General features: G+C 42.8%; 303 protein-coding genes, 1 other RNA gene and 2 pseudogenes. 182 read left to right on the top strand and 124 right to left on the bottom strand.

What is annotated here, in order from left to right:
• The first annotated feature begins 274 nt into the window (after positions 1 to 274).
• The 5 genes from BLR84_RS20185 (at position 275) to BLR84_RS20205 (ending at position 7,191) form a co-directional block, all read left to right on the top strand.
• Positions 275 to 1,447: a dipeptidase gene (locus BLR84_RS20185; RefSeq protein WP_090471753.1), complete on the top strand. Its 1,173-nt coding sequence runs from the start codon at positions 275 to 277 to the stop codon at positions 1,445 to 1,447.
• A 27-nt stretch (positions 1,448 to 1,474) separates the two neighbouring features.
• Positions 1,475 to 2,512, top strand: a complete 1,038-nt coding sequence (locus tag BLR84_RS20190; RefSeq protein ID WP_143013956.1) for a toxin-antitoxin system YwqK family antitoxin — start codon at positions 1,475 to 1,477, stop codon at positions 2,510 to 2,512.
• An 85-nt stretch (positions 2,513 to 2,597) separates the two neighbouring features.
• On the top strand, positions 2,598 to 3,554 hold the full coding sequence (gene trxB, locus BLR84_RS20195; protein ID WP_090471758.1) for a thioredoxin-disulfide reductase: 957 nt from the start codon (positions 2,598 to 2,600) through the stop codon (positions 3,552 to 3,554).
• 522 nt (positions 3,555 to 4,076) lie between these two features.
• A complete protein-coding gene (locus BLR84_RS20200) occupies positions 4,077 to 6,395 on the top strand; it encodes a family 20 glycosylhydrolase (RefSeq protein ID WP_090471760.1) in 2,319 nt (772 codons plus the stop codon).
• 16 nt (positions 6,396 to 6,411) lie between these two features.
• Positions 6,412 to 7,191 (top strand): hypothetical protein, encoded by a 780-nt coding sequence (locus tag BLR84_RS20205; protein ID WP_090471762.1) that lies wholly within the window; start codon positions 6,412 to 6,414, stop codon positions 7,189 to 7,191.
• 132 nt (positions 7,192 to 7,323) lie between these two features.
• On the opposite strand, the gene BLR84_RS20210 is transcribed toward BLR84_RS20205, so the two are convergent.
• From BLR84_RS20210 to BLR84_RS20225, 4 genes are read right to left on the bottom strand one after another with little or no spacing between them, the layout of a single operon-like run.
• Positions 7,324 to 8,319 carry an aldo/keto reductase gene (locus tag BLR84_RS20210; protein WP_090471764.1) on the bottom strand — a complete coding sequence of 332 codons (996 nt, stop codon included), beginning with the start codon at positions 8,317 to 8,319 and terminating at the stop codon, positions 7,324 to 7,326.
• A gap of 60 nt (positions 8,320 to 8,379) precedes the next feature.
• On the bottom strand, positions 8,380 to 9,099 hold the full coding sequence (locus BLR84_RS20215; RefSeq protein WP_090471766.1) for a DUF72 domain-containing protein: 720 nt from the start codon (positions 9,097 to 9,099) through the stop codon (positions 8,380 to 8,382).
• Between the two features lie 38 nt (positions 9,100 to 9,137).
• Entirely contained in the window at positions 9,138 to 10,280 is a 1,143-nt protein-coding gene (locus tag BLR84_RS20220) for an FAD-dependent oxidoreductase (protein WP_090471768.1), read from the bottom strand.
• Between the two features lie 16 nt (positions 10,281 to 10,296).
• Positions 10,297 to 10,893: a TetR/AcrR family transcriptional regulator gene (locus BLR84_RS20225; protein ID WP_090471770.1), complete on the bottom strand. Its 597-nt coding sequence runs from the start codon at positions 10,891 to 10,893 to the stop codon at positions 10,297 to 10,299.
• 287 nt (positions 10,894 to 11,180) lie between these two features.
• On the opposite strand from BLR84_RS20225, the gene BLR84_RS20230 reads away from it, so the two are divergent.
• The 4 genes from BLR84_RS20230 to BLR84_RS20245 are packed head-to-tail and all read left to right on the top strand — an operon-like array spanning position 11,181 to position 15,753.
• On the top strand, positions 11,181 to 13,229 hold the full coding sequence (locus BLR84_RS20230) for a BatA domain-containing protein (RefSeq protein ID WP_090471772.1): 2,049 nt from the start codon (positions 11,181 to 11,183) through the stop codon (positions 13,227 to 13,229).
• A gap of 27 nt (positions 13,230 to 13,256) precedes the next feature.
• Positions 13,257 to 14,507: a dihydroorotase gene (locus tag BLR84_RS20235; protein ID WP_090471774.1), complete on the top strand. Its 1,251-nt coding sequence runs from the start codon at positions 13,257 to 13,259 to the stop codon at positions 14,505 to 14,507.
• 8 nt (positions 14,508 to 14,515) lie between these two features.
• A complete protein-coding gene (locus tag BLR84_RS20240) occupies positions 14,516 to 15,184 on the top strand; it encodes a hypothetical protein (protein ID WP_090471776.1) in 669 nt (222 codons plus the stop codon).
• Between the two features lie 5 nt (positions 15,185 to 15,189).
• On the top strand, positions 15,190 to 15,753 hold the full coding sequence (locus BLR84_RS20245; RefSeq protein WP_090471778.1) for a DUF4199 domain-containing protein: 564 nt from the start codon (positions 15,190 to 15,192) through the stop codon (positions 15,751 to 15,753).
• Positions 15,754 to 15,847: 94 nt separating this feature from the next.
• Here BLR84_RS20245 and BLR84_RS20250 read toward each other — a convergent pair whose 3' ends face one another.
• From BLR84_RS20250 to BLR84_RS20265, 4 genes are all read right to left on the bottom strand, one after another.
• Complete coding sequence (locus BLR84_RS20250) at positions 15,848 to 16,678, bottom strand: helix-turn-helix domain-containing protein (RefSeq protein WP_090471781.1); 831 nt, start codon at positions 16,676 to 16,678, stop codon at positions 15,848 to 15,850.
• 47 nt (positions 16,679 to 16,725) lie between these two features.
• Entirely contained in the window at positions 16,726 to 17,697 is a 972-nt protein-coding gene (locus BLR84_RS20255; protein WP_090471783.1) for an aldo/keto reductase, read from the bottom strand.
• A gap of 386 nt (positions 17,698 to 18,083) precedes the next feature.
• Positions 18,084 to 18,758 (bottom strand): hypothetical protein, encoded by a 675-nt coding sequence (locus BLR84_RS20260; RefSeq protein ID WP_090471785.1) that lies wholly within the window; start codon positions 18,756 to 18,758, stop codon positions 18,084 to 18,086.
• A 107-nt stretch (positions 18,759 to 18,865) separates the two neighbouring features.
• Positions 18,866 to 19,309: a hypothetical protein gene (locus BLR84_RS20265; protein WP_369829189.1), complete on the bottom strand. Its 444-nt coding sequence runs from the start codon at positions 19,307 to 19,309 to the stop codon at positions 18,866 to 18,868.
• A 240-nt stretch (positions 19,310 to 19,549) separates the two neighbouring features.
• Here BLR84_RS20265 and BLR84_RS20270 point away from each other — a divergent pair, with 240 nt between their 5' ends.
• Positions 19,550 to 20,107 (top strand): DUF4199 domain-containing protein, encoded by a 558-nt coding sequence (locus BLR84_RS20270; RefSeq protein ID WP_090471790.1) that lies wholly within the window; start codon positions 19,550 to 19,552, stop codon positions 20,105 to 20,107.
• Between the two features lie 327 nt (positions 20,108 to 20,434).
• On the opposite strand, the gene BLR84_RS20275 is transcribed toward BLR84_RS20270, so the two are convergent.
• The 7 genes from BLR84_RS20275 to BLR84_RS20305 form a co-directional block, all read right to left on the bottom strand.
• Complete coding sequence (locus tag BLR84_RS20275; RefSeq protein WP_090471792.1) at positions 20,435 to 20,884, bottom strand: KTSC domain-containing protein; 450 nt, start codon at positions 20,882 to 20,884, stop codon at positions 20,435 to 20,437.
• Between the two features lie 224 nt (positions 20,885 to 21,108).
• A complete protein-coding gene (rseP, locus tag BLR84_RS20280; RefSeq protein ID WP_090471794.1) occupies positions 21,109 to 22,443 on the bottom strand; it encodes an RIP metalloprotease RseP in 1,335 nt (444 codons plus the stop codon).
• Between the two features lie 18 nt (positions 22,444 to 22,461).
• Entirely contained in the window at positions 22,462 to 23,649 is a 1,188-nt protein-coding gene (locus BLR84_RS20285; protein ID WP_255366996.1) for a 1-deoxy-D-xylulose-5-phosphate reductoisomerase, read from the bottom strand.
• 81 nt (positions 23,650 to 23,730) lie between these two features.
• A complete protein-coding gene (locus tag BLR84_RS20290; protein ID WP_090471796.1) occupies positions 23,731 to 25,230 on the bottom strand; it encodes a GH3 auxin-responsive promoter family protein in 1,500 nt (499 codons plus the stop codon).
• 3 nt (positions 25,231 to 25,233) lie between these two features.
• On the bottom strand, positions 25,234 to 25,935 hold the full coding sequence (locus tag BLR84_RS20295) for a hypothetical protein (RefSeq protein ID WP_090471798.1): 702 nt from the start codon (positions 25,933 to 25,935) through the stop codon (positions 25,234 to 25,236).
• Positions 25,936 to 25,941: 6 nt separating this feature from the next.
• Positions 25,942 to 26,910: a glycosyltransferase family 2 protein gene (locus tag BLR84_RS20300; protein WP_090471800.1), complete on the bottom strand. Its 969-nt coding sequence runs from the start codon at positions 26,908 to 26,910 to the stop codon at positions 25,942 to 25,944.
• Positions 26,911 to 27,003: 93 nt separating this feature from the next.
• Positions 27,004 to 27,954 carry a glycosyltransferase family 2 protein gene (locus BLR84_RS20305; RefSeq protein ID WP_090471802.1) on the bottom strand — a complete coding sequence of 317 codons (951 nt, stop codon included), beginning with the start codon at positions 27,952 to 27,954 and terminating at the stop codon, positions 27,004 to 27,006.
• A 234-nt stretch (positions 27,955 to 28,188) separates the two neighbouring features.
• Here BLR84_RS20305 and BLR84_RS30415 point away from each other — a divergent pair, with 234 nt between their 5' ends.
• On the top strand, positions 28,189 to 30,792 hold the full coding sequence (locus BLR84_RS30415) for a M1 family metallopeptidase (protein WP_176852113.1): 2,604 nt from the start codon (positions 28,189 to 28,191) through the stop codon (positions 30,790 to 30,792).
• Between the two features lie 314 nt (positions 30,793 to 31,106).
• On the opposite strand, the gene BLR84_RS20315 is transcribed toward BLR84_RS30415, so the two are convergent.
• Positions 31,107 to 32,606 (bottom strand): malate:quinone oxidoreductase, encoded by a 1,500-nt coding sequence (locus BLR84_RS20315; protein WP_090471804.1) that lies wholly within the window; start codon positions 32,604 to 32,606, stop codon positions 31,107 to 31,109.
• Between the two features lie 302 nt (positions 32,607 to 32,908).
• Between BLR84_RS20315 and BLR84_RS20320 the strand changes: the two genes are divergently transcribed.
• Positions 32,909 to 33,445, top strand: coding sequence for a hypothetical protein (locus tag BLR84_RS20320; RefSeq protein WP_143013957.1), 537 nt, complete (start codon positions 32,909 to 32,911; stop codon positions 33,443 to 33,445).
• 167 nt (positions 33,446 to 33,612) lie between these two features.
• Here BLR84_RS20320 and BLR84_RS20325 read toward each other — a convergent pair whose 3' ends face one another.
• The 3 genes from BLR84_RS20325 to BLR84_RS20340 form a co-directional block, all read right to left on the bottom strand.
• A complete protein-coding gene (locus BLR84_RS20325) occupies positions 33,613 to 35,007 on the bottom strand; it encodes an arginine decarboxylase (protein WP_090471808.1) in 1,395 nt (464 codons plus the stop codon).
• 761 nt (positions 35,008 to 35,768) lie between these two features.
• Positions 35,769 to 36,701 (bottom strand): citrulline utilization hydrolase CtlX, encoded by a 933-nt coding sequence (gene ctlX, locus BLR84_RS20335; RefSeq protein ID WP_255366997.1) that lies wholly within the window; start codon positions 36,699 to 36,701, stop codon positions 35,769 to 35,771.
• Positions 36,702 to 36,799: 98 nt separating this feature from the next.
• A complete protein-coding gene (locus tag BLR84_RS20340) occupies positions 36,800 to 38,242 on the bottom strand; it encodes an arginine deiminase family protein (RefSeq protein WP_090471812.1) in 1,443 nt (480 codons plus the stop codon).
• Between the two features lie 86 nt (positions 38,243 to 38,328).
• Here BLR84_RS20340 and argS point away from each other — a divergent pair, with 86 nt between their 5' ends.
• On the top strand, positions 38,329 to 40,095 hold the full coding sequence (gene argS / locus BLR84_RS20345) for an arginine--tRNA ligase (protein WP_090471814.1): 1,767 nt from the start codon (positions 38,329 to 38,331) through the stop codon (positions 40,093 to 40,095).
• Between the two features lie 177 nt (positions 40,096 to 40,272).
• On the opposite strand, the gene BLR84_RS20350 is transcribed toward argS, so the two are convergent.
• The 5 genes from BLR84_RS20350 to BLR84_RS20370 all read right to left on the bottom strand — a co-directional run bounded on the left by BLR84_RS20350 (position 40,273) and on the right by BLR84_RS20370 (position 44,032).
• Positions 40,273 to 40,563, bottom strand: a complete 291-nt coding sequence (locus BLR84_RS20350) for a YXWGXW repeat-containing protein (protein ID WP_090471816.1) — start codon at positions 40,561 to 40,563, stop codon at positions 40,273 to 40,275.
• A 54-nt stretch (positions 40,564 to 40,617) separates the two neighbouring features.
• On the bottom strand, positions 40,618 to 41,523 hold the full coding sequence (locus BLR84_RS20355; RefSeq protein WP_090471818.1) for a 3-hydroxyacyl-CoA dehydrogenase family protein: 906 nt from the start codon (positions 41,521 to 41,523) through the stop codon (positions 40,618 to 40,620).
• A 70-nt stretch (positions 41,524 to 41,593) separates the two neighbouring features.
• Positions 41,594 to 42,211, bottom strand: a complete 618-nt coding sequence (gene bioD, locus BLR84_RS20360) for a dethiobiotin synthase (protein WP_090471820.1) — start codon at positions 42,209 to 42,211, stop codon at positions 41,594 to 41,596.
• Entirely contained in the window at positions 42,204 to 43,331 is a 1,128-nt protein-coding gene (locus BLR84_RS20365; protein ID WP_090471822.1) for an aminotransferase class I/II-fold pyridoxal phosphate-dependent enzyme, read from the bottom strand. Before BLR84_RS20365 ends, bioD begins: the two co-directional genes overlap by 8 nt.
• A 143-nt stretch (positions 43,332 to 43,474) precedes the next feature.
• Complete coding sequence (locus BLR84_RS20370; RefSeq protein WP_090471824.1) at positions 43,475 to 44,032, bottom strand: hypothetical protein; 558 nt, start codon at positions 44,030 to 44,032, stop codon at positions 43,475 to 43,477.
• 229 nt (positions 44,033 to 44,261) lie between these two features.
• Between BLR84_RS20370 and tssD (BLR84_RS20375) the strand changes: the two genes are divergently transcribed.
• A complete protein-coding gene (gene tssD / locus BLR84_RS20375) occupies positions 44,262 to 44,660 on the top strand; it encodes a type VI secretion system tube protein TssD (protein WP_090472339.1) in 399 nt (132 codons plus the stop codon).
• Positions 44,661 to 44,700: 40 nt separating this feature from the next.
• A complete protein-coding gene (tssD, locus tag BLR84_RS20380; RefSeq protein WP_090471826.1) occupies positions 44,701 to 45,093 on the top strand; it encodes a type VI secretion system tube protein TssD in 393 nt (130 codons plus the stop codon).
• 76 nt (positions 45,094 to 45,169) lie between these two features.
• Here the strand turns inward: tssD (BLR84_RS20380) and BLR84_RS20385 are convergent, their stop codons facing one another.
• Together BLR84_RS20385 and BLR84_RS20390 are read right to left on the bottom strand one after the other, a co-directional pair.
• Positions 45,170 to 45,544 carry a hypothetical protein gene (locus BLR84_RS20385; protein ID WP_090471828.1) on the bottom strand — a complete coding sequence of 125 codons (375 nt, stop codon included), beginning with the start codon at positions 45,542 to 45,544 and terminating at the stop codon, positions 45,170 to 45,172.
• Positions 45,545 to 45,618: 74 nt separating this feature from the next.
• The gene (locus tag BLR84_RS20390) at positions 45,619 to 46,395 is read right to left on the bottom strand and encodes an XRE family transcriptional regulator (RefSeq protein WP_090472341.1); all 777 of its coding nucleotides are present in this window, start codon (positions 46,393 to 46,395) and stop codon (positions 45,619 to 45,621) included.
• An 86-nt stretch (positions 46,396 to 46,481) separates the two neighbouring features.
• On the opposite strand from BLR84_RS20390, the gene BLR84_RS20395 reads away from it, so the two are divergent.
• Positions 46,482 to 46,838: a GIY-YIG nuclease family protein gene (locus BLR84_RS20395; protein WP_090471830.1), complete on the top strand. Its 357-nt coding sequence runs from the start codon at positions 46,482 to 46,484 to the stop codon at positions 46,836 to 46,838.
• Here the strand turns inward: BLR84_RS20395 and msrB are convergent.
• The 4 genes from msrB to BLR84_RS20415 all read right to left on the bottom strand — a co-directional run bounded on the left by msrB (position 46,828) and on the right by BLR84_RS20415 (position 53,891).
• A complete protein-coding gene (gene msrB / locus BLR84_RS20400; RefSeq protein ID WP_090471832.1) occupies positions 46,828 to 47,304 on the bottom strand; it encodes a peptide-methionine (R)-S-oxide reductase MsrB in 477 nt (158 codons plus the stop codon). The genes BLR84_RS20395 and msrB overlap by 11 nt on opposite strands.
• A 152-nt stretch (positions 47,305 to 47,456) precedes the next feature.
• Positions 47,457 to 48,059, bottom strand: coding sequence for a fasciclin domain-containing protein (locus BLR84_RS20405; protein WP_090471835.1), 603 nt, complete (start codon positions 48,057 to 48,059; stop codon positions 47,457 to 47,459).
• A 110-nt stretch (positions 48,060 to 48,169) separates the two neighbouring features.
• On the bottom strand, positions 48,170 to 51,385 hold the full coding sequence (locus BLR84_RS20410; RefSeq protein WP_090471837.1) for a DPP IV N-terminal domain-containing protein: 3,216 nt from the start codon (positions 51,383 to 51,385) through the stop codon (positions 48,170 to 48,172).
• A gap of 169 nt (positions 51,386 to 51,554) precedes the next feature.
• Entirely contained in the window at positions 51,555 to 53,891 is a 2,337-nt protein-coding gene (locus BLR84_RS20415; protein WP_090471839.1) for a penicillin-binding protein 1A, read from the bottom strand.
• A gap of 278 nt (positions 53,892 to 54,169) precedes the next feature.
• Between BLR84_RS20415 and BLR84_RS20420 the strand changes: the two genes are divergently transcribed.
• On the top strand, positions 54,170 to 55,048 hold the full coding sequence (locus tag BLR84_RS20420; RefSeq protein ID WP_090471842.1) for a polyphosphate kinase 2 family protein: 879 nt from the start codon (positions 54,170 to 54,172) through the stop codon (positions 55,046 to 55,048).
• Between the two features lie 151 nt (positions 55,049 to 55,199).
• Here the strand turns inward: BLR84_RS20420 and BLR84_RS20425 are convergent, their stop codons facing one another.
• From BLR84_RS20425 to BLR84_RS20440, 3 genes are all read right to left on the bottom strand, one after another.
• Positions 55,200 to 55,565, bottom strand: a complete 366-nt coding sequence (locus tag BLR84_RS20425; protein WP_090471844.1) for a magnetosome magnetite crystal formation protein family — start codon at positions 55,563 to 55,565, stop codon at positions 55,200 to 55,202.
• A 415-nt stretch (positions 55,566 to 55,980) separates the two neighbouring features.
• Positions 55,981 to 58,581 (bottom strand): GH92 family glycosyl hydrolase, encoded by a 2,601-nt coding sequence (locus BLR84_RS20435; protein ID WP_090471847.1) that lies wholly within the window; start codon positions 58,579 to 58,581, stop codon positions 55,981 to 55,983.
• An 861-nt stretch (positions 58,582 to 59,442) separates the two neighbouring features.
• Positions 59,443 to 60,273, bottom strand: coding sequence for an MBL fold metallo-hydrolase (locus BLR84_RS20440; RefSeq protein ID WP_090471850.1), 831 nt, complete (start codon positions 60,271 to 60,273; stop codon positions 59,443 to 59,445).
• Positions 60,274 to 60,382: 109 nt separating this feature from the next.
• Here BLR84_RS20440 and BLR84_RS20445 point away from each other — a divergent pair, with 109 nt between their 5' ends.
• Positions 60,383 to 61,042: a YceH family protein gene (locus BLR84_RS20445; RefSeq protein ID WP_090471852.1), complete on the top strand. Its 660-nt coding sequence runs from the start codon at positions 60,383 to 60,385 to the stop codon at positions 61,040 to 61,042.
• 16 nt (positions 61,043 to 61,058) lie between these two features.
• The gene (locus BLR84_RS20450) at positions 61,059 to 61,553 is read left to right on the top strand and encodes a hypothetical protein (RefSeq protein WP_090471854.1); all 495 of its coding nucleotides are present in this window, start codon (positions 61,059 to 61,061) and stop codon (positions 61,551 to 61,553) included.
• A 385-nt stretch (positions 61,554 to 61,938) separates the two neighbouring features.
• Here the strand turns inward: BLR84_RS20450 and BLR84_RS20460 are convergent, their stop codons facing one another.
• Positions 61,939 to 66,252: a hybrid sensor histidine kinase/response regulator gene (locus BLR84_RS20460; RefSeq protein WP_090471858.1), complete on the bottom strand. Its 4,314-nt coding sequence runs from the start codon at positions 66,250 to 66,252 to the stop codon at positions 61,939 to 61,941.
• Positions 66,253 to 66,470: 218 nt separating this feature from the next.
• Between BLR84_RS20460 and BLR84_RS20465 the strand changes: the two genes are divergently transcribed.
• Complete coding sequence (locus BLR84_RS20465; RefSeq protein WP_090471860.1) at positions 66,471 to 66,689, top strand: VF530 family protein; 219 nt, start codon at positions 66,471 to 66,473, stop codon at positions 66,687 to 66,689.
• Position 66,690: 1 nt separating this feature from the next.
• On the opposite strand, the gene BLR84_RS20470 is transcribed toward BLR84_RS20465, so the two are convergent.
• From BLR84_RS20470 to BLR84_RS20480, 3 genes are all read right to left on the bottom strand, one after another.
• Complete coding sequence (locus BLR84_RS20470; protein WP_369829190.1) at positions 66,691 to 68,001, bottom strand: DEAD/DEAH box helicase; 1,311 nt, start codon at positions 67,999 to 68,001, stop codon at positions 66,691 to 66,693.
• Between the two features lie 251 nt (positions 68,002 to 68,252).
• Entirely contained in the window at positions 68,253 to 69,032 is a 780-nt protein-coding gene (locus BLR84_RS20475; RefSeq protein ID WP_090471862.1) for a tRNA pseudouridine synthase A, read from the bottom strand.
• A 106-nt stretch (positions 69,033 to 69,138) separates the two neighbouring features.
• Positions 69,139 to 69,363 carry a CDGSH iron-sulfur domain-containing protein gene (locus tag BLR84_RS20480; protein WP_076370299.1) on the bottom strand — a complete coding sequence of 75 codons (225 nt, stop codon included), beginning with the start codon at positions 69,361 to 69,363 and terminating at the stop codon, positions 69,139 to 69,141.
• A gap of 309 nt (positions 69,364 to 69,672) precedes the next feature.
• Here BLR84_RS20480 and BLR84_RS20485 point away from each other — a divergent pair, with 309 nt between their 5' ends.
• The 6 genes from BLR84_RS20485 (at position 69,673) to BLR84_RS20515 (ending at position 76,385) form a co-directional block, all read left to right on the top strand.
• The gene (locus BLR84_RS20485; RefSeq protein ID WP_090471866.1) at positions 69,673 to 70,704 is read left to right on the top strand and encodes an aldo/keto reductase; all 1,032 of its coding nucleotides are present in this window, start codon (positions 69,673 to 69,675) and stop codon (positions 70,702 to 70,704) included.
• Positions 70,705 to 70,813: 109 nt separating this feature from the next.
• Entirely contained in the window at positions 70,814 to 71,161 is a 348-nt protein-coding gene (locus BLR84_RS20490; RefSeq protein ID WP_090471868.1) for an MmcQ/YjbR family DNA-binding protein, read from the top strand.
• A 205-nt stretch (positions 71,162 to 71,366) separates the two neighbouring features.
• The gene (locus tag BLR84_RS20495; RefSeq protein ID WP_090471870.1) at positions 71,367 to 72,185 is read left to right on the top strand and encodes a peptidoglycan-binding domain-containing protein; all 819 of its coding nucleotides are present in this window, start codon (positions 71,367 to 71,369) and stop codon (positions 72,183 to 72,185) included.
• A 225-nt stretch (positions 72,186 to 72,410) separates the two neighbouring features.
• The gene (locus tag BLR84_RS20500) at positions 72,411 to 73,739 is read left to right on the top strand and encodes a Gfo/Idh/MocA family protein (protein WP_090471872.1); all 1,329 of its coding nucleotides are present in this window, start codon (positions 72,411 to 72,413) and stop codon (positions 73,737 to 73,739) included.
• A 73-nt stretch (positions 73,740 to 73,812) separates the two neighbouring features.
• A complete protein-coding gene (locus tag BLR84_RS20505; protein WP_090471874.1) occupies positions 73,813 to 75,180 on the top strand; it encodes a 3-keto-disaccharide hydrolase in 1,368 nt (455 codons plus the stop codon).
• 383 nt (positions 75,181 to 75,563) lie between these two features.
• The gene (locus tag BLR84_RS20515; protein WP_090471878.1) at positions 75,564 to 76,385 is read left to right on the top strand and encodes an alpha/beta fold hydrolase; all 822 of its coding nucleotides are present in this window, start codon (positions 75,564 to 75,566) and stop codon (positions 76,383 to 76,385) included.
• 81 nt (positions 76,386 to 76,466) lie between these two features.
• On the opposite strand, the gene BLR84_RS20520 is transcribed toward BLR84_RS20515, so the two are convergent.
• Positions 76,467 to 77,495, bottom strand: coding sequence for a GntR family transcriptional regulator (locus BLR84_RS20520; protein WP_369829191.1), 1,029 nt, complete (start codon positions 77,493 to 77,495; stop codon positions 76,467 to 76,469).
• Positions 77,496 to 77,666: 171 nt separating this feature from the next.
• Here BLR84_RS20520 and BLR84_RS20525 point away from each other — a divergent pair, with 171 nt between their 5' ends.
• Positions 77,667 to 79,325 carry an alpha-L-rhamnosidase-related protein gene (locus BLR84_RS20525; protein ID WP_090471881.1) on the top strand — a complete coding sequence of 553 codons (1,659 nt, stop codon included), beginning with the start codon at positions 77,667 to 77,669 and terminating at the stop codon, positions 79,323 to 79,325.
• 120 nt (positions 79,326 to 79,445) lie between these two features.
• Here the strand turns inward: BLR84_RS20525 and BLR84_RS20530 are convergent, their stop codons facing one another.
• The 4 genes from BLR84_RS20530 to BLR84_RS20545 all read right to left on the bottom strand — a co-directional run bounded on the left by BLR84_RS20530 (position 79,446) and on the right by BLR84_RS20545 (position 83,500).
• The gene (locus BLR84_RS20530) at positions 79,446 to 80,474 is read right to left on the bottom strand and encodes a cytochrome d ubiquinol oxidase subunit II (protein WP_090471883.1); all 1,029 of its coding nucleotides are present in this window, start codon (positions 80,472 to 80,474) and stop codon (positions 79,446 to 79,448) included.
• Positions 80,475 to 80,485: 11 nt separating this feature from the next.
• On the bottom strand, positions 80,486 to 81,793 hold the full coding sequence (locus tag BLR84_RS20535; RefSeq protein ID WP_090471886.1) for a cytochrome ubiquinol oxidase subunit I: 1,308 nt from the start codon (positions 81,791 to 81,793) through the stop codon (positions 80,486 to 80,488).
• A gap of 144 nt (positions 81,794 to 81,937) precedes the next feature.
• Positions 81,938 to 82,423: a CYTH domain-containing protein gene (locus BLR84_RS20540; protein WP_090471887.1), complete on the bottom strand. Its 486-nt coding sequence runs from the start codon at positions 82,421 to 82,423 to the stop codon at positions 81,938 to 81,940.
• A gap of 45 nt (positions 82,424 to 82,468) precedes the next feature.
• A complete protein-coding gene (locus BLR84_RS20545) occupies positions 82,469 to 83,500 on the bottom strand; it encodes a LacI family DNA-binding transcriptional regulator (RefSeq protein ID WP_090471889.1) in 1,032 nt (343 codons plus the stop codon).
• A gap of 130 nt (positions 83,501 to 83,630) precedes the next feature.
• Between BLR84_RS20545 and BLR84_RS20550 the strand changes: the two genes are divergently transcribed.
• The 8 genes from BLR84_RS20550 to BLR84_RS20585 all read left to right on the top strand — a co-directional run bounded on the left by BLR84_RS20550 (position 83,631) and on the right by BLR84_RS20585 (position 94,305).
• Entirely contained in the window at positions 83,631 to 85,109 is a 1,479-nt protein-coding gene (locus tag BLR84_RS20550) for a xylulokinase (RefSeq protein ID WP_090471891.1), read from the top strand.
• Positions 85,110 to 85,191: 82 nt separating this feature from the next.
• The gene (gene xylA / locus BLR84_RS20555) at positions 85,192 to 86,520 is read left to right on the top strand and encodes a xylose isomerase (protein ID WP_090471893.1); all 1,329 of its coding nucleotides are present in this window, start codon (positions 85,192 to 85,194) and stop codon (positions 86,518 to 86,520) included.
• 52 nt (positions 86,521 to 86,572) lie between these two features.
• A complete protein-coding gene (locus tag BLR84_RS20560) occupies positions 86,573 to 88,273 on the top strand; it encodes a sodium/sugar symporter (protein WP_090472345.1) in 1,701 nt (566 codons plus the stop codon).
• 255 nt (positions 88,274 to 88,528) lie between these two features.
• Positions 88,529 to 89,728 carry a mannonate dehydratase gene (gene uxuA, locus BLR84_RS20565; RefSeq protein WP_090471895.1) on the top strand — a complete coding sequence of 400 codons (1,200 nt, stop codon included), beginning with the start codon at positions 88,529 to 88,531 and terminating at the stop codon, positions 89,726 to 89,728.
• 40 nt (positions 89,729 to 89,768) lie between these two features.
• Positions 89,769 to 91,178, top strand: coding sequence for a glucuronate isomerase (gene uxaC, locus BLR84_RS20570; RefSeq protein WP_090471897.1), 1,410 nt, complete (start codon positions 89,769 to 89,771; stop codon positions 91,176 to 91,178).
• Positions 91,178 to 92,218 (top strand): sugar kinase, encoded by a 1,041-nt coding sequence (locus tag BLR84_RS20575; RefSeq protein WP_176852114.1) that lies wholly within the window; start codon positions 91,178 to 91,180, stop codon positions 92,216 to 92,218. Before uxaC ends, BLR84_RS20575 begins: the two co-directional genes overlap by 1 nt.
• Positions 92,215 to 92,880 carry a beta/alpha barrel domain-containing protein gene (locus BLR84_RS20580; protein WP_176852115.1) on the top strand — a complete coding sequence of 222 codons (666 nt, stop codon included), beginning with the start codon at positions 92,215 to 92,217 and terminating at the stop codon, positions 92,878 to 92,880. Before BLR84_RS20575 ends, BLR84_RS20580 begins: the two co-directional genes overlap by 4 nt.
• Positions 92,881 to 92,997: 117 nt before the next feature.
• Positions 92,998 to 94,305: an MFS transporter gene (locus tag BLR84_RS20585; RefSeq protein WP_090471904.1), complete on the top strand. Its 1,308-nt coding sequence runs from the start codon at positions 92,998 to 93,000 to the stop codon at positions 94,303 to 94,305.
• A 53-nt stretch (positions 94,306 to 94,358) separates the two neighbouring features.
• On the opposite strand, the gene BLR84_RS20590 is transcribed toward BLR84_RS20585, so the two are convergent.
• Positions 94,359 to 94,592: a hypothetical protein gene (locus BLR84_RS20590; protein ID WP_090471906.1), complete on the bottom strand. Its 234-nt coding sequence runs from the start codon at positions 94,590 to 94,592 to the stop codon at positions 94,359 to 94,361.
• 151 nt (positions 94,593 to 94,743) lie between these two features.
• Between BLR84_RS20590 and BLR84_RS20595 the strand changes: the two genes are divergently transcribed.
• Both BLR84_RS20595 and msrA read left to right on the top strand, forming a co-directional pair.
• Positions 94,744 to 94,995, top strand: a complete 252-nt coding sequence (locus tag BLR84_RS20595) for a DUF3820 family protein (protein ID WP_090471909.1) — start codon at positions 94,744 to 94,746, stop codon at positions 94,993 to 94,995.
• A gap of 81 nt (positions 94,996 to 95,076) precedes the next feature.
• Positions 95,077 to 95,724 (top strand): peptide-methionine (S)-S-oxide reductase MsrA, encoded by a 648-nt coding sequence (gene msrA / locus BLR84_RS20600; protein WP_090471911.1) that lies wholly within the window; start codon positions 95,077 to 95,079, stop codon positions 95,722 to 95,724.
• A 109-nt stretch (positions 95,725 to 95,833) separates the two neighbouring features.
• On the opposite strand, the gene corA is transcribed toward msrA, so the two are convergent.
• Positions 95,834 to 96,958: a magnesium/cobalt transporter CorA gene (corA, locus tag BLR84_RS20605; protein ID WP_090471913.1), complete on the bottom strand. Its 1,125-nt coding sequence runs from the start codon at positions 96,956 to 96,958 to the stop codon at positions 95,834 to 95,836.
• Positions 96,959 to 97,600: a WbqC family protein gene (locus BLR84_RS20610; RefSeq protein WP_369829192.1), complete on the bottom strand. Its 642-nt coding sequence runs from the start codon at positions 97,598 to 97,600 to the stop codon at positions 96,959 to 96,961. It abuts the gene before it with no gap.
• Positions 97,601 to 97,686: 86 nt separating this feature from the next.
• On the opposite strand from BLR84_RS20610, the gene BLR84_RS20615 reads away from it, so the two are divergent.
• Both BLR84_RS20615 and BLR84_RS20620 read left to right on the top strand, forming a co-directional pair.
• Entirely contained in the window at positions 97,687 to 98,499 is an 813-nt protein-coding gene (locus BLR84_RS20615) for a lysophospholipid acyltransferase family protein (protein ID WP_255366999.1), read from the top strand.
• Entirely contained in the window at positions 98,496 to 99,581 is a 1,086-nt protein-coding gene (locus BLR84_RS20620) for a glycosyltransferase family 2 protein (protein WP_090471920.1), read from the top strand. The genes BLR84_RS20615 and BLR84_RS20620 overlap by 4 nt, the downstream gene beginning before the upstream one ends.
• On the opposite strand, the gene BLR84_RS20625 is transcribed toward BLR84_RS20620, so the two are convergent.
• A complete protein-coding gene (locus BLR84_RS20625; protein ID WP_176852116.1) occupies positions 99,550 to 102,096 on the bottom strand; it encodes a mechanosensitive ion channel family protein in 2,547 nt (848 codons plus the stop codon). The two genes, BLR84_RS20620 and BLR84_RS20625, sit on opposite strands and share 32 nt — an antisense overlap.
• A gap of 183 nt (positions 102,097 to 102,279) precedes the next feature.
• Positions 102,280 to 102,699 carry a type II 3-dehydroquinate dehydratase gene (gene aroQ, locus BLR84_RS20630; protein WP_090472347.1) on the bottom strand — a complete coding sequence of 140 codons (420 nt, stop codon included), beginning with the start codon at positions 102,697 to 102,699 and terminating at the stop codon, positions 102,280 to 102,282.
• 41 nt (positions 102,700 to 102,740) lie between these two features.
• On the opposite strand from aroQ, the gene xerD reads away from it, so the two are divergent.
• Both xerD and BLR84_RS20640 read left to right on the top strand, forming a co-directional pair.
• Complete coding sequence (gene xerD / locus BLR84_RS20635) at positions 102,741 to 103,640, top strand: site-specific tyrosine recombinase XerD (protein WP_090471925.1); 900 nt, start codon at positions 102,741 to 102,743, stop codon at positions 103,638 to 103,640.
• A gap of 150 nt (positions 103,641 to 103,790) precedes the next feature.
• On the top strand, positions 103,791 to 104,129 hold the full coding sequence (locus BLR84_RS20640; RefSeq protein WP_090471927.1) for a hypothetical protein: 339 nt from the start codon (positions 103,791 to 103,793) through the stop codon (positions 104,127 to 104,129).
• A gap of 54 nt (positions 104,130 to 104,183) precedes the next feature.
• On the opposite strand, the gene prmC is transcribed toward BLR84_RS20640, so the two are convergent.
• Positions 104,184 to 105,062 (bottom strand): peptide chain release factor N(5)-glutamine methyltransferase, encoded by an 879-nt coding sequence (prmC, locus tag BLR84_RS20645; protein WP_176852117.1) that lies wholly within the window; start codon positions 105,060 to 105,062, stop codon positions 104,184 to 104,186.
• A gap of 33 nt (positions 105,063 to 105,095) precedes the next feature.
• On the opposite strand from prmC, the gene ribD reads away from it, so the two are divergent.
• From ribD to bioB, 5 genes are all read left to right on the top strand, one after another.
• A complete protein-coding gene (gene ribD, locus BLR84_RS20650; RefSeq protein WP_090471929.1) occupies positions 105,096 to 106,142 on the top strand; it encodes a bifunctional diaminohydroxyphosphoribosylaminopyrimidine deaminase/5-amino-6-(5-phosphoribosylamino)uracil reductase RibD in 1,047 nt (348 codons plus the stop codon).
• 123 nt (positions 106,143 to 106,265) lie between these two features.
• On the top strand, positions 106,266 to 107,147 hold the full coding sequence (locus tag BLR84_RS20655) for an EamA family transporter (protein ID WP_090471931.1): 882 nt from the start codon (positions 106,266 to 106,268) through the stop codon (positions 107,145 to 107,147).
• A 9-nt stretch (positions 107,148 to 107,156) separates the two neighbouring features.
• Positions 107,157 to 107,771 carry an IMPACT family protein gene (locus BLR84_RS20660; RefSeq protein WP_090471933.1) on the top strand — a complete coding sequence of 205 codons (615 nt, stop codon included), beginning with the start codon at positions 107,157 to 107,159 and terminating at the stop codon, positions 107,769 to 107,771.
• Between the two features lie 169 nt (positions 107,772 to 107,940).
• Positions 107,941 to 109,296, top strand: a complete 1,356-nt coding sequence (gene mgtE, locus BLR84_RS20665; RefSeq protein WP_090471935.1) for a magnesium transporter — start codon at positions 107,941 to 107,943, stop codon at positions 109,294 to 109,296.
• Positions 109,297 to 109,464: 168 nt separating this feature from the next.
• A complete protein-coding gene (gene bioB / locus BLR84_RS20670; RefSeq protein WP_090471936.1) occupies positions 109,465 to 110,466 on the top strand; it encodes a biotin synthase BioB in 1,002 nt (333 codons plus the stop codon).
• Between the two features lie 186 nt (positions 110,467 to 110,652).
• On the opposite strand, the gene BLR84_RS20675 is transcribed toward bioB, so the two are convergent.
• Positions 110,653 to 111,144 (bottom strand): YajQ family cyclic di-GMP-binding protein, encoded by a 492-nt coding sequence (locus tag BLR84_RS20675; RefSeq protein WP_090471938.1) that lies wholly within the window; start codon positions 111,142 to 111,144, stop codon positions 110,653 to 110,655.
• Positions 111,145 to 111,454: 310 nt separating this feature from the next.
• Here BLR84_RS20675 and ppk1 point away from each other — a divergent pair, with 310 nt between their 5' ends.
• From ppk1 to BLR84_RS20700, 5 genes are all read left to right on the top strand, one after another.
• Complete coding sequence (gene ppk1, locus BLR84_RS20680; RefSeq protein ID WP_090471940.1) at positions 111,455 to 113,500, top strand: polyphosphate kinase 1; 2,046 nt, start codon at positions 111,455 to 111,457, stop codon at positions 113,498 to 113,500.
• Between the two features lies 1 nt (position 113,501).
• Positions 113,502 to 114,377, top strand: a complete 876-nt coding sequence (locus BLR84_RS20685) for a Ppx/GppA phosphatase family protein (RefSeq protein WP_090471942.1) — start codon at positions 113,502 to 113,504, stop codon at positions 114,375 to 114,377.
• A gap of 175 nt (positions 114,378 to 114,552) precedes the next feature.
• Positions 114,553 to 115,116, top strand: a complete 564-nt coding sequence (locus tag BLR84_RS20690; protein WP_176852118.1) for a UbiX family flavin prenyltransferase — start codon at positions 114,553 to 114,555, stop codon at positions 115,114 to 115,116.
• Positions 115,117 to 115,214: 98 nt separating this feature from the next.
• Positions 115,215 to 116,906, top strand: coding sequence for a GH39 family glycosyl hydrolase (locus BLR84_RS20695; RefSeq protein WP_090471946.1), 1,692 nt, complete (start codon positions 115,215 to 115,217; stop codon positions 116,904 to 116,906).
• A 117-nt stretch (positions 116,907 to 117,023) separates the two neighbouring features.
• Positions 117,024 to 118,079: a hypothetical protein gene (locus BLR84_RS20700; RefSeq protein ID WP_090471948.1), complete on the top strand. Its 1,056-nt coding sequence runs from the start codon at positions 117,024 to 117,026 to the stop codon at positions 118,077 to 118,079.
• A 240-nt stretch (positions 118,080 to 118,319) separates the two neighbouring features.
• On the opposite strand, the gene BLR84_RS20705 is transcribed toward BLR84_RS20700, so the two are convergent.
• The 3 genes from BLR84_RS20705 to BLR84_RS20710 form a co-directional block, all read right to left on the bottom strand.
• Positions 118,320 to 118,826 carry a class I SAM-dependent methyltransferase gene (locus BLR84_RS20705; RefSeq protein ID WP_369829194.1) on the bottom strand — a complete coding sequence of 169 codons (507 nt, stop codon included), beginning with the start codon at positions 118,824 to 118,826 and terminating at the stop codon, positions 118,320 to 118,322.
• A complete protein-coding gene (locus tag BLR84_RS30420; RefSeq protein ID WP_255367000.1) occupies positions 118,754 to 118,945 on the bottom strand; it encodes a hypothetical protein in 192 nt (63 codons plus the stop codon). Before BLR84_RS30420 ends, BLR84_RS20705 begins: the two co-directional genes overlap by 73 nt.
• A gap of 103 nt (positions 118,946 to 119,048) precedes the next feature.
• Positions 119,049 to 120,053, bottom strand: coding sequence for a nucleoside hydrolase (locus tag BLR84_RS20710; RefSeq protein ID WP_090472351.1), 1,005 nt, complete (start codon positions 120,051 to 120,053; stop codon positions 119,049 to 119,051).
• A 146-nt stretch (positions 120,054 to 120,199) separates the two neighbouring features.
• Here BLR84_RS20710 and BLR84_RS20715 point away from each other — a divergent pair, with 146 nt between their 5' ends.
• From BLR84_RS20715 to BLR84_RS20735, 5 genes are all read left to right on the top strand, one after another.
• Positions 120,200 to 121,591, top strand: coding sequence for a S41 family peptidase (locus BLR84_RS20715; protein WP_090471950.1), 1,392 nt, complete (start codon positions 120,200 to 120,202; stop codon positions 121,589 to 121,591).
• 421 nt (positions 121,592 to 122,012) lie between these two features.
• The gene (mtaB, locus tag BLR84_RS20720) at positions 122,013 to 123,332 is read left to right on the top strand and encodes a tRNA (N(6)-L-threonylcarbamoyladenosine(37)-C(2))-methylthiotransferase MtaB (RefSeq protein ID WP_090471952.1); all 1,320 of its coding nucleotides are present in this window, start codon (positions 122,013 to 122,015) and stop codon (positions 123,330 to 123,332) included.
• 29 nt (positions 123,333 to 123,361) lie between these two features.
• Complete coding sequence (locus BLR84_RS20725; protein ID WP_090471954.1) at positions 123,362 to 124,531, top strand: prolipoprotein diacylglyceryl transferase; 1,170 nt, start codon at positions 123,362 to 123,364, stop codon at positions 124,529 to 124,531.
• A complete protein-coding gene (locus BLR84_RS20730) occupies positions 124,524 to 124,997 on the top strand; it encodes a GtrA family protein (RefSeq protein ID WP_090471956.1) in 474 nt (157 codons plus the stop codon). Before BLR84_RS20725 ends, BLR84_RS20730 begins: the two co-directional genes overlap by 8 nt.
• The gene (locus BLR84_RS20735; protein WP_090471958.1) at positions 124,975 to 125,766 is read left to right on the top strand and encodes an inositol monophosphatase family protein; all 792 of its coding nucleotides are present in this window, start codon (positions 124,975 to 124,977) and stop codon (positions 125,764 to 125,766) included. Before BLR84_RS20730 ends, BLR84_RS20735 begins: the two co-directional genes overlap by 23 nt.
• Before the next feature lie 155 nt (positions 125,767 to 125,921).
• Here BLR84_RS20735 and BLR84_RS20740 read toward each other — a convergent pair whose 3' ends face one another.
• Together BLR84_RS20740 and purB are read right to left on the bottom strand one after the other, a co-directional pair.
• Entirely contained in the window at positions 125,922 to 126,473 is a 552-nt protein-coding gene (locus tag BLR84_RS20740; protein ID WP_090471960.1) for a NifU family protein, read from the bottom strand.
• A 230-nt stretch (positions 126,474 to 126,703) separates the two neighbouring features.
• Positions 126,704 to 128,050, bottom strand: coding sequence for an adenylosuccinate lyase (gene purB / locus BLR84_RS20745; RefSeq protein WP_090471962.1), 1,347 nt, complete (start codon positions 128,048 to 128,050; stop codon positions 126,704 to 126,706).
• A gap of 247 nt (positions 128,051 to 128,297) precedes the next feature.
• Between purB and BLR84_RS20750 the strand changes: the two genes are divergently transcribed.
• The 4 genes from BLR84_RS20750 (at position 128,298) to BLR84_RS20765 (ending at position 134,937) form a co-directional block, all read left to right on the top strand.
• Complete coding sequence (locus BLR84_RS20750; RefSeq protein ID WP_090471964.1) at positions 128,298 to 128,909, top strand: TetR/AcrR family transcriptional regulator; 612 nt, start codon at positions 128,298 to 128,300, stop codon at positions 128,907 to 128,909.
• 93 nt (positions 128,910 to 129,002) lie between these two features.
• Positions 129,003 to 130,352, top strand: a complete 1,350-nt coding sequence (locus tag BLR84_RS20755; RefSeq protein ID WP_090471966.1) for a TolC family protein — start codon at positions 129,003 to 129,005, stop codon at positions 130,350 to 130,352.
• Positions 130,353 to 130,389: 37 nt separating this feature from the next.
• Entirely contained in the window at positions 130,390 to 131,493 is a 1,104-nt protein-coding gene (locus BLR84_RS20760; RefSeq protein ID WP_090471967.1) for an efflux RND transporter periplasmic adaptor subunit, read from the top strand.
• A gap of 24 nt (positions 131,494 to 131,517) precedes the next feature.
• Complete coding sequence (locus BLR84_RS20765; protein ID WP_090471969.1) at positions 131,518 to 134,937, top strand: efflux RND transporter permease subunit; 3,420 nt, start codon at positions 131,518 to 131,520, stop codon at positions 134,935 to 134,937.
• A gap of 77 nt (positions 134,938 to 135,014) precedes the next feature.
• Here the strand turns inward: BLR84_RS20765 and BLR84_RS20770 are convergent, their stop codons facing one another.
• Positions 135,015 to 136,124 carry a mechanosensitive ion channel family protein gene (locus BLR84_RS20770; RefSeq protein ID WP_090471971.1) on the bottom strand — a complete coding sequence of 370 codons (1,110 nt, stop codon included), beginning with the start codon at positions 136,122 to 136,124 and terminating at the stop codon, positions 135,015 to 135,017.
• Between the two features lie 177 nt (positions 136,125 to 136,301).
• Between BLR84_RS20770 and BLR84_RS20775 the strand changes: the two genes are divergently transcribed.
• Entirely contained in the window at positions 136,302 to 136,919 is a 618-nt protein-coding gene (locus tag BLR84_RS20775) for a TetR/AcrR family transcriptional regulator (RefSeq protein ID WP_090471973.1), read from the top strand.
• Positions 136,920 to 137,451: 532 nt separating this feature from the next.
• Here the strand turns inward: BLR84_RS20775 and glgX are convergent.
• Positions 137,452 to 139,602 carry a glycogen debranching protein GlgX gene (gene glgX / locus BLR84_RS20785; protein ID WP_090471977.1) on the bottom strand — a complete coding sequence of 717 codons (2,151 nt, stop codon included), beginning with the start codon at positions 139,600 to 139,602 and terminating at the stop codon, positions 137,452 to 137,454.
• 281 nt (positions 139,603 to 139,883) lie between these two features.
• On the opposite strand from glgX, the gene BLR84_RS20790 reads away from it, so the two are divergent.
• Positions 139,884 to 140,249, top strand: coding sequence for a response regulator transcription factor (locus BLR84_RS20790; protein ID WP_143013958.1), 366 nt, complete (start codon positions 139,884 to 139,886; stop codon positions 140,247 to 140,249).
• Between the two features lie 31 nt (positions 140,250 to 140,280).
• On the opposite strand, the gene BLR84_RS20795 is transcribed toward BLR84_RS20790, so the two are convergent.
• On the bottom strand, positions 140,281 to 141,549 hold the full coding sequence (locus BLR84_RS20795) for an FAD-dependent monooxygenase (RefSeq protein WP_218128404.1): 1,269 nt from the start codon (positions 141,547 to 141,549) through the stop codon (positions 140,281 to 140,283).
• A 164-nt stretch (positions 141,550 to 141,713) separates the two neighbouring features.
• Here BLR84_RS20795 and BLR84_RS20800 point away from each other — a divergent pair, with 164 nt between their 5' ends.
• The 3 genes from BLR84_RS20800 (at position 141,714) to BLR84_RS20810 (ending at position 144,796) form a co-directional block, all read left to right on the top strand.
• On the top strand, positions 141,714 to 142,577 hold the full coding sequence (locus BLR84_RS20800) for an AraC family transcriptional regulator (RefSeq protein WP_090471983.1): 864 nt from the start codon (positions 141,714 to 141,716) through the stop codon (positions 142,575 to 142,577).
• Positions 142,578 to 142,646: 69 nt separating this feature from the next.
• Positions 142,647 to 143,297: an HD domain-containing protein gene (locus BLR84_RS20805; protein WP_090471985.1), complete on the top strand. Its 651-nt coding sequence runs from the start codon at positions 142,647 to 142,649 to the stop codon at positions 143,295 to 143,297.
• A 251-nt stretch (positions 143,298 to 143,548) separates the two neighbouring features.
• Complete coding sequence (locus tag BLR84_RS20810; RefSeq protein ID WP_218128406.1) at positions 143,549 to 144,796, top strand: hypothetical protein; 1,248 nt, start codon at positions 143,549 to 143,551, stop codon at positions 144,794 to 144,796.
• Positions 144,797 to 144,967: 171 nt separating this feature from the next.
• On the opposite strand, the gene BLR84_RS20815 is transcribed toward BLR84_RS20810, so the two are convergent.
• Positions 144,968 to 146,266 carry an NAD(P)/FAD-dependent oxidoreductase gene (locus tag BLR84_RS20815; protein ID WP_090471991.1) on the bottom strand — a complete coding sequence of 433 codons (1,299 nt, stop codon included), beginning with the start codon at positions 146,264 to 146,266 and terminating at the stop codon, positions 144,968 to 144,970.
• Positions 146,267 to 146,707: 441 nt separating this feature from the next.
• On the opposite strand from BLR84_RS20815, the gene BLR84_RS20820 reads away from it, so the two are divergent.
• A complete protein-coding gene (locus BLR84_RS20820) occupies positions 146,708 to 147,025 on the top strand; it encodes a hypothetical protein (RefSeq protein WP_090471993.1) in 318 nt (105 codons plus the stop codon).
• Between the two features lie 81 nt (positions 147,026 to 147,106).
• On the opposite strand, the gene BLR84_RS20825 is transcribed toward BLR84_RS20820, so the two are convergent.
• The 3 genes from BLR84_RS20825 to BLR84_RS20835 all read right to left on the bottom strand — a co-directional run bounded on the left by BLR84_RS20825 (position 147,107) and on the right by BLR84_RS20835 (position 150,224).
• Entirely contained in the window at positions 147,107 to 149,020 is a 1,914-nt protein-coding gene (locus BLR84_RS20825) for a hypothetical protein (RefSeq protein ID WP_090471995.1), read from the bottom strand.
• 101 nt (positions 149,021 to 149,121) lie between these two features.
• Positions 149,122 to 149,589 carry a DoxX family protein gene (locus BLR84_RS20830; RefSeq protein ID WP_090471997.1) on the bottom strand — a complete coding sequence of 156 codons (468 nt, stop codon included), beginning with the start codon at positions 149,587 to 149,589 and terminating at the stop codon, positions 149,122 to 149,124.
• A gap of 62 nt (positions 149,590 to 149,651) precedes the next feature.
• Positions 149,652 to 150,224 carry a Crp/Fnr family transcriptional regulator gene (locus tag BLR84_RS20835; protein ID WP_090471999.1) on the bottom strand — a complete coding sequence of 191 codons (573 nt, stop codon included), beginning with the start codon at positions 150,222 to 150,224 and terminating at the stop codon, positions 149,652 to 149,654.
• A gap of 134 nt (positions 150,225 to 150,358) precedes the next feature.
• Here BLR84_RS20835 and BLR84_RS20840 point away from each other — a divergent pair, with 134 nt between their 5' ends.
• Positions 150,359 to 150,820, top strand: a complete 462-nt coding sequence (locus tag BLR84_RS20840; RefSeq protein ID WP_090472001.1) for a nuclear transport factor 2 family protein — start codon at positions 150,359 to 150,361, stop codon at positions 150,818 to 150,820.
• A 92-nt stretch (positions 150,821 to 150,912) separates the two neighbouring features.
• Here BLR84_RS20840 and BLR84_RS20845 read toward each other — a convergent pair whose 3' ends face one another.
• The gene (locus tag BLR84_RS20845) at positions 150,913 to 151,425 is read right to left on the bottom strand and encodes a hypothetical protein (RefSeq protein WP_090472003.1); all 513 of its coding nucleotides are present in this window, start codon (positions 151,423 to 151,425) and stop codon (positions 150,913 to 150,915) included.
• Between the two features lie 512 nt (positions 151,426 to 151,937).
• Here BLR84_RS20845 and BLR84_RS20850 point away from each other — a divergent pair.
• The 27 genes from BLR84_RS20850 (at position 151,938) to BLR84_RS20980 (ending at position 198,310) form a co-directional block, all read left to right on the top strand.
• Entirely contained in the window at positions 151,938 to 153,782 is a 1,845-nt protein-coding gene (locus BLR84_RS20850; protein WP_143013959.1) for an alkaline phosphatase, read from the top strand.
• A gap of 333 nt (positions 153,783 to 154,115) precedes the next feature.
• The gene (locus tag BLR84_RS20855) at positions 154,116 to 154,676 is read left to right on the top strand and encodes an RNA polymerase sigma factor (protein WP_176852119.1); all 561 of its coding nucleotides are present in this window, start codon (positions 154,116 to 154,118) and stop codon (positions 154,674 to 154,676) included.
• A 297-nt stretch (positions 154,677 to 154,973) separates the two neighbouring features.
• The gene (locus BLR84_RS20860) at positions 154,974 to 156,158 is read left to right on the top strand and encodes a FecR family protein (RefSeq protein WP_090472009.1); all 1,185 of its coding nucleotides are present in this window, start codon (positions 154,974 to 154,976) and stop codon (positions 156,156 to 156,158) included.
• A 260-nt stretch (positions 156,159 to 156,418) separates the two neighbouring features.
• Complete coding sequence (locus BLR84_RS20865) at positions 156,419 to 159,832, top strand: SusC/RagA family TonB-linked outer membrane protein (protein WP_218128408.1); 3,414 nt, start codon at positions 156,419 to 156,421, stop codon at positions 159,830 to 159,832.
• Between the two features lie 17 nt (positions 159,833 to 159,849).
• Positions 159,850 to 161,382 carry a RagB/SusD family nutrient uptake outer membrane protein gene (locus tag BLR84_RS20870; protein WP_090472012.1) on the top strand — a complete coding sequence of 511 codons (1,533 nt, stop codon included), beginning with the start codon at positions 159,850 to 159,852 and terminating at the stop codon, positions 161,380 to 161,382.
• A gap of 29 nt (positions 161,383 to 161,411) precedes the next feature.
• A complete protein-coding gene (locus tag BLR84_RS20875) occupies positions 161,412 to 163,310 on the top strand; it encodes a glycoside hydrolase family 97 protein (protein ID WP_090472014.1) in 1,899 nt (632 codons plus the stop codon).
• Positions 163,311 to 163,330: 20 nt separating this feature from the next.
• Positions 163,331 to 164,137: a DUF4350 domain-containing protein gene (locus tag BLR84_RS20880; protein WP_090472016.1), complete on the top strand. Its 807-nt coding sequence runs from the start codon at positions 163,331 to 163,333 to the stop codon at positions 164,135 to 164,137.
• Positions 164,138 to 164,174: 37 nt separating this feature from the next.
• The gene (locus BLR84_RS20885; RefSeq protein WP_090472018.1) at positions 164,175 to 164,711 is read left to right on the top strand and encodes an RNA polymerase sigma factor; all 537 of its coding nucleotides are present in this window, start codon (positions 164,175 to 164,177) and stop codon (positions 164,709 to 164,711) included.
• Between the two features lie 110 nt (positions 164,712 to 164,821).
• Positions 164,822 to 165,700 carry a FecR family protein gene (locus tag BLR84_RS20890; RefSeq protein ID WP_090472020.1) on the top strand — a complete coding sequence of 293 codons (879 nt, stop codon included), beginning with the start codon at positions 164,822 to 164,824 and terminating at the stop codon, positions 165,698 to 165,700.
• A 187-nt stretch (positions 165,701 to 165,887) separates the two neighbouring features.
• Entirely contained in the window at positions 165,888 to 169,244 is a 3,357-nt protein-coding gene (locus tag BLR84_RS20895) for a SusC/RagA family TonB-linked outer membrane protein (RefSeq protein ID WP_090472355.1), read from the top strand.
• Positions 169,245 to 169,255: 11 nt separating this feature from the next.
• Positions 169,256 to 170,965, top strand: a complete 1,710-nt coding sequence (locus tag BLR84_RS20900; RefSeq protein ID WP_090472022.1) for a RagB/SusD family nutrient uptake outer membrane protein — start codon at positions 169,256 to 169,258, stop codon at positions 170,963 to 170,965.
• A 49-nt stretch (positions 170,966 to 171,014) separates the two neighbouring features.
• A complete protein-coding gene (locus tag BLR84_RS20905; RefSeq protein WP_090472024.1) occupies positions 171,015 to 172,298 on the top strand; it encodes a PQQ-dependent sugar dehydrogenase in 1,284 nt (427 codons plus the stop codon).
• Between the two features lie 8 nt (positions 172,299 to 172,306).
• The gene (locus BLR84_RS20910) at positions 172,307 to 172,744 is read left to right on the top strand and encodes a c-type cytochrome (RefSeq protein WP_090472026.1); all 438 of its coding nucleotides are present in this window, start codon (positions 172,307 to 172,309) and stop codon (positions 172,742 to 172,744) included.
• A 35-nt stretch (positions 172,745 to 172,779) separates the two neighbouring features.
• Positions 172,780 to 173,997, top strand: coding sequence for a glycoside hydrolase family 88/105 protein (locus BLR84_RS20915; protein WP_090472028.1), 1,218 nt, complete (start codon positions 172,780 to 172,782; stop codon positions 173,995 to 173,997).
• 2 nt (positions 173,998 to 173,999) lie between these two features.
• Entirely contained in the window at positions 174,000 to 175,607 is a 1,608-nt protein-coding gene (locus tag BLR84_RS20920) for a glycoside hydrolase family 28 protein (RefSeq protein ID WP_090472030.1), read from the top strand.
• 21 nt (positions 175,608 to 175,628) lie between these two features.
• Entirely contained in the window at positions 175,629 to 177,686 is a 2,058-nt protein-coding gene (locus BLR84_RS20925; protein WP_090472032.1) for a hypothetical protein, read from the top strand.
• Between the two features lie 19 nt (positions 177,687 to 177,705).
• Positions 177,706 to 178,548: an SMP-30/gluconolactonase/LRE family protein gene (locus tag BLR84_RS20930; RefSeq protein ID WP_218128410.1), complete on the top strand. Its 843-nt coding sequence runs from the start codon at positions 177,706 to 177,708 to the stop codon at positions 178,546 to 178,548.
• Position 178,549: 1 nt separating this feature from the next.
• Positions 178,550 to 181,129 (top strand): glycoside hydrolase family 95 protein, encoded by a 2,580-nt coding sequence (locus BLR84_RS20935; protein ID WP_090472035.1) that lies wholly within the window; start codon positions 178,550 to 178,552, stop codon positions 181,127 to 181,129.
• Positions 181,130 to 181,134: 5 nt separating this feature from the next.
• A complete protein-coding gene (locus BLR84_RS20940; RefSeq protein ID WP_090472037.1) occupies positions 181,135 to 183,285 on the top strand; it encodes a glycoside hydrolase family 31 protein in 2,151 nt (716 codons plus the stop codon).
• A gap of 150 nt (positions 183,286 to 183,435) precedes the next feature.
• Positions 183,436 to 183,894, top strand: a complete 459-nt coding sequence (locus BLR84_RS20945) for a MarR family winged helix-turn-helix transcriptional regulator (protein ID WP_255367001.1) — start codon at positions 183,436 to 183,438, stop codon at positions 183,892 to 183,894.
• Positions 183,895 to 183,908: 14 nt separating this feature from the next.
• Entirely contained in the window at positions 183,909 to 184,412 is a 504-nt protein-coding gene (locus tag BLR84_RS20950) for a GNAT family N-acetyltransferase (protein WP_090472041.1), read from the top strand.
• Between the two features lie 147 nt (positions 184,413 to 184,559).
• Entirely contained in the window at positions 184,560 to 186,512 is a 1,953-nt protein-coding gene (locus BLR84_RS20955; RefSeq protein ID WP_090472043.1) for a sialate O-acetylesterase, read from the top strand.
• Positions 186,513 to 187,099: 587 nt separating this feature from the next.
• On the top strand, positions 187,100 to 190,210 hold the full coding sequence (locus BLR84_RS20960) for a SusC/RagA family TonB-linked outer membrane protein (RefSeq protein WP_090472045.1): 3,111 nt from the start codon (positions 187,100 to 187,102) through the stop codon (positions 190,208 to 190,210).
• 19 nt (positions 190,211 to 190,229) lie between these two features.
• Positions 190,230 to 192,044: a RagB/SusD family nutrient uptake outer membrane protein gene (locus BLR84_RS20965; RefSeq protein WP_090472047.1), complete on the top strand. Its 1,815-nt coding sequence runs from the start codon at positions 190,230 to 190,232 to the stop codon at positions 192,042 to 192,044.
• A 23-nt stretch (positions 192,045 to 192,067) separates the two neighbouring features.
• Positions 192,068 to 193,690, top strand: a complete 1,623-nt coding sequence (locus BLR84_RS20970) for an endo-1,4-beta-xylanase (protein ID WP_090472049.1) — start codon at positions 192,068 to 192,070, stop codon at positions 193,688 to 193,690.
• Between the two features lie 100 nt (positions 193,691 to 193,790).
• Entirely contained in the window at positions 193,791 to 195,416 is a 1,626-nt protein-coding gene (locus tag BLR84_RS20975; RefSeq protein ID WP_090472051.1) for a GH35 family beta-galactosidase, read from the top strand.
• A gap of 95 nt (positions 195,417 to 195,511) precedes the next feature.
• On the top strand, positions 195,512 to 198,310 hold the full coding sequence (locus BLR84_RS20980) for a glycosyl hydrolase 115 family protein (protein ID WP_255367002.1): 2,799 nt from the start codon (positions 195,512 to 195,514) through the stop codon (positions 198,308 to 198,310).
• An 87-nt stretch (positions 198,311 to 198,397) separates the two neighbouring features.
• Here BLR84_RS20980 and BLR84_RS20985 read toward each other — a convergent pair whose 3' ends face one another.
• Both BLR84_RS20985 and BLR84_RS20990 read right to left on the bottom strand, forming a co-directional pair.
• The gene (locus BLR84_RS20985) at positions 198,398 to 199,144 is read right to left on the bottom strand and encodes an SDR family NAD(P)-dependent oxidoreductase (RefSeq protein ID WP_090472055.1); all 747 of its coding nucleotides are present in this window, start codon (positions 199,142 to 199,144) and stop codon (positions 198,398 to 198,400) included.
• Between the two features lie 21 nt (positions 199,145 to 199,165).
• The gene (locus BLR84_RS20990; protein ID WP_090472057.1) at positions 199,166 to 200,197 is read right to left on the bottom strand and encodes a LacI family DNA-binding transcriptional regulator; all 1,032 of its coding nucleotides are present in this window, start codon (positions 200,195 to 200,197) and stop codon (positions 199,166 to 199,168) included.
• A gap of 172 nt (positions 200,198 to 200,369) precedes the next feature.
• Here BLR84_RS20990 and uxuA (BLR84_RS20995) point away from each other — a divergent pair, with 172 nt between their 5' ends.
• From uxuA (BLR84_RS20995) to BLR84_RS21070, 16 genes are all read left to right on the top strand, one after another.
• Complete coding sequence (gene uxuA / locus BLR84_RS20995) at positions 200,370 to 201,572, top strand: mannonate dehydratase (protein ID WP_090472059.1); 1,203 nt, start codon at positions 200,370 to 200,372, stop codon at positions 201,570 to 201,572.
• Between the two features lie 183 nt (positions 201,573 to 201,755).
• Positions 201,756 to 202,781, top strand: a complete 1,026-nt coding sequence (locus BLR84_RS21000) for a glycoside hydrolase family 43 protein (protein ID WP_090472061.1) — start codon at positions 201,756 to 201,758, stop codon at positions 202,779 to 202,781.
• Positions 202,782 to 203,131: 350 nt separating this feature from the next.
• The gene (locus BLR84_RS21005) at positions 203,132 to 204,061 is read left to right on the top strand and encodes a metallophosphoesterase family protein (protein ID WP_090472063.1); all 930 of its coding nucleotides are present in this window, start codon (positions 203,132 to 203,134) and stop codon (positions 204,059 to 204,061) included.
• A gap of 23 nt (positions 204,062 to 204,084) precedes the next feature.
• Positions 204,085 to 205,182 (top strand): alkaline phosphatase family protein, encoded by a 1,098-nt coding sequence (locus tag BLR84_RS21010; protein WP_143013961.1) that lies wholly within the window; start codon positions 204,085 to 204,087, stop codon positions 205,180 to 205,182.
• A gap of 20 nt (positions 205,183 to 205,202) precedes the next feature.
• Positions 205,203 to 206,669 (top strand): alpha-L-fucosidase, encoded by a 1,467-nt coding sequence (locus BLR84_RS21015; RefSeq protein ID WP_090472068.1) that lies wholly within the window; start codon positions 205,203 to 205,205, stop codon positions 206,667 to 206,669.
• Between the two features lie 24 nt (positions 206,670 to 206,693).
• A complete protein-coding gene (locus tag BLR84_RS21020) occupies positions 206,694 to 207,668 on the top strand; it encodes a metallophosphoesterase family protein (RefSeq protein WP_090472070.1) in 975 nt (324 codons plus the stop codon).
• A 19-nt stretch (positions 207,669 to 207,687) separates the two neighbouring features.
• Positions 207,688 to 208,575, top strand: a complete 888-nt coding sequence (locus BLR84_RS21025) for an alkaline phosphatase (RefSeq protein ID WP_090472072.1) — start codon at positions 207,688 to 207,690, stop codon at positions 208,573 to 208,575.
• Positions 208,576 to 208,915: 340 nt separating this feature from the next.
• A complete protein-coding gene (locus tag BLR84_RS21030; protein WP_090472074.1) occupies positions 208,916 to 209,497 on the top strand; it encodes a helix-turn-helix domain-containing protein in 582 nt (193 codons plus the stop codon).
• A gap of 569 nt (positions 209,498 to 210,066) precedes the next feature.
• The gene (locus BLR84_RS21035; RefSeq protein ID WP_090472076.1) at positions 210,067 to 213,216 is read left to right on the top strand and encodes a SusC/RagA family TonB-linked outer membrane protein; all 3,150 of its coding nucleotides are present in this window, start codon (positions 210,067 to 210,069) and stop codon (positions 213,214 to 213,216) included.
• 19 nt (positions 213,217 to 213,235) lie between these two features.
• Positions 213,236 to 214,750 (top strand): SusD/RagB family nutrient-binding outer membrane lipoprotein, encoded by a 1,515-nt coding sequence (locus BLR84_RS21040; protein ID WP_090472078.1) that lies wholly within the window; start codon positions 213,236 to 213,238, stop codon positions 214,748 to 214,750.
• A gap of 352 nt (positions 214,751 to 215,102) precedes the next feature.
• A complete protein-coding gene (phnA, locus tag BLR84_RS21045; protein WP_090472080.1) occupies positions 215,103 to 216,344 on the top strand; it encodes a phosphonoacetate hydrolase in 1,242 nt (413 codons plus the stop codon).
• 59 nt (positions 216,345 to 216,403) lie between these two features.
• On the top strand, positions 216,404 to 217,852 hold the full coding sequence (phnY, locus tag BLR84_RS21050) for a phosphonoacetaldehyde dehydrogenase (protein WP_090472082.1): 1,449 nt from the start codon (positions 216,404 to 216,406) through the stop codon (positions 217,850 to 217,852).
• Positions 217,853 to 217,860: 8 nt separating this feature from the next.
• On the top strand, positions 217,861 to 219,021 hold the full coding sequence (locus BLR84_RS21055; RefSeq protein WP_090472084.1) for a TIGR03364 family FAD-dependent oxidoreductase: 1,161 nt from the start codon (positions 217,861 to 217,863) through the stop codon (positions 219,019 to 219,021).
• A 26-nt stretch (positions 219,022 to 219,047) separates the two neighbouring features.
• Positions 219,048 to 220,337, top strand: coding sequence for a DUF5690 family protein (locus BLR84_RS21060; protein ID WP_090472086.1), 1,290 nt, complete (start codon positions 219,048 to 219,050; stop codon positions 220,335 to 220,337).
• 818 nt (positions 220,338 to 221,155) lie between these two features.
• Entirely contained in the window at positions 221,156 to 224,284 is a 3,129-nt protein-coding gene (locus tag BLR84_RS21065; protein ID WP_090472088.1) for a SusC/RagA family TonB-linked outer membrane protein, read from the top strand.
• Between the two features lie 12 nt (positions 224,285 to 224,296).
• Positions 224,297 to 225,799, top strand: a complete 1,503-nt coding sequence (locus tag BLR84_RS21070; RefSeq protein WP_090472090.1) for a RagB/SusD family nutrient uptake outer membrane protein — start codon at positions 224,297 to 224,299, stop codon at positions 225,797 to 225,799.
• A 312-nt stretch (positions 225,800 to 226,111) separates the two neighbouring features.
• Here the strand turns inward: BLR84_RS21070 and BLR84_RS21075 are convergent, their stop codons facing one another.
• Positions 226,112 to 226,738: a DUF4159 domain-containing protein gene (locus BLR84_RS21075; protein WP_090472092.1), complete on the bottom strand. Its 627-nt coding sequence runs from the start codon at positions 226,736 to 226,738 to the stop codon at positions 226,112 to 226,114.
• Positions 226,739 to 226,898: 160 nt separating this feature from the next.
• On the opposite strand from BLR84_RS21075, the gene BLR84_RS21080 reads away from it, so the two are divergent.
• From BLR84_RS21080 to BLR84_RS21110, 7 genes are all read left to right on the top strand, one after another.
• On the top strand, positions 226,899 to 227,894 hold the full coding sequence (locus BLR84_RS21080) for an AAA family ATPase (RefSeq protein ID WP_090472094.1): 996 nt from the start codon (positions 226,899 to 226,901) through the stop codon (positions 227,892 to 227,894).
• Between the two features lie 92 nt (positions 227,895 to 227,986).
• A complete protein-coding gene (locus BLR84_RS21085) occupies positions 227,987 to 228,862 on the top strand; it encodes a DUF58 domain-containing protein (protein WP_255367003.1) in 876 nt (291 codons plus the stop codon).
• 47 nt (positions 228,863 to 228,909) lie between these two features.
• Positions 228,910 to 230,427, top strand: coding sequence for a BatA domain-containing protein (locus BLR84_RS21090; protein WP_090472098.1), 1,518 nt, complete (start codon positions 228,910 to 228,912; stop codon positions 230,425 to 230,427).
• The gene (locus BLR84_RS21095; protein WP_090472100.1) at positions 230,420 to 232,549 is read left to right on the top strand and encodes a DUF4175 family protein; all 2,130 of its coding nucleotides are present in this window, start codon (positions 230,420 to 230,422) and stop codon (positions 232,547 to 232,549) included. Before BLR84_RS21090 ends, BLR84_RS21095 begins: the two co-directional genes overlap by 8 nt.
• Positions 232,546 to 234,372 carry a hypothetical protein gene (locus BLR84_RS21100; RefSeq protein ID WP_090472103.1) on the top strand — a complete coding sequence of 609 codons (1,827 nt, stop codon included), beginning with the start codon at positions 232,546 to 232,548 and terminating at the stop codon, positions 234,370 to 234,372. Before BLR84_RS21095 ends, BLR84_RS21100 begins: the two co-directional genes overlap by 4 nt.
• A gap of 57 nt (positions 234,373 to 234,429) precedes the next feature.
• Positions 234,430 to 236,067: a TldD/PmbA family protein gene (locus BLR84_RS21105; protein ID WP_090472104.1), complete on the top strand. Its 1,638-nt coding sequence runs from the start codon at positions 234,430 to 234,432 to the stop codon at positions 236,065 to 236,067.
• A 7-nt stretch (positions 236,068 to 236,074) separates the two neighbouring features.
• Positions 236,075 to 237,406, top strand: coding sequence for a TldD/PmbA family protein (locus BLR84_RS21110; RefSeq protein WP_218128412.1), 1,332 nt, complete (start codon positions 236,075 to 236,077; stop codon positions 237,404 to 237,406).
• 117 nt (positions 237,407 to 237,523) lie between these two features.
• Here the strand turns inward: BLR84_RS21110 and BLR84_RS21115 are convergent, their stop codons facing one another.
• From BLR84_RS21115 to BLR84_RS21145, 6 genes are all read right to left on the bottom strand, one after another.
• Positions 237,524 to 239,572, bottom strand: coding sequence for a hypothetical protein (locus BLR84_RS21115; RefSeq protein WP_090472108.1), 2,049 nt, complete (start codon positions 239,570 to 239,572; stop codon positions 237,524 to 237,526).
• A 32-nt stretch (positions 239,573 to 239,604) separates the two neighbouring features.
• Positions 239,605 to 241,068: a glucosidase family protein gene (locus BLR84_RS21120; protein ID WP_143013962.1), complete on the bottom strand. Its 1,464-nt coding sequence runs from the start codon at positions 241,066 to 241,068 to the stop codon at positions 239,605 to 239,607.
• A gap of 74 nt (positions 241,069 to 241,142) precedes the next feature.
• A complete protein-coding gene (locus tag BLR84_RS21130) occupies positions 241,143 to 242,741 on the bottom strand; it encodes a solute:sodium symporter family transporter (protein ID WP_090472113.1) in 1,599 nt (532 codons plus the stop codon).
• Between the two features lie 26 nt (positions 242,742 to 242,767).
• A complete protein-coding gene (locus tag BLR84_RS21135) occupies positions 242,768 to 243,778 on the bottom strand; it encodes a GntR family transcriptional regulator (protein ID WP_090472357.1) in 1,011 nt (336 codons plus the stop codon).
• Between the two features lie 404 nt (positions 243,779 to 244,182).
• Positions 244,183 to 245,805 (bottom strand): RagB/SusD family nutrient uptake outer membrane protein, encoded by a 1,623-nt coding sequence (locus BLR84_RS21140; protein WP_090472115.1) that lies wholly within the window; start codon positions 245,803 to 245,805, stop codon positions 244,183 to 244,185.
• A 102-nt stretch (positions 245,806 to 245,907) separates the two neighbouring features.
• The gene (locus BLR84_RS21145) at positions 245,908 to 248,988 is read right to left on the bottom strand and encodes a SusC/RagA family TonB-linked outer membrane protein (protein ID WP_090472117.1); all 3,081 of its coding nucleotides are present in this window, start codon (positions 248,986 to 248,988) and stop codon (positions 245,908 to 245,910) included.
• 383 nt (positions 248,989 to 249,371) lie between these two features.
• On the opposite strand from BLR84_RS21145, the gene BLR84_RS21150 reads away from it, so the two are divergent.
• The 9 genes from BLR84_RS21150 to BLR84_RS21190 all read left to right on the top strand — a co-directional run bounded on the left by BLR84_RS21150 (position 249,372) and on the right by BLR84_RS21190 (position 261,430).
• Positions 249,372 to 249,938, top strand: a complete 567-nt coding sequence (locus BLR84_RS21150; protein ID WP_090472119.1) for an RNA polymerase sigma factor — start codon at positions 249,372 to 249,374, stop codon at positions 249,936 to 249,938.
• A gap of 199 nt (positions 249,939 to 250,137) precedes the next feature.
• Positions 250,138 to 251,109, top strand: coding sequence for a FecR family protein (locus BLR84_RS21155; RefSeq protein ID WP_090472121.1), 972 nt, complete (start codon positions 250,138 to 250,140; stop codon positions 251,107 to 251,109).
• Between the two features lie 323 nt (positions 251,110 to 251,432).
• Positions 251,433 to 254,681, top strand: a complete 3,249-nt coding sequence (locus BLR84_RS21160) for a SusC/RagA family TonB-linked outer membrane protein (RefSeq protein WP_255367004.1) — start codon at positions 251,433 to 251,435, stop codon at positions 254,679 to 254,681.
• Between the two features lie 18 nt (positions 254,682 to 254,699).
• The gene (locus BLR84_RS21165) at positions 254,700 to 256,235 is read left to right on the top strand and encodes a SusD/RagB family nutrient-binding outer membrane lipoprotein (protein ID WP_090472125.1); all 1,536 of its coding nucleotides are present in this window, start codon (positions 254,700 to 254,702) and stop codon (positions 256,233 to 256,235) included.
• A gap of 54 nt (positions 256,236 to 256,289) precedes the next feature.
• Positions 256,290 to 256,745, top strand: coding sequence for a RidA family protein (locus tag BLR84_RS21170; RefSeq protein ID WP_090472127.1), 456 nt, complete (start codon positions 256,290 to 256,292; stop codon positions 256,743 to 256,745).
• Positions 256,746 to 256,763: 18 nt separating this feature from the next.
• Positions 256,764 to 257,975, top strand: a complete 1,212-nt coding sequence (locus tag BLR84_RS21175; RefSeq protein ID WP_090472129.1) for an aminotransferase class V-fold PLP-dependent enzyme — start codon at positions 256,764 to 256,766, stop codon at positions 257,973 to 257,975.
• Positions 257,976 to 258,079: 104 nt separating this feature from the next.
• Positions 258,080 to 259,357 carry an amidohydrolase/deacetylase family metallohydrolase gene (locus BLR84_RS21180; protein WP_090472131.1) on the top strand — a complete coding sequence of 426 codons (1,278 nt, stop codon included), beginning with the start codon at positions 258,080 to 258,082 and terminating at the stop codon, positions 259,355 to 259,357.
• Positions 259,358 to 259,381: 24 nt separating this feature from the next.
• Positions 259,382 to 260,302, top strand: a complete 921-nt coding sequence (locus tag BLR84_RS21185) for an RraA family protein (RefSeq protein ID WP_090472133.1) — start codon at positions 259,382 to 259,384, stop codon at positions 260,300 to 260,302.
• A gap of 24 nt (positions 260,303 to 260,326) precedes the next feature.
• Positions 260,327 to 261,430: a bile acid:sodium symporter family protein gene (locus BLR84_RS21190; protein WP_090472135.1), complete on the top strand. Its 1,104-nt coding sequence runs from the start codon at positions 260,327 to 260,329 to the stop codon at positions 261,428 to 261,430.
• A 376-nt stretch (positions 261,431 to 261,806) separates the two neighbouring features.
• On the opposite strand, the gene BLR84_RS21195 is transcribed toward BLR84_RS21190, so the two are convergent.
• From BLR84_RS21195 to BLR84_RS21235, 9 genes are all read right to left on the bottom strand, one after another.
• Positions 261,807 to 263,474, bottom strand: coding sequence for an RICIN domain-containing protein (locus BLR84_RS21195; RefSeq protein ID WP_090472137.1), 1,668 nt, complete (start codon positions 263,472 to 263,474; stop codon positions 261,807 to 261,809).
• A 27-nt stretch (positions 263,475 to 263,501) separates the two neighbouring features.
• Positions 263,502 to 264,119, bottom strand: coding sequence for a hypothetical protein (locus BLR84_RS21200; protein ID WP_090472139.1), 618 nt, complete (start codon positions 264,117 to 264,119; stop codon positions 263,502 to 263,504).
• A 58-nt stretch (positions 264,120 to 264,177) separates the two neighbouring features.
• A complete protein-coding gene (locus tag BLR84_RS21205; RefSeq protein ID WP_090472141.1) occupies positions 264,178 to 265,344 on the bottom strand; it encodes a glycerophosphodiester phosphodiesterase family protein in 1,167 nt (388 codons plus the stop codon).
• Positions 265,345 to 265,570: 226 nt separating this feature from the next.
• The gene (locus tag BLR84_RS21210; RefSeq protein ID WP_090472143.1) at positions 265,571 to 266,503 is read right to left on the bottom strand and encodes a glycerophosphodiester phosphodiesterase family protein; all 933 of its coding nucleotides are present in this window, start codon (positions 266,501 to 266,503) and stop codon (positions 265,571 to 265,573) included.
• Positions 266,504 to 266,556: 53 nt separating this feature from the next.
• The gene (locus tag BLR84_RS21215; protein WP_090472145.1) at positions 266,557 to 267,927 is read right to left on the bottom strand and encodes a RagB/SusD family nutrient uptake outer membrane protein; all 1,371 of its coding nucleotides are present in this window, start codon (positions 267,925 to 267,927) and stop codon (positions 266,557 to 266,559) included.
• Between the two features lie 2 nt (positions 267,928 to 267,929).
• Positions 267,930 to 271,328 (bottom strand): TonB-dependent receptor, encoded by a 3,399-nt coding sequence (locus BLR84_RS21220; protein ID WP_090472359.1) that lies wholly within the window; start codon positions 271,326 to 271,328, stop codon positions 267,930 to 267,932.
• A 265-nt stretch (positions 271,329 to 271,593) separates the two neighbouring features.
• Positions 271,594 to 272,547, bottom strand: coding sequence for a FecR family protein (locus tag BLR84_RS21225; RefSeq protein ID WP_143013963.1), 954 nt, complete (start codon positions 272,545 to 272,547; stop codon positions 271,594 to 271,596).
• Between the two features lie 153 nt (positions 272,548 to 272,700).
• The gene (locus BLR84_RS21230; RefSeq protein WP_090472149.1) at positions 272,701 to 273,282 is read right to left on the bottom strand and encodes an RNA polymerase sigma factor; all 582 of its coding nucleotides are present in this window, start codon (positions 273,280 to 273,282) and stop codon (positions 272,701 to 272,703) included.
• 126 nt (positions 273,283 to 273,408) lie between these two features.
• Entirely contained in the window at positions 273,409 to 274,428 is a 1,020-nt protein-coding gene (locus tag BLR84_RS21235) for a nucleoside hydrolase (protein ID WP_090472151.1), read from the bottom strand.
• A gap of 659 nt (positions 274,429 to 275,087) precedes the next feature.
• Between BLR84_RS21235 and BLR84_RS21240 the strand changes: the two genes are divergently transcribed.
• The 4 genes from BLR84_RS21240 (at position 275,088) to BLR84_RS21250 (ending at position 279,396) form a co-directional block, all read left to right on the top strand.
• The gene (locus BLR84_RS21240) at positions 275,088 to 276,062 is read left to right on the top strand and encodes a hypothetical protein (RefSeq protein ID WP_090472153.1); all 975 of its coding nucleotides are present in this window, start codon (positions 275,088 to 275,090) and stop codon (positions 276,060 to 276,062) included.
• A 12-nt stretch (positions 276,063 to 276,074) separates the two neighbouring features.
• A complete protein-coding gene (locus tag BLR84_RS30425) occupies positions 276,075 to 277,085 on the top strand; it encodes a hypothetical protein (RefSeq protein WP_255367005.1) in 1,011 nt (336 codons plus the stop codon).
• A complete protein-coding gene (locus BLR84_RS21245) occupies positions 277,000 to 277,860 on the top strand; it encodes a DUF932 domain-containing protein (protein WP_255367006.1) in 861 nt (286 codons plus the stop codon). The genes BLR84_RS30425 and BLR84_RS21245 overlap by 86 nt, the downstream gene beginning before the upstream one ends.
• 285 nt (positions 277,861 to 278,145) lie before the next feature.
• Positions 278,146 to 279,396 (top strand): NRAMP family divalent metal transporter, encoded by a 1,251-nt coding sequence (locus BLR84_RS21250; protein WP_255367007.1) that lies wholly within the window; start codon positions 278,146 to 278,148, stop codon positions 279,394 to 279,396.
• Positions 279,397 to 279,412: 16 nt separating this feature from the next.
• On the opposite strand, the pseudogene BLR84_RS30610 reads toward BLR84_RS21250, so the two are convergent.
• Positions 279,413 to 279,697: pseudogene (locus BLR84_RS30610) on the bottom strand (RNA recognition motif domain-containing protein); the annotation flags it as partial.
• A 237-nt stretch (positions 279,698 to 279,934) separates the two neighbouring features.
• Between BLR84_RS30610 and BLR84_RS21260 the strand changes: the two are divergent.
• Complete coding sequence (locus BLR84_RS21260; RefSeq protein ID WP_090472160.1) at positions 279,935 to 280,606, top strand: BON domain-containing protein; 672 nt, start codon at positions 279,935 to 279,937, stop codon at positions 280,604 to 280,606.
• A gap of 80 nt (positions 280,607 to 280,686) precedes the next feature.
• Here BLR84_RS21260 and BLR84_RS21265 read toward each other — a convergent pair whose 3' ends face one another.
• The gene (locus BLR84_RS21265; RefSeq protein WP_090472162.1) at positions 280,687 to 281,460 is read right to left on the bottom strand and encodes a patatin-like phospholipase family protein; all 774 of its coding nucleotides are present in this window, start codon (positions 281,458 to 281,460) and stop codon (positions 280,687 to 280,689) included.
• 293 nt (positions 281,461 to 281,753) lie between these two features.
• Between BLR84_RS21265 and BLR84_RS21270 the strand changes: the two genes are divergently transcribed.
• Positions 281,754 to 282,128: a response regulator gene (locus BLR84_RS21270; protein ID WP_090472164.1), complete on the top strand. Its 375-nt coding sequence runs from the start codon at positions 281,754 to 281,756 to the stop codon at positions 282,126 to 282,128.
• Positions 282,129 to 282,270: 142 nt separating this feature from the next.
• A complete protein-coding gene (locus BLR84_RS21275) occupies positions 282,271 to 283,137 on the top strand; it encodes a universal stress protein (protein ID WP_176852120.1) in 867 nt (288 codons plus the stop codon).
• Positions 283,138 to 283,295: 158 nt separating this feature from the next.
• Here the strand turns inward: BLR84_RS21275 and BLR84_RS21280 are convergent, their stop codons facing one another.
• Positions 283,296 to 283,676, bottom strand: coding sequence for a hypothetical protein (locus BLR84_RS21280; RefSeq protein ID WP_090472167.1), 381 nt, complete (start codon positions 283,674 to 283,676; stop codon positions 283,296 to 283,298).
• 265 nt (positions 283,677 to 283,941) lie between these two features.
• Between BLR84_RS21280 and ppsA the strand changes: the two genes are divergently transcribed.
• From ppsA to BLR84_RS21320, 7 genes are all read left to right on the top strand, one after another.
• Entirely contained in the window at positions 283,942 to 286,380 is a 2,439-nt protein-coding gene (ppsA, locus tag BLR84_RS21285; RefSeq protein ID WP_090472169.1) for a phosphoenolpyruvate synthase, read from the top strand.
• A gap of 63 nt (positions 286,381 to 286,443) precedes the next feature.
• Positions 286,444 to 287,049: an HdeD family acid-resistance protein gene (locus BLR84_RS21290; RefSeq protein ID WP_090472171.1), complete on the top strand. Its 606-nt coding sequence runs from the start codon at positions 286,444 to 286,446 to the stop codon at positions 287,047 to 287,049.
• A gap of 210 nt (positions 287,050 to 287,259) precedes the next feature.
• Positions 287,260 to 288,054, top strand: coding sequence for an MlaE family ABC transporter permease (locus BLR84_RS21295; protein ID WP_218128414.1), 795 nt, complete (start codon positions 287,260 to 287,262; stop codon positions 288,052 to 288,054).
• Between the two features lie 6 nt (positions 288,055 to 288,060).
• Positions 288,061 to 288,840, top strand: a complete 780-nt coding sequence (locus tag BLR84_RS21300) for an ABC transporter ATP-binding protein (protein ID WP_255367008.1) — start codon at positions 288,061 to 288,063, stop codon at positions 288,838 to 288,840.
• 6 nt (positions 288,841 to 288,846) lie between these two features.
• Positions 288,847 to 289,827 carry an MlaD family protein gene (locus BLR84_RS21305; protein ID WP_090472175.1) on the top strand — a complete coding sequence of 327 codons (981 nt, stop codon included), beginning with the start codon at positions 288,847 to 288,849 and terminating at the stop codon, positions 289,825 to 289,827.
• Between the two features lie 15 nt (positions 289,828 to 289,842).
• Entirely contained in the window at positions 289,843 to 291,435 is a 1,593-nt protein-coding gene (locus tag BLR84_RS21310; protein WP_090472177.1) for an oleate hydratase, read from the top strand.
• Positions 291,436 to 291,867: 432 nt separating this feature from the next.
• Positions 291,868 to 292,632, top strand: a complete 765-nt coding sequence (locus BLR84_RS21320; RefSeq protein WP_090472182.1) for an SDR family NAD(P)-dependent oxidoreductase — start codon at positions 291,868 to 291,870, stop codon at positions 292,630 to 292,632.
• A 204-nt stretch (positions 292,633 to 292,836) separates the two neighbouring features.
• On the opposite strand, the gene BLR84_RS21325 is transcribed toward BLR84_RS21320, so the two are convergent.
• From BLR84_RS21325 to BLR84_RS21340, 4 genes are all read right to left on the bottom strand, one after another.
• Positions 292,837 to 294,321, bottom strand: a complete 1,485-nt coding sequence (locus BLR84_RS21325; RefSeq protein ID WP_090472184.1) for a L,D-transpeptidase scaffold domain-containing protein — start codon at positions 294,319 to 294,321, stop codon at positions 292,837 to 292,839.
• 430 nt (positions 294,322 to 294,751) lie between these two features.
• Entirely contained in the window at positions 294,752 to 297,301 is a 2,550-nt protein-coding gene (locus tag BLR84_RS21330) for a cation-translocating P-type ATPase (protein ID WP_255367009.1), read from the bottom strand.
• 78 nt (positions 297,302 to 297,379) lie between these two features.
• The gene (locus BLR84_RS21335) at positions 297,380 to 298,387 is read right to left on the bottom strand and encodes a zinc-dependent alcohol dehydrogenase family protein (RefSeq protein WP_218128416.1); all 1,008 of its coding nucleotides are present in this window, start codon (positions 298,385 to 298,387) and stop codon (positions 297,380 to 297,382) included.
• 48 nt (positions 298,388 to 298,435) lie between these two features.
• The gene (locus BLR84_RS21340; RefSeq protein ID WP_090472186.1) at positions 298,436 to 299,320 is read right to left on the bottom strand and encodes a universal stress protein; all 885 of its coding nucleotides are present in this window, start codon (positions 299,318 to 299,320) and stop codon (positions 298,436 to 298,438) included.
• Between the two features lie 227 nt (positions 299,321 to 299,547).
• On the opposite strand from BLR84_RS21340, the gene BLR84_RS21345 reads away from it, so the two are divergent.
• Entirely contained in the window at positions 299,548 to 300,204 is a 657-nt protein-coding gene (locus BLR84_RS21345) for a BON domain-containing protein (protein ID WP_090472188.1), read from the top strand.
• Between the two features lie 13 nt (positions 300,205 to 300,217).
• On the opposite strand, the gene BLR84_RS21350 is transcribed toward BLR84_RS21345, so the two are convergent.
• Entirely contained in the window at positions 300,218 to 300,613 is a 396-nt protein-coding gene (locus tag BLR84_RS21350) for a hypothetical protein (RefSeq protein WP_143013964.1), read from the bottom strand.
• 55 nt (positions 300,614 to 300,668) lie between these two features.
• On the bottom strand, positions 300,669 to 301,088 hold the full coding sequence (locus BLR84_RS21355; RefSeq protein WP_090472194.1) for an Hsp20/alpha crystallin family protein: 420 nt from the start codon (positions 301,086 to 301,088) through the stop codon (positions 300,669 to 300,671).
• A gap of 158 nt (positions 301,089 to 301,246) precedes the next feature.
• Here BLR84_RS21355 and BLR84_RS21360 point away from each other — a divergent pair, with 158 nt between their 5' ends.
• The gene (locus tag BLR84_RS21360) at positions 301,247 to 302,701 is read left to right on the top strand and encodes an MBL fold metallo-hydrolase RNA specificity domain-containing protein (protein ID WP_090472196.1); all 1,455 of its coding nucleotides are present in this window, start codon (positions 301,247 to 301,249) and stop codon (positions 302,699 to 302,701) included.
• Positions 302,702 to 302,776: 75 nt separating this feature from the next.
• Here BLR84_RS21360 and BLR84_RS21365 read toward each other — a convergent pair whose 3' ends face one another.
• The gene (locus tag BLR84_RS21365) at positions 302,777 to 303,538 is read right to left on the bottom strand and encodes a CHAD domain-containing protein (RefSeq protein ID WP_176852121.1); all 762 of its coding nucleotides are present in this window, start codon (positions 303,536 to 303,538) and stop codon (positions 302,777 to 302,779) included.
• 346 nt (positions 303,539 to 303,884) lie between these two features.
• On the opposite strand from BLR84_RS21365, the gene BLR84_RS21370 reads away from it, so the two are divergent.
• Positions 303,885 to 304,334: a pyridoxamine 5'-phosphate oxidase family protein gene (locus BLR84_RS21370; RefSeq protein WP_090472200.1), complete on the top strand. Its 450-nt coding sequence runs from the start codon at positions 303,885 to 303,887 to the stop codon at positions 304,332 to 304,334.
• Between the two features lie 69 nt (positions 304,335 to 304,403).
• Positions 304,404 to 305,414, top strand: coding sequence for a lysylphosphatidylglycerol synthase transmembrane domain-containing protein (locus BLR84_RS21375; protein WP_090472203.1), 1,011 nt, complete (start codon positions 304,404 to 304,406; stop codon positions 305,412 to 305,414).
• A 64-nt stretch (positions 305,415 to 305,478) separates the two neighbouring features.
• Here BLR84_RS21375 and glgP read toward each other — a convergent pair whose 3' ends face one another.
• Complete coding sequence (gene glgP / locus BLR84_RS21380) at positions 305,479 to 307,221, bottom strand: alpha-glucan family phosphorylase (protein ID WP_255367010.1); 1,743 nt, start codon at positions 307,219 to 307,221, stop codon at positions 305,479 to 305,481.
• A 286-nt stretch (positions 307,222 to 307,507) separates the two neighbouring features.
• Here glgP and BLR84_RS21385 point away from each other — a divergent pair, with 286 nt between their 5' ends.
• The 4 genes from BLR84_RS21385 (at position 307,508) to BLR84_RS21400 (ending at position 309,980) form a co-directional block, all read left to right on the top strand.
• The gene (locus BLR84_RS21385) at positions 307,508 to 307,723 is read left to right on the top strand and encodes a hypothetical protein (protein ID WP_090472204.1); all 216 of its coding nucleotides are present in this window, start codon (positions 307,508 to 307,510) and stop codon (positions 307,721 to 307,723) included.
• 74 nt (positions 307,724 to 307,797) lie between these two features.
• A complete protein-coding gene (locus BLR84_RS21390) occupies positions 307,798 to 308,667 on the top strand; it encodes a universal stress protein (RefSeq protein ID WP_090472206.1) in 870 nt (289 codons plus the stop codon).
• Positions 308,668 to 308,686: 19 nt separating this feature from the next.
• Positions 308,687 to 309,118, top strand: a complete 432-nt coding sequence (locus BLR84_RS21395) for a hypothetical protein (RefSeq protein WP_090472208.1) — start codon at positions 308,687 to 308,689, stop codon at positions 309,116 to 309,118.
• Between the two features lie 16 nt (positions 309,119 to 309,134).
• Complete coding sequence (locus BLR84_RS21400; protein WP_090472210.1) at positions 309,135 to 309,980, top strand: universal stress protein; 846 nt, start codon at positions 309,135 to 309,137, stop codon at positions 309,978 to 309,980.
• Between the two features lie 49 nt (positions 309,981 to 310,029).
• Here the strand turns inward: BLR84_RS21400 and BLR84_RS21405 are convergent, their stop codons facing one another.
• The gene (locus BLR84_RS21405) at positions 310,030 to 311,817 is read right to left on the bottom strand and encodes a hypothetical protein (RefSeq protein ID WP_090472212.1); all 1,788 of its coding nucleotides are present in this window, start codon (positions 311,815 to 311,817) and stop codon (positions 310,030 to 310,032) included.
• 39 nt (positions 311,818 to 311,856) lie between these two features.
• Positions 311,857 to 312,828: a DUF542 domain-containing protein gene (locus BLR84_RS21410; protein ID WP_090472214.1), complete on the bottom strand. Its 972-nt coding sequence runs from the start codon at positions 312,826 to 312,828 to the stop codon at positions 311,857 to 311,859.
• A gap of 341 nt (positions 312,829 to 313,169) precedes the next feature.
• Here BLR84_RS21410 and BLR84_RS21415 point away from each other — a divergent pair, with 341 nt between their 5' ends.
• The 12 genes from BLR84_RS21415 to hemH all read left to right on the top strand — a co-directional run bounded on the left by BLR84_RS21415 (position 313,170) and on the right by hemH (position 324,498).
• Positions 313,170 to 315,560, top strand: a complete 2,391-nt coding sequence (locus BLR84_RS21415; protein WP_090472216.1) for a heavy metal translocating P-type ATPase — start codon at positions 313,170 to 313,172, stop codon at positions 315,558 to 315,560.
• A complete protein-coding gene (gene ccoS, locus BLR84_RS21420; protein ID WP_090472218.1) occupies positions 315,557 to 315,718 on the top strand; it encodes a cbb3-type cytochrome oxidase assembly protein CcoS in 162 nt (53 codons plus the stop codon). Before BLR84_RS21415 ends, ccoS begins: the two co-directional genes overlap by 4 nt.
• Before the next feature lie 85 nt (positions 315,719 to 315,803).
• Positions 315,804 to 317,918 carry a cytochrome-c oxidase, cbb3-type subunit I gene (ccoN, locus tag BLR84_RS21425; RefSeq protein WP_090472220.1) on the top strand — a complete coding sequence of 705 codons (2,115 nt, stop codon included), beginning with the start codon at positions 315,804 to 315,806 and terminating at the stop codon, positions 317,916 to 317,918.
• Between the two features lie 25 nt (positions 317,919 to 317,943).
• Entirely contained in the window at positions 317,944 to 318,135 is a 192-nt protein-coding gene (locus tag BLR84_RS21430; protein WP_090472222.1) for a hypothetical protein, read from the top strand.
• Entirely contained in the window at positions 318,132 to 319,040 is a 909-nt protein-coding gene (locus BLR84_RS21435) for a cbb3-type cytochrome c oxidase N-terminal domain-containing protein (protein WP_090472225.1), read from the top strand. The genes BLR84_RS21430 and BLR84_RS21435 overlap by 4 nt, the downstream gene beginning before the upstream one ends.
• Positions 319,041 to 320,420 carry a cytochrome c oxidase accessory protein CcoG gene (ccoG, locus tag BLR84_RS21440; RefSeq protein WP_369829193.1) on the top strand — a complete coding sequence of 460 codons (1,380 nt, stop codon included), beginning with the start codon at positions 319,041 to 319,043 and terminating at the stop codon, positions 320,418 to 320,420.
• A 4-nt stretch (positions 320,421 to 320,424) separates the two neighbouring features.
• Complete coding sequence (locus BLR84_RS21445) at positions 320,425 to 320,847, top strand: FixH family protein (protein ID WP_090472227.1); 423 nt, start codon at positions 320,425 to 320,427, stop codon at positions 320,845 to 320,847.
• The gene (locus BLR84_RS21450) at positions 320,844 to 321,533 is read left to right on the top strand and encodes a sulfite exporter TauE/SafE family protein (RefSeq protein WP_090472229.1); all 690 of its coding nucleotides are present in this window, start codon (positions 320,844 to 320,846) and stop codon (positions 321,531 to 321,533) included. The genes BLR84_RS21445 and BLR84_RS21450 overlap by 4 nt, the downstream gene beginning before the upstream one ends.
• Positions 321,534 to 321,591: 58 nt before the next feature.
• On the top strand, positions 321,592 to 321,777 hold the full coding sequence (locus tag BLR84_RS21455) for a hypothetical protein (protein WP_090472231.1): 186 nt from the start codon (positions 321,592 to 321,594) through the stop codon (positions 321,775 to 321,777).
• Positions 321,778 to 322,031: 254 nt separating this feature from the next.
• Positions 322,032 to 322,376: a hypothetical protein gene (locus tag BLR84_RS21460; RefSeq protein WP_090472233.1), complete on the top strand. Its 345-nt coding sequence runs from the start codon at positions 322,032 to 322,034 to the stop codon at positions 322,374 to 322,376.
• Positions 322,377 to 322,409: 33 nt separating this feature from the next.
• Complete coding sequence (gene adhP / locus BLR84_RS21465; protein WP_090472235.1) at positions 322,410 to 323,444, top strand: alcohol dehydrogenase AdhP; 1,035 nt, start codon at positions 322,410 to 322,412, stop codon at positions 323,442 to 323,444.
• Positions 323,445 to 323,463: 19 nt separating this feature from the next.
• A complete protein-coding gene (hemH, locus tag BLR84_RS21470) occupies positions 323,464 to 324,498 on the top strand; it encodes a ferrochelatase (RefSeq protein ID WP_090472237.1) in 1,035 nt (344 codons plus the stop codon).
• Here the strand turns inward: hemH and hemN are convergent.
• The 4 genes from hemN to BLR84_RS21490 form a co-directional block, all read right to left on the bottom strand.
• Entirely contained in the window at positions 324,495 to 325,865 is a 1,371-nt protein-coding gene (hemN, locus tag BLR84_RS21475) for an oxygen-independent coproporphyrinogen III oxidase (protein ID WP_090472239.1), read from the bottom strand. The genes hemH and hemN overlap by 4 nt on opposite strands.
• A 3-nt stretch (positions 325,866 to 325,868) precedes the next feature.
• Positions 325,869 to 326,900: a 2-hydroxyacid dehydrogenase gene (locus BLR84_RS21480; protein ID WP_090472241.1), complete on the bottom strand. Its 1,032-nt coding sequence runs from the start codon at positions 326,898 to 326,900 to the stop codon at positions 325,869 to 325,871.
• A gap of 81 nt (positions 326,901 to 326,981) precedes the next feature.
• Positions 326,982 to 328,034 carry a response regulator gene (locus BLR84_RS21485; protein ID WP_090472243.1) on the bottom strand — a complete coding sequence of 351 codons (1,053 nt, stop codon included), beginning with the start codon at positions 328,032 to 328,034 and terminating at the stop codon, positions 326,982 to 326,984.
• On the bottom strand, positions 328,031 to 329,218 hold the full coding sequence (locus BLR84_RS21490) for a PAS domain-containing sensor histidine kinase (protein WP_090472245.1): 1,188 nt from the start codon (positions 329,216 to 329,218) through the stop codon (positions 328,031 to 328,033). The genes BLR84_RS21485 and BLR84_RS21490 overlap by 4 nt, the downstream gene beginning before the upstream one ends.
• 241 nt (positions 329,219 to 329,459) lie before the next feature.
• On the opposite strand from BLR84_RS21490, the gene BLR84_RS21495 reads away from it, so the two are divergent.
• From BLR84_RS21495 to BLR84_RS21535, 9 genes are all read left to right on the top strand, one after another.
• Positions 329,460 to 330,647: an acetate/propionate family kinase gene (locus BLR84_RS21495; RefSeq protein WP_090472247.1), complete on the top strand. Its 1,188-nt coding sequence runs from the start codon at positions 329,460 to 329,462 to the stop codon at positions 330,645 to 330,647.
• A gap of 15 nt (positions 330,648 to 330,662) precedes the next feature.
• Positions 330,663 to 333,023: a phosphoketolase family protein gene (locus BLR84_RS21500; protein WP_090472249.1), complete on the top strand. Its 2,361-nt coding sequence runs from the start codon at positions 330,663 to 330,665 to the stop codon at positions 333,021 to 333,023.
• A 131-nt stretch (positions 333,024 to 333,154) separates the two neighbouring features.
• A complete protein-coding gene (locus BLR84_RS21505) occupies positions 333,155 to 333,988 on the top strand; it encodes an adenine nucleotide alpha hydrolase family protein (RefSeq protein ID WP_176852122.1) in 834 nt (277 codons plus the stop codon).
• A 7-nt stretch (positions 333,989 to 333,995) separates the two neighbouring features.
• A complete protein-coding gene (gene mgtA / locus BLR84_RS21510) occupies positions 333,996 to 336,557 on the top strand; it encodes a magnesium-translocating P-type ATPase (RefSeq protein ID WP_090472254.1) in 2,562 nt (853 codons plus the stop codon).
• 10 nt (positions 336,558 to 336,567) lie between these two features.
• Positions 336,568 to 337,287, top strand: coding sequence for an LOG family protein (locus BLR84_RS21515; RefSeq protein WP_090472256.1), 720 nt, complete (start codon positions 336,568 to 336,570; stop codon positions 337,285 to 337,287).
• 101 nt (positions 337,288 to 337,388) lie between these two features.
• Positions 337,389 to 338,240, top strand: a complete 852-nt coding sequence (locus tag BLR84_RS21520) for a sensor histidine kinase (RefSeq protein WP_176852123.1) — start codon at positions 337,389 to 337,391, stop codon at positions 338,238 to 338,240.
• A gap of 58 nt (positions 338,241 to 338,298) precedes the next feature.
• A complete protein-coding gene (locus BLR84_RS21525) occupies positions 338,299 to 339,504 on the top strand; it encodes a sensor histidine kinase (protein ID WP_255367011.1) in 1,206 nt (401 codons plus the stop codon).
• A complete protein-coding gene (locus BLR84_RS21530) occupies positions 339,491 to 339,916 on the top strand; it encodes a response regulator (protein ID WP_090472260.1) in 426 nt (141 codons plus the stop codon). Before BLR84_RS21525 ends, BLR84_RS21530 begins: the two co-directional genes overlap by 14 nt.
• A 187-nt stretch (positions 339,917 to 340,103) precedes the next feature.
• A complete protein-coding gene (locus BLR84_RS21535) occupies positions 340,104 to 341,564 on the top strand; it encodes a L,D-transpeptidase scaffold domain-containing protein (protein WP_090472262.1) in 1,461 nt (486 codons plus the stop codon).
• Positions 341,565 to 341,790: 226 nt separating this feature from the next.
• Here BLR84_RS21535 and BLR84_RS30615 read toward each other — a convergent pair.
• From BLR84_RS30615 to BLR84_RS21550, 3 genes and pseudogenes are all read right to left on the bottom strand, one after another.
• Positions 341,791 to 342,060 (bottom strand): annotated as a pseudogene (locus BLR84_RS30615) (hypothetical protein); the annotation flags it as partial.
• Between the two features lie 322 nt (positions 342,061 to 342,382).
• On the bottom strand, positions 342,383 to 342,673 hold the full coding sequence (locus BLR84_RS21545) for a cation-transporting P-type ATPase (RefSeq protein WP_090472266.1): 291 nt from the start codon (positions 342,671 to 342,673) through the stop codon (positions 342,383 to 342,385).
• A gap of 60 nt (positions 342,674 to 342,733) precedes the next feature.
• Positions 342,734 to 343,591, bottom strand: coding sequence for a universal stress protein (locus BLR84_RS21550; RefSeq protein WP_176852124.1), 858 nt, complete (start codon positions 343,589 to 343,591; stop codon positions 342,734 to 342,736).
• Positions 343,592 to 343,718: 127 nt separating this feature from the next.
• Here BLR84_RS21550 and BLR84_RS21555 point away from each other — a divergent pair, with 127 nt between their 5' ends.
• The 3 genes from BLR84_RS21555 to BLR84_RS21565 are packed head-to-tail and all read left to right on the top strand — an operon-like array spanning position 343,719 to position 345,894.
• The gene (locus BLR84_RS21555; RefSeq protein WP_090472271.1) at positions 343,719 to 344,204 is read left to right on the top strand and encodes a DUF2231 domain-containing protein; all 486 of its coding nucleotides are present in this window, start codon (positions 343,719 to 343,721) and stop codon (positions 344,202 to 344,204) included.
• Between the two features lie 8 nt (positions 344,205 to 344,212).
• Positions 344,213 to 344,812: a CDP-alcohol phosphatidyltransferase family protein gene (locus BLR84_RS21560; RefSeq protein WP_255367012.1), complete on the top strand. Its 600-nt coding sequence runs from the start codon at positions 344,213 to 344,215 to the stop codon at positions 344,810 to 344,812.
• Positions 344,813 to 344,823: 11 nt separating this feature from the next.
• Positions 344,824 to 345,894 carry an AI-2E family transporter gene (locus BLR84_RS21565; RefSeq protein ID WP_090472371.1) on the top strand — a complete coding sequence of 357 codons (1,071 nt, stop codon included), beginning with the start codon at positions 344,824 to 344,826 and terminating at the stop codon, positions 345,892 to 345,894.
• Here BLR84_RS21565 and BLR84_RS21570 read toward each other — a convergent pair.
• The 3 genes from BLR84_RS21570 to BLR84_RS21580 all read right to left on the bottom strand — a co-directional run bounded on the left by BLR84_RS21570 (position 345,891) and on the right by BLR84_RS21580 (position 350,625).
• Entirely contained in the window at positions 345,891 to 348,584 is a 2,694-nt protein-coding gene (locus tag BLR84_RS21570) for a cation-translocating P-type ATPase (protein WP_255367013.1), read from the bottom strand. The genes BLR84_RS21565 and BLR84_RS21570 overlap by 4 nt on opposite strands.
• 50 nt (positions 348,585 to 348,634) lie before the next feature.
• Complete coding sequence (locus tag BLR84_RS21575; RefSeq protein WP_090472275.1) at positions 348,635 to 349,477, bottom strand: universal stress protein; 843 nt, start codon at positions 349,475 to 349,477, stop codon at positions 348,635 to 348,637.
• Positions 349,478 to 349,587: 110 nt separating this feature from the next.
• Positions 349,588 to 350,625, bottom strand: coding sequence for a zinc-dependent alcohol dehydrogenase family protein (locus BLR84_RS21580; protein ID WP_090472372.1), 1,038 nt, complete (start codon positions 350,623 to 350,625; stop codon positions 349,588 to 349,590).
• Between the two features lie 434 nt (positions 350,626 to 351,059).
• Here BLR84_RS21580 and BLR84_RS21585 point away from each other — a divergent pair, with 434 nt between their 5' ends.
• Together BLR84_RS21585 and BLR84_RS21590 are read left to right on the top strand one after the other, a co-directional pair.
• Entirely contained in the window at positions 351,060 to 351,524 is a 465-nt protein-coding gene (locus tag BLR84_RS21585; RefSeq protein ID WP_090472277.1) for a 5-fold beta-flower protein, read from the top strand.
• 155 nt (positions 351,525 to 351,679) lie between these two features.
• Positions 351,680 to 353,719: a copper-translocating P-type ATPase gene (locus BLR84_RS21590; protein WP_090472279.1), complete on the top strand. Its 2,040-nt coding sequence runs from the start codon at positions 351,680 to 351,682 to the stop codon at positions 353,717 to 353,719.
• Positions 353,720 to 353,841: 122 nt separating this feature from the next.
• Here the strand turns inward: BLR84_RS21590 and BLR84_RS21595 are convergent, their stop codons facing one another.
• Positions 353,842 to 354,549 carry a Crp/Fnr family transcriptional regulator gene (locus BLR84_RS21595; RefSeq protein WP_090472281.1) on the bottom strand — a complete coding sequence of 236 codons (708 nt, stop codon included), beginning with the start codon at positions 354,547 to 354,549 and terminating at the stop codon, positions 353,842 to 353,844.
• 134 nt (positions 354,550 to 354,683) lie between these two features.
• On the opposite strand from BLR84_RS21595, the gene BLR84_RS21605 reads away from it, so the two are divergent.
• The 4 genes from BLR84_RS21605 (at position 354,684) to BLR84_RS21620 (ending at position 358,216) form a co-directional block, all read left to right on the top strand.
• On the top strand, positions 354,684 to 355,397 hold the full coding sequence (locus BLR84_RS21605) for a class I SAM-dependent methyltransferase (RefSeq protein ID WP_143013966.1): 714 nt from the start codon (positions 354,684 to 354,686) through the stop codon (positions 355,395 to 355,397).
• A 5-nt stretch (positions 355,398 to 355,402) separates the two neighbouring features.
• On the top strand, positions 355,403 to 356,062 hold the full coding sequence (locus BLR84_RS21610; protein ID WP_090472286.1) for a methyltransferase domain-containing protein: 660 nt from the start codon (positions 355,403 to 355,405) through the stop codon (positions 356,060 to 356,062).
• A gap of 64 nt (positions 356,063 to 356,126) precedes the next feature.
• A complete protein-coding gene (locus tag BLR84_RS21615; RefSeq protein ID WP_090472288.1) occupies positions 356,127 to 356,552 on the top strand; it encodes a DUF983 domain-containing protein in 426 nt (141 codons plus the stop codon).
• Positions 356,540 to 358,216 (top strand): SulP family inorganic anion transporter, encoded by a 1,677-nt coding sequence (locus BLR84_RS21620; protein ID WP_218128421.1) that lies wholly within the window; start codon positions 356,540 to 356,542, stop codon positions 358,214 to 358,216. Before BLR84_RS21615 ends, BLR84_RS21620 begins: the two co-directional genes overlap by 13 nt.
• 45 nt (positions 358,217 to 358,261) lie before the next feature.
• Here BLR84_RS21620 and BLR84_RS21625 read toward each other — a convergent pair whose 3' ends face one another.
• The 16 genes from BLR84_RS21625 to BLR84_RS21710 all read right to left on the bottom strand — a co-directional run bounded on the left by BLR84_RS21625 (position 358,262) and on the right by BLR84_RS21710 (position 371,383).
• Positions 358,262 to 358,498, bottom strand: a complete 237-nt coding sequence (locus tag BLR84_RS21625) for a hypothetical protein (RefSeq protein WP_090472290.1) — start codon at positions 358,496 to 358,498, stop codon at positions 358,262 to 358,264.
• 126 nt (positions 358,499 to 358,624) lie between these two features.
• On the bottom strand, positions 358,625 to 358,966 hold the full coding sequence (locus tag BLR84_RS21630) for a hypothetical protein (protein ID WP_090472292.1): 342 nt from the start codon (positions 358,964 to 358,966) through the stop codon (positions 358,625 to 358,627).
• Positions 358,967 to 359,183: 217 nt separating this feature from the next.
• Positions 359,184 to 359,360, bottom strand: coding sequence for a histone H1 (locus tag BLR84_RS21635; protein WP_090472294.1), 177 nt, complete (start codon positions 359,358 to 359,360; stop codon positions 359,184 to 359,186).
• A gap of 168 nt (positions 359,361 to 359,528) precedes the next feature.
• Positions 359,529 to 360,620, bottom strand: coding sequence for a glycine cleavage system aminomethyltransferase GcvT (gene gcvT / locus BLR84_RS21640; protein WP_090472296.1), 1,092 nt, complete (start codon positions 360,618 to 360,620; stop codon positions 359,529 to 359,531).
• 10 nt (positions 360,621 to 360,630) lie between these two features.
• Positions 360,631 to 361,023: a glycine cleavage system protein GcvH gene (gene gcvH, locus BLR84_RS21645; RefSeq protein WP_090472298.1), complete on the bottom strand. Its 393-nt coding sequence runs from the start codon at positions 361,021 to 361,023 to the stop codon at positions 360,631 to 360,633.
• Positions 361,024 to 361,052: 29 nt separating this feature from the next.
• A complete protein-coding gene (gene pckA / locus BLR84_RS21650) occupies positions 361,053 to 362,651 on the bottom strand; it encodes a phosphoenolpyruvate carboxykinase (ATP) (RefSeq protein ID WP_090472300.1) in 1,599 nt (532 codons plus the stop codon).
• 5 nt (positions 362,652 to 362,656) lie between these two features.
• Positions 362,657 to 363,919 (bottom strand): aminotransferase class I/II-fold pyridoxal phosphate-dependent enzyme, encoded by a 1,263-nt coding sequence (locus BLR84_RS21655; RefSeq protein WP_090472302.1) that lies wholly within the window; start codon positions 363,917 to 363,919, stop codon positions 362,657 to 362,659.
• 70 nt (positions 363,920 to 363,989) lie between these two features.
• Positions 363,990 to 364,583 carry a class I SAM-dependent methyltransferase gene (locus BLR84_RS21660; RefSeq protein ID WP_090472304.1) on the bottom strand — a complete coding sequence of 198 codons (594 nt, stop codon included), beginning with the start codon at positions 364,581 to 364,583 and terminating at the stop codon, positions 363,990 to 363,992.
• 50 nt (positions 364,584 to 364,633) lie between these two features.
• Positions 364,634 to 365,299: a class I SAM-dependent methyltransferase gene (locus BLR84_RS21665; RefSeq protein WP_090472306.1), complete on the bottom strand. Its 666-nt coding sequence runs from the start codon at positions 365,297 to 365,299 to the stop codon at positions 364,634 to 364,636.
• Positions 365,300 to 365,527: 228 nt separating this feature from the next.
• Positions 365,528 to 365,905 (bottom strand): alkylphosphonate utilization protein, encoded by a 378-nt coding sequence (locus BLR84_RS21670; protein WP_090472308.1) that lies wholly within the window; start codon positions 365,903 to 365,905, stop codon positions 365,528 to 365,530.
• Positions 365,875 to 366,285, bottom strand: coding sequence for a hypothetical protein (locus tag BLR84_RS21675; protein WP_143013967.1), 411 nt, complete (start codon positions 366,283 to 366,285; stop codon positions 365,875 to 365,877). Before BLR84_RS21675 ends, BLR84_RS21670 begins: the two co-directional genes overlap by 31 nt.
• A gap of 473 nt (positions 366,286 to 366,758) precedes the next feature.
• A complete protein-coding gene (locus BLR84_RS21685) occupies positions 366,759 to 367,766 on the bottom strand; it encodes a PDDEXK nuclease domain-containing protein (protein WP_090472312.1) in 1,008 nt (335 codons plus the stop codon).
• A complete protein-coding gene (locus tag BLR84_RS21690; RefSeq protein ID WP_090472314.1) occupies positions 367,756 to 369,015 on the bottom strand; it encodes a site-specific integrase in 1,260 nt (419 codons plus the stop codon). Before BLR84_RS21690 ends, BLR84_RS21685 begins: the two co-directional genes overlap by 11 nt.
• A 380-nt stretch (positions 369,016 to 369,395) precedes the next feature.
• Positions 369,396 to 369,764, bottom strand: a transfer-messenger RNA (tmRNA) gene (gene ssrA, locus BLR84_RS21700).
• Positions 369,765 to 369,852: 88 nt separating this feature from the next.
• Positions 369,853 to 370,914: an acyltransferase gene (locus BLR84_RS21705; RefSeq protein WP_090472318.1), complete on the bottom strand. Its 1,062-nt coding sequence runs from the start codon at positions 370,912 to 370,914 to the stop codon at positions 369,853 to 369,855.
• A gap of 106 nt (positions 370,915 to 371,020) precedes the next feature.
• Entirely contained in the window at positions 371,021 to 371,383 is a 363-nt protein-coding gene (locus tag BLR84_RS21710; RefSeq protein WP_090472320.1) for a winged helix-turn-helix transcriptional regulator, read from the bottom strand.
• Between the two features lie 109 nt (positions 371,384 to 371,492).
• On the opposite strand from BLR84_RS21710, the gene BLR84_RS21715 reads away from it, so the two are divergent.
• Entirely contained in the window at positions 371,493 to 372,245 is a 753-nt protein-coding gene (locus BLR84_RS21715; RefSeq protein WP_090472322.1) for an SDR family NAD(P)-dependent oxidoreductase, read from the top strand.
• Positions 372,246 to 372,311: 66 nt separating this feature from the next.
• On the opposite strand, the gene BLR84_RS21720 is transcribed toward BLR84_RS21715, so the two are convergent.
• Together BLR84_RS21720 and BLR84_RS21725 are read right to left on the bottom strand one after the other, a co-directional pair.
• On the bottom strand, positions 372,312 to 372,803 hold the full coding sequence (locus BLR84_RS21720; protein ID WP_090472324.1) for a cupin domain-containing protein: 492 nt from the start codon (positions 372,801 to 372,803) through the stop codon (positions 372,312 to 372,314).
• Between the two features lie 114 nt (positions 372,804 to 372,917).
• Positions 372,918 to 375,317, bottom strand: a complete 2,400-nt coding sequence (locus BLR84_RS21725; protein ID WP_090472326.1) for an ABC transporter permease — start codon at positions 375,315 to 375,317, stop codon at positions 372,918 to 372,920.
• A gap of 277 nt (positions 375,318 to 375,594) precedes the next feature.
• Here BLR84_RS21725 and BLR84_RS21730 point away from each other — a divergent pair, with 277 nt between their 5' ends.
• Positions 375,595 to 376,515 (top strand): NADP-dependent oxidoreductase, encoded by a 921-nt coding sequence (locus tag BLR84_RS21730; protein ID WP_090472327.1) that lies wholly within the window; start codon positions 375,595 to 375,597, stop codon positions 376,513 to 376,515.
• 105 nt (positions 376,516 to 376,620) lie between these two features.
• On the opposite strand, the gene BLR84_RS21735 is transcribed toward BLR84_RS21730, so the two are convergent.
• Together BLR84_RS21735 and BLR84_RS21740 are read right to left on the bottom strand one after the other, a co-directional pair.
• The gene (locus BLR84_RS21735; protein WP_090472328.1) at positions 376,621 to 377,847 is read right to left on the bottom strand and encodes a pyridoxal phosphate-dependent aminotransferase; all 1,227 of its coding nucleotides are present in this window, start codon (positions 377,845 to 377,847) and stop codon (positions 376,621 to 376,623) included.
• 136 nt (positions 377,848 to 377,983) lie between these two features.
• Positions 377,984 to 378,382 carry a DUF1573 domain-containing protein gene (locus BLR84_RS21740; RefSeq protein WP_076370587.1) on the bottom strand — a complete coding sequence of 133 codons (399 nt, stop codon included), beginning with the start codon at positions 378,380 to 378,382 and terminating at the stop codon, positions 377,984 to 377,986.
• Positions 378,383 to 378,540: 158 nt separating this feature from the next.
• On the opposite strand from BLR84_RS21740, the gene BLR84_RS21745 reads away from it, so the two are divergent.
• Entirely contained in the window at positions 378,541 to 380,973 is a 2,433-nt protein-coding gene (locus BLR84_RS21745) for an alpha-ketoacid dehydrogenase subunit alpha/beta (protein WP_090472330.1), read from the top strand.
• A 187-nt stretch (positions 380,974 to 381,160) separates the two neighbouring features.
• Positions 381,161 to 381,742: a nitroreductase family protein gene (locus tag BLR84_RS21750; protein ID WP_090472333.1), complete on the top strand. Its 582-nt coding sequence runs from the start codon at positions 381,161 to 381,163 to the stop codon at positions 381,740 to 381,742.
• Positions 381,743 to 381,988 lie beyond the last annotated feature (246 nt).

A 381,988-nucleotide genomic window follows, 5' to 3' on the forward strand; every position in this document is an offset into this window, starting at 1 on the left:
TAAGGTTGATGAAAAGGAAGCAGGGTCTTAATCGCAATGTGAGTCACTAACTCGGAGCGAAGCTTAGTTTACCCTGCTTCTTGCTCAATCAAATAGTCCAATATAATAATTATGCTAATCTAAAGGAGCGTAGCGTGGCAATCTCCTCGCTTGTTTATACGCGAGCGAGGAGATTGCTTCGTCGTTCCTCCTCGCAATGACATAGTAATTATCGGGTATCTATTACATTCTGCACCAATCAAAAAAATGAACGGTCAAAACCTTATCTTGAAACATGAAAAAACTGTTACTCCCTTTACTATTTGCTTCTTTAAAACTTTCGGCACAAAACGCTCAGCAGATCCATCAAAAAGCTATTCTAATAGATACGCATAATGATGTATTGTCGACCCAGCTGATCACTAAAAACGATCTGGCCAAACGGCAAAGTACAGGTAACTTCGACCTGGTACGGGCTAAAGAGGGTGGGTTAGATGCGCAGATATTTTCGATCTGGTGCGATGAAAAATATGGAAAGGGTACTGCCTTTGCGCAAGCCAACCAGGAGATAGATTCCCTATACGCACTTATCAAACGCAATCCTGATAAAATAACCCTGGTGCGTAATAGCTCTGAACTGAAAAAAGCAGTGGATCAGAAAAAACTGGCTGCCCTGATAGGTGTGGAAGGAGGGCACATGATCGAAGACCGGATGGATTATATCGATAGCCTGGCTAAACGGGGGATGCGTTACCTAACCCTTACCTGGAACAACAGCACCTCCTGGGCTACATCGGCACGTGATGAGGTGACCAAAAAAGATAGTTTAAAACATTTTGGATTGACAGATTATGGTAAACAGATCGTACATCATTTAAATGATCTGGGTGTGATAGTGGATATATCGCACGTGGGTGAGCGTACCTTTTATGATTTACTGGCTACTACCAGTAAACCGGTTATCGCATCGCATAGCTGCGTTTATAATATCGACCCGAACCGGCGTAACCTCAAAGACGATCAGCTCAAGGCTCTGGCAAAAAACGGCGGCGTGGTGTGCGTGAACTTTTATAGTGGTTTTGTGGATAGCGCTTATGTGGCCAAAGTAACCACATTTTATTTAAAGTATAAAAGCCAGATCGATTCACTCAGTAAAGTATATAATGATAACGACCTGGGGTTTATTAAGGTAAGTTCCCTGCACCAGGCCGAGGCCGACAAACTACGGCCGCCATTAAGCATGCTCATTCAGCATATTGATTATATCGTTAAGTTGATTGGTGTTGATCATGTGGGTATAGGTTCTGATTTTGATGGCTCCGAATCATTTCCACTGGGGATGGACAGCGTTGCCGACTACCCTAAAGTAACCGCAGCATTGCTTAAACTCAACTACAGCGAAAAAGATATCGATAAAATATTGGGTGGTAATGTAATAAGGGTATTAAAGGCAAATACAGGTAAATAACTATATTTAGCTGTTCAAAATTAATTTATGCTTAAGCCTTACTTTATTGCTTTACTATTATGTGTTTGCGCTATAACGTCAAATGCGCAGGTTCGAAAAATTTATTTAACTAATGATGGTTCCAAAACATCGGATTCATTAAGAGCAACTTCATACATTTTATATCAAAAAATGGAAGGAGATTCTGCATGGTCAACAAGACAATACGATATGCAAGATATCATAATGACCATAGGTACTTTTAAAGATGAGCAATTTACCATCCCGCATGGTAAGTTCATTTACTATACATTAATACCTCCAGGTAAATTTAAGATCTATAATAGAGATCCTAAAAAACAAGATTCAGCGTTTGCTCAAGGAGGAAATTTTATTGACCAAACAGGAGTGTATTTAAACGGTAAAAAGAACGGTAGCTGGATGTCGTATAATCATCAGAAGCCTGCATTCCTTTATACTTACCAGGATGATATTCAGAATGGGTTGTATCAAAGTTATAACTATAGTTCCGGTAAAGTATTAGTGGAGGGTAATTTTATAAACAATGTAAGGCAAGGCGATTGGAATAGTTTATCATATTATGGAGATATAATAAAAACGGAGGTTTATAAAGAGGGTAAAATAGTTAAAACTATTTCCTATCTAAATGACAGAAAATTCCAATACGGGAAAGATGGACAGCGTTCAAAGTATGATTTAATTAGTTACTTAAATTTAAGACTATCAACAAAAAGATTTAACAAACACGGAAAGTATCACGTCACATATAGCTTTGATTTAACACAGAATGGGAAATTAGTGGCCCCTTTGATAGAAGAAAAATCTGATCAGGAAATAGATGATACATTAATCAGCGAACTATCAGCAGCACCTAACTGGGAACCTATAATACGTACTGAGGTATTAAAAACATTTCTATTAACATCTGCGCCCAACCAGGAACCTGATGCATATAATAGCGATGAGAAAAGATTGCATATCCCGTTTTATCTTGATATTGTTATAGATGGTAAAGGGAAAGTTCATATTTCTTACCCTGAAAAAGATATATTTAGATATGATTAGGTGAGTAACAATGGCAATATCCTGACCATGTGCTATTGATTCGCTTCTGAATAAATCGTAAATTCGCCTACATTTTTTTATAACAATGTCTCAAGAAACTGAACACATCAAATGCCTTATCATAGGCTCAGGACCGGCTGGTTATACCGCCGCTATATACGCTTCAAGGGCCGATCTTAAACCCGTTATGTATACTGGTTTATTGGCCGGAGGGCAGCTTACCCAAACTACCGAGGTAGAGAATTTTCCCGGATATCCTGAAGGTATCATGGGTCCCGAAATGATGGAAGACCTGCGCAAACAGGCCGAACGCCTGGGTACCGAGATCCGTTTTGGTTATGCCAGTTCGGTTGATTTTTCGAGCTTGCCCCATAAAGTGGTTATTGACGAAAACAAAACTATTACTGCCGATACCGTGATCATCGCTACCGGTGCTTCAGCTAAATGGCTGGGTTTGGAGTCTGAACAAAAATATAGTGGTTTTGGTGTGTCAGCTTGTGCCGTATGTGATGGTTTCTTTTTCAAAGGACAGGACGTGGCCATTGTTGGTGCCGGTGATACCGCTGCCGAAGAAGCTACATACCTGGCCAAACTAACCCGGAAGGTTTATATGATCGTTCGCCGCGATGAGTTCCGTGCCTCAAAAGCAATGGTACATCGCGTGTTGAATACACCAAATATCGAGATATTATATAATACCGAAACCAAAGAGATTCTTGGCGATGGGCAAAGCGTAACCGGTGTAAGAGTTACTAATAACCAAACCAATGTTGATACCGATCTGGATGTTACCGGGTTCTTTGTTGCTATAGGTCATCACCCCAATACAGATATTTTTAAAGGCTGGTTAAATATGGACGAGACCGGTTATATCCTTACCCGTCCGGGATCAACCGAAACCAATGTTGAAGGCGTATTTTGCTGTGGCGATGCCCAGGATCATATCTACCGTCAGGCAGTTACTGCCGCAGGCACAGGTTGTATGGCCGCTATCGATGCCGAACGTTACCTGGCTGCTAAAGAACATGTAGTAACTGCGTAATTACCCCGCCCAACCTCCCTAAAGAGACAGGGCTTTTTGAAAAATATGGGAAACGCCAATTGGAAACAGTTGGCGTTTTTCGTTTTAGCCTTTATTCATTGATATTCGTTTTTAAAACTTCTACAAAGGGTTTCCGTCAGCAGAACAGCTTCGGGCGAAAGCAGGCAGAACGATGATGGGTCAGTGTAGTGGCAGGGGCATAGCAAGTTTTTGCTGTAGCGAGTGGATTGTGCGAACGAAGTGGAGCAAAATAATTGTAGCCCGTAGTTCTGTTTGGTTTGCAGGGTAGAGGCCGTGAGCGCAAAGAAGCATTTTTGCTGACTTGATTTTTGGTTACTTTGTATCAAGACAAAGTAACAGCCCCACCGGCAATTGAGCGCTCTACGTTATGGCTTACAACTCTTGTAAAGTATATTTATCGCTAATAAATACGTTTTAGCATAGATTTTTTACACGCCAAACTTCTTATATTTTTTTAAAAACATCTATATTCACCATTCAGTACCAACCTGATTAATAAATATGTATAAAAAAGCATCCCTAATGCTGTTTGCCGTGCTTACAGTATGTACATCTGTTGTCAACGCTCAGGATACCGACCCAAACCTGGGTATTATTCCGGCCCCTGTATCATTAAAAAAGGCTCCCGGTGAGTTTGTGCTAAGCCAGGGAACGGTTATCCGGGCCGATTCCCCTTCGAATAAAGCCGTTGTGTTTTTTAAAGATTATCTGGAGAACAACTTAAGCTTTCATAAAGTTGTTTTGGCAAAAACCATGGAAAAGATCCGTAGGGATGCAAACACCACTATTGTCTTAACAGCCGCGGGGACAGAGAATTTACCTGTCGAAGGGTATCGCCTCACTATCACACCGCAACAAATAACAGTTGCAGGCAAAGGTTCGGGTCTTTTTTACGGGATTCAAACACTTTTACAGTTGATGCCCATGGAAAGGAGTGCTACCGCTAAATTTCCCTGCGTACAGATAGAAGATTATCCTCGTTTTGGTTATCGTGGAGCGATGCTGGATGTAGGTCGCCATTTTTTCTCTGTCGAGCTGGTTAAAAAGTACATTGATCTGTTGGCTGCTTATAAACTGAATACTTTTCACTGGCACCTGACCGAAGATCAGGGCTGGCGTATCGAAATAAAAAAATATCCAAAGCTTACCCAAATCAGCAGCCAGCGGGCACAAACTTTAATTGGCGGTTACCGAGATCGTACCCCTCAGCAATTTGATGGTACGCCGTATGGTGGGTTTTACACCCAGGATCAGATCCGTGATGTAGTCAAATACGCTTCCGACAGATATATTACTATTGTTCCTGAAATTGAGATGCCAGGCCACTCATCAGCGGCACTGGCTGCCTATCCAGAATTGGGTTGCGATCCCGGAACGCCTGTTAAAGTAGCCGAAACCTGGGGCGTGTTCCCGGATATCTACTGTCCGTCTGATAAAACATTCAGTTTCCTGGAGGATGTATTAACCGAGGTAATGGCCCTTTTCCCGAGTAAATATATCCACATTGGTGGCGACGAAGCACCAAAAGATGCCTGGAAAAAATCGGCCTTTTGTCAGGACCTTATTAAAAAATTAAACCTGAAGGATGAGCATGGCCTGCAAAGCTATTTTATCCAAAGGATGGAGAAATTCCTGAACTCTAAAGGGCGCAGCATCATTGGTTGGGACGAGATATTGGAAGGCGGTCTTGCACCAAATGCTACGGTAATGAGCTGGAGAGGCGAAGAAGGTGGTATTGCGGCTGCTCAGCAAAAACATAACGTGATCATGACCCCGGGAAATGGCGGCTTATATATTGATCATGGCCAGGGTAAACCAAGCCAGGAGCCGCTGAGTATAGGCGGCAACGAGCCTTTATCAAAAATATACAGCTATAACCCAACACCGGCGGTTTTAACTGCTGATGAGCAAAAATATATAGAGGGAGTACAAGCCAACTTATGGACAGAGTATGTACCAACCGACGCCAAGGTAGAATATATGCTGCTGCCGCGGTTAATGGCCCTGTCTGAAGTGGCATGGTCGCCTTTGGCAAACAAGAATTTTAAGGATTTTTCAGAAACCCGTTTGCCTGGTCATTTAGCCTGGCTGGATAAAAACAATATCAATTACCGTGTGCCGATGGCTATCGGTGCAAAAGATACGGTGATGATAGGATCACAATTGAGCGCCACCTTAAAACCATCGGTAGATGGGGCTAAAATATACTATACCATTGATGGCTATACGCCGCGCGAAACCGATCTGATCTATACCATTCCACTCAACCTTTCCATTCCACCCGATCAGTATCGCGAGCTGCAAACCATCGTAATCACCCCATCGGGTAAAAGGAGCGTGGTAACGCGTACGGTGGTATATAATAAAGCACCCATGGCGCCCGTTAATTATACAGGATCAACACCAGGCGTAAAATACCAGTTATTTCCGGGTACTTATACGGCTACCAGCCAGTTAACCAATCTGCCGGCTGCCGACAGCGGCGCTGTGAAAACTTTCAGCACTATTGATTTCCGGAAAAGTAAAGGTAAATATGGCATTATCTATTCGGGCTATTTGAATATTGATGCTGATGGTAATTACGGGTTTTCGACCCTTTCAGGTAATGGATCGGTGTTACTGATCGATGGTCAGCCGGTGGTTGATAACGATGGCAAACACGCGGTTACCGAACAGGCCGGCGCCGTATCCTTATTAAAAGGTTATCACAAGCTTACTTTAAAATATGTTGATGCCGGCGGGCCAAGTAACTTAAAAGTATTCATCAACGCGCCGAGCAAACAAAAAGCTGAATTAACAGCCGATACTTTATATAATTAATATCCTGCAAAATAAAATGACCAACAGATTTTATCTTTTCGCGCTATTAATAGGTACTGTAATTGCTGGTTGCGGCGATAACGAAAAAAAGCCTGCAACCACTGCATCGGTAGCTAAAAAGTCGGAACCGATGGCGCCTTTCAGGTTTCATAAACTGATAGAGGTATCTCCCGGGCAAAGCTATGATATATTGAGCTGGGGGCGTGGTTCGTTAGACGCGGGATCATTCATGATCCTGCATTCGGATTCATCGGCCATAAAATATACAACCACCACAGGTGACCTGGATGGGGCTATAGTTGATGTATACAACGCCGATATGGATCTGGATGGTAATCCGGAGATTCTGATCCAGGCCAAATCAAAAGACACTACCAATTACACCAGTATTTACGCTTTTGAGTTCAGTAATAATAAGGCCAATAAGCTCGATTTTCCCAAACTGAACAACTCGCAGCGCAAAGGCTACCGGGGTAGTGATAATTTTTACATTCGAGATGGTAAACTGATGCGGGAGTTCCCGATTTTTAACGGTAGCGGGAAAGAGGCCAAACCCACAGGCGCCAAACGTCAGTTGGAGTATGGTTTAAGAAGTAATGAGTTCACTGTAAAACAGCTTAGCAAAGATTCAACTGATGTTGCTGATAAGAAGGGGGTAGCAGCTGTTACGCCTGTTAAACAGAACACGGAAAAGAAAACCACAAGTACTAAGAAATCTGAAAAGAAAAGTAAGTCTTCCTCGTCAAAATCAAAGAAAAAGAAGAAACATAAGAGAAGGCATCAGGACGAGGAATAAACAAAAATAGCGGCACCATTAGGTGCCGCTATTTTTGTTTCTGTAGAACCGTGATTTACATGATTTAAAGATTTTCTTGATTTTAACGAGAATCAGGATAATCCTACGATCATGTAAATCATGGTTCAAAATTTACCCAACAATCTCCAGATCACTCAGCTGGTTATTGATAAATTCCATTTCCTCACCGTTGATGTGAATCTCGATAGCTTTGGCGTTTTGTTTAGCCTGTGCGGCATTGCGGGCGCCTACAAGCGCTATGGTTATGCCGGGATGATTGATGGTCCAGCGGATCACTAACTGACCCAGGGTAGCGCCTTTTTCGTCGGCAAGAGGTTTTATTTTGGCCAGGAACTCATTGGTACGCCTGATATTCTCCTCTTGGAAATATTTAACGCCCGCGCGGTGATCACCGGCCTCAAATTGATGCCCTGGTTTCATTTTGCCGGTCAATAGCCCACGCTCCAACGGACTATAAGCTAATATTGATTTTTTATTTTCGATGCAATAAGGGATCAGCTCATCCTCAATATCCCGTTTCACCATGCTGAAAGATACCTGGTTTGAGGCCAGCTTGATGCTTTTTTCGGCAGTAGCCATTTGTTGGATATCATAATTGCTTACACCGGCTTCGCGTATCTTGCCCTGTTCTTTGAGGCGAAGTACGGCTTCCATAGTTTCGTCGATAGGTGTAGTGGCATCGGGCCAGTGGATCTGGTACAAGTCAATATAATCGGTCCCTAAACGTTTCAGACTGTTTTCGCACTCCAGTATAATACTTTCTTTACCGGCATATTTGTAAACATCGATATCCTTGCCATCATTATCCTGACTTTTGAAACCAAAAGTACCCTTTGCCAGGTCCCAGCGCATGCCGTATTTGGTGAGGATTTGAACTTTATCGCGAGGAAAACTTTTTATGGCCTGGCCAACCAGCTCTTCACTTTTACCCTGCCCGTAAATAGGCGCGGTGTCAATAGAGGTGATGCCCATATCGTAGGATACGCGCATGGCTTCAATGGCTTCTTTATCGTCATTGCCACCCCACATCCAGCCACCTGCAGCCCAGGCACCAAATGTTATAACCGAAACAGCCAGTTTAGTTTCTCCTAATCGTCTAAATTCCATAGATAAATAAGTAGTTTAAAATCCGGCAGCAAAATGTATTTAATTGTTGAGATAAAAAAATTATTTAGACAACGAAATCATATCATTCGCGTTACCAACACCAACCGCGTCAAAATCATTATTAAAATAAAACCAGCCCTCGCGCGCATCAGGGTTTTGTTTTACTGTGTTGATGATTTTTTCAAGGAAATTTTTTGAATAGGGCGAGCGGTATAATACAGGCACCCCGTGAAAACGATAATACACCATAGGCGTATTTTGTATCACATTATCGGGCAATGTGGGGTGACTCATGCCGCAAAAGGTAATATGATGTTTAGCCAGTTTTTCATAAACGGAATCATTCCACCAGCTTACATGGCGTAGCTCCAGCACGTTCTTAAAGGAAGGGTTCAAGCTGTTGATGATGCGATCAAGTCGTTCGTCATCATAAGTAAAGCTGGGGGGCAACTGAAACAATACTGGACCGAGTTTTTCCTGCAATCCCTGGTTAATGGTATCATAAAAACTGATGATCAAATCCGCAGTATCGTTGAATTTTTTGTAATGGGTAATAGCACGTGGGGCTTTTACCGCGAAACGGAAATCGGCTGGACTTTTACCATACCAGTTTTGCAGGAAAGAAAGCTGCGGGAAACGATAAAAGGTCACATTAAGCTCCAGCGTTTTAAAATGTTCGCAATAATAATCAAACCATTTACGCTGCGGCAGATCATTGGGATAAAAGCGCCCTTTCCAATCTTTATAATGAAAACCCGAACAACCGATATGCCACTCCATTCCATATAAAAGAATGCGAGTGGCCTTTTGTTTTAAACTTAACCAATGATACTAAGCATAAAGTCGATAGCCTGTGGCGAATGTAATGCAGCTGTTGATTCCATGGTGATCATGGCTATTTCACTGGCCCTTGCCCGCATCTGGGTTTCATAAGCAGCTATAGCCGATTGCGTATCCGCAAAGTCATCACTGAGTAAGCATTGACTTAGTTCCAGGGCATCCAGCATGGCCATGTTTACGCCTTCGCCGGCATAAGGAGGCATTAGGTGCGCGGCATCGCCCAGCATGGTGAGGTTGGGTAAAGCCTCCCAGGTTTGGTCAAAAGGCATACAGTATTGCGGGCGTGGTACAAAGGCATAGCTCGCGTTCTCGAATAATTCCTGCCATACGCTGTCCCAGTCGGCATATGCTGTTTTAAACCAGGCCAACACCTGTGCTTTGTCCGTAAAATCGATTCCGGAATCTTTAGCCCAGTTTTCATCGATTTTCAAACCTGGATAAAATACCAGGCTACCATCGCCTTTAGAGCTTACAATGAGGCTTTTTTCACTGCCCATGGCAAATATTTTACCTCCTTTTAATAACTGATGTATTTTAGGACTTGCTGTTTCGGAATGGTGTACTGCCCCTTCTATAGCCGTAACGCCCGAATAAAAAGGCTTAATAGGCGTAATGTATGGGCGTAGTTTGGAGTTTGCCCCGTCGGCAGCTATCACGATATCGGCAATAACCGAAATGCCGTTTTTAAATTCCAATTTCCAGGAAGTATCTTCTGGCGAAAGACTTAAAAAATGGCTATCCCAAACAACCGTGCCAGGTAGCAAAGAATCCAGCAGGATGTTTTGCAGCGGTCCCCGGTCAATTTCGGGTCTGTCCATGGGGCGTTTGGGAGCGTCGTGTTCATCAAGGATGATGTTTGCTTGTTTGTCCATAACACGCACCCTATCGGCATCGGGACGGAAGTTGGCATTAAAGGCATCCATCAACCCTGCCTCGTGCAGTGCTTTCAGGCCCGATTCTTCATGCAGGTCAAGCGTAGCGCCTTTTGCCCGGGCATCTTTGTTGATATCCCGTTCATATACTTTTACGTTGGCACCGTTCATTTGCAATAGTCTTGCCAGCGTTAATCCGCCCGGACCGCCGCCCACAATGGCTATCTTTTTATTTTTAATATTGTTCATTTTTTTGTGTTCTAATTTATTTTAGCATGCCTTTTATTACTACATCGCAGCATTGTAAAAGGGTTTCTTCGGTGATGATTTGTTCGGGTCTTTCCTGGTAATCAAAGTACTCGCTCATCAGATCGATCAATGGCGAAAACAACAGAGCTCGTTGTATATCCTGATGGAAATTCCGGATAGTACCTGCCGCCGCGTGATATTCCAGGAAGCGGATAACAGCCCCAAAGTAATCGCCCTGTTTAATGTTTTTTGCCTGGTAGGCTTTATTTAGCAGGGGCGATGATTTGCCATATTGCATCAGGGCAAAGGCGTGGCGGTTGTTTTTAAAATAGGCAAAGCCATTTAACCAGAGTTTTTTTACCCCTTCGGCAAAATTCATGTCAAATCTAAAATCCTTCAGCACAGCCTGTTCGTAAGCACCCAGCACCTCCTCAATATAAAGCGTTACCAAAAGATCTTCCTTATTGTCGTACTTGATATAAATGGTACGGGGCGATATATTGGCAGCCTTGGCCAGCTTTTGCATGGTCAGGTTTTCCAAACCTTCCTCAGCTATGATCTGTAGGGCAATGGTACGGATGGCTTCTTCTTTCTCTAAATTCTTTGGGCGCATAATGCCTTGATTATTAATATTGATACAATAATAAGTAAATATTTATTTACTTACAATATTTATTTGAATTTCCTGTTTTGAATAGTGGCTGGTGAATAAAAACTAACGTCATTGCGAGGTACGAAGCAATCTCTACATAGGCAGGTCAATTAATATAGGCTATTCTGTTTGTTCGGCATAGCATAGAGATTGCTTCGTACCTCGCAATGACGTGTAGTTGGGAAGGTCTTCTGAAATCTGCACATTTATTCGCACATTTGTATATCTGCCTATTGCACTGATAAAATATGCGCTTTATATATCCGGCTTTTTTATTTGCACTGCTCACGTTAGCTATCCCGGTCATTATCCATTTATTCAACTTTCGTAAATTCCAGAAGGTGAATTTTAGCAATGTGCAGTTTTTAAAGGAGATTCAGGAGCAGCAGGCATCGCGCCGCAACTTAAAGGAGCGGCTGATACTGGCTGCACGTTTACTGGCCCTGTTTTTCCTGGTGCTGGCTTTTGCCAGGCCGTATCTGCCGGGGCAAAATTCCGGTAATACCGGCAGGCAAAATGCGGTAAGTATCTTTGTAGATAACTCCTACAGCATGGAAACCCTTAACCGCGAAGGCTCGCTACTGGATGATGCCAAACAAAAAGCCAAAGAGATTGCATCCGCCTATAATATCAATGACCGTTTTCAGCTGCTTACGCAGGATTTTGAGGGTAAACACCAACGCTTGCTCAGTCGCGACGAGTTTAATGACGCGGTTGACCAGGTAAAAATCAGCGCGCAGAGCCGTACCCTGCAGCAGATCATTAACCGCCAGCAAAACCTCTTGCTTACACAGCCGGGAGCTATCAAATCGACCTATATCATTTCAGATCTTCAAAAAAATATGGTGGCTAAGCCATTAAAAGCGGATAGCAGTATAGCCACCAGCCTGATACAACTTAAAGCCGGGAACCTGCCCAATGTAGCGGTTGATTCTGTTTGGCTGTTAAGCGCGGTACACCGTCCCGGTGAAAACGAAAAACTGGTGGTTCGGCTCCACAACTATGCCGACGAAAAGGCTGATAAAGTTCCGCTAAAAATAACCATCAACGGTGCCCAGAAAGCCTTGGGCAACTATACTATTCCTGCACGTGCGGTGCAAACCGATACACTCGCTTTTATGGGTTTACAAGCCGGTTGGCAGCAGGGGCTGGTTGAGCTGCAGGACAATCCCGTTACCTTTGATAACAAATTTTACTTCAGTTTTAATGTAAGCGCGCAAATGCCCGTGCTGCTGATCGACGGAGGCACACCCAACCCGTATTTAAAGGCGGTATTTGCGTCTGATCCGTTTTTTGCCGCTCAGCGTGTGCCCGATGGTAATGTGGATTATGCAGGTCTTAATAGTTTACCTATTGTAGTGGTTAGTGATGTAAAAGCTATGTCTACAGGTCTGGCGCAGCAATTGAAGACTTATGTTAATAAGGGCGGAACGCTGGTTGTTTTCCCTGCTGCCGATGCCGATCTGGCCAACTATCGCGCATTCCTGCAACCCATGAATGCTGCCTGGCCAGAAAAACTACTGACCGAAGCTACTAAAGTATCCACACTGAACAGGCAAAGCCCTGTGTTTAAAAATGTGTTTGAGAATTTCCCTGAGAATCCGGATCTGCCAGTAGTTAAAAAATATTACCAGTTAAATACCTCCCGCGGAGGGGCAGATAACCTGATGAAACTAACCGGTGGACAAACCTTTTGGGCGGGTTATAACCCTGGTCGCGGTAAGGTTTATGTAGCCGCTGTACCACTTGATGAAGCGTATAGCAGTTTACCACGGCACGCCCTTTTTGTGCCCACGTTGTTCCGGATAGCCCTGCTAAGCGGGCACGATCTGCCTTTGTTTTACACCCTGGGGCAGGATGAAACGCTGGAGATTCCACCCGTGCAGATCACCGAAAAGCAATTGCTTAAATTAGTAAAAGGTGATCAAAGCACCATTCCGGATGTGCGGCAGCAGGAGGGGAGCACAATGCTGTACCTGTCTGATCAGTTGCATGAAACCGGGATTTACACGCTGAAAAAGCAGGATAGTACGCTGGCTACGCTGGCCTTTAACGATAACCGCAGCGAATCTGACATGAGTTATTTGAGCCCGACTACCCTGAAACAATTAATGCCTCCTTCAACCACCTTATTAACAGGTGGTAACGCTTCATTAAAAGGTATTGTGGTCGAAACAAATTTTGGCACACAATTATGGAAACTTTGTATAATTTTGGCATTGATTTTTCTGGCGGCCGAAATTTTGTTGATCAGGTACTTTAACCCGGGTAAACAAGCCATAAAGCAGCCTGTTTGATCCATACAAATCCTTAAAGCAGTGCTCATGAATTTGCTTATCAAATCTGCCACCATTCTTGATCCCGGATCAGCCTTTCATCAACAAGTTACCGATATTTTAATTGAAAATGGGGTGATCACCCGCATTGCCGAAGATATTGAAGCCGATGCCGAACTGGTAGATGGGGAGGGCAAATATGTATCGCCCGGTTTTTTCGACCTGAACTGTAACATCGGAGAGTTAGGACTGGAAACCAAGGAAGATATGCACTCGGGTACACGCGCCGCCGCTGCCGGTGGCTTTACCGGTATTGCCCTAATGCCCAATACCACCCCGCCGGTACACTCCAAGGCCGAAATTGAGTACCTGCTTAACCGCGCCAAAAATAACCTGGTTGATGTTTATCCTTTAGGAACTATATCGCACAAGCGCGAAGGCAGGGATCTGGCCGAGATGTATGATATGTACCTGAGCGGCGCCAAAGCCTTTACCGATGGTAACCGCCCGGTGCAGGATGCAGGTTTGATGGAACGTGCACTACTGTATGCCCAGGGTTTTGATGCCATGGTGTTCTCGTACCCCGAGGATACGGCTATAGCCGGCAAAGCCAAAGTGAACGAAGGGGAGGTAAGCACCCTTTTAGGGATGAAAGGTATCCCATCACTGGCCGAAGAGCTGATGATAGCGCGCGACCTTTACCTGGCCGAATATACCGTATCAAAAATACACTTTAGTACTGTATCAACCGCCCGTTCGGTTGAGCTTATCCGCGAAGCCAAACGTAAGGGATTGGAAGTTACCTGCGATGTGGCCGCGCACCACCTGGTACTTACAGACGAGGCCCTGATGGGGTTTGACAGTATGTATAAGGTAAAACCGCCGCTGCGTACCAAAGATGATGTTTTGGCGTTGATAAAAGGGCTTAAAGATGGTACCATTGATGCTATAGTAAGCCAGCACACCCCGCACGAGGTGGAGTTTAAGGATGTGGAATTTGAAGTGGCCGAATTCGGAATAACCGGCTTCCAGACCGCGCTACCACTGGCTCTAAGATCGGGTTTACCGGTGGAGCTGCTGGTTGATAAGCTGGCCATTAATCCGCGCGAAATACTGGGTGTAACCGTACCGGTTATTGCCGAAGGTGAGCGTGCCAACCTGGTGCTTTTTGACACCGAAACAGAATGGGAATACAGCAATAAAAATAATTGCTCTAAATCGGTTAATTCACCGTTCTTTGGGCAACAGTTAAAAGGAAAAGTACAGCTAACCTATAATAACAAACAAATATTTAAATAACGACAATCATGATCGATCCAAAAATACAAACCGCTTTTGAAGCCGCCCTGGAAGCTTTTTCTAAGTACAGCAGCTTTGATGCTACCCTCCTGAGCAATAGCTTCGGTGAGGTTTTCGCGCTTGACGAAGATTTTTTGACCAAGGTTGATGCTTTGGACGAAGTATTTGATAACAATCCGGCCGTTGAATCATTACGCGAGGTGTTTTTTGACCTCCTGCTGGTGAACTTTTTTAGCGCCGATGTTAAAAAACTGGAAGAAGATTACCTGGATACGCCTGAATGGGAAGATATTGAAGAGCAAACGCTTGACCGCGGTACCGAGCTGCTGAACCTGCTACTGTACCTGAATGAGTGCGAGGACGAAGATATTGAACCCGAACTGGAAGATTACCTGAAAGAGTTTTTACTGGTTGATGAGGACGAGTTTCAGGACGAGTACCGCATTTATGAACCGGTGATAGCCAACCAGATCCTGATCGAAAGCCCGGTTTCGGAGGTGAGCAAAGTAGCTCAAAGCCTTCCGCAGGATTCGGAGTTAAAAGAGCTGTTTTACCCGATGATCTGCTTTTTCCAAACCATCGATCCAACGGAGGAGGCAAAGGCCGAAATAGCAGCAAACGCCTTGGACAAAGAGTTTGATATGGCTGTTTTAGATATATTAATCAATTTTCAATAGTATCAATGGCTTTTGAAATTGACAAAAAACGGTTAAGAACCACCGGTATAGTTTTTGGCTTATTGCTGGGTTTGGTTTTAACCGTGTTGAGTATCGCCTCGTTTTATATCATACTATCGGCAACATCGGTAGTGATCATATCCTCTGTGCCTTTTATATTTTCGGTACTGTTCCCCATTTTACTGGTGGTAGTATTGTGTTTTAATTTCAGGAAAAGAGTTGGCGGTTTCTGGACCTTGCGCGAAGCGGCAACAGGCATATTTATTATGTTTTTTACGGCTTTTGTAGTACAGTTTGCCCTGCGCGATCAGTTATTTGCCAAAATAATTGAGCCGCACATGATCGAAAAAACACAGGCGGCCATGACCAATTCGGTAACCAACTATCTCAAAGAGAGCAAAACCAGTCCGGATATCATCAAAAAGAAACTGGCTGAGATCCAGGGAGAATTTGAGGCGCAAAAAGATGTCACCATCGGCAGGCAGATACAAGGCGTAGGTATCTCCATCATCTTTATGTTTGTGCTGGCTATCATTTTTGCCGCTTTCTTTAAAAAGGAAGTGGCTTGATTGATTTCGGAATTCGGATGTTCGATTTCGGATTTAAAATAAAACAAAAGCGGCTTTTCCAGTAAGGGAGAGCCGCTTTTGTTTTTATATATTTTCAGTCCATGCTCGGTGTTATCACCGATCCCTCGGTAGGTGTCTTACCAAACTTTTTCTTAAAAGAGTGAGAGAAATGTGAAAGGGTTTCGAATCCTAAATCAAGATAGATTGCGGATGGTTTCTTATTCTTTGTTTCTATCAGGCGCCGGGCTTCCAACAGGCGTTTTTCCTGTAGCCAATGCCGTGGCGCCATGCCGAATGTTTTTTGAAAGTCGCGCTTGAAACCTGCGAGGCTTCTCCCTGTAAGCTGCGCGAATTTTTCAATAGGTATATTGAAGTGAAAATTGTTGAGCATGAATTTTTCAATGTCGATCTTATATGGTTCGGAAAAATCGAACAGGAAATCTTTGAGCTCGGGCATGATATGCAAAAGCAATAGTACAGCTTCTTTTACCTTAAGCATACCCACCGCGTGGGTTATCTTTTCTTCCGAATGACGCACATAAGGAATCACCGATTGAAAAAAAGCCTTAAGAAAATCGTTTCCAGGAATAAGAATGTTAGGGGCACCTGTGTATTTTTTCCCCTGTTCTATTTGTTCTTCCAGCGCGATCTGTCTGAGCAGGTGTTCTTTCAAACAAATTACTATAGTTTGGTAATCCTCACCATTTAAAGGAGATTTAGTGAGTTCTCCCAATTGATTTCTTCGGATGAGCAACATTTCGCCCTGAACCATCGAAAGCTTTTCGCCGGCGGTTTCCAATGTAAAACGACCCGAAACCTGCAATACCAGGGTAGTATGTTCTAAAAATGCTACTTTATCCTTTCGCACAGAAGCGTGATAGGAATAAAAAAGAACCCCCGGAATTATTTCAGTCGGATTTATCATTACGTAAAGATATAAAATAGGTGGGGCTTATATACAGCCCCTCCTGGCTAACGCTGCAGATATGTGCCTCCAAGTATCGAGCCTGGAGAAAAATGATCATTAAGGGCATTCATTTCTTCCGGAGTAAAAACTATCTCCATAGCTTGTATGTTTTCCGGTAACCTTGATCTGCGGCTCATGCTCACCAATGGCATAATATGATCTCCCTGGGCATTCACCCAGGCTATTGCCAGCTGTGTTGGTGTATACCCCTTTTCTGTTGCCATTTGTTTTAATACCTCAACTTTCTCCAGGTTCTTTATCAGATTATCTCCCTGAAAACGCGAGAAGTGATTATGATAATCATTGGCAGCCAGCGGGGCTTTCATCTCACCTGTAAGTAACCCTTCGGCCGTATTGGCAAAGGCTACTACACCTATACCCAGTTCTTTCGCGGCAGGTAACAAGTCGTTTTCTATCTGGCGATCGGCCAGTGAGTAGCCTATTTCCAATGCGGTTACCGGGTGTACGCTGTGGGCCTTGCGTAGTTGATCGGCTGTAATTTCAGAAACGCCGAGATAACGTACCTTGCCTTCTTTAATCAGATCAGCAACGGTTCCTATCACATCTTCTACCGGAACACTGTTATCCAGCCTGCAGGGTTGATAAAGATCGATAGTATCTATACCCAATCGTACTAATGAATAGTTAATAAAATTCTTGATGGCTATTGGGCGTAAGTCCAGTCCAAGCCACTGACCGCCATAGAAGATAGCACCAAATTTTACGCTGATAAAGGCATCCTCTCTTCGACCTTTAATGGCTTTACCCACCAACAGTTCGTTGTGGCCCGCGCCGTAGAAATCGCCGGTATTCAGGAAATTAATGCCGCTGTCTAAAGCCGACTGTATGGTGGCGACACTTTCAGTTTCGTTATTCCCCTGATTTCCCCAAACGGGCGACATGCGCATGCAACCTAATCCAAGTTTAGAAACAAGCGGGCCATTTTTGCCGAGGGCTATTTTTGTTATGTTTGACATTGATATATTTTTATGAGTTAACGATACAAATATCAGCTTTAGATTTAATGGCCGATGTCTTTCACGGCTCAATTTACTTATCTGTATGGCTCAGTGTTTGATTTTATCTTAAGCCTGATTTTCGTTAGCCTATGGTCGGTGTTATCACCGCACCAGTCACCATTGGTTTTGTTATATAAACAAACGTAAATAGTGGTGCGGTGATAACACCGACAACAAGCTGAACACAATATGATGAAACTAAAAAGTCATTTTTTTCAGCCTCGGCAATGCTTATATTACTTAGAACCACAATTCCGGATTTGTCTAATGAGCCAAGCAATGGTAGCCATGGAGAAACTCAGGTAGGAGGAACCGTTTTACTCGAAAATAAGCCTGTTATAAAATCAAAGGGGTAAGAATGGGTTTTTATTCGTATCAATAAGGAATCTTAAAAAATCAAGGCCTTTGAAAGTAATAAAAAACCTATCCTCATCTTTTCCAATTAAGTTAAAATTAATGAGAAATTTTAAATACTCATCGAATGAAAAATTATCATACGCCGTTTGATTTTTTAAGCTTGTCAGCTTATAATGTACTTCAATATTTTCGGTAGTTTCCCATTTGACGGAATTTAAAACCTGTAATAATTGAATTTGAGACCCAAATATATTTTTATAAATAAGTTCAAAGTGAAATCTCATGTAAATGAAAGTGGAATACTTAATCAAATGTTCAACCTTTTGAGTATCACTTTGTAATTTATCGAACTCAGTTTCGGCCAATACAAGTTCTCTAAAATCAGATAAGTTTTCTTTTGAATAGGCAGCAAAGACCTTGTCTATATTCGTGATTGGAATATTATCTTTTTGTAGAGTCTGTTGATTTTGGGCGTTAGGAATAAATTCTACTTCATTGCCCAATATTTTACCACCTTTTATTCTTCCAAACAGACCAATTATTTGTTTTCGGAAGATAAGGACAATAACTAAAACGATAAACGGAATGATTCCTACTTTAATTAGATCATAAATATTTGTCTCTGGTGCGGGAGTGTCCGTTGCTAAGATATTGGTAATCATGATAATGGTTTATTTTAAGGTAAATCTAAAAATTTATGACCAAAAAATGCAATGTAAGGAATTCCATTTAGCCCATGGTTGGTGTTATCACCGCACCATTTGTGTTACTAAAAAGGTCTGAAATATGGCCGACTTGTAAGCGGTGAAAAGGCCCAGGGAATAGAGGATAGAATGAGAACCAATGCGATACTGAACCAGATGGCTATTGTCCTGAATTTTTCTTTATCTGTAGTTTTGCGTTTTGCTTTTGCTGAGCCTATGGTAATTAAAACGATACTGATCAGCATTACTGTAATATGCTCCATCCCAAAAAAACGGATCTGCCTTTGATGAACAGCTGTATTGAAATTATAAAGGAAATAATGAACGATAGGGCTGATAAAATATAACCAAAGCCCGATGGTGAGTTGGATATGTACGATAGTTACAGTTATATATCTTACCGTATTATCAAATTTAAAAAAAGCTTTGTTAAGCAGCCAACCTCTGTACGCCCGGCAGATGGTAAAAAGTAAACTGATTAATACCAACCACCGGATTAATGAATGCAATGCTAATAATGAGGTATACATATTGCATCAATATTAAGAATTAAAAGTAGAATTGAAATTATAGTTTAGCCTTTGGTGATAACACCGCACCATCGTCTAAATATTCCAAATTCAAGAATTCCGAAATCCAACGTCCGAATTCCGAAACAATCATCGCCTATCCGGAATATTCTACTGCTGATTTTTTGAACAGGAGAGAATAATAATTACTTTTAATAAATCATAAACCAATACAATATCATGGAAATACAAAAGGTAAATCTGATGCCAGTAATTATTAAATGGGCGGCTATATATGTAATAACCTCTATAGTGCTTAGCTACACTATTCAATTTCTAAATCTGTCACCTGACACGCCATTGAAATGGATTAGTACATTAGTTTTTATAGCCTTTATGTTGCTGGAACAGAAAGACTGCAGGGATGTTAACGGGGGGTATTTAAGTTTCGGGGAAGGATTTAAAGCAGGATTTTTATATGCTATTTTCTCTGGCATTATATTAACCATATTTACCTACTTGTATTTTACGGTATTGAGTCCAGAAATGATAGATAAGATATTAGCTTCTGCCCAGGCACAAATGGAGGCTAAAAACATGAGCCAGGAGCAAATTGAACAAGGTATGAGCTTTACCCGTAAAATTGTTAATCCTACAGTGCTTACTATTAGTGCTGCGTTTTCTTCTGTGGTTATGGGAGCTATTATAGCGCTTATTGGTGCAGCTATCTTTAAAAAAGATCGTCCGCCGGTTTTAATATCTGATACTGATGGAGATACCATTGAACCAACAGTTTAAGACTATTGAAACAACATTACAGTTGATCATGTCCTAAATTTTTAGTATATTTATAAAAAGCAACAGCCCGGTTTTTCTCGTAAAAGAGGAAAACCGGGCTGTTTTGTTAAGGCCAAAACCGGTCAAAAATAAACCGTTTTGTATGTAGTTATTTGATAATTAATAACGTAAGACTTTTTAAAGTTTCAAAACCGTGTTGAAATTTGTTAAAAAGTGTTAAAATCGATGGTTATGAAGCAATATTCGGCAGTTTTTAACGCGTTTTTGCCCTCTTTTTGAGTAGAAATTGTTAAAATAAAAGCTTTAAAAAGTTTTTGTTATAAAAGATTAAGCCGTTGCTACCAACCTACTGATGCTGCGGTAAACATAGTCGTTATAAATATGTCTGCGGGCAAAACGACCAGGTGAGTCGGCGTTGATCAGCTTAACATAAACCGCCTTGGGCACGTCAAAATATTCGTAAGTATTACCGTCGGCAAAGCTGATCTTCAGCACCTGCGATTTGTATTCAAAATCGGCTATGCTGGAGGTAGTTGTAGTGATGGTATATTCGGCAAATGATTGTTCGCGGGTTTCCGGGGCGATGCTTACTAAAAAGTGGTAGGCTTCAATAATGGTTTTGCTTTTTTCTTCGGCTTCCAACTTACTTTCCGGGCTATCCTGGAATTTATCAGGGTGCCAGGCCTTCATCAGGCTTCTGTATGTTGTTTTTAATTCCTGTAGCTCAGCAGCCTCATTTACACCTAATAACTTGCGGTAGTCGACAATTTTTTTCATTGTATTGATTAATAAGTATTTATTGTCGTTGAAGAGTTAAGCAAATGGAAGTATGCGCTTTTCAGGAAAATAATTGCGCAAAGGTACGCTTTTAAAGCTTATAAAAAATCGCTCAAAGTAAAGTTAGGGTAAACGCAGGTTTATCAAATGCCCGGGGCAGTTGATGTGGCAACAAAAAAGCCCCTGGAATAACTCCAGGGGCTATATATATCCATTTGCGGAGATTATTTTTTGATGATGATTTTTACGATATCGTTACCAAAAACAAAAACCATAAGGGTAACTAATATAACAAAACCAACAATTTGGGCACGTTCCAGGAACTTATCGCTCAGTGCTTTGCCTTTGATCATCTCGATGATCAGGAACAGCGCATGGCCTCCGTCAAGCGCCGGAATAGGCAGCAGGTTCATCAGGGCCAATACCATGGATAAAAAGCCTACCAGGCTCCAAAAATGCACCCAATCAACATGGCTGCCAAACAGGTTGGCAATAGCAACAGGGCCGCTTACAGCCTTGCTGAACTTAACATCGCCTTTGAAAATTTTACCTAAGCCTTTGGCATTATCGGTAAATGTGGCCCAGGCCCTTGAAGCGCCAATTGGCAATGAACCAAAGAAACCATAATAAATGGTTTTTACTTGAGGCAGATCGTTCTTTGACTGCGCAAAACCGATAGTTCCGTCAGCGGTTACCTGTGTTTTTAGGGTGATAACCTGATTGTTACGCTTTATACCCAGATCAATCAATTTACCTTTATCCTTTTGCAGCTCGGCTTTTAACTCATCATAAAACGCTATAGGCTGGTTGTTGATAGCCACAATGCTATCGCCCTTAGCTAAGCCTGCTTTTTGAGCATTACTGTTTAGTGGAACCGAGTCGACTATGAATTTACTGCGGGGAATCCTGCTTATAAATTCTTCAATACCGTGGTCAGACAGGTCATTCAATATGGTGCGTGGTATAGTAACACTTACTGTTTCGGCACCACGTTGTATGGTGAATACCGTGTTTTCCAATAATACTTTGGGGCTGGTTAAGTCATCAAAGCGTTCAACAGCTTTGCCATTGATCTTTACAATTTTATCACCGGCTACAAGACCGATCTTTTTACCGATCTCGCCTGGTACAATGCCGTATTTGGCGCTTGAGTTAGGGATATAGCTATCACCAAAACGTATGGTCAATATCCAGAATATCAGTATGCCCAGGATAATATTTACAGTAACACCGCCAAGCATCACTATTAAACGCTGCCAGGCCGGTTTTGAACGGAACTCCCATGGTTGCGGCGGACCTGCAAGCTGATCGGTATCCATTGATTCATCTATCATTCCGGCAATTTTAACATAGCCACCCAGGGGTAGCCAGCCAATACCATATTCAACGCCGTTAAAGGTGAATTTAAAAAGACTTATGTTCCAGGCATCAAAAAACAGGTAGAATTTCTCGACTTTGATGCCAAAAGCACGTGCTGCCAAAAAGTGTCCCAGTTCGTGCAGGATTATTAAAATTGAAAGGCCCAGTATCAGCTGGCCCACCATGATCACTATACTCATTATCTACGTTTATGTATATTAAAATTGTATTGCCTTTACCGGCGTTTTTTCTATTAAATTTTGCGCAAAGATGCGTGTTTCTTTATCAGTATTCAAATAGTCGGTTAAGGTTGGTTGAGTTATGAAGCTTATCTTCTGCATACACTCTTCAATAATTGTGCTCATGGCTAAAAAGCTGACAGAGTGGCTTAAAAAGCCGGCAACAACTACTTCGTTTGCCGCATTGATAATGCAAGGCATGTTGCCGCCTTGTTTTAATGCCGCATAGGCTAAACCAAGATTACGAAAAGTATCGAGATCTGGTTTTTCGAATGTAAGGGTGGTATAGTCTGTAAAGTTAAACCGCTTAAAATCGTTTGCTATCCTGTTTGGATAGGTTAAGGCGTACTGGATGGGCAATTTCATATCGGGCAAGCCCATTTGTGCTTTGATGGAACCATCCTTAAACTGCACCATAGAGTGGATGATTGACTGGGGATGAATGATCACATCGATCTGATCGGCTTCCACACCAAAGAGCCACCTGGCTTCTATCACTTCTAAGCCTTTATTCATCAGAGAGGCCGAGTCGATAGTAATCTTGGCACCCATTACCCAGTTAGGATGCTTAAGCGCATCCTGCGGTGTTACATTAGCCAGAAAATTAAGATCGCGCCCGCGGAATGGCCCACCCGATGCGGTCAGGATCAATTTCTCTACCGGGTTATGTTCTTCGCCGGCAAGACATTGAAATATAGCCGAATGTTCCGAATCAACCGGCAAAATCTTTACGTGGTGCTGTTTGGCCAGCCCGGTTATCAGTTCGCCTGCTACTACCAGGGTTTCTTTATTGGCCAGTGCAATGTCCTTATTCGCTTTGATGGCGGCAATAGTAGGCTCAAGGCCAGCAAAGCCAACCATGGCTGTTAATACCACAGCAATATCAGGATGGGTTACCGTATCAATAATAGCCTGATGGCCTGCCAATACTTTAATCGGCAAATGCGCTAATGCGGATTTAACTTCCTGGTATTTGCTTTCGTCGCATATAATGGCGTATTCAGGCTTAAATTCAATGGCCTGCTTAATAAGCAAATCGGAGTTGGAATGCGCGGTAAGTAAAAATGCCCTGAACAAATTATCATTGTTCCTGATCACTTCCAGGGTTTGCGTACCTATACTGCCTGTGGAGCCAAGAATGGCAATGTTTTTTGTATGATTAATCAATGATATTCCTGTTTCAATTAGTTAGTCAGGTAAACGGCTAAATGGGCAAACTGTTTATCTGAATAACGTCAAATTTACTTATTATATAGTGTATTCCTTTAATACGTCGGCAATCTTCCTGTCGTTGGCTAATCGCGGTACTTTATTTTGCCCTCCGAGCTTCCCCTGCGAACGCATATAATTAATGAACGCGTCTTTTTGCAGGCTTTGGATGATCAAAGGCTGTAAAATGTTACCTTCAATGAGGTCAAAATAGTAAATATTTTTCTTTTGCAAGGCTTTATCTACTTTAAGCGCAAAAGCCTTTAGATCAGTCGGCGCCGAGCCAAATTCAATAAACCATTCATGGTAGGGTAGTTGCCCTGGCATAGGGTTAACCTGCGGGGCAACGGTGAATTCTACCACATCTACACCTTCCTGCTGTGCCACACCCATTAATGATTGTTCTACTTCTTCACCTATTACATGTTCTCCAAAAGCCGATATGTAATGTTTAATTCGCCCTGTTACTATTATTTTGTAAGGATCTTTTGATACAAACTTAATGGTATCACCCAAACTGTAACCCCATAAACCCGCGCTGGTATTCATGATGAGGGCATAGTTTTTATCCAGTTCTACATCTTTCAGGTTAATACGGGTAGGGTTTTCGTTAAAATATTCTTCTGATGGGATAAACTCGTAAAATATACCCGAATCAACCAGTAACAGCAGGCCTTTTTCTTTCTGCGAATCCTGGAAGGCGATAAAACCTTCAGAGGCGGGGTAGGTTTCAATAGCATCTATTTTTGCGCCGATGCTTTCTTCCATGCGGGCGCGGTAGGGTTCGTAATTTACGCCTCCATGCACATACAGCTTAAAATTAGGGAATATATCTTTTACCTTTTTATCGCCTGCTTTGACTGATAACCTGTCAAAATACATCTGACACCAGGGAGGTATGCCCGATATAAGGTGCATATCCTGGTTGAAAGTTTCTTCGACTATGGCATCAACTTTTTGCTCCCAATCCTCAATGCAATTGGTTTCATAGCTTGGCAGCCGGTTTTTTTGCAGATAGGCAGGTACATGATGAGCTACAATGCCTGATAGCCTGCCGGTTGATATTCCAGCCTTAACCGTAAGTGTGGGGCTGCCTTGCAGAAATATCATTTTGCCATCTACAAAATCGGCATTGCCCGTTTCGTGAATATAGCTAAGCAGCGCGTTGCGTGCAGCTTTGATATGCTCCGGCATGCTTTCTTTGGATATGGGAATATATTTTACACCAGATGTAGTGCCCGATGTTTTAGCCAGATAAGCTGGTTTCCCCGGCCACAAAACATTCTCTTCGCCATTGACAACACGATCAATATAAGGACGCAGGTCCTCATAATCATGTATGGGTACGTTCTTTTTAAAATCGTTGTAATTACTGATCTCTGCAAAGCGATGTTCGCGACCAAAAGCGGTGTCTTTAGCTGCATCAACCAGGTCAGAGAATGTGTTTTGCTGTAGTGCTATGGCATTTTTGCGTAACCGGTTTAGCTGCCGGTTCACTGCGGCCGCAAATATTTTGCTTAATGCAGATCTTAGTCCCATATACTAATTAGTTTCGGCAATATCATCATCCACATCCAGGTGGCTGTAAACCAATTTGCGGTAGGCTACTATCAATATGATATTTACAAACGGAATAACCAGTATTAACCCTACAATAGTTATAGCGCCCAACATCATAAGGGCTTCTATCACTATAAATATTAAGAAATATTTAAGGAAATTTCCCCTAATTAAATGAAAACTCTGAGCTAAGGATTCAAGAGGGCCAGAGGCATCATCTACAATAAAGCAGGTACATATCGGAAAATAGAACAGAAAGAAAAACTGTACAACTAAGCCGAGAATAAAGTTTAGAAAGTTTTTTACATTAAGTACATTGATATTCTCGATCAGATGAGTAGCAAAAACGGCGAGCGTACTCACCAATACCAATAAAGTTAAATAGCTTACAAGCATTCTGAACTTAGGAATGATTTCGCTGAAGTCAAAATCATAATAAGCTTTGTCCATGAGTTTAAACCCAAGCTTTATAAACGCTAAGAAAATAAATGTGATCTCGATCAATAAAACAATAAAGCCCACAGAACTGATTATAGCGTCATCGTCAAAATAAAACACTAAAAACCCAGAAATAAAAACGATAGCAAAGGCAATTACTGAGTATACTGTAATTGTGGCGAAGTTTTTCTTTAATACATTCCATGCAGTTTTAATGGTTTCTGCAACAGAAAATGGGTGGTACATAGGTTCTTATGATCTGTTAAAAATTACACGCTTCCAAAAATCCTGCATAAATCCTAACCCGTAGGCGATAAGTTGGGTGAAGGCGGCTATAATGCTCAAAAATGCGATTTTTACTGATTTATTTTTCCACCACGCGTGAAAAAATATTAACAAAATGTAAACTGCTAATATAATGTTAGCTAATATAGCTATTTGCCAACCTAACAGGTTGAAAATGAGTGTGAATATTAGCCCGGTAGTAAATACCGCCGGAAAAAAATGAACCGCCTTTAACTCTTTTGGGAAAAATTTATAAATGTTGATACGCGCCCTGCCAAAAAAATGAAGCTGTTTATAAAACTGCAAAAAATTGGTACGTCGTTTATGGTAAACTACGGCATCAGGTATCAAGCCTATTTTAAAACCCAGGGAATGGATGCGGATGCTGTATTCAATATCTTCGCCCAGGCGGGTAATGATAAATCCACCGGCTTTTTCCCATACCTGGCGCGATATACCCATATTAAAACTGCGTGGGTGAAACTGCCCGATAGCTTTTTTATTGCCGCGTATACCTCCCGTAGTAAAGGGAGAGGTCATAGAGTAGCTGATGGCCTTTTGTGTTGGTGTAAATGAATTATGTGCGCCATCCGGGCCTCCATAGGCGTCAAGATAATTGGTGCTGAGTGAGTTATTTACAATTTCAAGATAGTCGGCAGGGATCAGGCAATCAGAATCAAAAACGATAAAATAATCGCCTTTGGCTCGTTCGAAACCAAAATTGCGGGTAAAGCCCTGTCCTTCATTGGGCTTTTTAAAATAACGCACCTCCAGTTTATCGCTGAAACTGTTTACAATCGCTTCGGCATCATTTACAGAACCATCCTCAATTACCAAAACCTCAAAGGCCTTGTAAGTTTGTACTACAAGAGTCTCCAGTAGTTCTTTGATCTCCTGCGGGCGGTTGTATAAAGGAATGACGATGGAAAAAAACATGTTTTAAAATAGAGTCAAGAAACAAGAGTCAAGAATCAGGAGATAAGAATAAAAAATGTCTTGATTCTTGACTCTTTATTCTTGTTTCTTCAATTAAATAATCTCTTCTATTTGGTAATTATTGCGTTCGCTTGAATTTCTGGAAACCAACTCGGCAACAAAGCCGGTTAAGAATAATTGAGAACCTAAAATAATAGCTACAAGCGCTATATAAAATAAAGGATTGGCTGTTATGTCCCTGTATTTTTCATTATGGGCAATCAGGTAAAGTTTTTCGCAAATGATCCAAATGGCAATAATCAACCCTGCAAAAAAGCTCAGTGTGCCCATAGTACCAAAAAAGTGCATCGGGCGTTTGCCAAATTTGCCTACAAAAAATATCGAAAGCAGGTCCAGAAAACCATTGACGAAGCGGCTCATGCCAAATTTGGTTTTGCCATATTTTCGGGCACGATGTTCAACCACCTGTTCACCAATTTTGGTAAAACCGGCCCATTTAGCCAGTACAGGTATGTAGCGGTGCATCTCGCCATAAACCTCGATGTTTTTAACTACAGCCTTACGATAAGCCTTTAAGCCGCAATTAAAATCATGCAAATTATCTATGCCGCTCATTTTGCGTGTTGCCGCGTTAAATAGCTTGGTTGGGATGGTTTTGCTCAGCGGATCGTATCGTTTGGCTTTCCAGCCAGATATCAGGTCGTAATTTTCTTCGGTAATACGGCGGTATAGTTCCGGGATTTCGTCTGGGCTATCCTGCAGGTCGGCATCCATGGTGATAATAACATTGCCGTTAGCTGCCTCAAAACCTGTATTCAACGCTGCCGACTTGCCATAATTACGCCTGAACTTAATGCCTTTGATAAAAGGGTTGTTCAGCTGCAGCTTTCTGATCATTTCCCATGAGCCGTCTTTACTACCGTCGTCAATTAATATGATCTCGTAAGTGAAACGGTTTTCATCCATCACCCGGCTTATCCATGAGGTTAACTCTGGCAATGATTCTATCTCGTCATAAAGTGGTACTACTACTGATATATCCATTTATTAGGAATGTGACTCGGAGCAGCGATTTTGCGTACTCTCAATCATCCGCAAAAATATAAAAAATAGATAATGGTTTGCATACTGTTTTTGTGAGGAACGATAATTACAAATAGAACTTTAGCAAGTATGTAACAGTAATGATATGTTAAAATATGTTATAACAGTCCAATTGTCATAATGGCATCGCCATAATTTTGATATATTGGCGTTCATAAATGATAAATCACCTACATGAAGCTTTATAACCTAACGCTTTGTATACTGCTATGTGCCATAACCTTTAAAGGATATGCGCAAAACGCCGATCAGCCCGGTGTAAAATACGATCAGCACAAAGTATTCAATCCTAATTTTTATCCCGAAAAAGGTAACGCGTTCAGGAACGCCGGGGGAGCTCCGGGCTCAAAATACTGGCAAAACAGAGCTGATTATAAGCTGAATGTTACTTTAGATACCTTAAAACACAGAATTGATGGCACTGCATTGATCACTTATACCAATAATAGTCCAGACGCGCTGGGCTTTTTGTGGCTACAGGTGGAGCAAAATATTTACCGGGAAGATTCAAGGGCCGAAGCTACCAGCCCGATAACCGGCGGCAGATTTAACAACCGTACTTATACTAAAGGCGATGAGATAAAGGCCATATTCGTGACCAAAAATGGCAAAACCGAAAAAGCGGATTATATTGTAACCGACACCCGCCTGCAAATAAAGCTGAAAGACTCGTTACGGGCCGAGGGGAGCAAGTTACAGATCAGGATAGAATATGGCTTTGATATTCCGCAGTATGGCACCGACCGTATGGGGCGCCTGCTTACTAAAAACGGCTGGATATATGAATTGGCCCAATGGTATCCCCGTATGGAGGTTTATGACGATGTAAGCGGATGGAATACCCTGCCATATCTAGGAGCTGGTGAGTTTTACCTGGAATACGGCAATTTTGACTATACAGTTACTGCACCGGCCAGCCTGGTAGTGGCGGGGTCGGGTGAATTGCTTAATCCTAATGAGGTATATTCCCCAAATACCCTGAAACGTTTGGCTGAGGCCCGGAAGAGTGATAAAACAGTAATGATCAAAGACTCGGCTGATATCGTGCGAAACGATGATTATCCTAAGAAGCCAACCCTTACCTGGCACTTTTTATGTAAAAATGCACGGGATGTTGCCTGGGCGGCTTCAAAAGCCTTTATATGGGACGCGGCACGCATTAATTTGCCCAGTGGAAAGAAAGCTCTGGCACAATCTGTTTACCCGGTTGAAAGTAAAGGTAAACAAGCCTGGGGCCGCTCTACAGAATATGTAAAAGGCGCCATTGAACTATACTCCAACCAATGGTTTGAATATACTTATCCGGTAGCTACTAATGTTGCAGGTACTGTTGGCGGTATGGAATATCCAGGTATTGTTTTTTGCGGATCTGAAAATAAGACAGGGGAGTTGTGGGAAGTAACCAACCATGAGTTTGGACACAATTGGTTTCCGATGATTGTAGGATCAAACGAGCGTAAGTATGCCTGGATGGATGAGGGTTTTAACACCTTTTTAAATAATGTAGATACCAAAGTATTTAACAATGGCGAGTATTATGTAAAACCCGATCAACAAAAGGCTGCATTGCAATTATTCAGCCCCGAAGCGGAGCCGATCATGACGTTTCCTGATGTGATCCAGGCCGATTTTTTAGGTGCGGCAGCTTATGATAAACCGGCACTGGGGCTTACTATTCTGCGTGAGCAGATACTGGGTGAGCAGCGTTTTGATTATGCCTTTAAAACCTATATCAAACGCTGGGCATTTAAACACCCAACGCCATGGGATTTTTTCCATACCATGGATAACGCGGCAGGAGAGGATCTGAGCTGGTTTTGGAACGAATGGTTTTTCACCACCTGGAAACTTGACCAGGGCATAAGGGATATCATTTATCCGGATGGCGATGCCTCAAAAGGTTCGTTGATTACGCTGGAGAACCTGGAAGAGATGGCTTTGCCGGTAACTATCCTGGTCAAAGAAGAAAATGGTAAAACCGCTACCGTGAAACTCCCGGTTGAAATATGGCAACGCGGTGGGCTTTGGACATTCCATTATAAATCAACCTCAAAAATTGTTTCGGCTATTGTCGACCCGGATCATCTTTTGCCTGATATCAACCCCGAAAATAATTCATTTAGCGGATTGCCGGTACCAGCTGGTACTACTGCTGCCAGCGTCATCAAAACTTATATTGATGCTATAGGCGGAGCCGAGAAATTGAAAAATATTAAAGACCTGCAAATATCATCAATAGGTACAGTTCAGGGTTCTGAAGTACAGATGGTTAGCCGGTATAGATCGCCCGATATGTTTTTTCAGCAAATAACCGTACCCTCATACAATAATTTGATTGTAACCCATGTTTTGGTGAATGGCGAACGCATCAGTGTACAGCAGTTAAACCGCGAAATATCATTGGATGATGCCGGTAAAAAAATAATAAAAGCAAAGAGCAAACCTTTCCCTGAGCTCGACTATGAAAAAGGCGGATATGCCATGGAACTTGATTCTACGCTTAAAATAGTGAATGGCGACCTGGCCTATGAAGTTGATATAAGCCTTGCCGAAGGAACTCAGATACGGAATTTTTATAATCAGAAAACAGGTCTCAAAATAAAACAAGTAGTTGAAGGCTCCGTAAATTCCGTAACCGAATTTGGTGATTATGAAGGTATCAATGGTGGTATACGTATACCCTTCCTGATCAAAACAACTTTGCTGGGGCAATCAGCGGAATTTAAGGTTAAAGAAACGGCTGTAAATAGCGGCATGACTGCCGGAGGCTTTCAGTAAGCTGTTTATAATTGATACTTTGGGAAACGGATAACGTAAGCTCCGAAAACCTATCACCTCAATATTTGATCGGATAGATATTCACTGCTACGTCAACTTTGCCGGGTTCTGCTAAGCTATTACTATGTTCAAAAATAATACAGCAGATTCCCTGCTTTAGGGGATAAATTATGGTTTACACTGTAAACCCACTTTTTGATGATAAAATATATTAACTATTTGATTGTCAATTAAATATAATAATGTAAACCATGAAAAGTGTAAACCATGTAAACCCAATTTTTAATAAAATGGCCTGCCTGGTACATATGTATCTACACTAATCCTAACACCTGGCTCGTCCTCGTTCTGGTAACTTCGCTTAGTGCCTCATCATTAGCTAATGATTGCCCATATGAAGGTATCATTTCTTTTAATTTTTGCTGCCACTCATTGGTTTTGACGTGAGTTTTAAAACAGCGTTCAATGAGTTGAATCATAATAGGTACCGATGTTGAAGCACCGGGTGATGCTCCCAATAAAGCGGATATACTTCCATCGGCAGAGGTTACCACCTCGGTTCCAAATTCCAGTACGCCGCCGTGTTTGGCATCTTTTTTAATGACCTGTACCCGCTGACCGGCTATATCCAGGTCCCATTCGCTGGCTTTGGCTGTGGGCATGTACTCTTGTAAGGCTTTTAAGCGATCTGTAGGCGATTGCAATACCTGGCTGATGAGGTATTTGGTCAGTGGCCAGTTGTCGCGCCCTACGGCAAGCAGGGGGAGTATATTGTTTAGCTTAATGGAGCAAAACAGATCAAGTAATGAACCCCTCTTTAAAAAACGGGTAGAGAAACCGGCGTATGGGCCAAAGAGTAATTCTCTTTTACCATTGATCATCCGGGTATCCAGGTGAGGTACAGACATTGGCGGCGAACCTACCGATGCCTTACCATATACTTTGGCCTCATGGCGCTCCACAACCGCAGGGTTGTTGCATACCAACCACTGTCCGCTTACGGGGAAACCACCAAAACCTTTACTTTCGGCAATGCCCGATTTTTGCAGCAGGGGCAAAGCGCCGCCACCCGCACCAACAAATACAAAATTGGAGGTTAGTTTTCTTCTTTGTCCGGTTGATTTGTCTTTTACGGTTATCAGCCAGCTGTTATCGTTATTGCGTTTAATGTTACGAACATCATGGTTAAGATGAAGGGCGACCCCCTTTTTTTGTTTAAGCTGATCCAGCAAACTACTGGTTAAACTGCCAAAGTTTACATCGGTGCCTAAATCCATAAATGTGGCCGAAACTTTTTCGTTTTCCTCACGTCCTTCCATCACCAGTGGGATCCATTGCTGAAGCTGTGCTTTGTCTTCGGAATACAGCATCCCCTTAAAAAAATGATGTTTGGTAAGAGCTTGCTGACGCTTTTTAAGATAGTTTACATTCTCGGGCCCCCAAACAAAGCTCATGTGCGGTACCTTGCGGATAAAGCTTTGTGCCGATTGAATATATTTCTGTTCGATGAGATATGACCAGAATTCTTTGGATATCTCAAACTGCTCGGCAATTTTAATGGCTTTTTTTATTTCGACGGTTCCGTCAGGAAGTTCGGGAGTATAATTTAATTCGCAAAAAGCAGAGTGACCAGTGCCTGCATTATTCATCGGGGCCGAACTTTCGGCGGCTATAACTTCAAGTCGTTCAAAAATTTCAATGGTCAAATCGGGTTGCAGTTCTTTAAGCATTACCCCCAATGTAGCGCTCATAATACCCGCGCCAATTAAAACTACGTCAACCTTTGTTTCTGAAACTTTATCGCTATTAGCCATCTTTTTATAACACCTTATAAAGGTATGCTCAAGTTAAATTATACCAGGTATAACCCGGTTTTTTGAAAATTGTTGTGATGATTAAGTCCTGCAGGCATGTTTAGCAGCAAGGGAAAATTAAATCAGACAATTTTAAGAAATTTTTATAGAAAATCGGGTCTTTTACTGTCCATTAAATGCAATAAATAACTTGTTTAAATTAAAATGGCAATGGTTTTGCCAATTTGGATGATGTAGTTTACATATGGTTAACACAAAAAGCTTTCATCACTGTATATACAATAAATAATAGGTGATCTGGCATGAGGATATTAAAATTGAATACTTGTTTTTGTATAATAGTAGTGGTAGCATTATCTGCCTGTCAACATGCCAAAACCAAACCTGTATCAACGGATATTACCAAAACCACGGTACAAGTGGCGGGGAAAAAAGATAGTGTGATCAATAATCCGCAGAAAAATTATGGTACTGCTACCGTGGCAGAACCTTGTGTAAAATGTCTGTTGCAAGTGATACAGGCCAGTAAGAGCTATAAACAAACCACGGCGTCTGTATCATCACAAAATATAACTTATACCGTTAATTGGATCAGAGCATCAGCACCCTCAGAACCAGCAAGTAAATCCAACATGACTGACGGACTCAGAATAGATGTGCGAAAAAACGAAGACGGGGAAGAACATAAATTATGCTCTTATGCCTATAATAATCAAAGTGGAGCGATGTACCTGCTTAATAATGAAGGTAAATACCAACAACCCATATCCAGCATAACACCCGAGATATTGAAAAAGATCAGAAACAGCTGTTACTGGGGAGTGGCTTCAGGGAAATGAGTTTGCAGTTTGCAAAAAATGCCAAACAAATTAGGTAAAAAAATCAGCGCAATCAACGTCATCATACTGATCAACGGTCAAAAAAATAGCGATGGGTTTTATACCCATCGCTATAAATAAACTATGATAAGAGTTGTGCTAACTGCCAACTCAAAACTGCCAACTAATTACGTCGTATAGCCCAGTATTTTCAGTACCTGTTTACTGTTTTGCTCTTCGCCAAACACTTCAAAATTGAATGTTTCGTCGCGGTTGCGGCGGATGATTACGTGTTTAGGCGATGGGAGCAAGCAATGATGTATACCACCATATCCGCTCAGTACTTCCTGGTAAGCTCCTGTATTGAAAAAGCCAAGATATTGTACCTTACGGGTTTTAGGCATAAATACGCTATTCATGTGGGCTTCCTGGTTATAATAATCCTGACCGTCGCAGGTAATACCACCAAGGTTCACACGCTCATATTCCGAGTCCCAGTTGTTAACCGGAAGCAGGATGTATTTTTGGTTCAAAGCCCAAACATCCGGCAAGTTGGTAATGAATGAACCATCAAGCATCAACCATCTTTCGCGATCATTTTGTTGTTTACGGCCCAATACCTTATATAAAATGCCTGAAGCTTCGGCAACGGTGTATTTACCAAACTCAGTGATGATATCCGGTTCCATAGTGTCATTATCGGCACAGATCTCTTTGATACGGCTCACGATCTCGTTGATCATGTACTCGTAATCAAAATCAAAAACCAATGAATCTTTGAAAGGCATACCACCACCAATATCCAATGTATCCAGAGCCGGGTTCACTTTTTTGAACTTGCAATAAAGCGTTACGTATTTTTCAAGCTCGTTCCAGTAGTATGGTGTATCAGATATACCCGAGTTGATAAAGAAGTGTAATAGCTTTACCTGGAAATTAGGATTATCTTCGATCTTGTTATGATAAAAATCGATCACATCCTCCATACGTACACCTAAACGTGAGGTATAGAACTGGGAGTCGGGTTGCTCTTCAGCAGCTATACGGATGCCCAGGTTACAAGGGGTGTCCATTTCGATCTCATCGTCATACAGGTTAAATTCCTCTTTATTGTCCAGTACCGGGATGATGTTTTTGAAACCATCATGCAGCATGTCAATAATATAAGTTTTATACTGGAAGGTTTTAAACCCGTTACATATTACGGTGATATCCTTGTTTACCGCTCCTTTTTTCTCCAGCGCATCAATCATTGGCATATCAAAAGCCGATGATGTTTCCAGGTGGATCTCGTTTTTCAACGCTTCTTCTACAATGTGCCTGAAATGCGAACTTTTGGTGCAATAGCAATATTTGTAGCTGCCGCGATAATTGTTTTTAACGATAGCCTGCTGAAATAGCAGCTTAGCCTGCTGTATTTTCTTGGTTATCATGGGCAGATAAGTAAAACGCAGCGGCGTGCCGTACGTTTCAATCATCTCCATTAAATTAAGGTCCTGAAAGTATAGTTCATCGTCGATGATCTCAAAACCATCCTGCGGGAAACCTACACTCAAATCAAGAAATTCCTGGTAACTCTGCATCCTTAAAAAATTTGGGGCAAAAATGTGATTTTTAAACGGAATTAACGGCTAATTGTTAGGATAAATTTTATAGTCTGAATGTAATTTATTTAACAAGGGATATATCGCAGTATGTACATATCGTTTTTGCATTAATAATCAATGAATTGCGATATGTTACATAAGTCGCGGAATACTGGTTTAAAGCGGGTAAAAAGAGATAAGAAAAGCAGTGAAGGTGTCTTATTAAGGCAATGTTTTTATTCTATAGTTAAAATGTTTGCTGTGTGGCATTCATTTTGTTCACTCATGATTATTGTTGCATTATATAAAGGATAATTTATGTCGTTACAATCAATAACAACGAATCATTCAGGTGATTTTAATAAGAAACAACTCATTTGCACAAAATGCGGTGCGGAGCGGGTTGAAAGGATTTCAAGAGGTACAATATTCAAAGCTTTTTTCTTTTGGCTGCCATTTAAAAGATACATTTGTTATAAATGTTTGCATAAATTTTATTCTCTGTAGTTAATTATAATTGATTATTTTTTTATTTTTATCTCAATAATTAAATTTAATTTCTTTTTGATTAATTATGAGTAAAAAAGGTTTTAATAATAAGAAATACTATTGCTCTACCTGCAAAAATCAGTTTCATTTTCAATTACACAGAGGCTGGTTTGTCAAAAATGTTTTATTCTTTCTGTCTGTAAGAAAGTTTTTTTGTGCCAAGTGTCAGAAAGCTGTATACATTTTTGTGCAAAATAATGGAGGATAGATTAATGATTAGATACATCAGGTAGATGTACCTCGGCCATCATGCACCGGGCGCTACCACCACCATTGGTTTCAATCGTGTTAATATCTGCATAAATCAGTTTACCGTATTTTTTTAGTGTGTTTTTCTGTTCTTCGCGCAATGCGTCATACGCATTTTTCGACATTACAATCAGGTTTTCACCTGTTTTGTTTTTTACTTCCAGCATATTACCGGCAAATTGGCTCATTTGATCAAAAGTAATGGTCACCACTTCTTTATGAGTAGATTTAAGCGATTCCTGAATTTCTACTTTTTCATGAGGATTAGGGATGCTGTCTGCACAAATAACCGCAAACCCACTGCCAATGCACATCAATACGTTGGTATGGTAAATAGCTTTTCCGTGCTCGTCAACCGCGTCAAAGCTGATGGCCTGGTAACCTGCCTGTTCGCAAAACAGGTCTAATATTTCTTTATTGGTACGGGGAGAAAGGCAGGCGTAAGCGATCTTGTTTTTCCTGTCGAGCACCATACTGCCGGTGCCTTCCAGAAATTTATTTTCGGCTTCAAAACGACTTAAATCTATTATATGATTTACCTTGAAATGGTCTTCCAGATTGCTGATGATATCCTCTCGACGCTCCAGGCGACGATTCTCGGCCTGCATGGGGTACAGAAATATCTGACCATCGGCGTGAAATGATACCCAATTGTTCGGGAAAATAGAATCGGGCGTATGGGGTTGCGGGGTATCGTCAACTACAATAACATCAACGCCGTTTTCTTTCAGCGTTTTTACAAAACCATCAAACTCGGTCAATGCTTTATCCTGAACAATCTGCTGATCTGCATCACGGTTCTGAAAAGCGTTACTTCCTGCTGTTTGTTCATTAAAGCCGAAATTGACCGGCCTGATCATTAATATATTATTGGTGGATTGATTATTAGTCATTTTATTAATTTTTTGTCTGAATCAGAATTTACAGAATTAGAAAATTAACAGAATTTATGGTGTTATTCTGTAAATCCTTGAATTCTGTAAATTCTGATTCAGACGATTTTATCTCTTAAAAGCGGCATGCTCATGCAGTGAAAACCACCACGAGCCCTGGAAAGTTCTGCCGATGGCATTAAAATTAAAGTATTGGTCAGTTCTTGCGGATCAAGCTCGCCCGATTCAAATTTCTGTAGTAGGTCATTCACACGGATAACATTAAAGCCATTTTGTTTAAACGCTTCTACGGTTTTATCATTGCGGTCATATCCTAAAACCACGCCCTCTTTGATGGCCAGCAGGTTGCAGGAGTCTGTCCATTGCTCACGGGCATCAAAAGGGAATGTGTTATTGCCCGAGTAAATAAATTTTGTTTTATGACCACTTTGCAGATCATTTTCGCTGATATCGGCTAACAGATCTTCAATACAGCTAAATAGCCTGGGTTTTTCACCTTTCTCAAACTGTACAATTTCTGGTCTTTCCTTTTGTTTTTTATCGGCAAACCACGATATCGGCTCCTGCTCTTCTATTGGGGCCTCGGCAACGGCCAGGGAGCGCAGCAGTACCCATGTATCTCGCCGAACCTGTGTAAAAACCGTATCAATATGCATGTAATCGCGCTTATGTGGGATTTTTACAATGGTTACTTTCTTCACCACATCATTATCAAACAAGAGCTTAATGGCCTCATTAGCACCGCTGATGGAAGTACGTTCGCTGCAACCAATAACCAGGTGCTGTGGGCTTACCATCATGACGTCTCCACCTTCCAGAGTTGTTTTTTCGAGATTGTCTTCACCCGGTCGTAAAAAATGCTGGGCGGTTTCGGGGATCTCCAAAATGTTGTTGCGATATTCGGCAAACAGCGGGTGATTAAAAAATATGTATCGTGCCAGCAAAGTTTCGCGGAAACGTGCCTTTTTCGCAGGCTTATTCAACAGCATATGATTGTTGATGGCAATACCAATATCCCTCGAAAAAATGAGGTTGGGTATAGGCGCGAAGATCATTTCTTCGGTGCTTAATGAACCGGATATAAATATTTTAGACAGCTCAACCGGGTCGGTATCTATCAGTTGCTGTTGCAGGCGATAATTACAGCTTTCAATGGCGCAAACGGATGCTACCAGTTTTTCACGGATATCATCTTGTTTTAAAATATCGGCCAGTAGGGTTTGTATCTCAATTACTTTACCTGATGCATGAAAACCAGGGTTGTCTGGCTTAAAAAACGTGCGTTCAATGTCATTATCTACCTCCTGTAGTTTGCCTTTGATCTTATCCTGATCCAAAAAATAAAGCAACAGTTTTACGTAATAATCGTATTCGTTTTTACGCATGGTATCCAGGTGCACAATATCTTCAAACAGCCAATCCTGAGCTTTTGATGGTACTACTTTACCCAGACCGCTATCCGGGCTGTGGATGAGTAGGGTGCGGAGCGTTCCAATTTCGGAGGTTACATCTATTCTAAAATCGTTGTTTTTAAGTGTCATAAATGGATATAAGAAGAACAAATCTATTCAGAATAATCAACATTTTATTATAACAAGGATATTGGCAATTTATTTAATTTTGCCGAATGGATTTTATTATTGAGGCAGCTGTTAAAGCAATAAAACAACTATATCAAACAGATGTAGCCCCGGCTGCTATAAGTTTACAGGAAACCCGCAAGGAGTTTGAAGGGCAAATAACCATAGTGACATTCCCTTTTACTAAATTTTCGCGCAAAGGGCCCGAGCAAACCGGCACCGAAATAGGGGAGTATCTAAAAAGCGAAGTAAAGGAGATTGCCACGTTCAACGTGATCAAAGGATTTCTGAATATTTCTATAAGCGACGAGTACTGGATAGGTCAATTATATAACCACATTTTACCGGATGATTTTGCTGTTGCAAAACCTAATGGTCAAAAAGTAATGGTGGAATATTCGTCACCAAACACCAATAAGCCATTACATCTGGGGCATATCCGCAATAACCTGTTAGGCTATTCGGTAGCGCAAATATTAGGTGCTGCTGGTTACGAGGTAATAAAGACCAACCTGGTGAACGACCGTGGTATACACATCTGCAAATCCATGTTAGCCTGGCAAATGTTTGGCAACGGTGAAACCCCAGTTTCGTCGGGCTTAAAAGGCGACCATTTAGTAGGTAAATATTATGTGCTTTTTGATAAGGCCTATAAAACCCAGATCGAAGAGTTGAAAGCCAGAGGCCAAAGTGAAGAAGAAGCTAAAAAGAATGCCCCTGTTATCAAAGAGGCTCAGCAAATGCTTCAAAAATGGGAAGCAGGCGATACGGAAGTGATCGACCTGTGGAAAACCATGAACGGCTGGGTATATGCCGGCTTTGCGGAAACTTACAAGCAACTGGGGGTTGATTTCGACAAATACTACTATGAATCCAATACCTATCTTTTAGGTAAGGATATTATTGAGGAAGGGCTTGAAAAAGGTGTTTTCTTCAGAAAACCGGATGGCTCTGTCTGGATAGATCTGACACCTGACGGACTGGACGAAAAACTGGTATTACGGTCTGACGGTACATCGGTTTATATTACCCAGGATCTGGGTACCGCTCAATTAAAATATAACGACTTTCACATGGATAAATCTATCTATGTGGTTGGTAACGAACAGGATTATCACTTTAAAGTGCTGTTCCTGATACTGCGTAAATTGGGCAAAGCCGGGGCGGATGGATTGTTTCATTTGTCGTACGGGATGGTCGACTTGCCATCGGGCAAAATGAAATCACGTGAAGGTACTGTAGTTGATGCCGATGACCTGATGGCAGAGATGGAAACCACTGCTAAAGAACAAACCGAAGCTATGGGTAAGGTTGATGGTTTTAGTGAAGAAGACAAGCAGCAACTATATCATACCATTGGTATGGGGGCACTGAAATATTTCCTGCTCAAGGTCGACCCTAAGAAACGTTTATTGTTTGATCCTAACGAATCGGTTGATTTCCAGGGACACACCGGGCCGTTTATACAGTATACCCATGCCCGTATCAAATCGGTGCTGAGCAGGGCAGATTATCAAGTCAATTCCACTATTGAAATTACGGAACTTGCCGATGTTGAGCGCGATCTGATCGTTCTATTAACGCAATTTCCTGACGTGATTAATTCAGCTGCTAACGATTATAGTCCGGCAGTTATAGCCAACTATGTGTATGAGTTAGCCAAGGTGTACAATAAATTTTATCATGAAAAATCAATCCTCCAGGCCGAGGACGAGATATCAAAGCAATTCCGCTTACAATTATCAGCATCTTCAGCCAAAGTGATCAGCAAGGCTATGAACCTGCTGGGCATTGATGTGCCGGAACGGATGTAGGCCCTTTTGATGTGCAAATGTGCAGATTACAGATGTGCAGATATAAAACGAAACGACCTTTCTGCAATTCAGAAAGGTCGTTTTATTTGCTTTACAAAGCAGTGCATCATTCACTCATTTGCATATCTGCACATCTGTAATCTGCACATTTACTCCCCCCTTTAGGGGGCTGGGGGGCTATCTCCAGTATCCTCTGTGCCATGCATAGCCACGGTGAACCGGGTGCCAGTATCCTTGTACATAAACCCTGCCCGGACGTGGATGGGCATAATAACCATTTATATAAACATATCTTCCACCGCGCCAGGTCCACTCGCCAGGAACCCAATAGGCACCTGGATAGGGAGCAACAGGGCGAACATACACAGGCTCAGCAGGGCGATCGGCCACATAATAGTCAGCAGCACATGAGCTGAACAAGGTGCCGGTTAAGGCCAGTAATAATCCTATTTTCGCTATCTTTTTCATCTGTAAAAATGTTTTAATTAAGAAATACTTACAGATTATAGACCATCGGGATAATTATAGGTTTAATGAATTTTTGGTGAATTTGTCGGCTACCAGCAGCTCTTTACTGCCCTGAGTATACTTGTAAAAGCCGTTGCCTGATTTTGCACCCAGATGTCCGGCACTTACCATATTCACCAATAAGGGGCAAGGCGCGTATTTTTGATTACCAAAGCCATCATATAATATCTTTAAAATGGCCAGGCAAACATCAAGTCCAATAAAATCAGCCAGTTGCAAGGGGCCCATGGGGTGTGCCATACCCAGTTTCATCACGGTGTCGATCTCTTCAACACCGGCAACGCCCTCATACAGGGTATAAACGGCTTCGTTGATCATTGGCATCAGGATCCGGTTGGCAACAAAGCCCGGGTAGTCATTCACCTCAACCGGATCTTTCCCTAAAGTTCTGGACAGCTGCATCACAGTTTGTGTAACTTCATCGGTAGTAGCATATCCCCTGATCACTTCTACCAGCTTCATTACCGGTACCGGGTTCATAAAGTGCATACCTATCACGTTGCCAGGATTTTTGGTAACCGCGGCAATTTGTGTAATGGATATGGACGAGGTATTGGAAGCCAGGATTACTTTATCGCTACAAATATCACTGAGCTGCTTAAATAACTTTAGTTTGATTTCACGGTTTTCAGTAGCTGCCTCTATCACCAGATCGGCATTCGCAACTCCAGACTGCAGGTCAGTATATGTTTTGATGCGATTAAGTGTATCATTTTTTAATTGCTCATCGATAGCACCTTTTTTTAGCTGACGATCAAGGTTGTTGGTAATGGTTTGTACAGCCTTATTCAAAGCTTCGGCATTAATATCAACTAATGACACTTCAAAATTATGCTGGGCAAAAGTATGAGCTATGCCGTTGCCCATTGTCCCTGAACCTATTACGGTAATATTTTTCATAGTATGTGCTTATAAATGGTAAAAGCTAAGTTGAGGCAAATTATTTATTTGACAAAATATTACGCTATCATTATAAAGTAATATAGCTTCCTGCTTCAAGTATTGTTTTGGCCGTGATGTTATCGAATGAGGGTACGTGACCCAGTTCGGTTATGCCGGAGTAGTTGAGGATAAATGTTTTTGAGTAAATATCCTTATCGCCATTAAATATAATACCCATTACCGGTATATCGTATTGTTTAAGCATGCTAAGCGATAGCAGGGTATGATTGATGCTACCCAGGTAATTTTGTGATACCAGTATCACCTTCGCGTTTAATTGTTTGATCAGATCAATGATCAATTCATCATCATTCAATGGTACCATCAGCCCCCCGGCGCCTTCAATAACCAGTTGGTTATTGGTTTGGGGAGGAATGATAGCTTGAATATCTATCACTATTTTATCAATGGCGGCAGATTTATGCGGCGAGAAAGGCTGTGTTAACTGGTAAGCTTCGGGATAGAAACGGGTAGTTTTGTTTGATACCAGGCCCCGCACTTTTAAGGTATCGCTGCTATCCAGATCCCCGGACTGTATGGGCTTCCAGTAGTCGGCCTTCAGCTTTTCTGTTACGATGGCCGAAATAATGGTTTTACCAACACCAGTGCCTATGCCGGTAATGAATATAGGTTGTTTATCAGGCATTTATAAACTGATTAATAATGGTGGCAAGTTTGTTTATATCATTGGCTGTATTAAACGCGTGCAGGCATATCCTTATCCTTTCGGTTCCTGTTGCAACGGTTGGGCTAAGTATGGCTCTTACATCAAACCCTTTATTTTGCAGAATGTTTGCTATGTCACGGGCCTTGTCATTACTCTTAAATACGATACATTGAATAGGGCTGTCGCTATTTAGCAATGGATATACGCTTTCTGGTTTGATTTGTTCTTTAAACAGTTTAATGTTGTTTTTAAGGCTGATGATCTCCGGTTCTGCATTATTTAACAGCTGGTAAGCCATTTTTATGGAGGCCAGTTGATGAAAGGAAGCAGCTGTAGTATAGATAAAAGGACGGGCAAAGTTTATCAGATATTGTCTTAATATGTCGCTGCCCAGTATAATAGCCCCATGGCCACTCAGCGCTTTGCCGAAAGTAACCAAGGAAGCGAAGACCTTGCCCTGTAAGCCGAGCTCAGTTACCAATCCTTTAGGATATAAACCTACTGCATGTGCTTCGTCAACAATTAGATGGGCGCCATATCTTTCGGCGATGTTCAATATATCCAATAGTGGGGGAGTATTCCCATCCATGGAATAAACACTTTCTATCACTACATAACAATTTCCTTTAGCCAGTTTTAACTTTGCTTCCAGGCTACCGGTATCATTATGTTTAAAGCTATAACGATTGGCATAGCTTAGTCTGGCGCCATCAATAGCCGAGGCATGGATCAGTTCATCCAATATAATGGTATCGCCCCGTAGCGCTAATGAGGATAACAAACCCAGGTTGGCATCATATCCCGAATTAAAAAGTAGACCGGCCTGATACTGATGATACGCGGCAATGCTTTTCTCCAGGTCTTCGGCATATTGTAAATTGCCCGATAATAATCGCGACCCGGTTGAGCCATTTAAACTTTGCGGGTGATTTTGTACTTCCAGATCAATGCTGCTTTTTAAAGCTACAGACCGTGCAAAGCCAAGATAATCGTTAGAACAAAAATCAATAAGATCGTTCTCGGGTTTTAATGTCCTGTAAATGCCTGATGATCGTCGTTCCTCGAGTTTGCTTTCGATATATTTTTCGGCAGATGTCAAAATAGAAATGATTTGTGCAAAGGTAAAAAGTTACCGTTTATACACGGGGCGAAATCATTTATTTTTTAGGCTCACTAACCGCATCTATCCGCAATAAAAAAAGGGAACGGATACCCATTCCCTTTTTGCTTTTATAGTTTTGTTTAAGCCGGCAGCGGGAGCTTGCAGGCTACCAGCCGCCAGGTAATTTGTGTGCGTTCCAGCAGTTCGTTAAACTTATCTCCTGCTTTACCACCCAGGTAGCCTGTTTTACCAAGACCGAAGGTGCCACCGTCTCCTTCGCCTTTAGGACCTGCTGGTGTGCCCTTGCCGGTATTTAATCCCAGGAAAGTGTGATACAGCAGCGGAGCATCGGTAATAGTTTCAAACTCTACAATGTGGCTGTTGGTATCGCTAAAATAACTGCTGGCATAGTCAAAGTTGGTGGCAATACCACCGTAGCTGTCTCCGCCTAATAATACATCCCTTCTTTTCAGGTGTAAAAAATCATTTTGCGACATGCACCTATACCAGTGTTTTGCCTCGTTGACATCTTTCCCGGTGGTTTGTTTAGGCGGCACGCTGCTTTTAAACTGAATGCTGTTGTTGTTATGGTGTACGTATTCTAATCTGCCTCTTCTGATGAGGTAAATTTCATGTTCAAATTTATTAGCACTTTTGGTTATGAGCTTATTAATAGCTTCTTCGGAGGTAAGCTTCATTTGATTTAAATTTTGGTTAATATTTAGTGTGGAAACACTATTGTTTTTTTAATAGATAGATGATAAGCAAAAATATATATTGTTTGTTTAATTATAGCAATAGTTAATAAAAATAACTTAGTAAATATTTTTTATTCTTTAGTAAACAATATTTGCTTTTATTTGTGGTTTAGGAGTTAAAGTGCCGAAAGCCGGCACTTTATTTAAAATAACTACCAAGTTTAACTTTATGGCTTTCAAAGCAAGATTAAATTTTTCGGGCAGGGATTATGATGTACTCACCTGTTCTTACGCGCTTGACCGCGATGTTGATTCTAAAGGACGCCCTTCATCGGGTGTTTACGGCGGAAAAATTGAAGTTGAGATAGAATCAACTGAAGACACTTCCATTATTGAAACAATGGTAAACAACCAGTTTAAACCTTTTAAAGGCACCCTGCTGATCAGAAAATCAGAAGAAGATGCCAAAATGAAGGAACTTACTTTTGACGACAGCTACATTATAGCCTATGATGAAGGAATAAATATAGTTGGAGAGGTGCCGATGAGCATGAAATTCGTAATTTCGGCCAGGACGCTTAAAGTTGGTGAGGCCGAGCACATCAATGACTGGCCGGGCAAAAACTAAGAGTCTTATTAATTGTTAAAAGTTTTTAATTTATCATAACATGGCTTTCAAAGCAAGGATAACTATCGGGTCAAAAGAATTTGACGTGTTGCAATGCAGTTTTTCATTAAACAGGGATGTAGATGCCAAAGGCCGCCCTTCCTCGGGCGTATACGGCGGTACCATTCAGGTTGAGGTAGAGTCGACCGAAGATACTTCAGTTATTGAATCAATGGTGAATAACCAGTACAAACCGCTAAGCGGAAAGATAACCTTTAAAAAATCAGACGAGGATGCCAAGATGAAGGAACTATCTTTTGAAGAAGGATACCTTATACAATACAACGAGGGTATATCTATCACTGGCAATAACCCAATGACACTGAGCTTTGTGATATCTGCACGCAAGTTAACCTTAGGTAACGCCGTGCATGAAAACGACTGGCCTAAATAAGCCGCATGATTTATACATAAAAAACAAAGGCTGCCTTGTAAAAAGGCAGCCTTTGTTTTTTATAAGCTGGGCGCTGTTAGTTCTGTGAACCACTACCTCCGCCGCCTTGTCTCATTCTGTCCATTCTGTCTTTCATTGCCTTATCATAGGCGGCTGCCTGGTCGGCTGTTAAAACAGCTTTAATTTTTGTATTGGTAGTTTCCATCATTGGGCGCATGGCGCTTCTCATGGCATCTCTGTCGCCATTAGCTGCTGTTCTTACGCTATCCATCTTTGTAGCCTGCTCTTTATATATAGCGGTTATTTCAGTGGTTTGGTCATCAGAAAGCTTTAGCAGTGTTTGCAGATCTTTAGCCCTCTCTTCCGGACTTTTTCTCATACCGCCACCTTGTGCATGGCTTACCGCCGAAATCCCGATCAGGAAACAGCACATTAACAATAATTTTTTCATAGCTCTTTAATTTATTACGTTTTATAATCTTAGGATAAAGATATACCGTAAAGGTTTAAATAAGCCGATGTAACTTAATTGTTGCTTTGTTGTAAATTTGATATGGAGCGCTGCATTTGAGCCATCATACTGGTGAGGCTTTCCATTGTAGGCTCAGGTGTTGGTTGCGGCAATTGTGTAGAGATATAGCCTTTTGCTTTCCATATTTCCAGCACATCCTCGCCGTTTATTTCATAAGGCTCGTAAACGGGGTTATCTGATATCAGCTTGAGTTTTTTGTTTTCTTTAAATTTATTACCAACGCGTTTATATACCACACCATCGTTTTTAGATATCACGATATAAGTTTCGCCGCTTTTAATGTCGGCCCAGTTTTCCAGGTATTCACCTATAATAATATCGCCTGATAATATAGGCAGCATTGAGTCGCCTTTTATTTCAAAAGCACGGTAGGTGCCTTGTTTAAACATAGGCAGATAAAATTTGGGTAATTGAGATACATATTCCGGATCGGCATAGCCATTCAAATAGCCCGCACTTGCTTTTAGCGGTACCATTTCAATATTTTCATTATCCTCCTTATCAACAGAGATACTTAGTATACGCAGGTTGGCTGGATTGCCTTTTGGTTTTGGCGCCCATTTTTCATCGATGCTCTCATTAATGAAATCATCAATAGTAATGTCAAAAAATATTGCTAAAGTTTTTAGTAGTTCGTATTTTGGTTCAGCTCTTTCTTCTTCATATGCGCCTACTAATGAACGTTTTATACCTAACTGGTCGGCAAATTGTTGCTGGGTTAAACCCTTCTTTTTGCGGAGAAACTTAATATTTTGTGAAATTATTGACATAAAATTTGCATTTGCTAAAATTATTAGTAATTTTATGCTCATAAAGTTAGTAATAAATATTGGTTCACCAAAATTTTTATCATAAAATGAAACGTTTTGTATATATCATCACCGACAGAAACAGGAAAAATCTTCACGTTGGTTTATGCTCAGATCTTGTAAAGACTCTGCAATTTTATAGCGACATGCCCACTTTATTTTTCGACAGCGCGCAGCAGCTTAACCGTTTGGTTTATTTTGAAGAGATCAATACCGAAGAGCAGGCTATGGAGCGTTTCAAAGTAGTAAGCACCTACACCCGCCCGCAAAAAGAAAAAATGATCAGACCTGTTAACCCTGATTGGATAGATCTGACCATTGGTTTAAAGTTTGAAAGTGGTTTACGGGTAAGGCCGCAATTGCGCCCATCTGTAAATGCTAATCGCCGGGCGGTTACTTTTTAATAAATTTTAATGCGCCCGAGTTCATGCAATATCTTTTGCCACCGCGGTTGGCGGGGCCATCGTCAAAAACATGACCCAGGTGTAAACCGGTGCTTTTTTCAATAACCTCGTCGCGGCTCATGCCGTAACTGTCATCATACACAATGGCAACTTTTGTGGAATCGACGGGTTTAACAAAACTTGGCCAGCCTGTTCCGCTGTCAAACTTATCGTCGGAGCTAAATAATACTTCGCCGGTAGCTGCGCTTACGTAAACACCCTTTTGGTGATTGTTCCAATAGTCGTTTTGATACGGCAGCTCTGTTCCGCTTTCAACCATGATGTGGTATTGGTTGGGTGTTAATGTTTTCTTCCACTCTTCTGCTGGTTTGCTCAGCTTCCGTTTGTCACCCTGCCCACTGCTGTTCTGACAGCCAAACGCGGCTACAATAAATAATATCGCTACTGCTAAAACTGATATTTTCATTTTTAAGTATTTAATCAATATAAATAGAATGATGAGCTATTACAGCCATCGTGCTTCTGTGTGCTTAGTCGTTATTAGCAACTAAACCTTACAATTCATTATATCTTAAATACGTAATGCTGCTTTAGGCAGATTGTCATTCGCCTGTATTATTATACGGCTTTTGGTTTGGGTAACAACACTTTGCTGATGATGTGGACTACGCCGTTGCTTTGTGTAATATCAGACCGGCTAATGATACACCGGCCACCGGTTTCATCCTCCAATGTGATATTATTATTGTCATCAATTTTAGCGATCAATTTACCTCCGCTAATGGTAGTTAAAGTGGTTGAACCTTTATGCTTATTGATGAGCTTATGTAATTCTTTAGCGCTAAATTTCCCGGCTACAGCATGATAGGCAATTATATGAGTTAACTCCCAAACATGCGCTGGTTTTAACAATGAATCGAGCTTACCGGGAGATAAACTTTCAAATGCTTCGTTAGCAGGAGCGAAGATGGTAATAGGGCCTTTGCTTTTATATGTCTCGGCTAAATTGGTCGAATTCACAAAATTATAGAATATGGACAGATCCTTGTCTGTAGCTATATTTTGTACAATATCGTTGGCTGGTAACATGGCATCCCCGGCAATGGTTTTCATCGTGCCTGAAGCCGGCACATTGCTAACAGGGTCGGCATCAGCTGCCTGGGCAAGTACGGCGAAGCTACACATCATCAGAGCCAAACTCAACAACAGTATTTTTTTCATATCAGGCTGCAAATATAAACAGATATTATTTGATAACTATTTTAAGCCGTTTAGGTTTTAAATAAAAAAAGCGACTTTATGGTCGCTTTTACTTTTAGATGATCATTTAGTTACCATCCTGGTGTAAATCCTAAGCCAAATAATGGTTTTTTAACATCGGTACGATTAAACGGAATGGCCAGGTACGGCTCCAATACAAATGCCCCAAATACATTGATCCTTAATGATATACCCGCGCTTAATGCCGGAACCCTGCCGTATACCGGCTCGGTAACCGGTTGCCCGTTCACTACAGTAGGTGTACCATCGTCATTAAGTACAGGTTGCTGACCTATTACCGGTGGGTTTTTCTGGAAATAGATATGATCACCGGCGTTCCAGGCCAGGCCCGCGTCGAAAAATAAGTTAAGATCGGTAAACAGGAATTTTGATTTGATCTGGGCCAGTTTCTCCGGACCGGTGAAAGGTAAGCGCACCTCGAAGTTAAATACCGCAATGCGGCTACCCGATAGCTGATCGATGCTGAAACCATTTGTACCGGCTTTGCCATTGTTGTAAAAGGTTTGCCCTTCGTAACCACGGATGTAAAAAGGATAGCCTACGTATAAAGGATAAAGCCCCGTGGCATCGCCACCAAAACGCCCGTAACCATAAAACCTGGCCGCGAAGGTAACGGGTTCAACGCGTACATATTTCCGGAGATCGATAGTTGGCGCAAAGAAATGGTAGGTACCAAAATTATATTCAGCTTCCAGGCGATACCTGAAACCATTGAGCGGCGCGGTTACGCCGAAGAAAGAATTATCACCCACTAAAGCGGTTGATACCTGGAAAAGCGAGTATGATTTTAAGCTGGTACCAATCAACTTACTTTCATCATCATTAGCTATCTTTTTCTTATCAGATGTTAAATAATTTGTGGTGATGGTTTTACTTTTATCGGCATTGATAGTGGTGTCCAACGCGTAATAGTCGCTGTAACGGTCAACCCGGTAGGAGTTATAGGAAGCGCCTGCTCCAATTTCGAAACGTGTGGTTTTTGAGATAGGATAGGAGGTAAACACCCTGGCTGCATCTTCAAAATTTCGGATGATGTCAATATTGTCTGAAAGGACTGTTTCGTTTTTGCCGCTTACACTTTTTGTTGGGAATGTTCGGGTTTGTATACCAAATTGGTATGGGATATGCGATATGCCAAAGCCGAGGTTCCATCTGCCGGTTTGGTTTACGTAGGTTATTGCTGCACCAGAGTCATAGATCTGTCCGTTGACTGACGCCGCAGCGAAGATCTGATTGCGACCGAGTATATCACTGAACACGCCCTGTATGCCGCTTGAAAGACTTGTGCCATAAAAACTGCTTACGCCAATACCAATCCCGCTACCAGCTAAATAATCAAGCTTAAACTTGGGCTTGTAGGCAACGTTGACAACCGAATCGGCCGGGATCTTTTTATAGGCCAGGTAATTATTCAAATTGGAGTTGATCAGATCGACGCCAACTGCACGGGCCGGTGGTAGTATGCCAGCGTTAAAGTTTACATCAGTTGCCTGCAAAGTAGCCGGTTTAAAATCAGATGCCTTTGCATTATAAATGGAATATTTTTGAGCACGATAATAGGAGTAAACCACATCATCGTGATTGGAGATACTTAATGCCGGTGAATACTCGGTAATACCACAGATGCCCGTAAACAGATCGGTCATTTGCTCAATTTTACCGCTGCTGAGGGTGTAACGGTACATATTGCGGAAGCCATCGCGGTTGGATAAAAAGTATACCTGCGAACCATCAGCAGAGTATTGCGGGTTCAGGTTGTTGGAGCCGTTGAATATTTTGATGTCGGTTACTTTGCCTGTAGCCACGTCAAGTTCGGCCAGGTTAAAGGGGATATCCTGCTCTAAAGATTGATCATAAGTGCTTCTATCGCTCGAGAAGATGATCTTTTTACCATCCCTGGAATAACTGGGCTGGTAATCGGAATATTTATCATTGGTCAATTGGGTAACCTTTTTAGTATCGAAATTATAAGAATACAGATCGCCCTGGCCTTCCGATAATCCCTGGAAGACAATGTCCTTGCCGTTAGGCGACCAGGATAAATTACTGAACTGCTCAGCTTTTTCCATCGATACATCGTTCAGTGTATTGCCGCTGGCTACATCCACTACGATCATCCGGTTACGGCCTTTGCTGAATACACTGAAGGCAAAGCGCTTACCATCCGGCGACCATGTGCCTGCCGATTCTATAAAGTTAAACTCATCAATATGCGTGTTGGATACCTTACTTGTGAGCTTTCGTAAGATGCGCCCCGTATGCGCGTCGGCGAGATAAAGGTCGATAGAGAACAAACTTTTAGCCGATAGAAAGGCCACGTAATTACCATCCGGACTCACTGCTGGTGCCACTACCAGGTCGCCGCCTGTTTTACTGTCGATCAGCTTAAGACCAACCGGTTTTTGAACCGTATCTTTTAAAAAAGGTTTGTAAGTGTTTTCGATGGAGGTTTTCCATAAGCGCGACAAGGTCTTGTCATCATACCCAAAGGTGCGCCTGATGCCATAATTAAGGCCGTAACGGGCCGTATTCTTAAAGAATGGTACAATGACTGTATCGCCATAAGTAGAGCCTAGGAACGACCAGAAAGCCTCACCATAACGATAAGGGAAATACTTATTGCTTTCCGTAAGATCGCGCACCGAAGGGATATCATGGTTCAGGTACGCATCACGCATCCACATGGCTGTGTAGGAATCCTTTTTACCTAATGACAGATACTCGGCCATACCCTCGATCATCCATAGCGGGATGTTGTTGATCTCCTCAAAACTATCGCCTTCACCAGCCTGTAGCGCCCGGTACTGAAAGGCGTGCACCAACTCGTGCCCGATAACATGGCGGGTGGTTTGGTTGGTTTCCATCACCGGCATTACTACCCGGTTCTTGAGGCCTTCGGTAACACCGCCGGTACCCACACCAATTTCGCCGTCGATAGCGGTAGTTTGCTGAAAATCGGGGTGGTTGGCGTATAGGATGATAGGATTGGCCGTTTTAAAAGTGTCTTTAAAAACCTGCTGATGTAAAGTATACCACAGCTCACTTTCCTGGGCAAAGCGCTTTACCATACTATCATTTTTTAGGTAATAGTAAATTTCAAAATGCGGGGTTTTATAAACTTTAAACTTGAGGTTTTTATAACGTACCTTATTTTGCCCGAAATACTGGGCATGGGCACCAGTACTTATCAATAAAGAACCTATAAGACAAAGGAATATAAGGGTGAGCTTTTTGGCCTTATTTGATAAGGGGTAGTGTTTATTCATAACTTAACTAAATAGATATCGCTAATTTAATGAAAAATATGTGTGGATGTGCAGATGTGCGGATGTGCAAATATGCAGATGATAAATAAGTGAAATGTAACATTTATTCATCATTTGCACCTCGCGCATCTGCATATCTGCACATCTGAAATCCGCACATCAACTCACACTATTTATTTGCCGGTGGCGTACCTTCCGGATTTTCAGGTGTAGTGGTTGGTGCTGCCGGTGTAGGTAATACGTGCGTTGTATCAATAGGGTTGCTTGTACTGTCAACTGTCGCTGTATCGGTCACTATTCTTGGCGACGGACAATTATATTCCTTGGTGATTTTTACCCATGGTTTCGGGAACGACCCGTAAGTATATCCCGATTTTGGATCGGCATAAACTTTCTCCATAAAGCGGCCAAAAATGGGCAGGGCCGTGTGCGATCCTTCGCCGGTTTCGGAGGTGGTGAAGTGTACGCTGCGATCATCAGCGCCAACCCATATACCGGTTACCAGGTCTTTAGTAATACCCATATACCAGCCATCGACATAATCTGAAGATGTACCGGTTTTGCCACCAATCTGGTTGTCTTTTTTCCACAGTCCAGGGTATTCCCATAAAGCCTGTGATGTACCTCCCGGTTCTTCCATACCACCGCGGAACATGTACAACATCAGCCATGCTGTTTCCGGACTGATCACCTGTTCCTGTTTTAAGGTAAACTCTTTTAATACGCTGCCGTCCTGATCTTCAATTCTGGTTACCAGTATGGGGTCTAATTTCTGGCCCTTGTTTAGGAAGGTGCTATATGCTCTTACCATTTCAAAAACCGAAACATCGTTTGAACCTAATGATACCGATGGTACCGATTTCAACGGACTTTCGATACCGCACTTATGGGCATATTCCACAATTTTATCCCAGCCTACCTTTTCGGTGAGTTGCGCGGTAATGGAGTTTACAGATTTACCCATGGCCCAGCGTAATGACATTTCGCGGTACGAGAAATTAAAGTCGGCATTGTTGGGTTGCCAAACTTCATCCTTGCCGTTATCTTTGTATTTTATGGTAACGGGTTTATCGGTGAATTTATCGCAGGGAGTAAAACCATTATCCAATGCGGTTAAATAAGCGAAAGGCTTAAAGGTTGAACCCGCCTGACGGCGTGCCTGGTTCACGTGATCGTAGTTAAAAAAGCGATGATCGATACCGCCTATCCATACTTTTATTTTACCTGTTGATGGCTCAAGGGTCATCATACCGGTATTCAGGATATGCGCATAGTATTTGATCGAGTCGATAGTCGAAAATGTAGTGTCTTTTTCGCCGTTCCAGGTAAAAACGGTCATCCGTTTTTTCTGTTTAAAATACTGCTGAATTTGAACGGTATCGCCTTTGTATTTCTTTTCCAGCAAACTGAATATGGGCAGCCGTTGTTCGTTTTTCAAGATAAAATCCTTGATCTCTACACCTTTGGAGTCGCGCCATGGGTTTTTGTTGCCCCACAGGTTGTTGAAGCGCTTTTGCAGCATCTTCATTTTTTCGGCAACGGCTTCTTCGGCATACTGCTGCAGATGCGAGTCGATGGTGGTGTATATCTTTAAACCATCCTCGTACAGGTTATAGCCATTCTCCTTACACCATTTATCCAGCCATTTTTCTACCGCGCGGCGCAGGTACGAGTCGCCATGTGAATCTTCTTCCACATAGCTCAGGTTAAGCTTGATGGGCGATTTGAAACTGGTATCATAACCAACTTTGGTGAGGTAGCCATATTTCTGCATCTGGCTTAAAACCGTATTACGGCGCTCCAAAGCACGATCTGGATTTTTAATAGGATTGTAGCTCGAGGTAGCCTTGAGCATGCCAATAAGCAATGCCGCTTCTGCCGGCGTAACCTTATCCGGTGTTTTATTAAAATATTTTAATGAGGCGGTTTTAATGCCGAAGGAGTTGTTACCAAAAGGTACCGTGTTTAAATACAGCGTAAGTATTTGCTCCTTGTTATAAACATGCTCAATTTTAAAAGCGGTAAGCCACTCCTTACACTTGTAAACGATGGTACGAATCACCGGGATATGTTTAATAAAGCCCTGCGATTTGCGTTTACGGGTTTCGAACAGGTTTTTGGCCAGCTGTTGTGTAATAGTACTGCCCCCGCGGCGTTCGCCTTTGGCAGTGGATAGCATACTGGTAAAAAACGAGTAGAAATCAACACCGTTATGCTTGTAAAAGCGGACGTCTTCGGTTGATATAAGGGCGTTGATGAGGTTGGGAGAGATGTTTTTTAGCTCGACAGGGGAGCGATTCTCTTTATAGTACTGGCCAATCAGCTTACCATCGGCTGTATATACCTCAGAACCAACAGACATTACTGGGTTTTTAATATCCTGCATGTCAGGTGAGTAACCTGAAAGCCAGAGGAAATTGAGTTCGATACAACAAAAAAAGATGATGACGAAGTAAATAAATATGGCGAAATATCTAAGAAATCGGTTTCGTATACGTCGGAACATTGGGTAAAGATGTAAAATAATGACACTAAATCATAGTATCAAACAAATATTAATATATACAGTTTACATAAAAGTTACAGTATACCCGTCACCAACCTGTTTGCAAGCATAAGGCATTAAATTATCAGTACCTTAAAACCTTTTTACTATAGGTTGGGTCAAATCGAATTGGCCCTTTGGGTGTGGATATTTATAAATTTAAACAAACAGCATCATTATCAACGCAATTTTAACATCTAAATTTTAAGTTGACAAAACTGTAAAGCAATTTTTTTGATATGAGTAACATAATTAACAAGTTTAAGATTGATAATGGTAAAGGGTTTTCGCTTAAGGATCATGATGCGGCCTATGCCGATGGTTTTGAGAAGGATGATGCCCAGGAAGTGCTCACCGCACTGATAGAAGAAACATTCGACCTGCAAACCGAGCTTTATGCTGCCAATAAATATGCGCTACTGATCATTTTTCAAGCGATGGACGCGGCTGGTAAAGATAGCGCCATAGCACATACACTATCGGGTTTAAATCCGCAGGGCTGCCAGGTGTATAGTTTTAAACAACCCAGCACTGAGGATTATGAACACGATTTTTTATGGCGGCATTACAGATCGCTTCCCGAGCGCGGGCGTATCGGTATCCATAACCGCTCGCATTATGAAAATGTGCTGGTTACCAAAGTGCACCCGGAACTGGTATTAAAAGAGCACTTGCCCGGCATAGATAGTGTGAAAGACATCGACTCCAAATTTTGGAACGAGCGTTATAAAAGCATCCGTGCGTTTGAAGAGCACCTTACTGCTAACGGGACAGTAATTATTAAGTTTTTTCTGCACGTGTCTAAAGACGAGCAAAAAGAACGTTTTTTGGAGCGAATAGACGACCCGAAAAAGAACTGGAAATTTTCCCTGGCTGATATTGAAGAACGTAAACATTGGGACGAATATATGAAAGCCTATGAAAAGGCTATCCGGGAGACAGCCACCAAGGATTGCCCCTGGTATGTGATACCCGCCGATAAAAAATGGTTTACCAGGATTGCCATTTCAACCGTTATACTTCAAACCATTAGCGACCTGAAACTTAAATACCCCGTACTGACCAAAGAAGAAAAAGGTAGGCTGGATGATGCGAAAAATATATTGGAAAAGGAGTGAGGCATTAGTGAAGAGGGAGACCTACGAAGTTTTCAAAACTTCGTAAGTCTTAAAAAAAGGTGTCATGCTAAGCATCGTCGAAGCATAATGGAGGAGGCCTCTGCGCACGCCCTTCGACAAGCTCAGGGTGACACCCCTGAAATCTCTCTGATTATATACTCGAGAACATAGTTTGTGCTCTTTCGCCGATAAGCGGTATAGGTTTGCTTTCGCCGTTAATGGCTCCTATAAAGCCTATTACCCATAAAATGAATAAGCCAAGCCTGATTACCCAAAAAAGGGAATAACCAATAGTGCCTCCTCCGGAGAAAAATATAGCTGCGAAAATGGCCCCGGCAGCATAATAAATGATCATAGAGGCAATGTGAAATAGTAGAGTTTGTCTTAACTGATAGCTTGCCTGCGCGGTTTTATTATCCTTATACATAGCGAAATAAGCGATAAGCCAACCGATGATAAAGAAATAACTAACAATTCCGGCTGTTTTGCCGCTGTCTGTTGATGGTGAGTCGTTCATGGTGATAGGTTAATTAATGATTTAATAAAGCTAACCATATTTCACTACCAAATGTTTGAATTTTTTGTTAATTATTCTACATGGTATTTTCGCGCGTTTTTGACTTATCGGAACCAAGAAAAAGAATCAAATGTCATTTCGAGGAGGAACGAGGAGAAACTATCTCTTGAACGAAGTGAGAAATCTTTTACGATAGAGATGCTAATTTTGTCCCCTCAGGGTCTCCTGAAAGGGACCTTGAGGCTAACCCAACGTAGGCACATTAAATAAAAGACGGAGTCATCCTGAACCTGTTTCAGGATCTCTCAGGACAAATTAATCACCATGTTGTATAGCTATGCATATGGGATGCCGAAATAAATTCGGCATGACGTGAATATTGTAACACTTATAAACTCGGATATTTATCTTCTGCTCAATTTTCCTTCACAAAACTGGCCTCATCAATAAAGCTGCTTTTACCATTGACCACAGCGATGGCCTTAACCGTTGTACTGGCGGAGATAGTTAAGGGTGCGCTATACAATGTTGAACCAGCGGTTGGTGCCGATCCATCGAGTGTATAATATATTTTAGCATCGGCATCCGCGCTTTTGATCTGGATACTGAAAGGCTGTTTGAATGTTTTGGATGGCGCTATAATGTAAGGATTAGCCACGATGGGATTATCGCTGATAGCGGATATGGGTTTTTCCAGATCCTGCAAAAACAGTTTGTTGGAGAGCCTGCCGGTAAACACTTCAAACTCGCCGCCATCGGCGATGTCGCTGTAATTTAAGTACAGTTTATTGTATGATTTTTTGGCGAGACTCATGCCCTGTAAATACGTATTGGCCCTGCTCATACCCGCACCCGAATTGGTGATGGTGAGTTTTTTGCCATTCTCCAGGTAAACCGTAGCCTTATCAAACTGGGGGATTCCCACCAGGAACTGATTTTGCCCCGGCGCTATGTTATAAATACCCAGGGAACTCATCACATACCAGGCCGACATTTGTCCGCAATCTTCATTGCCAGCCAGGCCATCCGGTTTTTCGCTGTATTCCTCGCGTAGGATACGGTCGATATAAAACTGGGTTTTATCGGGCGAATCGGTAAAGTTATACAGGTAGGCCATGTGGTGGCTCGGCTCGTTGCCATGCGCGTACTGTCCGATTAGGCCAGCCACATCAGGCGGAGCGTTACCACTCAGTTTGGAATCGGTGGTAAATAGTTCGTCCAGTTTGGCTTCAAATGCCTGTTTGCCACCCATGCGCGTTATCAATCCATCAACATCCTGTGGTACCAGGAAGGAGTATTGCCAGGAGTTGCCTTCGGTATAATTGCGGTTGATATCGGTAGGGTTAAAAGGGGCGAACCAACCGCCGTTGACCCGGGCCTGCATAAAACCGTTCTGGTTATTATATACGTTTTTCCAGTATTGGGCACGTTGGATGTAGTTGGTATAATCCTGTGGCTTATCCAGCATTTTAGCCATTTGGGCAATGCACCAATCGTCATAAGCATACTCCAGCGTTTTCGAAACAGATTCCTTTTGCGCGTCGGCTTGTACAGCACCATTTCTACGGTAATTATCCAAACCAAATTGATCGCGGTTTACTGCGGCTTTCATGGCGGTAAAGGCTTCGGCAGCATCAAAATCACGGATGCCTTTGGCATAAGCGTCCACAATAACCGGGATAGAATGATTGCCGATCATGCAATAAGTTTCGGAACTGGCGAGTGGCCATATAGGCAATAAACCACCTTGCTCGTACATCGCCAGGAAAGTTTTGATAAAATCGCGCGTCCGTTTCCTGTCGATCAGTGTTAACAAAGGATTTTCGGCGCGGAAGGTATCCCATAAAGAAAACACGGTGTAGTAATTAAAACCCTGCGCGGTATGTACTTTTTGATCAAGCCCCAGGTATTGCCCATCCACATCATTATAAATGTTTGGCGCAAGCATGGCATGATACAGGGCAGTATAGAAAATGGTTTGTTTGATGTGGGAATAGTCGGGCACTACCGGTCGTTTCTCTTTGGGCACGCGACCATTGCCGCCGCTTGCCCTGAGTTCTGTTTGGGCGGCTTGTGTGGCCTGGGCAACAGTAGGAGCGCCGCCTTCTACCTGGATCTTGTTCAGTTCGGTATTCCAGGAAGCTCTTGCCGCTTTTTGAATCTTTTTAAAGTCGAAATCGGGTACTTCGGCATCCAGGTTTTTTAAGGCACCCTCGGCGCTCACCGTGGATATGCCTACTTTGGAGATCAGCTCGCCGGGATTATCAAATTGCAAATACATTTTGATATTTTTGCCTTCTGCCTTTTTCTGGCCTTCCTGTAGTTGATCGTTACTGGCTATGCCATAAGTTTTAAAGGGTTTGGAGAATTTGGCATAGAAATAAACCCGCTGACCTTTGGCCCATGACCTGGATTCGCGATAACCACGGACTTCATGATCGTTCACTACCTCTATCCAGGAGTCGATCACGATATCGCGGTGCTGCAGATCAATGATGATATTGGCCTTCGGTGTGCTGGGGTAATTGTAGCGGTGTACGCCGACACGGGTAGTTGCAGTAAGCTCCACACCGATATTATACTTATCCAACAGGGTTTTATAATAGCCCGGTGTGGCCAGCTCATTTTTCTTTTTAAAGCCCGAGCGGTAATCCGTGTTTTTAAACTGCGGATCGCCGGTGGTAGGCATAAATAATACGTCGCAATAATCGGCAATACCGGTACCGCTCAAATGCGTATGCGAAAAGCCATAAACCACCGTATCTGTAAAGTGGTAGCCCGAACAGCCATCCCAACCGGTTAAACGCGTATCCGGACTCAATTGCACCATACCAAAAGGCAACACAGCGCCGGGATAAGTATGTCCATGTCCGCCAGTGCCGATAAAAGGATCAACCAGTTGCGCGTAATCCTTCTCTTTTTTCTTTTCCGCCTTTTGGGCTAACGCCACAGACGTTGTGGCAAATAATAGAGTAAATGCTAAAGTATTACGGAGCACAAATTTTATAGCGGGCATACAGGTAAATGCTGTTTATTATATCACGCAAATTAAAACTTAAATGTTACAATTGATAAAAAAATGCAGACGTTGGGGCAGGGGAGATGCGTAACAAGATTGTCGCAGATGACTCACTCGATCATCGCTATGCTCGACCACCCTCTTTCCGCGCGTCATTGCGAGGGACGAGGACAACCGACCGGAGGGAGCTCATTAATACCAATAAGAACAAAAACAACATTAATAATCCCCTTTATACAGGGCGAATAGATATGTCGTAGAGCGCTCAATTGCCGCTAAGGCTGTTACTTTGTCTTGATACAAAGTAACCAAAAATCAAGTCACCAGAAATGCTTCTTTGCCGCACAAGGCCTTTGCCCTGCAAATCAAACAGAACCACGGGCTGCTAAACCTCGCCGCTACTTCGTTCGCACTACCCCCACGCTTCGGCGAGGTTTGCTAATGCCCCTGCAACCACACAGGCTAACATGTTCTGCCTGCTTTCGCCCGAAGCTTATCTGCTGACGGGGAAGAAAAATTGCATTGTGTAACTTCTGCCGTCGCTCGGCTCCAGTCGAGTGACCGCTATTACCCGGCCTCCGGCCGATGGCAATCGCATACTATAAAGAGCGGCTCTGTAAGTAGGGGATTGCTTCGTGCCTCGCAATGACGCGTGGTGAGAAATGTGTTTTATCCCTTCTTTCCGCCGCAGGCGAAGAAGAGGGGATCCAGCGAAGCGCAGATCGGGTGAGTCGTTTCTGCGATACGGAAAGTCGTGATTCAATACTTCCCTCCCTACACCCTCCCGCTGGGAGGGAATCGCACAAAGCCAGCATTTTGAATATTAAGCTGTTTTTTTGTCTTGATACCTGATACGAGCTACTTGATACTACCAAAGCCAAATCCCATATTCAGCTGTCCGGCAAATGAGGGTGCTTTATCTGTTTCACCGATATGGTAAATCGGAGTTTCTTCAAATCGCGAAGCTACAACTACATGGATACCGTCTGCACAGGCGGTAAACAGATCTTCGACCAGTTTGGGGTTGTTATTATTATGCGATAGGTGGGAAAGCAGCAAATGGGTCATGTGTGCGGGCCTGTGCGTAGTGAATAATGCCAGCGCCTGTTTGTTTGACAGGTGCCCCTTGCCGCCACGGATACGTCGTTTAAGATGATAGGGGTAACCACCGTTATCGAGCATATCGTCATCATAATTGGCTTCTAAAAAAGCGGCATGGCACTGGCTAAAATAGCGGATAAGCCTGTCACACACCACGCCGATATCTGTAAATATACCTACGTTGATATCGCGGCAGCTTACAAAAAAGCTATGCGGCTCGGTGGCGTCATGTTCTTTAGGGAATGAGGTAACCTGCAGTTCGCCAATGTTTACGGTTTCAAACTCTCGTAAATGGTGCACCAGTTGCGCATCCACACTGTTACCTAAATGTAATAAGGTGCCTGGTGTAATATATACAGGCAGATTAAACTTTTTAGCCAGTACCGGTATGCCGCGGATATGGTCTGAATGCTCATGTGATACAAATATGGCTTTTACCTTTTGCATGGATAAGCCCAGCCGGGCCATGCGTTTTTCTGTTTCGCGGCATGATATGCCGGCATCAACCAATATAGCCTCCCGCTCGTTCCCTACGTAATAGCAATTGCCGTTACTGCCCGAATTTAGTGATGTGATGAATAATGACATGTAAATACAAAGTAACGGATTTAAGCTAAATTTTATCTTTACTTAACGTGCAGTGTTTAAAAATAATCACTAAAATTTCGCGGCTATAAAAAGCTGCTTATATTTAGCCATGGATTCACCCCAAACTTTACCGGTACTTGATGCTACAGAGCTGCGTGTATTAGGCTCGTTGATGGAAAAAAGCAAAACCACGCCCGATTATTATCCCATGACCCTTAATGGCTTAACCGCTGCATGTAATCAAAAAACATCGCGCAAGCCGGTTGTGAATTATGATGAAGGCACGGTTACCGAAGCTTTAAATACCCTCAAAAGACGCGGCCTGATCTCTACCGTTACCGGCGGCTCCATCCGTAATATAAAATATAAACATAATTTTGCTATCGTATTCCCAGTGATACCGGCCGAAGTAGCTCTGCTTTGCCTGCTGATATTGCGTGGCCCGCAAACACCAGGCGAACTGAATACCAACTCGGGCAGGTTATATGAGTTTGAAACGATAGAGGAAGTACAGGAAATGCTCGAAAAACTGGCCGACCCGGCTTTGCCTTATGTGGTACAGTTACCCAAGCGCCCGGGACAAAAAGAAGTTCGGTATGCTCATCTTTTAAGTGGTACACCGGATATTAATGACTATGATGACGTCGAAGAAACAGGCTCTCGCACAACCGGTGGATTGGAAGTCCGTGTAAGCCAGTTAGAGCAGGAACTTGCTGAGGTAAAAGAGAAACTGGTTAAATTGATGCAGGAATTAGGGGTAGGGGAATAAATTGATTCCGACGATAATGAATTGGATAATAAGGCGTAGTGATAAATTATCTGCTCATACCTACTTAGATGAGCTTTTAATACCCATTTTAGAAGATTTATCTGGGTTTAACTGGTTGTTAACCGATCTTGATTTTAACTCTTCAGAAATTAATGAGCACTTACCTATAAACTTTGATCATGAATGTTTTTTATTGTCTGAGAACGAATTTCATGTCTTGTTAAACGCCAATATACAGATCTGGTGGGGAGTTATTTTGGGTTTCCCCAGATCGATTACTGTAACACTTGATGAGGACAATTTACCTTTTGCGGAAGGTAATGGGCTGATCTGGAAAAATGAAAACATACAGCATCCTGATGCCCAGATAGAAATTATTTGCTTTGATAGCGGATATACGATTATTAAATTTAAAGACAGCTATCTGTCTGATAAATTTAAAAGCCATTTTACAGAGGCGATAGCATTAGAAAAATTCAAAGACAATCCAATTACTAAACAAAGGCGATAAGAATTAAAGAATGTAGAAGTGGTACGGTGCTAACACCGGCCACAGGCTGAACATATTCTGATAATCTATATGATGTGTGAACATTTAATTGAGCTCGAAAGGTTTATTAAAGCTAACGGAATTCAGGAAACTTTTAGAGGCAAAGCCTGGTCGGATAGCTGTAGGGAATGGGTTTATTTTGATTGCCTGTTGGATTTAACCAGCCTGCGAAACAGATTTCAGTTTCCTGCTTTTATTCTTACACACATAAACGATGACAATAAATCGGGAATGGAGGCGGGTTTTGTTTGTGATCTTTGTAAAGATGCAATTATGGGCCTTCATCCACATTTTGCTAAGGGTAAAGTAATCATCACTTGAGTAAACCTACCCGGTGTTAAAAAGCTTATTTATACTTCTCTTTATCCAGGCTCTTTTTTACCACAGCTTCATGAGCCCTTTTGAGTATAGCTACCATATCTTCGGTTTTCATGGGTTTGGCTATGTAATCATCCATGCCTTCAATCAAACAAAGTTCACGGTCTTCGGGGCCGGCGTTGGCGGTCATGGCGATGATGTATGGTTGTTTAAAAGCATACTTGCGAATATGGCGAGTAGCTTCAAAGCCATCTATTTCGGGCATTTGCACATCCATAAATATCACATCAACCGGGTTTAATTTTAGCTTGTTTAAGGCCTCGAGCCCGTTTTGTGCTATTATAAATTGGTAACCTAGTTTGGTCAGCATCCGGTCAACCAGTTTTTGATTGATCAGGTTGTCCTCGGCCACTAAAATGCGCATCGGGAAGTTGGTCGCGAAGTCTGCATCAAATAATTTGGGAGATTTTGACTCTGTGAAAATAGAGGCAGGCTGGTTTTGGAACTCTGCCTGTATACTTTTACCCAACTGATTTTGCTTAACAGGTTTGGTTAAGATAGCGGAGAACAATCCCGGATATTTTTTCTTTGATCCATCGCCAATGGAACTCAGCATAATTACAGGCAGGTTCTTATAATTTCTTTTTATGGCTCGCGCCAGGTCGACTCCATCCATATCCGGCATTTCCATATCGGTGATGACCAGGTTGAATTTTGCACCTTCTGATAACAGATCAAGCGCTTCTACAGCCGATGCCACCGATACGGTTACTATTCCCCATTGTTCCAACTGTGTTTTTAATATAAACCGGTTGGTTTGGTTATCATCAACTACCAATATCTTTTTACCTTCCATTTCGGCAGGGTTCAATACTATCGGTACATGTTTTGATTGCTTTTTACTGATGGCTGACCTGATGGTAAACATGAATACGGAGCCTTCTTTGTAAATACTCTCCACCCAAATATCGCCGCCCATGAGTTTTACCAAACGCTGACTGATCACCAGGCCCAAACCGGTGCCCCCGTATTTGCGGGTAGTTGACGAGTCAATCTGCGAGAAGGCATTGAACAGGCCCGGGAGTTTTTCGGCAGGGATACCTATTCCGGTGTCCATCACGCTAAAGCCAATCTCGATATCGCCATTTTTAAAGGTTTTGGATAGGTATACTTTTATAAATACTTCGCCTTTTTGAGTGAATTTCAAGGCGTTGCCAGTTAGGTTGGTGATCACCTGTTTAAGCCTCAAGCTGTCGCCGATAATTTGTATGGGCAAGGCAGCGTCTATCTGGTAAACCAATTCCAGATTTTGCTGTGAGGCTTGTTGCGAAAAAAGGTCCATTACCTCTTCGATACAATGGCGCAAATCAAAATCGTCCTGCTCAATATCCATTTTGCCCGACTCTATTTTTGAAAAATCAAGGATGTCATTGATCACGTTCACCAGGCTGTCGCCGCTGGCTATAATCGTATTGGTATATTCCCGCTGTTCGTTATTCAATTCCGTCTCGCCTAAGAGAGAGGCCATCCCAATCACGCCATTCATCGGTGTCCTTATTTCATGACTCATGGTGGCCAGAAATATGCTTTTGGCTTTGTTGGCTTTATCAGCTTCTTCACGGGCCTGCCGCTCTTGCTGGCGCTGCAACTCCAGCTCTTCAGACTGTACCAGTAATTCTTCGTTCAGGGCTTGCAGCTCTTCAGATTGGGACTGGAGTTCTTCGTTTAAGGCCTGCAGATCGGCCGATTGTTTTTTCAGCTCGTCAGACTGTTGTAAAACTTCTGCGGTACGTTCAGATACCTGCTGCTCCAATAGCGCCTTTTGTTTAATGATGGAATTCACCTTTAAACGGTATAAGCTATAAATAATGCCAAAAACAAAAAGGGTAACCAGGATAATAAACCACCAGGTTAGCCAAAACGGGGGCAGAACAGTTAATTCTATACTCAACTCGTGGGTTGACCATACCCCATCCCCATTATGACTTTTTACTTTAAATGTATAATTACCGGGAGGTAAATTAGTATAGGTTGCCGTGTTTTTATGCCCAACATTATTCCAGTTTTTATCAAAACCTACTAATTGATAAGCATAAACAGAACGGCTTGATAAGGCATAATCCAGTGATACAAACTCAAATGAAATTACCGATTGATCATAGTTTAAAGTAATAGCTTGGGTAACACTGATATCCTGTTTTAAAGGAGATGGATCCTGATCATTTTTAGCTACCGGTATAGAATTGTTAAAGATCTGGAAGTCGGTTAAAACTAAAGGTGGATTATAATGACCGGCGACGATTTTTTCAGGGTCAAATACGTTGAACCCGTTAACCCCACCAAAATACAAGCGGCCATCCTTGCTTTTTAAAGCAGATTTGGCTTTAAACTCATCGGCCTGTAAGCCATCATCAACGGTGAAGTTTTTGAATTTTTTGGTTACAGGATTGTATTTCGAGATGCCTGTATTAGTGCTTATCCAAAAATTACCGCTATTGTCTTCTTCAATAGCGTAGGTATAGTTATTGGGTAAACCATCATTAGTTTTAAAAACGGCAAATTTGCCTGTTTTTGGATCAAAACGATTTAATCCATCAAATGTACATATCCATATATAGCCGGCCTGGTCTTCTAATAAATCAAGCACAGCGTTATCACTAATACTGTTTTTTGAAGGGTCGTGTTCGTAAATGGTGAACTTGCCGGTTTGCGGATCAAAAAGATCAAGACCGCCATCGCTTGTGCCTACCCAAAGATTGCCCTTTGAATCTGCCAGTAATGAATTAACATTATCGTCGCTCAGGCTTTTTGGGTCATTAGCATTATGCCTGAAATGTTTGAATTTGTTTGTTTTAGAGTCGTACAGATCAAGGCCCTGACCAAAAGTACCGATCCATATTTTATGATCGGGCGTTGCTGCAAGAGCATATACGTTATCGCCAGCCAAACTGCTACTGTCATTAGGGTTGTGGTGGTATGATTTAAACTGATGGGTACGGGTATTCATCACGCTGATGCCGTTGCCCCAGGTACCTATCCATAAGTTGTCTTTATCGTCTTCCCGAATAGTCAAAACATAGTTGCCGGAAATGCTGTTTTTATTATTTTCCTGGTGTTTGTATGTTGTAAACGTCCCTTTGGATGGGTCAAACAGGTTTAATCCGCCGCCATCTGTGCCTATCCATATGTTATCCTTTTTATCCTGATAAAAATCCAGTACGTAGTTATTTGAAAGGCTTCCGGCTTGAGCGGTATGCTTATAGTGGGCGAAGTTTTCCTTTATTTTTTTATATAGACTGATGCCCGAAGCGAAGGTGCCTATCCACATATTTCCCACGTTATCTTTTAATATCACATCAACCGAATTACTGGCTATACTGCTATTGTCAATATCGTCCTGATAATGGTTGGTAAACTTGTTTTGGGTATAATTAAATATGTTTAAGCCTCCGTTTTCTATCCCTATCCATAAGTTTTGGTCGCCGTCTTCGGCAATGCTTTGAATACTGTTGCCAGAGATTGAATTGCTGTTGCTTGGATCGTTTTTAAAATGTTTGAAGGTATGGGTGTTGCCATCATATAAATTTAAGCCCCCGCCATCTGATGATCCTATCCAAAGATGATGGCCGCTGTCTTCAAAAATGCAGTTTACGTTATTTACGGAGATCGATCCCTCAATCTTATCATCGTGCATAAAATGGGTAAACGTTTTAGCAGATGAGTTAAAGCGATTTAAACCACCATTTATGGTTCCAATCCATATGGTGTTATAACTATCAACACAAATACTTCTGATGTTGTTATCACTCAAACTACCGGGATCATTACTGTTATGTTTATAGTGTGTAAACCGGTTTTTACCTATAAGGTATTCATCAATACCATCTTCCTGATAGCCGATCCATAAATTACCAGTTTTATCAAAAACAAGCTTTGTAATATTATTGCTCGCTATAGTGTTCGCATTGTTTTTATTGTGCAGGTAGTGATAAAAATGATTTTTTTTTCGATCATATTTATTTAATCCACCGCCCAATGTGGCTATCCAAAGGTCGCCGTTTTTATCCTCAGCAATATGAGTAATATAATTACTACTGATGCTTGTACTGTCGGTAACACTGTTCCGGAAGATCTTGAATTTATTACCATCAAAGCGGTTTAAGCCATCAAGCGTTCCTGCCCATATAAAACCATGGCTATCCTGAAAAATAGTGTTGATGTTGAGCTCTGATAAGTTAGCACGACTACCAATGCGTTGAAAATGTAAAGGCTGGTTTTGAGCAAATACATATAATGATATAGTCTGAAAAAGTAGAACAAAATAAAACTTACAGCCCCTCATTATATCAGTAAATTATGATTTATACGGTAGCAAATAATCGAATGAAATGATTATCTAATTTACTAAAATACTGTTAAATAAATCGGAATTAGATATGGCTATTTAAACGCGCCAATATTATAATTGGTTGTGACGCAAAATACGCTTGCTATTTGCCGCTTAACTAAAGTGTATAATAAATACACTGGGTATACCTAAACAAGCTGTACTTTTGCAATATGCAACAACAAAGCAAGGATCCGCTGCACGGTAAAACATTACAAATGATATTGGAAGAACTTTTGGCTCAGTTTGGCTGGGAAGAATTAGACAAACGCATCCGTATTAATTGTTTTCATGATAACCCCAGCATACAATCGAGCCTTAAGTTTTTACGTAAAACTCCATGGGCCCGTAAAAAGGTAGAGGATCTGTACGTGGCTTACTGCGTAAAGTAGCTTAGTGCTTACGTTTATTGTTCATCTTGGCCTTTTGACCAGAACTATAGTTATAAGTTTTTGCATTAGCAGCCTTTTTTTCATGAAAGGCGGCACCAACTACAGGAGTATCGGGGTTTGATTTGGCTGTTTTTTTATCAGCTTCCTCTTTTTTTGCTTTTATCTCTTTTTCAATAACCAGTTCATCGGGCAAGGTGGCTGTTGGTATCTTTTTACCGCTGGCTTGTTCTATCTTTTTAACCTGGCTTAGTTCCAGGTCGGTGGCAAAAGTAATCGCCAGCGTTTCCTGCTCATTGTTGGGGTCGTGGCTAACGATGCGCTCAATAAAAGTTTCTTTTTCCAAGGGCAGGTCAAAATGGATCAGGAAGGGGATGCCGCTTAAATCGACGGTTTCGTTATTTTCATTGATCACGATCAAAACCCTGGAGTTTTCGGCAGTTTTAAAATCTTCCATGTTTTTAAAACCATTGGTATCAAAAAACTGCGGATTTAAAAAAGCTACGGCATCACGCAGGCGGCCATAAAGACTTTTATATAATTTATCGGCGGTGACTTTGGTGTTTACGAATACTACTGTTTTGGTGAACAATTCCTCATCGTACAGGAACAAATTGAGCAAATTGAGCTTGGTGCCAAAGTTGGGCACATTATATAATAGTTGAGGATGTGTTTGTAAAGGCTGCTCCTGCAACTCTTCTATCTCAATAATGGCAGGCTGATTCATGAAAGGGGCCAGCATTTTTTCGAGCTTGCTGTGCATTACCTCGGTAAATACCAGGTGCTGACCTCTGCCTATGCTGTTGGCGAGCTCCACAACAGGCAGCTGCAGTCCTTTTTTGATCATCATATCGGCATCATCAATTACCAGCAGATCAACTTTATTTAAGTTAAGCGCCAGTTTCAGGTAAATAGCCCTTGCCCTGTCGGGAGTAGCCACCACAATATCGGCGCCATCGGCCAATGCATCCATCTGCGCTTCAATGCCAGGGGCAACGTATAAGCCAACTATGGAGATCGATTTGTTTTTATTGAGCAATTCAAATTGTTCAATCACCGCCATGACCTGTTCCTTTTCGGGTACCAGGATCAATACACGCGGAACACCTTCAGGGGCGTAATTGAAACGGTTTAAAACACCCAAAACATAAGTGGTGGTTTTGCCGCTTCCTTCGGGACCTATGGCTATTATATCCTGACCGCCAACTATGCGGGTAAGCGTTTTTAATTGCAATTCTGTAGGGTCTGTAAAACCTGCTTCATTTACCGATCTAACCAGTTGCTTATTCAGCTTTAATTTTTCAAACCACACCATCAGAAATTGTATTAAATATTTAAGAGGGCAAAATTACCAATTTAACTGCTCATATTTTTATAAAGATGAATTATAGATAAAAGAGGAAGGATAGAAGGACAAAGGAGCAAGGACAAAAGAACAAAGGTGGAAGGATAATAGAGCAAGGACAAAAGACAAAAGAATAAGGATTACTTTCTTTAATCCCTCTTTCCACCGTAGGTGAAGAGAGGGTGGTCCAGCGAAGCGCAGACCGGGTGAGTCTACTCTACTTAAAACAGCAGCCCCGAAAAGTTTGTGCGCGGAGCCAGATCAAGATAAGGGTATGTGACCTTTGAAAGATATAAGCCCTGCGGATGAGCCGGTATAATGATCTTGGGTGTTTGCTTACTGGCGAGGTAATGTTCAAATTCGTCAATGCTCATATCTCCACGCCCAATATCCAGCAAGCGACCAACGATGATCCTGATCATCTTACTCAAAAACCTGTTGGCCGATATGTGAAACCGCAACCTGTCGCCGCTTTCATCAACAAATAACCCGGCCGATGATACCTTACAAATGGTATGGTCAATCCTGTCGGGCATTTTGCAGAACGCGCGGTAGTCATCATATAAAGGCAGCAATGCTGTAGCCTTTTTCATGGCATCAATATCCAGGTTTGTTTCGGGATACAACGAACTAAAGCCGCTTAAAAATGGATCCTTATAGGTATGGATAAAATAATCATAGGCGCGTTGTATGGCATCAAAGCGGGCATGTGGCAAGCCTTGCATCGGGATAATGTCAAACAGGGCTATATCGTCCGGTAATATTTTATTGAGCCTGAAAAACAGATCGAAATCCCATTCCTGTTCCAGATCAATATGAAAAAAGAACTGACTCGCGTGTACATGCGCATCGGTGCGGCCGCAGCCAACAATAGCAACAGGGCGTTTAAGTAGTTTGCCCAGTGCGGTTTCTAAAACCAATTGAACACTATTAACCCCGGCGTGTTTTTGCCAGCCACTGTACTGTGTACCATGATAACCTATGTGGAAAAAATAACGCATCTGTATATGGCTCAAAAATCCGTAAAAAATCTGGTAAAGCAGGTATAAAGTAAAAGCCCCCGGTTTTATACACCGGAGGCTTTTATAAATGTTTATATGCTACGCTTTAAACTTTTTTAGGTGGCAGATCAAATGCTATGGCGTCATGTTCAAAATGACCTTTATGTGAGCCATCGCAAAATGGTTTATTGGCCGACAGGCCGCAACGGCAAATTGATAATACAGTACGGCCTTGTAAACCGTATACGTTGCCTTGCGCGTCAACAATTTCAAAATCGCCGTCAACTTTTACAGAGCCGTTATTATTAATGGTAAGTCTGGTTTTCTCCATGTGTTAATTTTTTGCCAAAGTTAACACATGGCATTGTCTGTAAATGGTCTATTTGTTATTTAGAGTTGTTCCGGATTGCGAAAATCATAACCTACAAATGACAAATTGATGATGCGTAAAATTTAATGTCGAAACACATAAGTTTTAGCTTTGTTAAGGAAGTAAGGAGAATCAAGATATTAGAATCAAGAGGCAAGAGGAAAAGCGATAAAGGGATAATTGCATTGCTGATCCTTTTTTCAATTGTCTTGATTCTTGACTCTTAATTCTTGACTCTTTCTCCGCGTTACATCAAAAAAATACCACAATATGGAATACAGACAATTAGGAGCATCGGGATTAAAAGTGCCCGTATTAAGTTTTGGAACGGCCACTTTTGGCGGAGGTAACGAGTTTTTTAAAGCCTGGGGAAACACGCAGGTGGATGAGGCTAAAAAGTTGATCCATCTTTGCCTGGACGCGGGTGTTAACTTTTTTGACACAGCCAATGTGTACTCGCGTGGACTATCTGAAGAAATACTGGGCCACGCGCTCGAAGGTTTACGCAACCGGGTACTTATTTCGTCAAAAGCTACATTTACCATGGGCGATGGCGCTAACGATTATGGCTCTTCACGCTATCATTTAATACAACAATGCGAAGCTAGTTTGCGCCGCCTGAATACAGATCATATTGATGTTTATCATATGCATGGTTTTGATGGTACCACACCCGTTGAAGAAACCTTACGAGCCCTGGATGATCTGGTAACCAGCGGCAAGATCCGTTATATAGCGGCCTCCAATTTTTCGGGCTGGCACCTGATGAAGTCTTTATCGGTATCAGAACGCTATGGTTGGAGCAGGTATGTTGGCCATCAGGCTTATTACTCATTACTTGATCGCGAGTTTGAGTGGGAATTGATGCCACTGGGTATCGACCAAAAAGTAGGTACCATAGTTTGGAGCCCGCTGGCTTCCGGCCAGTTAAGCGGAAAATATCGCAGAGGACAACCTATTCCGCAAGACAACAGGAGAGCACAAGGTGGTAGCCATGGCCCGGAAACTAACCTTGAACGTTTATATAATATTGTTGATGCCCTTGATGAGGTGGCCGAAGAAACCGGGAAATCGGTAGCGCAGGTATCGTTAAACTGGTTATTACAGCGGCCAACAGTAGTTAATTTAGTAATTGGTGCCCGTAATGAAGAACAGTTAAAACAAAACCTGGCCGTCATTGGCTGGGACCTGACCACAGAGCAGGTTAAAAAACTGGATGCCTCCAGCGAGGTTGATCCGATATATCCGTATTGGCATCAACGCCAAAATACAAAGTTAAACCCACTGCCTGATTTTTATTAAGTAGAGGTCTGTTGTCTGAATCAGAATTTCCAGAATGAGAAAATTTTCAGAATTTTACGTTTAAAAATCTTGTTAATTCTTAAATTCTGAAAATTCTGATTCAGAAATTATGGCTACAGACATGTTTGCTTTTATGCAGTTTATGCGCGATACCTTGCTATCGCTGCCCGGGGTAACCGAAAAAATGCACTTTGAGGACCCTGCATTCTATGTAAATAAGAAGATTATGGCCAATGTGAAGCTGAAGGACGAACTGGTAGCTTTACATACTCTTGAACGGGAGAAATGGATGATTGCCGATCCAGATACATTTTTCATCACAGATCATTACCGAAATTACAAATACATGCTGGTAAGGCTCGAAACCGTATCGCCCGATGATCTGAAAGAACTACTGATCACCGCCTGGCGTAACCGGGCTACCCAAAAACTCATCAGGGAGTATGAAGGGCAATAATATTGCCATAACTTTTCTATTTAAACCACACCGGTAACTTTATGCGTAAAACTACGTATGCAAAAGGGTATAATTACCCGTAGAAAATTGTATGATAAGATTTAATTTTATGCAATAAATGATTCCTGTTTAATAATAGCTGTTCAACGGGCTTTAAAAATAACAGGGATCAACCTAAACCTTATCACTTTAAATCCCAACGATCATGGTAAAAAAGCAATACCTGAAAGAAATAGTTATAACCGCCACTCAACAAAGGGGCGGAAGCACCAACACCGTAAAGGATGTGATGAAGGTGCAAAGCTGGCTTAATTTATATGCTATGGTGAACCCATCAGCCGGTACAGCTACGGGTATCGATGGTGATTTTGGCCCCGCTACACAAACCGCGGTGAAAGCCTTTCAACAGGCTAAAAGTCTGCCGCAAACCGGTATTGTAGATGCCGCCCTTTTTACAGAATTATCAAAACCTATGCTGAATGCCTTTACCGGTAACATAGCGGGTACTGACTTGCGCACGTTAGTGGTTAATACAGCTTTTCAGCACCTCAATAATGCCCCCTATGAACTCACTATTAAAGGACAGAGTAACAGTGGGCCTTGGGTGCGCAGCTATATGGATGGCATGGAAGGTACGCCATGGTTTTGGTGTATGGGCTTTGTGCAAACTATTTTAGATCAGGCTGCCAGTAAGCTTGGTAAGGATTTTCGTACGTTGATGCCTTTATCCTATAGCTGCGATACGGTAGCCACCACGGGTATCCAAAAAGGATGTCTTAGTCGTTATGCTACTGTACGAAGTAATCCGTCGATAGTAAAACCGGGTGATATTTTCCTGCTGCAGAAAACTACTTTCGATTGGATACATACAGGCCTCATCACGGCTGTTCATGGCGATGTGTTTGAAACCATCGAGGGCAATACCAATAACGATGGCAGCAGTAACGGCAACGGAGTGTATAAACGGGTCCGTAATTTTCAAACCTCCAAGCTAGACGTATTCTCGATACAGGGTTTGGTTTAGAAAATATATTTAACTGTAAATTTAAGGAGGCCCAACTATTGGGCCTCCTTTGTTTTGCCCTTTTCTTTAAATGATTGTTTCAGAAGCTGATTTAAGTCACAGTTAAGTTACAGTTCATTTTGAAAAAAAGTTGTTCATTTTCTTTAAAGCTTTCTAAAACTTAGCTAATTTGCCATATTTGCTTGCACAAGTGGTAGGGTATAAACCAATTAACCGATTTTAGATATGATTAGCCGTAGAAAGTTCATCCAGACAACTTCAATAGCGGGCACCTGTTTCCTGCTTACACCCGAGCTATCAAAAGCCGGGGTTTTTAAAGGGTCGCCAAATGATAAGGTAGTATTAGGAATGATGGGAACCAATAGCCGGGGCTTGTACCTGGCCCAAAGCTTTGCCCGTATACCCAATGTTGAAATAGGATATATATGCGATGTAGACTCCAAAGTGGTTGATAAAACTATTAATGAGATATTCAAAATAACCGGTAAAAAGCCAAAGGGTATTACCGATATCCGTAAAATGCTCGAGATCAAGGAAATTGACGCGGTTGTTATCGCCGCGCCCGATCATTGGCATGCACCAGCCACCATTATGGCCTGCCAGGCTGGTAAACACGTTTATGTAGAAAAACCATGCAGTCATAATCCGCATGAGGGCGAAATGGCGGTTGCGGCATCAAAAAAATACAACCGTTTGGTGCAAATGGGTAGTCAGCGCAGGTCATTTACCAATGTACAGGCCCTGGTTAAGGAATTGCACGAGGGTGTTATCGGTCGTGCTTATTACGCCAAAGGCTGGTATACTAATCACAGAGCAAGCATAGGGCATGGTAAGGAAGTACCTGTACCTGAAAACTTGAATTATGATCTTTGGCAGGGCCCGGCGCCACGTGTAGCTTATCGCGACAACCTGATCCATTATAACTGGCATTGGCTTTGGAACTGGGGAACCGGCGAAGCGCTGAATAATGGCACCCATGAGCTGGATGTGATCCGCTGGGGACTCGGTGTCGATTTTCCGAATAAGGTAGTATCAACCGGTGGTCGTTTCCATTTTAACGATGACTGGCAAACACCTGATACGCAGAATATCCTCTACAACTTTCCTAACAATACGGCTGCAGAGTGGGAAAGCCGCAGCTGCAATGGCTTTGGTATCGAAAAATTGGGCAGGGGTGTGATATTTTATGGCGACAAAGGAACCTTGTTTTACGGAGGCGGCAATGGCTATCAGGTTTACGATGGCGAAAACAAACTGGTGAAAGATGTTAAGGACGATACCAAGGTTGATGCTAATAATAAAGTGAGCCCTACCGAAGCGCTTGATGGTTTACACATGAAAAATTTTATCGAAGCCATTCGCGGTAACACAGCTTTAAACTGTCCTATAGAAATCGGTTTCCGGTCGACGCTGCTGCCTCAACTGGGTAATATATCTTACCGGGTTGACAGGGTATTACATACCGATCCATCCAACGGCCATATTTTAAACGATCCGGAAGCCACAAAACTATGGAGCCGGGAGTATGAAAAGGGCTGGGAGATAAATGTATAAACCTTGTTAAGCTTTTCCAGAGAATTTACGGGATTTGAAAAATCCAAAATAAAAAACCAATATAACATTACACATGAAGAAAATCATCTACCCGGTCATGGCCCTGTTTGCCGTGGCTGCCCTAATGCCTGTTACCAGTTGTGCCCAAAATGCTTTATTTGATGGTAAAACCCTTAAAGGCTGGAAACGCCTGGCCGGTACCGCCGATTATAAGGTAGAAGATGGCCAGATAGTAGGAACCACAGTTTTAAATTCAGGCAATTCATTTTTAGTTACCGAAAAAGAGTATGGTGATTTTATATTAGAACTGGATGCTAAAATTGAAAGTAAGTTGAGCAACTCCGGTGTACAAACCCGTAGTCATTATGATCCGGCAGGTCATGAAGGTAAGGGCAAGGTTTATGGTCGCCAGTTTGAAATTGATCCGTCTGATCGTAAATGGACAGGCGGTATTTATGATGAAGGCCGCAGAGATTGGCTTTACCCGCTTGATCTGAACGCCAAGGCAAAAGATGCTTTTAAGGTTGGTGAGTTCAACCATATCAAAATTGAATGTATCGGCAACGAAATGAAAACCTGGATTAATGGCATTCCTACTGCAGATGTGGTAGACACCATCGATAATAAAGGTTTCATCGGGTTGCAGGTACATGCTGTAAGTAAAGAGGAGCAGGCAAATAAAAAAGTATATTTTAAAAACTTTAAGCTGCAAACCACTAATTTAAAGCGTACACCTTTTCCAAAGGATATCTACGTAGTAAACTTACAGCCCAACAGCATTACCCTTGCCGAAAAAACCGCCGACTGGAAACTATTGTATGATGGTAAAACTAACACAGGATGGCGTGGCGCTACTTTAAAAACTTTTCCAACCATGGGATGGGAGTATAAAGACGGAACCATGCATGTACTGCCATCGGTTGGAAAAGAGGAATCAGGCGGTGGTGATATTGTGACCGATGAACAGTACAGCGCTTTTGATCTTTCATTTGAATTTAAGCTAACACCGGGTGCCAATAGTGGGGTTAAATATTTTGTAACCCTGTCTGAAGTGACCAAAGGTTCTGCCATCGGTCTGGAGTACCAGGTATTGGATGATAAACTGCACCCGGATGCTAAGCTCGGACGTGATGGGGATCGTACCCTGGCTTCCTTATATGATCTTATCAAAGCTAATAAACAGGAGCGTTTTGTGCACCCGATAGGCAGCTGGAATACCGGCAGGATTGTGGTTTACCCGAATAACCATGTAGAGCATTATCTGAACGGCGTTAAAGTGCTGGAGTACGAACGGGGCTCAAAAGAATTCCGTGACCTGGTAGCTATCAGTAAATACACCATTTGGAAAAACTTTGGCGAAGCTAAAGAAGGCCACTTGTTATTACAGGATCATGGTAACGAAGCGTTTTTCAGGAATATCAAGATCAGAACATTAAAGTAATTACCTCCCTCTATATAAATTGTCATTCTGAGCGAAGGCGAAGAATCTGTTTTAAGTTAGCTTACAAATAGATTCTTCGTTTTTCGGAATGACAATTTCTCTTTTAAAGCTTTCCTTTTAAGAAAAGCCCTGGCCGGATAATCCCGGAATTATTTCCTCCTAGGTAAGAAGCATTTAACTAATGTTTATAAATTTTGAGTGGTTTTTGCCAGCCTGATTTATAGATCAAAGCTTTTATTTACTATTTTTAGTTATTCAACAGGCTTTGATTCTGACTTTGATTTGCGTGCGGAATCAGCATTTAACCGTGTCAAAAATCAATTGTACTCTATCGAGCTAAACGCATATTTCCAAAATTTTATTAATAACTATAATTAACACAAATGAGTAAGATCACAGTAAAAGACGGAACCGAAATTTATTACAAGGACTGGGGAACCGGACAACCACTTTTTTTTCATCATGGTTGGCCTTTATCCGGCGATGACTGGGATGCGCAGATGATGTTTTTCCTGGAAAAGGGGTACCGGGTGATTGCCCATGATCGCCGGGGCCATGGAAGGTCAAGCCAGGTTTCAGGCGGGCATGATATGGATACTTATGCAGCCGACGTAGCGGCGGTAACCGAGGCATTAGATCTGAGAGATGCTGTACATATCGGTCACTCAACCGGCGGCGGCGAAGCTATCCATTACGCGGCTAATTTGGGCAAAGGTCGTGTAGCCAAAGTGGTGCTGATTAGTGCGGTTACGCCATTGATGGTTCAAACCGAAAATAACCCGGATGGCGTTCCCTTGGCTATATTTGATGAAATACGTGAGGGTACGGCATTTAACAGAGCCCAATACTTTGAAGATTTTACCATTCCATTTTATGGTTATAACCGTGAAGGAGCTAAAATATCGCAAGGAATCAGAGATAATTGGTGGCGTCAGGGCATGATGGGTGGAGTAAAAGCACACCATGACGGTATTAAGGCTTTTTCAGAAACAGATTTTACAGAAGATCTTAAAAGTGTAGATATTCCTGTACTTGTTTTGCATGGTGAAGACGATCAGATCGTTCCATTTCCTATTTCGGGTGCGAAAGCTGTAAAGCTTCTGAAAAATGGAAAATTGATCTCTTATCCGGGTTTCCCGCATGGAATGCCAGCGACAGAAGCTGCAACTATAAACAAGGATCTTTTGGCATTTATCCAATCTTAAATAAAATACTGTCCTTCATGATTGTAAAAGCTATCACCATTTATGGTTGATGGCTTTTATTTTGAATATATATACCGTAATCTATAACGAGCTTCTTACGGTAACATGAAATGGCACCGCAAAATGTTCATGACAATTACTCAGGGCGAATTCCGCCGCTTTGCTGCCCATCAGTTTAAAATCGGTTGATATAGTGGTGATGCCATCCAGTATGATCTCTTTAAGGGCCGTTTCATTATAAGAAATAACGCCCACATCTTTGGCTACCTTCAAATCAGACGCGATGATTTTTTTGATCAGTTCAACCAGATCATCTTCCATCAGGCTGATATAAACCGTTTGGGGCTGTATGGTTTCCGTAGATAAAGACTCAACCACCGCATACTCAAAAGCATACTGCCGGCAAAAATTTAAAAAACCCTTCATGATCTCCTTGGAATGATAGGTTTTACCTGGGAATATCAATTTGATGGTATGATAGTTAGTCAGCCTATCCAATAGCTTTTTCAGGGCCTCGTATACATCAGAGGCAAAGTTTTCATATATCGCGGCGAACTTTCCGATCACTCCTGGCACCAGGTTATCCAGCAGGATCAATTTGTCCTTTGGTATGGTATTGATGATCTCATGTGCTTTGGTCTCATTATCCAGGAAATGCGGGATAATGATATACTTGGCATAATCGTTTTGAGTGCTTTCGGTGATGATCTTTTTAAAAAAGTAGAAATCGTTGTTGTAGATGTAAAAATCGATGGTGGCCTGTTCGCCTATCGTGGCAACAAAAGCGTCGTAAATGATCTTTTTATGCGCGCTCAGCTTATTAAACAGCAGGAATATTTTTAAGGGTTTCTGAAAATCGGTGTTGGAGATAAAAAAGCCCTTGCCTGGTACCGAACTTACAATGCCCTTGTCCTTTAATTCCTTGTAAACCCGCTCAATAGTGTTTCGCGAGGTATCCAGAGCAAAACTTAGGTCGTTGATAGAGGGCAGCATATCATCCTTAACAATATCACCACTTTCTATACCCCTGATGATCGCGTTGGATAACTGCAGGTATTTGGGCGTGATAGAGTACTCGTCTATCGAAAGTATTTTCAGATAATTCTTCACATTTATAATTGGAACAGCACAAATGTAATATTACACAATTGTATTTTATTCATTAAAAAGATGGTAGGGGATAGTTTGAAAAATGTATATATTTATCTTGTTATAACCAATTAACCATCTCCGGCACAATCAATTACCGGAGCCCTAAAAACTTAATTAAACTATTCCCCTATGGTATTAAATTTACTTAACCCAAAGTTTCTTCTTTTATCGTTTTTTTTAATTATTGTGTTTGCCAGCGGTGCAAAGGCACAGGATCCTTATCAACCCTACCGGCAGGATTGGCTGAAAAAAGCCGAGGATAACAAACCTAAACTCGTTGAAACCGAAAAGCAACCGGTAAGCCTGGTTCGATTAGAGAAAGACCCCGCGGCTTTCCAGGGCTGGAAGGCTGTAAATACAGATAGTGTAGGCAAACTGTATAATACATCGTTCAAAACACAAAGCGGTGTTGTGGTGGATTTTGGTGAGCATCTTACCGGATATTTTACTTTCTCGATAAAAGCCCTCAAAGGAACCGCTGATGGGCCGGTGCGATTAAAATTTACCTTTGGTGAGGTACCGGCAGAATTATCAGTACCCTTTGATCCTTACAAAGGAACCCTAAGCCGGGCCTGGTTACAGGATGAAACGGTTACGGTAACCGAAATGCCTGCCGATATCACGATACCCCGTCGCCTGGCTTGCCGTTTTGTAAAGATCGAGTTGCTTGGCGCTTCACCATATTTTGATTTTCATATCAGCAATATGGTGTTTAAAGCAACTTCGTCTGTAGCCTTTAAACCACCACTTTTAGCTACAACTACGCCCCAACTGATAGCCGACATTGACCGGGTTGGTCTCGCCACTTTAAAAGAGTGTATGCAAACCGTATATGAGGATGGCCCCAAACGAGATCGCCGGCTTTGGATAGGCGATTTGTACCTGGAATCCTTAGCCAATCAGTTTTCTTACCAAAATAACCAACTTACCCGACGTTGTCTTTATCTGCTGGCTGGCTTATCTGCAGATGATGGTGTTTTGATCTCCAATGTATTTGAAAGCCCCGAGCCCCATGCGCAGGCCGGCAGCCGATTATTTGATTATTGTTTGTTGTATGGCGTGGCGTTGAAAGAATATGTTGCCGCTACCGATGATAAACAAACTGGCCTCGATCTGTGGCCGGTTGCCAAAAAGCAGCTGGACATTATCCGTAAATATGCAGGGAAGGATGGTATGATGGATTATCAAAAAGCAGGTAAAGAGTGGTGGGTGTTTTTTGACTGGAAGGATGGCTTGGATAAACAAGCCTGCTTGCAGGGACTCTCTATTTATGCCCTGAACCAAACCTATGCCCTGGCCAAACTGCTTGGGAAAGAGAGCGAAGTAGATGACATTCAATCATTAGCTAAAAAATTAAAAGCCGCGGCATATAAAAATCTGTATGATCCGAAGTCGGGCTTGTTTGTAAGCGGGGTAAATAAACAGATCTCCTACGGTTCACAAGCCTGGATGATATTGAGTGGGGTGGCTTCCAAACAGGAAGCACAAACGGCTTTAAAAGCACTGCCAACAGTTAAGGACGCCGTACACCCTGGTGCACCGTATATGTTTCATTATTACATAGCGGCCCTGATCGAGAGTGGTTTAAAGGCTGAGGCAAAAGACGCGCTGCAAAATTACTGGGGTGGCATGGTCAAAAAAGGAGCTGACACCTTTTGGGAAGTGTATGACCCGAATGATGAACTGAAATCGCCTTATAACTTTTACCCAGTAAACAGCTATTGCCATGCCTGGAGCTGTACGCCGGTTTATTTTATCCGGAAGTACCCGGAGATATTTCAGCGGTAGACCGTTGATGGGTTTTAGATTATGTTGATTTCGTTGATGTTGGCTGGATTCTCATGATGTGAACAGGATTCCGAAAATCAGCGAAATCAGCGAAATCAACGTAATCATCAAAATCAACGGTCAATGCTCTACTGCCTGTCCGTTATCTTTCTTTTTAAAACTATAATATAAATACCCCAACGCCGGCAATATAAATAAACTACCCACCAGCAGGCCTATACCCAGGTCGTCGATAGATTTGCCTGTGGCATGATCTGTTAGTAACGACATGGAACTGCCATCTTTAAAGATCACAAACCGCGGGAAACGGGTATGCCCAACCGATATCAGGATCATACTTACCTGGAACGCGGCCAGTACCCTGATCCACTGTTTGTTCTTTTTATCGGAGATGATGAACCATAGCAGTATAAGCGATAGGGTGGCAGCGATAACGGCCGCTAAGCTTAGCAGGTTACCAAATATCCAGTCGGCCAAATGAACATGCTCAAAATGTGATGCCAGGAATACCAGCGCGCCTAGTACTACAGCGGCTATGTTCATAGCTTTAGCCTTCTTAATAAAGCGTTTGATATCATATACTTCGGTACATTCCCCTATGAGGTAAATGGCGGCCAGGAAACCACAGAGCGCCACGGTAAAAAGTCCTACCGAAACCGAAAACCAGTTGAGCCAGCTGAAAATATAAGCTCCCGCAAAAGTTTTGGCGCTAGGGTCAATCTGACCGGATAAGGCGCTGCCAGCTATAATACCCAGGAACATGGGCGTAACAAAGCTGGAGTAAACAAATATATGGTTATAAAAGCCCTGTGTTTTCTCGTCCTTAATGGCGTCATAATTTCTAAAGGCGAACGCCGTTCCCCGGGCGGTGATACCCAGTAGCATAATGAGCAGGGGGATGTGCAGGTAAACGCACATTTCGCTGTAAATGGTCGGAAAACCTACAAACAGGATCACCACGGTAATGATGAGCCACATATGGTTGGCTTCCCATATCGGGCCGATAGCCTGATAACTGGTTTTGCGGGTGCGGTGCTTGTTATCATTCGAGGTAAAAAGTTCAATGATACCCGCGCCAAAATCGGCACCGCCTAACAGAAAGTAGAGCGTAATGGCAGCAAATAAAAACAAAATAACTACGTACAACATATCTTTACGGCTTAACGGTCATACAATTCAGGTACCATTTGTATCTGCCTTTTCAGTAGGAAAATAACAAACACACTCAGGGTAAAATAAATAAAGGTGAACAGGTAAAAAGAGTACTGGATGCCCGGCATGGGTGTAACCGCTTCGCTGGTACGCATAACGCCCTGAATGATCCATGGTTGCCGGCCCACCTCGGTTACTGTCCACCCAGCTTCTAAGGCAATAAAACCGGCAGGGGTAGCCCAGATAAACATTTTCAGGAACCACCCTTTATTAAACCAGCTCTTCTTTTTCAACAGAGCAATAAAATATAATATACCGATCAACATCATCAGCATACCAAAACCAACCATGATCTGGAAGGCATAATGCGTAACGGCAATAGGTGGCTGATTTTTAACGGGGATCTTATCCAAGCCATTAACCTGCTGCTTGAAATTATCATGTACCAGGAAACTCAATAAGCCGGGGATTTCAATACCATAATTTACCTTTTTTGCAGCTGTATCGGGTATGCCGCCAATAACCAGAGGAGCATATTCCTTAGTATGGAAGTAAGCCTCCATGGCAGCCAGCTTGGCGGGTTGCCTTTTGGCCGCGCCCTTGGCAGATATATCACCGCTTAGAGGTTGTAAAATGGCCGCCGCCGCGCCGAATATAATGGCTATTTTGAATGCTTTACTATGGAAATGTACATTGCGCTTGCGATAGATCATGAGCGCGTGGATCCCGGCTACAGCGAAACCCGTAGCCGAAAACGCGGCTATGGTCATGTGCAGGGCTTCGGAGAACCAGGCTTCATTAAACATGGCCTTCAATGGATCGATATTGATGTATTTGCCATTCACAAAATCAAAGCCTGACGGACTGTTCATCCAGGAGTTGGCCGATACTACTAGTATGCCAGATGCTATACCGCTGATGCCTACTACAATACCCGTAACCCAATGGAACCAGGTATTGAGCCGGTTCCAGCCGTAAAGGAAAAAGCCCAGTGCTATCGCCTCAATAAAAAAGGCCACACCCTCGAGGGAAAATGGCATCCCGAATATAGGGCCGGCATGTTTCATAAAGCCCGGCCAAAGCAGGCCCAGTTCAAAGGATAACATGGTGCCCGAAACGGCTCCTGTGGCAAAAAATATAGCTACGCCTTTACTCCAGGCAATGGTAATATTTTTGTAAACCGGATCTTTGGTTTTGATCCATTTGTAGTGTGATATGGCCATAAAAACAGGCATCACCATACCAATGCAGGAGTATATGATATGAAAACCTAACGATAAGGCCATTTGCGACCTTGCTGCAATAAAATCATCCATACAGGTAATACTAAATAATGGCTGAATTTAAAGCTATAATGTAACAAAATCGTGAAGATTTGCTAATTGATATTAAATATAAAATATACTTTCTAAGTGTAATTGGTTGTATTAGTGGCTAAAAATTAGTAAAGATATGCGGGTTTAATTATCTTTTTGGAAACGCTTTGCAAGCTCAAAGCCATTAAATTCGGGACTGGTTGTAACTTCTCTTATATATGTTAGCGGCATCTGAAAATTATTCATCTCCACTTGTGTAGCAAATTCGATTTCTGCTATCCATAATTCTTCGGATAGGTTTGTATACCTGTCTAAACCAATAACTAAGGGGCCTGCAGCTACGAGGTATCTGGTTTTTTCTACAGCTACACACTCAAAGCTATTTAACAGCAGATATTCTTCCCGACTTAGGTAAATGGTCGTGATCTGTTGTTCTCCTGTTGTATTTAGAGGCGTCTTTTTGGTTAACTTATAGGTTGTCCCGCTCCCATCTGTAACCATACGGAATCTTATAGCGGTGTTACGTATGTAATGGTCTGTAATATGTTTATAGGGTAGGCCATTAATATTAATGTTATCGGGAGATATAAGGAATTTTCTTTCTCGTTCTACTAAAGCATATTTAGGCATAAACTTGCAAATACTGCTAATTATCAATCTTTATATTACGGAGCCTTACTTGTTTTTTAACGTCGATCCCCTGATGATCAGCTCTGGCTTAATACTGATGATCTTCGGTTTGGTCGTGGTGTCATTATTACCTATCTCCTGGAAAAATAAATTGGCCACGGTATTGCCCATATAAACGCTAAACTGATCGATAGTGGTAATGGATGGACTCGTGATCTCCGAAAAACTTTCATTGGCGTAACCACAGATCCCCAGTTCTGATGGTACTTTGATACCCATGGCATTGGCCACATCCAGTACACCCAGTGCTGAGAAATCAGATGTAGAGGCAAATATGGCATCCGGAGGCTGGGGCAGGCTTAACAGCTTACGAGTTCCCTCGGCGCCCAGCTCTTTCGTCCAGGCGTTCTCTACAATTAACTCGTCTATTACCGGCACATTGTATGCTTTAAACGCTTTTAAGTAACCTTCCTTGCGCTGTTTAAAAATGCTGAGGTTTTGAGGGCCTTCCAGCAGGGCTATTCTTTTATAACCGCCTTCTATCAGGTGTGAAACTGCCTCGTATGAAGCCTGAACGTTATCATTGATCACTTTCAGGGTTTCCAGCTCTTCGGCAACACGGTCGAACTGGATGAGCTGAATGCCGTGATCCAATACATTTTGAAGATGCTGGTAATCATAACTATCGGCCGATACAGATATCACAATACAGTCTACATGCTGGTTGATCAGAGTATTTACACACTGGATCTCTTTATTATGGTCTTCGCCCGATTGGCAAATGATCAGGTTATAACCTTTCTGGTAGGTAACCTCCTCAATGCCGGCGATTACGTTCGAGAAAAAATTCTGGTTAATGCGGGGGATCACCACACCAATAGTTTTGGATTGCCCTTTGCGCAAATTGGACGCCAGTATGTTACGTTTATAATTGAGCTCATCAGCAGTTTTAATGATCAACTCCTTGGTTTTCTCGTTCACCTGGCTGCTGTTATTCAGCGCCCTGGAAACAGAAGAAGCGGTAATGCCCAGTTTTTCGGCAATATCATAAATGGTGGTACGTTTTACTTTCTTCATTACAAAGTGCAAGTTGGAAAAAATATTTTACGCAATCGATTGTAATTTTAAATATTTATTTAATTTCGTCTCGTTAAGTTACCAAAAAATAAACACACCTTAATTATTCACGTCATAACCATCTGAAAATATGTTGCTATTAGGCATCGATATAGGTACGTCTTCGGTTAAAGTAAGCGTTGTTGACGCGGGCACTCAAAAAATATTGGCTTCGGCGCAGTATCCGGATGAAGAATCGCCTATTAAAGCTTTACATCCCGGCTGGGCCGAACAATCGCCGCAGATGTGGTGGGAGCAGGCACAACAGGCCCTGGAACGTTGCCATGCAAAAAAAGCCTATAACCCGGCGGATATTGCCGCTGTCGGCATCGCCTACCAGATGCACGGCCTGGTTTTGGTTGATAAAGACCAGAATGTATTACGCGACAGTATCATCTGGTGCGATAGTCGCGCGGTTGAAATAGGCGACAAAGCTTTTGCGACAATAGGTGAGGAGTATTCTTTATCGCATCTGCTCAACTCGCCCGGCAACTTTACGGCGTCGAAACTGGCCTGGGTAAAAGAAAATGAGCCAGAAATATATAGTAAGATAGATAAGATCATGCTGCCTGGTGACTATATCGCTATGAAACTTACTGGGGAGATCACCACCTCAGTATCGGCATTATCAGAAGGGGTGTTTTTTGATTTCAAAGCCAATGGTATCTCCAAAGAGATCCTGAACTATTTTGGTTTTGATGAAAGTCTTTTCCCGGTGATCAATCCGGTATTCTCATCGCATGGAACCTTATCGGCTGCTGTTGCGGAGAAACTAAAATTAAAAGCTGGCATCCCGGTGACTTATAAATCAGGCGATCAGCCCAACAATGCTCTTTCTTTAAACGTACTTAATCCGGGTGAGGTAGCTGCTACGGCTGGTACTTCTGGTGTGATATACGGTGTAAGCGACGAACTGACCTACGATCAGCAATCGCGCATCAATACTTTTGCTCACGTGAACTATGCCGAAGAGCAAAAACGCCTGGGTGTGCTTTTATGCATCAACGGCACGGGCAGTTTATACCGCTGGGCCAAATACAACTTTGGAGCAGGCTTAAGCTACACCCAAATGAATAACGAAGCTAAAAAAGCACCGTTGGGAAGCGATGGCCTACAGATATTGCCTTTTGGCAACGGAGCCGAGCGGATGCTAAACAACAAACAGGTAGGCGCCCATATTCAAAATATCGACCTGAACCTGCATACACAAGCCCATATTTTCCGTGCGGTACAGGAGGGCATTGCCAGCGCGTTCCGTTACGGATTGGATATTATGCGCAGCAACGGCATGAACCCTACAGTAATTCGTGCCGGCAAAAGCAACCTGTTCCTGAGCGAGCTATTTACCGAAACCTTTGTAAACGCCACCGGCGTACCTGTGGAACTTTATGATAACGATGGCAGCGTAGGTGCAGCCCTGGGTGCTGGTATCGGCGCGGGCATATTCAAATCGCCGGCCGAAGCATTTTGCAATGCCAAAGCAATCCAGTTAATAGAGCCATCAACCCAACAATTTGAACCCGCGTACCAGGAATGGAAGGAGCTGTTGAGCTTAAAGCTGAAGGCATAAGGCGAAAAAACAGGAATCACTAATTCAGTAAATCAAAAATTAAGATAAATCACTAATTCACTAAATCAATAATTAAAAAGATATGAGCATCGTAACCGGAGAAAAACAATTTTTTAAAGAAATAGGACAGATCAAATATGAAGGAACGCAATCGGACAATCCACTGGCTTTCCGTTGGTATGATGCGGATAGGGTAGTGGCCGGTAAAACCATGAAAGAACACTTGCGTTTTGCCTGCGCGTACTGGCATTCATTCTGCGGTACAGGTGCCGATCCCTTTGGTGGTCCAACCCACGTATTTCCATGGGATACAAAAACTGACGCGGTGGAACGTGCCAAAGATAAAATGGATGCCGCTTTTGAGTTCATCACCAAAATGAACCTGCCGTACTACTGCTTTCATGATGTAGATGTGGTTGACTACGGCAATGATGTAAATGAAAACGACAGGCGTTTACAGGCTTTGGTAGAGTATGCCAAACAAAAGCAAGCGGCCAGCGGTGTGAAACTGCTTTGGGGCACTTCAAACCTGTTCAGCCATAAAAGATATATGAACGGTGCTTCTACCAATCCCGATTTTCATGTACTGGCCCATGCAGGTGCGCAGGTTAAGGCTGCTATAGACGCCACTATTGCTTTGGGTGGCGAGAACTACGTTTTCTGGGGCGGTCGTGAAGGCTATATGAGCCTGTTGAACACCGATATGAAACGCGAGCAGGAGCATTTTGCTCGTTTTTTACATACGGCTAAAGATTATGCCCGCAAACAAGGCTTTAAAGGCACTTTCTTTATCGAACCAAAACCTTGCGAGCCAACCAAGCACCAGTATGATTATGATGCGGCTACGGTGTTAGGCTTTTTGCAGAAATACGACCTGATCAATGATTTTAAATTGAACCTGGAAGTTAACCACGCCACATTGGCCGGGCACACATTTCAGCATGAATTGCAGGTAGCTGCCGATTCGGGTTTATTAGGTTCGATAGATGCTAACCGCGGCGATAACCAGAACGGCTGGGATACCGACCAGTTCCCGAACGATATCAATGAAGTAACAGAATGTATGCTAATCATCCTGGAAGCAGGTGGTTTACAGGGCGGTGGTATAAACTTTGATGCTAAGATTCGTCGTAATTCAACCGATCCGGCTGATCTGTTCTACGCGCACATTGGTGGTATGGACATTTTTGCACGGGCTTTGGTAACTGCCGATAACATTTTGCAAAAGTCAGATTACAAAAAGATCCGCAAAGAAAGATATGCTTCATTTGATACGGGTTCAGGTAACGATTTTGAAACAGGAAAGCTATCTTTAGAAGATTTGCGTAACTATGCTATCGCCAATGGTGAGCCTAAAACCATAAGCGGCAAACAAGAATATTTAGAAAATTTGATAAATCGCTATATATAGTTTATAATTGTCAATCTAACATATTAAAACCAACTTAACCAAAACAATGAACCTGAAAACCCTCTCGTATGGCGATTATGCTGTATTTTTGATCTACTTTGTATTAGTCGCCAGCTATGGCTGGTGGGTATATAAGCGTAAACACAACGCCGATGCCACCTCAAAAGATTACTTTTTGGCCGAAGGGTCGCTAACCTGGTGGGCTATTGGTGCATCACTGATCGCTTCAAATATATCTGCCGAACAGTTTATCGGAACCAGCGGATCTGCATTCAAGATGGGTTTGGCCATATCAACATACGAGTGGATGGCCGCAATTACGTTGATCATTGTAGCGGTATTTTTTATCCCGGTATATCTTAAAAATAAGATATTCACCATGCCGCAATTCCTGCACCAACGGTATAATGGTACGGTAGCTATGGTGATGGCAATATTTTGGTTGTTACTATACATTGTAGTTAACCTGATGTCAATATTATACCTGGGTGCCTTGGCTATCAGCGGTATATCCGGCTTAAATATCCATTTATGTATCTGGTTGCTGGCCATATTCTCTATTGTTATTACTCTGGGAGGGATGAAGGTTATTGGTTATACCGATGTTATCCAGGTAGCCGTACTTATTCTGGGCGGTTTAATGGCCACTTATCTTGCATTAACGCTACTGAGCGAAAAGGAAGGTACTACAGGTTTATTAAATGGGTTTAAAATACTCCACTCCGAAGCCAGTGATCACTTCCATATGATCTTCAAGAAGGATAATCCGAATTATATGGACTTGCCGGGTTTAACGGTATTAATTGGTGGTATGTGGATCACTAACCTCAACTATTGGGGTTGTAACCAGTACATCACGCAAAGAGCATTGGGAGCTAATTTGAAAACTGCCCGTGGTGGTATCCTGTTCGCGGCCTTCCTCAAATTGTTGATGCCTGTAATTGTGGTATTGCCGGGTATAGCTGCTTACTTATTGTATCAAAAAGGAATGTTCCACCAGGAAATGATGAGTTCATCAGGCGTATTGGATCCAAATAAAGCATATCCATCCTTGTTAAACTTATTACCATCGGGCTTAAAAGGACTTTCATTTGCTGCTTTAACAGCCGCCATTGTAGCTTCATTAGCCGGTAAAGCAAACAGTATAGCCACCATATTTACGCTGGATATCTACAAAAAAGCTATTAACCCGGAAGCCAATGATAAAAAACTGGTTAATTTGGGTAAATGGTCTGTTGTGGTAGCCATGGTATTAGGTATATTGTTATCAGAACTGATTGGTAAAGCATTGATGGGCGAAGGTAAACAAGGCTTTCAATACATCCAGGAGTATACCGGCTTCGTATCGCCGGGTATATTTGCCATGTTCATCTTGGGTTTCTTCTGGAAAAAAGCTACTTCCAATGCCGCTATGTTCGCGACAGTAGGTGGATTTATCATGTCGTGTTTCTTTAAACTATTGCCGCGTTTTGCCGATCTGAGCTTCCTGTCGCCTTATGGCTTCTCGAAACTGGCCCTGCAGGACGATAAGGTTACCCAGCTATATGAAATACCATTCCTTGATCGTATGGGTTTTGTATTTATCATTTGCGTTGTTGGTATGTTTATCATCTCTAAAATTGATGGCGCCCGTGGTGTTAAAACCAATGGCCTGGAAATCGACGCGTCGATGTTTAAAACATCGCGTGCCTTTACAGCCGGTGCATTAATAGTTACAGGTATTGTAGTTGCGCTATACTCTATCTTCTGGTAGGAGTTATTTTTCAACATATAAAACGTATAAAAAAGGGCGGCGAATCTGAGGATCTGCCGCCCTTTTTTGTTCAAATAAGTTAATCAATAGCTAAAACGTTATATAATTTAGTTACAGGTTAAATAGTATCTTGCCTGATAACCTGCATCCGAAAACGTTTGCGTGGATTTGTTTTGGTTATCCCTTACAACTTGTACAAAATGATGTGTAATTTGCCGGTCACAACAAACCTTTTATATACGATACCATCAATCCATGGTGAATAATTTAGAACAAACATTTCGCTGGTTTGGGCCTACCGATCCGGTTACATTAACAGCCATTAGGCAAACTGGTGCTACAGGCATTGTTACATCCCTTTACCACATCCCAAGCGGAGAAGTGTGGAGTTTAGAGGAGATCAACGAACGCAAAAAGATCATTGAAGATGCCGGGCTTACCTGGTCGGTAGTGGAGAGCGTAAATATTCATGAGAGTATCAAAACAGCCTCGCCCGACAGGGATAAATACATCGAAAACTATGTAAGTACGCTTAAAAACCTGTCACTGGCAGGCATAAACATTGTATGTTACAATTTTATGCCCGTGCTTGACTGGACCCGTACCGATCTGGATTTCCTGTTACCCAACAAAGGAACCGCGCTAAGATATGATGCCAAAGCATTGGCTGCTTTTGACCTGTATATCCTGGAACGTGAAGGCGCCGAAAATGATTTTACTCCAGAGCAGCAACAAGCCGCAAGAAAATATTTAGACAGCATCAGCACCGAAGAAAAGGCCCAGCTGATCGATAACCTGATGGCCGGTTTACCAGGTACCAATAAAGTACTGACCATTCCGGAGTTTAAAGAGCATTTAAAACGCTATGCCGATACCGATGCTGCGGCATTGAAAAATAATTTAGGCTATTTCCTGAAAGGTATCATTCCCGGTGCCGAAGCTGCGGGCGTAAAAATGTGTATTCACCCGGACGATCCGCCGTTTCCGATACTGGGCCTGCCACGTGTGGTATCAACAGAGCAGGACCTGGCAGATGTAGTTAATTTTAGCCTATCACCAAGCAATGGACTTACTTTTTGCACAGGCTCATTAGGGGCAAGACCAGATAACGACCTGCCCGGGATAGTGGAAAGGTTAGGGGAGCATATCCATTTTCTGCATTTACGTAATGTACAGCGTGAAGACGATGGCAGCTTTTATGAAGCCGAGCACCTGAACGGCAGCACCGATATGTACGCGGTGATGAAAAATATTGTTTTAGAACAGCAAAAACGCCAGCAAAGTGGTCGTGCCGATGTAGCAATACCGATGCGCCCCGACCACGGTCATAAATTGCTGGATGATTTTAAGTACAAAACCTATCATGGGTATTCGGCCATTGGCAGGCTAAAGGGGCTTGCCGAATTAAGAGGGTTGGAAATGGGCGTTAAACGCTCATTATTTGACAAAGCATAATTTATAAATTTAAAAAAGCAGTTTACCTGCTTAGCTAATAATGAAGAGTTTTTTAGATCAGGATTTCTTACTAAATACCAAAACAGCACAACGCCTGTACCATGAATATGCCGGCAAACTGCCTATAATTGATTATCACTGTCATTTACCGCCCGATCAGATAGCCCAGGATATCAGTTTTAATAACCTGACGCATGCCTGGCTCTATGGCGATCATTATAAATGGCGCGCTATGCGGGCCAACGGTGTTAATGAAGCTTATATAACCGGTAATAAAACCGATCAGGAGAAGTTTACCAAATGGGCCGAAACAGTGCCGTATACCTTGCGCAACCCATTATATCACTGGACACACCTGGAGTTACAGCGTTATTTTGGTATTCATGAACTGCTTTCGCCGGCTACTGCTCAAAAGATATATGAGGATTGTAATGCCCAACTCAAAACACCTGAGTTTAGTGTACGTAATATCCTGAAAGGTAAAAATGTAGAGGTAGTTTGTACCACCGACGATCCATTGGATAACCTGGCTTTTCATCAACAGATCAAGGCAGATGGTTATGAAATAAAAGTACTGCCAGCCTTTAGGCCGGATAAAGCGATGAACGCTGATGACTTGAACGCTCTTAATGCATATATCGATCAGTTGGAAGCAATTACCAATATTTCCGTTTCCAATATCGACGAATATTTAAAGGCTTTAAAAAACCGTCATGATTATTTTGCGGCCAATGGCTGTACACTATCAGATCACGGCCTGGAGCAGATCTACGCGGATGATTATACCGATAAGGAAATAGCTGATATCTTTTTAAAGATCAGGAACAAACAGGTTTTACTGCCGCTGGAAATAACCAAATTTAAGTCGGCTATGCTGTTCCTGTTTGCGATCTGGGATCATGAAAAAGGCTGGGTACAGCAGTACCACCTGGGTGCATTACGTAACAACAATACCCGTGGCTTAACCAATTCAGGTCCGGATACAGGTTGGGATTCTATTGGCGATTTTAAACAGGGTGTTACCTTATCCAAGTTTTTGAACAAGCTTGATTTGGATAATCGCTTGACTAAAACTATACTGTATAACTTAAACCCGGCCGACAATGAGTTATTTGCTGCCATGACAGGTAACTTTAACGATGGATCTGTTGCCGGTAAGGTACAGTTTGGCTCAGCATGGTGGTTCCTGGATCAAAAAGACGGGATGACCAAACAGTTGAACGCCTTGTCGAATATTGGACTGGTAAGCCGTATGGTGGGTATGCTTACCGATTCGCGCAGCTTTCTATCCTTCCCGAGGCATGAGTATTTCCGCAGACTGGTTTGTAACTTGTTTGCCGAAGATATCGAAAACGGTGAACTGCCAAATGATATTGAATGGACAGGCAAGATCGTGCAGGATATCTGCTATAACAACGCTAAAAATTACTTTAATTTTGATAAGCAATAATGAGTAATTCTTTTGAAAACGGATCATCTAAAGGCACTATACTTTCGTTTGGCGAATTACTGCTCAGGATATGTCCCGATGCAGGGGGGGAGTGGTTGCATGAAAACCAGCTGCCATTCTTTGTAGGTGGCGCCGAGCTTAATGTGGCTACCGCTTTAGCTTTATGGGGATTGCCATCATCTTATTTTACAGCTTTACCAGACAATGCGCTATCTACCCAAATACTGGATTATCTGCAGGATAAAAAAGTGGATACGACACCTGTTTATATGCATGGCGACAGGATAGGCTTGTATTATTTAACCCGGGGTAAGGATATTAAGAATAACGCCCTGATATATGACCGTGCTAATTCGGCTTTTGCCGCTTTAAAACCCGGCCAGGTGGATTGGGATAAAGTATTGAATGGAGTAAGCTGGTTTCACTTTAGCGCTATTTGTCCGGCAATAACCCAAAATGTAGCCGATGTTTGTGCCGAGGTTTTGGAAGCCGCATCTGCCCGGAATATCACTATATCGGTTGACCTGAATTATCGTGCCCGGCTTTGGCAATACGGCAAACAACCTATTGATGTAATGCCGCAACTGGTAAAATATGCCGACCTGATCATGGGCAATATTTGGGCTGCCGAACGGATGCTGGGCATCCCTGTTGAACCCAATGTAACCGAGTCGGGGCAAAAAAGCATTTATCTGAAGGAAGCTCAAAATTCATCACAAGCCATCATGGCACAATTCCCCAAATGCAAGGTTGTTGCCAACACTTTCCGTTTTGATGCCGGTGAAGGGATTAACTACTATACAGCTTTGTATGATGGTGATAAGTTGCACAGCTCAAAACAATATGATACCGATAAGGTGGTGGATAAAGTAGGTAGCGGCGATTGTTTTATGGCAGGCCTCATCTATGGTTTTTACAGCAACCTTGATCCATTGGAAACATTGGAGTTTGCAACTTCTGCCGCTTATCAGAAATTATTTATCGAAGGTGATGCAACCAATAAAACGGTTCAACAAATAATAAATGCTATTAAATCATGATTAAAAAAGATATAGTACTGGATGCCATATTAACCCAGGGATCGTTACCGCTTTTCTTTTATGAAGACGCGCAGGTGAGCCTGGAGATAACCAGAACCTTGTACAGGGCAGGCATCCGTGTATTCGAATATACCAATCGCGGCACCGCGGCGCTGGCTAATTTTATCGTATTAAAAAAGGCGCAACAGGAAGAAATGCCCGATTTGCAATTGGGTATCGGTACCATAAAAACAGCTGCGGAAGCAAACGCTTTTATAGCCGCCGGGGCCGACTTTATAGTGGCGCCTGTTATCAATCCAGAGGTAGGAGCTATTGCCAAACAACATGATCTGTTATGGATTCCAGGTTGTATGACACCAACCGAAATTAATACCGCGCAACAGCATGGCGCGGCCTTGATCAAATTATTTCCGGCTAACATACTGGGGCCGGAGTTTATGTCGTCTATAAAAGATCTGTTTGCGGGTCAACTATTCATGCCAACAGGTGGGGTTGAATTGAGTATTGACAGCATCAGTACCTGGTTTAAGGCCGGAGTTTGTGCGGTGGGCATGGGAAGTAAGCTCATCAGCAAAAAAGTACTGGATGACCGCTTGTATGAGCAATTATATACAGATACCGTTAAATTGATGGAAATAGCATCAAGTTTTAGTATCAAGTAGTCGGTATTAAGATACATTTCATCTTTATCACCTATTGTAAAATAAAAGGACAGAAGTCTTGATACGTGATACTAACTACTTGATACCAATAATTACAACCAATTAAAACCAATTATAATGAAAGAAACTAAAGTTGGGAATTACAGATGGGTAATATGCTCGCTGGTGTTTTTTGCCACTACGGTGAATTACCTGGATAGGGCAGTGATCAGTCTTTTAAAATCCAATCTGACCACGGAGTTTAAGTGGAACGATGGGGATTACGCCAATATAGAAATAGCATTTAAAATAGCTTATTCCCTGGGCTTGCTTGCAGCCGGAGGAATTATTGACAAGATAGGCACCAAGCTGGGTTATTTCTTATCAACGCTTTTGTGGAGCATCTCTGCGGTTTGCCACGCTTTTGTGGGCAGTACATTTGGCTTTGGCGTAGTGCGCTCGGCTTTAGGTATCAGCGAAGCGGGAAATTTCCCGGCTGCGATCAAAACCGTGGCAGAATGGTTCCCGAAAAAAGAGCGGGCATTTGCCACCGGGATATTTAACTCCGGATCAAATATAGGCGCTATTGTGGCTCCCTTAACCGTACCCTTTATTGCGGTTGCATGGGGATGGCGATGGGCATTTATCATTACCGGCTCTATCGGTTTTATATGGCTTGTACTTTGGTATTTTTTTTATGAAACCCCTTCTAAACACAAACATGTAACACAGGCCGAGCTTGATTACATTAACAGCGATCAGGAAGTTTCGGGCCAGAAAGAAGAAGTAGAAGAAGGCAAAAAAATATCCTGGGGTAAACTGTTAAGTTTTAAACAAACCTGGGCATTTGTTATCGGCAAGTTTTTAACCGATCCTATATGGTGGTTTTACCTGTTTTGGTTGCCCGATTTTTTAGAGAGCCAGTATCATTTAAAAGGCACTGCTATAGCCATTCCTGTGGCATTGGTTTACACCATGTCGACATTTGGCAGTATTGGTGGCGGTTGGATACCTATGCGGTTAATTAAAAACAATTGGCCGGTGTTCAGGGCCCGTAAAACCTCCATGTTTATCTATGCACTGTTTGTGATCCCTATTGTGTTTGCACAGGTATTAGGTGGTATTAACATGTGGCTTGCGGTAATTGTGATAGGCATAGCGGCATCAGCTCACCAGGCCTGGAGTGCCAATATATTTACTACGGTTTCTGATATGTTCCCTAAAAGATCGGTTGGCTCCGTAACCGGTATTGGTGGCATGTTTGGATCAATTGGCGGTGTGTTTTTATCATTACTGGTACAAAAAAACCTTTTTGTACACTTTAGGGCAATCCACCAAATAGAAACTGCGTATTACATCATGTTTGTGGTTTGTGGCAGCGCTTATATATTAGCCTGGCTAATTATGCACCTGCTTGTTCCGAAAATGAAACCTATTAATTTATAGAATAACACGATCTATCAAAAAAGCCCCGGTATTATACACCGGGGCTTTTTTGATTAAAGTTTACTTTCAACCTGCTCTGCAAGTTCGTCTATCCAGCTGGATAGAAATGGTTCTGTCCCCGTTAGCCTGATCCACTCGCCTTCGGCATCTTTAGCTATAATGAGGTGCAGCGTCCCATCAGTTGATTTAAATTCGTAGGCGTTATTGAAATTAGGATATGTAATTCCCTGCGCTATACCGTCAATCGAACTGTCGGTACCTGCGAGTGTTGCTTCAAATTGTTCCATAGTGTGTATTTTATTAACTAACACTGTTTTGTGCGTTTGTGTTTGTTTGTGGACCCTGATTAACAGGATTTAGGGATTATCCTGATATCATAAATCAAGAAATCCTTAAATCCTGTTAATCAGGGTTCAGAATGATTACTACCTTTATCCTGTGCAAAATTTACAACCCGACCCGAAAATATTAATTGATATAGTACAAACACGGATGCCTTATGGCAAGTATAAAGGAACCATTATAGCCGACCTGCCCTCAAATTACCTGGAGTGGATGGCCGGCAAGGGTTTTACCAAGGACAAGATGGGGATGCTGCTTTCAACCACATTCGAGATCAAAACTAATGGCCTGAGCGAAATTCTGTTGATGGTGAAAAAGTCACTCCGGCAGGGAGGCGGGAACCAATAACCGGATTTATTGCTTATTGATGACCATCCGGTTGATAGGTTTCCGGCGTATATACGACTAAAAGATAAAAATCATTATCATATGAAAAAGTTGATCTTATATATCGTTGGAGCTTTTCTGTTCGTTGGCTGTGCCGATGGACAATCGTCTAATAAATTTGCCACTTTACCCAAACCTAAAGCCGGCGAGGCCGTAGCCACTTTCGGTGGTGGATGTTTTTGGAGTATGAGCGAGGCTATGTCGGAGTTAAAAGGGGTAAATAAGGTTATCTCCGGTTACGCTGGGGGAAATACGAAGAACCCTACCTACGAAGAAGTAAGCTCACAAAGTACCAATCATGCCGAAACTGTGGATGTATTTTATGATCCTAAAGTGATCAGTTACGGTCAATTGGCCGAAGCTTTTTTCTTTGCCCATGATCCTACTACTCTAAACCGCCAGGGCCCTGATGAAGGAACCGACTACCGTTCCATTGCTTTTTACCGCAGCCCTGAGGAAAAGAACATTCTGCTGGTTACCATCAAAAAGGTAAATGAATCAAAGCATTATATTAACCCGATAGTGACACAGGTGGTACCTTATAATGCTTTTTATCCAGCCGAAACTTACCATCAGGGTTATTACCGAAGCCACCCTAATCAGCCTTATATCATGGGGGTATCGGAGCCCAAAGTAATGAAATTCAGAAAAGCCATGGCTGCGGAATTAAAGCCGGAGTTTAAGAATTAAATCCGCGCGTCATTGCGAGGCACGAAGCAATCTCTATACTATACAGAGTGACTCTGCTAATCGGGGATTGCTTCGTACCGCGCAATGACGCGTTTATATAAAATGGGGTTTACAACTTATTAAACCAGCCTTTTTTCCAAAACACAAATACCTGGAAAATAGCTATCGCGAACATCAGTACAATGGCGTAAACATAGCCGTGCTGCCAATAAAGCTCGGGCATATTATCGGGTATAACATGACCTTTATCGTCCTGACGGGCAAAGTTCATTCCGTAAATGCCCGCAATAAAAGTAAGGGGGATAAATATTACGGAGATAATGGTCAGCACCTTCATGATCTCGTTCATCCGGTTACTCACCATGGATAGGTACAAGTCGATAATGCTTGAAGTTACCTCCTTATAGTTCTCAATCAGGTCCATAGCCTGTATGCAATGATCATAAGCATCGCGCAGGAATAATTTGACCTCTGATGTGATCAAGGGGCTTTCCGAGCGGATCATATCATTGATCTTGTCGCGCTCGGGCCAGCTCGCCCTGCGTATAATGATGAGGGTACGTTTGATCTGCTGCGAATTGAACATGATGCTTTTATCGGCACTGGTGTAAACCTTGTCTTCGATGGCATCGAGTTTATCACCAATAAGTGCCAGCAGCATAAAGTAGTTGTCAATAATGGTATCAGTAAGGGCATAACACATATAGCTTGGGCCGGCTGTACGGATAGCTCCCTTACCAGCTTTAAGACGAGCCTTTACCGCTTCAAAATACTCTTCATAGTCTTCTTCAAAGCTAATGATCAGGTTATCCTTAAGAATGGCCGAAAACTGGTTGTTCACCAGTTCATCCTCTTTATTAAACCTAACCATGCGGCTGGTGCAAAAAGCATAAGTATCGTATTCATCAAATTTTGGTCGCTGGTGGGTATTGGCAATATCTTCCAGCACCAGCGGATTGATGTTCAGGTATGTGCCTATCTCCTCAATCAAAGCCGGATCACCAAGCCCGTTAACCTTTATCCAATGGGTATGGTTATCGCACTTTTTAAACTGATTTAAAATTACTTTGATGTCTTTCCCTTCGGAAGTAACCAGCTCTGTCTCGTTATAGGAAAACATGGAGATATGCGGTTTTAGCGCACCATCTGGTATTACTATTGTTCCCGGGCGGTCGCCAACATTTCCCTGGTGCCTTTGTACTTTGTAGCGTACACGTTTTATCCTGCTGTCCATTTACAAATAATTAATACTTTGAGGTCCCTGGTTAAATAACAGATCAACAATGCTCAAATTTTTCAGAAAACCCTTACGATCTTCAAAAACCTGAAAATAGGGTTTTTGTTCCAGTTCTGTTTCTTTTTTAGGATGGATAGCGGTTCTTAGATCGACAACCGATGCTGGATATTCCCGATGATATTCGTCGGTGTATGTGATGTCGGCCTTTATTTTAGTGAGTTTCAACAGTAGCTGCAAAAGTTCCTGGTTATAATCAAAAAGATAGGTAACCTGATTTTGTTTTTGGTAAAACGCGGCGAAGTCGTCCTCATAATATTCAAAATAAGCCGACCGCCGATAACATGCCGCCAGGCCTTGCCAGTGCAGGCGTTGCCATTCAAAATCGTAGCTGATCTTAACATCTTTGATCAGGGTATGATTTTTTGAACCTTTTATAACCGGAACGGTCAGGGTCAGCATACCATCGGGCGAGTAGATATTGGCCCGGTTGCGATAAGTTTGTTTCGGGAAATGTTCTTCTCTTTCTATCAGAATATCAGGTTTATAAGTGTTTAACTTTACAAAATATTCTACCGGCGGAAGATAAAACATAGGGAACACAGCACCTTTTTCAATCATATATTTTATGTTTGTGTTCAAAATTGGTTAAAATAATGATAAAAAAAGGGTTTTTGAGGTTAGGTATATTTTTTTTATACCTTATATCGCTGCTTCCCTTTTGGTTTTTGTACATCATATCTGATGTGCTGTTTGTTGTTATCTATTACCTTGTGCGTTACCGCAGGGATGTGGTACAGCAAAATCTGGCCAATTCCTTCCCCGAAAAAACGATAAAAGAACGCCACGATATCGAATTTAAATACTACCGCTACCTGGCCGACCTGATCGTGGAAACCATTAAAATGATCACCGTATCAGAAAAGCAGATCCAGAAAAGGGTAGTGGCTACCAACTCAGAGCTGGTGCATGAGTATTTTGCTAAAGGTAAAAGTATTATAGCCGTGGCTGGCCATTATTGCAACTGGGAGATGGCTGCTCTCAATTTTAATTTTGTAACGGACAAAAGGTTCATGATCGTGTATAAACCACTATCAAACGCTACGTTCGATGAGTTTTTTATACAAGTGCGTTCGCGGTTTGGCGGACAGCCGATAGCCATGAAGCAAACCATGCGCAAAATGGCCGAATACCGGAATGAGCTAACCGTAAGTGTACTGGTAGGCGATCAAACCCCGGTAATGCACGAAGTAAATTACTTTACTAATTTTTTAAATCAACCTACTGCCGTATTTTTGGGCATCGAAAAAATATCAAAGGCTATTGATGCTGCCGTGGTATTTTACGATATGAAACGCGTAAAAAGAGGTTATTATACTTACACATTGGTTCCTTTAACTGAAAATCCCAAACAAACTGCCGAGCACGAAATAACCGATGCTCATGTGCAGTACCTGGAAGGCATGATCAGGCGGGAACCTCAATATTGGCTATGGTCGCACCGAAGGTGGAAGTTTAAGCCGGAGGACAAACATAAATGATCAACACACCCAAAGTTGCTGTAGTTATTTTAAACTGGAACGGCGTTAAATATCTTAAACAATTTTTACCATCGGTATTGGCCTCAACCTGGCCCGGATTGGAAATTGTGATAGGGGATAATGCCTCTACCGATGATTCTATTTCTTTTATAAAGGAAAATTATCCTGCTATCAGGATCATTCAAAACGATAAGAATTACGGTTTTACCGGCGGATATAACCGGGTGCTGAACCAGGTTGATGCCGATTACTATATCCTGCTGAATTCGGATGTGGAAGTAACGCCAGATTGGATAGAGCCTGTGATCAGTTTAATGGAGAGCGATGATCTGATTGCTGCCGCGGCGCCTAAGCTGTTATCCTTTGCACAAAAAGATCAGTTTGAGCATGCCGGTGCAGCTGGGGGCTTTATAGATAGCTTTGGCTATCCGTTTTGCCGTGGCCGCATGTTTTACGAGGTAGAGCATGATCTGGGGCAATATGAACAATCGGGTGAGGTATTCTGGGCATCGGGCGCATCCTTATTCATCAAAAAGAAATATTGGGACGAAGCTGGGGGCTTTGATGAACACTTTTTTGCTCACATGGAAGAAATAGACCTGTGCTGGCGATTAAAAAACATGGGTTATAAGGTAATGTACTGCGCGCAATCAACCATATACCACGTTGGAGGAGGCACGCTTAATGCCGAAAATCCGTTCAAAACCTATCTTAATTTCAGGAACAACCTACTGCTGTTGAAAAAGAATCTGCCTTTTTGGAGAGCCCTGTTTGTGATCAGCATACGCTTTTGTATGGACCTGCTGGCCATATTCCGCTTCCTGGCCGAAGGCAAACGCAAAGATGCCTGGGCTGTCAGTCGGGCTCATCAGAATTTTGTATTAGGAATCTTCGGGATACATGTTTCCGGCTACGGCGTAAAAGACCTGAGCAACGGCGAAAACAAGCTGTCGCCTAAAACTCATAAATCAAAACGTACCGTTCATAATTTAAAAGGTATGTACAAAAGCAGTATTGTATGGGCGTTTTTTGTTAAAAAGAAAACCAGGTTTACTGATCTTGATCAGACTGATTTGATTTAGCATCGCCTGAGTTAGTCTTTTTTATCTCCTTTGGTTTCGTGGGTTTTTCTTTGTCCGGGGTACTTATAACCAGGCTTTCAGGTGGCCAAATCAAATGTACATCCTGTTGGGGGAGTTCTATACCTTCTTTATTCAATATATCATAAATATCGGCCAGTATCTGGCTTTTAAGCCCAACCCAGGTATTGATATCGGCAGCCCAGAAAAGCACCCTGAAATCAACCGAACTCGCACTCAGGTTATGCAACAGCACAGAAGGCTCTGGTACTTGCATAATGTCGTTATGGGCATTCAGTACGTCTTTTAGCAAGCCTTTGACTTTTTCAATATTTGCTCCATAAGCCACGCCAATAATAAGCTCTACCCGGCGGTTATTGTTGCTCAGTGTCCAGTTAATTACATGGTGCGATATCAGGTCGCCGTTGGGTATGATCACTTCGGCACCATCAGCGGTGGCTATTTTACTTGCCCGTATACCAATATCCAATATCGTGCCCGAGCGGCTGTCCACCTCAATAATATCACCCACTTGTATTGGTTTTTCAAAGGCCAGTATCAGCCCCGAAACCAGGTTGTTCACTATATTTTGCAAACCAAAACCAATACCGATACCAAAGGCGCTGATAATGATGGTTATCTTATCAATAGGTACTCCTGATGCTGCGACTGCAAGGAAAAAGCCCACGGCAATAACCCCAATGCGGATGAGCAGGGTAGAGGTACGGTTTTTCTTTTTCAGTACATCCATATCATGCTTGTGCTTGGCAGATACATCATACAGGTAACTGATGATCTTGGAGGTAATGGATGATAACCAGATAACAGCTATAAATATGATAACACTTTGGAAGGTAAACACTGTATTGGTGCCCCCAATGCTGCGGTTGGTGGTTAAAAAAGCTTCAATATGATCAAATACAGTATCTTCAACACTTAGGTTTTGAGTAAGCATCACCAGCCACAACAGGCTGGCTAAAACTGTAAGCACACTCCTGAATTTGTTTTTGAGTAACTGAAAGTCGATGTAGGAACTGAAGTTATTACTGTTCTTGCTGGCTTCCAGTTGTAAAAACAAAGCCTCCATAAGCATTTGTACAATATAGTACATAGCCATGGCCAGCCATAGGTTATGTACGGCCGTTACTCCAATTATTTTGGCCAAACTAAAACGACCAAAAACATTACAGGCAAACGAAGCAAACTGCAGCGCAATAAAAATTTTAAGTACGATACCTGTATGTGGTAAAAAACCTTCAGGAGCTTTGCGTACTGCTGGTAAAAGCCTGATGCTGATATAAGCAGAAGCCAGTCCAAGTATCAGCACCGCGATCCTATCGGCATTGGTTACCTGAATAAATAGATTGCTGATGCAGTAAAAATTGGTAATGATAAAAAGCAGCAGCAAATAATTGAATAACGGTTTTGGACAGGTTTTTTTAGATATATATAGTATAGCCGCTATCAGGATAACAAAAAAGGTTTCTAATACTACCACCGGCGGGTGATCATAAAAATTGGGGATCAGGGTAAAAGCAATAATAACTGAGGATGTTACAAGGTACCTGGTCACATAATTAGCCTGGTTAAAAACACCTTCGGGGGCGTCATTGGTTTTTAGTATTTTTTTGCGGCTGGAATAAACCCAGGCGAAAAAAAACAATAAAACCAATAATCCGGCAAGATGCGTTAATATATCGCGGCCGATAAAAAAACTGAAAAGCTTGGAATTCATGGTGGCGGTTTTAGAAAGCGCCTCCTTAAAGTCGCTGCCTTCACTGGCTTTCATGCTCCAGATATTGCTGTACTCGGCCGATAATGCCCTTTCACCAAAGTCTCTTATTTTTTGATCGATCTGATCTTTAAGGTCAAGTATCGATATATATACAGATGAAGTACGGTTTTGCAGCAGCCCGATCTTTACCATCAGTTTTTTATTAACCGTATCCAAGCGATGGTATTTACTGTCGATAGCTATTTTTTGGATCAGGAAAGTAGTGGCGAGCGAACTATCGGCCGGCAGGATCTTCAAAACGCTGTCTTTGGATATGGCGTTCAGGTCGGTTTGATTCTGGATCATTTTGGAGTTGATATCAGCAAGCTGATCCTGCCATCCATCCAATTTGTCGCCCAGGCGGGTTAAAACATCACGTATCGTGTATAAATAACGCAATGTGCTCGATTTATCGTTATCAATCAATGACTTGATGGTGCCTACGCTTTTTTCATATCTGGGCAGTTGCGCGCTGATATCAACGGTGTCGATCCTTTTGGAAAGATTGGACTTGATCTGGTTAAAAGCCGAAGTATAGTACTCCACTTTTTCCAGTAAATTATTGGTTGAGGTATCTGATCGTTTCAGCGCCCGCATCATGGAATCACGAGAGAGGATAGCCGCGCGAAGCGAATCTCTTACCGACCGCGATTTTTTCTTTTTAGTTTGTGCCAATACATCCGCACCAGAAAAAAGCGTGATGAACAACAAGAGGTAAGCGGTAATTCTGTATAATTTATGCATCGGGATAAATACGCTAAACGCCATGGTTAAACACTTTATTTTAAAAAGCGTTTTAATAAAGATACAAGAATCAGGAGTAAAGAATCAAGATAGAAAAGTCAATACCCCGGTTTGGTTCAATTAATAGATATAATACACAATTTTCTCTCTTGGTTCTTGATTCTTAGCTCTTGCCTCTATTATTTACCCGTTCACCAGGTTTTCAATGGCCAGGCGGTACGAGTCCATACCAAAACCGGCAATTACCCCCCTGCAGCTGGCTGCCAGCATTGATTGGTGCCTGAATTCCTCGCGTTTATGAACATTGGAAATGTGCACTTCAATAACCGGTGTGTTGATAGCCGCGATAGCATCAGCAATGGCTATGGACGTATGGGTATACGCGCCCGCGTTCAATACAATTCCGTCGTACGAAAAACCAATTTCGTGTAGTTTGTTTATAATTTCGCCCTCAACATTACTTTGATAATAATTAATGGTGATGTTTGCATAGCGCTTGCGCAAGGTATCAAGATAGGTTTCAAAACTGGTATCACCATAAATTGACTTTTCGCGTACGCCAAGCAGGTTTAAATTAGGGCCGTTTATAATTTGTATATTCATTAGCTCAAACTTAAAATAAATCATTTAAAAAAAGTAATAAATTGGAGTGGCGTTCGGCAATAAAAGGTTTTCAGGCCTATTTGAAGTTAGAAAAATCGCTTGCCGATAATTCTATCGAGTCGTACAGCCGTGATATAGAAAAGCTGTTCCAGTTTGCCGATGCGCAGCAAACCCAGTTGAAACCAGAAACCATTACATTAAACGATCTGCGGCTGTTTATTGCCTGGGTAAATGAACTGGGTATGATTCCATCTTCACAGGCCAGGATATTATCAGGGATTAAGGCTTTTTACAAATACCTGCTGATGGAGGACATTATCAAAACAGATCCGTCGGAACTGCTGGAATCACCCCGGATACAACGTAAGCTACCCGATACCCTCAGCTACCAGGACATCAACAGGCTCATAGCGGCTATTGACCTGTCAAAGCCCGAAGGTGTCCGTAACAAGGCTATATTAGAAACACTATATGGCAGCGGCCTGCGCGTATCTGAACTCACGGAGCTTAAGCTCTCAAATCTGTATCTGGATATTGAATTTATAAAAGTGACCGGCAAAGGCAGCAAAGAGCGCCTGGTACCTATTGGTGCCGAAGCTATCAAGGCGCTTAAAATATGGATAGAGCATGTACGGGTGCACACGGCTATTAAAAAAGGCGAGGAGGATATTGTTTTCCTGAACCGGCGGGGTAGCCGCTTGAGCCGGGTTTATATTTTTCTGCTGATCAAAGAACTCGCCGTGCGTATCGGGTTGAATAAGGCTATCAGTCCGCATACCTTCAGGCACTCATTTGCCACCCACCTGGTAGAAGGAGGAGCCGATCTGCGGGCTGTACAAGAGATGCTCGGGCATGAAAGTATCACTACTACTGAGATATATACTCACCTCGACCGCGAGTACCTGAAAAGTACTATCAGTCAGTTTCATCCGCGCAGCTAATCCGGAAAAATTGCTCCTGGCGGTATGTTAATTCCCCGATTGTGGTGGGATTTGCCCAGGTTGCACTACGAAATTTAATTAACACGTACTACATTGAGCTTAAGAAGGTTTCGGCATTTAGCTTGTTATAGTTAATTAAAGATTAATAACATGTTAGATTATATAGAAGAATTAAATGAGCTAAAAGAGTTGTTTGATGGCTTGGGCAACTATTCGAAAATTAATGCTTACGTGCTTCAGGTGCTTTTAGAACGATATGATGGCGTGGTTGAACAATTATACTGTATGAACGATCAGGTGTTCCAGTCTTCGGTGACTACAATCCTGGAAGCCGAAAATGAACTTAGCATTTTAATGAACGATGAATTACCATCGGTTAAAAAGAAACTGATATTTGAAATAAATAAGTTTAAGCTTAAAGTTGCTGTTAACAGCGATCTTAGCCGGTATGGACATTATAAAATGATACAACAGATCAACTATAATTAACTGACCTCAAAACTGAACAGTCGTGTATAAGTCTGTTCTGTAAGCCGCGGCAACTCACCTTGTCGCGGCTTTTATCATTCTGTCGCGGCCGCTCATATCCTGCTTTAAAATGATGTCGGTAAATCCCTTTTTTTGGAGCATTTCAACGGTTTGATTGCCGTAATTTTCATTGATCTCAAAGAATAATAAGCCTTTTGCAGGCAATTTAAGCAGGGCAAAATCGGCAATGGTATTATAAAATAACAAGGGGTCATCCTCCGGTACAAATAAAGCATTGTGCGGCTCATGATCCGTTACGTTGGTATGCATTTGTTGCTTGTCGTAAAGTGTCACATATGGCGGATTACTGACTATTAAATTATACATTTTGAATTGGGCGGTTTGAGCCTCCCAGTCTAAAATGTCACTGTGGATAAAATTAATTTCAACTTTATTTAATACTGCGTTAACCTTAGCGGTTTGTAATGCCGGTTCAGAGATATCTACCGCCGAAACTTGTGCATTGGGCAGGTTTTTTTTAAGGCTGATAGCGATACAACCGCTCCCCGTACCAATATCAAGCATAGTCCCTTCAAATTGTTCGCTGTTTTCTGCAAAATGCCCGCCACAAACAGATAGAATCCACTCCACCAGCTCTTCCGTCTCAGGGCGAGGAATCAATACCGATGGGTTTACTTTAAAGGGCAAACCATAAAACTCCGTCTCGCCTAAAATGTACTGTACGGGTTCGCCGGTTTGCAGCCGGGTTAATATAGCTTTTAGCTCTTCACCTTGTTCTGCGCTTAATTCCCGCTCAGGGAAGGCTTTGATAGATGCCTTTGATAGCTTGCATATTTCGCTGATGACCAATAAAGTAAGGGCTTCTGTCTCCGTACTGTCGTAAATATTGTTCAGCTGTTTGTAATCTTCAAAAACATCCTTTATCGTAATCATGCAACAAAGTAACATAAAAGCTACTTTTGCAGCATGCTTAAACATGAAAAATATATGCAACGCTGCCTGGAGCTTGCTCAATTGGGTGCAGGGCAGGTAAGCCCGAACCCAATGGTTGGGGCGGTTGTAGTTCATGATGATAAAATAATAGGCGAGGGCTATCACCAAAAATATGGCCAAGCCCATGCCGAAGTGAATGCCATTGCCCAGGTAAGCTCCCGGTATGATAATGCCGAAGAATTGTTAAAACAATCAACCATATATGTTTCATTGGAGCCTTGCGCGCATTACGGCAAAACCCCGCCTTGTGCCGATCTGATCATTAAACACCAGATCCCATTGGTGGTAGTGGGTTGTCGCGATACATTTGAGCAGGTTGATGGCAAAGGCATCGCCAAATTAAAAGCTGCCGGCATCGAGGTAATAACCGGTGTGCTCGAAAAAGAATGCCAATGGCTTAACCGCCGGTTTTTTACACGGATACAAAAACACCGGCCATATATTATATTAAAATGGGCGCAAACCACCGATGGCTTTTTTGCTCCCGACGATAACAGTCAGCTTTGGATCACCGGGGAGGAGTCGCGCAGGCTGGTTCACAAATGGCGTAGTGAAGAGGACGCCATACTGGTGGGTAAAAATACTGTGGCAATTGATAATCCAAGGCTTAATGTGCGTTACTGGGAGGGGAAATCGCCCAAACGGGTAGTGATCGACAGGCGACTGGAATTAGATAAAAGCTTGAATGTATTTGATCAATCGGTAGAAACATTCATATTCAATGAGGTTAAGTTTGATACGGACGGTAAAAATAAATACATAGCCCTGGAAGATTTTGACCGCTATGTACCCCAATACATTTTGTACCAGTTATACTTACAGGATATCCAGTCGGTTATTATTGAAGGTGGTGCCCGCACATTGGACAGTTTTATAGAAGCAGGTCTCTGGGACGAGGCCCGTGTATTCACCGGGAAAACTGTTTTAAAAAAGGGTATAAAAGCCCCGCAAATAACAGGTATAATTGCAGAAGAATTATCATCGGGCGACGACCGCTTGCAGATAGTATATAATATTTAATATTTAAGTATCAAGTAGCTAGTATCAAGTATCACGACCAGGAAAGTGCGGTCGTGAAAACTGGATACTTAATTGATGGAAAATCTTGATACTTGATACTAACTACTTGATACCAATTATATAATGCTCTACGTTTTTTTAAGTATTTGCTGCAGCGTTGTAGTTTCTGTGCTATTGAAACTGGCCAAACGCTATCACATAGATGTATTTCAGGCCATCACCTGGAACTACTCTATGGCTATCTTGCTTACCTGGATATTTTTTAAGCCACAATTCATCATCAGTTTTGAGGATGCCCCGATTTACAATTACATAGCGCTTGGTATACTGTTTCCCTCGTTGTTTGTTATCATGGCTTCGTCTGTAAGGCTAGCGGGTATTGTACGTACCGATGTAGCGCAGCGGCTTTCATTGTTCATCCCCATTTTCGCAGCATTTTTTATATTCAATGAGGCTAAGGATACCGTGAAGATCATCGGTATTGTATTGGCTTTTATTGCCATTATATGCTCCATCCCATGGCAAAAAGCCTCACGGGATAAGGCTGCCAAAATCTCGTGGATCTATTTACTGATCGTTTTTTTAGGTTTTGGGATCATTGATGTGCTTCTAAAACAAATAACCAAGGTTAACAAAGTGCCCTTCACATCAGCCATCTTTGTGATCTTTATACTGGCCTTTGTGTTATCCATGATCGGGCTTATTTACCAGGTGGTTACCAAAAAAACAAAATTTTCCTGGCCGCATATCCTTATTGGGTGGATACTGGGGGTAGCTAACTTTGGTAATATCCTATTTTACTTAAAGGCTCACCAGGTTTTGGCCAATAGTCCCTCGGCCGTATTTTCATCCATGAATATCGGTGTAATTATAGTAGGGACTTTTATCGGGATATTCATATTTAAAGAAAAACTGAGCACGTTGAACAAAATTGGTATTGTTGTAGCAGTGTTGGCCATTGTGATTATTTATTTCCCGCAAACACTGGGGTTTCTTCATCTATAACGTGTTTTAATGCTTTTTGACGATACTTACAAAACTATAGAACAACCAACCGAAGGCATATTCCGTGATCGCGGCAGCAAATTCCTGGCCTATGCATATCCTATCAATTCCGAGAATGATATCAAGGGAATTGTAGCTAATCTGAAATCGGAGCACCCCAAAGCCAATCACCACTGCTGGGCCATGCGTTTAAGTATCGACAGGTCGGTATTTAGGGTTAATGACGACGGCGAACCTTCTGGTACAGCCGGTCGGCCCATACTTAATACACTATTATCCCGTGATCTGACCAATATATTAGTCGTGGTGGTACGCTATTTTGGCGGTACGCTGTTAGGTGTCCCTGGTTTAATTAATGCCTACAAGGTAGCAACTGAAGAGGCTTTGAACCAGGCAGTCATCATTCATAAAACCGTTAACGATATTTATACCATAGCCTTTGACTACCTTCAAATGAACGATGTGATGCGCGTTATCAAGGATGACAACCTGGCCATACTCAACCAGCAGTTTGACAACGACTGCCGCATTCAGGTTTCGATACGCAAAACCCAGGTGGAGCAAACTTTATTTAAAATAAGTAAGGTAAGCGGTGCTGTTGCGAAATACGATCACAGCCTTTGAGAGGAGCGAGAGCCAAGAATCAAGAGCCAAGAGTCAAGACCAGGAAAGTAAAGTAAATCAATCAGTTATTTCTTGACTTTGGATTCTCAGCTCTTGACTCTTGATTCTTGGCTCTTGATTCTCTTTTTAATTCCCCGTTTCCGGCATAAATGATTATTTTAGTCGGGATATGCAATCTTTTGAAATCGATAAAACCGACCTGCTCCGCATAAAAGCCGCTCTGGAAAGCGATGATGTTGAGTTAGAGAAAGTTCTGCAGGGATACCACGCCTCTGAGATTGCTATACTGTTTGAGAAACTTCCGCAGGAAGCCAAAGAACGGATCATCAATATCCTGCCGACAGACATCGCATCGGAAGTAATTTCGGAAATGGATGAGGAGCATCATCCCGAAGAACTACTGGTGAACCTTCATCCGGAAAAACGTACCGAGATTGTGGAGGAGTTGGATTATGACGATGCTACCGACATTATCTCGCAGTTGGATGAAGAGCAGCAGCATGAGATCCTGAAAGATATTGACCAGGAGGATGCCAGCAGTATTCGCGCCCTGCTCAGTTATGATGAGGATACAGCCGGTGGTTTGATGAACTCCGAGGTTATCCGGGTAAATATCAAACTGGATAAAAAGGACGCGCTGGAGGAGATCATCCATCAATCCGAAGAAATGGAGGAGCTATACACCATTTATGTGATTGACGATGCGGCTACCCTGAAAGGAATACTCTCTATAAAAACACTTATTAAAGCAAAGGCCGATGCACGGATCAGTAACCTGGTGCAAACCACATTTGTATATGTAAAGGCTGATGTTGACCAGGAAGAGGTGGCCCGCTTAATATCGCAATATAACCTCACCAGTATTCCGGTAGTTGATGAGCACATGAAACTACTGGGCCGCATTACGGTCGATGACATCATCGACGTAATGGAGGAGGAAAACACCGAGGACATCCTGAAAATATCGGGTGTATCTGAGGACGAAGAGTTGAGCGGTAATTGGAAAGACGCGGTAAAAAGCCGTTTACCCTGGCTGGTGATCAACCTGGGTACGGCGTTTCTGGCGGCATCCATCATCCGTAATTTCGATGCCACGGTAGCCAAGCTTTCCATTATTTCGGCCTATATGACCATTATTGCCGGGATGGGCGGCAACGCGGCAACCCAGGCCCTGGCGGTAACGGTGAGGCGTATTTCCTTAAACGATTTGAGCGATAAACAGGCCTATAATACGGTGCTGAAAGAGTTTTTAGTAGGGATGATCAACGGCGCAGCCAATGGTTTGATCGTTTTTATAGTAGCTTTTTTCTATGATGCCAACCCCATGCTGGGCCTGGTATTGTTTTTAGCCATGACGGGCAACCTGATCATCGCCGGTTTAACAGGCGCGTCTATCCCACTGATATTAAAGCGGGTAGGGATCGATCCGGCGGTGGCATCATCTATCATTATTACAACATTTACAGATTGCATAGGCTTTTTATTACCGCTTTGGCTGGCTACAAAGCTTTTATTGCATCATTAAGTTTATTGGTTCATTAGTTCAATTGTTCATTGGTGTCAGCAGTTTATTTTTGATTAAAAATGGTAAGACATCTTATTTACATACCTTTTACTAATGAACTAATGAACAATTGAACTAATGAACAATTGAATTTTATTCTAAATTTGAACCATCAAAATTTGAAACAGAATGACCGAGGTAAGATACAACTGGACTAAAGAAGAAATAGCTGAAATATACCATACCCCGCTGCTCGACCTTGTTTACAAGGCCGCAACCATACACCGCGAAAATAAGGACTATGCCGAAGTGCAGATCAGCTCACTGATCTCGATAAAGACCGGCGGTTGTTCTGAAGACTGCGCGTATTGCCCACAAGCAGCGCGTTACAACACCGGTGTTAATGTACACGCTATAATGCCTAAAGATGAAGTGATAGCCGCGGCAGAAAAAGCTAAAGCAGGTGGTGCTTCGCGTTTATGTATGGGCGCTGCCTGGCGCGAGGTACGTGACAACCGCGATTTTGACAAGGTAATTGACATGGTAAAAGCGGTGAACTCCCTGGATATGGAAGTTTGCTGTACGCTGGGTATGCTTACCGAGAGCCAGGCGCAACGTTTGGCCGACGCGGGCCTGTATGCCTATAATCATAATCTGGATACCTCTGAGGAGGATTATAAGCGTATTATCACTACCCGTACCTATGATGAGCGCCTGCAAACACTGGAGCATGTGCGTAAAGCCAAAATTACTGTATGCAGCGGTGGCATCATCGGTCTGGGAGAAACCGTGGAAGATCGTATATCTATGCTTAAAACCTTATCAAACCTGCCTAAGCACCCGGAATCTGTACCGATCAACGCGCTTGTGCCTGTACAGGGTACGCCACTGGCCGATCAGCCTAGGGTATCTGTTTGGGATATGGTGCGCATGATAGCTACTACCCGTATCATTATGCCCAAAACGGTGGTTCGCCTGTCGGCAGGTCGTACAGAAATGAGTGTGGTTGAACAGGCATTTTGTTTTATGGCTGGTGCCAATTCTATTTTCGCAGGCGAAAAACTATTGACCACACCAAACCCATCATTTGATACCGACATGGCGATGTTTGAATTGCTTGGCCTGTCGCCACGCAAAGCGTTTAAAAATGGTCGACCTAATGAAGTTAAAGAAGTTGAAGTAGCAGGTTAAGCCTGTGTGAAAATAAAAAGAGACACATGTAATGTGTCTCTACGTTATATTCTGTGTAGAGACGCATCACATGCGTCTCTCTTTTTGTTTTATGGGCTGTCATGCTGAGCTTGTCGAAGCATGGTGGGAGGGCCTCTGCGCGCGATCCTTCGACGGGCTCAGGATGACAGGGCCGTCAGTGTCAAATTAGTCCCTCATATTAATAAACTGCAGTGGCTGGCCAAAGTTTTCGCCGCGGCACAGGCTAATCACTGCTTGCAAATCGTCAATTTTTTTGCCCTGAACACGTACCTGGTCGTCCATAATGGAAGCTTGTACTTTAAGGCCGCTGTCTTTAATCTTTTTAACAATCTTTTTAGCTGCTTCTTTATCGATGCCTTCCTTCACTTTGATCTCCTTGCGGATCATATTGCCCGATGCATATTGCTCTTTACCAAAATCCAAAGCGGCAGAATCTAAATGCTGTTTCACCATACGGCTGATGATGGAATCCTGAATAGCCTTTAAACGCATATCGTTTTCGGTCACGATGGTGATCTCGTTGGTTTTTTTATCCAGGTCGATAGTGCTTTTTGAATCGTTAAAATCATAACGGTTCAATATTTCCTTTTTTGCGGTATTGATAGCGTTATCAAGCGTTTGTCCGTCTATCTTGCTTACTATATCAAATGTGGGCATAAGTAAATGGTTTTATAAATGTTTACAAAACTAAGGTATTAGAAACATAGTTCATAGTATATAGTTCATGGTTAATGGTTGATAAATCATAGTTGTTTTATGGTTCACAAAATATGGATAGTTACCTACAGTTTATTGAATATATCAATCTTTATAGTTAATATGAAGCCATAAACGATGATCTATCAACTATGAACTATGACCCATGAACTATGTGTGAATAAAAACTCGTTAAATACTAATGAGTTAATATTAAGTTAACAAATAAATAAGCAGTTTTGTAAAAGTGAGCCCGGCATGGGCAATTTATATGGATAAACAGGTTCCCTTAATAAACAGAGAGATAAGTTGGTTATATTTTAACGATAGGGTTTTGCAGGAAGCTGCCGACCCAACTGTTCCGCTAATTGAACGGGTGAGGTTTTTAGCCATATTTTCATCCAACCTGGATGAGTTTTATCGTGTACGGGTAGCTACTATGAGCCGCCTGGCCAACCTGAACGAAAAATCAAAGGAAATATTGGGCTACAATCCCAAAAAGATCCTTAACCAGATCAAAAATTTGGTTGTAAAGCAAGAGCGTAAGTTCAACAATCTTTACGAAAACATCATTGTAAAGGAGCTTGCCGAAGAAAAGATATTTTTGCTGAACGATAAGCAGCTTAATGTAACTCGTGGCGCCTTCGTTAAAACTTACTTCAGGGAAAAGCTGCTGGCTACGCTGGTGCCCATTATGCTTGATGACGAAATGCCGCTGCCCGAACTGCGCGACAGGGCCATTTACTTTTTTGTAAAGCTCACCAAAAACAAAAAATCAAGGTTCGCGCTGATCGAATTCCCCGACAACCTTTCGAGGTTTATAGCACTGCCCGAAACCAATAACCTGAAATTTATTATCCTGCTGGATGATATCATCAGGTATAGTTTGGAGGATATCTTCTTTATTTTTAACCACGATACCATTGAGGCTTATTCCTTACAGCTCACCCGCGACGCGGAGCTTGACCTGGATAAAGAGGTAAGCGAAAAGTTTATCGATTCGTTATCCAAAAGCCTGCAAAAACGCAAAAAGGGCAAACCCATGCGTTTGCTGTATGATAGCGATATGCCGCTGGATATGTTAAAATATTTGGTGAACAGGATGGGCTTGCATGGCGAAAGCCTGATACCCGGTAACCGATACCATAACTTTAAAAACTTCATTTCGTTCCCCAACGTGGGCCGGCCCGAGTTGGAATATCCTAAATATCCGCCATTGCCGGTTGAGGATCTGTCGTTTGGTAAAAGTTTGATTGGGCTCATCGCCAAAAAAGACTATCTGGTGAGTACGCCTTATCAGTCTTTCGATTATATTATCCACTTTTTGCGCGAAGCCGCCATTGATCCCAAAGTACGGGAGATCAGTATTGCCGTATACCGCCTTGCCGAAAATTCACGTGTGATACACGCGTTGATCAATGCAGCGAAAAATGGTAAAAAGGTAAACTGCCTGGTAGAGCTGCGTGCCAGGTTTGATGAGCAGAACAATATTTTCTGGAGCAACAGGCTCGAGGAGGAAGGGGTAAACGTATTGTATGGCGTGGCTGGTTACAAAGTACACTCCAAAATATGCCTGGTAACGCGCATCGAAAAACGTAAACTGGCCTATTATGCCTGTCTTTCAACCGGTAATTTCAACGAAAAAACGGCTCGTATATATGCCGACCATACCTTGTTTACAGCCAACCCTAAGATCACCGGCGATTTGGTAGTGGTTTTTAAAGCTTTATATAAAAACGCGCTGCCAAAAGGATTGAAAAATTTGATCGTGTCGCCTATTGATTCCAGGCCGGCTATTTACAGATTGATCGATAACGAGATCAGGAATGCCAAAGCGGGTAAAAAGGCTTACATGATATTAAAAATGAACAGCCTTGCCGATGAGGAACTGATCACTAAGCTTTACACGGCCAGTAATGCCGGCGTTAAGATCAGGATGATCATTCGCGGGATGTGCTGCCTGATTCCAGGTGTAAAAGGATACAGTGAAAATATTGAGGTGATCAGCATCGTTGATAAATACCTGGAGCATGCCCGTGTACACATTTACTGCAATGGCGGTAATGAACTGCTGTATCTGACATCGGCCGATTTTATGACCCGTAACATTGATAACCGGATTGAAGTTGGTTTCCCGATATATGACGAGCAGTTACGTAAAGAGATCAGGGATGTAATTGATATACAACTGCATGACAATACCAAGGCCCGCGAAATAAACAGTCAGAATAATAACAAATATCACAAAACTCACTCTGCCGAGTCGCACCGCGCGCAGATTGAGATATATAATTATCTAAAAGCTAAAAATAAATAAATTGAGATACGCCGCTATAGACATAGGTTCAAACGCCGTGAGGCTTTTGATTGCTGACATTATTGAAAACAATGGTTCGGTTTCTTTTAAAAAGAATACGCTGATCAGGGTGCCGTTACGTTTGGGCGACGACGCGTTTATACAGCACCATATTTCTGAACGTAAAACCAATGATCTTTTAAAGGCGATGCAGGCTTTCCGCAACCTGATGGATGTTTATAAGGTGACCGATTACCTGGCCTACGCCACATCGGCCATGCGCGAGGCCGAAAATGGTGAAGAGGTGGCTAAACTGATCAAACAGGAAGCAAATATCGACCTGGAGATCATCCATGGTTCAAAAGAAGCTAAAGTGATCTACGCCAGTCATGCCGATCAAAACATCGATAAAAGTAAAAACTACCTTTATGTAGATGTAGGTGGCGGCAGTACCGAGCTTTCCCTGTTTTCAACCGGCCAGCTCATGGCATCCAAATCATTCAACATCGGTACCATCCGGATCCTGGATAACCAGGACACCGAAGAAACCTGGAATGAAATGAAGGATTTTATACGCGAGCATACCCGTGGCTTTAAGCAGCTGGCAGGTATTGGCACCGGCGGTAACATCAATAAGCTGTATAAATTGGCCGAAGAAGAGAACGAGGCGCCACTGAGCTTTAATAAACTTAGGCAGCTATATACTTACCTCACATCCTTCTCGCTTAAAGACCGTATCAACGTACTGGGCCTTAACCAGGACCGCGCCGATGTGATCATTCCTGCCTGCGAAATATATCTTACCGTTATGAAACATGCCGGTATTAAGAGTATTTATGTACCAAGAGTAGGTATGGTTGATGGTATTATTCAATTACTTATCGAAAAGAATTTATAAAAACTTAACGTAAAATTATTTTTACAAATTTGTTTAATAATTTAAAAACTCTTATTACATTTGTAGTGCCCTCTCAAGGGCATGTTTTTCATAGGTAGATGTAGGGTCGGGTACTTGTATTCGACCCTTTTTTGTGCCCGTAAATTTGTGAGCGTGGATTGTTGAAGGATTAATTATGAAGAAGAAGATCGTAGTTGCCATTACGGGGGCCAGCGGCGCTATTTATGCCCGGCTGTTATTAGAAAAATTAAGCCAGTTAAATGACCAGATACAGGAAGTAGCCGTTGTGATGTCTGATAATGCCAAGGATGTTTGGCGTTTTGAGCTCGATAACGAGGACTTTAGTAAATACGACTATCACTTTTACGCCAAGAACGACTTTATGGCGCCTTTTGCATCCGGATCGGCCAGGTTTGATACCATGGTGATCGTTCCCTGCTCTATGGGCACGCTGGGCCGTATTGCAGGCGGTATATCTGACGATTTGATCACCCGTGCTGCCGATGTAATACTCAAGGAACGCCGCAAGCTGATCCTGGTGGCCCGCGATACTCCTTTAAACCTCATCCACATCCGCAATATGGAAACGGTAACCGAAGCCGGAGGCATCATTTGCCCGGCCATCCCATCATACTACAGCAAACCCAAAACCATCGAAGAACTGGCCATGACCGTAGTGAACCGCGTAATAGACCTCATTGGTCTGGAACACGACAGCTACAGGTGGAGCGAGGAGTGAGGTTTGATCCCGGAGTTTGGCTGTTTGGGTTTGGGCCTTGAAAAATAATAATGAGTTTTTAGATCAGATTTAATTACATTGAAATACAATTACGAGTAATGCTGAAAAAAGTAAAGACCATCCTTATATTACTGCCATTCCTGTTAAAAAACCTTAGTGCACAAGAAGTCATTAGAAAGGCAGACATTTATGTTGATCTATCTGTTGAGAAAGGACCGATGAAGCCATTTTGGGCTTGGTTTGGCTATGATGAGCCAAACTATACCTATATGAAGGATGGTAAAAAATTACTTACCGAAATTTCGGCGCTAAGCCCGGTGCCTGTTTATGTAAGAACGCATAGCCTGATGGTTACCGGAGATGGAGAAGCTGCATTAAAATGGGGCTCTACCAACATGTACACTGAAGATTCAAATGGGAATGCTGTTTATAATTGGAAAATTATCGATTCTATATTTGATACCTACATTAAACGGGGGATGAAACCATTTGCTCAGATTGGTTTTATGCCCCAGGCACTTTCCACTCATCCGGAACCTTATCGCCATTATTGGAAACCTGGTGATCCATATAAAGATATAGCAACCGGTTGGACATATCCGCCCAAGGATTATAAGAAATGGGGTGATCTCGTTTATAATTGGGTAAAGCATTCTATAGATCGATATGGTAAAAAGGAGGTGGAAAGCTGGTATTGGGAAGTTTGGAATGAACCTAATGGCTTTTACTGGAAAGGGACCGAACAAGAACTTTTTAAACTTTACGATTATGCGGCTGATGGCGTAAAGCGCGCTCTTCCTTCAGCTAAAATAGGCGGGTTTAATGTGGCTGGTACATCTGGAAAGGGGGCGCAGCAGATGCTTAATGATTTTATTAAGCATTGTACAACAGAAACTAATTATGCAACAGGTCATACAGGATCGCCACTTGATATCTTAACCTTCCATGCGAAGGGGCAGCCGTCAATTGTTAATGGAATGGTGAGGATGAATGCTTCACCTCATCTTCGTGATATAGAGGCTGGGTTCAAAGTAGCAACCGCTTATCCTGAAACAAAAAATATCCCTTTAATTGTGGGTGAGTCTGACCCGGAAGGATGTGCTGCCTGCGGTATGGCTACAGACCCCCAGAACGCCTATCGGAACGGAACTTTATACCCGAGTTATACAGCGGCAACTATAGCCCGTGAATACGAATTAGCCGATCAATATAAAGTAAACTTAAGGGGTGCTGTAAATTGGAGTTTTGAGTTTGAAAACCAACCCTGGTTTTACGGCTTTCGCGATCTGGCAACTAATGGTGTGGATAAACCCATTTTAAATCTTTTCAGAATGCTGGGCAAAATGACAGGGAATAGAGTGAAGGCCCAAAGCAACAGGATGTACCCCCTGAAAACCATGCTTGATTCCAGTATTCGCGGGCCATTGTCTGATATTGGCGTATTAGCTTCAAAAGACAAAACAACGGCAGGGATACTTATCTGGAACTATCATGATAATGATGAAAAAAAGCCAGCGGAACAAGTATCTCTACAGGTTGAAAACATACCCGTTAAAAGCGTTAGACTGGCACATTACCGGATTGATGATCAACATAGCAACTCCTATGAAGCTTGGAAAAAGATGGGCTCACCGCAAAGCCCGAGTGCCGGGCAAATAGCAGAATTAGAGAAGGCCGGGCAGTTACAAACCATCGGCACGGCACAAAATATAAACGTAAAATCAGGAAAAATAAATATAAATTTTGATCTGCCCCGCCAAGGGATATCATTTATAAAAATAGACTGGTAGCTTCTGCTTTAGCTATATCTAAACCAGAGCCGCCGGTAGGGGTAAGTGGTTCCGTGATATCACCAGCCACAGGCTGAATACTTTGAGGTGTAATATCAATTCACAAGTGTTATAGATATGAATAATCGAGAGAAAAAAATAAGAATTTTCAAATTGTTTTCTCAAAATCTTGAATGGGTAAAAGAGCATAAGGAGATCAACTTCATACCCGATTTTACGAATGGATACATTTGCCCTATTTGCTTTAACGTCTTTTTTGAACAAGATTTAGAAAGCTCGGTACCTAATCCGCTGACACTTGAAGACGTTCCGCCTGCTTCTTTGGGTGGAAAACCACTTACATTGACGTGTAGGTCCTGTAACTCAAAAAATGGGCACGAGTTGGATGTGCATCTTTTAAATATACTTTTAGAAAATGACTCCAAATTATTCTTACCTAACTCAAAAAGTAAAGCTTCTTTTGAAGTTTCTGGTAATAAGGTAAACGGATCTTTTGACATTGATAGTAATGGGACTGCAAATTTGCGTATTGAACCACAAATATCACATCCCGATCAATATAGAAATTTCGTTAAAAAGATGGAGCAAACAACTATTACAAAGTATAGCCCCCTTTTTCATCAAGAAAAACTATTCAGTGAGGAAATACGAACTCCTGAGTTTACGATGAATTTTCAACGTGTTTATAACGAAAGGCGTGCCGAAATAGCATTATTGAGAGTGGCATATCTCATTGCCTACGCTAATTTGGGAAATGGTTTTCTCATGAACCCTGGCCTATATAAAGTTCGCGAGCAAATTCTAAATCCTGATAAAGAAATATTATCTAAAGTTTTTTGGATACGACATCAGTTCCCTAAAGAAATGGAAGGAATAAATATCATAAGTCAACCCAAAGAACTTCAATGTTTTCTTATAGTCTTTAATTTAAAGACCAATAGTAAAAGCACTCAATATGCCATAGCTCTTCCTGGTCCATCTAAACCATCTATTGAAGTTTATGATTATATTGAAAAATATTTGTGTGTCGGAGATGGAACTGAAATGTTTAATTTCACTGCCGAGCATATAATGTCACGAGCATATTTGAAAACTCGAGATTATGCATTTGCAAGTCATCTATTTTGGCAACGATATACACATCCTGATTATAAACCAAACTTTCCTAAGTGATAAAATGGCCGTCGCTCGGCTCCAGCCGAGTAACGGTCGGGAGGGAAAATAAAAAGGCTGTCATTTCGAACGAGGTACGAGGAGAAATCTTCTTCGACATGTAATTGGTTTTTGTATACAGTAGAAGATTTCTCTTTCGCACAACACTCATGCCCGCCCATGCTCTATCGAAATGACACCCTTTTTGTAAATTTCATTCTTCCAAACACTTATAAATAGGGAGCCATCAATTAACTAATATCATTGATCACCTTTTCGGCACTTAATTAAAAAGAATGGATAGTTCTCAGTGACTTCGGTGATCTCAAACAATCCGGCTTGGCTAAACTCCGCGTTAATAGATTCCCTGTCATAAAAAAACATATTCACGCCATCAAATATTTCATAACGGTCTTTGCTCAGCAATTTTCCCTGGCCATAGGTTGGGGCGGCTTTCGAAATAACCGTGAAAACCATATAGCCATTTTCTGTTAGTTGATGATAGCAGTCACGGATTAGTTTCTGTCGTTCGCTGCCGTCTAACAAATGAATTAAGGCATAGCAGAATATACCATCATAAAGGTATTTGTCAAAAGGCATATCGGTTACAGAACCGTGATAGATGGTCATATCTGTTCCGTAATGTTTTTTGGCCATATCAATAGCGGTTTTTGAGATCTCGATCCCGGTGACTGCTATGCCATGATCTCTGAAAACCTGCGCGTTCCGTCCGTAGCCAATGCCTGGAATGAGGATGTTTTTACTGATTTTTGAACAAAAAAATCTTTGGTCAATGCGGTCGACTTTGATGGTTCAAATCCCCACATTTCCTGCTTATCGATAAAAGCAGATTCCCAAAATTCAGGTTTTTCGTTTTCATTCACCATCGCGTCTTTCAAATAGGCCTCTAAAGTAACAATTTACTAAAGTTGCTCTCGCAAGCGCAATGTCATTTCCCTTCATTGGATATTGGGCATTCGATGTTTGATCTTAATTAGCTTTTGGCTGGTGCATGATCAGCGTATTTAAAACAGCTTCTATTTCTGGGATGGGCATTTTTAGTACTAAATAACGATCCCGGCTGCCGGTTTTATCCCAAAGGTTACTACCATCGCTGTTGCATATCATTTTGCCTTTTACTTTTACTACGTCAAAATACCTTTCATAACCTCGCACGGCAACCAATACCGCGGTTTCGTCCCAACTCATCCGGCCTTTGGCGTCATTAGGATCAAGCGGAATGCTTTTTTGGAATACATCTTTAACCGGTGAATGCGTAATAGACTTATCCTTTGTGATCGGCAAGCCGGTATGGATCTTTTCGCCGATCTCGAACCCGCTAAAAATAATAGGACTGGGCCAATTGTCGAACGTTGTTTTTGAAGAAACCGAATCCTTTTCTACATTAAACTCCTTGAATTTTCCCATCTCCTGGTTAAAACAGGCGGCCATGCTCACCAACAATTTTACCTTCTTTTTAACTAATGCAACCCCATTTAATGGAGATACTTTATCTGGTTTTGATTGCAGCAGGTTGGCCATATTGGTCATAAAGCCAATGGTGACAATAGTTACGCTTTGATCGGGTTGAGCAGCCAGAATCCTGCGGTAAAGCGTTGTGGCGTTCTCCGCCTCATCGTTATTTTTAATCCGGTGCGGGTACCGGGTAACGATCAATGAATCCCATTTTTGAGAGCAGGGGATATTAACAGCCTTACCCCGCACTACACCAATAGGAATGCCCGGCCTTTTAAAATAAGTGTTCAATACACTTAATACTGGGGCTATACTGCTGTATTGGTTACTGGCTATAGTGGCCAGGATGCGGCATTCGCCTTTATCGGCCAGGGCATGTAAAATGGCCATCGCTCCAACATCGTCATAGTCAGGACCTATATCGGTATCCAGTATAATGTTCTTTGGCTGTTGCTGCTGGGCAAAAGCAAATGTTCCCAGAACCATAGCCAGCAGCAGCGAAATTACCTTATGTTTCATGATGATTTTTTCTATAAAGATGTTGTAATGGAGCCAAGTGAGGTATCTATCTAAAATAGCATAATTTTTAATAGAAAAAGTAACAGCAAACACCATCTTTCAATAGCCTAAACTTTTATATTTGAGATTATTAACTGAGCCTGTCCATGAAAAAAATCTACTACTGTCTTTCCCTGGTATTTTTAATGACGGGTTTCCGCCCGGCTTTTGCCCAAATTGATACCGTTTCTAATCTTTCATCAGCCGACAAATTGTATGGCCTGAGTAAATTCTGGTCGGAAGCAAAATACAATTTCGCGTATTTCGACCATGCCAAAATTAACTGGGATAGTACCTACCAGGCCTATATCCCCAAAATACTGGCCACAAAAAGCACCTGGGAATATTATATGCTGATGCAGCGGTTTTGCGCTTTGTTAAAAGACGGGCATACTGATATTGATTTCCCGCAAGCCTTGATGCCGCCGCATGCATCGAGGTATAGATGGATCAATATTGAAAATTTTAACAAAAAACTTATTGTGACCGATATTCCGCTGCAATTTAAAGACCAGGTGCCCCTGGGATCTGAATTGGTAAGCGTGAATGGGATGGATGCAAAAGCCTATGCCGAAAAGGAGATCATCCCCTATATCAGCTCGTCAACAGAACATGTGCTTTGGAATACAGCCGCGGCTATGATGTTTTATGGTACCGATACGGCTAAAGTATGGCATTTGAAGCTACGATCGCCCAAAGGCAAGCTGTTTGATTATAACTATCAATACCATACCTATCGTGCCAATTGGGTAAGGCGGGGAACCAATAATACACCCTGGAAGGTGCTGAATTATGAAAATATAGATGGAATAGCTTACGTTAAACTGAACAGTTTCGGCGACGAGTCGATAGTTACCGAATTTAAAAAGATAGTGCCGGAACTGTATAAATGCAAAGGCGTAATCCTTGATCTGCGCGGTAATGGTGGTGGTAACAGCGGCGTAGGAGCCGAGATACTGATGTATTTTACTGATCAGAAGGTTTTGGTTGGCTCTGCCTGGAAAACCCGCGATAACCTGTCGGCCTACCGGGCCTGGGGGACCTATGAATTAATGGACACCACCAAAAAAGGTAAATTATCCAACTGGCAGCAAAAATCAATCGCATCAGCCAAAGGCGAATACTGGTACAAGGGTGATACCATGACCTTTTACAACTATTTTAAAGAGCAAAAAATTAAAACACCGCTGGTGGTATTGTGCGGAAATAATACAGCCTCGGCTGCCGAGGATTTTTTAGTGATGATAGATGGCTTAAAAGGACGCGCTACAACCATTGGGCAGCGTACTTATGGCAGTACTGGTCAGCCCTTGCCACTCACTTTACCCGGCTTTACGGCCCGCATCTGCACCAAGCGTGATACCTATCCGGATGGCCGCGACTTTGTAGGTGTAGGCGTTATTCCGGATATTGAAGTGTCCCGCACTCCTGAGGATGTGATCAACGGTACCGATGCCGTGTTAAAACGGGCCTTAAAAGAAATAAATAATAAGAAGTAGACTATCACTCCACGCGTTTTTACAAGACCGATAAATTGCGTATATTTGTATATACACCAGCCCGGTTTTCTGATTTGTCAGGAAACCGGGCTGTTTGGTTAAGGGGAAATGCAACCAAAAATCATCCATTTTGTATTTAGTTATTTGACACACAGGTATTTAATACTTTTTAAACCTTTCAAAACCCATCAAAAATTTGTTAAAAAGTGTTAAAATGGGTTAAAACATTGTTAAAATGGATAAAAATCAAGCCTTTTTACCCCGTTTTTGACTAAAAAATTGTTAAAATTAAAGGTTTAAAAAGTTTTGGATGATTGGATTCATCCCGACATGGTAGGATATAGTTGATTAATTGATTGTCATAACTCAATAATTCACTAACTCAGTAATTCAATAATTAGTTATCTTTGCGCCCTTAAAGATGAATAAGAAAGTTGCCTTTTATACGCTGGGCTGTAAGCTCAACTATTCGGAAACCTCGTCTATCGGGCGCCTGTTTAACCAGGCTGGCTATGATACGGTGGAGTTTACGAACACCCCCGATGTTTTTGTGATCAACACTTGTTCGGTTACCGAAAACGCGGATAAAAAGTGCAAGAAAATAGTTAAGGAAGCGCTCAAAATATCACCAAACGCTTATGTGACCATTGTAGGTTGCTATGCGCAGTTAAAGCCACAGGAAATAGCCGAAATACCGGGTGTTGACATGGTGTTGGGTGCCGCCGAAAAATTCCAGATCATTGATCATATTACCGATCTGACCAAAAAACCTAAGGCCCTGGTATTTAACCAGCCGGTATCCGAAGCTAACGAGTTTGTGCCCGCCTATTCTTTTGGCGACCGTACCCGTACTTTCCTGAAAGTTCAGGATGGCTGCGATTACTCCTGTACCTTTTGTACCATACCGCTGGCCCGTGGCAGCAGCCGCAGCGATACTATTGAAAACGTGCTGGAGCAGGCTCGCCAGATAGCCGCATCGGGTGTAAAAGAAATAGTGCTTACCGGTGTAAATCTGGGCGATTTTGGTATCCGAAACGGTAATCGCGAAGATAAGTTCTTTGACCTGGTACAGGCTTTGGATGATGTGGATGGGATAGACCGGTTCAGGATCTCGTCCATCGAGCCAAACCTGCTTACCGACGAAATTATTGCCTTTGTGGCCACTTCCAAGCGTTTTGTGCCGCATTTTCATATCCCGCTACAATCGGGTTCTGATAAGATATTGAGCCTGATGCGTCGCCGCTATAAACGCGATCTGTATGTAAACCGGGTAGCTAAGATCAAAGAACTGATGCCCGATTGCTGTATTGGAGTAGATGTGATCGTAGGTTTTCCCGGCGAAACCCGTGAAGATTTTGTGGAGACCTATAATTTTCTGAATGAGCTGAACGTTTCATACCTGCACGTATTTACCTACTCGGAACGGGAAAATACCCTGGCCAGCCAAATGACCGGCGCAGTGCCAGGTTCAGCCCGTGGCGAGCGCAGTAAAATGCTGCATATCCTGTCTGACAAAAAACGCCGCGCGTTTTATGAAAGCCAGTTAAACAAAACCGAAGAGGTTTTATTTGAAGGAGACATCAAAGAGGGCTATATGCACGGTTTTACCCGTAACTATGTTAAGGTACGAACCAAGTATGACCCCGTGCTGATCAACGAGCTTAAAAAGGTTCACTTAACAAATATTTCACCTGATGGTGATGTCGATATAACAGAAAGCGAAGAAATATTAGTGCATTAAAACGCTATATTCGCTTCAAACTATAACCTATGTTTCCAACTATTACATCGCTTCTTCAATATCTTTTCGGTATAAATATCCCTTTGCCTATTCAAACTTTTGGCTTTTTTGTGGCCATAGCTTTTATGGGCGCTTACTGGGCCTTTGCGCAGGAATTTAAACGGAAAGAGAAATTAGGCATCATTCACTCGTTTAAAAAAACGGTTACTGTAGGCAAACCCGCCTCGGTTAATGAATTGGTTGGTAATGGTGTTTTTGGCTTTGTTTTAGGTTATAAACTGGTTGATTGTATACTGAACTATCGTTTGCTTCTGGATGGTCCGCAGGATTTTTTGTTATCTCTGCGTGGTAGTTGGATAGGCGGGATCATTGGTGCCGCCGCATTTGCTTACTGGGCTTATCATGAAGCCGAGAAACAAAAACAGCCTAAGCCGGTAACCAAAGAAGTAACTGTACATCCACATGAGCTCATGGGCAATCTTTTGCTGTGGGCAGCCGTTTTTGGCTTTGCAGGCGCCAAGTTATTTAATGCGTTAGAGAACTGGGGCGAATTCATGAAAGATCCCGTAGGGATGCTGATAGGCTTTAGCGGACTTACCTTTTATGGTGGTTTAATATGTGGCGGTGCTGCTGTGCTTTATATAGCCAATAAGCATAATATTAAACCTTTGGATATGCTGGATATCGGCGGACCTGGTATGATGCTGGCTTACGCTTTAGGCAGGGTAGGCTGCCAGATGTCGGGTGATGGGGATTGGGGGATAACCAATACCGCGCCAAAACCGGGCTGGTTAAGTTGGGCACCAGATTGGATGTGGGCCTTTAAATTCCCGCACAATGTGAACGACGAAGGTGTTGCCATTCCGGGTTGTATCGGCAAGTTTTGCCATGAGCTGCAGTATCCGGTTTACCCCACATCGTTTTATGAAGTGCTTGTTTGTTTACTGCTGTTCTGGCTTTTATGGAGCATCCGCGATGGGATAAAACCAGCTGGTGTAATGTTTGGCATCTACATGATATTGGCAGGCGTAGAACGCTTTTTTATAGAATTGATACGCGTAAACACTAAATATCATGTTGCTGGCATCAGCTTTACCCAGGCCGAATTTATTTCGTTGCTGATGGTTATTGGCGGGGCTGTTTTAATTGCGAATGGGTTAAATAAGGATAAAAAATCAGCAGTTTTAAAGCATGGCTAATACTAAGCAAGCCAACAAATTATTGGATAACCAGGTATTCAGATTTGTGATTTCTGCAGGGGCAGGTTTTTTAGTTGATGTTTCTGCCTTTTACTTGTTTTATCATAACTTATTAGTACGACATACCTACCAGATATTCTCGTTAACGGTTCGTAATTCTACCTTATCCCTGGCACTATCATTTTTTATGGGTGTGATCGTGAATTTCCTGATCACCCGCTATATGGTTTTTACGGAGTCAAAACTATCAGCCTATAAGCAGTTTGTTCGCTTTGCATCCGTAGCCTGTCTTGGTTTTTTCGCGAATTTAGCAGTGATAAAAATATTGATACAAGATTTTGGGATATACCCACCGGTGGCCCGGATAGGGGCCGCGTTAAGCTTGTTCTTTGCAAGCTTTTTTGTACATAAAGCATTTTCATTCAGCTTATCATTACGCAAACATGCAACTCAAAAACATAACTGAACAGGTAATTGAAGTTTCAAAACAAGCCGGCGATTTTATAAGACAGGAGCGTAAAACCTTCAACGCCGATAAAATTGAATACAAAGGTTTGAACGATCTGGTATCGTATGTAGATAAAACCGCCGAGAAACTGATCGTGGAAGGTTTACGCAAGATACTCCCCGAAGCGGGTTTTATCACCGAAGAAAAAACCACCACCACTGTTGGCGAAAGATATAATTGGATCATTGACCCCTTGGATGGTACCACCAACTTTATACATGGCATCCCTTCATTTTCGGTAAGTATAGCACTTAAAGAATATGATGAACTGGTTGCCGGTGTAGTATATGAGGTGAATCTGGACGAATGCTTTTATGCCTGGAAAGGAGCCCCTGCGTATCTTAATGGTAACGAGATCAGGGTGAGTAATAACCAAACTGTGGCCAATAGCTTATTAGCGACAGGGTTCCCATATTACGACTTCGGAAAGCAGGATGCCTATATTGCCTTGTTTGCCGACTTGATGAAGAATTGCCATGGTCTCAGGCGTTTGGGCTCGGCTGCAGTCGACCTGGTTTATACAGCTTGCGGCAGGTTCGATGCCTTTTATGAGTATAATTTAAACTCCTGGGATGTAGCTGCCGGTATAGTTATCGTGAGGCAGGCCGGGGGCGAGGTAGTCACCTTTAACGGTGGTAGCGATGTGCTGGAAGCCAGAGAGGTAGTGGCAACCAACGGAAAAATAACTGCTGAACTGGTACAGTATATTCAGAAATATTTTAAATAGATCTACACTAATTTCACGAATTTATTCGAATTACACTAAATAAAAATGGCACTTATCTAATCGAATATCCATTAGTCTGATTAGATTAAATAAGTGCCATTCGGTAACTAATAAATTCGTGTAATTCGAATCAATTAGTGAGGTCCGTGTCAATATTATAAGGCTTCTGATACCACTTCGGTAACTTCAGGAACCATACGTTTCAACAGGTTTTCGATACCGGCTTTAAGGGTAACGGTTGATGATGGGCAACCGCTGCATGAACCACGTAGTTCAACAGTAACTACACCTTCGTTAAATGAACGGTATGAAATAGCGCCGCCATCCTGCTCCACAGCCGGACGAACGTAATCGTGTAATATCTGTTGTATTTTTACTTCGGTTTCAGAACCTTCAAAGTTTCCCGCTTCTGTTTCTTCTTCTAATTGTATTTTGAGCTCAGATTCAACAGCACCTTTTACAAACTCTTTCATAATAGGTTCTACATCGTCCCATTCGCTACCTTCAGTTTTGGTGATGGTAACAAAATTACTGGCGAAGAAAACGCCGTTAACAAAAGAGAATTTATAAAGCTCCTTAGCGAAAGGAGATTTTTCAGCGCTTTCTTTTGTAGCGTAATCGGCACTGCCATTAATAAGCAACTTGTTCACAATGAACTTCATTGTTGCCGGATTTGGCGTTGATTCTGTATATACGTTGATATTCATTTTAGCTTTCTGATTAAATCTTGAATTAACAAATTTAGGTAGCTTTTTTGTTTAAAGTTAGCTATTAATTAGTTATGACATGCAGATGATAGATGACTTTATAATGTGCAGATGTGCAAATTTCAAATGTGTAGATGATAAATCCATAAATTTAAAGTCAAACATCTAATTAATGTGTTTCGCATTTGCACATCTGCACATCTGAAATCGGCACATCTGAAATCAGCACATTAAATACCTGTATAGTTTGCTGGTGTTATCTGTTTTAGCTCCTGTTTAATAGCGTCGCTTATATTTAATGTATCAACAAAGGCTGCTATTGTTTGCGCGTTTATTTGCTGATTAGTTCTGGTCAGGTCTTTTAATGCCTCGTATGGGTTAGGGTATCCTTCGCGCCTTAGTATGGTTTGTATGGCCTCTGCAACAACCGGCCAGTTAGCTTCCAGATCAGCGTTAATAGCATCCTGGTTTAAAAGTAGCTTGCCTAAACCTTTTATGGTTGATTTGATAGCGATAAGCGTGTGAGCCACCGGGACACCGATATTTCGTAAAACGGTTGAATCGGTCAGATCGCGCTGTAACCTGGAAACCGGAAGCTTGGCTGCCAAATGCTCAAATAAAGCATTAGCAATGCCCAGGTTACCTTCGGAATTTTCAAAATCTATCGGGTTAACCTTATGTGGCATGGCTGAAGAACCAACCTCGCCAGCTTTTATTTTTTGTTTAAAATAGTTCATGGATATATAGGTCCACATATCGCGGTCCAGGTCCATGATAATGTTATTGATCCTTTTCAAGGCATCGCAATGGGCCGCAAAATTGTCATAATGCTCTATCTGCGTGGTAAATTGCGAGCGTTTAAGGCCTAATATATCGTTAACAAAATGGTTACCAAAAGCTTTCCAATCATTTTTAGGATATGCTATATGGTGTGCATTGAAATTACCCGTTGCGCCGCCAAACTTAGCTGAATAGGGCACTGCTGCCAATAATTCAAGCTGAGCCTCTAAACGCTCTACAAAAACCTGGATCTCCTTACCCAAACGGGTTGGCGAAGCAGGCTGACCATGGGTATGAGCCAGCATCGGTACCTGATCCCAATCACGCGCATAATTTTTTAAAGTATTAACCAGTTCATTTATAGCAGGATAATAGGTGTTGTTTACAGCCAGTTTAAAGGTATATGGTATGGCGGTATTGTTAATATCCTGGGAGGTAAGACCAAAATGTATGAACTCCTTGAATGGCTCAAGCCCTCCTAATTTGTCAAATTCTTTTTTTATAAAATACTCAACCGCTTTTACATCATGATTGGTAGTTTTTTCGATCTCTTTGATGCTTTGGGCATCGGCCTCACTGAAGTTTTTATAAATGTCGCGTAACTTTTCAGACACAGCAGCATCAAAATGCTGTAATTGAGGCAGGGAACTTTCTGTTAAGGCAATAAAATACTCTATTTCAACAAATACACGGTATTTAATCAGGGCGTATTCGGAAAAGTAATTGGCAAGTTCAGCGGTGGTATTACGGTAACGGCCATCAATTGGCGAAATTGCTGAAAGCGGAGTAAGCGTCATGTTCTTTATAAATTTTGGCAAAGGTAAGAAAATTGATGTGCAGATGATCAATAAGCAAGGGCGCAAATCAGAAACTATAAAATATTTGTGATCTGTTGTCCTGTTTTGGAATTGTCATTTGTTATATAAGTATTAAAAACAAATGACATGAGATCAGCATATTAAAAACGCTTTGTCAGGTAATTGTATTTTCTAATGGAAACTTTGAAATCAAAAAATGTTTCCTTAGTTTTGACCCGGAAAGTCAATGAGTCAAATAGAGAGAATATTACGCGGAAGCCTGGAATTATTTTTAAGGGCTGGGATCAAGAGCATTACAATGGATGATATAGCCAGGCATATTGGCATGTCAAAGAAAACCATATACCAGTTTTTTAAAGACAAAAATGAATTGGTTACAGCGGTGCTCAAAGGGCGGTTGAAAGAAGATGAGGATCAAATAAATGATATCATCGGTAAATCAAACGATGTAATAGAAGCGATGATCAATATGATGAAATGCTCCGAGGAAATATTTGCGGAGATGAACCCTACTGCGGTGCATGATATGCAAAAGTATCATCCGGAGGCCTGGGCCGAATTTCAAAAGTTTAAAGCAGAAGTATTGATCAGCACCATGGAAGAACTTTTAACAGAGGGAATGAAGCAGGGTTACATCCGTCAGGATATTGATGTGAAAATAATGGCAAGGATGCGGGTGAGCCAGATAGAGTTGGGCTTCAATACCGAGATTTTTCCAATTGGAGAGTTTAATACCTGGAAGGTACAGGTACAGTTCGAGGAGCATTTTAATTATGGTGTGTGTACCCTTAAGGGGTACAAGCTTTTAAACCAATATAAAAATATACACGAAGAATAAAAATATTGCTGACATAAGGTTGTCATTAGCTGACGTGACCTTTGATTGGTAAAACATAAATAACAAAGTAATAACCCAACTATAGTATATAAAATGAAATACTTACTTTTTACGGCAACTGTACTTTGCGCCATCGCCTTTAAAAGCTATGCGCAGGAAGCGCCACCTAATAACCAAACTTATAGTTTTAGCATTCAGGATTGTATCAATTACGCCTATGAACACCAGGATTCAGTTGTAAATGCAGGCCTTGATATCAAGAGTGCAGAATATAAGGTTAAAGAAACAAGAGGTATCGGGCTACCACAGATAAGCGGATCAGCCACTTTTCAGGATTATTTAAAAATTCCTACAACGTTGCTTCCCGGCGAAGTATTTGGCCAGCCCGCAGGTACTTTTATTCCTGTAAAGTTTGGGGTTAAGTATCAATCAAGTATTGGTGCAACAGCAGATCAGATACTTTTTGACGGGAGTTACCTGGTGGGTTTAAAAGCTTCCAGAACATATAAGGAGCTTTCTTTAAAAAACCTAACCCGTAATAAGATCCAAATTAGCGTAGCGGTTACCAAGGCTTACTATCAGATATTGGTTAGTAACGAACAATTAAGATTAACAGACGCTAACCTTAAGCAATTAAAGCAACAGTTTGATGAAACTACAGCTCAAAATAAGCAAGGAACGGTTGAAAAAATAGATGTAGATCGTATTGCGGTTCAGTATAACAATTTAGTAACCACCCGCGAAAATACCATCCGGTCTCTTGCTTTGAATTATCAGGTTTTGAAATTTCAAATGGGAATGCCTATAGAGAACAGTCTTTCTTTAAAGGATAAACTGGAGGATATTAAGTTGGACGATACCGCTGACCTGGCGGCCGATACTTCATTTTATCACAATCGCATTGAATACAGTTTATCGGAAACAGGTATTGCACTTAAAAAGCTCGATTTGAAGCGTCAGCAATCGCAATACTTACCAACGCTGAAAGCCAATGCAAGCTATACCTCATCTTATCAGAATAACAGCTTTGGTAATTTGTACAAAATGAACTTTCCTTCAAGCTACGTTGGACTAACTTTAAACATCCCCATATTTAATGGATGGCAACGCTTAAACCAGGTAAGGCAATCAAAAATTGCAGTTTTAAAATCGCAGAATGATTTAGAGAATTCAAAAAACGGGCTGAAGCTGGAAGCTAATAAAGCTAATGTTGCCTATGTTAATGGGATACAAAGCCTTAATAATCAAAAAAGAAATAGGGAATTAGCCGAAGAAGTGTTGCGTGTTTCTAAAATAAAATATCAACAGGGAGTTGGCTCAAGCCTGGAGGTAACGCAAGCTCAAACATCTCTTGATGATGCAAATGATAAATATATACAGGGACTCTATGATGCCTTAATAAGCAAAGTTGACCTGGACAAGGCATACGGCCGCATTAAATAAACAATTACTAAACCTACTATACGATATAAAAAAAGACATGAAAAAACTACTATACATACCGGCTTTCATTTTTTTGGCAGCTTGCTCTAATAAACCTAAGGACAAATCGGCTGAATTGGCCGACTTGAAAAAACAACAGGCCGATCTGAATTCAAAGATCATCAAATTGCAGGCCGAAGTTGGTTCAAAAGACTCATCTAAAACTACGGATGTAAGCACTATTGCTATAAAGCCAGCTCAGTTTACCAATTATGTTCAGATACAAGGTAAAATCGATGCTCAGGATAACGTAACAGCGTACCCGCAGGCTTCGGCTGTTATTACCGGCATATATGTAAAAGTAGGGCAGCACGTCAGTAAAGGACAAACATTGGCCCAACTTGATGATAATGTGCTGAGACAAAATATAGCACAGAATGAAGCTCAGGTTAATTTAAACCAAACATTATTCAATCGCCAAAAAAATCTTTGGGATCAAAAAATAGGTACCGAGGTGCAGTTTTTACAAGCGCAAACAACACTGCAAACAGCCAAAAAAGTTTTAGCCGGATTAAAACAACAAGCGAGCCAGTACCGCATTGTATCGCCTATTAGCGGAACTATTGATCAGATGGATCTTAAATTAGGTCAGGCGGCATCTCCGGGCCAAACAGGTATCCGTGTGGTGAACGCTGATGTTTTAAAAGTTAAAGCCGATGTGCCTGAATCTTATGCAGGCAGCGTAAATACAGGTAATGAAGTGAAAATATTAGTACCAGATGCGCAGGATTCATTAATTACCAAAGTAACTTTTGCTGCAAAGGTTATTGACCCAACATCACGCAGTTTTGGTGTGGAAATAAAATTACCTGTACGTAAAAGTTTGCGCCCAAACATGACGGCCATTATCCAGATAGCCAACTACTCCAAAGCTAACACCATTGTAGTGCCGATTAAAGCTATCCTGAAATCAGAAAATGGTGATTATGTTTATCTGAATCAAAATGGTACCGCTAAAAAAGTGAACGTTAAATCGGGTACAACTTATGGCGGCAACACCGAAATATTGTCGGGATTAAAAAGTGGTGATGAGTTGGTTACTGAAGGAGCTACTGAAATTGAGGATGGTGATAAAATCAAGGTATTACAGTCTGCTAACTAATTATAAAAGTTTGATCTGTTGATTATGAAAGATCTGAAAAAAGAATTTGGGCCCTCAAGTTGGGCCATCGATAACAAAACAGCCATATACGTACTCATATTTATGATTACGGTACTCGGGTTGATAAGCTACAATAACCTGCCAAAGGAAAACTTTCCGGATATAGCGATACCTAAAATTTATGTAACTACAACGTTTGTAGGCCAGTCGCCCCAAAACGTGGAAAACCTGGTGACCCGGCAGATAGAAAAAAAGTTAAAATCGTTAAAAGGGTTAAAAAAGGTTACTTCGAACTCGGTACAAAACGTATCCGTGATTACAGCCGAATTTAACACTGATGTAAAGACCAAAGATGCCAAGATAGATGTTAAGGACGCTGTAGACAAAGCTAAGCAGGATTTGCCCCAAAATGATGATAACTATAAAGAACCGATCATATCGGACATTAACGTGGCTGATCAGCCTATCTTATATATCAACATCTCTGGTGATTATGACCTGAAAAAACTAAAAGAGTATGCCGATATTTTAAAAGATGAGATTGAAAGTTACAAGGAGATCTCAAAAGTAGATGAAGTGGGAGCTTTAACACCTGAAATTCAGATTAATGTTGATTTGAATAAGATGGCGGCGGCACAAATAAGTTTTAGTGATATTACCCAGGCCGTTGGTAACGAAAATATATTACAGTCGGCAGGTACTATCAAAACTGATGGCGTACGCCGAAGTATTGATATTAAACAGGATTTTAAAAACGCCGACCAGGTGGCGGCTATGGTCATTCGTAACCCGAAAGGACAAGCAGTTTATTTAAAAGATATTGCTGAAATTAAGGATTCATTCCTAGAGCAGGAAAGTTATGCCCGCTTAAAAACCAACGATAACCCGAAATTTAAAAACGTAATTACCCTTAATGTAAGTAAAAGAGCAGGCGAAAACCTGATTGAAGCATCAGATAAAATTAACGAACTGATCAAACTGAAACAAAAAACGGTATTTCCTAAAGGGTTGGATATTGTAGTAACCGGTGATCAATCAGATAAAACACGTACCACCCTTAATGACCTGATCAATACTATAGTGATCGGTTTTATACTGGTTACTGTTATCCTGATGTTTTTTATGGGTACCACCAATGCCATATTTGTGGCGCTTTCGGTTCCGCTGTCATGCTTCATCGCGTTTTTGGTGATGCCGGCTATCGGGTTCACGCTAAACATGATTGTGTTGTTCTCTTTCTTGCTGGCATTAGGTATTGTGGTGGATGATGCCATTGTGGTGATCGAGAATACGCATCGTATTTTCGCTAACGGTAAGGTACCTATTAAACAAGCCGCGAAAATGGCGGCAGGCGAAGTGTTTTTGCCTGTATTTTCTGGAACAATGACCACACTGGCACCGTTTGTACCCTTAGCCTTCTGGAATAGTATTATCGGGCATTTTATGTTCTTTTTGCCTATTACCCTGATCATTACTTTGTTGGCATCTTTGGTTGTGGCTTATATTATCAATCCTGTTTTCGCGGTTGATTTTATGAAACCACATCATGATGGCGAACACGATAATCCCAAATTTGATAAAAAAACCGTGCGGGCCCTCATATACCTGGCTGTAGCCGCGGTATTGGGCTATCTGATGAATATAGGTATCGGTAATTTGGTGGTATTTGTGATGGCGCTGTACCTGTTAAACCATTTCGTTCTGCTTAGAGTGATAGACAGGTTTCAGAAGAATGCCTGGCCAAAATTTAAAGACTGGTACGCCAGATGGCTTGAAAAGGCTGTTAAAAGACCGGTTACCATGCTTATGGGAACAATTGGCTTGTTTATCCTGTCCATTGTTTTATTGGCAACGCTGGGCAAAACGCCGGAGTTTTTCCCTTCCGGCGACCCTAACTTTGCCTACGTGTATATAACCATGCCTATTGGTACCGACCAGGCTACAACCAACGAGGTAACCAGGAAAATTGAGGAACGCGTAGCCAAGGTAGTTGAACCTTACAAAGGTGTGGTATCATCCATTATTTCAAATGTTACTAAAGGAGTAACTGATCCTTCAGACGAGGACCAGGGCGATTACGAGAATAAGGGTAAGGTGACTGTTGCCTTTGTAGAGTTCGGAAAAAGGAATGGGCAGGATACTAAAGTGGCTCTGGCTAAAATACGCGAGGCGGTACAAGGCTTGCCAGGTGTTAAAATTGCCGTTGCGCAGGAAGCCAGCGGCCCTCCGGTACAAAAGGATATTAGTATTGAAATTATTGGCGATAACCTGGATACATTAGTTGCTACCGGTAACCGTTTAAAGACCTACCTCAATAAACAAAATATTGCCGGTATAGAAAATCTTGTTGCTGACGTACAAAGTGATAAACCAGAAGTTGTATTCGACATTGACCGGGAACGCGCCAATCGCGAGGGCATAACCTCTGGCCAAATAACACAGAACCTGGTTACCGCAGTATTAGGTTGGAAAGCTGCTGACTTCAGAAACACAAAAGAGGATGATTATCAGATAAAGGTAAGGGCGCTGGAAAGTCAGCGGGGTAATCTTGATGAACTACGTAACTTAAAAATAACCTATCGCGATTTAGCTACAGGTGGCGCCATACGCCAGGTGCCAATTTCGGCATTCTCTGATATCCGCTATACTACTACTTACAGTAATATTAAGCGTAAACAACAGCGAAGAGTACTTACATTAGGATCAAATGTTATAAAACCTTTTAACCCTAACGAAGTAAATGCTAATATTTTGCAGGCTATCAATAATTTTAAAAAGCCCGATAATATAAGCATCAGACAGGGCGGTGGCCAGGAGGATCAGGCAGAGGCGATGAACTTCCTATTAGGAGCTTTGGCCACATCGTTTGGGTTGATATTGATCATTCTTATGATCCAGTTTAACTCGATCGGTAAAACATTCATCATCATCAGCGAAATTTTCCTGAGTATTATTGGGGTATTCCTGGGGGTGAGTATCTTCGGTATGACCATGTCTATCGTTATGACGGGTATAGGTATCATTGCCCTTGCAGGTGTGGTAGTGCGTAATGGTATATTGCTGGTTGAGTTTACGGATATGCTCATCGACCAGGGGGCCAATTTGCATGATGCTGTGGTAGAAGCAGGGCACACCCGTATGACCCCGGTATTGCTAACCGCAACCGCGGCCATATTAGGCTTGATACCACTGGCTGTAGGCTTTAATATCGACTTTGTGGGATTGTTTACACACTTTAAACCACATATTCACTTTGGTGGCGATAACGTAGCTTTCTGGGGGCCATTAGCCTGGACAATGATATTCGGACTTGGGTTCGCGACAGTCATTACCCTGATCCTGGTGCCATGTATGTACATCATCAGGTATAACATGAAAGCTTATTTCTTTGGTAAAAAGTCGGTTGAACCTCACAAAGAGGTTTTGGAAACCGAAACTGTATAATTAAGTATAAAAATAAAAAGGGGCTGTATCATTAATCAATGATGATACAGCCCCTTTTCTGTTTAAAAACAATTGGGTTAGTTCCGATCTTTTGGCTGAACGTATTTTTCCAGATCGCCTAAGTCATTTCTGGTTTTTGGTAAACTACCCGGATAGTTTTGCTGTATAAAGGTGATCAGATTTTCACGAATGTAACAACGCAGGTCAAACGCATCAGAGGATGTACGCGAGCTCATGAGTACCCTGATCTCGATAACACGCTCTTTTACATCGGTTACCTGTACTACCTTTACTCGTTTATCCCATAAGGGAGTTTTTATGATCAGTCGCTCAAACTCATCTCTGATAGCATTTATTGGTACGGTGTAATCCATATATAAAAATACGGTACCCAGAATATCGGCAGATGTACGCGTCCAGTTTTGAAAGGGTTTTTGTATAAAATAGTTAATGGGTAAAATAAGCCGGCGTTCATCCCATATTTTTAAAACAACATAGGTAAGCGTAATTTCTTCCACACGGCCCCATTCACCTTCAACCACCAGCACATCATCAATGCGTATAGGTTGTGTAAACGCGATCTGGAAACCGGCTAATAAATTACCCAGCGAGTTCTGGGCTGCAAAACCCACAATAATACCACCTATACCAACGCCGGTTAACAGCCCTGTGCCTATCTTACGCATACTCTCAAAACTCAGCAGGATGATGGCTATGGTCACAAAAACAATAACCACCACCAAAAGCTTGCGCATAAACTGTATCTGTGTGCGTATTTTGCGCTCTTTTAAATTATCGGCTTTATTCAGATCATAAGTATGGTATATATAATCTTCCAGTATCCTTACAGATCTGACTAATATGCCGGCAAAGGAAATGGTTAGTAATATTTCAATGGTCTTATCGAGTGGGGCCACATAAATCTTATCCATCCGCATAAACGGAATGAATAGGTTGAGCAGAAAAAGTGGAATAAAATAGGTAATAGCCCTGCCCAGGTTAATGATCACCGACCTGAAAAAAGAATAAGAGGTTTCTTTTTTGGCGTATACCTTGAAAAGATTGGTGACTATAAACTTGATAATAAGTCCTACTAAAATAGCTATTACCGCAATGGCCAGGTCCCATATGATGGAGGGGACGCGTTGCGATAACTCGAGCAAACCGGGAGGTAATCTATTTTCCATGTTTATAGCAGATGTGTTTATGAAATCTACTTTGAAAATAGTTAGAATGTAAAATTGTTTTAGCAATAACGCATGTAACAGGCCTCGGTACTTATATTTATAGAATTTTTGATAGTTTTGTTAAAAAAGTCAGGAATTGTGACCTGACTTTAGTTTATATAATAATTTATAGATCAAATGGCTACAGGCAATGACCATCAGGATATAAAGCGGGAGAAAATTTTAGACGCCTCTCATCAACGGTTTTTACATTATGGTTATTCAAAAACTACCATGAATGAAATTGCCGGTGACCTGTCAATGTCAAAAGCATTGCTTTATTACTACTTTCCTGATAAAAGCCAGTTGTACATTGCAGTAATGCGTAAACTGGCCAATGATTACATCAAAAACCTGGAAGATAATATTGACACTTTTGCTAATTTAAAAGACGCTTTTGTTTTTCAGATAAATACCAATCACGATTTTATTGTAAGCAATTACAATTTCTTTGATTTTTTCAGGCTTAATGAACAAAACCTTCCGGATACCATTTGGGAGATAGTGGAGCAGGTTCACCTTGCCGAACTGAATTTATTGAGCAGAGCCATCAAAACCGAAATAGAACGGGGAGCTATTAAACCTTTAGAAAACCCTGAGGAAATAGTTGACCTGTTATTGGATGCTTTGCATGGTATTAAAGTTAGCGCCGTATCGCAAAAGAAAATAAACTTCCCGCGTAAAGAACATCTGGAAGAAATACATACCAAAAGATTATTGCTGATAGATATTTTTATAAAAGGCTTGATGTATTAAGTCATCCGTAACTAATGAAGCTGATTTACTGTCAGTTATTGGTCAAAAGATAGATAAACAAACAATCACGAGAGTTATTATAGATAACTTTGAGTGTACAAATAATCAGGGCTATTTTAATTAATACCTTGATTATTGAAAGCTACTTCCTATTTAATAAGAGGTGATTGTTTTAGAGTGATTTAGCAGAATGGATATACTCCATTCTGCTTTTTTTATTTCCTGATCCCCTTAAATAAGTTTTTCCATTGCCCCTTACAAGAGTAATAGCCAATGATTAGACATTTGCCTAAAAGGGTGTCATGCTGAGCTCCGTCGAAGCATGGTGGGCAGGCCTCTGCGCTCCCCCCTTCGACGGGGCTCAGGGTGACAACCCCGCTTTTTGTGATATTATTGATGTACTATGTCTTATGATGGGCTATTACCTTTGCAAGTTGTCTGTGAGGACACAGACAACTTGCAAAATCAAGACATTAGCTTTAAGCTTTGTGCATTCTGCTTTTAGCTTCAATATAAATGATTCCAGATAAAGTTATTGTTGTTTTGTTCCCTCGTCATGAATAAGCTGATGTTGAAGTAATACGACCGATCGACCGTCTATCTGTATAGTATCTTCCGCTTTAAATGTTCGTGTTGCACCCTTATCAGCAGGGTTGGCCGTATCAATCAGGAGTTCCCAATCATAGGCGTATTCCTGGTGAGGCAGTTTATAACTCAAGGGTTCGTCATGGGCGTTAAAGATGATGTAAAAACTATCATCAACAACTTTATCACCTTCTGCATTAACGCTATGCAAGCCCAATCCATTTAAAAATACGGCCACTGATTTGGCAAAATCATGACTCCAGTTATCATCGTTCATTTCAGAACCGTCGGGCAAAAACCAGGCTATATCGGCAATACCGTCATCTTTAATAGATTGCCCGTTGAACCAGTTTTTACGTGAAAAGGCAGCATGTTCTTTTCGTAAATTAATAAGTTTGCGGGTGAAAGTATATAGTTCCTTGTCCTGATTTTGCCAGTTTACCCATGAAATTTCATTATCCTGGCAGTAGGAGTTATTATTTCCCTGCTGAGTTCTGCCTATTTCATCACCGGCAACAATCATCGGTACCCCCTGTGAAAGGAAAAGCGTTGTTAAAAAATTCCTTTTTTGCTTGGCGCGTAAGTTATTAATGATATTATCAACGGTTGGGCCTTCAACCCCGCAGTTCCATGACCGGTTATGGCTTTCTCCGTCGTTATTGTCTTCTCCATTGGCTTCATTATGTTTTTCGTTGTAGGAGACCAGATCGGTTAGCGTAAAGCCATCATGAGCAGTAATAAAATTGATACTGGCGGTTGGTCTTCTGTATGATTTGTACAGGTCGGAACTGCCGGTTATACGGTTTGCAAATTCGGCCAGGGTGCTTTCAGCTCCGCTCCAGTAATCCCGGATGCAATCACGGTATTTACCATTCCACTCGGCCCAGCCGGCGGGAAATTTACCAACCTGATACCCGCCTTCACCAAGATCCCAGGGCTCGGCAATTAACTTAACCCGTGATATGGTAGGGTCCTGGTGTATGATGTCAAAAAACGCGCTTAAACGGTTCACCTCATGCAGTTCGCGGGCCAGGGTAGCCGCCAGATCAAAACGGAAGCCATCAACATGCATTTCTTCTATCCAGTAACGAAGGCTATCCATCATCAACCGCAACGCATTGGGTAAATTGGCATTCAGCGTGTTACCTGTGCCGGTATAGTCCATGTAATATCTTTTGTCGTCATCCACCAGGCGATAGTAGGATACATTATCTATCCCCCTGAATGATAAAGTAGGCCCCATATGGCTGCCTTCGCCGGTATGGTTATATACTACATCCAGAATAACCTCTATACCGGCCTTATGCAATTCCTTAACCATGTTTTTGAATTCGGTAACCTGTTCGCCCAGTACACTGCATGAAGCATAACGTGCGTCTGGAGCAAAAAAGCCAATGGTATTATAGCCCCAGTAATTGGTCAACCCTTCATCAACAAGGTGCCTGTCGGAAAGAAAATCGTGTACCGGCATCAATTCAACTGCGGTAATACCCAGGTCTTTTAAATAGGCAATAGCTATCGGGTGTGCCATACCCGCGTATGTTCCCCTGATGTTTTCAGGTATGCCGGGATGAAGCTTGGTGAACCCTTTTACATGAGCCTCATATATGATCGACCTGTAGTATGGGATATTGGGGCTTTTATCATCTCCCCAATCAAAATTATGATCAATTACTACGGATTTAGGAATAAAGGCGGCACTATTTGTTTTGCTAAAACTAAGATCTTCTTCCGGGCTGCCAACTTCATATCCAAATAAAGAGTCGTTCCAATTAATCGTTCCCGCAATGGCTTTTGCATATGGATCAACCAATAATTTGTTGGGGTTAAAACGATGACCCTTCTCTGGTTCATATGGCCCATATACCCGGAAACCATATAATTGCCCCGGTTTTAAATCTGGTATATAAATGTGCCATATCAATTCGGAATATTCGGTGATGGGTATTTGTGCCGATTCTACCTCATCATGAACACCATTAAATAAACAAAGATCGACCCCGGTAGCATTTTCAGAATAAAGTGTAAAGTTAACTCCTTCGCCATCCCAGATAGCACCAAGTGGAAATGGTTTTCCGGGATATGTTACTATTTTCATTAGTGTAATTTGTTTTTTAATGGCAATGAAGCTATCATGAGCCGGGTTATATATTCCGGTTGGTGAGCTTTAGCTCATGATGGTTTCATAAGTGTATTTAGCTGTCAGTACTTTCAAATTGAAATTAAAGAAAATTGTTTTAAGCATAGCCATGTTTCCCGGTATTAAACATGATTGTGTAAAAACAGCGTCAAAGTATTACTTTATTTTTAAATAACTTAATTAGTAATTGATTGTTAATATTGGGCTATGTAAATTTGTTTATCTATACCAATAAACCTATGAACAAGAAAATATTTATTGTGGAGGACGATGCCGATCTGTCCGAAGCTATACAACTAATTCTGCGGGAGGAGGGTTACGATACCGCTGCTTCCCTGGATAAAAATTCAATAAAGGGAGTCATATTACACATGCCCGACCTGGTACTGGTTGATAACAGACTAAAAGATGGCTTTGGCAGTGAGTTATGCGTGTCTATCAAAAATCATCCTTTAACCAGTCATATCCCGGTGGTGTTGATATCAGGATGGGCAAATCTGGCAGATACTGCCCGTGATTGCGGGGCGGATGCTTACCTGAGTAAGCCCTTTGAAATGACCCAACTGATTGAAGCAGTAGATAAACATCTGAAACATTTGGTTTAATTATTGATTAAGTAAGATTGACGTTTAGTGATCAAAATTGATCGCTTTTTATAGCCTGTAATTTGTAATGCTCGTAGTTTTTAAGTTCTATCGCGTTGGCAGCCTCATCTACAGTCCGTTGCATTTCTTTTAGGAAACTTTTAAATACCTTTTCTTTCCAGGGCAGTTGAAGCAATAATCGCAGCATGGAAGTTTGCAACCACAATTGACTTTTTGACTTAGCCACCATCTCTTTTAAAACAGTTAACCCTAACTGCTGATTGGCTTTCACAAACCATCTCATTTGACTCTCGTAATTGGCAAATGCCGCCTGATGATTACCGGGCGAGGCCGCGAGTTCACCGGCTAGTATATAAGCGCCAACCAAGGCGAGGCTGCTGCCCTGGCCAGAGGCAGGAGAGGGACAATAACCGGCATCGCCAAGCAGTACTACACGACCGTTGGACAAACTTTCTGTTTTTACCTGGCTAATGGCGTCGAAGTAAAAGTCGGGCGTATCATGAATGGCATCCAGGATTTTGGAGATGGCTGGTCCTTCATTTTTAAAATGATCAATCACCATTTGTTTTTGCCGAGTTATATCGCGATGATCATATTCCGTAGCTGGTGCAGCAAACATCAATAAGGCTTTGGCCTCCTGGTCCTTACCTGTGCTGTATATATTTACAATTTTACCTACAGCCGGGTAACTCAGCTCCCAGTGATCGAGGTTAAAATAGTTGGGAATGGTGAAAATGGATACAAAATATCCCAGATGATCAACAGATATCTTTTCCTTATCAAAAGCTAAGCCGCGCACATTTGATCGTAAGCCATCGGCAGCAACAAGCAGGTTAAATTCACGTTGTTCGCCATCTTTAAGGGTAACGGTTACGTATTCATCGGTTTGTGTTATGGCTGTAATAGCATCATCAAAAATATATTTCGTTTGGTCTTTTGTTTCGTCATAAAGTATGCCCGAGAGTTCGCCCCGCATAATCTCTATGTCGGTATCCTGCCGCATGCCAAATATATTGGGATCATTCAGGTCGGCATATCGTTTCCCGTTGGCATCTATCATGGATGAGCCGCGCATGGCCGTATTTAATTCCTTCACCTGGTTTAAAATACCCATACGCCGAGCTACATCTGTAGCCACCCCGCGAAGGTCGATGCGATAACCTCCTTTACGCAGTTCAGGTGCCTTTTCAATAACGGTAACATTAAACCCATATTGGTTTAGCCAATAGGCCAGGGCAGGGCCGGCTATGCTTGCGCCTGATATTAAAATATTCCTGTTGTTTAAGTCGTTGTTCATCATAGGTCATCAAATAACAGGTCAAATATGATGAGGTAGCGAAGTTTTTTTTAATGGATTTCGGTCAAATGCCCTAAATTATCGGTGAATACGGGCAAAGTTAAATTGAAATTATTTAAACAGCGATGACTTTATAATCACCAGGGTTTTATAGGTTTGTTATCACAATGGAAAAACAGGATCTTTTAAGGATGCAGGTTGATAAGGAATTGAAAGATTCCTTTGCCATCAATTATTTGCACGATCATGTTTTTGAAACCTCAACTGTTTGCAGGATCAATTATCACCGCGTTTTTATAATTAAACAAGGAAGCGGCACCCTCCGGATAGATGACAATGTTTATCCAATCTCAGGTAACGAACTGTTTTTATTGGCCAAAGGGCAGTTATATTCCTTTGAGGAGGGAGCTACTATAACCGGCTACGAGCTTTCTTTCGGTGATTGTTTTTGGGAAAAAGCTCCGGATAGTGCCAGCAATTGTAAAGCGGTGCTGTTTAATAATGCCGCGGACAACCAGCAATTGCCCTTGAATAGTGCTGATCACTCAGAATTGGATATCCTGTTTCATACCCTTTACCTGGAGTTTTTAAAAGATGATTATCCTAATAAGCTGGATGCAATGGCCGCTTATTTAAAGATCATCATGATCAAGATAGCCAATGTGAACGCCTCACTTGCCCGTGGCTATGATAGTTATGAAAACCAGGTTTACCGGCAATACCTGGAGCTGGTGAGCAGCCAGTATCAAAGCACGCATGAGGTAGCCGATTTTGCCCGTCAGCTGGGAATTCCGGCACGTAAACTGTCTGATCTGTGCAGGCGTTGTAGTGGTAAAGGCGCCAAGGATATCATTAACGGACAAATCATCGCCGAAGCCAAACGTTCCCTGCAATTCTCGTCCAAACCGGTTAAGGAGATCGCCTATCATCTTAATTTTTCAACGCCCGATCAGTTCAGTCACTTTTTTAAGAAAAATACGCTGATATCACCCAATGATTACCGCGACCGCTTTGTAAATATTGGCATGTGATCAACCGTTTTTAACATTTACCGGGACACATAGCACAGCTAATTTTGCTGATATAAAATCAATAAAATTATGTCTGTAAATAAAGTGAAAACAATTGCCGGGATCACCATCCCCGATAGTACTATCGCCACCCAGGCCACCGAGCTTTTATTAGAGCATGGTACCGAATTTATCTATAACCATTCGCTCAGGGTATTCCTTTTTTCATCGCTGAACGGAAATCGCAATAACTTACCGTATGATGCCGAACTGTTATACGTGAGCTCGGTATTTCACGACCTGGGTTTAACCAAACATTATAGCAGTCCCGATCTGCGTTTTGAAGTAGATGGCGCCAATGCCGCCCGCGATTTTCTGAAAAGTCATGGACTGCCCAAGGAATCCTTACAACTGGTTTGGGATACCATCGCCCTGCACACCACCATCGGCATTGCCGAGCACAAAGAGCCCGAAGTAGCCCTGATGTATTCGGGGGTAGGTCTGGATGTCATGGGTGAGGGTTATGAAAACCTGAGCACTGAAAACAGGGAAGAGATCATCCATGCCTTTCCGCGTAATGATTTTAAGAAAAATATTATCCCAACTTTCTTCAGCGGCTTTGAGCATAAAACGGAAACCACCTTTGGCAATATCAAGGCCGATGTGTGCGCCTATATGATCCCGAACTTTCACCGCAAAAATTTCTGTGATTGTATTTTGCATTCGCCATGGAGTGAGTAAGGGGGGAAATAATTATCGAATAACAACCCCATATGTCATTGCGAGGAGGAACGACGAAGCAATCTCATCGCGTTCAATATGCAAGCGAGGAGATTGCCACGCTGCGCTCGCAATGACATATTTTATAATTTATTTATTGACTCAGGTGTTTGAAATTCTCTCACCATTAATCATATTTTAATTAAATATTTATTCAGGACAGTAGTTTTGTGCTATACCCCACTTCGCAAACCTGTTTAAAAACCTGGATAATGAATCTACCCGTATTAATTCTAAAAAGAGTTTATGGCTGCACTATGGTGGCAGCCCTGTTGTTTATCTGCTTGCTTAGTAAGGCTACCCCGCTTCCTGATCGCGGTGATTATCAATTCGACAAAAAAATATCGCGCAAGGTATTGGAAAACTATCTCGACCGTTCCATTACTATACAAAGCTTGCTGGTAGGCAAGGGCAATTTTGACGATAACCTGCGCATGATTAAAAATATTGGCGCAAAATTTATCGGTCGGGCTGTTTGCCAGTGGGGCGGGGAAGATGAGATCACCCAGAATCTGGTCAAAGAAAAGGAACTGGCAGCTAAGGTACATGCAGCCGACGCTGACATTATTTTACAAGCCTGCATCTTCGAGATCGTAACTCCCAAAGTAGAGCAACTACCCATACCCGCATGGGCCTTTGAGGCATTGGGCATACCGGTACAAAATCGGAATTTTAGCTATGCCGATATGCTGTATCCCAACGGTAAATTTAAAGGTCAATGGGGCAGGGGCTCCGTACCCGATGTAAGCAGGACCGAAACCAAATTATTCTTCTATTTTCTGGCTAAATCATATATCGACGCCGGTATCGAAGGGATTCATTTCGGGCAAGTAGAGCTGATGAATAAAAATGATCCTAACCTGGATAATTACGCACAGATACTGACCCTGATCCGCGCTTATGCCAACAAACATGCCCGCAGGCATATGATCATTTGCGATTCGCATGTACCCAGCGGAGGTTTTGTACGCAATGGCAAGCTTTTGATGGATGTTCATGCCTTTCCGCTCCGCATTATGGAAACTTCAGGCAAACCCGAGGAGGCTACATTGCAGGTAGGTCATACCGATGCGCTTTACCTGCGTAGCAAGGGCGGCATTACGCCCAGCGGCTGGACCTGCGAACATCTGCCATACCTGGTGGAGTTTGATAACTATGGGGTGAGTAAAAAGCCCGGGCAGGAAAACGCTGGTGACATCCCTTTTTGGGTTTGGGGGTATGACGAGATCAGCTGGTTCGCTCATCAGAATAAGACATACCGCACCCAATGGCTCCATTATGCGTACGACTGGCTTAAGAAAACCGACCCGAACGGTCACCTGGAAATGCCCGGCGGCAGGCAAACCACATCACCTATTGATAAAAAACGCTGGTATTATGCCAATAATCCCGGCACCGAAGTACCCGACGGGCATGGTGATGAGGATACTATACGGGATATTTGGGTTAAAGGCAAATAAGATAAAAAGGCTGTCATGCTGAGCACCGTCGAAGCATGGTGGGTGGACCTCTGCGCTCTACCCTTCGACGGAGCTCAGGGTGACAGGCCTTTCTTTGCGTCTCTACAAAAACAAAACGGACTGATAAGTTTTGCCTATCTGACCGTTTGCATGTCCCGGTTTGAAGAATTGTTATGATCTGAAGATCATCCTTAACGATTGATCCTTTGACATGTATGCAGTGCCCCAATTATACAGGGTTTTTAATTTGTTACGATAGTTGACCAATGATATCAGGTGGATGAACAGCCACATAAACAAGGCCATAATGCCGCCAATATGCAGTTTGTTCTTAAACAGATCGACCACGGCTTTATTACGACCAATAATAGCCATATCGCCTTTGTCAAAGTAGTTGAAAGCGCTCATCGGCTTAGCTTTTTGCATGGCTATGAAGTTTTTAGCCAGGTTACGGCCCTGTTGTATGGCTACCTGCGCCAGTTGCGGATGACCTTTAGGGTAACGTTCGTCGGTTATTTGTACGCTGGCATCGCCAATGGCGTATACGTTTTCCAGTCCAATTACCTGGTTAAATTCATTGGTGATCATTCTGCGGCCAACACCCAGGCTGCTTTCCGGTATGCCTTCAAAAGTATTGGCGGTGATGCCTGCGGCCCAGATCAAGGTTCCAGCCTCAATGGTTTCGGCGGTTGAAAGAGCGACCTCGTGTTTATCATAGTCCTTAACCTGTGTGTTCAGTTTTACTTTTACACCAAGGTCTGAAAGTACCTTATAAGCTTCCTGGTGTGTTTTTTCGCTCATGGGGCCCAACAGGTTTTTGCCGCCATCAACAATATATATCCCACCCGGAGTACCTTTCAGCTCGGGGTAATCTTTCAGGAAAATGTTCTTTTTCATTTCGGCCAGCATCCCGGCAATTTCCACCCCGGTTGGGCCGCCACCTGCTACCACAATGGTTAACAATTTTTTTCGTTCGGCCAGGTCTTTGGTCATCGCGGCCTGTTCCATGGTTTGCAGTAAAGCATTACGCATGTGCAGGGCATCATCGATAGTTTTCATGGGGATGGCGTTCTTTTGAACATTTTCCATCCCAAAAAAGTTTATCCGGGCACCTGAAGCAAACACCAGATAGTCATATTTAAGTTCTTCGTTGGTTAAGTGTACGGTTTGTGATGAAGGGTCGATCTTTACTACTTCGGCCATGCGGTAACTGATCCGTTTATTACGGAACATTTTACGGAATGGGTAACTGATATCTGATGGGTCCAAAAAGCTGGTGGCCACCTGGTAAAGCAGGGGAGGGAAGTAGTTATAATTGTTTTTATCAAGCAAAATAACCTGGTAGTTTTTGTTTTTGGCTACTTGTTCGGCCAGGTTTATCCCGGCAAATCCACCTCCAACAATAACAATTTTTTTAACAGCATTTTGGACATTGCCCGTAGCTGTAGGTATAGTTTTAGGAGTGCTCATTTTATCAATTATTTGATAGTGTACTTTATACACAAATATACCTCTGTTTTATCATTTATGTATGTTTTTGGGCGCTTATTTGGGCTGATATAAAAGTATTTACAATAGGATGATTAAGTGTGTATTTTATACACTAAGTGTAAGGAAAAAAGGTGATAACTCATAAAAAGACAGTCATACAAACAGGGTGTCATGGTTCGACTGAGCTCAGGGTGGCACCCTTTTTTTAGCCTATGGTCGGTGTCATCACCGCACCATACATTAGGTAGTTTGATAAAGTGCTGTATAGAAAACGCAAAACTACCCGGAAGAAGTATTAAATATCGTGTTATTATCAGGTAAATGAATATGATATTTAATTCTCTGTATAATGAAATATGTAATAATATTTATGAAAAATTATTATTATCTTGATGCAACTATTAACAAAAAGTAAAAACCATGAAAAAAATCAAGCTTACATTATTGACGCTGGCCTTAGTAATTGGCATCTGCGGAGCATTTGCGTTTAAGACACCCGTTCATCATGAAAAAAAGTTTTTAGTACTGTATTGGTATCCGGTTAATACAGCCGGCCAAATAGCAGGCCCGCATCTTTTTAGTGATGCTGTTTCCAAAGCTGCGGCTATAGCAGGACAGGATTGTAAAGATTCTCCAAATCAACCAGTGTGCCTTTATGGCGATACAGATCCAGAGCTTCTGGTCGGTACATCAATCGGTTCACCCAATTCCGGTCATGCAGTTCTGAAGAGTAATTAATATCGGAGGATAGACATCTTTTAAGAGAATAGAATATTTAAATAGTTATAAACCCCGGGATACATAGTGTCCCGGGGTTTATTATATCACCTCGATAACAAGGGTAGCTTCGTTCTGATCTATACTCAAGGGGAGAGCCTCCAGGCCCGGCACAAAATTGAATACCCTGCCTTTATCGGTGGTAGGCATGGCCGTTAACTTATAGGTTGATGTTATTTGTAAGGTGCTCTTGCCCTTGCTTACTCTGATCTGTTTTTCATCGAGAGTGAATTTTTCCGTTGATTTGGAAACTACCGGCAAAATGATCCTGGTCTGCCCATCGTAACCGGTTTTTTCAATGCTGAATTTGATAATTACCCGCTCGCCGGCAAACTGGTAAGTTACCTGGCAGTTTACTTCGCCTGCCGGCGGATTTTGCTGGTTTTTATCCACCAGTTTTGACCGTGTTTTGATAACCTCTTGTCCGCTGATGTCCCCGCGCGCTATCTGAGCTCCCAGATCGTTGATATTCATAAATACCGATTCACCTACCCGGAGTTCTATACGTGGCGTCAGCGGCATGGATAATGGGTCTGTATCGAGCTGCATGTTATCGGCCTCAAACAATTGATACTGGTTCATGCTGCCGGCAAATATGGGGCCCGTTTTTGGGTGCCAAAGCATGGTGAGGGCGCCGCCTGTAGTGTGGCCGTTTTTGGTTTCCTTATATTCCCTGTCGTACCCGGTAATAGTCGCCCTGAATTTCCCTTTGGCTACCAGCCAGGTTTGTATATCGTTAAAAGCCCGGATGCCATAGGTTTCTTCGCGGGGGAGTTTTATGCTATCGACATTTACTTTGGCTGGTTGATGCTCGTGCTCCAATATCGTCGTTAAAGCTTTGATATGGCAAAAAGTATGATGCACACAAACCGGTACCTGGTGCGATACATAATGCGGTCCGCCATACAGTAAATTATCCTTGGTGCATTCCTGTAGTAATTGGGTGTTCCGCAGTGCCACTTTATAAAACCTCGGGTCACGACCGGCCATCAGGGTATAGGCCGCCTGGCAGCCATCGCTGGTACGGCTACCCCAGTAGGTCCATTTATAATTACGTGTGCCCCAGCTGTTGTCCCAGCCGCCATCGGGCAGCATAAACTCCATATGGGTTTTTAAACTACGGGTTACCGCATCCAATACTTCTTCGTCCTTTGTCAATAAGCCATAAAGCACCAGCGAGGGCAATGACTCTTCGACATTATAACCCAGGTCGACAGAAAAACATCCCTTAGGACTTGCTTTACTGTTAGGGCCGCCTTCGCCGTAGATGAAACCATCTTTAGGCGTGATGTATTTTAAAGCCGTGTGCGCAAACTCCCGGCCTTTGTCTTTATACTTTGGAATATCCAGCATAGTGCCTATCAGCGATAGCGCGTAGGAGGCGGTAATAGGATAGTTAACATTGCCATACTCCATCGAAAAATTGGTGTACACGTAGTCGGCAGCCTTTTGCAGGCGGTCGGTAAGCTCGGCTTTAAAGCTTTTATCCATGATGGATCCATGATTTTTCAGGGTTTCGGCCAATGCTATCGACGAAAACACGGTAGTACCTTTCCAGGAGCCTTTCACGGGTTCATTCAACCAGGAACCATCGGGCTGGCTTACCCGGGTTTTCATCCAGCGATAAAGCAATGCGGCTGCATCGGTGTATTTGGAATCACCGGTTTTTTGGGCCAGATGGTAGAAGGGGTAAATAGCATCACTGCCACGACCATGAACCGCTTTGTTTGCCGGGCAATATAAGCCGCCGTAATTATCGGTGTTTGATTTATCCAGAACCTGTAACGCCAACAGGCCTTTGGCCCATTGCCCTAACAGCTGATCGCTCAAGGCATACAGATCATCAGTAACAGGAGGAACAGTTAAGGCGGAAGCATTGGCAAATGGCGATACGCTGATCAACCCTGCTGTTCCAATAGCGGTGGTTTTAATGAAACTTCTTCTGGATAATATCATGGTTATAACAGGTATGGATCACAAATGTAATTGATAGAAGATTAGGGATTAAAAAAATCAACTACAACGATGTAATAGGCTATTTTGTCCTATTTGAGCGGTTATTTTTCCGGAGTGTTCAAATACCTGTGATCCACAGAAAACCTGCCGCCACCACTTATCACAAGGGATATAGCCAGACCGATCATCAGCAGGTCGAACTCAAAACCTTCGAAGCCTTTGGGATTTGTGCCAAACCAATCCATAAAAAAGCCAGCCTGCCAATGATGTGTAATGATAATGCCTATAAACAGCGGGATGATCAAGGCAGCGATTATACGCGTTGCCCAACCCATGATCAGCAGGATGGAGCCTGCAAACTCGATCACGATCACAATAAATCCGATAAGCCAGGGCAGGTGCACAACCCCTGTAAAATATTGCATAGTATTTGCAAAACCCATGCCGCCAAAAAGCCCCAACAGTTTTTGCGCGCCATGCGGTAATAATATGAAGCCCAAAGTAAGGCGACTGATAGCTGCGGGCCAATTGCCCGAAGTGCTAAAGATTGTGTTTCTGATATTTTTCATGAAGCAAAATTCGGCAGGCCAAAAATGCTGTCTATGAAACTACATTCATAAATTGCCCGTTATTATAGTTTATTACGGCGGATCCTGCTTAAAAACTGAGGGGTTATACCCAGGTAAGAGGCTATCAGATATTGGGGGATCCGTTGCTGTATAGTAGGGTAGCGCTTGAGAAAAATGTCATAACGCTGCTCGGCGGTAAAGCTGATCGCTTCCATCACCCGTGATTGTGAGGCTACAAAGGCGTTTTGAAAAAGGATCCGGAAATATCGTTCCATAGCCGGTACCGCTATCAGCAGCTTGTCCAGCGCGTGTTTATCTATCTGCAAAAGCTCGGTCTCTTCCAAAGCCGATATATAAAGCGTGGAAGGCTGCCCGGTTAAAAAGCTGTACAGATCGCCGGCATACCAGTTTTCTATAGCCAAAAAAACGATATGCTCGGTGCCCTGCTCATCAAGCGTATATGCTTTTAAGCATCCTTTCACAATAAAACTCTCATACCTGCATATTTCACCGGCCCGTATCAAATATCCGTGTTTTTTGATGTGGGTGGTTTTAAAATTGGAGAGTACAAGACGGGCATCATCGGCAGAAAGATCTGCATGCTGATGGATATGTTTTAATAATAGGTCGCTCATTAAATCAGAAATATTTATCTAAGAGGCTGTTTGAATTTGATTTTACAGAAATGTTATAACGGGTTTTAACGACTGCTACTTAATTAGTGGCAAAGTATTTTTAAATCAATATATTTAACTATCAAATATAAATCATGAAAAAAGCAGGCTTATTATTCATTTTCGCGTTTTTGTTGACTTTTTATACGTTTGGGCAGGACCAAAAGGCTATGTTATACAGCAAAGACCCTCAGCTTGCCAAAAATAAGAAACTGGTTTATGATTTTTGGCGGGAGGTTCTTGAGGGCGGACATCTTGAGCTTGCAGCCAAATATCTGTTACCAACATACATTCAGCATAACCCCAATGTACCAACCGGGCGGCAGGGCTTTATTGATTTCTTTTCCAAATTTGCCAAACCTTTAGCTATAAAGGCAACCGTTAAAGCGCCGCTGATTTCCATAGTTGCCGAAGGCAACCTGGTTGTACTTAGCTTTAAAGATGAACATCCAGATCCGAAGGTTAAAGGCGAAAAATATATTACCACCTGGTTTGATATGCTACGTATCGAAAACGGAAAAATAGCCGAGCATTGGGACAGCGCACTTAAAAATTAACCACCCGAATCCTGATGTGATTAAAAGTATTGCCTTGCGTAACAAAACTGTGCAATCCTTAAGATAAAATAAGCTGCCTGATATCCCCGATTTTACGATACTGCTGGCGGAAGAGCGGCCTTTTTTAGCTTTCGTAATTTAACTATCTGATAGGTGACACCCACTATATATAACAGGAACCAGATGCCGAGCCACATTTTTACCATAGGCGAATCAGGGCCGCTGGCCAAAGGCTGACTAATGGGTAACCTGGTCAGTGTTTCGACAGTAGTGGGTATCATCGAGAAAAAGAGGGTTAAGGATAGCAGGATGATCTGTATGTAATCGGCCGCTTTTCCAAAAAATGGGATCGATCTCGCATAAACCGCGATAGGCAATATCACCAGGATAATAATACCAAGCGCGTGCCCGGCAGAAGGGTGCCCTGTTTTCATGATCGGGAAGCCGGTAAGGCAGGTAATAATGGTTAAAATAACATATAAGCGGCCCGCGCCTTCACCCGGATTTATTTTTCCATGGCGAAATAAAGCGATAACAGCAGTAATGATGGCCAACACACTGATAATGGTGTGGATGATCCCAAGTACAGAAAGGTGGTTCGGCATAATGGTGATTTTTAAGGTTAACAGTTTCTGTATTAAATATAGGCAATTAGCTGTTAAGTAGGATAGAGGTACCGGGATAAATTATCCTTTCGGCATACCGAAATTTTTTTCGTATATTTATGCAAACGGCAGCCCGGTTCTCTTTTTATAAGGGAACCGGGCTGTTTAGTTAAAGCCAAACAAGACCCAAAAATCAACTGTTTTGTATTTAGTTATTTGATAGTCAGTTATTTAATACTTTTTAAACCTTTCAAAACCCATCAAAAATTTGTTAAAAAGTGTTAAAATGGCGTTAAAACTTTGTTAAAATGACCAAAAGTGAAGCGTTTTACGCTGTTTTTGAGCAGAATAGTGTTAAAATTTAAGGTTTAAAAAGTTTTTGAGCAATCCGATCCACGAAAAAGACGAGGTTAACATTCAGTTTAATTTATGTTAACAAGATAACAGTTTCTTTGGCGCAAATTAAAACAGGGAGCTATATTGCACCGCCGTTTTACATCAACAATTTCCGCATGAATAATTTTACAAAAGCAGTTACCATTTTAGGGGCCTTAGCAATTACCGGGATAAGCGCCAACGCACAACAAACAAAAACTTATACCGTTGCCGACGCGCATTCGCACAATGATTATAAAAATAATATCCCCTTTTTGCGGGCTTATGAAAAGGGTTTCGGATCTATAGAGGCTGATGTATATGCAGTTAACGGCCAGCTGATGGTGGCCCATGATAAAAAGGAGATCAGTGCCAAACGCTCACTGAAAATTCTGTACATCGACCCACTGATCGAAAAATTCAGCCGCGATAGCCAGCGAAAACTTCGCCTGCTGATCGAGATCAAGGAAGATCACAAAGCGGTATTGCCATTGGTGATCAAAGAGTTAAAGCCGCTTGAAAAATATTTTTCCTATGAAGGTCATCCAGGCCGTTTGTCTATCGTAATGACTGGCGCCGTACCGCCAGCTGCCGAAATGACTAACTACCCTGATTGGATCTCCTTTGATGTAGATCATATGGATGGCTTTAATGCGCAGCAATGGAAAAAGGTAGGGTTGGTAAGCTTCCCCTTCAGTAAATATCTGAAATGGAACGGTAAAGGCGTATTGAACAAAGAAGAGATCAGCAGAGTGAAAGCGGGTATAGACAGTGTGCATCAAGCGGGTAAAATGGTCCGTTTTTGGGAAACTCCTGATACCAAAAGCAGCTGGCTGGCCCTGGTCAGGTTAGGTGTTGACGTGATTGGTACAGACAAAATAGAAGAGCTTGGTGATTTCCTGAATAAAAAGCCGCACAGCGAATATTTATCGCCGGCACCTTACGCCGTATACCATCCAACTTATAGTTCAGATGGCTCACAGAAGAAGGTCAAAAACATTATTCTATGTATTGGCGATGGGATGGGGCTATCGCAGATCTATTCAACTTATACGGCTAACCGTGGTCAGCTGAATATATTCCAGATGCAAAATATAGGTTTTTCTATCACCTATTCGGCTGATGCTTATATCACCGATTCAGCTGCCGGAGGTACAGCTTTCGCTACCGGTCAAAAGACAGATGACCGCGCAGTAGGGGTTGATCCTTCTGGTAAACCACTAAAATCATTGGCCGTTTATAGCGCCGAAGCCGGAAAGAAAACCGCTGACATTGTTGCCTGCGAGTTGACCGATGCTACGCCCGCGGTATTCTATGCCCATCAGTCAGAGCGTTCGAGCGCTACAGCTATTGCTAATGATATGGTATCAACCCCGATCGATATTTTGTTGGGTTCCGGCTATAAAGATTTTACAGAAAGGGTAAATGGCGAAACGCCATTAGATAAAATGAAGCAGAAAGGCTATACCATTATCCGCAATTTTGATGAGTTTTTAAGCTCACAGGCTCCTAAAATAGTGGCCCTGGTGGATGATAGCGTAACCCGACCAAAAATGGAAGGCAGGGGAAATTACCTGCCCCTGGCTTTTAATAAAGTTACCACTGCGTTTAAAAATAACCCTCAGGGATTTTTTATGATGGTTGAAGGTTCGCAAATTGACCATGGTGGCCATAGCAATAACCTGAAACAGGTAATTACCGAAAATAGCGATTTTGACCAGGTTGTAGGCAACGCCCTGCGCTTTGCCGACGAAGATGGTGAAACATTGGTCATTGTAACTGCCGATCATGAAACCGGCGGCTTAACCCTGCTTGATGGCAACGTTAAGAACGGATATGTTTGGGGTGATTTCAGCACCAATGACCACACCGGCACGCCAGTTCCTGTCTTTGCATACGGTCCTCACGCCGGTGATTTCAGGGGTGTGTATCAAAATACCGAGATTTTTAACAAATTGTTGGCCCTGATAAAAGCTAAGTAAGCGTAAATCGGACACTTTCCTGAATCAGGAGCAAAAAGCGCCTTGAATGATTTATACGGGGCGTTTTTTGTTTGTTTTATATAACTGGTTATTTACCTGCCCTTAACTTTCCGGAAACGTTTGCGCATTTTTAACTAAACTTCTTGTTTCTCTGTTCGCATTTATCTCTAATTTAGTTAACCAATTATAACCGTGAATAGCCCCTGATCATGACCTCTGTTATCAGCAACAATGAGGTAATTGAAACAGCTGATTAAGCCCGGTTTTTACTGTAATGATTTGATAACGTTACAGTCGGTATTGATTAACCTTAAAAAACTAAGATTGATGCTTATGCCTGAAACAGTTTCTATAACAGCATTTCAAAATGGTGATATGGGAGCGTTCAATCACGTTTTTAACTTTTTTTATAAACGGGTCTGTTTCTTTGCTGCCGGAATTGTTAATGAAAACTTTGCTGAAGATATTGTTCAGGATGCTTTTGTAAAACTGTGGGAAAGGCGGAGGAGTTTTAAGGATTTAAATTCTATAAAGGCTTTTTTATATCTAACTACAAAAAACAGTTGTATCAACTCTTACAAACATCAAAAGGTTGTTGACAAATTTGAAGGTGCGCAGGTAGAATCTATTGAACAGTCAAATATGATGCATCAGCTAATTGAGGCCGAAGTACTGGAAGAGGTTCAACGCGCTGTTGAACAATTACCTCCCGGCTACCGGAAGGTAATTTATCTGAGTTATTTTGAAGGATTGAGCAACCAGGAAACGGCCGACTATCTGCAGGTTTCCATCAATACCGTAAAAACACAAAAAGTACGCAGCCTGCGTATTTTACGCGAAATATTAAAACACTCGCCAACTGCTATAGCATTGTTGATACATAAAGTGCTGTGATTCACTATTAAAGTATTGTGCGGTCTGGATAAGCAATTCTCTTTATTTAGTAGTATCCCGACTGCTTTGTTTATGGTTTACAGTGTAAACCCAGTTTAACGTGTTTTTTGAATTTAACTATCTCATTTTCAAATAAATGTATTTGTGTAAACCATAAAAAGTGTAAACCATGTAAACCCACTTTTGCCAAAATAGATATCTGGTTCAGGCTTACATTTCTTAACCGAACTCACGTTTTAATATTTTTTTTTAAAGCTGTCACCCGTTATGCAACCATAGGTGTTTGTATAGTAACCAATGGAAAAAACCGAACACGATATTTATGTTGCCGGGCTTATCGGCAAATTGTTGAATGGCGATATTTCGCCTGATGAACATCTGTGGTTAAAAAACTGGATGGATGAAAGCGAAGCTAATCGGGAGCTTTTCAATAAGCTAACCGATCCTGATCATCTGGAAAAACAACTTGACTATTGGAACACAATTGATAACAATAGTGCCTGGGAAAAACTACAGGGAAAGTTGGAGACAACGGAAACAACCCATCGGTTTAAATATCGGTCATTGCTGAAGTACGCTGCGGCTGTGGTATTGTTATTAACCGTTTCTATCTTAATATACCGGGGTAACGATAAATCCCCAAAAAAGCTGGTTAACAAAATAGCGCAGGAATCGATCAACCCCGGAAGTAACCACGCCATATTGATCCTTAATGATGGTCAAAAAGTAACTCTTAAGAAACACGCGAAAATATCTCTGAATGAAGCGGACGGTACTGCTGTATCTAACCAAAACGATGTACTGACTTATAAGCAAAGTGCGGGCAGCGCCGATGCAGAGCAAAACCTCACCTACAATACAATCATGGTTCCGCGTGGCGGTGAATACCAGCTCATATTAGCCGATGGGTCAAAAGTATGGATGAATTCTGCTTCTACTTTAAAATACCCGACAGCTTTTTCAGGCAAGGAGCGAAAAGTTTATTTAACCGGCGAGGCCTATTTTGAGGTGGCCAAAAATAAGGCTATGCCATTTATTGTAAAAACCAATAAAGCCGAAGTACAGGTTTTAGGCACCCACTTTAATGTAATGGCTTATGAGGATGAAGCTAATAACAAGACTACATTATTAGAAGGGACTGTACGAATACAATCGTCGTCGGCTGTTAATGTGATCAAGCCGGGACAGCAAGCGATAATCAATGACCAGGGCCAGCAAAAAATAATCAGTGATATCAATATAGATGAGGAAATAGCCTGGAAAAACGGCTTCTTCATATTTAAAGATGCCGGGATCAAAAGCATTATGCAGCAGGCAGTTCGCTGGTATGACCTTGATGTAGTGTACGAGGGTGATATTCCTGAAATACAGTTTAGCGGCAAAATGTCGCGAAAGGTTGATTTTTATGGATTCGTTAACATATTAAAGTATGCAGGCCTGCATTTCAATATCAAAGGGAAAACTGTAACCATAACTAAATAACAGATCGGTGTGTGAGAAGACTGATCTGTTTACAAGAGCATAGTAACCAATTATTAAACTTAAATTAAAAAAGATGAACGAACAAATACCTGCTACACCTTAAGAAATTACAGGGCACCGCTATGCAGCCCGTTTCACACATTTTTAACGATGATAAAAACCGGAGAGTGCTGGAACACTCACCCGGTTATATCTGGGCAAACCAATTATTGCTGACCGCATAATTGAAAATTCGAGTCTAACCCAAACTGAACAAAAGTATGAAATTCATTTCTAAGTCCATGCCGGGCAAGTGGCCGGCTATAACTAAATTTTTATTGGTTATGAAACTGATTGCCATTATAATGATTGCCTTTTTGACCAGTGTAAGCGCAAGAAGTTTGAGCCAAACTGTAACGCTTCACGAAAAAAATGTGAGTATCAAAACCGTCCTGGAATCTATTGAAAAGCAAAGCGGCTATCAACTGATCTTTGTAAACGTAAAACAGGATATATCACGCATCCACATTAAAAACATCGACCTGGAACACGTGAAGGTTGAAGATGCCTTAAATGCCTGCTTCAGGGATCAACCCATCACCTACAAGATCATCCAGGGAACCATCGTGATCAAGCAAAGAGAGGCTGAGGTTAAAACAGATATAAAAGCCAGTACTGATGTTCAGGGTAAGGTTGTTGATGACAAAGGACAACCATTAATTGGTGTCAATATAAAGGTAAAAGGATCCGCAACTGGCACTATCACTGATGTACAAGGTCATTACACTATAAAGGTACCTGATGAACAAACCGTACTGGTATTCTCTTATGTGAGTTTCGAAACACGGGAAATAACAGTCGGTAGCCAAACGCTGATCAATGTTACCTTGAAGGATGCAACAAACAACCTGAATGAAGTGATTGTGGTAGGATACGGAACTCAAAAGAAAGCCGATCTAACCGGCGCCGTGGCTACAGTTACCGGTACCGAATTGAATAAAAGGGTAGCAACTGATCCAACTCAACTACTACAGGGGAAATTACCCGGCTTATCAGTAGTGCAGGGTTCGGGTGAGGCCGGTAATGAGGGTACAACCCTGCGGATAAGGGGTAATGGCACTTTTAGCGGTGCCGGTAATGTGCCATTTGTGATCATTGATGGTTTGCCAGGAAGCCTTACTGCACTTGATCCGCAAAATATTGAATCGGTAACTGTGTTAAAAGATGCCGCATCGGCATCTATATATGGTACACGTGCGGCCAATGGCGTTATTCTGGTTACAACCAAACAAGGTAAAGAGGGTAGGCTTCAGCTTTCGTATGATTATAACCTGGGCATAACCCGTGCAACGGCCTTGCCTGATAATTTGATCTATAATTCCGTGCAGTACATGACCCTGTGGAATCAGGCTGCCACCAATTCAAATTATCCCAATAAATTTACTGATGCGCAAATAGCTCTGTATCAAAACCCTTCGGATCCTAAATTATATCCTAATTATAACTGGCTGGATGCCGTATTTAGAACCGTCAATGTACAAACCCACCATATAGGTATAACCGGGGGGAGCAATGGCACAACTTTTAACGTAGGCTTAGGTTTTGTTGACCAGCCCGATGTTATGCTGGGTTACTATTACAAAAAATACAATTTACAGGTTAACCTGAATTCTAAACTAAATAAATGGGCAACATTTGGATCAAACATTACTTTAAACTATAGTGAACGGGGATATACCTCAAGGGGTAGCCAGGATCAATTCTTATCGGCATTATCCCAAACACCATTATATGGCCCCATTTTACCTGACGGTAGCGGGCGTTACACCAATTCGGTATTCCCCAGTGTTCAAACACCTAATAAAAACCCGATAGCCATTGCGCAGAACGCTATTAACAAGCAAAACGATTATTATGTGCAAAGCAGTTTTTTTCTGAATATCCGCTTATTAAAAGGTTTGGAATGGCGCACTAACGCGGGTTTTAATTTTGACTTTAACAAAACCATCGATTTTAAACCTGTAATTAATCAGTATAACTGGTTTGCCAAGCCGACTGATGCTCCCGAGCGTACCCTGGATGTTAATGGCCAAGGTATTGATGTAACCGATAACAATACTTTCTATCCGATTGCTTACACTCAACTTACCTATAGCCGGTCGATCAACAACGAGCATAATTTCAAATTACTGGCCGGTACCCAGGTGGAGTATAATAAATCGCAAAACTTAGAAGGGATCCGGAATTTACCTTTTGCTACCAATACTTTGCAGGAGATAGATGCAGGGCCGGTTGCTTCGCAATTAAATAACGGAACCAGTAATATTTACGCCTTGCACTCATACTATGGCAGGTTTAATTATGATTATCAGGAAAAGTATCTGTTGGAGGCCAATGCCCGATTTGATGCATCTTCACGTTTTCCGGCAAATAATAGATGGGCATTTTTTCCATCGGTGTCTTTGGGTTGGGTAGTCACTAAAGAAAAATTCCTGTCTAATGTAAGCTGGTTAAATAACTTAAAGTTCCGGGCTTCATTAGGTAACCTGGGTAACCAGAATATCGGTAATTATCCGTACCAGGAGACCTATAATTTTAAGAGCTATTACAACACCAAAACCAGTTATGCTTATCCGTTTTCTGGCAGTACTGTTACCAGTGGGGTAGTTAATAATTCATTGACTAACCCAAATATCAAATGGGAAACAACCCGTGTATTTGACCTGGGTACAGATTTTGCCCTGCTTAACAACAAGCTCAGTTTCTCGTTCGATTGGTATAATAAGTTAACCTCCGGTATCCTGGAGAATGCCGCACCGCTTACCCCGTTATATTTTGGTCTTAGTGCACCCACCATTAATTATGGTAAAATGAAAAATACGGGCATTGAGGCATCTTTTCAGTATAATGATAGGTTTGGTAAGGTTGGTTTTACATTTGGCGGAACTATACAAGCTAATAAAAATACCCTGGTATCCTATGGCGCCCCGGCTATCAACACCGGAACCAACACCATTAACCAGGAGGGGCAGCCTTACGGAAGTTTTTATATGCTGAAATATGTCGGGATATTTCAATCGGCAGAGGAGATCGCCAATTCACCTAAACAGCAATATAACCCTCAACCCGGTTATATCAAATATGCCGATACCAATAACGACGGCAAGGTTGATGATAATGATCGCGTAATAGTGCCCGGTGCTTACCCCAAATTTGATTATTCTTTTAATACGGGTGCTACCTGGAATAATTTCGACCTTACCGTTTTCTTTTACGGCTCTTATGGTCAAAAACTGTATGTAAATGGTTGGGGTATACAACCATTTAATCAAGGTTCGCCACCGCCAAGTGAATGGCTAAATGCCTGGACACCCACTAACCATAGTACCACCATGCCTATGGTTTATGTATTGGGCCAGGGTAATATCAGCAGTAACGCGAATACTGCATCAACCTATTATTTAAAGGATGCCTCTTTCCTGCGGTTAAAGAATGTTCAATTGGGATATAATCTACCGAAAAAATTTGCTAACCACCTGTTCATGTCTGGCTTGCGCATCTACTTTGCCGGAGATAACCTGTTTACGTTCACCAAATTTCCAGGACTTGATCCGGAACGCGTGGCTTCAAATACGAGGTTTGTTACGCACCCGCAAAACCAGGTGTATTCATTTGGGGTAAAGGCAACATTTTAAACTTATTTATCAAAATAATGATGAAAACAGCAGTAAAATATTTAATGATCTCTTTAATGGCTACACTATTGTTTGCCTGCAAAAAGAATCTTTTAGATCAAAATCCGCCGGCAGATATTGGCAGCGAAGTATACTGGAAAACACAAAACGATGCTGATCTGGCGTTGTCAGGTATCTACAGTTTTTTTATACAGGGGTTTAACTACACAGCCTCTGGTAATACTGGACAGGGTTTTGGGGCAGGCACTCCATATTGGGAAAGCCTGAGCGACAATGCTTATAGCGGAGCATATTCCAACATTGCTCAGGGCGCTATTACCCCAACGGTAGGTGGTTTGCAAACGGATGCTTATACCACTTCATACAGGGCGATACAGGCGTGCAATACCTTTTTGGATAACGTCCGGAAGATCAATCTACCTTCGCAAACCCTATATCAATACGTGGCCGAAGTAAGGTTTGTGCGGGCTTATTGGTATTTTATGCTTACCCAGTTATATGGAGATGTAGTACTGTCAACCCACCAGATAACCATTAACCCCGCAAATTCACAGTTAGGCAGAACGCCTAAATCGGTAGTAATGGATACCATCCTTAATGATCTGAACTTTGCCGCTAGTAACCTGCCGAATACAGCTTATAATGGTCACGCGGTTAAAGGCTCGGCCTTAGGTTATATCGTAAAGGTTTATATGGCCAATCGTCAGTATCAGCAGGCAGCTGCCGTTGCCAATACCATTATATCTGATGGAAAATTCAGCATTTATACCGGCGGTTACAAGAATTTGTTTTTAAAACCCGGGCAGAATAATAATCCGGAAATTATGTTCTCAGGGAGATACCAGGTTCCTACGGCATTCAGCCCTGCCGATTATTTATATACCTACAGCTCAAGTTTTCAGCCATTGGGTTATCTGGTTGATGATTATGAATGTACAGATGGTCAGCCTATAACTTCATCACCATTGTACAAGCCTGCAACTCCTTATGTGAATCGTGATCCGCGGCTATTAGCTACGATATTAACCCCAGGTATTTTATACAAAGGAGGGATACCTTTTGTTCCTGCGGCTATTGGGGCTACTGCCGGCTTCCTGAACAAAAAAGGTGTTGATTCAACCCGGGCAACGGTTATTGGTACCCAAAGTGATCAGGATTGGGTTTACCTGCGCTATGCCGATGTTTTACTGATGTATGCCGAGGCCAAAAACGAAGTGTCGGGTCCCGATCCCAGTGTTTATTCGGCTATTAATGCTGTCCGTACACGCCCGGGCGTCAATATGCCTGCTATCCCTAACGGACTTTCACAGACTGACATGCGCAGCCGTATACGTCATGAACGACGAATTGAACTGGCGATGGAAGGTCAACGGTACTTTGATCTGAAAAGATGGGCGCTTGACCGGGTGATCATCCCAACTATCAAAGACCCAAATGCAGCCCAGCGAACATTCCCGCTGCGGGATACCATTTGGCCTGTTCCGCAAACCGAGATCGATATTGCCAAAGCGGTGGGCAATGCAGCATTTAAACAAACACCCGGCTATTGATCTTCAAAAATCACAATCAGAAAACATCAATGAGAACTAAATATCAATTGAAAATAGCTATGAGTTTGGTATTCCTGCTCATCGCTTGTCCCGCTATACTGTTTGCGGCAGGTAATGTCATCGTTTATAGCCCTGATAAGCAGATCCGTTTGGAAGTGCTTGATCAGGGAGGAGCATTATCTTATAGCATCCAGTACAAAAATAAAGCGGTAATCAATGCCTCAGCCCTGCGAATCAGTATCGATAAAGTTGGGCTCAGCAACCAGGCTACCATTATCGGAAGTACAACTTATAGTATAAATGAAAGTTATCCGTGGTATGGAGCGCATTCAGTAGCTGTTAATCATTTTAACGGTGCAAAAATTAAATTGCTGCATGGTAAAACCGAATTTACGCTTGATGTGCGTGTGTTTAATGATGCAACCGCCTTTAGTTTTATAATCCCTGGAGGTAAAAATGATAACCGAATCCCTGACGAAACTACTGAGTTTAACGTCCCCACCGGAAGTATTATTTGGTATCACGATCTTAACGGGCACTATGAAGGCCAGCATACCAAAAAACTGATAGATTCGGTAAGTTCCGGCCAATGGATAGCGCCACCTGCTACTTTTAAGCTACCTGGTAATACTGGGTATGCCTCCATTACCGAAGCCGATTTGAAAAATTATGCGGGCATGGCACTGCAATCAACTGGCGGGGGTAAGCTGCTTTTACAACTGGCTGATCATCACCCCATATCACATCCGTATGAACTAAGATATAGTAAAGAGGATATAGCAAGGGTTTCAAAACCAGCTGCGATTCGTGGAACCATTATCACCCCATGGCGGGTAGTTATGATAGGGGCAGACTTAAATACGCTGGTGAATTGCGACGCTGTTCATAATTTATGCCCACCACCCGATAAAAAATACTTTCCGGAAGGTATCAATACCTCATGGGTAAAACCCGGCCGTGCTGTTTGGCAATACCTTGATGGAGCTGGCGATAAAACAGTGAACAATATGAAGGAGTATTCCAGATTAGCTGCTGAACTGGGTTTTGAGCATAATATACTAGAAGGCTTTTGGGAAAAATGGAGTGATGATGAGCTTAAGGATTTGGTAAACTACTCCAAGCAACGTGGGGTAAGTATCTGGGTGTGGATGCACTCTAAGGATCTGCGTGATTCTACCGTAAGGCATGCCCGCTTTAAACGCTGTCATGATTTAGGTATAGCCGGGTTAAAGATCGATTTTTTTGATAACGAAGCCAAAGAAGTAGTCGATCTGTACCAAGATATCTTAGTGGAGACGGCTCAATTACATTTAATGGTTGATTTCCATGGCTCCAATAAACCAACGGGTCAGCTACGTACCTGGCCGAATGAACTGACGCGCGAAGCGGTTAAAGGGATGGAGTCAAGCAGACTGGCGGACAGAGCAACGCATAGCACAACACTGCCATTCACACGGTTTTTAGCTGGCCCGGCAGAATACACGCCAGTACATTTTGGTGAGCGCCGTAAAAACACCACCTGGACAAATCAAATTGCGAGTGCTGTTATTTTAACTGCCCCGGTATTAACCTATGCTGCCAGTCCGCAACATTTGCTGGAGAACCCTGGAGCGGATATCATCAAAAGTATTCCATCCACCTGGGATGAAACCATTGTGCTGCAGCCGTCGGCAATAGGAGAGTTGGCCGTCTTTGTCCGCAGAGAGGGTAATACCTGGTTTTTGGCCGTTATGAATGGGACTCAGTCAAAAAACATTCAAATACCACTTAGCTTTTTAAAATCTTCGGCTAAATGCTCAAGTCTTACTGACGATCCGGATAATACGGGGGCTCTAAAAAACGGAAGTTCAGTAGTAAAACCCACCGATATACTATCGCTGAGTTTAGGTACAGGAGGCGGATATGTGGCCAGGTTTAATCTGCAATAATTGATCACAAATTAAAAAATATGAGAAAGATCACTGCTTACAGCATTCTATTGGTCATTAGCTTAATGATATCACCTGCTTTAAAGGCACAGCAAAAAACAGTTACGTTAGATTATTATTTTAATAATGAATACCGGAAAAACAAAGCTGGGGAGCAGGAGCGGTATCATTATACGTGGGAGGATACTAAAAGTAGTGGTTTTTCTATCTGGGGAGATATTTTCAAGAAGAATGGAGCCGGTTTAAAAAGTCTTGAAAATGAACCAACCCCTGATAACTTAAAGGGAACCAACATTTACATTATTGTTGACCCGGATACTAAAAAAGAAACTGCTGATCCCCACTATATCGAATCCCAGCATATCAAAGCCATAGTTGATTGGGTTAAACAAGGTGGTGTGTTGGTTTTAATGGCTAATGATAGTGCTAATGCCGAATTACCACATCTAAACGTGTTGGCGGCAAAATTCGGGATCCATTTTAATGATGACCTGTACAAGCATGTGATTGGTAGCCAGTTTGAAATGGGGGCCATTAATATCCCTGCGAATGATCCGGTGTTTAAAACCGCCCAAAAAGTTTATCTAAAAGACATTGCCACACTTCAACTATCAGCCCCGGCCAAGCCCTTGCTTATTGATGATGCTCACGTAATTGTAGGCACCGCCCGGTATGGAAAAGGCAGGGTAGTGGCTGTGGGCGATCCCTGGTTATACAATGAATATACTAATGGCAGATTACCTGCTGCTATGGGGTTTGACAATGATAAGGCAGCGGATGATCTGAGTAAGTGGCTGTTAGATCAGGTACCTGTAAAAGGGAACTAAAAAGAAAACAAATAATCAATCATATCAGTGCTAAGCAATGGTTTCAGAAATTGAATTGATCGTATTAATTAAAGAAGGGGATATCCGCGCCTTTGATGAGTTTTATAAAAGAAACTGGCGTGTTTTGTACCAAACAGCTTATCGTTCAACATCCTCACAGGAGGATGCTAAAGACCTGGTGCAAACAGTTTTTATAAGTTTATGGAATTGCAGGCAGAACCTTAACCCCGATGCTTATACACCCTCATATCTTTTTAAGATACTGAAAAATAACATCATTAACTTTTATAAGCAAGATTCGGCCAGAAGAAAGAGGTTGGAAAAACTATTATACCTGGATGAGGCAAATCAATATACCAATGAAGATAACCTGATGGCTAAAGAACTTTCGATTGTAATTGATGGTGAGATCAGAGAACTGCCCCGAAAAATGCAGGAGGTTTTTATATTATCACGCAGGCAGCATCTTTCTGTCAATGAAATTTCTGAAACGCTTAACATTACCCCGCGCACAGTTAAAAACCAGCTTTCCAACGCCTTGAAAATACTACGTACAAAATTGGGTATGTTTTAAGTGTTTTTTATAAAAATAAATCTGGTACCAGGCCGCCTAAGCTTTGTATATACTATCAAAACCAAAAACTGTTTAAATAACAGTTTATATAAACTTAAAAACAGATCATCATGATGCTATGGCGGAAGCCTGATCCCGACGATAGGGTTGGGGAGGAACATCTTCGGGATGAGGGGGCGATGCGTGCTGTAGAAAAAGAAATGCTACATAATATCCATAAGGAGATTTTTGGACGGTGGCATTTTATCAAAACTACAACAGCTAAATATACCATGGCAGCTTCTTTATTATTGATGTGCTGCTCAGGGCTTTTGTATAAGAAATTATCCGCTAATGATGAAGCTAGTTGGGTAGTGGTATCTACGCCCAAGGGCAATATTAAAAATATACAACTTCCTGACGGATCAACAGTTTGGCTAAACTCAGGTTCGGTTCTGAAATTTCCTGAGCATTTTGGTAAAACCAGGGAGATCGAACTGCTTGATGGTGAAGCTTATTTTGATGTAAAACATGATGATCAATCACCATTCACAGTTCATTATGGCCATTTGCACGCCCGGGTATTGGGTACTGCTTTTAATGTAAAGTTTTATAAAAATATCAGTGACGTTCGATTATCAGTTACCCGGGGGCGGGTTGAAGTGGGTAACAAGTCATCAAGTTTTGGGGTAATTACACTCGGCAAAGAAGTTATTTATGATCAAAAAGCAGGCACGCATCAGGTTAGGGTAGTAGATGCAGAGAAAGTAGCGGCCTGGAAATCAAATGAGATCAATCTGTATAGCATTCCGTTTGATGAGCTGGTAATGCGGTTAGAGAACATTTATAATGTTCAAATCAATTATGATCATGACAGGATAAACCACCTGACAACCACCATTCATTTTTCAAGAGATAACACTTTACAATATGTGCTTGATATCATTAAAACCATTCATCATTTGGATTATGATATAAAAGGAAAGGGGGTTTATCTGAAAAAAATGTGAATCAATAAACCTAATAAGGCCGATACCACCTGCTAAATGCCGGTAATATCGGCCAGAGTTGAAATAATGAGTTATTGGCAGGTTCCAAGCTAATCCAATAATTCATTGATAGTTTTTTTTACCAAAAAACCTCGTAAAGATGATAAAAAAACATACTAAATTATTTACTTTTTTTAAGAAGGTATCAATGATCGTTGTTATTGGCTCATTGGCATTTAGCCAGCTTTTACATGCGAATGGTACGGCAGATCAGATAGCAGATCATCCCGTTAAAATTTCGTTTGGTAATGAGTCATTACAAAGCTCCCTGGATAAGCTCGAAAAACAATCCAACGTTAAATTTTCTTATAACCCGGCTGACTTAAAAGGTTATAGCGTAACCCCACATAAATTTCAGAATGAACCGCTTGGCAAGGTTTTAAATTACCTTTTCGCGAAAACTCATTTATCTTTTAGGGAAATAAACTCAGGTATTATTATTTATGAGAGATCTGAATCATCAAAAATCAGCTTGCAGATAGATAAACCTGTGACTCAAGATATAAATAATGTATCTGCAGACGAAATTACAGTTACCGGAAAAGTATCTGATTCCAATGGTCCACTGCCTGGTGTTTCTGTTGGAATAGAGGGTACCGCCAAAGGGGTTATTACTAATACAAACGGTAGCTATACCCTTAAAACGGCATCTGATGCGGTGCTGACATTCTCGTCAATAGGGTATAAAAAGCAACGGATCCCTGTTAATAATCAAACGGTTATTAATGTACTGATGGTGTCTGATCTAAAATCACTCAATGATGTAATTGTGGTTGGTTATGGTGTTCAGAAAAAAACAGATGTAACAGGTTCGATCGTGTCAATTAACGAGCAGGCGCTTCGTGACATACCGGCCCCAAATATAGGCCAGGCATTGCAGGGACAGGCGGCTGGTGTTGATATTCAGAAAAGCGGCGGTAACAGTCACCCGGGTGCAACACCATCTATTCTGATACGGGGTACCCGGTCAATCAACGCTTCTAACTCACCTCTAATTGTGGTTGACGGTCTTCCTTTTAACGGAAGCCTTAATGATATCAATCCGGATGACATCGTTTCTTTAGAGGTATTAAAAGACGCTTCATCAACGGCCATTTACGGTTCAAGAGGTGCCAATGGTGTTCTATTAGTTTCAACCCGTCGCGGAAAAAAAGGTGGCACATCTATCAGTTATAGTGGTTATGCAGGTTTTAATAAACCGTTAGGGAACTATAACATTATGAATGGGTCTCAATTTGAAGATTTGAAAAAGTGGGGCCTCATCAACGGAAACCCTGGTAAATATACAGGGATTGATGATCCGGCCTTTTTAACAGACGGTTCCTTTGCTCCTCAGGAAGTGGCGTCAATCAAAAGTGGTCGCAGTACCGATTGGCAAAAACTGATCTACAAAACTGGTTTCGTAACTGATCATCAGTTAGGTGTTTCGGGTGGGAATGACTTGACACAATATGCTATATCTGGCGGATATTATAACGAAACTGGTATCTATTTCGGTCAGTCATTTGTACGTTACTCACTTAAACTAAGCGTTGATCAGCAACTGGGTAAAAACGTTAAAATTGGTTTAAGTAGCCTAAATACTTTGAGCTATACCAACGGCGAAAATGCTAATCCGCTTGGTCAGGCGCTCCGGGCAAGTCCGCTTTCAACACCTTATGATGATGCTACAGGGAAACTGGTAGGTTTTACAGCAGGAAGTGCCAATCAGGTTTGGAATCCATTAGCCAATTTTGTGCCTGGTGCTGTGGTTGAAACCCGTAAGCGGTTTGGAACTTTTACCACTGCATATGCTGAAGTAAATTTAGCTCCAGGCTTAAAATACCGGTTTAACGGTGGTGCCGAGGTACGGCCTGATATATACGGAAATTATTATGCCAGTGCTACTACCAATAACCTGGGTGGGGCATCAACTGCAAATAACCAAAGTACTTACAGCTATAACTATACCCTTGAAAATGTTTTAACGTACGACAGAACGTTTGCGCAGAAACATCATGTAAACTTTACAGGTCTTTATAGCTTGCAAGAAAGCCAGTCGCAGTCAACCTCGTTTAGTTACAACAATATTTTATCAGATGGTATTCAGTATTTTAACCCGCAATACGGATCAAATTTGAATGGATCGGGGTCATACTCCAAATGGGATATCATATCCTATATGGCCAGGGTAAATTATGGTTATGCCAACAAATACCTGCTTACCTTAACCATGCGCTCGGATGGGTCGTCACGTCTTGCACCGGGCAACAAATATCACGTTTTCCCTTCGGCCGCGGCTGCATGGAATATTACCCAGGAACCTATACTGAAAGATTCAAAGGTGTTAACAAATCTTAAATTGAGGGCGAGTTATGGTACAGTAGGTAATACGGCTATTAACCCTTATCAAACATTGGGCGCGTTATCATCAGTAAACTACAATTTTGGTTCTACCAATTTAACCGGTGCCTACCCAACCAGCGTACCTAATCCAAACCTTACATGGGAATATACATCTACCTTAAATCTTGGGCTTGATTTTGGTTTCTTCGATGGACGGATCAGCGGTGCGATTGATGCTTACCATCAATATACCCGGTCGCTGTTGCTGCCATTATCGTTACCACCAACATCAGGTATCCCCAACAGTATTTTAACTAATGTTGGGCAAACGCAGAATAAAGGTATTGAGGTGAGCTTAAGTACCATTAATATAGCAGGAAATGGCCGAAACAGCTTTAGCTGGACAACCAATTTTAATATCACCTTTAACCGTGGTAAAGTTACCAAACTGGCAAGCGTTGTCACCCAGGATATCACCAATGGTTTGTTTGTTGGTCAGCCTATCAATGCCATATTTGATTATAAAAAGATCGGTATCTGGCAAAACACCAAGGCCGATACTGCTTTGGCTAAAAGCTTGGGTTTAACCACCACAGGCACGGGTTCCGTTATTGGTACTATCAGGGTTGAGGACGTGAACAAAGATGGAAAAATCAATGCCAGCGATAGAATTATACTTGGATCAGACCAACCCAAATACACCGGTGGTTTTACCAACCGTATTGCTTATAAAGGATTTGATTTTACCATAGTCGGTGTTTACCGTGTTGGTGGCTTAATAACCTCCAAATTATTCCAGAGTGGTAGTTTTATCAATACTTTCCAGGGTAATTATAATAATATAAATGAAGATTACTGGACGCCAACCAATCATCAAAATTATTACCCTAAACCCAACTCTGCGTCAACAAATACCCCATATTCATCCCTGCTGAGTTATTTTGACGGCACTTTCTTAAAGGTCCGGAGCCTTACTTTAGGGTATTATATGCCCGAGGCGGTTACTAAGCGTATAAAAGCCAAGTCGTTAAGAATCTATGCAACGGCGCAAAACCCATTCATACTTTTTTCGCCGTACCGGAACGAATTTCACGGTCTTGACCCTGAAACTGCAGGATCCTTAAACGTTGATACGCCGCCAACCAAGTCATTTACATTCGGTATTAACATGACACTTTAAATTAAAATAAGATGAAAAGGATATCTATATATTTATACACCTGTTTGTTTTTAGGTCTTTTAACTACAGCTTGTAAAAAAACACTGGTAGAAGACCCTAAATCAACACTTACACCGGCTTTTTTTACCACAACTCAGGGTTTTCAGGCAGGTCTTACTGCGGCTTATGCAGGTTTCAGGACTATTTTCGGTCCAGACAGTTATTTTGAAATGGTTGTACCCGGCACCGATGAGTTTATCGCAGGTAACGATGGTAACAACGGTCTGGTAAAATACAATAGTAATTTTAATACATCCGATGGTATTGTTGCCGGCATATGGAAAAATTGCTATACCTATATTAATACCTGTAACGGATTAATTGGTAATGCACCGTCAGGCCTTGATGCTGCTACTACAGCTAGCATGATTGGCGAGGCAAAATTTCTGCGGGCCAACTATTATTTTATATTAGTACAATCCTGGGGCGATGTAACCTTAAATAAAACATTTCAGGCTACACCAACAACCTCGGCCACAAAGGCGCCAATGGCTGATGTGTACGCTTTTATTATCCAGGATCTTAAAGATGCCATTGCAGTTCTTCCTGCCAGCCCATTAACCAGTGGCGTACTTCCGGGTAAAGCTACAAAAGCCGCGGCTATGCACGCATTGTCAAAAGTGTATCTGGCAAGAGCTGGGTCATCGGCCAAACAGGCCGACGATTATAAAAGTGCCTATACTATAGCGCTTGACCTGATCAATAATGTTGCTCCGGCAGGCGGCTTAAAGTTACAGCAAGATTTTGCAAGCGTATATGCCGAAGGCAATGAGGCAAATAGCGAAGTGTTATGGACGGTACAGCATACCCCCACCTTGGCGTATAATGGGTCGCCTACCCAAAACAATAGTGGTCCTGATAATTTGCTGTGCCATTTATTTGCTCCAAAATATGAAGTACAGCCGGGCATGCAGCGCAGCACACTTTACGGCCGCCCTTATATACGCGTAGTACCTACCCATTGGCTTACCGACACAATATTTAAAGAAAGGGTAAATGATAAACGCTATAACAAAACGTTTCAAACAACCTGGTTATGCAATAACGCTGCTTCGGTGCCTAACTGGCCAAACCCATTGCCGGCTGGTGCCCCGGCCGGAGCCCAGCCAGGCGCGCCTAAGTTTACTGTAGGGGATACCGCTATATGGATGCCAGGCTATGAAATGACGGCTGCCCAGATTGCCAAATACCGTTACCAGGTTATTCCGCCAAGCAAATATAGCATCGCATTATCTCCAGCCATGTTCAAGTATTTTGATACTAAACGGCCAGATCAAAACTCGCCATCAAGCAGACCTATCATTATATATCGTTTAGCAGAAACCTATTTGATCGCAGCAGAGGCTTTGGTGATGGATGGCCGAGCAGCTGATGCAGTACAATATGTAAACGCAGTACGAGAAAGAGCTGCCTATCCATCAGCTAACCCGTCAGTAATGGATGTTACCGCTGATAAGCTTACGCTGGATTTTATCCTGGATGAGCGTTCGCGGGAGCTATGTGGCGAAATGATGCGCTGGACCGATTTAGTGCGTACCGGCAAACTTTTGGAACGTGTGAAGCTGCATAATACCGATGGAAAGAATAATATCAAGCCGTTCCAGGTATTGCGTCCCATTCCCCAGGCGCAGATCGATGCAACAATAACTGGTACACCTTATCCTCAAAATCCTGGCTGGTAAACCAGGATTTTAAGGATGTAAATTGTAAATAAAACCTATGAATAATAGAATGAAAAGTAAACTGTTCAGATCAATGATTGCACTTACCGCGTTTGCTGTAAGTATAACGCTGTATGCTTTGAAACCTGTAGGAGATGTAGTACCCGATGCCGATAATGCTGGTTTAAAGCTGCCCGATGGATTTGGCGCTTTAAAAGTAGCCGAAACGGGCGCCAAAACACGGCATCTGGTGGTTACACCACAGGGAGATATCTACGTAAAGCTCGCGAAACCAAACAAAGAAGGCAAAGCTATTTTGGTATTGCATGAGGCTCCGAATGGTAAAGCCGAACTAAAATCAAGTTTTGGCACTTACGGTGGTACCGAGGTAGCTCTGAAAAACGGGTATTTGTATGCATCGTCAAATACGGAAGTGTTTAAGTATAAGGTGAACGATAAAAATGAGGTGATCAATCCTGATCAGCCCGAAAAAATTGTTACAGGGTTAAAGGCGGGGCGTCAGCATGAAACAAAATCATTCGCGTTGGATAACGATGGCAATATTTATGTGAATATAGGTGCATGGTTTAATGCCTGCCAGGAAAAAGATAGAGGTTTGCATTCACCAGGTATACCAGGTTGCCCGATCTTGGATTCGATGGGTGGGGTATGGCAGTTCAGAACCGATAAGCTAAACCAAAGCTACAGTGAAGGTGTACGCTATGCTACCGGACTGCGGAATATGGTAGGTATGGACTGGAACCAGCAGGATAACCAACTTTTTGTAATGCAACATGGACGTGATAACTTGAACAGTTCATGGCCTGAATTGTATACCACCAAGCAATCGGCAGAACTACCTGCAGAGTGTCTATATGCCCTTAAAAAAGGTGATAATGCAGGCTGGCCTTTTATGTATTATGACCAGATCCAACATAAAAAGATACAGGCACCCGAATATGGTGGTGATGGAAAAAAAGAAGCGGATGCCAAATATATCGATCCAGCTATGGCTTATCCCGGTCACATGGCCCCCAACGGACTTCTTTTTTATACCGGAAATCAGTTTCCGGCAAAGTACAAAAATGGAGCTTTTATAGCATTTCACGGCTCTTGGAACCGTGCTCCTGAGCCGCAGGCAGGATATTTCGTGGTTTTTCAACCTTTTAAGAATGGAAAGCCTGATGGTAACTGGGAAGTATTTGCCGATGGGTTTTCAGGCTCGCCAGAAAAAACTGCAGCTGGTCGTGCAGATCATCGTCCATGTGGTCTTGCCCAGGGTTCCGATGGCTCCTTATATGTTACCGACGATTCAAAGGGAACTATTTATCGCATTATTTACACTAAAAAATAATAACCCGAATGAAAAAGTATTTCCTGATTATCAGCTGCATTTTTAGTTGTGTTCAGTTAATGGCCCAGGTTAAAACCAAGGCTAAATCACGGCCTGTTGCAGGTTTAGCTTTGGTTAGTGGCAAAGGCATATATGAAAAGTATTGTTTAACCTGTCATCAGGCAGATGGCGGTGGCGTACCAAATATGAATCCACCGTTGATTAAAACATCTTATGTGCTAGGTGATAAAACCCGCCTGATCAAAGTAGTACTCAACGGATTCTCGGAAAGTGTTGATATTGATGGAGAATCATATTCCAATGTGATGCCGTCACATGATTTTTTGAAAGATCAGGAAATCGCTGCTGTGTTAACCTATGTCAGAAAAAACTTTACCAATAAAGCAGGGCCAATTACTACGGCACAGGTAAAAGCGGTAAGAGCAACCAACAAAAAGAAAACGTAATTAAAACAGATACCTAACCAGCTAAATAATAAAATATGAAACGATTTTTATACCCCTTGCTGATCCTTTGCTCAATCACCGTATTTGGGCAGAACAGCGATACCGAACAGGTAATTAGAAAAGTAGCGGATAATGTTATTCAAAATACCTCTTTTAAATTTATCAATACTACTACCAAAGAAAAATACGATTCAACCAAAGGTCTGGCTTCATCGCCAGATGTTAAATCGGATAGTAAATATAATAAATGGATGTACGTGAATGGTGTATTAACCATTGGTATGGTACAAATGGCAGATGTACTTGGCGACAAAAAGTATTCAGATTATTCGCAGCGCAACTTCGCTTTTATTTTTGATAACCTGAGCTATTTCGAGACCCTTCGCAAAGCCAAAGCACCAAAGGTTGAATATGGCGCTGTGTTCAATATTAGTAACCTGGATGCCTGTGGTGCCATGTCAGCCGGGTTATTTGATGTAGACGCCCTGGCCAACCGGAAAGATTACAAAGCCTATTTGAGGAGATCGGCAGATTATATCTTAAACAAACAATTGCGCTTATCTGATGGTACACTTTCGCGCCCAAACCCTCGCAACATGACCCTTTGGGCCGATGATATGTTTATGAGTATACCTTTTCTGGCGCGTATGGGCAAACAAACCGGCGACAGTAAATATTTTGATGACGCGATAAAACAGGTAGAGAATTTTAACAAATATCTGTATGATCCTTACACGGGTTTGTTCTTTCATAATTATTACTCTGATGACCAAACAAATGGTGTCGGCCACTGGGGGCGCAGCAATGGCTGGATAGCCATGGCAACGGTTGAACTGTTAAATAACTTACCAGCCAATCATCCAAAACGCTCGGAAATAATCAAATTATTACTAAGACAAATAGTTGGCTACGCTCGCTACCAGGATCAGACCGGCCTATGGCACCAGTTATTGGATAAACCAGACTCTTATTTGGAAACATCAGTTACAGCCATGTATACTTATGCTGTGGCCCGTGCAGTGAACCAGGGTTGGATCAATGAAAAATATATAGCCATAGCCCAGGAAGGATGGAAAGGTTTATTGACTAAAATTACAGCCGATGGCCAGTTGCAGGATGTATGTATCGGTACCAATATGGATACGGATATTAAATTTTACTATACCCGCCCAACAGAACTGAATGATACCCATGGTATTGGTGCTTTTTTATTAGCTGGAACTGAAATGCTTAAAGCAGAAAGGAAAAAATAACCATGTACAGATCAATCAGGTTCCTGTTGCTTGTGGTATTTATGGCAGCAGGTAGGTTAAGCTTGTTTGCCGCAGATGTAGATATCACTGCTTATGGAGCTGTAGGTAACGGTACCACATTAAATACGGATGCTATTCAAAAAGCGATAGATGCCTGTTATAAAAGCGGTGGCGGTAAAGTTGTTATCCCAACAGGAGTGTTTTTGACTGGTACTATCGCCTTAAATGATAATATCACCCTGGAGCTAAAAAAAGGTGCCGTTTTACTGGGCAGTACCGATGTTAACGATTATAAAAACCTGGATCCCTTTGTAGATGGCCTGGGCATTAGTGTAGGTTGGGCCCTTGTAGTAGCAGTCGACAAAAAGAATGTGGGTATTGAAGGCGAAGGTCTTATTGACGGACAAGGGTCAAAGTTAAAAGCACAGCAAATATTAACGGACACCCGGCCGGAATCACAACGTTGGGGACGCCGCCCGTTTTTGTTACGCGTAGTGCGATGCCAAAACGTTTCGGTAACTGGTGTTACATTGAATTATTCTGCCGCCTGGACATCTCACTACTTTCAATGCAAGCAGGTGAATATTAAAAATGTAAAGATCGTGAGCAGGGGAGTGGCGCATAATGACGGTATGGATATAGATGGCTGTCAGGATGTAACCATTAATGATTGTGATGTAGTAAGCGGTGATGATGCCCTTTGTTTTAAAACAACCTCGAGCAAAATGGCCTGTAAGGATATCGTCATATCCGGTTTGCGGCTAAAAAGTGGTCAGGGTGCTATTAAGATCGGTACAGAATCTATGGCCCCGTTTGAAAATATTAGTATTTCCCAATGTTATATTTACGACACAACCAATGGCGGTATCAAACTGCTTTCGGTTGATGGAGCACGTATCAATAATATCAACATCAGCGATATTACTATGGTGGAGGTAAAAACACCTATACTTATCCGCTTGGGTGCCAGGCTAAGTGTATTCCGCAAAGATCAGGATACACAGCAAGCCATAGGAGCATTGGAAAATGTAACCATCAGAAACATAAAGGCCAAAGCGGCCGATAATGCGCAACTAATGCCGCCGTCGGGTATTTTGATCACCGGCATCCCTGATCATCCCATCAAAAACTTAGTCCTTGAGAATATCGAGATTAACCTGGCAGGTGGCGGAACAAACGAAAATGCCCGGCAGGTGGTACCTGAGGCAATTGATAAATATCCGGAGGTAAAAACTTTTGGTCCCTTGGTACCGGCTTATGGCGTTTGGGCCAGGCACGTGGATGGTTTAAAACTAAAAAATGTAAAATTTACCTTAAGTCATAATGATCTCCGGCCGGCTTTTATTTGTGAGGATGGAAAAAATATTGAATTGAACTCCTGGGTAATTCCTGAAACCACGAGTGCGCAAGCTATTATCAGGTTGGAGAATGTGGCCCGAGCTCATATCAACAATAATACTGTAAGCGGTTCAGCTAATGCCTTTGTGCTGGTGGAGGGTAAGGCAAGCCAGGATATACATATCCTGAAAAATAAGCTTTCGGGGATATCAAAAAAAGTAGAACTATCTGCCGATCTGAAAGCTGGCACAGCTATTTCGGATCACGATTAATAAATAATTAAAGTGCCTAATATGAAGGTGAATACATACAAAATACTCTTCGGTTTCCTGAGTTTGCTGCTTCACGGTGTAATTTATGCTCAGCAAACTGTTTTACCTGCACAAACAGACCGCTGGGCCATTCAGCCTGATGGCAGTATCAGATGGACGGTCAATGGCAGGCTTCCGCATACAGACCATATAGAAATGTCTGGCGAAAAAGTGTCTGTTTGGGTATTATATGGTATTGATAGCACAGGCCGGTCTTCTATTTCACGGACGGTGGTTTTTCCTACATTCAGGATGCTGCCCGATGGTACCCGAACTCATATCGATTATACTTTCCAGGATAACGAGTTGCCCCGTTTTTTGATCAACAACCGCCAACTGAAAACCGATCTCGCCACCGGCAAAAAATCCGGCGACCTGACTTATAATATCAAAAGCATCAGCCATAAAGGTATTATGCGTATAGCTGCTACTTCAGGCAACCCGGCGCTGGTAAAAATAGACCGGAGCATTTTTCCTTCCATAGATAAACCGATGGTGATTGAAAAATTTGTATTCACCAATATAACCGATAAACCGGTTAATATTACCATGGAATACATGAGGCGCGAGGAAAGAACCGACAGCGCAAAAAGCAAGGTGAGGCCACATACGGTGATCATGGGTACGGTTGATCATGGTAGCAGCATGCTGCAGCCGGGCGCAAATACTTCGTTCTCGGTTTATTATCTGGCGACAGATTTTCCGGCTCAACCAATTAAAATTAATGTAGATGCTGAGGAGCAGGCCCGCGAAAAGCGGATAAATACTATTTTAACCCCACTGCAATTGCAAACACCGGATACTTTGCTGAATACAGCATTTGCATTTGCCAAGATCCGCGGAACGGAAAGTATTTACAAAACCAAGGTAGGCTATCTGCATGGCCCCGGTGGTTTGGCTTATTACGCGGCGATATGGGCTAATGATCAGGCTGAATATATCAGTCCTTTCTTCGCGTTTTCAGGTGATAGTATTGGCAACCTTTCGGCTATGAACTGCTACCGTTTGTTTGCTAAATATATGAACCCGGAATACAAGCCCATCCCAAGCTCTATAGTTGCCGAGGGCGACGCGGTATGGAAAGGGGCCGGAGATCGTGGCGACCAAGCGATGATCGCGTATGGCGCTTCTCGCTATGCATTGGCTTATGGACAGCCCGATTCTGCCAAAAAACTATGGCCGCTTATTACCTGGTGCCTGGAATACAGTCATCGGAAAATGAACGATCAGGGTGTGGTTAACTCTGACCATGATGAGTTGGAAGGTCGTTTCCCGGCTGGTAAGGCCAATCTATCAACAAACAGTTTGTATTATGATGCGCTGATATCCGCTGCCTATCTCGGCAAACAATTACATCAACCTAAAACACAAACTGACGTATACCTGAAACAGGCAGCTGAGTTAAAAAGTAACATCGAAAAATATTTTGGTGCAAACATAGATGGTTTCGACACTTATAAATACTTTGAAACCAATGATGTATTACGTGCCTGGATCTGCCTGCCTCTTACAATGGGCATTTTTGATCGTAGTGAAGGAACCATTAACGCCCTGTTCTCGCCCAAATTATGGACAGCCGATGGTTTGGCGACTCAGGCCGGTAAAGAAACCTTTTGGGATCGCTCCACCTTATATGCGCTTCGTGGCGTATTGCAAGCCGGTAAAACTGAAAAGGCCATGGATTACCTGCGTTATTACTCACGCAGACGGCTCCTGGGTGAGCATGTGCCTTATCCGGTGGAAGCTTACCCCGAAGGAAATCAAAGGCACCTGTCGGCCGAGAGTGGTCTCTATTGCCGTATCTATACCGAAGGCTTGTTTGGCATGCGGTCAACTGGTTTCACCACTTTTAATTGTACGCCGCGGCTGCCGAAAGAATGGAACGAAATGGCTTTAAACAATATTCATTCGTTTGGCCATGTGTTCAATCTCAAAGTATCAAGACAAAATAACCAAAAGCTTCTGATCGTGATTACAGAGGGCAGTAAAACAATAAAATACAAAATAAACGATGGTGGTACACAGGCTGTGCAACTATAAAAACCAATAAAACAATGCTATGAGCACATTTTTTAAATATATGATGGCTGTTGTAATGGTCACTATAGTCCAGGATACTTTTGCGCAAACCCATCAGCTGGAAAAACTCTGGGAAACCGATACCGTGGTAAGGGTTCCGGAATCGGTTTTGCCTGATCTTAAAAATGGTATATTATATGTATCTGAAATCGACGGAAATCCCAATGCCGTTGATGGTAAAGGTGGAGTGGCCAAAATTGGTTTGGATGGTAAGATCATAGACCTGGATTTTACTGCCGGGCTAAATGCGCCAAAGGGTTTGGGACGGTTCGGCAATGAATTGTATGCGGCCGATCTGTCAGAAGTGGTAGTTATTGATATTAATACCGGTAAGGTAAAAAACAAGATACCTATTGACAGCGCTAAAGCCCTCAATGATATTACGGTAAATGATAAAGGAGTAGTTTATGTATCAGATAGCAAAACCAAAAAGATCCACCGAATTGAAAAAGGAAAAATAAGCACCTTTTTAACAAACATAGGAGGGGTTAATGGGCTCAAAGCCATAGGAGGGGACCTTTATATTCTGGGTGGGCAAAAATTCATGAAATCAGATAGCAAAGGCAATTTAACACCTATTACTACCCTCAGCTGTGGTGGCGATGGGCTTGAGCCTGTTGGTAACGGGGATTTCCTGATCACCTGCTGGTCGGGGCATATATTCTATGTAAGTGCTGACGGTAAAATTGAAACTTTGCTGGATATACAGGAAAAAAAGGTAAATACTGCCGATCTTGCATATGATGCCGCGAAGCATATTCTATATGTGCCTACCTTTTGGGGTAAAAAAGTGATGGCTTACAAATTAATAACTACCAAATAATATGGGGTTTTCTAAAATTCAGTCTCTTAAAAATTACCTGATTTTCACTTGTTTGGCAAGTGCTGGCATAGTGTCTGCACAAACGCGGAGCAACGATGATTATTTAAAATTATGGTACAACAAACCTGCCACCGCGTGGGAAGAGGCCTTGCCGCTGGGTAATGCGACCACCGGGGCTATGGTATTTGGCGGCGTTAATCACGAGCGTTATCAATTGAATGATCATAATTTGTGGTCGGGCTTTCCAGAATTGGGTAACAACCTGCAAGGGCCGGAATATCTACCTCAGGTACGCAAAGCCATATTTGATAATGATTTTGATAAGGCAGCTGATCTATGGAAAAAACATTTGCAGGGCCCGTATACCGCCCGTTACTTACCCTTGGGAGACCTCTTGCTAAATTTTAATGCTGCAGATAGTGTACACTACTATCGTGAACTGAACTTAAACAACGCGGTTTCAACTGTAAAATATGAGGCCGCTGGTGTACACTATACGCGTGAAACTTTTATCAGTTACCCGGATAAGGTAATGATGATACGTATTACCGCCGACAAAAAAAACGCTATTAATTTTACAGCAGGCCTGCAAAGCAAGCTGCATTTTTCGGTAGCGAACGATGGTAATAGTAAGCTCATATTAAAAGGCAAGGCCCCGAGCTACGTAGCCAACCGCGATTACGAACCACGGCAGGTTATTTATGATGAACCCAAGGGTGAGGGAATGAATTTCCAGATCAACCTGAAGATCAAAAATGATGGCGGGCATGTAACTGCTGTTAATAATGCTTTACAGGTTAGCGGTGCCAGCCAGGTGCTTATTTATTTAACTGAGGCTACCAGTTTTAACGGGTTCAATAAATCGCCGGGTTTGCAGGGTAAGGATCCTGTAGTTGAAGCTAATGCTGGTTTGCTTGCTGCATCACAAAAAACGTATGATCAACTTAAACAACGTCACATAGCTGATTATCAGCGCTTGTTTAAACGGGTGAGTTTTAATTTAGGAGCCGATGCTGCCATGGTAAAGCAACCTACAGACCAAAGGCTCCGGAATTTCAGTGTAGCCAATCCCGATAAACAGTTACAAACGCTGTATTACCAGTTTGGGCGTTATTTACTCATAACTAGCTCCAGGCCGGGCAGCGCGCCTGCTAATCTACAGGGCATCTGGAATGACCAGGTATCGCCGCCATGGGGCAGTAATTATACAACCAACATTAACACCGAAATGAATTACTGGTTGGCCGAGAATACCAACCTTTCCGAATGTCACCAGCCTTTATTTGATTTTTTGAAAGAACTTACCGTAAACGGAGCCATCACCGCTAAAGAAACCTACAATATCAAGGAGGGCTGGGTTCTGCACCATAACAGCGATATATGGGCCAAAACCTCAACCGTGGGCGGTTATGACCATGACCCCAAAAGTTCGGTACGGTGGTCGGCCTGGCCAATGGGTGGTGCCTGGATGAGCCTTCACCTATATGATCATTACCTGTTCACCGGTGATAAAGCTTTTTTAAGTAAGACGGCTTATCCAATTATGAAGGGAGCGGCCCAGTTTATGTTGCATTGGCTTGTGACTGATCCTAAAACAGGTTACCTGGTAACCAATCCATCTACATCACCAGAAAATACCATCAAAATTAATGGTAAAGAATATTTGGTAAGTATGGCCTCCACTATGGATATGTCAATCATTCGCGAGTTGTTCCAAAACTGTATCAACAGTGCGCAGGTATTGGGTACAGATAAGGCTTTTGCAGTACAGGTAAAAGCTGCTTACGATAAACTCTATCCTTTTCACATTGGCAAACACGGGCAGTTGCAGGAGTGGTTTCAGGATTGGGACGATCCGGCAGATACCCACAGACATATATCACACCTGTTTAGCCTGTTCCCCGGTAGGCAGATCTCCGTATTTAATACCCTGGAACTGGCGGCAGCGGCCAAACAATCCATGATATACAGAGGAGATGTAAGCACAGGTTGGTCTATGGCTTGGAAAGTGAACTGGTGGTCGCGTATGCACGATGGTAATCATGCATACAAAATACTGGGCGCAGCTTTTAACTATATGGACCCGATGCAAAAAAAGGAACAGATGAGTGGTGGTGGCACCTATCCCAATTTGTTCGACGCGCATCCGCCATTCCAAATCGACGGAAATTTTGGCGGAACTGCAGGCATGACCGAAATGTTGCTGCAAAGCCAGAATGGTGAGATTGAATTGTTACCAGCCCTGCCTGATGCCTGGGCCGATGGCAGTATCAAAGGCATCAAAGCCCGTGGGAATTTTGAGGTGGCTATCGATTGGGAAAAAGGGAAACTGGCTAAAGCCCAGATCAAATCAAATCTAGGAGGCAATTGCAGGCTTCGAACACCTATACCTGTAAAAGTGGTGCAGGCAAATAGTAAAACTGCAACCAGCTTTAATAAGAACACTTTAAATATTCCTCCCGTAGTACCTGCTTACCAAAAAGCAGCCAATGCCAAACTGACCGATATCAGTTTTAATAAGGGCTATGTTATTGACTTCGCCACAGAAAAAGGTAAAACCTATACTATTATACCGCAATAAATGCCATGAAAAGTTTTAAATATGTATTGCTCAGTTGTTTGCTTTTGGGGTTCGCAGAACTGCTTAAAGCGCAATCAATCAACTGGACGGAGGTTGAGCCAGGGATATGGAAAGGTGTAATCGGCAAACCCGAAGAATTTGACCTGTTGAAAGCTGCAGGTGTACAGCCGTATCATACCGGTCTGCAGCAAATGCCTAAAGCCAGTTTTCCGTTAGCAAAGGATGAAGTTACAGCGCATGTTCAGGATGGAAAAACTTACCTGCGTTTCCCGCTCGAGAAAAAAGAACAACTGTTTGGTTTTGGGCTAAACTTCCAGACTGTATTTCAGCGTGGTAAGGTGCTTACGCTGCATGTAGATAATTATGCTGGTAAGGATAATGGCCGTACTCATGCGCCTACACCTTTCTACGTGTCATCCAATGGTTATGGTGTATTCATAAATTCGGCCAGGTATATCAATGTGTATGCCGGTACGGCGATAAGACGAGACAGTAAAATAGCGCCAGATGTGAAAGACAGGAATTTGGATAAAACCTGGAGCTCGCACCCTTATTCAGATGGCGTAGAAATGCTGGTGCCCGCAGGAGGTGTAGAGATCTATGTGTTTGCCGGCCCTACCACATTGGATGCTGTACGGCGTTATAATTTGTTAAACGGAGGTGGTTGCCTGCCACCGCGCTGGGGCCTGGGCTTTACCCAACGTATGCAGCGTTTAACCGATGCGCAGGGTGTTGCCACAGAAGCACAGGCGTTTGAAGAAAAAGGTTATCCCTTGGATTTCATCGGTCTTGAACCCGGTTGGCAAAGCAAATCATATCCCTGTACTTTTGAATGGGATAAAACCCGTTTCCCTGATCCGAAAGGGCTGGTGCACGATATGTTGAGAAAGAATATCAGGCTCAATTTATGGACAAATCCTTATGTATCGCCCGAAGCTCCTGTTTATAAAAGCATTTTACCTTATAGTGGCTCCCATACTGTTTGGAACGGCATTGTACCCGATATCAGCATGCCTGGGGCCCGGAAGATATTTTTTGGTGAACTGGAAAAGGGCAAGATAGATATCGGTATTAGCGGGTATAAAATGGATGAGGTTGATGGAGGCGATAATTATCTGTGGCCAGATGTTGCTGTTTTTCCTTCGGGGCATGACGCCGAACAAATGCGTCAGACCTATGGACTGATGATGCAACGTTACACCAGCGAGATTTATCACAACCGTAACCAGCGCACCTTTGGATTGGTACGTGCTTCAAACGGCGGTGGTGCATCTTTTCCCTATGTGATTTATAACGATTATTATGATCACCGCGACTTTATAACGGCACTGGTGAACAGTGGTTTTGCCGGGGTACTGTGGACGCCCGAAGTGCGCTCATCTAAAACGGCAGAAGAATGGTTGCGTAGGTTTCAATCGAACGTATTTTCGCCCATGGCCATGATCAACGCCTGGGCCAGTGGCACCAAACCCTGGTCATTTGCCGAGGTTGCCGAACAGGTAAAAACAATGGCCAACCTGCGTATGCAAATGATGCCTTACTGGTACAGTGAGTTTGCCAAATATCATTTTGAAGGTATTCCGCCATTTAGGGCTATGTACCTGGAAGATGGGTTTAGCAATACTGAAGCCAAAAGCGAAAACAAAAAACTAAACCTGGAAGAAAATCCGTACGAGGAGGCTGTAACTAAAGAAGTGAAGGATCAGTATATGGCTGGTGAGTATTTATTGGTAGCTCCCATGTTTGCCGGACAAACCAGTCGCAAAGTGATATTACCTAAAGGGAAATGGTATGATTTTTACACTGGGAAGTATGCCGGTAATGGCGAAGTGATCAATGTAACACCTGGAATGGACAAGATTCCGGTGTATGTAAAGGATGGCGGTATAATACCCATGATGCCGGTAATGCTGCATGCACCCAAAGCAGGACAGAGGATTGATATTGAGGTCAAATATTACGGCGAACAGCCTGGTACTTATGCTTTGTATGATGACGATGGTGAAACATATGATTATGAAAAGGGCAATTATACCTTTCGCAAGATTATGGTAAGCAAGGTAAATGGAAAGATAAAAGGTACGATTTCCCCCGTGCCTAAAGGCAAACCTGATAATGTAGGTAAGGTGACCTTTAAAGCAATGACAGAGCTTTAAAGTATATTCTCCTGCCCCAGCAGTTTTAACAAACTATATAATGTTCAAGCCATCGGATTTATCCGATGGCTTTTTTACTGCTTAAAATGACTTGGACATGGATTTTAAAAAAAAACAAATAGTTGACAAAGTCCACTATTTATATTATTTTTGTTTGAGAAAATAGAGTTATTAGAGATGCAGGGAAATCAAATAGTCGTTCAGCAGGTTAGGGCATTTAACCGCTTTTATACAGATATGATAGGTTTGTTGGATAAACACCTGCTACATAGTGAATACTCTTTGGCTGAGGCCCGTATCATTTATGAGGTCTACATAGGTAAAAGTGTGCAAGCATCTCATATTATGACAGTAATGCACATTGATAAAAGTTATTTGAGCCGCCTGCTGAAGAAACTCGAAAAGGGGCGATTGATCATGAAGAAACCGGCAGCCCACGATGCAAGAGCTATACTGATCTCCCTTACAGAAATAGGTTTAACCGAATTCGGGACGCTAAATCAAGCATCTGACCAACAAATTGTGGGGTTGATAAAAAATTTAGACCCAGGCAAACAACAAGAGTTGGTTTTGCACATGCAATCCATAATGAATATTTTAAAAAAATAGCAATATAAAATCGGATGACCAGGGCTATTAATATTGATGATATTCGTTTTAGAAATGAATTGTGCCCGGGCGACCTGGGCTATATTGCCTATATGCATGGGCAATTATATGCCAACGAGTGTGGCTATGGTTTAAGTTTTGAAGGTTATGTATTGGAAGGCTTGCTTGAGTTTGCCCGGCAGTATGATCCGTCAAAAGACAGGGTTTGGATCTGCGAATATGAGGATAAGATGATTGGCTTTTTGATCGGTGTGCATCGAGGTGATACTGTACAGTTACGCTACTTTATATTTTTACCTGAGTATCGCGGATTGGGTTTGGGAAAACGATTAATGGATAGCTTTATGGCCTATATGAAAGAGAAGGGGTTTAGAAAAGCTTATTTATGGACAACCAACGAACAACATGCTGCTACATCCCTGTACATTAAATATGGGTTTAAATTAACCGAAGAAAAAATGTCGGAAGCTTTTGATAAACCTTTAATTGAACTCAGATATGATCTGGTAATTGGTTAAGAGGAATACAAGATCAGGTGTACCTTACTCAATAAAAATGCAATCGATTGTATTTTTATTGAAAATTCTTTCATATTTGTTTAAAGTTATTTTTCAATTACCAATTGTATTCTTGTTTCACCGGCTTTAACGTGTAATCTTATATTTATGAGCGTTTTTTTTAACCGTAGTTTAATCGTTTTTTTAATTAACTTTTGGCTAGTTCAGCAAGTAGCAAACGCTAATGTACGCTTACCTAAATTAGTAAGCGACGGCATGGTCTTACAGCGAGATAAAAAACTTAAGATATGGGGCTGGGCAACACCTGGTGAACAGGTTAAAATAAAGTTCAATAATAAAGTAATCAAGACAGTAACGGATAAAAACGGGGATTGGTCAATGTTATTTCCCGCTATGAAAGCTGGTGGACCATACACTATGGATATAGTAGCAAATAACCACTTGGTAGTTCAGGATATCTTAATTGGCGATGTTTGGTTTTGCTCTGGGCAATCAAATATGGTATTACCCATGGAGCGTGTTAAAGAAAAGTACCCCGAAGAAATTGCCAATGCCAATTACCCTCAGATACGAAACTTTTTTATCCCTACCATTGCTGACGTCACTACATTACATGAAGATCTTCCTGCTGGAAAATGGTTAACTGCCAATCCTCTAAATGTATTGAGTTTTGGTGCCGCTGCTTACTTTTTTGCCAAGCAAATTTACCTCAAATATCATATCCCTATAGGCCTGATAAACTCAAGTGTAGGAGGGACGCCGATTGAAGCCTGGATAAGTGAGGATGGACTTAAACAATTTCCATCATATCAAAACCGTATTAATCAATTAAAAGATACCTCTTATGTTAATAAATTGATTGATAAAGCCAGGATTGCAGCCAAAAAACAACAACCAGTTAATGAGGGTAAAGGCTTATCGGGCTCTCAAAAATGGTACGATACTACTTATATTCCGCAGGGATGGCATAAATTCTGGCTTCCAGGATATTGGGCAGATCAGGGTATCAAGGGGTTAAATGGCATAGTTTGGTTCCGTAAAGAAATCAATGTTCCAGCAACTCTGGTTGGCAAGCCTTCAAAGCTTTTTCTGGGGCGCATTGTCGATGCCGACCAAACTTATGTAAATGGCGTACTTGTTGGAGGGATCACTTATCAGTATCCTCCTCGAAGATATCCTTTATCGCAGGGGATTCTGAAGCCCGGAAGAAATATTATTACAGTTAAAGTCACCAATACAACGGGGAAGGGGGGCTTTGTACCTGACAAGTTTTATTGTCTGGAAATAGGTGATCAGAAAATAGATCTTCGGGGTGATTGGGAATATAAAGTGGGGCAAGTATTTGAACCAGAGACAATTGATTCGGGTAGCAGTTTTTCCGCGCAAAATGAACCCGCCGGGCTATATAATGCTATGGTTGCCCCTGTAATTAATTATTCGATAAAAGGAATTTTATGGTATCAGGGTGAAGCAAATGCATCTCAACCTAAGGTATACGAGGAGTTGTTACCGGCTCTTATAACCGATTGGCGCTATAAATGGAAACAAGGTGATCTGCCTTTTATATATGCGCAACTGCCTAATTTTATGGAGACGCAATATTTACCTTCTGAAAGTCATTGGGCCGAACTGCGTGAAGCACAGTTAAGAGCGCTCCGTATATCCAATACAGGTATGGCTGTAACTATTGATGCCGGTGAATGGAATGATATTCATCCTTTAAATAAAAAGGATGTGGGTGATCGTCTGGCTCTCGCAGCCGAAAAAGTTGCCTATCATGATCAAAATATTGTATCATCAGGGCCTATTTATCAATCATTTACGATTGATAGTGATAAAGTCATTATATCCTTCAGTAATACCGGAAGCGGTTTAACCGTAAAAAATGGTAGTGAGCTTCAACATTTTGCTATAGCAGGGAAAGATAAAAAATATGTATGGGCACATGCGCGCATAAACGGGAATAAAGTAGTTGTTTGGAGTGATAAGATACCAAACCCTCTATACGTACGCTACGCTTGGGCTGATAACCCGGAAACGGCAAATTTATATAATCTGGAGGGGCTCCCAGCCTCACCGTTTACCACAGACAACGAGTAGTTAATTCAGGATTCAATAAATTGGTACTTCGATTGCACTAATGTGTTTCAAGAGGCATAATTGCTAGTCTTAATAAGTTATCAAAAAGATTCCAGGTATAAATAGGCGTAATTGCCTAACTGCATAGCCAACAAGTTCTTATAATCTGCTATTATATTAGTACTATTTGATGGCTGTATCCATATAAATCCCCCTATTTACCTGCTTCTTGTCATTGGCATTTTTTCAAGTAATTATCTTATTGTTATAAATATTATTAAAAAAACAATCGATTGTTTATGGGTTTATTTAAACAAAAGATGAAAAAAAGAAATATCTGTAAATCTTATTTCATTTGTGCAATCGATTGTATTTTATGGTAATTTTACGATAACCAAATTATAGTACTTGACCAATTAATGGCTGGGCTAATAGCCTGCTTCTGTTTAACCGGGTAAACCCATATTAAAATTAAAAGCTATGAGAAAAAATTACTTAAAAGATCAATTGTAAAAGCAGAGGCTAGGTCTTAACCAAAAGGTCAGACCATTTTTGGAGTCAATCCAACATATCCCACAAGTATAAGCCCTTAACCCAAATTATAAATTATGAAAAAACAAATACTGAAAACCTGCCGGAAAGCATGGCTCATGTTATTGTGCATGAGTTTGATCTCTCTGTCACTTTTTGCGCAATCCAGAAAAATTGATGGCTCAGTCCTGGATGAAAAAGGAAACCCGCTCATTGGCGCCGCTGTTAAGCTCAAATCGGGCAAGATCGCAACATTAACTGATATTAATGGCAAATTCTCTATCAACGTTTCTGGTAATGAAACAGCTTTACTGGTAACCTATATAGGTTATGCAGAGCAAAGTGTTCCCTTAACGGGTCAAAACTCTAATTTGCAGATCAAACTAACTCCAAGTAGCCACAGTTTAAATGATGTGATTGTTATTGGATATGGTACCGCCCGTAAAAAGGACGTAACAGGGGCAATTGTGTCGGTAAGTGGTAACACGCTGCGTGAAATACCAGTGGCCAATATACAGCAGGCCTTACAAGGGCGAGCCGCAGGTGTTGAGGTGCAGGCTGTAGGAACGAGGCCTGGAGCTGATGCCCAGATCAGGATACGGGGAGAGCGGTCTATACAGGCTGGTAACGACCCTTTGTTTGTTTTAGATGGAATACCTTATAGCGGTACCTTAAACGACATTAATCCTGATGACATCGCTTCAGTTGATATATTAAAAGATGCGTCTGCAACCGCTATTTATGGTTCAAGAGGCGCGAATGGTGTAATACTGGTAACCACTAAAAAGGGGGCAGCGGGTGATACCAAAGTCACTTTCAGTGACTACTATGGTATCAATAGTGTTACATCTAAGTATAAAGTATATAATGCCGACCAGTATAGAGCATTACGTGATATTTCTGTATTTAATCAGGGTTATACTGCTGATGAGTTAGCAGGAATTACCAGTGGAAGAAATACCGATTGGCAAGACCTGGTATATAAAAACGGTTACATTACCGACCACAATCTTACTATTTCAGGTGGAAGCGATAAAAGCCAGTTTTCCGCTGGCGGGGGCTATTTTAAACAAACCACCGTTTTACCCGGTCAGGATTTTACACGCGGTACATTAAAAGCCACTGCTGATTTTAATGTAAGCAGTCGTGTTAAGGCCGGTTTTAATAATCTGCTTAATTATAGTATTACACATGGTTCTCAGTTCCCGGCAAATGTGTTTCCTTTAATTACTTTAAGTCCTTTGTCTTCCCCATATAATGCCGACGGGTCAATAAACATTAAGCCTGCTGGTAATACCGATGATTATAATACAACCTATAGCCCGTTGTTACTGCGTAGCCAGCCGGATGCTTCGGTTGATCGTGTCCGTCGTTTTCATTCATTTAGCAGTTTATATGGCGAGGTTAGAATTATCGATGGTTTGAAATATCGCTTAAATGCGGGTCTGGATTTTCAGCAGGAAGAAGGCGCGCAATTCCAGGGAACCGACAGTTATTTTAGGCCTGGCACTTATAACACAGCAACAGTAAACAATGCCACAGCCACCAAATACAGCCTGGACAACTTACTTACGTATGATAAAACCATTGCTCAAAAACACCGCATAAGCGTTACTACCTTGTTTGGTTTTGAGCAGCAACAAAGTCATAATACCTCGGTGAAGAAAGATTCTATAACTTCTGATTTTGTTCAGTTTTATAACCTGGGCTTATCCTCTACAACTCCGGCGCCCATTTTAAGCGGTGGCGAATCAAAGTCATCACTTGTGGCTATGATGCTCAGGGCTAATTATATTTATGATGACAAGTACATGATTACCTTAACCGGGCGCAGAGACGGATCTTCACGCCTTGGTGAGGGTAATAAATATAAGTCATACCCTGCTGTTTCTGCCGGATGGACGATTAGTAATGAAAAGTTCATACAAAACGTTCACGTAATCTCCAATCTGAAACTTAGGGCTGGTTTTGGTGTCACGGCTAACCAGGGGATTGCTGCTTACAGCACATTAGGTGGCCTGTCGTCGGTTAACTCTAGTATCCCGGGTACGCCTCAGGTGCTCTATAATTATGGAACCACAATTGTTAACGGCTATTATGTAAGTCGAATAGTTGATCCTAAACTGGATTGGGAGTATACTAAAACCACCAATATTGGATTAGACTATGGCATTTTAAATAATCGCATTACAGGTAGTGTAGAGTATTATACAGCCAGTACTACTAAATTATTATATGGCATTTCATTACCCCCAACATCAGGCATTACTGATCCTTATTTAACAAACGTGGGTAATGTGACCAATAAGGGGATGGAATTTTCCATATCCAGCCAGAATATTACATCAGACCACGGAGGATTTACCTGGGGCACCGATCTGAACTTTTACTTTAACAGGAATAAGCTGGTATCCTTAAATGGGAGTATAACACAGGTAGTAAACAACCAGCTATTTGTAGGACAACCATTAAGCGCCATTTATGATTATAAAAAACTGGGGATATGGCAATTGAGCGAAGCCTCGGAGGCAGCCAAATATGGTTTTGTACCCGGTCAGATTAAGTTAGAAGACCATAACGGTGATGGTAAGCTTACGGTTGATGATAAATATGTAATTGGAAGCGCTCAGGCTAAAATTCAGGGTGGTGTGACCAACCGTTTTACCTATAAAGGATTTGATTTCTCATTTGTACTATATGGTCGTTTAGGTGGAACTCTGATTAGCCAGGTATACCAACCACTAGCCGGTTATACGACCATTAATGATGGAAGGCGGAATCAGGTTGCCGTAGATTACTGGACGCCAACTAATCCTACCAATTTCTACCCCTCACCAAACGTTGCTGGCGGACAAATTTCGTCACCGCTAACCAGCGACGCAGGTAGTACACTTGGTTATTTTGATGCCAGTTTTTTAAAGGTAAGAACCATCACATTTGGTTATAGCTTGGGTAAGCGATGGGCTAAAAAGATCGGTGCGCAAAACTTGCGGGTATATGTATCATCGCAAAATCCATTTATATTTTTCTCGCCCTATGTACGTGCTGGAGGCATAGATCCTGAGGCGACAGGAATAGGAAATCAGGGTGTTCAGAACCCGGGTAATATATCAAGCCGGGCATTAACCATCGGGGTGGCAACTCCTTCTACCAAATCATTTATCGTGGGCTTAAATATTAGTTTATAATCAATTAATTATCAGAATTATGAAATTAAAATATTCGACATATATAGTGCTTCTGCTGATAACCACATTATGGGGCAGTAGTTGCAAAAAATCGCTCGAGGAGCATCCTTATACTGCCTTTACAACAGATTATTATAAATCTGCTGACGGTTTACAGGCTGCGGTGAACGCTGTCTATGCCAATATGCGGTATGATTTTGGGCCTGTTGGTGCATTGGCTTTGGGAAATGTAGGTACCGATGAATTTACTTTTGGTGATCAGGTTGCCAGTTCGGGCCAATTCCTGGAACTGGGTACTTACCAGATCCCTACAACGAATGGCGCCATATTAACTCCCTGGAACAGGAATTATAATGGTATAAACCTTTGTAATGCCATATTGAAATTTGCGCCAGGTGTAGCCATGAGTGATGCTACCAGGAATGTAATGATGGCTGAAGCGAGGTACTTAAGGGCACATCTTTACCTGTTATTGGTTGAAAACTTTGGCGCAGTTCCGGTTGACTTAGGCTCAGGCGATCTGCAGTTTACCAATGTACCTTACTATGGTTTTAACCGCTTGCCTTTTAATGATATCTTAAAAAAAGATTATCAATCCATGATCGCTGATCTGACTTATGCTTCCCAGAATTTACCTGTTCAGCGTCCATCAAATGCCTTTAAATTATCACAAGCCGCGGCACTCCATTTATTGTCCAAGGTTTATTTATTCAGGGCATACTCGGCCGTAAAAGAAAGTACTGACTTTGGTAGTGCATATACCACTGCAATGGAACTTATTAATAACAAGGGTAAGTATGGAGCTGATCTTCTACAGGATTTTGGACAAGTGCATAAACAAGGGAACGATTATAATAAAGAAATACTGTATTCAGTTGAACGTCTTCCACTTAATAATTCGGCTAACGAAGACCTAAACCCAAGTACAGATTTTGCCAACAAAGTAAATATTGCCAATAACCTTTTTAATTGTCTATACCAAAACGTAGCAAGTGTTGGTGGTGTAACATTAATTGATGATCGTCCGCTGCAATATGGCCGTCCGCTGCGAGAGCTTACGCCAACTCCTTATGTTTCTAACGTGGCTTTTGCCGATAAGTTTAATGATAGCCGTTATGATAATTCATTCCGTGTAATGTGGCGTGTTGCTACAGTGCGGACAGGTGCGGCACTACAAACTTATGTTAGTAGTCTGGCATCTGTTGGTTTTAAGATAGGTGATACAGCTATCTATCTGCCGCCAACAGATGCCAGGGCTGCTCAACTGGTGGCCGCCGGAAAAAAATATCTGATTGTTCCCCCAAGCAAGTGGTATAACAATCAAACTAAACTCAGTTTTCAATATCCTAACCTTAAAAAGTATGATGATAGCTTACGAGCCAACTTTCAGGATGTATCAGGTAGGCCATTTATTGTTTCCAAGCTTTCGGAAGTTTATTTGACCGCCGCTGAGGCCGCTATGCAAACCGGGCATGTTGACGATGCTGTTACGCTCATCAATGTATTGCGCACACGCGCGGCCTATCGCCCTGGATTATCTGCCGCCGATCTGACCGCACGGGTAGCCGTAATGCAAGTCACCGCTTCACAGATCAACCTTGATTTTATATTGGACGAACGTACCAGAGAGCTTTGTGGGGAGTGTATCCGTTGGCCAGATCTGGCTATACGGAATAAGCTGATTGATCGCGTGCAGAAATATAATCCCGATGGGGCGGGGCATGTTGCGGCCTTCAATAATATCAGGCCGATCCCCCAGGATCAGATCAACAGCGTAGTTGACCCCAACGGCGACCCAAACAGGAATAAATACCAAAATCCAGGATACTATTAATCATTGTTTAAAGAAGACCAATTATGAAAAAGAAACTTATTATACCTGGCTTATTGTTAATAGCAACTTTTACTTGCGCCTGCAAAAAACAATACTACAATGGCGCAAACAGCACCATCGCCAATACCTATTCAGATACATCCGGTACACTGAAAGCGGCATCAAACCTGCCCATTGGTATGGCTATCGACTATGATTTTATCGCCAATACCTATGGCGACAGGAATATTGTTACCCGTGAGGCCAGCATGGTGACCTTTGGCTATACCATGAAACATGCAGCCATCGTAAAAAATGATGGCACTTTAGATTTTACACGTGCCGATGCTTTGGTAAGTAATGCCAATGCTGCCGGTTTACAGGTTTATGGACATACGTTGGCGTGGTATCAAAATCAAAATGGTACCTACCTTCGTTCCCTGGTTCCGGGAAGTGCGGGTAACACAATACCGAACCTATTACTCAACGGTGATTTTGAATTGGGTAGCGGAAGTACATTTACCAACTGGAGTGCTTATAACGGGGCTTCGTCATTCAACGAAACAAAGGTATCCGGTGAAATACATGGCGGTACCAGGGCATTAAAAGTGGTAAATACTACAGATAATCCCGGTGCGCAGTACAAGGTACAATTAGCCAGTGATCTGTTCAATACCACGGTCGGAAAAACTTATAATGTATCTTTCTGGATAAAGTCGACTAATGCCGGCGGATCGGTACGCTTTTCAACTCAACCAACGGCCCAATATGAAGGCGACCAAACCACCAGCACCACCTGGACGCAGGTAACCTGGCCCATCGTGGCCAAAGATGCTCAAACCAGGATCCTGATAGATATCGGCCTGAAAGCCAATACCTATTTTCTGGATGATATCACCGTAACGGATGCAAGTTTATCGACACCATTACCCGCCGACGAGGTTGCTGCCAAAGTCAACACAGCTTTGCAAACCTTTATCACCGGGATGGTAAGCCATTTTAAAGATAAGGTGCATGCCTGGGATGTGGTCAATGAGCCTGTTAAGGACGATGGTAGCTTACGGGTTGGCCCTTATGTGGCAGGTACCGATGCAAGTGACACCTTTTATTGGGGACAGTATTTAGGTAGGGGATATATAGCTAAGGCCTTTACTTACGCCAGTCAGGCAGATCCAACAGCGCTATTATTTATCAATGATTATAACCTGGAAGCGGGTTCGGCCAAGGTTGATAGTTTAATTAAAATTGTTAATGAGTTAAAAGCGGCAAACGTCCCCATTCATGGTATTGGCACACAAATGCATAGTAGTATCAATAGTTCATATAACGATATTGACAACATGTTCAAAAAACTGGCTGCAACTGGGTTAAAAGTGCGTATCTCTGAACTGGATGTAAAACTAAACCCTGGCAATAAGGTAATAGACGTTTCATCGTCGCCTACGCTTTATAATTTGCAAGCAGGCATGTATAAGTACATCATACAATCCTACTTGAAAAATGTACCTGCAATACAACGTTATGGTGTTACTATTTGGGGTGAAATTGACAAAAACAGCTGGATAGTAACACAACAAAAACTGAACGATGCACCATTGTTATTTGATAATAACGGCAAGAAAAAACCTGCTTACGGGGCTGCAATTCAGGCTTTAAAAGGGCAGTAGTATATTTGTTTAAGCTGATCTGTAGATCTCTAAAAACGGTTGCCTGTATAAGGTAGTCGTTTTTAGAGATTTAACCAATAATCTATATTTAAAATATTTCATGAAAGCATTCCTTTTGATCATCGGACTATTAACGTTGAATATTTCGACTTCAATGGCTCAGTCGACAGCTGATTTTACTCCGCATTTAATAAAAACGAGGAATACTACCCAGCTTTTGGTTGATAATAAGCCTTATCTGATCTTAGGTGGAGAATTGGGTAATTCAAGTGCGTCTGATACAGCTTATATGAAACCTATCTGGCCAAAGCTCAAAAAAATGAACCTGAATACCATTTATGCTCCGGTGTATTGGGAGTTAATGGAACCACAGGAAGGAAAATTTAACTATTCATTGATCGATGACCTGATTTTAAACGCCAGGAGTAACCGGATCAAGCTAGTGCTGTTATGGTTTGGCAGCTGGAAAAATAGTATGTCATGTTATGTGCCTGAATGGGTTAAAACAGATCAGTCACGTTTTCCACGGGCCGAAGCAAAGTCGGAGGTGAAGCAGGAAATATTGAGCCCTTTTAGTAAAAATAACATGATGGCCGATAAGCGTGCTTTTGTAAAGCTGATGGAGCATCTGAAAAACTTTGATGGGGTACAACATACGGTTATCATGATCCAGGTGGAAAATGAAATAGGTATGCTTCCTGATGCCCGCAGCTATGAGAAACCCGCAAGTGCTGCTTTTGAACAGCCTGTGCCTGGTAAACTGTTGAGTTATTTAAAGGATAATAAAAGTAAACTGTTACCCGAAACCAAAGATATCTGGGCCAAAAATAATTTTAAGACAAACGGTAACTGGGGAGATGTTTTCGGGAAAAGTTTAGTTACGGACGAGCTATTTATGGCCTGGTATTATGCCATTTATGTAAATGAAATTGCTTCTGCAGGTAAACAGGTTTATAATTTGCCCATGTATATCAACGCTGCTTTGAACAGACCAGGCAAAAAGCCAGGCGAATACCCAAGTGCGGGGCCATTGCCGCAGGTAGCAGATGTATGGAAAGCTGGTGCTCCGGCTATAGATATATTGGCGCCCGATTTTTACAACCCCGATTTTAAACATTGGAGCGATCTGTATACCCGTTCTTCAAATCCTTTATTGATCCCCGAAATACGTTTTGAGCAGGGAGTAGATGCTAAAGTTTTTTTTGCTTTTGGAAACTATAATTGCATATCCTTTTCACCATTTTCCATCGAATCGACAGAAAAACCCGAAAATGAACCCATTGGTAAGGCATATCATATTGTCGGTCAGTTGTTGCCATTAATTACAAAATATCAGCCGCTTGATAAAGTGAGGGGATTTTTATTTGATAAGGACAACCAGGAACAAAAAATAACCCTGGGAGACTATATACTGACCATCACTCATGAGTATAAGCTGGGATGGTCGGCTCAGGCGAAAGATTCTGTATGGCCTCAAACGGGTGCCATTGTTATTGAGGTTGCCCCATCAGAATATTACGTGGCTGGAACTGGCGTTGTTGTTGCTTTTGAACCAGTTTCAACTGAAAAAAGAGCTGGTTTCATAAGTGTTGATGAAGGGTATTTTGAAAATAACACCTGGATAAACCAGAGACGGATGAATGGAGATCAAGATCATCAGGGGAGGCATATTCGCGTTGCTGTTAATGATTACAGCATTCAGCATGTCAGGCTATATACTTATTAAATCAGTAATTTATAAAACCGCCTAATGGTTTATTTATCACATACTACGCTATGAAGTTTATCAGGAAAATCATTCTCTTTATAATTTTCGTTTTTTTGCCATTGTTTATTTATGCACAGTCGCCCGGGCATAAGCTGTACATAGCGCATAATGATGGTCAGGGGTATTTTATGTTGGCAGCAAATGGTAACGCTAGCCCTATATATACCGGGGCAGATGAATATCCAGGTGTATTACGTGCGGTAAAAAGCTTTATAGGTGATATCCATGCAGTAACCAAAACTTCGCCTGCATTGTCAACCGATATAAATGGGGTTAAGCAATTGGTACTGATTGGTACTTTAGGCAAAAACCGGCAAATAGATGAATTGGTTACGAAAAAGAAGCTCAATGTTTCAGCTATTTCGGGTAAATGGGAGACTTACCTGATACAGGTAGTGCAAAAGCCATTTCCGGGCGTTGACAGGGCGTTCGTGATTGCGGGCAGCGATAAAAGGGGTACCATCTTTGGTATTTATGATGTTTCATCACAAATAGGGGTTTCTCCCTGGTACTGGTGGGCCGATGTGCCTGTAAAAAAACAGAAAAGTTTGTATGTAATGCCGGGTAGTTATACCGATGGTGAACCCGCTGTAAAGTACAGGGGGATTTTCATAAATGATGAAGCGCCTGCTTTTTCAGGGTGGGCAAAAGAAAAATTTGGCGGGTTGAATCATCAGGTGTATGAGAAAGTTTTTGAGCTCATTTTACGGCTAAAGGGTAATTATTTATGGCCAGCCATGTGGGGCAATGCTTTTAATGATGACGATAAACTAAATCCCGTTTTGGCCGATGAATATGGAGTAGTAATGGGTACCTCTCATCATGAGCCTATGGATAGGGCGCAGCAGGAGTGGAAACGTTATGGAAAGGGCCCTTGGAATTATGAAGAGAATAAATCCGTGCTTCAGGATTTCTGGAGAAAAGGGATACAAAATATGAGGACTAAAGAAACTATTGTTACTGTTGGTATGCGAGGCGATGGTGATATGCCCATGACCGAAGGTAGTAATATAACACTGCTTGAGAACATAGTACGTGATCAGCGTAAAATCATAGCCGAAGTAACTGGTAAACCAGCTTCGCAAACTCCACAAATGTGGGCCCTGTACAAAGAGGTACAGGCATATTACGATAAAGGCATGCGTGTGCCCGATGATGTTACTTTGCTTTTGTGTGATGACAATTGGGGTAATATCCGCAAACTTCCAAAGCTTGGTGAAAAGTCGCGTAACGGAGGGTACGGTATATACTATCATTTCGATTACGTAGGCGATCCTCGTAATTACAAATGGTTAAATACCAATCCTATATCCAAAGCATGGGAGCAAATGCATCTGGCTTATGAGTATAACGCCAAGCAAATATGGATTGTTAATGTGGGTGATCTTAAACCTATGGAGTTTCCGATCAGCTTTTTTTTAGATTACGCGTGGGCCCCGGATAAATGGCCTGCCAACAGTTTAAATACGTATACGATTGATTGGGCAAAACAACAATTTGGTGCACAGTATGCAAAAGAAATAGCCAGAATATTAACCTTATACACCCAATATAATGGCAGGCGAAAACCAGAGCAGCTTGATCAGGATACTTACAGTCTTACAAATTATAACGAGTTTGAAAACGTAGTAAAGGATTACAATCAATTAAGATTGGATGCTGAAAGTCTTTCTGCCAAAATACCTGCAAACTATAAAGATGCATTTTATGAATTGGTTTTACACCCAATTCAGGCTTGCGCCAACCTGAATCAAATGTATTATGAGGTGGCAAAAAACAAATGGTATGCCGGACAAGGGAGAGCCGCCACTAATACTACAGCCGAGAAAGTAAAAGCCTTATATGCAAATGATAAAAAGATATCGCATTATTATAATACAACATTAGCCAACGGGAAGTGGGTTCATATGATGGATCAAACCCATATTGGCTATACCTATTGGCAACAACCAGACTCTAATAAGATGCCCGCAATACAAGAAATTACCTTACCCGAAGCAGCGCAAATGGGGGTTTCTATACCGGGTTCCGATAAATTCTGGTTGGCTAAAGAAACAACGGTAGCAATGCCCGGGTTTTATCCCTGGGAAAAAACAGACAGTTACATAGAAGTATTTAACCGGGGTAAAGCCCCCTTTGATTATGTCATTACATCACCTGTGGCTTATTTAAATATTCAGCCAAAGACAGCGCATATTGACGAACAGCAAAGAGTGTGGTTTAATGTAAACTGGACCATGGCACCTAAGGGAGTCAGTCATGCTCAGGTAATGGTTAAAGGACCAAATGGAGATGTCACTATCCCGATAACGATAAATAACGAACAGGATAATAAATCTGTATTTAATCAAAACAATGGCTATATAGCTATTGAAGCAGCGCATTACACAAAAGCTATAAAATCGCCGCAGGTTAGTTGGATGGAGATACCTGATTACGGTCGTACTTTATCGGGTATAACACCCTGGCCGGTTACAGCAGCAAGGGTACAGCCAGGTGGTAACAGTCCTCATCTGGAATACAGCATCAGCTTAAAAGATACCGGCTCTATATCGGTACAGGCATATATTTCGCCAACTCTGGATTTTAAAAATCAACAGGGTTTATATTATGCTATTTCGATCGATGATGAACAACCTCAAATGGTCAATATTAACCGGGACGAGTCGCCGCAGGCGTGGGGTATGGATGTGACCAATAATATCAAAACGCTGATCACCAAACATCACATTGCCAAAGCTGGGGTTCATGCCTTAAAATACTGGATGGTTGATGCTGGTGTGGCACTACAAAAACTGGTTATTGATGCCGGCGGATTAAAAGAGAGTTACTTGGGGCCACCGGGACGCTGATATTCTTATCAAAATTCCGGATCACAAAAGGGGATATAAACATAGTATTTAAACGTTTATATCCCCTTTTTTAGGGCTGGTGTGCGTTTAGAAACCAATGGAATTTCCACCATCAACGGGTAATATCACCCCGGTAATATAGCGGGCAGCATCGGATGAAAGATATAGCACAGCATCGGCAATATCTTCCGGATCACCTAATTTACCCATGGGTGTGCGCGAAAATACTTTGCTTTTTCTTTCAGGGTCGTTATTAAGCGCTTTGGCCGACATATCGGTAGCGATAAATCCCGGTGCTACACAATTTACGCGTATTCCTTGCGGGGAAAGTTCTGTGGCCATAGCCCTTGTCATTCCTTCAATTGCGGATTTGCTTGCAGTATAGGCAATTACATATGGAATACCATATTGTGACGCCATTGAACTGATATTAATAATGCAACCAGTTCCCACCGCAATCATTTTTGCAACAACCTCGCGACTTAACACAAATACTGAGGTGAGATTGGTTTGTATAATACTCTGAAAATCCTGATCAGTAACCTCGGTGTACGGCTTTTTCATATTGATACCCGCATTGTTTACCAGGATATCCGGGGTGCCAAATTCTGCAGTGATCTCATCAACCAGCGCAGGTATACCGGAAAGATCACTCAGATCACAAACCTTATAATCGCAAAGATGCCCAAAAATGTCAGAAGCAGTCTGCAACTTTTTTTCGTCGCGTCCAATAATGATAGTTTTTATATTGTTTTCAATAAATTTTTTTGTAGTTGCCAGGCCCAAGCCAGAGGCGCCGCCTGTAACTACTGCAAGTTTGGTTTTTGTTTTCATTAGTGATATAAATAGGAGGGCTTATGGCCTTCGGAGAGACGACTCCCGGATAATCATCTCTGATCTTAATATCAAGCTGTGAGCCGGATGAAAAACGTCCTTATTGATAAGGTTATCTATCATTAATTTGGCGGCTACTTCGCCCATTTCGTAGCCTTTATAGTTTACGGTAGTCAAATTAGGTTCAACCACTACGGCTGATGGGTCGTTATTAAAGCCTGCAAAGGCAATATCCTCCGGGATCGCTATACCTTCTTTTTTTAATGTTTGCATACAGGTTATCGCGCAATTATCATTAGCCGAAAAAACGCCATCGGGCAGGGGATGCATTTTTAATATTTGCTGCGCCGATGTGATACCAGCCTCGCTGCTCAGGTCGTTAATGATAACCAGGTCCGTCTCAAATTTGATATTGTTGTCTTCCAATGCCTTTTTATAGCCTGCAAATCTTTCGGCATAAACTTTACGCAGCTGGCTCGCTGTAATATGTATTATACGTTTACAACCTTGTTTTATTAAATGCGTGGTAATTTCATAAGCAGCTTTATAATTGTCAATATATATTTGCGGACATCCGTCGTGGTCAAAAACCCGGTCGAAGAATATCACAGGTACATTTCGTTTTATAAAAGGTTCAAAATGGTCAATATTGGTGGTGTCATAAGCCAGTGAAACCAACAGCCCGTCAACCCGGTTAACCAACATGGCATTGGCATTACTGATCTCCTTTTGTACGGTTTCCAACGATTGACTGATGATCAGGTTATAGTTATTGTTATTCAGAACTTTCTCCATGCCGGCAATTACATCTGCCATAAAATTGCTGTTTAGCCTGGGTACGATCAAGCCAATGATATTGCTGCTTTTACGGCGTAAATTACTGGCAAATGAATTAGATCGATAACCCATTTCGGTCGCTGTTTTAATAACTAGCTTTTTAGTTTTTTTACTAACCCGTGGATGATCCTTAAGAGCCCTGCTTACTGTAGCAGCGGAGATATGCAATTTATCGGCTATATCGTAAATGGTTATTTCTTTTTCGCCGCCGGTCATGTAGTATATTGTTTTTTGTAAAGATTGATAAATATAGAAAATTAATGCGATGCTGTAAAAAAATTATACAATCGATTGCACAAATATTACATTTGCTTTATGATGTCTTGGTCTTTAGAAGAGACTTAAAAACTAAAGAGAAGACTTTTGATCAACCACAGAAATAACAAGTATGATTCCTGATTTAGAACAAACTTTCAGATGGTTTGGCCCATCAGATCCTGTAAGCTTGCAGGCTATAAAGCAAACCGGCGCAGTTGGTATTGTTTCGGCTTTGCATCATGTGCCGTGTGGTGACGTATGGAGCCTGGCTGAGATCAATAAGCGTAATAATATGATAAAGAACGCCGGCTTCAGGTGGTCGGTCGTGGAGAGTGTAAATATTCATGAGAGTATAAAGCTGGGGCTGCCCGAGCGGGAGGGGTATATAGAAAATTATATAACTACATTGAAAAATATTGCAAATGCCGGAATTAATATTGTTTGCTACAATTTTATGCCCGTGTTAGACTGGACACGCACTCATCTTGATTACAAGCTTGCCAATAATGCATCAGTATTGCGATATGAGGCATCAGCATTGGCTGCATTTGATCTTTATATTCTGGAACGTGAGGACGCTTTTAAAGAGTTTTCATCAACACGGCAGGTTGCTGCAAAAAAATACTTGGATAGTTTAAGTGGTCAAGAAAAGGAACTGCTAACTAATACTATTCTTGCGGGTTTACCCGGTACTGATGAGGTATTTACCGTTGAGCAATTTAAAGAGTATTTGAAAAAATATCATGAAATAGATGGCGTTGCCTTAAAAAACAACCTGTTTTATTTTTTACGCGCCATTATCCCATCTGCGGAAGAAGCCGGTATCAAGATGTGTATTCATCCAGATGATCCTCCATTTTCGATACTTGGACTACCAAGGGTAGCCGCAACAGAAAGTGATCTGCAAGATATTGTAAATTCCTGTCCCTCTGTTAGTAATGGGATAACTTTATGTACGGGTTCATTAGGAGCGCGGGCGGATAATAATATACCGGGTATTATTGCACGATTAGGGCAGCATATTCACTTTTTGCATCTCCGGAATGTTGAACGGGAGACTGATGGTAGTTTTTACGAAGCCGAACATTTAGCTGGTAGTACAGATATGTATCAGGTGATGAAAAGTATTGTTCATGAACAGATACAAAGAGAAAAAGCAGGCAGGGAAGATATCGCTATTCCTATGCGTCCTGATCACGGGCACAAGATATTGGACGATTGTAATTACAATACCTATCCCGGATATTCAGTAATTGGTAGGTTGAAAGGACTTGCCGAATTAAGAGGGCTCGAACTGGGTATTAAAAGAACGTTGCTGACAACAAAAGAATAAATGAATCCGCGTAAATAACATGCGGTCTTTTTGGAAAATTGATAAAGGTTTTTATATTTACAATCGATTGCATAAAGATCAAAATAAACCGACTATACCAATAGGGAACTTCTAATTTCACTCATGATGCAGAGACAGACTATTCTAAGGAAAAAGATATATATCTTATTATTAGCATTATGTATGCTACACGGATATAAGGTAAAAGCCCAAAGTGATGCGGGAAGTAAGCCGAGATATCTTTCTGCACCCCTTATTAAGTCGATTTATACGGCCGATCCGTCAGCACATGTTTTTAATGGGAAAATATATATATATCCATCGCATGATATAGATGCTGGTATACCTGAAAATGACAATGGTGACCATTTTGCCATGAGGGATTATCATATTTTATCAATGAATAAAATAGATGGGCCGGTAACCGATCACGGTATTGCGTTGGACATTAAAAATATTCCCTGGGCAGGTCGACAATTATGGGCACCTGACGCAGCCTACAAAAACGGAATTTATTATTTGTATTTCCCGGTTAAAGACAAGCATGATGTATTCAGAATAGGCGTGGCCATGTCAAAAAATCCTGCGGGGCCGTTTAAGGCGGAGCCTCATCCAATCCCCGGTAGTTTTAGCATTGATCCGGCTGTATTTACTGATACTGATGGTAGTACTTATATGTACTTTGGTGGTATTTGGGGTGGGCAATTGCAACGCTGGGCCACAGGAAAATATGATGCAAATGGTTCAAAAACAGATCTAATGCATGATGACGAACCTGCTTTAAGTTGCAAAGTCGTAAAGCTGAAAAATAACATGCTGGAATTTAACGGGAAAGTAAGAGATGTGATAATTGTAGATAGCCTGGGTAAGCCTTTAAAAACTAATGATCATAACCGGCGTTTTTTTGAAGGATCATGGATGCATAAATATCATGGGAAGTATTATTTCACCTATTCAACAGGAGATACTCATTTTTTGGCCTATGCGATAGGGAATAATCCATGGGGGCCATTTGTTTACAAAGGCATTTTTATGAAACCAGTACAAGGCTGGACAACACATCATTCTATTATTGAATTTAAAGGAAAATGGTACATTTTTTATCATGATACAGAACTATCAGGAAAAACACATCTAAGAAATGTAAAAGTAACAACGTTACAACATAATGCGGATGGTTCAATTAAGCTGATCGATCCTTTTATATAACAAAATCTTAAAAATGCTTTTCATAATATAACTTATCGACCATTAAAGCTATAATACTATTTCATCAAGCTTAATTATCGATATAAGACGTTTATTATCCTTATTAGATAGCCTGGAGCTATAATCTTATCAATACTATTCAAAATCAATAATGATGAATTCTCTAAAAGCAGCTCCTTGAAGCTGCTTTTTTGATAACTGTGCTTTTGAAGTATAAAGCTTATGCGAGCGAAAGTTTACCAATGTTAAATAAATTACCAAAATAGATTAATTTGTGTAGTATTTGTAAACTTGTTGTTTAGTATTTATATTTGACATCAATAAACCAAACATTTAGTAAGGCACATCATATGAAAAGACGGGATCTAATCAAAAAGATCGGACTGGCTACCGGAGCAGCGGCGTTAAGCAACGTTGTTGTGGCATCATCAACCAATCCAGAGCAAAAAAAGAAAAAGGTTTTGAAAATAGCGCACATTACCGATGTGCATATACGGCCTGAGTATAATGCTGTAGCTCGTTTCAAAAAATGTTTAGAAATGATCAAAAAAGATAAGGTTGATTTAATACTGAACGGTGGAGATTCCATATATGCAGCCGATTATGACGATATTAAGAAGGAACGTGTGGTTGAACTATGGAACTGTTGGAAGGATAGCGTATCCTTAATTAAAGAAGTTCCAATGTATAGTGTTCTTGGAAATCATGACATGTGGTGGCAGGGTAAAGGAGATGAGCTCTTCGGCAAACCAGGGGTGCTTAAAATGCTGGGTTTAAATAACAGCTATTACAGCTTCGATAAAAACGGATGGCATTTTATTATGTTGGATAGTAACCATCCAAAAAGCCCGGGTATGCTTGATGATGATCAATGGAACTGGTTTGTAAAGGATGTGCAGGCCAACAACGGCAAACCCACGTTAATCATGTCACACTACCCACTTTTAAGCTGCACCGGTATCACCGATAATAAACCCGATTTTATTGGCCCGTTTAAAGTGAGTGGTAGTTATAATCATCTGGATATTATGAAGTTTATTGACGTGTTTAACAAAAATAAGAATATCAAAATTTGTTTGAGCGGGCATATTCACTTGTTAGACAAAGTGTGGTATAATGATGTAAGTTATTTATGTAATGGAGCAATCAGTGGTTTTTGGTGGGAGCCCGGTGACGATGGTAAGAGCTCCTATAAACAAACGGTGCCGGGGTACTCCATATTAAACTTGTATAGTGACGGCAGTTTTGATGATCAATACATTAAATACGAAGCCAGATAATTGAAAATATAAACCTAATTGAAATGAAAAAGCTATCCCTCTCATTACTCGTTTTAATGCTAACTGGCATAACTGTTTTTGCCCAGAAAGCTACTTCCGACAAGGCCGGAAATATTATTATTGTATCCATAGATGGCTTGCGATGGCATGAGGTTTTCCAGGGTGCCGAAAAAGCGCTGATCCTAAACAAAAAGTATAATTCCCAGGATTCTATCCAACGAATAAAAAAATATTGGAGCGAGGATCAACAGGAACGAAGAGTTAAGCTGATGCCATTTGTATGGGGTGTTTTTGCAAAAGACGGGCAATTGTATGGCAACCGTGATTTAGGTAGTCTGGTAAATGTTAAAAATCCATATTGGTTTTCATATCCGGGGCGAAACGAAAACTTAACAGGTTATGCAGATCCTAAAGTTAACTCCAACGATTATCCTGACAATCCCAATAAGAATGTATTGGAATTTATTGATCAGCAAAAAGGATATAAAGGTAGAGTTGTAGCTTTTGCATCATGGGATGCTGTAGCTCGGATCATTAATCGTAACCGTAATGGTTTAATGGTCAATAATCCGTTTGAAGATATCAAAGGAGATAATCTTACTGAAGCTGAAAAATTGGCTAATGAAATTCAACATTACGAGCCTCAGATATGGGGTGATGGAGAACGTTTGGATGCCACTACATACGCACTTGCTAAATCATATATTGCGGCTAAGCACCCGAAAGTGGTTTACCTTGATCTGGCCGATACCGACGACCATGCTCACGGCGGCAATTATGATCTATACTTAGACGCCATCCACAATATTGACGCGATGATCAGCAGTTTGTGGAACTACATACAAAAAGATCCCTTTTATAAAAACAATACCACCATTATAGTGATGCCCGATCATGGGCGGGGAGAAGGAAAGCAATGGACAAGTCATGGCGCAAGTATTCCACATGCCAATGATACCTGGTTAATGACTATCGGACCTAAAATTAAACCTTTAGGCGAGGTGAAAAACGGTGGGCAGATTTATCAGGATCAATATGCGAAAACTATAGCCAAATTATTGGGCTTTAATTTTACATCGGTAAATCCTATTGGTGAGGTGATAGACAGCGTAGTGAAATAAACTCAGTTTGTATAATACCCATGAAATTAAAAACGCTTTTTATTTTAGTTGTTTTAATGCCCCTGATGCCGCCAGGGGTAAATGCGCAGGGATACAAAGCTAATTGGAACAGTCTTGACAAACGTCCTGTTCCGGAATGGTTCAAGGATGCCAAGTTTGGTATTTTTATTACCTGGGGGGTGTACTCCGTACCGGCTTATGCGCCCAAGGGGCAATATGCCGAATGGTATCAGTATTGGCTGCAAACGAATGCTTTTAATGGAGATGTGGCCAAATACCATAAACAAGTATTTGGAGATAAAACCTATTATGATTTGGCAAAAGACTTTAAAGCCGAATTGTTTAAACCCGATAAATGGGCTCAGCTTATTGAAAAATCGGGAGCTAAATATGTGATTCCGGTAGCTAAACATCATGATGGGTTTTGTTGGTGGCCAAATAAATACGCTAATGAGGTTTGGGGTCTTCCCTGGACTGCAATGGATGTGGGACCGAAACGGGATCTTTTGGGCGACCTTTTTAGTGCCTTGCATAAAACCTCCGTAAAGGCTGGTGTATATTTTTCATGGTATGAATGGTTTAACCCATTGTATAAATCAAATCCCGAGCAGTATGTATTGCAACATGCAATTCCTCAGGCAAAAGACCTGATAGAACGGTATAAACCAGCGGTTTTCTGGACAGATGGCGATTGGGAGGATAGCGATACTACCTGGCATGCCACCGAATTTTTGAGCTGGTTATATAATGAAAGTGCTGTAAAAAAAGATATAGTTACTTATGACCGCTATGGGAAAGGTATAAGATTTAAGCATGGAAGTGTCTATACGCCCGAATATCAGCCTGACATGGAATTTGGCGATCATTATTTTGAGGAAAGTAGAGGCATTGGCTTTTCATACAGCTATAACAAAATGGAGGATGCCTGGGATTACAATTCTCCGCAGGTTTTGGTCCTGCTATTAAGTGACCTGGTAAGCCGGGGTGGAAATCTGTTGCTTGATATTGGTCCTGATGCCTCGGGGAAGATTCCGCCAATTATGCAGGAACGGTTGTTGCAGATGGGTGACTGGCTTAAAATAAATGGGAGAGCTATCTATAACACCCGTAAATGGATAAGGCCATGTCAATGGAGCGAAGGTAAAAGAAACTATAAACCCAAAAGAATTGAAGGTGATTTTAAGGCAAACGGTGATTTTATGCTCAAGCTAACTGTTGATCCCGACCTAGGCTATGCTGTAAAAGAATGTTTCTTTACCAAAAATCCAACTACAAAAGAAGTATTTGCCATTTTACCAAAATGGCCGGTTAATAATCATTTTATAATAAAGGATATGCAGTTGAAAAGTGGTGCGGTGATTAAACTTATGGAAACGGGGGAGGTGATAAAATGGAAGCAAGAGGGTAGTAATATACTCTTAACCTTTCCTGTGTTTAGCCCGGTAAAATATAAAAGCCAATATGCCTATGCAATAAGTATACTGTAAATAAGATTATTGATATCAATATATATGGACAGAAAAGAATTTATAACAAAAAGCAGCATTGCCGGAAGCGCATTGTTACTGGCTCGTTATCCGCAATTGCAACCTTCCAATAAAAAGATCAGATTTGGTGTTATTGCCGATCTGCACCATGATTTGATATACGATGGATTGGATCGTTTATCCGCTTTTATTGATGTTATGAATGTTGAAAAGCCGGAGTTTATTATTCAGATGGGTGATCTTTGTTTTCCCAAAAGGGAAAATCTGCCATTGATGGATGTATGGGCCAAATTCCAGGGGCCAGCTTATCATGTGATTGGAAATCATGACACTGATGGAGGGTTCACGCGTGATCAGGTTGTGGAATTCTGGAAAGCAAAGGCGAAATACTATTCTTTTGACGCCAATGGCTTTCACTTTGTGGTTTTGGATGGTAACGAGCATAATCCATCGTCAGATAGGCCGCCTGGATACGCGCGTTTTATTTCGGTAACCCAATTGGAGTGGTTAAAAAAAGATCTGGATGAAACAATCTTGCCTACCATTATTTGCTGCCACCAGGGTTTGGATAATGATGCCGGAGGATTGGAGAATGGTACACTGATGCGCTACACGCTTGAACAAGCCAATCAAAAGAACAAACAAAAAGTCATATTGGTACTGAGTGGTCATCACCATCAGGATTATTATAATCAAGTTAACGGTATACACTATGTGCAGATAAATAGTGCCTCGTACCAATGGTTAGGAGATAAATACAAAGAGATCCGTTACTCTGAAGCTGTTGACAAAGCTAAGCCGGCGGTAAAATATACGATACCCTATAAAGACCCGCTATGGGCTATGGTGGAGATAGATCAGAAAGGAACGATTAATATAAAAGGCAGGCAATCGGTTTTTGTTGGATCGTCTCCAGAGAAATTGGGAGTTAACCTGATTGACTATATCTATCCAATAGTGCCTTTTATTTCCGACAGGAAGATCAAAATAAATTCATAAATATTAACCATAACTCTAAATGAAAAGATTACTTATTGCCTTTTGTTTATTAGGCTCTGCTTTACAGTTGAATGCCCAGGTTAAACATGTAAAACACATAGTGCTGATTGGTTGCGACGGTTTTGGCGCTTACGCAGTCGCCGACGCTAAAATGCCCAACTTAAAACATTTGATGGAAACAGGTTCATGGTCGTTAAAGGCAAGATGCGTGATGCCTTCTTCGAGTGCTGATAACTGGGCGTCTATGTTAATGGGAGCAGGAATAACAGAACATGGGTATACAGAATGGAATAGCAAAGTTCCTGAAATTCCTTCTGTCACAACAACTAAGTATGGTATTTTTCCAACCATTTTTAGTGTTATTCGCGATCAGAAGCCCGCCGCGAAAACTGCAGCGATTTATAGCTGGGGAGGCATTGCTCCACTGATTGAAAAAGATGCTATCAATATAGTAATACCGGGTGGTGATGCAGGAGATGATTTTTGTGTTGATACAACCGTGAGTGTCATTAAAAGAGAAAAGCCTCTTTTTACATTCATCCATGTTAGTCAGCCAGATGGGGTGGGACATAATATAGGGCATCGCACCCCGGCCTATTATGAAGAGTTGCAAAAGGTAGATATCCGGATCGGTAAAATTGTTCAGGCTGTGAAAGATGCAGGCATAGAAAACGAAACCATTATTATTGTAACAGCCGATCACGGGGGGATCAATAAAGGGCATGGTGGTAAATCATTGGATGAGATACAGATACCCTGGATAATAAACGGCCCAGGCATTAAAAAGAATCACGAAATAAAAGATGTGATCATTACCTACGATACAGCCGCTACCATAGCCTGGGTGTTTGGATTGAAAATGCCACAAAGCTGGCGCGGAAAGCCTGTGACTGATGGGTTTAATTAAGCGAGCCGCTTCATAGCGCATACTGTTTGAACGGGCACCATTTTGCTAAAAAGTGGGTTAACATGGTTTACACTTTTTATAGTTAAAACTTATTTAATTATCTTATAATCAATTAATTACTTTTATTTTGTCATGAAAAAACGGTTTACAGTGTAAACCATGATTTTGCAGGCTCATTATTGATTTTTTTTAATTTCGCCTGAATTGCCTGTGTTGCTATTTGAATAAGTTGCAGGGTTAAATCGGTCAAAATAAATTTGGATGCGTTTGCCCTCTTTCCTGTATAGCGTAACGAGTATCATAGTAAAATTTTGATTACTTTTGATCGAAAGTAATAACTATGCAAGACGATATTATCCTGAAGATCAGCTACCGGTTAAAAGAAATAAGAAAAGACAAACGCATAACCATTCAGGAACTGGCAGACAAGGCTGGTGTTAGTAAAGGATTGATATCCCAGATTGAAAATAACCGTACAATACCTTCACTTCCGGTATTAATGAATATCGTTCAATCGTTAAATCTAGATCTGACCGAGTTTTTTAAAGACCTCTCTTCCAAAGGCCATCAGGAAAAAGTATTCGTTATTCGCTCATCAGAATATAGCCCAATACAAAAAGAGGCCTCTAAGGGCTTCAGTTATCAGCGGATGCTCACGCGCAACATACAAGGCGGTCCTGTTGATTTTGTTTTGTTAGAGCTAAAAAAGGGAGCCCGTCGTAATAAAATGGTTGTTACCGATGCCTTTGAATATAAATATCTGATCAAAGGGAGAATTGAGTACCTGATAGAAGATAAAAGTTATATTTTAGAAGAAGGGGATTCTATCTTCTTTGACGGGCGCCTGGGGCACAACCTATCTAATATTGGCGATTCTGAAGCTATTATGCTGGTAGTTTATTATTTCATCTCCAACGATTGATCGGTACGTTAACCAATAATCAAATGATATAAGAGAGGGCCCCGTATTTAAATACGGGGCTTTTTTATACCTCTACCCTAAGCTGGGTGTAAAAAGCGAAAACCTTGGCGGTTATTTCAGTCATTATTCCACCCAGTTTGTATCTACAATATCTTCAATGCCTGCTTTTCTTTAAAAAAAAGCACTTCTCAAGACTATAATTTACTGCATTTAGCATGGTGTATTTTATCTGAAAAGTGGTGAAAATTTCTTGATTTTTTTAATCGCTGTATTTATTTAGTATTTATAAACAATTAATCAATTGTTTAGTAGCTGTTAAATGAGCATTCTGATGGCTTGATGATAATTTACGCAAACGTTTGTGTAAATTTTTTATTCATAATTCATTAATTTACAGTTGTATATGTTTGTTTTAGAAATTATCAACAAACGTGCTTGCAAAACGATTTAGTTCCTGTTGAAATAATTTTTCATGAGAAAAAGTTTAATATTTATTTACTTTTTGTTTACAAATAATGATTATAATTGTACAAATACTAAACAAAAACTGAAATTTAAACTATTTAGAAATGAAGAATTTTTACTTATTAAAGCACGGCCTGCTCCTGGTAGTAGTATGGTTGCTGACTTTGGGTGTAGTTCATGCTCAAAGTACGATTGAAGGAAAAGTTTCTGATCAGTCAGGGCCTGTTCCAGGAGCGGTTGTAAGCAATAAATCAACAGGGAAGAGTACCGCGTGTGATTTAAAGGGCGGATTCAGAATCACGGCAAATACCGGAGATATTTTGGAGTTTAAATCGCTCGGCTATCTAACCCAGTTGGTAAAAATTGAAGGTAAAGGTTCCCTAACTGTTTTGTTGAAGACTGATTCCAAAAACCTCAATGAAGTAGTGGTTACGGCTCTTGGTATCAAAAAAGATAAAAGAGCGGTGGGTTATGCAATCCAGGAAGTAAAAGGGGATGCATTAACCAAAGCCAGAGAACCGAACCCCGTAATTTCATTAACCGGAAAAGTCGCGGGTTTACTGGTTACACCAAGTTCGAATCTTTTTGGAAATCCGGGAATTTCTCTTCGTGGTCAAACAGGTGTACTTTTTGTGGTAGATGGCACACCGATCAGTACAGATTCCTGGAATCTGAGCGGGGATGATATTGAAAGCTATTCCGTATTAAAAGGTGCAAACGCAGCTGCCTTGTATGGTAGCAGGGGAGCCAACGGTGCCATTATTATTACAACTAAAAAAGGTACGGGCTCTAAGCAGAAAGCATTATCTGTCGAGTTTAATTCCAGCACGCAGTTACAGCTTGGATATAATGCTATTCCCAAAATACAAACCAGCTACGGTCCTGGCGATAATTTTGATTATGCGTTTAAAGACGGTAAAGGCGGCGGCACCAATGATAATGATTACTTTATTTGGGGGCCCAGATTTGAAGGTCAGCTGATCCCGCAATATAATAGTCCTGTTGATCCCAAAACCGGTGAACTGGTGCCTATACCTTGGCTGGCAAGAGGGAAGGACAATCTTGCAAATTTTTTGCAAAATGGATTAATAAGCACCAATAACGTGGCAATTGCAACGCAAAGCGATCTTGGTAATCTGAGGATGTCGGTTTCTGATATTTACCAACGTGGTACAATACCTAATACGCAGTTAAATATTACAAACTTTTCTGTTAATGGAACAATAAACGCAAGCAAAAAAGTGCGGTTTGAAGCTGGTATTAACTACGATAGGCAAATTTCACCAAATTATCCGGTTGCCGGATATGGCCCGGCAAGCCCCGTTTATTTGATGACGGTTTGGGGTAGTGCGAATTACGATGTGCGGGATCTGCGGAACTACTGGCAGCCTGGCAAAGTAGGTATTCAGCAATACTCAAACGAATATACTATCTATAATAACCCCTGGTTTGTAGCCTATGAAAATTTGCAGATCTATAAAAAGGACGACCTATATGGGCACGTACAGATGGATTATGATATAACCGATAAACTAAAATTTAACTTACGCACGGATGTAAGTACCTGGTCAAAAAACTATGCCGTTAATATTCCGGTTTCAGGGAATTTTTACCAATATGGCAGTTATAATCAGATTGGTGGTTACATAAACCAAAATTCGAAATTTTGGGAAAACAATACACAGGCTTCTTTAAGTTACGCCGATAAGTTCAGGTCATTTGGATATAAAACATCGGTTTTTGCCAATATACGCACCGTTAATGTTCAGGAAACCGATGCCAGTACAAACGGTGGCTTATTAGTGCCGGGTGTATATACTTTAAGCAATTCTGTTCTGCCCTCTGTGCCTAAAAACTATTTTGCCCAGCGTCAGGTAAACAGTGCGTATGGTTTGATCGATTTGAATTACAAAACTTATGTTTATCTAAACCTAACCGGGCGTTTTGATAAATCGTCTACTTTGCCGGCAAGTCATGACACTTATTTTTATCCCTCAGCTTCTTTGAGTGTTGTATTATCTGAGTTTATTCACTTACCCAAAGCTATATCTTATTTAAAGGCAAGAGGATCTTATGCCAATATTGCCCGCGACGTAGTGGATGAAAATAATCAGTATGATATTTACAAGCAGATACCTACATACACAACAAACTCTCTACGGTGGAATAACAATACCGGGGTTAATTATAGTAGTACGCTTTATAACGGAGATATACAAGCCGCGCGTGTAAAAACATCCGAAGTAGGTTTAGAGGCTCGCTTTTTAAATAGCCGCTTAGGTTTTGATGCTGCCTATTTTCATAATATAGAAGGTCCTGGAATTGTAAATGTTGCCGAATCACCTACCTCCGGTGTTACCTCTTATCAACAGAATGCTTACACCTATACCCGTAAAGGAGCGGAATTGACTATTGACGGAACTCCCATAAAAACAGCCAGTTTTTCATGGAACATAGCAGGTAACTGGGCCTTCAATCACAAATGGCTTGATAAGATTGATGGTGTACAGACCCGTAATGGTATGATCAAATTGGGTGACAGGGCAGATAGTTATTATATCTATGATTTTCAAAGAGATTCACAGGGTAACATCATTGTAAAATCAAATGGATTGCCGGCTAAAAATCCTTATCAAACTAAAGTAGGTTATACAGACAATAATTTTGTTGCCGGCATTAACAACACCTTCAAGTATAAAGCTTTTAGCCTGAGCTTCCAGTTAGATGGTCGTTTTGGTGGTAAGGTTCAAAACTATGTTGATTATAAACAATGGCAGGCGGGTGTAGCGCCGGGATCAGATTCGCCGCAACGTTTGGCTGATTGGAATAATCGCAATAATCCAAATTGGAAAGGTACCGTGATGACCAATGGGCAGAAGATCGTAAGTGGTCTATTAAGTACCGACCAGGATGGAAAAGTGATTTCGGACACACGGTTTTTTGCCCCTAATAATGTGCCGGTTCTTTATGAAAACTGGGCCAGTAACTTTTACACCGCAGATTATGAGATTACCAGGAGCGCAACATATGTTAAACTCAGAGAGGTTATATTAAGCTATAATTTCTCGAAAAACCTGCTTGATCGTACCCGGTTTATAAAAACGGCCAGTGTTTCTTTTGTAGCCAGGAACTTATTGTACCTCACCGGAAAAGGTACGCAAAATATGGATCTGGATCAGTTTACCTCCAGCTCTACCAATCTGCAAACACCAACGGTTAAAAGCATCGGCTTGAATTTAAACGCCACATTTTAAGATATTAATAAGCAACAACATGAAAGCAAGAAATATAACAGGCCTTTTATTACTTATTTTAAGTATGGCCCAATTGTCATGCAAAAAGTTTGATGATTTACGAAAAGATCCCTCGGCTATTGTAAACGCGCCGCCAAAGTTAGTTTTCACAGGTATTTTATTGGATCTTGTGCAATCTGAGGGCCCTTGGGGGCAAGATCAGCGGAATAACCAATTTATGGTATTAAACGAACCCTATTACGGAGGGCAGTATTATGATTGGATAACAGGTAGCTATACTAACTATACTTATCTGCAAAATGTTGGTCGCCTGGAAATAGAAGCACAAAAAAATGGAGCAGCGGCTGCGCCTTACCTGGCTCTTGCCAAATTTTTCAGAGCTTACTTTTTTGTCAATTTAACTACCATGTTTGGTGATGTTCCCATGAGTGAGGCACTGAACGGGGCAACCAGTAAAATTTTTACACCAAAGTATGATAGTCAGCATGATGTTTATATGCAATGTTTAAAATTGCTGGATGACGCTAATAACCAGATAGCACCTTTAGTTAAAAATAATGCAACAGTTGATGGTGATTTCTTTTATGCTGGCGATCTTTCTAAATGGCAGAAGTTGATCAATTCTTTCCGCTTACGGGTATTGATCAGCTTAAGTAAAAGAGCTGATGATACACCTGATTTAAATATCAAACAGCAATTCGCCAGTATAATCAGTAACCCGTCGCAATACCCCTTAATATTAACCAATGCTGATAATTTTCAATTAGTATATAATACTTCGGATGTATCTAATAACTATCCTTTGTGGCCAAGCAATGGCGTAGTTTTATATAAGGATCTGCGAAATACTCTGGGGGCTACCTATGTTGATATTATTAAAAAAACAAAAGATCCCCGCATCTTTGTGATCGCCTTGCCTACGGATTCGGCCAAGGCAAGCGGTGATCCAAATTATGCAACTGAATTTACTTCTTTCAGAGGAGCAAAAACCGGCGATCTGCAGTCCACTCAAAAAACACAGTCTATAGCAGGTTTGTTGAGTGAGATAAACTTTTCTTATTGGGAAGCCAGTCCATCCGGTATTCCTTATGTATACACAGGAGCATCCGAAACAAATTTCAGTATTGCTGAGGCGATAAACAGGGGATGGATACCAGGAGACGCTGCTACTTATTATAATCAGGGTATCGCAGAATCAATGAAATTTTATGGTGTAAATAGTGCTGCGATCAGTACATTTCAAGCACAAAACACCTATATAGGAAACACACCAGCCGGACTTATGCAAATATTGGAACAAAAGTATGTAGCTTTTTTTGAGAATTCCGGAAAAGAAGCCTATTACAACAACCGCAGAATGGGAGTGCCTAAATTTGATGTAGGGCCGCAAAATGCCAACAATAATTTGATCCCTACGCGTTGGGCTTATCCAACCGGCGAGTACACAACAAATACTGTAAATGTAAAAGCAGCTATTCAGAGCCAGTTTAGTGGTGCTGATACACAAAATGGTATTACCTGGCAGATAAAATAAAGAGTCCTGTTGATTGGCTAATTTAATCAAGGGCCGCATGGATGCGGTCCTTAATGTTAATATTTAGTATTAGTAAACAATAGTATTGGGTCTATACCGTGTCTTTATAGAAGTATGCAGAGTCTGTTGAAAAATATTTTCAAAAAGTTTAGTATTTGTTTACTTTTCTGTAAAAAATAGTTATATTTGAACATCAATACTAAACAATAATTATAAACAAAATTTAACGCCGACAGTGGTTTTAAAAATACTGGTAAAGTTGATTAATGTGTTTGTTTAGGGCCGTAGCGGTTACGGCCCTTTTTTACCATTCAATTGATAAATTAAAATCTGATATTATAAAAAATACATAATGAATACCATCTCAACAACGTCTTTCTCGGCCAACGGTAAAACATATACGCCTCCTGCAAAACCTATTGTAGTTATCTGCATGGATGGCTCGGCCGATGAATATCTGGATGCCACTATGGCCCATGATCGCATGCCTAATCTTAAAAAAATGGCATTACAAGGCTATCGTGGAATGGTGCGGGGAGCTTTGCCATCTTTTACCAACGTCAATAATTCATCTATTGTAACCGGGGTTAGCCCGGCAGTGCATGGTATCTGTGGTAACTTTTTTTATGACGTCCAAAAGGATCAAGAGGTGATGATGAACTCATCAGAATACCTCCGGGCCGATACTTTGCTGGCCGCGGCAGCAAATGCAGGGCGTAAAGTAGCCGTGGTAACTGCTAAGGAAAAATTACGGGATATTCTTTCCTATAAATTAAACGGTATTGCTTTTTCTGCTGAAAAAGCAGACCAGGCAAAACTGGAAACACATGGTATTGAAAATGCAGAAAAAGTTATCGGACATAAAACACCTGTGATTTATAGCGCCGAAGCCAGTCTTTTTGTTTTGCGTGCAGGTGTTGCGCTGATAGAACAGGGTATGGCCGATTTTCTATACCTGTCGTTAACAGACTATATGCAGCATACTTATGCTCCTGATACAGAAGAGTCTCTTGCTTTCTATGAAGCTCAGGATATTGAATTGGGTAAAATGCTTGAGCTGGGAGCCATCATTGGGGCAACAGCAGATCACGGTATGAATGCCAAAGTAAAGGCTGACGGTTCGCCAAACGTATTATTTATTGAAACAATGCTTACCGAAAAGTTTGGTGCAGGTTTCCGGGTTATTTGCCCGATAACTGATCCTTATGTAAAGCATCACGGCGCGTTAGGTTCCTATGTAGCTGTGCACGTGGAAAATAATTCGAATATCAATGAGGTGAAAAATTGGCTGGCTCAACAGTCGGGAATTACCGAAGTGTATGATAAAGAAACCGGCTGCCGTATCCTGGAGCAACCGGCCGACCGCACAGGTGATCTGTTTGTATTATCGGCCCGCGATGTTGTGGTTGGAAAAACGGCTGCTGATCATGATCTGAAAGCACTGGATGGAACTCTGCGTTCACATGGCGGCAGGTACGAGGAAATGGTGCCTTTGGTAGTTTCGCACCCATTAAATAGTGTGTACAAGATGAAGGCACAGGGTGATCCACGCAATTTTGATGTGTTTGATTTTGCAGTTAATGGCACTCATTAATTTGCGGTGCAAAAATAGGAATAGGCGCAGTAACATGTGCATGAACTTTTAAGAGTACGATGAAAGAAGAAACGTTGTTAACTACTGAAAATACGTTAAAATTGGCCTCGCTCATAGCGGGTGAACCGGTATTATCGGGGAAGACATTAGCGGTTAATAATCCGTATAACGGAAAGCTTGTAGGTACGGTGGAAATGGCAGGGGTAAATGATACCCAGGCTGCCATTGATATAGCCTTGAAAGGCGGCAAGGTATTAACCCGTTACGAAAGATATAGTGTTCTGGATAAAACCAGGATGATGTTGTTGGAGCGAAAAGAGGAATTTGCACAACTGATCACTGCCGAGTCGGGTTTATGTATTACCGAAGCCCGATACGAGATTGGTCGTGCTCACGACGTATTATTGTTTGCCTCAATAGAATGTTTAAAAGATGACGGGCAGGTGTTTTCCTGCGATATATCTCCAAACGGTAAACAGCGGAAGATATTTACACTGCGTGAGCCCCTAAAACTGGCGGTTGCTATTACTCCCTTTAACCACCCATTAAATCAGGTAGCCCATAAAATTGCTCCTGCACTTGCCGCTGGAACCCCGGTTATACTAAAACCCTCAGAAAAAACACCGTTAACGGCTATTCGTTTCGTGGAGTTATTGTATGAGGCTGGCTTACCGCATTATATGTTGAGTGTGCTGCTGGGAGCTACCAAAGATGTTGCCGAAGCATTGGTTCAGGACCCACGGGTTGACCTGGTGTCGTTTACAGGCAGTGTAGCTGTAGGGAAGAAGATCGCGCAAACTGTAGGATATAAAAAAGTGATCCTGGAACTGGGGGGTAACGATCCTTTGATCGTATTGGAAGATGCCGACCTTGAGCTGGCTGTTACATTGGCCGCGGAAGGTTCTTTCCGGAACTCAGGTCAACGTTGTACCGCTGTAAAGCGTATCCTGGTGCAGGAAAATATAGCCAAAGAATTTACCGAACGCTTTGTTGAAAAAGCAAAAGAATATACTTGTGGTGATCCTGCTGATCCTGAAACCAAAGTAGGGACGGTAATTGACGAACAATCGGCAATATACCTGGAAAGCGTGGTCGACAAAGCGGTTGCCCGTGGTGCCAGAGTTTTATTGGGAGGGAAGCGTACAGGCGCCTTATTACAGCCTACCGTGATTGTGGACGTTCCGCGGGATGCGCAAATGGTTGTTCAGGAGTCTTTTGGACCTTTGGCACCCATTCTTACTTTTACAGATATTGATGATGCGATCTCTTTATCAAACTCTACCGCATTTGGTTTATCATCTGGTGTGGTTACTACTAATATGGATCATGCTATCCGCTTTGTGAAGGAGTTAAAAGTTGGTACGGTCAATATTAACGAAGTCCCCGGTTATCGTATAGAGAGTTCGCCTTTCGGAGGTATCAAAGATTCCGGCCTTGGGATAAAAGAAGGCGTGATAGAAGCGATCAAGTGCTTCACTACTGTAAAAACATTTTCAATGCCCTGGTAAAAATCATTATGAATAATTCATCAACATACGATTTAATTGTAATTGGCTCCGGTATACTGGGTACATTTCACGCCCTGCATGCCGCGCGTTTAGGCAAAAAAGTACTACTGACCGAAAAAGATCAGTATCCGATAAGCGCAACGGTCAGAAATTTTGGTCAGGTAGTAACCTCAGGCATGTCATCAGACTGGCTTCCTTACGCCATCAGAACGGCAGAGTTGTATAAAGAGATCCAGCAGGAATTTGATATCAGCGTGCGTAATAATGGTAGTGTTTACCTGGCCTCTGATCCGGAAGAATTGCAACTGGCACACGAATTAAAAGAGCGGATGGATACCTTTGGCTATCAGGCAGAGTTACTGTCGGCAAAAGATTGTCTGGCTAAATGGCCGGCTCTGAATGGTCAGTATTGTAAGGGGGGGATATTCTTTCCGCAGGAATTAAGTGTGGAACCGGATAAGCTCATCTATCGCCTGATTAAATATGCGATAGCGAAATATCCGCAGCTCACCTATAAACCAGCTACGGCTGTTGTTGACTGTGAAGTTATCGGCGATCACGTGGAAGTGACAACTTCGACTAAACAAAAATTTACCGCTGATAAGGTTGTCATATGTAATGGTGGTGAATACAAATTGCTCTTTGCCGATCATTTTAAAAATAGCGGTATCATCTTGTGTAAATTACAAATGATGCGAACGGTTCCGATGCCGGAGGTGCAGTTAGAAGGGAATATATTAACCGGACTTTCTATCCGCAGGTACGAATCATTTCAGGAATGTCCTTCATTTGCCAAATTGACAACACCCGAACATTATGCCGAATTAAAAAAATGGGGTGTACACATCCTATTCAAAAAAGCTGTAGATGGATCGATCATTATTGGCGATTCGCACGAGTATGCAGATGTAAATCACTCCGACGATCTGAGTTTCGACATCAATAACCATATAAACCAATTGATGTTGAAAGAGGCTCAAAATATTGTGGGTTTTGATGTAAGCAAAATAGCATCAACATGGGCCGGTGTTTATCCGCAGCATAACAGTAAGCACGTAGTGGAACTGGATGTAGAAAGCCGTATACATATTCGTACGGCCATCGGCGGTAAAGGAATGACCTGTGCCGGAGGTTATGCCGAAGCCAGCATACACGGAATATATAACTGATCATTAGCCGGTTTTATCGCTATCATATGAAGCAAATAAATAGACTGCTTACCCAATCAAAGATTTTCTTCATATGTTGGTGTGTGCTGGCGGCTTTTGGTACTTATTTCTGTATGTATGCCTTCCGAAAGCCATTTACCAGCGGTACATACGTAGGCCTGGTACTTTGGGGTATGGATTATAAGGCTATTTTGATTATTGCCCAGGTGTTGGGTTACATGGTGTCAAAATTCATCGGTATTAAGGTTATTTCAGAGCTTAAAGCCTCGGGCAGGGTAAAACTTATTATTAAACTCATTGTTTTTGCCGAGATCGCCCTCATTTTATTTGGCCTTGTTCCATATCCTTATAACTTCTTTTTTTTATTCCTGAATGGTTTACCGCTCGGTATGGTATGGGGAATTGTTTTTAGTTACCTCGAAGGCCGTCGCTTTACCGAAATGCTGGCTATGGGATTAAGTATTAGCCTTATTGTATCATCAGGTATTTTAAAAACGGTTTACTTTATGATTCACGGATGGTTGCCTTCCGTTCCTGAGTTTTGGATGCCCGGTGTTATCGGTCTTATTTTTATGCCCTTATTTCTAACTTTCGTATGGATGCTATCGGTAATACCTGATCCTACCGAAACCGATAAGCTACTGCGGGTTGAACGTGCAGCCATGACCAGAGATGATAAGCGCAGTGTTTTAAAAGAGTACGGAATAGGGATAATAGGTATTGGATTGGTATATACCATATTAACCACCATGCGGGATTTTAGGGATAATTTCTCAGTAGAGATATGGAATGAAATAGATCCTCACTGGGACAAGGCTGTGTTTTCTATAACCGAAGCCATTTCCGGAGTTATTGTATTGATAGCTATCGGCTGTCTTTCATTCACCCGTAACAATATCAAAGGTTTCTGGGGGACGCAATATTTGATAGCCCTGGGTTTATTGTTGAGTGGGGGGAGTACCTTGCTTTTTCACCTGCATATATTAAGTCCTTTCTGGTGGATGCTCCTGGTAGGTATGGGCATGTTTTTAGCCTATACGCCAATTCAGGTAGTTTTGTTTGAACGGATGATCGCTCTATTTAAAGTAAAAGCTAATGCCGGGTTCTTTGTTTATATATGTGATTCTGTTGGCTATTTGGGTAGCGTTGGCTTATTGCTTTACAAAGAATTTTTCATGAAGAATTTAAGCTGGGTTAAAGTCCTTATGCAATTTAGCTATCTGCTTACCATTATATGTATTATACTATTGGTGCTTGTTGCGATATTCTTTAACCGAAAGCTCGGTATCAAAGGTCTGGTTACCAAGAGTATTTGATTTATCGCAACATTTTTAATTTTTTCATACTGAGAAGATATATGAGATGAAACCGGAACTGTGTTAGTTATGAATGTTTCTGTACGCTAACCTTCTATGGTGATACTTATTGTGTATAAATAACCCTTTTCTTATTTAATATCTAAATCTGTGGAGTCAAAAGGCCAGGTGCTGCAAATGGCAATTGTATTAATTTTTGATAATAATCTATATAATCTATAGATATAATAGAATTAATTATATATTTGTCAATCACCTGTTCTTTATCCTATTTATCCCGAAAAAACGATGGGTAGACTCAACATGTTTATAATATGTAGCTTCAACTCCCGATAAAAGAATTTTAATTCCTGTAAGAGATATATTCTGGTCAATATTTAAACTAATTTTTATTTATTTCTAATGATTTTCTAATAATTATAAGAAATATTAAAAATAAAAGTCATTTTTTGATGGTAATGTCAAATAAAAATCAATTTTTATGTGATATTTTCAATTATATGTCTCTATTGTTTGATATAATCAATATTCATTAATTATATTTAGCTCCATGATGCCTTATCTGCCACATCAATTGCCATTTCCTGCTGTTTATAACAGTCGAATACTCTATTGTATCGCTTCTCATTGCTGTTTTGGCCTTGTCGAATCCCGTAAATATTCTTTTTAAAATCTTTTTACTCACTTATCATATCATAAATCCTGTAAATAAATCATTGCCCATGAAATAAATCATCCTTAAGATTCAAATCTGATCAGATCAGCATTGTTTCAAATCCCGAACCAATTAATTATTAACTATTAACGACAATTGAACAATGAATAAAAAAATACTATACTTAGTATGGGCTATTGTATTGGTGTGCACTCAGGCATACGCACAAACCCATAAAATTACAGGCCATGTTACAGATGCAGGCGATGGCTCATCTTTACCAGGCGTCTCGGTTTCAATTAAAGGCACTGCAATCGGCACTCAAACAGATGGCAACGGTAATTTTAGCATTAACGTACCCGCCGGGAAACAAAGTTTAACGTTCAATTTCATAGGATATGCATCGCAAACGGTTACCGTAACGTCAAATAAAGTTACTGTCGCTTTAACTGCAACCGCCAGCCAGCTTTCAGAAGTTGTGATATCTGGTTATACCAAAATAAGTAAAAAAGATTATACGGGTTCTGCAGTATCAGTAGGTGCAGCCCAGATTGGTAATAAACCGGTTCAAAGCTTTGACCAGGCATTGGCGGGGCAAGCGGCGGGTGTAAATGTTATAACGCCTAATGGTGTATTGAATAACCCGCCGGTATTCAGGATCAGGGGTTTCAACTCTATATCTTTAAGCTCATATCCTTTGATTATTATTGATGGTGTACCTGTTTTTACCAGTACAAATACAAACGCAAACAGTGCTTCAAGTAATCCGCTGGGTGATATTAATCCAAATGATATTGAACGGGTGGATATATTGAAAGATGCGTCAGCTACAGCCATCTATGGTTCAAGAGCTGCAAATGGCGTTGTGGTCATCACAACCAAAAGAGGAAAGTTGGGCAAAACCCAGGTTAATTATGATGGTTGGGTTGGTATTAATAAGGCGTTTAACCTGCCTAAATTACTTAATGCCGATCAATATGTACAATTGAAGAACGAGGCCCGCGCAAATGCAGGTCTGGCGCCGGGTTTCGCTATTCAAAAAGACGCTGACGGCAATGAAATCAATACAGATTGGTTTAAAGTTGTTTACCAAACAGGCATATCGCACAATCATAACCTGAATGTTTCTGGTGCCACTGAAAAAACCTCCTATTTTGTATCCAGTGGTTACAGTAATCAAGAAAGCTTTATTAAAACAAACACCTTTGAGCGGAAAATTTTCAGAGCAAACCTGGATCATCATTTGTCAAAGGACATTACTATAGGAACTAATTTTAGCTATAGTAATTCTTTAGGCAAAGGGCCGAACAGCGGCTCATTACCGGGGCAGGCTTATAATACGGGTGGATTGGCCCGCTTACCCCTCGTATTAAACCCCAATGTGGCCCCCCGCAATCCTGATGGCTCTTATAATATAACCAGCACCGGATCACTAGGGCTGGGCGCTAATACTATTGCCAATAATTATCCCAATGCACTTGTTTTACTTGATCTGGATAAGTATACTTCAAGTAATACCAACGTAATTGGTGATATATATGCCGAATGGCAGTTGGTAACCGGCCTAAAGTTCAAAACCCAATACAATATCAATAAGCTTAATATAGCCAATACTACATTTCAGAACCCTATTGCTGGTGACGGGCAAAGTTCAAACGGATTTGCTTCAAATACATTCCAGGAGTATAACCGGAGAGATTGGACAAACAGTTTAAACTATGAAGCGAGTTTGGGTAAAAGCCATATTAGCGCGACCGGTGGTTATGAAGAATATCATACAACGAACCTTGGTACCGGTACCCAGCGGACAAACCTTGCTGATTCCTACTTTAATAATTTCCAGGGAAACTTCCTGAATGTAGTAAGCGATGCCACGACCGGAAATTTTCAGTCCGAAAATGGATTCAGATCTTTCTTCGGAACGGCGAATTATGATTTTGATAAAAAGTATCTGTTAAACGGAACTTTCAGGCGAGATGGATTCTCCGGATTATCAGCCAATAACAAGTATGGTAATTTTGGCGGCGGTTCTATCGGATGGAATATAGCCGAAGAGAGATTTTTCAAAGATTCACGCCTGGGGCATATTTTTGAAGACCTTAAATTGAAAGGTAGTTACGGTGTAGTAGGTAACGTAGGTGTAGGTGACTTTGCGTCGTTATCCTTATATAACTCGGGTTTGTACGGCAGTGCAGGAACGGTTTATTTTAACCAGGCTGGTAACTCCGATCTGAAATGGGAAACCAGTAAAAAAACAGATGTAGGTATTAGTTTCAGTTTATTTAAAGGACGTATACAGGCCGAGATTGATTACTATAACAATAGCATCAACAATCTGATCCTGAATGCGCCACAGTCTCCTTCAAGAGGTATTCCAGGCAATACTATTGCTGCTAACGTGGGTTCGATGTATAATCGTGGTGTGGAGTTTAATATCACATCAAGAAATATTATTAAACACAATTTTAGTTGGACCACCAATTTTAACATCAGCACACTCAGCAACAAAGTTACGGCGCTTGCGCAAGGCAATTCAGATATTTATGGTGTAACATCCGGATTGGAAACCGCAAGCGTTACCAGGGTAGGTTACACACTGGGTTCTATTTTTGTTGTTCCGGTTGATGGCGTAAATCCAGCCAACGGTCAGCGTATATTTATCAACCGTTTTGGCAGGCAGGTTCAGTATAATCAGGTTGGTACGCCATCCAAATGGACATATCTTGATGGTACCACGGCTCCTGCTATTGACGGCACACTGGATGGCCGTATTGCTGGAAGATCTATTCCAACCTTTTATGGTGGTTTAAATAACACCTTTACTTACAAAAGCTTTGACCTTAATATCGGCATCACCTTTTCGGGCGGAAACAAGATATATAACGGAACACAGGCTACACTCCGAGATCAGCGATTCTGGAACAATGAAACGGGTATACTAAGACGCTGGACAACCCCTGGTCAGGTAACCGATATACCTAAAGTGGTCTATAATGATAATTACTCCAACGGATCGGCTATACCGAACTCATCAAACGTGCAGAATGGCTCTTATGCTAAACTTAAAAACGTTGCTTTGGGCTATAAATTCCCAACACAACTGGTTAACCGCGCAGGTATAGCATCAGCAAGGATATATGTACAGGCAACAAACCTGGCGGTAGTTACAGGTTATAAAGGGTCTGATCCGGAAGTTTCCTCCAACGGTAACTCCAACCTGGCACCGGGTATTGACCGTAATACCGTGCCCTCAAGCAGGATATTTACTTTCGGATTAAATGTTGGATTTTAAATTTTGATAACCATGATAACTATAAAAAAATATAAATACATCCTCAATGCAGCAGTGCTGGCATTGACCGTGTTGCTGGGTAGCTCCTGCAAAAAGGATCTATTAACGCCGACACCAACCACCAGTATTATCGACTCAAAAACATTTGACACCCCTGCCCGGATTTTAAGCCAGGTTAATGGTTTATATGCCGGGGTTAAAAATGGGCAGTTTTATGGGGGGCGGTATGTGATCTATAATGAGATACGTGGCGAGGAGTTTATAATAAATAAGCCTAATGGGGTTACCGGTTTAGATACCTGGAGCCAGAATGTGAACTCCAATACCAATGAGGTTGTGAACCTTTGGAGCGCGGCTTATGCTGCTATTAACAGGGTTAACGTTTTTTTAGCAGGCCTCAATGCAAATCTATCTAAAGTTGATGCTACTACAGCCAATCAATATATTGGAGAGGCGGAGTTTTTAAGAGCGCTTTCTTATTTTGCTTTGGTTCAAACCTATGCGAAACCATATGTTTTTGATAATGGCGCAAGTCCGGGTTTACCGCTGCGCTTGCTGGCAGAAACCGACCTGACAGGGGCAGGGAAAAATGACCTGGCCCGCAGCACCGTGGCACAGGTATATACCCAAATATTAAAAGACCTGGATGATGCGGAAAGCAAGCTTAGTGCAACCCAGGCCAATGGCGCTTTCAGAGCCTTTAAAAATACAGCTATTGCCTTAAAAGCTAGAGTGTATTTAGCACAGGCTAATTATGCTAAGGTGCTTACAGAAACCACTAAGCTTATCAGTGCAACAGCTCCATATCAGGCCCCAACGGGGGGCACTAAGCTGGAGGCCAGTATAGCCACGGTTTTTACCGGTTCATATACCGGTGCCGAAGCCTTGTTGTTTTTACCGTTCACTACCAGCGATGCGCCGGGCACTCAAAATCAGTTGGCGTATTATTTTACTTTAAATCCGGGTAATGGCGAGTATTATTTAAATACAAGTGGTATATATGCCAACGCTGCATTAAGTGGAACAAGTTCTACTGACGCACGTAAAGGATTTATTACCAAAGTGTCGGTTACAGACGCAAACAAAGTAACAACTATATATAATTATTTATCCAAATACAAAACCTCTTCACCCTTTACAGATTATATACCTGTACTAAGATATAGCGAGGTACTACTGAATGCAGCAGAAGCCTACGCACGTACAGGCGACCTGGTAAACGCGACTGCTTTATTATACGCTGTAAGGCACAGGTCAGACGCTACCTTTACCTTCGATCCGGCAGATATCGGTTCGCAAACGAGCCTGATAAATACCATATTAACAGAACGAAGGATTGAACTAATTGGCGAAGGTTTCAGGCTTACCGACCTATTTCGCACCAGCCAGGCGCTTCCTGCCAAATCCGGAGCTCAGGGAAACTCTCCCGCTGTTGCGGTTACTGCATCCAATTATATCTGGCCTATATCAGGAGTGGAACTTCAAACGAACAAACTAATGCAACCTAATCCTTAATTAAGGGACAGGTAATTATAGAAAAGAGGCTGTATCAAAATCACGATCAGCCTCTTTTTTCTTTGATTTATCCGGATGTTCAATCACGAATTGATATATAGTCTTGGATTGACTCAATTAACAAAAAAGTGGGTTTACATGGTTTACACAATTTATGGTTAATATTGATTTATATAATTGATAATCAATTAATTGAGTGTATTTTCAAAAAAATTATGTAAACCCAGTTTTGTATAAATATTGTCGGCTAAACGTCAATTAATAGGCGCACAATCGACATTGTTCGCGGGGGATGTCCTTATTACTCGTCACTCAGGAGTTAAGCGCATACATAATAATATTTACCCCGAATTTGGTATTGTCTTCGGCCATAAAACGTTTGTTTCTGAAATCGTAATCCCATTCGCAGCCATAATCTTTACTGCTGTATAGTACACCTATTCGTCCGTTAATTTCAATGGCTTTCAGGTAATCGTGTACAAGGTCGTCGCCCCAGCCGTTTAATTCAAAGTTGGTAGTAGGTGGCCCCTTATCAAACGAAAAAAAAGAGTGGTAGATCTTATGATTATTGGGTATTTTCTTTAGCGCAGTAGGGCCAAACAGAGCCGCCATCTGCGCCTCAAATGATTTGGCAAAAAGACCGTCGATATCGTGATTACAATCATCGGCAAATACAAAGCCACCATTTTCTACATATTTTTTAAAATTGGCTCTTTCCATAGCATCAAATTGAACCAGCTTATGACCACTGATATAACAAAATGGGGCCGAAAATATATCGTCGCTGCTTAAAGGGATCACCTTTTCATGTGGATCGATAGGAACAGTAGTGTATTCCAACAGGGAGTTGAGCAGGTTTGAGGGCATACGCTGATCGGTATCCCAATCGCCGGAATGATAACTTAATCTTGTAAAGGTGAACTTTCCACTGAAACTCATTTTTCTGTTCAAACCCTAAAATTAACACAATATTTTATGCAAAAACTACTTTTGCTTGCATCGCTTGTAAAGTTTCGGATACTTTATTGGCTTTTTAACAAAAAAACATGGTATTTACTCAAAAGGATGATATATTGGGAGTAAATAAACATTGAAGTAATTGGAACTTACCGAAAATAACGTAAAAGCATTACTGGCAAAACTGCCCCAACTAAAAAACGAGATACAAAAAGTAATTGTTGGCCAGGATGCCATATTGGACGAATTGCTGGTGGCATTTTTGGCTGGCGGTCATTGTTTACTGGAAGGTGTGCCGGGACTGGCCAAAACGCTTATTGTTAAAACCATGTCGCAGGCTTTGCATTTATCATTCAGGCGCATACAGTTTACCCCCGATCTGATGCCTACTGACATCATAGGCACCGAAATACTGGAAGAGGATCATGCTACCGGTAAACGTTTTTTTAAGTTTAACAAAGGGCCCTTGTTTGCCAATATTATACTGGCCGACGAAATTAACCGTACGCCGCCCAAAACACAATCGGCATTGCTGGAGGCTATGCAGGAGTTTGAGGTGACTTATGGCGGGCAAACTTATCCCCTGGATAAGCCCTTTTTTATACTGGCCACCCAAAACCCTATAGAACAGGCCGGTACTTATCCTTTACCCGAAGCTCAGCTTGACCGCTTTTTGCTGCTGATAAAAATGGGCTACCCAACAGAACAGGAGGAGTTTGAGGTATTAAACCGTACCACCGGCACTCAAAAAGCCGATATTAATGCGGTTATCAACGCCGCGGATATACAGCAGGCGCAGGCTTTGGTGAGGCAGGTAAATATCAATGATGACCTGATAAAATATGTTAGCCTGATGATACGGGCAACACGGCCAGATACAAGCCAGGTTGCTTATGTTAAAGAATGGGTACGCTGGGGAGCCGGACCGCGGGCCGGGCAAGCTTTAATATTAACTGCTAAAGCACGGGCCTTATTAAAAGGCCGCTATGCGGTAATAATGGAAGATATACACGCCATGGCTCCATCAGTTTTAAGGCATCGGATACTGATGAACTTTAAAGCCGAGGCCGAAGGAATAACATCAGATAAGGTTACTGCCGAACTCATAAGAACTATAGATAGGCCAAAAACTATCTGATGATTAACCAGGTTAAGGGATTTGCTGTGGTTTTTTTAAAGTCGCAGATAAAATAAATCCGAGATCTCAATTCCCAAATCCGAAATAAAAACATGCTTGATCCTAAAGTATTAATGACCATTAAAGATTTGCCATTACTTGCCAAAACGGTAATTGACGGCTTTATGAATGGTTTTAATAAAAGTAAAGTAAAGGGGCCGGGACTTGAATTCAGTCAGTATCGTAGCTATCAGCCGGGTGATGATCTGCGCTGGCTCGACTGGCGAATGTTTGCCCGGTCGGACAGGTATTATATTCGCGAATCAGAGATCGAAACCAGTATTTCCGTGAGGTTTTTAATTGATGCCAGCGCTTCTATGGCGCACGATGATCACGGTATTAAAAAAATAGATTATGCCCGTTTTATGGTCGCATCACTGGCCTTTCTGGCTAATCTTCAGGGCGATTCGGTAGGACTATATGTTTTTCAGGATGGTGGTTTATTTTCGCTGGCCTCCAAGCCCGACCCTCAACATTTGCAACGGTTATATTTTCACTTGGAGCAGATAAAGCCCATGGGAACTTTTACGCAACCGGTTCATTATAAAGAACTGTTTGCCGGATCGGGACGTAAAGAACTTTTGATCTTTATTACAGATATGTACCAGGTGGATGGGGAGATCAGTAAATTGCTTGATTCTTTATCAGCCCTGAAACATGAGGTGATCTTGTTTCATTTAATGGGTAAAAATGAGATCGACTTTGATTTTGGCGCCTATACCACACTTAAGGATTTGGAGACAGGCGAAACTATTGATGTAAATGGGAGAGAGGCAACTGCCTATCAGAGCCGATTAAAAGACCACCTAGATAAGGTGCGGATGGAGTTATTGGGAAAGCATATTTTTTATCGATTGATCAATACATCACAACCATTGGATGACGCGCTGCGCGATTTTTTGGTACAAAGAAATAAAACGAAGTTTTAACCCCGTTTTGTGCCCCTAGGATGAGATTAAATAAATTATTGAAATAAATGCTGTTTTTAAATTCGATATGGCTGTTTGCTATTGCCGCGTTAACTATACCGGTAATTATACACCTGTGGAATATAAAACCGGGCAAGACTTTAAAAGTAGGCAGCATTTCATTGATCAACGCCGCGGCCAAAAAAAGTAGCCGAAGCCTGAAGATCAATGACAAGCTGCTGTTTTTTGTACGTTGCCTTTTGGTGACTTTATTGGCCTTGGTATTGGCAGTACCTGTTTGGCAGCGTCATGCTAATATGACCAAAGCAAAAGGCTGGTTACTGATTCCTAATGAAAATATTGCCGGGAGCTATCACAAATTTAAGCCTCTTGTTGATTCGCTAACGAGAGCTGGTTATGAGTTTCATTATTTTAACAAAGGTTTTGCAAAGGCTGATCTCTCTAAAATATTGGCTGATTCTCCAAAAACAATCCGGCCGAAAACGGTTAATTACTGGAATCTGGTAACCCAACTCAATCAATACCTCTCATCAGATATTCATGTATACCTGGTAACGCCTAATGGCGTCAATCATTTTATGGGTAATAGGCCCCATGTCGCTTTGAATTTAAAATGGAAAACCTATACGCCAGATGATTCCACAAGCACATGGATACAGGATGCCTGGTTTGACCAGGACAACAGTGTACGTGTATTACAGGGAAACAGTAAACCATCGGGTACTTACTTTACCAATTTCACTATTAATTCGGGTAGTGAGGCCCACTCTGCTTTTGCCATAAATGTTAATAACGGCAAACCCGTTATCAGATTTAAAAGCGGTGACACCACTCTCATCAACATTGATACAACAACTGTACATTTTGCCATCTTTACAGATAAATATGCGGCTGACGCGGCCTACCTAAAAGCAGCCTTGCAAACAATCGCCAATTTCAGCGGGCGAAAAACCATGGTGAAACAATATAGTCGGGCGGATCAGATACCGACTGGCCAAAGCTGGGTATTCTGGCTGTCAGATCAACAACCAACTATCCAAACGTTAAAAAAAAGCGGACACTTTTTGGTGTATAAGACAGGCAATGTGGTAAATACCAATTCCTGGATAAAAACTACTGGCGCGTTTAATGTAACAGGGGCGTCACAGCAAATCGCCTTATATCAATTGATCAATGAACAAGTAACTGCTGATCAATTAATATGGACAGATGGCTTTGGTCACCCGATTTTGAGCCGTGAATCGCAAGCTAATACCTATAAATTTTATACTCGTTTTAACCCAGCCTGGAATGATCTGGTCTGGAGCGATGATTTCCCCCAATTATTATACAAACTTGTTTTTAATAATAACATAAAAGAAATTAAGAACCGGCATGAGCGAAGGACGCTCGATCAGGAACAGCTTATGCCTTATAGCTTGGCCGAAACACACGCGACCGTAAATGGCCACCTGCTTAACGCAAAAACAGACCTGTCCCATTATTTCTGGCTGGCTTTGGTTGTGGTGTTCCTGATGGAAAGAATGCTTGCTCACCGACATAAATTAACTCCGGATAATGACTAAGCAGGAGGTCATGTATAAAGTAAAGAGCATGCGCCGTTGGTATGTTGGTTACCAGGTATCAGCAGGTTTTCTTTTTGCGGCTGCATTTACTGTTGCTTTGGGCACACTACTATTTTTCTTACTTTCCTGTTCTGTAACCTGGTTGTGGGTTGTGTTACTTATAGCCTTTATTTTATATATCATTTATACCCGACCGTGGAGAATAAATGAATACTCCATTTTGAACTTTCTTGATCGGCATTACCCTGAATTGGAAGAGAGCGGCAACCTACTATTAAAATCTGACGATGAACTTAATCTTTTGGAACGCCTGCAACAAACAAAGATCAGGGAACAGTTTGCTGCCATCCCCGTTCAGCAGAAGCAATTTTTAAAGCCCCTTAAGCAGGCTGCTTTAATTTTAATATCGGTTGCTTTGGTATGTTTTGTATTGATAAAAGTTGTGCCGCATGATCTGCACCAAATTGGTTTCACCGGTTTACATCAATCTGGTACTAAAAATACTCCTATAGAAAAGTTATTGCCCCAGATCGCTGCTGTTGAAGTAAGCATGAGTCCCCCGGCTTATACAGGTAAGCCCACACGTACCCAGGATAAATTAACCATTGATGCCGAAGAAGGAGCGGTGGTATCCTGGAAAATATCAACCAATATCCCTGTTAAGCAGTTAGCATTGCTGTTTAATTATAAGGAAAGAGTTAGCCTGACGGCCCTGAATCATGATAGAATTGTATGGGGAGCTCGAAAAAAAATTAGCCAGCCGGGTTTCTACCAGGTTAGCATCGACGGTAAACTTTCCGATCTGTACCAGGTGCAGGTTATTAAAGACCAGCCTCCGGTTGTCCGTATCAAAACACCCAAGCCATATACCTATATAGATGCGGGAGAGGCTCAAAAGATAAATATTGATGCGGCTGTAACCGATGATTATGGGATCAATAATGCGCTGATAGTTGCCACCGTGGCTAAAGGAAGTGGCGAGGCTGTCAAATTCAAAGAATACAAATTGGATTTTTCTACATCTTTTAATGGTCATAGCCCGCAATACAATCTGCAAAAATTGATCAATCTGCCGTCCTTAAACATGGAGCCTGGCGATGAACTTTATTTTTATATACAAGCTACTGATACTCATCAGCAGCAAAGCCGTACAGATGTGTATACCGTGTCTATACAGGATACCGCCCAACTGTTAAGTATGGATGGGATACTTACCGGAACAGATCAAAAGCCGGAATTTTTCAGGAGTGAGCGGCAGATTATCCTCGATGCCGAAAAACTGCTTAAAGACAAGGATAGCATCAGCACCGAAAAATTTAAAAGCCGGAGTAACGATCTGGGCACTGATCAAAAATTATTGCGCCTGCGCTACGGTAAGTTTTTAGGCGAGGAGTCAGAGAATGATATGGGAGGAAATGAGAATGATGCGGTTAGCGATATCAACAACTACGGTAACGCAGATGTGATCAAAGATAAATATACCGATAAGCACGATAATGCGGAGGATGCCGATTTTTTTGATCCGCTTCTGAAAAATCAACTCAAAGCCACATTGACTGAGATGTGGAAGGCTGAATTGCAATTGCGGTTATATAAACCACAAAACGCGCTGCCTTTTGCTTATAAAGCTTTGCGGTTACTCAAAGATCTGCAGCAAAAATCAAGATTATATGTAGCGAAAACAGCGTTTAATCCGCCACCCTTAAAGTTAGAAAAACGCCTGAGCGGCGATCTTACCAAAGTAAATCAACCCATTATTAAACAGAATATAAAACCGGGAGTGGATCAGTTAGTGAGTCTCCGCAAAGCGGTAGAAATACTGGAGCAACTAAAATCGGGTGGGGGACTAAGTAGTAAAGATTTACAGGTGCTGGCATTGACGAACCAGCAATTAAGTTTACAGGCATCGGCAGAGCCACGGATTTATCTTGCGGCATTAAGTGCGATGCGCAGAATATTATCAGACCGGAGCAATATAAAACCCGATGATATTACCAGGGTTGAAAAGGCCATTCAAAAAACACTGACACCGGCTAAAAGGATGCCTGTAGCTATGCAAAACCCGGTTGATATGGGCTTATCACAAGAGTATTATAAAAACCTTAATCAGCTAAACAGATGAATTGGAATATCACCGCTTTAATCATCTGCTTTATTGTTTGCGCTATTGCCGTATGGAAGGAGGTTACACGTACAAACCGGGCTCGCCTCGGTTTACGGATAGTCGCGGTTATCGTGGCAGTTGCAGCACTGGCTGGTATAGCTCTGCCATTAACTTATCAGGTCGACACAACCCAGCAAAACAAACCCGAGGTGATTTTATTAACTACCGGTTTCAATCCTGATAGCTTAAGCCGGTACAATAACAGCCGGTTATTTACCTTAGATAACAGTATCAAAAAGCGATATCAGCAAGCCATCCTGTTAAATACGATAGATGAACTGACTGCCGATTCATCAGTTACTCAGTTGCGGGTATTTGGTGATGGCTTGGATGAAGATCAGTTGCAGCAACTCCATTATTTACCAGTGATTTTCCACCCTGAGGTATTGAAGCAGGGTATTACGGCCATCGGTTGGAACGAACAGTTAAAAGCAGGAGAAGAACTCCTTGTTCAGGGTACATTTAAAAACAGCTCAACTAATCCAATAAAATTACTTCTTTATGGATTAGGCACCGCATTAGATTCTGTCGTTATCAAACCAAAAAGTACGGCAACATTCCAGTTAAAAAATACGCCCAAAATTTCGGGTCGGGCTGTATATCATTTACTAACTATTACCGGTCGTGATACGCTTGGGAATGAAAGCCTGCCTATACAAATTGAAGCGGCAATACCACTAAAAGTATTAATGTTGACCGCATCTCCCGATTTTGAAAGCAGGTTTCTCAAAAACTGGCTCTCCGCAAACGGATACGCTGTGGCTGCAAGATCGGCCATCAGTAAGGATAAATTTAATAACGAGTTTATCAACCTGGATCAAGTTCCGCTGGAACATCTGTCGGCTCAAACTATTGGTAAGTTTGATGTGCTTGTAGGAGATCTGTCGGTTTTAAAGTCGCTTAGTACCCAGGAAGCTGCTGTTTTAAAAACAGAAGTAAGTCAAAAGGGACTGGGAATTATTGTACGCGCAGATAGCTCTTCGGGCAATTCCTGGCTGCAACATAATTTTCCTTTAGCCGTGCTACAAGGGCGGGATACGCTTGCATCTGTCCTCATCATCCGTGGACGAGACCAACACCTGGACAAATTAAATCCGGGTTCATTTTATATCCGGTTTCAACAAGGAACCCAACCATTGATACAAGACGAACATGGGCATATATTGGTAAGCAGTACTTTGGCCGGTAACGGCAAACTGATGTATACTTCCCTGAGTAATACTTTTAACTGGATGCTGGCCGGCAATGAAAATGACTATACCGCATTATGGGCATTGCTAATTCATCGGGCCTCTCGTAAAACTTTGGTAAACGAAAGCTGGAGTGTATCAACACCGGTACCGACGGTATTAAACCCCGTGAGTTTGCAATTGCAAAGCTCAGGTGTGGCAACTTCCATGGTCGGGTCAATTATGCTTGCACCGCAACAAAGCCAACTGCTTCCGTTTGAGTATCAGTATCAATACTGGCCGCAAAAGCCAGGCTGGCAATCCGTTAAAATAAATAATGGGGTTTTAAACTGGTGGTATGTTTATCGGGAGGATGAATGGAAAAGTCTGCGCATATTAAAAAAACAGTCGGATACTAAAAACTACGGCATAAATAGTCGAAACACGAATAATGTAACAAAGCAGATACAGAAAAAAGCAACAATTTCGGTATCGAAAATATATGCTTATATTTTGCTGTTGTTAGCGTGCACATTCTTGTGGTTCGAAGCCAAAGCATCAGGAATCAAGCTCTCTTCTAAAAAGAGGGTTTTAAATAATCAGAAACTTTAAAAGTGAGTTCTCCGGTATCCATGCAGGAACACCAGGAGTGCTAAGGAGGAATATACATTGAGAAGACGAGACTTTATTTTTTTAACAGGAATGGGAGCAGGGGCCTTAATGCTACCCGATCTGTCTGCGTTTGGTAAAACGATCGATCCGCTACAGGCGCTGGAAGGTGTCGATGCAAATATCAAAAAAGAACTGGCTGATGTGGCTTTAAACACTGCCAAATCAAACGGGGCAACCTATGCCGATGTGCGGATAGGTCGTTACCTGAACCAGTTTGTGGTTACCCGCGAAAACAAGGTATTGAATGTGGCCAATACCGAATCATACGGGATCGGTATCCGGGTTATAGCCAACGGTTGCTGGGGTTTTGCCGCTACCAATGATGTAACCAAAGAGGGGATGGCGAAAACCACGCTTAAAGCGGTAGCAGTAGCTAAAGCTAATGCTAAAATTGGCGGGGCGCCTGTACAATTGGCCCCTCAAAAAGGCTATGGCGAAGTAAGCTGGAAAACACCTTTAACCAAAAATGCTTTTGAAGTTCCTATCAAAGAAAAGGTAGATCTTTTGCTAAATGCCAATGGCATAGCCATGGCAGGCGGAGCCAACTTTGTTAACTCCATTATGTTTGCCGTTAATGAGCAAAAGTATTTTGCATCAACAGATGGCTCATATATTGATCAGGATGTACATCGTCTTTACCCAAGCTTTACGGTTACTAAAATTGATCCTTCAGCCGGTGCTTTTGAAACCCGTCGCTCCTTAAGCTCGCCGGTAGGTATGGGTTACGAATACCTTGACCCCTTGGCCAGCGAAAAGGTGTTGGGAGTTACCCCCCGTTATAAGAAACGTTATGATATGCTGGAAGATATTAAGTATGCTACCCAGCAGGCAGGTGATAAATTAAAGGCCAAATCTGTTGAACCGGGTAAATACGATCTGGTACTTGACCCATCGCATTTATGGCTTACCATCCATGAATCTGTTGGTCACCCAACAGAGCTCGATCGTGTTTTGGGTTACGAAGCTAACTTTGCTGGTACCAGCTTTTTAACGCTGGATAAATGGAAATCTGGTAAATTCAATTTTGGCAGTAAAGCCGTGAACATTGTAGGCGATAAAACCCAGGTTGGTTCTCTGGGCGCGGTAGGATATGACGATGAAGGCGTACAATGCAAAAAATGGGACATCATTAAGGATGGCGTATTGGTAAACTATCAGGCCATCCGTGATCAGGCACATATCATTGGGCTAAACGAATCGCAAGGTTGCTGCTATTCTCAAAGCTGGCAGGATGTACAATTTCAGCGGATGCCGAATGTTTCCCTTCAGCCTGGAAAAACGCCGCTGAGTGTTGATGAGATGATCAAAAATGTAGAGAAGGGCGTTTATATTATCGGCGATGGCTCATTCTCTATCGATCAGCAACGTTATAATTTCCAGTTTGGCGGTCAGTTGTTTTACGAGATCAAAGAAGGAAAGATTACAGGTATGCTGAATGACGTAGCCTATCAGGCCAATACCCAGGAGTTCTGGAATTCCTGCACCCAGGTTTGCGATGAGCGCGACTATCGTTTAGGCGGAGCCTTTAATGATGGTAAAGGACAACCAGCACAGTCAAGCGCGGTATCACATGGCGCGTCAACAGCATTGTTTAAAGGAGTTAATGTAATCAATACTAAAAGAAAGATCGGATAACTGAATTATGCCAATATTAACTAAAGAAGAAGCACAGACTTTATTAAAGAAAGTGCTTGCCTATTCAAAAGCCGAAGAATGTGAAGTGAGTTTAAATGGCAGCGAAGGCGGCAACATCAGATATGCATTAAACGCTGTTTCTACAGCAGGGGATATCAGCACGGTAAGTTTGGGTGTTACATCGGTTTTTGGAAAAAAAGCGGGAACGGCAACCATTGATGAGTTTGATGATGCGGCATTGGAAAGGGTGGTTCGCCGCTCTGAAGAATTGGCGCAATTAGCCCCGGCCAACCCGGAGTATATGCCTATGTTAGGACCTCATGATTTTCCCGAGTCTATAACTTATAATGCTAACACAGCTGCCATGACTCCTGAAAGTCGCGCAGATATGGTAGCCAAAAGTTTATCGGTTACCAAAGAAGCCAAGCTCACAGCGGCGGGTTTCCTTGAAAACTCAACTAGTTTTAGCGCCATTATGAACTCCAAAGGGTTATTCGCTTACAACAAGGGTAATGATGTCACCTTTTCGGTAACTACACGTAATGAAGCTGGTACAGCCTCAGGCTATGCGGCCAAAGGCTTTACTGATGTAAGCAAACTGGATACCCTGGCGTCGACTAAAGTAGCTGCCGGTAAATGCCTGAGCTCATCTGGAGCTAAAGCTTTAGAACCTGGAAAGTATACCGTGATATTGGAACCGGTTGCGGCTACCTATCTAATGGAAAATATGTTCCGTTTTGATGCCCGTAGTGCCGAGGAAGGACGGAGCTTTTTGAGCAAAAAAGGCGGCGGCACGCGCCTGGGTGAACAATTGGTTGACCCCAAAGTCAACATATACTCAGATCCTTTTAATGCCGATCTGCCATCTTCAACCTGGAGTGGCGACGGGCTTCCACGTGAAAAAACAATGTGGATTGATAAAGGCGTAGTAAAAAACCTAAGTTACTCCCGCTACTGGGCAGATAAAAAAGGCGTTAAACCACTACCTGGTCCCGGGAATATCATTATGGAAGGGGGTGATGCCAGTTTAGAAGATCTGATAAAAAGCACCGAGAAAGGTATATTGGTTTCGCGCCTGTGGTATATCCGTATGGTTGACCCGCAATCATTATTACTCACCGGCCTAACCCGCGACGGTACATTTTATATTGAGAACGGTAAGATAAAATTCCCGATCAAAAATTTCAGATTTAACGAAAGTCCTGTAATTATGCTCAACAACCTTGAAGCACTGGGTAAACAGGAACGAAGCATTAGTGTAGAAAGCTACCGGAGTTATCTTATCCCGCCGATGAAGATCAGGGAATTTACTTTTAGCTCTCTGTCAGATGCTGTCTAAATGAAGACGCGCATAATTTAGGCTCAAGCCAGAACAATATTATGCTCCTTTTGCTATAGGCAAAAGGAGCATTTGAAAATACACTTTTAGCGATTGTGCTAATTGCCAATGGAAGGCTTATACGCTGATTTTGGCTGATCCTGCTTCCTTAACTGTATAAATTTTGCTTTTATTTCCATCCCTAACAATTATTTGCACGCTACCATTTCGTTCTCTTTTGACCTTTAAATCAAATACCTTTCCGAACGCGTGAATATTGTTCAGGGCCATTTCATTCCAACCTTTTGGCAAGCGTGGTGTGCAATTGAAGCTTCTAAACCCAGTGGGCCTGATACCAAACAAGCCTTCTGTAAATATCCGGCAATACAAGCCGCTTTCTGCTGAAAGATGTCTTTGGTTCCCTTCTGGATAGGCTTCAACAGGATAAGGAACATGTTCGCCCAAAAGCCTGCGGTGCGAATAGTAACGTAAAAAAGTCATTGCTTGTTCTGTTGCTCCTGCCTGCAGCACACCCCGAAGTGCATAAAGGGTGGAACGATCCCAAAAGGTATCCTGACCGGCTTGGGTAGCTAAACCGTCGGCAGTCCATAATTTTGGTGAAAACAACGCCTCTATAGTGCCTTTGCTGCGGTCGTATATACCCATAGTCAGCGGCATGCAGATCCAGGCACGCAAAACATCATTGGTTTCGTAATATTTATAGGTATGAAATCCGGCTAAGTCCGCTCCAAAGTATTTTTCAATATTATCCTTAAGTTCAGCTGCTTGCCGGGTATACAGGTCTGTTTGTTGTTTAGGCAATTGTAATTGCCGGCCAAGTAAAGCCGCTGATACCAACGCATCATAATACAAACAATTGGTAGACAGGTTGGCTTTGCCCGATGGGAACCGGCCTTCCAGTTCATCACTTTTCGACTCCACCACACCTTGCGTATTGATGTGTCTGTGGCTATACTCCAGGCACCACGAAATGAGTGGCCACAGGGCCTTTGCGGAGTCGGCACTTCCATAGGTAAGTGCATACCTTGATGCGCCGTAGGCTATCATAGCCTGATCCCCGCGATCGCCGGCTCCTTTCCAAACGGTATCACCTTCGGCTACAATGGAGCTTGGCAGGGCGTTATAATTCGGGTTCATATACCTGGCAAACAGCCGGTAAGCATTCATCGCCGAAAGATTTCCAATCCTATCACCCGAAATGGCAAAGTAAGGGTTGATATATTCTGCCTGGTCATTGGCCCAAATAGCTGCATAATAGGATAAACCACCAGGGCCGTGCATATATCCCCCTTTGGTTTTAAAAATACTTTCTGTAGCCCTGATCTTGGCAAAAGCGAACATGGCATTCAAAACGCTATCCGGGGTTTGTAGCTGTAACGGTGCCGAAATTTCAGCTATCCGGTTTTGACGAGCTTTTTCTTCAAATTCGGGATCAACAGCTAGGAGGGATGCAGGGTGGTCGGTTGCCCGGTAACAAACAGAAAATGTATATACCTGTCCTGGTTGCAATACCCTGCTGCCGTCATTTACAGACTGCATGATAACCGTATGGGGCGCTACTTTGCTCCTGATGGTATCGGTAGTTACCTCCCGTTTCAAATGCTCCACGGAGATGGTTACCGGTTTATTGCTGATATTGGTGAATTTATATTGCTCAATGGCAAGGGGTTTATCTACAGATGGAAAAAGTGCGCGTTCTATTTTAACGGGCTGAGGATCAACAAACTGTTCCTCAATACGCATAATGCCATGTTGAGTAATACTTTTTGTCAATACACTAACATTCCCTTCCGAAACATCCGGCCGCAATAGTCTGCCATCTACATACATTCTTGGTAAGGCATCATCGTTAAATGTATAACTGATATGACTTCGTGTATCATCAGGAAGCATACGAAAGGTAGGAAAAACTACCGTACGGGTAAGATGGCAAACTTTAGACGCATCTACACTATAAGCCACCCATAACGATACCTTCTCTCCAGACATTTCTATATGATCGGCATGGGGCAGGCGATCTTTAATATTCCAGGTGATGCTGCCATCCGGTTGCAAAAGCCATCTGTCATTTTGTTGAGGTAAAGATAATTGCTGAGCATAGGATAGGGGCAACTGTATAAAGAATGCTAACAGGACGGGCAAAAATTTATGCAAATAGGATTTCATTAACTGTTTTGTAAGGTGTGATGGGTGTTTTATTATTTCAAGCTGACTTTTACCTGCTGACCAGGCTTAACAACTGTTTCTACAAAAGATATTATCTTTCCCTGCGGATCTGTTTCTTGCCTAACCGTTGAAGGTTTATTATTGGCATAAGCATGGTGATAATTGCCGTAAAACCTGGCCTTCCATTTTAATTGCTGTTTTCCACTATTGGTTAACGAAGATTGATGAGTGTTAAGGTGTGTTACATTTACCACAGTATTCAGCACCGGCAGGTTACTGATGACCGCATTACCGGCATCAGTTGTTTTATAAATGGTACTGATACCATGCGTTCGAATGTCAGGTGCAATACCCATTAGTCCCTGAACTATGCCTTCTATCACCCCAAAAGAAACTTCCGGATATTCTCTCCTTGCAGTAGTTTCATCGGAGAGGTACAGGATATAATCTCTTGCTTTATCCCAGGGGCCCTTGTTATAAAATATCAGCGGTAGGTATGAAGTATTCTCCACATTCCAGGTCTTGGAGCTGATATGGGTTAATGTTTGTGCTATACGAGTATTATCCTTCAAAGCGTCAAACCATAATAAAAATGTTTCTCCCTCTTCCTTCCCAAAATGGCCGTCATTACTGTAGTAGGTGTGATATAATTTATCCTTTTTATCCCACCACTGGGCTTCCAGTTGTTGCCGGTATTTTTCGGCTTTACGACTGTACAAGGCAGCTTCTTTTTGTTGGTCTTTTTCTGTTAATATAGCAGAATAGGTTAGCAAACCTCTGTATAATGCAGCTATCAGATCGACACCGGTTTTTAAATTGGCAACGCCCTCAGAGTATGATGGTAAGCCACGGCAGCGGTGGAAAGCGTCGCTTTCATTAAAGGGAACAGGTGCATTGGGATGGGCAGGCCTGGTTAACATCGAATCGGCCGATAACACCCAGGTGTCTATATAATCCTTTACTGTTTTTTCCTGAAAGTGTACAAATGCGGGGTTGTTGATATAATATTTGTCGCCTGTCCATAAATAAAGCCGCCAGCTGGCATACAGTACATCGAAATTAGCAGGCAGGTTATACCAAAATTCATGGTCATTTCTATAGTCGTCAGTGGCTGGTTTTCCAGATTTATTGATTTCCCAGTACGAACACCAGTTTTTTGATGCTGATATATTGCTAGCGAACAATGTCAGCATGTTACGATTTTCCTGTTTTAAACCTAATATCTCGGCGCCGATACTTTGATGTGACACATCGCGCATACAAAATGCATCGCGGGGAGGGAGTGCCGATTCATACCAGGGGCCTACGGGATCATTAGGATGGCCTTTGTAGTGCAAAGCCATGCTTTTGGCCCACACAAAAGCCTGTTCCATTTTTTTATCAGACGAGGAAAATTTGACACCATTATCCTGGGCTATTGCGGCAGAAAAGGAAACGATGCCTAGTACTGCTGCAGGAATAAATATTCTGCAGGTTAAGGAAAGGATTGTACTCATGATAAAATCAAACTATAATCTGGTCTATTCTGGTCTATTTTATAAAAATAGTTATTTTTATTTATTGTCCAAACTTATTTTGCAAGTACAAGCGGAGAAAACAAAATAAACATCAGTATCATGAGCAATAACAGTATACCACTGTAGATATGCCGGTTCTTCCATGGGTTCATATCTACCAAATTATTAAGCTTTTGCTGGTAGGGTACAGGCATGGGATAAAGTTTGCCAATAACTAACATGAGCCCGCAGGTTACCACAAATAATATGGCTAAAATGTGCAGGAAGTGAATGTGAAGATCGAACACTAATTGCGTAAGCCCATAAGCGACTATAAAAAACAACAAACCTATTTTGGCAGCTAAGCCCGGTACCCGTTTAGTTACAAAACCCATGAACATGATGGTAAAAATAGGTACGTTGAAAAATCCGTTGACAATTTGTACATAGGTGTAAAAACCGTTCTTAACAAAAATAATAAATGGCGCGATGAACATAGCCGTTAAGCAAATGATGATCTCAAATCTTTTAGCCGTTTTGATCATATCTTTCTCGGCAGTTGGCCTGGAGCGTTTTTCCATCCAGGGTTTATAAATGTTCAGTACAAATAATGTACTCGAGCTGTTTAAACCTGCATTGAAAGTAGTAAGGGCCGCACCAAAAATGATAGCTGCTATATATCCGGCTATAAAAGGCGGTGATACCAAACTATCCAGCTTAGGAAATACCTCGGCCGGATTATGCAAATGAGTGAAAATATGCACGGCAATTAAGCCAGGTACATTTAAAAGTAGTGGCGATATCAGTTTACCTAAACAGGCTACAGCAATACCTTTTTGACAGCTTTTAAGATCTTTTGAAGCCAGCACCTGCTGAACTATATATTGCTCGGTACCCCAGTAATACAAGTTCACCAGTAACATGCCGGTAAACAGGGTGCTAAAAGGTATAGGGTCTGAAGCAGAACCTATACTGTTCAGGTGATCCCGATGTACATTCAACAGGGTATGCAAACCCTCCATGAGATTGCCCTGGCCAAGATACCTAAGTCCAAAAAAAGGGAGCAGGAGTCCGCCTGCAAAAATACCCAGACCAAGCAAGGTATCAGAAATAGAAATAGCTTTTAAGCCGCCCAGTAAGGAATAAAGGCAACCAACAGTGCCCATGATCCAGATAAGTATCCAGATAGTGGTCCAGTAGTCTGTTTTCCAAATCTCTGAGAAGTGAAACAACCCGTTAAAGGCTACAGCACCACTATACAATACGGAGGGTAACAGGTTGATAATATAGCTGATGAGGAAAATGAAAGAAACCAGTTTTCCTATCCCCTGGCCGTATCGCGCGGTAAGGTAATCAGGTGTAGTAGCTATACCCAGTTTAAGATACATGGGCATTAAAAATTCAGAAACCAATAACATAGCCAGTATGGAGGTCATGCCCCAGGCCATCACAGACATGTTATGCGTATAGGTGAGTTCGTTTTCACCTATAATGGTGGCTGTGTTAATATTGGTAAATAGCAAGCCTCCGCCTACTAGTAAAAAACTCAGACTACGATCGGCCAGGAATAAACCGTTCAGGGTATTGAGCTTAGTTTTTCTTGATTTATACCAGGAAACCAGCCCCACTATGCCGGTAAAAAAAAGAAAGCTGCTTAATATGAGCCAATTCACTTTTCCATGATTTTAAATTAAGCGAATTAAAGTGTGTTCCGTTCAAATAAGAGCATCGGTACAGTTAAACTGATCTTTTCTTTATTCAAAATAGCTTGTCCTGCCAGTTTACCCATGTTCGAAAAATCGGCAGAAAAAGTAGTGATGCCAATGATCTCTTTGGCCGGTTCGTCATTGTGCGACAAGATGCCAAGGTGTTTCCCCGGTATCAGTTTTTGACTATTACAATCGCGCATGATCTGCCAAAGTGCAAAGTTATCCAGCGTAAAATACACCTTCCCCTTTTCAATTGAACCGGGAGTGTATTCATTTACGATGCGACCTTTGATATTAAAATCCTTCAGGAATTTTTTGAATGACTTAACCATCTCTTTAGGGTCCAATGAATTGGGCGAATGATAAAATATCATTTCATCAAACTGGCTTATTTTAGGCGCTAACTGCGAAAAGATTTGATAGGATGACTGGCCAAATTCCTGGGTTATATGGTTAAAATCGCCCTCCAGTGGTTCGTAACGGTCAAACATCAGGAATTTATTACGTGGAATAGTATCCAGTAGTTCCTTAGTTTTTGAATGGGGGATAGGCGCAATCACATACATGCCATATTTCCCCCTGATCTGCGAAAGGATGGTTTCAAATATCTCGATATCACCGTGATGAAAATAAGGGTTTAAGCGGATGTTCTGCCCCAGTTCATGACGGAAATTGCGATAGAATTGCTCTTCAAAAGTATCCAGGTTATACATGAGCAGGGCTACAGTTAAAGTTTGTTCTGTATTACCATTACCTACATAATATCCCAGCCTGTTCTTAGATTCTACAATGCCGCGGCTAATCAAATCTTTATAACCTTTGATGATCGTTTCTCTCGAAAAGCCCAACTCTTTGATTATTCTGTTCACCGATGGCAGCATTTCATCCTGCCCAATAGCTTTTTCATTGATGGCATTGATGATTCCCTGTACAAACCGGTCATGCTTTGAATAAGACGGTATATCTGTTAGTTTTTTTATTTCTTGAAAAATTCTATCCATTGCATCTGTAGATTTTAGCCAAAGTAAGAAAAAGGCAGCAAGCCGGTTGCCCGTTTTCCTCATTAATTTAGTTGGTTCGGTTTAAGTTTGGTAACCCCAAAAACTTTTTAAACCTTTAATTTTAACACTTTTCGGCATGAAAACAGGGCAAAAACTGATCAAAAACGCCCGAAAAACATCGATTTTAACACTTTTTAACAAATTTTAACGCGGTTTTGAGCAGTTTTTGAAGCTTTAAAAAGTATTAATATATTGACTATTAAATAATTATATGCAGAATGGTCAATTTTTGTTCCTGTTTTGTCTTAACTAAACAGCCCGCTTCTCTGCTTAAAAGAGAACCGGGCTGTCTGATATATAAATATACGAAATATTTGCCCGTGTTGCAATTTACATCGTATTGATCAATAGCCAGGATTCTGCTTCAGGCTTTTATTCAGGTCCATCTCGGTCTGCGGGATTGGCCACAGGTAATTTTTTGCAGGATCAAACACACGGGGCGTTCCAACTTTTATGGTTGTTCCCGGGGTTAAGGTAACTGCGCCGGTTGTTTGGTTAACAGTACCAAGCAAACTGCCTGTTACCTGGCCGGTCATCACCTGTTGGCCAATTTGCCAGCGTTGTATATCAAACCAGCGAAGACCTTCAACCGCCAGCTCCACTCTTCTTTCCCTCCTTAACAATGTGCGGAGACTTGACTGATCATTGTACTTGGACTGATCTACAGCAGGCATGTTCACGCCTGGACGTTTCCGCACTGAATTGATATCATCATATACCGAGGCATCTATTTTATTGCTTTCAATTTTAGCTTCGGCATCCATTAGTTTTATTTCGGCGTAGCGGATCAGGATAACATCCATACCTACCTGGTCCAAAGTCGGGAAATCGGCAATTACCGGTGTGTATTTACGCAAGCCATAAGCCGATGGACTGCAATTGTTATCGCCCCAATGGTCTATTGTTTTTGGACTGCTTGAAATAGGATCATAATAAAAACCATAAGGCAGTTTACTGCTGTATTGTGTACCTGGATAAAATACAGTGGCGCTAAGCCGGGGATCCCTGTTTTGATAAGGTTGTGTTGGATTGTAACCCGATGCCGGATCATCAATAGTTTTACCATTGCTTGTTTCATAGGCATTTACCAGGTTTTGGGTAGGGGCGATGGAGTTATAACCACCCAATGAATTGATGGTCATGTTTCTGGCCCATCCAAAATTATTATCACTTGCTTTAAACTGAACATCCAGTATTACCTCCTGGTTATCAGCAAAAGGCTGACGGAAAAGATCGACATAGCTTGGATAGATGCTGTAAGTAAACGGCGCGGTCATCAGTTTCTGGCAGTCGGCTATACACTCCGGATACATCTGATTAAATAACTCTATCCTTGCTTTTAAAGCGATGGCAGCGCCACGCGTAATACGCCCGATATCTGAACCGGAATAGCTTACGGGCAGGTCTGGGGCTATGGTGTTGAGCTCGGTTAATATAAATGCAACTACATTAGCTTTTGTTGCCTGCGTTACTTTGTTGGCCGCATCTGGCGTCAGATTATGCTCTACCAGCGGAACAGAGCCGTATAATTGGCTCAGCGTAAAATACTCATAGGCCCTCAAAAAACGGGCTTCGGCTATTGTTCTGGCTTTGAGCGTGGCATCCATGTTGGTAGCACCTACATTATCTAAAAACCAGTTGCAGGTTTGTATACAGCTATAATTCCATTTTGTATATCCGGGATTGGTTGGCGTAGCAATACCTGCCGAGAGGGCCAGCCAGTTTTCCCAGGGAAACTGGTCAAATGTATTATCGGAGTTATTATCGGCAAAAACTCCGTAATAGCCGTTATTACCACCTCCCCATTTGGAGTAACAACCATTGAGCGCGGCAAGCACGTCATTGGATGATTTCCAGAGTACAGCATTGGTATAAGAATCTAAAGGAGCCCTGTCAAGGAAATCTTTTTTACAGCCCGATGATGTCAGCGTGGCTAAAATAATTAAGGTTATGAATAGATTTTTCATTGAAGTAATTTTTGTTTTTTAACGGTAATGAAGCTATCGCGAGCTTATTCACTTGTTTTGAGCAGTAGCTCAGGATGGTTTCATGTATTAATTTAAAAATAATTAAAATGTTACCTCAAGACCCAGGGTATTTGTTTTTAGCTGCGGGTATGATCCGTAAGCGTTGTTCCCTGCGTTAGTTTCAGGGTCAACCCATTTGTAAAAACTGGTGAATGTGAGGATATTTTGCCCGCTATAATAGATCTTGACGCCTTTTACACCCAGTTTGGCGAGCGTGTTAGTGGGTAGGGTATAGCTCACCAGTAAATTCTTTAATCTTAAATAAGATGCATTGCGTACCCAAAAGGATGATACAAAGCTTTGAGGGTTGTTTTGCGTATAGGTTGACCACAAACGTGGGAAAGTGGCCGAGGTATTGGTCGGCGTCCAGGCATCAAGCAAGGCTGTGGTCGGATTACCGATATTAGCCTGCTGTAATGAGCCCAGCTCAAAACCCTGAACGTAGTTCTTCACGCCTAATGCTCCCTGGAAAAAGCCGCTCACGTTAAATCCTTTCCAGCCAGCCCCCAGCGTAAAACCAAATGTGGTTTTGGGGAAAGGCGAGCCCAGGTACACCCTGTCATTACCGTCGATAACGCCATCGGGCTTGCCGTTTGGACCGCTGATATCTTTATACATCAGGTCGCCAGGTGCAATTACGCCGCCGCTTTGTTTAGCATGATCCTTTACCTGCTGCTGCGTCTGGAAAATGCCCTCGGCCTGGTATCCGTAAAATGCCTGGAGAGGGTAACCCACTACACGTCCGCTGGAAATAGATCCGGTACCTGCCAGATCGGTTATTTTATTGGTAATGAATGAAGCATTAACAGCAATATTATAAGATACATTACCGATCTTGTTTCTGTACGCCGCGGTTAATTCCCAGCCCGAGTTACGTACCGCACCTGCATTTTGGAAAGGTGTTGTAAAGCCGTAAACATTACTGGCTGGCAGTTGCAATAATATGTCGCTGGTGTTTTTTACAAAATAGTCGGCCGTAAAACTCAAATTGCTATTCAGCAATTCCATATCTATACCTACATCTTTAGTAGTTGTTTTTTCCCAGGTAATGGCTGCATTGGCGCCGTTATTTAATGCGATACCAGGAGCAAGGGTTTGGTTAAATGAATAGTTCTGTCCGCTGGATATAACCGAAATTCCCGGATATGGACTCACGATATTGAGACCGCCAGGATTGCCCAGTGTTTGATTGCCTAACTTGCCCCAGGAAGCCCGCAGTTTAAGCATAGGAATGGCATTTGATAATGAGCCGAAGAAGGCTTCTTTCGAGATGTTCCAGCCGGCAGAAAAGGATGGGAAAAGCCCCCATCGTTGCCCGCTTGTAAACCGCGACGAACCATCATCGCGCAGGTTAGCTTCAAACAGATATTTGTCGTCATAAGCGTACCTGGCGCGACCAAAATATGACAGCAGTGCTAACTGACTGGAAGTGCCACCATTTTGCTGCCCTAATGACGGCGCCGCGTTTATTTCTGACAGGGAACTGTTGAGGAAATTTTGCCTGTAAGCATACAGGTACCGATAGGTGGTCAACTCCTGTGAGCTGCCGGCCAATATATCAATACTATGTTTACCAAAATGCCTGTCATACTCTAATAATGCCTGCAGGTTGTAGTAGTTATTGGTAGAGTTAGCATTGGCTATTGAACTTTGGCTGATAGTTGTTAAAGCTACGGTTGGGTTCTTGGGATCATAATAGGTATCCGCAGATTTAAATTCCTGGGCAGGGTTTGCGTTATACCTGTAGGAGAATGATGGTTTAAAATGAAGCCCTTTGATCGGCTCCCAGTCAAGCCCTGCATTGCCTGTAAAAAGAGAATTTTGGTTGTTATTATAACCTGGTGAATTAAGCCAGGAGATCGGGTTGCCAAAAGAAAGGTAATTATAAACACCATTTTTGTATTGATTTACAACGGTGCTGCTCATGGCAGCCGTTGTGCCAATGATACCACCTATATCTCCGCCGCCTAAACCATCTGGGGCCTGGGTAGGGGCATATAAAAATGATAGATTGGCATTCACGCTAAAGTTTTTGGTGATGGCCGAATTGATATTCATACGGGTTGAATACCTTTTATAGTTTGATTTTTGTATGATACCGTCCTGTTGAAAATAGCCCAGGGAAAAAGCGTATTGAGTTTTATCATCTCCGCCGCTGATATTAACGGCGTGGTTTTGCTGAAAACCGCTCCCTTTATACAAAAAGCCCTGCCAGTCGGTATTGGGATGTGTATCCGGGTCGGTTTGATTTTTAAACAAGGTGATATCATTTTCTGTCCAGTAAGGGGTCTGACCTTCGTTTGCCAAAGCCTGGTTATATAAGGTGGCGGCTTGCCATGAAGGTAAAAAATCGGGGAGATTAGTAGGTTTTTGCTTGCCCGCGTAAGCGTTATAATTTACCTGCATTCTACCGCTTTTACCCCGTTTGGTGGTAATCAGTATAACTCCGTTGGCAGCCCGGGATCCATATATCGCTGCCGAGGCCGCGTCTTTCAATACCGAAACCGATTGTACATCATTGGGGTTTACATCTGACAAATTGCCGATGATACCATCAATCACCACCATGGGAGTGCTGTTGTTCAGTGTACCAATACCACGGATATTAATGTTCCCGGTTGAGCCTGGCTGTCCGCCGGTAGTGGTAACGGTAACGCCGGCCATGGTGCCCTGTAACGCATCGTTAAGGTTAGTAACGGGACGGTCCTGAAGTTCCTTTGCTCCAATTGCCGATACCGAGCCCGTAAGGTTTGCCTTTCTTTGAGTTCCATAGGCTACTACCACCACTTCGTTCAGATTCCTGGCTTTTTTGTCTTCGGTCATAGTCACATTTCCATCCCAGCTACCGATAACCTTTACTGTCTTCTTCTCATAACCCAAAAAGGAGAACACCAGGGTAGCATTTTCGGGCGCGTTGATTTTGTAAGATCCATTGACATCGGTAGTGGTGCCTTGCGTGGTGCCGACAAGACTAACGCTAACTGAGGGCATAGGCAAGCCTTGCTCATCTTTAACGTGACCCGAAATGGTTTTAAGTTGTTGGGAAAAACTTTGTTGAAAGCTCAGCAGCAAAACACAGCAAAGCATAACAAGCCCCAATTTTTTAGGTACTCTTCTTTTCATAATTGATTTTAATTTATTGGTCTGTTCTGGTCTATTCTAAAATAAAAGTAGTAACTTTTTAGATACAAACAAATTTTTTTTTACGCTTTGGAATTTTACCCGATGAATCCAACTACTGGAGCGGTATTTGACTGAGGTTTTTTGTATTAAAATGAAGAGAGGAGCTTGCGGATTATATATTTTCTGGCAGGGGAGTTTTAGGATAAGAAGGGATTATGCTATGAATATTGGGTGATATTTTAAGTATTTCGTAAAACATCAGGTTAATATAACATCATCCAAAAGTTAGAAATTTGTAAGGATTTGTTAAAATGAATAAAACCTTCATTATATTAGTTAAAAATTTATCACTATTAACATTATGAAACCTTGTTGCTGATTTAATGAAAAGCGATATCCCGAAAACATATACAGAGTTTGAGTTCAGACGGGTATTTGAGGAATACAACCGCCAGGTTTATGCCCAAGTTTACGCTTTAGCAAAATCACATTATGCAGCAGAGGAACTTACCCAGGAAATATTCATTAAAATTTGGCAGAACCGGGAAGTGTTAAATGGTGTAAAAAACCTGGACGGGTATATCTATACCATTGCCCGTAATTATTCATTAAACTATTTAAGAAAAGCGGCCAGCGATATGCGGCTTACCAATTATTTAATGAAAGTTGCGGTGATCGGATGCAATGATACAGAATCAGCCTTGCAGGTATCCGAATATAAAAAACTGATCCATACGGCGGTGAGTAAACTATCGCCGCAACGCAGGTTGGTTTATGAACTAAGCAAAAACAACGATTTAAGTTATGACGATATCGCGTCTCAGTTAAATTTATCAAAACATACGGTCAAAAATCATTTGCTCTCGGCATTGGCCTCTATAAAAGGATATCTTACACAAAATGGTATCGATCCAACACTCATTCTTGTTTTTATACTCATCAAGTTATAATTATCAAAAAGAATACGATTTTTGATAGGATTGCTATTTTTTTAATTTCACCAAAGAGAGATTGTTGATAGGTTATATTCTGTATTTTAATGCAGGGTGGAATAACATTTTTAGAATGTTGTAATAAAAAAAATAAAATTTTCATTTTGCATTAGTCTGTTTGTGGATTTGCTGTGTCTTTAATGTAATCACACAGTTAATGATGGATCATAAGCAAAGAAAATCATATTTATTAAGCCAATACATCAACAATGCCTGTACGCCGGAGGAATTTGATGAGTTGATGTTGGCGCTCAAAGCTTCTCCCAATAATAATGATTTTGATGAGGCCTTAAAACCCAATTGGGAAAGATCGGCACATTCCGAAATTGAAAGTAATTTAAACTGGACCGATATTTCTGCACGAATCAAAGAGAAAGCGCCGAAACGTTATAATACGGGTGTGTTGCTTAAATATGCTGCATGTTTTGCGCTGGCGCTCATGATCTGTACCATCAGTTTTTATAAAAAGACAGCTACCGGTACACCATATTTAACCGCTCAGTCTTTACCTGCAAAAACCAAGGTGATCATTTTAGCCGATGGTACCCGGGTAACTTTGAATGCCAATAGTTCTTTACGTTATCCAGAAAAATTTAGTAAGGGGCAAAGAATTGTTTACCTAAAGGGCGAAGCTTATTTTGAAGTAGTACATGATACCAAGAAGCCATTTATCATTTATTCGGGCGCGTTAAAAACACAGGTTTTGGGTACATCCTTTACTGTGAGCGCCTACAACGAGCAAAAGCCAAAGAAAGTAACTGTTTTAACGGGAAAAGTTGGGGTTATTGATCAAAGTAGTATGGCTCAGGCTATACTTACACCCGGGCTATGTGCGGTAAGTGATCAAAAGAATCGGACCCTAACCGTTAGCCGGATGGCCGATCCCGCTGATGCTATTGCCTGGATGGATGATAAACTGATGTTTGAAGATGCTACTCTGGCTGATGTAGCCACGGCGCTAAGCAATAAATATGCAGTGAACATTGAAATAGCCAATAAAGGTATAGCATCCAGACATATTACGGCTATATTCCAGAATCAAGCCCTGCCCGATATTTTGAATGGTATTACCCGGCTTACGCATGCCAAATACCGCGTTAATAAAAATATATACACCCTATTTCAGTAAATAAACAGAATGATAACCTTTAAAACCGATTGCCTATAGAAATATACAACGACGATATAAAAAAAGGTTGAATGTGATTCCAGCACATCCAACCCCACCGAGCTAAAGCTCAGATAATTCATAGCTCCCGTAAGGGCATTTAATCACTACAAATTTTCTTCAAATATATGACAAAAAACATATTGTCCTCTAATCGGCTGCGTAAAGCTGTCAACAGGATAGTCATAATTACAGGTTTTCTATCTATCTGTTTCTTCAAAACCAGCGCGGTCATCCACTCTATACAGGACTTAGACACTCCAATATCGCTAAAAGTGACAAACATGCCTGTAAAAAATGTACTAAAGCAAATAAATAAAGCAATTAAGCTCAGTTTTGTTTTTAGTAACGAAATAGTTACAGACCAAACAGTAACCATTGATGTAAAAAACGAAAAACTGAGTACGGTATTATTCAGGATATTTGATCCGTTGGGTATGTATTATCAATTATCAGGTAATATGATCCTGATTGAAAAGAAACAGACCACTGCTATATCAGCAATGCAAAAAACCTTAGCCTTACAGATAACGGGCAGGGTTACTGATAACACCGGAGCATTGCCGGGTGTAACCGTCAGAATTAAAGGTGCTGCGATTGCAACCAGCACAGGCACTGATGGCAGATACAGTATTAGCGTACCAGATGGTAATACTGTACTCGTATTCTCCTCAATAGGGTACCTGACTCAGGAAATAGTAGTGGGTAACCGTAAAACTATCGATGTTAGGTTACAGGAAGAATCCAATAAACTAAACGAGGTGGTTGTTACCGCGTTGGGTATATCGCGTCAGCGTAAGGCCCTGGCTTATTCTGTTACCGAAGTAAAAGGAGATGAATTTACACAAGCCCGTGAAAACAACGTAGCTAACGCGCTTACCGGTAAAGTAGCCGGTGTAAATGCTACCGGGTTATCAACCGGTCCGGGCGGATCAAGCCGGGTTATTATCCGTGGTAACGGCTCCCTGTCTGGTGGTAATCAACCACTGTATGTAATTAACGGTATGCCGCTTGAAAACTCCGTACCAGGTGGCAGCGCTACAACAAATGGCAGCGCCGGTAACGTTGACCGCGGTGATGGTATTGCTGGCATCAATCCGGATGATATTGAATCTATCAGTGTACTTAAAGGCGGTACAGCGGCAGCGCTTTATGGCGCAAGAGCCGCTAACGGTGTTATATTGATCACCACCAAAAAAGGACGGGCGCAAAAAGGTATCGGTGTTGATTACAACTCATCCTATACGATGGAAACACCAGCTGTTTTCCCCGATTGGCAATATGAATATGGCCAGGGCGATAATGGTGTTAAACCAACCACACAAGGCGAGGCTATACAAACAGGTCGCCGGTCTTTCGGTGCCAAAATTGATGGTTCTCCTTACGTTGCGGCCGATGGCTTGACCCATCCTTACAGTGCGCAGAAGGACAATATCAAAAACTTTTATCAAACAGGTAATACACTCACCAATACCCTAGCATTTACAGGTGGTAATGAAGCCGTTACCTATCGCTTTTCAGCCTCCGACCTGAATAGTAAAAGTATTTTACCGAATACCAACTATAATCGTAAAACGGGTAACCTGAGTGTTAACGGTAAATTGGGTAAACGGATTAATATAGAAGCCCTGGCGCAATATAATGTGGAGAAAGCTAACAACAGAACCACAGCAGGTGATGCTTTAGGCAATCCTAACTGGACACCGTATATGATTGCCAATACTGCCGATATCAGATGGCTAAAACCAGGTTATGATGCCAATGGTAATGAGATTGCCTGGAACGATGCTTCTATTGCCAGTAATAGTTACTTTGTAGCCAACAAGTTCAAAGAAAATGATTCGAAGGATCGTTTTATTGGCCAGGCCGGTATTACCTATGAGATAGTTAAAAATCTATCATTAAAAGGAGTTGTAAGTCGCGATTTTTATTATTACAACTATAAATATATACTGCCAACCGGAACACTGTATGTACCAAACGGTCAGTATAATGAACTAAAAGTTGATGCTTCTGAAACCAACGGTTTATTAACGCTTAACTATAATGGTAAAGTAACCAATGATTTTGCTTTAACCGCTTTTGTTGGCGCCAACCAGCAACGGTCTGTTTATAATGAAAGCAATATCACGGGGAGCAATTACATTATCCCTTATTTCTACAGCTCAACCAACCTTTCAACCATTTCTACAACGCCAAAAAATAATAAAACGGCTATCAATTCATTGATGGGCTCGGCCGATATTGGGTATAAGAATTTTGCTTACTTAACGGTTACCGGTCGCCAGGATTGGTTCTCTACCTTAAGCCCAAAAAACAACAGTCTCTTTTATCCTTCAGTAGGTGGTAGCTTTGTGCTTTCGGAGGCGTTTAAATTGCCACAGGTAATAAACTACGCCAAGTTAAGGGCCTCATTTGCACAGGTAGGCGGCGGTGCGCCTGATCCATACCAAATTAACCAGGCATTTACTATGGTGCCAAGTTCGGGGCAGCCAATACAAAACGTTTCCAGTACAACCATCTCTAATTCTACACTTCGCCCTTATACATCCACTACAACAGAGGCAGGTATCGAGGCCAAATTGTTTAATAGCCGTTTAAGCTTCGACGTAACCCTGTATGATCGTAAAACCACCAATGATATTGTTTCTACAGCTATATCCGGAACCACAGGCTACAACAACGTAGTTTTAAATGTAGGCGAACTAAGCAATAAGGGTATCGAGGTATTGTTAAGTGGTACGCCAGTAAAAACAGGCAACTTCAGCTGGAATACCAGTTATAACTTTGCCTATAACAAAAATGAAGTGGTAAGACTGGCCGCCGGGCTCGATCAGATCCAGATGGCTTCATCTGTTAATGGCTGGGCGTATATCAACAATATTGTTGGCCAGTCATACGGTTCCATAGTAGGTACCCGTATCCTGAAAAATGCCGCCGGTCAAACTGTATTTAATGCTACTACTGGTTTACCCGTTGCAACGGGCCTGCAAACTTTAGGCAAGGGCGTGGCACCAATAACCATGGGCTGGTCAAATGATTTTCGCTACAAGAGATTCTCCTTAAATGTATTGGTTGACGGCAAATTTGGTAATAAGATATTCTCGTTGATGGAGGTTTATGGTACCCGTTTAGGTTTAATGAAAACAACCTTGCCGGGTAGGGAAAATGGCTTGCAGTTGAGTGGTGTCGACCAGGCTGGTAATCCATATTCCAGAACAGTGCCGATATCAAACCTGCGTAGCTATTATGATAACTACAAATCCTATTCTGAGCTGTTTTTGCACGATGGCGGTTTTGTAAAACTTCGTCAGGTTATATTCAGCTACAATATCCCTGCTGATCTCCTGAAAGCCATCAACGTACAAAATGCCTCTATCTCATTTGTCGCACGTAACCTGCTAACCATTTATAAGCAGACGGATAATTTCGATCCGGAGTCAAGCTTTACCAATGGCTCAAGTCAGGGTTTTGAATCTTTCGGATTACCCAGAACAAGAAGCTATGGATTAAACCTAATGGTTAAATTTTAATTCAGAAAAACCACCATCATGAAAAAATATTTTATCCCCAAATTGATAGTCTTACTATTGATTGCCTGCATCGGCCTGCAAGGGTGCGACAAAAACTTTGAGGCGATCAATACCAATCCCAACTCATCTGCCAATCCTACACCTGCTTTCGTATTTACCAAGGCCGTGTTGGATGGAGCAGGTGATGTGCAGGTACTGCTCCAGGGTACCATGCAATATACCACCAGCTATAATGATGTGGCAGGTTTTGGCGCAAAGTATGTGCTGAGCCAAAGCTCACAATCATGGGTAGTATTTAACACCGCCTATCCAAAAGAGATCAATGAGGTCTCGCAGGTAATTACCTCAGTTAAAGCGAATCCTGATCAGGTTAATTTGTTGGCAGCAGCCAGGATATGGCGAGCTTACTGCTTTAGCCGCATCACAGATCTGTACGGAGATATTCCATATTCTCAGGCAGGCAAAGGATATACCGATGCGATTTATATGCCGGTGTATGATGAGCAAAAGAATATCTATGCCGATATGTTAAAAGAACTGGACGAGGCAGCTGCCTCTTTTAATGCCGCTAAACCAACATTTGGCGCTGCTGATCTGATCTATGCAGGCGATGTAAATAAATGGAAAAAGTTTGCCTACTCGCTGATGCTGCGCTGTGCCATGCGCATGACCAAAGTAGATATTGCCGGTGCCGAAACCTGGGCAAAAAAGGCTATCGCTGGTGGGGTGATCACTGCGGATGTAGATATTGCCAAAGTAAGTGGTTATGTTTCTGCTGGTCAGGATATTAACAAAAATCCACTTGCCCTCAATATGCTTAATGCTGATTTTATAGGTGCAAATGGTACATCCAATCCGGAAGGCGGCAAATATCAGGATGTGTTTATTAACTATTTAAAAACCAATAATGACCCCCGCCTGGCGGCCGTTTCTGTGGTTTGGTTAAATAAAGTTGCAGATACCACAGCAGCGATACAAAAAGGCATGTCATCAAGCCTGAGCGCTAAACCTGCCGATGCTGTGTTTGTAACTTATTCGGAGCCCAACCCCAATACTATTTTACAACTAAATAGCCCATACCTGTTGCTTACCAATGCCGAAACCAACTTTTTGCTGGCCGAGGCCGCGTTACGTGGTTGGTACACCGCATCAAGTACAAGTAGTTTATATGAGAATGGCATCAGTGCGTCTATGCGTCAATGGGCATTGTTTGGCTCACAAGGTGTTATCAGCAGTAATCAGATCCAAACTTACCTCAGCTATCACCGGCTAAATACTACAGGCTCATTCAGTGCGCAAATGGAGCAGATCTATACGCAATTCTGGGTTGGGGTATTTCCTAACTCACAAGAAGTATTTGCGAGCTACAGGCGTACCGGTTACCCGGCACTGGTGCCTAATAATTATGTGGGTAACGCTACAGGAGGCAAAATATTCAGGCGGATGCTGTATCCAACTACCGAGCAAAATTTAAATAAAGCTAATTATAACGCGGCCATCGCCCGTCAGGGTCCTGATGATTTCCTGACCCGCATGTGGTGGGATCGTCCTTAATACCCGGCATTATTTACAATTAAAATTATACATAACCTAAAAAACAACATAACCATGGAAAGAAGATCGATCTTAAAAAAACTGCTGGCTTCGGCGGCAGGCATTTCAATATTTGGCTTTGCAAAAGCTGGTGTTGTAAGCAACAACGAAAAAGAAGTAAACAATATTACCAAACACCAGGATGTACCCCTGTTTTCGGGTTCGACCAAATTGGGCAATATGATTTTTGTAGCCGGTAAAGGGGCTCATGTGGAACCCTTCGAGATCAAAGCACATACCGAGATTGTATTGCAGGAGTTGGAGAAAGAATTGAAAAAAGCAGGCTCATCAATGGAAAAGGTATTAAAAGTCACCGTTTTTCTGAATGATATTGCCGATTACCAGGGCATGAATGATGTTTACAAGGGCAGGTTTGGTAAAAATCCGCCGGTACGCACAACCGTAGCTGTAGCTAAAGGCGGCGTACCCGGAAACTCCCTGGTTGAAATGGATTGTATCGCTTACATATAAAAAATTACACAGCTTTATATGAAACGCAGAGATATATTAAAAGGCCTTACTATACTTCCCCTAACCAGCGGATTGATAGGCAAAGCGGCCTCTTTACATACACATACTACCACTAAACCCGTGCCCAAACGCGACTTTTTTAAGGAACTTGATGTTACCCCGGTTATAAACGCCGGGGTAACCATGACCTTTTTATCAGGCTCGCTGATGTTGCCGGAGGTGCTGGAGGCTATTAATTCAACTTCGCATGACTTTGCCAATATGTACGAGCTGCAGGATAAGGTAGGAGGTAAGATAGCAGAAATGCTGCACGTAGAAGCAGCCATGGTAACCTCAGGTGCTTCATGCGCCATAGTTTTAGGTACAGCTGCTGCCATAACGGGTACTAACCAGGAAAAAATAAAGCAGCTGCCTAATTTGCCCGGCCCCCGGCCCGAAGTTATTATGCAGAAAACGCACCGCTACCTGTTTGACCAGGCGGTAAGTACCACAGGCGCTAAAATTATTGAGGTTGATGGACCCGAGGGTATGGAAAATGCTATCAACAGCAATACGGTAATGGCGCTGTTTTTTAATGCCAGCGAAAAGAAAAGCAGTATTACACACGAGGAGTTTGTAAAAATAGCTAAGAAACACAACATCCCTACATTTATTGATGCCGCGGCAGACGTGCCGCCGGTTGAGAACCTGTTTAAGTTTCAAAAAATGGGCTTCGACCTGATAACTTTTTCGGGTGGTAAAATGATCCACGGGCCTCAAAGCGCCGGTTTATTATTTGGCCGGAAAGATCTGATCACCGCGGCCAGGCTCAACCACAGCCCTAATGAAGCGCCGATCGGCAGACCTATGAAGGTAAATAAAGAGGAAATGTTCGGCATGTACGCGGCCTTAAAAGCCTATCTGGAAAAAGATCATCATAAAGAATGGGACGACTGGCTGCAACGAGCGAAGCGTATAGGTAACACGCTGGAAACAGTTTCGACCGTGAAAACCGAGGTAGTTGTAAACCCCGGGCCGGCCAATGCTTTTCCAAGCTTAAATGTTACCTGGGATCAAACCAAAATAAAAACTAACCCGAAGGATGTACTCGTCGCCCTCAAAAGCGGCACGCCAAGTATAGTTGCCAACAGGCATGAAGACGCGTTGATCATTGGAGTGGTGCTGTTACGGCCCGACCAGATCGATGTAGTTGCCGGTCGTGTAAAGGCCATTTTACAACAGGCGGTTTAAGCTGATTTACATTTATTTATTGCTTTACAGTGTAGGTTTTTTACGCTGACAGGATAACTATTACCCCAGGTTTCCTGCATTAATTGAATTAAAAATGATTTGAAATGCAAAAGAAAATATTCCTGGTAATAGCAGCCATAGGCTTGGCTATTACAACATTAAAAGCACAATCCTATAATGTGGTTATTAAAGGAGGCCATGTTATGGATCCGAAAAACAACATCGATACCGAAATGGATATAGCCATAAAAGATGGGAAGATAGCGCTGGTTGCCAAAAGCATAGATCCTAAGCTAGGCTTACAGGTTGTAGATGCTAAAGGTTTGTATGTTACGCCTGGCCTCATCGATATCCATACCCATAATTTTTATGGTACCGAGCCCGATCATCAATATGAGAATGGTAATCTGGCTTTGCCGCCTGATGGTTTTACATTCCGCAATGGAGTTACTACTGTGGTTGACGCAGGCAGCTCGGGCTGGCGTACTTTCCCTACGTTTAAGGCTCAAACCATTGATCAATCACAAACGCGGGTGCTGGCCTTCATCAATATTGTAGGCGAAGGCATGCGGGGAGGCTATGAACAAAACTCCAACGATATGGATGCGAAGATGGCGGCGCTCGTAGCCCGTCGATACAGGAACTTCGTAGTTGGGTTTAAAGTGGCGCACTATGAAGGGCATGAATGGATTGCGGTTGATCATGCCGTTGAGGCCGGCAATATGGCTGGCGGCCTGCCAGTGATGATAGATTTTGGAGGCAGTAATCCGCCGCTATCTATCGAAGAGTTGTTTAGGAAGCATTTGCGTCCCGGAGATATTTTTACGCACTGTTTTGGACAATTAGATAACAGAGAGTACATTGTTGACCTGGCTACCCAAAAAATAAAGCCGTTTGTATGGGAAGCACGCAAGCGGGGGATTTATTTCGATGTGGGTTATGGGGGTATCAGTTTTGCCTTTTCTCAGGCCATACCAGCCATAAAAGACGGGTTTTCTCCCAACTCCATCAGTACGGATATCCATACAGGAAGTATGAATAACGCGATGAAGGATATGCTGACTACCATGTCAAAATTCCTGAATATTGGCATGGACTTGTATGAAGTTATAAGAGTAAGCACCTCAAACCCGGCAAAAGAAATTAAACATGAAGAGTTAGGAACCCTTTCGGTTGGTTCAGATGGGGATGTAGCCATTTTAAGCGTACGGAAGGGTAAGTTCGGTTTGTTTGATTATACGGGTTTTAAAATAGCCGCTGATAAGAAACTGGAATGCGAAATGACCATCAGGGCGGGTAAAATAGTATATGATCTGAACGGTATTGCTGTACCCATAGTTCCACCAAGAATAAGCACCAAGATTATAGCCAGTACTAAATAGCCACTTACAACCTATATAAATCAAATGAGAAGTATTTTTAAAATCAGCCTGTTGTTCATGCTATTTTATAGCACCAGTCGGGCACAAACCATACCAAAAGAACAACTGATATTTTATACATCGGAGTGGAAAGGGGAGCGCTTTGACGATGGCCGACCCAAAATACCTGATGATCTGCTTGAACGAGCCAAACACATCGGCATTGAAGAAGCCTGGACGGTATTACGGAATGAGGGCTACAATAATCAGTTTGAGAGCAACTGGAAACTAGTGAATGATGATATACCCGTAATTGGCAGGGTAGTAACAGCGATGTTTATGCCCAGCAGACCCGACTTAGAAAAAAACATTAAGGCACGTGGCGCAAAGGAGGGTAGAAAAGGCAATACCAATGCCTGGCCCATTGATGTGCTCAAAAAAGGCGATGTTTATGTGGCCGATGGTTTTGGCAAAATAAAAGGAGGGACATTAATAGGTGATAACCTGGGTAATTCCATCTTCAATAAATCGGGTAATGGGGTGATCTTTGATGGTTCAGCGCGTGATCTGCAGGGCTTGAAAAGCATTGTTGGGTTCAATGCCTTTGTTCGTGATTTTGATCCGTCGTACCTGGAAGAGATGGTGCTGATGGGGCTAAATACACCGATCAGAATAGGGCATGCCATCGTAATGCCTGGTGATCTGGTTGTTTCTGAAAAGGAGGGGGTACTGTTCATCCCCGCTCATTTAGCCGAAAAAGTGGTTGCTACCGCCGAGTTTATTGCCCTTCGTGACGAATTTGGACATGCCATGCTTAAGTCGGGTACGTACAGTACGGGCGAAATTGATAGCCAGTGGACGCCCACTATCAGGGAAGCATTTTTAAAATGGCTTGATCAAAGCAACAGCAAAGTAAAAATGACACGCGCCCAGTTGGATGCCTTTATGGAAAAAAGAACCTGGTAGTTATACATTCTTAAACTGTAACAAATGAATATTTATAAAATAATAGCAGGGATATCGGTGATATGCCTGCTTATTGCAGCTGTCCGTTTTTACCAGGATGGCATAGCATCGGCCGGGCCATTCCTAATCGCTTTCTTTATAACATTGGCGATTGCATTTCGGGGATTTGTGCTGCTCAAAGGTTTCTCTTACACGATTATCATCTTTGCTGCGGTTACCACGGCTTTATATTACCCGCAGTATTTTATCCAGGTAAACGGTATCAAATTAGCCATACTCATTACGCCATTAATACAATTGATTATGTTTGGTATGGGCACATCCATGAGTATCAAAGATTTTGCCGGGGTGATAAAAATGCCAAAGGGGGTATTTATTGGGGTCTTCAGCCATTTTCTGATCATGCCCACGCTGGGTTTTACCTTAGCCAAACTGAGTGGTTTCCCGCCTGAAATTGCCGCGGGTATTATCCTGATCGGTTGTTCGCCAAATGGTATGGCCTCCAATGTAATATCATATTTGGCAAAAGCCAATCTGGCTTTATCCATTACTATTACAGCTGTTTCAACTATGCTTGCGCCCATTTTTACGCCGTTGTTGATGAAGTTTCTTGGAGGTACCTTTATTCAGATAGATATGTTCAAGATGATGTGGGACATTATAAAAATGGTGATATTACCAATAGGAGCGGGTATTGTGTTTAACCGGTACCTGCTTAAAAGAGCAAAATGGCTGGAGACGGTTATGCCGATCGTATCGATGTTTGGTATTGCGTTTATCATCGTGATCATTACGGCAGCCGGTAGGAGTAGTTTGCTTAATATCGGTTTTATGCTGGTTTTACTGGTACTTATCCATAACCTGATGGGATATACCCTGGGCTATTGGGCCGGACGCTTGTTTAAAATGGATGAACGCGACTGCCGCACAATGGCGATAGAGGTGGGGATGCAAAACGGTGGACTGGCATCTGGTTTGGCTAAAGAGATGGGTAAAATTGCTACCGTTGGTTTAGCTCCGGCTGTATTTGGTCCTTTGATGAATATTACCGGCTCTTTACTGGCGAATTACTGGCATCGTAAACCAATCTTAAAGCCAGGAAATAAAGAGACAGCAGTGATTACCTGAATTTATAAATTTACTAACAGGCGTGTATAAAAAGTCTATATAAGCGAATAATTATCAGAAGTCATATGATTGATGAACCTGCAAAGACTGGGGAGGTATGTCGAAGAAAACCGTCTGCCCGTGTTTTAACAATAAAGGAATTCTCGTTGTCCTAGTTTTAGCAATATCGTTAGCTAGGTCCTTGAATAAAGTTCAAAAGCTCAGGTAATCCCAATCCAACTCAAAAGCCAGTAATTAATTACTGGCTTTTGAGTGATCCCAACGATTATGTGATTGAGGTTAAACTTGTGATAATTTATAGATGAAAAACGTCTTTTCATTATCATGTCATAACCTTGGCATACGTTCGCTGTTCTTTTTTAAAGCAACAGGTCTATCATGGTGCGATGGACCATTGTTGATCGTTACTATTATTGCTTGGCCAGAACTGCACGGCAGATCTGTCAGTAGTCCCGCCCCCTGAATCCAGGCATTTGCCATTGGTGCGGTTAACAATTTTATAGTAGGAACCTACAGGAATGATGGTCCATTGCTGATTAGTACTACTACCGCTTGCCGACTGCGCAACGGTTGAGCCATCGGCAGTATGATCATAGCTATCCAAGCACTTGCTGCCAGTTACACAAGCTAATTTGTAAAAACCGTCACTATAAGTTATTACCCACTTCTGATTATTGCTGCCGCTCGAAGCCCATTGCGCCACATTTGTCCCGTTGGTTGTCAAACCCAAATTGTCCAGGCATTTTCCGCTGGCGCGATTGATCAGTTTATAAGTGCCATTGGCTACTGGCTGTGCCCCCACAGAATAGGTGAGGGTACCAAATCCCAACTGGTCGTATCCGCCACTATTGGGCCCATAATTGCCGCCGCCGCCTTCCGGCCTTACTTTAGCAGCATACTGGCCGCTGTAGGTTGTGCCGGTAACACCGTGTGATTGCTGATAATTATAGATGAGCTCCCAGCTTGGGCGAATGTCCCCTCTTCCACCTTCCGCAATCACCGTTTGTGTTTGTGCAGAGCAATGTTGCCCATTGCCCCAATTGTAAGTGGTGAAGGGCACTGTGTTCCCAAGGTTGTAGCTGGCTGTGTACTCACAAACCGCTAATGCTTTATTATTTTCATAGGCAAACAGATCCTGCCCCTGGTTGTAAGCCATTTGGCAGAAAGCGCCCAGCAGCGAAATATCTAAACATTGATGTCCCTGGTCCCGGCCCGATTCCTGTCCCTGGCCTAGCTGACCTGAGTTGTATAAGAATGGCACTGCATGGTCAATTGACCCATTCCCGGCACCTGTTTTGAAATAGGTTATTGCTTCATTAAATTTATTGGTGTCATCGCATAATATACCTATCGACAGAATTGATGCCATACTGCACAGATCCCAGTTTGCCCAATAATTGGTGATACAAGCGCCATTATGGTTTACCAAAAAAGCATGATTCATGGGGTAAAATACGTTGAGCATCATATCTTTAAACCGGGTAAAGTCTGTAGCTGACCAGCCACTGTAATCGCGCATGATCTCGGCTGCATTGGCAAACTCGTAACCATATATACCGGCGGCAAGCCATCTGTCCGCAGAGCCGTTGATAGATTTCAACCTGGACGACCAGGCGTTCATAATAGCCACAGCCTTATTTCCGCAGGCTATATCGCCATTAACTTTCCACCGCAAAGCATTTTGATAGGCAGCGGCGATATCGTTATACAACTTTGAATAGTTTTGCGGCGAACCAGACCCTCTGTAAACGGTATCTACAGGCCCTTGCATGTTATAAGTTGATGCGGAGTGCGAGTTATCTGTTAGTTTATTCCATCCGGAAAGCCAGGGCTCTGCATGTGCGTTAACCATGGTTTGCATCCTGATAAAATCTGCCTGGCTGTGCAGCATTCCGGGATGGATAAACCCTGAGGTTGCATTTACCGCCAATTTGGAAGCGGATGTTAGCGAATCATTTGCTGTTACCAGTGAAGACGATTTTTTACACCCCAATATAAAGATCAGTGATAAACAACTAAGAAAAATTAAAATTTTCGACTTCATTTCTTTTAAAATTTAATTTAAAATATATTATATCAACCGTTTATAATTGAATGTTACGCTGCCAAAATAATACCCGCTGGTGTGGCCAGGTATATAATCAACGGTATTCAATTGCAGTACATATAATACAGTTGCTTTAAGGATGCTTGTTCCTTTAAACAATACTACATAGCGATCTTTTACAGGAATAAGTCCATATTGTTTACCATCAGTATAGGTATACCAGTTTTTTGTACTGTTTTCCTTGCTTTTTGCTGTAGTATCAACAAGCTGTAACGGAGCTGAAAGAACATCTTTCAAGGCAATGGTATTTAATGAATTGCCGGTTATATCTACGTAACCTAAAGTATAACCATTACCGGCATGAATTTCCTTACATAAGGAGCCATCAAAACTAAGGAGCACGGAATCGCCACCTGTTTTATTATTGGCCAGATCGTAATTCACCTTACCCCAGTTACCACCAACTACACCCGCTACAGAATCAGGGGTGGTAAAAGTAGCTTTGGTTACGGAATTAAGCGCTAAGGCAGATGTTTTTACATTGGCAGTAGCCGGACTTTCTGTAGTCTGTTTTTTACAGCCTAAAAAAGAGATTAGCGCGATAAGTACGCACAAAATGGGCAGGAATTTATTTGTTTTCATTTTTGAAGTCTTTTTAAATTAATAATTTCTTGAATAAAGCTAAATCAATCTCACAAAATCAATAATAGTATTTGGCGGCATTTCTGAAACCCTTATCAAGCCAGTCATTGATCAGATTTACTGGTTCGTCAGTAGTGATCCAATGTACCCCCATTGATGTTAGCCATTGCCAGCTTCCCCTGTTATCCTCGGTGTCCGCTTTACCGGATTTTGACTTGAAAAAAAGACTCTGTAATGTGTAACAGCAGGTGCCATCTGCTTTATTAAAATTATTGCCGCCCGCATCAGGTATGGCATTAAAGCAGCAAACTGTTTTACCATCATTCCATGCCTGGTCCATAATATCCTGATGAATGCCGTTTTGTTGTTTGATATCAACTTCAACGCCGATAAAATAGGGTTTGTTCCTATATGACTTATATTGTGCCATACAATCAATCTTATCCACCATGTTGGTGGTATAAACAGGCACAAATCTAAAATCATTGTATCTGCTGCCGCTTAATCCCAGGCTTTTTTCCAGATCAGCCGGGCCATTATAAACCGTGGCGTTAAGTTTAAATACGGTCCATTTCGCGGCGGGGCTTCCCCAATGATTCTTCCAGCCCCCTCCCTCAGTCATGATGTTCCAGCAGGCCCATGCAGCATTTCTATCCTTAATATCCAATACCAATACTATCGCGATATTGTGATCACGGATATAGGAAAGTACCTGCCTGAACGTGGGTAAATGCTCATTGGTTAAATTTCCGTTTTTATCTTTTAGACGAAGGGTTTGTAATGCGCCGTTTGGCCAGCTGCTTACCAGGTCATTTCTACCCATTCCCAGCTCTGTAGTCCGGCCTAGGTTCCAGTCATGCATCAGTACCGGTTGATTGTCGTTACTCATTTTTATATCGATTTCTACCGTCTCGATCTTTTTATCTGCTGCCCTTTGAATGGCTAATAAGGAGTTTTCAGGTACGCCATTTTCGCGCCAGTAACCCCTGTGTGCGCAAACGGCAACAAGGTCAGTTTTCCTCCCTGACTTTAATGTATTGATTACTTTATCTGTGTTTAAAAGTTGTGCCTGTAATAGGTTTGAAGCACAGATCAACAATAATAGTAGACTTAATTTTTTGATGTTTTTCATAATAATGATGAATGTTCTTTTTAGTTTTTTTTTGCTTTTTAAAGCGATGTTTTTCTTTCCACAATAGGCGCCTGCGAATTGCATAGTGTTCATTTTCTGTGGTAGTTTTTTAAGGTGGTTTCATTTTAATAGGGGTTTTGTGATTCAACTTGTTGATTAATCCCGTTTCAAACGAAACGGATATTTTTATTCCCACACCTTACTTTACTGGTAACACCCAATCGATTGCGTAAATAATAATGAGGCATAGAAAACCTTACCATTTGCAATTCTGCACAGGTTACTCCGGTAAAAAGTGTTTAAATGGGTTAGCTAATTTTTAAGGGTGCAGCTTCCTGTATTTTAAGTAATTAAGCAGGTTCTTAGGCCTGTCCGTCTGCATTATATTGGCACCATGACTAATCAGCCATCCCCATGTTTCATTGGGCCTGTTTTCTTCAACAGCTGTATCGTCATCGTGCCCGCCATTTTGCTCGGGCCACAAAGCGTTGAACCAAATGGAGTAGCTTTTCTTTAAAATGGGTACCTTGCCGAGGATTGGATCGGTATCATTGCTGAAAATGATCTGTATAATGGTTTTATGGTGGCTTTTGTAGGAGTTAATGATGCTTTCGGCATTAGGATCTTTTGGGTTCACGATTACCTGTAAGGTAAGCTCTTCCGGGATGGTTTTATGTTTAGCTTTTACGCTATCTAAAGGCAAGCCATAGATATTAAAAATAGACTGATCAAGCATTTTGGCCGAATCCAGTTTCTCTACAATCTCATCATAGTAATCATAACCTTTGTCAATATCTATAATGATTTTTCCTTTCGCGGTCTCCAATATTTCATTAAATGTAGGAATGGGGTGTACGGTTGGATGCCCTGTGCCACTTTTTAATCTGAATTTTCGGATCTCGGCCAAAGTATAATCTTCAGGTTTCCCTTTCCCGTTAGTACTGCGGTCGATGGTTTTATCATGCATAATAATCAACTGTCCATCCTTTGTTTTACCCATGTCAAACTCGGCGATATCAATACCCATGGATATACAGTTTTTTAAGGCCTGAACGGAGTTTTCCGGCGAGTTTCGCCAATCGCATCGATGCGCCGTAACTAAAACCGATCTCGAGTTTTTATTATGGAGCTGATCAACAGCCCATTGATAATGCTGCTGGATATTGCCAGTGTTATTGCTTTTTGACTGGCACAATCCGGCGACAGGGATCAGGAAAAAGCAAAGATTTATAATGTTCTTAATAGGGATCATTTTGGAAGTTTAATGAGCAGATGCCCGTAAGGCATCTGCTATGTTAGCAATTATTAATAACCCGGATTTTGTGTATATCCTGCCAGATCTTTCTCCGTTTGAGGGATAGGGTAGTATAGTAAATAGGTACGCCCGTTTAAGGTGGTCAGTAAATCTGTTCGGCCTGTTCTTTTAATATCATACCACCAATGCCCCTCGCCAAAAAACTCACGACGTGATTCATTTAAGATCAAATCCTGGTATTGTGGGGCTGTTAACTCGGCAACCGACGCTGCTGTTGGCGGTACTTTATAGCGATTGGTAAGATAGGAGGTAAGCGTAGCCGAACCGGCTGATACACCTTGTGCTTCCGCTTTGATCAAATACATTTCGGCCAGCCGGGATATAATGATCGGCGTTGCGATAGGGTTGGAGGATATGGCTAATTGCTGTCCCGCCTTGCCGTTTGGAAACTTGATGATGCGGGTGGGATCTGAGGAAAATACCGCGGCTTTCCTTTTATCCCCAACCTTGATCAACGGGGCAGACGCATCACTAAACAGATTTTTATAGGTAAATGCGCTGGGTGAATAGGGCCAGGTCGCCTTGGTATCATTTACCTGACTCAAAAAAGAATGTGTATTGGCTGTGCTGTTATTGGCCAGGGCAAATATGATCTCCTTACTGGTTGAACCTGCGGTAAACATGTTGGAATAAGACATAGAGTCTGTTGATAAAGCGAATTTACCGCTACTGTAGTTGATCAGGGAATCGGCATAGGTTATGGCATTCGCTTTATCGCCGGTAGCCAGGTAAACTCTTGCCATTAAAGCTTTAACCGCCTGGTCAGATACATACAAATTATTACTGAACGCACCGATCAATGAACGTGAAGCTATCAGGTCACTTTTGATCTGCGCCCAAACCTGCGCCTCGGTTGAACGCTGAACAGCATCAGTTGAGCTTTTTAAAAGGATAGGTACACCGCCATACCTGATGACCAGGTCATAGTAGATAAGCGCCCTGAAGTATAAGGCCTCGCCTTTATAGGATAGCTGTGTCGCGGTAGCGCCGGTACCTAAATTATCAACACTTTGTATTAAAATATTGGCTGTATTAATTCCTTTATAATCCCCCCGCCAGTAACTGGTGATATCGGCATCAGAAGCATTCATACTTACCGGGTCAACCACATTATAGCCCGGACCTCCGGTTAGGTTTTCGCCCCTTTTATCAAAATCAAACCAGAAATTGAACAGCACATCTTCCATGGTAGCATACATGCCGGTTCTTAACTGTGGTATATCATTTACACCCAGCGAACTTACGGGTATGGCATTCTGTGGCGACAGATCCAGTTGTTTGGAGCAGCCCCAGAGGGTTATGCTTAAACAGGATAGTATCATCAATCTTTTTAAGTTTTTCATCATCTTATATGTATACATGATTAAAATTTTAAATTAAATCCGAAAAGGATGGTTCTCAATGCAGACTGCAAGCCAAAATCGACACCGTAGTTAGCATCGCCGGGATTGGTCACATAGGATTGTTCAGGATCGTAACCATCATACTTAGTAAAAGTGTACAGATTATCAACCGAAGCAAAGATCCTGAGCGCGCTGATATGATATCTTTTTAAAACGGCAGGAGGGATATTGTAGCCCAGGGTCACTGTTTTTAAGCGCAGATATGATCCGCTTTCTAAAAAGTGTGTAGAGGGCTCCTGGTTATATCCATTGGTATAACCCGTAAATACGCCCCCTCTTACGGCTCTGGGCATAAAGTTGCTGGTGCCGGGTCCTGTCCAGTAATGGGTTGCGGCATAAGCGTCCACATTGTAAAATTGCTCCGTTTTACTGCCGTCATTTAATGTCGCGGTCGAAAAAGCGTTACCTAAAGACTCTATACCTTCCGGGCTGCCACCTTTATAGGATGCATATACTTTAGCACCTACGGAGTATTGTGCAAATATATTCAGGTCAAAACCTTTATAGCTCAAGTTAGTGGTAAAGCCTCCGTAATAATCGGGGGTTGCTTTACCTGCGTACTGCCTGTCTGCTGCTGTGATATCACCATCACCGTTAACATCATCATATTTGATATCGCCGGCCCTAACACCTTTGGCGTATAATTTGGTTGGAACTTCACTGTCCTGTTGATAGATGCCAGTCTGTTTTAATAAATAAAATGCGCTGATGGGTTCACCATTGATAAGGGCATGGATGCCTGTTCCGCCGCCTAATAAACTGCTGCCAGTGGCCGGGATAATATACTTTTGGCTGCCATCATATAAGGAGAGCAGTTTGTTTTTGACAAAGGTAATATTGGTCGAAGCATCCCATTTAAACTCACCTGTGAGTATCTTGGCATTTAAGCCTAACTCTAAGCCCTTATTGTTTAATGACCCGATATTGGCTGCTACCGAAGTAAACCCGGTTGTGGCGTAAACCGGTTTATTATATAACAGGTTGGTTGTTTTCTGATAAAAGTAATCTGTGGTGAACCCTACACGTCCGTTCCATAGTTCGGCATCTAATCCCACATCAAACTGACCTGCTTTTTCCCAGGTTAGGTTCTGGGCGTTTTGCGTAATGACCAGACCGCCCTGGTTATTGTAGGAGTTGCCACCCGAAACCAGCGATTGATTGGCGTAATTGCCTATACCGGCTAAGCTTCCGGTTACACCATAGCTTGTTCTTAGTTTAAGCCGTGAAAGTGTGTTGGCAAGTCGGCTGTCTTTTATAAAAGATTCATTCATGATCTGCCAGCCAGCAGAAACCGAAGGAAATGTACCGTATCTCTTATTAGTAGAAAATCGGGAAGAGCCATCGGTACGTAAACTCGCGTTCAGGATATAACGGCTATCATAATCCAGTGTCAATCTCCCGAAATAACTATCCAGGGCATAAGAATCATAACCAACTGCATCTGGATAAATATTGGTTCCGGCGTTAACTGAATTTAAGTTAGCAGAGGGATATGCGGCATTTGCATAGTTGCTGCTGTATACACCCAGTTGGTCGTTTGTGTATTTTTCATAGGAGTGTCCGGCCAGTATGTTATAATCTAATTTACCTATGCTGTTCTTATAGTTCAGTACGTTATCCAGCACATAACGGTATGCCACATTTCTGTCCTGCAAAATAGCGCCATTCCCTGCCGTTACATTCCTGGCTACCATTTTATCCGTTAGCTTTTTATTGTTGTTGAATAGGGAACCATAAGCGCTGATCGATGGCGTATAAGTTAATCCCTTTACAGGCGTAATATCCAGGCTGATCCTTCCAATACCTTCTGTAGTGTTTGTTTTCCAGATCTCTTCATTGATCAACATCACAGGATTATGGCGGATGATACCATTTACCCCATTTACAGCATAGCTGCCATCCGCATTATAAGGGCCATACCAGGGTTGTTCTTCCCTCGCGGTATATAATACTTTAAGCCCTACGTTACCTTCTTCCAGTAACCTTTGACTGGTATAGGAACCGGATAAATTGGTATGTAAAGTGAAATATTTGCTAATGGTATGGTTAAGATTTAAACGGTAATTGTACTGGTTATAATTACTGTTCTTCAAAATACCCTGCTGACCAAAATACCCAAAAGATGTAAAGACATTCGTGTTTTTGTTTCCTCCGGAGATATCAATAGCCGCAGAATTATTAACGGCCGATTCCCGGGAGATGAGCTTTACCCAGTTGGTTTCCTGAATAACCGGGGGAATATACAGCGTAAGGCTGGTGCCTTTTTGAGTATTGTAGTTTTTAACCGCGTCCTGCATCACGGCAGTATATTGTGCAGCATTGGCCATGGGTATGTCATTGTAGATTCTACCTGTCCCGGTGTGCGCTGTTACATTAACCTGTGTTTTACCCTCTTTGCCCGATTTGGTGGTAACAATGACTACACCGCTATTTGCCCTGGAGCCATATATGGCTGATGCCGCGGCATCTTTCAATACATCCATCGATTCCACATCATCAGGGTTCAGGTTTGGCGCGGTTTCAAAAGGCACGCCGTCGATAACATATAGTGGAGAGCTTGCCCCGCTGATGGACCCTGTACCGCGTACCAGCACGATGGGTTTTGCCCCTGGGATGCCCGAAGGGGTTAGTACATTTACACCTGTAACCCGTCCCTGTAAAAATTTAACCGGGTCATTGGTGGCTCCCTTATCTATATGATCTGGCTTTACAGAAGCTATGGATGAGGTTACATCTTGCTTTTTCTGGCTGCCGTAACCCACTACCACAACCTGATTAAGCGCCGAAACACCGGAAAGCAGTTTAACATTCAGATGTGATTGCGTACCAACAGCTATTTCTTTTGTGGTATAACCGATATAGGAAAAAACAAGAATGGCATCTTCGTTGATCACATTGATACTATACTGGCCTTTGTCGTTGGTTATGGTCGATTGTTCGGCTCCCTTGACCGTCACGGTTACGCCAACCAGTGTTTCACCGGTAGCTCCGTCTGTAACCGTACCAGTAACGTTACCCGCTTTTTTTGACGATGCCGCTTTTTTAGTTTTGATCAATACATAATTGCCGGAATACTCAATGTTAACCGGATAGGCTTTAAGTAAGCGGGATAAGGCATTACTTAGCGATTGGTTTTTAATCTCCAGGGACACAAGCTCCGTTAAAGGCAATACACCCTCGCCATACACAAATTTACCCTGGCTTTTATTTTCAATCTGTGAAAGCGCATGTTCTAATGTAACGTGCTTAAGTTTTAGGGTGATGATTTGATCTGCTACTGATTGCGCCCAAACAGGTTTGGCGTAGCTTAAGGTACTCAGAATAACAACTACTAAAGTTATCAGTGTGCTGTATTTCATGATCTGCAATATTTTTTTTGGTGCATTTATAGAAAGGCACAAAAGATTATTCATAATTTTGATATGTTTTTAAGTGAAATCTTAAAGCATTAAAGCTCCCGGCTAAGCTCCCTTGGAACTTAATTTGTATGTTTAGCGACATCAGTGCGGGAGAAAATTGTAAAAACCGGGGATGTTGCAAGCATCTTCGGTTTTTTGTTTCTTAGCCTTTTTTTATCATCATATTTTAGGGGTTAAATAGTTTAATAATCAGGTAGTATATGGTTTATCGTATCAGATAAGTTGTTCCTTCGTATTTGTATCTGGCGCCAACATAAGTACATAAAACGCTGAGTACGTTTTCCAACGATTCATTTTTATCAAAATGCGCGTTTAATATTGACCCGGCTATCCGGTCATTCTGAATAATGATATGAGTGTTATATCTACGGATCAATGTCCGGGTGATTTCATTGAATGCCTGATCCCTAAAAATCAGCTGTCCCTCTGTCCAGGCTTTCAGTACCGATGCATCAGTGATAGTGCCTTTTAATAAGGCTCCATTTGTAGGATTATAATCAGCCTTTTGGTTAGGGGTAAGCAGTGCGGATAAATGACCAGCCACAACACCCACTTTACCGCTTACTACTGCCACGGTAATTTTAGGTTCATTGGTATAAGCCTTTACATTAAAGCTGGTTCCTAAAACCTGAGTTTGCACTTTACCGGTATATATTAAAAATGGCTTTTCGGGGTTATGTACTACCTCAAAATAGGCTTCCCCCATTAAAGTGACCTCCCTGTTTGCAGCAGTGAACTTACTGGGAAAGCTTATCCTGGTTGCTGCATTTAAGTACACTTTTGAACCATCAGGCAGGATCACGGTTTTAAGTTGACCAGCCGGATTATAAATAGACGTATATGGTTCTGTTGGTTTATGGTTATAGTTGTTCCAGCTCCAGATACCGATAGTACCAGCTAATAGTAATACAGCGGCTACTTTAAGCCATGTCTGTAAATGGATAGGATCTCTTTTCTTTCTTTCAGGAAATAAACTGCTTTTTATCTGAGAACGGATATTTTCCTTCAGCACATTTTCCTGCTCATCACTTTTAAAATAGTAGCCAGGTTGATCAAGTCCCTGCTCATCCATCCATTGGTTTAGTATTTCTATTTCCTGCTCATTACATAAACCTTTTTTATATTTTGTAATGAGTTGTTGGGCTTGTTCTTTATCCACTGTATGCCTGGCTTTATATATACATTATCGGCTATCTGGTAGAATGGTACTATACGATAATGAAATTTATTTTGAAAAGATAGACTTTGTGCAATAACTACATGAAAAATGAATATTACAGACGGGATTAAAGCAGAGAGGGGAAGAGAATAACTACTTAAGAAGAAAATAAACCACTGCAATTGTCAGGTAATCGGTAAAATTTAACCTTAACCTTTTAAGCGCGGTTGAAAGCTGATTTTTAACGGTCTGTTCTGAAATGTTAAGCTGTTCGGAAATCTGCCGGGTTGAATATCCTTTAAGACGACTTAACTCAAAAACTTCCTTCATTTTACCGGGTAGCTTTTGTACTGACAGATTTAACAAACCATTAATTTCCCGTATATAAACGCTTTGATTTACATTATTATCTGATGGATGCTCAATTTGATTAATACTTAATGCATGTTGTTTCCTAACCTCACTGGCATGATAATGATCAATTAGCTTAAACCGGAGTATCGAAAAAAGATAGGCTGATAATGATGAGGTCAACTTAAATACATCTTTTTTGTTCCAGAACGAAATAAAAACATCCTGTACCATGTCTTTGGCAATTTCCTCCGACTGTAATCGATTGTAGGCGTATTGAAAAAGCTGTTTCCAGTAAAGATCATATATATAGTCGAACGCTGTTTCGCTATTCTGCTGTAGTTGTTCAATCAAATGCTGTTCGTCGCGGTAAACAAAATTCATATTATGATATAATCACGCAAAAGTAGCTGCATCTTAAAGGCTTAATATTAAGTTATTATTAAATCTGAAAATATTGTATTGGACTATCTGTTTATCAGCGTGGATGCTGCTGATAAAATCTTTCACTCAACGAACCCGGTTTAACATCTTTATTTTCGCAAAGAAATCTTCAAATAGTAAACGTGTATCTAAAGAAACATATACACGTATTTTTCTTCCATCCGGATTGTCTTCATAAGTACCCTTATTGTTAATACGTGGAGTCTTTCTTGTCACATAAGTGCTGGAAGAAGGATCCGGTTCGTAGGGTGATTGTAAAGCCGATAACAACACGAGCGGGCTATCTCCAAGTATATAAGTTTCGCCAAGGTTACCCCCGCTTTTTTGAGCTCTACGCATCAGATCTTCAAGGGCGGTAACCAGTAAGCGACCAGTTTCGCCATAGGGCTTAACCTTTTCAATTAACTCTGCATAAGCGATAAGCGGTTGCCTGTATGTGCTTCTTGGTACCTGCCAAATACGGACGGCCGAGCGATTAAATATGGCTTTTGCTGCGGCTATATCAATATTTAAATTATACTCAATACCTGAAGCCTGCGGCGGGGCAGGTGCTAGATCGGGATATTCCGGCCCGCCAATCCATATCAGGGTGAACTTTCCAGTAATTTCCGGTGCTTTTAGAACAGCTGATGCCACCTCTGTAAGACCTGCCCCGCATAGTATGTAAAGTGGTTCTTTAGTATCCGTCCTGAGTGTTTCCCGGATAATAAAATCAATTGCTTCGCTTTGAGCGGGAGTACTATCGTTTAGCATGGCGGTGTTCGAACCAGTAAAAACCGGTATCCGATTGTTCAGATGCAATGTACTTAACAGTGTTTTTGCCTTTGCTGCAGCATGTTCTGCCTGTATAGCCGAGCTGTCAAACCAATCCTTCGGTCTTAAGTGTGACCCGATAATACCTCTTATTTCAACAGAAGGGGATAGTGCAAGATGTGCCAGCTGAAATAAGCCATCCGGGTCGCCGCTAAAATCGTTATCAATGATTACCCGTGCTCTGGGAGTAATTAATGGAGGGTTCTGTACCTGGCCGTAACTAACGAGACAAAACACGAAATATTGAAAGAAGAGAAGACCGTATTTTTTCATGAATTGCAAACAAAGTTGTTAAGATAGATCAAATAATATATTATCGGTTCATATTTTTTGGTTAAAAGCGGTGATTCGTAAATTTGCACGGGAATGGCTGTGTCAAGGTCTTAAATGCGGCAATGATTATGAATGTGATGACAACGAGCTGTCAAGAGGAATGAAGCTGATTTAGTGCTGAAAGATCACTATTCCGAAATACATCTTTCGATGCATACATTTTTCGAAAGTTAAATGTTAGTCTTTTTGTATGCCTTTTAACTTGAGAAAAGCTGATTAAATTTGATAGATAATTTTTTCAAAAACCCCAAAAAAATGCTGGAAATGCACTTTAACAAAAAAAAGACCTTCTTGCGAAGGTCTTTTCAGTGGAGCCGGAGGCTCTATGAAAATTTGATTTTCCTTCGCAAAATATGCGTTTTTAGCGTTTAAATAAGTTTTTTTGAACTACCTGAAAAAGTGATAGCCTCGATGGTAGCCTTTTAGATTAATTCAATTTTACCGGATTTTATAGAACGATTTGTAATGCAATTTACGATAATTGAGGGCTTACTACAAATAATGTTTTATTCAACTGGTGTTTCTCTTTAGTGTAAGACAACGCAATAAAAGTCTTATCAAATCACTAAATTTGATCTACCAATTATCATTTAGACTTTATGCCTTATTCACGCCAGGAACTTTTAGCATGGGATACCATGAGCAAAGACCGTTTCCGAGAGATTACCACTGATTTACTTCACAAACTGGTCGAAAATAAGAAGCTCACGCTTGCAGAATCCAAGTTCATATGTTTAAAAACCAAAAATATTTTTAAAGCCGAAGACGATTCTTTAGCATTTAAAGCTACTGAATATTCTCAATGTGATGATTTTCTGTTTTGGGATAAATATTTATTATACTGGAATGACCATGAGGGATGGGGTAACATAAAAAATGGCCCTGAAACATTTGTTACCAAGGAAGAAAAAGTAGGGGATGTTAAGTTTTTGAACGACCATTATCTGCAATGGAAAGCATTTATCGAAGCCGGTAAATTTGACAACGGTATTTTACAAACTGTTGCAAATGAAACAATGCGTTTGACCCGCGAAATTTCTGATCTTTCCAAAAGTATGGGTGAAGGGGCCAATCGTCAACGTTATATTGAAAAAGCTCTGATCTTGCATAGTAAATATTTATACTATCAAGTTGCGGAATATTATGAAGAAAACCCTGCTGAAGAACAACTGACATTGTGTGGCCATCTTATCGTAATTGATCATTTCGTTTATATTCATACCTTATTCGCTCATTTTGCAGCTACAGTCAAATTCAACAGGCCGGGAAAAACCTATCACACCACCAACCATATTGATTTTCGGAATATACCTAAAGTGATAAAGGACATTTTAACCGATTATAATCAAGCTGCCAAATGCGCTAATTTTAATTCAGAACGTATTTATTTCAACTTAAAAGGTACTGATTATGCGATATGGTTTCGAGCCATGACAAGATCTATCAAAGGGAAAGGGCAGGAATCATATTTGAGGGTACAGACTTTTTACCCTGTTGAATTACCGGAAGAGTTGGGCAAATTAAGATCAATGATAGTAATTAAAGCGAACCAGCACCTTTCCATTTATAATTAAATTTCATCACATATGGTCGCCAGGAAGAAATTTATCATAAAAAATGCAGAAGATGTGCTCAATATCCTGCGCCAGAATAAAAACGTATTTGTCTTCTCTGAATGCGAAATCAACGTCGGTATCAATTTATATGACATTATAAAAGATAACGAGGTCGAAGGTATAGAGATTATCTCGGGAATGAATGAAATTCAGCAAACGGATTTAATTTCCGCACGCATAACACCGGGCCTATACATCACTAATGTGAAATTTACCAAATCTTTTGGCGTTGTCAACTCTCTCCTAAGCGGCCCCGTTTTAATTAACAATGTAATTTTTGAAAAGGGGCTACAATTTCATCATAATGAATTTAGAGAACGTGTGAATTTTACGGAGATCGATGTTAAAGGTGAGGCATCTTTTACAAGTACCCTTGCCCGCAGCACATTTTCCGTAACAAAGTCTATGCTTCCTTTGATGAAGCCGGGTTTTAAATATTCTTTATTTGAGCAGGATGTGTTTTTACACGATTGCACTTTCCCTAAAGGTTTGGATTTAAGCTCATGCCACTTTAATCAAAAATTGGAAATAAATCATGGCCAAATAGCAGGATTATTAAACGTTTCAAATTGCAAACTGGGGAGTTTTATTTTGACTGGCGATTTTAATGGTGAACAAAAGATTACTGTTAAAGAGATTGATATGGGTTACACTATTTTTCGGCAACAGGTTCAGTTGCATAATTTGAAACTGGAAGGATCATTGCTTGGTGCAAGAGCAGTTTTTGAAAAGGAATTGTATATTGATCATAGTGTTTTCGGTGGAAAGGTTCTTTTTTCCGCTATGACAGCTATGGGTATTATCATGGTCGAACAATGTCATTTCAAAGGAGATCTAAGCTTTTCTCATTCGTTATTAAATAAAGTACTGTCAATTACTAAAACAATTTACCACGGTGGTAGCTATTCCCGATATCGCTATACCGAATTATTACGCTACCGCACGTGCGGACACCGAACAGGTGTTGGGTGTGGTGGGTAATGATTATGAGGTGGTACAAAACCGGGATGCCTTTAGCTTTTTTGATGCCATTGTAGGTGGCGGGGATGGCATTTTATATGAGACTGCCGGGGCTTTAGGCAAAGGGGAGCGCATATTTATCACTGCAAAACTACCCGGTTATATCAGGATAGGGAGGGGTGATCTCATTGAGAAATACGTTTTCCTGACCACTTCCCACGATGGTTATGGCAGCATAACCGCGGCGTTTACGCCGACACGGGTTTGCTGCAACAATACGCTTCATGCTGCCCTGAATAACATGACCAACGCTGTAAAGATCCGTCATACCCAAAACGCACAGGAGCGTTTGAAACAGGCGCATAAGGTCATGGGCATCTCCAATACCCTTTCCGGTCAACTAGATGGCCTATTTAACCGTTGGTCACAAGTCAGGATAAGCGACAAAGAAGTGTTACGGTTGGTACAACAGGCGATGGCCCCCAGCAAAGAGGTATTGCAAAATGTGTTGGACGAGAATATAGACGAGTACTCCAGTCACTTTTTGAACACCGTGGAAAAAGTATGTGAATTTGCGTTCAGTCACCCCACACAGCAGACCGATACCACGAGAGGAACTCTTTTCGGGGCTTACAACGCCATCAGTGGTTATCTGCAAAATGTAAGGACCTACAAAAGTGAAGATGTGAAATTGAAGTCCATCCTATTCGGCAGTGGATTTAATAAAACCCAATCGGCGTTCAACCTGTGCCAGGAATTTGAAAAGCGGGGTGGAACGGTATTTGAAATGAATTAATCAGCGGAGTGAATATTCCCTTTTTGTTTAATCTTAGAATTTTAGCTAATCAGATACCACTATTTTAAATACACAAAAGCCTGCAAAATTTATTTTGCAGGCTTTTGTGTGGTTTTGAAGGAGCGAAGAGTTATGATTCGTATTAATATTGATTGACGGCATTTCATTTCATGACAAGCATCACCATTTGCAAAACATTTATCCGGTATCTTTATATAAAACGGATGAAGTCATATGAATCTAAAGCCGATTACTAAACGACCTAAAAATAAATTAATCCGGTTTTTGAGGATTTTGGGGCCCGGCCTTACTACGGGGGCTGCCGATGATGATCCGTCTGGTATCGCTACCTATTCTCAAACGGGGGCCCAGTTTGGTTATGGACAATTGTGGACCGCCTTGTATATGCTCCCGTTTATGATCGCCGTTCAGGAAGCCTGCGCGCGTATCGGGATGGTAACAGGCAGGGGCATTGCCTCTGTTGTTAAACTACATTATAATAAAACGGTATTGTACGGAGTTGTGGCTTTGGTGCTTGTTGCCAACGTGATCAATATCGGTGCCGATATTGGTGCTATGGCATCGGCAGCACAGCTGCTCGTGCCGATCCCTTTTGTGATACTGACCTTATTTTTTACGATCATTATCCTTTTATTAGAGATATTTACCAATTACCATACGTATTCCAGGATATTGAAATGGCTCGCGCTGGCCTTATTGGCCTATCCTATAACCTTGTTCATTATACACCAGCCCTGGGCTACGGTGATGAAGGCAACATTTATTCCTCATTTTGAATTTACATTTAGTTTCCTCTTCATCATTACTGGGGTTTTAGGGACGACGATATCACCTTATATGTTCTTTTGGGAAGCGTCGCAGGAAGTGGAGGAGGAAAAGGAGCATAATAAGCTGATGGATGGAAAGCCGGTGATCAGCAACGCTGCCATCAGGAATATGCGCATTGATAACAGTTCGGGGATGTTGTTTTCTGAATTTGCGACTTGGAGCATTATTGTTGTTGGTGCAACCGTCCTGCATCAAAGTGGTATCACGGATGTAAAAACAGCCGCTGATGCCGCGAAGGCGCTGGAGCCACTGGTGCATAGCTTTCCCCATGCCGGATTCCTGACTAAACTGATTTTCTCTGTCGGCATCATTGGTTTGGGCTTGCTGGCGGTGCCTGTTTTGTCGGGCTCAGCGGCTTATGCCGTTTGTGAGGCTTTTGCCTGGGATTCAGGTTTGAATCTTAAATGGAATCGTGCCAAAGCTTTTTATCTGGTCATTTGTGTAGCTACGCTCATCGGCCTGCTGATCAATTTTATTGGGATTGACCCGGTGAAAGCATTAGTTTATGCCGCAGTATTAAACGGGGTTGCCGCGGTGCCTCTTTTATTTTTAATAGTCAGGATATCCGGTAATAAAAAGATTATGGGCGATTATAAAAACGGCAATTTATCCAATATACTGCTTTGGTTTACTTTTTTGGCCATGGGTGCGGCAGCAATCGCAATGTTTTACACGATATTTAAATAACGCGGTAATAAATAGGTCAAAATTGCTTTCTCAGGCGTTTCTTCTTTTGAGGGGTATCCGGCCTTTCAACTTTGATGTAGCGAGTTGTGGCGAGGGCGGGTCTATTGCTATCGCTGCCTGAATTTCCTTTTTCAACGGGGGTAAGGTTTACAGTTAGATGCCTATCCCCACTTGGCATCCCGTTTAAAGCGCTGACAGCTCTTTCAGCATCTCTTAGGTTTCCCATTTCCAGGAATGCGTATCCTTTACATTTCCTGGTAACCTTATCCCGGACGATCTTAACGGTGCTGACTTCGCCAAAGGGGCTGAAAAGCTAGATTAACTCCAATTCCTTTATTTCTAAGGGAAAGCCGGATACAAATAACTTAATCATAAATAATCTTAACACCTGATGTAAATACAAAGTGAAGATAGTAAATCATGTTGTAACGGTTTTGACCAGGATCAGCAAAAAGAATGATGGCTGTCATGGAAGCGGAATGCCATAAGCTGTTCCTTTGAGCAACAAATATTAATAAACTTTTAAATTTTTATTGTGATGAAAACAGATATTCAAATTCAAAAAGATGTAATGGATGAAATTACATGGCTCCCTTTTTTACATGCCGCTGAAATCGGCGTAGCCGTAAAAAATGGTGTGGTAACCCTGTCAGGGCAAGTAGATACGTACAGTAAAAAAATCGCTGCGGAAAATGCGGCAAAAAAAATCAGTGGCGTAAAAGCTGTCGCCGAAGATATCCAGGTGGGTGTATCGCCTATCTATCGTAAAACTGATGCGGAAATCGCCGAAGCTGCATTAAATGCACTAAAATGGAATACAGCGGTACAGGACGAGAAGGTAAAGATCAAGGTTGAAAATGGCGTGGTGACCCTGCAGGGAGAGGTAGAATGGGCGTTTCAACGCAACAATGCTAAAACAGCTATTGAGAACCTGACCGGGGTACGTTCCATTGTTAACCTGATTGAAATTGAGCCCAAGATTTCCGCGTTTGAACTGGAGCAAAAAATCAGTGCGGCATTCCGTCGCAACGCCAATATCGATGCCGGAAGGGTTAACGTAGCAGTCAATGGCAGCAAGGTAATACTCACCGGCCGGGTAAGTACACTAACTGAAAAGGATGAAGCTGAAAATGCCGTATGGGCCGCTCCCGGAGTTTACAGTGTGGAAAGCAAGCTGACAGTCGAAGAGCCAGAAGGCATCTTAATGTAAGAGATCGGATGCATTAATTTTTACAGGGATTGTCTTCAAATGACAGTCCCTGTTTTCGTTTAATAAAATTCTGTCTATGTTCACTTCTTCCTAGGGTCAACCCAGGTCTTCAACAATTCTTTTTGTTTCAAAACGGCATCATAGCCGGCTTTAAAAAGCTGATCAGCATGCCTCATGTCGAACATTTGGTGGCCCTGTAGTTCAGGTTCCAGAAAAATGTCACACTGGAGGGCATGCGCGGCCACTGTATTGGCCACGGCCAGGTGAAAGCTTTTTTCCAGCACCTGGAATCTTCCCAATTGTTCCGGATGATCATGGTAAAGTTTATTTACATGACTGCCGAGTATCTTACGACACTTGTCTCTGATACAATCCACCGGCAGATTGTCCCGGACGCCACCATCGACCAGGTAACGCTGGCCAAATTTAACGGGTGTGAACAGACCCGGTACAGATGACGAGCCAATAAGGACCGGATACAATTGTCCTTCAGAAAAGGTAACCGATTCGCCGCTGCCGATATCTGTGGCGGTAACATATAAAGGGATTTGCAATTGATCAAAGCTATCGTGCGGTATACTTTCCTTTAATAATTTGCCAAGACCGGCCGGAGTAAAAAGCCCGGAGGGAGATAAGATCATCCTGACCAGACTGGTGGAAGTATGGGTTTTAACCATTTCCAGGATATGTTCCGGGGAATGTCCTGCCGCATATAAAGCGCCAATTAACGCACCGGCGCTTACCCCGGAAAGAATATCCGGCCGGATACCGATTTCATCAAGCCCCTGTAATACGCCTAAATGGGCGATACCGCGAGCCCCTCCTCCGGATAATACTACTCCAATTCCAAGCATGGCTCAAGATAATAATTTATATACCAATCTGAGACATGCGCGATATGCGGCAAAATATAACCCGTAAGTATGGCTGTAGCCTACCTGGGCAATGCCCGTGATCCTTATGAAAAAAGCGGGCAATGCATTGGACAATTGTCGACATCTCTATTTCCAATAAATAACAAAGGACCGTGACTGATCATCCTTGGTTATATTTAAACAAAGTAGTACAACCGCCTGGAATATGCTTATCTTTATTTACTTTATTCAGATGCCAAAAGTTTGATCATCAGGTAAATAATTCATCGTTTATGCCCACCACGATATTGTTTATTGAAGATAATACAGATATCAGGGAGAATACGACAGAACTCCTTGAGCTGGAAGGCTACCAGGTAATTACGGCCGATAATGGTACTGATGGGATTAGTATGGCCAAACTACACCACCCTAATTTGATCATTAGTGATGTGGTTATGCGGGGGATGGATGGATTTGAGGTTTTTGAATTGTTACTCCTTGACCACAATACCAGAGATATTCCCTTCATTTTCACCTCAGCGATGTCGGAAAGATCACATATGGAAAAGGCGTTATCCATCGGTTATTGTAATTATCTGGTCAAACCTTATGACGATAAAGATCTGTTCCTGATCATAGAGAAGGTTCTGGGATTTCCACGCTAACTTATTTCACTAAAAATATGCTGTAAATCAAATTTCGACATGACGACAGTCATCGCCGGGAAACAACGTATTGGTCATATTTGTCTGACAACCTCGCGTAATGAGGAAAAACAAAGGCTTAACGTTTAAACCAATTTTTATTATGAAAAAGATCCTTGTACTAACCGACTATACAGATAATTCGGATCATGCTGCTGCTGCAGCCGTTCCATTGTGCGCGAAGCTGAATGCGAATATTTTATTGTTCAACACTTTTATCAGCCAACCCGTTCTGTCCGAGTTTGGCGGAACACCTTATGCTGTGGAGCAGATGATCTGGGTGGACGAAAGCAAGGGCAAAATTACTTATCTGAAGGAGAACCTGGAGAAACTGGCTACGGAGATCCCGCGTGGAGCACACCGGCCAAGCATCAGTAGCCAGCGGGAAGAGGGAAGCTTGGAGTATCAACTGAAGTTCCTGCTGGAAAGAAGGGATATCGAACTCATTATTATGGGTGCACGCTCCGGCACAACCATGGAACATCTGTTGATCGGCAGTGATACCAGTACGGTGATCGATCAAACGAACCGGCCGGTTTTGATTATTCCCGAAAGCACTGATCTTAAAAAGATAAAAAAGGTTACGATTGCCTGCGACTTTGATGAGGGCGATCTGCATGCGGTGCATTACCTCACCAAACTCGGTCGCCTTTTAAATTTTCACCTGGAAATCCTGCATGTATCTCTTTGGGGCCATGATGACGCCCGTGAAATAGAAATGAGAAATAAATTTTCCAATCGCGTGAAAAGATACCGGTACCCTGATATATCGTATCAGAATATCTCCGGCAAGGAATTGCCCGCCCGCCTGAACCGCCATTGTGAAGAGAACGGTTCTGACCTGCTTGTCCTGGTGCATGATCAGCATAGTTTTTTGAACAGGATATTTAAAGGGAGTCATACCCGTGATCAGTTAAAACACCAGCAAATACCGGTGATGATGATCCCGGCAGGTATGGAAGACAGGTAAAATACAATATATCGTGAAAGCCGCGGAAAATTTAATTCCCGCGGCTTTTTTATGGACCCGGCATTTTTTTTAAAGAGATTTAATGAAAAAGCCGGGTTTCTTGTAAGGAACCTGGCTTGTACTCGGGATGTGACTTGTCACAACGAAGAGCTTTGCATTTACATCCATTCGGCAGCAAACCCGTTGAATTCATGTCGCAATGCCATGAAAAGCTGATCTTCCATGAAATAGTCCTCAGCCAACTGGTTATAAATGGCCACAGCATCCCGGTCAACATGACCATCTGATCCGGCCAGTTCATATTGAAGAACTTTCATGTTCTCGTGAATACGGTGTTTCAAGCCATCCAGGTAATCACGATGGATGATGAACTGGTTCTGGAAATGTTCCACTTTTTCGGATACGGCTTTACCCGTATTGTCTGCCGCAATTTCTTCCAGTCTTTCCTGCAGGAAACCCAACTCAAGTTCATAGAATCCGAGGCCCCTTAACCACGCGTTGTGCGCGAAATTCAAATGTTTTATACTGATCTGTTTCATAGATCAAGGATAGGCAGCTTTTCTCTCCGAAAAAATGACCGTCGGCATTTTTTGAGGTGATGCTGTCTCAGGATACAAAGGTAAATAAATGGAGATAAACGGGCGTTTCTGTAGAATGAGCAGGATCAGCTTTGGTGTTGACCCCGGTCATTATTTAAACAGGGCTTTAAAGGGAAATTAGCTCCGTATTAAAAAAAATGATCAGGCTGTTGTACTTTATATGCAGGTAAGCCTTCTTCTTTCTAACCATTTATAGCAATTCATTATGGAATCTTTTATTAAAAAATTCAGTGAAACCGGTTTACGGGATATCGCGGAGGTTGGCGGCAAAAATGCTTCCATCGGAGAAATGTTTACGCATTTGGTGTCCATGGGTGTGCGGGTCCCGGACGGCTTTACGGTCACTGCCGCGGCTTACCGGTATTTTATAAAGTGTAATGAACTGGAACAGCACCTGCAGGATATACTTCAGGAGCTCGACCGGGATAATTTTAGCAATCTTTCCCGTGTTGGAACCAAAGCCAGGAAATTGATCATGGAAGTGGAGATGCCCCAGGATCTCCAGATGGCCATTATCGACGCTTATGACTACATATTTCGTTTTTCGGATCCGTCAGTAGCCGTACGTAGCAGCGCCACCGCCGAGGACCTCCCGGATGCCAGTTTTGCTGGTCAACATGAATCCTATTTAAATATTCAGGGACATTGGGCAGTCATCTATGCCGTAAAACGATGTTTCGCATCCCTGTACACCGATCGTGCCATTAAATACCGGGAAGACAAAGGCTTTGATCATGCTAAAGTATTCCTCGCTGTGGGTATTCAGCTCATGGTCCGTTCAGACCTGGGCTGCTCAGGCGTGGGTTTCACCCTGGAACCGGAGTCCGGTTTTCGTGATGTGGTGCACCTGGCCGGTGTTTGGGGCCTCGGTGAAAATATGGTACAGGGTGCCGTTGTTCCCGATGAGTTTATGGTATTTAAGCCCACTTTGAAAAAAAACAAGAAAGCGATTATACAGAAAAAATTAGGCAGCAAAAGTAAAATGCTGGTTTATGCACAGGACGGCAACGAACATCGTACAACAACCAATCAGGATACCCCATGGGAACTGAGGGGGAAATTCGTGCTGGAAGATGCCGAAATTGAACAGCTGGCCCGCTGGGCGCTGATCATCGAGGATCACTACCAGAAACCAATGGACTTTGAATGGGCCAAAGACGGGGAGAACAATCAGCTTTATATCATACAGGCCAGGCCCGAAACGGTGCACAGCCGGAAGAAAGAATTACAGATCAAAACCTGCCATATTACCGAAAGGGGAGAAGCACTCACAACGGGAGCTGCTGTCGGGCACCAGATCACCAGCGGATTTGCGCGCTTGTTAAGCTCTCCCGATGATGCTTTTAAATTGAATCCCGGTGATATCCTTGTCACGGACACCACCAGTCCGGATTGGGACCCTATTCTCAAAAAAGTGGCGGGGATCGTCACCAATAAAGGCGGCAGGACCAGCCATGCGGCCATTATCGCCAGGGAACTGGGTGCAGTAGCTATTCTGGGCACTGAAAATGCAACAGTGAATATCAAAGACGGTGAAGAGATCACCCTTTGCTGTGCCGAGGGTAAGACCGGTACCGTTTATCGGGGTAAATTGGACTGGAAGGAAACGATAACAGACATAGGGAAAATTCGCCTGCCCGAACACCCCAAAGCGCAGCTGATCGTGGGTGATCCGGATCAGGCATTCCAGCTGTCTTTTTATCCTAATCATGGTGTCGGGCTGATGCGGTTGGAATTTATCATTTCGCATGCCGTTCAGATACACCCGATGGCACTGGTCAATTTTGACCGGGTTACTGACGAAACGGACCGGTTAAAGATTGAACATCTGACCGCCGGGTATACAGATAAGACCGATTATTTTGTTGACCGGTTGGCGCAGGGCGTGGCAACCATAGCTGCGGCTTTTTATCCGAAAGAAGTTATCGTGAGGATGAGCGACTTTAAGACCAATGAATACGCCGGTTTGATCGGCGGTAAATACTTTGAACCGGAGGAGGAAAACCCCATGATCGGGTTCAGGGGAGCTTCCCGTTATACCCATGAACGTTACCGGGAGGGTTTTCGTCTGGAATGTGAGACCATGAAAAGGCTCAGGGATGATATGGGCTTCACCAATGTCAAACTGATGATCCCTTTTTGCCGGACCGTTGAAGAGGGTAAAAAGGTACTGGCCGAGATGCAGAAACATGGACTGACAAAGGGCGTTAACGAACTGGAGATCTTTGTAATGGCAGAAATACCCAGTAATGTTTTATTAGCCGAGGAGTTCGCCGCGGTTTTTGACGGGTTTTCCATCGGGTCCAATGACCTTACACAATTAACACTGGGCATCGACAGGGATTCTGCTGTGATCGCGGACTTATTTGATGAGCAAAATGCGGCCAGCAAAAAAATGATCATATTGATGATTCAAAAAGCCAATCAATTGCAACGGAAGGTTGGGCTTTGCGGGCAGGCGCCAAGTGATTCCAAAGAATTTACTAAAATGATCGTAAACTCGGGCATTGACAGTATTTCATTCAACCCGGACGCGCTTATCAACGGCATTAACAATATAAACGATGCACTTTCCCCGTCAGCTAAATTGTCAAAAACTGGAAACCACTTCATTAAGATTAAAAATTTAAACGGGATCCATTAGCCCATCGGGCATAACCAAAAAAATCTCTTCTGACACCTGAAATTACACTAACATCATTACAAAATGGAAACTTTACCTTTTAATATCGTACGTAACATGATCAACCGTTGGTGGCTGATATTATTTGCCGGACTTCTCCTGATTGGCATGGGGGTCTGGGTCATTGCATCTCCTTTTGAATCCTATCTTTCACTCAGTTGGGCATTTGCCTTTTGTATGATGGTGACTGGTGCATTTGAGGTCACTTTCTCGTTAATTAACTATAAATCAGTTGACGGCTGGGGATGGGCGTTTGCCGGTGGACTGGTCGATTTGTTTATCGGTGGTTATTTGTGGCGCTATCCGCTGATCACGATGATCATCCTACCCTTGATCGTGGGTGTCTGGATACTTTTCCGGGGAATCATGGCGGTTGCCAATGCACTGGATATGCGCTCTTATGGCTTTCGGGACTGGAAATGGCTTTTATTTACAGCCGTGTCCATTATTGTTTTTGCCATGCTCGTACTGGCCTATCCGGCTTTCGGTATAGAAAATCTGATCCTATGGACCGGGATGGCTTTCCTGCTTGCCGGTGTCTTCCGGATCTGGCTATCCTTGAAGATAAAGAGAATTAAGGATGAACTTTCAGGACATCACCGCAGAGAAAAATCGGGAGCGATAGTATAGAGACCTTAATCAGGAGTATGCCGGTTATTTGAGCTCCGGTTAACGACTAGTAGATAGTCGTTGACCGGAGCTTTTTTGATGACCTGTTTTTACCCTAATAAAAGAGGCATACAGACTTCATGATGGAAGTCATAAACAGATATGATGCTCATCATTCGCCGCCAGAAGCCGGGCTTGTACTTTTAACTAAAATTCAGACACCGGCATAACATGAATAGCAAAGATAAAATTCATTTAACCTTGATGGCCAGGATACCGGAGTTCATTAAGGAAACCGGTCAGGTAACCAGGTTTACAGGGCGTTTTTTTTCTACAGGATTGAAACCCCGTTTTGAGGTAAAGGAGCTGCTGGCCCAATGTTATTTCATTGGTTACCAATCCCTGCCATTAATCGGCCTGACGGGGTTTATTATGGGACTTGTGCTGACCATGCAGTTAAGGCCCTCCCTGGTTAGCTATGGCGTAGAATCTGAGCTGCCGGTGATGGTGGGTATTGCCATTGTCCGCGAGATCGGCCCGGTGATTACCGCTTTGATCTTTGCCGGCAAGATCGGCAGCAGTATCGGCGCTGAGTTAGGCTCCATGAAGGTAACTGAACAGATTGATGCCATGGAAGTAAGCGGTACCAATCCCTTTAAGTATTTGGTAGCCACAAGGGTATTGGCCGCAACTTTAATGTTGCCCATACTAACTATACTAAGTGATGCGATCTCCCTGTTTGGCGCTTATGTCGGGGTCAATATCCGATCGGTAACGAGTGTTCGCCTGTTTTTTACACAGGTGTTTGATAGCCTGAGCTTTGGTGACCTTGCACCGGCTGTCATCAAAACCTTCTTTTTCGGATTTGCAGTTGGTATTGTCGGATGTTACAAGGGTTATAATTCCAGTAAGGGGACCCGTGGTGTGGGAACTTCGGCCAATACAGCCGTTGTGCTGGCTTCCGTACTGATATTTATCATTGACCTGCTGGCTGTGCAGCTCACTGATGTTCTTGGACTAAATTAATGGGTTATGGAAATTTCAACCGGATCATCAATGTCGGAAAAAAAGATACCAGAAGATCGGGAAACGGTCATCGAGATTGAGCATCTCTGTAAAAGATTTGGGGAAAATGTCGTGCTGAATGATTTTAACCTCAAAGTATACCGGAATGAAAACGTGGTAGTGCTCGGTAAATCGGGCGCAGGGAAATCAGTCCTGATCAAATGCGTCATCGGGCTATTAAAACCAGATAGCGGAACAATTCGGGTGCTGGGTAAAAATGTACCTGAATTAGACCATGAAGACCTGGATAAGATCCGTACAAAAATTGGATTTCTTTTCCAGGGAAATGCGCTTTATGATTCCATGACGGTCAGGGAAAATCTGGAGTTCTCTCTACGGAGACAGTGGATCAAGCTGCCGCAGACAGAAGTAGATGCCTTGGTGAAAGAAGCCCTGGGAAATGTAAGCCTGCCACATACGGCAGATATGATGCCTGCGGAACTTTCCGGTGGCATGCTGAAAAGGATCGCGTTGGCCCGCACCCTGATCCTCAAACCGGAGATCATCCTGTATGATGAGCCAACAACGGGGCTGGATCCCGTAACCGCCAGGGAGATCGATAATCTCATTATAGCTCTCCAGAAAAAATACCACACCGCTTCCATCATTATATCGCACGACATGAACTGCGTTAAAAATACAGCAGACCGGGTGGTTTTACTGCTTGACGGAAAGTGTTATGCTGAAGGCACCTACCGGGAATTGGAAGAAGCCGCTGATGAAAATATTAAACAGTTTTTTGAGTAAAACACGATGACAAACCAAGGAGAAAATAATATAAAATTGGGCTTATTTACATTGGCAGGGCTGGTGGTGCTCATCTTTTCCTTTTATATGATCGGGAAAAATCACAACCTGTTTGGAGGTGATTTTGAAGTGAAAGTGCGCTTTTCTAATCTGAACGGATTAATAGCCGGGAATAATGTACTGTATTCCGGGATCCAGGCCGGTACCGTAAAAAATGTCGAATTGCTTAACGACACTGCGATCGAGGTGACATTATCGATCGACCCTAAAGTGAGTGCATTTATACATCAGGATGCCATTGCAACGATTGGAACCGAAGGCCTGATGGGTAACAAGATCATCAATATTCAACCCGGGACGGGTAAGGGGCTGGTCATCAACAAGGGCGATTACCTGAAAACCAGGAAAGCTGTAAATACAGATGCCATGCTGCAGACGCTTGATAAGACCAACAATAATATTGCATTGATCTCGGAAGAATTAAAAAATACAGTGACCCGCATTAACCAGAGCAAAATATTTGAGGTGCTGAATGATCAGGAGCTTGGCTCTGGTCTCCGGTCTTCTTTGGCAAACATGCACCAGGCAACAGCAGATGCGCGGGATATGGCCGCAAACCTGGATCTTATGGTGAAAGGTATCAGAGGAGGAAAAGGCGCGGCTGGACTTTTGCTGACGGATACGGCCTTTGCCGGAAATTTGAATAACGCGATGCAGAACGTCAGGATGGTTAGTGATAATGCCAACCAGGCGACCATTCGTTTGAATACCCTGATCAATAGTGTCAATCAGGACCTGTCTTCGAAAAACGGCTCCATGTATGTATTGCTCAAAGACTCCGTGGTGGCCGGCCAGCTGAGATCAACCATGAAAAATATCCAGGATGGAACTGCCGGGTTTAACCAGAATATGGAAGCACTGAAACATAACTTCCTGCTACGGGGCTATTTTAAAAATCTTGAAAAGCAGAAAAATAAGAAACAATAATTAAAATTTTAACAGATGAAAAATACAAATGGTATAGGAAAACATCCTCAGGTTTACCTGGTGGGTGGTGGTATAGCCTCGCTCGCTGCTGCAGCATATTTTATACGTGACGGAGAAATCCCGGCGGATCAGATCACGATCTTCGAAGAAATGAACATCGCGGGGGGCAGTCTGGACGGCGGCGGAACACCTGAAAACGGGTATGTACTGCGCGGTGGGAGAATGCTTAACTTCAGTTATCACTGCACCTATGACCTGTTCTCTTTTATACCTTCCCTGACGGATCCGGATGTGACCGTTCTGGAAGAAATTAAAGCGTTTAATAAAAAGATTAAAACACATGCCGGTGCCCGTGTAGTCGAAGGCGGCCGCATCATCGATGTGTCTTCTATGGGATTCAGTAACAAGGACCGCCTGGACCTGATGGAAATGATGGCCGTAACCGAAGGTTATCTGGGTGCCCGGCGCATTGACGAATGGTTCGAGCCCGCTTTTTTTAAAACCAATTTCTGGTTCATGTGGGATACCATGTTTGCATTTCAGCCCTGGCACAGTGCTGTGGAGTTTAAACGATATCTCCGCCGGTTCCTGCATGAGTTCAGTCGGATCAATACGCTCGCGGGTATAGATCGTACGCCTTATAACCAGTTTGATTCCATGGCTAAACCATTGATCCGATGGTTGAAAAAACGAGGTGTCAGGTTTGAAATGGGTGTTCAGGTAACCGGTCTTGATTTCCGGGATGAGGATGAAAAAAAAGCCGTTGAACGCATACATTATATCCAAAATCAACAGGAACTGGAAATCAGTATAACCTCGCGGGATCTCGTGCTGGTGACCATTGGCTCGATGACGGCAGATTCCAGTTTAGGCACCATGCATTCGCCGCCCAAATTGATTACCGATAAAGAAGATAGCAGCTGGAGATTGTGGGAACAAATCGCCCAGCATAGCTCAGAATTCGGCCGTCCCTTTGTATTTGACAACCGGGTGGATGAGTCTAAATGGGAGTCTTTCACCGTGACCTGTCAGGGTACGCAGTTCTTTGACCTGATGGAAGGGTTTTCCGGTAATCCCGCGGGTACCGGTGCGCTGGTCACTTTTAAAGATTCCACTTGGCTGATGTCTATTGTATTGGCTTATCAGCCGCATTTTATTGGTCAGCCTGAGGAGGTGACCGTGTTTTGGGGATACGGTCTGTACCCGGACCAGGTCGGTAACTTTGTTCCAAAAAAAATGGCGGATTGCAGCGGGGCGGAGATCATGACCGAATTGCTTTCTCATTTGCGGTTTGACCATGCCAAAGAGCAGATCATCAACACCTGCAACTGTATTCCATGCATGCTGCCTTATATCACCAGTGAATTCCTGACAAGGTCTAAAGGTGACCGTCCGGAAGTGCTTCCCGATGACTCGGTAAACCTGGCTTTTATCGGGCAATTTGCCGAAGTGCCGGATGATACGGTATTTACCGTCGAGTACTCGGTAAGAACAGCCCAGACGGCAGTATACAAGCTGCTTAAGCTTGATAAGGAGCCGGTGCCCATGTACCACGGCGGGCATCATGCTGAAGTTTTGTTTGATGCCATGAAAACCATGCTTACGTAAATCTTACTGATCATCAATAGAAGAATGCAGGCCCTGGGCCTGCATTCTTTGTTTCAGGCGATCTTATCGCCAGCTAATTCTTCGTTCCAACGCCATGGAAAACAATTGTTATCCGTACAATTTACGCGCGGAAATGATCATGATCACGATGATGATTGTAATGATGATCATGGCAGTTAATCCGCTGATCCAGGTTTTATCTTTTACCATCGTTTTGTGTTTTATGGGTTTTACTCCTGTTAATGCCCTGATAAAGATGGAGATAAGGACACAGAATGGAAATGATCCTGATCAGGGTTTAACTGTATATTGCCTTGTTTTACAAGATGTTTATCATCTTATTGTGTAACGGCAGCCATTTTTTTCACAGTTGATATTCTGGATTTTTGGATATCGCCTTGACGGCTGTTGATCACTAACCAATAAACAATTATGAATACGAAAACATTAACGTCGAAAGTAGCTATTGTAACAGGAGCCGGTTCGGGTATAGGTAAATCCATTGCCATGGCCTTTGCCCAAGCGGGCGCCAGTATCATACTTGCTGATAACCGCCAGCAGAACATTGAAGCGGTAGCCGATGCAATCCAAAAAAAGGGAGGGCAGGCGACCTGCTTTACCGCTGATATTTCCAGGGAGGAAGATGTCAGCCTGTTAATGAACTTTACCTTACAGACATATGATAAGCTGGACATCCTCGTCAATAATGCCGGGATTATGGACAATTTTACGCCAGTTGCCGAAGTCAGCAGCGAACTATGGGAAAGGGTAATCGGTGTCAATCTGAATGGCCCGTTCTATACCTGCAGAACTGCCGTGCAGCTGTTTTTAAAACAAGGCTCAGGTACCATTATCAATATTGCCTCTATCGGTGGCTTATATGGCGGACGTGCCGGCTGCGCGTACACGGCGTCCAAACATGGTTTGATCGGGCTGACGCGAAATATCGGATACCAATACGCTGAGAAGGGAATCAGATGTAATGCTATTGCTCCCGGAGGCATTAATACAAACATCCTTTATGGCAAGGAAAATGACCCCTTCGGTTTTGAAAGGATGAACGCCGGTACCGGAAATATGCCCCATTCCGCCAACCCGGATGTTATCGCGGAACTGGCCTTATTCCTGGCTTCTGAAAAATCTTACTTTGTTAACGGTACGGTGATCACAGCAGACGGTGGCTGGACGGCTTATTAGCCTATAATGGAATAGCCCTCTTATCCAAAGATATAATGATTAATGATTCCAGCCGGGTTTAACCATATCCGCTCAGATAATGCCGCCGTTCTTATATCCGGCCTCAGCTTGGTTTTATGTTGGTCTCCATTGCTGCAGCTCCCGGATGACCGGCGAACTAATAACTTTACATTCATCTCCTTGTACTGAATCATCGGAGACCTCTTATTTTCGGGATAAAACCTCGTTAATATGATAAAGCGCCATCCCCAGATTTTGATCCATCGCGTAAATATCTGTATAATTGATCAGCCTGCCATCTTTTACTTCACAGGTAAGATAGGTTATTTGTAATGGTATCGGTTGTCGCAAATTAAACTGCTTTTTTCGATAAGATGTTATAGCCTGTTGTAAGGCACTTACTTTATTTGAGCTTTGATCATTTTCCAGGATCAAAGCGGCAAGCTGTTCTGGGTGTTCAACCCGGATACATTGATCCCCAAGGTCCCGCTCTGTTTGTCGAAATAATTCCCGGAAAGGGGTATCGTGCAGATAAATATCATACACATTCGAAAAACGGAAAACCAATAAGCCCAGCACGTTATCGCAACCCACGGATTGCCGTGCGTAAAACGACTGCGGGTGTTGCTGGATTTCCAGTAACCTGGCCATTGTTGGTGCGACATAGTTTCCCTGCGGATCATAGATGACATACTGATTTTCTTCCAAATATTGTATATTCTTAATGGCTTGAGGCAATAGTTCTTCTACAAACATCTTTGAAGGCACCTTCCACTCCGGGCAAGTGATAAAGTAATCCAGTTTGCTTTGCAGGGTAGGGGTTGGTGTGGAGGGTTTTCCTACGATCACTTTAAATTCATCCAGAACCCCCGCGCGATAAAACTTCAGGCTATAGGAAGGAATGTTGACCTGGATATAGTTGTCTTTTTCGGGCGTTATCCAGCGTAACCGTTCCATGTTGATGACAACTTTGAGTATCTCTCCCTTTGGTTTTTGATAGCAGCCATTTGGGTAAGGTCCTATGAGGAGTTGAAGCTGGTGCTTTAAATCCTGATAAGCGCCCGATAAGGGCTGTGCTGTTTCCAAAGTCCGTTTAAACTCTTTACTACGTAGCGCACTCATCAACAACTGCGGTGCATTAAAGCTGTTTGTTGCCGTGGTATCGAGGTAATGAGACGGAAAATCGGGATTCAGCTTACCATAATGCATATTGTTGATCATGTACAGTAATGCGTCTGTCAGGAGGATATCAAATCGGGATTTCTGATTATTCCCTGTTTGTCCGAAATGGACCCGGAGATAATGCAGCTTATCGGCTAAGAGCCCGCCGGGGTGATAGTCATCATAAGCAAGGCCATATTGCAGGGCACAGTCCAGCATCTGCATGGCCTCCGTGGCCTGTGTCCGGACAGTATCCGGCGCGACCCACAAAAGCCGGTAACCATTCTGTTGATAACAGCGTACTACCGAATTGGGATAATATAAAACCTCTTTGTGGTTTCTTATCTGATTTTTTATGGATTCGGCTATAGGAGTATCCACGGGAGCCAAAAGGCGTAGGCTGTATAAGCTGGAGGTTGAGGCCCGCAGGCCTACCGGCAAAATCAAAATAACCAGGTAAGCGGACAGTCTTAAATTGTCATAAAACCTGTTTCCTGAACGGATGTGTTTGGTATCCTGAGTTTCCATAACGACAAATATTTATTGCTGTAAATATCCCGCTTTGAACCTCTTTAAATAATGATGATCATCATCACTAAAGTTGATAGTCAGCATCCTTTTTAATCGCTATTAGCTTCTGATGAACTTGAATGGAAAAGAAACGGAACCGGGATCTCCGGTTCCGTAATGGACAGTACTGTTACTTTAGCCGTTAAAGACAAAGCGTGCTGTTTCATTTACCGAAACAGGAATAAATTCCATCCATCGGGTAGTACAAATATCGGTAAAGGACTGTTTCTGAAACCTGTAATGGATCATACATCGGATTGATCTTCATCATTTTATTGAAGGTTGTTTTTTTTCTATTTTGCCAGGCTGATGCTATTTTGAACAGCATAGAAATGAATACCGGTCGAATTTATCACGGTTGGGTTATCCTCCTAAGTTGTCTTCGACGCTAAGGCTGGTCTGATCCCCGTTTCAATAACTCAACCCAGATCACCGATAGTATACCTACTACCGAACTGACGGATAACTGGGCAGGGCTTAACGATTCAAATCCAAAAAACGTTGACAGGGGATGGATATAAAATAATGATCCGGAAATCACGATCGTGATGCCAAGCACAACAGGCACCAGGTTATTCCTGTATTTAATGGTGGTGAACAGGGAATAATAAAAGGAACGGTTTACCAGGGTGAGCAAAATATTGGCAGCGATCAGTGTACTGAACACCATGGTGCGCGTAGTATTTTCATTGAAATGCCGGGATACCGCAAACTGGTAAATACCTAAAGTACCGGCCGTGATGGCCAATCCCTGAATGACACTTGTAAAGAGTTCCTTACCGTTAAAAAAGGTTTGGGTGAATGCCCTGGGTTGCTGCATCATGGTATTCTTTTCCATAGGTTCATTTTCATAAACAATGGAACAGGTAGGCCCCATGATCAGTTCGAGAAAAATGATATGTACGGGTGAAAAAATATTGGGATATACCCAGCCGAGGAACAGGGGAATAAAAACGGTGAGGATAATAGGGATGTGGATGGATATGATGTACTGGATGGCCTTTTTTAGATTGGCATATATCCTTCTGCCCATGGCTATCGCATCAGTCATTTTTGACAGGTCATCCTCTACAAGGATGAGTGACGCCGCTTGTTTGGCGATCTCTGTTCCTTTTTTGCCCATCGCAATGCCAATATGCGCGGCTTTTAACGCGGGCCCGTCATTTACGCCATCTCCGGTCATAGCTACAATCTGGTTGTCAGTCTTCAGGGCCTGAACCACCCTCAGCTTCGCCTCCGGGAACATGCGTGTAAATACATTGATTCGGAGAACTGTTTTCCGGAACTCCTCATCGTTTTGCGTCATTAACACCGCGCCGTCTATACATTGATCATATCCCCTGAATCCGATCTGTCTGGCGATGGATGTGGTTGTTGCCGCGTTATCGCCGGTAATGATCTTAACCGTTAATCCTGCTTTATAGAATGTTTTCAGCACCTCCGTAATGTTTGCCTTTGGAGGGTCATAGAAAGCAACGATCCCTTGAAAGGTAAATCTGAATTCCTGCTGGCTGTCCGGGAACTCATGATCGCCGAAAATGGCTTCCCCAACGCCTAAAACCCGGTAGCCGTCATCAGCGAGTGCGGCCATGGCTGCCAGGGTATGTCGGCGCTCCTCGTCGCTTAGTACACATAAACGCATGATGGCCTCCGGAGCCCCCTTCGCGGCAATGACCCGGTGTCCGGAACCATCAGCGAAAATATGGGTCATCATAGGCGGTTTGCCGCCCAGCGGGTATTCATGGATCATATGATAAAATGGCCTTTCATCAGTCGGAAATAGTTGCGCGTAAGTATGATGGAGAGCGACCTCCATCGGGTCAAAAGGCACAGGTTCACTCGCCCACATGGCCATCCTGATAAGTTCCCGTTCATTTGTGTCAAAAAAAGCTACATCGTCTGTAATGCGGTTTGATCTCAAAGTGAAGACACCAGCCAGGCTCATCCTGTTTTCAGTGATCGTTCCTGTTTTGTCTGTGCAGATCACCGTAGCGCTGCCGAGGGTCTCCACGGTTTTCATTTGTTTGACCACGATCCCCATTTTCATCAAACGCCAGGCACCGATGGCCATAAAAGTGGTAAAAGCCACCGGTATCTCTTCCGGTAAAATACTCATCGCCAGCGTAAGCCCCTTCATTAGGCTATCCAGAATGAGGGCCGAACGATAATAATTGATGGCCCAGACAATCAGGAATATGACAACACCGGCAATCACCATCTTTTTGACAAAACTTCCGATCTGTAATTCAAGTGGTGTCTGCTCGTCTGGTATGGATTCTAAACTTTTGCCGATTCTTCCCAGGCTTGTTTCGTGGGCAATAGCTGTTACCGTAGCAATGGCCAGTCCGCTGGTCACTGTGGTGCCCCGGTAAATAAAATGGTCACTTTGTCCTGGATCTTTATAAACGGGTAGTGATTCCCCGGTAAGAATGGATTCATTCACGGAGAAATCGTTTGACTGAATGATAGTGGCATCGGCCATAATGGCTACACCTTCTTCGACAACCAGGCTGTCCCCGACGACCAATTCCTCTGCCTTTATACTTACTGTTTTACTGTTCCGGATAACCCTGCAACTGGCTTGCGTATAGTTCCTGAGCTGTTCCAGCGCGTTACGGCTCCGGGAGTCCTGGTACAGGGAAATAGCAGAAACCAGTATGATCGCAGCCGCCAGGAAAAATCCATCGCCGGCATTGCCGCTGACAAAATAAATCGCTGAGGTTGCCAGCAGCAGGAGGACCATAGGCTCTTTGGACAGGCTTTTGAGCGCATCAAAGAAGCGATTAGCTTTTTTATAAACCATGCGGTTAATACCGAATTGTTTTCGGGCTTCGGTTACCTGCGCATCGTTCAATCCGCTGATGGCGGCCATTTTTGCGATTAGTGATCCGGAACGGATCGTAATAGGGGGAGTTTCCATCATTTGTTTTTTAAGCATCGATCGGACATCATTTAAAGGATTGAATGATAAAAAGCCTATGTTTATATTTAACAGGTAGGCTTTATATAAACGGTTTTAGACCATCGTTAAAACTGCTGCTCCGCTGATCTGACCCTTCCTTAATTTTTCAATAGCTTCATTGGCCCGGGCAAGCGGGAATACAGTTGTCTGCGTATGGACAGGAATTGTTTTCAATATATTGAAGAAATCCAGGCCATCCTGACGGGTCAGGTTCGCCACCGATTGGATTATCCTTTCCCCCCAAATGAGGTCATAGGAAAAGGCGGGGATCTCGGTCATGTGAATACCTCCGCAAATAACCTGTCCAGCCTTTACCAGTTGTTTTAAAGCCGCAGGGATCAGTTCACCAACAGATGCAAATATCATAGCGGCATCTAATAGTTCAGGAGGCGCTTCAGTACTGTTGCCGGCCCAAACGGCTCCTGATTGCTTGGCAAATTGCTGTGCGGCTTCATCGCCGTCACGGGTAAAGGCAAAAACTCTTTTTCCTTGCGCCCTGGCTATTTGAATGATAATATGCGCCGCGGCGCCAAAACCGTAAATTCCTATATTGATCGCAGAGGGGGCGATCATCCGATAGGAACGAAAGCCGATCAGCCCGGCACAGAGTAAGGGCGCAGCTGAAGCGTTATCATAATTAACGCCAATAGGGAAACAATATCGTGCATCAGCCAGGGCGTACTCTGCATAACCGCCATCAATCGTATAACCGGTAAACAGCGCATGATCACAGAGATTTTCCTTACCCTCTTTACAGTACCGGCAATTCCCGCAGGTATAACCCAGCCAGGGGACACCGACGATTGTTTTTAACGCCGGATGTTTCAGCCCTTTTCCCAATCCCGCTACCTCGGCAATAATCTCATGGCCGGGGATCAGCGGAAGTTTAGGCTGGTCAAGTTCACCATCCAAAATATGCAGGTCCGTCCTGCAAATACCACAGGCGACGATCTTCAATAATACCTGACCCTCACCAGGCTTTGGAACCGGTACCCGTTTAAGGATAAGCGGCTGCCCTGCTTTTTCAAATACCATGGCCTGCATGTAACCGGGAACTTTCATTTTACGCCAATTAATTTTATCTTAAATGATGTTTACACTTCGTAGCAATCAAATAACCGCACAGCAGTCTGGCGGAAATACCAGCAATGGAATGGTAATATGTTTGGCCAGCCGCTGCGTATGACTGCCCTGGATCAGTTTCGAAAGGAACTGATGGGGGCGGTGGACCATGGCCAGCATGTCAATCTGGCTGTGCTCATAAAGCCAGGTCAGGCCGCGATCCACATCAATGCTTTTGACATGGCGGTAATAAATTTGGGGGTAATTGACTTTATCCGATACTTCAGTCAGGAAATCATCGATCTCCCGTTGTTCAGTGTGGTTTTCATATTTTTCATCAGTAATATGACTAACGAGGATCTCCGCGTTAAAATAGCGCGCCATGCCTGCCAGGGAATGAATTACTTCAATATCCCCCTTGCTTAAATCGGTAGCAAAGGCGATCTTTTTAATAGGTTGGTAGGTAAAATCTCCCGGAATAAGCAAGACGGGGAAACTGGCTTTTTCGACCAGGTCACGGCTGTTGCTGCCCAGAAAAAAACGGCTGAGGCCGCCCGCGCCCGACATACCCATCACGACCAGGGACATTTTCTGTTCGTCCATTGTGTTTCTGATCACTTCAGTTACCGAACCAACCTCGCTGCTGTAACCAATAGCAGGCTGGTAAGCAGGTGGAAGGCCCTCCGCCTGTTCATCCAGTTTTCGTTCCAGCTTTTCTACGGATAGCTCCAGTTGTTCTGTCACAAAGCTTTTAATGGAGGTATAATCTTCCAGCGGCCAAGCGATTTGTGGCGCCATCGGGGCCTCCGCAGGGACTGAAATCGCACTGCATAACCTGATACCAGTTTTCATGCTTTTGGCCAGGTGCAGGGCGTAACGCGCTGCATTATTTGCTGGCGCAGAGAAGTCGGTGGGAACTAATATCGTTTTCATATAGGGTGGTTTTAAAGTTTTATCCTATACAAAGTTTGATCTTTTTTCCCGCCGGATAAATGCTTCCGGTCACCCGGATAGGTGATATCGGGCACAAAAGCTAACTGTGGTTTATACCATTGTTTATACCGGTTTGATCAGCATCAGCTCATGAACTGAGCGTGATCATTTTTTCAGGGTACAGACGCGTGCAATTTTGTCAGGCCGATCATTAAATCAATAGGATTATGAAAACAGATAAAGAAATTCAGCGGGACATCATCGACGAACTGCAATGGGAACCCATGGTTGATTCAACCGGAATCGAAGTGCGTGTTGATCAGGGGGTGGTTACACTAAATGGCCATGTATGTTCCTTAGCCGGGAAAATGATCGCCGGGAAAGTGGCCCGCCGGGTCAGGGGTGTGAAAGCCGTTAATACAAATTTGGAAGTGATGCTGTCCCCCGGCAATCAACTGCCCGATGGGTTGATCACCCAAAATGTATTAAATGTCCTGAAATGGCATACCACCGTACCCAAGGACCGGATACGGGTGAAGGTGGAAAATAGTAAGGTTTGCCTGGACGGGGATGTAGACTGGGCCTATCAAAAAGAAGAGGTCTGTAATGCCATTTGCTGCCAGAAAGGTATTAAGCAGGTAACTGACAGGATCTCTGTAAAACCTCAGCCTGACGCATTGCTCATCAAAGAGGGGATCGCTAAGGCGCTGCAACGTAGGGCGAACCTGGAAGCATCAGGAATTCAGATCGAAATACGCGGTGATCAGGTCATATTGAAAGGCCGGGTCCATTCCTGGAACGAGAGAACAGAAGCTGCACATGTGGCATGGTCTGCGCCTGGAGTATCCACCGTAGACGACCAGATCGTCATAGATTACGATTGAATGAAAAGGGATATTACCGCAAAGGGGTAGGAATACCCCTTATCTTTGCTATCAGCAGGAAAAGATCCGTTTTAGTGGTGTGGTAATCTTTTGCCAGTCTGTCGTTGGGCTCATCAAACCGGGCAGCAGTGCCCAATAAGACTTGATCCTCGGGGAGAATTCCCATGACGATCATTTGGTAACGTTTGAGCCGCTGGTTAAGCTGTCTGCCCGTTTCCTGCAGATCTGTTTCTAATTGGTAAAATTGCTTTCCTGCCCGTTTGAGTTTAGCCAGGTATGGTGGTGCCGACAGGCGGATGAAATAATCATCCAGCAAACGGAGCAGGAAAGCAGTTTCAATTTTATAAAACTCGAGGTCGGCCACCCGGCGTTGGGTATCAAGATATTGCTTGGTAAGGTCTGACATCATGTAATTATTGAAATGGATTTGAATAATTATCCGGAGATTTCGGATCAGTCAATTTTTACCTCGTTTTTAGCTGGTGGAACATGATTTGTTTTTTAAGATCGATAGCCAGTAAACCATGTTTGTATGAGGCTTTGATCTTTTCTTCCTGGACATTTTCCGGTAGCTTGAACGTGCGCGTAAAAGCCGTTTTGGAGAACTCCCTGCGGGTATAGCTTTCGTTTTCCTCTTTTTTCTCTCTGCTGGTTTCCGCGCTGATCGTCATCAGACCGTTTTCAGTAGAAATCCTGAAATCGTCTTTTTTAAAGCCAGGTGCCGCTACTTCCAGTTCAAAAGTATCTTCCTTTTCTTTGATATTAATCGCAGGTAAATGCTCATCGGAAAGAAAATGTTTGTCGATGGATCCGTCGGTGTTCCAAAAATCTTCCATCATGGACTTCAATGAGGTGGAGCCGTTAGTTTTTGCTAAAGTTGACATAATAATTTGTTTAATGTTTATAGGCCAAATTTCCTGTTATTCATGATGAATTGCTATGATCCGGATCAGTTCCTAATGTGATCCTCATCAGTATTACGGCTTTGTCGGCAAACTAATTTTACGGGATAATATAAACAGACTATTAAAGCCCACCAATCATGAACAATGAAAATGAAACGCCCCGTACCCCAGCTGTTTACTTACAGTCTTTTGGGGCCGCAGGAACGGTTACCGGTTCAAAACATTTGCTGCAAACACCTGACCTGAATATCCTGGTGGATTGTGGTTTATTTCAGGGCATCAAATCTCTCCGGGAAAGAAACTGGGAAAAGCCGCCCGCTGCACTTTCAACCGTCGACGTGATGATCCTTACCCACGCGCACCTTGACCATTGCGGATATATTCCTTTGTTTGTCAAAAACGGGTACCAGGGTAAGATTTATATGAGTCCGCCCACTCGTGACCTGACGGAGCTGATCTTGAGGGACAGTGCAAAATTGCAGGAGGAGGATGCCGATAAAGCCAACAGACATGGTTATAGTAAGCACCAACCCGCTGAGCCGTTATATACGACAACGGACGTAGAGCATGCACTGCAACAATTTGTCACACTGGAGCCGGGGCATACATTCCGTCTGAATGATGAGATCGGATTCCGGTTTTCTCCCGCCGGACATATTTTGGGGGCATGTTCCGTGGAAATCAATTGTTATGGGAAAATTATCGTTTTTTCCGGTGACATCGGTCGGTATCATTCTGAACTGCTTGCCTCGCCTGTTCATCCTGTTAAAGCTGATTATGTGGTCATGGAATCCACCTATGGGGATCGTTTGCATGGGGAGGCGGATCCCGCAGAAGCATTCGCCCGGGCTATCAGGGATACGATTTTTCAGCGCGGGAATTTGCTGATTCCCTGCTTTGCCGTGGGCCGCGCGCAGGATGTGATGCATATTCTATACCGGCTGAAAAACAGCAAAAGTATACCTCAGGATATTCCGGTTTTCCTGGACAGTCCGATGGCCGCGTCGGCGGGCCGGTCCCTGTTAAAATACCCGGACTGGGTAACCCTTTCGTCAGCGGATGCCGTACGTATGTTCAGCGGAGTGACTGTCAATCCGGATTATCATCATACGGAAAAGATCATCCGTCAGCTGGGGAGCAAGATCGTACTTGCCGCCAGCGGAATGCTTACCGGTGGCAGGGTACTGGAATATCTTAAACATTACCTTGGAGATAAAAGAAACACTATCCTGATGATCGGTTACCAGGCCGAAGGTACCCGCGGGAGGGCGCTGCTTAATCAGGCGCCGGAAATCAAGATCCATGGACAATATTACGCCGTCAAAGCACGGATTTTGGAGATAGGTGGTTTATCGGCCCATGCTGATCAGGGCGAACTGCTAACATGGATAAAGGGATTCATACCGGCGCCTGAGGCAGTCTTTCTCGTTCACGGTGAACCCAGCGCACAGGAGGCGCTCCGTATCAAGGTAAAGGATGAACTTAAGGTTCCCGTAACGATTATGAAAGAGGGCATTCCCCAATTACTATTTCCGATAGATCAGAACCAATTGAAAGCGCAAAGTCAATGGAGTGAAGCGGACAGGAGTTGAACCCAATAGATGCAGAATGGCTAAATTGAGGGAAACAGACACATGCTCCGGATCTGATCATTACGTGTGAATAATTCAGACTGCTGCAGTGGTTGCCCGGTGATAAAAATCCTGGCTTAGATCGATAATGTTTTCTTTAAGTGTCAGCTGTAGCTCATTCACGACATCCGCTGTAGTCTCACCTGCTGTATGACCTCCAGGCAGAGGGGGTATGGACAATTGGTAATCGTGCCAGTTGCCGATCGCTTCCTGTAGGCGGTCCAGGTAATCTTCATTCAACACGATGCCAGGCGTCGCCAGAACCGGTTGATAATTGTATAGCAGCACTTTAATCCGTTTTCGGCACTCATGTAATTTTTCGTTAAACTGAAGTGGTGACAATAATCCCGCAATTTCCCGGACTTGGTTTTGATAAAATCGGTATACAGCTATTTGTTTGATGGATCTTATATTTCTTTTTAGTTTCCGGTGTGCATTTTTGATCTTTTTTAAATATTTGCCGCTATTCTCCCTGAATTTCCTCACGGCTTTTTCTGTCTGAAGATCCGGATATATTCTTTTATTGGTTTTGGATCTGTTAGTTAATTTCAGTTGAATAAAGGTATTTCGCAGCTCTCCGGCCCGTTTAAAGATCTTTTTAACTGGTTTGAACTTTTTGTTCATATGGGGATGGGGTGACAGCCTGTCGGATAAGATAAAAAAAGCGCCCAGTTTTTTAACCTGGACGCGGAACCGGTGGAGATCTTCCTGTTCCCTTTTCTTTAAATAGGATTTAAGATGAGCCTTCATGCGCTTCCACTCGTTTTCAAAATAATGAACACCTTTCTTCCTTTTCATATGATCAAAATAGTCTTTTACACCAGATTGTTTTGATAAAACTACCTGACAAATAAATAACATTCGATGAGCATGGTCACGCCGGTACGCTGCTCAGGTCATCTAATTAAGTGATGGTCGTCATTTTATACCGCCGCTTCTTTTTGAACCTTTGTACAGATCGTTTAACGAATTATAGCAGTACAACCAGATGAATCGGATGGGAAATATAGGGAAGAAGGGCAGGGGTAAGATAAATCCATATGTACTATTTCTAATGGTGGAATTGCTGCTGCTTATTCTCTTGGTGATCTTTCACTTTTTTTCAACCCGCTAGTTTTTAGCTATAATCGTAAGGAGGCAAGATATGTTAGGTGAATTGACAACAAAGGAAATAGAGGACCTGTTAAGGCAACAGGTCACCGGTCGCATCGCCTGCTATGCGGATGGCCGTAGTTATATCGTTCCGATTAACTATGCGTATAACGGCGTGCATATATACGGGCATTCCGCCCAGGGAAAGAAAATTGACATGATGCGCAAGAACCCGGAAGTGTGCTTCGAGGTTGATGATATCCAAAGCATATTCCAATGGAAAAGTGTGATCGCGTGGGGCCGGTTTGAAGAGATCACGGATATGGATGAAAAGCAGCAGGCGATGCAGGCTATTATCCACCGGATCATGCCCCTGGCTGAAAATGCGCCGGACCATCCGTCACATGGTATCACGGAGAAGGAAAGCGATGTGGGCACTAATGTGGAACTCATTGTTTATAAAATTGCCCTGAAGGAAAAGACCGGGCGATATGAGTATTAAATCTTAACATTTAGCTCTGTTGTTCTTTCAGTTTCTTGCAACGGGTAAGCAATGGTCAACATACAGCTCATGTCTCCCCCAAAAAACACATCCATATTCAGCCCCTCCCGTATCGTGTTTTACACACTGTCCCTTATTGTTTTTTATTTTGGCGCCCGATATATCGGAAAATGGAATAACATCAGGCAGTTGCTCTTGGAAATGAGTACAGTGTGGCTTTTGCTGGCTGTAGCTGCCCAGTTCAGCACTTATCTGTTCAACATGCTGATGTTACGTAACTTACTGATGGGTGAAACAGGTACGGCCGGCCTCTTTACCCTTTTTAAGCTGTCGGTGGTCATTATGTTTATTAACCAGGCTTTACCAACCGGCGGCATCAGCGGCAACGGTTATATTTTCCGGCAGCTGGTCAAAAGAAAAGTTCCGCCTTCGCGGGTTTTTAATGCGCTGATATTGGAGTCCATCTGTTATTACATGGCCTTCTTAACCTTATTAAGCGTTTTTTACGCTTGGTATATGGGGCATGTACCTGTTGTGGCTCCCGTTATCCGGTATACGGTGATCACCGGGTTTGTTTTTTTTATCATCCTGGGAATCGCTGTTTTGCTGATCGCTGACAAACGGGCTGTGTCCTTCGTGCTGGATAAATTAAGCCATTTTGGTTTTATGAAGCGGTATATCGCCAAAGCCGGTCTGCTGCCTATTCAACAGGGTCATGCAGACAGCTGGAAAGTGCTGTTTGAAAACAAAAGGCCCGTCATCCTCGCCGTTGTCCTACAGGTTTGTATCCTTACTTGTGATTTGATAACCATATTGGCAATTATGCAGGGATTTCATATACAGCTGGCGGTCAGCCGGATCATGTTTGGTCTGTTGTTGACACTGGTAGTCGGCTCATTGCCGGTTTCGCCCGGCTCGCTGATCGCTTATGAAAGCGCAATGACTTATTTTTATACGCTTTTAGGCGTGCCCGTACATGCGGCGCTGATTATCACGCTGCTCTTCCGCTTTTTTACCTTCTGGTTGCCCATCCCCATCGGATTGCTACTATACCGGAACCTCCGCCGACAAAAAGCCTGAAAGCGCAAGCCCGAATAGAAAGACAGTGGTCATAACAAGAACACTTTGTCCGGTCCGGAAATGATTATGGTTTTTTGGTGTATAGCTTATCATAGTACTCATCGGCCAGGCGTCCGGATTCAAAAGCTGGTACGATGTCAGCGGCTGCTTTTTTAAGAAGCGTCAACCATTGCGCCTGGTTATTGTAATACATCGGCAACACGGTGTTTTCCAATACATCCATCAGGTTTTTGTTTTCCTGCAGGTCTTTTTCAACAACCGATAATGCATCCGCGGCCGGTTGAATCAGGAAACAATTGTCTTTGTCCCTGGCAAATTCAGGTACCCAGCCATCCGGCATGGAGACGTTAATGGAGCCGCTCATGGCTGCAGTCATACCACTTGTTCCTGAAGCTTCATGGTACAGCCTTGGATTGTTAAGCCAGACATCCGACCCTTTTTTTAAAAGGCCCGATAGATGTAGTTCATAGCCGGTCAATACAGCACACCTGACAAATTGTTTGGTACGGGTGGCGACCTGGTTAAACAATCCCATGGAGCTCTGGTCTTCCGGATAAGGTTTGCCCGCCCAGATTAACTGTACCGGGTAATCTGTACGATTGAGCAGGGCAACAAACCGGCCCCAGTCATCCATGATCAGATCGGCTCGTTTGTAGTCTGCAAATCGCCTTGCCCAGACAATCGTTAGTACATTTTCATTAAAAAGCTTACCGCATTGATCAGCTACTATTTTAAATAACACGCTTTTCAATTCTTTCTTTCTGATGACGATAGCTTCGTCATCATTAGTGGTAATGGCATTATCCAGTAGGGCATCTTTCCAGTATGCTTTGTTTTGGGCATTGGTAATAGCGGTAATTTCACAAATGTTCGGATTGCTTCCCCACATTTGCCTGCTCACATCAGCATGAAGTTTGGAAACACCGTTAGCCTTGCCTGAGAAACGAAGTGCCGCGAGGGTATAGTTAAATTCATCGCCGTCCATCCCCAGCAGCATTTTTACTTCATGCTCCTGCAAATGATAAAAGAAGGACATTTCCTGAAGCAAACTATAGCTGTGAGATTCATTGCCAGCCATCTCAGGTGTGTGCGTGGTGAATACCACTCGCTTTTTTACTTCTTTCAGGCTTTTGTATTGAGCATAAAGATAAAAGTTAAGCGATACGGAATGGCCTTCGTTCATGTGGTAAATATCAGGCGTAAGTCCTAAAATGTCCAGTAATGTAGCCCCTCCGATCCCTAAGACAATAGTCTGCGCTATTCTCGTCGCCTCGTTAGGGTCGTACAGGCGATGCGTTATCGAGCGTGAAAGTTCATCATTCTCCGCAATATCGGTGCTTAGCAAAAACAGCGGTGAGGTACCAAAGATCTTCGGCTTCAGGATATAGGCCTTTACATGTACCGGGGAATCATGAACGGCAACGGTAAAAATGATACCGGTGTCCTGCAAAAAAGTATAGTTTTTTTCGATCATTTCCGTTTTCATCAAAGCCTGACCATCCCTGACCTGGTCATAATACCCGTATTTCCATAAAATGCCGACACCCAGGAGGTTTTGCTTCAACTCATATGCACTGCGCAGGTGGGAGCCTGATAGGAATCCCAGGCCTCCGCTATAAATTTTCAAGGCTTGATCAATAGCGAATTCCATGGAGAAATAAGCGACGCTGGTGCTGTATTGACTGTTCGGCGTAAAGCCAAAAATTTCCTGTCGGGTCATCATCATACTGTTTATATTGTCTTTTACCGGGTATGCAGCGGATGGATTTTCGATCGTCCGGCCGATGGATATCAGTCCGAATGCCATGGCAGCGCTTCCCAAAGAACGCTGCCATGCCTGCGCCGGTTCCTATCCTGTTATCAGGATAGGGCCTTGTGCCAGGAGATCCAGCCCGCCTGAATTTAGTCATGACAAACATCCGTTTGAATGGACGTTTAAAGAATGATCCCGGTCATTAAAATAGATGATATCCATATGGAAAACGGGGAGGAGACATGCTATTATATATAAATGTGGAATTATGATCAAATCGATGCTTTGCATAAACCGGACGTTTGCAATAATAACGACGGCCTTTACGGTAACGATCATTATGTTGAACGTACCGGACGCTTGCGTGCAGGAACTGAAAGGGCTTACCATCATCCAGGCTTACCAGCTAGCAAGGGAAAGCTACCCGCTTATCAAACAGCGGGACCTCATCACTGGAACCGGCTGTTGTCGTATCGGCGGGCAGGATATCCGGTCCCCGTTTTTTGACGGAGGCTTTGCCGGTCAATACCACCATTTATCTGATGCAGGATCATGATAAAATGTGACCGTCGTCAGTTTCTAAGCGCGCACAATTAGCCAGCTTTACATAACAAATTAGATGTGTAACTCATGAAAACAATAGTAATTACTACCGATTTTTCAGACGGTTCAAAACAGGTAGCCCGCTACGGGTTTGAGCTGGCCAGACAATTAAGAACCGATGTGACACTTTGTAATGCCATGATCATTCCGGCGGAGATCCCCCAGGCGGGGATTGTGGCCTGGCCGATGGATGTTTATGACGAATTAATGGCGGACAGTACAAAAGAATTAAATCAGCTCAAAGAGGCTTTACTTTCCGGTCATGTCACCAAAGATGCTTTTGAGCCGGCAATTACCTGTTTCCTTGAGTCAGGTACCGTATGTGATATTGTTAACCAGGCCGTTGATCTTCAGGGCTCTGGCTTAATGGTAATTGGTTCCCATCAAAATGAGGGTTTGGGTCAATGGATGATCGGCAATCATGTCCGGAGACTGATTGACAGCAGCCGTATTCCCCTGTTGCTCGTGCCTTCGGGAACTCATTTCAGAAAAATAAAGAAAATTGCTTTTGCCACTGACTTTAGCGATATGGAGGCCGATTTGAACTGTATCCGTAAACTGGTGGCAATTGCTGAACCGCTGAATTCGGGTATTTTGCTGGTACATGTCAACAATGAAAAGCATAATACACCACAGCTGCAGTATTATCTGGACGAAACATTAAAAGAATTGGTGAAAAAAGCAGATTATCCGAAAATCGATTATGAACTGATCAAGGGCAGCCGGGCAGTAGCCGGCCTGGATTGGCTGCTAGAAGACGGACACGTAGACATGCTGGCGATGCTGCATCGTACACACGGTTTTTTTACCGGCCTGCTAAAAGGCAGCCATACCCAGAAAATAGCCGGTCACAGCCACATTCCCATGCTGATTTTTCCAGATAAATCATCCGTTTAGATTCATCAATATTGAAATTATGAACACGATATCAACAGACAGTCAACTGGAGTACGAACTGCAGGAACTGTATATTTTAAGCCAGCACTGGCTACAGGACCTCTCTTTTTTAGAAGATGAAATGCAGTTTTTTAAGAACATCCTGTGTAAATACCAGGAAACGGGCACGCTGAATGAGATCCCGTCAAAAGCGCAGGACTTCACAACAAAAATCAGGGAGCAGGAACAGCACCTGGACTCCCTTAAAAGAAAGGTTCCGGAATTTCTCGTTTTTCTTAAACCCTTCATTGGCGACCAGAAAAAGGAAATGGATCTTAGCTTTCTCGAAAAATACAATAAACCGGAAACGGAATTAAGGACCTTATTTGCCGCAATTAAGGCGACTAAGCAAGAACTGTTCAGTTATACGGAAGCGATCATGACCACGGAAAAAGCAGTGCAAACACGATAAACTGCCATTTACTGTTATGAACACGATCGCCGTATTGACCGATTTTTCAGAAAGATCTGTCCACGCCACGCGTTTTGCCATGCATATGGCAAAAAAAATGAGGGCAAAAGTATTGTTGTTTAGCATAAGCACCGTTCCTGCAAACCGGCAGCTAATGACGGCCGGTGAGCCATCCTATCTGCCAGATCCGGTCAATGAGCTGGCAGATTTTACCTTTCGTATGGGACTGGAACTGCAAAACAGATCGTTTCCGGGCGCTTGTTTACCCGGATTGGCATTTCATGAGGAAGGCCCGGAGATCGTGGATATCATGACAGCCATCATGGAGAACAACGAAATTAATATGATCGTTACTTTTCCTTCCGGTAGTGATGACCTGGCTACCTATGTGCTCGGTGATACCTGTAACCGGATCATAGACTGGGCCACCGTTCCGGTACTTGTCGTGCCAGAATGCGCCGCGGTCAGGAACTTTGAAAAAATCGCTTTTGCTTCGCAACTTCACGGGGAGGATCTCCATTCCATCGCTGAACTGGGCGGCCTGATGGAAAATTTCGCCGCGGAGCTGATGGTTGCCCACCTGAACGAAGATCCATCGGACATCGGCATACAAGCGGCCGAAAAGCAACTCAGCCGTGATTTATATCAAAAGCTGGATTGTGGCGGGTTTTATTTTCGTAGTATTCCCGATACGAGCGTCCAAAAGGATTGGAGCTGGCTGAATGCCAATAAAAAAACAGATCTGCTTGCTGTCGTCCAGCAGCCAAGGGAGCAAATGGCCAGGTTCTTTAAAAGGGGCCGGCATAGCCAGGTGACTTATCATATTACTATCCCGGTGATCATTCTTCCACAAAGACCCTGAAAGCTTAAAAAAGGAGCGGCTTTTGCCATCGGTAAAAGCCGCTCCTTTTTTATTCCTGTATTTCTATGGCGCTTAATTTTGCTTCCGAGCAGGTTAGCTCCCCGATCCAATCCTGGAATCTAAGATGCTTCTGGCCGGTAGCTTCCGTGAAAAGTGTTTTATAATAGCTGATACCATCCTGTAACTGTAACTTGAACTTCATCAGTTGTTTCTTCTTTTTATCGCTCAGATCCTTCAATTGAGATTGGAGGTCACGCTGCAAATAATCAATATACAGGTTCAGCTCTTTGATAAACATATGCGGTCTCCTGATCTTACCCAATAGATCAACCGTGCCATAGATATGATTGATCATTTCGTCCAGGGTATAGATCCGGGAAAAATAAGCCAGATTGGGCCCGGGGCAGATAGCAACCGCTTTGTTTTCCCTGGGTTTCAGCATATCGTACCTGATATAGGCGGAGGCGCAAAGGCCTTCACAAAGGCATGTTTTTTCAACGACGGATTGATATTGTTGCTCATATACCGGCCCGGGAAGATGCAGTGTATTCAATTGCCTTAGTTTTAGCTGCTGGTACTCCCTGGAAGCGGTACAGATCGGTTTTTCTGTAAATTCCGTATTCGTGCATAAGTACTTTTTGGTACAGGGACTGCCTGGACGGTTATGACCCAGCCGTTCGAGGCGTTGTGTTTCTGCTGTGCTCTTTTTAAAGTTATTGAATAAAATACCAAGGGGAGAGGCACCACTCACATAATAATCGTCTTCCTCCGCGTGTTCCAGTTGCTCCAGAGTTTCCTGATCCACATTGGTGACCTCCGGGACGAGTAAAAAAGGGCTGCCCCAGCCAGTAGCGTCCATCTCGTAGTGGTCCAGTAGAAATTCGTTTTCCGAAGCTGTACCGATCCCGCCCTGAACGCTCAACCTTTGTACTGGTGTTTCCATGCAGGTAATGCCTTTCTCCAATAAAGCGTTTTGGTAACCCTGAAAAAGCTCTACAACCATTTCCCGGCGCTTCTCCCTGAATTCTTCCAGGATCGGCCCAAGCAGGTGCCCTTCTGTCGCGAACGCATGGCCGCCGCAATTGAGCCCGGATTCCACCCGAAATTCGGATACCCATATACCCTTTTTAGCTAAAAACTTAGCCTGGATAAATGCGGAGCGGAAATCACTCACCTTCAGGATAACCTTTTTACGGAGCAATCCGTTTTCGTCAGGGTAGAAATCCGCGAACGTTTCCAGGTAACTGTATAACCGCGGGTTCATGCCCGCGGACAGGATCACGGAGGATTGCAGGCAGCTCCGGGCAAAACCACGAAGGGCAGCTAATGCATCTGTATTCAGCTCACCACTGGAATCGCCGTTCGCTGTATAATTCATTTTATCCACTTTAGACATGATGTTGACATCAACCGGCCCCCGCTTCATTTCCCGTTTGAGCAATTCCTGGAAGTGTGTTTTTTGCCATTCGTCGCTCAGCTCCAGCATCAGGTCATATCCCTGTTTTAAACGCGCGTGTTCAGGAAGCAGTTCAAAATAACGGCATAAGTCGTTCCCGGCTTCGAATGGCAAAGCTTTCATCGCCTCAAACTGCCGGTTAACCAGGCGGTCGATCAGGTCCAGGTAGGCGGTGATCCTCCTGGCCCTTGCATCCTCTTCCTTTTTTAAAATAGGTATATAGGCTTCGCCACTCAACCGGGCATGGTATTGCCGCATCCTTTCTGTCAGTTCATCATCCACAATGGACACGGTGGACGATATGCCGTAACGGGCGACCTTTAAAGGCGTGTCAATGGAATAACCCAGTCCCAATACAGGGATATGAAATGTATGGCTCATATTGATATTTTTGATTGATTTAAATTTTAATAAATACGTTCACCTGGTGATCAGTCCTCCTGACCTCATGAGCGCTTCCATTTCAATAGCTTTAGGAAAGAGGATATTATTTTCCAGGTGGAGGTGCAGGTAGATGTCCTCCTCATAAGCTGCAAGCAGCTTGTAGAGTATAGCGCAGGCGTTGGACGTATAGGCTGGAGCTGTATAGTCATTGGTCTGTTGCCTGATCAGCCGGAAATCTTCCAGCACCTTCCTACCTTCCGCCTGCGTCAAATGGAGGAATCCGGAAACGGGCCCGAAATCTGCTTCCCTTATTGTCGTTTCGTTTTTATAGGCTGCACATAGCGCAGTGATATAGGGGAACCATGTTCTTTCCTCTTTGATTCCTTTTAATTCGAGTGTTCTTCCGGTGCCCGCAAATAAATCCGCGACCCGCTTAATTTCCGGGTGGTGTACCCTGTCGGATTCAGCGGCTTTATACGCCAGTGAGGTGATAAACCCGGTTTGCATACTGACAAAACGGTGATGAAACTCAATGATATATTTTGTCAGGAAAGCCAGGTCCCAGTTGGAGTAATTTGTTCCCTTGTCAGGCTCCACCGAATCTGTTTTAAACAATAACTGCCTGACATCGATATACGGAAGTTTCTTTTCGTCGCAGGCTTGTTGAAGGGTTCTGTTTCCGTTACAGATGAAGTCGATATCCAGGCTTTTCAACACCCGGGCTTTCCGGTAATCCAGGGAGACGATGCTGCCAATGGTTTCCTGATCTTCATTCGTGTCCTTTTTGATCACCTTGATCTGCCAGATCAGCGGGCCGTTTTTCAGTGTTTCCCATTGAAAAGCAGCTCCGCGTTTAGCCTGTAGGTCGTCATAAAATGAACCCGGGTCATGGTCGTCGCGGATAACCAATACCCTTCCGGGATTTAAGGAGTCGAATTTTTCAAAGATGGCTGCATGCCTCAAACCCGGTTCAATTGCTCTTACATCTATTATCTCGTGTGTGTCCATTGCAGGAATTTGTCTGCAAAGCTATTTTCTGAAGGTCGTTCAATAAATGACCATGATCATATACTGCCCAATTTGACATTATTTTATTTCGGAACGGAAAATATGGACAGGCTTATTAAAAGAGACGTTACCGTTAAAATGGAACCAGAGCCATAAAAAACGGGTTTTTCGACAATAAAACAGGACCGGCAGGAGCGGCGATGGAAATGGAGGATGGGCTGGCTTTTTCTCAATTAAAATATTTCAGGAACTAAAAGTGACGGGTATCATTTTTTTAAGTCCCCGGGATCATTCCGGGGGGAACACATATCCTTCATTTTTGGGCAAGAAAATGAAGTAAAATGCCGGAAACCATAACTCATGTCAAAACCAGCTGCTATCATTGCGGTGACGAATGCCTGACCTCATCCTATCAAATAGAAGAAAAGCAATTCTGCTGTCAGGGTTGCCAGAGCGTCTATGAAATATTGTCCGGTGCCGGGCTTTGCAGCTATTATCATTATAATGATCACCCGGGAGCAACACGTTCAAGAACGGATAAACGGTTTGATTACCTGAGTGATCCGGTGATTCTGGCCGGGCTGCTGGATTACACGGATGAACATTTGTCGGTTATTACCCTGTATATTCCGCAGATCCATTGCAGTTCCTGTCTTTGGTTACTGGAACAATTGAATCGTTTTAACCCGTCCATCTATTATTCAAGGGTGGATTTTCTAAAGAAGCAACTGATCGTGCGGTTCGACCCCAGGGCGTTCAGCCTGCAGCAACTGGTGGAGCTCCTGTATGACCTGGGTTATGAACCGCTGATCAGCCTGCAGGATATTATCCAAAAGCAAAACAAAGCAGAAAAAGGCAACCTCGTGCAAAAGATCGCTGTGGCGGGTTTTTGTTTTGGTAATGTCATGCTGCTCAGCTTTCCGGAATATTTCGGGCTTTCGGGTTATGAACAGACATTCAGTCATTTTTTTGGTTACCTGAACATCCTGTTTACCTTGCCGGTTGTATTTTTTAGCGGTCGCGGCTACTTTATTTCTGCCTGGCATAACTTAAAAAACGGGATACTGAATATCGATTTTCCGCTGGCGCTGGGTATTGCGGTGTTATTTCTCCGGACTGCGGTGGAAGTCATTACGCATACAGGTGCGGGCTTTGCTGATACTTTATGCGGGCTGGTATTTTTCCTGTTGGTGGGACGATTCGTCCAGCAGAAAACCTATCATCATATTTCCTTTGAAAGGGATTACCGTTCTTTCTTTCCGGTAGCAGTTCAGATCATCGAAGAGGGAAGAGAAAAACCGGTACCGCTTTCCGGCCTGGTGACCGGGCATCGTATGGTGATCCGCCACAATGAGATCATTCCCGCTGATGCGATCCTGCTGAAGGGACAGGCCCTGATCGATTTCAGCTTCGTAACCGGGGAATCGGTACCTGTTAACAAAACATTAGGAGAGATCATTTACGCAGGGGGGCGGCAGACTGGCGAGGCTATTGAATTGGAAGTGATCAAGCCCGTCTCTCAAAGCTACCTGACCCAACTGTGGAATAATGAGGCGTTTACCCGAAAACAGGATAACCGCATGAAAACCTTTAATGAAAGGGTGAGTAAATATTTTACGATCATTTTGATCGCCATTGCTGTTGGCTCCCTGCTGGCCTGGCTGCCGTTTAATTACAGGCGTGGGATCGATGCCTTTACCGCGGTGCTCATCGTAGCCTGCCCCTGTGCGCTGGCATTAAGTACCCCATTTACGATGTCGGCCGCGTTAAGCATTTTTGACCGTAACCTTTTTTACCTCAAAAATACCGCGGTGGTGGAGCAGATGGCCCGCGTGAACACGCTGGTTATGGATAAGACAGGCACGATCACGACCGGCCGCGGCAAACGTATCGATCTATCCGGAGCCTTGACAGGGGAGCAGCAACAATTGATCTACAGCGCCTGTGTTAATTCGATTCACCCCCTGAGCCGTATGATCTGCCAATACTTCGGGGCTTTGGAAAAACTCCCCGTGACGTATTACAAGGAATTACCCGGGAAAGGGATTACGGCCATTATCGGTGGTCATCTGCTGCGTATCGGCAGCGGTAAGTTTATCTTCGGCGATTTTAAGGAAACCAAACTAATGACCCGCGTTCACCTGATGATCGATGGCAGCTTTCTGGGCTATTTTACCTTTTTACAGGAATATCGGGAGGGCATGGAAAGGATAGGGGAGTTAAAGTCTGCCTATTCCCTTTACCTGCTGTCCGGCGATCAGGACCATGAACGGGACGAATTGCTCCGGTTCTTTCCTGATGAGGGGCACCTGTATTTCAGCCAATCCCCACAGCAGAAGCTTGACCGGGTCGAAACACTCCGGCAGCAGGGGAACAAAGTCATGATGCTGGGCGATGGTCTGAATGACTCCGGAGCTTTGAAACAAAGCGACCTGGGCGTAGCAGTGACGGATGATGTAAATAATTTTTCGCCGGGTAGTGACGCGATCCTCGACGGCCGTTCTTTTCATAAATTGCCGGCATTCCTGCGTTTTTCAAAAGACACCGTTCATATCATCCATACCTCTTTCCTGATCTCGCTCACGTATAACCTGGTCGGTCTGAGTTATGCGGTCACCGGTCGTCTGTCACCCCTGGTGGCAGCGGTACTGATGCCGCTAAGCACCGTGACCATCATCTCATTTACCACGCTCGCCACTCATTTTGCCGCGAAAAGGAGAAAATTGATATGAATATCATCTATTTCCTGATCGGCTGCAGCGTTTTGCTTGCCCTGATCTTCCTGGGCGCATTTTTCTGGGCCCAGCGCAGTGGACAAAATGATGACCTCTATACACCATCGATGCGGATCCTGCTGGACGATGACGAGCCTAAAGCTGATGAAAAATGATTTCAATCATTTTTAAAGCTCCCTGTCGTCATGCGGCCACCCAATAAGCCTTAATAATTTTACCACTATAAACAGAGATCAATTTATGCAACCCGAAAAATTTTACTATGACAACAAGATCGTCCGGAATTTTGGTATTGCTACCGTAGTCTGGGGGATCATCGGCATGACCGTTGGCCTGATCGCGGCCATCCAGTTATTTCAACCGGGCGCCAATATGCACAACCAGTATACCACCTTCGGACGCATCCGGCCACTGCACACCAACGCGGTCATTTTCGCCTTTGTAGGCAACGCTATTTTTATGGGGGTGTATTACTCCCTGCAGCGGCTGCTGAAGGCAAGAATGTTCAGTGATATGCTTAGCCAGATCCATTTCTGGGGCTGGCAGCTGATCATCGTTTCTGCCGTCATTACCCTGCCGCTCGGTTTTACCACCTCACATGAATATGCGGAACTGGAATGGCCGATAGATATCGCCATCACTATCATCTGGGTGGTGTTTGGCTGGAATATGTTCGGTACCATTTTCAAACGCCGCGAAAGACATCTTTATGTAGCGATCTGGTTTTACATTGCCACATTTGTTACCATTGCAGTGCTGCACATCGTCAACTCTTTTGAGCTGCCGGTATCTCCCCTTAAAAGTTATATGGTTTACGCCGGTGTACAGGACGCGCTGGTTCAATGGTGGTACGGCCATAATGCTGTCGCATTTTTCCTGACCACGCCTTATTTGGGCATGATGTATTATTTCCTGCCGAAAATGGCTAACCGCCCTATCTATTCTTATAAACTAAGTATCCTGCACTTCTGGGCGCTGATCTTTATTTATATATGGGCCGGCCCTCACCACTTGCTATACACCACACTGCCGGGCTGGGCCCAATCATTGGGTGTCGCCTTTTCCATCATGCTGATCGCTCCGAGCTGGGGTGGCATGATCAACGGTTTACTGACCCTTCGCGGAGCCTGGGATAAGGTAAGAGATGACGTGATCTTGAAGTTTATGGTTGTCGGGCTGACTGCCTATGGCATGGCCACCTTCGAAGGACCGATGCTTTCCCTCAAACAAGTGAACGGTATCGCGCATTTCAGCGACTGGATCATTGCTCACGTGCACGTCGGTGCACTGGGTTGGAATGGTTTCCTAACTTTTGCTATCCTGTACTGGCTCATACCCCGTATTTATAAAACAGAATTGTTCTCCAAAAAGATGGCTTCCTTCCATTTCTGGATCGGGACCCTTGGCATCCTTTTCTACGCCATCCCGATGTATTGGGCGGGTTTTACACAAAGCCTGATGCTGAAGGAGTTTACGCCCGAAGGCATGTTAAAATATCCTAACTTTTTAGAAACTACGCTCCAGATCCTGCCCATGCATATGATGCGTGCCGCAGGGGGCGCGATGTACCTGCTGGGTGTTATCGTTATGGGATATAACCTTACCAGAACCGCCTTGCAGGGCAAACTGGTGGCCAATGAAGCGGCGCAAGCTATGCCCCTGGTACCTGCTCAGGAGGTCGCCAGAGAAAGCAGCTGGCACCGCCGGCTGGAGCGCCGGCCTATCCAGATGCTGATCGCCGCGTTACTGGTTATCCTTGTCGGCACCTTTGTGGAGCTGATGCCTACCTTAACGATTTCTTCTAATATCCCAACTATCGCGGCGGTTAAGCCTTATACACCGCTGGAACTGCAGGGCAGGGACCTCTATATCCGGGAAGGCTGTTCCAACTGTCACTCGCAGACCGTCAGACCGTTCCGTTCAGAAACAGAACGGTATGGGGAGTACAGTAAAGCCGGCGAATTCGTTTACGATCATCCTTTTTTATGGGGATCCAAACGTACGGGGCCCGATCTAGCCAGGGAAGGGCAGAAATACGGTAATGCCTGGCACTATAATCACCTCATGGACCCGCGCCTGATGTCGCCCGGCAGCATTATGCCGGAATATGACTGGCTGATCTCGCAGAAACTGGATACGACCACGACACGGGCCAAAATACACGCCATGCGGATTCTGGGTGTTCCCTATCCTTTGGGATATGAAAATATAGCCAACCGCGACCTGGATAAACAGGCGAAACAGATCAGCGATAACCTGTACCTGGACAAGATCAGGGTTAAAAACAACCGGGAGATCATAGCGCTCATTGCCTACCTGCAGCGCCTGGGAACAGATATCAAAGCCAATAAATAGCCAGTAACCCTTAATAAGAAAGACCATGTTTAAGCAATTTACCGAAAATATCAACGCAAACCAGGCCTACCTGCTTTTCTCCCTGGGGATATTCTTTGTGTTCTTTATCGTTGTAACGATCATGCTGATCCGTATCCGGAAACAGCATGTGGATCACATGCGTGATCTTCCCCTTCACGACAGTTTAACGGATTCAACACCACCTTTACAATCATGAAATACCACCGGATACTCCTGATGACAGCCTTGTTGCTGTTTGCTATACGGCCGGCCATGGCCGGCGACGACAGCCTGATACCCGGGGATGTCATGAACTATATCGGGTTTGGCGCCATTGTGAGCATGTTGCTGCTCTTCGTTATCGTCATGCTGGTGCTGTTAAAGACTTTTAAGATCCTGACCAGGGTCGTATTAAAGCAGCAGGGTTTGACAGCGGCAGAAATAGACGCCGAAATGAACCCTGTAAAACCTAAAAAAGAGAAGAAACCAAAAGCGGCGGTATGGGAAAAGCTTTTATCCCTTAAACCACTGACTGAAGAACAGGAACTGCTGATCGCCCATGATTATGATGGCATCCAGGAGCTCGACAACCCGATCCCCGCATGGTTCATGTACCTGTTTTACTGTACGATCATTTTCGCGGTGGGTTACCTGCTGAATTATCACGTATTTAAAACCGGGCAGCTGCAATATGCGGAGTACCGGACGGAAATGGCGCAGGCAGACATCGAAAAGAAAGCCTTTTTAAGTAAAGCTGCTAATCGCGTGGATGAAAATACCGTGAAGCTGCTGCACGATCCTGTGGTGATCGCCTCGGGACAGGCTATTTTCAAAAGTACCTGTGCCCCTTGTCATGGCGATCATGCCCAGGGAAACGTGGGCCCCAACCTGACCGACGATTACTGGTTGCATGGCGGCAAGATCAATGACCTCTTCAAAACCATTAAGTACGGGGTTTTATCGAAAGGTATGCCGACCTGGGAAAAACAACTATCACCCAAACAAATTTCCGATGTAGCCAATTACATCGAATCATTGCATGGTTCTAACCCCGCAGGGGCCAAGGCTCCTCAGGGAACCAAAGAAGCGGATACGGATCAAAAACTCGTTGCTAATAAATAAATGATGGACGGACTACTGGTAGCAAAAGAAACACCCAAACGCCAATGGCTCTATCCGCTGATCCGGAAAGGTAAGCTGTATCGCTGGCGTTCCCGGATCAGCTATGTTTACCTGGCTGTGTTTTTTGCCGGCCCGTATTTGCGTATCAAGGGGCAGCCGCTTTTACTGCTGGACTTTATAGACAGGCAGTTTGTCATCCTGGGACAGGTTTTCTGGCCCCAGGATATTTTCCTGTTTGTTCTCGCGTCGCTGGTCTTTTTAGTTTGCGTCGTCCTGTTTACCATCGCGTTCGGCAGGATATTTTGCGGATGGATCTGCCCGCAAACCATTTTCATGGAGCTGGTATTCCGGAAAATAGAAGTCTGGATCGAGGGCAGTCCCGCAAAAGCCAAAAAACTGGACGCGAGTTCCTGGACAAAGGAGAAAATGCTTAAAAAAGGATCAAAGCATACCCTGTTTATTGTCATTTCTTTTTTGATCTCCAACACCTTCCTCGCCTACATCATTGGCAGTGGAAGTTTGATCAGGATCATGATGGAGCCGATAAGCCTCCATTGGGTAGGGTTTATCAGCATCTGGGTGTTTACGCTGGTCTTTTATTTGATTTACAGCCGGGTACGCGAACAGGTATGTACGCTGTTTTGCCCCTATGGCCGTTTACAGGGTGTCATGATCGACGAGCATACGCTGGTTGTGGCTTATGATGATGTCAGGGGGGAACCCCGTGGGAAATTAAACAAAAAGGAGGATCTGCACCATCAGCATAAAGGGGATTGTGTGGATTGCGGCCTGTGCGTAGATGTTTGCCCGACAGGTATCGATATCCGGAAGGGCACGCAACTGGAATGTATCAATTGCACGGCCTGCATCGATGTGTGCAATGAGGTGATGATTAAAATAAACAAGCCACCAAACCTGATTGGCTTTTATTCTGAAAACAGGATACGGGAAAAGGAAAAGCCATCCGTTACCGGGAGAATGATGGGATATGGCGGGGTTATCGTTGTGATGATGGCGGTACTGTGTTACTTCATTTTCAGTCGCAGTGATATGGATCTAAGCATTTTACGCAGTGCGGGAATGCTTTACCAGGAACAGCCCGGTCATTATATCAGTAATATCTACAATGCGGAAATTATCAATAAATCCAACAAGGGCAGGAGGATTTCCATTGTTCCGGCTGACCCTGTGATTAAAGTAAAATATATCCAGGCGCCGGGGGAAGTCAACGCGGGAGGTTCAGCAAAAACGGTCTTTTTCCTGATGATTGCTGACAAAGACATTAAGGCGGAAAAAACGGAGGTGAAAATTAACCTGGTATTTAACAACAGAATTATACAAACGGTCAGCACCACTTTTGTGGGGCCATCAAACGATTAAAGAAATGAACTGGGGAAAAGGAATTATTTTGGGCATGGCCCTGTTTATGCTGTTCATCATTGGCATGTGTGTACACATGTTCAGGATGCCTGCCGATGAGTATGATCATCACTATTATGAAAAGGGCCTGAATTTCGATCAGGACTATAATAAGGAAAGACAGGTCGTCACTGATAAGGCCGGGCCGCAAATCCGGATTAACGGGGATTCCGTCCGTATTGACTTTAGGAAAGGTGCAAAGGGAAATGTCAGGTTTATCAGGCCATCGAGCGAGGCATTGGATAAAGTATTTCCCCTGAATACCGCTGACGGGAAAACGGCTGCGTTTGCTGTCGCCGCACTCGTCAAAGGGCGCTGGCGGTTGGTTTTGGAATGGAAAAGTGATCAAAAAAATTACTTATATGAACAGGAGGTGGATATTCGATGAACAGCAACCAGATCGCCTTTTTTATCGGTCTGTTTGGCAGCGTGCACTGCATCGGGATGTGCGGGCCGCTGGCTTTCGCGATACCGTCGTTTGATGCCCGCTGGTGGCGGATCATCATCGACAAAACTACTTATAACGCCGGGCGTGTGATGAGTTACTCGCTTTTGGGTTTGCTGATCGGTTTGCTGGGGCGCCAGCTTTGGCTGGCTGGTCTGCAGCAGGGTGTCAGCGTGATCAGCGGCCTCCTGATCATCGGCGCCGGCTTTTCCAGGCTGATCAAAGTGAAATTTTCCAAAAGCCGGATGATGTCCGGATTCCTGGCACCTGTTAACCGGCTGATCAGTTATGCCTTAAAGCATAAAGCCGGGCATTTCGTCGTCGGTATACTGAACGGATTCCTGCCCTGCGGTTTTGTTTACCTGGCATTGATCGGCGCCGTGAATACGTCCTCGCCTTATGCATCCGCCAGCTATATGCTCTGGTTTGGGTTAGGTACCTTTCCCTTAATGCTGCTGGCAACGGTCGGTTCGGGCTTTATCGGCCCTTTGTTCCGGCGGCGGATCAATAGCGTCATGCCTTACCTGATGGTTTGCCTCGGCTGCTGGTTTGTACTGCGCGGCCTGGGCATGAATATCCCTTACCTGAGCCCGGCAAAGCAAGCGTCCGGTATCACCAGCTGTCACTGACGTTATCCGGCAGCTGAAAATGATAATGCCGGAAATTTTTAAATTAATATGATCCCCGATGAAAATCCCAGGTAAAGAAGAATCCAAATTTAACAAGGAATGGCACCAGGCAAACCCGATGCCTAAAAATGCAACATTTGCACAAAGGGTGAACTGGCACCTGGAACACCGGAAAAATTGTTCATGCAGGCCTATACCGGAAAAACTGCTTGGGGAGATGAAGCAAAAGGGTATGAGCTTCTAATTACTGCATGGTTTTTAAAACGATTATCCCTGCAGAGACCGGTGATAGATCCTAATGGCCTTTTCCCTGGCGGATTTTAAAAACGGCCTCTTTTATACGCCTTCACCAGGCGGTCCTGTTCGTCGTTGAAACGCCATACCAACAGCTTACCAGTAGATCGGATGAAAGGTGATCTATATCATATTTATACAGGACCTTCATCATGGAATGGTCCTGAGCCGCGACGGATATTTGTAGTATTAAATAGATCAATAATGGCAACTTTAACAGCTTCTGCCCAATGGAGCACCAAAGCGGCAGCAAAATCCAATTCAAATAACCTCATCAGCAAATGGACCGCTTTTATGGAGAGCCAGTCCGAAAATAAAACGCTGTGGTTCCTGCTTTCCCTGGTTGTTCAGGGTGTCTTTTTTCTCCCCGTTCCGGCGGTGCTCATTTATTATGATGATGCCCCTATACTGGTGCTGACAGTTACATTAGCCTTATTCTTCGCTAATATCATTGCGGGCATGGGCGGAGCCGGAATTAAGACCCTACTTCGCTTGTTTGCGGCCAGTATCATCGTTCATGCCCTGATGGTATTGATCTGTGTCCTGTAAATGATGAAATAAGCTTTTTATATCAATCCGAATATGATACCTCAGAAAATGAAAGCAGCGGTGATCCGTCAGTTTGGCGCACCCTTACAAATAGAAGAAGTGGCCGTAAAAAAGCCGCATGCCGACCAGATCCTCGTAAAAGTGATCGCATGCGGTGTTTGTCATACTGACCTGCATGCCTGTAACGGCGACTGGCCGGTAAAACCCAAACTTCCGCTGGTTCCGGGACACGAAGCCATTGGTTATGTTGTCGCGATGGGCGCGGAGGTAAAAGATATCCGGGAAGGTGATATCGTTGGCGTGCCCTGGCTTTATAGCGCCTGCGGCTGCTGTGAGTTTTGTATCACCGGCTGGGAAACGCTATGCGGAACTCAGCAGAATGGCGGTTATAGCGTTGACGGCGGCTTTGCGGAATATGTCCTGGCTGATCCCAGGTACGTAGCGCGCTTTCCCAAAGGAATTAACTTTACCGAAATGGCGCCGATCATTTGTGCCGGCGTTACGGTTTACAAAGGCCTGAAAGAAACCGAGGTTAAGCCCGGCGAATGGGTCGCTATTTCCGGCGTTGGCGGCCTGGGACATCTGGCTGTTCAGTATGCAAAAGCCATGGGCATGCATGTTGCCGCTATAGATATCGCTGATGATAAACTGAACCTGGCCAAAAAACTGGGTGCCGATCTCGTGGTGAATGCAGGAGAAGAAGATCCGGGAGCTTTTCTTCAAAAAGAAACAGGAGGGATGCATGGTGTGTTAGTTACCGCCGTTTCCCCGATAGCCTTTCAGCAGGGTATCTCCGCGCTGCGTCGAAAAGGCACCATTGCCCTGAACGGGTTGCCCAAAGGGAATTTCGACCTTTCCATATTCGACACGGTGTTGAACCGCTATACGGTCCGCGGCTCCATCGTCGGAACCCGTAAGGATATGCAGGAAGCTATTGCCTTTGCCATAGAAGGCAAGGTAAAAGCAACGGTACACGCCGCAAAGTTGGAAGATATCAATCATGTCTTTGATAATATGAAAAAAGGCCTGATCGACGGACGTGTTGTGCTGGAAATTGCCAAACCCTGAACCGGCCCATATTATCTATATGCGAAAAGGGATTTTACTGGTCAATTTAGGTACGCCCGACAGCCCGGCTGTCGGTGATGTACGGAAATACCTGGCCGAGTTTTTAATGGATAAAAGGGTGATCGATATTCATCCTTTTTTACGCTTTCTACTGGTGCGCGGGATCATTGTACCCTTTCGTGCACCAAAATCTGCCGCGCTCTACCAGCAGATCTGGGATGATCGGACCGGCTCACCCTTACTGCACTTTAGTAAACTCCAGCAGCAACTGCTCAAACTGGAACTGGGCGGCGATTACGTCGTTGAACTCGGCATGAGGTATCAATATCCTTCTATCGAACTGGCATTGAATAAACTGAAAGCCGCCGGTGTCAACGGTATTACAGTTGTTCCACTTTTTCCGCAATATGCCTCGGCTACCACAGGCTCCGTAGTTGCCGAAGTGATGCGGGTGATGCGCCGGTGGGCGAATATTTTGCCGCTTGCAGTTAAGGGTGCATTCTATGATCATCCGCTATTCATCGATGCCTTTACAGAAAAGGTGGAACGTTATGACCGAAGTTCTTATGATCATATACTGTTCAGCTTCCATGGCTTGCCTGAAAGACAGCTAAAAGCCTGTGATCCCCCGGGAACGTATTGCCTGGCGCAGAAAAACTGCTGTGAGGTATTAAACGAAATGAACCGCAACTGTTATGCGGCCCAATGCCATCAAACGGCCAGGCTGATCGCAGCGGAACTAAAACTCGTGCAGACGGATTATAATGTGTGCTTTCAATCGCGGCTCGGGAAACGGGAATGGATAAAACCCTACACTTCCTCAACTATCCGGCAATTAGCGGCATCTGGTAAAAAAAGATTACTGGTCGTGTGCCCGGCTTTTGTTTCCGATTGCCTGGAAACCCTCCAGGAGATCGCCTTGGAATATCGGGATGAATTTATGGATGCCGGCGGTGAAGAGCTGTTTCTGGTGGAAAGCCTGAATGATTCCCCCTTATTTATTAAGGCGCTGCAGGAGATGGTAAGTGAAAAACCGGTTTGTCCGCTTGTTTAAATAGCCATACTAAATAACCGGGTGGATGGTTTGTCCGCCCACAGCAGTGCGTCAAAGCACATGCAGATATTGCGCAGGAACCGTTTACCCAATGGCGTTACCGTCAATCCGCAGGCATCCAAGATCACCAGGCCATCCTTTGCCAGCGGGTGGAGCCGGGTCAACACCTTCGAAAATTCTTCGTTAGCTCCATGGAATTGTTTCCAGGAGATATATCCGCTGCACATGATATTTAAAATCTGCCGGCGGATCGACTGGTCTGTTTCGCTGAGCCGGTGCCCTTTAACAACCGGCAGATCACCGCTGCGGATAAGCTCCAGATATTCTTCTACTGTTTTTACATTTTGTGCAAACCCGTACCAGGAGTCACCGATAGCGGAAACTCCCAGGCCGATGAGCAATTGGGTATGCTGTGGGGTATATCCCATAAAATTCCGGTGCAGGGTGCCCTGTTTTTCGGCAAGGAACAGTTCATCCCCGGGCAGCGAAAAGTGGTCCATGCCGATCTCCTGATAGCCATAGCTCATGAGCAAATCCCTGCCGGTCTCCTGCAGCCTGCCTTTCAGTTCCGGGTCTGGAAGATCATCTTCCGTAAATTTACGTTGCCCGGGTTTGATCCAGGGCACGTGGGCATAACTGTAAAAGGCGATCCTGTCCGGTTTTAGTTCAGCTGTTATGCTCATGGTTTTGCGCAGCCCTGCTATCGTTTGTTGCGGCAGGCCATAGATGAGGTCATAATTAATGGATGTATAGCCAATTCTCCGGGCCTGCAGGGTAACCGTCTGCGCCTGTTCAAAGCTCTGCCGCCGGTTGATCATCAATTGTACCTGAGGATCGAAATCCTGGATGCCGAGACTAAGCCTGCGAAAACCCAGGTCGAATAAAGTCTGGAGATGGTCCACTGTCGTGTTCGCCGGATGTGCTTCAAAACTAAAGTCCGCATTTTCGTGGATATGGACGTCCTTCAGCAAACCGTCGATCAGCTTATGCAGGTTGTGCACGCTAAAAAATGTCGGTGTGCCGCCACCCAGGTGGATTTCTCTAATGACGGGTGTTTCTTCAAATATCTTACGGTATAACTGCCATTCCTTTAATACCGCGGCGATATAAGGTTCCTCGACCCGGTGATTTTTGGTGATCCGCGTATTGCAACCGCAATAGGTGCATAGATTTTCGCAGAAAGGGAGATGAATATATAAGCTGATGCCGGATGCGTCATTGCTTTCATTAAAAGAAAATTTTACGGATTCTTTCCAGGATGCAGGGTTGAAAGTATTACTTTCCCAATACGGCATCGTCGGATAACTGGTATAGCGCGGCACGGCGACATTATATTTATCGGCGATTTTTTTTAGTCGGTTTTCCATAATTCAGGAATGAACGGAATCTTCAGATTTGGGTGTTTTGTTGCATTCACGGGAACAGGCACAGGCCTTTCCCACACATTTGTTTTGCTGCCAGAGGTCCAGGCTTCTGATCGTTTGATCGGCGATCTCCTGCAAAGCTTCTTTCGTTAAATAAGCCTGGTGTGGCGTGATCAATACATTGGGGAAATTCATGAGGTACTGTAGCAATGGGTCTTTTACCAGGTCTTTCTGGTGATCCCCGAAAAACAGGCCTTTTTCGAACTCATAAACGTCCATTCCGAGGTAGCCTAACTTTCCGCTTTTCAACGCTGAAAGTATATCATTGGTATTTAATAAAGCTCCCCTGGAGGTATTGATTAACATTACCCCATCTTTCATCTGGTCAAGTGTCTCTTTTTGGATAAGGTGCCTGGTCTCCGGACTGAGCGGTAAATGCAGGGAAATAACATCGGAGCTGTTTAACAGGGTTTCCAGGGCAACGGGTTTTACAAAACGTAAATGACGGGAATTATTGATATCATAGCTAACGAGATGGCTTCCCATACCGTGATAGATCGCTGCGGCTGCCTGGCCAGTTTGTCCTATGCCGATGATGCCAACAGTTTTGCCGGCGAAGTTAAAACCGATCAGGCCATCATTACTAAAATTAAAGTCGTGGCTTTGTCGGTCTGCTTTTACCAATTGCCTGCTCAGGGCAAGAGCCATCGCGACCGATTGCTCAGCAATAGCTTGAGGGGAATAGGCAGGTACGCTGGCAATTTTGATCCCATAAGCCGCCGCTGCCGGCTTGTCGATATGATCTGTCCCGGAAGACCGGGTAATGATATACCTGACGCCCAGTGCGGCAAGTGTTTCAATGACAGCGCCGGATACATCGTCGTTAATAAACACGATCACTGCGTCCTTACCTTCCGCATAGGTAACCGTATCGGGGCCCAACGGATTTGAAATAAGGGTAATGTCATGTTTTTTTTGATTGGCTTTTGCCAGATATTCCTTTTCAAATGGCTTGATACTATAGGCTACCGCTTTCATCTTCTATCGTTTATGAAAACGAAATTACCGTTAAGCCCGGAGGCCTGGTATGAGCGGCGTCAGTAATACTAATGATCTGTGTCAGTTTTTCATTTTAGCCAGTTTCTCCGGATGGAGGACCTGGATCAGGCTGCCTCTCTTCTCGATCAGGCCTTCTTCTTTAAAATCGGAGAGGGTGCGGCTCACGGTTTCCGTCGCCATTCCTGCCATGGCGGCCAGGTCTTCACGCGTAATTTTAAAACCGTCCGCTCCACTGCTTTGCTGCCGGTGTAAGCGCGACAGCGCTTCGGCCATCCGTTTCCGGACAGAATGATAGGCCAGCTGCATCAGTTGATCTTCCTTGTCCCGGATATCATTGGCTAGCAGTTTAATAAATTCACGTGCTACTTCAGGATACAAATGAAGTAATTGTTCCAGCTGATCTTTGGGGATCAGGCAAACGGTACTGTCTTCCAAAGCTGTTGCGGTGTCGGTATAGACTTCATTGGCTAACATCGCGTTGACACCCAGGTATTCATCTGTGCCATAAATTCCGGTCATCAGTTCACGGCCGTCTTCGGCCAGTTTGATCGTTTTGATCTTTCCACCGGTGACGAGGTAAAGCCCGTTGCCTTTATCCCCATCATAGTATATGACCTGGTTCTTTTTAAATAACCTGATCTTACGTTCCTGGATGATCTTTTTAAGTTCTGCTAATCCACCGTTTTTCCCGATCAGGTTGTTTAAACGGTCGAGGGATTTACTGTAAAAATTCTTTTGAATTTCCTGTTTCTTCAGCCGGCTTTCTATAGCGTTTAGCAGGTCCATATCATCAAATGGTTTGGTCAGGTAATCATCGGCGCCCATCTCCATGCCTTTGCGCAGGTCTACCCGTTCAGCTTTGGCGGTCAGGAATATAAAAGGAATTGCACTAGTCTCCGGGTTTTTATTCAGCATATACAGGACACCGTAACCATCGAGTTCCGGCATCATGATATCACATAAAATAATGTCCGGCAGATTCCTGGTAGCGAGATCTACACCGGTCTTGCCATTATTGGCATCAGTCACCTCGTAACCGGCCAGCTGCAGTATTTCAACTACATTTTCACGGATGTCATTGTTGTCTTCAATGATCAATACTTTTCTATTCATGATAGGGGAAATTTAAGGATGAATGTTGTTCCCTGGTTAATATCGCTGTTGAATTCGATCTGGCCGTTCATCAGGTTGGCGTAGCGTGCCACGATATTTAAGCCTAATCCGGTTCCTGGGATATTACCGGTGTTGTGTGCGCGGAAAAACGCTTCAAATAGGTGTTTCTGATCGGTTTCGGGAATGCCTATCCCATTGTCTTTGATCGCAATCAGGCAAAATTGTTCATTGATCTCGGTGTTGAATTCTATGAAAGTATTTTCACCTGAATATTTAATGGCATTGCCGATAAGATTAAGCACGCAGTTCCTGACCAGGTTCTGGTCGAGTATGATCACGCTGCTGATGCCGGTATGCTGATAAATAATATTTTGGTTTTGCTTGGCTACCATTTGCATTTCCTCTGTAATTTCTTCCGAAAGCTTGACCAGGTCGAAGGCCTCGAATGATGGGGTTACTTTTCCGGCTTCCAATTTTTCCAGTGATAAAAAATCATTCAGGATAGCGGTAAGGTTACCGATTGCGGTTTTGATCTTAGCGACATGCTTGCTGATGTTTGGATTATCGAAAGGTTGCGCATATTTTTCTATTAAGGACGATGACAACTGTATGGCGCTCAACGGTGTGCGGAACTCATGGGATGCCATGGATACAAACCGGCTTTTTAACTGGCCCAACTCTTTTTCTTTTTCCAGGGAAAGGCTGACTTCTTCTTTGGCCTCCTGCAAGGCCTCTACCGTTTTTTTCAGGGATAGCGTTCGTTCCTCAACCAGTTCTTCCAGGTGGGCGGCATATTCCTTTAATTGTTCTTCGGCTTCCATTTCCCGGCTGAGGTCGTGGATAAAGCCGGCATAGATCTTTCTTCCCGAAAACGGGACATCGCTCACGCCCAGCTTGAATGGGAACGTAGTGCCGTCTTTGCGTAAGCCGGTCACTACCCGGCCTATGCCGATGATATGCGGTTCGCTGGTTCGCTGGTATCTGTTGATATACTCGTCATGCTGCGCTTTGTACGGCGGCGGCATCAGCGTAGAGATATTTTGACCGATCACCTCTTCCGGGCTGCAAAGGAACAGTTTGCAGGCGGCCGGGTTGATGCTCTCTACGATACCTCGTCCGTCGATCGTAATGATACCATCAATGGCGTTTTCAATGATTGCTTTTAACAAGGCGGTGTTTTCCATATACTGGTTTTATCAAATACTGATTGTGCTCACAAATATTGGTAATCGGAACCGGATAAAATATAATTCTTTTCACGCAAAAAAGTGACGGTAATCATTTTTTTACCTCGTCATTTTATATGAGCCATCATCAAGACAAAGGTGACCGGGATCACCTTTGTGTTGAACAGTCGTCATTTATCCGGCGACAGGTTGATCGTAGCTTAGCCCTAGTTTAATACTTGCTTAATCAGTGTAAATTATGGCAACCCCGTCCGGCTCCTATATATTAACGATCAATTGTGGTTCTTCAAGCTTGAAATTCAGCTTGTGGCAATCCCAAACCTTCGCTATAGAATTGTTGGGATCTGTTGCGCTTTCCGGCCCGGAGGAACGGTGTTTCCACATTCAGGATAAAGATCGGCAAATATTGCAAAGTCACCCGGTAATGCATGCCAGTATAAGATCGGCTGTTCTGGAACTCACGGTCTGGTTGCTCAATAATAAGAGGCGATACCCGCTTGTTGCGGTAGGCCATCGTATTGTGCAGGGGGGGCCTGACCATCGTGCCCCGGAAATCATTACAGAAAAGTTACTAAAGACTTTGCAGGAACTCATTTACCTGGCGCCAAATCACCTCTCGGATGAAATCAGAACGATCAAGATTTTTCAAACCGCGTTCCCCGGCATCAGGCAGGTAGCCTGCTTCGATACTTTTTTTCACCAAGATATGCCTGCTTGTGCTAAATATTATCCATTACCGGAAGTTTACCGGAAACATGGATTGATCAGGTACGGTTTTCATGGGCTTTCTTATGAGTATATCACGGGCAAGCTGGCTGAAAAAGATCATGCCTGGTTGAAAAGGAAGATCATTATTGCCCATTTGGGTAATGGCGCCAGTATCACGGCGGTAAAAAATGGGATCAGTATAGATACCACCATGGGGCTGAGCCCTGTTGGCGGCCTGGTGATGGGTACCCGTTCCGGTGACCTCGACCCCGGCGTTCTCTTATACTTATTGAAAAGGGAGCATTTAACCGCTGACCAGCTCGATGAATTGCTGAGCAAAAAGGCGGGCTTACTGGCGATTGCCGGAACAAGTGATATGCAGACCCTGCTGCAGCACCAGGAAGAGGATACAAAAGCACAGGAAGCTATCACGCTTTTCTGCTACCAGGTAAAAAAGAACATCGGGGCGATGGCGGCCGCGATGGGTGGCCTGGACTTGCTGGTATTTACCGGCGGAATAGGAGAAAACTGTCCGCTTATCCGGGAATACAGTTGCAATAACCTCGGGTTTTTAGGCATTTCCATTGACCAGCAGTTAAACCAGGCTAACCATCGGCTCATTTCCACTCCTGAAAGCAAGGTAAAAGTGCAATTGCTGGCGACGGACGAAGAGGCCATGATCGCCCAACATACCTATCCATTTATAAAGAATCAATAATCAAGCATCAATATCATGAGCACATTATCTTTAAAAGAACTGACCAATATACAGGCCTACTGGCAAGCGGCCAATTACCTGGCAGCCGGCCAGATTTATTTGCAGGAAAACCCCTTGTTAAAGGAATCCTTGAAGCCGGAGCATATTAAACCCCGCCTGCTTGGCCATTGGGGGACTTCACCCGGATTAAACCTGATCTATATCCATTTAAACAGGCTGATCAAAAACACCGGCGCGAAGGTACTTTATGTTTGCGGGCCTGGCCATGGTGCCCCAGCTATTGTCGCTAACACTTATTTAGAAGGCACTTATACCGAAATTTATCCAGAGGTAGCACAAAATGAACAGGGTATGCGGCAATTGTTCCGGCAGTTTTCCACACCTGGAGGCGTGCCCAGCCATGTTGGTGCCCATGTGCCGGGTTCCGTGCATGAAGGCGGTGAGTTGGGATATGCATTGAGTCACGCCTTTGGAGCCGCATTTGATAACCCGGACTTGCTGGTAGCCTGCGTGGTAGGCGATGGGGAGGCGGAAACCTGCCCACTGGAAGGGAGCTGGAAATCGATCGCGTTCCTGAATCCGGCAAGGGATGGTGCTGTTTTGCCTATTATTCACCTGAATGGCTATAAAATATCCGGACCCACGGTGCTGGCCCGGATGAGCGATCTGCAATTGACCGAATTATTCTCCGGTTACGGTTATGATGTACTCTTTGTGGAGGGTGATATTCCGGCAGCTGTTCATCAGCAAATGGCCGGGACGCTGGAAGAGGCTTACCGGAGGATCAGACTGATCCAGGAAAAAGCCCGGACGGGTAATAACACCAAACCTGCTCAGTGGCCGGTGATCATTTTAAGGACGCCCAAAGGCTGGACCGGACCCAAAGAGTGGAAGGGGGTTCCCATCGAAGGGACGTTCCGGGCGCACCAGGTTCCCCTGACCGGGGTGAAGGAAGATCCGGATAAATTAAAATTACTGGAATCCTGGATGCGCAGTTACCGGCCTGAAGACTTGTTCGATGAAATCGGAAAACTGGTGCCTGAACTTGCAGCCCTGGCGCCGGAAGGCGACAAGCGCATGAGCGCATTGCCTGAGGCCAACGGGGGGATATTGCTCAAAGAGCTCCTGCTCCCTGATTTCAGGTCATATCAATTGGAAATAACAGGTCCCGGCGAAACGGAAGCGGAGAGTACCCGTAATTTTGGCAAATATCTCCGGGATGTTTTTACGCTTAATAAAGAGGCCAAAAACTTTCGGCTGTTTTGCCCGGATGAAACCACCTCGAACCGGCTGGAAGCTGTTTTTGAGGTGACCAACAGGTGCAGCCAGGAAAAGATTTTACCAAACGATGATAAGCTGGCCGCAGACGGACGGGTGATGGAAGTATTAAGTGAACATTTGTGTGAGGGCTGGCTGGAAGGTTATTTACTGACCGGAAGACATGGCCTGTTTCCTTGCTATGAGGCTTTTGTTACCATCGTGGATTCCATGGTGAGCCAGTATGCCAAGTGGATCAAGACATCGCGTGAACTGCCCTGGCGCAAACCCGTGGCATCCCTGAACTACTTATTGACTTCACATACCTGGAGACAGGACAACAATGGTTACAGTCACCAGGGACCGGGTTTTATAGATACCGTGGTCAATAAAAAAAGTTCGGTAATCAGGATCTATCTGCCGCCTGATGCCAATACGCTTTTATCGGTTATGGACCATTGCCTGCGCAGCAAGGACTATGTCAATGTGGTGGTAGCAGGGAAACAGCCGGAATTACAGTGGCTGTCCATGGAAGAGGCCGTGGAGCATTGCGCCAGAGGGGCCTCAGCCTGGAAATGGGCGGGTAATGATCAGGGGCAAATTCCGGAGGTTGTATTGGGATGTGCCGGTGATGTACCCACACTGGAAACAGTTGCGGCAGCACAATTATTAATGGACCTTTTTCCGGACCTCAGGGTCAGGCTGGTCAATGTAGTGGATCTGATGGCCCTGTCTCCTGTGGCTTATCACCCGCATGGTATGAGTGAGGAATTGTTCACAGAGCTGTTTACAAACACCGCTCCGGTTATTTTCGCCTTCCACGGTTACGTACGGATCATCCATGACCTGGTGCACGGCCGCCCGGATCCTGCCCGCTTTCATGTACGTGGCTTTATGGAAGAAGGGACCACAACTACACCTTTTGATATGGTGGTATTGAATCAGATGAGCCGTTATCATCTAGCGATGGAGGCCATAAAAAGGGTTCCAAGGATGCAGCAGCGGGCTGACGAATTCATGGTTTTTTGTGAATCTAAATTGAAGGAGCATTACAACTATATCTGTGCTCATTTAGATGATATGCCTGAAATTAAAAACTGGAAACTGGACAGGCACTGAAACACGGTAGCAAAATGATTACCGCTTAAGCCTTGCCTGACCTCAAACAATTCCTGACGTGACCCGGATCATTTATTTGCCGAGTCATTATTACAAAATTTACAAAGAACGGATATTTAACCGGATACATGATGAAAACGATTATCGTCCTTGATGACAACGCCCCGGCAGATCTTCATGCCATTGCTTTCGCCACCATGCTGGCCAGGAAGATACAGGCAAAAATAGTGATTTGCCATACTTCAAAAGTACGGAAACAGGAACGCGAAAAAGTCCGGGTTGGAACCAGTTTCTCCGCGGAGCAAGATGAACGGATTGTAAACAAAGAACCGGATGAAAGAGGGCTGTCTGATTGTGCTGAAACCGATGATAACCCGGTAATCGAAGAAATGGTGATTTCCGATTTTAATATTCCCGCTTTCGTGGAGATGGTCAATAAGGATCAGGTTTATATGATCATCAAGGGTTTGTCCCACAAATTAGTAAAGGACGATTTTGCGGAAAAACTCGATGCTTATCGTGTATTGAACCGGGTACGCTGCCCGCTCATGCTGATCCCGGAGAGCTGGCCGCTAAAAGACCTGGAGCGTCTGGTTTACATCGCTGACCTGCGTTATTGCCGTTTAGCTGTTGTCAGATACCTGGCTGAACTGGCCAGGTCTATCCGTGCGAGCTTAACGGTCGCCCATCTGTCAGCCAAAGGATTACCGTCTGTCATGGAGCCTTATGCGCAAACCTTGTTTACAGCGGAAATAGGTAAGCATATCGATTATGATCAGGTGTTTTTCAATAATATAAGGGAACCCGACCTGATCAAAGCCGTAGATGTGATGATCAACGGCATGCATAATGACCTGCTTGTTCTGGTCAACCATCGCTTTCATTTTGAGCAGATTATAGGCGATCATGTAGGGCATTCACTGCCTGCGCATATAACGGTACCCCTGATCATTTTTCCCTATTGATCAAGCCATGGAAAGCACCACAGATACCGAAATGAAATTCTGGCAGCTGGACACGGATACTGCCTGTCGCAGTTTATCCACTGATCCTAAAGGCTTATCTGATCGGGAAGCCGCCGCCAGGATACGGCAGTATGGCCCCAACACGATCAGGAACCATCCAAAAACTTCGGTTCTGCTTTTGTTCCTGGCGCAGTTTAAAAGCCCGGTCACCCTGTTGTTGATCGCGGCGGCTTTGCTTTCCGCGAGCCTGGGCGATGTGGCTGATACAGTCATTATCCTGGCCATTGTCCTGATTAGCGGTTTTTTGGGTTTCTGGCAGGAAAAAGGAGCAGCAGATGCGGTTAAGGAACTACTAAAACTGGTACAGCTGCATTGTGATGTGCTGCGGGATGGCCAGTTTAAAGCCATCCCTGTAGAAGAAGTTGTCCCTGGTGATATCGTCAGCCTGACCGCCGGGGACTTTATCCCGGGAGATAGTTTACTGATGGAGTCGCAGGAACTGTTTGCGGATGAGGCGGCGTTTACCGGGGAAACTTTTTCGGTTGAAAAGCGTTGCGGAGCCGTTGCTGCCGACGCACCCATGGCCAAACGGAGCAATGCGCTGTTTATGGGATCCCACGTGATCAGCGGCAGGGCAAGAGTCCTCGTTATCCAAACAGGCGCCCGGACGGAATTCGGTAAAATATCGGCGGAATTAATGAGCCGGATACCGGAAACTGATTTCGAAAAGGGTATCAGGAAGTTCGGCTATATGTTAATGGAAATAACCTTACTGCTCGTGATCGTCATATTCGCCGCTAACGTCCTGCTTCACAAACCCGTACTCGACTCCTTTCTGTTTTCCCTGGCGTTGGCTGTTGGCTTGACACCCCAGTTATTACCCGCCATTATCAGTGTGAATTTAGCCGCGGGAGCCAGGAGAATGGCCGGTCAGCAGGTGATCGTCAAACGGCTTTCTTCTATCGAGAATTTTGGAAGCATGAACATCTTATGCACTGATAAGACCGGGACGATCACGGAAGGAAAAGTAACGCTTGGCGGGAGTCTCGATGGTCATGGCGGGCACAGCGATAAGGTATTGCAATATGCCTGGCTTAACGCGGTGATGCAACAAGGCTTTCATAATCCCATTGATGAGGCCATCTGTGCCGCGCATGCCGGAACGGCAAATGACTATCACTTGCTTGCAGAGATTCCGTATGATTTCATCCGGAAAAGATTAACTGTTCAGGTAAAAAATGATACCTGTACTATGGCGGTGACCAAAGGTTCACTGCTGGGTATTTTAGCCTTGTGCAACCAGGTGGAGACAAGCGGGGGGAAATGTGTTGATATCCGGGATATGGAAACGGTGCTTAACGAACAATATACGAAGTTGAGTGAAGCCGGTTTCAGGACTTTGGGCGTTGCTTACAAGCCTGTTGACAGTACACGCATCATCACCAAAGAGGATGAATGTGATATGATCTTTTTAGGTTTTATTACCTTATTTGATCCGCCGAAAACAGGAATTTACGACACGATCAAAAAACTGAACGGGCTTGGTGTCCGGTTAAAAATGATTACCGGCGACAACGCCCTGGTAGCGAAAAGCCTCGCGCTGCGGATAGGTATCGGGCAGCCCCGGCTGCTTACCGGACCCGCGATACAAAAAATGAGCAATGCTGCACTGGCCCATCAGGCGCCCCTGACAGACATATTTGCGGAAGTGGAGCCTAACCAGAAAGAACGGATCATCATGGTTTTAAAGAAAGCCGGGCATGTGGTTGGTTTTATGGGGGACGGCATCAACGACGCACCGGCTTTACACACGGCCGATGTCGGTATTTCTGTGAATACGGCGGTGGACGTTGCTAAAGAGGCCGCTGATATTGTATTGCTCAGCAAGGATCTTAACGTCCTGCTCGAAGGTATCCTGGAAGGGCGCAAGACCTTTGCCAATACCATGAAATACATTTTTATGGCGACCAGCGCAAATTTTGGAAATATGTTCAGCATGGCAGGTGTTTCCTTGTTTTTACCTTTTTTGCCGCTGCTGCCCAAACAGGTGCTTCTGACCAACCTGCTGACGGATTTTCCCGAAATGGCGATCGCGACGGACCGGGTAGATGATATCAATATCCGCACGCCGCAACGCTGGGATATGCGGTTCATCCGCCGCTTCATGGTCATCTTTGGCTTACTGAGCTCTGTTTACGATTACCTCACTTTTGGTGTGCTGTTAATGGTTATCCATGCCAATGAGAAAATATTTCAAACGGGCTGGTTCACGGAATCTGTGATTTCGGCGATACTGATCGTGCTGATCGTCCGTACCCGCCTTCCCTTTTTTAAAAGTCTGCCGGGGAAATACCTTTTTACAGCGACGATCATGATCCTTTTGATCGTATTGGCCTTGCCCCTAACCCCCTTTGCGGCCTGGTTTGGTTTTGTTCGGCTGTCCCTTAGCTTTTATGGCTGGATGTTGCTGATCATTATCTGCTATATGTTCAGCGCTGAACTGGCTAAATACTGGTTTTATAGGGGCACTCAGCGCCTTTTGAAAAAACGGCGCTTAAACTTATTTTAATTTTTCTGTGATGAATCAAACTGAGATCCATTTCTTGGAAGGACCGCATTCGCGCTTGCAGGAGTTGAAGTTTACCTTACAAACCATGATGGACCTGATCCATGGTTTGCGGGCTCTGCATTTTATTGGCCCCTGTATTACCATATTTGGTTCCGCAAGGTTCAAAGAAGATCACCCTTACTACGAGATGACGCGTCGCGCGGGTGCAGCATTTGCCAGTTTAGGTTTTACTATTTTAACAGGTGGAGGCCCAGGCTTAATGGAGGCCGCCAACAGGGGAGCAAAAGATGTTGGGGGCCGATCCGTTGGCTGCAATATACAGCTGCCCGTGGAACAGCTGCCCAATGCATATCTCGACAAGTGGGTATATATGAAGCATTTTTTCCTGCGCAAAGTATTGCTGGTTAAATATTCTTTCGCTTTTGTGGTGATGCCCGGAGGTTATGGAACCCTGGATGAGTTTTTTGAGGCGCTGACCCTGATACAGACACATAAGATCCATAATTTCCCGGTTATCATATTTGGGAAGGAATATCATCGGGAATTGCTTGATCACATTGCTGTGATGAAAAAGGATGCGACGATAGGCAACCTGGACACCCTCATTTACCTGGTTACTGATGATATCGAAGAAGCTGTAAACCTGATCCGTGAAAAAAGTATCAGGCAGTACGGGTTGAAACCAAAACGCCGGCAAAAACCGCGCAAATGGCTGTTTGAGGATGATTGATAATAACCAGGGAATTGTTGTCCGTTTGATGGTGCTTGTACGACCGGGATCGTTTAGAACCATCGTGCATCATGCGCATCCCCATACGGAGCCTTTTTTTAATGATAGATTTATCGAACGCGCTCCCTAAACCCAACATATTACCAATGATCATGAAAGAAAGTAACCGGCCCTTGAAAAGCGATACACGGTACCTGCTGAAGATAAAAGAAGAACTGGAGATTTTATTAGCCCGCGAAAAGGAATTAAGCCGCCTGAAAGGCCGGATGGTTTCCATCGCATCCCACGAATTCAGAACACCTTTAAGCAGCATTCAGTTATCCGCCTCCACGATCGAACATTATTTTGACCGGCTTGATCGGACCAGGATCTTTCAGCACCTGAAAAAAATCATCATGGCAGTACAGCAAATGACAGCTATACTCGATGATCTCCTGTCGCTGGAAAAGATAGAGTCCGGCAAAGTTTCCCTGCGTATGAAATGTTTTGACCTGACTTCCGTCAGCAGGGATGTCCTGGAGGAAATGCAGGCAATGACCAAAAAGGGTCAGCAATTATTTCATCGTCACCATGGGCTGGATACCGAGGTTTATCTGGATCAGGACCTGCTCAGGCGTTGCCTGACGAACCTGATTTCGAACGCCATTAAATATTCGCCAGAGGGCGGAATTGTTGAACTGGTCACTTGTATAACCGAACAGTTTATGGAGGTTCAGGTAAAGGATCAGGGGATCGGCATCCCGGAAAAAGAACAGTCCCGGTTGTTTGAAACTTTTTTCCGGGCGGATAACGCGAAGGATATACAGGGGACAGGTTTGGGCCTGAACATTGTGAAACGATATGTGGAACTCATGAATGGCAGCGTCAGTTTCAGCAGCAGGGAAAATGAGGGAACGGTATTTATGCTCAGGTTTCCGCGACTTTCGGGTGATCTGGATCAGCCCATAAAGTGATATTGGTCATCATTGCTGCGCTTATTTGATGTGATATTCGTATATGCATTTGCCAGCCATGAAAAACACAAAATCAATACTTGATACTGTACAGCAGCTCAATAAAGGTGACTATATGCTCATTAAACCGGTAAAAATAAACCCCATGGACCCACAAAGTAAACAATTGCAGTTATTAAAATTAGTGGAAGAAATTGAGGGATATGCCATTTTAACTTTAGACAGGAAAGGAAATATCGAAACCTGGAATAAAGGGGCGGAAAAAATCAAGGGCTACAGGGCTGAAGAGATCATCGGCCAGCATTTCAGTGTTTTTTATACAGATGTCGATCTCCTGATCGGCCTGCCCGAAAAGCTGCTGGCAGAAGCAAGCCTCAAGGGCACCGCTTATAATGAAAGCTGGCGGGTAAGGAAAGATAAGACCACGTTCTGGGGTTCGGTCACCATTACCGCGCTGCATGACGATGACGGCAATATCACCGGCTTCGCCAAAGTAACGCGCGACCTTACGGAGAGAATGCTCGCTGAAACGGCCATCAGGCGGCATGCGGAGGATCTGGAAATTAGAAATAAAGAGATCGAGCAATTCGTTTATATAGCCTCCCATGATCTTCAGGAACCTTTATTTACCGTTAATAGTTTTGTCGAATTCTTTCAGACCGAATACCAGCATTTATTTGATGAAAATGCTAAAGCCTATTTAAATTTTATTGTCCAGGCAACTGACCGGATGAAAAACCTCATCAAAAACCTGCTGGACTATTCCCATTTGGGCTCAGAAAAAATCTTGGCGAACATAGACTGCAACCAGCTTTTGAATACCCTGACAGCCGATCTGGCGAACCAGATCAAAAAATCAGGAGCAAAAGTTTTTTATAAAGACCTGCCGGTCATCAAAGGTTATCCGACAGAATTAAGCCAGTTATTTCAGAACCTGATCAGCAATGCTATCAAATTCAGGGACAAAAGAGAGCTCCCGGAAATTGAAATATCGGCGATAAAAGATCCGGCATCCTGGTGCTTTAAAATAAAAGATAATGGAATAGGCGTAGATCCCAGGTTCCGGGAAAAGATCTTTTTGATCTTTCAACGCTTACATGGCCGCAACGAATACGAAGGTAATGGCATAGGCCTGGCCCACTGTAAAAAAATAGTGGAGCTGCACGGGGGCAAAATTTCCGTGGAGCCGAATGATGGCAAAGGATCTTCCTTTGTCTTTACCATACCATTTAAACCTGATTTTTTACAGCATGAAAAGATATGAAGGCCTTGAAGGCATCCTGCTCATTGATGATGATCTTCCTACCAATTTTATACATAAAAAAGTAATTGAAAAGGCGGCCGTGAATGCAGCGGTAAAATCGATTACCAGTGTACAGGAGGCTCTGGACTTTATTACCTACTCCGGTATTTATGAGGACACCCCTCAAATCCCAAGGCCGGGGCTGATCTTCCTTGACATTAATATGCCCGGATTAGACGGATGGGATTTTATGGACGCCTATAACCGGCTGGACCAGCGTTTTAAAGCGAGGTTGATCATCATCATGCTGTCGACCTCGCTCGATCCGGAGGATAAAGCAATGGCGATGATCGATAGGGAGGTCGTGACCTTCCTGAGCAAACCCCTGAGACCCGAAATAGTGACCACCATATTAGATCGCTATTTTAAGTAAATTGGGTAAGGAGGGGATAGCCCGGGATTAATTGGGGCCGGGGATAGCAGGAAAGCGCCGGCAATTACCGGCGCTTTCCTGTTTAAAGGCTTTGACCGGCAGATGTGCCGATGATCAAAAATTAAGGTGAGGCCCGTCATTATTTAAGAGGCCGCCTTCATCGACCTTTAGGTCATAATTCCATGTTATGAAAACCAGATCCCGCCAGTATTTATTATCCCTTGGAGTAGTGATACTAAGTGTACTCAATTTACAAAACTGTAATGCCCAAACCAGGTTTGTGCAAAAGACCGGGGCCCTTTCACCTGATACCGGGTTGAGCCCGGAGATCAGAAAGCAGGTCCGGGGCGGGCGCCTGGATGTACAGCTATATTATCCAAAATCGGTTCAGCGTTTTTATGAGCAAAACGGGTATAAACCGGCCTGGATCAAACCGCAAAGCGGGACAGGGCCAGCCTGGCAGACCATGCTGATGCTGGATTGTGTATTACAGTTTGGGCTGTCACATGCGGATTATCATCCGCAGGAACTGCAGTACAGCCGCTTGCATGATATACTGGATACGCCGGGAAAGGTAAAACCGGATCTTCAGGCTCGTTTTGATATCATGCTTACGGATGCGGCGATCACTATCATGAACCATCTGCATTACGGAAAACTGAACCCTGAGCTTCCCGCAAGCCGGATCGATAAGGGGATGGATATGGAATTTGAAGCAGCTTCCTATTTAAGCGGGGCCCTGAAAGAAAAAGATGTCATGACCGCTATGGCCAATGTACAGCCTAAAGCAAAAGAATACAGGGCCATGCAATACCAAATGCACCTGATGGAAGGGCTTTACCAGGGCGATTGTTACGAAATACCGCAAGAGAAAGTAAGAAAGGTCGCCATCAATATGGAACGCTTACGCTGGGCCAATACAGGGGATAGTGTTTATGTACAGATCAATATACCTTCATATAGCTTAAAATTAAATCTTCCGGATTCTACCTATCAATTTAAAGTTATCGTAGGTAAGCCGGAAAATCCGACACCAACCTTATTAAGCAAAATTACTTACTTCACCACCGCTCCGGAATGGAAGATCCCGGCCAGGATATTCAAACAGGAAGTGCTGCCTAAGGCACTTGCCGATAACGTATATCTTGAAAACAGTCACTTCGCGATCTATGACCAAAAGGGGAACTATGTAGAACCGCTTAAAGCCAATCTGGCAAATGTCAGACGCAGCCCGGATCTGTATTATGCCAGGCAGTCTGCGGGATGTGATAACGCATTGGGATTACTGGTTTTTCGTTTCCCCAATGTTTATGACATATACCTCCATGATACTCCCGAACAATCACTTTTTAAAAAGGAGGAACGGGCGTTCAGTCATGGCTGCATCAGGGTCGAGCAGGCGAAAAAGCTGGCTACCCTTTTATTGAAACATGATGGCTCAACAGCAAAGATCACAGCCTTGCATAATGGTATGACCAAATACATCAGGCAGGATATTTATTTGAAAAAACCGGTTGCCATCAAAATTACTTACCTGACCTGCGAAATAAAAGAAGGTGAGTACATCATTTATAATGACATATATAGCCTCGATCAAAGCCTGGAAATGGCGCTGTATGGTGTAGATAAACCATTAAGTATGAGGTAATTAAATTGACTATGGGGTTGATAAAATAAGATTATGCTCCAAGAATGATCCGGTAAAAATGCCTATTATAACGCTGAAATATTTTTTCAACTAAACCAGCCTCCAATAACTTTTTCAGCCTGGTATTAAATGAACTGATGCTCATGTTACTCCCTTGATCCTTCATCCCAAGCCAAAGGGCTTCCGCATCTTTTGCTTCGCCAACACTCTTCTTCTGGATTTTTCGCTAATCTATGAAATAAACCTCGCGGGTCAGGCAGCTATTGCATTCTGCCAGCTTTACTTTGTGAAGTTTAGCTGGTATAATCTGATGGTAGATTTTCAAAACGTCTGTATAAATTCGCTTGCATTTTGATAATAAAAGGGTATCAGTAACTCTTTGTAGATTTATTCTGGTGCGCCTTCCTACTTTTAAATCAACTACCTGCCCATTGTGCTTATCCAAAGCGTAAATCACCCAACATTCCGCGCTTTTTTTCTTGATATATGTTTTTAACTCATCTACTTCTTACACCCTGTTTGTGCTGATAGGTGGCTTTTTATGGTTGAAGCAATGTTCTTAATTCTCTGGATAACAGTTAGTGCCAGATTTATATGCTTTTTTTAGATAATGTGATATTTGAGTCTTATTACAACTCTAACAGCGATGGCGCTGCTGATTCCGGATTTTGACAAGCTTGATGGTTGGCCCTAAACAATGATGACAATTTAAATTAACAACAGCTTTGATACACGTATTCAATTCTCAGGCAATTACAGTCTAAATAATCGCCTAAATTAAAAAGGATGGTACATAAGTACCATCCTTTTTATAAATTTTAATGTGGTGTGTTTTTATTTCCATTGATTACCAGGTTATTAATTAATAACAACCGGGTTGATACACTACCAATTCCGGCCACCAGTACTATTGCTGGAGCCAGAAAAATGCCATCGCCGGGCTGCCCGCTAATAAAGTAAATACAGGAGGTAACCAACAGTAATATAACCATCGGTTCCTTTACCAGTCCTCTCAGCACATCAACAAAACCATTTTCTTTTTTAAACGACAGGCTGTTTGCTCCATATTTTGATCTGGCCGTAATTACTTCATAGTTACTTAATCCCAGTACTTAACGCCATCTGTTTTATCGATTAATATCATTAGAGCCTTTACAGACCGTGGTTGATTATTTCATTTCGGATGGAAGAACCATCAGCGGTATATGCTGGTTATACAAAACGGCGGCTGTTGTAGACCTGTCAAACAGGTCCGGCAAAAAACCATCCTGATAATGAACAAGCGCCAGCATGTCCGAGCCGCTATCTTTGCACAATCTGTTTAATCGTTTGACGACATCTTTGCCCCTGATCTCAAGGTACGTTATATTATCTTGTTTGATCGCATGAATATGATTAAGGATCGCCTTTTCTTTTACGGGATCATCTTTTTCCTCTAAAACTGAAACGTGAACGATCTCCAGTTGAAAATTTAATTGTTTACCTAAATGGGTAAGGTAATTGATTGCGTTGATGTCAGCTAACTCAAAATCGATGGCTAGGGTTACTTTTTTTAATTGATTCATTTCAGCTTTTGGTGGGATGATCAGAACCGGACAGAAGGAATGATCGATCACATCCATGGTGTCGCTACCGAAGATCAAATGGTTTAAAGAACCATTTGTGCTGCCGCCGATCACCACAAGCCCAGCTTTATTCTCCTCAATGATCACTGCTGTATTTCTACCAAGTGGGCCTTCCCCGCATTGATAATCAGTTTTAGGTTCAAATCCATCTTTGGATATCCCTGCTATGATATGTCTCAGCTGAAGGGTTAACTGGCTGAGTTTTGCGATACTTTCAGCCTTCTGAAACACAAATCCTTCTACCACCCAGGGGCCGCCGGAATATGCCGAAAGTATCGGGTGGTCATAGTACGTGTTGTAGAGCAAAATATCTGCATTTAAGCTCCTGAGAACTTTCGTCGCAGTTTTCGCAGCATGGTTCGCATTTTCCGAAAAGTCAGTTAGCATCAGGATCGTCTTCATGGCTGATTTCTTTAGATTGTAAATCTGGCCATTTAACAGGCAGAAATAAATGACGAGGATCATTAATGCGCCTGATGACAGTTACTTAAACAGCAATATTAATTAGTCATTTTTGATAAAAAAAGTCATGAACCAGACGCACATCCACCTACTGATCACCCACCTGCCGATCATCGGCTCTATATTGGGTGCATTTGTTTTGATCCATGGGATATGGACAAAAAGCAATACTACTTTGATCGCTGCTTATAATATTTTGATCATCTCGGCGATTGGGGCCGGCATAGCTTATGCAACCGGTGAAGGTGCCGAAGAAACGGTGGAACATTTACAAGGAATATCTAAAAATGTCATCGAAGAACATGCAGAATCTGCATTGATATCTTTAATCGGGCTGATCGTTATGGGTATAGTCTCCATGATCGGCTTTTTTGTAACATTAAGAAGTTCTTCCCTGAGCAGACCTATTGCATTGATAGCCCTGGCTGCATCATTGGTTGGTTTCGGGTTAATTGCAAGAACCGGTTATTTAGGTGGACAGATCAGTCATACAGAAATTGGAACGAATGCGTTACCCCCGGTAAAAGAAGGGAATGGTAAGGATAATGATTGACCATAACCATGTTGATCAACCCTATCCATAAACCCGGTTATTATATGGTCAATGCGATCACCTTTTACAGGTTGTTAGCAGTACCGGTACTTTTGACATTATTATTCAATGAGCAGCTTGCTGTTTTTAAATGGTTACTGGTTGTAAGTTTTCTTACGGATGCGATTGACGGATACCTGGCACGCAAATACAAAGTAAGCAGCGTATTCGGTTCGATCCTGGATTCTGTTTCAGACGACCTGACCATCGCGGTGGCTATCATAGGTATAGTTTTGGTAAATCCGGAATTCCTGAGAAAAGAGTTAGTATTAGTTTTATTACAAGTAGTGCTTTTTGGCACCCAGATTGGTTTTGCGCTATTTCGGTATTGTAAGATCAGTAGCTTTCATACCTACCTGGCCAAATTTGTCACTGTTTTTCAGGGCATATTCCTGGTGCTATTCTATTGGTTACCCGAACCTATTTATACGCTATTTTACCTGGTCTCGGCCTTAACTATCCTCGACTTGTTGGAGGAGATTACCCTTGTCCTTATTATCCCCAAATGGGAAACTGATATAAAAGGTTTATATTGGGTAATAAAAAAACGCGCACTGCAAAAAGCGTAAAAACCGTACCCATGGTAAAAGAAATGCCGGTAACCGTAAAACGGGCCATAGAACTCATTGGCCTGTTTGTTTTAGGAACGATCATAGTAGCTGGAAATACGATCATTATGCCTTTGTTAATGGCGTTCTTCTTCAGCCTGGTGCTTTTACCTGTCTTCCGCTTTTTCAGGAAGTTAAAAGTGCCGGAAGTGATCGCTGTTTTTTTACCGATATTATTATTAACGATCATCGTGGCGTTGATTATTTGGCTATTTTCCAGCCAGATCGGTGCTTTGTTAGATGATTTTCCGCAGATACAACACACTGTAACCAAACATTTGGATAATTTAAGTATCTGGATCAGCAAATCATTTGGATACTCCCCGGCAGAACAGGTGAAATTCATTAACGTTCAGAGCAAAAAGCTATTCAGTTCCCTAGGCGGAGTTTTGAGCGGCGCGGCGGGATCTTTGTCCGGCGTGGTGATATTTATAGGTTTGCTTCCTATTTACATCTACCTGATCATCCTGTACAGGAACCTTTTTTTAAAGTTCCTGCTGATGTGGTTTAAAAAAGAGGAGTATTTAAATGTAGAGGAAGCCGTACGGCAGACTGAAAAAATGGTTAAAAGCTACCTTGTGGGGCTGCTGATACAGATAACCTACATCATTATCCTTTTGGGCGGTGCTTTATGGCTTTTCGGTATTCAGAATGCGTTACTCATTGGTATCATCTTCGCTTTTCTAAATCTGATCCCTTACCTGGGCGCCCTGATCGGCAATATTCTGGGCGTGTTGCTAACCCTTGCTTCATCAGACAGCATTGCAGATGTACTGATCGTATTGGGAGCCATTACGGCGGTGCAATTCCTTGACAATAATATTCTGATGCCGCGTATCGTGGGTTCACAGGTAAAAATCAACCCGCTTGTTTCCATCGTTGGGATTATCATTGGCGGGGTGATGGCGGGGCTTTCGGGCATGTTCCTCGCGATGCCGGTGCTTTCTATTTTAAAGATCGTGTTCGACCGTAGCGAAAGTTATAAGCAATGGGGTGTGTTGCTGGGCGATGAACGGCCGTTAAAGAGCCAGATGCGAGTTTAGCCCTTTCGGTTATTTATTTTCTGGACGGCTTTGAAAGCCTGGAAAACAACCAATGGCAACAGGCTAACGGTTATAGCGGCTACCCATAATTTAAAAGAAAGTACCGAGAGCCCTAAAACTAAACGCAGACCAGGCACAGCAAAGACCATTAGTGTCAGACCATTGCAGATCAAAATGGCGATCCATACCCATTTGTTCCTGGTAATTTCATTATTTAACAATCCTGCGCCATCCGAGGACATGTTAAACACATGAAATAGTTGGGCGAAAGTGAGGGTGATAAAGGCGACATTATTGCAGGTACGATCATCGCTATGCAGCACTTCTTTGCAATAAATAACCACAATGATTACTGCCGAAGTGATAGCAGCCGAGTATAAGGCGATAGCCAGCCATTTTTTGTTGGTAATGATATTCTTTTCAGGGGCTCTTGGAGGTCTCGACATCACCGTTTTATCTCCTGTACCTAAGCCCAGCGCCAATGCCGGAAAGATGTCTGTCACCATATTCAAGAACAGGATCTGTAGCGGCAGTAAGGTGGCACCCGGTATAACTACGCCTAAGATAGTTACCATGAATATCTCGCTCAGGTTGCAGGATACCAGGTATACCACAAACTTTTGAATATTCTGAAAAATCTCCCTGCCATGCGCCACCGCCTGGGCTATGGATGTAAAAGAATCATCTTTCAAAACAATGCTCGCCGTTTCTTTGGCTACCTGGGTTCCCCTGATGCCCATGGCAATACCCACGTCCGCTTTCTTTAATGCCGGTGCATCGTTTACACCATCACCCGTCATGGCAACTATTGATCCGGCTTGTTGAAAAATATCCGCGATTTCCAGTTTTTGCTTGGGGGAGGCCCTTGCAAAAACAGCGGTTGCCAGAATACGTTGCCGCCATACTTTTGTTAATAGTTCGGCTTGGGGCAGCTCCTTTCCGGTAATCACCTCCTTGTTGTCCTCATCGATCAAGCCTATCTTTCGGGCAATATTTAATGCTGTTTGCGGATGATCCCCGGTGATCATCACGACTTTAATGCCCGCTTTTCTACAACTCAGGATAGCTCCTTTGATATCCATCCGGGGTGGGTCAAGAAAGCCGGCCATTCCGATGTACACCAGCTCATTCAAATAATTATGCGTATCAAGCCCTTCACCCGACCGGTAAGCAAATGCCAACACCCGCAGTCCACTGGCCGCCATTTTCTCCGATTTGAGCAGGATGGTTGTACGGGATTCGCTATCAAGTATTTTGATAAGCGCCCCCGACTGAACCTGGCTGCATTTCTCCAGCAAATGTTCAACAGCGCCTTTGGCCGCAGCAAAGTATCCTGACGGTGTTTGGTGCAAGGTGCCCATCATCATGATCTCCGAATTAAAGGGCACTTCTGCAATACGTACATATTGCTTCATTAAACCCCGTGTATCTAAGCCGGCAGCAATGGCCATTTGTATTAACGCGACCTCTACCGGGTCCCCGGAAAACTGAGCGGACTCAGCATTTTTGTCCTCTGTTTCAATAATGGCATTATTGCATAAAACACCTGTTAATAACAGTTTATCAAAATTTTCGGCACTTATCTTAACTGCTCCCTCAGGGAATTTTAACAGGTTCTTTTCTACTTGTACTTTAATGGTTTCATCCGGAAACGTCAAAGTATCTGCATATATCTTGTTTTCCGTTAGGGTGCCCGTCTTGTCCGTCAGGATAACCCCGGTACTGCCCAGCGTTTCTACGGCAGATAGTTTTTTTACTACAGCGTTACGCCTGGCCATCAGTAACATACCGTAGGATAATGCAATCGTTGCAACAATAGGCAAACCTTCGGGTATAGCAGCCACCGCCAGCGCAATGGATGTTTCTATAATAGTTAGTGTGGCTTTGCCCTGGATAAATCCGGTTACTGCAAATATCGCGGTCATGACGAGTGTGACAAAGATCAGTTTCCGGGTTAATTTGTTCAGCTTTTTATCCAGAGGGGTAACTGTATCCACGGAACTTTCTACCAATGAAGTTATGGTGCCTAATTGCGTATTTGCTGCAATACCCGTAATCACCATTTTGCCATTCCCGTTAATGACCGAAGTGCCCTTAAAAACCATGTTATGCTGGTCCCCAACAATCGTATCTTCTTTTAATGCTTCAATAGTTTTATCTGAAGGAAGAGACTCGCCGGTAAGCGATGATTCATCGCATTGTAAACGGTTAACGGCAACCAACCGGCCGTCCGCCGGGATAATATCTCCGGCTTCCAGCGGAATGAGATCGCCTGGGACTAATTGTTCTGATGGGATCGATCTGGATTTGCCCCCGCGGATAACCCTGGCCAGCATGATATCCATTTTTTTTAGCGCGTTCATGGAGCTGCGTGCCTGAAACTCCATAAAAAAGCCGATCAGGGCATTAATCAATATGACGGCCAAAATGGCTATGGTTTCCAAAATATCCTTGAAGTAAAGGGAAACGGCAGCCCCAACTATCAGCAGGTAAACAATAGGGCTTTTGAATTGTAATAGCAGGATCAGCCAAAGGCCTTTCTGTTTTTGAGTTTTGTAGCTATTCGGGCCGTAAGCACGACCGCGTTTTTCAGCCTCATGATGGGTGATCCCTTCAACATTATTGGCTTGTATCAGTGTAATAACTTCTTCAACAGGTAATGAAAAAGGATGGTCTAAAGGGTATTTCATTATCATGCTGAAATTGGTTTTGCGCTCAAGGAAAAGGGAATAAGTAGCTTTTACCTCTCTTCTTTTTTATTGAAGGTGAGTAAAGGGATTTTTCCATAAAAAGAGTACTCTTCGGCATTGGAAGGAAAAAATAACTTTTCAAACATGGATCTTGATTGATGGGTGAATAAGACCAAAAGAGAAGGTTTGCTGATTTTAACAGCATGGTCTATATCCTGAAGCAAGGCATTGGTAATATCCCTTTGAGGATTTAGTATGGTCACTTTATAATCCGTTTTTTTCTGTAGTGTCGCTTCCGCCAGTTCCTTGTCAAAAGCGAATTCATGGGGATAGGCAATATGCATCATCTCGACACTGGCATGAATAGGCCTGGCAAAATCTACAACTTTTTTAAGTTCGTTTTCATAATCGGTCATATCCGATGCATAAAGAATGTGTTTTAAATCCTTTAAATGGTAGCCGCTTGGTATGCATAAAACAGGGATCGAAGAACTGTTGATCAATTTAGCGGTATGCGTACCAAATATTTTTGTAAGGGCACCGGCACCCCTTGTACTGATGCAGATATAAGAACAATTGTACTTGCCTGCATAATCCTTGATCCCATCTACCACATCGATATTGGATACCAGGACTAATTGGTGGTTAATTTCGGGTTCATCGATATCATGATAGATACCGGCAATGAACGATGATAATTCTTCCACCGTTTTCTTTCTGAAGCTATCGGTATACTCCGCAAAAGCGTGGTCGCTCCATTTGAAAGGCTTTAAAAGGTGGTACACGTGAAGGATGATCAATTCCGCTTTACGCTGTCTGGCCAGTTTTATGGCAAAACGGATAGCCGCCTTTGAATTGGCGGACTGGTCGGTAGTAACAAGTATCTTTTCCATAATTTAATCAGTCCTTAAACTGTTATAGTGTTGTTTTATTCATCATTGGGGGCAACCCTGTTATTAAAGACAGCAGGTGTTTGGTTTTGGAAATATGACCTGGCGGCTGATCAGGGAGTCAAAATTACCTTCAGCGCTTTCTCTTTGGCTGCGTTGCCAAATGTATCGTAGGCTTCCATGATCTGATCTAGTCTGAAATGATGTGTGATTAGCTTGTCAGGCTCTATTTTTTTTGATTGTACTGTTTTCAACAACATTGGTGAAGTTACGGTGTCAACCAGCCTGGTGGTGATTGTAATGTTTTTTGACCACAGACTTTCCAGATGCAAACAGACACTTTTTCCATGAACACCAATATTGGCAATGCGGCCGCCTGGAGCTATAATTTCCTGGCATAACTCAAAGGTTTCAGGAATGCCTACAGCTTCAATGGCTACATCAACCCCGATATTATCAGTTATGCTCATGATTTTTTCAAACGTATTTGCGGCAGCGCTATTGATTGTATGCGTAGCACCGAATTTTTTTGCCACTTCCAAACGATTTACATCCTGATCGATCATTATTATTGCTGCCGGCGTATAAAATTGTGCAGTGAGCAAAGTGGCAATGCCAATAGGGCCGGCACCTACAATGGCAACCATGTCGCCCGGTTTCACCTGCCCGTTCAATACGCCGCATTCAAAACCAGTTGGTAAAATATCGCTTAACATGACCAAAGCTTCTTCATCCGCTCCGGTCGGGATGTGGTAAAGACTATTATCAGCATGCGGAATCCTTACATATTCAGCCTGGGTACCATCAATCAAATGCCCCAATATCCAGCCGCCATCAGCACAATGCGAATACATACCTTTTTTGCAGTAACTACATTTACCGCAGGATGTGATGCAGGAAATTACGACATGATCTCCTTTTTTGAAATTGCTTACCCCGGTGCCCACTTCTTCAACAATACCAACGCCTTCATGCCCGATGATCCTGCCATCAATCACCCCCGGCACATCGCCTTTCATAATGTGCAGGTCGGTTCCGCAGATCGTAGTTTTCAGGATTTTTATAATGGCATCACCGGGTGACACTATTGTCGGTTGGGGTTTTTCTTCCCAGGATTTTTGACCTGGCCCGTGATAAACTAATGCTTTCATATTTTCTGGAATTAACACCTTGCTAACAACTACAAAACTGCTGCTAATTTGCTTATTTAAGATGCTGATGGTCAGTTTAAAAAATGACATCTATCACTATTTAGCAGGTCGAAGCTGTTCGTTTTTGTTCTTTTAAGCACAACGCCACAGAACGACCAGTGACATTGAAATTTCTGATGGCATATAGATGATGAATCGACCTGCTCCATTCAACTTCCAAGCAATAAACTGTGTATACCTATTAGAAAAAGCGTTATCATCACTAAGCATTTTTCAGTATCCAATCACTATGATAGCGATATGACTTTGGGGGACATATTAACTCTGATCATTGAAGTAAATAAAAAAGTGATTACCATCACTTAATAACAAATTGATTATCATTTGATTAGAAATAAAAACAAGGGAGATTTATACCAGATAAAATCAACATCATGAGAAAGCTACTTTTATTTTTAGTCATGCTAACAATTACAACAAGTGTCACCGTTAGTGCATGGGGGCAAACCAAAAAAGACACGACATTTAAAGTCTATATCAACGCCAAAGGCGGCATACACAACCACGGCGGCACGCCACTGGGATATATTGATAAAGACAATATCGTCCGTGACAACAAAGGTCAAAAACTTTATTTTATTGACGGAGCCGGTAATGTGATCGACGCGAATGGTAAAAAAATGGGTATGGCCAGGAAAAATGGGGCCTATTACAATATCCATGGAGAGAACATTCTTAACACGAAAGATCTGGATAAAGAAAAATGCGCCATTTTAGACCCAAAAGGGCATAATTTTGGTACGGCGCACCTGAATTATAAGTTGCATGCCTGCGCTGCACATTGTTATTTCCTGGAACAGCAAAAGAAAAAGGACGAAGCAAAAAAGGCAAAGGTCTAACAATTAGTTCCATCAAGGCACTCGGCTGGGCTTTCTAACGGATACCCAGCCTTTTTATTAATACCTGGTTATGTCAATTTAAATAGCGGGCCGGTTGTTAAACAGATGCGTACTTTTATAGTAAACCAACCTTAACGGGAAATTACCAATCCAAAATGGAACACACTAACCAGGCAAACGAAATGAAAATGGAGCATATGGACCATAGCAAAATGCAGCACGGGCATGATCCGCATCATGGCATGTCTGAACATGACCACCATGCCATGATGATCGCTGATTTTAAAAAGCGGTTTTATGTAGTGTTATTGCTTACTGTCCCGATCCTGCTGTTGTCCATGCAGATTCAGCAATGGCTGCACGTAGATTTCAGCTTCACAGGATCACCTTACGTGCTTTTTGCATTAGCTTCCGTGGTGTTTGTTTATGGCGGCTGGCCGTTTTTGACTGGGTTGGCAGATGAAGTGAAATCAAAGAACCCCGGCATGATGTTTCTAATCGGCTTTGCCATCACCGTGGCCTACAGCTATAGTGTAGCCATTGTTTTTGGTTTAAAAGGTATGGACTTCTTTTGGGAACTGGCCACGCTGATCCTCATTATGCTCTTAGGCCATTGGATCGAAATGAGGTCGGTAATGGGCGCATCAAATGAACTGGAATTACTCGTACAGTTGATGCCATCAGATGCCCACATGGTCATGAAGGACATGATACATGACGTAAAGACCGATACCCTGAAAGAGAACGATATTATCCTAATCAAACCAGGTGAAAAGGTTGCAGCAGACGGGATCATCCTGGAAGGAGAAAGCTACCTGAATGAATCCATGCTGACCGGCGAATCCAAACCTGTACAAAAAATCAAAGGTGATAAAGTGATCGCGGGATCTATCAATGGTAACGGATCTTTTAAAGTTACGGTGTCCCATGCAGCCAAAGATTCCTACCTGTCTCAGGTGGTTAAGCTGGTTGATGATGCGCAAAAATCGAAATCACAAACCCAGTTGCTGGCAGACACAGCAGCCAGATGGCTGACTGTGATTGCGTTGATTACCGGTATCGCTACCTTTCTGTATTGGTATTTAACCGGGCAAACCTTAGCTTTTGCGATGGAAAGGATGGTGACCGTTATTGTGATCTGCTGCCCTCACGCCCTGGGGCTGGCCGTACCATTGGTAGTTGCCAAATCAACCGCCTTGTCTGCAAAACACGGTTTATTGATCAAGAACAGGACCGCGTTTGAGAACGCAAGAAGAATTACCACGATTGTATTTGATAAGACAGGCACGCTTACCGTTGGGAAGTTTGAAGTATCAAAGGTAGTCTCCTTAAATAACGATTTCAACGAAAATGAGCTCATTCGCCTGGCATCTGCATTGGAACAAAAATCAGAGCACCCGATTGCCACCGGCATCCTGCAAAAAGTGGGGGATTTAAAGAGCGCCATTCCAAAGGCGGAAAATTTTAAGGCGATTACTGGTCAGGGTGTTGAAGCCACTGTAGAGGGTAAAAAGATAGAAGTTATAAGCCCCGGTTATTTAAAGGAAAATAAGTTGACCGTTCCTGATGGTTTTAAAGCAGATGATACGGAAACAGTGGTTTTTGTGTTGATCGATAAAAAATTGGCAGGATACATCGCACTATCAGATGAGATCCGGCCAGAGTCAGCAGAAGCTATTAAAACGCTAAAAGACGAAAATATCAAATCCATATTGCTTACCGGGGATAACAGTAAGGTAGCTGCAAGTGTCAGCAAAACGTTAGGCATGGACAGTTTTATTGCCGAGGTATTACCGCATCAGAAATTGGAAAAAATCAAAGAACTGCAAAGCAAAGGCGAGTTTGTTGCCATGACTGGTGACGGCGTTAATGATGCTCCTGCATTGGCCCAGGCAGATATTGGCATAGCCGTAGGTTCGGGTAGTGATATAGCGGCAGAAACTGCAGGGATTGTTTTGGTGAACAGCAATCCAAAGGATGTTGTCAACCTGGTCTTATTCGGTAAAGCGACCTACAGAAAGATGGTTCAAAATCTGGCCTGGGCAACCGGTTACAATGTAATCGCATTGCCGCTGGCTGCCGGTGTGTTGCATAACCAGGGCATTGTATTAAGTCCGGCTGCAGGCGCAGTCTTGATGACGGTCAGCACGGTTGTCGTGGCTATTAATGCAAGTTTGCTTAAAGTAAAAGCTTAATCACAAATCATTGATAGTCCATATTGATTACCAGCCTGTTTGTTGATAATCATATTGCCCCATGGATGAAGCTATCATTTAGCAATTATCGTTTTCATGAAAGCGAATTAAGAAATCGACCTTCATCCGTAGTTTGATTTTTTAACTAGGCGCTTAATATCTTTGATCCATATTTTTCGGCCATCCGTTTCCAAAATACCTTCTTCTTTAAATTCCTTTAACAGGCGGATCACATTTTCCTGGGCAATCCCGGCCAGGCTGGCCAGATCCATTCTGGAGATATTCAAAATAATCGCTTGTTCACCGGATCCTTCATCCTTAAACTTTTCCCTCAACACGATCAGCGCGATGGCAAGCCGTTCCGTCGCGGTCCTTTGAGAAATCACGGAAATACCATTGGCCAGTACACTAAATTCATGGCTCAATGTTTTCAATAAACGCCGGGCAAAAAGCGGAGATTTATCCAGAATAGTTAAAAAATCTTCTTTAGGAATAAAACTGACCAGGCTATCTTCCAGGGTGGCGGCAGAATCAGGACAGCGTTCTTCCGCTAAGACTGCATGGTACCCGATCAGCTCGCCTTTGTTGGCTACGTAGATGATCTGCTCCCTGCCGCTCCTGTCAACTTTATACTTTTTTATTTTCCCCTGGTGGATAAAATAAATACCGGAAGGCACAACACCTTCCTTGAAAATAATTTCCCCTTTTTGATATTTCTGCGCTCCCTGCCGGGAGATCAAAAAATGGTAATCTTCTTCTGAGAGGGTATTAAGAACAGACTGTGTTGTGAATTCCCATTTGTCAATCGGAAAAATTCCAGATAGGCTCATGTTACAAAGATACGAATTTATTAAAGCCTATTTGATTAACTGCCACGCACTGCATGAGCAAAAAGCGTACTCGCCTGGAAGATATAACGCTCCTATTTATCGGCAAAAACTGATAAATATCAGCCAGCGCGCTGATGTCATACCATGCCATTGCCGCTGCTATAGGTCTAAATTTGTATACGATGAAAGATGATCAGTTTTCGCCTCTGCCACTCGATCCCCAGGATCAAATCAAACCAGAAATAACCAGATCGCCGGAAAAAAAACTGATCAATGAACTCTTATTCAGCGATGACACGGAATTTGATTGGCTATACCCAAAACAATTTCAATTACTATCGCTCAAACATTTCACGCTGTTGCCTATTGCCCAAAAAGCCGCTGAGTTCCTGTCTTTACCCAACACCAGGGTGCTTGATATTGGTAGTGGCGCCGGTAAATTCTGCTTAACTGCGGGTTATCATTTCCCAAAAACTTTTTTTTACGGGGTGGAGCAAAGACATGAATTACATCATTTGGCAGAGAATATCAAAAGATATACGGATCTGCCCAATGTGAATTTCATTTACGGGAATGTCACTCAGATTAATTTTAAAGAGTTTGATCACTTCTATTTTTATAATTCATTCTTCGAGAATATTGATCAAATGAATAAAATTGATGATACGATCGAATTATCGGAGAGCCTATATAACTACTATACCCAATACCTTTATATGGCGCTGAGCGCAAAACCATCCGGAACACGCCTGGTCACCTTTCACAGTTTAGAACAGGAGATCCCGCCTGACTATAGGCTGGCAGATGTTTCCTATGATACTTTGCTAAAAATGTGGATCAAAGAATAGTCCAAATGAATGTATTCAGATTTTTAAACGCACCCTTCCGGGGTTTTGAAACCGATAGAAAAGACAGCAATATGCTTCATGATACGTTAAGTCCGTCCCTTTTTCGTAAAGACCATGTTTTTGATGATCTCTACCCGGAACATATCCAGGCATTATCACCTATGCACTGGACCTCCGTTAACATCGCAAAAAAAGCGGGCGAATTTCTGGCCATTCCAAATGCCAAAGTATTGGACATCGGGAGCGGTGTCGGAAAGTTTTGCCTGGTAGCTGGTTTTTTCAATCCGGAAACGGCGTTTTACGGTATTGAACAGAGGAGCGAACTATTTACCTTCGCAGAAATAGCCAGGGAGGAAATTGATTTACCCAATGTAAATTTCATTCACGGCAACCTGACTGAGCTGGACTTTGCCGATTACGATCACTTTTATTTTTATAACCCTTTTTACGAAAATATCGAACCCGACAGCCGGATCGATTATGTGGTAAAAACTTCATTTGAACTTTATGATCGCTATAGCCGGTTTGTTTATGAAATGCTGGATAAAAAGCCTCCGGAAACAAGGTTGGTGACATTCCATGGGGCCGATAGCCAGGTTCCCCCAAGTTACCAGTTGGTTAGTAATTCCTATAGCAGGTTCCTGAAAATGTGGATCAAAGAATGAGTTCCTGGACCAGCATAATAGTTCAAAATATTATAAAAAAAGCACCGTGTTGATACAATAAATCATGGGAAGAACATCAAAATCATGGGCCATGCTGCACGCCAAATGCCCGCGCTGCCGAAGGGGAAATATGTTTGAGGGGGCAACATACAGCTTAGGCTCTAACAAGATCAACCTGAATTGCCCGCATTGCCAGATGGTCTTTGAGATCGAACCGGGTTATTTCTATGCGGCGATGTATGTGAGCTACGCGATGAATGTAGCAGAGGGGGGATTTTTATGGGTGGCTACCTTCCTGATCACCCATAATAACGACTCACCCTGGTTATATCTTGCCACCATCCTGGGTGGCTTATTGGTACTCTCTCCATTGAATTTCCGGTATTCTCGTGTGATACTGCTTTACTGGCTGTCACCCAAGGTACATTACCAACCACATCTGGATACGGATACGCCAACCGACGGGAATAAATATAAATGGTTTCAATAATGAGCAGCGTGATGAATTTGTTCCGGCCAAAACTGATCGATACCCTTAAAAATTACACCAGGGCACAATTTTATAAAGATATTGTCGCTGGTGTAATTGTGGGTATTGTGGCCTTACCTTTAGCCATTGCTTTTGCCATAGCCTCTGGTGTATCTCCCGAAAAAGGCATTTTTACCGCTATTATTGCCGGGCTGGTCATCTCCGCTTTAGGAGGCAGCCGGGTACAGATCGGTGGCCCCACGGGCGCCTTTATCGTCATTGTTTATGGAATCGTCCAGCAGTTCGGTGTCAGCGGTTTAGTAATCGCCACCTTTATAGCCGGGATACTCCTGATCATCATGGGGGTGGCCAAATTGGGCAATACCATCAAATACATTCCCTATCCCCTGATCATTGGCTTTACCACGGGGATCGCTGTCATCATTTTTTCCTCCGAGATCAAAGATTTTTTGGGGCTGAAAATGGGAAGTGTTCCAGCTGATTTTATCAGCAAGTGGCAGGATTATGGGCAGCATCTGTCTTCTGTAAATCTATATGCCCTGTTCATCGGGGTTTTTACCCTGTTGGTCGTTTTGCTGTGGCCCAAAGTAACCCATAATATCCCGGGCTCATTGATCGCTATTGTGATCTGCACATGGGTAGTTTGGTTCTTTCATATTCCCGTAGAAACCATTGGTAGTCGTTTCGGGGCTATCCCTTCTGCTTTACCACGCCCGGTAATTCCGGGCGTCAGCCTGGCGACCATCCAGCAATTGATCAGGCCTGCTTTTACCATCGCATTGCTGGGTAGTATTGAGTCTTTGTTATCAGCGGTTGTTGCAGATGGCATGATCGGCGGAAACCACCGGTCTAATACAGAGCTGATCGCTCAGGGACTGGCGAATATCTGCTCTTCCATTTTTGGGGGCATCCCTGCCACCGGTGCGATTGCCAGAACAGCCACCAATGTTAAAAACGGCGGACGGACACCTATTGCCGGGATTATCCACGCCATCACCCTGCTCCTGATCATGCTTTTTGTAGGCAAATGGGCGGCACTGATCCCGATGGCAACACTTGCAGGTATATTGATCGTGGTCGCCTGGAACATGAGCGAGCTGGAAAATTTCATGGCCGTACTGAAAGGTTCAAAAAGTGATGCCGCCGTTTTATTGACCACTTTTGGGCTGACCGTACTGGTGGACCTGACGGTAGCTATTGAAATTGGAATGATCCTGGCTGCCTTCTTGTTTATGCGCAAAATGATGCAAACAAGTTCTGTACAGCAAGCTGTTTTTTCCGTAGATCAGTTACCTGATCAGGAAATTAATCCGGAAGTTATTCCCGTAGGGGTTGACGTGTTTGAAATCAACGGCCCTCTGTTTTTTGGTGCAGCCTATAAATTTAAAGATGCGATGAAAGTACTGGAGATGCCCGCCAGGGTACTGATCATCCGGATGGGGAACGTACCTGTTATTGATGCGACTGGTATTCGGGTATTGCGGGATGTTCATCAGGAAATAAAAAAGAAAGGAACCAAACTCATCCTTTCCGAGGTGAATAGTGAACAGGTAATGGCTGAATTAAAAAAAGCACGTTTGTTGTTTCAAATAGGGAAAGGTAATATCAAGGACAGTTTTGAAAAAGCTTTAAAACGGGCGAATGATGTCTTATCAAATGTCTGAAAAAACAATTCCTGAATCGCAAACTAAGGCATCATTGTTTCTGGATTAAATAGGATAGCGCAGCGTTACAGCCCTGCTAATGGCCAGGATCAACCCCGGTTCAAGAACGGTGTTCTCTTCAGGCGCTTCTTCCATCCATAATTTATTTTCATTCAGGATGAGCGTATGGTTTTTACCATCTAAAAGAATTTCAATGGTAGGGCTTTTTTTACTCGGAGCGGAAATAATATAATAGATATAGTCTTGCTGCTTATAATTTACACGTAAAGGAAATCCGATCATAGGTAAATAGAAATTAGGTTAAATCGCTGTGTATTTAAAAGTGAAAAGGACACAAGACGCTCAACGTAAATATTTACGTTGAATACCTGTTGGCGATTTGGCTTGGTGGATTGACACGATTGCATGTTAAAAGGACTCGTCAAATAATTCATTGAACAGTTGACTTTCCCTATGGGTTATTCTTCCGGCCATAACCCCTTTTTTATTGAGTGACAAGACCACAATAAAATCATCTCTGCTGACCGATGGTAAAAGTTTAAGTAATTCAGCTATGATTCCATCTTTAGGTACGCTTATCCCGGCCCCTGAAGCGGATACCTTTGCAAAGTCTGCAGCGATCCCACATAACAGATCCAAATTAAAATTACAGGCTATGTGGGGAGGATCAAAAATAAACCCGGCTTTATGCAGATCATAACCTATAAAGAAATGCTCCTTGATGCTACTGTCTTTTTTTAATAAACTCATCAGGTGTTTTGATATCCGGTTTCCCTATTTCCTTCCATGGTTTCAGTTTCCCGATAGTCAAAAGTACTTCAAACTTCAGCCGCTATATAAATAAAATATCAGCCCCAATACTGATATTTATCAGGTTGTGCTACCTGTTAAATAGTCGAATCTACATTATAAAATAAGCCCGGTCAGTTTTGACCGGGCTTATTTTCCCAAAACAATTTTTAAACTATTATTGATTGTTTTTTTTCTCTGTTACCTCTTTACGAATATCCGTTGCAATAACTTTTAATTGTTGCATGGCATTTCTAAGCCTTGTCCCCGCCGCTTTGTTGCCTTTTTCGTAAAAGCTGACCACGTCGCTTCCTACAGAAGCCACCAGGTCTTTTACCGATTTGAATTTTTCCATATGTTTTTATTAAGTAAATAAATGATGTTTGTTTTTCGTTCCTTTTTGAAAACAAACAGGTAAAACTAAAAATTTTCAGTATAAATAGCCTTTCTGATGATCATTGACATTCTTCCTGATCATTTGGACAAATCTTCCTATTAGCAAATTACAGGGTTGCATAGATGATTATTTTATTTGACTTTGTACAAAGGGCATCTTACTGACACAAGCACCCATTGGCAGGCCCCGGATATCTACCAGCACATTTGTTCCGGGTGCTGCCGCATCAATAGCAACATAGCCTAATGCTATTCCTGTTTTTAGTGTCGGCGACTGTGTGCCTGAAGTAATCGCCCCGATAGGTTCACCATCCATATTCAAGATACGGTATCCATGGCGTGGGATACCTCTTTCCATCATCTTAATACCAACTAATTTCAGTTTCGCTCCGGTGCTTTTTTGTTCCTGTAAAACATTCTTCCCGTTGAATTCTTTGTTGAATTTGGTTATCCAGCCCAATCCGGCTTCCAGAGGCGTAGCATGATCATCAATATCGTTGCCATACAAGCAGTAGCCCATTTCCAATCGAAGGGTGTCTCTGGCTCCAAGTCCGATAGGCTGAATGCGGTAAGCGGAGCCTGCGGCCATGATTGCCTTCCATAGGGCGGCTGCCGAATGATTAGGTACATAAAGCTCAAACCCTCCGGCTCCGGTATAGCCCGTATTGGATACGATCATATCGGGGATACCATTTAACATCAATTCCCTGAAATGGTAATAAGGGATCAGGTTCAATTGATAGGAGGTTAAGCGTTGAAGCGTATCAACGGCATATGGACCCTGAACGGAGATCAGCGAAAGCTCGTCTGATCGATCTACCAATTCTGCATGCTTATAATTGTTGTCCACCAGCCAGTTCCAGTCTTTTTCTATATTGGATGCGTTTACCACCAGCATATAGATCTCCAGGTCCAGCCGATATACCAACAGATCGTCAATGATACCACCTTGCGTATTGGTCATACAGGAATACTGTACCTGCCCGATATACAGGGTCGAAGCATCATTGGTCGTGACCCGCTGAATCAGATCAAGCGCATTCGGACCTTTTACAAAAAACTCACCCATATGCGACACATCAAAGATCCCTACCTGGTTCCTGACAGTTTCATGTTCATCGTTGATCCCTGAATATTGGATGGGCATATTGTACCCCGCGAAGGGAGCCATTTTTGCGTTTAACGATTGATGGATTGCTGCCAGTGACGTATTCTTCATCATAAGCTTATTAATGTGATGAAGGATTACTTACGATCAGCGCCTGATATTGTTCTGCAGTCAACAGGGATTCCCGGTCGCTTGCCGAGGTCACCAAAACCTTGATCATCCAGCTGCTATAAGGATCCTGGTTCACCAGTTCCGGGTTTGTTTCCAACAAAGGATTGATCGCTATTACTTTGCCATTTACCGGCATAAACAGGTCAGAAACCGTTTTTACAGCTTCCACCGTGCCAAATATGGCTTCTTTAGCAATGATCTTGTCCAGGGATGGAATATCTACATAAACGATATCTCCTAATTCCTTTTGTGCGAAATCGGTGATACCAATCAATGCATGGTCCTGTTCGAAGCTGATCCATTCGTGGTCACTGGTATAAAGTAAATGTTGCGGGTAATTCATGATCTGTATTTTTTTATGGTTCAATGGTATTAAATAAACTTTTCAATGATGGGGCCGCCTTTCCATATCTCCGGCGTAGCTAAATCCTGGTACTGTGAAAAATTCTGAATAAACTGCTGTACTAATTTTCCTGCCGCGATACGATATTGGTCAGGATCTTTCCAGGTATTTAGCGGGTTGAGGATAGCCGATGGCACACCCCGGCAGGAATCGGGTAGCTGCAACCCAAAAAAAGTATCCCTGGTGAAGGATACTCTTTGCAGGTTTCCGTTCAGGGCAGCCGTGATCATGGCCCGGGTATATTCGAGCGGTATCCTTGTCCCTGTCCCATAGCTTCCTCCAGTCCAGCCCGTATTGATCAGCCATACCTGTATAAGATTGTTCTTAAGTTTTTCTCCCAATAACAGGGCATAGCGCATCGGGTGCAGTGGTAAAAATGGTTTTCCAAAACAGGCTGAAAAAGTAGTCCTGGGTTCCGTAACTCCCATTTCAGTTCCAGCAACTTTGGCGGTATAGCCGGAAAGAAAGTGATACATAGCCTGCTCCTGGGTTAACTTAGATATGGGCGGTAAAACCCCAAAGGCATCTGCCGACAAAAAGAAAATATTCCAGGGTATTGTTGCGACAGCAGGAGCCTGGATATTATCCATAAAATCCAGCGGATAGGCTGCACGGGTATTTTCAGTTTCGGAGATATCTTCATAATTTACCCGCCTTGTACCCGGATGAAAGCAGGTATTTTCCAATAAGGCGCCATATTGAATGGCGTTAAATATTTGCGGTTCCTTTTCCTGGGATAGATTTGCGCATTTGGCATAACAACCACCCTCAATGTTAAAGATCTGGATATCATCCCAGCCATGTTCATCATCTCCAACCAGCTTCCTGGCGGGGTCCGCGGACAGCGTAGTTTTGCCGGTTCCTGATAAGCCAAAGAAAAGCGCCGTGTCTCCCTGAGCAGAAGTATTGGCGCTGCAATGCATCGGGAGAACCTGCCGCTGGGGCAATAAAAAATTCAATATCGTAAAAATACTTTTCTTGATTTCTCCTGTATAGGCTGTCCCACCGATCAGGATGATCTTCCTGGAAAAATTAATTACTGTGAAATTAGCAGATCTCGTTTCATCAGTAGCAGGGTCGGCAAAAAAGCCGGGGGCAGATAAGATCAGCCAGTCTTCCTTAAATTCCGCCAGTTCTTTGGGTTCAGGCCTTATAAATAAATTGTGTACGAATAAGGCCTGCCAGGCGTATTCGGTAACTGCCCTGATCTTTAAACGGTAAGTGATCGCCGCGCAAGCGTACACATCTTGTACATAGATCTCCTTTAAAGACAGGTATGCTATCATTTTTTGGTATAGCCCCTCAAAAGCCGAGGCTTTGAAAGGCTGGTTGACATCACCCCACCAAATACTATCTTCGGTCAGGTCGTCCATAACGATAAACTTATCTTTGGGTGATCTGCCCGTAAACCTTCCCGTATCACAGGCAAGCGCACCGGTATCTGTCAGAAACCCCTGTTTGGCATCCATCGTCCGGCGGATCAGCTCGGGGGCAGGGGTATTCCAGTTGAGCTGACTGCTGGTTTGTAAACCGATATAATCCAGGGAATTTTCCACCAGTTTCTTCATGTTGATCAGTTTAAAATTTGTTCTGTTTCTGTTAAAGGGCCGTCGGTTACAGCGTATTTGCCCGCAATCAGGTTTTGCCTGACCTGCTTGAATACCGCGACAGTTTTATATACATCTGCAAAAGTGTGTACGGCAGTTGGGATGAGCCGGAGCATGATCGTACCCTGGGGCACAACGGGATAAACTACCATGGAACAAAAAATATGATGATTTTCACGAAGATCTTCCACCAATGCAGTGGCCTGACTAACCGGCCCGCTTAAATAGACAGGGGTAACGGGGGATTCGGTATCACCCACATCCAGACCTGCTTCTTTCAGCCCATCCTGCAGCGCATGAGTGATCTGCCATAGCTTGATGCGGAGTTCTGGTCGTGTCCGGATCAGTTCCAACCTTTGCAGTAAACCAAATACCAATGGCATGGGTAATGCCTTGGCAAAAATCTGCGACCGCATTTTATAACGGAGGTACTGGATGATGTCCTGGTTCCCCGATACAAATGCGCCTATGGCCACGAATGCTTTGGCAAATGTGCCAAAATAAAGATCAATTTCATCCTGTACGCCCAAGGCTTCGCCGGTCCCCGCACCGTGATTGCCCATGACCCCGATCCCATGAGCGTCATCAACCAACAGCGTGAAATCAATATACTTTTTAAATGCAGCAATTTCCTTCAATTTACCCAGATCTCCCCGCATCCCGAAAACGCCCTCGGTAATGACCAGGATACCCCCTTTGCTATCATCCGTCAGCTTTTTGGCACGGAACAATTGTTTCTTAAAGTCATCCATGTCATTGTGCCGGTAGACAAAACGTTTCCCGGGGTGTAAGCGGAGTCCGTCAATGATACAGGCGTGAGCTTCCGAATCATACACCACCACATCATGCCGGTCAACCATACTGTCAATAAGAGATACCATGCCCTGATAGCCATAGTTCAATAAAAAAGTATCCTGTTTGGACACAAAAGCAGCAAGTTTCTCTTCCAGTAGCTCATGCAGCACTGAGTTTCCGGTCATGATACGAGCCCCCATAGGATAGGCCAGGCCATATTGCCTGGCACCTTCAGTGTCTGCCTGCCTGACTAAAGGATCATCGGCCAGCCCCAGGTAATTATTCAGGCTCCAGACCAGCTTTTCTTTTCCCTTAAAATTCATTTTAGGCCCCAGTTCTCCTTCGAGCCGGGGATAAGTGAAATAACCATGGGCATAATGAGCATGATCGCCTAAAGGACCTAATTTGGATAGTGCTTTTTTTATTAAATTCATCAATAAATATTAATTATGATCGTTCATCAGTAAACCGTACATGCCTATAGCTGGGCTTGAACCAACTCGCTTACTCCTTGACCCACATTTTCAAAACCCGGCTATAGGAATTGTCCATTAATTGATAACTGGCCGGAATTTGTTTGTCTGGCGCATGAAAGGTTACCAGTTTAGTACCGGTCGGTTTCTTGTTCAGCATCTCGTAAATGAATAGGGTATATTGATGATATAATTCAAACGAGGTACTGACTGTATAATCGATCCGGCTTTTTGGTTCTATATTTTCATAAAAAGGATTGTAAAAATAAAAATGATCATACTGGTCATAATCCAGGTCCATAAGGTTACCATAGATAAACTGGACATTGGACACCCCGACCTGTTCTTTAGCTATTTGAGCATGATGGAACAATTCTTCCCGTTGTTCAACACCGTAAAAAGTAGCTTCCGGGTGATAGACACCAGCGGCGATGCAGAATTTACCGACGCCGCTCCCGATATCCAGGACCCGGGCCTCCGGGGCCGCTAAAAAATTGCTGGCTTCCAGGGAGACATCCAATGCGGTCCAATGCATTTCTGATAATTCCCGTATATGCCGGGGATATAAAGTATCAAAGGCTGCGTCTTTGCGGAAATAGGAAATATTTAAGGTATCGCTATACATTTGAAAAAGGTGTATGAGGTTTTATTTAAGTTTTGAGTTTAAGTGGATAATTATTCTTTGATCCAAAATTGCAGCAAGGAATCATAAGACTGGCCTGTCATCCTGTAACCGGATGGAATAACCTCACCGAGGCTTTGGTAAGTTACGACCCTGGTTCCTTCTGGTTTCTCGCTTAGCACGCCCTTTAGGTACACCGAATAATACGTGTAGAGGCTATGGGAGGTCTCTATACTATCGTCGATCGCGTTCACCTGGTCTATATTCTCAAAAAAAGAATTATAGAAATAGAAATGATCAAACTCATGGAAATTGATCTGGGTAATATTGGCATGCAGAAAATCGACATTATCCATCCCCAGGTATCTTTTGGCGCTTTTGGCGTAATGAACCAGTTCATGGCGCTGCTCTACACCGAAGTAAAAAGAATCAGGATAAAAATGTGCCGCTGTTAGACAGAATTTTCCGATGCCACTACCCACATCCAGAATTTTTGCATGCTTTACAGCTAAATATTCCGCAGCTTTCCTGGCTATGGCAATAGGTGTCCAATGTTTTTGAGACATTAATTGCAAATGTTCGGGATAAAGCCAATCAAATTCCGCTTCATTGCGGAAGAAGGAATCATTGGGGTGTTTCTTTCTGAAAGGTATAATAGTGCCCTGCTGCCGCTCTTCGGGCTCAGGCGGAAATGATGAAAATGGGTATTGACTAAGCACTTGCAAATATATCCACCTGTCTAAGGGCTTTCACCTGCAAGAAATCAATGAGGAAGGTGATATTTATCAGTTTTTACCTGGTAATACCCGCATGCTGAACTTGATTTAGCAGGATTTCTAAGTAAACTGATAATGCGAAGTCGCCACATCCCGGTATAGTGTTGAACAAAAGGGGCGATTTCAGACAACTATCATTTCCCCTTTTTCGATATTGTAACATAGGAAATGTTAGTGCTGTTTCCTTACAAATTTGGTAAGGATAATGATAGTCTGCCCCTCTATCTTACCTTCTATCTGTTCGGTATTATCTTCCACAAGTTTTATATTCTTCACAACCGTGCCCATTTTGGCATTCAGCGAGCTACCTTTTACATCAAGCGATTTAATGAGCACCACGTTATCCCCAGCCTGTAATACCTGTCCGTTACAATCTTTGTGCAGGTCCACACTGTTATCGTTTTCATGATCACCGGTAGCTTTGGCCCAGGCCAGTTGCGTATCATCCAAATACATCATGTCCAGGCCGTCTACGGCCCAGCTTTCCTGCCGCAGGCGGTTGAGCATCCGCCAGCTCATTACCTGAACAGCAGGAACCTCGCTCCACATACTGCTGATGAGGCAATTCCAATGGTTATTGTCCAATGATCACCCAGGAAGTAATTAAACCGCACCGCTATCGGGAGTTTATACCTGCTGCCTGGCAGGTTTTCTACCCGTTCAGATCCATCGGTAAAATAATCGCGCTGGTATTTGGTGGCCAGCAAGCCATGCTGATAGGAAGGTTCGATGATCAGTAAGGTCTGTAGCCGTGGCGTTAGTACCTGCGACAAAGAGAACGAAGTACTGAATGAATTGCGGGGACTATGGTCAATCGATCCTTTATCTTCACGATCTGATCCCGAACCGTAGCCCGGGGGGCGCAGTTCAACCGGCAATATCACTTTCCAGGTATCCTCCATTAACCCAACACTAGAGAAAAGCTTCAAAGGCCCGGATGAAAATCGGGGATTTACCTTTTCACCCAATGTTAAAGGCAGCTACGACGTAACTAAAGTTGTCGCCCTCGGATTAGAATATTATGGCAGTACCGGTCCATTTTTTCACTATGACGCTTTCAAACAGCAGTACCATCAGTTATTTATAGCAACAGATTTGAATTTTGACCCTAAGTGGGAATTTAATGGTAGCATAGGCTACGGTTTTACACAAAACGCAGATAAGGCTATTATTAAAATTATCGTGGGGAGGAGGTTTTAAAAGAAAATATGTTTCGCCCTGATTTTACTTGTCGTTTGGTCTCGTCTGCTTTTGGTTGACATAAGTTAACAGATGATTCGGGAGCAAGGACGATGCCCTATCGTTGGACATCCGTATAAAAGGGCCGTAATTTCTTTAGGTCAAAAAGTCCCGTCCATTCCACTTAAAACAATAAAGCTTTAATCATGATTAAGGCTTTATTCTATAGATGGTCATTTCCTCTCTTTTCTAGCTCTTTTTTAACTTCGTCGATCAATTGCTGTTCCGTCGGGAAGTATAATTTATATTCACTGGCAATAATGGTTTTATTGTTTTCCGGCAGGGAAAATTTTACTACGGCACTGTTTTTCTCCGCACATAGTAGAATGCCAATGGTGGGATTTTCAAAATCTTTCTTTTCGATCCTGTCATAATAGTTCACATACATTTGTAGTTGTCCGATATCCTGGTGGTTAAGCCGGGTAGTTTTTATTTCCACAATAACAAATGCTTGTAAAAGGCGATTATAAAGAACAAGATCAATGAAAAAATCGTCCCCTTCAATATGCAGACGCTTTTGCCTTGCTATAAACGCAAACCCATTGCCTAGTTCTAAAAGAAAGTCTTGCAAATGGGTAATAATCGCCTGCTCTAAATCTTTTTCATAATAGGACGCTTCCCGGTGTAACCCTAGAAATTCGAGATACATTGGGTCTTTAATAATATCTTTAGCATCAGCTGGCTGTTGCTCATTTCTGGCAACCGCTAATATGCTTTCCCGGTCGTTACTCATCAACAGACGTTCCCACAAGCTACTATGAATTTGGCGTTCCAAATGGCGGGATGACCAATTATTTTTTATGGCTTCGGCTATATAAAATTCTCTTTTGTCTTGATTATCAATACTTATCAATGTTTTGTAATGTGTCCAGCCCAATTGTGTCCGCAGTGCGGACACAATTGGGAAAATCCGGTAAAACTGGCGATACCAGTTGAGTTGTCTGTAAGAAAACCCGCTGCCAAATTCAGGTTGTAGTTGCTCCGAAATAGTTCTTATTAGCTGAGTTCCATAATCGGCTCGGTCTTTTCCTCGCTGTTCTTCTATAAAAATGCGTTGACCAATGTGCCAGTACATTTGTACTCGTTCCGTGTCAACTGCCCGGATTGCTCTATCCCTGGAATTCTGGATTATGGTTTTAATATCTGTTATGATGGCTTGATTAATGTTCATGACTTTCTAAGGTTAAGATGGGTAACTTAAAGGCTAATTTTTGCTTCAATGCCCTCATTTCTTCACTGATCTTTTGTGCGACAATTTTTGCATAAATCTGGGTTGTTTTAACGGATTTATGACCGAGCAACGCACTTACTGTTTCTATCGGTACGCCGTTGGCCAGCGTAATTGTGGTCGCGAAGGTATGCCGTGCGGTATGGGTAGTTAGTGTCTTATTAATACCGCAGATCGTTACAATCTCCTTTAAATAGGCATTGTATTTCTGGTTGCTCAATACGGGCAACAATAGGCCCTTAGTTTTGCGGACGGGGTGGTTGTTGTATTTTTTTATGATTTCTTTCGCGATTGGTAATAAAGGCACATTTTCCCGACAAAAGGTTTTTTCCCTGTTTTTGACGATCCATTCTTCACCGTCAAAAAAATTAATAATGTGGTCTGGCGTAAGCAGGCTGGTATCCTTATAGGCAAACCCGGTAAAACACATAAACAGATAAACATCCTTGATTTCTTCCAATCGCTTGATCTCAAAATGTTTTTGATAAAGTGTCATGATTTCCCGTTCGTCCAGGATATCCCTTTCGGGATCAACATAGCCACATTTAAAGGTTTGTATCGGGTTTGTGGGTATCCAGTTTCTCTCGACCCCGGTTTTGATGGCATGTTTAATGTGTTTAAGATATTTCTTAGCTGTATTGGCGTTAATATCCTCGTCCAGCATCAGGTAATCCACAAAGTCTTCGGCAAATGCAAAACGGATTTTATCCAATCGGATATCTTTTGCCTTGTATTGGTGCCGGATAAAACTGACCGTCTTTGCCCGGATCGTGTGCCACTTTTTTAAGGAGGCCACCGAACGGTGTTGTTTTTCTACTTTCTTTTCAAAACGCTCAATAACGAAGTCTATCGCATTAAGCAAGGTTTTGGGCTGCTCCGTTTTGCCCTGATAGGCATCCCGAAGCATTTCGACCGTAACCTCATCACCCAGCAATTCCAGCGAATGGTAGAGTTGCCGAAGCTTGACCTTACATTGATCAATAGCATTGTTTAGTAACCGGGCTTCCTGGGTATTACCCTGCATTTTGCCCGCTTCCTGATCCCATAGACTTTCAGGGACTTTTTGACCTAAAGAAATTACCGCCCTTTTAAGGTTAACTGTAATACGGATGTCCAGCGATAGGGCACCGTCCTTGGATTTCCTGGCACTTTTTGGCAGTACCAGGACAGAAAGTTTTTCATTGACTTTCATGGAAATTGAATTTTAAGTGAACGATTTGTTTTCGTTCGCTCTCAAAACCCGATTTCATTGAATCATCGAAAATGGTTCATTACCAATTTCAGCATCAAAATGGTAGCCTCCAAGCATGCCCAATCAGCTTTAAAAAGATTGATTGAATCTGATATGGGATTTTTTAAAAAAAACCTTATTTTAACACTGGAAAGGCTATTTTTACTCATCTCAAAGCTTCTTCGAGGCTACCACTTTTTAAAAATCAAATGGTAGCCTTTTTGGTAGCCTTTATACTTGAAAAAGGCTGATTAAATCTGATAGGCAATTTTTTTAAAAACCCTCAAAAAACGCTGGAAATGCACTTTTACGAAAAAAAGACCTTCTTGCGAAGGTCTTTTCAGTGGAGCCGGAGGGATTCGAACCCTCGTCCAAACATGGTATAAGGTAAGCTTTCTACATGCTTAGCTTCTGTTTAATTGTAGGGAAGGGGAAGGTCAGTCGCTTACCTGTACCGTCTTCCTTAGGTGCTTTATCTCGCCTGCTATGCACACCATTAAGCTGGCCAGTTCCGTTTTTCGATGCCCCGATTGCCGATTCAACAGAACGGAAAACCGGCGGGACAAAAGCTAGTTAATTCTAAATTAAGCAGCTAAGGCGTAGTTATTTTCGCCATTTGTAAGTTTGAGCGTTCAGATTTAAGCGCTAATTCACCCAACGCGCTGCATGCTTACTTACTTATCTCCATCCTGTCAATTCCGGTCGACCCCATCTTTATTAGAGTTGCATTTGCCGGTGGGCAGTTTGCAGTTAAGGGTACAAATATACAGAAAATAGTTTGCAGTTAACGAACCTCATCTATCCAACAAGGTGTTTTATGAAGGGTATTTTACTCATTACATAAACTAAAAGCCACGTTAGTAAAAAACATGACAAAGCTATAACGGGGATACTTAGTATCGGATTAAAAAGGGCGTAATTAATTTCTGCCAGGTCAAAAAGAGTTAGTATTAACGCATGGCTGAAATAGATCCCCAGGGTGAATTTCCCGGCATTTTGAGCTACTTTATTCAAAGCAGGACTTAGTTTGACCTTGGTATGTTTGGCCGTCAAAAATGCGCTCGCCGAAAGCAAAATGATAAATGGGCTTATCGGTTCATAAAAAAAAGTGCTCAGTTCATGGTTCTTTAACAGCAGGAAATGAGTACCCGCAACAATGATTAATGTGGTTACAACAAAAGATGCAGCTGCGATATAAACTGAACCGCGGATATGGAATTTTTTATAAGCCAGGTAATAGCCTAGCACCAGGTATCCCATATACCCGCTGAAATTATGGAGATCAATAGCTGTATCGAAGCTGCTTAAATAGGGCTTGCTTACCAATACTGTTAAAAACCAGATGGCCAGAAAGTATAACAATTCTTTTTCTGAAGCCTGCTTTACAAATTTGCCAATGATGGGTATAAACAAGTACAAGCCTATTAGTAAATAAACATACCAGAGATGATAATACGCACCTGTTTGAAACTGGAGTAAGATCAGTTTAGTGTTTGTCCAGATGCTGTCTGTAAAGATAAACTCCTCATTATAGCATCTGTAAAGTACATAAACGGTGCTCCAGAAAAAGAAAGGTAGTATAAGCCTGCCAAGCCTTTTCTTTAAAAAACTGCCTAATTCATAATCGCGGTGAAGCAATAAAGCGCCGGTTATCATCACAAAAACCGGTACGGCAAAACGTACCAATGCATTGTAAATATCCGCAACTAGCCAGTCCTGAGTAGTAACTCCCTTATGGTAAAAAAGCAAAGGGGAGGCCGTGTGCAATACCACTACGGCAAACATGGCTATTAGTCGTAAGTTATTTATCCAGGTTATGTTTTGCGGCGTATCCTGTGCGCCATCCTGGTTAAATTTCATCTGTCGGAACTGCAATATCGGGTTTAGGCGCTTGGCGCATTATTCTTTATTAATTCAGGTAAATATAAAAACAGCAATTATAAAATGAAGGGTGATATGAACGAAATTAGTCTTTCTTTATTGGGCTCCGCTGTTTGCCACCCCAGTCGCTTAGTTGTTTCAGGATAGGCCCCAGTTCAAATGCCATTTCAGTGAGCTCATATTCTACCCTTGGCGGCACTTCGGCAAAAACGGTTCGTTTCACCAAACCGTCCTCTTCCAAAGCCCGCAATTGTTGGGTTAGCATGCGTTCGGATATGTAAGAAAACTCTTTTTTTATCTCGTTAAACCTCATTTTCTTTTTGCCCAACTTGTCCAGTATCAATAATTTCCACTGGCCCCCAAGCTTATGAACAGCATAGGTAAGGTCACAGTCAATAATGCATATTTCATTACGGGTATAGGTTGAGCTTTGCTTTCTGCCTGCCATTAGTTACTTTTTTGTTAGTACCGTACAATTAATGGTATACCGTGTAAATTTAATGTTGCCAGATAATTTTGCCAAAGAAATTTTTGACAAAAAATAATAATATAAAATTATGGATCTGTATTTAAAAGGAAAAACAGCGGTTGTGACCGGCGCCAGCCAGGGACTTGGGCGGGCAATTGCAAAAGAATTGGCCCTAGAAGGTGTAAAAGTATTGGCCACCGCCAGAAATGAGGAATTATTGAAGAGCCTTCAGGAAGAAGTGGTAGCTGTAGGGGGCGTGGAACCGGTTATATATATACAGGACTTTGTTGCACCTGAGGCACCTCAGAAAATCGCAGCAGCAGCTTTATTAAACCTGGGGCAGGTTGATATCCTGGTCAACAATACCGGTCGGAGTCAACCGCTGGATGTTATCGGGGCGGATGAGGCCTGGAACGAGTCGATGACGATGGATTTTGATCGTCATCGGCAATTGACACAACAATTGTTGCCTCATTTTATAGAGCGTAAGCAGGGTTCCATCTTAAACATTACCAGTACTTATGAGCTGCGCAGCGTGAATGTTTCGGCGGTTGCCAAAGCAAGCATAGTGATGTGGTCGAAACAGATGGCAGGGCAATTGGGTAAGCATGGTATCAGGATCAACTGCCTGCAGCCTGGCCTCTTGGATACGGCGAATGTACGCCGCATATTTACTGCTGAAGCACGAAAGGAATTTGCCGCCCGTGAAATACCCCTGGGTGATTTTGGTGAACCGCAGGATATAGCTAATATGGCTGCCTTCCTGGTATCGCTACGTGCTAAGTACATTACTGGTACCGTTAATATTGTTGATGGCGGGATGCGTCATTATGCTTTCTAATCTCTATAAGAAGGTTGGAATCGAAAAAGCCACTATCTACATGTTAGTGGCTTTTTAATAAATTTTTCAATCCAGATAATCCGGAGGATATAGCTTTTGACCATGTTTTTCTGCTGCCTGGGTTAACCTGATTATATCATCATGATTCAAAACCGGTGGCGGTAAAAATGTACCTGCAGCAACCGGAACTCCTATTTCTTCAAAAAAAGCATCCAGACCGGCGGGGATAACAGTACATAACATGTGGGCTACTTGAGTACTGGTATTCTTAAAACAATGTACTTGACCGCCCTTGGGCACATTTACAAAAGCGCCCTTTTTTGCGGTGTATTTACCAGCTTCGGTCTTAAATTCAATTTCACCATCCACTACATAAAATAATTCCTGGATATCTGCATGTGCGTGCGGCCCCGGACCGCCTCCCGGTGGCACAAGCATATCTATAACAGCATAAGCACCTTCGGTTTGTTTACCCGAAATTAGGATGCGATAAGCATCCCCCACTACAGAAAGGTTTTGGCCCTGATCTTCGTTTACAGTTAATATATGGTCTATCATCACAAATAGGTTTAATGTAATTACTTTAAATATATCCTACTTGTTTTTAAAGTGTTAGATAATCTGTATAATGTTTTTCCCCAGATGTGTATAACGTAATAGAACAAATGCTGATTATTCGCTCCTTAAACTTTTTACCGGACTTGCAATTGCTGCTTTGATAGATTGGAAACTTATGGTAATCAGGGCTATTAACACAGATATAAACGCTATAATAACAAAAGTTATCCAGGTGACGCTGATGCGGTAAGCAAATCTGGATAGCCACCAGTCCATAATGAACCAGGCTACCGGCCATGCAATGAGGTTGGCTAATAAAACCAGTTTCAGGAAATTACCCGAAAGTAATAACACAATGCGTTGTACGGATGCACCCAATACTTTTCGTACCCCGATCTCTTTCACTCTTTTTTCGGCGGAATGTGATGCCAGGCCAAATAAACCCAAACAGGAAATGAAAATAGCCAACCCGGCAAGGATACCGACTATCTGGCTTACCTGGTTGTCGGCTTTGTAAACCTCGTTGAAATGATCGTCCAGAAATTGGTATTCAAACGGATAATCAGGATATAAACTATCCCATTTTGATTTGATAAATGCTATAGCGGCAGCAGTATTGCTGCCATTGATCTTAACAGAAATGTTTCTAAAATCCCAGGCATGCGCGCATACCATAAACATGGGTTCAATTTTGTATTGCAGGGAGTTGAAATTGAAGTTTTTGGCAACACCTTTTATTGTGCCTAATGAATCAAAGCCAAACTGTAAGCCTATTAATGAAGATAAGGGGGCTTTGGGATGATCTTTTAATAACGATTTTGCCAGGGCTTCATTAACAATATATTCCCTCCCGTTGAGTTTTTTATCAGTAGAGAAATTATTACCGGCAGCCAGTTTTATTTTATACAGATCAAGATAATTATCATCTACTACCAATAGGGTTGTGCCAAAGTCCTGCTTTGGCCCATCGGCCGGTTTGAATGACACCCCTGTTTGATCTAAATGGCTTCCTAAAATATCCTGTGAGGCTGTTACGCCCGATACCAGCGTACTGTTTAATAACTCATTCTTGAAAAGTTCGTATTTTTTGGTAGTGATCCTGTCTAACGGTATGTTGACGATCTGCTCACGATTGTACCCAGGATCCTGCTTTTGCATAAACCTTAACTGTCTTAATACAAATACCGTGGCTATCATCAAAAAAATAGCACTGCTAAATTGGGTAACAACTAAAATGTTCCTGAGCAATCCTTTATCTTTCCCAACTTGTACAGAGCCCTTTAAAACCTTGGCTGCCTGAAACGAAGATAAATAAATGGAGGGGTAAATGCCAGATAGGAGACCGATAAGCACAGTGCCTCCGAATACAAAGGATATGGCGCCAAGACTGCCAAATACATTGAAATTTATACTTCTGTCGCTCAGATTATTAATATATGGCAAGGCCAGTTCAACCAGGCCAATGGCAAAAACTAATGCGATAAACGAGATCAGCACGGTTTCTCCCAAAAATTGAAAAGCCAATTGAAAGCGATGCGCGCCTATAGATTTGCGGATGCCTACTTCCTTAGCCCTTTCGGCCGAGCGAGCAGTTGAAAGATTAATGAAGTTAACACAAGCTATAATCAGCACAATCAACGCGATAATGGCAAATAGATTGGTCGATTTTTTATCGAATTTCTGATAGTTGATATAATCCAAACCAATATCGGCAGAGTTGGCATGTACGTCCTTCAAAGGCAGAAGAAACAGCTTCATATATTTGGTACCATCTTTGCCCAGATGCTCTGTAATAAAGGCCGGGAATTTCTTTTCCAACAGTGCCTGGTTAGTGCCGGGTGCAAGTTCAAGGTAGGTGTTTAACCAGTTACCTCCCCAATTTTTGAACATCCATGGTTTATAAATACTGCTGAATGAGAACAGGGCATCAAATTGTAATTGTGAGTTTTGGGGCACATCAGCCAGCACACCGGTAACGGCAAATAAAACGGTATCGCTACCATAATGGGTTACGGTTTTCCCGATAGGATTGGCATCACCAAATAATTTTTTGGCCGTTTTTTCGGTAAGTAAGATACTATTGGGCTTACTGAGCGCAGTTTTTTTATCGCCACTGATCAGTTTAAAATCAAAGATCTGGAAAAAGGTAGAGTCGACAGCAAATGCTTGTGGCAAAAACATGCGCTCGTTGTTATAGGTCATCTGGTATTTTTCATTCCACTTTATCTTCGTGAAATTTTTTATTTCCGGATACTTCATTTTTAAGGCCTGCCCCATCGGAAACATGGATAAAGCAACCTTTTGTGTAGTCCCTTCCTGACCAACCGTCTGCACTTCATTTAAACGATAAATGTTTTTGGTATGAAAATTATCAAAGCTCTTTTCATAGGCAACAAACATTATAATGACCATAAATGCAGCCATGCCCACAGCCAGGCCTATAATGTTAATGGCTGAGAAAGCTTTATTTTTCCAGATGTTGCGCCAGGCTATTTTAAAATAGTTCTTTATCATCGGTTTAATGCTCTAATGGATTAGGAAAACTAAAATGATGCTTTAAAATACATGCCATATTTTTAAATAGTTGATCTTTAGTAATTTAAGTAATTTTTATGACGCTGTGTTGTATCAGAAACGGACGGAATATTACTTGTTGTGTATCAAAAACGGATAGACTGGGCATAAAAATTATTGTATTATTTAAAAACATTTTGGTTTATTTTTATTTACCTGTAAGAGATATTGCATGAATGCTACCAGTTACATTTGTATATAACTAACTATAAAAAATATGAAAGCAATTCAAATGACAGGATACGGAGATTCTTCCGTTTTGAAAATAGAAAATATAGCTAAGCCTACACCAGCAGCAGGCCAGGTGCTGATTAAAATAGCGGCTACAACTATTAATCCGTTTGATATGAAAATTCGCTCGGGTGCAATGCAGCAATTTATACCAATTCCGATTCCCTTCATCCCCGGTACTGATTTCTCAGGAACGGTAGAGGAGACCGGAGAAAATGTAAGCCGGTTAAAAAAAGGGGATAAGGTATTCGCCACCACATTTGGCGGTACCTACGCTGAATATATCGTGATGGATGAAAAAAATGTTTCTTTGACCCCGGATAATGTTAGTCTGAATGAAGCTGCGGCCCTGGCTGTTCCGTTGAATACCGCGTATAGCGTACTGATAGAGGGCGCAGATCTGCAAGCTGGTCAAAAAGTATTGATTCATGGAGCCGCGGGTGCTGTTGGTATCGCACTGGTTCAATTAGCTAAAGCATTGGGTGCTTATGTAATTGGCACAGCTTCGGCAAAGGGTACGGATCTCATTAAATTATTAGGTGCCGACGAGGCGATCGACTATAAATCACAAGACTTTAGCAAATTAGTGCATGATGTTGACCTGGTTGTAGACGGAGTAGGAGGTGAAACGCTACAGAAATCATACGCGGTGGTAAAAAAGGGCGGTAAATTAATCAGTATTGTTATGCCCACTTCAAATGAAGAAGCTGAAAAATATGGTATCACTGCCGAGTTCATCAATTCTGCGCCCAAACTTGAAAAATTAGTATTTGGTAAAAAACTGGTAGAGGAAAATAAAATTACTCCGCAGATAGTCAAAGTATTGAACCTGGAAGCTGCTGCTGAAGCACAGGACCTGGTTTCTGCAGGGGGACTTAATGGAAAAGTGGTCTTACAGGTAAGTTAATAATTCTGGGCCTAATTTTAAGATTTAGCTCACGTATAGTTCATAAAACAAAAAAGCCCAGCCTTTAAGCCGGGCTTTCTTGTTTTATTCAAGCTGGATATGTTTTTATCTGCTTTCGGCAAGTTGTTCACTATTCACCACACGGCCGGGGTAAACTTTCAGGGCTTCTTCCAGACAGATCATCGCGTTTTGCAGATCTTCATTTTTTAACACGTAAGCCATGCGTACCTCGTTAAATCCGGCTCCGGGGCTACTGTAAAAACCGGTTGCAGGCGCCATCATCACCGTTTGGTTATTATAGCTGAAAGTTTCCAGCATCCATTGGCAAAATTTGTCGGCATTATCAATGGGTAATTTGGCTACCACATAAAAAGCACCACCCGGATTAGGGCAGTAAACGCCATCTATTTTGTTCAATGCACTCACCAGGGTATCCCGTCGACTTGTATATTCTTTATTTACGGCTTCAAAATAGCTGTCTGGGGTATCAACGGCGGCAGTACCGGCAATTTGTTCAACCATACCAGCGCTCAGGCGGGCCTGGGCAAATTTTAAACCAGCAGTTAAAACCGCTTTGTTTTTGGTGATCAGGCAACCCAAACGAGCGCCGCAGGCACTGTAACGTTTGCTTACAGTATCCATCACGATCACATTTTCGTCCAGTCCATCCAGGTGCATGGGCGAAATAAAGGTGCGGCCGTCATAGCAAAACTCCCGGTACGCTTCGTCTGAAAATAGGTACAGATCATATTTCAGAGCGAGTTCTTTCAAGGCGTCCAGTTCCTCTTTGGAGTATAAATAACCTGTAGGATTGTTGGGATTACAGATGATAATAGCCTTGGTTTTATCAGTTATCAGTTTTTCAAACTCGCTGATAGGGGGCAGAGCGAAACCATTATCGATGAAGGAAAGTATCGGTTTCACCACAATATCGCTCTGGCTGGCAAAGCCGTTGTAATTGGCATAAAAAGGCTCCGGGATAATTACCTCATCACCGGGGTCAAGGCAGGCCATCATGGATATGGTAATGGCTTCAGAACCACCGGTAGTTACAATAATATTGTCGGGCGTAATGTTGTAACCCAGCTTGTTATAATACTCTGTAAGCTTTTGGCGGTAGGTGAGTGTACCTTCAGACGGGGTATAGGCCCAAACCTTAAAATCAATATTTTTAATGGCATTCAGCATGCCTTCGGGAGTTTCAATATCGGGCTGGCCAATGTTCAGGTGGTAAACTTTTTTACCATCCAGCTTAGCTTTATCAGCATAAGGTGTTAGCTTACGTATAGGCGATGCGGGCATTCGCTGCCCTTTATGAGATATTTTTGGCATGTGCAAAATTAATAAAAAAGAAAGTATTGTTGTTGTATACTTCCTTAAACGAAAAAAGACCCTTGAAAAGGGTCTTTTTTTTAATATTTTTTAATCCCCTTGTTCAGCAAGGGGCGTCATCGGCAACTTTCTTTGCTTATTTGCTCGACGCTGGTTTGGCCACAACCTCACCAATAATGTTCAGATACTTTTCTGGCGTAACTGCATTTGATTTTACAACAATGGTTTTGTTGAAAGGTGCAGCAGCAGCAGCATTATAAGTAATCTTGATGGTACCTTTTTCACCACCTTTTACAGGAGTTTTGGTGTAATCGGCAATAGTACAACCGCAAGTTGGTCTTACTTCTGTCAAAATAAGAGGCTCTTTACCAACGTTGGTAAATTCAAAAACGGTGGTTACAGGAGTACCCTGAGGTATTTTGCCAAAGTCGTGTTTTTCTTCATTGAATTTAAACTCAGCTTTTTGGCTATCCTGTGCCGATGCAGTAAAGGCAAAACCTAAAACTACTGCGCAAATCATTAGTATCTGTTTCATATGTTGTTTGATTAATACAAATATATAAGGTTTAACGTAAAACAAATATATAAGGTTTAACCCAAATTAAAAACTATTAGTTAAACTCCATGTTTTATTGTCAGTATGCAAAATACAGAATAGAATTTTATAATTTTACCGTCTAAACGAAATTATATATGCCCGAATCTACCTTACGTGCAACCAGTAAATTTAATACTGCAGAACTGAGTTTTGATGATTTCAAGAAAATTGTGATTGACGATTATCGTATTGGTTACGAAAGTCGCCAGGCAAGTTTAATAGGCAGGAGAGAGGTTTTAACGGGTAAAGCAAAGTTTGGCATTTTTGGTGATGGTAAGGAAGTTGCCCAGTTAGCCATGGCCAAAGCTTTCCGCGCGGGCGACTGGCGCGCCGGATATTACCGCGATCAAACTTTTATGTTTGCTACCGGCATGAGCAACCTCAAAGAGTTTTTTGCCCAGCTTTATGCCAACCCCGATATTGAAAAGGATCCCGCATCTGGCGGCAGGCAAATGAATTGTCACTATGCCACTCGTTTTGTTAATGCCGATGGCAGCTGGGTTAACCAGGCCGAAACCATGAACTGCTCATCAGATATTTCAACAACCGGCGGTCATATGCCCCGTTTACTTGGTTTGGCTTACGCTTCAAAATTATATCGCCAGAATAAAGAGCTGGAATACCTGAAACAGTTTTCTGTGGGCGGTAACGAGGTTGCCTTTGGAACCATAGGCAATGGCTCCACATCCGAAGGCTTGTTTTTTGAAACCTTTAACGCGGCAGGTGTGCTGCAGGTGCCCATGGCCATTTCGGTTTGGGACGATGCCTATGCTATCTCCGTTCCGGCAAAACTACAAACTACTAAAGAAGATATTTCTGAGATACTGAAAGGTTTTCAGCGCGAAAACGGCTCCAATGGCTATGAGATATTTAAAGTAAGGGGCTGGGATTATATCGCCCTTTGCGAAACTTACGAACGTGCCATTACCATCTGCCGCGAGCAGCATGTACCCGTATTGATACACGTGGTAGAGATGACGCAACCGCAAGGCCACTCTACCTCGGGCTCACATGAGCGTTATAAATCAAAAGATCGCCTGACTTGGGAAGAGGAGCACGATTGCCTGCTGAAAATGCGCGAGTGGATGATCTCTTCGGCTATTGCTACTGAAACGGAACTTGACGAACTGGAAACAGAAGCCAAAAAATATGTACGGGAGTGTCAGCGCGAAGCAGCAGCCGAACTGGGCGATATCATCAAAAACGAGCTGGAAGAAACCGCCCGTTTAATTGATAACCTGGCCTATAATGTTGCCGCTCAGGAAGAGCTGGCTGAGATCGCTTCGGCATTGCGTTCAAGCTATGATGCCGGCAGGAAAGATACCGTTGGCTCTGTGCGCAAAGCCTTACGACTTACCGTACATGAAACGGTAGCCGAAAGACAAGTATTGCTAAACTGGCTAAGCGCCGAGACCATCAAAAATAACGAACGCTTTAACTCTAAATTATTTTCAGGAACACCACAATCTCCTTTAAATGTGCCTGTTGTGCCTGTTATATATAGTGAAGATGCACGCCTGTTAGATGGCCGCGAGATCTTGAATGCCTGTTTCGATGCCAATTTTGACCGGGATAAAAGTATTGTAGCCTTTGGTGAAGATGTAGGCGCTATTGGAGATGTTAACCAGGGATTTGCCGGTTTGCAAAGCAAATACGGCGATCTGCGGATTACCGATACAGGCATCCGTGAAACTACCATTATAGGGCAGGGAATGGGTTTGGCTATGCGTGGTTTACGCCCTATTGCCGAGATCCAATACCTGGATTACCTCATATACGCCATGACCGTTTTGTGCGACGATATAGCCAGCTTAAGCTATCGTACCAAAGGCGGCCAAAAAGCACCGCTGATCATCCGCACACGTGGCCACAGGCTCGAAGGAATCTGGCATTCAGGATCGCCAATGGGATTGATCGTGAACTCGATGCGTGGTTTTCATCTTTGCGTACCCCGCAACATGACCCAGGCTGCAGGTTTGTATAACACGCTGCTAAGAGGGGATGAGCCTGCTATTGTGATCGAAAGTTTGAACGGATACCGCTTAAAGGAAAAGCTTCCTGAAAACGTGGGTGAATTTACCGTTCCGTTGGGTAAGGCCGAGATACTGAAAGAAGGTGGCGATATCACTGTTGTTTCCTACGGGTCAACCTTGCGTATCGTGCAGGAAGCTGCGGTTGAGCTTGACAAAATGGGTATTCATATCGAAATTATAGACCCGCAAACACTGTATCCTTTTGATATTGACAATGTTTGTGGTACTTCTTTAAAAAAGACCAGCAAATTATTGGTAATCGACGAAGATGTACCGGGAGCTGCTTCAGCCTATATTGTTCAAAAGATAGTGGAAACCGAAAACGGTTACTACTCCCTTGATGCACAGCCCAGAACGTTAACGGCTAAAGAACATCGTCCGCCTTATGGTTCCGACGGCGATTATTTCAGCAAACCATCTGTTGATGATGTGATCGAAGCGGTTTATGCCATGATGAACGAAGCCAATCCCGCTAAATATCCCGCGATATTTTAATTAGTGAACCCTCTCTAAATCTCCCCCAAAGGGGGGAGACTCTTAAAAAAAAGTATTTTAAAGCCCTCTCCATTGGAGAGGGTTGGGTGAGGTTATTGCTTCGTACCTCGCAATGACGCTTTTTTCATCCCCTCCATTCAAGTTTGCGCTTAAATATTTAAGTTTGCGGCCATTCTATACACACATCATGAATTCAACAACATTCACCACTATATCAAACATCATTAAAACACGCCGTTCTGTAAAGCCGGCTGCCATGAACGGACAAAAAATACCCAATGAGCAGGTAGCTGCTTTATTGGAACTGGCCGACTGGGCGCCAACGCATGGTTATACCGAGCCATGGCGTTTCATCGTATACGAAAACCCTGCTGATTTTTGCCGGGAACATGCCGAAATATACAAACAAGGCGTTGATGCTGAAAGCTTTAATGAGCTTACCTACAGTAATCTGCAACACCAGGGCGATAAGGTTTCACACGTGATTATCGTAACCATGAAACGTGGCGATCTGCCAAAAATACCTCCCTTTGAAGAGATTGCGGCAGTATCAAGCGCCATCCAAAACATATTGCTTGGCGCTACAGCCCTTAACGCTGCCTCCTTCTGGAGCACCGGTGGTGCTATTTTAAAACCAGGTATGAAGGAGTTTTTACAACTACGCGAAGAAGATAATGTGCTTGGTGTACTGTACCTGGGCTACGCCGATCAATATCCCGAAGGCCGAAGAAACACTCCGCTTGAGGAAAAGATTAACTGGGTTAAATAAAGCCATATTGGGTGTCACCCTGAGCCTGTCGAAGGGCGCGCGCAGAAGCCTGCCCACCATGCTTCGACAGGCTCAGCATGACATCCTTTTTTGACTCCGTCCCCGCAAAGGAAGACTCTGCAGTGACGGAGATTAGAAAACACAAACGACCATGTCATTGCGATTTCTATGATACAAACAAATGCTTTTGGTAAGGTACTTGGTTTTTAATAACAGCGAAGATTCGATGGATGATTTTATTTCTTA

It is taken from the genome of Mucilaginibacter sp. OK268 (assembly GCF_900103125.1).
GTDB lineage: Bacteria > Bacteroidota > Bacteroidia > Sphingobacteriales > Sphingobacteriaceae > Mucilaginibacter.

Bases quoted from the DNA above. Each gene is read 5' to 3' on its own strand.
- BLR84_RS20210 (WP_090471764.1), bottom strand. From the start codon at position 8,319: ATGGAATTTAGACGATTAGGAGAAACTAAACTGGCTGTTTCGGTTATA.
- BLR84_RS20970 (WP_090472049.1), top strand. From the start codon at position 192,068: ATGAAAAAGAAACTTATTATACCTGGCTTATTGTTAATAGCAACTTTT.
- glgP (WP_255367010.1), bottom strand. From the start codon at position 307,221: ATGGCATTCGGACTGATATCCATCGGCCGGACGATCGAAAATCCATCC.
- BLR84_RS20405 (WP_090471835.1), bottom strand. From the start codon at position 48,059: ATGAAAAAAATACTGTTGTTGAGTTTGGCTCTGATGATGTGTAGCTTC.
- BLR84_RS20420 (WP_090471842.1), top strand. From the start codon at position 54,170: ATGAGTAACATAATTAACAAGTTTAAGATTGATAATGGTAAAGGGTTT.
- BLR84_RS20415 (WP_090471839.1), bottom strand. From the start codon at position 53,891: ATGTTCCGACGTATACGAAACCGATTTCTTAGATATTTCGCCATATTT.
- BLR84_RS20850 (WP_143013959.1), top strand. From the start codon at position 151,938: ATGAATAATTTTACAAAAGCAGTTACCATTTTAGGGGCCTTAGCAATT.
- ccoN (WP_090472220.1), top strand. From the start codon at position 315,804: ATGCAACCCGAAAAATTTTACTATGACAACAAGATCGTCCGGAATTTT.
- BLR84_RS21565 (WP_090472371.1), top strand. From the start codon at position 344,824: ATGGTAAAAGAAATGCCGGTAACCGTAAAACGGGCCATAGAACTCATT.
- BLR84_RS21270 (WP_090472164.1), top strand. From the start codon at position 281,754: ATGCCCACCACGATATTGTTTATTGAAGATAATACAGATATCAGGGAG.
- BLR84_RS20305 (WP_090471802.1), bottom strand. From the start codon at position 27,954: ATGGATATATCAGTAGTAGTACCACTTTATGACGAGATAGAATCATTG.
- BLR84_RS20440 (WP_090471850.1), bottom strand. From the start codon at position 60,273: ATGTCATTATTCATCACATCACTAAATTCGGGCAGTAACGGCAATTGC.
- BLR84_RS20495 (WP_090471870.1), top strand. From the start codon at position 71,367: ATGGTAAAAAAGCAATACCTGAAAGAAATAGTTATAACCGCCACTCAA.
- BLR84_RS20695 (WP_090471946.1), top strand. From the start codon at position 115,215: ATGCTGAAAAAAGTAAAGACCATCCTTATATTACTGCCATTCCTGTTA.
- BLR84_RS21745 (WP_090472330.1), top strand. From the start codon at position 378,541: ATGCCCGAATCTACCTTACGTGCAACCAGTAAATTTAATACTGCAGAA.
- BLR84_RS20220 (WP_090471768.1), bottom strand. From the start codon at position 10,280: ATGAACAATATTAAAAATAAAAAGATAGCCATTGTGGGCGGCGGTCCG.
- BLR84_RS21710 (WP_090472320.1), bottom strand. From the start codon at position 371,383: ATGGCAGGCAGAAAGCAAAGCTCAACCTATACCCGTAATGAAATATGC.
- BLR84_RS20640 (WP_090471927.1), top strand. From the start codon at position 103,791: ATGTTAGATTATATAGAAGAATTAAATGAGCTAAAAGAGTTGTTTGAT.
- ppsA (WP_090472169.1), top strand. From the start codon at position 283,942: ATGGAATCTTTTATTAAAAAATTCAGTGAAACCGGTTTACGGGATATC.
- BLR84_RS20855 (WP_176852119.1), top strand. From the start codon at position 154,116: ATGCCTGAAACAGTTTCTATAACAGCATTTCAAAATGGTGATATGGGA.
- BLR84_RS21400 (WP_090472210.1), top strand. From the start codon at position 309,135: ATGAACACGATCGCCGTATTGACCGATTTTTCAGAAAGATCTGTCCAC.
- BLR84_RS21095 (WP_090472100.1), top strand. From the start codon at position 230,420: ATGACTAAGCAGGAGGTCATGTATAAAGTAAAGAGCATGCGCCGTTGG.
- BLR84_RS20990 (WP_090472057.1), bottom strand. From the start codon at position 200,197: ATGACCGGCGGCGAAAAAGAAATAACCATTTACGATATAGCCGATAAA.
- BLR84_RS21180 (WP_090472131.1), top strand. From the start codon at position 258,080: ATGCAAAAGAAAATATTCCTGGTAATAGCAGCCATAGGCTTGGCTATT.
- BLR84_RS20955 (WP_090472043.1), top strand. From the start codon at position 184,560: ATGAGCGTTTTTTTTAACCGTAGTTTAATCGTTTTTTTAATTAACTTT.
- BLR84_RS20770 (WP_090471971.1), bottom strand. From the start codon at position 136,124: ATGGAAAATAGATTACCTCCCGGTTTGCTCGAGTTATCGCAACGCGTC.
- BLR84_RS20325 (WP_090471808.1), bottom strand. From the start codon at position 35,007: ATGCAGAGTTACCAGGAATTTCTTGATTTGAGTGTAGGTTTCCCGCAG.
- BLR84_RS21070 (WP_090472090.1), top strand. From the start codon at position 224,297: ATGATAACTATAAAAAAATATAAATACATCCTCAATGCAGCAGTGCTG.
- BLR84_RS21375 (WP_090472203.1), top strand. From the start codon at position 304,404: ATGTCTCCCCCAAAAAACACATCCATATTCAGCCCCTCCCGTATCGTG.
- BLR84_RS21020 (WP_090472070.1), top strand. From the start codon at position 206,694: ATGGACAGAAAAGAATTTATAACAAAAAGCAGCATTGCCGGAAGCGCA.
- BLR84_RS21325 (WP_090472184.1), bottom strand. From the start codon at position 294,321: ATGGAAACTCAGGATACCAAACACATCCGTTCAGGAAACAGGTTTTAT.
- BLR84_RS21340 (WP_090472186.1), bottom strand. From the start codon at position 299,320: ATGAAAACGATATTAGTTCCCACCGACTTCTCTGCGCCAGCAAATAAT.
- BLR84_RS21230 (WP_090472149.1), bottom strand. From the start codon at position 273,282: ATGAATTTTGTTTACCGCGACGAACAGCATTTGATTGAACAACTACAG.
- BLR84_RS20435 (WP_090471847.1), bottom strand. From the start codon at position 58,581: ATGCCCGCTATAAAATTTGTGCTCCGTAATACTTTAGCATTTACTCTA.
- BLR84_RS20490 (WP_090471868.1), top strand. From the start codon at position 70,814: ATGGCTACAGACATGTTTGCTTTTATGCAGTTTATGCGCGATACCTTG.
- BLR84_RS20700 (WP_090471948.1), top strand. From the start codon at position 117,024: ATGAATAATCGAGAGAAAAAAATAAGAATTTTCAAATTGTTTTCTCAA.
- BLR84_RS20845 (WP_090472003.1), bottom strand. From the start codon at position 151,425: ATGCCGAACCACCTTTCTGTACTTGGGATCATCCACACCATTATCAGT.
- BLR84_RS21360 (WP_090472196.1), top strand. From the start codon at position 301,247: ATGAACAATGAAAATGAAACGCCCCGTACCCCAGCTGTTTACTTACAG.
- BLR84_RS21345 (WP_090472188.1), top strand. From the start codon at position 299,548: ATGAAAACAGATAAAGAAATTCAGCGGGACATCATCGACGAACTGCAA.
- BLR84_RS20475 (WP_090471862.1), bottom strand. From the start codon at position 69,032: ATGCGTTATTTTTTCCACATAGGTTATCATGGTACACAGTACAGTGGC.
- BLR84_RS20900 (WP_090472022.1), top strand. From the start codon at position 169,256: ATGAAAAGGATATCTATATATTTATACACCTGTTTGTTTTTAGGTCTT.
- BLR84_RS21295 (WP_218128414.1), top strand. From the start codon at position 287,260: ATGAATAGCAAAGATAAAATTCATTTAACCTTGATGGCCAGGATACCG.
- rseP (WP_090471794.1), bottom strand. From the start codon at position 22,443: ATGAGTATAGTGATCATGGTGGGCCAGCTGATACTGGGCCTTTCAATT.
- BLR84_RS20655 (WP_090471931.1), top strand. From the start codon at position 106,266: ATGCTCTACGTTTTTTTAAGTATTTGCTGCAGCGTTGTAGTTTCTGTG.
- ribD (WP_090471929.1), top strand. From the start codon at position 105,096: ATGCTTAAACATGAAAAATATATGCAACGCTGCCTGGAGCTTGCTCAA.
- BLR84_RS21310 (WP_090472177.1), top strand. From the start codon at position 289,843: ATGAAAAATACAAATGGTATAGGAAAACATCCTCAGGTTTACCTGGTG.
- BLR84_RS21165 (WP_090472125.1), top strand. From the start codon at position 254,700: ATGAAAAAATATTTTATCCCCAAATTGATAGTCTTACTATTGATTGCC.
- mtaB (WP_090471952.1), top strand. From the start codon at position 122,013: ATGAATAAGAAAGTTGCCTTTTATACGCTGGGCTGTAAGCTCAACTAT.
- BLR84_RS21035 (WP_090472076.1), top strand. From the start codon at position 210,067: ATGAAGAATTTTTACTTATTAAAGCACGGCCTGCTCCTGGTAGTAGTA.
- BLR84_RS21740 (WP_076370587.1), bottom strand. From the start codon at position 378,382: ATGAAACAGATACTAATGATTTGCGCAGTAGTTTTAGGTTTTGCCTTT.
- BLR84_RS20810 (WP_218128406.1), top strand. From the start codon at position 143,549: ATGAATCTACCCGTATTAATTCTAAAAAGAGTTTATGGCTGCACTATG.
- BLR84_RS21320 (WP_090472182.1), top strand. From the start codon at position 291,868: ATGAATACGAAAACATTAACGTCGAAAGTAGCTATTGTAACAGGAGCC.
- BLR84_RS20225 (WP_090471770.1), bottom strand. From the start codon at position 10,893: ATGCGCCCAAAGAATTTAGAGAAAGAAGAAGCCATCCGTACCATTGCC.
- BLR84_RS21335 (WP_218128416.1), bottom strand. From the start codon at position 298,387: ATGAAAGTTCCCGGTTACATGCAGGCCATGGTATTTGAAAAAGCAGGG.
- BLR84_RS20245 (WP_090471778.1), top strand. From the start codon at position 15,190: ATGGCTTTTGAAATTGACAAAAAACGGTTAAGAACCACCGGTATAGTT.
- aroQ (WP_090472347.1), bottom strand. From the start codon at position 102,699: ATGAATATACAAATTATAAACGGCCCTAATTTAAACCTGCTTGGCGTA.
- BLR84_RS21485 (WP_090472243.1), bottom strand. From the start codon at position 328,034: ATGAATAGAAAAGTATTGATCATTGAAGACAACAATGACATCCGTGAA.
- BLR84_RS21730 (WP_090472327.1), top strand. From the start codon at position 375,595: ATGAAAGCAATTCAAATGACAGGATACGGAGATTCTTCCGTTTTGAAA.
- BLR84_RS20535 (WP_090471886.1), bottom strand. From the start codon at position 81,793: ATGGATGATTTTATTGCAGCAAGGTCGCAAATGGCCTTATCGTTAGGT.
- BLR84_RS20920 (WP_090472030.1), top strand. From the start codon at position 174,000: ATGTACAGATCAATCAGGTTCCTGTTGCTTGTGGTATTTATGGCAGCA.
- BLR84_RS21185 (WP_090472133.1), top strand. From the start codon at position 259,382: ATGAGAAGTATTTTTAAAATCAGCCTGTTGTTCATGCTATTTTATAGC.
- BLR84_RS20390 (WP_090472341.1), bottom strand. From the start codon at position 46,395: ATGTCAATAATTTCACAAAATATTAAGTTTCTCCGCAAAAAGAAGGGT.
- BLR84_RS21190 (WP_090472135.1), top strand. From the start codon at position 260,327: ATGAATATTTATAAAATAATAGCAGGGATATCGGTGATATGCCTGCTT.
- BLR84_RS21385 (WP_090472204.1), top strand. From the start codon at position 307,508: ATGTTGAACGTACCGGACGCTTGCGTGCAGGAACTGAAAGGGCTTACC.
- BLR84_RS21145 (WP_090472117.1), bottom strand. From the start codon at position 248,988: ATGAAAAGAAGAGTACCTAAAAAATTGGGGCTTGTTATGCTTTGCTGT.
- BLR84_RS21455 (WP_090472231.1), top strand. From the start codon at position 321,592: ATGAAAATCCCAGGTAAAGAAGAATCCAAATTTAACAAGGAATGGCAC.
- msrA (WP_090471911.1), top strand. From the start codon at position 95,077: ATGAAAAAGTTGATCTTATATATCGTTGGAGCTTTTCTGTTCGTTGGC.
- BLR84_RS21635 (WP_090472294.1), bottom strand. From the start codon at position 359,360: ATGGAAAAATTCAAATCGGTAAAAGACCTGGTGGCTTCTGTAGGAAGC.
- BLR84_RS20690 (WP_176852118.1), top strand. From the start codon at position 114,553: ATGAAGAAGAAGATCGTAGTTGCCATTACGGGGGCCAGCGGCGCTATT.
- BLR84_RS21205 (WP_090472141.1), bottom strand. From the start codon at position 265,344: ATGAACACTATGCAATTCGCAGGCGCCTATTGTGGAAAGAAAAACATC.
- BLR84_RS20480 (WP_076370299.1), bottom strand. From the start codon at position 69,363: ATGGAGAAAACCAGACTTACCATTAATAATAACGGCTCTGTAAAAGTT.
- gcvH (WP_090472298.1), bottom strand. From the start codon at position 361,023: ATGAATTACCCGCAACATTTACTTTATACCAGTGACCACGAATGGATC.
- BLR84_RS21280 (WP_090472167.1), bottom strand. From the start codon at position 283,676: ATGAAACAGATCAGTATAAAACATTTGAATTTCGCGCACAACGCGTGG.
- BLR84_RS20950 (WP_090472041.1), top strand. From the start codon at position 183,909: ATGACCAGGGCTATTAATATTGATGATATTCGTTTTAGAAATGAATTG.
- BLR84_RS21405 (WP_090472212.1), bottom strand. From the start codon at position 311,817: ATGAGCCATACATTTCATATCCCTGTATTGGGACTGGGTTATTCCATT.
- trxB (WP_090471758.1), top strand. From the start codon at position 2,598: ATGTCTCAAGAAACTGAACACATCAAATGCCTTATCATAGGCTCAGGA.
- BLR84_RS21620 (WP_218128421.1), top strand. From the start codon at position 356,540: ATGGTTTCAATAATGAGCAGCGTGATGAATTTGTTCCGGCCAAAACTG.
- BLR84_RS21435 (WP_090472225.1), top strand. From the start codon at position 318,132: ATGAAATACCACCGGATACTCCTGATGACAGCCTTGTTGCTGTTTGCT.
- BLR84_RS21120 (WP_143013962.1), bottom strand. From the start codon at position 241,068: ATGAGTACAATCCTTTCCTTAACCTGCAGAATATTTATTCCTGCAGCA.
- BLR84_RS20185 (WP_090471753.1), top strand. From the start codon at position 275: ATGAAAAAACTGTTACTCCCTTTACTATTTGCTTCTTTAAAACTTTCG.
- BLR84_RS20240 (WP_090471776.1), top strand. From the start codon at position 14,516: ATGATCGATCCAAAAATACAAACCGCTTTTGAAGCCGCCCTGGAAGCT.
- BLR84_RS20930 (WP_218128410.1), top strand. From the start codon at position 177,706: ATGAGCACATTTTTTAAATATATGATGGCTGTTGTAATGGTCACTATA.
- BLR84_RS20765 (WP_090471969.1), top strand. From the start codon at position 131,518: ATGAAAGATCTGAAAAAAGAATTTGGGCCCTCAAGTTGGGCCATCGAT.
- BLR84_RS21655 (WP_090472302.1), bottom strand. From the start codon at position 363,919: ATGAATTTAATAAAAAAAGCACTATCCAAATTAGGTCCTTTAGGCGAT.
- BLR84_RS21350 (WP_143013964.1), bottom strand. From the start codon at position 300,613: ATGATGTCAGACCTTACCAAGCAATATCTTGATACCCAACGCCGGGTG.
- BLR84_RS20960 (WP_090472045.1), top strand. From the start codon at position 187,100: ATGAAAAAACAAATACTGAAAACCTGCCGGAAAGCATGGCTCATGTTA.
- BLR84_RS21685 (WP_090472312.1), bottom strand. From the start codon at position 367,766: ATGAACATTAATCAAGCCATCATAACAGATATTAAAACCATAATCCAG.
- BLR84_RS21595 (WP_090472281.1), bottom strand. From the start codon at position 354,549: ATGAGCCTATCTGGAATTTTTCCGATTGACAAATGGGAATTCACAACA.
- BLR84_RS20215 (WP_090471766.1), bottom strand. From the start codon at position 9,099: ATGGAGTGGCATATCGGTTGTTCGGGTTTTCATTATAAAGATTGGAAA.
- BLR84_RS20385 (WP_090471828.1), bottom strand. From the start codon at position 45,544: ATGAAAAAATTATTGTTAATGTGCTGTTTCCTGATCGGGATTTCGGCG.
- BLR84_RS21555 (WP_090472271.1), top strand. From the start codon at position 343,719: ATGAACCAGACGCACATCCACCTACTGATCACCCACCTGCCGATCATC.
- BLR84_RS20815 (WP_090471991.1), bottom strand. From the start codon at position 146,266: ATGAGCACTCCTAAAACTATACCTACAGCTACGGGCAATGTCCAAAAT.
- BLR84_RS20485 (WP_090471866.1), top strand. From the start codon at position 69,673: ATGGAATACAGACAATTAGGAGCATCGGGATTAAAAGTGCCCGTATTA.
- BLR84_RS20340 (WP_090471812.1), bottom strand. From the start codon at position 38,242: ATGACACTTAAAAACAACGATTTTAGAATAGATGTAACCTCCGAAATT.
- BLR84_RS21570 (WP_255367013.1), bottom strand. From the start codon at position 348,584: ATGAAATACCCTTTAGACCATCCTTTTTCATTACCTGTTGAAGAAGTT.
- BLR84_RS21355 (WP_090472194.1), bottom strand. From the start codon at position 301,088: ATGTCAACTTTAGCAAAAACTAACGGCTCCACCTCATTGAAGTCCATG.
- BLR84_RS20830 (WP_090471997.1), bottom strand. From the start codon at position 149,589: ATGAAAAATATCAGAAACACAATCTTTAGCACTTCGGGCAATTGGCCC.
- BLR84_RS20840 (WP_090472001.1), top strand. From the start codon at position 150,359: ATGAAAAAAGCAGGCTTATTATTCATTTTCGCGTTTTTGTTGACTTTT.
- glgX (WP_090471977.1), bottom strand. From the start codon at position 139,602: ATGAAAATAGTAACATATCCCGGAAAACCATTTCCACTTGGTGCTATC.
- BLR84_RS21460 (WP_090472233.1), top strand. From the start codon at position 322,032: ATGGCAACTTTAACAGCTTCTGCCCAATGGAGCACCAAAGCGGCAGCA.
- BLR84_RS21750 (WP_090472333.1), top strand. From the start codon at position 381,161: ATGAATTCAACAACATTCACCACTATATCAAACATCATTAAAACACGC.
- BLR84_RS21090 (WP_090472098.1), top strand. From the start codon at position 228,910: ATGCTGTTTTTAAATTCGATATGGCTGTTTGCTATTGCCGCGTTAACT.
- BLR84_RS20965 (WP_090472047.1), top strand. From the start codon at position 190,230: ATGAAATTAAAATATTCGACATATATAGTGCTTCTGCTGATAACCACA.
- BLR84_RS20890 (WP_090472020.1), top strand. From the start codon at position 164,822: ATGATGCTATGGCGGAAGCCTGATCCCGACGATAGGGTTGGGGAGGAA.
- BLR84_RS20235 (WP_090471774.1), top strand. From the start codon at position 13,257: ATGAATTTGCTTATCAAATCTGCCACCATTCTTGATCCCGGATCAGCC.
- BLR84_RS21585 (WP_090472277.1), top strand. From the start codon at position 351,060: ATGAGAAAGCTACTTTTATTTTTAGTCATGCTAACAATTACAACAAGT.
- mgtA (WP_090472254.1), top strand. From the start codon at position 333,996: ATGGAAAGCACCACAGATACCGAAATGAAATTCTGGCAGCTGGACACG.
- BLR84_RS20895 (WP_090472355.1), top strand. From the start codon at position 165,888: ATGATCGTTGTTATTGGCTCATTGGCATTTAGCCAGCTTTTACATGCG.
- ccoS (WP_090472218.1), top strand. From the start codon at position 315,557: ATGAATATCATCTATTTCCTGATCGGCTGCAGCGTTTTGCTTGCCCTG.
- BLR84_RS21505 (WP_176852122.1), top strand. From the start codon at position 333,155: ATGAAAACGATTATCGTCCTTGATGACAACGCCCCGGCAGATCTTCAT.
- BLR84_RS20730 (WP_090471956.1), top strand. From the start codon at position 124,524: ATGGCTAATACTAAGCAAGCCAACAAATTATTGGATAACCAGGTATTC.
- BLR84_RS21135 (WP_090472357.1), bottom strand. From the start codon at position 243,778: ATGGATAGAATTTTTCAAGAAATAAAAAAACTAACAGATATACCGTCT.
- phnA (WP_090472080.1), top strand. From the start codon at position 215,103: ATGAATACCATCTCAACAACGTCTTTCTCGGCCAACGGTAAAACATAT.
- BLR84_RS21415 (WP_090472216.1), top strand. From the start codon at position 313,170: ATGCCGGAAACCATAACTCATGTCAAAACCAGCTGCTATCATTGCGGT.
- BLR84_RS20550 (WP_090471891.1), top strand. From the start codon at position 83,631: ATGTTGCTATTAGGCATCGATATAGGTACGTCTTCGGTTAAAGTAAGC.
- BLR84_RS21240 (WP_090472153.1), top strand. From the start codon at position 275,088: ATGCCTTATTCACGCCAGGAACTTTTAGCATGGGATACCATGAGCAAA.
- BLR84_RS30415 (WP_176852113.1), top strand. From the start codon at position 28,189: ATGAAGCTTTATAACCTAACGCTTTGTATACTGCTATGTGCCATAACC.
- BLR84_RS20885 (WP_090472018.1), top strand. From the start codon at position 164,175: ATGGTTTCAGAAATTGAATTGATCGTATTAATTAAAGAAGGGGATATC.
- BLR84_RS20985 (WP_090472055.1), bottom strand. From the start codon at position 199,144: ATGAAAACAAAAACCAAACTTGCAGTAGTTACAGGCGGCGCCTCTGGC.
- bioB (WP_090471936.1), top strand. From the start codon at position 109,465: ATGACCGAGGTAAGATACAACTGGACTAAAGAAGAAATAGCTGAAATA.
- ppk1 (WP_090471940.1), top strand. From the start codon at position 111,455: ATGGATAAACAGGTTCCCTTAATAAACAGAGAGATAAGTTGGTTATAT.
- BLR84_RS21705 (WP_090472318.1), bottom strand. From the start codon at position 370,914: ATGAAATTTAACCAGGATGGCGCACAGGATACGCCGCAAAACATAACC.
- BLR84_RS20370 (WP_090471824.1), bottom strand. From the start codon at position 44,032: ATGAAGCTTACCTCCGAAGAAGCTATTAATAAGCTCATAACCAAAAGT.
- BLR84_RS20740 (WP_090471960.1), bottom strand. From the start codon at position 126,473: ATGAATATCAACGTATATACAGAATCAACGCCAAATCCGGCAACAATG.
- BLR84_RS20760 (WP_090471967.1), top strand. From the start codon at position 130,390: ATGAAAAAACTACTATACATACCGGCTTTCATTTTTTTGGCAGCTTGC.
- BLR84_RS21615 (WP_090472288.1), top strand. From the start codon at position 356,127: ATGGGAAGAACATCAAAATCATGGGCCATGCTGCACGCCAAATGCCCG.
- BLR84_RS20315 (WP_090471804.1), bottom strand. From the start codon at position 32,606: ATGGCTAATAGCGATAAAGTTTCAGAAACAAAGGTTGACGTAGTTTTA.
- BLR84_RS21030 (WP_090472074.1), top strand. From the start codon at position 208,916: ATGCAAGACGATATTATCCTGAAGATCAGCTACCGGTTAAAAGAAATA.
- BLR84_RS20425 (WP_090471844.1), bottom strand. From the start codon at position 55,565: ATGAACGACTCACCATCAACAGACAGCGGCAAAACAGCCGGAATTGTT.
- BLR84_RS21725 (WP_090472326.1), bottom strand. From the start codon at position 375,317: ATGATAAAGAACTATTTTAAAATAGCCTGGCGCAACATCTGGAAAAAT.
- pckA (WP_090472300.1), bottom strand. From the start codon at position 362,651: ATGAAGAAACTGGTGGAAAATTCCCTGGATTATATCGGTTTACAAACC.
- BLR84_RS21450 (WP_090472229.1), top strand. From the start codon at position 320,844: ATGAACAGCAACCAGATCGCCTTTTTTATCGGTCTGTTTGGCAGCGTG.
- BLR84_RS20500 (WP_090471872.1), top strand. From the start codon at position 72,411: ATGATTAGCCGTAGAAAGTTCATCCAGACAACTTCAATAGCGGGCACC.
- BLR84_RS21535 (WP_090472262.1), top strand. From the start codon at position 340,104: ATGAAAACCAGATCCCGCCAGTATTTATTATCCCTTGGAGTAGTGATA.
- msrB (WP_090471832.1), bottom strand. From the start codon at position 47,304: ATGAAAATATCAGTTTTAGCAGTAGCGATATTATTTATTGTAGCCGCG.
- BLR84_RS21630 (WP_090472292.1), bottom strand. From the start codon at position 358,966: ATGAGTTTATTAAAAAAAGACAGTAGCATCAAGGAGCATTTCTTTATA.
- BLR84_RS20875 (WP_090472014.1), top strand. From the start codon at position 161,412: ATGAGAACTAAATATCAATTGAAAATAGCTATGAGTTTGGTATTCCTG.
- BLR84_RS20660 (WP_090471933.1), top strand. From the start codon at position 107,157: ATGCTTTTTGACGATACTTACAAAACTATAGAACAACCAACCGAAGGC.
- BLR84_RS21660 (WP_090472304.1), bottom strand. From the start codon at position 364,583: ATGTATAGCGATACCTTAAATATTTCCTATTTCCGCAAAGACGCAGCC.
- BLR84_RS20255 (WP_090471783.1), bottom strand. From the start codon at position 17,697: ATGTCAAACATAACAAAAATAGCCCTCGGCAAAAATGGCCCGCTTGTT.
- BLR84_RS20905 (WP_090472024.1), top strand. From the start codon at position 171,015: ATGAAAAGTAAACTGTTCAGATCAATGATTGCACTTACCGCGTTTGCT.
- BLR84_RS20290 (WP_090471796.1), bottom strand. From the start codon at position 25,230: ATGGGACTAAGATCTGCATTAAGCAAAATATTTGCGGCCGCAGTGAAC.
- BLR84_RS20540 (WP_090471887.1), bottom strand. From the start codon at position 82,423: ATGCCTAAATATGCTTTAGTAGAACGAGAAAGAAAATTCCTTATATCT.
- BLR84_RS21195 (WP_090472137.1), bottom strand. From the start codon at position 263,474: ATGAAGTCGAAAATTTTAATTTTTCTTAGTTGTTTATCACTGATCTTT.
- BLR84_RS21300 (WP_255367008.1), top strand. From the start codon at position 288,061: ATGGAAATTTCAACCGGATCATCAATGTCGGAAAAAAAGATACCAGAA.
- BLR84_RS20320 (WP_143013957.1), top strand. From the start codon at position 32,909: ATGAGGATATTAAAATTGAATACTTGTTTTTGTATAATAGTAGTGGTA.
- BLR84_RS20865 (WP_218128408.1), top strand. From the start codon at position 156,419: ATGAAATTCATTTCTAAGTCCATGCCGGGCAAGTGGCCGGCTATAACT.
- prmC (WP_176852117.1), bottom strand. From the start codon at position 105,062: ATGATTACGATAAAGGATGTTTTTGAAGATTACAAACAGCTGAACAAT.
- BLR84_RS21260 (WP_090472160.1), top strand. From the start codon at position 279,935: ATGAAAACAGATATTCAAATTCAAAAAGATGTAATGGATGAAATTACA.
- BLR84_RS21085 (WP_255367003.1), top strand. From the start codon at position 227,987: ATGCTTGATCCTAAAGTATTAATGACCATTAAAGATTTGCCATTACTT.
- BLR84_RS21445 (WP_090472227.1), top strand. From the start codon at position 320,425: ATGAACTGGGGAAAAGGAATTATTTTGGGCATGGCCCTGTTTATGCTG.
- BLR84_RS20795 (WP_218128404.1), bottom strand. From the start codon at position 141,549: ATGATGAACAACGACTTAAACAACAGGAATATTTTAATATCAGGCGCA.
- BLR84_RS20465 (WP_090471860.1), top strand. From the start codon at position 66,471: ATGCAACAACAAAGCAAGGATCCGCTGCACGGTAAAACATTACAAATG.
- bioD (WP_090471820.1), bottom strand. From the start codon at position 42,211: ATGCCTGATAAACAACCTATATTCATTACCGGCATAGGCACTGGTGTT.
- BLR84_RS21175 (WP_090472129.1), top strand. From the start codon at position 256,764: ATGAAACGCAGAGATATATTAAAAGGCCTTACTATACTTCCCCTAACC.
- BLR84_RS21580 (WP_090472372.1), bottom strand. From the start codon at position 350,625: ATGAAAGCATTAGTTTATCACGGGCCAGGTCAAAAATCCTGGGAAGAA.
- BLR84_RS21430 (WP_090472222.1), top strand. From the start codon at position 317,944: ATGTTTAAGCAATTTACCGAAAATATCAACGCAAACCAGGCCTACCTG.
- BLR84_RS20250 (WP_090471781.1), bottom strand. From the start codon at position 16,678: ATGATAAATCCGACTGAAATAATTCCGGGGGTTCTTTTTTATTCCTAT.
- BLR84_RS20230 (WP_090471772.1), top strand. From the start codon at position 11,181: ATGCGCTTTATATATCCGGCTTTTTTATTTGCACTGCTCACGTTAGCT.
- BLR84_RS21055 (WP_090472084.1), top strand. From the start codon at position 217,861: ATGAATAATTCATCAACATACGATTTAATTGTAATTGGCTCCGGTATA.
- BLR84_RS20835 (WP_090471999.1), bottom strand. From the start codon at position 150,224: ATGAGCGACCTATTATTAAAACATATCCATCAGCATGCAGATCTTTCT.
- BLR84_RS21480 (WP_090472241.1), bottom strand. From the start codon at position 326,900: ATGAAAGCGGTAGCCTATAGTATCAAGCCATTTGAAAAGGAATATCTG.
- ccoG (WP_369829193.1), top strand. From the start codon at position 319,041: ATGATGGACGGACTACTGGTAGCAAAAGAAACACCCAAACGCCAATGG.
- BLR84_RS21210 (WP_090472143.1), bottom strand. From the start codon at position 266,503: ATGATCCCTATTAAGAACATTATAAATCTTTGCTTTTTCCTGATCCCT.
- BLR84_RS30425 (WP_255367005.1), top strand. From the start codon at position 276,075: ATGGTCGCCAGGAAGAAATTTATCATAAAAAATGCAGAAGATGTGCTC.
- BLR84_RS20725 (WP_090471954.1), top strand. From the start codon at position 123,362: ATGTTTCCAACTATTACATCGCTTCTTCAATATCTTTTCGGTATAAAT.
- BLR84_RS20505 (WP_090471874.1), top strand. From the start codon at position 73,813: ATGAAGAAAATCATCTACCCGGTCATGGCCCTGTTTGCCGTGGCTGCC.
- BLR84_RS21715 (WP_090472322.1), top strand. From the start codon at position 371,493: ATGGATCTGTATTTAAAAGGAAAAACAGCGGTTGTGACCGGCGCCAGC.
- BLR84_RS21410 (WP_090472214.1), bottom strand. From the start codon at position 312,828: ATGGACACACACGAGATAATAGATGTAAGAGCAATTGAACCGGGTTTG.
- BLR84_RS20710 (WP_090472351.1), bottom strand. From the start codon at position 120,053: ATGAAACATAAGGTAATTTCGCTGCTGCTGGCTATGGTTCTGGGAACA.
- BLR84_RS21305 (WP_090472175.1), top strand. From the start codon at position 288,847: ATGACAAACCAAGGAGAAAATAATATAAAATTGGGCTTATTTACATTG.
- BLR84_RS21490 (WP_090472245.1), bottom strand. From the start codon at position 329,218: ATGGAAAACACCGCCTTGTTAAAAGCAATCATTGAAAACGCCATTGAT.
- uxuA (WP_090472059.1), top strand. From the start codon at position 200,370: ATGATTCCTGATTTAGAACAAACTTTCAGATGGTTTGGCCCATCAGAT.
- BLR84_RS21005 (WP_090472063.1), top strand. From the start codon at position 203,132: ATGAAAAGACGGGATCTAATCAAAAAGATCGGACTGGCTACCGGAGCA.
- BLR84_RS20880 (WP_090472016.1), top strand. From the start codon at position 163,331: ATGAGAAAGATCACTGCTTACAGCATTCTATTGGTCATTAGCTTAATG.
- BLR84_RS20925 (WP_090472032.1), top strand. From the start codon at position 175,629: ATGAAGGTGAATACATACAAAATACTCTTCGGTTTCCTGAGTTTGCTG.
- gcvT (WP_090472296.1), bottom strand. From the start codon at position 360,620: ATGAAGAATACGTCACTGGCAGCAATCCATCAATCGTTAAACGCAAAA.
- BLR84_RS20820 (WP_090471993.1), top strand. From the start codon at position 146,708: ATGAAAAAAATCAAGCTTACATTATTGACGCTGGCCTTAGTAATTGGC.
- BLR84_RS21150 (WP_090472119.1), top strand. From the start codon at position 249,372: ATGAAAAGCGATATCCCGAAAACATATACAGAGTTTGAGTTCAGACGG.
- BLR84_RS20350 (WP_090471816.1), bottom strand. From the start codon at position 40,563: ATGAAAAAGATAGCGAAAATAGGATTATTACTGGCCTTAACCGGCACC.
- BLR84_RS21065 (WP_090472088.1), top strand. From the start codon at position 221,156: ATGAATAAAAAAATACTATACTTAGTATGGGCTATTGTATTGGTGTGC.
- BLR84_RS20775 (WP_090471973.1), top strand. From the start codon at position 136,302: ATGGCTACAGGCAATGACCATCAGGATATAAAGCGGGAGAAAATTTTA.
- BLR84_RS20205 (WP_090471762.1), top strand. From the start codon at position 6,412: ATGACCAACAGATTTTATCTTTTCGCGCTATTAATAGGTACTGTAATT.
- BLR84_RS21625 (WP_090472290.1), bottom strand. From the start codon at position 358,498: ATGATCGGATTTCCTTTACGTGTAAATTATAAGCAGCAAGACTATATC.
- BLR84_RS20790 (WP_143013958.1), top strand. From the start codon at position 139,884: ATGAACAAGAAAATATTTATTGTGGAGGACGATGCCGATCTGTCCGAA.
- mgtE (WP_090471935.1), top strand. From the start codon at position 107,941: ATGCAATCTTTTGAAATCGATAAAACCGACCTGCTCCGCATAAAAGCC.
- BLR84_RS21290 (WP_090472171.1), top strand. From the start codon at position 286,444: ATGGAAACTTTACCTTTTAATATCGTACGTAACATGATCAACCGTTGG.
- BLR84_RS21735 (WP_090472328.1), bottom strand. From the start codon at position 377,847: ATGCCAAAAATATCTCATAAAGGGCAGCGAATGCCCGCATCGCCTATA.
- BLR84_RS20580 (WP_176852115.1), top strand. From the start codon at position 92,215: ATGATTAAAAAAGATATAGTACTGGATGCCATATTAACCCAGGGATCG.
- BLR84_RS21015 (WP_090472068.1), top strand. From the start codon at position 205,203: ATGAAATTAAAAACGCTTTTTATTTTAGTTGTTTTAATGCCCCTGATG.
- BLR84_RS20620 (WP_090471920.1), top strand. From the start codon at position 98,496: ATGATCAACACACCCAAAGTTGCTGTAGTTATTTTAAACTGGAACGGC.
- BLR84_RS20735 (WP_090471958.1), top strand. From the start codon at position 124,975: ATGCAACTCAAAAACATAACTGAACAGGTAATTGAAGTTTCAAAACAA.
- hemH (WP_090472237.1), top strand. From the start codon at position 323,464: ATGCGAAAAGGGATTTTACTGGTCAATTTAGGTACGCCCGACAGCCCG.
- BLR84_RS20515 (WP_090471878.1), top strand. From the start codon at position 75,564: ATGAGTAAGATCACAGTAAAAGACGGAACCGAAATTTATTACAAGGAC.
- purB (WP_090471962.1), bottom strand. From the start codon at position 128,050: ATGACGCTTACTCCGCTTTCAGCAATTTCGCCAATTGATGGCCGTTAC.
- tssD (WP_090471826.1), top strand. From the start codon at position 44,701: ATGGCTTTCAAAGCAAGGATAACTATCGGGTCAAAAGAATTTGACGTG.
- BLR84_RS21025 (WP_090472072.1), top strand. From the start codon at position 207,688: ATGAAAAGATTACTTATTGCCTTTTGTTTATTAGGCTCTGCTTTACAG.
- BLR84_RS30420 (WP_255367000.1), bottom strand. From the start codon at position 118,945: ATGGTGAATGAAAACGAAAAACCTGAATTTTGGGAATCTGCTTTTATC.
- BLR84_RS20800 (WP_090471983.1), top strand. From the start codon at position 141,714: ATGGAAAAACAGGATCTTTTAAGGATGCAGGTTGATAAGGAATTGAAA.
- BLR84_RS21110 (WP_218128412.1), top strand. From the start codon at position 236,075: ATGCCAATATTAACTAAAGAAGAAGCACAGACTTTATTAAAGAAAGTG.
- xylA (WP_090471893.1), top strand. From the start codon at position 85,192: ATGAGCATCGTAACCGGAGAAAAACAATTTTTTAAAGAAATAGGACAG.
- BLR84_RS21500 (WP_090472249.1), top strand. From the start codon at position 330,663: ATGAGCACATTATCTTTAAAAGAACTGACCAATATACAGGCCTACTGG.
- BLR84_RS21040 (WP_090472078.1), top strand. From the start codon at position 213,236: ATGAAAGCAAGAAATATAACAGGCCTTTTATTACTTATTTTAAGTATG.
- BLR84_RS20910 (WP_090472026.1), top strand. From the start codon at position 172,307: ATGAAAAAGTATTTCCTGATTATCAGCTGCATTTTTAGTTGTGTTCAG.
- BLR84_RS21560 (WP_255367012.1), top strand. From the start codon at position 344,213: ATGTTGATCAACCCTATCCATAAACCCGGTTATTATATGGTCAATGCG.
- BLR84_RS20410 (WP_090471837.1), bottom strand. From the start codon at position 51,385: ATGAATAAACACTACCCCTTATCAAATAAGGCCAAAAAGCTCACCCTT.
- BLR84_RS20450 (WP_090471854.1), top strand. From the start codon at position 61,059: ATGAATTGGATAATAAGGCGTAGTGATAAATTATCTGCTCATACCTAC.
- BLR84_RS20445 (WP_090471852.1), top strand. From the start codon at position 60,383: ATGGATTCACCCCAAACTTTACCGGTACTTGATGCTACAGAGCTGCGT.
- BLR84_RS20915 (WP_090472028.1), top strand. From the start codon at position 172,780: ATGAAACGATTTTTATACCCCTTGCTGATCCTTTGCTCAATCACCGTA.
- BLR84_RS20545 (WP_090471889.1), bottom strand. From the start codon at position 83,500: ATGAAGAAAGTAAAACGTACCACCATTTATGATATTGCCGAAAAACTG.
- BLR84_RS20295 (WP_090471798.1), bottom strand. From the start codon at position 25,935: ATGTACCACCCATTTTCTGTTGCAGAAACCATTAAAACTGCATGGAAT.
- BLR84_RS20575 (WP_176852114.1), top strand. From the start codon at position 91,178: ATGAGTAATTCTTTTGAAAACGGATCATCTAAAGGCACTATACTTTCG.
- BLR84_RS20190 (WP_143013956.1), top strand. From the start codon at position 1,475: ATGCTTAAGCCTTACTTTATTGCTTTACTATTATGTGTTTGCGCTATA.
- BLR84_RS20300 (WP_090471800.1), bottom strand. From the start codon at position 26,910: ATGTTTTTTTCCATCGTCATTCCTTTATACAACCGCCCGCAGGAGATC.
- BLR84_RS20625 (WP_176852116.1), bottom strand. From the start codon at position 102,096: ATGCATAAATTATACAGAATTACCGCTTACCTCTTGTTGTTCATCACG.
- BLR84_RS21395 (WP_090472208.1), top strand. From the start codon at position 308,687: ATGAACACGATATCAACAGACAGTCAACTGGAGTACGAACTGCAGGAA.
- BLR84_RS21220 (WP_090472359.1), bottom strand. From the start codon at position 271,328: ATGAAATACAGCACACTGATAACTTTAGTAGTTGTTATTCTGAGTACC.
- BLR84_RS20275 (WP_090471792.1), bottom strand. From the start codon at position 20,884: ATGAAAAAAATTGTCGACTACCGCAAGTTATTAGGTGTAAATGAGGCT.
- BLR84_RS20940 (WP_090472037.1), top strand. From the start codon at position 181,135: ATGAAAAGTTTTAAATATGTATTGCTCAGTTGTTTGCTTTTGGGGTTC.
- BLR84_RS21060 (WP_090472086.1), top strand. From the start codon at position 219,048: ATGAAGCAAATAAATAGACTGCTTACCCAATCAAAGATTTTCTTCATA.
- BLR84_RS20200 (WP_090471760.1), top strand. From the start codon at position 4,077: ATGTATAAAAAAGCATCCCTAATGCTGTTTGCCGTGCTTACAGTATGT.
- corA (WP_090471913.1), bottom strand. From the start codon at position 96,958: ATGGACAGCAGGATAAAACGTGTACGCTACAAAGTACAAAGGCACCAG.
- BLR84_RS21530 (WP_090472260.1), top strand. From the start codon at position 339,491: ATGAAAAGATATGAAGGCCTTGAAGGCATCCTGCTCATTGATGATGAT.
- ctlX (WP_255366997.1), bottom strand. From the start codon at position 36,701: ATGACTAATAATCAATCCACCAATAATATATTAATGATCAGGCCGGTC.
- uxuA (WP_090471895.1), top strand. From the start codon at position 88,529: ATGGTGAATAATTTAGAACAAACATTTCGCTGGTTTGGGCCTACCGAT.
- BLR84_RS20590 (WP_090471906.1), bottom strand. From the start codon at position 94,592: ATGGAACAATTTGAAGCAACACTCGCAGGTACCGACAGTTCGATTGAC.
- BLR84_RS20260 (WP_090471785.1), bottom strand. From the start codon at position 18,758: ATGATTACCAATATCTTAGCAACGGACACTCCCGCACCAGAGACAAAT.
- BLR84_RS21140 (WP_090472115.1), bottom strand. From the start codon at position 245,805: ATGAAAAATCTATTCATAACCTTAATTATTTTAGCCACGCTGACATCA.
- BLR84_RS21265 (WP_090472162.1), bottom strand. From the start codon at position 281,460: ATGCTTGGAATTGGAGTAGTATTATCCGGAGGAGGGGCTCGCGGTATC.
- uxaC (WP_090471897.1), top strand. From the start codon at position 89,769: ATGAAGAGTTTTTTAGATCAGGATTTCTTACTAAATACCAAAACAGCA.
- BLR84_RS20755 (WP_090471966.1), top strand. From the start codon at position 129,003: ATGAAATACTTACTTTTTACGGCAACTGTACTTTGCGCCATCGCCTTT.
- BLR84_RS20395 (WP_090471830.1), top strand. From the start codon at position 46,482: ATGAAACGTTTTGTATATATCATCACCGACAGAAACAGGAAAAATCTT.
- BLR84_RS21100 (WP_090472103.1), top strand. From the start codon at position 232,546: ATGAATTGGAATATCACCGCTTTAATCATCTGCTTTATTGTTTGCGCT.
- BLR84_RS21075 (WP_090472092.1), bottom strand. From the start codon at position 226,738: ATGAGTTTCAGTGGAAAGTTCACCTTTACAAGATTAAGTTATCATTCC.
- BLR84_RS21370 (WP_090472200.1), top strand. From the start codon at position 303,885: ATGTTAGGTGAATTGACAACAAAGGAAATAGAGGACCTGTTAAGGCAA.
- BLR84_RS20470 (WP_369829190.1), bottom strand. From the start codon at position 68,001: ATGGTGTGGTTTGAAAAATTAAAGCTGAATAAGCAACTGGTTAGATCG.
- BLR84_RS21605 (WP_143013966.1), top strand. From the start codon at position 354,684: ATGTCATACCATGCCATTGCCGCTGCTATAGGTCTAAATTTGTATACG.
- BLR84_RS20750 (WP_090471964.1), top strand. From the start codon at position 128,298: ATGAGTCAAATAGAGAGAATATTACGCGGAAGCCTGGAATTATTTTTA.
- BLR84_RS20530 (WP_090471883.1), bottom strand. From the start codon at position 80,474: ATGTTGTACGTAGTTATTTTGTTTTTATTTGCTGCCATTACGCTCTAC.
- BLR84_RS21495 (WP_090472247.1), top strand. From the start codon at position 329,460: ATGGCAACCCCGTCCGGCTCCTATATATTAACGATCAATTGTGGTTCT.
- BLR84_RS21515 (WP_090472256.1), top strand. From the start codon at position 336,568: ATGAATCAAACTGAGATCCATTTCTTGGAAGGACCGCATTCGCGCTTG.
- BLR84_RS21390 (WP_090472206.1), top strand. From the start codon at position 307,798: ATGAAAACAATAGTAATTACTACCGATTTTTCAGACGGTTCAAAACAG.
- BLR84_RS21720 (WP_090472324.1), bottom strand. From the start codon at position 372,803: ATGATAGACCATATATTAACTGTAAACGAAGATCAGGGCCAAAACCTT.
- BLR84_RS21010 (WP_143013961.1), top strand. From the start codon at position 204,085: ATGAAAAAGCTATCCCTCTCATTACTCGTTTTAATGCTAACTGGCATA.
- BLR84_RS20715 (WP_090471950.1), top strand. From the start codon at position 120,200: ATGAAAAAAATCTACTACTGTCTTTCCCTGGTATTTTTAATGACGGGT.
- BLR84_RS21155 (WP_090472121.1), top strand. From the start codon at position 250,138: ATGATGGATCATAAGCAAAGAAAATCATATTTATTAAGCCAATACATC.
- BLR84_RS20935 (WP_090472035.1), top strand. From the start codon at position 178,550: ATGGGGTTTTCTAAAATTCAGTCTCTTAAAAATTACCTGATTTTCACT.
- BLR84_RS21170 (WP_090472127.1), top strand. From the start codon at position 256,290: ATGGAAAGAAGATCGATCTTAAAAAAACTGCTGGCTTCGGCGGCAGGC.
- BLR84_RS20460 (WP_090471858.1), bottom strand. From the start codon at position 66,252: ATGAGGGGCTGTAAGTTTTATTTTGTTCTACTTTTTCAGACTATATCA.
- BLR84_RS20975 (WP_090472051.1), top strand. From the start codon at position 193,791: ATGAAAGCATTCCTTTTGATCATCGGACTATTAACGTTGAATATTTCG.
- BLR84_RS21160 (WP_255367004.1), top strand. From the start codon at position 251,433: ATGCCTGTAAAAAATGTACTAAAGCAAATAAATAAAGCAATTAAGCTC.
- BLR84_RS21365 (WP_176852121.1), bottom strand. From the start codon at position 303,538: ATGAAAAGGAAGAAAGGTGTTCATTATTTTGAAAACGAGTGGAAGCGC.
- BLR84_RS21550 (WP_176852124.1), bottom strand. From the start codon at position 343,591: ATGAAGACGATCCTGATGCTAACTGACTTTTCGGAAAATGCGAACCAT.
- argS (WP_090471814.1), top strand. From the start codon at position 38,329: ATGGATTTTATTATTGAGGCAGCTGTTAAAGCAATAAAACAACTATAT.
- phnY (WP_090472082.1), top strand. From the start codon at position 216,404: ATGAAAGAAGAAACGTTGTTAACTACTGAAAATACGTTAAAATTGGCC.
- BLR84_RS21000 (WP_090472061.1), top strand. From the start codon at position 201,756: ATGCTACACGGATATAAGGTAAAAGCCCAAAGTGATGCGGGAAGTAAG.
- hemN (WP_090472239.1), bottom strand. From the start codon at position 325,865: ATGGAAAACCGACTAAAAAAAATCGCCGATAAATATAATGTCGCCGTG.
- BLR84_RS20805 (WP_090471985.1), top strand. From the start codon at position 142,647: ATGTCTGTAAATAAAGTGAAAACAATTGCCGGGATCACCATCCCCGAT.
- BLR84_RS20270 (WP_090471790.1), top strand. From the start codon at position 19,550: ATGGAAATACAAAAGGTAAATCTGATGCCAGTAATTATTAAATGGGCG.
- BLR84_RS21610 (WP_090472286.1), top strand. From the start codon at position 355,403: ATGAATGTATTCAGATTTTTAAACGCACCCTTCCGGGGTTTTGAAACC.
- BLR84_RS21275 (WP_176852120.1), top strand. From the start codon at position 282,271: ATGAAAAAGATCCTTGTACTAACCGACTATACAGATAATTCGGATCAT.
- BLR84_RS21690 (WP_090472314.1), bottom strand. From the start codon at position 369,015: ATGAAAGTCAATGAAAAACTTTCTGTCCTGGTACTGCCAAAAAGTGCC.
- BLR84_RS20860 (WP_090472009.1), top strand. From the start codon at position 154,974: ATGGAAAAAACCGAACACGATATTTATGTTGCCGGGCTTATCGGCAAA.
- BLR84_RS20585 (WP_090471904.1), top strand. From the start codon at position 92,998: ATGAAAGAAACTAAAGTTGGGAATTACAGATGGGTAATATGCTCGCTG.
- BLR84_RS20825 (WP_090471995.1), bottom strand. From the start codon at position 149,020: ATGATATTATCCAGAAGAAGTTTCATTAAAACCACCGCTATTGGAACA.
- BLR84_RS21525 (WP_255367011.1), top strand. From the start codon at position 338,299: ATGAAAAACACAAAATCAATACTTGATACTGTACAGCAGCTCAATAAA.
- BLR84_RS20525 (WP_090471881.1), top strand. From the start codon at position 77,667: ATGGTATTAAATTTACTTAACCCAAAGTTTCTTCTTTTATCGTTTTTT.
- tssD (WP_090472339.1), top strand. From the start codon at position 44,262: ATGGCTTTCAAAGCAAGATTAAATTTTTCGGGCAGGGATTATGATGTA.
- BLR84_RS21590 (WP_090472279.1), top strand. From the start codon at position 351,680: ATGGAACACACTAACCAGGCAAACGAAATGAAAATGGAGCATATGGAC.
- BLR84_RS21330 (WP_255367009.1), bottom strand. From the start codon at position 297,301: ATGCTTAAAAAACAAATGATGGAAACTCCCCCTATTACGATCCGTTCC.
- BLR84_RS21520 (WP_176852123.1), top strand. From the start codon at position 337,389: ATGATAGATTTATCGAACGCGCTCCCTAAACCCAACATATTACCAATG.
- BLR84_RS21575 (WP_090472275.1), bottom strand. From the start codon at position 349,477: ATGGAAAAGATACTTGTTACTACCGACCAGTCCGCCAATTCAAAGGCG.
- BLR84_RS21115 (WP_090472108.1), bottom strand. From the start codon at position 239,572: ATGAAATCCTATTTGCATAAATTTTTGCCCGTCCTGTTAGCATTCTTT.
- BLR84_RS21670 (WP_090472308.1), bottom strand. From the start codon at position 365,905: ATGTGGAGCGAGGTTCCTGCTGTTCAGGTAATGAGCTGGCGGATGCTC.
- adhP (WP_090472235.1), top strand. From the start codon at position 322,410: ATGATACCTCAGAAAATGAAAGCAGCGGTGATCCGTCAGTTTGGCGCA.
- BLR84_RS21215 (WP_090472145.1), bottom strand. From the start codon at position 267,927: ATGTATACATATAAGATGATGAAAAACTTAAAAAGATTGATGATACTA.
- BLR84_RS20355 (WP_090471818.1), bottom strand. From the start codon at position 41,523: ATGAAAAATATTACCGTAATAGGTTCAGGGACAATGGGCAACGGCATA.
- BLR84_RS20675 (WP_090471938.1), bottom strand. From the start codon at position 111,144: ATGCCCACATTTGATATAGTAAGCAAGATAGACGGACAAACGCTTGAT.
- BLR84_RS20870 (WP_090472012.1), top strand. From the start codon at position 159,850: ATGATGAAAACAGCAGTAAAATATTTAATGATCTCTTTAATGGCTACA.
- BLR84_RS21200 (WP_090472139.1), bottom strand. From the start codon at position 264,119: ATGAAAACAAATAAATTCCTGCCCATTTTGTGCGTACTTATCGCGCTA.
- BLR84_RS21235 (WP_090472151.1), bottom strand. From the start codon at position 274,428: ATGAAAAAATACGGTCTTCTCTTCTTTCAATATTTCGTGTTTTGTCTC.